Origin of the sequence: Vallitalea pronyensis (assembly GCF_018141445.1) — a bacterium.
In the GTDB taxonomy this organism is placed as follows: Bacteria; Bacillota; Clostridia; order Lachnospirales; family Vallitaleaceae; genus Vallitalea; species Vallitalea pronyensis.
This window is the reverse complement of record NZ_CP058649.1, coordinates 5,222,415-5,683,787: the sequence shown is the minus strand read 5'-3', so window position 1 is coordinate 5,683,787 and position 461,373 is coordinate 5,222,415. Positions and strand designations below refer to the sequence as shown.

Below are 461,373 nucleotides of genomic sequence, written 5' to 3'. Positions count from 1 at the left end.
AGGGGCTGTTATAACCGTTTCCCATGACCGTTATTTCTTAGATAAAATAGCGGATAAGATATTTCTATTCATGGGTGATGGTAAAATAAAACAATATACGGGCAATTATACCCAGTACATTGAATTGAATGCAGATCCTTCTTCAATAAACAATCAGCAAGATAAACGACAGCAATCGGAGTCTAGCACCTGTAAAAAAGAAGCCTACCAACAGCAACGGGCGAGAGCACCTAAGTTTACCTATAAAGAGAAGATAGAATATGAGACCATAGATGATAAGATTGAAACCCTTGAAGAGAAGCTTGTGAAGGTGGAAGAGGGTATTCATAATGCAGGTAGTGATTATGTCAGGTTACAGGAATTGACAGAGGAGAAAGAGCAGCTAGAAGGTGAATTGGAGGGGTTAATGGAACGATGGACATATTTAAATGAGCTGGCAGAGACCATTGAGAATGGGAAGTAAGGCATTATTGTGGTTTTATATGCAGTAGGGTATATAATAAAAATAGGATAGTAGTCCATAGAGACTTGTTGAATGAAAGGATATGTAAAATGGAGAACACGATGAATCAAAAGAAGTTTGAACTTAAAGATGTTATGGTAACAGCGTTTAACTTATATCGAGATAATTTTAGTTTGTTTTTTAAGATCAATGGTCTTGGTGTACTGATATTATTTATTACTAGCCATTTTATGGACTTAGGTGACATGACAGGTAATATAGGTATTAATTTGCTTATACAATTAATTGGTCTGGTTGTTGCATATTTAGGCATATATTATAATATTAAATTAGGTATAACACTTATTATTGCCATTAAAGAACGGTATTACTGTAGAAGTATTACCATAAAAGAAAGCTATAAACAAGCTAAAAATTGCACATGGCGTGTTATAGGAGCCGTTTTAATACTAGGTTTAATGATCATTATACCCACATACATCTTCACTATAGGTTTTTCGGCTACACAGCAATTATTCTCAAAAATTGTAGCTATTTTGGTAGGCGGTATACCGACTATGTATTTAGTGGTTACATTTGGTTTTTCCATTATGATAAGAGCTTTGAACCCTGAGATTAAAAATTTCTTAATGTATAGCAAACAATTGGTAGTTAATCACTTTTGGGAAGTGTTTATCATCTATCTTATTCCATTCATTATTCAATCGCCAATGAATGTGCTGAAAAATTTTTTACCACCTATCAACTTTGGTACGGTAGGCACTTATTTGTTTAGTCACTTGGGACAGTTTATTGCACTTTTTACAGGTCCCTTTACGCTCGGTGTAGTCGTTATTACATATTTAAAGCTTCATCAAGCATCAGAATAGAGAATTTGCTTTAACATGCCTGCTAGCTTATTCCATAAAAGGTCTTGAAATTGTTATGAGGTGTATGTTGTGAACACAAAAAATAAATCGCTAATTGAAGAGTTAAGAAAAAAAGTCTTTAGAAACCCTCAGTCATCTGATACAGAATTAATGGAACTATCACAGTTCTTTATGGCAAAAGAGTATCGCCGTAACGAATTTCTTGTTAGGGAAGGGGAAAGGTGGAATAAGGTATTTTTTATTCACAAAGGTATACTTCGACTGTTTTATATGGATAAAAAAGGTCGTGAATTTAATAAAGGATTCTTCCAAGAAGGTCAATTTGTGTGGCCCATTGCACCTTCTGCTCAAAAAGAAGACAGTTTATTCAGCATAGCAGCTGTAGAGGATATGGAACTTTCTGTTTGTCTCTTTGATCCCTTTTGCTCATGGTTAAAACAGCATCATTATTGGGACAAATTTGCACTATCAGAAGTAGAAGCATTTGTGGAACAGAAGTTTGTAAGAGAGCATGAATTTCTAATGTATTCTGCAACAGAGAGATATCACAGTTTTTGTGCCCAATATCCAGGGCTTGTAAAGCGTGTTCCAGATTACCACCTCGCTTCCTATATTGGGATTAGTAATGTCTCCTTATCTCGAATAAAAAATGCCTCATTTTAACTTATGTTAATGCGGTATAGTGTCCATCTACTTATACTTATAAGTAGAGGTGATGAATTCCTCTAATTATGAAATCAGGAGGGATAGAAATGAGATTATTACATGAAAAAACAGCACTTATTACAGGGGGAAGTGATGGTATAGGATTTGAAACTGCACGGGCTTTTGCTAAAGAAGGAGCTCATTTAGTGATTGTTGCAAGAGATAAAGAAAAATTAAAAGAAAAAAAGCGTGAACTGGAAAAATATCCTATTCAAGTAACCACCATAAGTGCCGATATGGGATGCAAATCGTCTATTTCAAAGGTTGTTGCAGAAGTTAAACGGAAGAAAATAAAGGTAAATATTCTAATGAATAATGCGGCCATTGCCCGTTTTATACCTTTCGAAAATATGGATGAAGATACCTTAGATTATCATTGGCATCTCAATGCCAAAGTACCTTATTTGCTTATTAAAGCCTTTTTGGATGATTTAAAAAGTACACAAGGAAACGTCATTAATATGTCATCCTATTTTGCAAAAAGAATGCTTCCTGATCGACCATCCACATCCTATTCCATGACCAAGGGTGCTATAGAATCTTTTACAAAAGCCCTTGCTTTTGAATTAGGGGAAAAAGGTGTTCGTGTTAATGCAATTGCGCCTGGGGTTGTTTTAACACCTCAAGTAAAAGCTAATATGGAAAGACTAGACACTGATGCTAGAGATCGCTTTAATGCCATGATAAAACATATCTATCCTTTACAAAAATTAGGGGAACCAGAAGACATAGCGAATATGGCTGTATTTCTAGCTTCAAAACAGGCAAAGTGGATTACAGGAGGGGTGTTTGGTGTTGATGGAGGTCTGACAACCCATTGATTTAAAGTTGTGTATGCATAATAAAATATGGTAGGATCGTCGTACCCTTTGAACCCATGTTACGTAAACGATATATGGGTTCTTTGTTTTTTCTGAAAAATCCGGCATTATATATAAGTTTTCTTGAGATAGTTTCAATAATATATTATAATGTATGGGTTGTGATAAATAAGGATATGATGGATAAGAGGGATTCAATTGATTATAAATGTACTTAATGCAATTCTATGGTTTTTAACAGCTTTCTTTTTTCTGTTAAATACCATCATCTTTGCATACGGCAAACGCATCATAAAACAAACAAAATGGATATTGGATATCATTAATTTAAGCATGATTGCTATTTTTTTTAAAGAAGTAACCGATGCTAGGTTTTCTTGGTCATATGTGTTACTAGCTGTCTTGACTTTAATTTTGCTTCGTACAATGATTGCTTTTTTTATGGGTACAGAGTATAAAGTGTATACCCATAATAAAGAATTATTATGCAAGAGTATGGATAGGGCAATCGCTTCTGTCATGTCCATTAAAGCCATTCAGAAGGAAAAAGAGGAGGATATCTTATTTATTCTTGAAGGATCCTCTCATTCTATTCAGATAAAAGATATTAATGAAAAATCCTATATGGTAAAATTTAAGAAATGGACCAGTTATGATTTAAAAAAGCAAATACTGATGCAATTAAAAGACGAACTGGATACATATGATCGGTTTCCAATGAACAAAACAAAAGTAATCTTACAAATGGTTGCTGCTATTGTATTTATGATAGCAGGTCTGTTTGCAATAAGTTATAGTGTGATGGAGAATAATCAGTTTGACTTTGGTGAAGTAAAAATGCCAAATGAGCTTTATTTTATAGATCGTAACGCTACATATACAGATATATCTGGCATACAGAAAGTACATCAGCAATTGAAAGCCAATGCCATGTATAAGAATAGGCATATAACGTATAATAAAGTGATTGAATACACGAAATTTCAATTAGAATATGGTTATGGAGGAAGAGTAATTTATATAGGCGATAAATACACGTATGTATTTGTACATGACTTTGAAATAAGGGATAAGTCTATCTTTCATTGGGTATGTTGGAAAATTCATACCATCTATGATAAGAAAAAAGGTACTTATTACACAACGTTCACTGGAAATGAATTGCATACAATGATAAAAAATATGATAAATGATTAAAATGTTATGACCATAAAACACAGGGGTAGTGAGAAACCTGTGTTTTCAGTATGTTAGGCATAGTCCACGAGAAGGGTATTTATGTTATTTTATTAACATAGGGAAAAAATTTACTTAAAATAATGGAAGATTTTACAAATAATTATACCATCTTGGCGAAAAGTTATGTATAATAAAGATGAAAAGTTAAATGACCATTTTAGGAGATGGTTTCATGAATCATATTTTAGTTGTAGAAGATAATGAAGTATCGAGAAAGAATCTAGTTAATGTTCTTAAAGAGAATTTCAGCAACATCCGCATCTATCAAGCGGGTACAGGTGCTGAAGCGAATGAGGTATTGCGTAACGTAAAAATAGATTTGTTCTTTTTGGACATAGAGTTACCAGATACCAATGGTATGAAGATAGCTGAGACCATTAGGTCCATGAAGCAGTATGAATTGGCCTATATCATCTTTATTACGACTCATTTATCTTTCTTACCAAGAGCTGTACAAGAATATCATTGTTATGATTTTATAGAAAAACCATTTAGTAGGGATAAAGTTATTAATGCTGCGGACAAGCTTTTGAGAGGCATAACAAAGGTGAAAGTCCAAGAGAAAAAGGAGGCATATATCGCTATTGGGTTAAAAGGTATTATACACAAGGTGTTTCTGAAAAATATCTATTTTGCAGAATCATCTAGGCGTAAGTTGAATTTACATACAGATCAAGGAAAAATCGTTGTGCCAAACATGACCTTTAAAAGGGTGTTAGGACTCATTGAGGAAACTGGCGTCGATTATTTTGTAAGAACACACAGAAGTTATGTGGTCAATATGAATCATGTGCAAAAAATTGAAAAAAGGAAGAAATTAGCATGGGATATTTACTTTTACGGTTATGATGAGATCGCATTGGTAGGGGACAAGTATTGTGCCGATGTGATAAAGATAATAGAGGGGGGCAAGTAGATGGAACGGGAACTGGTCTACGAACTGGTTTATTTAATACTGATAAACGGATTGGAAATCAGTACGTTAGTCATGGTTATTTCTAAGTTCAGTAATAAATTACTTACCAAACTATTACATAAGATAAATATAATTTTTGTACTATCCATTGTTAGTGTTATTTTGGTTATGTTTAATGTTATATTTAAAGAAATCTTATTAGCTGTAACACTTATTGGATTTTTAAGATACAAATATGACTTATCACTAAAGAAAATTATCGTAATCTATCTTCTAGGGAGCAGCTATACCATCATTCTTCAATTAATTATTGTTTCTATTTTCAAGATGTTGAACATAGCTGCAGATAATTATTTGATTGCGACTTCATGTAATGTTCTATTAGTGATGATAACAATATTCACATACTATTATATTCCATTAGAAAAAGCCATCAATCTATACGATAGGTTTGAAACGATTATATTATGGTTAACAGCTCTCATTGCAGTACCATTAGCTATCTATACAATGGCATGGAAAACGGATTTTGAAAGTATTGACTATATCTCATGGATTATTGTTGGTATCATACTGTGGATATTAGTTGTAGTCATCATCTTTAAGGAATTAATTAGGATAAAGCAGGAACAGAAAGCCAATGCAATCTATAAAGAATATAATCCAATATTAGAAAATTTGATAAGTGATGTAAAAGCTAAACAACATGATATAAAAAATCAACTCCATGCAATATACGGTATTGCGGAAAGGACTGGAGATGATGAGGTCATTAATTATTTGAATACCTTAATAGGTGGCTATCAATTTCAAGAAGATGATACCTTACTTAATACAGGTAATAAAGTAGTTAGCTCTATTTTATACAGCAAAAAAATAAAAGCGAAACAACACAACATTAACTTATCTGTTAATTGTCATTCGCCTTTTCCCGAATACCCCATAAAAGAATATGAATTCGTTGATATCTTAGGTAATTTATTAGATAATGCTATAGAAGCAAATATGAAAAAAGAACAGTTGTCCGATAAAAGTATTCATATCAAGTTAGATAAGAATGATACACATAAAATTATCGAAGTAAGAAATACCAGTGAACCTATGACGATAGAATTACTCAATAAAATATTTGATAAGGGATACTCGACAAAAGGCAATAACAGAGGTTATGGTTTATATAATGTCAAAAAAATTGTAAAATCTAAAAACGGGAACATTGAAGTATTTTATGATAATAATAGTGTTTGCTTTAAAATTCTTTTTGATTGCTAGAATTATTTACGTAGAGATTTAGGGCATGAAGTTTCGCCAAAGAGGAACCAGCTTGATTTAGATGCTACGAAGAATGATGCGAACATAAAAATACTGGACATAGAAAGTAATAGTTTATCCATTACGAATAGCTTTTTTTTCATTTTTTACACCTCCTGCTATCATTATTTGTATTGCCTGTAGAACGATGGTCCATATACCGATTGTTTTTAAATGGGAATCTAAAGGTAGTAGTAAGATTGCTGAATAGATAGCTACTGTTAAGAGTGTAGCTATAGCTTTATTTTTATAATAAATCCTCTTATTAGAAATAGGACGATGTTTTGAGGGCATGGGTGAATATAAATAAATGATCAAAGTACTCAATGGTACTATCGCTACATAAATTGAGGGATTATTAATGTAGTCAACAACTGGTAAAACAGTTACACTTAGTAGGAAAAAAACTAAAGTAAATGAGAAACATCTCATAAATGTACTAAAGTGAATTCCACCACTATACGACCTGATGAGAATTAATATTGTTAAAGACAAGAAAAATTCCGGTAGTTTGCCTACAACACCAAAACATAAAACCAGCATTAGAATTTTTAGAGTTTCACTAAAAACCACTTGCATACCGTATTTTACGATTCTAATGTCTTTATGGGACATTAGATTTTTTTTGAATAAGATGTAGGTAAAATAGTAAATAGGTCGATTGATTAACTGATCAACAAGCATTATATTCACCCTTTGTATTGATGTGTACATACTATAACATGCCAATTAAATAGTATCAATATGATATGTGTCAATAATGGTTTAACCTGTACGAAAAAATGGTAAAGGGAATTTTTGTTACATTTAGGACCAGTTTGGTGCAGAGGTGATATGGCATAAGGCAAAAAAAGAAGGGCTGTCCCATGACATGCATGGAACAGCCCTTGATAAAATAGAAATGGATGTGTAAAAAAACCTTATCTAAAAGCCTCTTCAAAGATGGTTCGAATCTCTGGGTCAAGATAAGGTGGTTGAGCTTTAATGACACATGACTTAATTTTAGATAGATATGGCAGCATAATAAGTTTCGTTATAAGAGGGTCCATAGATAAGTCTCTTAGGATAAGCATTTCATCTATGGTAGGATCGATGAGAACGATCTTTTTGGCAATGTTATGAAGGGTGATATGTTCATGAGACTGCTTCACCAGAGCATTACTTCTATTGGTGCAATCGGAAATATAAGTTATGGATAGAGCATGGTTGGCAAGTTCCTTAATAAGGTCAGCTTGAGAAGTATCCAAGATGATATTGATGTAAGGATAGTAGTGAAGTCTTTTCTTTAATTGTATAATGATGGGTTCTAGTTCGGATGCCCTTAGTAAATGACCTTCTACACATACAAAATGCTCTTGTATGGCATGTTCTAAAAAGTGTTCAAGGGTGATTGACCCAATGCCATAATCTTTAAATTTAGCATGTCCTGACAGGTCAATAAGTAATGTGTTTTGCCTTCTTGACAGTATACCGGCCCAAGTAATGGTTGTGGCCCTTGTTCCAACGTCACTGGGTCCTATGTACAGTCGTAAAGTATTCTTTAAGATGGTATCTACGATCACCACATCTTCCACATTCTGTGACTCTAGAAGTTTAATGAGCTTGCTCTGGTGAGTGATAATGGATTCATCCATTTCACAGAGGTAGAATACTTTTGATACCACTTCTTGTATTAGATTTTCCAGTGCTGATAAGGATATACGATTTTTTTGTAGGTCACTCATTAACTTAGCTGCTAACTTGGGTGCATTAATCGGTGTAAATATCTGTGCTGAAGTCTTATAGATTTCATTCACGTAAGTATTATCAGATGGCAGACTACTGTCAAAAGAACCAATGATCTGATTAACAGTCGCGTCCATGGATTGGTAGATGGTGATTAAATTCTTAGAGAGCTCATGGAGTTCAAATTGCAATGTCATCCGCTGATCAATAAGTGCCTCTAAAGTTTCTTTATTCTGACGGTATAAACGTTTATCACTGGCATCATATTGATTAAGCGCAGATGTGATATCATGAAGCCGCTGGTGAATCATGGTTTCAGCTGAAACAGTGATGGTGGTAAGAATAGAAGCGATTTTTTCAGAGATAATGCTATTTTGCTTAACCCGATAGTTAGAACGTTTAATGCCTATTTCTTTGATGGCTGAAAAGCGTTCTTCTACGGTTTTTTGATCATCTTTAAAGATAGCCACAATATCTTGATCCAGTTTGCTTAACATGTTAATGGTCATGGCATAATCATTGTTCTGAAGCATGAGGTCACTGACAATGGTATCTTTTGTCATAAGGCGTTTAAATAAATCCCAGTCTGAGAACTGAATACATGCCTTTATACGCTCTTCTGTCATCTTAGAAGGACTGGATTGCTCAGGTTGTATGTATTCTGTAACAGGTCGTTGAGGCTGGCTATTTTCACGCTCAACAGGTTCTTCGCTTACTTGAGTTGGTTCTTCTACTAATGGCTCAGAAGGTTTTGCTTCCAGGGTTTCTAACGGAACGGATTCAACACTGGATACTTCTTCAAGGGTATCATTACATGTTGTTTTGACCTTAGGCTTTTGGATATCACCTTTTTTAGTGAGTGCCATATGCTCATAAATCTCTGTAGCAGTTTCTTTAAAACTTTGTAAATTGATTCTTTTTTCAATTTTTTTAGCAGTGACTTGTTTGTTGTTAAGAAGTTCTGCTTCTTTATCGTTGGTATAGAGATAGATAACCAAGACATCCGGATGTTTATCATCAAGTGCTTTTGCTAAATGAGATCGGGTTGTGGCATTAGCAAGGTCTTTTGGACCTAAAATAACGGAGTCCATTCCTGAAACCTTTGGATTCAGCACCAGCTGTTCAATGATTTTACTTGTTTTGGTTTGAAATATTTTATCCCCAAATGTCTTTTTGCCAAATGCAGCTAATGAGGCTATATAAATCATAGCATGTACCTCCTATTGTCGTTATCGTTTTAGCGTTTGATTGGTTTGTGATTCTTTGATTTTATCCGATGGTTGATGATTATCCCAAGGGGATTTGGTATTTTCCAAAGTGCTATCAATAAAGTTGGCTGTATCTTTTACTGCATCCAGTAGATCCTCCAGAGCTTGTTTTCCACCAATAATGGCGTGAACAAACGTATTAGACTGACCATTTTTAAAATGATTCAGGTAAAGAGGGTCTGTTAATTGGTTCATACGTATCCTTATATGATGGGATAGTTCATCTGCTTTATTTTTATACCGAATGCTTTCGGTGTATAGAGTCTCAAGTGACTCAGGGTCTAGTAAGTTAGCTTTTTGGCCCATTTCATTTCTCCTTTTTTATGACTTATCTAAGTTTTGCTGCATATGTATAAAATCTTCTTTGAGTATAATAGCATCGTGTTCAACCAGTGTAATAGCGTTTAACAACCGTTTTAAAAATGCCAGCTCTACGTTATCATAAGCTTTTTCAATGCGATGCCGAAAGAGCTCTGAAGATTCAATAATACCTGATATGAGTTCAATAACTTCACCCAGTGATTGATAGGCCTCTTCGGGCCCTTGCATGTTTAACTCTTGCATATGTTTAACTCCTTTATTTCTATAATAGATTTTATTATGCAATCTGAGGACTAGTCCATTTTATGGGTATACGCATGTGTATGCATGATGTGATACGTTAGGATTCTTCTACATAAAGAATGTTTTTTAACTTCTCTTTCTCTAGGGCTTTTGTTTCCTTTAGCATGTTTTCTATGTCTTTTTCAGAAGGTACGTTATCTTGGGGATTATAATAATCCATGGTTGGCTCAGAATGAGCTGGTGCTTCAACAGGTAATACCTCTTGAACAGGCGCTGTATGTCGCTCATCATAAGGGATACTGGTGATGAAAAATCGCTCCCATGCCATCTCGTATTCTTCTTGTATGTAGAGGGAAAACTGTAAGGTTTTACGCAGTTCCTTGTTCACTTCCACATAAGACTTGATATTGGTTGCAGCAGTAATCACATGAAGAGCGCCTGTAAGCACTTCCATGTCTTCAGATAGACCTGAGTCAACGATGCCTAAAAAAACTGCAAGGATATGAATAGGGTATGGTGCCTGTTCATAAAAGTAATGAATAGCAGACAGATTATGTTGAGGCTCAATGATGGACATTAAGCTTTCCTTGGTATATTTATCTGCTAATATCACTGCTTGGTCATAAACATCTCGGTGGATATAATAGAAGTAATCATTTTTTGACAGTACAAGTGTATTGATAACGGTAGGTAAAAATCTGTCTCTAGATGCCACTAACATGGTATTCCTCCTTCGTTATTGTTCTTAAAAAATATGTATGGGATTAACAGCGATGCCGTTAATGTATAGTCCAAGATGTAAATGTGGTCCAGTACTGCGTTTGCCAGAGTTACCTGAGCTTGCAATGATGTCATGTTGCTTAACCTTTTGACCTTCCTCCACATGGTAGTGGTCAAGATGACCATAGAGGGTTTTGATACCTTTACCATGGTTAATGATGACATAATAGCCGATGTTTTCACTTGATCCCACTGTTTCTACGGTGCCATGAAAGAGTGCAGTCACATCTGTGTTCATATCAGCAGATAGGTCAATGCCTCGATGGAACTGAATTTCTGGTGGATTAAAAGGATCCTCCCGTTCACCAAATCCAGAAGTGATATAACTTTCTTTTCCAAGAGGATAAGACAAGTTCTTTATATCACCTAGTTCAGGATAACTGGTAGCTTTTTTATAGTTTTTTTCTTGTGTAGCAAGCAGATGTTCTAGTTTTTTATATTCTTGTTTCATGCGTGCTGTATGTTCAGGATTAGTCGTCAGTATGTCCAGCTGATTGGCATAGATGTTACGGTTTGCTTGTACTTTTTTTAACGTGTTATATGTGGTTTGATATTGAGCATCCAATTCCAGCAGATATTCCACGGATTTTTCACTGCTATTGTAGATGAGCTTTCGCTGTTCTTTCAAGCTATGCTCCAAAGTAGAGATTTGATCATCATAAACAGCTAGATTATCGTGATGATTGGCAATATAGATGTCGATAGCTTTTTCCATCATCTCACCTGTTTTGACTTTCGTTTGTACAGTTGTATAAGCTTCAGTGATGTCAAGCAGGCGTTGTTCTTCCGTTTCTACAGATACGGCTTTGTCAAAGCCATAGAGGGAAAGGAGTACAGAAGCATTTTCTGCATAAGTAACATGGGTAGTGATTATCAGTGATAATAGTAGGATAATCATGGCCTTTTTCATGGGACACCTCCTTATTATTCAATGGAAAAGGGACCACTTTATATTGACATAAAATAGTCCCCTTTTATAAAATCATTAATGGGTTCCAGATATACTCAAATCGTTTGCAGCAGATTTTTTAGCGGAATAGATAGCGTATACACTGTAAGGTATTGAAGCTAGGGAGTGTGTTGTACCAGCAATCGTAACACTGCCATTGCCTGTAGGGTGTTCATATTGTAAGACATAGGTATCACCAACAGCTTTTATATCAGCGGCCGCTACGATAACGCTGGTGTTGTTCATAACGGATTCGACGTTGGCTTTTGTCATGGGTTGACCATGAGGGGTGAAGATGGCCGATGAAGGCAGTTTGAAGGTGAAGTGCCAGCGTTGGGCTTGTTGGTTGTAGTTATATTCATCCAGTGCGTCATCTGGGTTTTTGTCATACCCATAGGTACAGGATGTACCTATAAATGTACGGTTACGCTCGGAAGGATGCATAATTTGCGCATTACCATAGGTGTGATACTGTCCTATAGGAATACGTAATGGTGCCACGTTACCAGCCTCATCTACATTATATGTTTTTGACTGTACATATTCGGTGATTGTTTGTTCTTCTGAATCATAATTTCTTCTATCTGCTTCAGACTCCCAGTCTAAAGTAGCATGAAAGTTATAAACTGAATTTGGGTCCCAACCTGTTACTGCCGCACCGAATAGATTAATAGGCTTATATTCCTTATCTTCTTTTATGTAAACGTCCACAGGTGTCAATGTACCTGTTTTTAAGTTCAAGTGATAGTAGTAAGGTATAATTTGCATTTTAGAGTAATAGTTACCTGTTGTTTGAATGTCCATAAAAATGGGGTAGCCATATCTTAATGGTTGACGTTGCAGAGCTGGGATGTTATTGATAGAAGGTGATAATGGTAGATTGACGGGTGCCCGGTTAAGAAAATCTAGAGAACCATAAGTATTCAAGTAATGAGTATGTGTACTCACTGTATGATTACGAATATCTTTTAAAGGACCTAAGTATGCTCGTTGTTGATCTAAGGCAACTTTATGGACAACACTTGGTATATACCATTCATTATAAAGAGGCTGCTTGAAGAAGTTAGAGAAACGATAATCGCCTGTATCCTCCATGACTAAATTACCGATTCGACCGATGATATCGATGTTGTATTCCCTTAGTGCGGAATGCCGTGCATTTTTATGACTATGTCTTTTTTTATTATTGTATGCTGTACGATTATCAACAGAAGGAGCATTGTTAGCAACTGCATAGAATTCTGTAAAGGCACTTAGTGCTTCTTTATTGCCTAAAGGCAAATAAAAGTCATAGTAATTTTCATCAATGGGTGTCAAAGATATTTCTGTATTCGCAGGATAAAGAACACCTTTATGTATAACGGCAAACCCAAACTTCGCAAACTTTTCTGCTGTCCATTCAGTTGTGGACATATTGTTGGTAAAGCCTTTACCAGTATGGTTACTTGTTTTTGAAAGTCCATAAGCACCGGTACCATAGAAATCCCCTTCATTTGGAAAATATACTTGGAATGGGTAATCAAGTAATAAGAAATTCCCTGCACTGAAATTGCCGCCTCCAGGCACTGTAACCGTAGGGTTGGCTGGTATGGTAATGACCTTGGTTTCATACCAATCATCAGGTGGTTCAGATATTGTTTTATCGGATTGGATAACAGTGCGAATGGTTGGGGCTAGATCTGGAATATAAGGTTCACCTTGGGCAGGGGTAATCACCACAATACTTGATCCAGTTTTCTTCACAACAGCAGGCACATAATAGGCATTATTAACCAAAATAGTCGGTTCACCTACTTCAGGTGAGTATTTTGGTGGTAAAGTTACCCGAGCTCGTCCATGCCCAGAGTTACTGCCTGTTGTGACAACATAGGTACTGTTACTGACATTGTGGGTAATTTCAGTGTTATTAACAAATGAAGAACCCGCATAAGCACCCATATCTGTTCCACCATTGTAGCCCCCACGATAGCCGCCACCACCGCCACCGCCATCAGAAGTAGCCCCAGTTTGCCCTACATAGCTTGACATGGTAGCATAGATTGAAGAACGACCGTGATTACCAGATGTACCAGCGCCGCCACCACCTCCTGCAACAAGAAAACGGCTATTTGTAGATGTGGTTGTCCTAAAATCGGTTGCACCGCCACCAGAAGATGAACCACATGTACAACCACCGGATGTACCCCCACCATTCCAGCCGCCAGATTTACTGTTCCCTGGTTTACCTTGACCACCAACATACACATACATGGTGTCACCTTTATTAAGGGTTTTGGTTGTTTTCACATAAGTGCCATATCCTCCATTAGCTTTTGAATAGTTACCCCCGGCTGCACCCCAAGCTTCTAAAGTATATTCACCTGTATAGGGTGCTGTAAAGGTCTGCCGATTACCTGTATAGCTAAAATTTTGTGTTGTACCAGGTTCGTTAACAGCAGGAACATACTCTGGATTTGAAATGGTATGAGGCTCTACATAGCCTGGATTATTCTGGGTGATTTCTTCATAAGCAGAATATTTGATAGGTACCCAAGGAGATGTATCACCATGTTCTTTTGTCAGTACAAGATCATCTGCAAAGATATGTTCTGCTACAGTAGTTGTGTTATGGGATAGTCCATTTACAATACTTACTCTTAACTGAACAGTATCATTAGGAGCAGTAAAACAAAGGGATTGCTCAATAACTTGGGAACTTTTATGCTTAGGTGTTTGCCAAGTTTTTATCGCTTTGCCGTTGGCATTTAAGGCTTCAATTGTAAAATAACCTTCTGTTCTATGTGCACCAATTTTACCAGAAAAATGATAGTGGGTACCTGCTTCTCCTACTGTCGTACAAACATACTTAGCTATTCTGTTTGATTTGGCAGGTACTCTGATTTCAAAGGACCCACTACCACTGATTTTCCAATCACTAGAGGTCCGTCTTAGAAAAGCCACATCCGTTGGGTTATCCACTTCACCTTTCCAATTAAGAATATGTCCACTATTACATAGTTGTTCCGCGTTACCATTAAATAAGAAGTTCTGATGAGGATGCACATTTTTTAATTCCGTTACATACTCTTTTGTATCACTTTGCAGATTGCCGCCAACCAATGAGCCAGCTGATCGTTGATCCAGTGAAGAGTCAAGGGATACAACCATGGCATCTTCGGCTGCTACAGGGTTATGAATAACAATATCATTAACCTTACTATGGTTGTCTGAATAGGTAGAAGGATATTTAAGTCCAGATAAACCATAATCTCCATGATAGGTATCTTTATAGAAATCACTAGGTTGACCATGTCTTAGTATATTACGGTAAAAGACACTGCTATTACCAGTGATGTATTCATCATTAGGTATGGTATCCATGACATCAATATTCTCTTTTACAAGCCGCATATTAGAAGGTCTTGTGGGTCTTGTAATGGTTTTGGCAGGGTCATTATCAAGAATAGTAATCGTCTTATGTTGGTCGCCATTACCTTTGTATTTGGCGGCAGGATTAAAGTAGTTACCATTATAGGAACCTATATGAATATCCTCTGGCGTCATTTTAGCAGCTGATTCAGGGTTATCATCCCACATGTGTTCTACTTCAATTTGCATATCAGCAAAGTTTTCTTGACTGGTTTTTTCCTCGGAGTCTTTTTCAAAGTAGATGAGGGACTGATCACCGCTGGATGTTTGGAGGATAACAAAATCGGATATGACCGTAGTGATATTTTTTTGATTTCTTCGTTCATTGAATTTAGCAAATTCAGGTGTTGTTTTATCAGTGGCATCAGCATTATTTTGATGGTAGTTAACTTCGTTAGGTATAGTGCTATTGGTGTAGATAATGCCTTTACCATATGACTCATAATGACCACCACCTCCAGGGCTGTCATCAGCTAAAGGATTGGTACCTAATCCATCAGATGTATCGGAGCGTACCCCTTCATGCCAAACCACATGATCATGCTGTTCCGGTTCAAGGCTGTAACGTATCCGGCCATCAGTAGAGGTATCATTGGCTGCAATATTATAAAAAATATTTGGATCCCCTTGAACAACAGTTGCTGTGATGTCATCTGTCTCCGTTAGGGTTGACATGCCATCCACATGACTTCGGTCAATTTTCCAGATGTTCACATCTACAATTTTTTGGATATCGTAGGTAATGGTTTGTTTCCATGTATCTTCAATAGAAGGCATATCATTTTCATGATCTGGTCCACATAATTTATGAGCTGGTAAGGTAACCTTTACAGAATAGGAATAGGAACCAGCAGTACCTGCTGAACTTTTTGCTGGAACGCCAGGTTTAGCAGATTTATAGCCAGGTTCTCCAGGTGTACCTGATGCTGGTTGCGGATCCTTTCCATCTGTCCAAGTGCCTTCAGAACCGTCTGAGTAACCACCTGATACAGATGCATTCCAGCTGTTAAAACTTCGTGTTTTACCATCACTTGCAGCAGTATGTGATATAGTCGTACCATTAACTTGTGATGCATATGCTTCTGCTTCTTTTAAGGCCGCTTCTTGGCTGGAATAATTCCAACTATTTGTTACACTACCACCATGCCAGCCACTGGCAGAATGTGAGCCAGTCCATGGAATGCTACCCGACCATGTTTTGGTATGGGTTCCTCCAGAATGACCATTAAAGGAGAAACCACCTACCGTGTAGTTACCAGCTTGGTCACCAGTTTTGAACGCGCTGGCAGTACCAGAAAAATAGCTTCTGTAAGTTCGTTCAGTGGTAAGGTCTGGGCAGTATTCCGTTACAATATCCACAATGAACTCGCTACCACCGCTTGCAAAATACAGATTTCGTGTTGTAGGGGTACCTGCCATGGCTTCAAATGTTTCATTGCCTGGTGAGCCTTGTTTAATTTCCGAATAAACCATTGGTGAGGAAGTATAACGGATAAGTTTTGCAGGACTATAATATGTTGTTGAGGCTTGGTCTGGGTCTCCTTGTAGATCGATGGTTATTTCATTAGATAGTTTAACCTGTATGGATGCTTTGTAATTAAAGGTATAGCTTTTTTTAGGTTCAACGGGATAATTCACCAAGTTATGTCTATAGCTAAATGTTGTATCACCTAATATAAAAGACAGCAGTTCATCTTTTGTTAAAGGAATGGGTTGCCCATTACCTTTGAATTTTGAAGGTGTTGAGAAATCATATGTAGTCGTTGTGTCAGCTTTTCCACTGGCTAACGTTGTAGAATCCAGGTTAATAATGATTTTAGGAAAACCACTATCAAATTCTCGGTCTAAAGCTTTTATCCAATCCACCTCTTGCGTATCCTTTAGTTTACGCTGTAAGGTTATTTCTGTATATGATTGAATGGTTTTCGAACCTGCCTCCAGCATTTTTTCTTTGGGGTTGCTAATGATTGAAAAGCCTGCTGGTGGATTTTGACTTGGGATGATAACATTTTCAGCGGATACAATAACGAATCCATAATGGTCATCATGAAATGTGAGAGCTTTCATAACAGGATTAACTGTAGAATCGTACCATTTTACCATATTACCAGTTGTTCGTAATATATCTTGGCAGACACCAGATTGACCCCAATTAAACCCATTCTTTTTACCTGTTTCACCATATAGGTCTGAAATACGATCTTCATTAGGTTTCTGGTCAACAGATTTTTGTATCAGACTTGTTAGTACTTTTCTTGTATGGTCAGCCTCATAGGGTTGTGTATCATTATCTTCAAAAGTTGGTGCGTTGGGATTACATAGATCATAAGAAGATGTTACATGAGAAACGTACATTAAGTAAGAGGTAGAAGGTAGATAAAAGGGTTTTGAAGTATATGCTGGGACTTTAACTCGGACAGCTGTGTCGATTGCTATAAGAGGAGGCCTTATAGCAAGTTCATCTTCATTAACATAACGTTCTATTGCTTCAGCATATACTTTTGCCTCATCATCTGGAGATAACACATATAACGTCATAAGCAAGTCAAGATAAGCAATTTGATTATTTAGTCTTTCTTCTGCTGTTGATTCTTTAGGTGGAACATATTTTGTATATTCATTTAACTTTATATTAATTAATGTTTCTGATGAGTTATCCCAGCCCTTTAGCAAATAACTCCATAATTGAGTAGATTTTTTTTCAAACTGTATAAGTGCATTATTATACTCTTCATCTGTATTGTAACTCTTACGTTTAAGTATAGATTGCCACTTATATTTATTGAGGGATTTTAAACTATTATTAACAATTTGCCCTTTAAGATCAGTGTAGAATATATGCTCTTTAGTGGCAGTTCCAGGATCAATTTTACGATGCTTCTTTTCCAAAACATGGCGACCATCTTCATCTTTTTTGGGTTCCTCTTGTAGAACACCATTTTTATCAAAATGTTTCTCTTTAGCAATGTATTGAATATCTCCATTACCTAAGTTGTACCATCCAAGTACAATATCATGGTCTTCATGGTAAATTGAAGAAGGAGAAAACATAATATAGTTTTCTATGTCGGGAAAGTGATTAACATAATGTTGAATAATTTGAGCTCGTACTTTTTCTAAATCATTAGTATCAATAGGTTTTCTAAATGTTTCAGTTACAATACCAACGCGAAATGCTGGTGTTACTTCATACAATCCTCCTCCTTCACCAGGAGAACCTCCTGAGGGAATGGTCCCTATAGTACCGATAGCTCCACCAGCTTTGACATTAGGTGTTGGAAAGAATATCATTAAAACAATGACAAGAAAACATGAAATTATTTTCTTTATGGACATATAAACCTCCTTAAATAAAAAGCGCACAGGCAATAATCATTACCTATGCGCTACATAATAATATCTAATCTATTTTACTTCTTTGCCAGTAACAGGCACAGGTGCGCCAGTCCAGCCATTAGGACGATGAAACAGTATACCACCACAATGTTCAAAATAACCATAACCAGGTGTTTTTGTTAATATGAATAAATAACCATTCTTATTGTGCTCAATAGTAAATAATTCATAATCATATAAAGTCTGATTGCCTGATAATACATTATCAAGGTGATTGGTATCAGTCATCTTAAATTGAGCACCATGGGGTGACCAGACTGCAGCAATTAGTTCTTCAGTAGTATACTTATCCACATAATCTTTTAATATTGGTTGGGTTCTAAAGTATTCTTTGATATGAGAGTACTTAGACTCAAAGCCAGTTTTAAGCATTTTAATTGTATTGCCATCAATTTCGAATCCTGGCATTAAAACATCCATATTAATACGCATGTAGCCTCGCAAGACTAAATTTCTAAGATGGTTATCATTTGGATTACCCAATTTTGCAATGACAACAATGGCTTGTTCTCTTGTAAACGTTCCCTTTGTATCGAAGTGGCCCATCTGTAAAATACGAGGTTCTTTTTGACCAGTAATGCTTTCGGCTATGTATTCCTTAGTACCTTTTAAGAAATCAGCACGATAAGACCATATAACGGCATCCTTTGCCCAACTAGAAGCATCATGTATGTCGTCAAGTTCTTCTAAGGCATATCCACCGCCTGGATGAACAACTGTCTGAAAATAATTCACAAACATAATGCAAGCCTGTTCCCTAGTAATAAGCCCATCAGGATTAAAGGTGTTATCCCCAACCCCATTAACCATACCAAGTATATTAGCGACTTTCACATATTTATTATCTGTATCTGTAAATTTCTGTGTTGTGGACACCTTAGATAAGAAATTATCAATGGTGAGTTCTTTAAAATCCCATGCATGTTTTGTTGCAGCCCCTGCGCTGGCTATTTCTTGTCGATTCACTTCTGAAAAAACAGCTGTTACAAAGAGTTCTGCAAATTCCTCTCGTGTAATGGACCTGTGGTAATCACTTTGAAGATGTTCTGGAACATAGCCTTTCTCAATGGCTTCAGCAACCAATTCTTTGGCCCAGCCCGATGGTTCATCACCGGCAGCTAAGGAAGGTATATTTATTGCTACTAGTAGCATAAATACGAGGCACCATGATAATAATTTTTTCATTTGTAAAACCTCCTTGAATATTCGTCTATAAAAAAATAATATATCATAATTTATAGAATATTTCAATTGAATATGTATGATTGACTGGCTATTCAAGTCATAGAGGCATATATGTCTATCTTCATTTAATCCATATACATCATATCATGAGCATACCCTGCCATAGCTGCGTCATGTACCGTTTCAAACAAATCTTCAATGGTAATAAAACCAGGTAGTTTATCCATGTAGCAGTAATACTTCTGACCATTACGTATATAACCACCAACCATACGTGCACTCTGAATCTTGGAACCTGCTACGCTAAAAGCGGAGATGGGTGTAGAGGTAGCAAAATCCACGTTTTGTACGATGGCAATAATAGATGGTCCTTCAATGGGGTTAACACCTGTAAAGGTGGTAAGGGAACTGGGGATATAGAAAGTATTTGCCCAGTTTGGATTATTCTCATTGAATGTATTAATGGTATAGGAGATATCTTTGGATACGATGTTGGAAATTTCACGGTGAATCTGTTCCTTGGATGAAATACCTGGTGGGAACCCCTTAGGTTTAGATAGTAGATTCCCTGACATTTTCAATGTATAGTCACTACCCATATTCAAGGCATAACTTGAAGTACCATTGATGTAGATGTAGGGCATTTTTGGTGAAAAAACCAGATCCCAAGTACCATCATGAATGCCATTCTCAGGGTAGGGGTGTGCATTCTCAACAAGCCTAGGGGTTGCCATGTAATAACCGTCAAACATGGCCACAGTAAATGTGGGAATAAAGTTCATCTTAACATGGGATCGATTTAAATCACTTGGGGTTAAACCATAGTTAAATAAAAAGACATCAACAAAAGTATCCAGTGCTTCTTGTGGGTTAGCACTTAGATAATCCTTATCGGAGTAATCCATGGATAAGTCCCGTGATTGAATCAGTTGTAACATGGCTGCGTCTGATGCGTAATCAATGGCATAGGAGAGTTTAAGCTGCTCAAATTCTCGAATATCTTTACGAATATACGTTGAAAAAAAGAGAAGTAATGTGGCTAAATAGAGAAGAACAACAAATAGAGGTAGGTATATTCTTTTCATCCATAGCACCTCCTATCGAATCATGCCTGCCAGTTGAAAATCTATTTTTGGCGGAAAGAATCGATTGAAATACCACATGAGCTTCTGTGCACTTGTGTAATCAATGGCTTCCACCTCCACTTCAATAATATCTCCTTGGTTCCAATTGGCGATTGCATCACTTAAGACATAGGTTGTAACGGTACTGCCGGCACCATCTGAGTTGACAACACGTATATAACGTTTAATCCGTACATCTACCGTAACACCGTGGGAGGAACAACCCAAGTAGAAATCTGTTCTTTGAGCATCGGTTATACGTCCGGTATCCGTTACTTTATCAATGAAGTTGGTCATTTCATTGAGGACCGCACGTTTCATGGTGAGGGATGTACTAAGGGAATTAATGATGAGGGGAGCAAGTACTAATAAAATAAAGACCATGAATAAGCCAATAATTTTATTAATAAAATCACTCATTCTTAATCACCCACTTTCTGGGACCGTTGCTATCCACGTATAGCTCAACAGACATCTTTTCCACAGTGGGCATAGCGGCATAGGCATTTTGCAAAGCACTGATGCGGTTCCCTAAAAAAGCTTCATCTATTTGGATGGTGGTACCATTAATTTCTATTATGTCAGGGTCAGCAGAGTAGACGTCAGCAATGGCTAACATAAGCATGGTATGATGGGAAGTAAATGGTTTATCATATGGTATAATCTCACCCTGTGTTTTAAGTGCTGTTTTTTCTATTTGAACATCAAATCCTCCAATTTTATTATTGTAGAGAGGGATCATGTTGGATACCGTAATGGGTATGAATAAAGCCAGTAATAGTATGGTGACCAGATAATCAATATAATCATCTATGTTCATGAAATCCCTCCTAATAGGTCGTTATACGAATTTTGTAAGCTTCTTGATAAGGCTCTACTTGGCATATGATTTGATGGCCAAATATTTTCTTTAAGTCGTCAATGGACCATATGCTGGTACCGTGAGCATAACCGGATATTGAAAGGATGGCATCCCGATTTTTCTCAAGAGCCAAGTAAACCGATGAAGCGGGTAAATCTTGAGTATAATTCTTAATGGATTCCAATTCTGCGCTGTAGATAAAGCTTGTGGATTTAGCAATGGTGTTAACGCCACTATGGTTAATCTGTTGACCAAATGCAATGGTAAGCCACATGGCGGAGATGACGAAACCAATAACAATTAAGATAACCGACTGTTTCAGGGTTGAGCTAATTTCACTTTCCATTTAGTCCCTCCTAAATTCCACACGGCTAATTTCGCCATTGGCATTTTTTTCAATGGTTGAGGTATAGGATGCTGTTACTGGAAGTACATTTTCAGTAATATGGGTTAAATCCCACATGTTGCTTGGAGAAGTTGGCGTCCATTTTTGGGTAAAGCTGACAGCAGAACCTGCTGTTGTGTCTACCCAAATTTCAGGTCTGCCTCGCGTTTCAAAGATTAAGGTAATAATATCTTGTGGTGTAAGATTGGTTTGATTATCGTATCGATTATATGTCCGATAAAGTTTGGTAACGGCAACGGCATTGATTTCTTGTTGTTGGACACGGCCAAAGTCACGTGATATTCTGGAAATGGTAAGTGCAGATACCAGAATAAGAGCCGCCGTCATCAGGTCAATGGATACCCATATGATTTTGCTCCATTCATCTATAGCAATCACTCCTTGTATATGAAAATAAAGCCCTTAGGCAGGCTAAGGGCTTTCGAGTTATTGTTGTGAAAAACAGATACCAACGATGGTTCCAGTTGTATCTTTTATTAGCTCAGCAAGAAATTTTGCAGTAGGTCTAATGAAAGTTTCGGAACCAGCTTTACTTGCGGGTAAATAATTCATGTTATAGGACATATTGTTGTCACTATCTAAAGCAATTGTATATGTATACCAAGATTCACCAGCATTCTTTGGAGGAACTCCAGTAGTGTTATTTGTTACACCTGCAAATAGTGCACCATAATTCGTGCCTTCACTATTGGTAATCTGTGTTTTTGTTCTTACAACTAAACCAGCTGGCTGCCCCTCAAATAATTTCAAAGCAGATAAAACCTGTGTACCGGATAAAATCTTCTGATCATAATCATCAAACACGGCTAACTGCATTGAACCCAACGAGTTCTGAACCGATGATATACCTTGATTGGTTGTTGAACGTGTAAATCCCATGATGGTGAACACCACCGAAATTAATACGCCTAAAATAATAAGTGCAATAGCAATTCTTGCACCAGTACCCATTTCACCTTCCATGAGTAATGTTCCCTCCTTTGTGGTGTACTGAGATGTTCAGTACTTGTCATGTCTTATAGGAAAGTTCTCAATTTAACAAATGAGATAGAAGCGTTTTCATTTGTGCTAAGAAAACTATCCTAACGAAACAACTTGCTTTGCAAGACGCGACGTAGTCGCTTTGTAATAGTATAAAAAAAGTTAATTGGTTACTAAGATATTTTTTTAGATTCTAATGCAGGAAAGGCCTTATAGAAATCCACTTCTTCCACAAGTACTTCTAATGCATTGTGTTCTTTCTTAAATTTGCCTGTGATCTCCACAATATCACCTTTTTTTATCTTGGATAACTCCCTAGCTTTTGCACCTTTGGCTACACAGTGGGCCACATTGAAGTTACCGTCATAGGATTTGTATTTGATGATAAAAGGCAGTATTTCGAGTCCAATTTTGTTTTTAATCAGTAGACCCTTTGTTTTGGCAATACAACCACCAATTTGTATCCTATTGGTTTCAGGTGTATCATCATCTACCGAATGAACCGTCATGATCTGCATAAACGTAAACAGTTTATTATCCTCTGTTGTCTCTGAACGTAGATAATATTGTAACTGAACTCGTCCTTCTAGGTCAGCAAGAATGTATTCTGAACCTACGGCGGGGATGTCAACACCGCTCATTTTGACGGTTGTGATATAGAAGTTCTCATTGTCTACAGTTTTGTATAATTGTTTATCTTGGGACAATGTCCCAATACCTGTGCTACATTTCATAGATTGTGCCTCCTTACTGGATTCCGGCCATTTCCAAGGCCTTCATAAATTCTTTTATACCCAATATACCCAGCGGTAAAAGGATATAACAAAAAGCAGTTAACCCTAATGGGATGAGCGCTAATGGGCTTACAAATGAACGTTTTTTCTTTAAAATGGTTTGCTGGGTGATTTCTCTTATACGCAGTACATGTGCTCGCTCTGATATAAGGTCACTGAACGCATCTGCCAGGGATATCTGATGGATGGTTAAGAGTAACTTATCCACCATACGCTTGAAGTCTGGTAGTGTTACCTTGCTTTTTAAGCGATAGAGAGCAAGCTCAGGGTCTGATGGGTATTCGTGATACGCATCAATGAGTGCGTTGCGATGGGTTCTTGATTGGCGTTGCAGCCAATACAAAGTCTCCATGGTGTCCACAGACGTATTCATCAGTATGGTAATGATGGTTTGTAGCTGCAAAACATCTTCTTCAGACTCTGTTTTCAGTAGCCGTATTCTCATTTTTAGTATACGTTCTGGTATATGCCAAGCCATAAGACCCACGCAAATGCTAATCAACAGCATCCACCATTTAAAATATGTGTTATAGTAGGATTGATATTTCGTTTGTAAACGTTGAACTTGAGCATGTTTATCAAACTCAGGTAACAATGGGAGATAACCATCCACGAAAGCTCTTGTTCGAGATGCACTCATCATGGGATGGGTATCCATATAGACCTTATCCATTTGCTTACGAATAAGAATGTCCTCCTTGGATAATTTCTCACCAGCTACCAATGACACTTCCTTGATATTATCTAGGATAAAATCCTTACCAAGTTCAACGGCAAAAAAGATAAAGAAGATGCTTAAGACAAAGGCTACTACCGTATACACAACTTTATTTGTATACAAATACCTAAGGTCTTTCATGGACATGGAGCGTTTCAGTAGGTTCTTCTTCCTATTTATCACCTTTTGTTTCTTTGGTAGGATGTCATTAATGAATATAGAAAAAGTGTCATATTGAAGCAGTTTTTTCATGAAAGTTTGTCGATCATCCTTACTAATCACCATGGTACTATTAATCTTAGTGATGGTGGTATACCCAATGATGGCTGTTACCACAATCAGTACACGGGATATGTAACCGATAGGTCCATTGTAGATAATGGACGTCCCTGGTATATTCGACACAAAAAAGGCTTCAATGGCTTTAATAGCCAATAGTGGTACCACTGGCAGATATTCTAATAAACCAAATTTTGCTTTTTGGAGAATCTGCTTCTGTACCTCAAGTTGGACTTCAGAGTGCATCATACCCATGGCTTGTATAAAATTAGATGAACCGTTCGCGGTGGTGCTATCACCGGCATTATTTAAGATATAACAAACACCAGAAAAGGTCTGCAATAGCTTAAAAGGGGTAGCTGCATAAAATTCTTCAAGTCGTCTTTCACCATCAACAGCAGTCAGAATTAAGTAGATATCTTCAAAAGCATGTTTAAGAAGAGGACCTACTTCAGCTTCAGCAATAGCATCAGGTATAACGCCTAGACGTAAATAGGTTTGACGAATGGACGAAAGAGATGCTAACAACTGTTTTAATAACTTAAAGTGTATGTGATCAATTTGCTTTTCAATTAAGATATTTTTAACCATGTAAGCAAAGAGAAAAAAGAGTATAAAGGTGAAGGTATCTCGAAACAAAAAGATGCCAGCTGCATTAATGCCCCAAAACGTACCTAAAGCCAGGCTGTAGAATTTAACGGTTACGGCTTTTAATTCTTTCTTACTATAAACCGATAACTCCGATAAGCGATAATAGAGCCTTCGAATGCCAGCTCGTGTAAGAAAGAAACGTTCGTATTGGTAGAATATCTTATTGTACTTGTTATAGTTCTTTTTGATTTGACTTCGCTTTTTTTTATCTGCCCGAACGATATAGATAATGGCTACGATACTGATGAGGAGCAAGGCAATAGGTGGTATTAATAACATAGGACTCACCACTTACACCTCCCAGTTTTCTTGGACAAAATGTGAGAAGTCCAATCGTTTGTCTTTTGGTATACAATTCATGATGTATTGGGTAAGCTCAGGTGAAAACCAATCAAGAGCTGTATAAGTATCCGTTGCAAGATCATATTTTAAAATGTCCCGTGTGGTGAATGTCTGTCGGTCTGTAATACGTGTATAATACTCTTTTGTGATGGTGTTCATGGAGTGTACAGGGTCGGAACGCAGATAATCGGGATAAGGAACGCCTTCATCCAGTTTAATAATCTCCGAAATACGTTCAATATAGCGTTTACCGTCAGTGGTATAATTTAAGTGAACGTCAATGCGCACAATATCAATTACCTGCTGCTCAGCTGTTACCATGGAAGTAAAGCCACCAGCGTTAACAAGTGAGTTTCTAAGAGCTCGCACAAGGTCAGCGGCTCGATTAGCATGGTGGGAGAAGATGGTAAAGATAGAGGCCACTTGCCCCATCTGTATCATTCTGGCAGCAATAGGGTCTGTTGCGACTTCGCCAACGATGGATACTGCTGCATCGGACTTTTTAAGAGCATCTTGTAAGTCAGATGCACTGACAAATTCTGTTTCTTGGACAGAGAGAATATTACGTTCTGGATACAGTTCACGTAAGTACATCTCAGGTGCCATTTCAAGTACCCGCAGTGTATACTTAGGATCAATGAATTCAATAAGCGCTGTCATAAGGGTTGTTTTACCAGAACCTTGACGTCCAGTGACACCACATGTGACTTGTCCCATCATTAAGAATTGAAGCAGGTGGATGGCTAGGTTAGCGTTATTGACGTAGGGTTTTTCAATAAGATTTTTTAAAGATACATCACTTAAGGAAAATTTCCTGACAAAGACTGCCCAATATTCTGCTGCTGGTGGTCGAAGTGCTAATACCCTTGATTTGTCAAACATGGTATTGACTAAATAGCCTCTTTTTTCCGTCAAGGGTCCTGGATTGTTATAACGGCATATTAGTTGTATCACGCGACGCAGTTCTTGTTCCGTTCCAAATGTAAGAAATCGCATGTGTATGTATTTTCCTCTGAAATACAGCCAGACAGAACGAGGTGCTTTTACCACCTGTTTATCATTTCTAAGATTTGATAAAATGGAACCGGATGTCCCACAGTTAAAACCATTAATATCCATTTCACGTAAGGTATCTAAGATGCCAAATCCTTTGTATTGCTGATAGACCAGAATGGTGAGTAAGTCAATTAGAACAGGATATGTCAATTTGTAATGCTTGGAACCATAGATCATATCAATATCTTCAGCGGTGATGGCATAGGAAGGAGCAGACTTATCTTCTATCAGGTAACGCTCACGATCCAAGTTATAGGCATCAATAATCTGTGCAAGGGCACCCTTACCATATTCTTTTTTATAAAAGTACAAGAGGATCTCAAATTTAACGCGGGTATCCAATGTTCTTGAATAAAAGTCATAGCACAAGTTTACATCTTGAACGGTTGGACATTCATCCATGATGACCGAACGGATAAGGTCTTGAACAATCACCTTGGCAGAATCAATACCATAGACACAGTTATTCATAGCATCTTGAATACGAGCTTTTCGTTTGTAAAAAGCCTTGAAATCATCATCACTAAAACCATTAAAACTTTCATCTTTTATCAGATCAGCTAAAGTATATTTCACCGTATCCACTAATTTTTCAAAAGTGATATGTGCGTCTTCTTCATAATCGGGTTTCTCGTTTTTCACACGATAATACCATATGGTTAAGCCCATGGCACTTCCTATAATCAAAGCAATGGTTAGGAATGTATTAGTCATTAAGCTTACCCTCCCAGTTGATTTTTACGCCTAAGTTACTCATAACTAAGTAGCAGAGGTCACGAATATCAGCGTGAAGGTTAAGTACCCTTAAATCTTTTTTGTAAATATAGGGCATTAATTTGTGCAGTGTACCTGAATTAGCCATCTTAACAACATAGGGGTTGTTGGTGATTTTACTGATTTTACGCTTATGCACGCCCATGGTTTTAGCCACATCTTTTAAGGGGCTGATATAAGGGTCATATTGGTTAACCACATAAACGGTTTTATCTTTGCTTGGATAGTAGGGACTTTTTTTGTAGAGCTTATATTTATTCAGAACATCCATGCCTTGAGAAACCAATACGATAACGATATCCACATTGTTTAATATGTGCTGTGTGTTTTCTTCAAAGGGTTCTGAATTAATTTCAGTGATAATAAGCTCATGAGGCAGGTTATTCAGAACGAAGCTTAAGAGGGCATCACTTTCTTCAGATGTAATGTAATCGCTGGAAGTCTGCATGATGTCCAGATGATGTGTTAAAGGGGTCAGATAATCCATAATATCATCACCAGAAATATTATTTCCCTCTAGCATACGAATTACCTGAGTCAGTGATTTTGTGCGATCTTCAATGTGATTTAACCCAAGGGCGATGTTATAAGTATCTGATTCAATACCTGTATACGTTAAACATACCTTCATACCGACCACATGTGCTAGAGCGGCCCCTAATAAAATACTGACAGTGGAACAACCTTGACGGCGAACAGGTGAATAAATAGCAACTTTCATGATTGCCACCCCTTTCTTAGTAATTTTAGGGCATCACTCATTTTCAGGGAGAGATGAGTTGCAATCAACTTTGCAATAGCTTTATTGACTTTGGGACTGGGTAGCGGTAGTAATACTTTTTTGTTTTCTAAAATTTCCAGGGTTGATAGGAGCTTAAGCGTGATGGGTATGTTCATGGTTTCTTTTGTACGGTCTGGCTTACCATCATACATAAGCTTAATGGGTGTATATGCATCCACACATTCTAGAAAATCTTTTTCACCATCTTCATAATCAGACCCTTTTACATGGATGTACATATCGATATCTTCATGTAAGGTATCACGAAGATCATAGATGACATGGTCGAAGTCATTCTCACGATGATCTATCTCTTCCCACACCTCATCAGGTGTTGCATCTGTGACACATATCATGATGTTTCCAAGATGGCCTGGTGAAGTGTAATCTTCTAACAGTCTTTTGAATCGGCGGTCATCTGTTATGACCACCACATCGCCTGTGTACTGTAGAAGCTTCATAAGTGGATAGAGGATAGGTCTTTTATCGGTAAAACCTAAAACACCTATTCTCACTAGTTAACCACTCCTTCCTGTATACTGAGATTGCTGTTATTGCTTTGCTGATTGGCTGCGGCTTCTCGTTGTTGTTTTTCTAACTCTTTTTGACGGGTTTCTTCCAGTTCATTCACCATTTGGGTATGCTCTTTTTCAGCACCAGTGATATCACTAAGTGTGCCTCTACGACCACTTGATAAAGCAGAGGCATCTTCATCACTAATGGTGGATAAACTGTTGGTAATCATGGTACGCTTTTCCTGATTAAGGGTTGTATTTATTTTTTCCATGACATTAGGGTCTTCGGTAATAACAGATAAAATATTGTCTGTAACAGAGTAAGTAACCTTGGAAGGTTCTTGTATACCAGGCTCTGTATATTTGACTAAGTTAAGAGAAGCACCGTTGTCAACGTGTAAAAAATAATCCACCAAAGCACCATTGTAGATATGTCTTTGTGAGCCTGTTAAATAGGTTTTGATGGTATTGGCATTGACATTCTCAACCCGTATGTGAGAGAGAACAACATATTTGTCACCATATGGATACGTAATTTCAAGGTCCACATAGTCACCTTTTTTCAGACCTACTGACCAAGAATCGGCAATAAGGTCTGTTTCACGTGTTGTATCATCTAGTGCTTCACTCATAAACATGTCATCTGTTAAAGGTGTCCCAGGTGATATGGCAATCTTATAAAATTTATCCATTACCTGCTGGGGTTCTAATACATAAGAATCATTAATGAGTGATTCGGGTGTTTGGACAAGCATCAAATCTTCTTGTTTTACTTCTTGTCCAGGAAAAGTTGCTGCTCTTACAGAATAGACATCTACAAGAGTTCCTATATCTTGTATGGTAGCATTTAGGACCTCTATTTCAGTCTCATAGCCTACTTTCACTTGAGCAATATATTGATTCCAGAGATAAAACTGGCCACCATTTGTTAACAATGCTACAATGAGCGTAACTATGAGATACTTCATCCAATTTCGCATGTTTAAGATCTCCTTTAATACGTATTCATCATTGTGTTCTCTGTTACCCGTGTCCAGTTGGCTAGAACGGTTAATGTTTAAACTTTATATACAAAATGCAGTGGAGGGCATGTAGGATGGCTAGCATAAACTGTTGGGATATAACAATTGTATGGGAGCCTATAAGGATAACGGGATAAGAGGGGATCTATATCATTATCGTTGTGACGTTACATGTCTATCCACTACACTTTGATATCGTATGTATCACTTTTTCTTGGAAGCACGCTCATTGACATAGGACAATGGGTCGGGTACTTCACCAGATATGTTCTTGAAAATCTTAATTTTTTCATCTAGAACAATAACCCGCATATATATATCATCTTTTTTGAGATACATATCCAGGTATAAATAATTTGCATATTGAGCGAATATAACCCAACCTGATTCCTTCAGATGCTGTAGATACATAGTAGAGGTTTCAAGTGTTGCATCATACGTAAAAGGTGTAGCCTCTTCAAGGTATGTGGTTATATCCGATTCAGGTGGTGGTGCTTCAGAGTTAATGGTTGGTAACGTTAATCTTTCTTTGATTGTTTCATAACATTTTCTTAAGGTTATGGTTGAATCTTCCTTAACATCTTTTAAGAAAACACTTTCCCCATCGGTATACAGTTGATAGTGATTATCCATATGTATAGCTTCCCTCATAATAACAACAGGTGGGGTGTTTTCTTGTGTTGTCGTTTTACATCCAGATAATATTAGTAATAGAGCTAAAAAATAGAGTAATCGTTTCATTGTCAATGCTTAACAACTCCTAGCATAAGGATCTTTTGCATGCTTACATACCTTGGAGAGTCATGGTTTTAATACAAGGTATATATGGGGTCCACCTTTATTAGCTGATTCAAGATCCATCACATTATTTATTCCCCCCCGAATAAAAAATGGTGCCAATCAATGTTTAAAAATGAATTGCATAATTTAGGCTGTCTATGGTTGTAGACAACATAGGTTTGTTACCTCTCCCTTTTCAAAGCGAGCCACCTTCTTTACGATGTGTTAAGACGAGGTGGAAGTATCATTATCCCCCTTTTGGGTCATGGCGATTTATCTTAACCAAAGATAATATATAAGCAATAAATATCGCTCGGGACATGCCGTCGTGGCGTATTGCTTAAGGCGCTTTACAAAAGAGGAACGTACCCAAATTATACGTTTATTAGATTGTCAATGTTCAGAAAAAATGACATAGCTTACTAAAAGGCAAATAATTCCCCTTATTATATAGCCTTGAAAAATGACGAAATCGGACATTTTATTAAAAAAATTTAAACTTTTTATATTTTTTTGTTTAAAACATACTTTTCTTAAGCTTATCTAATGCTCTTCTATGTCTTTTGCCGACAGTATCCTCTTTCATGGCTAATTGTTCTGCAATTTCTTTGAAACTAAGCTGTTCTACATACCGCATCTTGATGATTTTTTTATCAATTTCTTTAAGCTGTTTTAGAGAATGATATAAATTTTTATTTTCGATAGCTTCTGAAAAGTCGAATATAGCATCCACTAAGTCCTCCTTTGTATGTGATAAATGTGGCTTGTAGATATGTTGTTCCTCCAATTTGTCAAATGATATGTTATGTCGATAGTACCGCCTTGCTTGATTCTTTTCCATCTTGTCCTCCTCCTCAATAACTCTCTTGATTTCTTGGGATATAATGCCTTTCATTTCCGTTTGCTTTCTTGTAAACATGATAACACTCCCTTTTGCCTAAGGTATATTTGAATATTGTTACAAAAACACGTGTATAGTTAATAGTATATAAACTATTTGTCTTATTTTGTTGAAGAATTTATTTTTTTTATTTAAAATGAATATAAATAATAGAATTTGGTAGAGATAAATGAGCAAAATGTTGAAAAAAATCATAATGTACTAAGAGTTATATGTTTACAGAAAGTTGTAATTTGAAATTGAAATGCATATTTGGTTTACAAAAAAAATATATTATGTTAAAATAACCCCATTAATTCTTCAAAACTACACAAAAATAGGAAAGTTCCTGAATTCAGACAAATTTTATGGGCTAAATGCATGTTTAAACAAGGATTTCTTGCATGCCAAAGGGCTCATAAGTAGGAAAGGGGTGAGGGAAATGGTTGCTGTTATTTCAGGACCAAAGTATTTGGAAGATATTGATAAGGCAATGGGTACATTACGTCAAGAAATTATCTATAAAAAGGTTGATCGGGATATTGATATCCTTGAAGAACAAGAGATGCTGAAGTCCATGGACGTGCATTTGATTATTCTTGATATGGCCAGTGTTGAAGATCATAGAAAAGTACCTGCATTTATTCGAAAATTAGATGCTGTGAAGGATAATTTGCGCTTTATGATCATTGCTCCTTATAGTTTGTCTGGTCATGATACCATGAATGATCTCATATCCATGGGTATCTACGATATCATCGGTCAAGATGATTATGCAGGAAGCCACATCTTATCAGCGCTTATAGAACTCTATGAGAGTCCATCCACCTATGCAAAAGCCATCAAATGGGACAAAGAAGTAGCAGGAAAAAGACAGCAAGAAAAAGACTTTATTAACACAGGTGAAGGGCGATTTGGCAAGAAAACCACCGATGTTATTACAGTGGAAAAAGATAAGATTGTGGGTACTGTGGTCATTGCCGTAGCAGGTGTGATGAGCCGAATTGGCACCACACATACAGCCTTGTCCATAGGAAAATTTTTACTTCGAAAAAAACATGGTGTGGCCATTGTTGAAATGGATCATAGTGATGCTTTTACAGCTATTGAGAAAGCATATAACAATGTAGAGCGAAAGAAGCGATTGTTTTCGTTAGCAGGTATGGATTTCTATCCATTTGATCCCACCACATCTGTATCGGACCTTATATTGGGTGATTATAGTTATGTCATTTTGGACATGGGACCTTATGCCACCTGTGATATACCTGAGTTTAGACGGGCTCAGGAAAGAATCATTGTATGCGGTGTAAAAGATTGGGAGTTAATAGCTCTTGATGCATTGCTAAAAGCAGAGGATAAAAACAGTTCCCATAAATATTTATTTAATTTTTGCGATCATGAGACCTTTAAGTTTGTGAATAAGAGTATGGAGCATTTAAGTTGCTATCAAGGGGCATATAACCCACAGCCTTTTGAGGAAAATGACCATGCCAGTGAGGTTTATGAAGTATTACTTAGCCATGTACTACCACAGATTAAGGAAGAGAAAAAAAGTTTTTTTTCCTACATACGAAAAAAAAAACTCATTAAACAGCATAAGCCCATTCTGCTCAAAAAAGCTGCGTTGAATGCTGGGTCCGAAAAAACGGATTTCTTAAATTTTTTAATGATTATATTAATAATCTCTGTGGTTGTTATCGTATTTGTCTACTTGGTGACACATACGACATTATTTACAGGGATTAAAGCGTATTTTAGAAGCATTGTCAACTAAACAATAAGTTCAATATGGAATCATAGAAGTGACACGAGAAAGTATATATGGAGACAAGATAGATATAACTTAACTTGATACAAAGTTAGAGCCAGTTATGCATAATTGGTAGTTATATTATTTTTTGTGCCAAAAATTCGAGCATACCGTAGATGCTTTGGAGGCGAAAACTTCTATGAAGAAATTAGTACTATATGTGTATTATCAAGATACCGTACAAGAATATCGATTAAGCAACCCTGGTCAAGTCATGAAAATTTCACTGTCAACGAAGCTTCCTGTCATAGCACTGGATGGCGAATGGTTTTTGTCCCCCCCTAAGTCCATGACAGTCACCAAAAAACAACTTGTCATAGGTGAAAAAGTTGCTGTTTCCATGGATAGTAGTGAGGAAGCCATCATCTATGTTGACGCATTGAGTCATGGGTTCGTTCTTAACAAATACAGTCTAAATCATACAAAGCAAATCACCTTTGGTAATTCAGAAAACAATACCATTGTATATGATGAATATGATATGAAGCCTAATCACGCCATGATCAACATGGAGAACGGTAGAGCCACCATTAGCGCCAAGAAAAAGAAAATGCTCTATGTGAACGGCATCAAGACAACATCATCAATTTTAAGCTTTGGTGATACCATACATATCAAGGCATGTAAAATGCTCTATCTGGGAGACGCTCTTGCTACTTATCCATCCACCCACCTAAAAGCATGTCATCTTACCCCTTATATACCCCAACAGGTAGAAGAAGACACAGAGGAAGAACAAGAAGAAACAGAAGTGAATGATGACCGATTTTTTCAACGTTCACCAAGAATTATTAAGAAACTTGAAGAAGGTCAGCTGGATATGGATTCTCCACCGCCGCCACCAGAACAAAAAGAACAGCCTTTACTCTTAACCCTTGGTCCTGCATTAACCATGGGCATGGCTATGATGATGAGTATGATGTTTACCATCTACTCCAGCAGGAATAATCCGTTTATGATGATACCGGGTATCGCCATGACAGGCGCTATGTTGACAGGGACCATACTGTGGCCTATTCTCTCAAGAGCCCATCGAAAAAAGACGAAGCGTAAAAATGAGAAAAAGAGAATTAAGCGTTATCGACGATACATGCAGATCGAATACTCTAAGCTGGAAGATAAGATTGCCTATAATAAAAAGGTCTTGTTAGGTACTTATCCTGAACCAACAGTTCTTATGAGCAGAGCTTCTAATCGTGATCGACGATTATGGGAACGTATGCCATCCAATAAAGATTTTCTGGATATTCGATTAGGTACAGGAACCGTATCACCTGCCATCACCATTAAGAAACCAAAAGATAGCTTTACCATGATTGATGACCGTTTGATGACAGAGTTAAAAGATATAAACACTAATTTTGATGGGGTTTCGGGGATGCCTATTTACTTTTCTCTTATGGAAAACAACATGTTAGGCATGATAGGTGACCGAAAAATAACAGTGGATACAGCCATGTCAACCATTGTCCATATCAGTGCATTACATAGCTATGATGAAGTTAAGATTGTATGCGTCTATAACGAAAAAGAGGCCCATCGTTGGTCATGGGTAAAACAACTACCCCACGTGTGGGCACCGGAAAAAGGCATGCGTTTTGTAGCCTCCTCAAGAGATGAAGTAAGGGATGTCTTTTTATACTTAAAAGAAGTGCTTACAAACCGTGATGAAACCGTAGAAGATGGGTTTAATGGTCCCATATTACATCTACCCCATTTTATCGTTTTTATAGCAGATGCGGATCTTGTTGAAGATGAGCTGGTGATGCGTCATTTAACCAATGCCAATGCCAGATTAGGTGTATCCACCATTTACATTTATGACAAAATTAACCGATTACCTAAGGAATGTAAAGCCTTTATTCAATGTTTTGAGGCAGAAAGTAATCTCTATAACAGAGATAGACCCGAAGATGGTCTCATGACGTTTCATCCAGACACAGTCATGGATAAAAATCTTGATGGCTATGCCAGATATTTGGCAGGTATCAAAATAAAAGAAATCGCATCCAATGCATCCATAACTTCCATGCTCACCTTTTTAGAAATGTATAAGGTGGGGAGGATAGAACACTTAGCCATAAAAGAAAGATGGGCGACAAATTTATCTTATCGAACACTGGAAGCACCATTAGGGGTTAAGGCAGGAGGCACACCTTTCTTGCTGAATATTCATGAGAAATATCATGGCCCCCATGGCTTGATTGCAGGTATGACAGGGTCAGGTAAGAGTGAATTTATTCAATCCTATATCTTATCCATGGCGGTTAATTATCATCCCCATGATGTATCCTTTATTCTTATTGATTATAAAGGTGGGGGTATGGCTAACTGCTTTATTGGACTTCCCCATATATCTGGAAGCATCACCAACTTAGGGGGGAATCAGATTCGACGATCCCTCGTATCCCTTCGCAGTGAATTAAAACGAAGACAACGTGTCTTTGCTGAGCATGGCGTTAACCACATTGATAAATATCAACAATTGTACAAAGAGGGTAAAGCCAGTGAACCTTTACCTCATCTGGTTATGATATCTGATGAATTTGCTGAACTGAAATCCCAGCAGCCAGAATTCATGCAGGAACTTGTCAGTGCTGCAAGGATTGGTCGAAGCCTAGGTGTTCATCTTATCTTGGCCACTCAGAAACCATCTGGTGTGGTGGATGATCAGATATGGAGTAACACCCGTTTTAGAATATGTCTCAAGATATTGGATAAATCAGATAGTAACGAAATGTTAAAGCGGCCAGAAGCTGCTAATATTAAAGAACCTGGTCGTTGCTATGTGCAAGTGGGCAACAATGAAATATTTGAGTTGGTACAGTCTGGTTGGAGCGGGGGCTCCTATGTTCCAACAGATGTGATTGAGAACGAAGCGGATAATCAGATATCCCTTATTGATGGCTGCGGCCGTTCTGTACAGACCGTTTCTTGTCAAGCAAAGGGTGTCAAAAGCTCCACAACACAGCTTGAAGCCGTGGTGGATTACATTGATAGGTTAGCTCAGAAAGAAGCCATTGAACCATTAAAATTATGGCTAGACCCTCTAGCTGAAGAAGTATTCATTCAAGATATTGATAACAGACAGGTAGGCTTTGATGGTGCATGTTGGCAGGAAGTAGACCATTGGTTATGCCCCCTTATTGGCTTAATTGATGATCCAGAAAACCAGAAGCAATTACCATTAACCATGGATATGGGCGATGAAGGACATCTTCTTCTAGTTGGTGCACCGGGTACAGGTAAAACCACGTTTATACAGACGCTGGTGTACTCCCTTGTTACTTCTTATTCGCCAGAATTGGTGAGTCTCTACTTCTTAGATTTTGGTGGAAGAACCATGGGATACTATAAGGACTTACCCCATACAGGAGGCATTGTATTTTCTGAAGAAGAGGACAAGTTAGAAAAACTCTTTAAAATGTTAGTGAAAGAATTAGCAACAAGAAAAAGAAAATTCTCCGAGTATGGTGTAGGTACATTAAAAGCTTATATGGAGATAACCCATAAAAAGCTACCCGCCATGATTGTTTTACTGGATAATTATGAAGCATTCAATGAACTGTATGTGGACTATGAGCCCACAATCGCCACCTTATCACGTGAAGGTGGTAATTATGGCATATTTATGGTACTGACAGCGAGTAATGCTAATTCAGTTAAGTTCAAGATAACGCAAAATATAAAATTAATGTGTACGTTGCAATTAAATGATAAATACGATTATGTGTCTATCGTAGGACAAACCAATGGTCTTGAACCTGAACAAGTGAAAGGTCGAGGATTATGTAAAGTTGAAACAGCTCTAGAATTTCAAACAGCTCTTGCATGTAAGGCTGCTAATGAAGGTGAACGGGTACAGTATTTAAGAGATGTTTTTAAAGAGATGGGTAATGCTTGGACAGGTCAGACTGCAAAAGCTATACCATTTGTACCTGAAGAAATAAGTATTCAGACGGTTACAGAACATGAAGAAAGCAACGTATATATGGAACAAGGTCTCGTGCCTATTGGGTACGATGTAACAGAAGCCGAGATTGTGGCCATTGATTTTAGTGGGTTAAGTGTTTACCCTGTACTTGGGAACGAACAGACAGGAAAAACGAATTTTATCAAAGAATTACTTTGTCTGATAACCAGTGAATTTGATTGGAAAGTATATGTCATAGAGCCATCAGGAGGTCTATTGCAAAGAGATGCATCCAGATATCAAGCAGATGGTTATATGGATAATGCAGATGATTTAGATCGTTTTATGGATGGCCTTATTGAAGAAATGAAGATAAGACACAACGATTTAAAAGGGTTTAGAGGGCAAGAGGAACAAGATGTGACGGAACATATGTATATGAAAAAGTATCAGAAGATCATGGTACTGGTGGATAACTACCACGAGTTCTTCAATATGATATCGGATAAGGCATTGAACATCGTAGAAAATATTATCAAAAATGGTCAAAACCTACAAGTTTGTTTTGTTATGACAGCTAATCCCAATCATTTGGCACCTCATGTAGGTACACCCTTGTACAGTCAAGTATTCAAAGGCATGCACGGTATTTTACTTGGTGGGAAAATGGATAGTCAGGCTATATTTGATGTGCAGATGGATTATAAAAAACGCGCAGCAGTTCTTCAACCGGGATGGGGTTATCTCATTCATCGTAGTGACTATATGACCATACGAACACCTCTACTATAAGGAGGTGGGTTCAGTGATTAACGTTGTTCTATGCGATAACTCAACTTCCTATATGGAAAAACTGAAGATAAGCATTCAAGAAATCATAGATTATAACGGATATAACATGCATGTAGCAATGTTAACCACCAAAACTTCACAAGTGCTTAAATATGTGGAGGTAAAAGATGGGATAACGTTATATATACTTGATGTGGTATATCCAGGGAATAAATTGTTAGGGTTGCAGCTTGCAAAAACATTAAGGCAAGAGAACAGAAATGCTTATATTGTGTTTAATACATACGATACGTCTATGATTCATCAAGTGGTGAAGGGGCTTATTCGTCCAGCAGGTTTTTTTACAAAACCCATCGATCGAGATGATCTAATCATTCTATTAGGGGATATCTATAGGGATTATCTTAACCTGCAAGGCGACAGGGACGAGATTTTTCATGTGAATATTGGAGCATCCATTTATAAGTTGCCCTACCATCACATTTTATACTTTGAATCTTTTCAGAAAAAAATCTATCTGCATACCCATAATCAGAGAATCGGATTCTATGAGAGTCTTGCAAACTTAAAGGGACGATTAAGTTTTGATTTTCTAAGGTGTCATCGAAGCTACCTTGTTAATGTAAATAAAATAAAGACGGTCTCGTTTACAGAGATGATTCTTGTTATGGAAAATGGTGCAAAGATTGATGTATCACGCACTTACAAACAAGCCCTAAAAAGCCGTATGGAAATTTTAGACATATGTTGAAAGGAGGAGGCATCATGCAAAAATTAGGTGAAGCGGGATATGTATTAACATCCAGAGAATTTGCTTTTCTGGCTGCGTTAACAGGCGCTGAAAATATATACGGTATTGAAGATGATACATATGCCTTAAGTCAGGAAGCCTTAAAACAAGAGTGGGACAAGGTAAAGGGACAATTAGAACATAAGAAATACATTGAAGTAGAAATAGATAATAGCATCACAGTTGACGAGGACCTGTATGCACTTATTGTTCATTGCTGTCAACCTGCCATGTTTATAAAATGTGAGAGAAAAGGTATAGGTAACAAAAGGATTTCTAGGAATTTTTATATTACCCGAGAGATTGCTGTTGAACTGGATGAAGATCATCTTATGAAGAGGAAATATGCGTTAACGCCTTTAACAACTCCAGATAAGGTAAAAGACAATTTGTTCGAATGTTACCAAAACATAGATGGCTATGAGATAGCAGACACCACCATTAAAATGCCATATAAAACATTTCAAGAAATTCTAGCACTTATTGAAGACAGTGGGCAAGATGATGTGGTGCAACGATTAATCGCCGCTGGCTGTGATAATGAGAAGGCTATGGATCTATACCAAGCATTAGAAACAAAAGATAACTATATGTTCACATCTGTCTTACAGTTTTTACCCCATAGCGATGTGCAAATGTCTTCTTTCTCACTTTTTGGTGGTGAGAAGTATCTATGGCAGAGTAATTTCATTGAATCAGAGGAAGAAGATGTGTGTTTTCATATTCGTGATAACACATCCGTGTTGGAAGAGGTGGATGCATTAGTAGCAGAAATCAATAAAATATATAGAAGGTGGTAACATGGAGCGAATTAATGTAGAGGTTATACTCATGGCCCATAATAAGCGTTATGAATTTTTGCTGCCCATAGCCATGGAAGTTAAAGTAGCCAAAAAGCTTATGGTAAAAGTGATCAGTGGTATGGAAGGCGTGATGTTGAAACGAGAAGATTTGGTGATGTATGTGGTGGATAAGGGGTGTGAAGCCGAATTAAATGTACCTATTGAACAATCTTGCATAAAAGATGGTAGTCAACTAATGCTTTTGTAACGTTCCAACCCCATATTCTGAAGTATGATGAAGTAATAGAGAGGCAGTTTCATGTACTAATAGACGTGTCGAATCATGTCACCAAGTGCATTTTATCCCATATAACGTGTCGTTCGTCAGGATTTGTTGAAATATACGCTATTTTAATATAGTGTTAAAACAGTTAAAAGAAGCAAAAGCCATCATGATATGTGCGCACATATACAAGGTGACCGTTAGATTTTGTTTAAAACAAGTTAACAGAAGATGACCCATGTTATAGACAATGGGTCATTGATAATCATGTTTGTTGCTTTTTAGATAAAATCAATTTCTAGATGAATATGCATTAAGGTTTTCAATTATCTGGAAATGTATAAAGTGTTGTGATACTATGGAGGTGGTAGTATTTCTGAAATAAGAATACAGATACGTGAATTAAGTCAAAAAGAATATGGCATAAGAAATATTGGGTACCATGTAAGCCATGTAAAGGATCAATTTAATAAGCTGCAACATGCACTTGACTGGGATGTCAAATCCTGTAATGGCATCCATGGATCCATGAGTGACATATACCGTAGCTTAAATCAATTAGACACAGGGATGATGGGTTTAGGGGATTTTTTGAAATCCTCAAAAGATGCCTATGAATCCGCAGACAAGCGAATCCATGTAGAATTAAACAAATTAAATAACCTATTTGGTATACCATCAAATCATACAGCTAATACAAGTCAAGGTCCTATAAAAGAGGATGGAGAAAATCCATTAGAAAACAGTTTGAAACATATAGGTGACTTGTTCAGAAGCATAGGACAAGCTATAACCAATATCTTTAAACCCAAAAAAGATCCAAAAGAAGTAATGGATTTAGCTGACCGCTTTATTCAAGATAATCCATATGCAAGTATTGCCTATCAAGTGGTTGAAGATGTGGATATACCACCTGTTACTGGTGATTTTGATTATGCCAATAGGCCTATTATTGGTCATCATAAAGAACCTTCAGAGTGGGATATCCATGTTTCAAATGTTCGCGAAGACATGTGGGGAAAAATCTGGTTACACATAAAAAATGTGGGTGATTTTGTCAATTCCATAATCCAAGACTTTAAAGAACTGGCAAAAAAATATCAACAAATCATGGCGTTTTTACCAGGTGACATCGAGGCACTAGAAAGAGAACCATGGGTATCAACCATGAAAAACATAGCTGACCCAGAAGGCCAGTATCAATACGCCATCAATCAGATATCAAAGGATAAAGAAGCAGCACACGCCATGATATTAGGCTGGATGGCAACCAATCCAAGTGGTAGAGGCATTGATACAAAATACTATCCCCAACTATTAGCGATACTTTTGACCTACGAGGGCAAAGGCGCACTAACCTTACAGCAGCTAGATGATAAATACCGTGAAATCTACAATGGAAATGAAGCAGCTATAAGAAAAGCCGAAGAAAAAGCCAAAGCCGAAGAGAGTAGTTTCTTAGACAAAGCCATGGAATGGACCCATACAGCTCTTGATATTCTTGGATGGATACCCTTGTGCGGTGATGTGTGTGATCTAGTGAATGCAGGACTATACCTCATAGAAGGCAATTTTTTAGATGCTGCATTATCATGCATAGCCTTTGTACCAGCCATGGGACAATTCATGAAAGGTATCTTGAAGAAGCTCTTTAACGCAGGAGACGATGCAAAAGCCATCGCTAAAATACTGGCAAAAATTGATAATCCCAAAGCTTTTATTAGTAAGCTCAAAAACGCATGTACCGATATGCTCACATGGATTAAAAATTTACCTAACGCAGTAGGTGATATGCTAGACAATCCTTTTATTAAAAAGATGTTAGGTGGAGCCAAAAAAGGTATTGATAACATTATTGATGGCATTGCTGCTACAGTTAAAAATGCTACAGAGTGGATACAGCGAAAGATTGATGATGTTGTTAATCGATTAAGCCCCCAATTAGCTACGCCAGACGGTATGCCTGTTAAATTTAATGATGTTGTTGATCAGGGTAAGAAGGATATACCCGATATACCTCGAACACCTGTGCAGGAAAATTATAATAATGTGATGAATGCAACCATTAAGAATGGTGATGAAGTTGGTGCGGGAATTGCTAAAGGGACGAGTAATCTTATCTCTGAAGCAGACAGAGTGAAACTTAGCAAATGGACTAATGCACCTAGCGATGAACTCTACTTGGCAAATAAAAAAGTGTTTGATAATGATATTTACTATGACCAAGCCACTGGAAAAACTAAATGGCCAGGACAATACGGAGATGTAAATACTAATGGTTTTGTCAATGGAAAGTATGATGATGTAGTTTTAACTAAAGGTATGGAAATTGACCGCTATGGTGGTGATAATGGTACTTTCTTTGCAGAACAGGGCATTTCAATTAATGAACGTGCAATGGCACCGAACTCTGATTTTAGTAGGTATAATATTTACGAAGTTAATGGTGACATTCCAGTTCGTAAAGGTACAATTGCTTCATGGTTTGACCAACCAGGAGGCGGTATTCAGTACCAAATTGACCCTGTGTTTGTAGAATCAATTAAAAGTAAGCTTAATCCGGGGGAAAGATTCATTGAAGGATTAATCCGCTTGAGATATCTTGTAAGAAAATAATTCAAGGAGGTACTTATAATGCTTGATATGGGTTACATAAACAAGTTGAGTGAATATGTAGGCAAAAAAATAAATTGCTCAATTGATGAAAAAAGGATAGTGATTTTTGCAGATGCAGAAGTAAATTACATTTTAAATAAGCTTGATACACGATATATACTATCTATGAGTGAAAGAGGTGTTAAAACTAAGCTAGCGGAGTTTCATTCAAAAGATGAGATGGTAAGAAGTTTTTCTTTTTGGATGAGAGGTTTGTTAGGAAATAGTATTGATTATCCCAATGTATCTAAGTTTGAGGATGTAGAAAACCTAGATGTTTTGGAAAACTTAATAAAACAGTATACAAACTGTAATCTATATTCAATAAATCAAATGAGTGGAGACAAAATTGTGTTAACTGTGATTGAAGAAGATTTTTACGAGTTGTCCTTTGTCGATAGAACTCAAAAGAAACATTTAATAGAACATAGAGAAAGGGCACCATTTATCTTTGAACGTTTTTATACAGAGATAATACATTATGGAGAAATGTTGAAAAGATTGGAAGACTACACAATTATTTTTGACGAAAAACTAAGTTATGAGAATAAGCTTCAGTTACTTGGCTATTCCAAATAGTTGTAAGCTAATAACACAGAAGATGTAGATTTCAAGATAACATCATGTAATCGGTGGTGATTAAAGAAAGTGGTAGAGTTAACTTATAGTAAGTTTCTACCACTTTTGTATTATAATTAACTTATACTTCCCACACCAAAACTAAATGATTGATTAGTTTATGTAAAACCTTCTTTTTGTTATTTCAATAACAGAGAGGAGGTTTTTATAGTACAGATGTCTTTTCTTTACAATGTATCACCTAGTCGAATCATGTCGAAAACCTCATGTCAAATGCAGTTTATCCAATAAAACGTACCGTTCGTCAGGATTTGTTGAAATCAGAATTAAAAGCATGTAACATACAACGTGTAAGGAACACCATATATACATTATATATTGGTAAAGGTTACACCTATAAGTTGAATGTAAACGAGTAGAGGCGCTATTCAACTTAAAAACAAGGTAAGTATGTTGAATTAACCATCCATTTATATCATTCAACATATGTAAATGGGAGGAATAAGAATGGTCCGACCAACAAGAAGAATTCGTCTAGAACAGGTTTTGAGACAAGTGAGTAGAATGCGACAACTTGCAGGAGAACTAAATGGAGAGTCAACAACATTACATGGCATCATTAATGATATTGTATGTGTATGGAAAGGTGAAGCGTCACAAGAATTTGTTGTACAAGGTGAAGGGTTAGAAGAAGACATTAGATGGACATCACGTAAGATATCGGACCTTGCTGACAAGATAGAGCGGGTTGCAAGAAATATCGATCGTGAAGATACGAGAAGAATACGAGAATATGAAGAATGGCAGGAAAGACAGGAAGAACGTAGACGAGAAAGAAGAGAGCGAAGAGAACGTTTAAGAAGAAGTCAGATTGCAAAAGAATAAGGAGGTTTAAGTTATGGCATCAATTAATGTAACACCGGAACAATTATTAACTGCAGCAGAAGCAGTAGAAGGCAATGTAGCAGAGTATGTAAGCCTATACAAGAAACTCATCTCAGAGGTAGAAAGCCTATCATCAAAATGGCAAGGTGAAGGTAACTCAGCTTATGCTAATCAAATAAGAGGTTTTGAACCAGAGTTTGAAAATCTTAAAAAAGTACTTGATAACTATGTATTGTTTCTAAAAGAAGCAGGGAAAATATATGGACAAACTGAAACTGGCATCAAAGAGAATGCAAGAAGGTTAGCATCAAGCAGATAGTACAATGGAGCGATTAAGTAAATAAGTCTTAATGATAAGACTTACCTATTAAAAGAACCTAGAAAGGATGAATAATATGGCACAATTTATTGTAACACCAGGTACCTTAACAACTGTAGCTGGTAATATAAGGTCTATTGACGGACAATTTCTTAGGAAGATGGAAGAAATTGAACAACATATGAATAGATTAAAAGCAAAGTGGGATAGTGAAGCAGCCAATGGCTTTATTAACAAGTTTAAAGGATTAAGAGAAAACTTTGATAACTACTCAAAAGTCATTCAGTCCTATGCTTTATTTTTAGAAAAAGCAGCTGAGGAATATGGTAAAACTGATAAAAAGATCAACAATGCAACATCGAATTTATTCGCATAATCAACTATGGGGCTGCAAAGCAGCCCTATATTTTTGATAGAGATACATCTTATCATTTAACAGCTAGGTAAAGGTGGTGATATGGGTGCACATACAGATAAATTTGGAAGCTGCAGAAGGTATAACGTCACAATTAAGTCAGATGTTACAACACATGGAACAAATAGCAGCAGATTATCGGTCAACAAGCTTAGAGATACATCCAGATGTACGAAAAAATAATATTCAACATATGTTAAGAGAAGTAGAAAGAGATATACAACAATTAATGAGCAATACAGATGCTTATGGTAATACATTATGTCAAGCTTTGCAAGCGTATAGGCAATCAGAAAAAACAGTTAGCCAACTATACCATAAACTACAAGAGGAACATAAGCATAGAAGTTGTTTAACAGATAACATCATTAATGTACATACAATAAAACCACAGACTATAAAACCCAGAAATATGCGTTATCCATGTCCATTGCCGAAAAAACATGAATTTGAAAAGGCAGAGATTTATGGTGGTTGTATTCAAAATGGAAATAATATTCTTGTTCGTTCATGGAGAAATAAACACAATAGATAAAAAAGAAGTTTTATAACGGATGACGACCTACAGGCAGAAGTATATATTAGTACGGGAGATGATCGTGTTAGCATGCAGGTTATCTATGGTGATGGCTTTTATGGCGCACATGTAAATATAAGTGAAACGTGCTATAAGCAATATAAGGATGAAATTTTAGATGTCTTAAAAAGCATGAAAATAATGGAATCCAGTGAATCATAAGGACAAAATAACCATAAAGGGGCTATCGTATAAAAACAAAGGTAGAAACAATCATTTGCTTTTATGCGATAACCCCTTTTAAAATTATAAAATTTCTTCAATGGTTACACCGTCTTCTTGACGTAAATCCACCATGTCCTTATCTATCTGGACAATAGGATAAGAAGGTGATTGGGAGTGGATAAACTTAATCACACAGACTTGACCTGTGGATAATCTGGCACGACTGCCAATATAGTTGTGTGCAATATGTTCTAAGAAGATATACATGTATTCTGTATCCAATACACCATAACACTCTTCTTCAAAGTGCTGAATAACTTTGAAGGGTGAGAATCGTTTATGATATGTACGTTCAGAAGTCATGGCATCATAGATGTCCACAATGGATACAATCTTAGCAAATGGGTGAATCTTGTCCCAGCTTAATCCAAAGGGGTAGCCGCTTCCATTCATTTTTTCATGATGTAACAGAATGGCTTGTTTGATACCTTCATGTATGTTTTTATCTTTAACCATATCATAACCAATATTAGTATGACGCTTAACGATTTCAAATTCTTCTTCGGTTAATTTGCCTGGCTTGTTGAGTAAGTCACTGCTTATCTTAGTCTTGCCAATATCATGTAACAGGCCTGCAACCGTAAGTGCTTCGGTATCAGCTTCATTTAAATGCAGCCATTGAGCAAAGATGTTACATAGCATGGAGACGTTAAGGGAATGTGTATAAGTAACGTCGTGTGACATTTTTAAATGGCATAGATGGCTAAATAAGTCACTTTGTGAACCTAAATCTTCTAGCAGTTTTGAACTAATGGAAAAGAGGTCGGTAGTTTTTACAGAGTGACCATCACTAATACGGGTCAATTGATCTTTTACCTTGGATTCTTGAACTTCATAGTCCTTAGTAAACTCTATAAAATTGTGTCGAGTCTGCTCATCAATGATAGGTTGTTGGAGTGGAGCTCTAGAGAAAGTTGGTTGCTGAATAAAATCTTTTATATAAACATATTTTATTTTATATAAGTTCAATTTTAGAATATGTCGATCCGTTAAAACAGTACCCTTTGGAAACAACAATAAACCATTTGAATAGATAACATCATCAGCTAATTCCATCCCCTCAATAACATTAAAAGTATTAATTTGTTTAATGGTATAATTTGTCATAGAATTATCATCCCCAATTTTATTAACTTCTTACATTATATCAAATATACCTACAATTTCCAACAACAATGTTATAATATTAGTACAATTCTACTATTTAAGATGATTGCACGACCTATACGTCTTAAACTAAAGAACTGTTTGGCATGAGATAAATGGATTGCACAACAACGGGTATTTTGATAGAATATATTCAACTGAGGAAAGATCATTATTCGAGTCATTTAATCATTATCAATATGCGAAAGAGAGTAGGTGTTGCTATGAATACAATTTATATATTTGGGCATCAGAATCCAGACACTGACTCCATTTGTGCAGCTTTATCTTATGCACACTTGAAAAAGCAAATAGGAAAAGATGAGTATATACCTGTTCGATTAGGACCGGTCAATAAAGAAACAACCTATGCTCTGGACTTCTTTGGCGTGGCGCCGCCTAGATTGCTGAAAGATTTAAAACCGCAAGTATCTGATTTAAACTTGCCACGTAGTGTTGTGGCCTATCAAACAGACACGATAAAAGAAGTTCTTGAGAAAATCATTAATAAGATTGGGCGTTCTATTCCCGTAGTGGATAGAAATAAACGCTTAATCGGTATTGTCTCTATTTCCGATATTGTCCCACCCTTCTTAGAATTGACCAGTAGAACGTTACTTAAGGATGCAAAAACACCGTATAAAAATATTATTCGTGAGTTAGAAGCAAAGGTTATCACTGGAGATTGCCACCAGCGAATTATCAAAGGAAACGTGTACCTCATTTCAGATCTAAAGCAAGGTCATATATTAAATGAAGAAGATATTCTCATTGCTGATTATCAGGATGATTTCATGGAGCAATATGCTACCAATGGGTGTTGCATTATCTTTGCCAATAGTCAGGATAAACATGACCTCTTGGTGGATTATCCCGGTTCGGTAATGATAACCAAGTACAGTCTCTATGAAATTGTACGATTAATCAGTTATACTGTCCCCATTACCAGTATGGTGAGAAAGGATTCCTTGGAGTATTTTACAACCTATGAAACCATCGATGATGTGATGGAAAACATGTTAACATCTGGGCATCGACGATTTCCAGTGGTGGACGAATTAGGTTATATTAAAGGCATGATATCACGAAGTAACTTGGTGGATATTAATCGGAAAAAAGCAATCTTAGTAGACCACAATGAAAAAAATCAATCCATAAAAGGTATTGAAGAAGCAGAGATTATTGAAGTCATTGACCATCATCGGGTTGCAAATGTGCAAACCATAGCTCCACTGTATTTTAGATTAGAACCACTTGGATGTACCTGTACCATTATCGCTAAGATGTACGAAGAAAATAAGATACCCATTAGTAAGCCCATGGCAGGTATTATGTTAAGTGCTATTATTTCAGATACACTACTTTTTAAGTCCCCTACATGTACCCATGAGGATAAACGGATTGGCGATATGCTGGCCAAAATAGCAGAAGTAGATATTCAGAAGTATGGTATGAAACTCATAACAGCTGGCTCATCTCTTGACAAAAAAACGCCGGATAAGATTATTTTAGGTGATATGAAGAAATTTATGTTTGGTAAGTATAAAGTCATGATATCACAGATTAACACAGGTGACTTCGCTGGGTTTTATAAAATGTTTCACGATATCTGTAAGCGTATGGAGGAAATGTGTCAGCTGGAGCAGATTGACCTTGCTGTATTGATGATAACGGATATTGTTGTAGGTGGTACGGAATTATTAGCTGTAGGGAAAGGAAGATGGATGGCAGAGAATGCTTTTAAAATGGGCAAAGAGGATACAAGCATATTCTTACCAGATGTTTTTTCTAGAAAGAAGCAAATCGTACCAGCATTGATGAATGCAGCTAAACTATAGGTAGGCAAGATGCATGTTAACAATCCTGTAATGATATAAAACTTCATGTAAATAAACCAATACCATTTACCTAAGTATCAGGTATATACAATAGGAAAGGGATGAATGATGAATATAAACTTAAATGAATTGCTGCTATCCTTATCTTATACACTGGATTTTGTCGAAATGGACGTGTTAGGGGTTACCTCTAATCATTCTAAGCGCGTAGCCTATATTGCTAATCGATTGGCTTTGTTTCTTGGTTCGCATCCAGAAGAACGCTATGATTTGGTTGCATGTGCCATACTTCATGATAACGGCGTTACCAAATACATGCTGGAGATGGCGGCTCGGGCTAAAAAACATAAGAAAAAATTTGTTCTAGAAAATGTAAAAGAGCACTGTACCATTGGACAAAAAAACATTGAAAACTACCCTTTTCTCACAGATGTAAGGGATGTTATTAAATATCACCACGAAGCTTATGACGGCTCAGGCTTTTTTGGTGTTAAAGGTATGGAAATACCCATGATGTCTCAGCTTATTTTTTTTGGAGACTATCTGGATAATAAGTTTAATTTTAAACTTATTCATTACAATAAAATAAAGCAAGTGGAGCAGTTTATTCAAGAACAAGCCAATAAGCTCTTTGCACCAGAGATTGTAGAGGCTTTTATGCAGGTAAGCCAGCAGTCTAGCTTTTGGCTGGATTTAAGTGATAATTTTATAGAATATGCCATCAAATACACACTTCCTGAGATTAAGAGAGAGGTTACCTGGTGTGAGTTGCAGCAAATCACAGAAATATTCTCAAGGATTATTGATAATAAGTCTGAATTTACTTTAAGACATTCTCATGACCTAGCCAACAAAGTTGAAAAGATGGCTCGTTACTACAAAAAAGATGAAATCGAAGTATTACAATTAAAAATAGCCGCCAATTTACATGATCTTGGAAAGCTGGCCATTAGTAATGAGATTCTAGATAAGCCCGATAGACTAAAAGAAGATGAACTGTATCTTATTCGTCAACATACCTATTTTAGCCGAATATGTTTATCACAAATCGAAGGATTTGAAGAGCTGACAGAATGGGCGTGTAACCACCATGAAAAGTTAGACGGTTCAGGCTATCCATTTGGCTTAAAAAAAGATGCATTAGATTTTAATTCACGCCTAATCATGTGCTTAGATATTTATCAAGCACTCATGGAAGAAAGGCCTTATCGTGAAGGCTTGTCCCATGAAAAAGGTATGTCTATCTTAAGGGATATGGTAGATGCTCAGTTGATTGATGGGGGTATCGTGGAAGACGTTCACGATGTATTTAAAAGCAGTTAATCATTTGGTTTACATATGACATCATTGAGGTTTAATTCTAAAATAAAAATCGAAGGGTATGGGTCATGTCATTACTTTAGGGTGGTGAGATGACTTTTTTATGAGATATCTGACAGTTACAGGTTTAAATCATATGGTATTTTATGCTATAATAGGGCATATAAGGAGGAATGCTGATGGGTTTTGCATTAAATGATAACCAACATTTAGCCGTTTCACATCATCAGGGTCCTATGATGGTATTAGCTGGACCAGGTTCTGGTAAAACAATGGTTATTACCCATAGAATTGCTTATCTTATTGAGCAATGTGGCGTTAAGCCCGAACATATACTTGTCATAACTTTCACAAAAGCAGCAGCTCTTGAAATGGAAAAGCGCTTTGAGCAAATATCAGACAGCAGGCATGGACAAACGGTCAATTTTGGGACTTTTCATGCCATATTTTTTCGTATTTTACAAAGTTATTATGACCTTCAAATTAACCAGTTATTGATGGATGACCGGAAGCTAGAAGTTTTTCGTGATATTGTCAGAAAACTTCATATCGAGTATGCAGATGAGAACGAATTTATCGCAGATGTGATAAGTGAAATATCGTTAATGAAAAGCGAATTGATACAGATTAAATATTATAACCCAACATCATGTTCAACGGACATATTCAAAAAAATCTATGGTTTGTATGAAGCCTTTAAACGGGAAAAGAAGATGATTGATTTTGATGATATGCTGGTGAAATGTTATGCCTTGTTAAAGCAAAACAAGGAAGTCCTTACCTATTGGCAGTCACGTTTTCGGTATGTTTTAATTGATGAGTTTCAAGACATTAATCGGGTCCAGTATGCCACCACTCAGATGCTTGTGTCTCCAGAGAATAACCTCTTTGTTGTAGGCGATGATGATCAATCCATTTATAGTTTTCGTGGGGCTAAGCCAGAATTTTTACTGAGTTTTCCAAAGGATTATGAGCAAGCACCATGTATCGTTCTGAATACAAATTACCGTTCCACAAAACATATTGTTCAGTCAAGTAAACAGGTTATCATGGAAAATAAAAAAAGATACATGAAGGACATGGTCACCCATAACAATTTGGGAAAACATCCTATTGTTGTAGAAGCAAAAGATAGCCATGATGAAGCCAAACAAATGGTTCATCATCTATTAGCCCTTAAGAAAAAACATCAGATACCCTTATCAGAAATAGCCATCATCTACCGCACAAACATCCAGTCAAGAGCTATTATCGATATTTTCTTAGATATGCATATTCCTTTTATTGTACGGGATAAAGCTGCTCTGTTGTTTGACCATTGGGTAGCAAGAGATATCATGGCCTATCTACGACTTACATGCAACATCAAAGACGGTGAAGCTCTACTGCGCATTGTGAATAAGCCAAAGCGCTATGTGTCCAAAGCTGCAATAGCTATGATAAAGAAAGAATACGATGATGTCTTGGGTGGACTTTATCAGTATTATCAAGATAAACAGTGGATGATTGATCGCATAGAAGAAATGCAATATCATCTACAATGTATGAGAAAAAGGTCCACATCAGAAATGATTGAATATATACGTAAGGCTATTGGTTATGACCAATACCTGCAAGATTATGCTGCTTATCGCAAAATCAGTGTGGATGGCTTGTACGAAATCCTTGGAGAATTAAGTGAAAGCGCTCGACTTTTTGAGCAGGTTGACGCATGGTTTGCACACATTGAAGCCTATCGTGAGAAAATGGAAGAAAGCAATAAGATGGACTTGAGCAAGGATGCTGTAACACTCACGACCATGCATGCATCAAAAGGTCTAGAGTATAGGGTTGTATGGATTATTGGTGCAGTTGAGGGGCTTTTACCCCATCAAAAATCCAATCGTGATAAAGATATTGAAGAAGAGAGAAGATTATTTTACGTAGGTATGACACGTGCTAAAGAATACCTCTATATTTCCTACGTGAATGAACGTTACCATGAGTCTACGAAACCATCAAGGTTTTTAACTCAGTTGTGTACCTATTTAATGGGAGATTTAAAAGTTAATGGTACGATCCAACATAAAAAGTTTGGTAAAGGTATCGTGTTAGCAATGGATGAGGATACTGTTGTGGTCCAATTTAAAAAATCAAAGGTTACATTAAATGTGAAACATTGTATGGAGAATCAATTACTTAAGGTAGCAGGAGAAAACTAAATAGTATAATACCTCCTGTTATCATGTTTAGGTAGACACATGGATGGTTAATTTGGGATAATTTTGTGCAAGAGGTGTTAATATGGACACGATTCAGATCGTTAACTTGTTTAGTATTGTTTCTTGTTTTATGTGGTTATTAGTTTTTATTTGTCTCTATGTGAAGGTCACTAAGAAAAGTAAATATTTTCTATATTGGATTATCAGTATGGTATTCTACATGGGCTATTTAAGCACCAATCTTCTATGTGGGAAATACCTTATACCGGATCAATCCATTATAGGACTTGTACTACTCGGTACCAGTTATTTGTTTACCATCTTGGGTATTGAATTTTTTGTACCCATTCGATGGCGGAGAAAAATTAACATTGTATATATCCTTGTCATGGCCTTTATTATTGGAACAAAATACATAGGCTATGACTATCTCATGATATTTTTTGTCTACATGGGCTTTTATTTTGTATACATAGGCATGGCATTATATTGGACCAAGAAGTCCCATAATTACATATGCGGCAGTTTCTTTTTACTCTGGGGGATTTTCAATTTTTTATGCCACATATACTTGAAAAGTGGGGATCTTGATGTGTACCTCTATATTACCAATCGGTTGTTCTTCATATTTTCTGATGCCATATTAATCATTTCTTTTATTATCAAAAAGTATAAGGATTTTGAAATTGACATGGAGAACATTGTCAGTATATTTAAGGCGTCATCTGTAGGTCTTGAACTCTATAATGCAGAGGGAAAATTGATTGTGACAAATCCCATATGTCTGAAGATGTTTGAAATTGATGCCAAGGAAAATATCTTAGGGATTAATATTTTTAAGAAATACAAGATGGCCAAGAGGAGCCTTGAACAAGTTAAGAGTGGACATGACGTTAGCTTTCGTATGGAATTTGACTTTCATGATGATCATGAAACACAGCTTAATCATACGATGAAGGACAAAAAATATCTTGAAGTAAGAATAAGTATCTTAGGCCCTAATCGGCTTCGGCCAGAAGGTTACTTTGTGCAAGTACAAGATATAACAGAACATATTCATTCATCCCACCAACTGGAAGAACGACTAGCTTTAGCGGTCCAAAGCGCCAATCTCTACGAATGGGATTGGTATGCAAAGAGCAATAATCTCTATATAGATCCTGGCTTTGCTGCTTCTTTGGGATATGATGGTGAACGATTCAATGGTGATAGTCATGTGATAACAACTTATATCCACCAAGATGATATGATGAAGGTCATTAAAAAGCTGGAAGAACATTATGGACAAGAAACAGAAACATTCATGTGTGAATGTCGAATCCGTCATAAAGATGGACATGATGTATGGTATATGGGAATGGGGGCAGCCATTGAACGAGAAGCGGATGGTAAACCCATCCGTATGGTGGGCATGGTGCAGAGTATTGACCGACTAAAAGCATCAGAATTAAAACTGCTTCGCAGTGAACAGAAGTATCGTTCATTATTTGAAACCATGCTTAATGGTTATATACGTATGGAAAAAATCTATGACCATGAAGGACAAGTGATGGATTATTTATGTATAGAAACCAATAGTTCATTAAAAGAAATCGTAGGCTATCATGTGGCCATAGAAGGAAAAACATTAAAAGAAATTCTTAAAACAGAAACGTATTGGGTGGATTTATTGGATGAAATGGATGCCATAAATGAGAAGAATCGTGTGGAGCAATATTCCAGAACCTTAGGTAAAATATTGGAGGTGGTCTTACATCCCTTTGGAGAGGACCAAATCATTCTGATTATTCGAGATGTCACCAATGAGCGTAACTTAGAAAACATGGTACGTCAGACAGAGAAGCTATCTGCTATTGGTCAACTGGTTGGGGGAATTGCCCATGATTTTAATAACCAATTGATGGCCATAGGGGGAGCCATATCCATTATTAAAACAAAATGTTATACAGGAGATTGCCGAAAATATATTAACTATATTGAAAAGTGTTCTAATAATTCCGCTTCACTTGTGAATCGTTTGCTGACATTTTCCAGAGAGTCAGATTATGAAATGGTTCCCATTAATATACACGAGATTATCTATAGCGTGGTAGAAATCTTAGAAAGGAGTATCGATAAGAAAATAGATATTACGATAGCACTAAAAGCTGAGCAGTGTATGGCTTTAGGTGATGAAAGTCAAATTCAAAATACATTGCTGAATATTGGGTTAAATGCAAGAGATGCTATGGTCAATGGAGGTAAACTTGTTTTTCGAACCTATAATAGTACGGAAGATCGTGATAAAAATAGGGGAACAAATAAGGACTATATTGTTGTGGTTATTTCCGATACAGGCATTGGTATGAGTGAAGAAGTAAAGGAACGTATTTTTGAGCCATTCTTTACCACCAAAAGCATTGGAAAAGGCACAGGGCTTGGACTTGCTATGGTTTTTGGGATTATTAAAAGCCATGGCGGTTATATTAGTGTTAATTCTGTTATGAATGTGGGTACAGATTTCACTGTGAAAATACCCGTTATAGATACGGTAACCATGGTACCCCTTCAAGAAAAAGAGGGATTAATCAAAGGTAATGAGAAGATCATGGTCATCGATGATGAAACCATTCTACGGGATTTGATAAAAGAAATGTTAGAGATGTTAGGCTACCAAGTCATCACATTTGCTGATGGTTATCAAGCATTAGCCTATTATAGAGATCATTGGTATGATATTCATCTTGTTTTATTGGACTTAGTCATGCCAAAGCTTAGCGGCGAAGAGTTGTTTGAAGGTTTATATGACATTAACCCTGGTGTAAAAGCGGTATTTTTATCCGGCTATGGTCTTGAAAATATTGATGAATCCATTCGCAGCCGTATTAATGGATTTATTAATAAACCCATTAAAATAGAGGAATTATCCATGAAGATTAGAGAAATGATCGAACAGTAAAATTCTGGGAATGAAATATGGATAAGCGTAATATAATAAGTCAGGGATTAATTTCTCTGACTTTTTGTGTCATGTAAACAAGCAAATGAAAACACGCATTTACAAGGAGGTGGTATGTTGCAAATATTAGCAGCAAATACATTACGAAAAGGGTGTAATAAGTCTTACATCCAACAAATTACATTAGAAGATGGCATCACAAAAGATTTCATTGAATACCTTGGTGAAGTAGGCCATGTGGATTACCATATTCAGTTTCCTAGGGTTTTCTTTAAAGCAACCATGCAGGGTCACTTTATTATGAGTGGTGCCCTTAACCGTCGTATACTAGAGGTTATATATTTAGACAAGGATTATGGTACAAGTGCTAAGGAATTAGAAGACTTACTTGCTAATTACGAAAATAAACGAATGTAAGATTCTTTTCTTCGACATGGATACCGACTTAGCTATTTCCGTAGATGTAAGCAAAACTTCATTTACATATAAACCAAAAGGGAGCAGTCATAAGCACTCAGGGTATTCTACCATAAGGTGCTTATGACTGCTCCTTTATTTATAAGATACATATGATCCGTTAACTTACCATACACTGGTATCATACTTAGCGATGATACGTTTCATAATCAAACGTGCTGAAATATAGCAAACAACTGCAATCAGAACAGCAACAAGAATGGGGCTAATGTAAAATGGTGATAGAATTAATACCACAAATACAGCACCACATAATATGCTTGTGGGCAAATGCTTATTGGCTAAGATAAAAGAATACTTAAATAATTTCTTAATACTCAAATCAGACATTGCTAGAAGTGGGAAGATATATAATGTCATAATGAACATTTCAATTGTTATACTAAAATAAATAGGTAATAGCCACTGGGCATCCAGAAAACCTCTTGTTATGGATGTAATATTAAAGTACATTAAAACATATAAAAGGACAAGTATAAGCCATATAATGGTTGACTTGATAAATTTATTTTTAAAGGTGGTAAAAAACGTTCGAAAAACATACCCTTCTTCTTTTACCAATGCTACATAGCATGCTGCATATAAACTTGTTGTTGCTGCACCTATGGTAATACCGAGACCAAACATGGATATTAGCGTCCATATGAGTCCTAATACCATAATGTCAAATACAAAACTACCTATTTTCTGAAATGGTCCATCAATGTTAAAAAAATTCATTATGTATCCCTCGCTTAATATATTTTTGAAAATATCCTCTCACAATGACTTTGAATCTCATACAGCTACAATATTTTAATAAAATAATGCGTCCATATGAGATAATAATAATATTATCATAGATAGACGCATCATTTCAATGTGTAAAATCATGTAACTTTGGTTGTTTTTTTGTATATATTGTACACCTTTAGAAATGGGTCGTTAATATGCATAGATAATACTAAAGGCAAGGGACTAATTTGTATTATTTGTACTTAGGTAACCAGTCACCATGTGCACCAATGAGATCGTCACACATGCTTCGAATATCATCAATGGATAATTCACTTGATGTATGGGGGTCAAGCATAGCTGCCTGGTAAATATAGTCTTTTTTACCCGTTAAAGCTGCTTCTACTGTTAACTGATGTACATTCACATTGGTACGATTAAGAGCTGCTAGTTGAATAGGAAGATCACCAATATAACAAGGTGTAACACCGGATCGATCCACTAAACAAGGCACTTCAACAACGCAATCCGATGGCAGATTGGTAATAAGACCTGTGTTCATCACATTACCGCCAATCTTATAGGGTTGATTCGTTTCCATGGCTTCAATAATATAGGAACCGTATTCATGGGTCCTTTCATGGGTAAGCACGGAGTTGTGTACCAGTTCATGGCGTTGCTTTTCCCATTCCTCTATCTGATTAACACATCGTCTAGGGTATTCATCTAGAGGAATATTAAACCGCTCAATCAGTTCAGGGTATCTATCTTTAATAAAATATGGCATATATTCAGCATTATGTTCACTGGATTCTGTGACATAATAACCGAATTGCTTCATGATCTCATAACGAACCATATCGTCATGAGGTCCTTCTTTAGCAAGTGCTAATTTTTTGATTTCAGGGTATAGGTCTTGACCATTGTTGGTAATCTCCAGTAACCAAGCCATATGATTAATACCTGCTATCTTCCACTGGACATGGTCTTTTTCCATATCTAATCCTTTTAATAACCCGGATGCACATACTTGGACACTGTGGCACAGACCCACTGTTTTAATGGAGGTAGCCTTTAACATAGCTAAAGTCAGAATGGACATTGGATTTGTATAGTTAAGTAACCATGCGTCCGGACACACTTCTTCCATATCCTTAGCAAAGTCCAACATAACGGGGATGGTCCGTAAACCTCTAAAAATACCTCCGATCCCCAGTGTATCAGCAATTGTTTGACGAAGGCCGTATTTCTTAGGAATTTCAAAATCGGTCACGGTACAAGGCTCATATCCTCCTACTTGAATAGCATTAATGACATATTGGGCATCTCTCAGCGCTTCCTTTCGATTGGTATAGGATACGATGTTAGCCCGATTGTCATTCACGTTATTGTTGATGTTTTTTAACATCATTTCGGATTCAGCCAGACGCTTTTCATCAATATCGTATAAAGCGATGTGGGAATCTCTTAATGCTTCAGAGAGAAGACAATCTCCTAAAACATTTTTAGCAAATACAGTACTACCAGCACCCATAAATGTAATTTTTGGCATGACATAATCCTCCTTGAATGATTATTGCGTATTAGGTTACTTTAATAAGTATAATATAGACCTTTTTTTCATGTATTACTATGGTATTATGTTTGAAATATATGGTGAAATGTTGTATAACTATAAGTAGACTTGTTTATTATTGGAGGTGTTGAACATGAAGGTGCATCCAAAGAAAGATCCTGCAGAATTGGTTTTTTATACCAGTGGAGAAGAAGCATGTCTGCCAGGTCATGGTTATGGTCCTGCCATTAGGGATCACTATCTTATTCATTTTGTAACGGAAGGAAAGGGGACTTTTGAAGTCGGTCAACACATGTATCATCTAAAAAAAGGACAGGCTTTTTTGATATGTCCGAATGTTATAACATATTACAGAGCAGATGACTCAAGACCATGGTCTTATATGTGGATTGGTTTTGCTGGCCATATGGCTATAACCTATTTGCAGAAGGCTAATTTAGATAAAGACCATTTAATTTTTTCATATAAAAAAGACGCTATTATCAGCCATATTCAACAAATTAATGTGTATAACCGTTTGAGTCCTGGAAGAGAATGTATGGTACTGGGTCACCTATACGCCATATTAGGTCAAATGATAGAAGATGCCATGTTAATAGATGATGACGCAGAGTATCATAACGATTATGTAAAGGAAGCAAAAGGGTATATTGGTGCCAATTACTCAAGAGATGTTACGGTGAATGAAATAGCAGCTTATCTCTCCATTAACCGAAGTTATCTGTATGCCCTTTTCATGGAGGAGATAGGTGAATCACCTAAGACATATCTGACCCAATATCGATTACAAAAAGCACATGAGCTGATGAAAAACTCAAGCCTTAATATCGCTCAGATTGCTCGATCTGTCGGTTATAAGGATCCCTTAACTTTTTCTAAAGTGTTTAAAAAACACTTTCATATGTCTCCGAAGCATTATCGGCGGTTTTATCCTCTATAGGAAATGGGTAAAATCGGCCTTTAATGACTACCCATATTCCGACATGGAATTTATTAGATTTACTATAATTTCTTTAGAAATGAATGCATGCTTTTGTTACTTATTATAGATTCATAGAGAAAGCCAAAAGTCATTTTAGGTAATATGTTTAAACGCAATATGACATGTGTTTTGGAGGAAATGCTGTATTATTTTTTTGTTGTAAATAATGACGTTTAATTTCCGTTTATTGGAAATATTTAGACTATAAAGCAATTATATTTTATGGCAAAGTAATAGTCTTAATATTTATATTTTGTATAATTTTAACCAATATTTTATTTTATTTATTTTTTTGATTGAAAAATCATGCGCATCATGATTAACTACATATGACAAGTAATATACGGGCTAACCCGTTTTTGACCTTGTACGCATATGGTACATCTATAATTGTAAGATGCTTTTTTTCTGGCTGAACAATTATAAAAGTATTCAAGGGGGTGATGTAATATCGGATATCCCTTGACATAAGAACCACTTCTTAATACTTAATTAATACGCTATTCATGCTTATTATTACATGTTAATGCGATATATCATTGACACAATTTGTAATAAAATAAAAATAAGGAGCTATTAATTATGAAAAAAAGAATAAGTTTGCTGATTTTAGTCACCATGTTATTATCCACTGTAGCGATACCTGCTTATGCAGAATCAAAAGTTAGTGGCGACACACTTAATCGACAGCGGTTCATGGAATTATACCATGAACTCCACACGAAGGATAATGGCTATTTTAGTGAAGACGGTGTTCCTTATCACACGGTGGAAGAATTAATTGTTGAAGCAACAGATTATGGTCATGTGGTAACGTCAGAAGGTTTTAGCTACTATTTATGGTTAGAGGCCATGTATGGTAAATATACAGGTAACTGGGAGCCTTACAAAATTGCTTGGAAAGCGACAGAAGCCTATATGATTCCTTCTAAGAAAGACCAACCAACTATGAACTATTACAATCCTACATCACCTGCAACAATTGCAAAAGAATATGCTACACCAGAATCTTACCCCTCGGAACTGTTGTTTGGTACACCAACCGGCAAAGACCCTATACATAATGAACTTGTCCAAGCTTATGGTGACCAAGTGTACGGTATGCACTGGTTGTTAGATGCTGATAACTGGTATGGCTATGGAAAACGTGGTGATGGTACGTCCAATAACTCGTTTATTAACACGTTCCAACGAGGACCAGAAGAATCAACTTGGGAAACGATTCCACAGCCATCATGGGAAGTATTCAAGTGGGGTGGACCTAATGGTTTCTTAGATTTATATACCATTGATGCCAATTATTCGAAACAATGGCGTTATACCATTGCATCGGATGCAGATGCTCGAGCAGTTCAAGCCTCTTATTATGCCAATAAATGGGCAAAAGAGCAAGGGGCTAGCGTGACAGATGAAAATTCAAAAGCCATTAAAATGGGTGATTGGTTAAGACAATCATTCTTTGATAAATATTATAAAAAAATAGGCGCTACCAACATTAATGGTGATAACGGAACAGGTATGGATAGTGCTCACTACCTTTTAGGTTGGTATTATGCTTGGGGCGGCGGCATTGGACAAGGTGCTAATTGGGCATGGAAAATTGGCGGATCACATGTTCATTCAGGTTATCAAAATCCAATGACAGCCTATATCCTAGCAAACGATCCGGATTTTGAACCTCTATCCACCAACGGAAAAGCACATTGGGCAACATCCTTGGATCGTCAATTGGAATTCTATACGTGGCTGCAATCAAAAGAAGGTGCCATTTCTGGTGGTGCCACAAACATGTGGAATGGAGACTATTCACCACGACCTGCTAACGTACCTACATTCTATGGCTTAGCTTGGAAAAAAGCACCTGTGTACGTGGATCCAGAAGATAGCAGATGGTTTGGCATGCAAACATGGACCATGCAGCGTGTGGCACAGTTATATTACGAAACAGGTAATCTAATGGCTAAAAACTTGCTGGATAAGTGGGTACCATGGGCAATATCCCAAGTAAAATTACATGCAGATGGCACCTATGAAATACCATGCAATTTAATATGGACAGGTCAGCCAGACACATGGACAGGTACGTCTACTGGCAACCCAAATTTAAGTGTTACAGTGGAAACGTGGAATCAAGATATTGGTATTACGGGTTCTTTGGCTAACACGTTAACGTATTATGCCAAAAAAGCCAATGATACAGCTGCTCGTGAAATGGCAGAAGAATTGTTAAATAGAATGTGGACAAATTATCGTGATGAAATCGGTATTGCTGTTGAAGAAACAAGAGCAGACTATCGCCGTTTCTTTGATAAATCCACAACAACTATTCATGTTCCGAATGGATGGACAGGTAAGATGGCTAACGGCGATGACATTAAGCCAGGTATTGGTTTCTTAGATATTCGTTCAAAATACAAGAGTATGCCTGAATTTGGAAAAGTACAAGCTGCTTGGGATAGTGGTGATTTTGAAGCCAATGCACCAACATTCACTTACCATAGATTCTGGGGACAAGTGGATGCAGCTGTTGCTTATGGCACCTATGCCATGTTATTTGAAGATGCTGGAACCATTCCAGACCCAAATCATCCTAACTGGCCAACAGCCCCAGGTGAAGAGCCTACGCCAATAGCAGCTTTAGATGTTAACCTAGCCATTACCCAAGATTGGGGAAGCGGAAGTAATGGTGAATTAACCATTACCAATACAGGTGATGTACCTACTGCAAGTTGGTCTTTAGAAATGAAAACGAACATTGTGATTAATACATTCTGGACAGCTACTATAATGTCGGGAAGTTCGGACGGTCACTATTTCATTAAACCAGCAGCTTATGACCAGGTGATTCAACCTGGAGAATCCAAAGTGCTCGGTTTCTCTAGTTCATCAGGTAATGTTCAAAACACTGCCCAAATTACCAGCTATACATTTACAGTAACAGAGTAACGGAAAAGGGGCATCAGCCCCTTTTCATCAACTTTTAAGAAAGTTTTCTCAATAGCATATGAAACAGAAGCATTTTCATATGCATTAAGGGTACTTTCCTAACGATACAACTTGCTTCGCAAGACGCGACATAGTCGCTTTGATATAAGGAGGTTCTTATGAAAAAATTTTGTTCGGTCGGTATGACAGGTATTCTGTTTGTTTTAATCATGATAACATCTTTACATCAAGATGTTACGTCCATTGCAAAAACAGACTATAATTATGCAGAAGCCCTCCAAAAATCCATTTATTTTTATGATGCTAATAAATGTGGACACGGTATAACGGGAGGCAGGCTTGAATGGCGTGGTGATTGTCATGTTGAAGATGCAGCGATTCCACTGGATACTACCCATACGAATTTGAGTCAATCCTTTATTAATGCTTATAGGCATGTTTTAGATGCTGATGGTAATGGTACCATGGATCTAAGTGGTGGTTACCATGATGCAGGTGATCATGTTCGTTTTGGATTACCACAAGGTTATGCAGCATCAACATTGGGCTGGGGCTATTATGAATTTAAAGAAGCTTTTACAAAAACCAATCAAGACCAGCATATGCTGGAAGTTTTGAAATGGTTTACAGATTGTTTCCTGCGCAGTACATTTGTAGATGAATCAGGAAATGTTATTGCTTATTGTTATATGGTTGGAGAAGGCAATGACGATCATAGTTATTGGGGTCCACCTGAACTTCAGCTTGTTTCAAAATATCCAAGACCAGCCGATTTTGCTACTTCAGAAACACCTGCCAGCGATCAAGCGGCACAAGCTTCAGCAGCCTTAACCCTCATGTACTTAAATTATAAGGATATCGACCCAATCTATGCTAACGAATGCTTAGATAAAGGTAAAGCCCTTTATACCTTTGCAAGAAAACATAGAGGTCTTGGAAATGGTGATGGTTTTTATGGCTCAGGTTACGATGAGGATGAATTAGCTTGGGCAGCTGTTTGGTTGTATACGGTTACAGGCGATTTAACCTATATCCGACATATTGATGCCGTTGATGATCAAGGTAACTATACAGGCTATATGTCCAGGATTATTACCAACACGTCCAACACATGGCAAAACATATGGGTGCATTGTTGGGATGTTGTATGGGGTGGTGTTTTTACAAAGTTAGCCGGCCTATTTCCTGACAACAGTCAATTTGATTATTTTTCAAGATGGAATCTTGAGTATTGGACGGGAGGTGCCGTTCCACATGAAGATCCGACAGATACCAATTATTTATATAAAACACCACATGGCTATGCCATGATTAATACCTGGGGTTCTGCCAGATACAATACCGCAGCTCAACTCTGTACCCTGGTCTATCAAAAATATCATCCAGAGGCTACGGATTTAACGGATTGGGCTAAGGGACAAATGGATTATCTTTTAGGTGATAATCCAATGGGTTATGCCTACGTAGTAGGTTTCACAGATAAACATGCCCAACACCCCCATCATCGAGCCGCCCATGGATCAAAAACCAATAGTATGCTGCAGCCAGAAAACCATAAGCATACATTGTGGGGTGCTCTGGTAGGTGGTCCGGATGCAAACGACTACCATAAAGACGATATCACCGATTATGCCTATAATGAAGTGGCTATTGATTATAATGCGGCTTTTGTAGGCGCTCTAGCTGGCCATTATCTGTTATATGAACAAAATGATGTCCCTCTAAGTCAATTTCCAATATTGGAGCCTTCAGTGGATGAATATTATGCAGAAGCCAAGTTGGAACAAGATAATAATCAACGGACCCAAATCACCATTACCATTCATAATGAAACGGTTCATCCACCAAGATTGGAAAATGATATGGCATGTCGTTATTACTTCAATATCAAAGAACTGTTAGATGCGGGACAAACCATTGACGATGTTCAATTCCAAATCATGTATGATGAGCAAAGTAGCTTAGGAGGAGAAACCACGTGTACAGGACCTATAAAGGCAGACGATGGTGGTACTTATTACATGGAGTTTAAATGGAAGGATCAGCAGATCTATGGTGATCGGGATATTCATTTTGCTTTGGTAGCTAAACAAGATGCAGCATGGACAACCCATTGGGATTCCAGCAATGATTGGTCAATGACAGATGTAACGTCTACACCCAAGAAGACGGCTTATATACCTGTCTATGTACATGGTCAATTGGTGTATGGACATGTGTCAGAACCTGTGCCACCTTATCATCAATGACCAAACAATGAATCATAAACGATAATAGGTATTGGCTTTCGTGGATTCCTTGTCACATATTGACGGTTATCCCTTAAGCGTTATTAACTAAACCCAAACACAGTGGCCATGTATTGCCAGTGTTTGGGTTTTATTTTTTATAACAACATTGACATGTTCATAAGCCTAAATAATGGCTTAACCTTTCCATAAAATAATCGTAAAGTTTTAAGAGATATGTGTCGATATAAAATATGGAGTTGTGTCTTTATGCATGCCTATCATTTAAAAAAAATTAAATTAAGGAATATTTTTTCAATTTTTATATTGCTTTGGATATCAAAATAAAGGTATAATAAATAATAGCAAAAATAGAGAGAGATTTTATGACATGAACATAAGGATGGCGCTTAAGCATTCGCTTCGTTATTGAGGCGATAGAACCCATTCTCCTATGTGAAAGGTCAATCATATATTTGGGATGAACGTTTAGTATTATTTATGATGAAATGGGGAGGACTCATTGTGTTTAGTCAGGTAATATTTTCGAATGAATACTTAGAACTTATAGAGAAAGAAGAACGGTATTATGTCAGGGTTTTTGAAAAAGGATTTAACATGAAAGATTTTACGGCGATCATGTTAGAATATCCAAGAATTAACCTGACCCATTTTGGTGCCTTGGGTTCTGCAATTGCGTTAGCATCTGGAAAAATTATTAGCATCGGTATAAAAAAGCCTTTGGTTGAGGTATCTGTTAGTAAAGACCGTTTAAAAGGTTATGTTGTCATTAACATGACTCAACAAGCATTTGATTCAAAGGACAAATCTGAACTGGTACAGTACATTATGGAAGCTATAGATCAATCTAAGATTGTATATGGTATTGATGTTCATGATATTATCAATGACATAGAGCCGTTAAAAAAGATACAGGTAGCTGAAGGCGTACTACCAGTACGTGGCGAAGATGCGCAAGTTAAGCTCTATGAGGTTGAAGATGTCAAACCTCAGATGATAGAAGACGAAACAGTCAATCATTATGAACTGAATCTCATTAATAAGGTAGAAAAAGGTGCATGGTTAGGTGAACGTATTGAACCAAAGCCAGGTGTACCTGGTAAGACTGTGTGGGGAGAGGTTATACCTGCCCAAGCAGGAAGGCAAGTGCAACTTGAGTACGATAAGAAAACAGTTACTCAGAAATACGATGAAGAAGAGGACAAAACGTTTTTATATGCCAAGAGGACAGGTGCCGTTATTTACCAAAATAATGTCATTGGCGTTTGTAATTTCTTAGAGATAGATGGTAGTGTTTCTTTCAAAACAGGAAACATTGATTTTGATGGGATGGTTGAAATCAAAAAAACCATTGAAGATAATTTCATCGTACGAGCGGATCACGATATCCAAGTTATGGGCGATATGGGTGTAGGTAGTGTGGATACCATTGAAAGCCGTGATGGCAATATCTATATCCGTGGTGGTATTGCTGGTAAAAATAAAGCGAAGATTAAGTGTAATGGCGATTTATATACGAAGTTTGCATCAGAATGTACCATTGAATGTGATGGAACCGTTAACATAGGGTCCTATGCCATTAACTGCGATATAAAAGCTAAAGAAGTCATTTTAGAATCCTATAAAAGTCGTATTATTGGTGGTACCATTGAAGCGGATATAAAAGTTCAAGCTGGCGAGATTGGCAATCGTACAGAATCGTATACGAAAATCCAGATTAATGGTTTTAACCGTAAGAAAATTAAAGAAGAATATGACACGATTTTATTAACCATTAGCAAAGTTAAAGAGAAAATAAATCATATCAAACAAAAGTTATCCATCTATTCTGTAGGGCATTTGAACCAAGATCAAAAACAACAATATGAAAAACTAAGTGAGGAATTTGAATACTTTAAAAAGAATTTAAAGCTACTATATAATAAGCAAAAAAAATATGTGTCTTATTTACATGCTAAGGGTGAAGGAGAACTTAAGGTGAGCAGTTGCTTATATCCCAATGTCTCCATTACCATTAAATCCCATACAAAGCATAATAGTAAGTATGTCAAATTTCCCATCTCCTATTATGTCATAAACAATGAATTGATTAAGGCATAGAATAAAATGGAAGAGGGCTAGCGTATGGCTTATGAAAAAATGTTAGATAAAATATTAGAACAGCATAAACAAAATGAAGATATAAGTAAAAAAGTATATCGTTATACAGGATTGGTTCATGCTATCGAATTTTTTTCCCAAAAATTTAACTTAGGTCATGTAGAAGATTACATCTATGCATTTACCAATGAATTATTACTACCTGATCAAATAGCACTTTTTGTAAAAAAAGGTGCAAAGTATAAATTAAAACATGTTCATGGATATGAGCAAAGTGATTGTATCTTCTACGATGATAAGTCTTATGATGAGCTCATTTACTATCATAGTGGCTTATTGACCAATGAAAAGATTGAAGACTATTTTCCAAAAGAGGTATTGGAAAATTACCCTGCCCTAATAGCCATTCCTCTTATTATGGACCGTGATTTGTATGGTATTATCTTTCTCAATCGGCTGCAAGATACATTTGCTGATGATGATTTTATTATTGCTAATGCGTTAATGAATCTATACGCTGCCGCTTTAACGAACCATAAAAATTACGATGATCTATTGGATATGAGCAAGCAATTAAATGAAAAATTGTTTAATCTATTTGCAATCAATCATTCATCAAAGGCGCTCCTTAGCCAATTGGATTTAAGCACATTATACGAGTTATCCATCAGTGCCTTTTCAGAACTGACACAAAGTAGTTTTACTACTTTTTTCTTATATGATGAACTAACAGAAAGCTACCGTTTAATGAGTCTGAAAGATGTCTATAATTCAAAACTAATCATGTTCATTAATCTATATCCGACACGCCCTATAGATGATATCCAGGTTGGGACATTAACAGACATGAATGATTTAGACCAACGGCAGGCTTTTTTTAAGTTATTTAAAAAAGCGAATGAGAAACTTCAAGATATAAAAGCCCAATATATTGTATCCATTAAAAAAGATCAACGCCTAATTGGGTTTGTGACACTCGGTCCCAAGACCAATAATAATCCTTATGAAAAGAGTATATTTGAACTCATAGAAAGCCTTGCTTCATCAACCTATATTGCCATATCGAATGCTAGAAATTTTCATCAAATAATGAAGCAAAAAGAAGTGATGAACAATAAGCTAAATAGGATTGTTCAACTCAATGTGCTCATGAAGCATATTAATGGGGCCAAGAGCAGTGATCAGCTTCTTGAATTGACCCTCAGTACAATGAGTGTGTTATTCGGTGTGACAAGTGGTTTTATTGCCTTGTATCATCAAGAAGAAAACACACTTACTATACAAGAATCCATCCATATTAACGGGGATCTAAAGACAATACCCATGGTGCAAGATTTCGAACCCCTTAAAAAAGGTGAAAATATCATCTATAACAGTGAGGCAGATGTGGAACGTATATTTCCTTCTCATGTGGTGGAAGCCTTTGAGGGCAATTATAGCGGTGCCATCATGGTGCCAATATTTGTCGAAGATAATGAGTTGAAACTTCTAGGGGTTATTGGTATACTAGCAATTAGAGATAAAATATTAGGTGATGAAGAAAATATAACGACCCTTGAATTTATCGCTAGTCATATTGCATCGGTACTTTATCAATTTTATACCTTACAGCAAGTTATTGATCAGTACAAACCTGACTATCAAGTATTATTATTACAAGATTTGAAAAAAGGCATCGTTGAAGCAAAAGAGTTTAAAATGGCGTTTAAGGTTGTACATATTTGTTTGAGTCAAACATATCAATTTCAGAGGGTGTCTCTGGATGAATTAGGGGCATTGTATAAAAGAATATATCCTGTGGATAATGCCAATATATTTGTTTTTGCCTGTGACCAACATCCAATACAAAATATAAGTCATGTACTAGGTGATGATGTCATCTATCGTCAATATGAACTAGGTAGGGATTTTAATACAGTGGACGAATTTCTACAGCATTTTAATGAAGCCTAGGTGCCAAGGGGACGTATGAAAGCGAGACCAAACATGAAACAATACCATATTGACAATTACATCGTATTAGGTAAGAAATACTTTGAAGAAGATAATCTGGACCAAGCACTCTTTTATTTTAATAAAGCTTACCAATTGGGACGATTCAAAGACATTGATTTAATGCTGGATATGGCGATTATCTATGATGAACGCAATGAATTTCACAAGGCTTTTAACATGTATCAAGAAATTATTGCCTGTGACGAATCAGAAGCAAGAGCTTACTATGGTATAGCCATACTCTATGACCATCAAGATAAGTTCAACGAAGCCATAAGGTATTATCAAAAAGCCATAGCCTGTGACCCCTATTACGTTAAGGCTTATTTTTTCCTTGCCTATGCCTATGATAGTGTGGGAGAGGAAGACAAAGCAATAGAAAATTATGAAAAAGTCTTGGCACTCGATCCGGATGATTTTTGGTCCCTTGTTAACCTGGGTGCCATCCATGAAAATCGTGATAACATCGAAGAAGCCATAACGCTTATGGAAAGGGCATTGACCATTGATGAGGGACATCATATGGCTCTTTTTAACATGGGTGTCCTCTTATCCAAGCAGCAAAAAATACATGCAGCCAAAGCCTATTATCAGAAGACCATTAAGATAACAAAAAACTATCCCTATGCCTATCTTAATTTAGGTGTTATTTATCGAGACGAAGGTCGTTATGATAAGGCAATTAGCGTATTTACTGAAGGGATTATGCATAACCAAGAAGCTGTATTCTTATACTATAACCGAGGATGCTGTTATTTGAAGGTTGATCGTATAGAAGCAGCAGAGCAAGATATTATTAATGTGTTAAAAAAATACCCAAAGATGGCAGATTATGTACAGAATGATCGTGAACTTCAGGAACTAATCCACTACTCAGATGTGATTAAAAACATATTAGAACAGAGTGAAGTGATTTAGAGTATCTTGATGCACATTAAAAGGAGTGAAGACTGATGTCGGAGATTTATGATTTAGTCATTATTGGTTCAGGACCATCAGGCATGGCAGCAGCTATATATGCCCAAAGAGCCATGTTAAAGACTGTTGTTCTAGAAAAAGGAATACCTGGCGGACAGGTTGTAAATACCTATGAAGTGGACAATTATCCAGGCATTCCAGATATAACGGGATTTGAACTCAGCACCAAAATGCGTGAGCATGCAGAGAAATTAGGTATTGCTATTCAAACAGAAGAAGTCATGGACTTACAATTAGATGATCCTGTCAAGAAAATTATCACATCCACAGGGGGTTACCAAGCCAAAACCATTATTTTAGCAACAGGTGCCCGCTGGAAAAAGCTTGGTGTCACTGGTGAAGAAGCTTTTACAGGTCGTGGTGTATCTTATTGCGCCACATGTGATGGTGCTTTCTTTAGGAACCTCACAGTAGCTGTCGTTGGTGGTGGTGATGTAGCTGTTGAAGATGCAATTTTCTTATCACGTATGTGTAAAAAAGTCTATTTACTCCATCGTCGCGATGAATTACGTGCTGTTAAAATATTGCAAGAACAGTTATTTAAGCAAGAGAACGTTGAAATTCTTTGGCATACAGAGATGAAAGAAGTTGCTGGTGGTGCCCAAGTAGAGAAAATTATGGTCTACAACAACAAAACAGAAGAGACATATGAGCTTCCTGTGGATGGTGTCTTTGTCGGTATTGGAACAGAGCCTAATTCCAGGTTAGCTATTGATAAAGTGACCTGCGATGATAGAGGTTATGTTATCACAGGTGAAAGCTGTGAAACAAGTGTCAAAGGCGTATTCGCAGCAGGTGATGTGAGGCAAAAAACACTGCGTCAGATTGTAACAGCAGCTGCAGATGGGGCTATATCTGTTTATGGAGCAGAGCGTCATATATTAGAAAATTTTTAGTCATAACCATAATAAAAAGACTGCATGGTGAAGTGCAGTCTTTTTGCTAGGCATTTTTATGATCATCATCATAAAAACGTATGTACATATTGAACGGTTGTTGATGTGACATGATCCCATGTCCAATACATCATGTTGATTCAACGCAATTATTTATGAAAAAACGGGTTTATTAGGATAATTTATTTAATAACTCTTGTAGCACCGATATAAGTAGCCATTCTTCGATCATTCAGTGCATTAACAATAATACCTGATTCAGGGTTATTGGCATGAATAATCATGTTATTGCCCATATAAATTGCTACATGATTAATGCGTCCATTATAGCCAAAGAATACAAGGTCACCAGGTAATAAGTCGCTCTTAGATATACGTTGCCCATCGTTAATTTGAGAACGGGATGTTCGACTAATGGATATACCAAATTTCTTCATGACTTGTTGTGCAAATCCTGAGCAATCAACACCTTTAGTCAAACTGTTTCCGCCGTATACATAACGATTACCTTTAAATTGTAGCGCGTAGTTCACAACTTGCTGCCTTAAGTCAGACGTTTCTGTAATGGTTGGAACCTCGTCTGAGATTGAGACATAATCTTTATGCAAATAACCAGTTGAGCCGTTTGCAGTTTTTATGGATACCCAATCTTCAAGTTCGCTGATAATTTCAAAAGCATTATTTTGATATACTTTATCAATCTTTTTAGAACTTGTTGATGGTTCATGTCTAACATTCAGTATACTTGTTGTGACTACGGCATATCTTTTTTTAATCTCTTGAGGGTTAGAAGCTTGGGTCAGTGTCACAGTTTCAGGTGATTTCGTAGCAGATAAAGTCTTATAATGGATATAGCCTTTACCTTGTTCCGTTTCCACGTAATACCAATCATCAACCGCGTAGAGTACTTTTACAGATTGTCCATTTTTTAATGTACCAATAATGCCAGCCATGACATTTGGACCATCAAATAAATTAGCTTCTTCACTGGAAACAAGAGATGATTGTGTATCTTTTACTTCCACATATTGACTATGTACATAGGCATCTGATTTATTATCCATATGAATTTTATGCCACTCATCTTTGGTTGAAAGAATTTCAATCACATCACCCAAATGGACATAATCAATGATAGAACTGGATGTACTTGGACCACTTCTAACATTAAGATTTTCCACATTAACAACACCCACTGAACTTGCATAGATGTTCGTTGTTAGTAACAGACTTCCTAATAAACCAAAGGTAAACTTACCAATACCGCGTTTCTTCATAATTTCATTGAACCTCCTAGTGCTAATACTATTCTTTGTAAACTCAGGCAAAATATTCTATATATTGAAAGATGATGCTTTCTTTTTGTGTAGGCAAGGTCAATCAATATATAAGTTTTCATGTGTCATGATGATGAGCAATGGGAGAAATAATGGTTTATTTCACTTAATCGTCATCATGATTTAAGTTATTACGAAAATATTAACTAATTATTACATGATTATTATAATATTAATTTGCCAAGAATGCAAGAGTTTACTTGAAAATACAATTATTTCCATTTTATGAATGTATTAGTTAAGTTTCGAGAATGAACAGAGAGAAATAATTCAGTGTCAAATATCTGTCTAGGAGGGGAAAGTGTGTATATTACAGGGTTCTCCCATAATATACCATATGCAGATGGTTTAAAAATGTCCTTTAATTTGTAAGATTTTCTTATGAGAAATGTAGTAAGTATGTAATATATTAAACAGGAATAAGAGAAGAATCTACCATCATATCATGGGCCATTAGACTTAGCCTATAAGAAGAACAAGTAACGATGATATGATGATAGTTCTTAATGTATTATTTTGTACCGAAGATACGGTCACCTGCGTCACCTAAGCCAGGTGTAATATAGCCAATTTCGTTTAACTTTTCATCAATAGCTGTTGTATAGATTTGTACATCTGGATGATGCGCCACAACTTCATCTATACCAGGTTTGGAAGTAACAAGGCACATGATTTTAATGTCTTTTACACCATATGATTTTAATAACTTAACAGCGGCAACAACAGAACCACCTGTAGCCAGCATAGGCTCTGTAATAATGACGGTTCTCTTTTCGATATCTTTTGGTAGTTTACAATAGTATTCTACAGGTTCAAGGGTTTCTTCATTTCTATATAAACCAATATGACCTACTTTTGCAGTTGGTAATAAACCTAACATACCATCTACCATACCAAGCCCAGCACGTAATATAGGAACAATGGCAAGGGTTTTACCAGAAATAATATGTGACTTGGTTTTACATATGGGTGTTTCAATAGTTGTTTCTTTTAAAGGTAGATTGCGTGTCACCTCATATCCCATTAACATGGCAACTTCTTTCACAAGTTCACGGAAATCTTTGGAACCTGTGTTTTTATCACGTAATAGGGTTAACTTGTGTTGAAGCAATGGATGTTCTAATAATTTTACATTATCGTACATGTTTTAAATTCCTCCTCTATGTGGTTTTAAAAATTAATCCGAAAGGATTCTATAGTCTCCATGCGTAGATGGTCCATAAAGGAAAACGTCATTCATCATGAGGTCATTCACTTGACCATAAACAGCATTTTTTCCCGTAAAAACGTAGGGTATACATGATTGCATACAATTTTCATCTTAATATATATAGAAGGGTTTGTCAATTGAAACCAACAAAATTCTAAAAAAAACACGAGAAAAATTGCACGATTAATTTAGAAGAAAGTCACAATTCGTATCGTACCCATAAAAATGATATGTTTCAACAGGTGACAGTGGTCATAATAAGAAAAATGTCATTATTCATCCTATTAATCATTTATGAAAACGATAATCATAAACAGGATATATGGTAAAGATGCTTTTATTGACTTTTTTGTGAAAGTATTTTGTGGTATAATATACAAGGTAAATGTCGTAAAAGGCATGCAAAGAATGGTGACGTGACCTTATTAAAGGATAAATGGTTTTAAATGAAGAAGCGATAATATGAAGGGTGTTTGTATGAATGAAAGTTTAGTAAGTATGGTTTCAGAAAATATAATTTTATGGTCTCTCGTCAAAGGTATTATCATTGTCGTTGTTACCATGATTGTACTAAGCAGTGGACAAATGATGATTAATCGCTATTTTGATATGATGTCAAAGCATAAGAAAAACATGAATAAAATCATAACCATTAAAAAAGTAAGCAACAACATCTTTAAAGTCATTATCATCTTTGTAGCTGTAACCATGTTTCTAAATAGTGTTCTTGGTATTGATACCACGTCAATCATTACAGTAGCAGGGGTGAGTGGTATTGCCGTTGGATTCGCTAGTCAAAACATTGTAAAAGACCTGATTATGGGTATGATGTTATTAATGGAAGATCATATCACCATCGGTGACGTGATTAAAGTCAATGCTTACAAAGGTGTGGTAGAAGACTTGAATCTAAGGTCTATTACCTTACGGGATGAAGAAGATGTTCTACATATTATTCCTAACAATATCATAAAAGATTTTTCTAATTATTCCAAACCAAAGGAGAATAAGGAAGAAGTCATACATGAATAAGACATATAGAATAGGGTTAAATGTCCAAAGCAGTGACTACTAAGGTCGCTGTTTCTCTATAGTGTAGGATTGCACATCATAGAGGATATAAAAACAGTATCGGGTAGGGTACATTATTAAGGGGTGAAGAAAATATTGGATAATACAAGTATACAATCAGCAGAGCCGAAGCAGGATTATCAAGCAGACATGGAAGAACAAGCCATCTACATCAGTCATTATAATATTCGTTGTGTAGCCCTCAATACGGCCTATTCCCATGTGCATATGAGTGTTGATGCGATTATGATAAATCAGCTATCAGGGATACAGCCCATTAAAGTTGAACTATGGAAGTTAGACCCTGTAGAGAGCTTGTTAACAGATACACGTATGGTTTTAACAGGCAGCCATTCATATAAAATCAATTTGCAAACAGAGTTGGATGATGTGGAGCGTTGGTCCAGCCATAAGCCCCAATGCTACACATTTAAGATGGTGATAAAAGATGAGGGTAATACCGTCTTATCGGAACGATTTTTTACATATGGCTTTCGGTTTATACATATACAAGATCATAAGTTATACATCAATGGGCATATCACAAGGATTCATGCCATACATTATAATCATCAAGCCCATGAAGCAGGCAACCAAGATTCTCATCAACAGTTTATGAAAGTTATTCAAACGTGCAAACAGTATAATATTAACACAATTTTTTTAGATGAAGACCATGAAACGGATGCGTTATGTACCCTATGCGATCAATATGGTTTGTATGTCATTAAGAGCTTGGGTAGGGAAAGTAACGTACAAGAGATGAGTGATGAGGATAGATGTGAGCAAGAAAATGAAATAGCCAAAACAATATTTCAATATAAAAACAATCCATCCATCATCATGTGGTCCCTTACAAGTGAAAACGATGATGTGACAAAAGTAATAAGGCATGTAAAGGTAGCTGACCATTCTCGACCCATCTATATGGATCAGGTAAACATACCTTATGATGACCATATGATACAGTTGAAGAAAATCATGTCTCATGATGATACCACATGGCATGAAGATAAGATGGATAGATATGCAGGGAGTATAATCGGTAGTTATTGGCCTGAACATCAAGAACAGGAACCACTTTCTGGCACCAGTATCGTAGATCATAGCCATCATCCTACGTCCTTTGCCTATGAAATTAAAAAGCACTATGAATGCATTCAGATATGTCCTCAAGACATTATTAGAGGGATTTTTGTGATAAAAAATATAGGTGATGCTGACGAACTGAAGGCATATACCCTTAATTGGGAAATACTAGAGGATGGTATGGTCATTAAGAAAGGTGAACTACAAGATATTACCTTACCTTTGCAAGAAGAGATGGAAACCCAGATTGATTATGATATGCAACACATATTAGAAAATGCGTGGTATCATATGAATATTAATCTGGTGACAAAAGAAGATACATGGTGGGTGCCCAAAGATCACGTATCAGCATGGGCACAATACCGAATTCCCTATAAGATTCCAGGTAAAAAGAAAAAAACAGTGATGAAAAATCTCCGGGTACGCAATCGAAAACTGAAAGTTGAAGTGGCTGGTGATAATTTTGAAGTCCTTATTGATAAATTAAAAGGACATATACGCTCTGCTGAATTTGATAAACTGGAATATTTGCTAGCGCCCATGCGGTTATATGTGGCCTATCAAGGTGAACGATTAGAGCCCACAAAAGTTAAAGAAGTACGTGTCCATGAGGAAAGTGGTGTAGCATCTATTAAAATTATCAGAAGGTGCCCCCCTCTAAGAGGTCAGATTATAACCACTTATACCATTGAGGCAGATGGGTCCATCATGATGATGCATCGAGTGCGCTCATCCAATAAAGATATTCAAGTGGGTATGGTCCTTGAAATTCCAGGTCAGTTTAATGATTTTTCTTGGTTTGGTAAAGGTCCACATAATACCAAGTCGGGTCAAAATAGTGGTGCAAAAGAAGGTTTATATTACTGTAAGTTAGAAGAAGTTCATGATGTACAATACAAATCGGGTATAAGGTGGGCTGCTCTTACAGATGGTGATGGTGAAGGGATGCTTATTGAAAGTTGTAGAAATATTCCTCTGGTTATAGAAAGCAAGCGATGTGATGTGGAAGGACATCTGTTGCAGCAATCGTTGAAAAAGGTAGAGCAAAAGGTTGTCGTGGATGTGATGTGCAGCCATGAGGCAAAACAACATATTTTTGATACCCATCGGTCTGATGAAGAGGTATATGCATGGACCATAAAAAGAATTATATAATACGATGGTAGCGTTGGGAGTGAATGTGCATGAGGTTAAAGAGGTTACGTGGTGAAGAAAGTGAGTCATCCCCATCAATTCTTAAGAAGTACATGAAAAGGTATAAAGGCCATTATTTCATTGGGTTTATTGCGCTGGTTATTGTGGATGTGCTCTTATTGCAAATCCCGTTAATTACGGGTAGTATCACCGATGGTTTGCAAAAGAAAACATTAACACAAAATGATTTAATGAGTCAGGTCGGTACATTGGTTTTACTAGGTCTGCTTATTGCCAGTATTCGTTTTGTGTGGCGTTATTTTATTTTCGGTACATCTAGGAAGATTGAATATGGTCTTAGGAATGATTTTTTTAGGCATATCGAAACATTATCCTTAAGGTTTTTTAATGAGCATAAGACAGGTGATCTGATGGCCCATGCCACCAATGATTTGAATGCCATTCGAGCCATGGTAGGTCCTGCCGTATTGATGGCTTTTGATGCCATAGCTCTCACCATTATGGTTATCTACCAGATGTTGACGGTTATTAGTGTACAGCTGACTTTGGTAGCCATTATTCCCCTTCCTATCATTGCTATTGGAAGTTTATTTCTTGGCAAGACCATTCATGCTCGTTTTAAGGATAAGCAGGAGGCTTTTGCGCATATGTCCGATATGGTTCAAGAGAATATCTCGGGCATACATGTGGTGAAAGCGTTTATCCAAGAAGCCAAGGAATGTATCGCCTTTAGTAAAACCAATCGTAATAATTACGATAAAAATATGCGCGTCGTAAAATTGTTTGCACTGATGATGCCTTTAGCCATGATGGTTACAGGACTTAGTATTGCCATTATCTTAGGGTATGGTGGCTACATCACCATTCTTGGACGTATAACACTAGGAGATTTTGTGGCTTTCATTCAGTATCTACTCATGCTGGTTTGGCCAATGATGGCTTTTGGATGGTGCATTACCCTGATATCACAAGGTTCTGCTTCCTTGGTTAGGTTTGAAACCTTACTCAATGAGAAACCAGATATTTTTGATGATGAGACCGTGAAGCAGATTGAAGCCCTTCAAGGTAAAATCAGCATTAAGCATCTGGACTTCACTTACCCTGGTGCAGCGGTTAAATCACTTGATGATATTTCATTAACGGTAAATCAAGGCGAAACATTAGGTATTATTGGACGTACAGGTAGCGGTAAAACAACCCTAGTCAATATGCTCTTGAGAATGTATAATCCCCCAAGAGGGACGATTTTTATCGATGGTCATGATATGTTAGACTTACCCATTAAAGTGTTACGTGAGGCAGTAGGTTATGTACCCCAAGATAATTTCCTTTTCTCTGATACCATTGCAAGGAATATTGCTTTTGGTGTATCAGAAGAGAACGTAGAAGCTATTGAAACAGTGGCGAAACAGGCCAATGTACATGAGAATATTATTGCCTTTTCAGACCAGTATGCCACAGTCATTGGTGAACGAGGTGTCACCTTATCGGGGGGGCAGAAGCAACGTGTATCCATTGCCAGAGCGTTGATTAAGAAGCCTCCAATCATGATATTAGATGATGCGGTATCAGCGGTTGATACCAGTACGGAGGAGCAGATTCTGGGTCATATTCATGAAGAACGTGCCAACAAAACCACCATCATCATCGCACATCGTATATCCACCATTAAGAACAGTGATAAAATCATTGTATTGGATGAGGGACGTATTATTGAGTCAGGTACCCATGAATCCTTAATGGCTCAAACAGGTACCTATTATGACATGGTTCAGAAACAACAGCTTGAAAAAGAACTGGAAAAGGAATAGGAGGTGGCTCATATGGATTATAATGAAGCTGGTGATATGAAAAAAGGCTATGATAAGGCCATTATAAGACGCTTATTCGCTTATGCAAAGCCTTATGTATTATGGATAGCCTTTTCATTAATTTTGCTCATAGGTGTTGTAGGCGTTGAGCTGCTTCGACCTATTTTGATTGGTTCTGCTGTGGATGATATGATATCCAAATATGATACACCCTATATCATGGTTGATCAAAACCAAAAAGGGGCAATATCCATTGATAACATCTATGTTATGGAAGATAAGAAGGGGAACCATCCAGAGGCCAAGAAGGCACGCATTATCTATGATGAAACCTACAAAAAACCTTATTTCTTGGCAGTGGATTTGACACAAGATGAACTGGATATGATGAAAGATGTCTCAGAAGTAAAGGCGAAAGCGGATGGCTACTATGTGACGTATCAAGATACAACGCAAAACGTGATACAGCTTGAAGAAAAAGATATTCAGGCACTTAGAAAGTCTCAAATTAATGGTCTTATTCGAATCACCATCATCTTTCTGGTGGTATTAATTGCAGGTCTATTAGTGGGCTACTTTCAAAACATCATCTTACACTATACAGGGCAGAAAATCATCTATAACATACGGAATGAGGTTTTTTCCCATATACAAAGCTTATCCATCCGATTTTTTAACAATAACCCTGTTGGTAAATTAGTCACAAGGGTTACCAACGATACGGAAACCCTTAATGAAATGTATACAAGTGTTATTGTCAACTCCGTCAAGAGTGTACTCATGTTAATCGGTATTACCATTATGATGTTTGTGTTAGAGTGGCGTTTAACCCTTGTTATTTTTCTTGTGATACCTTTTATTATTTTAGCCAGCTTGGCTTTTCGGCATTATTCAAAGAAATTTTATCGTGAAGTAAGAACAAGAGTTGCAGCCATTAATACCTTCTTGTCTGAGCATATTTCTGGCATGCGTATTGTTCAGATTTTCTCTCAGGAAGAGCAGAAGATGGAAGAATTCGATAAGGCCAATAATGACTTGAAGAAATCCCACCTGAAACAGTTAATTATCTTTGGTATATACAGACCAACCATGTATTTCTTATATGTGGTGGGCTTATCCATTGTTCTTGGCGTTGGGGGGTACATGGTCATTAAAGGGAGTATGTCCATTGGAAAGCTGATTATATTTATTCAATATATCTCTACCTTTTTTGATCCCATTCAGCAATTGGCTGAACAGTTTAATATTTTGCAAGCTGCCATGGCTTCAGCAGAAAAGATATTTACATTATTAGATGAAGAGGATAAGATTGAAAATCAACCCAATACCCTCCAACTGGAAAACGTGAAAGGTGAGATCCAGTTCAAGGATGTTTGGTTTGCTTACAATGAGGAAGAATGGGTGCTTAAAGATGTATCTTTTAATGTGAAACCAGGGGAAACAGTAGCTTTTGTAGGTGCAACAGGTGCGGGAAAAACATCCATTTTAAATCTCTTGAGCCGTTACTATGATATTCAAAAAGGAGAGATTTTCCTTGATGGGCATCCTATCAAAGACCTTGAGTTGAAACAATTAAGATCACATATAGGACAGATGCTGCAAGATGTCTTCTTATTTACAGGGGATATTAAAAGCAATATTCGATTAAAAGAAGAGGGCATTTCAGATGATCAGATTAAGGAAGCTTCTCAATATGTGAATGCTCACCAATTTATATCGAAATTACCCGATAAATATAATGAAAAAGTCCTGGAAAGAGGGGCAACATTTTCCGCTGGTCAGCGGCAATTACTATCGTTTGCAAGAACCTTAGCTTTTGACCCATCGATTCTTATATTGGATGAAGCCACAGCCAACATTGATACAGAGACAGAATTGTTGATTCAGGATGCTTTGTATAAGTTGATGGAAGGCAGAACCACTTTGGTTGTTGCACACCGTTTATCCACCATTCAACATGCAGATAAAATCATTGTCTTGCATAAGGGACGGATTAAAGAGACAGGTACCCATCAAGAATTACTGGCAAAAAAAGGTATCTATCACAATTTATATAAGTTGCAATATCAGGAGATAAACGCTTATAATGAATAAGAAGAAGTTTGAAAGAAGGGAGTGATGAGGATGTTTGATATTGAAGAGAATCTGAAGAATCTGCCCATGCAACCAGGTGTTTATCTTATGAAGGATATGTACGATAATATTATTTATGTAGGTAAAGCCATTAAGCTTAGGAATCGTGTAAGGCAGTATTTTCGAAAATCGACCAATCATTCCAACAAAATAAGAAAGATGGTAACCATGATCAAGTCCTTCGAGTATATTGTGACGGATTCTGAACTGGAAGCACTGATTCTGGAGTGTAACTTGATTAAGAAACATCGGCCCAAATATAACACCTTGTTAAAAGATGACAAGGCTTATCCCTATATTAAAGTGACTGTTGATGAAATGTATCCACGTATTATTTATTCCAGAGAGCTGAAAAAGGATAAGGCCAAGTATTTTGGACCTTATACCAATGCCACCGGTGCTAAGGAGACCATTGAGGTCATTACGAAAATCTGGAAGATAAGAACATGTAATCGTAGGCTGCCAAAAGATATTGGGAAAGAGCGACCTTGTTTGAATTATCATATTAAACAGTGCCATGGGCCTTGTCAGGGGTATATCAGCCGAGAGGATTACGGCGCACATATCCATGAAATCATTGAATTCTTAGGTGGAAAGTACGATAAAGTCATCGGTATATTAGAAGAGAAGATGAAGCAGGCTTCAGAGGATATGGATTTTGAGAAGGCTGCAGAATATAGAGACCAATTAATGAGTGTTAAAAGTATTGCTGGCAAGCAAAAAATCATCAATGCTTCCATGGAAGACCAAGACGTTATTGCATTTGCCAAGTCTCAAGATGAGGCCTTGGTTCAAGTCTATTTTATCCGTCATGGTAAGCTCATTGGACGAGAACATTTTCATCTGGATGGTGTGGAAGATTTACATAGACAAGAAGTCATGACAACGTTTGTGAAACAGTTCTATTCGGGAACCCCTTATATTCCCAAAGAAATTATTCTCCAAGAAGAAATAGATGAAGCCAATATCATTAATGCCTGGCTGGATAACAAACGAGGTCAAAAAGTCTATATAAAAGTGCCAAGAAAAGGTGAAAAACATAAGCTGGTGGAGTTAGCTGCACAGAATGCTTTACTGACCTTCCAGCAGTTTGGTGAGAGAATGAAACGAGAAGACCGAAGGACCAAAGGTGCCGTACAAGAGCTCATTGATTTAATTTGCTTAGACGATGACGTTACGCGTATTGAAGCCTATGATATTTCTAACATTCACGGATTTGAAGCAGTGGGTTCCATGGTTGTTTTTGAAGAAGGAAAACCTAAACGCAGTGATTACCGAAAGTTCCGTATTAAATCCGTAAAAGGACCTAACGATTATAAGAGCATGGAGGAAGTCCTTACCCGTAGATTTACCCATGCCTTAGAAGAACAAAAAGAAATGCTTCTTAAGAAACAAGATGTAAGTTTAGGCAAGTTTACACGACTGCCTGACTTAATATTAATGGATGGTGGAAAAGGCCAAGTCAACATTGCCTTAAAAGTATTGGATACTTTAGGTCTTCGGATTCCTGTATGCGGCATGGTAAAAGATGATAAACATCGGACAAGGGGACTGTATTATCAGAATGTGGAATTTAACATGGACACCCATTCAGAAGGCTTCAAATTAATGACCAGAATTCAAGATGAAGCTCACCGCTTTGCCATTGAATACCATCGAAAACTCCGAAGTAAGCAGCAAATACAATCCATATTGGATGATATTGAAGGGATTGGACCAAAGAGACGTGTTACGTTAATCAAGCATTTTGGCTCAGTCGAAAAAATAAGACAAGCTGAGCTCAGTGATCTAGAAGCAGTGGTGGGTATCAGTCAGCGGGTAGCCAATACCGTTTACCATTTTTTTAGAGATGAAGATAAAAGCAGTTCAAAAGCAAATAAGGATTAAATGAGTCATTGGAATTAATTTCAGCCACATCTACGACACAGAATATAAGAACTATAAAATATCTAGTGATAAATAGGGCATAATATGCTAAAATATGAAGTCGATAGACTTTTAATTAAAAGCCATAGGAGGTATAATCATGTATTCCGTTGAGTTAAAAGAGCTTGTTAACAAGATGAACTTGAAAAATCTAACACCAACTGTTGATATAGAAGGTATAACCATCACACATTCCGATATCAACCGTCCTGCGTTACAACTAGCTGGGTTTTTTGATTATTTTGATTCAGAGAGAGTACAGATTATGGGGAAGGTCGAATATACGTATCTAGAAAAAATGGACGAGACCAAACGTAAAGAAGTGATATGCACACTCTTTTGTAGTAAAATACCATGTTTGATTATGTCAAGAGAACTAGAACCATTTGAAGAGATGTTGGATGCTGCTCGTAAAAGTGGTGTACCCATATACCAAACCAATAAAGCAACATCTTACTTTATGGCAGAGATTATCGGATGGCTCAAAAAGAAACTTGCTCCCAGAATTTCCATTCATGGTGTTTTAGTGGATGTATATGGTGAAGGTGTGCTCATCATGGGTGAGAGCGGTATAGGAAAGAGTGAATCAGCCCTTGAGCTCATCAAAAGAGGTCATCGATTGGTTGCCGATGATGTTGTGGAGATTAAGAAGATATCAGAGGATACACTACTTGGTTCATCACCGGATATTATTCGACATTTTATTGAACTTCGTGGGATCGGTATTATTGATGTCAAGACGCTCTTTGGTGTTGAATCCGTTAAAAAGGTCCAAGACATTAATTTGGTTATTAAACTGGAACTATGGAACCCTGAGAAAGAATATGACCGTCTGGGACTTACAGAAGAGTTTATTGAGATTCTAGGAAACAAAGTGACTTGTCATTCCATTCCTATTCGACCAGGTCGAAACATTGCTGTCATTGTTGAATCGGCAGCCATTAACCATCGTCAGAAACAGATGGGTTATAATGCAGCTGAAGAACTTAATAACCGCGTGATGGGTAATCTCAAAAAAAGAAGCGAAGAAAGAGATCATGCAGAAAAAAATAAATAAATTAGATTGATGGAGGACGCTATGTATAATATTGGTATTGACCTAGGAGGAACAAACATTGCAGCGGCTATTGTAGCTGAGGATGGTACAATCATAAGAAAAGGTTCTACACCTACGATGAATGAACGCCAGCAAGAAGCCATTATTAAAGATATGGCTATGTTGGCCATAAAGCTTGTTGAGGATGAAGCCGGTATATCCATGGACGACATTCATTCCATTGGTGTAGGAAGTCCTGGAACACCCGACCCGGTTAATGGTATGATTGTTTATGCCAATAACCTGAATTTCCATAACACCCCTATTCGTGATGAGATGCAAAAGTATATCAATAAACCTATATTCGTTGGTAATGATGCTAATGTAGCGGCACTGGGTGAGTATGAGTGTGGTTCTGGTTCATCCTATAATGATTTAGTGGCCATCACATTAGGTACAGGCGTAGGCAGCGGTGTCATTATAAATGGTACCATCATTGATGGTAGTTTTTATGGTGGTGCTGAATTGGGACATGTTTCCATTAATTTTAATGGCATTGTATGTACTTGTGGACGAAAAGGCTGCTGGGAACAATATTCATCTGCTTCGGCATTAATCAGAGATGCCAAAGAAGCAGCTAAAAACAATCCAGAATCAAAACTGAATGAGCTTGTTCATGGGGACTTAACCAAGATGAATGCTAAGATACCTTTTGATGCAGCCCAAGCAGGTGACAAGACGGCTCAAGAAGTTATTAGCCAATACATTAAGCACTTAGCAGTAGGTCTTGTGAATGTCATTAACATTTTCCAACCAGAAGTCATTGTTCTTGGCGGGGGCGTGTCAGCTCAAGGTGATAACCTGATTCAACCCCTTCACAAAGAGATTATTAATGAAATCTATGGTGGTGAAAAAGCTTTTAAAACAAAAATACAAGTAGCTGAGCTGGGAAATGATGCTGGTATCATTGGTGCTGCTATGTTATATAAAGCATACGAAAAGTAAGAATAGATAAGGACTGCTTCCTACATCGTACGGAGGAGGTCCTTTTTATTATGATTTTGATAATCTTTTTCACTAAATCAAAAAACGATATTGACAATGATTATCATTTTTGATATTATAGACCTATAGTAAGGTAGTACATGAGTCTGTACTGAAGTCATAATGGTGTTGTCACACAACGCTGTTTAATTTACATATTATTAGATAGGATGTGATAGGATATGAGTTTATCAAAAGCAAAAACCAATAAGGAATACACGGTGCACCAAGTATCCGGTCAAGATGATATGGTAAAATTTTTATTTTCTCTTGGTTGTTACGAAGGTGAAAAAGTAACCATCATATCTAGGGTTGCGACAAATTATATTATCAATATTAAGGATAGCCGATATGGTATTGATGAAGCACTAGCAAAAATCATTCAAGTGGCATAGAATGATGCAGTCTTTTATAACAGATTGAAATATTTAAATTTAATGAGGTCGTAAGTAAATAGGTTCTATACAGTAATCCATCAAGGTTACTGTATATGGTTATGTGCACATATGTACAGTTATTTAACGATAATGACATTCAATATCAAAAATAAGAGATAAAAGGTGGTATAAGATGAAGATTGCATTAACAGGAAACCCTAATAGTGGTAAAACAACGATGTTTAACGCATTAACAGGAAAGCTTGAGCATGTTGGTAACTGGGCTGGGGTAACAGTTGATAAAAAAGTTGCCAAACTAAAAGGACATCTGAAAGAAAAAAAATCCGATGAAGTGATGGTTGTGGATTTGCCTGGGGCATACTCCATGAGCCCTTTTACTTCTGAGGAGAATATCACAAGTGATTTTGTAAAGGGTGAAAACCCAGATGTGATTATCAATGTCGTTGATGCTTCAAATTTAAATCGAAGTTTATTCTTTACAACACAGTTATTGGAATTAGGTATTCCTGTTGTTGTTGCTCTCAATAAAACAGATATGGTCCAGCGAAGCGGCTTAACCATTGATATACCACGACTTAAGAACTTACTTAATTGTGAGGTTATTGCCACTTCTGCTTTGAAGGAAAATGGACTTAAGGAATTGGCTTCAGCTGCTATTCGAGTAGGAAAACGTAAAGGTGGTCAAGCAGCACCTAAAATATTGGAGGATCATTTCCAAATTAAATCCAAAGAAGATGCAAAAAAAGCGGATGGTTTAAGGTTTGATTTTGTTAATCAAATAACAAAAAAAGTGGAGGTAAGGCGAGTTAAATCTAATACGGTAACTGTTGCAGATCAAGTGGATCGTATTATTGCACATAAATGGTTAGGTATTCCAATTTTTGGTCTGATACTTTGGGCGGTGTTTTATATATCCCAATCGTGGATTGGACCCTTATTGGCAGAATATGTAGAAATGGGTATGGAAGCTTTAACCAATGGCGTAGCAGGCGCATTAGAAGGGGCTGGTACCAATGCCTTTTTAACAGCTCTTATTGTTGATGGTATTATAGGTGGTGTAGGTGCAGTTCTTGGTTTCTTGCCACTAATCATGGTGCTGTTCTTCTTCCTTTCATTATTAGAAGATTGTGGTTATATGGCACGTGTTGCTGTGGTTATGGACAGATTTTTTAAATTGATTGGTCTTTCAGGAAAGTCCATTATTCCTATGGTTGTAGGATATGGTTGTGCCATTCCCGGTGTAATGGCTACAAGAACCATTAAAAGTCAGCGACAAAAAAGAATGACAGCCATGTTAACACCTTTTGTGCCTTGTGGTGCTAAGGTACCTATTATCGCATTATTTGTTGCAGTATTCTTTCCTCAATCACCATGGATGGCACCTGTTACTTATTTTGTAGCCATCTTATTAATTATTCTAGTTGGTTTACTGGCTAAGCGTATAACGAAGGCAGATACAGAAGTCAATTATTTTATGATTGAGTTACCAGAATATCGTTTACCAAGTTTTAAACGAGCGATTTTATCCATGTTTGACCGAGCGAAAGGCTTTATCATTAAAGCAGGTACCATTATCTTAGTGTGTAATGCAGCCGTATTCATCCTTCAATCTTTCGATTTCAGTTTCAATCTTGTAGGTGAAGAAGGCGTAAGCTCCAGCATGTTGGCCATTATTGCACAACCTGTAGCATTCTTATTCATTCCATTAGGATTTGGTATATGGCAGTTTGCAGCAGCGTCTGTGACGGGCTTCATTGCCAAAGAAAATGTTGTTGCAACCCTTGCTGTGTGTTTCGCATTATTTGGTGATAACGCAGAATCCCTATTGAATACACCAGGCAGTACCAATGTACTGATTGCAACAGGTGGTTTGACAGCGGTCAGTGCACTATCGTATATGTATTTTAACCTGTTTACACCTCCTTGTTTTGCAGCCATTGGAGCCATGAACGCAGAGATGGATTCTAAGAAGTGGTTATGGGCAGCCATTGGGGTACAGTTTGGTGTAGGCTATGTGATTGCACTATTAGTTAATCAGATAGGTACACTTATTGTATATGGTGAACTTGCTGAAGGTTTTGTAGCATCGATCATTATCTTAGCAGCAGTGGTCGTATTGCTCATCACGCTTATTAAACGTCATAAAGATGAAGGAGTAGCAGGCATAAATAGAAGCCGACAACAAAAGGAGATAGCATAATATGGGAGATGTCATAGCTGTTGTTATTGTTATTCTTTTAATAGGATTAGCTATTTATAAAATGCGGAAAGATAAGAAAGCAGGGAAACACTGCAGCGGATGCAGTGGCTGTATTTCGGAGGATAGCTGTCCATCTAAAAAATAAATATGTTTCATGAATGTAAAATAGTACACGAATATTGTCACGTAGAGGCGACTCAAAGAGTTTGCCTCTACTTTGTGTTATAGGAGTCCTGAATTGAACAATGGCTTCATCAATAAGGGTATAAATAAAGAATAAACCTCTAGTCAGCATACATGCATTCATTTATAATATAATTATATTATGTATTAGGTATGAAAGGAGAAACATATGAGTACATATTGGGATTTAACATCACTTTATACATCATTTGACGACCCCAAAATGGAGCAAGATCTTGCTCAAATAAAAGAAGACATTAAAACATTAAAAACATGGTTTCAAAATAACAGAGATAATGAGGCCATAGGTGATTCTCAGAAAATCACCCATATGATGACGGGTTTGACATCCATTAAGTTCAAATCCAGTCGATATGAAGCTTATGCCAGGTTAGAAGCTTCAACAAATACGACCCATCAAGTGGCTCAAGAGAAGCTAAACAGGATTGAGGCCGTTGAACCGGATATAAAAGAACTCGACATTATGTTCCAGAGTTATCTTAGTCATCTGGATGAACTGGATAACCTATTGCACACATCAGCATATTTAGAAGAACATGCTTTTATACTACATGAAATGGTTGCAAAACAGCAACATAGTTTAGACAGCGATACAGAGCTTATTATCGCAAAGATGAAAAATACAGGGTCAACAGCATGGACGAAATTGCACCAGCAGCTGTTATCCAATCTTCAGGTTGATTTACCTGCTGTGGATGGCTTGAAAGAAGAAACCAAGCCTATAAGCGCTGTACGTAATATGGCTTATGCACAAGATCAAAAGGTACGTAAGCGTGCCTATGAGAGTGAGCTAAAAGCTTATGAGAAAATAACACTCCCTATGGCAGCATGCATCAATGGTATTAAAGGTGAAGCCATCACCCAGTCTCACTTAAGGGATTTTGATTCGCCACTGGATATGTCCCTTTTTTATTCACGTATGGACCCATCCATTCTGGACGCTTTATTAGAAACAATGCGAGAGGCCTTACCGCTTATTCGTAAGTTTATGAAGAAGAAGGCTCACGTATTGGGTCATGATAAAGGTATGCCCTGGTATGACCTCTATGCCCCACTGGGTGAAAATAATGCTTTGGTGAGCTATGAAGAAGCAAAGAAAATCGTATATGATAATTTCCATAACTTTAATCCAGACTTAGCGCATTTTGCTCAGATGGCTTTTGATAAAAACTGGGTGGATGTTGAGCCAAGAGCTGGCAAACGAGGAGGAGCATTTTGTTATAACCTTCCCATAGGGGAGAGCCGCGTTCTATTAAATTATGACAGCGCACTTTCCGATGTGATTACCCTTGCCCATGAATTGGGTCATGGTTACCATGGCCATTGCTTGAAAGATGAACATCTATACAATAGACGCTATACCATGCCCATTGCAGAAACCGCTTCTACTTTCTGTGAGACCATTATTATAAAATCTGCCATGGCACATTGGGATGATGAGAAACGTTTTGCTATCCTTCATGACCAGGTCACAAGGTATATGGCGATTATCATGGATATATATAGTCGATTTCTGTTTGAAGATGACTTGTTTAAACAACGTGAGCATGCGACACTATCGGTCTCTAAGCTCTGCGACATGATGGCATCAGCTCAAAAGGAAGCCTATGGTGATGGATTGGACCATACGTATAACCATCCATATATGTGGGTCAATAAAGTACACTATTATTATGTGGACCGCAATTATTATAACTTCCCTTATGCCTTTGGTCTTTTGTTTGCTAAAGGTCTCTATGCCATGTACGAAAAAGAGGGTGACAGTTTCCTAACCAAATACGATACCTTACTAAGAGCCACAGGTAAAAACACCATCTATGATATTGGTCAACATGTGGGTATAGACTTGACAGATGTAGCATTCTTCAAAGGTGGACTGGACATGATAAGGGATGATGTTAACATGTTACTAAAACTCATTGAAACCATGGCATAAAAATATTAGTTATGGAATGATAAACCCATGTAAGCATAAGGAAGCTGGACCTGGTAAGCATGTTAAGGCCAGCTTCTTTGTATGACTAAAATCAAGTGACTTCATGGGGTTTACACTAATGAAAAATAAATAAAACAATAGGCTGAGTTATTATAATGATGTTTTTTTAATAAGACTATTAAAGCTTTACCATTTTTGATACAATGGGTAAAAGATAATAATCATGAGAGAAGGGATGTTGTGATAATGCGTACAAAACAGACAGTTAATGAGCGAATTGCCTTATTACGTGAAGAAATGAAAAAAGAAGGTTTATCAGCCTATATTATTCCCAGTGCTGACCCTCATCAAAGTGAATATGTAGCAGATTACTATAAAAGCAGAGCCTACATATCAGGGTTCACCGGTTCAGCCGGGACAGTAGTCATTACGTTAACCGATAGTTGCTTGTGGACAGATGGGCGCTATTTTATTCAAGCGGAACAACAGATTAGCCATAGTGACATGGTCTTATATAAAATGCGTATACCAGGGGTACCCACTTATCAAGAATGGTTAAGAGACCACATGGAATCAGGTCAACGTATTGGCTTTGACCAACGCCTTTTTTCCGTGAATGACGTTAAGGATCTTCAAGAGGTTATCGCTAATGACAGCATCACATGTGTGGGGGATTTTGATTTGATGAGTCGTATATGGACCGATCGTCCACCGCTCCCCAAGGCAACGATCTTTTACCATGATATAGCCTATACAGGACAATCAGCTGAAGAAAAAATTCAAGCTATTCGTCAAGTCATGACTGAGAAAAAAGCAGATGTCTACTTAATGAGTTCCCTTAATGATATTGCATGGTTATTCAATATTCGTGGTGGTGACATAGCCTATACACCTGTCACATATGCTTATGCTATGCTAACACAAGATGAAGCTGTTCTCTATCTACAGCTGGAGAAATTACCAGAGAGTGTGAGACTGTGTCTGGAAGAACAAGCCGTTGTTATACGACCCTATGATCAGATATTGGATGATATTCGTGAGACAACCGAAAATACATGGGTGATCTATGATCCCTCAAAACTGAACAATGCATTGCGCATGAAGGTGCACCCTTCAAGTCACCTTATAGAAACCCATGATCCTGTTATGATGATGAAAGCGCAGCTTAATGAAACGGAAATTAAGAATCTCAAAAACTGCCAGATAAAAGATGGCGTAGCCCTTGTTAGATTCCTTTATTGGCTGGAAAAAGCCGTGGCTACAGAGCATGTTACAGAGATGACAGCTGCTGAGCAATTAAGTGCTTTTAGAAAGCAGCAAGCCTTATACATTGAAGACAGCTTTGATACCATATCCGCTTATAAAGGCAATGCGGCTATGATGCATTACAAAGCAGAAGAGGAGACCGCAAAAGTATTAGAACCCAGAGGACTATACTTGGTGGATTCTGGAGGACAATATTATGATGGTACAACAGATATCACACGTACCATCGTACTAGGTGATATAACAGAAGAAGAACGTCGTGATTTTACCCTTGTGCTTAAGGCGCATATTGCCCTTAACCGGCTTGTGTTCTTACATGGTGCAACAGGTACACATATTGATAGTATCGCAAGACAGCCAATGTGGCAAGCCTATATGGATTACAAATGCGGCACAGGACATTCTGTAGGGTATCTATCAGGTGTTCATGAGGGACCTGCCAGTATTCATATGCGTATGCAGGATATTGTCTTAGAAGAAGGTATGCTCTTAACCAATGAACCAGGAGTCTATAAAGAGAATAAACACGGTATCCGTATAGAAAATGATATGTTAGTCACTGAAGTTGCTAAGAATGATGATGGCCGATTCATGGCTTTTGACGTGATATCCTACTGTCCCATTGATTTAAAGGGTATTGATGTGTCCATGCTTACAACAGAAGAAAAAACATGGTTGAATAACTACCATCAAGAAGTCTACGATAAACTATCCGCGTATCTTACAACGGATGAGCAGAAGTGGTTAGCCACACAAACAAGATATCTACCATAATGGGGTTTTACTAAGTTCACCCGTTATTATGGGATAAAACAATAAAAGGGATGTCATCTGACGGTTTACACGGAACTGAACCGTTAAAATGACATCCCTTGCTTAATTATACGCCTAATTCATTTTTTGCTTCTGCAAAAGCTTGAATAGCTCGGTCCAAATCTTCCTTACTATGAACAGCAGATATCTGAGTTCTAATTCTAGCCTTGCCTTTTGGTACCACTGGATAGTAGAAACCAATCACATAGATGCCTTTTTCTAACATCTTTTCAGCCATTTTCTGAGCAATCACCGCATCACCTAACATGATGGGTACAATGGGGTGTTCGCCTTCAGGTATGTCGAAACCAACTTGACGCATGCCTTCACGGAAATAGACGGTGTTTTCTTCTAATTTATCTCTAAGAGCAGTGGATGAAGACAGCATATCTAAGATTTTAAGGGATGTAGCCGTAATAGCAGGAGACAACGTATTGGAGAATAAATAAGGTCTTGACCGTTGACGCAGGAGGTCAATAATCTCTTGACGACCACTGGTGAATCCGCCGCTTGCTCCACCAAGAGCCTTACCCAGTGTACTGGTAATAATATCTACCCGACCCATCACATCTCTGAATTCATGGGTACCACGACCATGCTCACCTACAAAACCTGTAGCATGGCTATCATCCACCATGACCATGGCGTTATACTTTTCTGCTAAATCACAGATGCCTTGAAGATTAGCAATGATGCCATCCATGGAAAAGACACCGTCTGTTGCAATGAGCTTAATCCGTGCGCCGTTATCATCTGCTTCACGAAGTTTCTCTTCTAAGTCTGTCATGTTATTATTGAGGTAACGATAGCGCTTAGCCTTACTTAGACGTACACCATCGATAATGCTTGCATGGTTAAGTTCATCACTGATGATGGCATCATCAGCTGTTAAGATGGTTTCGAATAAACCACCGTTGGCATCAAAGGCTGAGGAATAAAGAATGGTATCATCTGTCTGTAAAAATTCGGATATTTTTTTCTCAAGGTCTTTATGAATCTGTTGCGTACCCACAATAAATCGCACACTGGACAGGCCATAACCCCATTGGTCATAGCTGGCTTTTGCAGCGTCAATGACATCTGGGTGAGAAGCTAAACCAAGATAGTTGTTTGCACAGAAATTAAGCACTTGGTCTTTAGCTAATGTATTGATTGTTCCACTCTGAGGTGTTGTAACGACACGTTCTTTTTTCCATAGACCACTTGCTTTTATATCCTTTAATTGCTCATCATAGATTTCTTTTGCAAAATTAAACATATGTTTCCTTCCTTTCTTCTCTAATCTTCCCAGGTGAGAACAACTTTGCCGGATTTACCAGAGTTCATGACGTCAAAGCCTTTCTCAAAATCCGTATAATGATAATGATGGGTAATAATGGGTGCGATATCAAGTCCTGATTGAATCATGGATGTCATTTTGTACCATGTCTCAAACATCTCGCGACCATAGATACCTTTAATGGTTATGCCATTAAAGACAACTTTATTCCAATCAATGGTGGTATCAGGACCTTGAATCCCCAGCATAGCAATTTTACCACCGTGCTCCATATGAGCTAACATATCATTAAATGCCAGAGCATTCCCCGACATTTCAAGACCCACATCGAAACCTTCTTTCATCCCTAAATCATCCATAACCTGCTTGATGGTTTGTTTGGTCACATCTACTGTGACAACGCCCATTTTTTTAGCAAGATCCAAGCGATAGTCATTAATATCTGTAATGACCACGTGTCTAGCACCAGCTTTTTTTGCTACAGCAGATGCCATAATGCCAATAGGTCCAGCACCAGTAATCAGTACATCTTCACCCACTAGGTCAAAGGATAGAGCAGTATGCACAGCATTACCAAGAGGATCAAAACAGCTGAGTATATCTGTATCAATGCCTTCGTCACAATGCCAAACATTGGTTGAGGGGATCACAAGATATTCTGCAAAAGCACCGGAACGGTTCACGCCAACGCCACTGGTGTTAATGCATAGATGGCGTCTGCCAGCCAGACAGTTACGGCAGTGACCACAGACTATGTGACCTTCTCCAGAAACCAAATCACCCACATGAAAGCCCTTTACATGATCTCCAAAACCTACAATTCTTCCAACAAACTCATGACCGATCACCATAGGTGTAGGAATGGTTTCGCTGGCCCATTTATCCCAATTATAGATATGTACATCGGTACCACATATGGAGGTTTTCATGATTTTAATCATCACATCGGTACTACCAACTTGGGGAATCGGTACGTCTTCAATCCATAAACCTTTTTCAGGCGTTTTTTTTACTAAAGCATGCATGGTTTTCTTATCTATTGTCGTTATCAAGAGGTGTATCTCCTTTCAAAAAACAGCATAAATGATGATGCCATTTACCTTGATCATTTAATTTAAGTATAGTGAATTAATGTCTGTGTGTCAAATACAAAATTAAAAAAATGTAGTATTTATATAGTACACACATATGTAAGGCTCAGGTAGACAACAGGCTAAGCTCAACATGAGTCCTTTTGAGATAGGTTGATGGTGTGTTAACCATGGATTAGGTTTTGGTTGACAAAAGTAAATGCCTTACCTATAATGAGAGTCAGTCTTGAACATCGTATATATGACCGCATCACTAGTAGAGAGAGGAGATAACAGCATGAAAAACATTATTCATGACATTATAAACGACTATAGCCTAACCAAGGAAGAAGCCTCCCAGATATATCAATCATGGAACTCGGATAAGTTATTTGAAGGAGCTAATGCTGTAAGAGAGCATTATATGGGTAACAAAGTGGACCTCTGTACCATCATGAATGCTAAGTCTGGTAGATGCAGCGAGGATTGTAAATATTGTGCCCAATCCATCCATTATAAAACCGGTATCCAAGAATATCCTTTAATTTCCAAAGAGGAGGCCATTAAACGAGCCGAAGAAAATAGCCGCTATGGCGTCCATCATTTTTCACTGGTAACCAGTGGGAAAGGTTTAACAGGAAAAGATTTTGATCAGATCATTGAAATCTATGAGGCCCTCCATGCCAAGTTACCGAATCTACGCTTATGTGCTTCTTTAGGTATTCTGCATGTGGAACAAGCCATTCGATTAAAAGAAGCAGGAGTTACAACGTATCATCATAACCTGGAAACCAGTCGACGCTACTACAGAGAAGTCTGTACCACACATACATATGATGACCGTGTTGCAACCATAAAAAATGCACAAAATGCTGGACTAGCTGTTTGCTCAGGTGGTATTATGGGTATAGGAGAGACATTGGAAGATCGTATGGATATGGCTTTTGATCTCAGAGAACTGGGCATAAGCTCCGTCCCTCTCAATGTGCTTCATCCAGTAGCAGGGACACCTTATGGCGATAATGAGATGCCTGCACCAGAGGACATCTTGCGCACCATGGCTATTTATCGATTGATCCTGCCAAAATCCTATATACGTTATGCTGGAGGGCGTATGGCTCTAGAGGAGTACCAAGAAAAAGGTTTTAAAGCAGGCGTTAATGCAGCATTAGTTGGGAATTATTTGACGACCATTGGCAATAAGATAGCAGATGATATCCATATGATTTGTCAATTAGGTTTTAGAATAACATAATTACTAGGGTTGAATGTACTAATGCGGTGATGACGTTTTACAGCATGCTGCCGTTGACTGACTTGTCATCAAACATCAAGAAGTAGGAGGGCAAAAAAATGGATAAGGAATTTGCAATTGGAAAATCATTAGAGATTGTGAAAAATGCTAAGATCGCTATGTTAGGTACAACAGATCAGAAGGGGTATCCCAATATAAAAGCCATGCTAAATCTCCATTCTGAGGGGTTGAAGGATATATGGTTTAGTACAAATACCTCATCTAAGCGTGTAGCTGATATTATGAAAAACCCCAAGACCTGTGTTTATTATATGGATGAGCAAAGTTTCATGGGATTGATGCTGGTTGGGGAGATTGAAGTTATTCAGGATGATTTTTATCGGGAAAAACTATGGTTTGAAGGTTGTGAAAGATATTACAAAAAAGGGATTGGGGATCCTGACTATACCGTACTGCATTTTCGAGCCCATCATGGCAATTTCTATTATCGATTAAAGAACCTAGACTTTAACATTGACTAAATGTACTACTACACGTAACGTCATACCATCATTTGGTATTTTACCCATAGGTATATCATACATGTAAACATATCTTAACCCAACATCATGCGCTAATTTTTAGCGCATTATTTTTATATAAGTTTATCACATTAAAGTTACACAGACGGTAAAACAACAATAGACGAAACGAGCAATACCTGTTAAAATAGAATTATAGTTGAATGTTCTGGCACGACAAGTGCTGTATTAACTCTCTCGCTTAATGTGTCATTATTAATTGTGCATAGATTGTCATCAAGATATGTACTATTAATGATGCCACGCTTATACAAGTTACTTACAATTAACGAAAGGATTGATAAGATATGGGGAACAAGAGACTTATGCTTGGTAATGAAGCTGTTGCCAGAGGCGCATATGAAGCAGGTGCTACTGTCGCTGTTGCATATCCTGGAACACCAAGTACTGAGATTACTGAATTTGTAGCAACATATGATGACATATACGCTCAGTGGTCACCCAATGAAAAAGTGGCATTAGAGGTAGGTATTGGTTCTTCTGTTAGTGGTGCAAGAACCATGGTGGCCATGAAACATGTTGGGGTAAATGTTGCTGCAGATCCATTATTCACAGTAGCTTATACAGGTGTTAATGGAGGGTTAGTTATTCTTGTAGCTGATGACCCGGGTATGCACAGTTCACAGAATGAACAAGATAGCCGCTACTATGCTCGGTCAGCTCACATTCCAATGCTTGAGCCTTCTGATAGCCACGAAGCAAAAGAATTTGTAAAAGAAGCTTTTGACATGAGTGAGAAATATGACACACCAGTTTTCGTGAGATTGACTACACGTATTTCACATTCCCAAAGTATTGTGGAGATCCATGATCGGAAAGATGTTCCATTAAAACCCTATCATAAAGACTTTAAAAAGAATGTTATGATGCCAGCCATGGCTAGGGTTAGACACGTGGTTGTTGAGAAGCGCATGCATCAAATGGCAGAAGATGCCAATCACTGTGCTGTTAATACAGTAGAGATGGGGGATACATCCATTGGTGTCATTACAAGTGGCGTACCTTACCAATATGTAAAAGAAGTGTTGCCGGGTGCCTCCGTTCTTAAATTAGGGATGGTTCACCCATTGCCTAAACAGCTCATTGAAGATTTTGCTAAGAAAGTGGATCAATTATACATTGTTGAAGAGTTAGAGCCCATCTTTGAAGAACAAATAAAATCTTGGGGGATAGATGTACTTGGTAAAGAGATTTTAACCGTTCAAGGCGAATACAGCGCGAACCTGTTAGAAGAAAGGATTGCCAAGAATTCATTGGGTTTGGATACGCCGAAGCAATTACCAGTAAGACCTCCTGTGATGTGCCCAGGTTGCCCACATCGAGGTGTTTACTATATCCTGCATAAATTAAAGAAACATGCCACAGGGGATATTGGATGTTATACACTTGGCGCACTTCCGCCATTAGAAGGTATTGATACTTGTGTCTGCATGGGTGCGAGTGTGAGTATGTTACACGGTATCGAAAAAGCACGTGGAAAAGAATTTATCAAAGATTGGGTAGGTATTATCGGTGACTCCACATTTGTTCACTCTGGCATCACAGGGTTAGTGGACATTGTATATAACAAAGGTATATCCACCGTTATCATTCTTGATAACTCCACAACAGGTATGACAGGGCATCAAGATAACCCAGCAACAGGTCGTACATTAAAAGGAGAAGCGACCCATGTGCTTAACCTTGTTGACCTTGCTATGAGCATAGGCATTACCAATGTGCGGGTGGTGAACCCATTTAAGCCAGAAGAAGTAGAGTTAGCGGTCAAAGAAGAAACAGCAAAAGAAGAACCTTCAGTCATCATCGCAAGTGCACCTTGTGAATTATTAGATAGGAAAACAAAACGTATCCCATACCGCATTGACCTAGATACATGTAAAAACTGTGGAATGTGTATGCGCATTGGATGTCCAGCTATTTCAAAGCAAGACAATAAGATGTTCATTAACGACACCTTATGTAGTGGTTGCGGCTTATGTGCAAAAATATGTAAGTTCGGTGCTATTGTGAAGGAGGCTCAATAAACATGAAAACGAAGAATATATTAGTTGTAGGTGTAGGGGGACAAGGCACACTATTAACCAGTCGTATACTTGGGAATTTAGCCATCCATTCTGGCTATGATGTCAAATTATCAGAAGTTCATGGTATGTCCCAGCGTGGCGGAAGCGTTGTAACCCATATTCGTTATGGTAAGAAAGTGTATTCACCACTGGTTGAAGTAGGAAAAGCCGATGTGATTCTTGCTTTTGAGAAGATGGAAGCCCTTAGATGGCGTCATTATTTAAAGAAAGACGGTATCATCATTGTCAATACCCAAGAAATTGATCCTATGCCTGTGATTATTGGTGCTGACAAGTACCCAGATGATGTCATCGAACAACTACAACAAAATGAAAATAAAGTCATTGTCGCCGACGCTCTTGCAGAAGCCCGAAAGATTGGTAATTTCCGAGTGGTAAATACCGTATTATTAGGTTTATTAGCTAAAAACATGGATGTGGACGTACAGACTTGGGAAGAAGCCATTAAGCAAACCGTACCACCTAAGACCGTTGAGGTGAATATCAAAGCATTCCAGGCAGGTTATGTTTTAGCTTAGTAAAACCTATAAGGGATTGATAAAGCATAAACATGATGAGATGGTCGTTTAAAGTGGTTTAAAGATTATATAATGGGTTAAGCTATAATCCAGCATAACCCATTATATAGCACTTAAACACTTTAATGAGGTAATTATATGTAGAATTAATATATTGCAGAGATGCCTAGAGGGTCAAGGAAATATAATATGGAATAAACACATCGAATGTATGGGAAGGGATGAACTAAGAAATCTTCAGAGCAGGCGGTTATGTGTAACGGTTGAACGTGTTCATTACCTCGTCGGGAATAGTTGGTAAACCAACGCTTATAGGTTATACAAGACGTGACCTATCATCACAAGTAATAATTTAGAGCTTGCATCTTCAATGGAAATATGTGACAATTAGTAGGGTAAGGAAATAGGTGCGATACTTTCTTCAAATATGAAAATAATAAAGTGAATACTGAATCAGAAATGAAAGTGAATGACTAAACAATTGCATAGGCTGGCAATGGCATAGTGATTCACTTTATTTGGATTTAATAAAAACATCATAGAGTTAAGATAGATAAGAAATGAAGCTAGATGATTCAACATGGACCCATTACAAAAATATGTTAAAGAAGATATTTAAAAATCGGACATGTGTCCTTTTTTATGAAAGATGATTTCGCTATAATAGGAACAAGTTCATTGTGAATTAAATACGAATTTATGCAAATAATAGAAATGAAAATAAACAAATTTCCTAAAATAGAGAATGTAAATACAAAATAGTTCTACATTTCATTTCCATTACAAGAAATAATTTAGTCATTATAAACATTTTTCATAAAAGATAGGATAAACTAATATGGAGTGTGTGATACATGTTATTACAAGAGCTGATAGAAAGCCAACCTAGTCTTAAGAAAATGCTTAATGGTATGCCAAAAGAAATACAAGACCGTTGTGTGTTAAAACGTATGAAAAAAGGCAGTACTGTTATTGGAAAAGGTGACGAGATTAAGTATGTGGATATTCTGTGTCAAGGTGAGTTGGATGTTATTAATGAATTTGCCAACGGGAGTATCTATGTATTTGACACCAATAAAGCCATTGATTTTATTGGTGAAATGGAAGCATTAGCAGATGAAACCCGAGCAATTGTGACCAACCGGGCAAGAACAGACTGTATGGTACTACGAGTTCCAATAAAAGATTTTATAGCGTGGACAGAAAAAGACAGCTACATTACCATGATTATTGCTAAGCGGTTAGCTAATCGTTTGTGTTATACGTCAGGTTATCAAGGGTACTCCAACTACTTTCCAGCTGCTCACATGATTAAACGCTTTATTATGGAATATGTTAATCGTGAAATGGATACTGGTCAAGTGGTTAACATTAAAATGAAACGACAAGAGATAGCGGATATTCTTGGTTTAAGTGTGAAAACCGTTGGGCGTAATGTCACAAAGCTAAAAGAGCAAGGTCTGGTCAGCGTTCGAAAAGGAAAGATATATGTTAACCGTGATCAGTTAATGCATCTAAAAGATACCATGGAGGTATGGTAGAAGCATGTAAACAGGAGGAAAAACATCGTGAAAGCTTGGGAAATGGAAAAAGAGCTGATTCAATCAGCCATACCAACAATTCTTGAAGAAGAGGAACAAGAATGGGATGTAATGGCTGAGGTGGGAAAAGCAGAAGATGATAAGATAAAACTTCTATGGGGAAGTAACGTACCTGGTTCTGCTGCGCCAGAGCGCATTATTATAGCTGGTGTCCAAGCCATGGAAAATAGAGGTTATCTTGTAGAAGGTTATGAAGCAATTGTTGACGAAGGTTTAAAGGCATTGGAAGCTAATGATATGGTTACACTTCACCAATTGACATCCAAACTGTATCATCAAATCCTTCACAGTGTGAAAGATGAAGCATCCTCTTATTGGCATTATAAACCTTACACAACTTGGAAACAATATGAAGAAGCTGTTACTTTTCTAAAACCAGAGTCGGTGGATGTATATTCCAAGGACTTTGAAGACAAAATATTAGTAGGGTGGCGGGCACAACTCATTGGTGGTGCCTTAGGAACAGCCATTGAAGGTTATACAACGGATAACTTACGTAAGGTATTTGGTGAGATTCACGATTATGTGAGAAAACCTAATACATTAAATGATGATATCACTTTTGAGCTAGCTTTTTTAAAAGCTTATGCGAAGAAAGGAAAGGAACTAACCTCCGTTGATATTGCCCATGAATGGATTGGTCTAATCCCTGCTGGCTGGTCGGCAGAAGAAGTAGCCCTACGAAATATTCGTTACGGTATATACCCACCTGAAAGCGGTGTATACGGTAACCCCTATTGTGAGTGGATTGGTGCTCAGATGCGAGGCGCAATATGTGGTATGGTTGCACCTGGTAATCCAAGAGAAGCTGCAAGGCTAGCATGGATAGATGGGCAGATATCCCACTATAATAATGGTATTATTGGTGAAGTGTTTAATGCCATCTTAGTTGCATTATCCTTCACAAGAACAGATGTAAGAGAACTGCTTAAAGATACAATAAGCATGATCCCAGACGATAGTGAATATTATACCGTTGTGACATTCGCTCTTGAACAGTGTGAAAAAGCACATAACTGGGAAGAAGCTTGGCGTATCTGCGAGAAGAAGTATGAAAGGTACAATTGGATTCATGCTTATCCAAACGCAGCAGCAGAAGTGGTTGCTTTGTGGTTTGGTAATGGTGATTTTGACAAAACCCTTCACATCATAGCCATGGAAGGTGTCGATGTTGATTGTAATGCAGCACAGATTATGACAGCACTGGGCATCATGGTTGGTCAAGATAAAATCGCCTCAAAATGGACCGAGCCTTTTGACGATAACATCGTCACCTATGTGCGTACCATGGAAAACATCGATATTCATGAGCTTTCTGAGTGGACAGTATCTAGTTGCCGCAATGCCCAGAAAGCCTAGAAATATGACACTAAGAACTGATGTTTCATTCTTGTAAATGTCAAATGCTTGGTGTATAATGTAACTCTAAATTGCTGAAAATGACAATTTATAACAAAAATTAAAACAAAGGGGGACACAATGATGAAAAAATCATTAATCCTAATTTTAGCACTTGCAATGACATTGTCTATGATTCTTACTGGATGTGGTGAGAAACAAGATGATACAGACAAGCCTGACACAGGTACAGAAACGCCAGACACAGGTACAGACACACCAGATACCGGCACAGATACTGGTGATAATGAAGACGTTTTAAAAGTAGCTTTACTCATCAACGGAACACTTGGTGACAAATCTTTCTTTGATTCAGCTGACAACGGTATGAAATTAGCAGAACAAAAATTTGGTGACAAAGTTGAGACCAAAACAATTGAAATGAACTATGACCCAAGTAAATGGTTACCAACCCTACAGGATGTATCTGATGCAGATTGGGATATCATTATCGTTGGTACATGGCAAATGGTTGAGCATTTATCTGAAGTAGCTCTTGAATACCCAGATAAGAAGTATGTCATCTTTGATTCAGCTGTTGATTATACTGCAGATGATTACTCCAACGTATACTCCATTAACTTCAAGCAAAATGAAGGTGCATTTATTGCAGGTGTACTGGCATCACGTGTAACAACTTCTGGTATGGAAAGAACCAATGAAGATAAGAAAATTGGTTTCTTAGGTGGCATGGATATTCCAGTTATTAATGACTTCTTAGTAGGTTACATTGAAGGTGCTCAATATGCAGACCCAGATATGAAAGTTGCAATCTCTTATATTGGTGGTTTTGAAGACTCTGCTAAAGCAAAAGAGTTATGTCTTGCTCAATACAATAGTGGTGTGGATATTGGCTTTAACGTTGCTGGACAAGCAGGTCTTGGACAACTTGATGCGGCTAAAGAAGTGGACAAATATGCCATTGGTGTAGACTCTGACCAAGTAGCCTTATTCCCAGATGATCAAGAAAAAGCAAAGCTTATCTTAACATCTGTATTAAAAAGAGTTGACCAAGCATTACTTCGTTCCATTGAAATGCACATGGAAGGCACAACACCTTATGGTAAAGAAGAAATTCTTGGATTCAAAGAAAAAGCAATTGGTTTTGTAGAAGGTAATCCTCTTGTACCAGCTGATTTGTTAACAGAGTTAAAAGACATTGAAGCAAAAATTATCAATGGTGATATCAAAGTAACAACAGCTATGGGATTGGATACAGACGCTCTTAACGAGATCAGAAACAAAGTTAAACCTTAAGCAATATATAACGAAGGGTGCGCTTTTTGATTTGTCATAAAACGTACCCTTTACTTAAGACATCATAGAATTTCTTAGGGGCTCATCTAACCTACGCCCCTTATATGAAATTCGCTCAATTATAATCTAATGGAGTGATAATAAAATGCAAAACGAACTACTCAAAATGGAGAACATCACAAAAGTTTATCCAAGTGGTATAGTGGCGAATGATGGTGTCAACTTCTCTATTAGAGAAGGAGAAATTCATGCTGTATGTGGCGAGAATGGTGCAGGAAAATCAACACTCATGAAGATTCTTTTCGGACTTCTTACGCCTGAAGAAGGTCGTATTACTTTAAGAGGAAAAGAAATTCATCTTACATCGCCAACAGTTGCCATTGACCACGGTATTGGCATGGTCCACCAGCACTTTATGCTAGTTCCTTCTTTAACCGTTGCAGAGAATATGGTACTCGGTGTGGAGCCTAAAAAAGGTATCTTCATTAACATGGAAGAAGCTGTTCGTATCACAGAGGAACTTGCTGAGAAATACAATCTACATGTTGACCCAAAAGCAAAAGTTGAAGATATACCAGTTGGTATTAAACAAAAAGTGGAAATACTTAAAGCGTTACTTCGAGGTGCTAAGATTTTAATCTTAGATGAACCTACGGCTGTACTTACTCCTCAGGAGACGACTGAGCTCTTTAAAGAGCTTAAATTACTAAAAGACAAAGGCCATACCATTATCTTTATTTCCCATAAACTCAATGAGGTCAAAGAATTATGTGACCGGATTACAGTTATGCGAAATGGTAAAAGTATGGGTGTTCATGATACAAGTGATGTAACGGAAGAAGATATCTCCCGTTTAATGGTTGGTCGTGATGTTGTTTTGCGTGTTGAAAAAGACGAGGCCGACCCAAAAGAAGCCATCCTTAATGTAAAAGATTTAAAATACGTGAATGAATTAGGAAAAACAGCCTTAAAGGGCATTTCATTTAGTGTTAGAAAAGGTGAAATTCTTGGTATTGCTGGTGTAGAAGGTAATGGACAGAGTGAATTGGTGCAATCCATTACAGGCTTACAGCGGCCTACTTCAGGCAGTATCACAATTACTGGACAAGAAATCACCCATAAAACCATCAAAGACATTAGAAACTTAGGTACATCTCATGTACCCGAAGATCGTATGACTTATGGTGTTGCAGGTGATATGAGTATTGAACAAAATGTCATATCCGATAGTTATGATTCAAAAGAATTAAATGGCGGTATACTTCTTCGGATGAAACGTATTAAAGATAGAGCTGCCAAATTATCCAAAGAATATCGTGTCAAATGTGACTCGCCGGATCAAAAGGTACGGATGCTTTCAGGTGGTAATATACAGAAAGTTGTTGTAGCAAGAGAATTCTCCAACAACCCTAAACTGCTGATAGCTAATCAGCCAACCCGTGGTATTGATGTGGGTGCTACAGAGTTCATTCGTAAACGTCTTGTTGAACTGCGAGACGAAGGTAGTTCCATTCTCTTAGTTTCTGCTGACTTGAATGAAGTCATGGAACTTAGTGATAGTTTAATTGTCATGTATGGTGGTGAAATTGTTGCTTATTTTGAAGACACCAAAACCCTTACAGAAGAGGAATTAGGTCTTTATATGTTAGGTATTAAGAAACAATCGCCAGAAGAGGTTAGGAGGGTTATCTATGCGTAGGAATCTAAAATTTGAAGCTATTCGTACGAGTCTTGCTATCCTTATTGCATTGGCGATAGCATTAATACTTATATTTTCAGTGAGTAGTCAACCGTTAGAAGCCCTAAAAGAATTTTTATACGGTCCTATCGATAGTGTAAGACATTTTGGTAATGTGATTGAATTGGCTATACCATTAACCTTTACAGGTCTTGCCATCAGCATTATGTTTAAAGCGAAGCAATTTAACTTAGGTGCTGAAGGTGGTTTTTTTATTGGTGCAATCATCGCCATGATTGTAGCTATCCAGGTGACGTTACCAGCAGGTATTCACCCAACAGTAGCGATTTTACTAGGTGGTGTAGCAGGGGCTATTGTTCTCTGTATTCCAGCTATCTTAAAAGTAAGATGGGGTGCAACAGAGCTTGTATCATCGTTGATGCTGAATTACATTGCATTCTTCATTGGCATGTACTTACTTAACTATCATTTTAGAGACCCAAATGCAGGGGCTATGTATTCTTACAAGTTCCCAAAAGCAGCTAACTTGATGCGTCTGATTCCCAAAACACGGGTGCATTTTGGCTTAATCATTGTGATTGTGATGATCATACTTTGTTATTATTTCTTATACCAAACAAAGTGGGGTTATGCTATACGTGTTACAGGTGAAAATAAAAGATTTGCGGAGTATTCCGGTATTAATACAGCTAAGATCATTATTCTTGCCCAAGTAATCGGCGGTTTCATTGCCGGCATGGGTGGGGCAACAGAGGTACTTGGTATGTACAAACGTTTTTCATGGCAGGCTTCTCCTGGATATGGATGGGACGGTGTTATTGTAGCCATACTTGCCCGTAATAACCCAGCCTTGGTGCCAATAGGCGCTTTATTCCTGGCCTATTTACGGGTTGGCGCCGACCAGATGGCACGTTCAACAGATGTACAGAGTGAAGTGGTAGCGATTATTCAAGGTGTCATCATCGTACTTATTGTTGCTGATAGTTTCTTATCCAAATACAAACATAAACTTATTTACAAAGAAGCTAAGCAGAATATGAGCATAAAGGGGGCAAAATAACATGGGTGAACTATTCGGTATTATCTTTTCGGTAACATTTGGATACGCAGTTCTTAGGGTAACCACACCAATATTATTTGCCGCTCTTGGTGCATTGATTTCTGATAAAGCAGGTGTTATTAACATAGCCCTTGAAGGTATTATGTTAACATCAGCGTTGACAGGTGTTATTGTGAGCGCATGGACAGGCAGCGCTTGGCTTGGTTTGTTAGGAGCCATTGTAATAGGTGCTCTTGTAGGTCTTCTATTAGCCTATTTCGCACTGAATTTAAAAACAAATATTATCTTGTCAGGTATCGCTCTGAACTTAATGGCAAGTGGTGGTACCATATTCTTACTCTATGTTGTAGCAAAAGACAAAGGGATATCATCATCCCTTAACAGTAAGGTATTACCAACATGGGACATTCCATTAATTGAACATATACCCGTTCTTGGCCCAATCATTTCAGGTCACAACGTACTCACTTATATTGCTTTTTTAGCGGTTCTTTTGATCTTTATTTTGCTCTACAAGACACCTCTTGGATTGCAGATTAGAGCCGTTGGCGAGAATGAGCATGCGGCTGATTCCGTGGGTATAAGCGTTAAGAAAATTAAATACATTGCGCTTACCATGAGTGGTGTGTTAGCTGGTCTTGGTGGGGCGTATATGTCCATGGGTTATGTATCCTGGTTTGCAAGGAACATGACAGCTGGACGTGGGTTTATCGCATTGGCAGCAGAAGCCATGGGTGGTGCAACACCAATAGGTACATTGCTGACATCCTTATTCTTTGGTCTTGCAGATGCCCTTTCCAACAACCTTCAGTCCTTAAGGGTTCCAGCAGAGTTTATTCAGATGATCCCATACATTGCGACGCTATTTGGATTAGCGATCTATGCTTCCAGTAAAAAGTCCAGAATTAGAAAATTAAAGAAGAAGAATATAAAATAATGTTGTAAAGGATGGTTAATCCAAATAAATAAGATACATGCAGCGATTATACAGGATTAACCTTAAGTGAAATAATGGTCATAAAGCAGATGTATTGGTTTAGCAAAGCTAGGCTGATACATAGGCTTTATTTTTCTATACATGATTGTTTTAAAGATTAACTTAACCGGTTTACTTGTTGTAAGATTCATGATAAAATACCAATAAGAGATATGTCTTATCCCGATAAGGACTCGGGCATTAGAAATAATATAACCACGAATGGTACATGCTAAAGAGGTAGATTGACCACATATAGGAGGATAAAGATGGCAAGACCAGTAATTATTGATTGTGACCCAGGCCATGATGATGCCATTGCATTATTGTTAGCATTGGGTAGTGATGATTTGGATGTAAAAGGTATAACGACGGTTGCAGGTAATCAAACAGGGGACAAGACACTGAATAATGCCCTTCGTGTATTGAGTTATCTGGGTATTGAGAAGGAAGTGGCTCAAGGTGCAACGCAGCCATTAATGCGTGACTTGATTACGGCGGCTGAGGTCCATGGTGAGAGCGGTTTAGAAGGACCAGAGTTACCAGAACCAAGTTTTGATAAGAGTGAAAAGACAGCTACGGAGCTGATGGTTAAGATTATAAGCGAGTCTGAGGAAAAGGTGACCCTTATTCCGACAGGGCCGTTAACAAATATAGGTCATTTGCTATTAGCCCATCCAGAGGTAAAAGACCGGATTGAAGAGATTGTGTTAATGGGTGGTGCTTGTTTTGGAGGTAACTGGACACCTGCTGCGGAGTTTAATATTTTAGTGGATCCAGAGGCTGCTGATATTGTGTATAATTCGGGTATTCCCGTGACCATGTGTGGATTGGATGTGACCCATCGTGCTCAGGTGATGAAGGATGAGACAGAGCGTATTCGTGGTATTGGGAATAAGGCGAGTACGTTGGTGGCTGAGTTATTGGATTATTTTGCAATATTTCATATGAATCCTAATTTTCCTTTTGAAGGACCGCCGTTACATGATGTGTGTGCGGTGGCTTATGTGTTGAATCGGGAGATTTTTACGGTAAGGAAACATCATGTGGCCATTGATACGGTTGGGGAGTTGACGGTTGGTGCTACGGTGGTGGATTATTATGATATGAGTGGTAGAGAGAAGAATGTGAATGTGGTGATGGATTTGGATAGGGAGAGGTTTATTGCGTTGTTGTGTGAGACGTTGGAGAAGTATAGCTAGGTGTTAGCAAAGTATTTGGCTAGTGCAAGACTGCGCAAGTATATCTATCAATAAAACAGCTTCCGTTAACAATTCCAAGAAAAACTAAGTTCGCATCAACATATTTTCCTAAACCTTAAAACTCCCGATGGTCAGACACTTAAGGTTCTTAACGGAAAAGATGATGATGCTCACTAAGATTTTCTAAGGAATTGTTAAAGGTCACTTTATTTATAGATAGATATACTTGCTAGGCTACGTTAGTTGGGCTAGTGAGATGTTTTAGATAGATAGACCTGCTAGGGTACGTTGGTTATAGTAGTCTAGATGTTTGGTTAGTGCAAGACGGCGCAGGGTTATCTATCAATAAAACAGCTCATGTTAAATATTTCAAGAAAAACTAAGTTCGTATCCTAATATTTTCCTAAACCTTAAAACTCCCGATGGTCAGACATTTAAGGTTCTTAACGGAAAAGATTAGGATACTCACTAAGGTTTTCTAGGAAATATTTAAAAGTCGCTTGTTTTATAGATAGATAGACCTGCTGGGGTACGTTGGTTGGGCTAGTAGAGTGCTTGTCTAAGTGCTAGGTTGGTTGTAAGGATGATAAGATTAGGATTAGTAAAGTATAGATAGAAACGATAGTGCATGTTAAATTTGAGTTTAGACATAAGGAGGCAGTTGTGAGATGAGTAAGATACCGGTAATTATTGATACGGATCCGGGTACGGATGATTTGACGGCGATATTGATGTGTTTGGCTTGTGAGGAGCTGGATGTGAGGGCGTTGACGGCTGTTGGTGGTAATGTGGGTATTGAGAAGGCTTCGGTTAATGCGTTGAAGATTGTGGAGTTGTCGGGGAAAGATGTGAAGGTGGCTGTTGGTGCGAAGAAGCCCATTGTGAGAGAGCTGGTAACGGCGGAGGTTGTTCATGGGAAGACGGGGCTTGGTAATGTGCGGTTGCCGGAGCCTAAGATGGATTTTTATGAGAAGGATGCGGTGGAGACCATTTATGAGGAGGCTATGCTTGCAGGTGGGCGGTTGAAGATATTGGCTTTGGGGCCTATGACGAATCTTGCCATTGGGTTGCTGAAGTATCCGGAGCTTAAGGAGAAGATTGATAGTATTGTGTTTATGGGTGGTGCTATGAATCTTGGTAATGTTACGGCGGCGGCTGAGTTTAATATTTATGCGGACCCAGAGGCGGCTAAGATTGTGTTTGATTCGGGTATTCATATGGTGATGGCTGGGTTGGATGTGACCCATGAGACCATTGTGACCAGGGAAGAGAATAGACGTCTTCATGCCTTGAACAGTGAGCCTGCTAAGGTTGTGGCTAAGTTAATTGATTATACCATTGATAGAGAGAATCCTTTTAATAGGCGTGGTGGTGTGATGCATGACCCTCTTGCGGCAGCGGCTCTTATTGATAGCAGTGTCCTTGAGACAGAGCATTATTATGTGGATGTTGAGCTGAGGAGTGCGTTAACAAGAGGTAAGACGGTGGTGGATGTTTTTCGTGTAACGGATAATGAGCCGAATATTCATGTGGGTGTGAAGTCAGATAATGAGAAGTTCTTAGCTATTTTGGAAGGAATGATCAGTCAGTATGAAGTATGATATTGGGTTGAACAATGCACATGTTATCACCTATGATGGTGAATTATTGACCGGGAAATATATTTATGTGAAAGATGGTAGAATTGCAAAGGTAAGCGATAGGCCATTAGATGATGTGAAAGAAGTGATCGATTGTTCATCTTATTTTGTATCCCCTGGTTTGGTGAATTTACATGCTCATTCACCCATGCATATTTTTAGAGGGATTGCGGAAGATGTGAGTCCGGATGCGTGGTTTAATGAGGAGATATGGCCTTATGAGAGTAAGCTTGTGGAAGAGGATGTGTATTATGGTTCCATGTTAGCTATTTTAGAGATGCTTAATCATGGTGTTACGGCTTTTGCAGATCATTATTTTCATGCGGAGATGCTGGCTAAGGCGGTATTGGATACGGGTATTCGAGGGGATATTGCACCTACGCTATTTGGGATGAATGATGGTTTTGATGAGCAAGTGGAGCAGGTGAGCCAGCTTATTGAGGCTTATAATGGAAACCATGGTCGTTTACATATGCGTATGGGACCTCATTCACCTTATACATGTAACGATAAGCAATTGAAGAAAGTATTTGATCGGGCTAAGGATTTGCAGGTGGGTATGCACATTCATGTGTCAGAGACAGAGGCACAGGTGAAGGATTGCCCTTATTCAGAGACGCCTATTAAGCTCATAGCAGAGCTGGGTGGTTTTGATATACCAGCTATTCTTGGGCATGCATTATGGATTCAAGAGGAGGACCTTGACTATATCAATGACCGTGTGACCATTGCAGCATGTCCGAAGACATACATGAAATTAGGTATGGGATACGGTAATTTATGGAAATACTATAAGGCATTACCCTTAGCTGTTGGTACAGATGGTGCAGCCAGTTCTAATTCCATAAGACCTGTTGAGCAAGCCATGTTTTTTGGCTTAATAGGAAAATTCATGACAAGTAATCCCCAGATGTATACGGTAAAAGACATGTGGAAAATGTTAATGAAAGGTCATGATGCCCTATCTTTTAATAGCGGGCATATTGAAGAAGGCTATGCAGCTGATCTTGTGGTATGGGATTTAGGTAGTGTTCAGACCATGCCTGTGTATAATCCCATAACAAGTATTTTATATAGTTCCAATGCAAACAATGTGCTGCATACCATGGTTGATGGTCAATTTGTCAAGCGTGATGGTCAGTTAAGGTTCAATCAAGGAGAGGTTCTTAGAGAAGTTAAAGGTCGTGCTAAAGACATTATAGGACGTGGAAAAGGCGGTACAAAATTAGTCTTTTAAACAGGAGGTTACATGCATAATGAAAATAGTGGTAGTAGGTAGTATTAACATGGATTATGTGTTAAAGACAGAAGCGTTGCCTAAGTTAGGTGAAACCATATCCGCCAAATCTTTTACCACTGTATTTGGTGGTAAAGGGGCTAATCAAGCCGTAGCGGCCGCTCGTTTAGGAGCAGAAGTCATCATGATTGGAGCCGTTGGTGATGATGGTATTGGTGTGGAATTAAGAGATAATTTGGACCGTGAGGGTATTCACACAGAAGGTGTTCACTCGGTAGAAGGGGCAAGTGGTGTAGCCATGATTAATGTGGCTGATAATGGTGATAATACCATTGTGGTTTACCCTGGCGCCAATGCAAATCTTGGAATAGACTGGGTCAAACAGCATGAAGCTTTGATTAAGTCTGCTGATTGCTTAATGGTTCAGTTGGAGATTCCCATGGATACGGTGATGGAAGCTGTTAAGGTAGCAGCCCAGAATAACGTGAAGGTCATCTTTAACCCTGCACCAGCAAAGACCTTTCCAGATGAGATATTCCAATATGTGGATGTGATCACACCCAATGAAACAGAATTAATGAAAATCTCCGGTAAAGAGGATATCATAGAAGGGGCTAGAGAGCTGATTACACGTGGTGCTAACAGTGTTGTTGTCACACTAGGTGAACAGGGCAGTATGTTTGTTGATCAAGAGAATTCGTATAAAGCAGGGTCGTTCAAGGTAAATGCCATTGATAGTACTGCCGCAGGTGATGCCTTCAATGCAGCCCTAGCCATTAAGATGATTGAATCAGATGATATGGAATCGGCACTGAGGTTTTCCAATGCAGTAGGTGCGTTGGTCACCACCAAGTTAGGGGCTCAGACCTCACTGCCTTATAAAAATGAGTTAGACCAGTTTCTAAAATAAATACAATGTTATCGTAGAGGCTTCTATAATAGGATGGTATGATTTAATAAAATCCTTGACCATTAAGCCATCGTTACTTAGACATTAAATATGACCTATTGGGGAAAAGCCCAAGGGTATTAAATGAAATAAATAGAGTATTTACAAGAGTTATATAAGAAGACTCATAAGAAGATTTATAAGAAGATTATATAAGACGATACAGTCTATAACTTGAGCTAAGAATAGACAAGATTCGCGTTTGGTATCTGATATAATAATAAGCAATTATCGGTGATACATGGATAATGTGATAAGGAGTACAGAGGCTATGACAGATAATATACGAGAAAAAGCCAAAGACATTGAAGCACGTTTAATTGACATAAGACGTGATATACATGCCCATCCAGAGATTGGATTTGAAGTAGAGCGTACAGCTGATTTGGTGGCTGATGAACTGCAAAAACTAGGCATGGAAGTTAGGAAGCAGGTAGGTATAAGCGGTGTTATAGGGACCTTGCGTGGAAAGCACCCAGGGAAAACCATTCTTTTAAGAGCAGATATGGATTGCTTACCCATTGAAGAGGAAAATGATGTACCCTATCGGTCAAAACATGAAGGCTTGATGCATGCTTGCGCACATGATGCCCATACCACATGGTTACTTGGTGCAGCTATGATTTTGGCAGATTATAAGGAGCAGCTGCATGGTAATGTCAAATTTTTATTCCAACCAGCAGAAGAGCTGGGAGGTGGTGCACTCAAAATGTATGAAGATGGTGCACTGGACAATCCAAAGGTGGATGCAGCCATTGGTTTTCATGTATGGCCAACCATGGATGCAGGGAAGATAGGTGTTCGCTACGGTGCTTTATGCGCTGCACCGGACTGTTTTAAATTAATTATCAAAGGGAAAGGCGGCCATGGGGCCCAACCGGATAAATGTATTGACCCCATAACTGTTGCATGCCAAGTGCAGTTAGGTTTACAAAATATCGTATCAAGGGTGGTATCCCCTACAGAACCTTTAGTGATTACAACGGCAAAAATCAACGCAGGTACTTCTTATAATATTATCCCTGCAGAAGTCACCATGGAAGGAACAGTAAGAACCCATGATAAACAATTGCGAGAAGATATACCTCATATGATGGAAAGAGTCATTAAGGGTATAACGGATGCTTATGGTGCTACCTATACATTCGACTTCATACCCTACTACCCATCGTTATTTAATGACCATGGATTGACGAAAGTTGTTGAAGACGCAGCCATCAAAGTCATGGGGCAAGAGCATGTGATCCAGATTGATAAACCCACCATGGGTGGAGAAGATTTTACATATTTATTAGATAATATTCCAGGGTCATTCTTCATTGTAGGTACGTATAACGAGGAAAAAGGTATTACATCGCCACTGCATAGTTCTACTTTCAATATTGATGAAACCATCTTAAAAGATGCATCGGCAACCCTTACACAGTTGGTATTGGATTATCTGCAAGAAGCTTAAGCCGATATAGGGTACAGTTCATGGGCTAGGCACATAACTTATCTATTGGACAAACCAAACTGAAAGGAATGGACAACATGTATGATATTATAGTCATTGGTTCTGGACCAGCGGGTTATTACTGTGCGGTCAGTGCCGCAAGGCTAGGTAAACAAGTGGCAATTGTGGAAAAGCATACGTTAGGTGGGACAGGCTTTAGATGGGGCTGTTTACCCGTAAAATATATGCTTGATCGGGTTAAAAAAATAGAAGATGTTCGAGAAGACTTGGGGATAACTGTTGATCAATCAAAGGTATATGGGGACATTTTTCAAAAAACAACCATGGATATGGAAAATGTTGAATCGAAAATAAAACAGAGCCTAGAAGACCTCCATGTGGATATTTTCTTTGGCGACGGTGAATGTGTGGACAGGTATCATTACCGAGTGGGACATGAAACCCTGGAAGCTAAAAACATGGTGATTGCCACGGGCACATCCCCAACGGGTATCATGGACATACACCTTGACCATGACACAATCATTTCTCATGAGGAAGCTATTGGGCTTCAGGCGTTACCAAAAGAGCTCATTATTGTAGGCGGCAATGTGGAAGGGATTGAATTTGCTTCACTCTTTACTTACCTTGACTCCAACGTAACGGTTATCGAAAAAGAAGATACCATACTACTAGGAAATGATAAAGATTTGATTAAGCCTCTTGAAGAAGATTTAGTTAAAAGAGGTGTTCGATTCATAAAAGGTATAGGTGTAGTAAAAGCCAATGTTCACCATGGTTGCGGTCAGGTTACTTTAGAAGATGGCCAGGTTTTAAATGGTGATAAAATCCTTGTAACAGGCTTTCGAAAGCCTAATTTCCCTAAGGGGCTAACTTCTATAGGGGTGAATACAGATCAAGAAAAAATCCTTGTGAATGAGCGTCTGCAAACCAATGTTGACAATATCTATGCTATAGGTGATATTAATGGCCTATTAGGTATGGCCCATGTAGCCATCTCACAAGGAAGTCTCGTAGTTAAAACCATTGATAATGGTGATAGCGTGCCTCAGCATTATCAAAGCTTACCAAGAGCTATTTTTACAGTTGGTGAAATTGCAGGAGCAGGCTATCAAGAATGGGAATTGATTCAGAAAAATATACCTTACCACGTGGAAAAGACTTATTTTAAAGATACGTGGCGAGGTTATAATAAAAGACATGATGAAGACTTCTTAAAAGTATTATTGGATCATGAGGGGCATGTATTAGGTATATGGATGTATGGTGACAACGTATCTGAGTTGGTTGGTTCATTGGGACTTCTCATAGACAAGAAAGTAACCCTCTCTGAGATACGTGAAAGCTTATACGTGCATCCCACATTATCCGAAGCATTATTAGAAACCATATTAAAATTCTAGGGAGGGATCATGATGAAACAGCCTCATATACTATGTACCGAGGAAGATATTGATAAGATGGTACTTTTGCCAGGAGACCCAGAACGGGTTCTGCGGGTAGCTGGATTTTTGGACAGCTGGGAAGAAATTGCTTATAATCGAGAGTTTCGCACCATAAAAGGGACCTATAAAGATATGCCCATAACGGTCACTTCTACAGGTATAGGTGGTGCATCGGCAACCATTGCTCTAGAAGAGTTAGTGGCATGCGGTGCAAAGTATTTTATCCGTATTGGTAGTGCAGGTGCATGTCAGGCCTATATTGATATTGGTGATTTGATTATCCCAACAGCAGCAGTTAGGGAAGACGGTGCATCCCGTATGTATGTGAAAGAGAACTATCCGGCTGTGGCATCCTATGACCTGATAAGAGCCATTGATGATACCAGTAAAGAACTTGGTTATCGCACGTATCTTGGGATTGCTAGAAGCCATGATTCGTTCTATATTGATGATGAATTGGAACGTATGACCTATTGGAACAGTAAAAAGGTACTGGGCTCCGATATGGAGACGGCTACACTCTATACATTAGGCAATCTTAGAGAAGTGCATGTAGCCAGTATCTTGAATAATGTGGTCCGTTATGAAGCAGATGTAAAGGACGGTATTAATGATTATGTGGATGATGGTGATCTGGCTGCAGAAGGTGAAAAGAAAGAGATTATCTTAGCTTTAGAAGCCTTTTATCGTCTATATGAAAGTATGATGCCCATATAACATACCTGAATCCTTTATAGGAGGTCAATAGCACATGGTTTAGCTATTTTGATTGAGCTATAGGATGGGTTTTGATTGAATAAATCGAAACAATAAAAAAACATTATTGAGTTAGCCTATATTTAACCGTCATAGGGTTAGTTAAGGATAGCTCTTTTTTTGTGAATTTTTATAAAGATAGTTCTATGAAAGCATACTAGTAATCGAACAGAAAACTAAGATTGTTAAAATATTATTTATTTTAGTTTATAATAAAAATATTATAAAAAAATTAAAAATATTGATTTTTAATTAAAATAGTGTTAAAATATAGTTAGTTTAATATATTAGACTATTATGACTCAATTATTACTATATGATGCTGAATTAATATACGATTACGTCTGACTGTCAATATATGTTCGTTTAAGATATTGTTTCTTTGTGGTAAGCATTTATAGCAAAGTGCTATATGATGAACCACTTGACCATACATCATTACATATCAATCAGCATCTGTATGCCTACAGAAAGGCACAAGTTGTCTATTATTGGACAAGTTAGTGTCTACAAAATAGAAATTATAAAACAAATAAAGGACTAATAGGAGGAAAATTTTTATGAAAACCAAAAGAAAATTAACAAGTAAATTATTATCCATGGTATTGATGTTATCCATGGTATTTGGTACCACCGTCATAGCGACAACTGTCGAGAGTAGAGCAGCTTCGGATAAGTATATTATTACGGCTGTATATGATAATCTTGATGATGAAGACATGTATATCTTTGCCAATAGATTAGAATACATAGGTTATATTAGAGATACGGTAGATACAAATGTATCCTATTACAGTTTGAGAGATTACCTTCAAGATAGTAGTATTAAAACCATTTACCATACAGGACATGGTGGTGTAGGTACAATCAGTACTGCTGATTATACATATAGTGCAAGTGATGCAACTGTTCGAGCTGAAAATGTAATCATTGCTACTTGTTTAACTTTACGTGATACAACATGGAAAAGTATGTTTGGTTCAACAGCAAAAAATATAATGGGTTATACCAATAATTCCTATGATGGAACAGATGACACTGTTGCTGATTGGACTGGTTATTATTTAGGTCAGGGCTATAGTTATCTCTATTCTTGGTACTATGCTAACTCACCAATATCTTCTTTAAATGATCGTTGGTGTGCCTATGTAAGAGAAGGAAATAGTATTGTTACATATGCTCCGAGCAGAAGTTATGCTAGTGCTAATCAAGTGAGAGTTGCAGGATTACATGGTGAAATGATAAAAGAAAATGTTAAAGTATCACAAGATCTATTAATGGACGAAAGAACATTTGAAGATCAGTTTAATAGTGATAAAGCGATTACTATATCTCCTGCTAATAATAGAAATAGAATGGCATCTATGGATTTTGCTTCTGCAGCAGCACCTGTTAAAGCAAATGAAGTATTTCTTGAAAAAGTAACCACATCACAGAGTAAAGCTGAAGAAATAGCTGAGGCATGGTTACAAGATAATGGTTATAGTGATAAAGACATTACTTTGGATTATGTTTCTGCTGTAGAAGCAACTGTAGATGATAATGAAGCTATGACAGTAGGCTATATTGTAAGATATGCTAGACATATTGATGGTTTAAATATTCGCTCAAATGGAGCTACGGATCATGTTTCCTTACTTATTAATGGAGAAGAAATCGTCCATGTTTCAGAAATGTGGAGTGATTTCCAAGTAGCATCTAATGAAGCCATGACAGAAACTAAAATTATGCCTGTAAATAGAGCTTTAACAAATGCAGTAAGCGAAATCTCAAGTCAATTAAAGAGTGGAACAGTTAATTTTGTAGCTGTAAATCCTTGCTATAGTGTAGTTGATGGAAACATTGTACCAGCTTATGAATTTGTTGATGAACAAGGCACGAATGCAATCGTTTCTGCTGAAACTGGTCAATTCATTAGCGTAAAATAATACCATCAAAAGGAATAACTATCTGGTTAGTCCCAATACCATTTCACGTTGATTAAGAAGTAATGGCATAAGAATAATTACTGCAAAAAAATGAAAAAGAGGGTTTCTGCTACATAATGAACGTTTTATGGTGTCACTATGAAGACATAGACAAGAACGCATATGATTCATAATCATTCAAAGACGTGACGAGATGCTTATCCCGTATGCATGGGATTAAGAATAAGGTAAATAAAATGTAAAGAATGAACGCGTTGTTAAGCTATTTGGGCTGCTGCAATAACATGAAGTATATGTTATGCAGCAGTCCTATTTTTATAAGGTTGTCATCTAATCATTGCATACAATGGATTAAGTGGCCAGTCTGCCTTACGTAAGTGTAATGGTCATCAAAACCATCAGCATGGATAACGAAAATGCCAATGATTTGTCATTGCAAAATACTTGACATAAGATGAAGCATGGTATAACATAATTATATACATACTGTATATATATAAAATAAGGCATACATTATAGATCATATCATAGCTTTAAAATTGGAGTAAGGTAAATATGAAAACAATTGGAAATGCAATGTTACTAAAAGACATCAATAAAAGAATGGTTCTAAACGAATTGAGAAAACATGAGCCTGTGTCAAGAGCTAACTTGGTGAAGATTACTAAATTAGCACTACCCACCGTGTTACGAATTGTGAATAGCTTAATTGATGAAGGACTAATCATAGAAATCGGAAAAGAAGATACCGCTTCAGGTCGAAAACCCATTATGTTAGAAATCAACAAGCATTATGGTTATTTTATTGGTGTGAACATTGGTACTTTTTTAACGGCCATTCTTACCGACTTCAAAGGGAATATCCTTGACAAGTTAATTGTCCCAATAGAAGACCAGGAAGATCCCATTCGGATTGTAAAGCAAATAGATGTTATAAGTGAACAATTAATAACAACCCATAAGATAGCTGTTGATGACGTGATAGGCATGGGGGTTGCAACACCTGGTACTGGTTTTAAAATAGGATCACAAAAAAAGGAATTTCAATACTATGCTTGGCATGACGTTGATTTTAACCAATTACTGAAAAAACATAAACCTACCATAAAAACACTATCTGAATATAATACCATTTGTGCTGCAATCGGTGAACAATGGTTTGGTGTTGGAAAAGGTGTTAAAGATTTTGTCTACATTACCGTAGATTCAGGGGTTGGCAGCGGTATCATCATTGATGACAAGGTATACCGGGGAAAAGACGGTTATGCAGGTCATATTGGTCACCATATCGTTAACGTTGATGGCGAAACCTGTTATTGTGGCAATAAAGGGTGCTTGGAAATGTACACAAGTGCCACCACAATCGTAAGAAAAGTAAAAGATGCTCTTGAAAATGGGGCATTATCGTCCATGACCAACGAAGCCACCGATACCATCGATTTTAATCGAGTTGTGAAAGCATACAATGAAGGTGACCCATTAACCATGGATATTATTTCTGAAGCAGGTAGAATTATGGGATACGGTGTCGCTAATGCTATTAATATTTTTAATCCAGATATGGTGATATTAGGCGGCGATGTGATTAATAATTTTCCCATATTTTTAGAAAAGGTGAAAGCCGTTGCTCTGGGTCATATATTCGGCATCAAAGCTAAAAATGTACTGATTAATCGAAGCATGGTGAATAAATATCCTGAGGCACAAGGGGCCGTTGCATTAGTGATGAAAGAAATTTATAAAATGCCGGTTCTATAAAAATTTATCCATATATATACATACTGTATATATATAAGTTGTTGATACAACAAGGTGTATCTATTTCATTAATGGACATCTAAAATCTTTTATATAGATGTAAAGAAAAAGAAAGGAAGTGAACAGATGAAAGCGATGTCATCTCTAGAAAGATGTCAGGCCGTGATGAATGGCCAATTACCTGACCGGGTTCCAGTGGTGCCACAATCTTTTTTACTGGCATGTGAAACAGCAGGCTATAAAATCGGACAAATTAACAATAATGCCAAGCTATTAGCTCAAAGTCATATCATCTGTCAAGAAAAATATGCATACGATGGATGCATTATAGACGTGGATGATGCGTCATTAGCTGAAGCGTGTGGAGCTGAAGTGATTTACCGTGAAGATGGTGTAGCAGCAGTTGATGAGAGTAAGCCAGTGCTTAAGAATCTTCGTGATTTTGAAGACCTCAAGTTACCTGACCCCTTAAAAGATGGTCGGCTTCCCGTATGGTTAGAAACAACGGAACGGCTGGTTGATGCCATTGGTGATCATGTATTTGTTATGGGGAGAGCTGATCAAGGACCCTTTAGTTTAGCTTGTTTACTGAGAGGTATGGAACAATTCATGATGGATTTGGTATTAGCGAACCCCAAAGATATTCAAGACTTATTGAACTGGTGCAGTGAAGCCTGTATTCGATTTGCTAAAGCACAAAAAGATGCAGGTGCTCATGCAACGTCTATGGGTGATGCATCAGCAGGTCCCAATTTGATTTCACCGGAATTCTATCGGAATTTTGCCCTAGAACCTGAGAAAAAAGTGGTCAAGGCGGTTCAAGATTATGGTATTCCTTATTCCGTCCATATCTGTGGTGATGCAAGTAGAATCCTACAAGATATGGCATTCATCCATTCAAAAATAATTGAAGTGGATTGGAAAGTCGATATGGGTACAGCAAGAGAGATTTTTTCTGATGATACGGTTCTTGTCGGTAACATTAACCCAAGTGACCCATTAGTTATCGGTACCGCACAACAAGTGGATGCCCAAGCAAAGAAAATCATTGAATCAACAAAGGGTAGAGGACTATTTTTAAGCTCAGGATGTGCCATGGGTCCCAATACCAATGTGGACAATTTCAAAGCCATGATTGAAGCATCGAAAAAATATGGTACCTATGAACACTTGTTAAATCTATAAAAAAAGTCTAAGCACTGAAGGAATACATAGCTTTCGCTTCAGGCTTAAACACAATCACGTTCCTAGTATACTGCATATGATTAAGAAAATCAACAAAGGTGTTGCAGTTAGAAAAAGGAGAATAAGGCATGACAAATAGAGAAAGAATCTTAGCCGTACTCAAAAAAGAGAAGCCAGATTATGTGCCATGGTGTGGTGATTTGGCTTATTGGATTGACTATTTACTAAAAGATAATAAAATGCCAGAGGAGTACATGAAAAAATCAACCCAAAGACAATCGGTGATGAACGAAGGGCTGGCATCTGCATTTGTAGGTGAAGGTCTTCAGAAGTTGCATCGTGATTTGGATGTAGGGTTTTATTTACAAGGGTATTTTCCATTTACAACCCGATATGATGGTGTGAAGGTCACGGAAACCGTTGACAGTGACTATCGTGTGACAATGGTTGAAACACCTTATGGCAATCTGAAAGAAGTATGGCAATACACCAAACAAACATACAGTTGGGCACCACAAGAACATCTGCTAAAAACCTATAAGGATTTAGAAGCTTTCAAATATTTATATGAACACACCTATTATGAGCCAGACTATGCATTAGCCGAAAGAAGACGGGAAATAATTGGGGATAATGGTGTTGTTTTGTGTTACCTGCCTAAAAGTCCATTTATGGAGACTGTTGCATTAAGAGCAGGTATTGAAGCAACCATATATATGAAATTGGATGCACCTGATTTATTTGAAGAAGTCATGGCCTTAATGGAAAAGAAACATGATGAAGCAGCAATGATCGCACTTCATTCGCCAGCAGAATGTTTAATGATTCCAGAAAACATCACATCAGAAGTTGTAGGAAAAGACAATTATGAAAACTATATGCGGAGGTATCAAGAAAAGTGGGTGAATCGGATTCGAGAAGCTGGTAAATACTCCTTCGTCCATCTGGATGGTACCATGAAAGGATTAATCCGTGAATTATCGTCAGCAGGGTTTGACGTCCTTGAAGCACTAACCCCTGAACCTGTAGGGGATATTGCAATCGAGGACCTGCATCAATGGGTAGACGATGATACCATTATCTGGGGCGGTATACCTGGGGGTCTTTTTTCGGATCAAGTAAGCGATGAAGATTTCGATGCCCATGTCATCAGGGTGCTAAAAGTCATGACTAAGGAGCCAAGGTACGTCTTAGGAGTGGCCGATCAAGTGGTACCGCATGCAAGATTTGATCGGATTAAAAGGGTAAGTGAACTTGTAAAACAATATGGGAAATATGAACAATAGTTACCCTATTTTCTGTTGGGAATAAAGTACTTAATTTCGCCCTAACGTTGTATAAAACATAAATCATGATAAGATTTCATAGAGCCTAAGTAAATGGATGTTTACTTAGGCTTTTTTTGTCGACTACAATAAAATGCATACACAAGGTATGATGAAAATACCGAGTGAATATAGTAAAGGGGAAAATGGAGCTACGAGCCACGGACGAACGGTGCGTTCTCATTTGTGCTAAGGATAATTTCCTAACATAATAACCCTTGCAATCCAATGCGATTAGTGTTATGATAATTTAGTAAGCACATGCTTATATAATAAGTAAAGTTTAAGTTAAGCTTGCGTAAAATAAAAGGAGGACAACAGGTGACTGGACGTGAGAAAGAAATATTGGAATTAATTAAGAAAAATCCTCTGATCTCCCAGAAAGAGATTGGTGAAACATTAAATATAACACGTTCTTCCGTAGGGGTCCATATTACAAACTTGATTAAAAAAGGTTATATACGAGGGCGCGGCTACGTGATGAATAAAACGGATTATGTGACAGTAGTGGGTGCTGCCAATCTGGATATTCAAGGCTTTACAAAAGAGAAGCTTATCCAGCGGGATTCCAACCCAGGAGAAGTGAAAATATGCCTTGGAGGCGTTGGGCGCAATATCGCTGAGAACATGGCACGACTGGGTATTGATACCAAACTGATTACAGCCACAGGTGGCGATGCCAATAGTAAAAGGCTTCTTGAAGAGTGTAATCAAGTGGGTATTGATATGGAACATGTATTGGTACTGCCTGATGCCAATGCCTCGGTATACTTAGCCATCATGGATGTAGATGGTGACATGGCCATGGCTCTATCCGACATGCATATTATGGACCGTATGACAATAGAATTCATTAAGGGTAAATCCCATGTGTTGAAAAATTCAGAGGTCATTGTAGTAGACGCATGTGTGCCTGAAGATGTCATTGCATATATTTTGCATACCTTTAAAGACAGTAAGATTCTACTTGATCCAGTATCCATTAAGAAATCTCGTGGTGTCAAGGATATGATTGGTGGCTTTCATACCATTAAACTCAATCGTCTTGAAGCCCAGTTTCTATCCGATATGACCATTCAGAATCATGACGATTTACCTAAGCTTGCACAGTATTTTATTGATGAAGGTGTAGAACGGGTGTTTATCACTCTTGGTAGTGATGGTGTGTATTATAAAGACCGCCGCCAAGGAGGGCTATTGGCCTCACCTAAGATAAAAGTGGTCAATGCTACTGGAGCAGGTGACGCTTTTATGGCAGGTATTATCCATGGCACCTTGTATGATGAGCCAACAGTGGAGATTGCTAAATTCTCAACAGCAGCAGCCATATTGGCATTACAACACCAAGAAACAGTCAGCCCTCATATGCAGGCAGATACCATTCATAAAATAGTTAAGGAGATGACAATATGTTAAATTATTTAGATATTTGTCCAGAAGTTAAAGACGCCATAGATAACGATCGACCTGTCGTAGCACTGGAATCTACCATTATTTCCCATGGTATGTCCTATCCAGAGAACGTGGAAAGTGCAAAACGATGCGAAGAGGAAATACGTCAAGCAGGCGGCACACCAGCTACCATCGCCATTATTGGTGGTCGTATGAAAGTAGGGCTTACAGATGAAGAACTGAACTACTTTGGAAAAACAGGTCTGTCCATTTTAAAAGCCAGTCGAAGAGATATCCCGATGATTCTTGCTAAGAAACTAGACGGTGCCACAACAGTAGCAACCACCATGATGATTGCTGAACTGGCAGGTATTAAGGTATTTGCAACAGGGGGCATCGGTGGGGTTCATCGCAATGCGCAAACTACATTTGATATATCCGCTGACTTAATGGAGTTGGCTCAAACCAATGTTGCTGTTGTATGTGCAGGGGCAAAATCCATCTTGGATATTGGCTTAACCTTAGAGTATTTGGAGACCCATGGGGTGCCTGTCATTGGTTATCAAACGGATGATTTTCCTGCATTTTATACACGAACAAGCGGCTTTTCTGTGGATTATAACGGTGAGTCAGCCAAGGTTATTGCTGAGGCAATTAAAGTAAAAGAACACTTGAAACTCGTAGGGGGAATGGTCATCGCTAACCCTATACCCGAAGAATATGCCCTAGAAGAATCTTATATTAACAAGGTCATTGATGAAGCGGTAGCAGATGCAGAAGCTAAGGGCATACGAGGCAAGGAGATTACACCATTTATCTTATCTGCTATTCTTGATATCACAGAGGGTAAAAGCCTTTATGCCAATAAACAGCTCGTCTATAACAACGCACGTGTGGCGACCATGATTGCAAAGGAATTGTGTCACATGTCATAGGGTGTCAAAGGTTCATCTAACATAAATATAAAAGATTATCTTTCTTATCAACTACGAACACGTGTGGATAAGAGAGATGGTCTTTTTTTTATTGTACAGATTCAAGATGATAGTAAGGCTTTTTACCTGATTACACGCGTTATAGGTAATGAAGGTACTTGATTTTAATGTGAGCAGTTTACTATTTTTTGAGATGGAATAGAGGGATTTAACACCATCATAAAAAAAGTATTGACTTTTATGTTAGATGAACATATAATATAAATATATTAGATGAACATTTGACATAATAAGGATGAGGAGGTATTTAGAAACATGAATAAATCAAACAAGAATATGATCCTGTTTTTACTAGGAAAACTGGTATCGTTATTAGGGACACGTATATACGGTTTTGCTATGAGTCTATACATATTGAAGGTGACAGGTTCAGCCCTTAATTTCTCCATTAGTATTTTAGTTTATACTGTACCAGCGCTGGTTTTCACACCCATTGGAGGGGTTATTGCTGACCGTTTTGATAGAAAACGTATTGTACTGATCACGGACTTTCTAAGTGGTGTGGTCATGTTTGGAGCGCTTTTACTCAGTCAGATCTATGGGCTTCAGATATGGATTATCTATTTAGCTTCCGTCTTTCTTTCTATCTTTAATTCATTATTTGCAACAAGCTTTGATGCGGCATTACCGAATCTCGTAGATGATGACAGCTTAGGTAAAGTGAATGCTTATAACCAAGCCATTAACAGTGTTTCTCTAATTGTAGCCCCTGTTATTGGGGGAGCTGTCTATGCGCTTATATCTCCTACACTTTTCATTTTATTTAATGGGGTCTCTTTCTTGCTTTCCACATGTTCAGAAGCTTTCATTGATTTCTATTGGAAAGTAAAGAAGCAAGGGGAAAAAATTGTTGAGAAAGAGATGACATTTATAGAAGATATTAAAGAAGGTTTTGCTTATTTAAAAACCAAAACTACCATTATGATTGTGATACAGGGTGCATTGGTTCTGAATTTTATTTTTACGGTGATTAACGTGGCGATACCCCATATACTTGTGGTTCAATACCCTATATCCGATGAAGCTTTTGGTATTGTAGAAGCTACGTTTAGCATTGGAGCTCTGGTTGTGTCTCTGGGCTTTGCCAAAAAGCTAGGGAAGTTTAAAGCCAATCGGTTAGCATTTTTGACGGTGGGTCTTGGATGTCTATCAGGCCTATTTGCTATACCTCTGATCTTCACTGAACTCATGGCAATACCAAATTTTACAGCTATTTATTATGGTATCGTCTTCTTCATCATGGGCTGTTTACTGGTCATTATAAACGTTCCGTTTATGACCTATATTCAAGAATCAACAGAAAATCAATACCGTGGAAGGGTGATGTCCTTAATCACTACCATTGCAAGTGCCATTTCACCCCTTGGCTTCTTAATCCACGGATTATTACTTGATTTCGTGCCAACTTCGATTATAATAATATATGCAGGTATGGTTATGATCCTTATGGGCGTCTTATTTGGCTGGAAATTCAAAGGTTTAGCTAAAAAGGAGCCGTCTTTTCGTGAAGAACCCGTGCCTGTAGAATAGATATGGAGTGGTAAGATGGACGTCAGTATCCAATATAATGAAATTGTGGATTTACACTTTGCTATAAAACGCTATATAAGAGAAGACGAATACAATAAACATGATTTAGTCAACCGATTTGAATTGACCAAGGATATTCAAGGGTATATTCAACATGTAAAAGATCATATTAATCCCATTCTTCATCGTGACATTGAATACCTCTGCGGTAACATGGTTCGAGGGTTATTCAGTGTGGTCTATGATGCCTTAGAGCAAGGTATACAAGACGTTCCTAGTTTTTTCAACTACCTTAGAGCGCTTGATGTGGAAGGGTTTCTTGCACTTATTTATCAGGCTCTGGACATTGAAGGTATTGAAAATATGGATCGTGAACAACAGCGAATAGCCATAGAAGATCACTTTAAAGACGATCAAACCGATGGGGATGACCCAGGGCTGTACATGGATTATATCAAGTACCCACAAGAAGTAAAAGAACGTCTTACCAATACCTTAGAGAGTTTTTACACGCTGTTTCTTTTACCAAGGCGGGATAAAGTTAATGAGATTATACAGAAGAAATTAAAAGAACATCAACAACTCCTTGAGGAAGACCCGAATACTTTTTTTGAAAACATGATTTTGTTAGTAGATAAAGAAGTGATACAAGGTAAAACAGTACATTTGTACCTGAGCTATTATGGGGAGCTTACTTGTAGTTTAAAAATAGAAAAGGATGCATTAAGCATATTATACGGTTTCCTCTTAGAACAGCGCTATAATAAGAACATGAAACGAGAAGATTATAAAGACCTGCTAAAAACCCTTTCCGACGATAAACGCTATGACATTATTGAACTATTGGGAAAACGGGCATGGTATAGCAAAGAATTAGCAGATCATATGGGCATAACCACAGCCACTATGAGTTATCATCTGAAAAAAATATCCACATTAGGGATTATCAGTGTGGAAGCAGGTCCACATAAACGCTTATACTATCGTTTGAATAAAGAAAAATTCAAAAAACTGATGGCAAATATGACATCGGATATTGTTGATGAATAAATTTGTATGAAGTGAAAAAAACTAAATAATGACGATCGTCTTATACGGTGAGGCATAAGGTATTGTTTCTTCAGGGCTTTAGGGCAATGCATTTCTGTGATGATGTATATAATGTAATGAGTACTCTACGGATAAGACGTATGATTGAAAAAAGGCTGTCTGCTTATAGTGCATATAAACGGATAGTCTTTTTATTCATAAGAGCAAAAGGAGAATGAACATGAGAACACCCCTTGTACTTATTTTGACTGTTTTAATGGTGATAACCACAACAGGTTGTTCAGAGGCTGAAGTTAAGAAACAGATTACATTTGCAGCCATTGAAGACGCTACACCAGCAACCAAAAGGCTCATCGATACCTATAATGCTTCCCAGGAAGTCTATCATGTTGAATGGGTAACATTACCCCCTGATGTAAGGCAGAATTATGAACAATTACACACATTATTATCAGAAGCCAATACCAAATATGACGTGCTGTCTCTTGATGTAACTTGGATTGGGGAATTTGCTCATAGAGGCTATATTGAACCCCTAGATAATTACATGGGTGATGACGGTATTACTATAGGTGATTACAGCAGAGGGATTATGGAAGCAGGCCGCTACATGGAGAAACAATACGCTATTCCCTATTATCAAAATATTGGTTTACTGTATTATCGAAAAGACCTTATTCAAGAAATGGAAGCCAGTGTACTGGATAGCGGCAACTACATGTACAGTGATTTAGCGAAACTGTCTAAGCGGTATCAAGGGGAAGGTGGAACAGATACAGGGTTTGTCTTTCAATCGGGTGCTTATGAGGGGTTGACGGTGAATGTGACAGAGTTCACAGATTCCTTACGCAGTGTGAAAAAAGGACTGGAAACTATGAAAACATTTGTGGATGCAGACTACACGCCAGAAGATATTCTCAATTATACAGAAAATCAAACCCATGATGCTTTTGTACAAGGTAAAGCCGTTTTTTCAAGAAATTGGTCCTATCAGTATCAATTGATTAATAGCAATAACTCCGCCATTAAAATGGAACAAGTGGGCATTGCACCGTTGCCTTATGGAGGCGTTGTTGGTGGTTACCTGTTAGGGATTAATCAACATACTCAAAATAAGGATGGGGCTTGGGAATTCCTTACTTTTGCCACAGGTATTGAAGGGCAGAAGATTATGGCATCTGAAGGTTATATCCCCACACATAGCGCATTACTTATCGATGAAGCGGTCTTCGAAAAAGATGGAATTCTCCAATATGAGAGCGTAAGAAATGCACTGATGACATCCATCACCAGACCTGTATCACCATCTTACGATGAGTTATCCGATACCATTCAGTTAAGTGTGCACAAATACCTCTTAGGTATTAATGATATGAACACCACCCTGTATGAAATTGATCGATTAGTGAAAGATTATCAGTTAATTACACAACAGACAGAATAGGTTTAACAATCGGACAAGATAGACAAGGAAATGTATAAGTAAAATCAAAAAGCTTGATAATAGTACATGATTATAGCATAATAAGCGTACTGATGACAAGTTGATAATGGATATAGGATGTTAGATTTATTCGTATAAAAGACGTTTCTAGATAATACAATAAGGAGGCATTAGATGAGAAAAATAGTGTGTATATTATTAATAGCAATGGTAATGATGGCAGGATGCAACACCCGTAAAGAAGAGAAAACCGTCCTTCAAGTAGAGGAGCCTGAGTTACCCGTGGGAGCCCATACCCTAGCAATCAAATCAACAGTAACCATCTACCATCATGATGGTATTGTGAGTAAAACAGTGGTAGAAGAAGAAATCGAGGGTGATGAGGACAGTGAATCCTTGTTAAAGGATATGTCGGAAGAAGAAAAAGAAGGCTATGATGCCATTGGTTTTGAGAATTATCTTTATGACTACGAAATAAAAGATCATGTCCTAAGCAAAATCATTGAAATCAATTATGAAGCCACCCAGCTAAAGGGGATTCTAGAAGAAGAAACAAGCGCTGCTTATATGCAGGACATCGTCAACGACGATTATGAGGTTATGTATGATAAATTGGTGAAGGTATATAAGGATGTAGGGTATGTGGAGGTAGCAAGTAAGGATTAATTATGTTGGGTTTGTTCCTTTTAAGTAATCCAATATATAAAAAACGGCTGTCCATAAAGCAAATGTATTGCTTTGTGAGATAGCCATTCTTGTATGCCTATGAAAAAGGTAGACTATTTATTTGGGATATACACGAATATTGATTAGCTCTAATCAATAAAATAATTTAAATATTATAATTTAATTAGAATTATTAGTTTTATTTTGCAATATTTAATAATTATGTTATTTACAGTATGATTAAAAAGATATATAATACTATTAAGTCAAAAAATGAAAGAGGTGTATGTAATAAAATCAGCCAAATAAATGACATAAAAAACTAAAGGTGATATTTGTATTTTATTTATCTAGTTAACTGCATGATTACATAATACATTGTGACAATTATTGTTGCTTAATATAGTTACATCTATGAAAGACTGCTGGTATTGTATATTTTTTTTGATGAGGAGGAAATACAAATGAAGAAACTAATTGTTTTTACTATGTGCTCAATCTTATTATTAACTGGAGTAACTGCTACTGCTGCTATAAATGATAAACAATCTAACTCTGTATTTATTTTTGTAAAAGGTGAAGAAAATATTAAAGCTTATGAAGAAGCTGGACTTATTAAAAAACGTCCAGAAGTATCAACACCTAAAATTTTACTTAATGACCAAAATTGGTCAACCAATAGTATGATAAATGCAGGCATTGAGGCTTCAATTCGTGGTGGTAGTATACCAACTAGTTCTTGGTCGATTAGGGGTGATGGAAGCCGCTCATTTTCATATTCAATGAGTTCATATATATACTCAAATTATATATATACTGATCCTGAACCATGTTTAATATCATCCACTGGATATGCAATATATCATTATTTTGAGCCTGATCAAGTTCAACAATTGAAAATTTATATGTATAATGAAGATGGTTCATTGTTTACGAGTATGTTACTTGATAATTTAGATGATGTGTCAACATTGGGAATGGCGTGTGAACCAGATAAGAGTTATTACTTTAAGTATAAAAGTGACGACGGTAAAAGTATAAGTGGAGATGGTTCAGTATACTAAAATATTAGGAGGAAAATATCACTAACCTAATTAAATGAATGTTTAATAAAATACATATATAAGTTTAAAAGGAGGAATTTAAATGAAAAAATTAATGGTCTTTACTTTGTGTACAATGTTATTCTTAACTAGTATATCTACAAGTGCTGCTACAAATGATAAACAATCAGATCCTACATTTATTATAGTAAAAGGTGAAGAGAATATTAGAGCCTATGAAGAAGCTGGTCTTATCAGAAAGAGTCCAGAAGTAGTAACACCTAAAATTTTACTTAAAGATCAAAATCATTTAATCAGCAATTTGTTAACCACAAACTTTGATGCTTCAGTTCGTGGGATTAACATACCTACTAGTACCTGGGCTATTAGAGGTGATGGGAGTCGTTCATTTTCATATTCAATGAGTTCATATATATACTCAAGTTATATATATACCGATCCTCCAACGGATTTAATATCTTCTACAGGGTACGCCATTTATCATAAATTTGAACCTAATCAAGATCAAAACCTGAAAGTTTATATGTATAAGGAAGATGGTTCTTTATATACTAGTGACACTTTTTATTTAGATGATGTATTATCATGGGGGGTTGCATGTCAACAAGATATAGGTCATTACTTTAAATATAAAAGTGTAGATGGTGTAAGAATAAGTGGAGATGGTACTGTATACTAAGATACCAAGAAATAAAAAATATCGCCAACTGGCGATATTTTTTATTTCTTGGTATCAATATAAATTTTAATTAAATGTAAGGTTTTAGACTTTATGTGTGTCTAATATATTGAGGAGGTTCAAAATAGTGAAAGAAAATATAAGCGAACAAGAGTTTGAACAATTAATTGACGAATATGGTACTCAAATTTTAAGATTATGTTATTTGTACTTAAAAGACTATCAACTTGCTGAGGATGCATGTCAAGATACTTTTTTATCTGTATATAGGAATATTGGCAATTTTAAAAAAGCATCCTCAATAAAAACATGGATTACAAAAATATGTATAAATACATGTAAAAATTATTTACGAAGTTCATGGGCAAAAAGAATTATACTAAATGATAAAAAGATAAGAGCGGAAAAATACATTGAAAAACCTATAATGGAAGAAAGCGAGTTAATGACGTTGATAATGGATTTGAATCGAAAGCAGAAGGAAGTGATTTTGATGTTTTACTATCAGGAATTCTCAACTAAGGAAATAGCGAGTATTTTGAATATATCAGAATCAAATGTATGCACAAGATTATCAAGAGCAAGAAAATGTTTGAGAATTGAAGTGGAAGGAGCTCTAGTATGAATAATGTAAAAAAACATATTGATGACAAGCTAAAAAATATTAAAATTACGGAGGATATAAAGGAGAATATAATGAATAAAAGAAAGAAAAATCGATTGTACTATACAAAACGTGTGGCTGTGGTAGCTTTGCCTTTATTATTGATATGTATACTATTTACTGATGATATAAGTGCGACTGCAAACAGAGTATTTGGATACATTCCTGGTATAAACAAGTTGGTAACAGTAGATAGTGAAGATAAAGCTTATTGGCTTTCGGGTTCGATACTATTTGGCATAGATGAAGAAAACTATATAAAAGTTAATTCAGCATATAGTGAAGGTAAAATGATTAGTATGACAATAGAAGGTAGTGTACCAATTAATGAATTATATAAAGAAGGTGAATCGTTAGTTATTCAAAATGAAAAAGGTGAATTAGCTAAATTAGTATCAAGTGATTTAATAGGTGACTCTCAAGATAATTATAAATGGAGTGGTAGATTAAAATGTGAATTTAATTCTAATGATGTAGATAACTTTAATATTTTGTATGGTGAACATAAATTACCAATAGTTATGACTCCAGTACCAGAATTAGCATCTAGAGAGCGTAATTTTACTAGCTTTGGTGATATTGATATAGCAATAGCTACTAACTATATTGGTAATAAGTTGCAGTTAAAAATGTTAACCAATTCAGATGAACTTAACCAAACAATTTCATTTCCATTAAGTGAAATTTATTTATTAGATAGTAAAGGTATAAAACATTATAGTGAAGATAATAGTACTGATAATACTTTATATTTTAATAGAAAACTAGAACCCAATATCAAGTTAGTTATACCATATATAACTATACAAGACATGAACCTAAAAAAGAAAGTACATTTAGATAAGAAAACAGAAATGCCTATTGATGTAACTATTGGGGATTATAAGTTAACTATTAATAATGTAGAGTGGTTAGATTACATTGATCGTGTTAGTTCGAAGACAATAGATGGCAAGTTTAACATTATGAAAAAACAAGCACAAAGAGTTAAATTAGTCTTTGATAAAAATGTTGTTCTAACAAGTGGAGTAAGGTTAGAAAGTGTTATTGCAGCAGTAGATAGAAATGAACTTAATGATTATAATGTTAATAGTACGAGGGTGACATATAAAGATCCATATGAGGAAAATAAACTAAAAGAAGTGGATAAAGATTACTATGAGGTTATTGTTTCAAGTATTAAAAGTGAACAAGAGGCAGTAAATATAACGCTTAGTGAACCTATTTTTTCTACAAAAGAAGAAATAATAATTCCATTACAGCCGTAATTAAACCTATAAAGTATATTGTTCGGAAATAACCAAAGGGTCTTTAATTTTTAATTAAGCTTAAAAATGTTGGTAATAAGGGGATGTCGGATTAATTATTCCGATACCCCTTTTTTATTTAATATTTAAGTTTAGGACCAAAAACCTAGAATGCTATTATTACATAAGGATACGGTAAAATCACAATATATTTACATAACCTCAGTATGATTGGTTTTAATCAGTTGAACAAATACCCATGCGATAGCAAATGTTGCCGCCGTCACGTAGAACAATACATTGAATCCTATATAATCCACAAACAGTCCATAGATGAATGGTCCACTAATGGCTGCAATGGATGAGAAGAAGTAATATAACCCTGTATATGTACCCACTTTTTCTTCGCTAACACCTTGAACCACATAGGGATATGAGTTAATGTTAATAAACGCCCAGAAAATACCGGCTACACCAAATAAAGCAATCATGGTGGTTTTATTGAATGGGATAAGTCCAGCAGGTCCCATCAAACCGAGAATAATAAAGATGAAGATGTCCACGGTTAAACCAATGAGAATGGCTCTTTTTTTACCTAATTTCTTACCAATAAAGCCAGATGGAATGGCAAATAGCAGAAAAGCTAATGCATATCCCCCAAGAATCAAACTGGCTTCTTCTTCAGCAAGATTCAGGTAATACACAGCATAGTTACTAAAAGTAGCTTCTAGTCCTTGGTAACCAATAAACCAGAATAAAATAGCAAAGAGTATTTTAATGGTTTTTTGATCTTTTGCACCTATCACGTCACGAATGGTTTTTAGAATAGGTACTTTTTCTTTTTTTTCTGAAGGGGCATAGGTTGTAGGCTCTTTTATGAACCGCATGATAATGATGAGGGATATGACCATCACAATACCCGTAGCCATAAAAGGCAGGTTCCGATTAGCCGCATACATAAATGAGCCGCCAATCAATACAAAAACAGAGGCTAAACCACCCATGAAGTTAATAATACCATTTGCCTCACTGCGAAGCTCAGGCGGTGTCATGTCTGGCATAAGGGCTACCACAGGCCCCCTGTATATGGCCATGGAAAAATTAAGAATGGTAATAATGACCATCAAGAATAAGAAATTATGTGAAAAACCTGGCAGCAGGATAAACATCAGTGCTGAGATAGGTAGTCCCACCATAATATACGGCTTTCGTTTACCATATCGGGTAACTGTTCGATCACTCATGGCGCTGATGACAGGAATCAAGAATATAGCTAAGATGTTATCCAGTGTCATGATACCATTAATGATTAACTGGCGGTCAAAAAATTGTCGCAAGAACAGAGGTACATAGACGTTATAGAGAGGCCATACCAGACCCGTTGTGAAAAAACCAAAACCCAGAATAAACGTTTTTTTATAATCCAGTTTTAATGAAGTTGTATTCCCCATCGTTTCATCCTCCAATACATAGTCCTATTACATATCACGTGTCTTTAGTATACAACGAAATGCTGAATAAGTAACTCTTTTTGCTGAAATTTACATAAAAATAACACGAAGGATGAAAGTTTCGTGTTATTTTTTATCTTATTGATAATCTCTTTTATACCATATCAGGATTATTTTTGACGTTCAAATCCTTTATACCGTGTACCTTGGAACGTTAGGTTTCCCATATCACCCTCTACTAACATACCATATTCTGTATCTTGCACATGGAACTCCATTCTATCACCACTTTCTACTTGAAATGTGACGTAATAACTGGTTGATGATCTGGACGTGCTCATGTGATTTTCATTGGAATTACGACGATAGTGGCTGACATCCGTACGTTTTGAAACTACGGTTGCGTCAACGGTTAAAACAGGAGATGCGTTATTTTGCTTCCATTGTTTTCCACCTTTAATGGCTTGAACAATAATCATGCCAATCACCAAAACAAATACGATAAATATAAAAATAGGCACAATTGAAAACATAATACCAGGACCAGAATTGCCAAAAGATGAAACACCCATATATACTCCTCCTCTATGCTATGTATATGGTCGTACCATTATTGTATGTTGATAAACGATGCTAATGGCCAACATCTATTTTATCATATTTCCATTTCCTTTAATAGATTTTATTTTAATGAAATAAATTCAAGTCTCATAGCACTTAAAAATATGCTATAATAAGATATCTATGTTTACGTATCATGACACAAAATAATTTGAAACAATCCTAAGAAATAAGCATGTTCTAAGTCCATATTTGATATACTAGAATGATAGGATAGAAACGAAAGGACAGATTTATGAATATAGAATTAATGGTCCGTGCATTAGCTGAAGGTATTAACCAAGACAACATACGTGTTAAGGAAGCCATGGATAAGCACACCACATTTAAAGTTGGGGGCCACTCGGATATTTTTATATGCCCAGACAGCATCCAGGAATTAGCCCATGCCATCAAAACCTGTAAGGCTCATGAGGCACCTTATTATATATTAGGCAATGGCAGTAATGTGTTAGTTAAAGATAAAGGCTATCGAGGCGTCGTGATTCAAGTGTACAAAACCCTTGATCAGGTCACCATAGAAGGTGATACGGTTACAGCAGGTGCAGGGGTTTTATTATCTAAATTAGCGAAAATCATTGCAGAAGCATCCCTAGAAGGCTTTGAGTTTGCTTCCGGTATACCAGGCACATTAGGTGGTGCTGTCTATATGAATGCAGGGGCTTATGGGGGCGAGATATCCCAAGTACTCCTATCAGCAGATGTGATGGATGAAGAGGGGCGAGTTTTCACCCTAACCAAGGAAGAACTTAAACTGGGTTATCGAACCAGTATCATCCAAGATACCCATTATATTATACTAAGTGCTGTGTTAAAATGTAAAAAAGGTCATCAAGAGGAAATCTATGCAAAAATGCATGACCTGAACACACGACGTAAAACAAAGCAGCCTTTAGAGTATGCCAGTGCAGGCAGTACATTCAAACGACCAGAAGGTTACTATGCAGGAAAGCTCATCATGGATTGTGGCCTGAGAGGTTTTCAAATAGGGGATGCCATGGTATCCGATAAACACTGTGGGTTCATTGTGAACTGCGGGTGTGCATCAGCTGATGACATTATTCAACTGATTCAACATGTACAAACCACCGTGGCAGATAAGTACCAAGTACAATTAGAGACAGAAGTAAGAATTATCGGCGAATAAGCCTTAGACATAAAATCGTAACTTGAAAGGATGAAGCACATGCAATTTGTTATTGTAACGGGTATGTCAGGTGCAGGGAAGAGTATAACACTAAAGATGTTAGAGGATATCGGCTTTTTCTGTGTTGATAATCTACCACCAGTATTGATTAATAAGTTTGCTCAGATTTGTTTTAGCCCAGAATCAGGTATTAATAAGGTAGCCCTTGGTATTGATATAAGAGGTGGGCATCTATTTACCGAATTGCTTACCGAAACCCAGAAATTAGAAAAAGAAGGCTATGAACTGGAAGTTCTCTTTTTAGATGCTAACGATCAAACATTGGTGAAACGCTTCAAAGAAACAAGGCGAAAACACCCCCTTGTAAAAGAAGGACGTATCCAAGATGGTATTGACAAAGAAAGAGAAATGCTCAGTGAAGCGAAACAAAGAGCTAACTATATCATTGATACCAGTAATCTGCTAACCAGAGAGTTGAAAGTTGAAATTGGCAAAATCTTCTTAGAAGGGCATGATTACAAGAATCTAATAATTACCATCCTATCTTTTGGCTTTAAATACGGTATGCCCGTTGACGCAGACCTTGTGTTTGACGTGCGTTTTATACCGAATCCTTATTATATACCAGAGCTCCGAGAGAAAACAGGTAATGACGAAGACATTAAAAATTATGTGATGAAGTGGGATGTGGCCAATAAATTCATTGATAAACTGGATGATATGGTTAATTTCCTAATACCCAATTATATTAATGAAGGTAAGAACCAATTAGTCATTGCCATTGGCTGTACAGGCGGTAAACATCGTTCCGTTACCTTAGCCAACGAACTCTATAAACGTTTAGCACATCATAACTACAGTGTGAATTGCTATCATCGCGATATTGAAAAAGACGCAAAGCATAAGTAGATATGCCCGTACAACACCACATAATAAAAGGGGAACAATTGCATCAAGGAGTGAGTGTAAATGTATGACAAAATAGATAAGAAAATCGTAGCACTAGGTGGCGGCACAGGCCTATCCACCATGTTAAGGGGATTAAAAAAATACACAGAAGAACTATCAGCAGTGGTCACAGTAGCAGATAATGGAGGCAGTTCAGGCATACTCAGACGGGAACTGGATATGTTACCACCAGGTGATATAAGAAACTGTATTCTTGCCCTTGCAGAAACAGAACCCATCATGGAAAAAGTTTTTCAATATCGGTTCACAGAAGGCAGTCTGAATGGACAGAATCTAGGCAATCTTTTTCTAGCAGCTCTCAACGGTATCTTTGGCAGCTTTGAACAAGCTATTGAAAAAACCAGTGAAGTTCTGGCTGTGACAGGAACGGTACTTCCGGTGACCATTGAAAATGTCCAGCTATGTGCCATGTACGACGATCATTCCATTGTGGAAGGTGAGAGTGAGATTGTTCAAGTCTGTAAGCTGGATCGAAAACACATTAAGCATGTTTGGTTAGAACCCAAAGACCCGAAACCACATGATAAGGTCCTTGAGGCCATTGCAGAGACAGAAGTCATCGTCCTTGGACCAGGCAGCCTCTATACCAGTATCTTACCAAATCTACTGGTCAATGGTATATCCGATGCCATTGCTGGGTCTAAGGCAAAAGTGATCTATGTGAGTAACATCATGACCCAACCAGGTGAGACGGACTATTATTCCCTAGAGGATCACATTAAGGTTATTGAAAAATATCTAGGAAAAGGTATAATAGATTATGTTATCGTCAACAACCAAGGGATTCCAAAAGACATACTGGAGTTATACGTGGAAGATGATGCCATCCCTGTTACATATCATAAAGATAAATTACAAGAAAGTGGAATTCAAGTATTAGAAGCGCCATTATTGAAGATACTAAAAGGGACCACATTAATACGACATAACCCGGATCGGTTGGCAGAAGTTATTATTTCCATTGTCTGACCATACAAGCGCTACCAAGAATAAGAAATAAAGGATGTGATCATATGTCTTTTTCTTCAGAAGTGAAAGAGGAGTTATCAAGGCATATTGGTAGTGGTAGACATTGTAGAATTGCAGAGATAGCAGCCATCATTAATATATGCGGTAAAATCAAGGTGATGAATAACAAAGAGATTACCGTCAAGGTACAGACTGAAAATGCAGCCGTTGCAAGAAAATACTTTACATTATTGAAAAAAACATTTAATATTAATGTTGAAGTATTAATTAGGAAAAACACGCAGTTAAAAAAGAGTCGCATATATGTCATGTATATAACCCATACAGACCTGGCTATGAAGGTTTTAAAAGCCATAGGCATTGCATCATTTGGCGAAGATGGAAGACTTCATATTGTCCATCATATTAACCCCTTAATCGTGCAAAGTACCTGCTGTAAACGAGCTTATATACGGGGAGCATTTTTAGGAAGTGCTTCTTTAAGTGATCCTGAGAAGACATATCATCTTGAATTTGTCAGTCAGCATAAAAACCAAAGTGATGAGTTGCGTCAATTAATCAATTCTTTTGGTATGGATGCCAAGACCATCATGCGTAAAAAATATTATATTACTTATCTTAAGGAAGGTTCTCAAATCGTTGATTTGCTTAACATTATGGAAGCACATGTTGCCCTCATGAACTTGGAGAATGTGAGGATCCTGAAAGAAATGCGCAACAATGTGAACAGAATCGTTAATTGTGAGACTGCTAATTTGAAGAAAACCGTATCTGCTGCTGTTAGACAAGTAGAAGATATTCAATATATAGAACATACCGTAGGTCTTCACACATTACCAGAACCTCTAGAAGAAATGGCACGTATCCGACTGGAATACACGTCGGCTACATTAAAAGAACTTGGTATTTTACTTGATCCACCAGTTGGAAAATCTGGTGTAAATCACCGGTTGCGTAAGATAAGTCATATTGCAGAAAAAATAAGAGACAAAAGGGAGGATTATCATGACAGATAAAAAAATAACCGTTAAAATTGCTTCAGGGTTAGAGGCAAGACCCGTTGCTTTATTTGTACAAGTAGCAAGTCAGTTTGAAAGTAATATTTATGTTGAAATGCAAGACAAGAAGGTGAATGCCAAAAGCATCATGGGTATGATGTCTTTAGGTGTATTAGAAGGCGAAGATATTACGATTTCGGCAGATGGGTCGGATGAGGAAAAGGCGATTATGGAACTTGAAAAGTACTTGAGTGAAGAGAAATAGATAGAGCATTGTATAGAAGGGACTATCGGATGTTTGTTGAGAGATAGTCATGATAGTGAAATGATGAGTGAACTGCTGGAAATTTTTAGGAATGGATGGCGGTTCATTTTTGATGGGGATTAAAAGTCAGAAGTTAAAATGTAGATATTTCAATGAATATAGTGTCTATGTCAAATTTGATATAATAGGTTTATATAAGAATTTTTAATTGACAAATGCTTTAAAAAGGGGTAATATGTTTTTGCGTTCATTTTACGAACCGTTTAAAATAATATTACATAGTAGATAGTTTATGTTATAAAAGGGGAGATATTTGTGCCACAAAGTGTATATTCGGATAACGAATTTTTTATCATGTCAGAAATCGCAGATAATGAAAGTATCAGTCAGCGTGAACTCTCCCGTAAATTAGGACTGTCTTTAGGAAGTATTAATGTCTTAATTAATAAAATGATTAGAGAAGGCTTAATTAAGATGGAACAAGTGTCTCAAAAGCAAGTGTTTTATATGTTGACGCCAGTTGGAATTATGGAAAAGGCTAATAAAACGGTTAGATATCTTAAAGTACACTACAGAGCTATTTATGAGACAAAAGAGAAGGTAAAATCGGTATTAAGTGAGTTGAGCTTAAAATATGATGATATTTTTATTTTAAAGTCTGATGATGAAATGGGGGAAGTGATTGGGGTTGCAGTCACTGAATTTCTATCAGAAAATAAGTCTGTAAAAGTTAATATAATAGGTAAAAATAGTAAATTTAGTGTGAAGAAGATTAGGAATGCAGTATTATTATATGTTGGTGAAGATCAGGAGTTAATGGGGGATTATTTGAAAATAAATAATGTAAAGATGATAAATTTATTAGAAAGATTGTAGAATAGATAGAGTAAGATTTTATTTGAAATAAGAACGATGTGATTATCCAACTAAATACATAAATTAAGAAATCAAGGTGTTCATAAAAGGAGCGATTGTATTTATATAGGAAATTACATTACATGAAGCGAGGTATGAAAGATGAATTACTTAGTAGTAATAGCACATCCAGATGATGAAGTTTTAGGCGCAGGAGCCACTATGTATAAGTTAGCACAGGAAGGTCATACGGTAAATGTATGTATTATGTCTGGAGAAGTAAATGCTAGAAATCATAGACCAACGACAGAAGAGCTTCAAGAGGATGTTAATGGCTCATTAAGCATACTAGGCGTTAATAGAGTCATTAAAGGCGAATTCCCAAATATCGAATTCAATACAGTACCTCATCTCAAATTGGTTCAATTCATAGAAAAGGCAATCGAGGAAACTGGATCACAAGTTGTATTTACACATCATCCAGCTGATTTAAATAATGATCACTTACATACGTCTCTTGCATGCCAAGCTGCAGTGAGACTTTTTCAACGAAGACCAGAAGTTAGTCCCTTAAAGGAATTACTCTTCATGGAAGTACCTTCTGCAACTGAATGGGCACTAAATAAATCTTTGAATCAGTTTAATCCAAATACATTTATCGAGATTGCAGAGGAAGCTGTAGATAAGAAGATAGAAGCTCTCTCTAAGTACAGAGGAGTAATGAGACCGTATCCACATCCTAGAAGTAATGAAGCCTTAAAAGGTCTTGCAGCTTATAGAGGTGGACAAGCTGGTATGGTTTATGCTGAAAGCTTTGAAAGTGCGTTTAGAAGAGGGTTTTAATTTCTAGTAAAATTAACATCAATTGGAGAGGAATTGAAATTATGAAGAAGAAAATTGCATTCACAACTTGTGTTCAATTGGGGCTAAGTTGTATTGAAGAAATATACAAAATTGGTGGTAAACTAGATCTTCTCATCACATTAAAAGATGAAAAGGCTAAGAATAAATCAGGAAGAATTTATCTTGATGAAGTAGCAGAAAGAGAGAATGCTCCTCTGCTTAAAATCAATAACATCAACGATCCAAAGGTAATTGAAGCTTTAAAGGAACATGAAATTGATTGGCTTTTCATTATTGGTTGGTCACAGATTGCAAAGAAAGAAGTGATTGAAACACCAATTAATGGATGTATTGGAATGCATCCAACGCTTCTACCGGTAGGTAGAGGTAGGGCAGCTATTCCTTGGGCTATTATCAAAGGAAAAGATAAGACTGGGGTTACAATGTTTAAGCTTGATGAAGGTGTAGATACTGGTGACATTATTGGTCAGGATGTTATTAAGATTAATGAAAATACTACAGCAACAGACCTTTATAAAAAGGTTGATGAGATGCATGTAGAGTTGATTGCAAAATACTGGGATGACATTGTAAATGATAGGGTGGTATTGAAGAAACAAGATGAATCTAAAGCGACTGAGTGGTCAGGTAGGAAACCCGATGATGGTGAGCTATTAAGTTCAATGAAAATGGATGAAGCAGATAAACTGGTTAGAGCAGTTACACATCCTTATCCAGGAGCTTTTTATAAAGATAGAGATAAAGTAATAAGGATTTGGTCAGCTAAGGTTGACCCAGATGAAGGAGAAATAAAACTAAGCGATGGGTACTTAACACCAATCGATTATGAAAATGAGGGGTAGAGATGCAGAAAGCAATTAAAAGATTAATAGATATCATTCTTTCATTAATAGTATTAGTAGTATTATTACCTATGTGGGTTACAGTTGCCATTTTAATTAAAGCCACTTCAGAAGGACCTATTTTCTTTTTGCAAGATAGACCTGGTCAATACAAGAAGATCTTTAAAGTCTATAAATTTAGAACCATGAAACCTGGATCTGAGAAGATGATTAAAAGGCAAGAAGTTATGAAAGATGATGATAGAGTAACTTGCATTGGTAAGCTTTTAAGAAGGACAAAGATAGATGAGATTCCACAGGTACTAAACGTTCTAAAGGGTGAAATGAGCCTTGTTGGTCCAAGACCTGAGAGGATTGCTTCTCTCGAAGAGTACAATGACGAGATTTCAAAGAGGCTTAATATGAAGCCTGGTATGACTGGGCTGGCTCAGGTGAGCGGAAATATTCATTTGGACCTACAGGATAGATATAAGCATGACGTTTATTATGTGGAACATTACAGTTTATGGCTTGATATCAAGATTATCTTTAGAACCGTTGGTGTTGTGCTATTTGGGGAAGAAAAATATATAGACAAGTGAAGTGTTTGATTGACCTATATTAGAGTAAAAGAGGTGTCTTAAATATAAAAAGAATATTGATTACAGGAGGAAGTTATATAAAAACTTCATTTGATAATTGAGTTAGCCAGTGGTCTGAGAAGTATAAGGGTAGACAACCATTGATATGATAGGAAGTCATTCATAATTAGAAGCTGAAAGTATGCTAAGTGACTTAGCGAATGATACTTTTAAGGTTTATTTGAAAAGTTTGGTAAAGTGTTTGGATCATTTACTTATGACATTAAGATGTCAGGTGGTCATAGGATAGAATATGATTATGAGACTTGTTCGTTTGAAGAATATATTGAGCGGACAGAGAGGTGGAGTTTATGAATATTGATAATAGTAGCTATAAAGTAAGTGTAATTGTTCCTACTTATAAAAGGAGTCAATTTCTCGAAAGAGCTATAGAATCCATTCTTAATCAGAGTCACACAAATATTGAAGTTATAGTAGTAGATGATAATGACCCTAGTTCGGATTCTAGAAAAGCAACTGAAGAAAAGATGCAAAAGTATGAAGCTAATAAAAAAATTGTTTATATCAAGAATTATAAAAATATGGGTGGTGCATTAGCTAGAAATGAAGGTGTTTTCAAGGCGACAGGGGATTTTATTACTTTTTTAGATGATGATGACATATATTTGTCAGACAAAATTCAACTACAACTTGAGTTTATGATTAAAGATAATTACGATTTAACATTTACAGATGTTCGTTTCCACAATACTAAAGGTAAGCTGATTGATTATAGAGAGCATAAGTATATTAAGCACTTATCTAATGTAGAATTGCTGAAGCAACATATTATGCATCATCTTACTCCTACAGCTACATACATGTTCAAAAGACAAAGTATTCTGAATATTGGTGGTTTTGATGATGTTCAAGTGGGACAAGAATTTATGTTAATGTTAAAGGCTATTGAAAACAATATAAAAATAGGTTATTTACCTGTTGCTAGAGTTATTCAGTATATTCATGGTGGTGAAAGAATTTCTGTAGGACAAATTAAATTGGATAAAGAAGTTGAACTTTTTCAATTTAAACAGAAATATTTTCCTAAACTTTCTTCAAAACAAAAACGATATGTAAAATTTAGACATCACGCAGTTATGGCAGTTGTAGGTAAAAGAAGTGGAAATAATAGGATTGCTCTAAGTAATTTATTTTTAGCAATTTGCACATCTCCATCATACAGTATGAAAGAACTTTCTGCTCACGTTGTGAAATTAATAAAGAATCGACGTCTTGAGAGATATTAATTTAATTAGAGGTGGATATAATGAAGATTACTATAGCAGGTACAGGATATGTAGGTTTATCAAATGCTGTTCTTTTGGCTCAAAATAATGAAATTATAGCACTTGATATAATTCAAGATAAGGTTGATTTGATTAACGCTAAGAAATCTCCAATCATTGATACTGATATTGAAGAATATTTAGATACTAAAGATTTGAATTTGCTAGCTACGACTGATAATTATATTGCATTTAAAGATGCAGAGTATGTTATAATTTCAACACCGACAAATTATGATCCAGAGAAGAATTATTTCAATACAAGAACAGTTGAGGCGGTAATAGCAAGTGTACTTTCGATTAATCCAGATGCTGTGATGGTTATTAAATCTACGGTACCTGTTGGATATACAGAAAGAGTAAAAGAAATGTTTGATACTGAAAACATTATGTTTTCGCCCGAGTTTTTGAGAGAAGGAAAAGCCTTATATGACAACCTTTACCCTTCAAGAATTGTAGTGGGTGAACAATCTGAAAGGGCAAAAGTGTTCGCTGAGCTTTTAGCCCAAGGTGCAATCAAGAAAGATATTCCAATCCTCTACACAGAAGCAACAGAAGCAGAAGCTATTAAACTTTTTGCAAATACATATCTTGCAATGAGGGTGGCTTTCTTTAATGAGCTAGATTCTTACGCAGAAGTTAGAGGTCTTAATACGCAACAGATTATTATGGGGGCTGGCCTTGACCCACGTATAGGAAATCACTACAATAACCCTTCATTTGGTTATGGAGGTTATTGCTTACCAAAGGATACAAAGCAATTATTGGCAAATTATCAAGATGTACCTCAAAATATTATGTCAGCAATCGTAGACGCAAATAGAACGAGAAAAGATCATATTGCTGATATGATTATTAAGAGAAATCCAAAGATAGTTGGTATTTACAGGTTAACTATGAAGATGGATTCTGACAACTTCCGTCAATCTGCAATACAGGGAGTTATGAAACGTATAAAGGCTAAAGGCATTGAAGTAGTTGTATATGAGCCAGCTCTGAAAGAGGATGATTTCTATCATTCAAGAGTCATTAAAGATTTTGAAAAGTTTAAAATGATTGCAGACGTTATTGTTGCGAACAGATTATCAGATGAGATTAATGATGTGGAGGAAAAGGTATATACAAGAGATTTATTTAGTAGAGATTAGAAAGGAAATGTTTATATGAAAAAAATCTTAATTACTGGTGCAGACGGGTTTATTGGAAGTCACTTAACAGAAGAGTTAGTCAAGCAAGGTCATAAGGTGAAAGCTTTTGCATATTATAACTCATTTAATTCTTGGGGGTGGTTGGATACACTTCCTAAAGACATAATGAAAGATGTAGAAGTATTTACTGGGGATGTAAGAGATTCAAATGGGGTCAGAGAATCAATGAAGGGCGTGGACGAGGTGTTTCATCTTGCTGCATTGATTGCTATCCCATTTAGCTATCATTCGCCAGATACTTATGTAGACACAAATATTAAGGGTACACTTAATGTACTGCAAGCAGCAAGAGACCTAAATACTTCAAGACTATTGATAACATCAACATCAGAAGTATATGGAACTGCTCAATATGTTCCTATTGATGAAAAGCATCCATACCAAGGACAATCCCCTTATTCTGCAACAAAAATTGGTGCAGATCGTTTAGCGGAGTCCTTCTATCGTAGCTTTAATATGCCAATTACAATCGTTCGTCCATTTAACACATATGGACCAAGACAATCAGCAAGAGCTGTAATTCCAACAATTATTACACAGCTTCTAGCAGGGAAACAAGAAATCGAACTTGGCTCATTGACACCAACCAGAGATTTTAACTATATAAAGGATACAGCGAATGGGTTTATTGAAATTGCAAAGTCAAACAAAACAATAGGTGAAGAAATTAATATTGCTACTCAACAAGAGATATCTATTGGTCAGCTTGCTGAAGAATTGATAAGACAGATTAATCCAAATGCTAAGATTTTTTTTGATGAGCAGAGATTAAGACCTGAAAAGAGTGAAGTAAATAGACTTTTAGGATCCAACGAGAAAATCATGAGACTGACCAATTGGAAGCCTAATTATACCTTTGAAGAGGGCTTGGCAGAAACCATAGAATTCTTCAAGTATAATTTAAATCAGTATAAGACAGATATATACAATATTTAATTTGGAGGTGCCAAGATGAGTCAAAAATTCATACCTCTATCCGTCCCCAACTTAAAAGGAAAAGAGCTAGAGTATGTAACGCATGCAGTTGAGACAGAGTGGGTATCAACAGGCGGTCCATATGTAAATGATTTTGAAATAAAAGTAAAAGAGTATGCTAAGTGCAAAGGTGCTGTTTCCTGTCAAAATGGGACATCAGGACTTCATATCGCACTTAAAGTTTGTGGGGTTACAAAAGCTGATGAAGTCATTGTCCCAACATTAACGTTTATCGCTGCAGTAAATCCAGTTAAGTATATTGGCGCAGAACCAATTTTTATGGACTGCGATGATTCGCTTACTATGGATGAAGATAAATTAGAAGAATTTTGTGTAAATGAATGCACATTTATCAATGGCAAACTCATTAATAATTCAAGTAAAAAGCATATCAAGGCATTAATTGTTGTTCATGTTTTTGGAAACATGGCTGATATGGAAGGTATTATTGATGTTGCTAATAAGTACAATTTGAGAGTAATCGAAGACGCAACAGAAGCGATTGGTACTTATTATATTGAAGGGAAATATAAAGGTAAGCACGCTGGGACTATCGGAGACATAGGTGTCTATTCATTTAATGGAAATAAAATTATGACCACCGGTGGTGGAGGGATGATTGTATCAGATAATGAAGAAATTCTGAGGAGAGCGAAGCATCTTATTACTCAAGCTAAAAGTGATGAGCTTTACTATACTCATGACGAAATTGGTTATAACTACCGCATGACGAACCTTCAGGCAGCCTTAGGACTTGGACAACTGGAGCAATTAGAAGATTTTATCGAGAATAAAAAGAATAATTATGATTTCTATAGGGATGGAATCCAAAAGATACCTGGATTGAGAATTTTAGATTTCAAGGATAGTATTCGTCCTAACTATTGGTTTTATGCATTATATGTAGACCAAGGATACGCATTAAATAGAGACCAAATTATCAAATATCTAGCTTCTAAGAAGATCCAGACAAGACCAATATGGGGATTGATCAGTGATCAAAAACCATACGAAGGAAGTCAAACCTATAAGATTAATAAAGCTAAACAGTATTTGGACAAGGTAATAAATATCCCATGTAGCTCTAATCTTTCTGGAGAAGATGTTGGATATGTTATTGAGTGTTTAAAACAACCAGAGGTGGTGTAATTCATCTCTAGGGTGAGGTGCTAAAATGAAAATAAATAGTTTTTTAATAGATGAAGAAGCTTCAATGAGAGAAGCTATGGAACAGCTGGATAGAGTTTCTAAAAAAGTGTTGTTTGTAACAAGAAATGATAAGTTTATTGCTGCCATTTCAAATGGCGATATTAGACGTTGGATTCTAAAAAAAGGGAATATCGATGCTTTAGTGAAAGATATTGCTAATTATAATCCGAAGTATCTAATGGAATCTGAAAAAAGCAATGCGAATGAATATATGAAAGAGAACTTCATAGAAGGACTTCCAGTATTAGATAGTAATATGGATATCGTTTCCGTTGTATTATGGAATGAAGAAGAATTTGGTGTAGAAAAGAATCTAGAGGTGCCCGTAGTTGTTATGGCTGGGGGATTAGGGACGAGACTATATCCTTATACGAAAATTCTTCCTAAGCCTTTGATACCAATAGGTGAGATTCCAATTGTAGAACATATCATCAATAGGTTTCATAAGTTGGGAGCAAAAGAATTTCATTTAATAGTAAATCATAAAAAAAATATGATTAAAGCATATTTCAACGAAATAGACAAAGAGTATTCTATCAACTATGCTGATGAGGAAGAACCATTAGGAACAGGTGGAGGTCTTAGTTTGCTAAAAGGTAAGATTAATTCGACTTTTATCTTGTCAAATTGCGATATATTAATAGAAGAAGATTATGAAAAAATTTATAAATTTCATATTGAAAATAAGAATCTTATAACTATGGTGTGTTCTCTAAAAAACATAAGAATACCTTATGGGGTAATAGAGATTGGTGAAAACGGAGAGATTGAATCTATGAAAGAAAAACCAGAGTTTTCATTTTTAACAAATACGGGAATGTATATTGTTGAACCTAAGATAATTCAAGATCTTGAAGAAAACAAGAAAGTGGGGTTTCCTGACATCATTGAAAAGTACAAAGCTGAAGGGGAAAGAATTGGTGTTTTTCCAATTGGAGAAAATAGTTGGCTGGATATGGGCCAATTAGATGAAATGGAAGAGATGAGAAGAAGGTTAGAACATGATGAATAATAGAATTCTTTTAATAGGTGGTGGAGGTCACTGTAAATCGGTTCTAGATTCATTAATTACATCATTTAATTTTACTGATATTGCAATTATTGATACTAAAGAAAATTTAGGTAAAGAAATATTGAATAGAAAAATAATCGGTACGGATGATGATTTAGAAAAATTGTTTAATTACGGCTATAAGAACGCATTTATTACAGTTGGCAGTATAGGAGATACTCGACTAAGGAGAAAATTATTTGAAATGCTTAAGAAGATTGGATTTAATATTCCAAGTATTATTGATTCATCTGCAATAGTTAGCGAGAATGCAAAATTAGATAGAGGTATTTTTATAGGTAAGAATGCAGTTATAAATATTGGTTCTGTAATTGGTGAAGGAGCAATTATTAATACGGGCACAATTATTGAACATGATTGTATTGTGGGTGAATTTGCCCATATTGCACCTGGGACAGTTCTTTGTGGAGATGTTGTTATCGAAGAGAACGTCCATATCGGAGCGAGAGCTGTTATTAAACAGCAGATTAGAATAGGAAATGATTCAATTATTGGAATGGGAAGTGTTGTTCTTAATGATATTCCACCAAATTCAATAGCATATGGGAATCCATGCACTATTAACTGGAATAAAGCGAAGAGGAAAGAAACATGAGAGTAGCCTTTGGTACGGTGGTTTATAAAGCTGCATACAAATTTCATAGAGACTTTATTGATATGCTTAATAAGCAAGATTCTATAGAGTTTGACGTCATTCTTCTTAACGATGATTTGAATGATGATGAGTATGACAATTTAACTCAAGCCATAAATCGAAATGTAATTAGAGCAATGAATGATCAAGAGTGTTCAATTCCTGAAAATAGAATAAAACTTATAGAAAGAGCCAAAAAAGATAAATACGATTTGCTTATTTTGGGGGATTTTGATGATACTATGTCAGAAAACAGAATTGGTATGATAGTATCTAATTTTGATGATGATTACAGTTTTTTTTATAATGAACTGTACTACTTGAATAAAGACAAAAAATTCTTTCATTATTTACCCCCAACAATTGAATATATACGTCCGATTTGTGAATGTAATTTTCTTGGACTAAGTAATACAGCTCTTAATTTAAATAAGATTGATTGTGCTTTGTTAAAAACACTATATAATAAACAGACGACAACTTTTGACTGGATGATTTATTCTCTTTTATTATTGCAGGGACACAAGGGAAAAAAAGTAGATACATGTAAAACTTACTACCGTATATACTGTCAAAACACTGCAGGTGAAGTTGATATTAGCCTAGGAGGGTTGAAGAAGGAAATTAAAATAAAAATTGATCACTATTCTAAACTAATTGATATTGATTCGGAATATATTGATTTATTGGAGTTTTATAGTATGCTTAATAATTTATTTGATGAGTATTCTAGCAAACTATTAGAAAAATTGGCAATTAACAATTGTTACTGGTGGGGAAGACTAAGCACAGATTATTTTTTTAAGGAGAGAAAGCAAATGAGAATTAATAACAAAGAAATTAAGAATTATGGAAAGCCATATATCATTGCTGAGATCGGAGCAAATCATAATGGAAACATGGAGTTAGCAAAAAAAATGATTGATTCAGCTGTTAAATGTGGGGTAGATGCGGTTAAATTTCAGTCTTGGACTAATAAGTCATTGATTGCACAAGAGGAGTATGATAAAAATCAAAAATATGATGATTCTCCTAAGAAGCATTTCGGATCGCTAAAAGAGATGGTAGACAAGTACTATTTAAGAGAAGACCATCACTACCTGTTAAAAGAGTATTGCAATCAAAAAGGAGTGGACTTCTGTTCAACTCCATTTTCTGAACAAGAAGTAGATTTATTAAATGATCTAGACGTCCCTTTTTTCAAGGTAGCTTCTATGGATATTAATAATCTTAGATTACTAAAACATATAGCTAAAAAAGGAAAAACTGTTGTGTTATCTACGGGGATGGCAACATTGTCTGAAATTGAAACAGCAGTAAAAACAATTGAAGAAATGGGAAACTACCAAATCATAATTCTTCATTGCATATCAATTTATCCACCAGATGCAAAGGATATTCACTTAAACAATATAGTAATGCTCCAAAAACTATTCCCTAATTATCCAATTGGATTCTCTGACCATACAATTGGGGTGTCTGTACCAGTAGCAGCCATAGCGTTAGGAGCTTCAGTAATAGAAAAACACTTCACAACTGATAAAGATTTACCAGGATGGGATCACGAGGTTTCTGCTGATCCTGAAGAGATGAAATTTATTGTAGAACAAAGCCATATTATAAATGAAGCGTTAGGGAATTTTGAAAGAATAGTTTCAGTTGCTGAACAGAATAAGAAAAAGAAATTTAGAAGGAGCATTGTATTAACACGAGATATAAAAGGGGGCGAAGTACTAACAGAAAAGGATATTACATTTAAAAGACCTGGTACACATATTAGACCTGATGAAGAAAAATATGTTATTGGAAGAAAATTAAATCGTAATATGAAGGAAGATGAGATTTTGGACTGGGGTGATTTAGCTTGAATAATAAAGAAATGTTGATTAGAAATTCTAAAGAACCTTTAATTATTGCTGAAACAGCATTTAGCCATGAAGGGTCTGTAGACTATTTAAAAGAGATGATTACTAATCTGAGAAACCAGAAAAATATTGCAATAAAATTTCAGGTTTTAATTAATAAAGATGATTTCTTAACCGATTCTAATGCAATATATTCGGAAATTGATAAGTGGATGTTGAGTGAAGAACAGTGGTCTGAAACTATTGAGTTTGCATATACGAATAGCGTGAATGTAATTCTAGCCGTGCTAGATAGAACAGCAATTGAAATTGCAAAGAAGAATAAAGATAAGATATCAGCGGTTGAGATTCATCCAAGTTGTATTCCAGATAATAGGTTATTATCTGAAGCAATACAGTTTTGCAATTTGGAAGATATTCCATTAATTATTGGAGTAAGCGGTTTTGAAATCAAGGAAATGGATTATCTAATGGAAAATTATATGAACAACTTTGATAAAGATAGATTGATTTTAATGTATGGATTTCAAAACTATCCAACAAGATTAAGTGCTGTAAATTTAAAAAGAATGAGAATATATGAAAAGAAATATGGCGTTAAAGTAGCATATGCAGACCATACAGAATTTGATAACGAAATCAAAGATCATTTAGTTTCTATGATTTATGGCATGGGTGTTAATATTTTTGAACTTCATTATGTCTTGGAATTTGGAATAGATAGAATAGATTATATAACTGCATATGATGCAAGTAGAATTATTTCACTTCATGATAAGTTAGAATTACTTTTTACTGCTTTAGGAAAAGAAGAAGAAGGTATGAGTGACTCTGAGATAGAATATTCTGTTAAATTTAGAAAGATACCAGTATATTATAGAGATTATTGTGAAGGGCATACACTTAAAGCAAATGATATTAGCTTTAAAAGATCAACTATAAAGAGTGATTATACAATCTATGAAAGTGATAAATTGATTGGTAAAACAATCAATAAACCAGTTAAAAAAGATCAACCTATATTAAAAGAGGAGTTTAGATTGATATGAAAACTATAGCATGTATAATAGCTAGAACCAATTCTACTCGTTTACCCCAAAAAGTATTATTAGAGGTAAATGGTAGAAGAGTTATTGAACATATTATTAATAGAATAAAAGAAGTAAAAAATATTGATGAGATTTATATTGCAACTTCTACCCATCCGGATGATAAAATTTTAGGTCAAATAGCTTATCAAAATAATATTAAAATTCATTATGGAAGTGAAACATCAGTTATTGATAGAATGCTAGAAATTGGAGAAAAAGAAAATGCTAAGAATCTAATAAGAATTACTGGTGATAATATCTTTACAGACCCACAAATACTAGAGATGACTCTAACTGCGCATAAAGAATCAAAAGCTGAGTACTCACGTGCAGAGAAACTTCCGATTGGAACAACTGCAGAAGTTATTGATGTTAATGCACTTAAACGCTGTTATTGCTCTATTGATCCAGAAAAGAGTGAATACTTATTCTATTACATTTTTGATCCAACAAAATACAAAACGCTTGTAATGTTGCCTAAAGACAATAGTCTCATCAAGGAATACGCAAGCTTAACAGTAGATACTCCAAGCGATATGGAAAGAACTAAGTATATTTTTAATAATATTGATTCAAAAATAATCTTATACAGAGATATTGTAAAATTAAGCCATGATAATAAAATACCATTTTATGAAATTGATAAGGATACAATAATCAAATTACCTGACAACGGTAGCATTAGATATGGCGATTTCAGGAACTTGCTTGATAAGAGGATTCATGAGAGTATACATAGATATTATTAAAAGGAGCACATTAAACTATAATAGTAGATAACATTAAAGGTATTGATTTTGCAATTAAGAGTATTTTAGTATTTACTAAGTATAAACTTTGATAATCTAAGTGAGGGGCGAATTCAAATTGGTGGACAAGATTTATATGTAATTGTATTAGAATATCTGCCCAAATTAGAAGATGTTATTTACTGGCTCTTAAAGAATAATGTTAATATTAAATATAATCTTAAAGGCGAAAAAATAATTGGTTATGCTAATATTATAGTTCTCTTCCAACAGATATTCGTAGACTAGGTATTATTTCTATCAAACATTCTACAGTAAAGAAAATTGTAGTAAAGATGAAAATTTGATGCTTAGAAAGGGCGTTGATTTTGAGAGAAATAGAGAAAATAATTGAAATTGAAGATAGATACAACTTATTCGAAAAGAGTATTTTAGGAGTTTTTTTTTGGAAGTTAATTCGATTAGAAGTATATGAACGTATTATGTTTAACAAAGGATATCACAAAAAAGCTCAGAACAATACGAATACTAGATTCTTTAATATCCTTTCTGAAATGCCTAATATTTTAATAAATACTTTTATTAGATCATGGTCATTAGATTTTTCACAAAAGGATGTTCTAGTTTTTAGACATCCCAGAAAAGTAATGGTAAATAATGACTACATCGATATTTACACAAAATATTTAGAAGATGAAATGAAACTTTCAAGCATTGATTATGGAAGTATTGATTTTCCAAATAATCTAATTCATAGAACAAAATATGATGGTTCGGTTAAAAATATTGAAAGTATCTCTCTGGGTATGGATTATTTATACGGTCTATTACAGAGAAAAATAATTCTAAAACATAGAATCTCTAAAGAAGATTATGAACTTATCAATGATCTTAATGAAATAATAAATAGTAGTTTCAAAGTTAATATTAATTTATCTGAAATAGTAATTAGAGCTATAGCAAAATTTAATTATAGAAAGAAATTTTATACTAGAATTCTAAAAAGGAAAAAACCAAATAGAATTTATTTAGTGGTACATTATTCAAGACATGAATTAATTGCTGCAGCTCATGAATTGGGAATAAAATCCATTGAAATTCAACATGGAATAATAACTCCCTTTCATTTAGGATATTCTTATGGAGCAAACACGAATATACCATATTTTCCTGATTCTATGATTCTATATGGTAGTATATGGAATAATATGGTAAATATACCAATATTAAATTATAATCTGATTTTAAGAAAATTTGATTATCTATATGAACAAAAGAATAGATTAGCATCTATTCAGAAGGAAAATGCAATCACAATAGTTTCTCAAGGTACTGTTGGTGAAAACTTATTTTCATTTGCTACTGATTTAGCTTGTAAATTAGAAAATCACACCATTTATTATAAGTTGCATCCAGGTGAATTTCTTACATGGAAAAGTAAAGTCAATGAAATTGAATTACCTCAAAATATTAAACTAATTTTTGATGAAGAAACAATATTAAGCTTATTTTCCAAGTCAAATTATATTGTAGGTGTATATTCTACTGCTGTTTATGAAGCGTTATTTTTTGAATGTAATATTATTGTATTAAAATTACCAGGCTATGAATACATGAACTACTTGTTAGAAAATAAATATGCAAAACTTGTAGAAACGGTAGAGGATACTGTGGCATATATAAAGTTAAATAATTCAATTAGAAATAATATAAATTACAATATAATTTTTGGAAGTGAATGAGAAAGATTGTTAAACTTCATTGATATAGAACGGAGCAAAAAAAATGTCAAATAAAAATAAAATATACAATTATATGTTTATCTTTTCTAGTTCCATGTTGACCCTACTATCAATTCTAATTGGGAGTCCTCTTATATCAAGCTTAATTTATTTATTTAATTTTTCATTATCTTTTATAATTATATATAAAATCAAAAAAATATATATTCTATCTTTATCGTCTTTGTTTTTCATCTTTTTTAATGTTTATACATTGATCCCTGTTTTAAATTATCTTATATTAGGAGAAGGTATAAGCTTTGGAGTTGTTCAAACTTTTTTCGCTGATCCAGAGCATATCCATTTTGTAAATTTTACAAACTTAACTATGGTTGGGAGCCTAGCATTCGCATTTATAATAAATAAAAGAAACGAAAGAAACTATAAAAGATGGAGTATACCTCTTAGTATTGCTAGTATTTTTGTTATTGTCTCGATTGTGATGTATTTTCTAGCTATGTATCTAAATGGGGCAATTGAATATGTACTATTAAACAGAGGATTTCTTTACCAAGAAATGAAAGGTGAAGTTTATATAAAATATTTAATGTATGTTGGCATTTATTATTTTATGAAAGAAATTAATTTTAACCGTAAAGTTATATCGGTCATTACAATAGTATCTTTGTTAATTTATATAGCATTTTTATTATTGGTTGGATTTAGAGGACAAGTATTAATTTTAATCATAATTATGCTATCAGGTTTTTATAGCAAGAGACCAATAAAAATAAATTATAAGCATATAACAATAATATTAGTTATGTTGATATTGTTTATTTTCTCTTCAGTTTATAGGAGTCTTCCAGATAAAGATTTTTCAAGAGTCGTTGAAGTATTAAAGAACAATCCTTTATTTTTTAATTTAGGGTCAATTGAATATGGAGCAAGTTATATGAATTATACAGTAGCAAGTAACAATGATTTTACTTATGATTATCCCTTACAGAGTTATTTTGTTGAATTGAAAAATGGAGTCATATCATATATAGATCCATCATTAAAGGAGAAGAATCCTATTCTAATATATAGAGACCTTTTTTTCATGGATAGATATTTAAGTTCAGGTAATTATGGAGGAACTGGTTATTCATTAATATTGGACTCTGTTCTAAATCTAAGTAAGTATTTGTTTTGGCTAAGTTTTATAGCTGTTGGAATATTTACAAGCTATATTGATAATAAGATTAATAAACATGGTAAAATATTTGAAGTTTATTATATATTATTAATTCCATATTTTATACAAATAGGGAGATCGGGATTACCAATCGCGATTTATATTACAAAATTTATCCATACAATAATATTATTTATTTTATTAACTCTATTACTGAATAAAAATAGTTTGAGGAGAAAATGTTAATTGGAGGAAAATATATGAAAAAAAAATTATTAGTTTTGGGAGTTTTACCGACTGAAATGGGTGGAAGTTATTTTAGTGGTGTTACAACGGTTATAAGAGATTTAACTCCACATTTTCTTGAATATTATAATGTAGCTATCTTTGCAACTAATTTGAATAAAACTAAAATTAAAAACAAACATTTAATGTATAAGGGAAATGAAAAAGTAAAAATATTTGGTTACTCAATTCTGCACTTACTAGTTTCACTTTTTATAGAATTAGTGAAGAACCCGATAGGTCTAATAAAAGAGTTAAAAGACTACAGAAATGTCTATGGAATGCCAGCTAAAAAAATGCTGTTATATAGATTAAGCTTAGAAAAAATAATTGATGAATTTAGTCCAGATTTAATTCATTCTCACGGAGTTATATTTTTACCAATATTAAAGTACATAGATAATGATTCAAAAGTAGTAACTACTTTTCATGAAATACCGTTTACAAATAAAGCTGCAGTTGACTTTAATAGGAATAAAGGTATTGATATTGAAAAGTTATATACCAAAACTGCAAAGTTGTTAGGGAACTTTACATGCTTAAATCAAGACAAATACAAACAAATTGAGTACCTAATCAGTAAGGAAATCAATTTTGAAATAATTGGAAATGGTATAAATTTAGATAAATTTTATTTTGAGGATAATAGTAGAAACATAGTTAGAAAGAAAAATAAGATAAATAAAGATGATAATGTATTTATTACAGTGGCATCTTTAACAAAGCGAAAAGGACATTCTTTATTTTTGGATTATATTGCAAGAAATAATCTGAATATTACTTATTGGATTATTGGTAATGGCCCTGAATATGATAATTTAAAGGAACAAATCTGTATTCTGAAACTTGAAGATCAAGTTAAATTATTAGGGGTAATACCTAATAATGAGCTCTATAAATACTATTCAGCAGCCGATGCATTTATATTGCCAAGTAGTTCTGAAGGTCAGGCAATGACAATATTAGAATCATTGGCTTGTGGTTTACCTGTATATGTTAACAATAAAATTTATAGTACATTAGAATTTAGTAATGAATTAATGAAATATGTTATCCCGATAAAATTCAAGGGAGCTAATAGTATTAATTCGTTATCAGAGTTTAATAGAAAAGATATTGCTAAACTAATGTCTCAATATTCTTGGGAAAAAGTTGCGTCAAAATACAGAGACTTCTTTGATAGTATATGACGATTCTATGTTTATAATAACAAATTATAATAGGCTATAGGGGAGATACAGTTAATGAAAAAAGCGGCTATTATGTTAATGTTTATAACAATTATATCTAAAATTTTTGGCTTTACTAGAGACTTAGTGCTTTCTTATTCTTATGGTGCAAGTGGAACTAGTGATGTTTATATTATTGCCTCGTCGATATCTACAGTAATTTTTGGAATGATAGGTGTCAGTTTAGCGTCTGCATATATTCCTATTTTGTTAGAAATTGATAATAAAGGAGAGGGAAAAAAGCAAAATATTTTTACAAGTAATGTTATGAACATTGTAATATTTATTTGTCTTGGTATTGTTTCTATAGTTTATATTTATACAAAAGAAGTGGTATTATTATTTGCATTTGGATTTTCAAGTGAACAAATAGAATTAGCTATAAGTTTTACAAGAATTAGTATAATCAGTATTTTTTTTATAGGTATTATATATATTTTTCAGAGTTATTTACAAGCAAAAGGAAAGTATAATACTTCTGCATTAAGTACAATACCATTAAATGCTATACTTATATTATCCATCATACTTAGTACAAAATATGGCTTAATACTTTTACCGATTGGGATGGTATTAGGACCTATATTACAATTTCTTATTTTGCTTATATCTTCATATAAAGTTGGATTCAGATATAAGTTTAGCTCAATTCTCAACGATAAGTATATCAAGAAAATAATAATATTCTCATTACCGATGTTAATTGGTAGCAGCTTAAATCAAATTAATACAATAATAGATAGAACTTTGGCGTCACAGATATCAATAGGTGGTATTTCTGCCTTAAACTATGCAAACCGTTTGAATGGATTTGTTCAAGGTATTTTAGTATTGTCTATAACATCTGTTTTTTATCCAACAATATCAAGGTTAATTGAATCTAAAAAGCCTTTCAAAGATACAATTGCTGAAACGATTATTTTCGTATTGTTATTAGTTACTCCTATCACGGTGGGCACATTACTTTTTTCAGAGCAAATCATTGAAATTTTATTTAAAAGAGGGGAGTTTGACTCACTTGCAGTAACCATGACTGAACAAGCCTTGTTTTATTATTGTATAGGAATGGTAGCTTATGGATTAAGAAGTATAATTACAAAAGTTTTTTATGCTATGAAAGAAACGACTATACCTGTAAAAAACGGCGCTCTGGGGATTGTAATAAATATAATTTTGAATTTCACCTTGTCTAAATATATGGGGATAAATGGGCTAGCATTAGCTACATCAATTTCTGCAATAGCTACAATAATTCTATTATCAATTTCGTTAAGGCGTAAAATTGGGCAGTTTGGAATTAAAGAAATAATCTTTAATTTTATCAAAATATTAGGCTCTTCAATTATTATTGGAATAGTTGCTAAAATGCTTTTTTTGCAACTTCAATCAATATTATATGAGACCATTTCATTAGCTATTTCAGTTTCAATTGCAGCAATATTGTACTTTATAATTATTTATTTTATGAAAATTGGTAATGTTAATTCAATGTTCAACCATACAATTTATAAGCTTAGAAAGAGAGAATAACGGATAATGCTATATAAGAGTAAGCGTGTCAAATAATCACCACATAGATTTATTAATATCATCCTGCATAATCAATATTTTATGAAACAACATTGAGTATCAAGAAAAGCTCTATTAAATCATCTAAAAATATATCAACGATGCATAAAAAGGTGTGAAATCTGTATATATTGATGATTTTGCATTTATTAATTACGAAAAACCTCATATAAATCTCTATAAACATAGTCAAAAAATATATTATTAGCATCATCAGTAAATATATAATAAAATTAAACAGTTAATAAAAATTATAAAATTAAAATAATAATTGCTTAATAAGCAAATATGTAATACAATATTAAATAACAGTTATATAAGTAACGTAACATATAGGTGTTCATAACAAAATAGGTATATAAAAATAACATGCTACAATTACATAACATATTCTTGACTTGATGAAGCATTTAATGAGAAAATAACCTTGTGTAGTGAAACGAATAACAGATTATTACTACAAGGGAGTGGCATTATGCTAAATAACCATGGGGATCACGATGACCAATTACAGTACTTGTATCAGACATATTATAAACTTGTTTATGGGACAGCATATCGGATAGTTAAAAATAAGGAAGATAGTGAAGAAATAACACAAGATTCTTTTCGAATTACCTTCAAAAATATGGCAAGAATGAAAGACTCGAATCACTTTCGTAACTATCTTCTAAGAGTTGCGTATAATGACGCATTAAAAAGAGCTAAGGAGAACGCTAGAAGAAATAGTCTATTCCCTACGACTATTAATGAAGAAATTAGCTCAGATGTAGATAGTATTGGAGAAGCATTTGAAGATATCTTTTTTTCGCAGATGTTAGAAGATATACCAGTAAAAGATCGAGAAGTCATTATATTAGCAGCACAAGGCTATAAACTCAAAGAGATTTCAAACATATTGAAAATATCCCTGCCTTACACAAAAGTCAAGTTACATCGAACAAGAAAGATATTATGGGAGAAGATGGAAGGAACGATCACCGATGAAGAAAAAGAAAGCATGCGCATATAACGAGCTAGATCGTAGACTGAGTACATATGTAGTTAATCATGCCGATGCAATACAGATTGACCAGGGGGCTAAGAACAGAATATGGCATAACTTACATCATGAGATTCATGAGAGAAACATGGTAAAAAAATACAAGAAAAGGCGCATATATCGTTTAGCTTTTGTGTGTAGTTTGGTGATTGTATTATTGGTAAGTGTTGATTTAACAAGTGACGCAAGTTTATTTAAGCGATTGTTAATAGATATTAGTGGTAATACAATTACTTTTTATGAACGTGGCGTCCACCTAGAAGAAGAGTCTTATCAAAATGAAAATATGGATAGACAGATTGAGGAATTAGCAGAACTTTATGGAAAAGAATATGTATCTACTGCGATACCTAATGCTTATGATTTTGTGAAAGCAACAGCCGATATAGGTATACTAAGAATCGATTTGAAACATAAAGATTCAGAAGACAGAATTAAAATTATACAAAAAGATGTAGCAGAAGGTTCGGGAACCACAGCCACATTTAATGATAGTATCTTTAACATAAAATCAATGAAACGAAACGGTATTGAACTTGTAATCCTAGAAAGTAAGCAACTGAACATTTGCTTATTTACGAAGGAGAACATAGAGTTTGAAATATCAAGTAACGTTTATCAAGATATGCTTAATCAAGTAGATTTATTTAGTAATCAGTAGTTAAAAAAAGAGGAGCTATTAATTAGTATAGCACCTCTTTTTCATTACTTAATTGTGGTTTCAGAAGAACAGTTATAATCGTAGTAAGTTGTTCCATCAACAGTTGCATATCTATAAGCTTTCGTTCGGTAGGTAGAACCGGATTCTACATCATGATATGCAGGGTACACACCAACATAATCTGTATTTTCTTCAGTGAAGGAAAAAGTTTTTACAGTTGTCCAATAACCATTAGAATTTTTCTTTTGAACATATACATCTACTTTAATCGTTTCACATTCAACAGCTGTATAAGTTTGACTAGATGTTGATATCTGGGACTCAGAACCGATAGCAGCGTCAGACATATAGATAATGATATCCGTAGCAGTTGATCTAGGCATAGAACGGAGAATCGTATTTCCCATTCTAATCTCTCTCAATGATGTTTCGTTATCCATTGCACTAGCTCCAATAGTAAACATACATAGCATAACAACAGTTAATACTAAAATCCTTAATTTTCTCATTTTTACATTTCCTTTCTTTTTAAATGACTAATTTAAATACTCTCATATATATAAGGTTTTAAAACAACAAAAGGTTACAAAAACATATAAGAAATTTAATTATTCAAAAAGAAAGTAGTTAAAGGGATTGATTTTGTGGGAAAACTAAATAATAAATGCAAATTATAATAGGGCTAAGATACAAAAGAAAACATGATAATTGTACACATTTAATCAATTATCATGTTGATTTATGATGGCATGTATAATACAATTTATAGAGTCATTACCTATTGGGTTAGTTGATAGACATTTCATTAAAACATAGCTAAGGGTATCTTTGCAGATACCCTTTTAGGAATGAGTTCGCTACTTGACGTTTTGATTGCGAACATGTACGATTATTTAGCATGAAATGAATATAGGATTATATTAGGGGTAATCCTCGTCTATTTAAGCTAAACAATTGTTTATTATATGTACCAATTTAAAAACCCTCTCATATATATAAGGGGCAAAATAACCTAAAAGGTTACAAAAAAATAAAAAATATTTCAAAGTTAATTAATTAACAATAATATACAGGTTGTAAGTAAAAGTTCATAAGATTAACATCGTTATTACCAAAGTTAAGTAGAGAGGAAAACAAATGAAAGCAAAACATATAGTTGGGATAAGTGTTATTATAGCCATTATGATTACGATTACCATATTTTCAGCACAAACAGCAACGGAATCAGATGCCTTATCAAAAGGCATTGTTAAGCAGGTTGCAGTAGGACTAGGTATCATGACAGAAGAGGAAGCCAATAGTACCCATTATTCAACCATAAAACAATGGGATCATTACTTAAGAAAGGCTACACATTTTACCATTTATTTTATATTGGGATTTATTACTTTCATGGTATTATATGCCATGATCCAGAAAAAAGCAGTGGCATTAATTGTTGCATGGTTAATAGCTACTGTCTTTGCCATATTTGATGAATACCATCAGACGTTTGTAGATGGTAGGGGTGGACAGGTTAGTGATGTAATATTGGATAGTGCTGGAGCACTAACAGCAGTTGTGTTAGGTACGTTATTAATAGGGGTGTTTAGAAAAAATAAAGGGGAATAATATCCTTAATTAATAGCAAATTTTAACATTAATACACTTCACATACATTTCACATATAATCCTTATAATGTTCATGTAGGTCATATAACCTACAAATGTCTTTTGGTCAAAATAGTCATGTACCCAATTTTTTCTGATTCTCTTGTACAGAAACACTAAATAATACGTAGATTTCTATATGGGTATTCATTAAAAAATAGAAAATTGCATGTAATATTGACAAATATACGCGTAAAGGTATATGATAACATAGTGTTTTATGTATGATGCGTGCATAAATTAGCTATATGTAGAGTGAATCGTTTGTCAATTTATATACATATAGTTTTTTATGGAGCGAAATGAAACATTATTGAGGGATTATAGAACAATTTATATTATCTTTAAATTGTATTATTGATGTGGGAAAAGAATGAACAGTACATAGCAAATCTATAGAATCTTATTCTTTATAATTAACAGTTCTTTTATCATGTCCATCTTTATTTTGTTTTGATTTGTCTATAAATACGATTAGGCAAATTAAGATAAGATAAAAAAACCAATGTTGATAACAAAGATATGTCATCTTACGACGGCAATAACAAACGTATTATTTTTCCTAGATATAGAAAAGAAGTCTTAATAGGTTTATTTAGCATCGTTGTATGAATGATAGTGGCATATAATGAACTCGTTCAAGTACATAAAATAATGACTTAACAGACATATATAGAGATATAGAAGTAAAAATAAAATTTATCTATTTTGGGGGATAATTTAAAATGCATAAGAAAATAAAAATGTTAATATTTATGTTACTGGATGTTTTTCTAATACATTTGGCCTATTTTTTATCATGTTTTGTCAGATTTGACTGGAATATTGACCCAAAGTATATTAATATATATATAGACAACATCATCATGATAACATGTATTAAACTTGTCGTCTTTTATATATTTAAACTCTATCAGAGTTTATGGAAATATGCCAGCATTGAAGAAATGATACAGGTCGTAAGTGGTGTTATCGTAGCTAATGCATCGGTATTAGCCTATTTGTATTTTCAACAACAGCACTTACCGAGGTCCATATACATATTGGCACCTATTCTTGAATTAATGTTTATTGGTGGTGTAAGGTTCACATACCGTACCTTAAGACGTGTCAAACACAGCGATCTATTATTCAGCAAGAAAGAAATAAAGAGAATTATGATTGTTGGTGCAGGTGATGCTGGAGCCATGATTATTAAAGAACTAAAAAACAACCGTAACATCACAGGTAAACCAATCGCACTAATCGATGATGACAGAAGAAAACAAGGACAAGTCATCAATAATGTACCCGTTCTTGGTCAGAGGCTAGACATAGCCAGTGTAGCTTTCAAAAAGAACATACATGAAATTATTATTGCTCTACCTTCAGCAAGCAAGGATGATATAAAAGCTATCATAGAAGAATGCAGGCGTACCAAATGTAAACTAAGGATTCTACCCAGCATGTACACCATGATGAGTAAAAAAGTAAAACTAAGCGATATACGTGACGTTCAAATAGAAGATCTACTAGGTAGAGAAGAAGTAAAACTTAACATGGATGGTATCAGCAGTTACATAAAAAATAAAAAAGTCTTGGTAACTGGTGGTGGAGGCTCAATTGGCTCTGAGCTATGTCGCCAAATTGCAAGTTTTTCGCCCAGGGAGCTTATCATACTAGATATCTATGAGAACAATGCGTATGATTTACAAAATGAATTATGTCGAACCTACAATGTCCAGTTGATTAGTCCTGATGAGAAACCAAAAGTTTATCACAAGGATAAGATGTACTTAAAGGTAATCATTGCTTCTGTACGGGATAGACTTCGTTTAGAAAAAGTATTCCGACAGAATAAACCTGATGTGGTTTTTCACGCTGCGGCCCATAAACATGTACCGTTAATGGAAGATAATCCATCAGAAGCTATAAAAAATAATGTCTTTGGGACGCTTAATGTCGCCCAAGTTGCCGATATATACAATGTGAAAAAATTTGTACTTATATCGACTGACAAAGCTGTTAACCCAACCAATGTCATGGGAGCTACAAAGAGAACATGTGAATTGATTATTCAATCCATCAATAAACGTTCTAAAACAGAATATGTTGCAGTGCGTTTTGGTAATGTTCTAGGTAGTAACGGTAGTGTGATCCCACTCTTCAAGCGTCAAATAGCTGAAGGCGGTCCAATTACAGTTACCCATGAGGATATTATAAGATATTTTATGACGATTCCAGAAGCCGCTAAGCTTGTCATGCAAGCTGGTGCGATGGCTAAGGGAGGTGAAATATTCATCCTTGATATGGGAGAACCTGTTAAAATCATGGATCTTGCAAAAGACCTTATTAAACTATCAGGCTTAAAACCTTATATTGATATACCCATAGAGGTAACAGGTCTAAGACCAGGTGAAAAATTATATGAGGAATTACTCATGGCTGAAGAAGGTATGTCGTCAACAGCCCATCATAAGATATTTATTGGGAAGCCAGCTGAGATTGATTATGATAGTTTATTACAAGGTTTGGATGGGTTAAGAGAAGTAATAGCTAGAGATAATCGAGCAATGATTAAACAATCATTAGCAGAGATGATACCTACGTATAAAATAGAAAACAATGTGGTAAATGGAGAATTTATGCAACGACTTAACCACAGAGAAATATCAGTTGCAAGGGGATAGGCTAAGTACATATGAATTATACTACGGGAAAAACATAAATAATGGATAGGTTATCTTCCAGTAGATAATTAAATACAAAAGGAAAGAGGAGAGATAAAAATGAGACATGTGAAAAAACTCGTTGCATTAGTAATAGCAGTGACTATGCTGGTTATACCAGTTAGCGTGAATGCAGCAACTCTTGAAGAACAGTTAGTTGCAAAATTTGTTGCTACTGTTCAAGGTATGAGTACCGATGCAAAGGAAGGATTAGTTGTAACAGTAGAAGCCTTCTTAAAAGCAGATGATAAAGCAAGTATGAAGCAAGTTGTTACAGATATGTATAACCAATTATTGGAGGGTCAAAAACAACGATTTAATACTTATCTAGAAGTTACTAGTGCTATGGATATGATTTCTGAGTTAGCTGATTATGTAGAAACTCAAACAGGCGATTTGAGTTCAGATATAGCTAACTTAAGAGGTCACTTAGGTTTAAGTGGAGGCACAACACCAAGTAATACTTTTGCTGAGGCCCTAAATGCAAGAAATTTTGGTACTGCACTTAGCACTGCTGGTTTAACTGTAGACAAGATTGGTGCTAGTATAACTAAAATAGCAGGTCTATATGATGATTTACAAACATATAAAAACCTACATAGTATCGGCTATGGAGATATTAAGATTGTTAACTTAAATACAACCAATAATCAAATGTTTATTAATAGTGGTGGTATGACCACATTTATAGGTACTATTGAAACAGTTAAAAAAGAACCTATTGAAAATAAAGAAACATTTACAAATGCTTTTAACGTTGTAATTGCAGAATACAACACTGGACAAAACCGAGTTGCCATTGCCTATTTACTAGATAATTACAGCTTTATCTACAGATATTCAACTGGCGGTGGCGGAAATGATCCAGGGACAGACCCAACACCTACGCCAACACCTGGTGGAGACACAGGGACGCCAGTAACATCCGATCCAGAACTTGACAAAATAACAGAAGACCTAGCCAATGGTAATCTAGACGACAACGAAGTAGCTGACAAAGTAGCAGAAGTTGTTGATAAAGTAGTGGATAGCTTAGACAACGTAACAGATCAAAACGGTGCATACGCTGCATTAAAATCCGTTTCAGCAGTTCTTGAAAGTACAGAAAAAGTGATCAATGCACTGGATGACGAAGAAGCGGTAGCAGAAGTTGTTGAGCAAGTAGCAGAAACCCTTGACAGCACAATCACCGCATTAGAATTCATTACCAACTCATCTTCCGTAACACTTAAAGCAAAAGCACTTATTGCTGATGTTGCAAAGATTAACAACGTGGTGACAGATGATGAGCAAGGTCTAGCTCTTGAAGAAGCAGCTCTTGAATTAGCAGAAGTAGCTATTGAGAAATCAGGTATTGCAAGTGTATCCGATGATAAAGTAAAAGTACAAGATGGCAAAGCAACAGCAGATTTATCCACTTATGATTACGCTTATCGTCTTAGTAAAGTAAAAGACACAGCCAAAGACATGGAAAAACTTCTTGTAGATAGCAAAATTGATGGTAACAGAGAATTAGCTGTTTCCTTAACCTTACAAGTACCCGCTACACAAGAAAATGTAGAAATCGCATTACCAGACTTAGAAGATGCTTTTGAAGCTGTGGATATGGTAAAAGTAGAGACTGAGACAGCTGCGTTCACTGTTGGTGTAGAAACATTTACATCTACAAAAGACATTGTACTTAGCGCTGACACAGTAGCGACAACTCAATTATCAGCTACACAAAAAGCAGCATTACCATCAGGCGTTAAAAATGTTATCGACTTGAATGCTACAGTTGCAGGTGAGCAAGTAACCACTTTCGGACAAGCCATTCAAGTAACGGTTCCATATACCTTAAGTTCTGGACAAGACCCAGAAAAAGTATCCTTCTACTTATTAACAGATGAAGGTACCATTGAAAAAGTAGCAGGTAAATATGACCCAGCAACAGGTCAAGTAACTGTTTCACGTAAACACTTCAGTAAGTATTTCGTGAATGTATCCAATGATACATTTGGTGATATTGGTAGTGTTGAGTGGGCAAGACAAGCCATTGAAGTATTAGCTGGAAAAGGTATTATCAATGGAAAAGGTGACGATGTGTTCGCACCTAAAGCAAAGATTACAAGAGCTGAATTTGTAGCCTTAATATCAAGAATGCTTCAATTAGAAGCCAATGATAGTGTATTACCATTTGATGATGTAGACACAAGCAAGTGGTACGCACAAGATGTAGCAGCTGCTTACCAAAATGGTATCATTGCTGGTAAGTCAAGCAATGCGTTTGCACCTATGGCAACCATTACAAGACAAGAAGCAGCAAAAGTCATTAATAATGCATTGAACCATGTAGGTATTAAGAGTGAAACAGATAGCAGCTTAATTGATGATAAGTTTGTGGATATGAGCAGTATTGCTAACTGGGCAGACGATGCCATTGCAACCGTTTATCGCGAAGGTATTATTAAGGGTAAACCAGGCAACGTATTTGACCCATCTGGTGATGCAACAAGAGCAGAAGTAGCCATGATGGTTTACAAGTTATACTTCTTATATTAGAATATAGCTTATAAAAGTAGCTAGATAAATGCCAGCTACCTATGGGATGTATGTCCTTATGGTGGCTGGTGTATTGTTAATAAGGGATATAGGTGATGACATGAAAAAATACAAATGGATGACAATTATACTAACAGGCGTACTCATAACTTCTCTTGCCATGGTAGGTTATCATGTCTGGGCTTCCAATAGAAAACAAGCAGGATATGATGTAGACCGGGATTATGTATCAAAGAATCAAAACAATGAAGGAAGTACCAATGCAGATGTGGGGACTGATGCAGGAAAAGATAACACAGAAACAAACGATGAATTAGACGAAGAAACAGTTGATAACGCAAGTGAAGCGTCAACAGATAATGAGCAGGAAACAACACAGGATGAAGAAGAGGGAACACAGGAACAAGCAGCAGAATCAGAGCCACACAAAGGGAAAGATCCAATAGATAAAGAGAATGAAGATAACAAGCCCAGTGGTGAAGACGTTGAAGGAGCACCGGATAGTGAGAGCACCGACCAATCCGAATCGGATAGTGAAGAACCCACCAAGCCTGACCAAAACACAGTTGAAAAAGACTATACAGGTCATGGATGGGTTGACGATACCATTAATGAAAACCGAGAAGATATAGCCGATGCTGATCTAGAAGATGGTTTATCCATTGGGGATAAAATAGATGACGATATCCTGTTGGGGTATCTGGATGGTGGATTAACAGATGAAGAGCGGGTTGACTTAAAGGAATATCTGGAAGTGGTCCTAACACCAGAAGAAATGAGTAAGCTAGATGCGCTCTTTAGTAAGTACAATTATATGTTTCAATAAGTGTCATGGTATTAAGTGTTGTCATGCGTTGATAGACAAAGTATTGAGATAAGTGATAATGCCATGGACTTAAGTAAGGAGGCCGATGGTATGATTGATATTCACAACCATATATTGTATCATATGGATGATGGTTCATCCAGTATAGAAGAGACCAAGAAGATGCTGCATATAGCTGTCAAAGAAGGCATCACCAGCATCATCGCTACGCCTCACTATATCATAGGAAGTAATGGGTATGTATTACATGAGCTAAATGAACGCTATAGAGAAGTCTGTGAGCTGATAGATAAGGAGCAGTTGCCCATTAAACTGTATCTGGGTAATGAGTTATTTGCTGATGCAATGTTAACGGACAAGTTAGTTGAAGGGGATTGTCATACCCTTAATAAGAGTCAGTATGTCTTGATTGAGTTTTCACCAGGAACCAGTGAACACATTGTGGAGACTATTCTCTATAATGTGGTCTTGAAAGGTTATCGACCCATTATAGCCCATCCAGAGCGTACATTTAACAGAAAGAACCATATGGAGATATTAAGAGGCCTTATTAGAAAAGGTTGTTACATACAAATCAATAGCGGCTCCATTAAAGGACTCTATGGTGATGAGATTAGAAAGTTTGCCCACGCACTTTTAAAATATAAAATGGTACACTTTGTGGCATCAGATGCCCATACCAGCCGTAGACGTGCACCTAAACTAAAGCGTGCTTATGACATGGTTAAAAATGGCTATGGGGAAGCTTATGCCAATCGTCTATTCATCGAAAATGGTCAGCAGGTCATTCAACACGAAACGGTGACATACGTTGAACCCCTTGTTCAGGAGAAAAATGGTTTTATGAATAGATTACGATGTATCTTTGGATATGAGTAAGAGAGACGATGTAGATGAGAGCCAGAAGGAGACTAGCTAATGGAAAATGAGTATCAAGAAATAGACCTAAGAGAACTGATTTCAGCCGTACTAAAAAGATGGTGGATTATCGCCTTATGTTTTATCATCAGTACAGTAGCCGCATACATCATTACCACACAGTACATGGAACCTATATATGAAGCAAAGACATCACTTTTTATCGGTAAGGAAAAAGGGGACATAGGCAGTATATCCATTGGTGATATACAGCTAAACAGTAAATTAATCACGGATTACCGCGAAATAGCCAAGAGTCGACTAGTGGCAACAGAAGTTATTGAAAAACTGAAGCTCAACATGGACCTTAACACATTTCGTAATAACTTATCTGTCAGTACCATAAAAGATTCAAGACTCTTTACCATCAATGTGCAGCATACGAATCCAAAGGTGGCAATGGACGTGGCCAATGAGATTGCCAATGTATTGGTGGAAAAAGTGTCAACCATTATTGATGTGAAAAATGTACAGGTCATTGATGAAGCCTTAGAGCCTACATCACCTGTTAAACCCAATAAAAAGATGAACATAGCAATAGCCGGTGTGCTAAGTATCATGGTTGCCCTATTCATTATCTTTATCATTGAATTCTTAGATAACACCGTTAAGAGTGAGGAAGATATTGAAAAGCACCTTGGATTAACTGTTATTGGTGTGATACCAAAGTTCAAAGGGGAGGAGCGATAGCCATGAATAGAAATTTAATTACTTATAAAAACCCTAAGAGCCCTATATCGGAATCATATAGAATGCTAAGAACCAATCTCCACTATCTTAACATTGATAAAGAAAACAAAGCCATTGTTGTGACCAGCTCCAATCCAGGTGAAGGAAAAACAACCACCATGGCTAACTTAGCCATAACCATGTCACAAGTGGGACAACGTGTATTGCTTGTGGAATGTGATTTAAGAAAGCCAAGGATTCATAAATCCTTTAGAATAGCTAATGGAAAGGGCTTAGTGAATGTCATTGTGGAGAAAGTACCTGTACAGGATGTGATCCAGAAGATAGACGAACTACCCAACCTTGATATCATTACATCGGGTCCTATACCACCAGATCCAACGGAGATCTTAGAGTCACAGATGATGCAGGAGCTCATCGCTAAGTTTAGAGAAGCGTATGATGTGATTCTATTTGACGCACCACCGGTATGCAGTGTCACTGATGCAGCCGTTTTAACAAGTTTAGTGGATGGTGTCATCCTTGTTGTGGCTTCAGCGGAAACCAACATTGAATCCGCTAAGCTGGCTAAAAAATTACTGAATAAAGTAAATGGCAACATCTTAGGTGTTGTCCTATCAAAAGCAGATACATCTAAAACCGGTGGTTATTATTATCACTATTACGAGTATGGTGAAGAAGCAACCACCAAGAAAAGAAGAAGAAAGAAAAGAGCTTAACCCATTAGGGGCTATTTTACCAAACCATTGAAACCATAATGATGAGGTGAAATAGCCCTTTTTTGCACAAATCATGTTATGACAAGGCTAGACATACCATTCCCATCATAACCTATAGCATATTATGCTATACTATACCTGTGAAGAATAACGGAAAGGATGTGGCTATATGTGTCCATCAACACAATACAACCCACAATCAACACTGGAATCCACGCTCACGTCACTTAACCATCAAACCCATATGCGCATCCACACCATGTATAATGTAACCGTACCCTCTCAATGGCAGATTACCAATAGGCGAAATAAGGACCAGCACATCATCTATGTAAAAGGCGGTCAAGGTTGGTATGACGTGGAAGGTCAGCGGATACCACTTGAAGCAGGAAGACTGATTTTTGTCAGTAACGGTTGTTTACACAGTTCTGGGGCTGACCCTCATGACTTGCCAAGGATCATGCCCATACGGTTTGGCTTCTATGATAACACAACCTTGGAGCAGATTAGCGTGTTTCATAAGCCTTATTATATGACCCTAGTAGATTACCAGGGCATTGCATTCCTAGATACATTTCGAGCCTTATATGATTATAATAGCCATGTAGAGCGGTTAGGCAACAGACAGATATGTCATGGTTTATTAACCCAGATCATGGTGGAGTTCTATCATCACATGAAGGAAGGCACACAAAAAGATAACCGGAGTATAGCCATCAAAGCTTACATGGATAAACACCTGCACCATCAATTAAAAGTTGAAGAAATGGCCAAACATCTGGGACTATCCGCCAAACATCTCAGCCGTATCTTTAAAAATCACTACGGAATCACACCCAAGCAATACCTTATCGCTCAGATTATCCGGCAAGCTAACTATTACATGGCGGATACATCACTGAGTATCGGAGAGATTGCTCACAAGCTTGGCTATACGGATTTGTATACCTTTTCTAAGCAATATAAAAAAATAATGGGCTATTCACCAGTGCATCATCGACGACAAAAGTAAAGGCCGCATAGCATTTATTTCCAAAACTAACCATGATAACCATTTTATGATTGAGAGATACTATCCATAATGATTAAGTTATTCAAAAGAACATCCATGGTAGACAGCTTATAAGTGATGGATATAAGTATCCCAGACAGAAAGGAAATGAGATGCCTATGCGTAGACTTCTAGTAGCCCTCATATGTATTGTAGCAGTATGTTCATCTTGTGCCAAAATAGAACAAGAACAAAGGGAAGAAACACCCGTAGATATAAGAATTGGATGTACCACTTATCCATCGTCATATGCCAAAGCAGCTTTACTAAATGCGCTTATAACCAGGGAAGGCTATACGTCAAAAGTGGTCATTGAAGAGACCAATCAGATGTGGGATAGTCTAGGTTCAGGCAATACGGATGTGGTGTTAAGCAGCTGGATACCTACCATCGACACCAACAGACGGGCTAAACTTGGAACACATATAGAAGATTTAGGCTCCAACTGCCGCAACATGTCCAATGGTATTTTTGTGCCTGCCTACACATATGTTGCATTTTTATCCGAGTTAGAAAATTATGGTGAGAAATTTGACCATAGGATTTATGTATGTGAAGAAAGTGATTTAACCTATCAGGAAACACAAGACATGCTTGACCAGTATCAATTGGATTTTGAAATTCAAATGATTAGCTATAAAGACTTGGACGAATTATTGACCAAGTCCACCGACAATAAAGAATGGATTGCCGTTGCCCTATGGACCCCTAATGGCAATATCAGTCAGTATAGATTGCGACAATTAAGGGATACCAAGGGGGTCTATACCAACAAAGTGGACACCCATACCTTAGTGCACAAACAGTTCAATCAACCCATGCTGGAGAAAATATTGAATAATTATTATGTCCGTCCTGGTGAACTTAACGAACTGATTCAATTGTTAGAAGACAATCAGAATGACCTGAGTGTGGTAAATGGGTGGCTGGACAATAACAGCCAGGTTGTCAGAAGGCTTGACAACAACCTATTAGAAAATCAAATCGTATGGTAGATTGTATTGCTACAATAGTCCCCCATCAAGGGTAATCACTTGTCCTGTCAGGTAAGTAGATGCGTCTGAGGATAGGTAATAGCAGAGATTAGCCACTTCTTCAGCTTTACCCGAGCGGTTAGCCGGGATATCGTCTATAAAAGCTTGTGTATCGGCATCTGTAAGACGGCTGTTCATGGATGTTTCAATGAAACCACATGCTATAGCATTGACACGTATATGACTAGGTGCCAGTTCTTTTGCCAAAGCCTTGGTAAAAGCATTGACGCCTCCTTTTGATGCGGAGTAAGCCACTTCACAGGAGGCGCCAGTAATACCCCATATAGAGGAGATATTAACGATGCACCCTGCCTGTCTTTTCACCATGGATGGGACGGCTTTTGAACAGATCCGATAGGCGGAAGTCAGATTGGTTGTGATGACCCGATGCCAATCCTCATCATCGGTATCCGTGAATAACTTCATGCAAGCCATGCCTGCGTTGTTAATCACTACATCCACATGACCAAATACCATAGCAATCTCTTCAAACATATGCTCAATGGCCTCCAGATTAGATACATCCGCCATGATGGGCAGACATTTTGCGCCAAGCGCTTGTATCTCAGAAGCAGTTTTCAGCAATTCATTCAAACTATGGGCACAATTAATCACAATCTGATAACCTTCAGTGGCATATTTCATGGCAATGGCTTTACCAATACCCCGAGAAGACCCGGTTACTAAGACGGTTTTCTTATCCATGGTTCATTAATCCTTTCTATATCTATAGCCTCTAAATAATTCAATGTATAAGGATACTTACTCTGTACCACGTAACATGGCAATTTCCTCTTTATACAGGTTGGTTTTCTTATCAATCCAAGGTGTCTCCAGTATAAGGGGCTTATCTTGACAGATAGGATGCTGCACCACGTTTCTTAGTGCTTCCATACCTATCTGATCCATACCACGCTTATTGGATGTGTCGGCGCCAATATTGGCATGCCGGTCTTTTCTGGCACCGCATACATTGAGAGAACCGTTAATATGGAAGACTTTTAACCGGTCAAGACCAATAATCTCATCAAAAGTGGCTAACACATCATCAAACTGATGGATAATATCATAGCCGCTATCGTGGGTATGACATGTATCAAAGCATATGCCAATTTTATCTTTTAAATCGATTAATTCAATGATTTGCTGTAATTCTTCAAAGGACCGTCCTATTTCAGAGCCTTTTCCAGCCATTGTTTCTAAGCAGATAAAAGGCTTGGTATCTTTGGTGAGAATGTTATTGAGTCCTTCTGCAATACGTTTGATGCCCCAATCGGGGTCTTTCACGGTAAAGGAGCCTGGATGAAGGACAATGTATCGTGACCCAATGGCTTCTGTCCGTCGAATTTCTTCTGACAAAAAAGTCTGAGCCAGTTCATAAATGTCTTCTTTTACCGATGACATGTTGACAATGTAAGGTGCATGAACCACAATATCCTGTATGTCATGTTCGGCCATATAGGTACGACCTTCTTCAATTTTTAAATCATCAATGGGGCGGCGTTTGGTGTTTTGAGGCGCACCAGTATAAATCATAAATGTATTTGCTCCATAAGAATGGGCTTCTTTTGCAGCACCAATGAGTCCTTTTGATATGGAGACATGTGAACCAATTAGTAATCCCATATAATCACCACTTTCTTTTTACTTATATAATAATATCTGTTGATAGTTTGTCTATTTTCTTTCAGTTGTAAACCCATAATGTTCTTATTTCAAGGTATATATTTTCATGTAAAACTGGGGAAACTAAATGTTAGTTATGTTTACTATACATGAAAGTCACATGGGAATCAATAGTGTTTCCTTATAAGCGAAAGGTTCGACGCCAATATTTTCCATATTGCTTAATTTTACATTAGAATTGAATTAAAAACCATATAAAACCGCGTAAAAAATGGTATAGTATGTGATTGTAGTCGAATTGAAATATAAAATTTAAAAAATGTTAACGGTTTGTCATAATTTTATGGTATGATATTAGTTGATTATAGGAGGTAGTAAGATGAACAAAAATAAAAAGACTAGTCCCTTACCAATGTTAATCATAGCGGTGACCGCCGTCTTGTTGATTACTGTTGGTATTGTACTAGCGGGTGACTTTAATACCCCGGATAAAGGGCAAGAAGAGGAACCTGACATAGTTGATGTAACCGATACAAACGATAACATAGATGGTGAAGATGACATAGAGGTAAATACCAAGCCCCCATCTGCCAATGCCTTAATCATTGGTTTTGACAAATCCAAAGGGTTAACAGATGTTGTCATGGTCGCTCATCTTGATACAGATACCAATGAAGTGAAGATTATTAACTTACCAAGAGATTTGATGATTGATTTTAGAGAAGATGGTTTTGATACCATTAAGAAAGAGAATCAATTAAAGATAAAATATTGTAAATTAACAGAAGTGTACTCCCTTGCTGGCTGGAACGAACAAGCCCTTTTGGTCATTCGGGATATTGCGGAAGAAATTACAGGCTTAGATATTGAGTATACAGCAGCCATTGATATTGACAGTTTTAAGGACTTAGTGGATACCATTGGAGGCGTAGAGTTCTATGTACCGGAAAGAATGTGGTATCGTGATGATTACCAAGATCTCTACATTGACTTACAAGAAGGCTTACAGCTCCTTGATGGTGATAAAGCAGAACAATTGGTGAGAAACCGTAGGTTCAAAAAAAGTGTGCCTGCACCGGATAAACAGCGAATTAAAATTCAACAAGATTTTTTAATTGCCATGAGCAATAAAATACTTAAAATAAGAGATTTTGAACAAATTAAAGATTTGGCTTCTACAGCTTATGATCTAGTGAAGACGGATTTTGGTTACTTGGTGGTTGCCAAGTACGTGGATTATCTCTTTAATCAAGACTTGACCCAATTACTAAGTGGGGATAACATGGCTATTATACCCTCTTCTGGGAAAAAAGTAGATGGACAGTGGTTTGAGGTCTGGAGCCGAGAGAAAGCCAAAGAAACCATTGATGATTTGTTTCAAAAGGATATGTTAACCGACACAGAGTCTGATGAAGTTAATGACCAGAGCACGTCATCGGATATATCCTATAAACCATAAAAGGGAGTGGGTAGCTTAATATATGCGTTACCAGTGCAAGCCTGTATCCGTACAAGCCTGTTAGACACGGATATATTAAGTTACGATCTCATGCACATAGAAGGTATTTTGGGTTAGACAAACAAAAGATATATTTAGGAGGGTCAACGTGGATAATAATAACAAAGGATCACTATTAACGAAGTTTCTAAAAGTCTTTACGTTATGTGTGGTTGTTTTTACATTAATCATTGGAACAGCAACAGGTACATATATGCTCATTAATCGATCAAAAGCTAAGGAAGTAAGTGGGGATAATCTCAATGTGCCCTCAGGTCAGGATACAGATGAATCATCCCAGACCAACGATGGGGAAGCACAAGAGCCGGTAAAACAATTAACTACATTTGCTATTTTTGGTGTTGATAAAGATGGTTACCGGACAGACGTGATCATGATTGCGACACTGAATCATCTTAATTCAGAAATGAACATTGTGTCCATTCCAAGGGATACAGGTGTTGAATTACCAACGGATATATATAACGATTTTAAAAGCAGAGGGAAGAAAGTAGCAAAAAAGATAAAAATCAATGAGGTACCAAGCCATTCCCGTGTGGAAGAGCGCAATCAAAACTCCGTTAAAGTCATTGAAGAGATTTTTGATATTGATGTGGATTATTATGTAAAAGTGGATCTATCCGCTTTTCGTGGCCTTGTTGACATTGTAGGACCTATTGAATTTCATGTGCCCAAAGCTTTAACATACAAAGACCCTGTTCAAGATTTCTATGTGAATATTGAAGCAGGTACTCAGCCTTTTAATGGTGCAAAAGCAGAACAGTTAATCCGTTGGCGAAAAGATAACAATAATCGTGGTTATCCAGACGGTGACATTGGTCGTATTAAGGTCCAACATGATTTTATGGTGGCTGTGTTAGAAAAAGTATTAAACGAAAACAACAAAAAGAACTTATTACGTATTGGTACCCTTGCGTTGGCAAAGGTGGATACAGACTTTGATCAATTGATGAATTATCTGGAGCATATTCAAAATCTATCCGTGGACAAGATTGAGTTTCATAGCTTACAAGGTCGAGGAGATGTCAGTAAATTCTTTGAGTACGATAAAGAAGAAACAGCCAAGCTTTTTGAAGCCATTACAACCGTGGAACAACCTGAGACGACTCCAGCAACAGATGATACAGGGGATAAGGACCCAGAGGAAACAACACCTGATCAGCCAGAACCTATTAGTAGTAAAGGGTTAAACATACAGATACTTAATGGAGCAGGTAAGCAAGGTTTAGCAGGTCGAACCCAAGCGAAACTTGAATCCGATGGTTATACAGTGAGCTCTATCGGTAACCATAATGCTCGACCACAAAAAACGAAAATCATTATTCCAAATGAGGGTATGGGAGAAGATTTAGCAGCGTATTTTAGTGAGCCAGATATAGCACTCCAGCCAGAAAATCTACCAGAAGGGGTAGACATCGTCATTATTATTGGTATGGCAGATCAATCGGCTTATTAGATAGATGATAGCATAATAACCAGCATAACGTACTAAGGGGATGAATGAAGAAGATGAAGGGAATCATGAAGAAGTTCTTGTTGGTGTGTTGTCTATTGATAGCCAACACCGCCATGATCTATGGAAGCAGTGTTAACAACATTTTATTTCAAACAGTGGAAAAAGAACCCATTGCCAGCGGTGTCATGTACGAAAAGGATACACGACTGACAGAAGCAGGGTGGCTGGATGTACATACGCTAGAAATTGACTTACATAATCCATATGTGAAAGTGGATGTATTACGTGATACAGAAAGGTTCGGTAACAAAGATACCCTATCCAACCTAGCAACCAAAAACAGCGTCATTGCTGCTGTCAATGGTGATTATTTTAATATGCGTAAGAACCCAACGGATATTCAAGGATTTGAATATGAGAAGGGCAGCAGTATTGTTGGTAAGCACCAATTCAATGGTGGTGATGCCAAGGATTGGGCCTCCTTTATCATGGACATTAACAATCAGCCATTGATTGATTTCGTTTCCATGCGGTTAGTCATGACCAGTGAAGAAGGCAAAGAGCTTTATGTAACAGGACTGAATAAACTCATTAATGTGAAGCATCCCAGTTACTATGATCGGACAACCATGGTGGACACAGCTGGATTCGATGCAAGTTATCCAGGTATGTGTAAATTAGTCATCGAGGATAACGTGGTGACCTACCAATCTGCCCCAGGGGAATTAGTGACAGTCCCTGAGAATGGGTTTATTATCATCATGGATGAGCAGACGGCGTTCTATAGTTTCAAGGGATTTCCAGTGGGTACGAAGATTGCCCACTTTATCGATACCAATATTGCTATTGACAGCATGAATCTGGCCATTAGCGGCGGTACCAAAGTGCTTTCAGCTGGTCAGCCGGCTACAGGCGGTATGTTCTATGCCAAGAATCAGAAAGCACCCCGGACATCCATTGGCTATAACCAAGCAAAGGATAAGCTGTACATGGTCGTCATTGATGGACGAGGCTCTAGTATTGGTGTGGACCAAGTGGATTTAGCTAAGATCTTATTGAATAAAGGCTTATACGAAGCCATGCATCTGGATGGTGGCGGTTCAAGTACCATGGTGGGACGCCCCTTAGGTTATCAGCAGATAGCTGTCTTAAATAAACCATCTGGTGGCATACAGCGTAAAATACCCAATGGTATTGGGATTGTATCAACAGCCCCTGTCGGCCAACTAGCAGAAATGAAGATAACGGCCAATACCACAAGAGCTTTTAAAGATATGCCCATCACGTTACAAGTGATTGGTTATGACAAGGATTATAATCCCATTGCCATTGATATGAATCAAATCACCTGGGAGACCACAGGCATCAACGGCACATGGAATAACCATATATTCTATCCTGACCAAGAAGGAAAAGGTACCTTAACGGCAATGTATAATGGCGTAACGGCCCAAATTGATGTACAGTGTATGTTAGAGCCTATTTCCATGGAAATTAATAAAAAGTTTACGTTCCTAGAACCAGGCGAATCCGTCCAATATGACATAATGGGTATTGATCGAGACGGTTATCGTGGAAAAGTGAATGTAAGAAACGTTAAGTGGCAATTACAGAATCAGCAAGTGGGTTCCTTTAATGATGGGGGACAATTCGTAGCGGAAAAAGAAGGCATCAGCTTAATCACTGGCAGCATAGGTGGTACCAATGTCTACGGCTACGTGGTTGTTGCTAGGGAACAAAAGCTCATTGATTCCTTTGATACCAACACCGGTGTGGAGGCAGTGGTCTATCCAGACACAGTGGTTGCACAAGCCAGTGTTATAAATGAAGGCTATGAAGGCAATAACTCTATTAAGCTTGACTATACCTTCAATGCTTCAGAAGGTACCCAAGCGGCCTATGTAAAGTTTCAAAAACCCTATGTGTTTAATCAACCCATTAACAAGTTAGGTCTATGGGTTAATGGTAACGGTATGGGGCATTGGTTAAGAGGTAAAATCATCGATGGTGCTGGCAAAGAGCATAAAGTGTCCTTCGCTAATGAGGTGGATTGGACAGGCTGGCAATATGTAACGGCAAAGCTGCCAGACAACATGACCTATCCTATAGAGCTTCAACGCATCTATCCCGTTAGCTTACGTGCTTCCGAAGCAGGCACTTGGAGTATGGGCTTTGATGGCTTAACAGTACATGAAATCAGTGATACATCAGGACTCATTTTACCAACCAGTGGTATCTTTGATCCCCATTATAACAAGGAATTGCATGGTGATAAGATGACCATGTCTGTCTTTGGTAGTACAGCCGGTAAAAATCGTTTACTGGATTATATCATACAAAGACGGGTGGTTGAGAAAATGGATGCCCTATCGGATATTAGCCTTTTTGTAGGCAGCACGGAATTAGGTGGAATGGATATAGCCAATGAGCAAGTGGTTTGGAAAAACGCTTATCAGGTAAAAGACTACCCCAATGTGCGTATTATCGAATTGGCAACATCCAGTAAAGGTATGCGCTTAACAGATGCTAATCAATGGAAAAAATTTACCAAGGATTTATATGCGACGCCCCAAAAACATGTTATAATGACTATGAATAAAAACCCATTAAATGGTTTTTCAGATAAAAGAGAGGGACAACTCTTCCATGATGTACTAAAAAAATTCAAGGAAGAAACAGGGAAAAACCTCTTCGTCATCAATGGTAGTGGTTATGATTTTAATTGTGATTATGTAGAAGGCATTAGTTACATGGATGTGAATGGCTTATGGTATAAAGTCCATAACTATAATCAAGTGGATTTAAAAGACGCTTTCTATCTCCTTAATTTTGAAATCACACCCGATGACATCACGTATAACGTAATGAATGTATATCCAAAAATAATAATTGAGTAGGTGTTGCATATGGCAAAAAAAATATATGTTTGGGTATGTTGCTGTGTTGTGGTTATTACAGGCGCACTCTATATCTCTTCTAATGCATCAGGAGGGGAAGCAGGTACCATTGGCGATCCTCTTGTAACCAAAGGATATGTAGACAGTCAAATAGCCGATTTACTCGAACAAGTAAAAAAACAAAATGGTTCTAGTTCAGAACAAAATAATGGCGGCATCGACCCAGACACAGGTGTGGATATGGCCAAGATTTACGAAAGCATTGACCGATATATTGCCACCCACTTAGATGATCAGCATAACGGATCCAATGATAACACAGGGGATGACCATGCTGCCAATGAATTTGTTGTCATAGAAGCAAACCCTGGCTCTAAAATTATCTGTGGTGCCAGTACAGAGTTGATATTAAGAGCAGGAAAAGGCAAGATCATTAGTAATGATGCTGGCAACGGTTTAGCTGACGTCACCGCAGGTATTGACCTATCCATGGGTGTATTTGCCCCTAAGAATCATCTGCTAATCGTGCCTAGAGACGATGGCCGTGGCTTAGAAGTGGTTGAAAAATCCTTCATCATGGTAAAGGGACCCTACCGTATCATGGACCCTGAAACGGAATAGTCAGCTCAACAAAACGTATACATCCGATAAAAGTGAGGTTGCCATATGAAGGCAAATACATCAAAAACATTTATATCAAAAGATATCTTATTTTATTTACCAGCAAAATTAATTGAAGGCATTGTTGGGTTATTAACCTTAAACCTCTATACCAAGCTATTTACAGCAAAAGTCATTGGTGAATACGGTTTGGTCAACCCAACGGTAGCCGTGACATTCCTCATCCTTCTCGGATGGTTAATGCATGGTATCTACCGCTACGTCAATGCCTACAAAGAAAAAGACCAATTAGCAGAACTCTACACAACAAGCATCGTAAGCTATCTACTCTGTGCAGGAGTTGTAGGCCTTGGTATCATTGGTTTAGTGATATTCAATAACCCATGGTTTTCCAATGCACTGCTCCTCAGTGCCTTTTACTTATTTGTAGCCTACGGTTTAGCACAGATTATGCTTAACCTGCTGGTAGCCCTTAAAAAAATTAAGCTGAACCTCCTCTTATCTGTAGGCAGTGCCATAGGTAAGCTTATATTAACCATTATCTTAGCTGTTTATTATAAAAAAGAAGTCACCGTTATCCTTATATCCCATGGAACCATGGATCTATGCGTTGCTCTTATTATCTTTTTACGTTTGAACATGCACCGTTATTTTGTCATGAGCAAGTTTTCCAGGGAAACCTTAAAAACCATGTTAAATTTCGGCTATCCCCTTATAGGATTAAGCCTCACCATGTTTGTACTCAATCAGTCAGACCGATACATCATTAAGTACTATCACGGGGAAGCAGCAGCTGGTATCTATTTTGCCAACTATTCCTTAGCATCAGCTATCTATATGATGATGATCATGGGCATTATGCGGGCTGTATACCCTAATTTACTCCTAGCCTGGCAGCAAAAAGACAAAGAAAAAGCCACACACCTCTTGTCCGGAGGCGTTCGTTATTACCTGATGTTATGTATTCCCGCCACCGTCGGCATTATCTTACTGGCCAAACCCATATCCTATCTGGTCTTAGATGTAAAAGTCCACGGCTATTCAAAAATCGTCGCCTGGACTGCAATCGGTATGCTGTTCTTTGGCCTTACAGAATATTGCAATAAAGCCTGGGAGCTAACAGGCAAAACCAAAACAATCCTATACAACAGCTTAATAAGCGGCATCATCAACATCGCCCTTAACTTTATACTAGTACCACGATATGGCTTTTACTTCGCAGCCATCACAACCGTCATATCCTTCGCTACATACCTCCTACTCAGTTCTATAGGAGCCCGTAGAATTTTCATATGGCACGTAAAGCCTGGAACATGGCTACGCATTCTCCTCAGCGCAGCCACCTTCGGCACTGTCATCTGGATCATTGGCCAACACTACACCTTCACCGTACTCATACTTATTGTAACCATCATACTATCCATCATCATCTACTTTACCCTGCTCCTACTAACAGGGGAACTTAAAGAAGAGATAAAGATGCTCAAGAAAATAAGAAAGAAATAGGAAACCACCATGAACCTTCCAAAAAAACTTTATTTAGCCCTATACTACATCATTGGAAAAAAAATGCCTGAATCCGACAGCTTCATCAACCTTGGAGCAAAACCCTTCAGGAGATTTTTATGTCAACATATATTTGACCACGCATCCAAAACATGTAACATTGAAAAAGGCGTATTTTTTGGAAATGGATCAGGTATCACAATTGGAGAACAATCAGGTATCGGACTCAACGCACGCATACAAGGTCCTCTCACCATAGGCAACCACGTCATGATGGGTCCAGATACCATTATCTATACAAAAAATCATGAAACAAAAAGAACCGATATACCCATGATAGAACAAGGTATAACAGCCCCTCGGGAAGTAACCATAGAAGATGATGTATGGATTGGTGCAAGGGTGGTTATATTACCTGGTGTATGCATTGGTAAAGGCAGCATCGTCGCTGCTGGATCCGTGGTCACCAAAGATGTACAACCCTATACCATCGTCGGTGGTGTACCAGCCAAGAAGATAAAATCAAGAGTTTAGGATTTGATACAGATGTTAAGAATCGTATCCCTTATTGTGATCATATGTATGACCTTATTCAATCACATCAATCAAGTAGGACAAAGCTTCCTCCAGCGATTGCCATCAAAAGCAGCCATTCTGACCTATGAAGATAAGGTATATATGGGATTCTCCTATAAGCACGACCAGAATTTTTGGATTGAATTTGCTTCAAGAGGCCCTAATCAACTCATGGGGATATCCAAATTCATCCTGACGCCACATGACCATACATGGACCGCTGAAGCATTTGCACAAGTAAAAAAAGAAGAACTATTAGATGCCTGCACCGATTGGATAGGTCCCTATATGGTTAGAAAAGGATTCAGACCATCAAGCGTTACCCCCAATTTTACAGGTGGATGGCATGCATTAGAACAGGATACCCTACCCACAGCCCGAACCATCCATTATACCGTAGTAGGGGTAAGCCTTGTGGTGGTTAACAGGATACAAGGCTATAACACCACAGGCAGTCAAGAAGATATTTTAGAAGAACACGTGACATACACGTTAACCAATAGAGGTATACAAGTACAAGTGACCACAAAAGCATTGACAGATTGTACCATTGAAAGGTATTATGGTTTACAGTCACAAAACAGTTTTCACGACGGTGACATCATCTACAGAAGTTCAGAAGAAACACCTTATCCAGTGGGCGCATCCAGTCAAGCATTAGCTCATAAAGACGTCACACAAAAAGACTATGCTGTTTATGCAGGACATAAGCATCGCTTACAAGTTATACTGGATACAGATTATGGCCTTGGCAAAGGACATTATCTGGCAGAAGATACACCCTATGCTTTTACTGTTAATTATAAAAAATCATATTTCAATCTCATTAATGGACGTTCTTTATTTTTAAAGAAAGATGAAACCATGAAATGGCGAGGCGAATATTCTTTTCAATATATACATGAAGGTATGACATTTTGATGAGCCATATGAAAAGGTCTACTTACAGAAAGGATGAACAACATGAAACAAAAAATATGTGTCCTTGGTTTAGGTTACATTGGCCTGCCTACAGCGGCCATGTTCGCAAGTAATGGCTATCCCATCATTGGTGTGGATGTGAACGAGAAGGTCGTTCAGGCATTAAACCAAGGAGAAATTATCATAGAAGAACCCTATCTGGATGTGATGGTAAGAGAAGTTGTAGCATCAGGTAAGTTAAAAGCTGCAACACAACCTGAAGAAGCAGATGTGTATATCATTGCAGTACCAACACCTATTAACGAAGATAAAACCGCTGATTTATCTTATGTGGTCAGTGCCACACAGTCCATTGTGCCCTTTGTTAAAAAAGGTGATATCATTATATTAGAATCCACATCACCCCCCAATACCGTTGAAAACGTTGTGGTGCCTATCTTAGAGGAATCATCTCTTCATGTGCGAGAAGATCTCTATGTGGCCCATTCCCCAGAACGGGTGATACCTGGCAAGATTCTCTTTGAACTGGTTGAAAATAACCGTATCGTGGGTGGGATTAATGAAAAGTCCGCTTTAAAAGTAAAGAAATTATATGAAGCCTTCGTGAAAGGTGATATTTACCTAACAGATGCCACAACAGCAGAGATGTGTAAGCTCATGGAAAATACTTACCGTGATGTGAACATTGCACTTGCTAATGAACTATCTACCATCTGTGAAGCCATGGGCATCAATGCATGGGATGTACGAGCGTTCTCCAACAAACACCCAAGAGTGAATATTCACCTGCCAGGACCAGGCGTTGGCGGACACTGTATTGCGGTAGACCCATGGTTTATCGTAGAGAAACATCCACATCTTGCACAAATGATGACTTTAGCACGCTTGACCAATGATGGCAGACCAGCCTATGTCTTTGACAAATGCCGTCAGATATTAGGCACTTTAAAACATAAAAAAGTGACCATCTTAGGCATGACCTATAAGCCGGATGTGGATGATATGCGTGAGAGTCCTATTCTCGAGCTAGTTAAACTGCTTGAAGAAGTAAGCGGCATCACCATCGCTTTATATGACCCCTTCATTCATGACTATAAGTATTTGGAAAAAGACGTTTACGAAGCTTGCAAAGACAGTGACCTTGTGGTTTTAGGTGTGGGGCATAAGGTATTTCGAGATATTGATATGGCGAAAGTCTATGAGGGTATGCGTGAAAAACATATCTATGACACAACCAATTTCTTCAATCATGACGCACTTATAGACATTGGATTTGATGCACATTTACTTGGAAAAGGTAGAAGGTAATTTTTATGAAAAAGAAAGTATTAATGGTAGCCAATCAGTTTCCACCCATGGGTGGTTCAGGTGTTCAAAGAAGTGTAAAGTTTGCTAAATATTTACCTGACTTTGACTGGGAACCTATGGTTTTTACCAGGGAATGCCAGCAAGGTTTAATGGACGCGTCCTTGTTAAAAGACTTACCAGAGAACCTTAAGGTAATACGCACCAAAGCTTATGACCTCAGTGAGTGGAAAAAGCCCTTTGATATCCTAGGCAAAGTGATTGCAAGAAAGCTGCTGATACCTGACGGAGACCGTATCTGGTATGAAAAAAATAAAGACCGTTTATTAGAGGTTATAAAAAACAACCCTATAGATGCCATTTACACCACATCCTATCCCTACAGTGACCATTTATTAGGTCTATATGTGAAAAAACATATGCCTCATTTACCTTGGATTGTTGATTTTAGGGACGAATGGAGCAATAACCCGTATATATTGGATATTGGGTATTCCAATAGACGTATGGAAAAAGAACGTCATATGGAAAAGGAAGTTGTGGAGCATTGTGATTACTTTATTACCAATACACCATTGATGTTAAAGAACTTTTTAAAAGACTATGCCATACAAGATAAAGCCTATGTGATACCGAATGGTTATGACGAAGAAGATTTTGAAGGTCTTGATAAAAGCTATAAGAAAAAAGACAAATTGGTGATTACCTATTCAGGTTCCATGTATGGCAGAAGAAAACCCGATTACTTTTTAGAAGCTGTCCATGGCTTGATTCATGAAGAAAAAATAGACCGACAGGATATAGTCATACGTTTTATTGGGAATATTTCTAATAAGAAAATGGAGGATATCAAACAGCAGTATGGCCTTGAAGACATGGTGACAGCTTTACCTTATATGCCTCACCGAGAGAGTATTGAACAATTATTAGCTTCAGATATCCTCTTATTCATCATAGGTGAAGGTAAAGGTGCAGAAAATTTCTATTCAGGTAAGGTGTTTGAATACATGAACACCAACCGGCCAATCCTTGCCCTTGTACCACCAAAGGGCGTTGCAGCAGATGTGATCCGTGATACCAGAACAGGCTATATTTCAGAAACCACCAATGTGGCGCGTATCAAGGAACTGATGGAAAAACTCTATAAGGACTGGAAGCAAGACCAAGTCACACTTGATCCACATTGGGAAAAAATACAATGTTTTGAGCGAAAGGCGTTAACCAATCAACTTGTTCACATATTGAATAAAGCGACCAATGACGTCAAATAAAAGTGAAATCAAGGGAACAGGATTCCCAGTATATAGATAAAAGGGGTATCGGTTCAAAAACATCAATCCATAGGAAGGTTGAGGAACGATATGAAAATTCTACATCTCATTAGTGGAGGCGATGATGGAGGGGCCAAAACCCATGTCATCACTTTATTAAAAGAATTAAGTCAATATGAAGACATCACTTTAGTGTGCTTGTTAGATGAAAGCTTTGCCAAAGAGGCAAAAGAAGCAGGTATTCACGTGGTGATTCTTAAACAAGAAAAACGTTATAATTTACAGATTGTTAATCAGCTTGTTGACCACCTAAAAGATGGCTATAACCTGCTACATTGTCATGGCGCACGCGCGAACTTTTTGGGTATGTTCATTAAAAGAAAATATAAAATTCCCATGGTGTCTACCATACATAGTGACTATCGGTCCGATTTTGATAATAACATCTATAAGAAGATGGTCTATACACCACTTAATTATATGAGTTTAAAACGTATGGATTATTTTATCGCCATTACAGAGCAATTTAAAGGCATGCTGGTGAAGCGCGGTTTCAAAGAGGATAAGATATATGTGGCTTATAACGGCATTGCTGTTGAGGAAAAGCCCTGTTCATTGACAAAGGAAGCGTTTCTTGAACAATATGGGTTGACCTATGACAAAAACATCACCTATATCGGTATCGTCACAAGACTTCATCCTGTCAAGGGCATTCCTGTTTTTCTAAAAGCAGCTGCAAAAGTGCGCCAAAGAAATACCCGTATTCAATTTCTGATTGCAGGGTATGGGGATGACAAGCATACGGAAAAATACAAAGACTATGTGAAACAACATGGGCTTCAAGAAGCAATCCATTTTTTAGGGTTTGTAAAAAATATCCCTAGTTTTCATGGGGCTATTGATATCAATGTGTTGACCTCTCACAGTGAGAGCTTCCCATATGCCTTATTAGAAGGTGGTCTTCATAGAAAAGCTACCATTACGACGGCTGTTGGCGGGATTCCAGAAATGATAGAGCATGACAAATCCGGTTTGCTTTTTGAGGATGGGGATTATGAAGCCCTTTCCCATGCCATGGAAAAATTAGCAGATGATGAGGCATTACGTATTGCACTTGGTGATGCCTTATTCAAACGCATTGAAAACAATTTTTCAGATAAAAAAATGGCGCGTATGCATGTTGATATTTATGAAGATATTTTGAAACATCATCATAGAAAATAGATAACAGAAGTTCGTCTAGAGAAAGGAATGTTGTCATGAAATTAGTGGATAAAAAAGGACGATTATTCGGTATCATTAATCTAATCGATTTACTGATTATACTTATTGTTATAGCTATTGGTTTTGTGGGTTATAACCGGTTTATTAAAAAAACAGATGAAACGGCAACCGGGTCTAGTTCCAATAAAAAAGAAATCTATCTTGTAGCAGAAGCTTACCGGGTTGAAGCAGATATAGCAGCATCCATTCAAGCAGGTGATCAGCTGGTCTCTCAAAATAAGTACCAGCAAGGTGAAATCGACTATGTGGAAATAAGGGATAACGATTATGTGGCAACAGACAAAGAGGGTAACCTGATTGCGGCAAAAGACCCTGTAGAAAAAACCATTGAAGTGGGGATTATCTGCCAAGCCAATATAAGCGGTCCATATATAGATAGTGGTGGACAGATGATTAAGGTAGGCAGTAACTATTGGATTAAGACAAGTAAAGGTCAGATTCAGGGTTATGTGAAAGAAATTCGATTAGATGAATAATATAAGGGAGTGAAAACATGAAGATTATCAATGAAAAGGGTAAGTTATTTGGTCTTATTAATATATTGGATTTAATCACCATTGTACTCATCGTTGCTGTTGTATTTGGTGCGTACACCAAGTTCTTCAAGGGGGGTACCAATCTTTCTATTATTTCCTCTAATCGAACAAAGGAAATGGAATTTGTTGTGCGGTTAAGTCCCAATTACGAGGCTTATTTCAGCCAGCTTGCTGTTGGGGACAAGATAGCTGAGAAAAAACGTTATTTAGATGCTGAAATTACCCAAGTAGACATTGTAGATGCTTACCGGTCGGTGACAGATGAAAACGGTACAGTTCATAAGAAAAAACATCCTTTCTTTAAGGTGGCCTTGGTGACCATTAAAGGAACGGTTTCCGATAAAGACCCTATTTACAAATTAGGTGACCAGGAAATTCGAGTAGGCACACCTCATTGGGTGACCACGCAACTGTGCAATATTTCCGGCCATGTCTATCAGATAAAAGAATAAACGACCATGGATGAAAGGAAGGGATACCATGAACATGATACAATCAAGTGTATTTTATCGCATGTGTAAGTATATCATCAACATTCATGAACACAGTTTATTCTATAAATCGCGTAAAAAAGAGAACAGCTACCCAAGCTATGAACCTAAAACACCCCTCTATCGACAAGCCAGAGTGTACCGTGTATGTTGTGCTATTGGGAAATGTTTTGGGTATATGTTTAAAGCCATTCATCATGGCGCTAAGTCAAGTGGGATGATTGGTGTTTTTGGATCAGCCATGAAAGCCATGAAGAGGACGAAGCTGTGGGCTTTTAATCAATTATTGGTGAGTATCATTGTTGGGTATATTGTGACCAATCTGGTGTTGGGTACTTTTGCAGCCTATAAAGTAAAATACTTGGTTGCTTTCGTGGGCATCATGATCGGTACCAATATAGGTGTTTACCTATGGATGAGATTCAAAGATTCAAGCCTTATAGGAAAACTGTGGAAATCCTTAACACAGTAGAACAGGTCTGTTCATGTGTATATGAGTAAAACAATATGTGGATATAAAATAAAGAGTGAGTTGGTGAGGGATGTGAAGAATAAAATCAATATTCTTATTGTGATATTCGGTTTAGCCATGGGTGCTGTTGGTGCAAAATTCGGCATCAGTATGGCTCTTGGTTTAACCTTATTTGGACTATTGGGCATGGCGGTTTTAATGGATTATGAACGAGCAATTATCCTCTTAGCCTTATATGCCTTTATAGATTTTGGTGTGAGAAATGTAGCAGGTTTAGCCCGATTTGGAGGGATATGGGACGAACTGTTCTTTTTGGTTCTGATTGGTCTATTTATTTATAAGGTGATACGCTATAAGCGGGCTTCCTATAAGTGGACACCCCTTGATTTACCCATTGTCTTTTTTGTTGTGATAGGCATTGTTCTTGTATGTGTTAATTCACCGGATTTAACCATTGCCATTGAAGGACTTCGAGCAGTTGTCCAATATATATTATGGTATTTCCTTGTGGTGCAATTAGTGGATACAACAAAAGGTGTGACTTACATTACATGGACCTTAACAACCATTGGTGGGCTCATGGGTCTTCATGGCTGTTATCAATATGTCACTGGGGCTGAAATGTTAGGGAACTGGACAGACAGTGCAGAAAGCATTACCACACGGGTTTACTCCATTGTAGGGAGTCCCAATATATTAGGTTCCATATTCGTGTTGTTTATACCGATTGGACTGGCTTTGATAACGTCGGATAAAAATATACTAAGAAGAATCATTGCAGCAGGCTTTACTTTGGCCATGTGTGGTGGGTTGTTATTTACTTTTTCAAGAGGTGCTTGGGCAGCTGCTGCATTTGGTATAGCCGTTTATATTTTTTATAAAAATAAAAAGATATTATTACCCATTCTATTAATTGGAGCCTTAGGTGTTATACTGATTCCATCCATTTCCAGTCGTATCAGTTATATGTTAACGGATGAATATGCCATTAAAGCAAGTACAGGCGGCAGAACCTTTCGATGGAACGAAGGGATTAATGAATGGAGTGAAGGTAACAAGGCCATTGGTCTTGGTCTTGGGCGATTTGGTGGCGCTGTGGCGACCAATCATGAGTTATCACCTTTTTACATGGATAACTACTACTTGAAGACTTTGGTTGAGATGGGATATATCGGCTTTATTGCTTATATACTTCTACTGATATGTGTGATAAGATGGTGTTCCACAGCTGTCATTATGGAAAAAAATACACAGCGGAAAGACCTTATGATGGGGCTGTTTGCAGGTGTATTAGGTATTTTATTTAATAATGCCACAGAGAATATTTTTGAGGTACCCATGATGGTAACGTATTTCTGGATTTGTATTGCCTTAATCATGGTGTTGAAATCAGAAAGAAACAATTTTGTACGTGGATAGATGAAAGACCGTATTGAACGGATAGGATAGATTCAAACATCGAATAATAAGATTGAGTAATGACTAAAGGCTACAGAAGAAATGGGTGTTCTAATGATCAATATAGTAATATCAGGATATATTGGCTATAGCAATTGTGGTGATGACGCCATATTGCTTGCCATATGTGAAGGTATAAGAGAACTGAATATCGAGGCGCACATTACAGCCTTATCCAAAAACCCATCCATGACCATGAAGGAAAACAATATTAAATCCGTCTATCGTTTTAATTGGAAGGCTGTTGTACATGCCATTAGAGAAGCAGATATCATTATCAGTGGAGGAGGCAGTCTTCTACAAGACCGGACAAGTACAAGGTCGTTGCTGTATTATCTAGGGATTATTAAGCTTGCTAAACTGTACAAAAAAAAGGTCATGCTCTATGCAAATGGTATTGGACCCATTAATAAAAGGCTTAATCGCATCATCACGAAATACATAGTGAATCAAGTGGACCTTATTACCTTGCGGGATGAATTATCCTTAAAAGATTTGAAGGATATTCGAGTGTCAAAACCCCGTATGCATGTCACAGCAGACCCTGTATTTTCAATGAAAACCATTGACCGTCATGCAGTGAATATACTGAAAGATGCAGGGATTCCTCTTGATAAACCTTTAGTAGGGGTGTTGTTTCGGGAATGGAATAAGTTACGTTATGAAGACGTTTTAGCAGATGTGTGTGACCGACTGATTGAAGAAAAAGATGTGACCATTGTATTGATGCCAATGGAATATCAAGAAGATATTGGTATCAGTAAACGCATTGGTCGCAGGATGAAGCACCAGGCTTATGTGCTGGATAGAGAACTGGATTCGTCATCCATCATCAGCTTAATTGGTGAAATGCACATGATCTTTAGTATGCGGCTCCACGCACTATTATTTGCGGCACTAAGCAGTGTACCCATGGTGGGTGTTGTTTACGACCCCAAGGTGAGCTGCTATCTGGAGTTATTGGATATGCCATCGGCTGGGGATGTCAGTACACTCCAACAAGATAAAATAAGCCATCTTATCAATCATGTGTACGATCATTATGATACCTATGTAGAGAAATTGAATCGGATCAAAGTGGATATGAAGAAAAAAGCGGAATTGAATACCAAATATCTCATGGACTTAATTAATGAATAAGGTGCACGTTGGGATAAGGTATGCGTGAAAGGGTTGGTGGCAGTCAATGAAAGTGGATATACTGGGTGTGAAGTTTGATAACTATACCATGGACCAAGCCATGAATGAAGTGGTGCAGCAGTTGAAAAAAGAAAAAAATGCCTATAAAATCTATACACCCAATCCCGAGATTGTCATGATGGCAAATGAACATATGGACTTTATGAACATTCTCAATCGAGGGGATTTAGTCATTCCTGATGGTATAGGCGTGGTCATAGGAGCCAAGATCATGAAAAAAGACATACCTGAGCGGGTGGCAGGTTATGACTTAGTCCAGAATATACTGGCAGAAATAGCAGATAATAAAATGACAGCCTATTTTCTAGGTTCAGCAAAGGGGATAGCAGAAGAAGCGGCTCATCATATGGAAAAGGCTTACCCTGGCTTAAAAGTCATGGGCACCCATGATGGTTATTTTGATGATCAAGAAGAAAAGCATATCATCGCATCCATCCAATCCTTACAACCGGATGTATTGCTCGTTGGCTTAGGTGCTTATCGCCAAGAAAAATGGATTGATGATCATGTTGAAAAACTTGGTGTCAAAGTGGCTATAGGTGTAGGCGGGTCTTTGGACGGCATGGCAGGTCATGTAAAAAGAGCACCTGTTATTTTCCAAAAACTCTATATGGAATGGTTGTATCGACTCATTAAGCAGCCATCCCGTGCAAGACGTATGCTAAAATTACCACTATTCTTAATACATGTCATCAGACATCGAAAGCATTGAGAAGACGCCCATATCTAACAGGGCTATATGCAATAGATTGAAACAGAAGGAGACATACCATGGAATTAACAAGTAAGCGAAAGCCCTTTATGGATTATATCATCATTATGATCGGAACAACCTTGTTGGCTGCAGGACTTAACATGTTCTTTGTACCACTTAATTTAGTAACAGGTGGTGTAACGGGTTTAGCGATTATTATCAAAGAACTCACAACGGGTATTGTACCAGGTGGTGTGGAACTATGGATTACCAACCTGATTATTAACATACCCCTATTCTTATTAGCCGTTGCTATAAAAGGAAAAGGTTTTGGAGGTAGAAGTTTATTTGCTACAGTCTTTTTGTCCATTGCTTTAATCTATACAGGTAAGTTGCCTGTGGCTACCAATGATATGCTGTTAGGCTGTGTGTTTGGTGGTGTGTTAGCGGGAGCAGGACTTGGGCTGGTTTTTTCTGCTTATTCCACGACGGGTGGTACGGATCTAGCTGCAAGTATTATTCAGAACTATATGAAACACATATCCGTTGCTCAGATCATGTTTTTCTTAGATGCAGTTATTATTACGGCAGGTTATTTTATATTTGGTATAGAAAAAGCCATGTATGCCATCGTAGCTGTCTTTATTACAGCCAAAGTGGTGGATGCCATGCTGGAAGGTATCCATTTCTCCAAGGCAGCATTCATTATATCTGGGCATAACGAAGAAATAGCCAAAGAAATCATGGCAAAATTGGAACGTGGTGTCACAGGGCTGAATGGAAATGGTAAATTTTCCAAAGAGAGTAAAGAAGTGCTGCTCTGTGTCGTATCTAAAAAAGAAATTGTTCGCTTAAAAGAAATTACCCGTGATATTGACAAAAAGGCTTTTGTGATTGTAGCTGATGTAAGAGAAGTGGTCGGGGAAGGGTTCATTGAATACAATTAAGACAAGGTATGGATGTACAGATGAAAGGGCCCTACGGTGCTCTTTTTCTTCTTATAGGAAAGTCCTCTGAATTTAGCATATGAAATAGAAGCGTTTTCATACGCGTCAAGGAAACTTTCCTAACGCAACAACTTGCTTCGCAAGACGCCACGTAGTCCCTTTGTACCTCTTATATGAAAGTTCTTACTATAACAACATCTATTGATATTAACCAATTGGACAACTTATTTTTCCTTTGTTTATTGACCATATGGCTTATATTTGAACCAAGAAAAAACTCGATTTGTGACACTGTCCTAGTTTTTCATCCCCATTTTGAGTAAAAGCTACTAGAATACGGATTGTGTATGCATAAAACATGCAAAAATTATGCATTATACCTAGTTTACAAACTAAACCATCAGTTATTCTAGTTATAAGGATAGAAACAACCCGTCAATATACAAAATATACAAAATGAAATAAGCTAATTTGTTGAATTAATCAATGGTATTGGGAATTAAAATATAGTATATTATCATACGTAAGCTACATAAAGATTCGGAAATAGAACAACAAAAAAATCAAGGGGGCTATTGTTATGGCAAGCTTATCATTAAGAAATATTAAAAAAGTTTACTCACAAGGCGTAACTGCTGTTCAAGATTTTAATTTAGAAATTGAAGATAAAGAATTTATCATCTTTGTAGGACCATCAGGTTGTGGTAAATCAACAACACTACGTATGATTGCAGGTCTTGAAGAGATTACAGAAGGCGAATTATACATTGGTGACAAAATGGTTAATGATGTTGAGCCAAAAGATAGAGATATTGCCATGGTATTCCAAAACTATGCATTATATCCTCATATGACCGTATATGATAATATGGCCTTTGGTCTTAAACTAAGAAAAACACCTAAAGCAGAAATTCAAAAAAGAGTAACGGAAGCTGCTAGAATATTAGATATCGAGCATTTATTAGATCGTAAGCCAAAAGCTTTATCTGGTGGACAAAGACAGCGTGTTGCTATGGGTCGTGCAATCGTTCGTGAGCCAAAAGTATTCTTAATGGATGAACCACTTTCAAACCTAGATGCAAAGCTTAGGGTTCAGATGCGACTTGAGATTTCAAAATTACATCAAAGATTACAAACAACTATTATCTACGTTACACATGACCAGGTAGAGGCCATGACATTAGGTACACGTATCGTTGTTATGAAAGATGGTTTCATCATGCAAGTAGATACACCAACCAATCTATACGAAAAGCCTCAAAACTTATTCGTTGCTGGATTTATTGGTTCACCTCAGATGAATCTTCTAGATGTAAAAGTATCTAAAAATGGTAATAACGTAGAATTAGAATTTGCATCCAATAAAATCAGTGTACCAGACGCTAAAGCTAAGAAATTAGTAGATGGTGGTTATGTAGGTAAGGAAGTTGTTATGGGTATTCGTCCTCAAGACATTCATGATACGCAAATTTTCTTAGAGTCATCACCTAACAGTATTGTTACAGCTACCGTTAATGTAACAGAAATGCTTGGATCAGAGACATTCTTATATTTAACAGCAGAATCAGATGATATCACTGCTCGTGTAGATGCTCGTTCAACAGCAAAACCAGGTGACAAAGTGAAATTAGCCATTGACTTAAACAGAATCCACCTCTTTGATAAAGAAACAGAAAAAGTTATCACAAACTAGTGATCATATAAAAAAAGGAAATGCTTAGGCATTTCCTTTTTTAGATCGTTCTTTATGGCATTTAGTAATAGTTACCTCTTACATATGGATATAAGTCTGTGGACTATGATTTAAAATGAAAAAAGTCCCTATCTGATAAAATCTGTTATAAAAAACAACTAATAAATGTAAACAAACTGTTAAAGTTTAAGAGGAAATCTACAAAATTATAGGTTACCTCTTTTATTTTTGTAAATTTTGCTATAAAATATAGAGTAAGGGATATAAATAGCGCCAATGATGGAAATAATTTCAATAGAGAATGTTTACGATAGAAAAAGTGTAAGGGAGAGAAAACACATGATATCCAATCAAATTATTCAAAATACCATTGAAGGCTTAAAAACGATTACACGCATTGACATAAGTGTTATGGACGCTGATGGTAAGATCCTAGCAACAACAGAGGAAGGTCGTTTAGAGGAATACAATTTCGCAGTACCAGATTTTGTCCGATCACAAGCAGAGAGTCAACTGGTTCTTGGTTATCAATTTTTTAAAGTCTATGATGACCATAATGTCGAATATGTTGTATCTGCAAAAGGTGAAGCAGAAGATGTCTATAAGATTGGCAAGATAGCATCTTTCCAAATTCAAAACTTACTTGTAGCTTATAAGGAAAGATTTGATAAAGATAACTTTATTAAGAATCTATTGTTGGACAACCTGTTACTGGTGGACATCTATAACCGTTCTAAGAAATTGCATATTGAGACAGATGTTCGAAGAATCGTCTACTTAGTGGAAACAAGATTGGAAAAAGATAACAATGCTCTTGAAATTGTTCGCAGTATTTTCCCAACGAAAACAAAAGATTTTATCACCGCTGTGGATGAAAAAAATATCATTATTGTAAAAGAAATAACGGAGAATGATACAAACGAGGATATTTCTAAAACAGCGAAGGTCATCCTTGACACATTAAACACAGAGGCCATGAGCAGTGTTTATGTAGCTATGGGTACCATTGTGAACGATATTAAAGATGTATCCCGGTCATACAAAGAAGCGAAGATGGCTCTTGAAGTCGGTAAAATATTCTACGTGGATAAGTACATCGTTGGTTATAATAACCTTGGCATTGGAAGAATCATCTATCAGTTACCATTACCACTGTGCCAGATGTTTATTAAAGAAATCTTTCATGGTAAATCACCCGATGACTTTGATAAGGAAACCATTACAACCATTAATAAGTTCTTTGAAAACAGTTTGAATGTATCAGAAACGTCTAGGCAGCTATACATTCACCGAAATACATTGGTTTATCGTTTAGATAAGCTACAGAAAAATACAGGATTGGATTTACGTGTATTTGAAGATGCCATCACATTTAAAATAGCATTAATGGTGGTTAAATATATGAAGTTTATTAATGAATCTGAATTCTAAATTGAATAATACCCTTTATTCTTATAATGAAACTTAAGCAATTACAAAACATGTAATTGCCTAAGTTTTGTTGTGGTATAAGAAACTATAATAAGACACAATACAGTACATATGAACAAGTAACCATACATGTAGGGAGTAAGGAGGAACATCTTTGATTCGTCTAGAAAACATGACAAAGATTTACCCCAATGGGGTAACGGCTTTGAATAATGTATCGCTTCAAATACAAAAGGGAGAGTTCGTTTTTGTTGTCGGTAACAGTGGTTCAGGTAAAACCACCCTCATTAAGTTATTAATGAAGGAATTACAGCCGTCAGAAGGCAAAATCATCATTGATAATAAAGACATCACCCGATTAAAAAAACGTTATGTTCCCATATTGAGAAGAAATATAGGGGTTGTATTTCAGGACTTTCGATTACTGGATAAGATGAGTGTGTATGACAATGTTGCATTTGCACTAAAAGTGACAGAAGAACCTAATAAAAAAATAAGGCGCATGGTACCCACCGTATTGTCCATGGTAGGCTTATCCAAGAAAGCGAAAATGTATCCTAAGGAAATATCAGGTGGTGAAAAGCAAAGGACGGCTTTAGCCAGAGCCATTGTGAATAACCCGCCCATTTTAATTGCAGATGAACCCACAGGGAATCTTGATCCCAGTAATTCGTGGGAAATCATGAAATTACTGACAGAGATTAACATGCGAGGTACAACCGTTGTGGTGGTGACCCATGATAAAGAAATGGTCAATGCCATGAAAAAACGCGTAGTAACGCTTAAGAATGGTAGTATTGTAAGAGATGTGCAAAGGGGAGACTACGGAGATGAAGCTTAGAACCATCAACTATTGTTTTAAACAAGGTGTTGTGAATATATTTAAAAATAGACTGATGTCCATGGCCTCCATTGGTACCATTGCAGCTTGCTTATTCATTGTAGGCATCTTTTACATCGTAGCGGCTAACGTGGAAAACACACTGGTAGAGGTTCAAAGTAATTTAGGTATAACTGTTTTCTTTAAGGAAGACATTGAAGAAAGTCAGAAAAAAGCCATACAGACTTTAATCACCAATAGAGAAGAAGTGAAATCCATCGATTACATATCACCCCAAGATGCTTGGGAGTCCGTTAAGGAAATGTATAAAGGACAAGAAGAATATTTATCCGCATGGAATGATAACAATCATCCGCTGATGAACTCCGATAACTATTTGGTGAAAGTAAAGTCCATTGATCAACAAGATAGCCTTGTGAAGTACATTCAAACTTTAGAAGGGGTTCGGATTGTCAAACAAGAACAAGATGTGACCAAGATTTTAAAAGGATTTAATAGTTTTATTAATTATATAAGCATTGTACTGATTATCATTTTGATTGTTATCTCTGTTTTCTTAATTGCGAATACCGTGCGACTGGGTATTGCTTTACGTAAAAATGAGATTAACATTATGAAATACATTGGTGCAAAAGATTACCTGATTAAGTTTCCATTTATCATTGAAGGGATGGTTATTGGAGCCGTAGGTGCCATGATACCACTGGCAGCCATTTATTTTGCCTACGACTATGTGATGGATCTTGTGGTTGAGAAATTTGGTATTGTGAGCCAGTTTATTTATTTTGTGGGTATAGGTGATATATTTAAAATGTTAATTCCATTAAGTTTAATTATCGGTATGGGGATTGGTGTTGTTGGCAGTCGTCTAACCATACGTAAACATTTAAGAGTGTAATAAGAAAGCAAGGGGGATACATATGAAAAAATTAATACGTTATGGCGTGGTGTTTATATTATTCATCATGCTCACCGTGAATAGCGTTGCAACCTCATTGGAACAACAGTTAAAGGATTTAGAAGATAATAAGAAAAACACAGAAGACAGTATTAATGAAGGTAAAGATGCAGTAAAAGATTTACAAAGCACCATTGATAAAGTGGTGGCACGTATGCATGAGTTGGACAAGCAGATTAATACATATGAAACCAATATCAAGGAAGTCCAACAGGACATTGCCTTAAAAGGTGAGGAAATTGACCAAGCCTTATTGGAATTGGATGAAGCCAAGCAAAAAGAACAGGCCTATTTTGAACAAACAGCAGAGCGCATTAAAATCATGTATGAGTATGGGAACACAGCTTACATGGAAGCCTTAATTGCCTCTAAGAATCTCAGTGAATTTTTTAATCGGGTGGAGTATGTGAATGCCATGATGCAATATGACAACAACATGCTTCAGGACCTGGAAGCCATAAAAAATGACATTGTTGCAAAAGAAGAAAAACTAGCTGCTGAAGAAGAAAGTCTTATTGCTTTACGAGACGACCTTGATATGAAGAAGAAAGAAGTAGAAGAGTTACAAGCCAACAAAGAAAGAGAAATGATTAAACTAGATAATGAGCGAGAAACCGTTCTGGCAAGGTTACAAGCTCTTGAAGATGAAGAAAAGAAAATTTTAGCATCCATCAAAAATGTTAAGAGTAAGATGGTATACGATGGTGGTATGATGAAATGGCCTTTTAACAACAATTATTTTATAACATCCCATTTTGGTCCCAGGACACATCCTAAGACAAGGAAACCCTCGTTTCATACAGGATTTGATATAAGAGCTAGTACAGGTACATCTGTAAAAGCCATTTATAAAGGTGAAGTGATTTTTGCACAATATATGAAAGTATGGGGCAATTATATCGTTGTGGACCATGGTGGAGGCTACATAAGTACGTATGCTCATAATGCGACGATGTTGGTTAAAAAAGGTGACAAAGTGAAAACCGGTGAAATCATTGCTAAGTCCGGTAGTACAGGCTGGTCAACAGGTCCTCACTTACATTTAGGGATCAAGAAAAATGGTGAATGGGTAGACCCGGACAAAATTTTGAAGAAAAAATAATGATTAAGTACGATATGGGATAAACTGAATAAGGGACTTCAATAATAAGGATGAGTTTTTGTGCCTATAAAGGTATAATACGGGGTAAAAATCAATACAATATTAATAGCACAGTAAGGAGAATTCATATGGCTGAAAAGAAAAAGTTTATATATGGTTTGATTGTCGGTATTGTCATTGTCCTTATTTTTGACATTATTTATTTAGGCGCAGGACCCTTAATTAGAAAAATTGAAGATGATAATGGGATACAAGTTGTGGAAGAAGGTTATGAGTCACCTAATTCCAAAATCAACGATATTATCCGTTATATTGATGATAAATATTATCTGGAAGATTACGACAAAGAGCAGTTAAAAGCAAATGCATATCGAGGTTTAATTGAAACCCTTGATGATCGGTACAGTGGTTATTTTACCAAAGACCAATACGCATCTTTTATTGAAAGCAGTACCGGTGAGTACCAAGGTATAGGTGCTGCTGTTAATTTTAATGAAGAAACCAAGGACATTATGATTGTGTCACCTTTTATTGGTTCGCCTGCTGAAAAAGCCGGGTTATTACCTGGTGACATCATTAAAAAAGTCGATGGTGAAGATATTAAGGGATTATCCCTTGAAGAAGTCGTTCAAAATAAAATTCGAGGTAAAAAAGATACCAAAGTGGTCTTAACCATTTATCGACCAGAGATTGTGGAAAATGCTGAAGGTGAACTGGAGATAAAAGACACAGACGTAAAAGAAGAAGATTTCATAGACATTGAGATTATTCGGGATGTTATTTCAGAGCCAACGGTATCTTATGACATGTTAGACAATAACATGGGATACATCCGTGTCACAGGTTTTGAGGAAGTAACCTATCAGCAATTCAAAGAGGCTTTAGTGGACTTGGAAAGCCAAATGTTAGAAGGTCTTATTATTGACTTACGTAATAATCCAGGTGGTCTTCTTAACATTGTCATTGACATGGCAGATGAATTATTACCAGAAGGTCTTATTGTCTATACAGAAGATAAAGAAGGTAACCGACAAGTAGCCTATTCCGATAATAAGCATCAATTTAATAAACCACTGGTGGTATTGGTTAATGAAAACAGTGCCAGTGCATCAGAGATTCTTGCTGGAGCTGTAAAGGATAGTGGAACGGGAACACTTGTTGGTACAACAACTTTTGGAAAAGGCCTTGTACAAAGGGTTTTTCCTCTAGAAGATGGGTCAGCTATTAAACTAACCATTGCCAAATACTTTACACCAAGTGGTGATTATATCCATGATAAAGGGATTACACCAGATATAGAGGCAGAGCTGCCAGAAGAATGGCAGAAATATCTTACCGTACCAAGGGAAGAAGATACCCAATTAGATAAAGCCATTCAGGTACTGGGAGAAAAAATTAAAGAAAACAAAGCAATAGCAGACAAAGAATAATATGTGTTAGAGTCAGGGAGAACGATATGAATGCCTTATTAGAAATCATCCATATAACGTTGGTGTCACTATCACGAGCCATACTTAACTTTTCTTTTGTCTTCGTGATTTGGATTATTTATATGCTCATTAAGAAATATAAAAATATCAATATCTATAACTTCGATCATTCGAAAACAGTCATTAATGCCCTTGTAGAATCTATTCTACAAGGCATTATTATAGGTAGCATAGGGAGCCTGATTATTGCGGTCATTGGGCTCCCTATGAATCTTACATACTATCTGATCTTTCTGTTACCACTAGCCTTTGGTTTGGCACTTATCAACATACGGTATCTGTGTTTTTCTTACGCCGCTTCTGTCATGGGTGTTTTATCTATGATTTTCAGGGGACAGCAGATATTTGGCATTACCTTACCCAATATCAACATCAATATCAGCGGGCTTCTAGCACTGGTTGGCATCTTGCACTTGATGGAAGCCATTCTCATCTATTTTGTAGGAGCAGACGATGCCATTCCCATTGTGTCCAAAAAAGATGATCAGATTATGGTTGGTCATCTCATGCAAAAGTACTGGCCCCTTCCCATAGCCATGCTTGTCCTGTCAGCTGGTAGTGTAGCCAGCTCAGAAGTGGTGGAGATGCCTAATTGGTGGCCGTTGTTAAAAGACGTACCTAGCGGTATGAGTACATATTTCTATGGGTTGATGCCTTTTGTAGGGGCTCTTGGATACAGCAGTACCACATACTGTGAGGAACCAAAAAAACGGTGTAAGAAAACAGCTGTCAAGTTGTTGTTTTATAGCCTTATACTGATTGTATTAGCCATATTATCGGTGAATTATATGGCCCTTCAAGTCATCGGTCTTATCTTAATGGCAGGCATGCATGAAGGTTTAATTTTATATGAGCAACACATTGAAAACACCCATGCACCCCTCTATACCTTACCTGAAAAAGGTGTAAGGATTATGAGTGTCATTGCAGATGGTCCAGCGGACCAGATGGGTATGAAATTAGGGGACATCATTACCAAAGTGAATGATATTGAAGTGCTCAATACAAGACAGTTTCGAGCTATTCTGAAAAATGAATATACGTTTTTGTGGATTGAAGTCCAACATATAAACGGCGATATGGAAACCTTCGAGTTTAAAGCCTATCCCGATGGTATCCGTGATTTACAGGTTAGACTTATACCAGAGAACCCTAGAATTATCTACCGTCATCAAAGTGTACAGAAAATAGGGTTGTTTCATATAATAAAAAACCGTTTTCGAAAATAAAATAAAGTCCATAAATATTACCAAATTAAAATGCAAACATATGTTTGCATTTTTTGTTCCTTATGATATAATAGTTAGGATGAAGATAACATGTCTATTGTTAAACATAGAGAAGAGGTGACGATATGTCAGCATTTGAAATAGTATCAGAATTTCAACCTACAGGTGATCAGCCTCAAGCCATCAAAGAATTGGCAGAGGGCTTTAAGCAAGGTAATACATTTGAAACGTTGCTGGGTGTAACAGGTTCAGGTAAGACCTTCAGTATGGCACATATCATAAAACAATTAAACAAGCCCACGCTTATCATGGCCCATAACAAAACATTAGCTGCCCAGCTTTATAGTGAATTTAAAGAGTTTTTCCCAAACAATGCTGTGGAGTATTTTGTCAGCTATTATGATTACTATCAGCCAGAAGCATATGTCCCTCATACGGATACTTTTATAGAAAAAGATTCCTCCATTAACGAGGAAATTGATAAATTAAGACACTCCGCCACAGCGGCATTAGCTGAGCGTAAGGATGTCATCATCGTGGCCAGTGTATCTTGTATCTATGGTCTTGGTAGTCCCATTGATTATCAGAACATGGTATTATCTTTGCGCCCTGGTATGATCAAAGATCGAGATGACATACTACGGAAATTAGTGGATATACAGTACATGCGTAATGATATGAATTTTACACGAGGCACTTTTCGGGTTAGAGGTGATGTGGTTGAGATTTTCCCCGCTACATCTTCGGATAGAGCAGTGCGTGTTGAATTATTTGGTGATGAGATTGAACGCTTAACAGAAATCAATGTGATTACAGGTGAAATTCTAGGCTACATTGACCATATTGCTATATTTCCAGCATCACATTATGTGATTGCATCTGACAAAATAGAGAAGGCCATTCAGGCTATTGATGAAGAAAAAACACAAGTAGTCAAAGCATTTCGTGATCAAGACAAGCTGCTAGAAGCGCAACGTATTGCACAACGGACCAATTATGATATTGAAATGATTCGTGAAACAGGCTTCTGTTCAGGTATAGAGAACTATTCTAGACATTTGACTGGATTAGAACCAGGAGCACCACCCCATACGTTATTTGATTACTTTCCAGATGATTTTTTACTTATTATTGATGAATCCCATAGGACAGTACCACAGATAAGAGGCATGTACGCAGGGGATCAATCCAGGAAATCTACCCTTGTGGAATTTGGATTCCGCTTACCGTCAGCTAAGGATAACCGACCTCTTAATTTTACCGAATTCGAGAATAAGTTAAATCAAGTGCTCTTTGTATCCGCTACACCTGGTCCTTATGAATATGAGCACAAACAGGTCATGGCAGAACAGATTATTCGTCCCACAGGGTTACTGGACCCGCCCATTGAAGTGAAGCCTATCAAAGGGCAGATTGATGATCTTATTTATAATGTACAGAAAGAAATCCAGAAGAACAGCAAAGTATTGATCACCACACTCACCAAGCGTATGGCTGAAGATTTGACAGATTATATGAAAGAATCAGGTATACGGGTCAGGTATCTTCATTCGGATATTGATACCTTGGAACGTATTGAGATCGTACGTGATTTACGTATGAATGTATTTGATGTACTCATTGGCATCAACCTTCTACGTGAAGGATTAGATATACCGGAGATTACGCTAGTAGCCATCTTAGACGCTGATAAAGAAGGTTTCCTGCGTTCTGAAACAGCTCTTATTCAGACCATCGGGCGAGCAGCTCGTAATGATCAGGGGCGTGTTATTATGTATGCGGATAACATGACAGACAGTATGGACCGTGCCATATCCGAAACAAACCGAAGAAGAGGTATTCAAGAAGCCTATAATAAGGAGCATGGTATCACACCACAGACCATCAACAAGCCTGTAAGAGATATCATCAGTATCACCAAGGTAGCAGAAGATGAAGCCACCTATGAATTAAGTAAAGATCCCGAATCCATGAGCAGAGAAGAATTAGAGAAAGCTGTACTAAAATGCTCAAAAGATATGAAACAAGCTGCTGCAGATTTACAATTTGAACGAGCTGCTCAGTTAAGAGATGAATTATACCAGTTAAAAAAACAGCTGGAAGAATTATAAGAAACATTAAGCAGAAGATAAATTGCTAAGATATGAATGAGGTGACGTCGTGGGAAAGAATGTAATTACGATAAAAGGCGCAAGAGAACATAATTTGAAAAACGTGAATCTAACCATACCAAGAGAAAAGTTCGTGGTTTTTACAGGACTTAGTGGTTCAGGGAAATCCTCTTTGGCTTTTGATACCATCTATGCAGAGGGGCAACGGCGCTATGTGGAATCATTATCTGCATATGCAAGACAATTTCTTGGACAGATGGAAAAACCGGATGTGGATAATATTGAAGGTTTATCCCCTGCCATATCCATCGACCAGAAAACCACAAGCCGTAATCCAAGGTCCACAGTAGGAACCGTAACAGAAATCTATGATTATTTAAGACTCCTCTATGCCCGTGTAGGGATACCCCATTGTCCAAAGTGTGGGAAAGTCATTAACCGCCAGACAGTGGACCAAATGGTGGATGTGATTATGAATTTACCTGAACGTACTAAAATTCAGGTATTGGCACCTGTTGTAAGAGGTCGAAAAGGTCAACATCTCAAACTACTTGACCAAGCAAGAAAAAGTGGTTATGTAAGAGTTAAAGTCGATGGCAACATGTATGAGCTATCGGAAGATATTCTGTTGAATAAAAATCAAAAACATACCATTGAAATCGTTATTGACCGGCTAGCCATTCGTGAAGGCATTGAAAAAAGATTAACGGATTCCATAGAGACGGCTATGAAGTTAACAGGCGGGCTTTTAGTCATTGATCAAATTGATGGCAAGCCACTTAACTTTAGCCAGAACTTTTCATGCCCAGATTGTAACGTGAGCATTGATGAAATAGAGCCCAGATTATTTTCATTTAACAATCCATTTGGAGCATGCCCTGAGTGTCATGGTCTTGGATTCAAAATGAAGTTCGATCCAGAGCTCATTATTCCCAATCCAAAGCTGAGCATCAATGGAGGGGCTATTGTAGCACCTGGCTGGGTCGCTGCTTCCAATGAGGAGAGTCATGTAAGCAGTATGTTCAAATCCTTGGCGAAGAAGTATACATTTAAATTGGACACACCTTATGAAAAGTATCCGGATGAAATAAAAGATATCATCATGTATGGTACAAAAGGGGAGAAATTCACGGTCACCTATTCAGGTGAAAGAGGTGAAGGCAAGTACGAAACAGTCTTTGAAGGATTGGTTCAAAGCCTACATCGTCGTTACAAGGAAACGTCATCGGATTATATGAAGCAAGAATATGAATCCTACATGACCAATACACCTTGTCCAGTATGTAGTGGAGCCAGGCTGAATCCTGTAGCTCTGGCAGTTACAATTGGTGACAAGAACATTTCACAAGTCACGCAAATGTCCATTCGGGATATTAAGCAGTTCTTTGACCAACTGACGTTAAACAATCGTCAATTGATGATTGGTGAGCAGATTCTAAAAGAAGTCCATGCACGTGTTGGCTTTCTAGTAGATGTTGGCTTGGATTACTTATCCTTATCACGATCAGCAGGTACCTTATCCGGAGGAGAAGCTCAAAGAATACGTCTGGCTACACAGATTGGTTCTGGCTTAGTTGGTGTGGTGTACATACTGGATGAACCAAGTATCGGCTTACATCAGCGGGATAATGAAAAATTACTGAAAACACTCAACAACCTGAAGAATCTAGGGAATACTCTTATTGTTGTGGAGCATGATGAAGATACCATGTTTGAAGCAGATTATATCGTGGATATTGGCCCACGTGCCGGTGCACATGGTGGTGAGGTGGTTGCAGAAGGTACAGCAGAAGAAATCATGAACAATGAACATTCCATAACAGGGGCATACCTTAGTGGAAGAAGGCAGATTGCCATACCGAAAGAGCGACGTGCTACTAACCACAAATGGATTAAGGTAAAAGGCGCAAAGCAAAATAACCTAAGAAACATCAACATTGACATACCCCTTGGTATATTTACATGTGTGACAGGTGTATCCGGTTCAGGTAAAAGTTCTTTTGTCAATGAGATTCTTTATAAGCGTTTGGCTCGTGACCTGAATCGTTCTAAAATTAAACCAGGCAAGCACATCAGCATGGAAGGTCTTGAACATCTGGATAAAGTCATTGATATTGACCAATCACCTATTGGACGTACCCCAAGATCCAATCCAGCCACCTATACAGGTGTTTTTGACCATATTCGAGATATATTTGCCAGTACAGCAGAGGCCAAGATGCGAGGCTATCAAAAAGGTCGATTTAGTTTTAATGTAAAAGGTGGACGATGTGAAGCTTGTAAAGGTGATGGCATCATTAAAATTGAAATGCACTTTTTACCAGATATCTATGTGCCTTGTGAAGTATGCCATGGCAAGCGTTATAATCGAGAAACCCTTGAAGTGAAGTATAAAGATAAAACCATATCCGATGTACTGGATATGACAGTTGAAGATGCCCTTGTTTTCTTTGAGAACATTCCAAGAATCAAGAATAAACTTCAAACCCTGTATGATGTAGGTTTAACCTATATTAAACTGGGGCAACCATCAACCACCTTATCTGGGGGAGAAGCGCAACGTGTTAAACTGGCTACAGAACTCAGTAAGCGAAGTACTGGAAAGACCATTTATATACTGGATGAGCCCACAACAGGACTACATTTTGAGGATGTTAGTAAATTAATCATGATTCTTCAGCGGCTTGTGGAAGCAGGTAACTCCGTACTTGTCATTGAACATAATCTGGATGTGATTAAAACAGCAGATTATATCATTGATCTTGGACCTGAAGGCGGCGATAAGGGGGGGCTGGTTGTTGCTCAAGGTACACCTGAAAAAGTCGTTAGAGTTAAAAAGTCCTATACAGGAAAGTTCTTAAAGAAAGTACTGAGCAGATAGTAAAAAGCTAAAACTTAAGTTAATGGTCAACTCTCATATGAAGCTGTATCCATTAGCATATGATTTAACCCCAAATACAAGAATTAACGATGATGAAGCAAAATAAAAAGTTAATAGGACTTAGAAATTAATAGGTACAAGGAGAAGAATAGGCTTAACTGCGTAAATCTTCTCCTTGATTTTATGGATGAAAAATGATACCATGAAACTACCAATTCATTATTGGAGATGATCGTATATGAAAAAGGAAAAAATACAGTAGGAACTGCATACAAGTATAAATGAATGTTTAGCAAGACCTTATAGAGAGGTTTATTCTTGCTAGGTTCATTTATCATGTGAAGAGTCCAATAGTACTGTTATAGCGTCAACACATAACACAGGATGAACTCTGTGTTTTTTTGTACCCAATTTTATCGAAAGTGGTACATCATGCTATGTTTAGAGCATTAAACGAAGAATCAATAATCATAAAAAATAAAAAGAAAGAAGTGGTCTTATATGCTAAAAAATACAATGAAAGTCGTAAAAGAAAGAAAAATCATAAGGGATGGTGATGAGAAACCATCAAGTACGATACGATAAAGTGAACAAGACGATCACCTTGAATTGGTACTTTTCAGTTCGTGTATAGATGATGGTTTTCATAGAGCATCCTACGAAAAGTGAGGATGACGCAATTGAAAATAAAAAATATAGGCATTTACGCACACGTGGATGCTGGAAAAACAACCATAACAGAACACTTATTACACAGAGCAGGAGCCATACGACACATTGGAAGAGTTGATCATGGCGATACCCAAACCGATACCATGGCCCTTGAACGACAAAGAGGTATCTCCATACAAGCAACGCCTATCTCTTTTATGTTTGAGGAAACAAAAGTTAATCTAATTGATACACCTGGACATAGTGATTTTATTGCAGAGGTTGAACGGTCCATGCAAGTGCTGGATGGTGCTATCCTCGTTATATCTGCCAAAGAAGGGGTTCAATCCCATACCAATCTCCTTTTTGAAGCCCTTTGCAGCAGACAGATACCAACCATAATCTTTGTCAATAAAATCGATCGGATAGGTGTAGATATGGATCAACTCTTAGATGATATTAAAAAGAATCTAACACCAAAGGGGTTACCCTTAACGCAAGTAGCCCATGCTGGGGATAGGTCATGTAGCGTAGGGGATATTTTCTCAGCGGCTTCACAGAAGGTGTTGGAGTTTTTGGCTGACTACAATGAAACATACCTTGAAAGCTATGTGGATAATGTATGTGTTGACATAGAAACCATGAAGGAGACTATTATAACCTTAGCTCATGAAGGGACAATATATCCCATTTTGTATGGTAGTGCTTTACACAATATCGGTATGGAAGGACTGATAAAAGCCATAGACTGCTTTATACCTGCTTACCCAACAGGCAACCAACAAGAGGAACCATCTGGCCTGGTATTCAAAATCAAACGTAACACCAATAATCAAAAGCAAGTGTATGTACGCTTATACCAAGGGGAACTGCACACAAGAGATTATCTTAAAGGGCATAAAGTGACGCAGATAGAAGGCTTGTCATCTGGCAAGGTCATTCCTGTTGATACATTGACAAGTGGTGATATAGGCATCTTATATGGTATGGAACATTTGCAGGTGGGTGATAGCTTTGGTAAGGCTATGACACATGGAACCATCCAATTGGGTACGCCTACTTTAAAAGTCCAGATCAAACCGGTAGAGGATTATAAGCGAAAAGAACTTTTAGACGCTTTAGTTTTTATGTCAGAAGAAGACCCTTATCTTCAATATGAAATAAGTGACATCGAGCAGGATATTTATTTGAATATCTTTGGGGATATACAACTTGAGATCATAAGAGATCGTTTATACCAAGAATATCAGCTGAATGTCTTATTTGAAGAACCCATGACCATTTATAAAGAAACACCAGTGGGTATAGGTGAAGCTGTCATGTATAAATATGCGAAAGACCATCCTTTCTTTGCTACCGTTGGATTAAGGGTTGAGCCCCTAGAACGGGGAAGCGGATTAGTTTATCATTCAGAAGTAACAACAGGCTTTTTGCCTAGAAGCTTTCAGAATGGTATAGAAGATGGGATTCATCACGCATTTAGTCAAGGCTTAAAAGGTTGGGCATTAACAGATATACGCATTACCCTTATTAAAGGGGAATTCTGTAGTGTCAATAGTACACCCTCTGATTTTCGCGATGTGACACCAATGGTATTGTTAGAAGCTGTCCACCAAGCCAAAACAAAATTGTTGTGGCCCATACTGGCATTCAAGCTTAAAATACCCCAAGCCATGCTAGGAAAAGCCATGTCGGACCTCATATGTAAAAAAGCAGTTTTTCGTCAACCTGAACCAATGGGTCCCTTTTATCGCATACAGGGAACAATACCTGCTGCATTATGCCGAAAGTATGAATTAGAGGTCATAAGCTATACCGAGGGAAAAGGAGTATGGGTCACCCATTTTACTGGTTATGATGATGCACCCAAAGAGGTAGAATGTCATCGCAAGAAAACAAAAGTTGACCCTTTGAATAAAGGACAGTATATTCTCTATAAAAGAGGCGTAGTGAAAAATAAAACAACATCATCGGATAGAAAGTAGTTTTCAGGGTTGTTTTTGGTTCGAAGGACAACTTATCCATACCGTAATAAAAAAATTTAAGAAAACACTTGGCGTGAAGCATCCTATCATCATGTCAAGTGTTTTTTTGTGCACTTCTATACAAGAGATTAATGGCTGAAAGTGCTAAATATGAACCTTGCAACATAATGATAACCATTATTAAAACCATAAAAATGATAATGGATGTCACCCTATAGGTTGATGAATTTGTAGAAAGTGCCTTATTCTCATAAGTTTGTGGGTATATAGAAGATAAAATAAGCCATGTAGCATAAGATCAATAGGGGTATATCCGTGAAAAAACAATACAATGTTTATGTCTTTTTTTGTCATTTTACTTAATTTTGTTATTCAAAGAATGCTTATCCTGAATCAGTAAAAGTTAAAAAATGCATGTTACAGATAAAACAAATACGAGAATGAAAATAAAAAATATAGATAAATACGTCAGCTTTGAGAAAGGCTAAAACCCTACTATATAAGGCGTTATAGCTTTTCTTCCATTTTATTTTATGCCATAAAAAAAATGTCAATAAAAACGATTAGTGCTGCTTTACTTTTGTCACTATTTTTGTTATAATATCTCTTGTATCTTGCATATATTTGATAAAATATTAACAATAAAAAACGTAAGATGGTGCTGCTTTATGAAATTACATGTAGATTTTCATATCCATACGGTTCTTTCACCTTGTGGTGAAGATGGCATGACCCCTAATAATATTGTCAATATGGCACTTTTAAATGAGCTAGATGCCATAGCCATAACGGACCATAATTCAGCAGAGAATGTAAAAGCAGTAATGGAAGTAGCCAAAAGCACCGATTTAATCGTAATTCCAGGCATTGAAATTGAAACAAGGGAAGAAATTCATGTGTTGGGATTATTTTTAAGCCTGGAAGATGTATACAATGTTCAAAAGAAAATATATGCTTCCTTACCAACACTTCACAACAGAGTGAGCATCTTTGGTTCTCAAAAAATCATGAACAAAGATGATGACGTGGTTAAGGAATTGGAGCAATTCCTATCAACGGCAGTTCATCTATCTCTTAATGAAGTGATAGGCTTAATTCATACCCATGGGGGTATAGCCATACCAGCACATATTGATCGACCAAGCTATAGTATCTTATCAAATTTAGGTATGATACCAGAAGATCTTCAAACGTCTGTATTAGAAGTTTCTCGATTTGCAGACCTAGCCACGTATAAAAAGAAATACAAAGATTACACCATCATTCAATCATCTGATGCTCATGAACTTGGATATATCGGCATCGCTAGGCATGCAATTGACGTTGAAGACAAAAGTATTCAGTCTGTATTTAAAGCTTTACACACTTTATCATGAGATGAATAGTAGGTTTCATTAACCGACAAAGGTTGCTAGTTATTATTAATGAATTATTATAATTTATTAATCATTTACATTATATCATTAAGGAGGTAAGCCAAATGGCAGTTAACACAGCATTAACAGAAGAAAAGTTCCAAGAATTGGAGCAATATATTGATGCCATGCCATCTACAAAAGGAGAGCTTATTCGTGTCTTACACAAAGCTCAAGACATCTTTGGATATTTACCACAAGAGGTTCAAAAGTTTGTAGGTAAGCAATTAAATTTATCAACAGCAAAGGTATTCGGAGTAGTTAGTTTTTACTCTTATTTCACCATGGTACCAAAAGGTGAATTCGATGTAGCCGTATGTATGGGAACAGCTTGTTATGTACGTGGTGCAGACGAAGTACTGGATGAACTTAAAAAAGAACTTGATATTGAAGTAGGGGAAACCACACCTGATGGAAAGTTCTCCATTACGTCACTTCGTTGCGTAGGAGCATGTGGACTTGCTCCAGTAGTCATGGTTGGAGAAAAAGTATATGGCCGTGTAACAAAGGATATGGTTAAAGATATTCTAGCAGAATACAAATAGACGTATTCAATCATCTCTAAAGGAGGAAAAAAAATGGCAAAAATTAAATCTTTTGATGAGCTTAAGAAAATAAAAGAACATGTTCAATCTAAAGTAGACCTTAGAGAAAAAGGTGAAAACGTAGATGAACTGATTCAAGTAAAAGTGGCTATGGCAACATGTGGTATCGCATCTGGTGCTCGTGAAGTCATGAATTTCATCATTGATGAATGTGCAAAAGAGGGTATTGAGAATGTTGTTGTGACACAAACAGGATGTATGGGTTATTGTTATGCAGAACCAACCATTGAAGTGACAATGCCTAACAGTGAACCTGTTGTTTATGGTGATGTAACCCTTGAGAAAGCGAAAGAAGTCGTGGATAAACACATTAAAAATGGCGAGTTATTAGACGGTATTATACCTGTTACTCATAAAACGATCGAATAATAAAGTTAGGAGGCTTAAAAGATGTCTAACTACAAAATGCATGTATTAGTTTGTGCAGGTACTGGTTGTAAATCTGCAGAATCTGATAAAATTGTGGATAATCTTAGGGAGCATATTAAGAATAATAAAATGGACAGCGAAGTACAAGTATTAAAGACAGGTTGCTTTGGTTTCTGTGAAAAAGGACCTGTAGTGAAAATATTACCAGACAATACATTCTATGTTCAAGTAACACCAGCGGATGCTGAAGAAATCATCAATGAGCATATCGTAAAAGGTAGAAAAGTTGATAGATTATTGTTTGAAGACCCAGAGACAGAAGAAAAAATCAGTGATTCTAAGAACATGGATTTCTATAAAAAGCAAATGCGTATAGCTCTAAGAAACTGTGGTTTTATTGATCCTAATAGCTTGGATGAGTACATCGCTCGCGATGGTTACCATGCCATTGGGAAAGCATTAACAGAAATGACACCAGAAGAAGTCATTGAAATCATTAAAGATGCTGGACTTCGTGGCCGTGGAGGCGGAGGATTCCCTACAGGTCTTAAGTGGCAATTTGCTAGAGGATACGATGCTGACCAAAAATATGTTATCTGTAATGCGGATGAGGGAGACCCAGGTGCATTCATGGACCGTTCTATCTTAGAGGGAGACCCACACAGCGTTGTTGAAGCCATGGCCATCTGTGGATATGCCATTGGTGCGACAAAAGGACGCGTGTACATTCGTGCAGAGTACCCACTTGCTATCAAGCGTTTACAAAGAGCTATTGACGATGCCCGTGAAGCTGGTCTTCTAGGCAGCGATATTATGGGTACAGGATTTGAATTTGATATAGAACTTACATATGGAGCGGGAGCTTTCGTATGTGGTGAGGAGACAGCACTTATTCATTCAATGGAAGGCGAGCGTGGCGAGCCAACCACAAAACCACCATTCCCAGCAGAGTCTGGTTATTGGGGTAAACCAACAAACGTTAATAATGTAGAGACATTTGCTAACGTGCCTGTTATCCTATTAAAAGGTGCAGATTGGTATAAGCAAATTGGAACGGAAAAATCAAAAGGAACAAAAGTATTTGCTTTAGCTGGTAAAATCAATAACGTAGGTCTTATAGAAGTACCAATGGGTACCACATTAAGAGAAGTTATTTACGATATCGGTGGCGGCATTAAGAATGGCAAGAAATTCAAAGCTGTTCAAACAGGTGGACCATCAGGCGGCTGTTTAACAGAAAAAGACTTGGATACACCCATTGATTTTGATAACTTGATTGCTAAAGGGTCCATGATGGGTTCAGGTGGTATGATTGTTATGGATGAAGACGATTGTATGCCAGCAGTTGCTAAGTTCTACTTAGAGTTTACAGAAGAAGAGTCTTGTGGAAAATGTACACCATGTCGTATCGGTACAAAGCGTCTATCAGAGTTATTAGAACTCATTACAACAGGCAAAGGCAAAATGGAGCACTTAGATGAACTTAAGCGATTGAGCCGTGTCATTAAAGACACAGCCCTTTGTGGATTAGGTCAAACAGCGCCAAACCCTGTATTATCAACCATGGATATTTTCTGGGATGAGTATGTGGCTCATGTTAAGGATAAAACATGTCCAGCAGGAAAATGTAAAGACCTTCTTAAATACACAATCATTGAAGAAAAATGTATCGGTTGTACAGCTTGTGCAAGAGTATGTCCAGTGGATGCTATTGATGGTGAAGTGAAGAAGCCTCATGTCATTGATCAAGAAAAATGTATTAAATGCGGCGCTTGTATGGATAAGTGTAAATTTGGTGCGATCATTTTATCATAATTAAAATCGGCTATCAATATAAATTGTGAGGACGAAAACTCATAAGTAGAATTCTAGAAAAAGGAGTGTAACCTAATGTCAGAAGTAAAACTTACGATTGACGGTAAAGAGGTACAGGTACCAATAGGCAGTACTGTACTTGATGCCGCTAAAAAATTAGGCATTGAAGTGCCTACATTATGTCATTTAGACTTACATGATACAAAAATGGTTAACAAAGCAGCTTCCTGTCGTATCTGTGTTGTTGAGATTGAAGGTAGAAGAAATCTTGCACCATCATGTGCAACACCAGCAGTTGACGGCATGGTTGTTAAAACAAATACAATCCGTGTATTAGATGCAAGAAAGACCGTACTTGAACTCTTATTATCTGACCATCCAAAAGAGTGTTTAACGTGTGCTAAGTCTGGTCGTTGTGACTTACAAGATCTATCTGAAAAATTTGGTGTAAGAGAAATCCGTGTAACGGGAGATGCTCAATCCACCTATAAGCAAGACTATGCACCAGCCATTATCCGTGATATGGATAAATGTATCATGTGTAGAAGATGTGAAACCATGTGTAATGATGTTCAAACTGTTGGAGCTTTATCTGGTATTAACAGAGGATTCGATGCGGTTGTATCACCTGCATTTGAATCACCACTTGCAGAGACAGTATGTACACATTGTGGACAGTGTGTTGCGGTATGTCCTGTTGGTGCGTTAACGGAGAATGATCACACTTGGAAAGTTGTGGAAGCACTCGCTGATCCAGAAAAAGTGGTTGTTGTTCAAACGGCACCAGCTGTAAGAGTAGCCATTGGTGAAGAATTTGGTAAAGAGCCAGGTTCTATTGTAACCGGTCAAATGGTAACAGCACTACGAACTCTTGGATTTGATAAAGTATTTGACACAGATTTTGCAGCAGACTTAACGATTATGGAGGAAGGTACAGAGTTATTAGGACGTCTTAACAAGTTCCTAGCAGGTGACAAGAATGTACCACTTCCAATCTTGACATCTTGTTGTCCAGCATGGGTTAACTTTATTGAAAGTCAATTCCCAGAATTAATCGATATTCCTTCTTCAGCTAAATCACCACAACAGATGTTTGGTGCTGTTGCTAAAACTTTCTTAGCGGATAAGATGGAAATACCACGTGAGAAAATGGTGGTTGTATCCATTATGCCTTGTCTTGCTAAGAAGTACGAGGCTGCTAGAGATGAGTTTGCTGTAGAGGGTAACCCTGATGTGGATATCTCTATTTCTACAAGAGAATTAGCTCACTTAATAAAACGAGCTAACCTTAACTTAACCGAATTACCAGAAACAGATTTTGACCATCCATTAGGAGAATCAACAGGTGCTGGTGTTATCTTTGGTTCAACAGGTGGTGTTATCGAGGCTGCTACACGTACAGCTTATGAAATTCATACAGGTGAAACTTTAGAAAAAGTTGATTTTGAAGCTTTAAGAGGATTTGACGGTGTTCGAGTAGCTGCTGTTCAAATGGGTGGATTCACACTTAATATTGGTATTGCTCACGGTCTTGGAAATGCTAGAAAATTACTTGAAGAAGTTAAGAATGGTAACCCAAGAAACTTACACGCTATTGAAATCATGGCTTGTCCTGGTGGATGTATCGGTGGTGGCGGTCAGCCATTCCATCATGGGGATTCTGAGATTCTTAAGAAGCGTATGGATGCAATTTATCAAGTGGATAAAGATATGCCTCGCAGAAAGTCACATGAAAATGAATCTGTAAAGGCATTATATGAACAATATCTTGGTGAGCCTATGAGTGAATTATCTCATAAGTTACTGCATACACATTACCATGTAAAAGATAGAGTTTAATAAACAAATAAGGTGGTTTCTGTTTTTAACAGGAACCATCTTTTTATCTTATATGCAAAGTTACTTTTTTATAAAATATTCATCCATAAGGTGAATAATCTTCTTAGGGAGTGCATATGGTAAACCTATGCATGACTACAAGAGGAGGTTATCATGAATAAGAAAGTAAGTTTATTGTTATTTAGTGGTGAGTTTGATAAAGCACTAGCTGCACTGATTCTAGCCAATGAGGCAAAAGCCATGGACATGGATGTATCCATTTTTTGTGCTTTTTGGGGATTGCTTTTGGTACGGGATCCTGAGAAATTAACCGATAGGGATAAAACCATCTATGAAAAAATGTTTGGTGCCATGACAGCAAAAGGCGCAGATGATTTACCATTGTCCAAAATGAACTTTGCAGGCATTGGTAAAATGATGCTCACTGAAATGATGGAAGATGCAGATGCACCCCCACTGGATGCTTTCCTTAAAGGAGCCGTTAATAAAGGTGTGACATTCTATGCCTGTAAGTTATCAACAGAAGTCATGGGCTTTGGTACAGAAGAATTTATAGATGGTGTTAAAATTGTTACGGCTAAAGATTATCTACAGATAGCAACAGAATCGGACATGCAATTATTCATTTAAATATTAAAATGAAGTAGTAAATATTTACGTTTTTTCACAACCATTAGATACTCTCTGAACGCCTTTAGGAGTGACGTTTGTAGCTATTTTTAAGGGGTTTTTAACAGGTCATAAATGTGGCAATAATTGTCTGACAATTACAGTTTACATAAAGAATTATTGTAGACAAGTAATCCACAACCATGGGGAAAAAATAGATGGAATTTTAGGTTATTCACAGAGTTATACACATTATCCACAGAAAAAACGTTTACGGAAAGTAAAAATTATAGCATTATCTGCTCTAAAAAAAATAAATTAGCCCTCAAACAGCAGAAAATTATGAAACCAAATCACGGTGTCCTATAATATTATATTATTCATTGTATGAGGGTATATTTAAACCTAAATAAGGATTATGAATGGATAATTTAAGGGCTCATCGCCAATAATTGTAATTCCATCCGATATATGTCTCCACAAAAAAAGGATTAAGCGAACTTATAGCGAATATATTAATATGGACCATTATTTCAATAATGTAAGTTGAATGAATTAATTGCTATATATAATGTAATGGTTTAGTGAATAAGGCTTATAAAATAAGGTGAATGATTGAAACTAAAAGATTACCTTATATCAGGATTACATTCAACATATACTTGGAATAGAGTAGTCTATATATCTTGAAAGGAGTTGGTAGTATGCGTTACATTATAAGTGGAAAGAACATAGAGATTACGAAAGCATTAAAAGAAGCAACTATCGCTAAACTAAGTAAAATGGAGAAGTATTTTGCGCCTGACAATGAAGCTCAGATAACCATGAGTGTTCAAAAATTAAGGCATATCATAGAAGTGTCAATTCCAATAAAGGGGAACATCATCCGTGCCGAAGTGGCAGCTGAGAGTATGTACACAGCCATTGACAATGTGGTGGATGTTCTTGAAAGACAATTACTTCGTCATAAAAATAAGTTAATCACAAAACACCGGAATGCAGGTACATTCAAAACAGATTTTGTGACAGAAACAAACAGTGAAGACTTTGAGGATACCACCATTGATGTGGTAAGAACAAAACGCTTTGAAATGAAGCCCATGAATGTACAAGAAGCTTGCATGGAAATGGACTTACTCGGACATAACTTCTTTGTTTTTAGAAATGGTGATACCGACGAAGTGAATGTGGTGTATAAGAGAAAGCAAGGTAATTATGGCTTGATTGAACCTGAATTCTAGAATCATTAGGAACCCTATAGGGGTTCCTTTTTTATTCCTATAGGACAGTCAGGGCGTCATCTAACCAAACTCAAAAATGTTAAACTTCCTTGGACTTTTATGGTTTTTTGGGGTATGATTAGGTCATGCCAAAAATCCAATGATAAACGAACAAAACAGAAAGCGAGGCGTTAACCATGAAAAAAATAAGCATTGCCAATGGACAGATAAGCGCATCCGAAATTGCTTTAGGGTGTATGCGAATAAACAATCTCTCAAAAAGTGAAGGATCTAGACTTATAAACACAGCTCTTGAAGAGGGTATCAACTTTTTCGACCATGCAGACATCTATGGTGGAGGAAAATCTGAAGAAGTCTTTGCAGAAGCAATCGGTATGCAACCAAGTGTAAGGGAAAAAATATTGATTCAAACAAAATGCGGTATACGAGACGGCTACTTTGATTTTTCCAAAGCACATATTTTGAATGCTGTGGATCAGAGTCTAAAGCGTTTGCAGACAGACTATATTGATACATTACTGCTTCATCGTCCAGATACACTCATGGAACCAGAAGAAGTAACTGAAGCCTTTTCCAAACTCTATGAAAGTGGCAAGGTACGTTGTTTTGGCGTAAGTAATCAAAACCCTATGCAAATAGAGCTGCTTAACAAATATACAAACCATAAAATGATGATTAATCAATTACAGCTCAGTATAACCAATACGGGCATGATTGATTCTGGGCTGAATGTGAACATGAAAATTGACAGATCCATTGACCGAGATGGTAGTATTCTGGAGTACTGTAGGCTTCATGATATAACCATACAGACCTGGTCGCCTTTCCAGTATGGTTTCTTTGAAGGCGTCTTTTTGAATAATGACAAATTTCCAGAACTCAACCATAAGATTGATGAGGTAGCAGCTCGTTATAACGTGACGAATAGTGCTATCGCAATCGCATGGATTCTAAGACATCCAGCCAACATACAACCCATCGTTGGAACCACAAATATTCAACGTTTAAAGGATATTTGCAAGGCATCCCATGTAACCATGACACGACAAGAATGGTATGCTATCTACAAGGCTGCTGGCAATACGCTTCCATAGATGGCAATGCATAATGAGTAGGTGAACGAATGAACTTTTTATCTGTACTATCCCAAGTCATCATTTTATTTGCTATCATGTTTTTAGGTTATTACCTAAGAGTGAAAACGCTGATAAATGAAGAAAGTATCACCAATTATTCCCGTTTAATATTCTATGTCACCATGCCCGCTATGATTTTATCAGCCATGAGTAAGAGTCACAACATCTTAATCCATGAAGTGATGGATGTCATCATCGTAGCCATCATATCCTACACATTTTTGTTTATTATGGCTTTTGTCATGCCAAAGATTGTAAGGGTAGCTAATGATTATGTAGGGCTATACCGATTTATGGCCATGTTTGGTAATGTAGGTTTTATCGGTTACCCTATGCTTTTGGCTATTTTAGGTGAAGAAGCCTTATTTATTGGTTCCGTGTTCAATATACCTTATAATTTGCTGTTGTATACCGTTGGTATTTATTTTATTACCTTTGATGCGGACCAAGCAAGAAAGCTGGATTTGTCCTACAAGCAATTTGTTAACCCTGGGCTAATGGCAACGGTTATAGGGCTCATCCTCTTTTTCTTACATATTCAATTACCTAAAATAATCGTTGATGGCACAACCATGCTGGGCAATATTACCACACCCTTGTCCATGATTGTTATCGGTGGGTCCCTTTATGATGCAAAAATAAGCAATATCTTGAGCAAACACAAGATTCTCATCTATTGTGTATTAAAGATGATTATCTTTCCACTGCTGTTAGCTGTCATCTTAACAAGTATAGGTATTACAGGTATGACAAGAGGCGTAGCCGTTATCTTATGCAGTATGCCCATTGCAGCCAATACAGTGATTATATCCAAAGAATATAAGGGGCATGTGACGGAAGCATCAGAAGCTGTTTTTATATCGACCCTGTTTCTCATCCTATCCACCCCCATTATCATGCTTATCATAAATGGGCTATAAATAACTTGTAAAATACCAAATCTGTGTTATAATAACATTATAAGCGAAACGTTTCGCGATGGAGGTGTCTGGTATTTCAACAATTAAAGATGTAGCAAAATATACAGGATTATCGATAGCAACCATATCTAAATATATTAATGGTGGTAATGTTTTAGAAGAGAATAGACGCATGATACAAGAAGCCATCGATGTTTTAGATTATCGCCGCAATGAAATTGCTCGTGGCTTAAAAACCAATAAAACCATGACCATCGGTGTACTGTTACCTTCCCTAGAAAATATATTTTTTACGTCCATTGTATCCATCATAGAAGGTATTTTACAACAAAAAGGCTATGGCACTATCATATGCGACTTCAAAGAAGACCCTACATTGGAACGTAAAAAGCTGGAATTTCTTCTTAACAAACATGTGGATGGCATTATCATGGTAAGCTATAGTAAAGAAAAAGAACACATACAGGCGTTACTGGATAAGAAAATACCCATTATTTTGCTAGACCGTATGATAAAAGGCTTAGAATGTGATATTGTTCTTGCAGATAACCTGAATGCCTCCTATCAAGCCGTTGAAGAACTCATTATAAGGAAACATAGACGGATAGGTATTATATGTGGTCCGGATCATACGTATACGGCAGAGGAAAGAAAAAAAGGGTATGTGCGTGTCCATCATGATTACGATGTGACCATTGATGACAAGTTGATTAGAAATGGCGATTATACCGTTGAAAGCGGTTATCAAGCTCTGGTGGACTTGTGGAAAATGGAGCATCCGCCTTCATCCATCTTGGTCACCAATTATGAGATGACCATTGGTGCCATTATGGCAGTGAATGATTTGAACATTCGTATTCCAGATGACTTATCATTAATTGGTTTTGACAATATCCAAATGGCAAAAGTTGTGCGTCCCCCATTATCCATTGTGGAACAACCCATGAAGGAAATTGGTGAAACAGCCGCAAAGCTCATGTTAAAACGACTCAATAATGATTATGGTGATTTCCCTGAAGTGTACCGATTGAAGACCAACGTGCATATCAAGGAATCGGTGTCAACCAATATATAAATATCAATTTATATCTTTTGGTTGATATTATTTCAACAAAAGCGAAACGTTTAGCTCTATAATAATAGAACTAAGCTAAATGTTAAGCTTTTCATATAAAAAAAGCATAAAAAACCAACTATAAATCAAAAAAGGAGTAGATGAATCATGGAAAATAACCTTAGAACAAACTTTAAAATTGCTTCAGATGCTGTAGACCCTAACTTAATCCCAAAGAGAAAATTACGTATGGGTGACGAGATCCCAGCTGTTGGCCTTGGTACATTTGGTTCCGACCGTTTTACAGCGGATGAAATAAGTGATGCTGTATTAGAAGCCATTTCAGTAGGCTACCGCCATATTGATTGTGCATCGGTGTATGGAAACGAGAAAGAGATTGGAGAATCCCTTGAAATTGCTATAAAGGCAGGCATCAAGCGTGAAGACTTATGGATCACTTCCAAGGTATGGAACGACATGCATGGCGATGGGGATGTACTCCTTTCCGTTGCTCAGACGTTGAAAGATTTAAGACTGGATTACTTAGACTTGTATTTAGTACACTGGCCATTCCCTAATTATCATGCTCCTGGTTGTGACGTGGATTCACGAAGTGAAAATGCCCGCCCATACATACATGAGAATTTTATGAAAACATGGCGTCAGATGGAACGACTAGTGGACATGGGGCTGGTTAAGAACATCGGTACATCAAACATGACAAAAGCAAAATTTGAGTTACTCTTAAAAGATGCAAGAATCAAACCAGCAGTGAATGAAATGGAACAGCATCCTCATTTCCAACAGCAGGAACTGTTTGATTACTGCATAGAGAATGGCATTCAACCCATTGGTTTCTGCCCCATTGGATCACCAACCCGTCCAGATCGTGACAAAACTGAGAATGACACGGTAGACATTGAAGATCCAGTTATTGTAGCGGCAGCTAAAAGACTTGGGGTTCACCCAGCCGTTGTTTGTATTAAATGGGCAGCTCAAAGAGGTCAAATTCCTATTCCATTTTCAGTAAGAAGAAATGAATATTTAAGTAACCTTGTCAGTGTCACAAAAGATTTATTAACAGATGAAGAAATGAAAGCCATCGCTAAAATTGATAAAAACTGCCGTTTAATCAAAGGTCAAGTTTTCTTATGGAAAGATAATCAAACATGGGAAGATCTATGGGACTTAGATGGCACCATTGCCAAATAGATAGGGAGGACATTCATGAAAGCAGCTGTATTATATGCACAAAAAGATATAAGAATTGAAGAGATTGAAAAACCTACCATTCAAGACCATGAAGTATTAATTAAGGTAAAAGCTTCAGGGGTTTGTGGTTCAGATATTCCACGTGTTTTAGGAACAGCTTCTCATTACTATCCCAATGTATTTGGTCATGAGTTCTCAGGTGAAGTGGTAGAGATTGGTACAGAAGTAACCCATGTGAAAGCAGGGGATAAAGTATCTGTTGCTCCTTTGAAACCTTGCCTTACATGTGAAGACTGCTTAAGTGGTAATCATGCATTATGTAAACAGTATAGCTTTATTGGGTCAAGAGAGTATGGTGCTTGGGCAGAATATGTGAAAGCACCTGCTATCAATGTGGTGAAGTTACCAGACACCGTATCCTACATACAAGGTTCATTTCTTGAGCCAGTAACTGTAGCCTTACACGGCCTATTCGTAATGGACTTCAAACCAATGACCAGGGTAGCAATAACGGGTATGGGAACCATTGGATTACTCACCTTGCAATGCGCCAAAATCATGGGTGCAAAAGAAATCACCGTATTTGATATTGATGATGAAAGACTCAAAGTAGCCAAAGAGTTAGGCGCTAACTATGTGATTAATACCAAGACAGATGACATCCATGAAAAAGTAAAAGACTACACCGATGGAAAAGGCTTTGAAATGGTTCTTGAAACAGCAGGGGTACCTTTTACTGAAATGCTCTGCTTAGAGATTGCAGCCAATAAAGGCAGTGTCATGTATATTGGGACACCTCACGTAGCATTTACCATCGAACCGAAGCAATTTGAGTACATGAATAGAAAAGAGTTAACCCTTCGAGGTTCTTGGATGTCCTATTCCGCACCATACCCTGGTAAAGAATGGACTTTAGGGGCTCATTATCTGGGAACAGGTCAAATCAAGGTGGAAAAACTCATTGATCGTGTGATTCCCATTGAAGAGATTGGCGCAGCCTTTGAAGCCATAGAAGCCAAAGAAGTATCTGGAAAAATTATCATGGAATTATAAGCATAAGGAGGTTATACATATGCCATTAGTAAGCTCATTACCACTCATTAAAAAAGCAAAAGAAAAAAAAGCAGCTATTGCAGCATTCAATATTCACAACTTAGAAACCATACAAGCGGTCATTGAAGGTGCAAGTGAAGAAAGAGCACCGGTTATTATTCAAACCACACCAGGTACATTAAGACATGCAGGGATTGAATACATTGGTGCTATTGTAAAAAAAGCGGCAGATATGGTGGATATTCCCGTAGCACTGCATGTGGACCATTGCCCATCTTTTGATACCATTGTTCATTGTATTCGTAATCACTATACATCCGTTATGATTGACGGTGCTCATCTTGACTACGAGGAAAATGTGGCGTTAGTTAAACGTGTAACAGAAATGGCTCATGCTGTTGGCATGCAAGTTGAAGGTGAAATTGGTAAAATCGGCGGTGTAGAAGACGATATGTTTGTTAATGAAGATGAAGCCGCATTAACAGTACCATCAGAAGCCAAGCAATTTGTTGAAGATACGGGGATTGATACATTAGCCATTGCTATTGGAACAGCACACGGTATGTACAAAGGTGAACCTAAACTTGATTTTGAACGTTTATCTGAAATAGAAGCCATGGTCGATGTGCCACTGGTATTACATGGTGCATCCGGCGTACCTGATGCCAGTATCAAAGAAGCCATAAAAAGAGGTATTGCAAAAATCAACATTGCTACAGAATTGAAAAACCCCATGGCAAAAGCCATTGTCAGCACATTTGAGAAAAACAAAGATGAGAATGACCCAAGAAACTATATGGGTGCTGCACGAGAAGCAGTGAAAAAAGTCGTGAAAGAAAAAATCAGATTATGTGGTTCAAATGGATTAGCAGATGAATTATAGGAGAGATTAAATGATTCTTACAATTACAATGAACCCTGCTATTGACAAAATATATATGGTTGACAACTACCAACTTGGGGAGGTGCATCGTCCTAGCCAGACGATTGCCTCCCCAGGGGGTAAAGGACTGAATGTAGCACGGGTGGCCAAGTTAGTAGGTGCAGATGTAGCAGCATCGGGTTTACTGGGTGGTGCTAATGGTGATTATATTCGAACCAAAGTGGAAGCACTGGGTATAGAAAGTCGATTTGTTACGATTAACGGTGATACACGCATATGCATCAATGTATCCGACCCCATTAACCAAAGAAGTACAGAAGTCCTAGAAGCTGGTCCAACCATATCCCAAGATGAGGCAAAGACATTTTTAAAAGCTTATGAAGGGATGTTGCAGGATGTAAGTGTGGTCACCTTATCAGGTAGTTTACCTAAGGGATTACCCACCGATTTTTATGCAAAGCTCATTCACATTGCCAAAGAGCAAGGGAAAAAAGTCCTATTGGATACCAGTTCTAAGGCATTCACAGAAGGCATTCAAGCTACACCCTACATGATTAAACCCAATGCAGACGAAATAAAAGACGTCTACCATGGGGATGTTGCAACAGAAGAAGGGCTTGCCCAAGCCATCAAATGCTTCAAACAAATGGGCATTGAAGTACCTATCATTAGTCGAGGGAAAAAAGGGTGTATCGCTGGACTTGAGGATGGTGTGTATACGTTTACCAATCCTTCGGTAGATGTTGTCAACACCGTTGGTTCAGGTGATTCCTTTGTTGCAGGATGTGCCGTTGGTTTGTCAAGAGGCTATAGCCAAATAGATATGGTAAAGATAGGCATTGCTTGTGGCACAACCAATACCCTCTTCTCACAGACAGGTTATGTGGAACAGGCATTGGTTGATGGGTATTTCAAACAAGTAAAAGTCATTAAGCAAGACAATTATGAGGACAGTTAATAAATAAAGGAGATGAAGGTCATATGTTAAAAAATATTCCAAGTATCGTTTCACCCGATTTATTAAAGATATTGATGGAAATGGGGCATGGGGATGAAATAGTTATATCCGATGGTAATTTTCCTGCGGCAGCTATGGCACAACGATTAGTTCGTTTAGATGGCCATGGTGTACCCGATATATTGGAAGCCATTCTGGCATTAATGCCACTGGATATATACGTGGAAGAGCCCGTAGCTTTAATGGAAGTTGTAAAAGGGGATTCTTACGTACCTGAAATATGGGATACCTATAAAAAGATCATTGAAGAAAAAGAAGGTCAAAAGAAAATCGCCCATGAAGAACGCTTTGCATTTTATGAAAGAGCTAAAAAAGCCTATGCGGTTGTAGCAACAGGTGAAACATCCTTATATGCGAACATAATTCTTAAAAAAGGTGTTGTTGTGTAATGAAAGATTTGTTACTAGCTATTGACCAAGGGACATCTGGTTGTAAAATAACCATCTTTGATACAGCAGGTCAAGTGGTTTCAAGTGTTACAAAATCATATCCCACCTACTACCCAGAAGAAGGGTTTGTTGAGCAAAAACCAGAAGAGTGGTGGCAAGTCATAAAAGAGGGTATTCAGTCCATGTTAGAGGAAGATGCTATTTGTCCAACAGCCATAAAAGGCATTGGTATCGATGGTACAAGTTGGGCTTGTATTCCCGTTAATCAATCCGGTGATGTGCTATACCCTGCTATGATTTGGCTGGATAGACGAGCAGGGAAACAAGCCGATTGGATGAAAGAAAAGCTGAATGAAGAAGCACTTATTGCATTGAGCGGTAATCCAGTTGACCCGGCGTATATTACCCCTAAGATGTTATGGTTAAAAGAAAACAGGCCTGATCTCTATCAGCAAACGGATAAATTTCTTCAAAGCAACGCCTATATCGCCTTTAAGTTAACAGGTAAGTATTCACAGGATTATTCACAATGTTATGGCTTCCATTTTTTCAATATGAAGACAGGACAGTGGGATGAAACAGTTGCAGATGCCCTTGGTATATCCTTAGATTTAATGGCACCCATCATGCAAAGTCATGATGTGGTGGGTCATGTGACAGAAGAAGTGGCAAAAGCCACAGGTCTAAGCGTTGGGACACCTGTTGTTGCAGGTGGATTAGATGCTGCTTGTTGTACGCTAGGAGCAGGAGTTATCCATGAAGGACAAACACAAGAACAAGGCGGTCAGGCAGGGGGCATGAGCATCGCACTCAGTCAGCCTGTTATCCATCCCAAGTTAATCCTTGGCTATCACGTCATACCCAATATGTGGCTATTACAAGGTGGGACTACAGGTGGCGGTGGTACGCTTAATTGGTTTAATAGAGAGTTTGGTCATGCAGAACAACAAGAAGCCCTGGAAAAAGATAGTAACCCCTTTGCTGTTATGAGTGAAGAAGCCAGTGCCATTCCACCAGGTAGTGATGGTATCCTTTTCTTGCCTTACATGAAGGGTGAACGATCACCCCTATGGAACTCTCAAGCAAAAGGTGTGTATTATGGGTTATCCTTTGATAAAACCAGAGCGCATATGATTAGAAGTACCATGGAAGGTGTGGCTTATGCCCTCCGTCATAATCTGGAGACTGCTGAAGAAACAGGTATTCAAGTGGGTAAGTTATCCAGTGTAGGCGGTAGCGCTAACAGCCATGTCTGGACACAACTAAAAGCAGATATTACATCCCGAACCATTGAAGTACCGTACTCCGATCATGCCACTACCCTAGGTGCAGCCATTCTTGCTGGTGTAGGCGTCGGTCTTTACAAGGATTTTGAAGATGCTGTCAAGCAGACCGTATCTATTCAAAGGACCCATGAACCCCATCAAGAAAGGGTTGAAACATACAATACCTGTTATCATAACTACTTAGAACTTAGTCATTTATTTGTACGTTCATTATGGTCATAGGTACCTATAGCCGTTGTGTTATGATGCTATATTAACAGCATGTGTATCCTTACACAAGCATTGGACTATCATCAAATAAAAGGGGGCTGTCCCATAAAAGCAATTTTTTTACCTACGATATTGACGTTATTTTGCTTTTTGTGAGACAGCCCCCATATCAGTGAAGACCAGTTCAATACCCTACTATATTTTATCGAAAACACCAGGTTTTAAAAGAATAAATACCGTGGTGTTTTCTTCATATAGTCATTGTATGAAGCGCCATATGCCTTCATACAGTAGTTTTCCTGTGCTTTTAGCGAAGGATAAGAGAGTACACCATATAAAACCACAAGAATAACCATAAAGAAAGTTTGAGAAACAATGGCTATACCAAACCACATGATAAAACTCATCACTTGCATGGGATGCCTTGATAGACGGTATATCCCACCTGTAACAGGTTGTGATAAATCAGATTTAGAGAAATACCACATGGCATAAACCGATAAGACTAACCCTAACACATAAATAACGGTTCCCATGTAAAAATAGACGTTAAATGACCTAATGGGTACGAGTACGGAGTAAAGGATTAACCCCTTACCAAACATAAAACCTATTGAGCTCAATTGCGGTCCACGTTTCGTTTTTTTTGCCTTGGGAAAAGTAAGTATTTTTTTCTTTTGAGCATGTGAAATGTTAACCATAACAAGCATGGTGATCATGCCGTATAGCAATGGATACAACCATATATTCAACAATCCCAATGTATGTTCTGGCAGTAAATGCATAATCATAACCTTCCTTTCTATGAATTGTTTCTTTGTTTAGCACCATCATGTCTTTTTCGAGATTTTAAGATGGATGCCATGAAAGCAATGCAAGCGGATATCCCAATAATAAACATAATACAATAACCTCCCCTTTTATCAGCTATTTCTTTGTCTAGCTCCATGACGTCTTTTCCCAAATTTTATGCTGGATACGATTAAAAAAATGAGGGCGTACACGCCAATAATGAACATAATACTATCTTCATAAACATGGTACTTAGGGATCTGTATAAGTGGTGCAAAGGGTATAGCCCAAATTAACAATAACCCATATATCCACTTGTTAGCTTTTGGTAATGCTGCTGAAAAAAATACCAATGCAAGTGCCGTCGTTGCACATGGCAGTGTTCCAGGATAGATACATGTATCCACAGTACGTCCCAGGATTAAGCCAACGATGGGGTATAGCTGGACCACAATCAATAAACTTATAAAGCTTATTTTTCTTGCTCTCTTTTTAGGGAAACTAAAAACAGTCTTTTTAGTTATGAGGTCAATGAACAACAGGATGCCAATACTTATAAATAAAGCCCCTTGAATGTACTTTAGTGGCGATGGAAAATCTTTGCCTAAAACAATAAAGAAAAATATCCCTATCCATAAATGACATATGCCTAAGTACCCTTTAATGAGCACGTTGGCTTTTTCTTTCTGTCCATATGCAAAATAAAAAATAATGACAATGCCTATGAACATGATAAAAAATTGTAATGGAAATATCGTATGATTATAATCCCTTATAACACCCCACCATTTTTCAAAACTCAACATCTTACTGCTCCTTTCGTCTATATGCCCACATTCAGTTCAAACAGGCATAGTGCTAAGTATAATTTTTGTTTACCAGGTATACCATGTGACAAAATATAATGACACATTGTGCCACTATACATTTATTTCTTTTTCATTAAAATTGCATTCAAATCGTGTAGAAAAGATTCCAAGAACTTGATTTCACTTGCATCCATTGCCGATAACGTACTGTAAATATCCCCAAAAACATCTTGGGAAAACTTCTCATGACCATGAAAGGCAACACGTCCTTTTTCTGTCAGTTCAAAAAGAACTTCTTTCTTATTGGTTGCTAATGATTTCTTATTAATTAACGCTTTTTCCAATAGTTTTTTAACAAATTTGGATGCACCGCCTTTGGTAATATCAAGGATATTTGCCAACTCTGTCAGGTTGACATCTGGATGGTTACCAATGGCAACAAGTGTATGTATTTCTGAACTATACAGCAAGTCTCCCGTACCAAAGTCCCTTGGTATACTTTCCAATTCATTAAACATCTTTACGGATTTAAAATACAATTTTATGACGTTTTGCATGGTATCCATTATCATCACCACATTTATTATATACCAGGTTAACTAAATTATCAAGAGATGGGTGTCTGATTTAACACAAACTTTACACAAACATGGGCATTGAATATTATAAGGAATAGTGGTAAAATATTGAGGACTGAAGACAATTATCCAATAAGACATGATAAAGTCAATACCATGAAGCGCATAATAGAAAGTAAAGGAGGTCATTCGTATGGATAGAGCATATAGACGCTTAGTTTTACTACTCGGTATTATGATGTGTCTGCCAGCAGCAGTCAACACACATGCCATGTCCCATAAACAATATTCAGAGCTTGAGTCTGTCCTAACGCGAGCAGCTATCTGTGAGATAGAGGCTACGTTCAATGAACCTCATCAACATAAAGTGCGTTTTAAAAAGCTGTGCAGTTGTATTGGGCAATTCATTCATAGAAAAATTACTAACCATGTGCAAGTCATGGCATATGACCAATATCAGCAAGAGCAATTTACAACGGCTGTGACACAGGTAACAGAGCCTATTAAGCTTGTGACACTTGATGGTAATCAGAAGTTAGATAAATCATGGTATGCCTTGGCGGACAACTATCAAAAGCAGGTTATAAAACCTGTTCATGATAGCACGAGCACCTTTATGGATAATAGGGTCCATGACTTTGTCAACAGTCAAAGATATACATCCTATAAAGTGATTTTAAGTAAAATGAATAATAAAAACATAGCTTGCTAATACAACCTATAAGAATCAGACATATGTTAAGAATAAATTAAAATTATGGGAATATATGTCAGAATCAGTTGAATCGTAACAAGCAGAATGTTACAATAAATAGGACAGTGAGACCTGTCCAATAGATAAGAGATTAATTCGAGGTGAATATAGATATGAAAATATTTGATAAAATTTTTGGCACCCATAGTGAGCGTGAGATTAAGCGTGTGATGCCATTGGTAGAACAAATAGAAGCATTGGAACCAGAGATACAAAAAATGACAGATGACGCATTACGCATGAAAACAACGGAATTTAAAGAGAGATTACAAAAAGGCGAAACCCTAGATGATATACTTCCAGAAGCCTATGCAGTTGTACGTGAAGCCACCATTCGTGTCACCGAAGAAAACATTCGACCTTATAAAGTACAATTAATTGGTTCCATTATCCTGCATCAAGGTCGAATTGCAGAGATGAAAACCGGTGAAGGTAAAACCTATGTGGCACCTCTTGCGGCGTATCTTAATGCCCTAGACGGTAAAGGCGTTCATGTGGTGACCGTTAACGATTACCTTGCTAAACGTGATGCGGAGAACATTGGGCGTATACATGAATTCTTAGGACTAACGGTAGGTGTCATTGTCAACGGTATTGATAATGAAGAAAGACGAGCAGCCTATAACTGTGACATTACTTACGGAACCAACAATGAATTTGGCTTTGACTACCTAAGAGATAACATGGTGATTTACCAAAAGGAAATGGTACAACGGGAACTGAATTACGTTATCATTGATGAGGTTGACTCGGTGCTTGTTGACGAAGCCCGAACACCGCTTATTATATCCGGAAACAGCAGTAAATCAACGCATCTCTATCAACAAGCAGATTTAATAGCCAAGCGTCTTGTTAAGGGACGTGTTATTGGTGAAGTGTCAAAAATGAGTGCATTGTTAAATGAAGAGATTCAAGAAGAAGGGGAATTTGTTGTTGATGAAAAGACCAAATCCGTTTCGTTAACGGCAGATGGTGTGAAACGTATTGAGGAGTTCTTCCAAATTGAAAACTTAGCCGATGCGGAGAACATGGAAATTCAACATCATGTGATTCTAGCATTAAAGGCACACAACACCATGCACCGTGATAAAGATTATGTGGTAAAAGAAGAAGAAATAATCATTGTTGATGAATTTACAGGTCGTCTTATGCCAGGTAGACGCTACTCCAATGGTTTACATCAAGCCATTGAAGCCAAAGAAAATGTTCGCGTTAGAAGAGAAAGTAAAACCCTTGCAACGATTACGTTCCAGAATTACTTTAATCGATACAATAAGAAATCAGGTATGACAGGTACAGCCTTAACGGAAGAAGAAGAATTCCGTCAGATCTATGGTATGGACGTGGTGGCGATACCAACCAATAAACCTGTTATAAGAAAAGATCATGCAGACCAAGTGTATAAGTCTCATGAAGAAAAAGTAACAGCCGTTGTGAACGACATTGTTGAAGCTCATGAAAAAGGTCAACCTGTACTGGTGGGTACCATCACCATTGAATCATCAGAAGAATTTAGTAAACGCCTTAAGAAAAAGGGTATTCAACACAAAGTCCTTAACGCCAAGTACCATGAAAAAGAAGCTGAGATCGTTTCCATGGCAGGCCAATACGGTTCTGTTACCATTGCTACCAATATGGCCGGTCGTGGTACAGATATTAAGCTGGGTGAAGGGGTTATTGAAGCTGGTGGACTGAAGATTATTGGTACAGAGCGTCATGAATCAAGGCGTATTGATAACCAGTTAAGAGGGCGTTCTGGACGTCAAGGTGACCCAGGAGAATCCATTTTCTATATTTCCCTTGATGATGATTTAATGCGTCTATTTAGTTCAGAACGTATGAAGAATACCGTTACCCGTTTAGGCCTTCCAGAAGGGGAGCCCATTGCGGCAGGTATTTTATCCAACGCAATTGAAAATGCACAGAAAAAAGTAGAGGGTAATAACTTCTCCGTCAGAAAGCATCTACTCGATTACGACCAAGTTATGAATGAGCAAAGAGAAATTATTTATGACGAACGTCAGAAAGTGCTTGAAGGGGATAACATGAGAGACTTTATCATGAACCTTATTAAAGAGGTCATTGATCGGGCAGTGGACGCTCATGCTGGTGATGATCAGTATTTTGAAGAGTGGGATATTGCTGGACTGTTGGAATCACTCAGTGAAATTATACCCATTAAGTCTATTCACACGACGGAAGACGAAACAGAGTCCATGACAAAAGACACCTTTAAAGATAAATTGTACCAACATGCTGTAGGGCTCTATGAAGATAAAGAAAAAGAGTTTGAAGATGATGAAATGATGCGGGAGGCTGAGCGTGTTATCTTGCTCAAAGCCATTGATCAAAATTGGATGGAGCATATTGATAGCATGGATCAAATGCGTCAAGGTATTGGGCTTCGGGCTTATGGTCAACGGGATCCTTTAGTGGAATATAAGTTCTTAGGTTTTGATATGTTTGAAGAGATGACAGAGAGTATTCAAGCAGCTACCCTTAGAGCACTCTATCATATTCGTCCAGCTAGAAAGATTGAAAGAGAAAGGGTAGCGAAAGTAACGTCAACCAACAGAGGCGAACAGACAGCCAAAGAACCCGTTAGAAGAAAAGAAAGAAAAGTAGGTCGTAACGAACCTTGCCCATGTGGTAGTGGTAAGAAATACAAACATTGTTGCGGTCGAGCATAGAAGTCAAAGAAATGACAGATGTATCTCAGGTACAAACAACACATGTGTACCTGAGAACATTTTTAATTTAATCAGGGAAAAAGCTTTAGAATTTCCTTGAAAATACGATATATACTATGAGTGTTTATTCAACACAGAATATTAGAGGTGATGAGATGATAGAGCTAGAGCAAAGCAAACAAGAACTACTAGCCTATAAGGATAAATTAGATGAAATGAGTGTTTCACTTTGACTTGGTTCATGTGAAAAATCAACTCAGCGAGCTGGAAGACCAAGTTGCCAGTGAAGCTTTTTGGCAGGATACTGACAATTCGGGGAAAGTCTTAAAGGAAATCAAACAGTTAAAAGATAAAATAGAAGTCTATGACCAGCTTGTTGGTGAATACGAAGACATCGAAACATTGATTGAAATGGGTATGGAAGAACCCGATGAAGAGATAGCAAAAGAAGTGACCACATCCTTAAAGCAATTTGTGCAAGATTATGAAGCATTACGTATTAAAACCTTATTATCAGGTGAATACGATAGAAATAATGCCATATTATCCTTACACGCAGGAGCAGGTGGTACAGAATCCTGTGATTGGGTGAGTATGCTTCTAAGAATGTATACCCGCTGGGCAGATGATAAAGGATACAAAGTGGAAATATTAGACTATTTAGATGGGGAAGAAGCAGGTGTTAAATCCGTCACCATTCAAATCAACGGCGACAATGCTTATGGTTACTTAAAATCCGAAAAAGGGGTACACCGTTTGGTAAGAATATCCCCCTTCGATTCATCCGGTAGACGGCATACATCATTCGCATCCATGGATGTGATACCAGAGATAGATGAAGATATTGACATGGATATTAATCCAGAGGATTTGAAGATTGATACGTATCGTTCAAGTGGCGCAGGAGGTCAGCATGTGAATAAGACAGATTCTGCTGTACGTATGACACATATCCCAACAGGTATGGTTGTTCAGTGTCAAAATGAACGTTCCCAACATAAAAACAAAGATCGAGCTTTAAAAATGTTAAAAGCCAAACTATATGAATTAAAGCGCTTAGAACAAATGGCAAAAATGGAAGGTATAAGAGGAGAAGTCAAAGAAATAGGATGGGGAAGCCAGATTCGCTCGTATGTGATGCATCCCTATAGTATGGTAAAAGACCATCGTACCAATGAAGAAGCTGGTAACGTGCAGAGTGTATTAGATGGTAAAATTGATGCATTCATTAATGCTTATTTACAATGGTTAGCATCCAGTTAAGCATGAAGTCCTAACCATGTTTTTAAAAAGTATCATTTAGTATAGAAGTATGATGTGGCGGCTATCAAATACAAATGAAGGAGTGAGGCTAATGTCATCAATGCAACATGTTATTTTTAATTTGGAGAACGAAGAGTATGGTCTGGATATCATGAAAGTGATTACCATTGAGAAGTATCAAGAGGTTGTAAAAGTGCCAAACACACCAGAATATATAACAGGTGTTATCAATCTAAGAGATAGTGTTTTACCCATATACAGTCTTCGTAAAAAATTCCACTTACAAGAAAAAGAGCCTGATGACGATACAAAAATCATTGTAACCGTGACCAACGGTATGAATATTGGGTTTATTGTAGATGGTGTTCAAGAAATTATTAATATTGAAGACAAAGTCATTGAAGATGCACCTAAAATTGTAACAGGTGTTCACCGAAAATACATTAAGAGCATTGCAAAATTAGAAGAACGTATGGTTATTCTAATCGATATTGACTTAATCATTTCTGAAGAAGAGCAAATTGAATTAGGTAAAGTTGCAGAATAAATATGATCAATACACAAAACACTGGTATCCATCCTTTTGCGGATAGATGTCAGTGTATTTTTTTGTCATGATAGATGTTCTAACATACCAATAATCTCATGAGTGGTTGATTGCCTATTGTAAAAGAGGGTGCTAATCCATTGAAGTAGCGAGTGCTAAAAAAGATGATCCCAAAAACTTGCAAATCCGTGGTATAATTTATGATTAATACTTGAATTTTTATGCAGTGCGTGGTATAATCTTTCTAATAAATACAAATGTATTTGTAAGAAAAACAAATGTAGGTGATGAGAATGCCTGATACGGCGAGTTATTATATTATTAAAAGAAAAGCGTTACCAGAGGTTTTTTTGAAGGTTGTTCAAGCCAAAAAATTATTAGAAAAAGAAAAAGCCATAACCATACAAGAAGCAGTTGATGCAGTGGGTATTAGCCGAAGTTCATTCTATAAGTATAAGGATACCATCTATCCCTTCTATGAAAACTCCAGAGGTAGAGCCATAACGGTGGCTCTTAAGTTGGATGACGAACCGGGTCTATTATCCTGTGTACTCAATATTATTGCTAATTATAAAGCCAATATACTAACAATTCATCAAACGATACCTATTAATGGTGTAGCCAATATCACATTGAGTATGGAAATCCTACCAACATCTGGTGATATACAAGAAATGATTAACACATTAGAAGATAACGATGGCATACACCAAGTCAAAATATTAGCTAGGGAGTGATACAAGTGGTAGATGTTGCAATATTAGGATATGGTACTGTTGGTTCAGGAGTCGTTGAAGTGTTAACGAAGAATGAAGAAAGTATCAATAAAAAAGCAGGAAAAAAAATTAAGATAAAATACGTGTTGGACCTAAAAGATTTTCCAGGTTCACCTATAGAAGATGTACTAACCAAAGACTATGATACCATTATCAATGATCCAGATGTGAAAGTGATTGCAGAAGTCATGGGTGGCGTAGAACCTGCCTATACCTTTGTAAAAAAAGCATTGCTCAATAATAAAAGTGTGGTAACGTCCAATAAAGAATTAGTGGCTAGGCATGGCGCAGAATTATTAAAAATTGCAAGGCAACGGGACATCAATTTTTTATTTGAAGCAAGTGTTGGTGGAGGTATACCCATTATTCGACCTCTAAATCAATCATTAACAGCAGATGAAATCTATGAAATCACAGGTATTCTCAACGGTACCACCAACTTTATATTAAGTAAGATGGCCGATGAGGGTCTTGATTTTAATACCGTTCTAAAGGAAGCCCAGGATAAAGGATATGCAGAACGTAATCCAGAAGCAGACGTTGAAGGATTTGATGCGTGTCGTAAGATTGCTATCTTATCATCTTTAGCCTTTGGTATGCATGTGGATTTTGAAGATATTTACACTGAAGGTATTACCAAGGTATCTGATCTAGACATGGCGTATGCTAAAAAACTGGGGTATGATATTAAGTTATTGGCCACAAGTAAGAAGAAAAATGACAAAGTCTATGCCATGGTTGCACCAACCATGATTGGTGGCGAACACCCATTATCCAATGTTAACGGTGTTTTTAATGCCATTTTTGTTAAAGGTAATGTCATTGGCGATGTGATGTTCTATGGTAAAGGTGCTGGGAAATTACCTACTGCCAGTGCTGTTGTCGCAGATATGGTAGATGCAGTAAAACACATTAAACGTAATATTGTATCCTTCTGGAGTACCAAGAAGATGGAGCTCATGGATATCAATGAAGTGTTATCTCGATACTTTATTAGAGTAACACCACAAAGCAGAAAAGAAGCCCATGACACTATTGGCACCATCTTTGGCGATGTGGATTATGTGAAAATAGACGAAGCTAAAGAGGAAATGGCTTTTGTAACACCAGAAGGTACAGAAGGTGCCCTAAAAGATCAAGTGGAGCAATTAAAAGCCCATAAAGACATGATAGACGTCATAAGCGTTATTCGCATTGAGAAATAACAGGGTTAACGCAAGTGTTTATATAAGAAGAACGACATAGATATACGTTATGATAGATAAGGATGATTGAACATGAAATATATCGTAATTCTAGGGGATGGTATGGCGGACGAACCCCTTGAAGCCTTGGATAACCAGACACCATTACAGGCGGCCCATAAGCCCTATATGGATAGTCTTGCTAAAGGTGGAATAATTGGATTAGTACATACCATACCCGAAGGACTATCACCAGGAAGTGATACAGCTAATTTATCTGTGATGGGTTATGATCCTCACCAGTACTATTCTGGAAGATCACCTTTAGAAGTACTGAGTATGGGAGCAACCATGGAAGAGAAGGATGTCAGTTTTCGCTGTAATTTCGTTACATTATCCGATGATGATAAACCTTACAAGGACAAAGTTATATTGGATCATAGTGCGGATGAAATCACCACAGAGGAAGCTCATGAGCTGTTAATATACCTTGTAGAATACCTAGGCAATAGCCAGCTAGCATTCCATACAGGAACAAGTTATCGTCATGCCATTATTTGGCATGATGGCAGTACAGATGTTAATCTAACGCCTCCTCACGATATTCTGGGAAAAACCATAGGGAACTACTTGCCAAAAGGCGACAATGCAGATAAAATAGAACAAATGATGGTTCTAAGTTATAAGCTCCTTAGCAACCATCCTATTAATGTAAAAAGAAAAGAGCAAGGACTCAATCCAGCCAATGCCATATGGATTTGGGGTGAAGGCACCAAACCCACTTTACCATCTTTTCAAGAAAAGTATGGTATAACAGGGGCCATGATATCTGCTGTTGATTTATTAAAAGGTATAGCTGTTGCAGCCAAAATGGATAATATTCATGTAGAAGGTGCAACAGGCAATATACACACGAATTTTAAAGGTAAAGCCAAAGCGGCTGTAGAAACCTTGCAAACCCATGACTTTGTCTACGTGCATATAGAAGCACCTGATGAATGTGGTCATCGAGGAGAAATAGCCAATAAAGTGAAGTCTATTGAATACATCGATGAAGTCGCAGGTTATATAAAAGAAACACTTGATGAGAAAGGTGAAGATTACCGCATCATGGTATTGCCGGATCACCCAACACCTATAGCCCTTCGAACACATACAAGCAATCCTGTACCCTATTTAATCTATGATAGTACTCAGGTTCAAAATAATCATCACACCTATGATGAAGTTTCTTGTGAAGCTACCCATCGTAGATGGCAGGTAGGTCATACATTAATGGCTTATTTTCTCAATAAAACAGCTATAGAGGAGGAAGCATCTTGTTAATTGTTAAGAAATTTGGAGGTAGTTCTGTAGCCAACAAAGAAAGAGTCTACAATGTTGCAGAACGTATACTGGAAGACTATAAAAAAGGTCACAAAGTGGTGGTGGTATTGTCTGCTCAAGGGGATACGACCGACGAACTGGTGGCGAAAGCAAAAGAAATCAGCAGCAACCCATCCCGTCGAGAAATGGATATGTTATTGACCACAGGTGAGCAACAATCCGTTGCACTTATGGCCATGGCACTTGAAAATTTAGGATATCCAGCTGTATCCCTCAATGCTTTTCAGGTAGCCATGCGTACAACATCTGTATATAGCAATGCTAGACTGAAAAGAATTGATGCAGAGCGTATTGATGCAGAACTAGAACGTCGTAACATTGTACTTGTAACAGGTTTTCAGGGGATTAATAAATACGATGATATTACCACCCTTGGCCGTGGAGGTTCAGATACAACAGCCGTTGCTCTTGCAGCAGCTCTCAACGCAGATCGATGCGAGATTTTTACAGATGTAGACGGTGTCTATACAGCTGACCCAAGAGTTGTAAAAGATGCTAAGAAAATGGACGAAATCACCTACGATGAAATGTTAGAACTGGCTTCACTGGGAGCTAAAGTACTGCATAACCGTTCCGTAGAATTAGCTAAAAAATATGGCGTAGAGTTGGTCGTAAGATCCAGTTTGACACAAGCAGAAGGAACCATAGTTAGGGAGGAATGCAAAGTGGAAAAAATGTTAGTAAGCGGTGTAGCTGCCGATAAGAATGTTGCACGCATAGCGGTTATTGGAATAAAGGATGAGCCTGGTAAAGCCTTTGAGTTATTCTCATTGCTAGGCAAACACAACATCAATGTAGATATAATCCTACAATCAATTGGTAGAAAAGGCACAAAAGACATATCCTTTACAGTGCCTCGTGATGCCCTAGAAGAAGCAAAAAGACTTCTTGAAGAAAACTTAGGCAAATTAGCTGCCCAGCGTCTTGAACACGACGACCATGTATCCAAAGTATCCGTAGTAGGTGCAGGTATGGCTTCTAACCCAGGCGTAGCAGCACTCATGTTCGAAAGCCTGTACGACGCAGATATAAACATCAAAATGATCTCCACATCCGAAATCAAAATCTCAGTCCTCATCGATGAAAGAGATACCGAAAGAGCACTCAATGCCATCCATGAAGGATTCAAAGACCGTTTCTAAACAAGTCATGATATGTTATCACCAACAAGCCAGACTAAATCTTATACAAGAAGATTTAGTCTTTTATTATGCAGTGAAATGTACAAATAATGTTCCTCATAGCTTACTTTTCCCCCACATCACTAAACACAATCTTTTACAGATCATGAAACCCATAAACATGTTATACTTGCATTATACAACACAATATTATTATAATAGTTATATCAACTGGAGGTGGCAAAATGTTGAACCTTCTACAAAAATACTATGACATTTCAATTAAGAAAAAGCTAATAGCTCTAGCATTGACCATGCTTTTATACCCCATCCTATTAGTGATTTTTTTTGGTGTATACAACAATGAAAGAATTATCAAAAACCGTTTTATAAACTATGTTGAAAATAACGTACTAGGCGCTAAAATGCGTATTGTCAATGAAATTAAAGATATGGAACGTTTTTTTCAAGACATGCTCTACAACATCGACATCTATGAGCTATTCAAAACCAACCCTTTAGGCCATCAAGAACAAGACAGTATTGCCAAGTATCACTTTAAGAGAAACATGGAAAAATACCTGAACTCAACCATCTATACCCGCCAGGAATTCGACTACATTACCGTCCAATTTGTCAAAGACCCATCTGTCTACTATGCAGCAAAAGAGACCGGATTTATGGCATTAAGCGATATACCAACAGATATCTTTAATAAAATCGATGATAACAAAGTTAACTATTACTTTGATCAAGTAGACGATAAGGTCTACATCTACTTGGTTCGACCTGTTTACGATGTTGAAACCTTTCAAAAGATTGCAACCATCGCCATTAAAGTCAGTAATGAATTTCTAGAGAGTATGGTAGGGGTCACCTATCAAGGACAATCAGAAACCACGTATCTCTACACCCAAGATGGTCACCGTATTCTTGCAGTAGGGGATCAAACCAATCACCAACTCATTGAATCCAATCAAGTCTATCTGGACACAGATGGTACCTATAAGAGAAAGATAGATGGGGTTGATTATTATACAATTATTGAAACCATTGACCCTATTCATGTGAAAATGATTACCACGGTATCAACGGATACCCTTACATCTGATACACGACAAGTAACCCGGTTAATTCTGTTACTCTGTTTAGTCAGTATACCCATTTACATATTATTAGCTAACCTGCTGTACCGAGACATTGTTTCGCCTTTCAATATATTGGTATCCAAGATGCAGCGGATTGAAAAGGGTGAATTAAATACCCTTATACCCGTTGAAAGGAACAATGAAATAGGCTATGTGTACCGCTCCTTTAACCGTATGTCCAAGCGATTAAAATACCTGGTTGATTGCGTCTATAAAGAAGAAATCACCCGTAAAGATGCTCAGATTGCAGCTTTGCAAGCTCAAATTAATCCTCATTTTCTGTACAATACATTAGAAACCATTAATTGGAAGGCCCAATTAAGCGGTCAACAAGATATAGCAGAGATGATTCAAGCTTTATCCAAGCTGATGGATGCCAATATGAACCGTACTGGAGAAAAATTCATTCAAGTGGCAGATGAGATTGACCACATGAATCATTACATGTATCTTATACAGAAGCGTTATCATAAAAAAATTATCTATGATAAGCAGATTGACCCTTCCGTATTATCTGTACAATTACCCAAACTTATCATACAGCCTTTAATGGAAAATGCCATTAATCATGGTATAGAGCCCATAGGCAGAGGTCGTGTTTCATTGCACATATACGCTCAGGATGAGCAGCTTATCATTTGTGTGGAAGACGATGGCAATGGTATGAATGCTGAGAAACTATCTTTCATAAGGCATCAGTTAAAAGAGCAGCAAAATCAAGAAGATGAAAAAGGTGGTCAATCCATTGGTCTAGTCAATGTGAGCCGTCGATTAAGATTAATATATGGTAATCAGGCTTATGTAACCATTGATAGTGAAGAAAACAAAGGCACGAAGGTGACACTTATCCTGCCATTAGCCATGGTGGAACAGAAAGGTGGCTAAACATGTATCGCATATTACTTATTGACGATGAAGAAACCATTGTGGAAGGTTTAAAAAAATTAGTACCCTGGTCAGAGATTGATTGTGACATTATAGGTGTAGCAGTAGATGGCCAGGATGGACTTGATCAATGTAGACAGCTAAAACCAGATATTGTTATTTCGGACATTAGAATGCCAAAACTCTCAGGCCTTGAGATGATACGCCAAATAAAAGCATTGAAGAAAGATGTGAAATTCGTCCTGCTAACGGGGTTTAGGGAATTTGAATATGCTAGAGAAGCTGTTAATCTAGGGGTTGTAAAATTTCTACTCAAACCAACCAACATTGAAGATATTAAATCTGCTGTATTGGAAGCCATTAATCAAATGGACGAAGAACGGGAAAAAGTAAAAGACATTGAAGTGCTGAGGAAAAAACTACATAAATATAACATGATCAATCATGAAGAAATACCCCCTGAAGATAAAGGACATAAAGAGGATAAGAATAAATACCTGACAGGTCAAGCCATTCAGTTTATCAAAGATCAGCACCACCATAAATTGGACCTTCAGACAGTGGCTGACCACTTATATATCAGCTCTTGGTACTTATGTAAAATACTTAGAAAAGAAGTAGGCAGCAGTTTTGTAGAGTTACTCAATGAAGTACGGATACAACATGCAAAAAAACTGCTCATCAACACCCATGATAAAATATATGAAATTACAGAAAAAGTAGGCTATGTGGACACACCTTATTTTTCAAGAACGTTTAAAAAACACGTCGGACTTACACCAAAACAATATCGGGATCAAAATTGGCAGCAGTAGCTGCTAAGGCCATCACTCAAAGTCATGCAAAACAATTAATAAGCTTTGAGTGATGGCTTTTTATAATAAATGCCCATGACATGCATACACAAGGTATGATGAAAATAACCAGTGGAATATTCCCCTTTACTATTGGAACGATTGTTGTTAACATATCCTATCCTTGTGGAGATAGAACATATTGCATATTATGTTATATTGAACAATATTATACAATAAAGACCAAGATAGACTACTTCAAATTGTCTATAATGCATGATAACATATATATGTGTTAAGAAATGCCGATAAAAAAGAACTAAAAGGAGGGCCATTGCATGAAGAAACAATGGAGGGTTTTAAGTATTTTTATCATCGTCATCATGGTGATGACCATGGTTGTTGGGTGTGGAAGTAATGAGAAACAGACCGATTCAAAAAAAACGGGGGATAATACAGATAAAGAAAGCACAAGCAAAGTAGAATTAAGGATTGTCACCATGTTCGGAGGGACAGACCCTTCCACAGAAGTATTTGAACAGTCGCTGAAAGACTACATGGACCAATATCCAAATGTAACTATTAAAAATGAATCCATGACCGCTGTTGGTGATGAATTTAGAACAAAAGTAAAGACAGATTTTGCAACGGGTAATGAACCGGATGTGACGTTCTTCTTCACAGGAGCAGATGCAGTAGGTATTATCAATGCTGGAAAAGTGATGCCTTATGAAGAGATATGGACCAAATACCCAAATGTTGGTAAAGCTATTACAGATGGTGTCAAAGAATCCATGCGTGAGGAAGATAACAAAATTTATGCGTTACCAATGACGGGATTTTATGAAGGGTTATTTGTAAATAAAGCTCTATTTGAACAACATAATCTAGCATTACCCACCACTTGGGAGCATTTACTAAAGGCAGTAGACGTTTTCCGTGCCAATGACATTGTGCCATTTGCAGGCCCTATCGCCCAATCCCATTATATGATTGAGCATTTTATCTTATCCCAAGCTGGAGCAGAAGGTCATAAGGATGTCTTAGATGGTGATCTTCCACAAGATTGGATACAAGGATTGAATAACATGAAAGACCTCTATGAAAAGAAAGCATTTGCAGCGGACGCCTTAACCATGGATATTGAGTTGGCACAAAACTTGTTTAAACAAGAAAAGGCAGCCATGATTCTTGAAGGTTCTTGGTTTATTGGTGGATGTGAAGATGCTTTAAAAGACAAAATGACGGTTATGCCAATGCCCGTAGCACCTGATGGAAAAATGGATGCTACATCCATTGTTGCAGGATACTCCACAGGTTATTACATTAGCCGAAAAGCTTATGATGATGAAACCAAGCAAAAAGCGGTAGTGGACTTGGTGGAATTCCTTACATCAGCAGACCAAATCAAAGCCATAGCAACAGCCAATGGTGGTACACCATCTGCTAATGTTCAAGTGGAGGGGTTACCAGCTCTTGCTACAGAAGGGCATCAAATGGCAGCTAAGGCAAAGACCCTGAATATGCCAATTGATTCAAGGTTAACACCAGAAGCCTTTAACTATATCGTCAAAGACGGTGTTCCTTATATTGTAGAAGGGCAGAGGACACCTGAAGAGGTGCTAAAAGAAGTTAAAAATCTCAATCAATAAAGTAGTAGGTAAGAAAGGGCATTGCCCTCATCACATGATGTAGCGTAGAGGCTGGTAAAGCTAAATAGCCTCTTAACGCTACCCATATGAAATAAATCGAGCAGAAGTAGGTGAATCATCATTTCAACGCGAAAAAATATAGGAAAATTAATGTCCATTGCTTTGTTTTTAATGCCTGCATTGTTATTTATGACAGTGTTTTTATTTTACCCTTTCATCATGAGTTTTGTAAAAAGCTTTTATAAAACCGATGGTTTTATAGAATCTATTTTTGTAGGTGTTGACAATTATAAAAGACTCATACAAGACGCTACCATTCATATCGCTTTTATCAATACCTTTAAGCTTATGTTTTATGTCTGTGTGTTTCAAGTGGGTTTTGGTATTGTATTAGCTATATTGGTGGATGGTATTAAACGAGGCAGTAAATTTTTTAGAACCGTGTACTTCTTTCCCATTGTCATATCAGCAACAGCCATTGGTATGATGTTTAAGCTTTTTTATACTTATGATGGTGGTTTATTCAACAGTATCATCCTCATGCTGAACAAATGGATACCTTGGCTTCACTTAGAATCCACCATTTGGATTACCACCAAATCGGCACTCAGAATGATTGCGTTACCAACCGTATGGCAGTACATCGGTTTTTATTTTGTGATTGTATTAACGGCCATCAAGCAAATACCAAGATATCTCTATGAATCTGCTTATCTGGATGGTATCAACGGTTTTTCCAAGACCATCTATATCACATTGCCTTTAATTAAAAACCAAATCATTACCTGTTTTATTCTAGCCATTACAGGAACCCTCAAAGTATTCGATATGGCTTTAGTGATTACGGAAGGTGGTCCCCTTAATCAATCTCAAATTCTTGGTTTATACATGTATCAAAAAGCTTTCATTGATAATCGATTTGGTTATGGTGCAGCCATATCTGTGCTGATTGTTGTGTTGGGTTTATCCATTTCGCTCCTTGTCAACAAAGTTTTTAAAAAAGAAGATATCACCTATTAAGCAGTAAGGATTGTCAAGCAGACAGGTGCTAGGAGAAAGGATGAACAAAACGTGGATGTAAACATAAAAAAGAGAAGAAAAATTGTCAGTTATATCATTCTGTCCTTATTTTCACTAACGACCATCTATCCAATGGTGTGGATTTTCCAAAACAGTCTAAAAACCTCTAACGATGTGATAAAAAGTTCCTTTTCATTACCCACATCTTTGTTTTTAGATAACTTTGGAAAGGCTATGATACGACTGAATATATTAAGAGGCTATGGTAATAGTTTGATCATATCCGGTGTTGTGGTAGGTGCCGTTATCTTCTTCGGTGCTTTGGCAGCTTATGCCCTTGCCCGACATGTGTTCAAAGGGAACAAACTGGTGAGGACCCTTGTCATGGGAAGCCTATTGATACCTGTATTTGCTACCATTTTACCCGTGTTTGAAATGATGAGTCGATTGAAACTCATTGATCAACACGTTGGTGTTATTTTGCCTCAGATAGCAGGTAATCTACCCTTTACCATTCTGGTCATCAGCAGTTTCATGGAAAATATACCAAAAGAATTAGAAGAAGCAGGTGTGATGGAAGGCTGCAACATCTGGCATATTTTCCAAAAAATCATTGTGCCCATCAGTAAGCCTGCATTTGCTACAACAGCCATATTTACGTTCTTATGGTCCTATAACGATCTCTTTACCTCACTTATTATCATGCGTACAAAAGCCAAAATGCCCATTAATGTGTTATTGACAGAGATTAGCAGTCAATACGGCACGGACTATGGGTTAATGTGTGCTGTCATTGTTTTGATTATTATGCCAGTCTTAATCTTCTATTTATTAGCGCAACGCCAGATTGTAGAAGGTATGACAGCAGGAGCGATTAAAGGATAGTTCCCAAATAATCTTCCAAAATAGTGAAGCATTCAATCGGTTTATGATGTAGAATGAATCATCACACATGCAGGTTCGTCCATAGGTTCATATAAATGCCTTGTACCCCATATCCAATTATTATATAATAGTAATTAGTTTACGAGTAAAGGAGTTAACAAAAGATGGATATATTAAAAGCACTGGAAAAGGAACTTGGTATTAAGGGGTGGCAGGTGGAAGCTACTGTGAAGTTAATTGATGAAGGGAATACCATTCCTTTTATTGCAAGATATCGGAAAGAAATGACAGGGTCGCTGAGTGATGAAGTGCTTCGTGATTTCAATGACAGATTAGTGTACATGCGTAATCTGGAAGCTAAAAAAGAACAGGTCATTGCAAGTATTGATGAACAAGGCAAATTAACAGATGCTTTGAAAACATCGATTTTATCGGCTAAGACATTGGTTGAAGTGGATGATTTGTATAGGCCTTATCGACCTAAACGCAGAACAAGAGCTACCATAGCAAAAGAAAAGGGATTAGAACCCTTGGCTACCCTTATATGGATGCAGAATCTAACAGAGCCCCTTGACCTTGTAGCTGCTAAGTATATCAATGAGGAAAAAGAAGTGAAGACAGCAGAAGACGCTATTCATGGAGCAAAAGATATATTAGCAGAAATGATATCCGATGAAGCAGATTATCGAAAAGAAATTAGACGAAGAACCTTTACGAAAGGTAAACTCATCGTAAAAGCCAAAGATGCGGCAGTAGAATCTGTCTATGAGATGTATTATGATTATGATGAAGAGATTAAAAAAATCGCACCTCACCGTATTCTAGCCATTAATCGTGGTGAAAAAGAAAAAATCCTAGTGGTGAAGATTGAAGCACCGACAGATGACATTAGTCGCTATCTTAGAAGTAGAACTGTACGTGAGGAAAACCCTTATACAACAGGTGTGTTAGAAGAAGTTATTGAAGACAGTTACAAGCGTCTCATTGGACCAGCTATTGAGCGAGAAATTCGCAATGATTTAACAGAAAATGCCGAAGAAGGTGCTATCAAGGTTTTTGGAACGAATCTGGTACAACTGCTTATGCAGCCTCCTATTATGGGTAAAGTGGTGTTAGCCCTTGATCCAGCCTTTCGTACAGGGTGTAAGATTGCTGTCATTGATGGCACAGGGAAAGTTCTGGATACGACGGTGATATACCCAACGCCGCCTGTCAGTAAAGTGGCTGAAGCGAAAGCAAAATTAAAGGCGTTGATTGAGACATACAAGGTGGACATTATAGCCATAGGTAATGGAACAGCGTCAAGAGAATCGGAGTTATTTGTTGTTGACATGTTAAAAGAGATGAATCAAACCATTCATTACATCATTGTTAATGAAGCAGGAGCGTCTGTTTATTCGGCATCCAAACTTGGAACAGAAGAATTTCCAACCTTTGATGTTGCCTTAAGAAGTGCTGTATCCATTGGTAGACGCTTGCAAGACCCGTTAGCGGAGTTGGTTAAAATTGACCCCAAATCCATCGGTGTAGGGCAATACCAACACGATATGAATCAAAAACGACTTGGAGAGACTTTATCGGGTGTTGTGGAAGATTGTGTCAATAAAGTAGGTGTTGACCTGAATACAGCGTCACCATCCTTACTACAATATATATCAGGTATTAACAAGACCATCGCTAAAAATATTGTCAATCATCGAGAGACAGAAGGTAAATTTGCTAACCGTAAACAACTGTTGAAGGTCGCTAAACTTGGACCAAAGGCTTATGAGCAATGTGCCGGGTTCTTAAGGATTATTAATGGTGATAATCCCCTTGATAACACAGGTGTTCATCCAGAATCCTATAAGGCCAGTATGCGGTTAATGGAAGAACTAGGGTATGACGTTACAGACATAAAAGACAATAGCGTTAAAGGGATGAAGAGTAAGATACAAAGTGTTGAGGCCATGGCTGAAAACCTAGGTGTAGGTGTTCCCACATTAGAAGACATCATGAAAGAGCTTGAAAAACCAGGTCGTGACCCTCGTGAAGAAATGCCAAAACCCATTCTTAGGACAGATGTTTTGGAAATGGAAGACCTACAAGAAGGTATGATCCTAAAAGGTACCGTTAGAAATGTGATTGATTTTGGGGCTTTTGTTGATATAGGTGTACACCAAGATGGACTGGTGCATATATCTCAAATGGCGGATAAGTATATCAAGCATCCCTTGGAAGTCGTTGCAGTTGGCGATATCGTGGATGTGAAAGTTATCAATATTGATGTAAAGAAAAAGAGAATAGGGCTTTCCATGAAAGCATAGGATAGAGAGGATTATTTCATTAAATGATGGGATAGTCCTTTTCCATTCTTAAGCCAAGTTGACTTTTAAATTTCTAACCACATGAGGACAGTATGGGCTGGTTATACGTTGTATAGTTATGATGGCTGAATAATCGAAAATGGATGGCTCTTAATAGGATTGCCAGTATCACGGATGCAACATGAAACAGTTAGTCCGTATAGTCTAACCACAAATAGGATATATTAATAATATTAATGAGGAAATTAATAATATTAATACGTATATTAAAAAAGTTAAAATATATATTGACAAAATTAATGAGATAGTATATATTATTAATATAAGATAATGAATTGTTTTAAAGGAAGGTGACAGAATGAAATACAAAGCCCCGGGAAAATGTCCTGTATGTGGCGAGAAATTAGCCATAACTAAGTTGAATTGTCCGAAATGTACGACGGCAATAGAGGGTGAATTCAAACCTTGTCCTTATTGCCGATTACCAAAAGATGAACTTGACTTCATTAACACATTTATTATGTGTCGAGGGAATATTAAAGATGTTGAAAAAACATTAGGCATATCTTATCCCACGGTAAGAAGCAAATTGGATAGTGTGATTAAGTCTCTTGGGTTACAAGATGAAGCCAAGAAGCGAACAAGACGTGAAGAAATGAGAGCCATGAAAGAAGAAGCCATGGCAGAACTAAAAGAAGCCATGGCGGATTTAAAAGTTGCAAAGGAAGAAATCCTTGATAATCTTTCAGAAGGACGTTTAACCATGGAAGAAGCCATGAATGCCATTAAGGAACTAAAATTATAAGTAGACTGGGAATCATTAATAAAATATGGAGATAAGGAAAGGTTGTGTCAGAATGAGTGAAGAAAGAAAGATATTAGATATGATTGAAAAGGGGCAAATAACAGCAGAAGATGGGATGAAGTTATTGGAAGCTTTAAGAAACGTTGAGCCAGAAGTAGAAGAAGTTGAGGAACTTGAAACAACAATGGAATCTCAAGGGTCTCGAGAGTTTAAATATTTGAAAGTTAGAGTACTTACTGAAAAAGGTGATACCAAAGTCAATGTGAATATTCCCATGAAATTAGTAAAAGCAGTTGGCGGCGTATTACCCCACTTGAATAACTTTATTCCAGATGATGTGCAAGAAGATTTGGATGAAAAAGGTATTAATTTTAATAAGATGCAATTAGGTAAAATTATTGAAGCCCTAGAGTCAGGAGTTCTTGATGATACAACACTTGTGGATATTGAAACAAATGATGATGAAGATGGTATAACACAGGTAAAAGTGTATGTGGAATAGTCGACATCTGATCAAAATAAAGATACACTCTGGTAAGGTCAGGTTTACCATTCCATTACCCTTATTTATTGGCTTACAGTTATTCGATTATTTAGAAGATCTCTTATCCATTATAGAGGTCTTTGCTCCAAGAAGAATAATAACCATCCATCATAAGGCGTATCCCATAAAAGATACCATCAAGATGATAAGAAAAATGATAGGTGCTGTCTACAGTGTAAAATACTGTGAACCTTTTGACTTAGTGGATCTCCAATCCGGTAAAGACGTTATTAAGATTAGTATTTGGTAAATGCACTTGCAAGAATATTTGCATAGAGGATGTGTCAGATGTATAGCATCTACATATGAACTGACATAATAGAAATAGAGGGAGTGATTATATGTTTACAAAAGATTCATCATTTTATAATTTTCTTGGGTCCTTTGAAACAAAACCCAGCATTATTGAATACAGAAAGTCGCTTATGCGAGAGCAATATATCAAACTTAACAAAAATACGAGGATTGAAAACGATGGAACCCATCATCATGCATTATAAAGGAGAGCGTTATGAGTAAAGTCATGTATAAGTATATCATCATTGTTTTAGTACTTTATGGAAGTGCTAGTGTCTTTGATCAAATCAATATTGACCAGCCATCTACGGCTTTTTTAGCTGGTTTGGTACTCATCATTATTAACATGTTGATTAAACCCTTACTATGGTTAGTCACCCTCCCTGTCAATATTATTACCTTCGGTTTATTTAGTTTTGTCATCAGTGCATGGATGATTATGCTCATGGATTGGTTGGTAGGAGGAATCCAAATCCAAGGATTCTGGTTTGCTGCATTGTTATCACTTATCATAACCTTGTGTAACAGCTTGTTTATTGAAGCAAATCAGAGGGAACGCCGAAGAAGAACCTATCAATAAAGTGAGAAAAAATAGCATTGACAATTGTTAAACAATTATATATACTTTTGACAAATGGAAGGAAAATCGTGAGAACTTTTTTTAAAAAGAGTAATCACGATTTTTGCAGTGATTAGAAATTACTTTTTCTTTAGCTTGATTAATGATTAAAATAGGTTGCTATTAATATCTTACTGAAAATGAGGTAAAATAATGAAAATAGAGAACCGTGAATACAAAATGTGGGATTTCATCAAGATACCTTTTTCAATTTCGCCTGGATTGGTAATTTTACGTGTGTTATTTGATAAAATAATACATGCTATGATACCATCTCTACAAGTATTGGCGACTGCAAGTTTCATTGATACCTCTATCAAAGTCTACAACGGGCAAGCTGAAAAAAGCCAAATCGCTTTACCCATAATTTCTATTATACTTTTAATTTCTTATGAATATTTAATGGCACTTACTGGTTTAGTACGTGAAAAGTTGAGCATAAAGTTAACAGAGACTTTTCGTACCGCTGTTGCCGAAAAACGTGCTAAATTAGAATACTATCATGTGGAATATAACGACACATGGGAGTTAATTGAGCGCGTGGGAAAAAACACCACTGAATGGCTTAATAGTGGTTTTGATAACTTGACAGATATAGGTAAGATTTTTATCCGTATAGGCTCCGTTTTAACTATATTGGTTGTTCAAGTCTGGTGGGCGGCATTATTGATAGTGACATTTTCAATTCCGTTATTTTGGCTGGCTATCAGAAGCGGTAAAGCAAATTATAAAGCTTCTATAGAAGCTAAAAAACATACACGTAGAGCCGACTATCTTCAAGATCTATTGTCTGGACGAGAAAATGTGGAAGAACGGGCGTTGTTTGACTATTCTGCAGAGATTAATAAGCGATATAAGGAAAAATACTTTAAGGCCTATAACATAGATTTTATAACCCAACGTCATTATTTTGTGAAAATGAGAGGTTCCGGTATCATAACGACGGTGGTTTCTATCTTTATTGCGGGGGTGCTTATTTCTCCATTGGCTTCGGGTGAAATCACCATTGGTATGTTTACCAGCATTATCTCGGCAGCATTTGGATTAGTACGTATGATGTCATTGGAATTGATAAACACGACAAGCAATTTAGCAAAAAGTCATGAATACATGCATGATTTATCTGCCTTTAGCAATCTCTCTGAAACTCTAGGGGCATTTGATTTGCCTTCCGATAATGTTCAAGAACCCAAATGTATTGAATTTAGTAATGTATCATTTGCTTACCCTGGTACGGATTTGGTCATTCTTAAAAATCTTAATCTTAAGCTATTTGCTAAAAAGCATTATGCATTTGTTGGCGTTAATGGAGCAGGAAAGTCCACACTTATAAAACTCTTAGTCGGTTTATACGATAACTACACAGGAGATATTCTCATTGATGGTAAAAATTTACGTGATTTTTCACAAGGAGAATTGAAAGCATTGTTTTCAATTGTTTATCAAGATTTTGCTAAATATCAGATTTCCATAAAGGACAGTATAGGGATAGGAAATATCCAAGGTGTATCAATTCAAAAGATAATGGATGTTATAAATATCCTAGGACTTAATGATGTCATATCCAAATTACCAGAAGGATTAAATACACCATTAGGGAGGATAAAAGACAGAGGCGTAGACTTGTCAGGGGGAGAATGGCAGAGAGTAGCCATCGCTCGCTCGCTTATAAGTCGCTCTACAGTACATATTCTTGACGAGCCCACTGCTGCTCTTGATCCTGTTGCAGAAAGTGAGATATACGAATTATTTGATAAGATAAGTAAAGATAAATCAACTATCTTCATCACCCATCGTTTAGGTGCAGCTCGCATTGCTGACGAGATTTTTGTTATCGCTGATGGTCATGTAACCGAGCATGGCACACATGAAGAACTTCTCAATAAAGGTGGCATCTATGCTGAGATGTTTGAGTCTCAAAGGGGGTGGTACGCGTGAAAAAAGTTAATGTGGTCAAGATATTTATAAAAATGCTTCCAAGATATGCACGCGTTTCCCTTCCAATGTTTATTGTATTACAGACCTTAAGTGTAGCACATGGGATTTTCATTGGATTGTTAGCGCCTTCAATGCAGTTGTTTTTTGATAGAGTAGAAAATTACGCTATGGGGCAAAGGCCACTATCAGCTGCTATTACAGGTTTAATCATCTTAGGTTTCGTACAGATTGGTAGCTCTATAATTGCTGGCATTGTCCAATTTACTCGGAAAATGTATTACAACAGAGCAGAAGGGGTTTTTTCACTTGAGCTACATGAGAAAATCAATAAACTCCCACCAATATGTTTTGAAGACACTAAAATGCTTAATCATATGAATAAAGCGTTCAAAGGGAAAAGCGAATCAGTACAGTTTACCGAGAGGATTATAGGGAGTATTACCTTTTTTGCTGTTTACTTTATAATTATGTCGGCTTATCTATTTAGAGTTAAACCGATTCTAATCATTTCTCTCCTATTAATTTTTATACCGGTATTACTAACACAAATTTTACGCACCAAATTTTTTACGAAAGCAGAGGATAAATCAGCCCCTTTACGCAGGGAGTTTGATTATTACGAAAACTGTATGACTGGAAGAGCATATTTTAAAGAAACCCGTCTTTTGGGAGCTTTTATGTTTTTTAGAAAACAATATAAAGATACTTTATCTATTCTAAATAAAATCAGGTTCCACGCCGTAGTAAAATCAGATCTAGCACAATTGGGTGTGCAGATGCTGTCCCTTGGGGGGCATATTGGCATCTTGCTTTTGTTACTTAATGCGTTGCTGAATGGTCATATAAGTGTTGGTGCGTTTGTGGCCATATTTGCTTCTGTTGATGCTATGTTTCATCTAATGACCAGGTGGATATGTTATAATCTGGGGGATGTGGCCAGCAGTTTCGGAAGGGTACAACATTATCTAAATTTTTTACAAATACCAGAAAATAATGGGATGGATGTACAGGTTCCAAAAAATATGGACATATCTTTAAGGGATGTATCTTTTACATATCCCAATGCAAATCTTAGGGCAGTAAAGTCCATATCATTCCATATCAAAAATGGTGAAACCGTAGCAGTAGTTGGGGAAAACGGGTCAGGTAAATCAACTTTAATACGTCTGATTACTGGCTTATATGTACCTGATGAAGGGGATGTACTGTATGGAAAAATTAATACGAAAGAAATTTCAGGTAGGTCATTGTTCAAAAATATATCTGCAGTGTTTCAAAAATTTCAATGCTATCAAATGACCTTGGGTGATAATATTTGCATTAGTCATATTGATATCAGTAAAGATGACTCAGGGTTAGATAAAATATGTGTCCAAGCAGGATTAGATAAAAACGATAGTCAATTTATCGATGGGTATAATACCATGCTATCAAGAGAGTTTGATGGCGTTGATATATCTGGTGGTCAATGGCAACGTATTGCTATTGCACGAAGTTATTATCGTAAGCATCGTATCATCGTACTTGATGAACCTACAGCAGCTATTGACCCCATTGAAGAAACAAGGATCTATAATCAGTTTGCGAAAATTTCAAAGAACAAGACAGCTATTATTGTTACACATCGGCTTGGCTCCATAAAGCTGGCTGACAGAATATTAGTTATGAAACAGGGTAAACTAGTTGAACAAGGGACACATGCAGAGTTATTGACAAACGAAGGTGAATATGCACGCTTATATAAATCTCAAGAGCGATGGTATAAAGACTAAACTTCATTAATTAAATAAATTGTATCTTAATATAACCCTTAACTTAATGCTTGTTGATTATTAAAAGAATGAAAAATTACATTGACAATTGTTAAACAATCTCATATAATAACATTAAGAAGTAACTTACAACTTAAGATCGGAAATTCTTCAGGGCAGGGTGAAATTCCCGACCGGCGGTTATAGTCCGCGAGCCTAACGGCTGACTTGGTGTAATTCCAAGACCGACAGTATAGTCTGGATGAGAGAAGAAATGTATTTTATGCATGATGATATGCACCTTGAAGACGATAACTTCAAGGTGTTTTTTATGTTCATAAGTATAGGATAAATGCTTGTGTATCCTGCTAAAATAAAAGCAACCTGAACGGATAATGAATTTCCTTTCTACTTATTATGTCACGTATAGGACTTAAAGGTCCTATCACCATGAAAAGGAGAATCAATAAAATGGAAAAAGTTCATAAGTTTCAAGGTTTGCATCAAAAAAGAAAGATTGATACCATTCACTTAGTTAAAATTGCTTTTTTATCAGCTATTGCTTACGTCATCTTTTTAATTGAATTTCCCATACCTTATTTTCCACCTTTCTTAGAGATTGATTTTAGTGATATTGTTGCTATATTAGGCGGCATCATGTTAGGTCCTCTTGCTGCGGTATTCATTGAAATTATAAAAAATGCGTTACGATTTGTCTTGTTTAACTCAGGGACAGGTGGTATTGGTGAATTAGCCAATATAATAGTAGGCATCGCTTATGTGTTACCCTTTTGCTTAATCTTTCGTGTCAATAATCTGAAGCGGTTTATACTGGGAAGTTTAGCAGGTATCACAAGCATGACACTCTTTGCAAGTTTGGCTAATTATTTTATCCTTATTCCAGTATATACAGGGATCAATATGCATGCAGAAAAAATGGATATGATTATTAAATTGTATGGACCTTTTAATATTGTTAAAGGCGTTATCATAACTTTAGTAGGTTATATAGCCATTAAGGCATTTAAGCAAATTCTACCTAAATTTTATTAAAACTGGGGGGTTATCTATAAACGATAACCCTATTTTTATGCTTATCTACTGGATATATTTCGACAAAAATGCTATAATACCATTCAAAGATATCTTAAGTATTGGAGGAACATTATGGCTGAAAAAAATAAAGAAGTTACCCTTAACATAAAAATTAGTGATAAAGATATGTTTATATTTATGGCAAGTCATGTCTATGGGAAATTAAGCGGCAAGCTGTCTCTCGCTTTTAGTATCATCTGTTTAGCTATCTTTCCATTTTCTTTTGGGTGGAATGATTTACTGATGACCATGGTATTATTATTTGGAGCGATGATCTATCTCGTCATAACACCCATCATGCTGTTCTTACAGTCCAAAAAGCAAGTAGCCACTATACCTGTTTTTCAAGATCCCATTGCCTATAAAATGGATGCAGAAGCATTGAGTGTATTACAGGCTGGAGAATGGATAGAATTTAGATGGGAAAATCTCTATAAAGTGACGGAAACAAAATGGCAGCTATTATTTTACGTGGCAAAAGACCAATCGTTTATTATACCTAAACGTCTCATTGAGGATCAAGAGGATATTTTATATATCCGAAAGATTGTATCAGATAAAATGAAGCCATCCCGTGTAAAATTTAAAAAAGAAAAAGCGGATCGTACCATAGAAGATTCATCAATAGATGCTAAGTGACGAAGAAGATAAGCATGAAGGGAAGATATCATTGATTTATGAAACATATACAACGAAGGATACAGAAGATATAGGGCAAAAGCTTGGTGAAGAAGCTAAAGCTGGCGGTTTGTATGCTTTAATAGGTGACCTGGGTGTGGGTAAAACTGTTTTCACCAAGGGGTTCGCCAGTGGTTTAGGCATCTTAGAACATGTCACCAGTCCAACCTTTACCATTGTTAATGAATATCATGATGGACGATTGCCTTTCTACCATTTTGATGTGTATCGTATAGAAGATGCCGAAGAAATGTATGAAATTGGCTATGAAGAATATTTTTATAATCATGGCGTATGTCTTGTTGAATGGGCCAATCGCATTGCAGACATCATGCCCGAAGAAACAACATGGATTACCATTGAAAAGGATTTAGAAAAAGGGTTGGATTATCGTCGTATAACCCTTCTTAATGGAGGAAACTAACATGAAATTATTAGCCATTGAAAGTTCGGCTATTGTGGCATCCATTGCCATAGCAGAAGATGACCGCTTAATCTGTGAATATACAAGTAATCATAAGAAAACCCATTCTCAGACCTTGATGCCAATGATTGAAGCAGTCAGTCAATTAATTGAACTTGATCTAAAAGAATTAGATGCTATTGCCATTGCAAATGGTCCAGGGTCCTTTACGGGGCTTCGTATAGGTGTTGCTACTGCAAAAGGCTTAGCACATGCTTTGGACATCCCCATTGTACCCGTGGGAACATTAGATGCATTGGCTTATAATATGGGACCTACAGATCAACTGATTTGCCCCATGATGGATGCAAGAAGAAATCAGGTATATACGGCATTATACAAATATGAACATCATCAGTTTACACAGATATTACCATCCACCGTTGTACCCATTGAAACCATATTCAATACCATTAAAGATCGACAGGAACAGGTTATTTTTCTAGGTGATGGTGTAGCACCTCATATAGAGAAGATACAAAATAATTTTGCAAAGGAAGAATATGTACTAGCGCCATTAAATAATAATATACAAAGAGCTGCTTCAGTTGCTGCCTTAGGCATGAATTATGCAAAAGAGGGAAAAGGTGAGAGTTACATGCATTTTGCACCGATCTATCTTAGAAAATCTCAGGCAGAGCGTGAATATGAAAGGAAACAGCATTCATGTACCTAGTAAGAGAAATGGAATTAGCCGACATCAAACAGGTTCATGCCATCGAAGTAAGTACCTTTACGACACCTTGGTCAGAAGCATCCTTCCGAGAAGAACTGGAAGGCAATAAACATTCACTGTATGTGGTGATTGAAGAAGAGGGAGAAATTCTTGCTTATGGCGGTTTATGGTCCATTGTAGGAGAAGGCCATATCACCAATATTGCAGTAAAAAAAGGTTTTAGGGGAAGAGGTTTTGGGAAAAAAGTCACAGAAACACTTATTGAGGAAGGAAAAGGAAAAGGGCTGAGAGCTTTTACTTTAGAAGTACGTAGAAGCAATAAGATTGCTATTTCATTGTATGAGGGCTTAGGATTTGTAAAAGCCGGTCTAAGATTAAGTTTTTATGATAAGCCAAAAGAAGATGCGATTATTATGTGGAAACGCCTGAGATAAAAGATGCTGTCTCATGAGAAAATACATGTCATTGTCTTGGTAAATAGGTAAATTTGGATACCTAAGAACCGATAATGACTGTTTTCATGAGACAGCATCTTCTTGTCTTTCAGGACACTTTCCATTTAACTTTCTAATCAATCCATGAGAGCGGCAGCAATCATGGCATAATAGTTTTCTTTTGGCACATAGGAGGGGACGCTGTTACCTGTGCCTAAGGCGTAGCCTCCTTTTTCATGGCTAAGTTCAAGCATTTTTCTAGAACGTTCATAGACCATCTGTGGTGTTTTCCTGCAAATAAAATCCATATCGATACCTCCTAGAACGGCTATGGAGCCTTGGAGTTTTTTATAAGAGGCTTCAACAGGTGTGATATTATCTTCATAGGAATGTTTTCCATCAAATTGGATATCGTGAATGATATCGTCCATAACACCCCATAGATTACCACATGAGTGCATAATAGCTTTTCTTCCTTTTGCGTGAGTAAGTGCAACGAATTTTTTATGCCAAGGAAGAATATATTGTCTAATGTCATTTGGAGAAATCATGGTCTGGGTAACAAATCCCCAATCATCATTAACGATACAAGCACCTACCACATCATACGCTAAACAGTTCTGGTAATAATCATATAAAATAGAACCTATTTTATCCACAATAGCTTGCAGCAGTTTTGGGTTATCAAACAACATAAAACACATACGGTCATATCCCACAAGGGCAGTGGTTATTTCTAGGACACCTCCAGGAGAGTAGACAATGGCTTTCATGCCTTTTGGTATGCTTTCTCCTAACACTGTCAAATAGGAATAGTCAATGGTATTGGCATCAGGCCATGGATAATTTCTAAAAGAAGCATCATCCTCAATCATGGATTGCTCATTGAGGGACAAGGATTCTAGATGGTGATGGTTGCCTGTTGGGAAATGAAAGTCCCAATGAGGAGATATGTTCACGTAATCATAACCCAGTCGTCGAAAAACCTTCGTGAGATAAAGGCATCTTTCATGAAAGTTATGTTGATGAATATGTTCATTGGGAACGATATCCTTATACAGCTCATCATTCATAAAGAACTCAAACAAAGTAGGACGATTAGGTCTTTCATGGTTAAGGATTTTTATCAAATTTTTAAAATCTGGCTCCCTAGATTGTGTGACAGATAAAATTGTTTCTTTCTTACTGAATGAGGGGTCATATTTAATCATTTTCTTGATTCTCCTTTTCGAGTTATGTTACACTTATTATAAAATCAGCTTTATAAAATTGGTACTTATTTATAATCAGAAACTATGCATATTTTATCAAAAAGGAGTAGCCATGAAAGCTTATTATGAAACCAATCAATTTAATAGTGAGGACTTTATCTATACGTTATGTAATGATGGGACAGTAGCAGGCATGACGGTACACCCTCATTGGCATGAGCTTATTGAAATACTTCATGTGGAAAAAGGTGAAGCCCTTCAATATGTGGAAGACCAAAGCTTTAAAATAACAGAAGGTGATATTGTTTTTATTGGTATGAACCAAATTCATGCCACCTATGCAGAACCTCAACACACAGCAAAGATTAACGTTTTTCAGTTAAATGCAGAAGCACTCATAGCAGGACCCAATGATGATAAAAAAAAGCTCATGGAGATGTTAAGTGGTAAATTAGATGTACCAAGGCCAATAAGAAGCCAGCATGAGCATCTAATTTCCATGCTTAAAAACATCATGTCCCTTATACAAGAAGCATCTTCAGAGCAGGAACAATTGGTTTCCAGATGTATGCTGCAATCGGAGTGCCATCAATTATTCGCCTACCTGATAGCTGCATATCCAGTGGATGAAAACTATAAAGGAAATGGTATGACGAAAAAGTCTAAGCTTGCCCTTGAAAAAGCTTTTCAATACATTGATGAACACTATAAATCCAAACTAACAGTTCAAGAAGTGGCATCCATTGCTGGCTACAGCGTCCCTCAATTTAATCGGTTAATGAAACGCTACACAGGCTTAAGTTTTGTAAATTATGTGAATAAATGCAGGGTATTCATGAGTATCGATAAGATGCTTCATGGTATGACCATAACAGAGGCAGCCTATGATAGCGGTTTTTTTAGCATTTCATCCTTTAATCGCTCGTTCTTAACCCATAGAGGTATTTCCCCTCGAGAATATCTAAAAAGATTTGAAGCAAATGACAGATAACATCATGAAGCAAGTTCTACTTTGACCCCATAAAAGAAAGGTGTTGTTCATCTAAAAAAGCCTCAACCATATGCTTTCTAAGTCCAATAAAAAAACAGTTGTAAACAGGGGAAAGTTCAATAATTTATTAACAAGACACCTTCTTTATGTATAAGATAAAGTATATGAAACTATAAAGGGCAAAGGGTATAGGGAGGAGCTGCTTAATGAAAGAATGTTATGAACTTTCCCATGAAGAATTGGATTTGAAGTCAGTTGTTCTGGAGGAATCAGATAGCGATAAAGATGAAGAAGATATATTTGTTGGGAATGGCAGAGTAAGAGAAATATTGGATTTTGGCCTTTTATTAGATGGAGCAGGATATAATATTTATTTATCAGCAAGTGAAGGACTAAACACCGTAGAATTTCTAAAAAAATTTCTAAAAAGTAAAAGTAAAAAGGATAATCCTCCTGATGATTGGTGTTATGTATATAATTTTAAACATGCTGATAAACCCAAAGTTTTGCGTTTGGATGCAGGTAAAGGTAAAAAATTCAAGCGTGTTCTTGAAAACTGTATAAAAGATGTCATCCTACAATCTAATGTCAAATTTGATAGTGCTGAATTTAAAAAAGTAGAATCTTGCCTGAAGGATGAATTTCTTACAAAAGGGGAAAGCAAGTTAGAAGAACTGAAAGATGACGCAAAGAAATTAGGTTTTTCCACCAACATAACGGATAAGGGAATCTATTTTATTCCTATTGTGGATGGTAAAAAAATAAGCGAAGAAAAATACGATGATTTGACAGTGGAAGAGCAAGAAACCATTATTGAAAATCTTAATATCATGGAAGATAAATCAGAAGATATCATGAAACAAGTGAAACGCTTGAAAAAGATATCCGAAGCGAAAGTTTTAAAACTACAGAATAAAATCCTTAGAATTATCATAGATGATATTTTTAAAAAACTAGAAAATGAATTTGAAACCAATAAAAAAGTGATAGCTTATGTGAAAGAGCTAAAAGAACATTTATTTAATAATATAAGAGAGATCCTATCTGAAGCAGATAGTCACGATACATTAAAAGATTTACTGAATGATGAAGATGGCAGTAATCTTGAAAAATATAAGGTAAATCTATTTATCGACAATTCAAGTGTAAAATCCTCTCCCATCATTTACTGTGAAAATCCATCTTATTATGAAATGTTTGGGAAAATTGAATACGAAAATGAATTGGGTGTCTATACAACCAATTACACCATGATAAAAAAAGGTGTTTTGCATAACGCCAATGGGGGATATTTGATTATTAACGTGGAAAATATCCTTAAAAGTGCTTTAACTTGGGAAACCTTAAAGAAAGTGATTAATAGTAAAAAGTTGGTATTCGAAAATATTAGAGAACAATTAGGTGCTTTGCCCATAAAAACAATAAAACCAGAACCTATACCCATAGACTTAAAAGTTATCTTAATAGGTAATGAGAATATCTACCGCTTACTATATGCTTATGATTCCGAATTTAAAGAACTGTATAAACTTCACGTACAGTTACGTACAGAAGTTGAAAAGAACAAGAAGATTATCAGTCGGTATTATCATTACTTTGATGAAGTATGCCATAAAAATGGGTATCATATGCTGACAAGTGATGCTAAAAACGAAGTGTTAAAATATGCATCCCGCGTTGCGGAAGATAGAAATAAACTCACAACTAAATTTTCAGTGCTGATTGATTTGATTTCAGAGGCCCATTTATGTGCAATTCATGAGGATATAAGTGTGATCAATGCGACCATGATTAAACAGGCACTCCATAAGCAAAAGAATCGTTCTGCCCTGTTAAAAGAAAATCTAAATGACTTATATGAAAAAGGAAAACTTATTATAGACTGTAAAGATAAAAAAGTTGGTCAGATTAATGGCATCGCTTTATCCGATTATAGTGAGAGTACCATTGCACGTATTATTCGTATTACAGCTGTCACCTACATGGGGAAACTAGGCGTTATTAATATTGAAAAAGAGAACAAACTTAGTGGCAGTATTTTTGATAAAGGCATTGGGATTTTATCGGGCTATATAGGAAATCGCTATGCCCAGGAGTATCCTTTTATGCTTAACTGCCAATTATGTTTTGAACAGGTTTACAATATTATTGATGGTGATAGTGCATCCTGTGCTGAATTGTATGCTATTTTATCAAGCTTATCAGAAATCCCCTTCGATCAAGGATTAGCCATTACAGGTTCTGTTGATCAGTTAGGTAATGTTCAGCCTATTGGTGGTGTGAATGATAAGATTAGGGGCTGTTATGATTTATTTAAAACAAAGGGACTAACAGGTGAACAAGGGGTAATTATCCCTAAACATAATGTGGATGAAATCATATTAGGTGATGATATATTAGATGATGTAAAAGCTGGTTTGTTCCATATATATGCTATTAGTAAGATAGAAGAAGGTGTGGAGATTTTTACAGACTTCACCATGAAAGATATTGATGAGAAGATACATGATAAGTTGAAGAGTAATTTTGAGAAGCGTATGGAGAAGAAATCGTAAAGGAACTGTTGTATAGATAGGTTTTCATTGCTAGATGGGTACAGATGAGGTAAGTTGTTGAGTAGTTAATAGCGAACATAGGGCTAGAAGCAAGGGAATATAGTAGATTTAGCTTGCCTTACCTTGAGGGGCGAGTCGGTCAGCGCTAAATCTACTATATTCCCTTTGCTAATGGCTCGTGTGATGTTTATTAAGTTTGTCTTAAGTGCAAAAGAATGAGAAGTTGCTATTAGTTTTTATATGTTGGACTTGCTATTATCCATAAATATGATACAATGCTATGTGAAAGGGTTATTTTAAAGATATCGTATAATTCTTTAGGGTGAGTAGCACATTAAGATTAAATGGTTAATAAAAGATTTTCTTAATATAGAAGGAGGAATTAGTAGATGGGAACAATTGATACAACAACAATTAATGCCATTCGATTATTATCGGCAGAAGGTGTTCAGAAAGCCAATTCAGGTCATCCTGGCCTGCCAATGGGAGCAGCACCTATGGCTTATGAATTATGGGCCAAGCATATGAAACACAATCCAAGCGATCCTAATTGGATAAATCGTGATCGCTTCATCTTATCAGCAGGACATGGTTCCATGTTACTGTACTCATTATTACACTTATTTGGATATGGACTAACCATTGATGATTTAAAAGCATTTAGACAATGGGGAAGTAAGACGCCAGGACATCCTGAGTATGGTCATACTGTAGGTGTAGATACGACAACTGGACCATTGGGTGCAGGATTTGCAACAGGTGTTGGTATGGCTATGGCAGAAGCAAATCTAGCGGCTAATTTTAATAAAGATGATTTTAAGATTGTGGATCATTACACCTATGCTATCGTTGGTGATGGCTGTATGATGGAGGGTATCACTTCAGAGGCGGCTTCATTAGCAGGTACATTAAAGCTTGGTAAATTCATTGCTTTATATGATTCAAATAAAATAACCATTGAAGGCAGTACAGATATTGCTTTTACAGAAGATGTAGCGAAGCGTTTTGAAGCCTATGGATGGCAAGTAATCACAGTTGAAGATGGTAACGATTTAGATGCCATTGGAAAAGCCATTGAAACAGCTAAAGGGGATTTGGAAAGACCCTCATTAATTGTTGTAAAGACTCAAATAGGCTATGGTTGTCCAGCAAAACAAGGGAAAGCTTCAGCACACGGAGAACCCCTTGGTGTAGATAATCTTGCTGAAACAAAGAAATTTTTTGAGTTCCCATTAGATCAGGAATTCCATGTGCCAGAAGAAGTATATAGCCATATGGATACCCTTAAAGAACAAGGTAAGCGTGAGCAGGAAGACTGGGATAGTATGTTTGCAGAATATGCTGCCAAGTACTCAGAGCTAGCTGACCAGTGGAAAATCTGGACAAGCAAAGAACTGCCCGTTGATTTATTGAATGATGAAGATTATTGGACCTTTGATAAGAAGCCTAATGCGACCCGTGCCGTTTCTGGTCAGATTATCAATCGTTTAACCAAATACTTACCTAATATGTTTGGTGGAGCAGCTGACCTTGCACCATCGACGAAGACATACATGACAGACAGAGGTGATTTCTCTGGTGATGATTATGCAGGTATGAACCTACACTTTGGTGTGAGAGAATTGGCTATGGCTGCTATGGCAAATGGTATTGCACTCCATGGAGCACACAAGCCTTTCTGCGCAACATTCTTTGTGTTTAGTGATTACATTAAGCCAAGTATTCGTTTATCAGCGCTGATGAACTTGCCTGTAACCTATGTGTTAACCCACGACAGTATTGGTGTTGGTGAAGATGGACCGACCCACCAACCCATTGAACAACTGGCTATGCTTAGAAGTGTACCAAACATGGTGACTTATCGTCCTGCCGATGCAAAAGAAACCGCAGCAGCATGGTATCATGCGATTTCATCCAAAGATACACCAACAGCACTTGTGTTAACAAGACAGAACCTTCCTTATTATGAAGAAACCAGCAAAGATGCTCTCAAAGGAGGGTATGTGTTAGTCGATTCTGAGAAAGATGTACCGGACATGTTATTAATGGCTAGCGGTTCAGAAGTTGAATGTGTCTACGAAGCAGCTAAAAAATTAAAAGCAGATGGTATTGATGTGCGTGTCATCAGTATGCCTTCTATGGATATCTATGATAGTCAGTCAGCAGCATACAAAGAAAGTGTTATGCCAAAAGCTGTAAGAAAACGTGTAGCTATTGAAGCAGGTGCCACAATGGGATGGTACAAATATGTAGGTCTTGATGGTGAAGTCATTGGTCTTGATCATTTTGGAGCATCAGCACCTGCAGCAAAAGTATTTGAAGCATTTGGTATCACTGCTGACCATACGTATGAAATAGCAAAAAAAGTATACGAGAATTAAGATAAATAGCGGGGAGAAATCCTCGCTATGTTTTTGTATCTTATACAAGGAAAGTTCTCAATTTAACAAATGAGATAGAAGCATTCTCATTTGTGCTAAGGAAACTTTCCTAACGACAAATCCGTTTTACGGAACGAGGCGTAGCCTCTTTTTGTTCTTGTGTAAGAAAGTCATGTATCTTGCTTACAATGAATCCTATTTTCCTTGGAAAGAAAAAGCACTGTCTCCATGATTAAAACATGAATTCCTTTTAAATAAAACGCAAAATCATGAATGGATAGTTTAAATATTCCAGTGCCTTATTGAAGAAATTACCTATATACAGATGAACATAGGAGCGTTATAATAATTCCATAGGAAGAAATCGTTTTGCATTACACATTACTTTAAGGTATGTAGGCAAAGAGATTGTTTTGTTATGCAAATGGGATGACAACCTTTTTGCAGGCAAAGCCAATTTGAATCACTTCAAAGAATAAAATCCTTAACACAACTAAAAACAACCTAGTGAGGGGATAAGCGAATGGAGAAATACGAAGAAAAAGTCATAAAAGATAACGTCCTAACAGAGGTATATTGTAACAAGTGTGGTAAGTTGATATATGATCAACATACTAAGAAAAAAGTCGATTATCTTAGCCTTACGAAAGAATGGGGATATTTCTCCAATAAGGATATGGAAATTCATAGTTTTGATTTATGTGAAGAATGTTATGATGAATTTATTGAAAGTTTTAAGTATCCTCCCAGCAAAACCAAAAAATAATGGGTCATAAAGACTGTTCCATCAATGCCTTTTCAACGTCTTCTATTTATAGACATATAACGATAAGCAATGATGCATTGGTTAGACAGTCTTATTACATAAAGGTAGAAACGATTAAAATGGTGACCTCACCATTTTTTTAATTTGAGATAAAATGTGCATACTTATAATAGAGATGACTGGTGAAGATGATAAGTTTATGTTACAATATTAAAGAATTTTAGAATGGAAAAGACAAAAGTTAAAGATACTTATACTGAGGAAGAGGTAGTAAAATGTTAGACGTATGTTTATTAGGTACAGGTGGGATGATGCCCTTACCAAATAGATGGTTAACTTCACTGATGTTGAGACATAATGGCAGCAACATGCTTATCGACTGCGGTGAAGGCACCCAAATATCTATCCGTCAGAAAGGATGGAGTTTTAAACCTATTGATGTCATATGTTTTACCCATTATCATGGGGATCATATAGGGGGATTACCTGGCTTATTATTAACCATTGGTAATTCAGATCGGCGTGAGCCCATTACACTAATAGGACCAAAGGGACTAGAGCGGGTTGTAAAAGGTCTTCGTGTTATAGCGCCTGAATTACCTTTTGCACTTGATTTTATTGAGTTACATGAGCAATACCATACGTTGCAGGTAAAAGGTTATACCCTTGAAGCCTATAAACTAAATCATAATGTGACATGTTATGGTTATAATGTTAATATTAATAGGCAAGGCAAGTTTCTAGTGGAAAAAGCAAAAGCATTAGGCTTACCGGTACAGTACTGGAATACTCTCCAAAAAGGTGGTACAGTGACTTATCAAGATAAAGAATATCAACCTGATGCAGTATTGGGAGCTCCTAGAAAAGGTATAAAACTCAGTTATTGCACGGATACCCGTCCAGTGAAAAACATAGAAATGCATGCAAAAGATGCGGATTTATTTATATGTGAAGGCATGTATGCTGATGAAGAAAAAGAAAACAGAGCCAATGAATACAAACATATGACTTTTGAAGAAGCAGCATCTTTAGCATCAAAAGCCCATGTAAAAGAATTATGGTTGACCCATTTTAGCCCATCGTTAGTTCGACCTAAAGATTATGTACATGTTGCGCAAAAATACTTTGAAAATACAAAAGTAGGTAAAGACCGCATGTCAACAACTTTAAAGTTTGAAGAATAAGGGTTATCCTTTTGCTGAGTTGATTCGATATATTATATAGAATGATTTGTATAACATACGCATACCATAGCAAGAGGTTGATAATGGAGTGATGAGGATGAGAAAATACATTGCAATATTAATATTGGTGAGTTTAGGGGTAATCTTATTTGTTGTATTTGATAATCAAACAAGTGAAGATAACGAAGAAAAATCATTGATGACCAGTGGTGATCGTCTTTTAGATGATTTGAAAGAAGACTATGAAGGTACATTGCTTAACATAAGGGATTTGCAAAAAACACCACAACAAGTCATTAAGTTTAACAACACAGTTATGAAAAAACTCTATGGTCACGACATAAGTGAAGATGACATTGAGTTACTTTTGAAAGTGCAAAGAGTACTCTATGATGAAGAACTATTAGAAAAAAACCCAAAGGATGTACATTATCAAAGGGCAAAAGAAGAGATTCAAGCCTTTGAAGATAGTGATACCAAAATCATAGGGTATGACATTCAAGAAGACCAACAAGAAAAAGATGGTATGGTCATGATAAAAGTAGTCTTTTATTTAAACAAGGTTGGATCCAATGGGGAAATTTATGAAGAATTTTTATTGGTAGAAAAAGAGGGGCTTTGGAAAATAAAAGGTTGGCAAACAACACAGGAATTTATAGTAGTAGGTGATTAAATGAAAGATGTCATAATTATGGCTATAGAGACATCATGCGATGAAACATCCGTAGCCCTTGTCAAAAATGGAAAAGATATATTATCCAATATCATATCTTCTCAAATTGATTTACATGAAAAATTTGGAGGCGTTGTACCTGAGATAGCTTCTAGAAAACACATTGAAAACATCGACCCTGTGATACAGGAAGCTTTAGATGTGGCTCATGTAAGCTTGGAAGATATAGATGCCATTGCCGTTACATATGGACCAGGTCTTGTAGGTGCTTTGTTGGTAGGGTTAGCAGAAGCTAAGGCAATAGCTTTTGCAACCAATAAACCACTTATTGGTATACACCATATTGAAGGGCACATTAGTGCGAATTACATTGAAAATGATTTTCAACCACCATTTATTGGCATGGTTGTATCAGGCGGGCATACCCACTTGGTTCACGTAAAAGATTATGGTGTGTATGAAATTTTAGGGAAGACACGAGATGATGCTGCGGGCGAAGCTTTCGATAAAGTTGCTAGAGCCATAGGTCTCGGATATCCAGGAGGCCCTAAAATTGATAAAATAGCAAAAGAAGGCGATGAAAATGCCATTGAATTTCCAAGGTCTTATTTAGAGAATGGGTCTTATGATTTTAGCTTTAGTGGTGTAAAATCTGCTGTGCTCAATTACATTAACCAATGCAAAATGAAAGATGAACCCATTCATGTACCGAATATTGCAGCAAGTTTTCAAAAAGCTGTTGTGGAGGTCATTGTCAATAAAACCATAAAAGCTGCTCAGACGGAAGGACTGCACAAAGTTGCTTTAGCAGGAGGGGTAGCAGCCAATAGTAAGCTGCGAGAAATGATGACAATTGCTTGTAAAGAAGCGGATATTGTACTGAATTATCCATCACCTGTGTACTGTACAGATAATGCAGCGATGATTGGGGTAGCAGCTTATCATGAATATCTAAAAGGTGTTCGGCATACAATGGCGTTAAACGCCGTACCTTATCTAAAGTTAGGGAGTCGGATATAGGCATATAAATAGAAAAAAGAATTCATGCATATGGTAGATGTGTGGACATACCCATGAAATAAAAATAAAAGGCGATCTCACGAAGTGATGAGACCGCCTTGTTTTATTCTATGACTTAAGCTGTTGGTGGTGGTGTGAATACACGATTACTCATTTCTGTATCAATAGCATACATAATGGACATATCGCCATTGGCTCTTTTGATTTTTTGAAGAATACCTTTAGCCGTAGCTTCTTCTTCCACTTGTTCATCAATAAACCATTTCAAGAAACTGATTGTAGCATGTTCTCTTTCTTCCATAGCAATATCCATAAGTTTGTAGATACGAGCAGTTACAAATTTTTCATGTGCAAGGGTTTTTTCGTAAATCTCCTCCATATCCTTATAGTCACTTGGAGGTGTATCTAAACCGTGAATAACGACTGTCTCATCCATTTCATTAACAAAGTTAAAGAATTTCATAGCATGGAACTTTTCTTCTTCGGCTTGTACCATAAAGAAGTTAGCAAATCCATCAAAATCAATGGAATAACAATAAGCTGCCATGGCTAAATATAAATGAGATGAGTAAAACTCATATTGAATCTGTTCATTAATAGCGTCCAATAATTTTTTACTTAACATAATTGTTCCTCCTTAATATCGTATTGAGCATCTTATAAACAAAACGTATGATGATACTCGTCTTTATTATAACAAGAAAATCCACTCAATGAAAGATGGAACAAGAATTATTTAGTAATAACACGTTCCTTCTTTTCAATTAGTATACAATAGTTTAAAATAGATTATACATCCTAGCTACAGTGTTTATTCAATCCCCTATAGTTCATAATAATAGGTACACATACAAATGATATTTAAAGGAGACGTAAAATGGACCAATTAAAATGTACAGTCATTATTCCTGCTGCTGGTAAAGGGAAAAGAATGAAGCATCATCAGCATAAGCAATATATTGAACTAAAAGGTAAACCAATTTTGGTATATACCTTGGAGGCTTTTATGCGGTGTGATGCCATTACGCATATTATTATTGTTGTGGGACAAGGTGAAGTCGACTATTGTAAACAAGAAATTGTTCAACCGTACAGCTTAGATAAGGTCATATCTGTAATAGAAGGTGGGAAAGAAAGACAAGATTCTGTATATGAGGGCATCAAATGTATCCCACAGGAAACAGATATTGTATTAATTCATGATGCAGCACGTCCTTTTATACAAGAAGAGCATATAATAAGTACGATTAAGGAAGCAAATAAGAGTGGTGCATGTGTGTTAGGTGTTAAAGTTAAAGATACAATAAAAGTGGTTAATAATGAAGGAAATATTATAAGCACACCTAATCGGGATATGCTTTGGGCGATACAAACACCACAAACATTTAAAAAAGAAATCATTAAAGAAGCTTATGAACAAGCCATAAAATATAAGTTTGTAGCCACAGATGATGCCATGGTTGTAGAGAAATATGCTGACACAACCGTAACCATTGTAGAGGGTTCCTATGGTAACATAAAAATCACTACCCAGGAAGACTTAATGGTGGCGAATGCTTTGGATTTATAGGTGTCGGATGGATAGCTTCTATAGGAGTATTTGTCAGAATATAATAATATTGCATAAAGCTATTGACACCCCTATTGATATGCGATATAATACCGCTTGTCGCTAAGCAATAACGAAAAAAAACAACGCATAAAAAGTTGAAAAAAGTTATAAAAAATGCTTGACACTTAACACAAGATATGATAAATTATTAAAGCGCTCGATTGTGAGCTACAAGCATGGAGAGGTGTCCGAGTGGCTTAAGGAGCTGGTCTTGAAAACCAGTGACTCCGAAAGGGGCCGTGGGTTCAAATCCCACCTTCTCCGCTCAATAATTTTAAAACTACTGTATAGAAGTTTTGGATTATTATTGAATGCATATATCGCGAAGTGTTTTGAAACGGCTTGGAGAAGTACCCAAGCGGCTGAAGGGGCTCCCCTGGAAAGGGAGTAGGTCGTTAACGCGGCGCGAGGGTTCAAATCCCTCCTTCTCCGTTAAAAGCAATCATCTGGAAAGATGATGAAAGCTGTTGACAAGCATCATAAAATATGATAATATATTCTTCGCTAATGCAATAAGTTGAAGCAGCAGAACCTTGAAAACTGAACAGTGAAACAAACCAAAAGCTTATAAAAGCTTTACCCAAATAATTCCTTTGTAAATTCAGAGAATTGTTTTGTTTAACTTAGCAATCTCAAACAAAGAGACGGTAGTCTATAAAATACAATTGCCAGATTAGTCTGGTCAGAATAAACTTTTTAACATGAGAGTTTGATCCTGGCTCAGGATGAACGCTGGCGGCGTGCTTAACACATGCAAGTCGAGCGAGAAACTTAAGGATGAACCTTCGGGTGATTCCTTAAGTGGACAGCGGCGGACGGGTGAGTAACGCGTGGGTAACCTGCCCTATGCAGGGGGATAACGCACTGAAAAGTGCGCTAATACCGCATAAGACCACAGAATCACATGATCCAGTGGTAAAAACTCCGGTGGCATAGGATGGACCCGCGTCTGATTAGCTAGTAGGTGAGGTAACGGCTCACCTAGGCGACGATCAGTAGCCGACCTGAGAGGGTGATCGGCCACATTGGGACTGAGACACGGCCCAAACTCCTACGGGAGGCAGCAGTGGGGAATATTGCACAATGGGGGAAACCCTGATGCAGCGACGCCGCGTGAAGGAAGAAGGTTTTCGGATCGTAAACTTCTATCAGCAGGGAAGATAGTGACAGTACCTGACTAAGAAGCCCCGGCTAACTACGTGCCAGCAGCCGCGGTAATACGTAGGGGGCAAGCGTTATCCGGATTTACTGGGTGTAAAGGGTGCGTAGGCGGCGGAGTAAGTCAGATGTGAAAGCCCCAGGCTCAACCTGGGGACTGCATTTGAAACTGCTTTGCTAGAGTGCAGGAGAGGAAAGTGGAATTCCTAGTGTAGCGGTGAAATGCGTAGATATTAGGAGGAACACCAGTGGCGAAGGCGACTTTCTGGACTGTAACTGACGCTGAGGCACGAAAGCGTGGGGAGCGAACAGGATTAGATACCCTGGTAGTCCACGCCGTAAACGATGAATGCTAGGTGTCGGGGGTCGAACCTCGGTGCCGCAGCAAACGCATTAAGCATTCCACCTGGGGAGTACGATCGCAAGATTGAAACTCAAAGGAATTGACGGGGGCCCGCACAAGCGGTGGAGCATGTGGTTTAATTCGAAGCAACGCGAAGAACCTTACCAAATCTTGACATCCTTCTGACCGTTCCTTAATCGGAACTTTCCTTCGGGACAGAAGAGACAGGTGGTGCATGGTTGTCGTCAGCTCGTGTCGTGAGATGTTGGGTTAAGTCCCGCAACGAGCGCAACCCTTATCTTTAGTAGCCAGCAAGTAAAGTTGGGGACTCTAGAGAGACTGCCGGGGACAACTCGGAGGAAGGTGGGGATGACGTCAAATCATCATGCCCCTTATGATTTGGGCTACACACGTGCTACAATGGTAGTGACAAAGGGAAGCGAAGTGGTGACATGGAGCCAACCCCAAAAAAGCTATCCCAGTTCGGATTGTAGTCTGCAACTCGACTACATGAAGTTGGAATCGCTAGTAATCGCGAATCAGCATGTCGCGGTGAATACGTTCCCGGGCCTTGTACACACCGCCCGTCACACCACGGGAGTTGGAAGCGCCCGAAGCCAGTGACCAAACCTTTATGGATGGAGCTGTCGAAGGTGAAGCCGATGACTGGGGTGAAGTCGTAACAAGGTAGCCGTATCGGAAGGTGCGGCTGGATCACCTCCTTTCTAAGGAAGATCGTTAAAGCCGAGGCTTTAAACGATAAGTAGAATTGCATGGAATAGTAAAGCATAGCTAAAAGTTCGTTTCACTGTTGAGTATTCAAGGGAAAACAACATATACCGTTTATTCTAAGAATAGAAGAGATTTCTGGTGGTGATGCGTCTATGGGACATACCCGTTCTCATACCGAACACGATGGTCAAGCCACAGACGGCCGATGGTACTTGGTTGGAGACGACCTGGGAGAGTAGGTGGCTGCCAGATTGCCAATAACACGCTCAGCGTGTCAGGGCTCATAGCTCAGCTGGTTAGAGCGCACGCCTGATAAGCGTGAGGTCGGTGGTTCGAGTCCACTTGAGCCCACCAATTAACAATTTCATACACAAAAAGAACACCATGGGGGTATAGCTCAGTTGGGAGAGCACCTGCCTTGCAAGCAGGGGGTCAGGAGTTCGAATCTCCTTATCTCCATTGTCTCTTGAAAAGAAACAATTAAGCATGGGCTTTGCATATGCAAAACGATTGCTTTTATACAAGAGATTTGAACATTGAAAACTTCACATTGAAAAGATATTTAACAAAGAAGAAGTCATTCTTTCAGGAGATAACTTCTAGGGAAAGAACCTTTTGTCATGCCATAAAACGTATGCAAAAGAACTTAGCCATTTGTTAAATACTGACATCAAATGATAATCAATTATCCTATGATTTAAAAAAGAAAGCACTTGTTTTGCATACGCAAAGCCAATGCTTAAAAGAACCAAGAGTAACCAAGAACAAGCTACGTATCCTATTGTTTATAATAGGAGCATACAAATAACTTGTAAATCTTAGCTCTTAGTGCGATCAATGCATGCTTGATTGGAAGGTTGTTGTGACGTTATGTTATGATAATTTTACGAGAAAAGCTGTTTATGGCAACATTTATTCTCAAATCGTTCTTCTAAGCTTTAAAAATCACCCAAAACCGTGGTGATATTTAAACCTAAGAATCACGAAAAGATAGGCAATCGTTTTGCATGCGCAAAGCCGATGCTTAGATGAGAAAAATGTGTAGGTCAAGCTAATAAGAGCAAAGGGTGGATGCCTTGGCACTAGGAGCCGATGAAGGACGTGATAAGCTGCGAAAAGCTTCGGGGAGGCGCAAATAGCCATCGATCCGGAGATATCCGAATGGGGAAACCTGACTGGGAAAAGCCCAGTTACTGCATGGTGAATACATAGCCATGTAGGGGGAACTCGGGGAACTGAAACATCTAAGTACCCGAAGGAGGAGAAAGAAAAATCGATTCCCTAAGTAGCGGCGAGCGAAAAGGGAAGAGCCCAAACCTAAGAACTTAGTTCTTAGGGGTTGAGGACCGCAGAATGTATCTCGACGTTTAACCGAATGGTTTTGGGAAAGCCAACCAAAGAAGGTGAAAGTCCAGTAGGTGAAAGACCGAGAGAGCAGGCGGTATCCAGAGTAGCACGGGACACGAGAAACCCTGTGTGAAGCTGGGGGGACCACCCCCCAAGGCTAAATACTCCCTAGTGACCGATAGCGTATAGTACTGTGAAGGAACGGTGAAAAGAACCCCGGGAGGGGAGTGAAAAAGAACCTGAAACCCTTTGTTTACAAGCAGTCGAAGCTCGTATATAAATCAGAGCGACGGCGTACTTTTTGTAGAACGGTCCGGCGAGTTACGTATAACTGGCAAGGTTAAAGACTAAAGGTCTGGAGCCGAAGGGAAGCCAAGTCTTAATAGGGCGTTAAGTCAGAGTACGTAGACCCGAAACCGGGTGACCTACCCATGGTCAGGATGAAGTTACCGTAAAAGGTAATGGAGGTCCGAACCCACACGTGTTGAAAAACGTGGGGATGAACTGTGGGTAGCGGAGAAATTCCAATCGAACCCGGAGATAGCTGGTTCTCCTCGAAATAGCTTTAGGGCTAGCCTTGATGGAGTCTAATGGAGGTAGAGCACTGAATTGTCTAGGGGGCCGCGAGGCTTACCAAAACATATCAAACTCCGAATGCCATATAGATGCTCATCAGGAGTCAGACTGCGCGAGATAAGTTGGGTAGTCAAAAGGGAAAGAGCCCAGACCACCAGCTAAGGTCCCAAAGTACATGTTAAGTGGAAAAGGATGTGAGATTTCGAAGACAACTAGGATGTTGGCTTAGAAGCAGCCATACATTCAAAGAGTGCGTAATAGCTCACTAGTCGAGAGATCTTGCGCCGAAAATGTCCGGGGCTAAAACATGACACCGAAGCTGTGGATTGATAGTAATATCAGTGGTAGAGGAGCATTCTTAACTGGGACGAAGCTGTACTGTAAGGAGCAGTGGACTGTTAAGAAGAGAGAATGCCGGAATGAGTAGCGAGAGAGAAGTGAGAATCTTCTCGGCCGAATATCTAAGGTTTCCAGAGTAAAGCTGATCTTCTCTGGGTAAGTCGGGACCTAAGGCGAGGGCGAAAGCCGTAGTCGATGGACAACAGGTTGAAATTCCTGTACCGCATGCAAACAGAACTGTGGGGACACAGGAGGATAGGAAAAACGGGGAATGGAAAAACCCGTTCAAGTACAAAGGATAGGAAGACAGGCAAATCCGTCATCCGTTTCTGAAGTACGATGAGGACCGAAATATAAGTAGGGAAGTTTCTGAATCCAAACTGTCGAGAAAAGCCGCTATTGTTTTGTATGTGCCCGTACCGTAAACCGACACAGGTAGATGAGGAGAGAATCCTAAGGCCGACGGGAGAAGCGTTGTTAAGGAACTCGGCAAAATGACTCCGTAACTTAGGGATAAGGAGTGCCTCTTTAGAGAGGCCGCAGAGAATAGGCCCAAGCGACTGTTTAGCAAAAACACAGGTCTCTGCAAAACCGAAAGGTGAAGTATAGGGGCTGACGCCTGCCCGGTGCTGGAAGGTTAAGAGGAGGGGTTAGCGTAAGCGAAGCTCTGAATTTAAGCCCCAGTAAACGGCGGCCGTAACTATAACGGTCCTAAGGTAGCGAAATTCCTTGTCGGGTAAGTTCCGACCCGCACGAAAGGCGTAACGATTTGGGCACTGTCTCGACAACGCGCCCGGTGAAATTGTAGTACCGGTGAAGATGCCGGTTACCCGCGACAGGACGGAAAGACCCCGTGGAGCTTTACTCCAGCTTGATACTGGGATTCGGTATTACATGTACAGGATAGGAGGGAGACGTAGAAGCAAGGACGCCAGTCTTTGTGGAGTCGCTGTTGGGATACCTCCCTTGTAGTACTGGATTTCTAACCTAGCACCCTAAACGGGTGTGGGGACAATGTCAGGTGGGGAGTTTGACTGGGGCGGTCGCCTCCGAAAAGGTATCGGAGGCGCTCAAAGGTCATCTCAGAATGGTTGGAAACCATTCGCAGAGTGCAAAGGCATAAGATGGCTTGACTGTGACACCGACGGGTGGAGCAGGTACGAAAGTAGGACTTAGTGATCCGGTGGTATGAAAGTGGGATTGCCATCGCTCAACGGATAAAAGCTACCCCGGGGATAACAGGCTTATCACTCCCAAGAGTTCACATCGACGGAGTGGTTTGGCACCTCGATGTCGGCTCATCGCATCCTGGAGCTGTAGCAGGTTCCAAGGGTTGGGCTGTTCGCCCATTAAAGCGGTACGCGAGCTGGGTTCAGAACGTCGTGAGACAGTTCGGTCCCTATCCGTCGTGGGCGCAGGATATTTGAGAGGAGCTGTCCTTAGTACGAGAGGACCGGGATGGACGAACCGCTGGTGTATCTGTTGTATTACCAAGTGCATAGCAGAGTAGCCAAGTTTGGAAGGGATAAACGCTGAAGGCATCTAAGCGTGAAGCCCCCCTCAAGATAAGATATCCCATACCGTAAGGTAGTAAGACCCCTTGAAGACGACAAGGTTGATAGGTCGGAGGTGTAAGCATGGTAACATGTTCAGCTGACCGATACTAATAGGTCGAGGGCTTGACCTAGCTATGATTGGCTAAGGGTTAAGATGTATAAGTTATAAGTAAGTATCGATTAACTTGTTCGGGTTAGAATGGATAAATGAACGATTATATAATGATGTGTATGTGTTTTCAATGTGTGGTTTTGAATGTTTAATAAACATTATTCCTCGATAGCTCAATGGTAGAGCATTCGGCTGTTAACCGAAGGGTTGTAGGTTCGAGTCCTACTCGGGGAGCTTAACATAATATAATTAGGCCCGTTGGTCAAGCGGTTAAGACACCGCCCTTTCACGGCGGTAACAGGGGTTCGATTCCCCTACGGGTCACTTGCATATCCGACTTTGCATCGCAAAAGCGGTAGCATATGTATGATATGCCGACGTGGCTCAATTGGCAGAGCAGCTGACTTGTAATCAGCAGGTTATCGGTTCAAGTCCGATCGTCGGCTTCATGCGGACCTTTAGCTCAGTTGGTTAGAGCAACCGGCTCATAACCGGTTGGTCCGGGGTTCGAGTCCCTGAAGGTCCATCATTTTAATTTAATATGAAAAGAAAAGACATGATGTATAACTAGTTAGGCCCAGTGGTTCAGTTGGTTAGAACGCCGGCCTGTCACGCCGGAGGTCGAGGGTTCGAGTCCCTTCTGGGTCGTTTAGTGACAGTTACACTCCATTGTCTGGGTGTGGCTCAGTTTGGTAGAGCGCTAGAATGGGGTTCTAGAGGTCGCAAGTTCAAGTCTTGTCACCCAGACCAAACGTAACTATAACTTAACTTAATAGGGCGCATAGCTCAGCTGGGAGAGCACCTGCCTTACAAGCAGGGGGTCACAGGTTCGAGCCCTGTTGCGCCCATTAAATGCCGGAGTGGCGGAACTGGCAGACGCACAGGACTTAAAATCCTGCGATCCTTACCGATCGTACCGGTTCGATTCCGGTCTCCGGCATTATCTCAATTTGCACCGTAGGTGCTTTTTATTCTAATTAAATACTTTGTGCGCATAGCTCAGCTGGATAGAGCGTCTGACTACGGATCAGAAGGCCGAGAGTTCGAATCTTTCTGCGCACGTTTGATGAATCCTAGGTTTGCGTCAATCGCTTGCTTAGGATTTTGACTTTTTCTAATCCATTTTCTAATCCGATCTTGATAACTTGAGTTAAGAACTGATAAAAACGACGTTATCTTGAGGTTCTTGTAAAACAATTCTTTCGAATTTAGAAACAGCTTCTTCTTGAATATCCGGTAATACATGTGAGTAAGTGTTCAGTGTTTCTTCTATTGATTTATGACCTAACATTTCACTTACAATTTTTGGATTAATACCGTTTTTTAACATAAGCGTAGCAAAGGAATGTCTACAATCGTAAGGGCGAATTTTAGGCATGTGGTATTTCTTGATTAACTTTTTAAAAGCCCTACCTAGCACATCTGGCCTTATAACTTGTCCCAGTTCATGTGTACATATAAAATCAGAAATACTATATTCATCTTCAAATTCTCTGCTCATGTCTTTCTGCCATTCTTGTTGCTTTTTAATAGCGTCACATAATTTATTTGTTATAATGACTTTACGTTTACTCTGCTCATTTTTTGTGTTACCCGTAGTTCCATCATTTTGCATACCACGCCTGACGTATAAGGCTGTATTGTCTTCGGAAAAATCACAATACTTTAATCCGCATACTTCTCCAGGGCGCATACCTGTTGTCAACATTACACATACAGGAAGGTACCATTTACTATTGTCGTTTTCTAGGCAATCTAAGAAATATCTTACATCTTCCGAAGTCCAAGTGTTAAATTCTGTTTTATCTTTCTTAGGTAGTTCTACGCCAATACATGGATTTACAAGTATCAGTTTCATTTTAACAGCATAATTCATTACAGACCTTATAGCTAAATATCTTTTGTTGATTTTGCTATACGACCCATTTAAAGTATTGATATACCTTTGAACATGAATTGTCTTGATTGCATCGACTTTTACATCTCCAAATATCTCATTAACAAATCGGACATTCCCTTCATACATCTGATAAGTTTTGGGTGCATGTTTTTTTTTGCTTACGAGTAACCATTCTTTGGCTAATTCTGAAAAAGTAAAATCAAGCGACAATATGCCATTGTCATTATTGATATGATAATCTCTGACCATATCGTTAAGGATTCTCTCCGCTTCTCTTCTTAATACTTGCCCTTTGCCCCACTTATATTTTTTCTTATCCGTTAATTCATCCTTTCCAAGATAAATGACAGGATAATATTTACTACCTTTTTTAGTTATTGAGCCTTTCATGAGTAGTTAGCTCCCTTCCCAATTTACAAAAGTCTATTGACCACTTGCTTTACTAATTGATAGTCCTCATCATTTAAAAGGTTAATTTTTTGAGTTAACCCCAATGTTTTAGGATGTATTCCTTCATTTTTGCGTGATAATAAATAATCAATACTTGTACTAAAGTAATCTGCGATTTTTTCTAATTTATAAATCGATGGTGATATTCTATCCCATTTAGATAAACTGCCATTACTAAAGCCTAACTCTTTTTCTAATTGTGTTAATGATATTTCGTACTCAATACATAGTTCCTTAATTCTGTTTAATAAACTCATAGATAAACACCTAACAATCTTATTTATTAATATCTATCATGGTAGATATTAATTTTTTTAGTGCTTCAAACTTATCGTCTGATAGCAAATCTATCTCCTTGGCAACCTTTAATGTTTTAGCTGACAATTTATTACTTTCCCTTTCTAGCAAGTAATCTACACTGACGCTAAAATGGTCAGCGACTTTTTCTAATTTATGAATAGATGGAGAATTGGTATCCCAGTTTCTAATCGTTCCTCTACCGAGTCCTATTTTACGTTCTAGGCCAATTAAAGTAGTGCCTTGCTCATCGCATAAAGTCTTAATTTTCTCAACTAAAGTCATAGTTTTATGACTCCTTTCTAAAAATAAGTGCTAAAAATAAAACTTTAGGTATTGACAAGTCTTAAATATAATACTATACTATAATCAACAGCTAAAGTTAATGGCAAAATTAAGCAACAAAAAAACAAGGTGATTATTATATTAACCACTTGTATAACATCGTTCCCCAACGTGTTTGCTTGATATGCTCTTTATTTAACCATACATATAGAGTAGTATATTTTAGACTTTTTGTCAATAACTTTAGCTAAATATTTTACTTTTTTTTGGAGGTGATAACTTTGATTTATTCATACTTTGGAAAAGAAGCAAGAAAAATAATGATTGATAAGGGTATGAGCATGACACAACTTGCGTCGCAATTAGGTATTTCTCGGCCTTACTTAACCGAGATATTTAGTGGTACAAGAAAAGCAAAAAAACAAAAACAAAAAATCGCAACAATTCTTGGCATGAAAATAGTAACTACAAAAAATACTTGTTATTAACAAGAGGTGAGAATATGGACAAATCATATTATACAGTTGATGAGGCAGCTAAAATATTGAAGTTATCTCTTGTAACAATTTATAGGCATACCAAGAGTGGTAAGATACCTTGCAAACGCATAGGTAGAAGCATTAGAATCCCTGGTACATATCTTGAACCCAAAAATGATAACGTAACCCAACTAAAAAAATATATATTTAGTTAGTCTTAAAGAGGAAGGAGGATAGACGTAAATGAATAATTTAACCGTGATTGAACATGAACAGCAAAGAGTATTATTGACATCACAGTTGGCGGCAGGATATGGAACAAGTGATGCAAGAATACATCAAGCATACTTAAGAAATAAAGAAAGATTTGAGTATGGTAAGCATTATTATGAGCTAGAAGGTGAAGCTCTTAGACATTTTAAAGCCAACTATCAAAATGATAGTAACCTTAAATATGTATCAAAGCTAATGTTATGGACAGAAAAAGGGGCATTGCATCATGCTAAAATTATTAACACTGATCAGGCGTGGGGAGTTTATGAGGTTCTAGAAGATGCGTATTTTAGGGTAAAGACTTTACCGCAGACATATGAAGAAATGATAATCATGCAAGCAAAATCAATGCAAGAGTTTAAAACTGATGTAGATTATAGATTTAAGGTTATGGACCAAAAGGTGGACAACCAGATTACATTGGACCACGGATTACAAAGAAAAATACAAAAGGCAGTTGGAAAGCGGGTTTATGAGCTTTTGGGAGAAGGTACAGACGAATACAAGAGGTATAGCAAAAAGTATTTTGCAGCCATATACAGAGACATTAAGAACCGTATGGGTATACCAAGCTACAAAGATGTAAAGAAAAAGGACTATCAAGCTGTTACGAACTATATTAAGTACTGGATGCCACCATCAAATATAAAGGAAAGTGTATAAGGAGGGGGCCATGTGAACGATATAGCTTTAACAGTAATAACTCTAATTGTAACCGTAGTACTTGGTCTATGTTTACAGGAGAATAGAAACCTCAAAAATAATGAAAAAACATATGCAGAGATAGCGAAGATGAACAATGTATTACTAAGTGAACATTACAAGATTATTGAGTTTCTTAATTCTGCTATTGAAAGAGCCAATAAAGATGAAAACAAAAGATCAATTTAGGGAGGAGGATAAAGAATGAAATGCAATCATTGTGGTGCTGGAAATAGAGAACAAGGAAATTTCTGTACTAAGTGTGGAAAGAAGTTAAGAGAAACGTGTGAATGCTGGGTAAAAAAAGAGCCGTATAACTGTGGTAATGATACTTGTCCAGGTTATAGGCTCCATGCTCAATTAAAATAACTATGCATCTGGAAAAAGTGATTTTTTTATAACTTCAGAAGTTACATCAACAAATATATCTTTTATACCATCTGCTGTATATTTAGCCGATTTACCAACAAACTTTTTAAATCTAGACACAGCTAGTTTAGTTTTTGGTGTTGGGGATTCAACAAGTAAATCAGGAAGAGACTCGCAAAACTCTTGTTTTTCACTCTCGTTCAAGTTTTCATCATCATTAATCATTAATGTTGCTGATTCAAGAGCTGATTTAGTCCAAGGATAAGGGTTACCACAACCATGACAATAAGCTGGCACACTCGTCATTGGATCACTTAATTCTAAAGTACCCCAATCACTTTTATAATCACCAGGTATATAAGTATTGCAGTCTGGACATTGGACAATTGTAAGCGCACCGCATTTACTACAGTATTTTCGATGTGAAGATGATATTGACCTATAAGTACTAGTAATCAAATGGCCATTCATACAAATTTGGGCAAAATAATGAGTACCCATGATACACACCCCCTTTCGACACAATTATATCACAATATTCTGCATTATGACAAACATTAACTAAAAGATGCATTAGGAAGGAGGACAAGCTTTGTTATATGAAACATTTTGGGTTAAACAAGCTAAAGCTAGTGTAAGAATGATGGCCAGAAACCGCAAGGAAAAGCGTGGTAAGAAGAAAAAGGGGAGGGACAAGTAGTGATAGGGTATCATCGCGAAACATGGGGAATTCAAGTAAAAAAGAAAGATTTAGCAATCTGGAAAACTATTGCTTCAACCTCAAACATGGCATTACGGGATGAGTATTACAAGATCGCTTGTAAGAATTATAAACACGTTAGAATCATTGAATTGGATGATAGAGGGAAACAAATTAGACGACTGAAAGGAGTAAAATAAATGTTTAGCGGAGTAGTACATGAATATACATGTGGGTCCTGTGGTTTTAATGGATCATCTTTTACAGATTGGTGTCAATGTGAGAACTGCGGAAAGAGAGTTGATTGTACAAAATTTGAAGCTATTGAAGTAACTGACAAAGATAAGGGAGAATCCAATGGAAACTAATCCTATATGGTATTTAATATTTTGGTGTGTTTGGATTGGGATAGGTATTGAGTTTATCGTTGCATTTATAGTACTTGGTATTAAGTACATAGTCAGGAGGAAACGGAATGAAAGAACTAAAGCCACTAGATATTTTGCAACGCATAATGGACAAGTACTTTACAAACGAATTAACAGAAAAAGAAGCAGTTAGTAAGGTTGCAGAACTAAAGAAAAAAATAAAAAAAGCACCCATAATAGAGTGCAAATGAAATAAAAGTTAATTAGATAATACCATATATTTTTATCAAATACAAGAAGCTTAAGAGGTGATATTTTGGCAGAAAGAAGAATGTTTGCAAAAACAATAATAGATAGTGACGCATTCCTAGATATGCCATTAAGTACGCAGGCATTATACTTTCATTTATCAATGAGGGCAGATGATGATGGATTCTTGAATAATCCATTAAAAATAATGCGTGTAATAGGTTGTAACAAGAACGATTTTGACCTTTTAGTGGGTAAGAAATTTATAATAACGTTTGATAAAGGTGTGATCGTTATTAAGCACTGGAAAATACATAATTATATCAGGAAAGATAGGTATAAGGAGACTATTCATAAAGAAGAAAAGAGCTTACTTGCAGAGAAAGAAAATGGTTCATATACCTTGATGTCAACCATTGGTATACCACTTAGTAACCAAGCTGACACACAAATGGAAACCCAGTATAGGTTAGGTAAGGATAGGTTAGGTAAGGATAGGTTAGAGGTAGTAGTAGATATAGAGGAACAAGAACAAAATGAACTCAAAAAAGTTGTCAAGTCTTACCAAGATAATCTTGGAATGATTAACCCAATTATCTATGAAAAGCTAATTGACTATTTAAAAGACGTGCCATGTGAAGTAATTATTGCCGCAATAGAAGAAAGCGTGTTAAACAACAAGAAGAATTTCAACTATCTATCAGCAATACTAAATAATTGGATATCTAAAGATGTTAAATGCTTACAGGATGTTAGAAATATCAAGGATGAATTTAAAAACAAAAAAGCATCCGTTAAGCCCAATGAAAATAAGCAGACAAAGCAATCTGGATTTATTAATTATAAGCAGAGAACTCATGATTTTGACGATTTAGAACGCAAAATTATTGAGAACCAGAAAAAAGTGTAAAAAACAAACGGAGGATAAATAATGAATAAGGTACTAGAATCAAATAAACACCTGTTAGAAAGATACAGATTTATTTGCAGAGGTAAGGGGCTGACAAATAAGTCAATCGAAGCAATATGTAATCAAGATTTAAAAATATACCTAAGATGGTTAGGAGAAAGAGACGCATTATCAGTAACACATTTAGGTATACAAGACTTTTTAATGTATTGCACAATCAAAAGAAAGAATGGGGATCAGGCATTAAACAGGAAGCACACAAATTTAAACATGTTTTACAAGAGGCTAATAGTTCAGATGGATTTAGATATCAAAAACCCAGTCGAAAAAGTAGATAAGCCAAAAGTAAGGAAGAAAGTAAAATCATATTTAAAAATGTGTGAATACAATCAGATGATAAATTTTCTAGAAGAAGAAAGCAATTATAGGGGACTGGCATTGTGCTCTATGATGTATTCATCAGGGTGTAGACTTGCCGAGATTCACCAATTAAACAGAAACTCATTAGATCATTCCGCGAGACGGTTTGTGGTTACAGGTAAAGGACAAAAACAGAGACAATGTATATTCTCGCAGGACGCTTCAAATAAAGTAATTGCTTACATAGGCACTAGAAAAGATGATAATGAAGCATTATTTGTTACAAGCAAAGCGAACAGGTTATCTGAGAAAGGTATACAAGATTATGTGAAGAGATTAGGCAGGAGGGCAGGGGTTGAACAGAACGTTCATCCTCACCTTTTCAGACATGGTAGAGCTATGCAGTTGTTGAAGGGCGGTGCTAGTCTCGAAACAATACAACGAGTATTAGGACATGAAAGTATAGCCACTACTCAGATATACGCTCATATGGACTATGATTCAGTTCAAAATGCAGTTGACCAAATAGATAATAAGAAAGCGGTTATTCAATTAGCCGCTTAGAAGAATAGGAGGATAAGATGCATAAGTTAGATGAGCAAAACAAACATTGCAGTAACTGTGCACTATATGTTGAGACTGGATGCATCGCACTAGCTAAAAGATGTAATCCATGTTGGGCTAAGTGTTCAAACAAAAAGGATTTAAAAAAGAGATTCTCAGGAATGATTAAATATAGCAAGGATATGGACACTATAGCAAGAGTCAAAAAACAGTACGAGAATTGCTTAAGAAGGCTAGAAAAAATTAAGTATGGTCGCAAAAACTAAGTTTAGTATGGATAGAAGGTGAGACATTGAAAATAGGACTGATTGATTATGATGGTAAAATACCTAATCTTGCATTAATGAAATTGAGTACATACTATAAGCAACAAGGGCATGAAGTATATTTAAATATTTTTGATAGGCATGTAGATAAAGTATTTTGTAGTGTATTGTTCACATGGAATCGCAGAAGAGCTGAGAGGTTAAAAGATGTTTATAAAGATATTACTTTCGGTGGTACTGGATGGGACATAAAAACAGTTCTTCCACAAGAGATGGAACATTGTAAGCCAGATTATGATCTATATACAGCAGACTTCTTATATAGCCGCATAAGAGGCGTTATGAAAAAAAGAAGTAAGCATAAAAAAGCTGAACAGTTAGCTAATATGGGAGTTGGCTTTACAAGCAGAGGGTGTATAAGAAAGTGTGAATTTTGTTATGTACCAGAAAAAGAGGGCAAGTTGTATCAAGTAGCTGAGATAAAAGACATTATCAATCCGAGATCAAATATAATAACTCTTCTGGATAATAACTTTACAGCTGACCCACACATGATTAAAAAATGCGAAGAAATCAAACAGAGGAACCTAATAGTTAACTTATCACAGGGTATTGATGTAAGAGTTATGACCCACGAAAAAGCCGCGGCATTAGCAAGTGTTAAGCATTTACGGTCCATCCATTATGCTTGGGACCTAATCAGTTTTGAAAACTCAATTTTAAGAGGTATACAGGTTTTATCAGAACATATTAAGACCTATAGACACATGTGTTATATGCTGGTGGGTTACGACACAACATTTTATGAAGACTTGTATCGCTTTGAGAAATTAAGAGAATTAAAAGTGGACCCATATGTAATGGTCTATAACAAACGTAAAGACAACTTGCAATTAAATCACTTTGCTAGATGGGTTAATGCAAGAATATATAAGGCTTGCGATTTTTATGATTATGGACCATGGGTAAAAGATCAAGAGCGTTTCTATGAACAAGAAGCGATTGACGGACAATTCGAGCTGATACTATAGGGACAAAATATTAGTTTTGTAAAATAAAAAACTTAGGAGGATGAAAGATGAATTTAGAAAATAGTATTAAGGACGTAATCACTAAGAAGTTAGAGGATGGAACAATAGAACAATTGGTATCAGAACAACTTGAAAAAGGTGTTGTCAATGCATTAGACAATTTATTCAGATCATATGGAGATGTAACTAAAACCATTGAAGAAAAAGTTAAATCGGTAATGGTGCCATACCTTGAATCATATGATTACTCGAATTACATAGCAAAATTAGATAACGTATTGGTCGAGGTACTAAAGAATTCAGCACTTGACAATAAGAAACTACTAACCAACTTCAAAGACCTAATGACAGGTAGTGAAGATAAAACAATTAAAATGTCTAGTCTATGGGAAAAGTGGAAGGACTTTGTTGCTAACAATGTGAATACTGATGACCTGGGAGTAGATTATGATGATGATGTAAGTTATGAGATGGTAGACGTTTCATTCGATATTGAGTACGACACTGATAGAAATTGGAGTTCTTTTGAGCATGCTACATTGGTGTTTGAGTGCGACCAAGACGAAGAAATGAACTTTACCATCAAGCTACATAGATTCTCAGAATTTAGAAAAGGTGGATGGACAATTGATTACAATACTGCTCCAAACATTAAAACATTAAGACACTTAAATAGTTTTGAGATACTAATGATGAAATTGAATCAAGCGTATACGAAATTGGAAATTGATATGGAATGCGATAATGATGAGGTTCAACCAGAAGCAGTGCCAGAAGCATCATTCAGCTAGATAAAAGATTGACTTTGTCTAGGGGAATAGAGGTGAAAAATTGACGAGAATAGTTAAGTATCTTGAACAATTAGGGCATACCATTAGATACAAAGAAAGTCAGACATGGAGTGGTAAAAAAGGTTGGTACAATGATGGAACTTTTACATATGACATATATACTGTTTCAAAAGACAGCATATCCTTTTTTATCTATCATAAATCAAGTGGTAGACCTCGATACATGATGACAAGGAATAAATATGATCCAGTACTGGACAGCGAGATAATAGCCTATAGTCAAAAGGATTTTATAGATTATTTTCAGCTAAAGACAAATAATTAATTTTGTATAGGGAGGATGATAAGATGAGCAAATTTGATAATAAATGGTGTGTAAGTGGAGATAAAGAACATTTTGATGCAGCTTTTGACACCAAAGAAGAAGCTATACAAGAAGGTAAAGCATTAGAATACGACACTATATATATTGGGAAATGCGTTGATGATTTTGCACCACATATAGACGCTGATGACGTAATAGAAAGGTTACAATGCGAAGCTTGTGACGTTGGTGGCGAATATGGTGAATCGTATCTTGAAGACGTAACCAAAGAACAAGAAGAGGAATTGGAAGAACAATTAAATGATGTACTTAGTGAATGGTTAACCAAATATAAACATGAAGTTAATTTCTATAGTGTGGAGAATGTAGAGAGAATTCAGGGATGATAGTTAATTTTGCGAAGGAGGATAAAGAGCATGGACATAACAAGTTTACAACGAGCTAGAGCAATCATAGATACCGTTGGTGAGCCACATCAAGCCTTAGTAATCTATAAGCTTAGGTCATTGACCTATAATTCGACAAATAATGAAGAACACAGAAAAGCGAAAAATGTCATTGCTAATATGGAAAAAGAATACGCACTTAATGTTGCTAACGTATTAATCAAAGATAAATTTGATCAGATACCAGACTATTTGAAAGAGTAGTCAGAAATATTGTGTTTAGTATTGACTAATAAGAATGGAGGTATTTAAATGTGTGAGTGCATAAAAAAGCGTATTGAAAAAATGAAAAATAATCAAGAATTACTAAAAGGGACGAAAAACTGGAAAGAAATAAGCCCTATGTTTAAACATACAACAGAGTTTCCGTTTGTATCACCATTAAACATACCTGTGGTTATAAATGGCATTAATTCTAAGGGAAACAAGGCAAAGAAAGAATTGTATTATCACTGCTCATTCTGTCCATTTTGCGGTGAACAATGGAACGAGCCAGATAAAGTATGAGTCAAGGGAAAAGCTTGGTTTAGTCATGATTAAAGATTTGGAGGTTACAAAATGACTAGATACAACAAAGAAATAAACAAATGCACTTTAAGGTCAGATAGATTTCAAGAGTTGAAAGAATGGTTGCATAGTAGAGGGATAAAAAAATGTTCTACTAAGTGGAGCATGGGAGAAGCAATCAAGAAATACTGCAACGGTGTAAGAGTACTGAACCCGATGTTGGTAGAAAGTGAGGATGAAGAATGAAAGAACGACCTATATTGTTTAACACAGATATGGTAAAAGCAATCCTTGAAGGTAGGAAAACGCAGACCAGAAGAGTTATAAAAGGTGTCAACAGAATGGATTTTTTAGGGCAAATAGTTGAAAGTACTGATAGAACACATAAAAATGCAGCTGCTTTTGGGTTTGGAAGCTTTGGAAATATAGTAGATGCTGAAATTGAAAGGTACATCAAGATACCATGTTTTGAAAATGACATTCTTTATGTCAGAGAAACATGGAAGAAGTATCAAAAAATGGTAGGTCAAGGCAATAAATGTTACTTAAAAGAATTTTATGGGTATAAATCAGATGAAGACAATCCCAATAATCCCAGTGAATTCTATGACGGAAACTGGATACCATCTATACATATGCCAAAACAAGTGGCTAGAATTTTCCTAAAGGTTACAAATGTTAGAGTTGAGAGGTTGCAGGATATCACGGCTCATGAATGTGTACTTGAGGGTATTGACGCAGGAAATATATTAAAGAATGCACCTGATAATAAGTTCGCTGAATATGCCAAGAAAGAGTTTGAGAAAACATGGGATTCTATTTATAAGAATTGGAACGAAAACCCATGGGTATGGGTAATAGAGTTTGAACGAGTAGAAAGAGAGGTTAAATGACATGTATAACATAATACATACCGCTATCATGGAGAAACCAACAAATATATATTTTAAAGTTATGTTTATGCAAGATTTAAAATGGCATGAGGTTATTAGGTATAGATTGATGCTTATATTACCAATACCTAAGAAAAGCAGATACAAGTTATAAATCAAGGGTAAAGAACTATTTAGTAAGGATGTGAAACCATTATAGTACATAAGGAAAGAGGGGTGTATGGGATGAAACTAAAACAACTAGAACAATTCAGAAATCAAGCAAATGAAATAAAGATGCTTGAGCGTAGAATACAGAAGTTAGAACAGGACGTAAGCGATTGTGTTGCCGACACAGTCAAAGCATCATCAAAGCATTTTCCATACATACAACATACTGTTCGCATAGTGGGTGTTGATGCTATCAAGATAGACAAGATCAATAGAATCAAAGAGAGACTTAACAAGCGCAAAGCAAAGCTGATAAATGAAATGGAGAAAGTAGAAACATTTATTGACTCATTGGATGATAGCGTTGTAAGACAGATAGTAACATTAAGATACGTTGAAGGCTTAGAGTGGAATAGTGTAGCTAGACAGGTATATAGATTCCCTAATGGAGATACAGCAAGGAAGAAAGTCAAAAGGTTTTTTGAAGCAATATAAAGTTGTCCGTTTTGTCCGTTAAATCTGTGTTAATATGATATTAGTTAATAGTATATCTAAATCCTCCTCAAAAAAGCTCTTTTGGTTATTTGAACCAAGGGAGCTTTTGTTAATGGTCAATGTGGGAATGAATACATCAAGTGTATGTCAAGTGGGTGGGTGACAAGGTGTATCGAAGAAACGATTACAAATTGAAAGGGGATGGTTGCACATGAAGGAGGTGAAGTTAATGGCAGTATATCATAAAAAAAAAGACCAGCAAATCCCATAAAGGACATTAAGCATGTACATGATGTTCAAGAATATCTTAAAGCCAATGGAGAGAACGGGGAAAGGAATCATGTTCTTTTTGTACTAGGCATTAGTACAGGCTATAGAGCTGGGGACTTAATCCAGTTAAAGGTTAGGGATGTCAAGCGTGCCTTAAGGATGGGTTACTTTGAAATCCTTGAAGGTAAAAAAAGAAATGCCTACAACATAAGAGAGCAAAATATCAAGCCTAGAGAGGTGAATATACCTAGAAAGCTAGACCAGATACTAAGGACATATATCAACAACAAGAATAGTTACGATTATATGTTTAAGTCAAGGAAGGGTATGGAACCAATACAGGTGTCACAAGTAAGTCGCATATTACGGGATGCAGGCTTATATTTTGGACTTAAGAACATAACAGCCCATAGCATGCGAAAAACATATGCATATCGGATTTATGTGAACAGCGATTATGACATTATGGTCGTAAAAGAAATGTTGGGACATTCATCCATAGAAGAAACAAAGCGTTACATCGGATTAGATAGGGAACTATATGCCAAGTACTCAGATACACTGAATGACATGATAGTTCTTTAATTTTTTAGGGTATCAATGTTTTATTTTTGGGATGGTGTACATTCAATTGTAAAAATCAAGGACATATAGAAGTAGTTAAAAAATAAAACGAATGTTTGGTTTGCTAGGGAAATAGAACATTCAAACAGGTAAAACCCGTACATTAAGGCAGAATAAAGCTATTAATGTTCGGATTTTTTATTAAGAAAAAGGAGTGATTAAAACCATGTCTAACAAAGAAGTATTAGAGAAACAAATAGACACATTACAACGGCTACAAGAAAAATGTGTAGATAGAAATGATTGCATAGGAGCCTTGGAGCTAAGTAAAGTTATAGTTAATATCGTAACATATCTAACAAACCATCCTTTGGCTGGTAAATAAATCATGGCTAAAGAATGGGCTAAGGCATTTTATAATAGCAAAGCGTGGGAAGAATGTAGGGTGGCTTACATTCAATCGTGTCACGGGCTATGTGAAAGGTGTCACGATGTTGGTTACATCCTTCACCATAAAACACATCTTACACCAAACAACATAAACGATCCGTATGTGACGTTGGGATGGGAAAACCTAGAGTACCTTTGTAAGAAGTGCCATGACCACGAACATAACTTCGGAAGAAAGAAAACACAGTCGACAAAGGATGGATATATATTCAATGACAAAGGTGAGCTGGTCCCTATACCCCCCCATTAAAAACCCAATAATTGTAAATCTTTAAGACCGAGGGGGAACTTTAATTTTCCTCCACACCAAAATCCCAAAAAGAGAGGGGGTAAAAAAATGACGATATCCGAACAATTAGAAAAAGAAAAAGCAATTACCAAAGAAAAAAACAAAATTAAGAAATTGTACAAGGATTTTCCAAAAGAAAAGGTCAAGGTCCTTGAAGGATTAATAAATGAGTCAGCCTTTATGAAAGTATCCATAGAAGAGTTAAGAGTGGACCTCATCAAAGAGGGGCTTTCGGAAATATTCAAGCAAGGAAAGCAGGAATTTAAGAGAGAACATCCCCAGGTTAGGACATACGTAACCTTTTTAAAACAATATTCCGCTGTCATGAAGCAACTTATTGATCTATTGCCTCCAGAACTTAAAAAAGAGGAAACAGATGCTCTTATGGAGTTCATTAAGAGGGGGCAGATTAAAAAATGACTTTCATAGAGGAATACTACAACGAAATAATGGCTGGGAACATCGTTGCTTGTAAAAGAATCAAACAGGTATATACCATATTGATGGATAAACTGTATAACAGAAAAGACAATTGGGTATTTGATTTAGAATTAGCCAACAGACCTATAGAGTTTATCGAATCCTTTTGCAAACAAGCCCAAGGACAATTAGGAGCCAGTCTTGAATTGATGTTGTTTCAAAAAGCCAAGCACCAAGCAGTGTGGGGCTTTGTAGATGAAAAAACAAATCTTCGACAATATCAGGAAGTACTAGATATTAGAGGACGAAAGAATGGAAAGACAACAGAGTTAGCATCAGATGAGTTGTACATGCTTGTTGGTGATGGAGAAGGTTCCCCCGAAGTTTATAATATTGCTACAAAGCTAGACCAAGCAAAGAAGGGTTTTAACGAATGTTATAAAATGGTCCAACAATCACCGGACCTTAACAAACATCTAAAAAAAAGAAAGTCCGATATATACTTTCATGCTAACTATGGATTTATACAAGCACTGGCAAGTAATTCCAATGGACTAGATGGACTTAATAGTCATATGGTTACCATCGATGAATTGGCAGCCATAAAAAACAGAGATATATACGATTTAATGAAACAGTCCATGGGAAGCAGAAGACAACCATTATTAAATTGCATTACAACAAATGGGTTCGTAAGGAACTCTATTTTTGATTCTCAGTACGAGTATGCTTGTAAAGTGCTTGACGGAAAAATTAAAGATGATCGATTCATACCATTTATTTATGAACTAGATGACAGGGACGAATGGGATCAAGAAGGTTGCTGGATAAAAGCTAATCCAGGTCTAGGTGTTATCAAGAAGGTTGGCTTTCTTAGGGATTGCGTTAAAAAAGCAAAAGGTGATCTAGCGTTTAAAGCTACCGTCATGGTAAAAGACTTCAACATGGTCGAAAATTCTGCCAGCGCATGGTTAAGATGGGATGAGCTTAATAATGAAAAAACCTTTAACCTAAGCGAAATGGGCTTCAAATATGGTATAGGCTGTTTTGATTTAGCAGAAACCACGGACCTAGCATCTGCAAAAGTAATATGCATGCGTCCTGATGATGATACTATTTATGTGATGCAAATGTATTTCATTCCTCGTACAAAAGTTAATGAGGAAGACGAAAGAAACGATGAGGACCAAGTACCCTATAAGTTATGGGAAAAACAAGGGCTTATAAAAATATGTGAAGGTAATAAGGTTGACAAATATCATATGTTGGAGTGGTTTAAAGAATTAAGGAATGAGCATGACATATATTTACCTTGGATTGGTTATGATCCATGGCACGTTGACGATAGCTTAAGGATGAGCTATGAAAATGAATTTGGAAAAGCGGCCATGATACCTGTAAGACAAGGTGTTAAGACTTTATCCTTTCCCATGAAAGAGTTAAAGGCCGATATGATTGCCAACCGTATTGTTTATAACAATAATCCAATTGACAAATGGTGCTTTTCTAATACTGAAATAAGAACGGATATCAATGGGGGGATTCAACCCATCAAAGGGCAAGACAGTCGAAAAAGAATCGATGGTTGTGTGTCATTGATAATTGGCTATGTCGTCTTATTAGATAAAGAGCAAGATTACCTAAATATGATTTAAGGAGGTGATGTATTGGGATGGTTTAGCAAAAAAGCAAAAATTGAAGATACAGGGTATAAATTTGAACTCATAACCGAGCGTGGTAATGGGTTTTATTCATGGAATGGCAATTTATATCAATCTGACATTATCCGTTCGTGCATTAGACCACAATCAAGAGCCGTTGGGAAGTTATTAGCAAAGCATATACGAAATGCTAAAGAGGGAATAAAAATAAACCCTGAACCGTATATGCGTTTTTTATTGGAAGAACCCAATCCACATATGACAGGGCAAATGCTACAAGAAAAAGTTGCAACACAATTAGCACTTAATAACAATGCGTTTATTCTAATTGTGAGAGATGACTTTGGATACCCATACCAGCTATACCCTATTACACCAACAGGCGTAGAAGTCATTTATAACAAGAACGGGGAAATGCTGTTAAAGTTTACACTGATTAATGGCAAAACGAAAACATTTGCTTACTCAGACATCATTCACTTAAGGCAGGATTTTAATGAAAATGATATTTTTGGTGACAGTCCATCAAAAGTATTAACATCCTTGATGGAAGTCGTTACTGCAACAGACCAAGGCATTGTTAAGGCAATTAAAAGCAGTAATGTGATTAAATGGCTGTTAAAGTTCAAGCAAGTTTTGAAACCTGATGATATTAAAGAGAATGTCAAAAATTTCGTTGATAATTACTTATCAATTGATAGTGAAACGGGTGGAGCAGCAGCAGCAGACGCAAAGTATGACATTGAACAGGTAAAACCTGAATCATATGTACCAAATGCAGCTCAAATGGATAGAACCACAGCACGTATATATAACTTCTTTAACACCAATGAGAAGATTGTACAGTCAAAATATACCGAGGACGAGTGGAATGCTTACTATGAAGCTGTTATTGAACCAATAGCAACACAAATGAGTGGTGAATATTCCAGACGCCTATTTACCAGGAAGGAACGAGGGTTTGGCAACAAAATTATTTTTGAAGCTTCAAGCTTGCAATATGCTTCTATGTCCACAAAGTTAAATCTTTTACAGATGGTGGATAGAGGAGCAATGACACCCAACGAATGGCGATATGTGATGAATATGGGACCTATAGAAAACGGTGACAAGCCAGTAAGAAGACTTGATACTGCTGTAGTTACGGAAGGAGGTGAGGAAAATAGCGAAAGTGAAGATTAAAGGAGTCATAGTTGCCAATGATCAAAAATGGATTTATGAATGGTTCGATATGGAAGCTACTAGCCCTAATGATGTGGGTCTTGTCATTGATGAAGCTAATGGCGAGGATTTAGAAGTAGAAATAAATAGCGGCGGTGGTTCTGTATACGCTGGATCAGAAATCTATACAGCATTAAAAGATTATAAAGGCAACATTACAGTTAAAATTGTTGGTATAGCAGCAAGCGCAGCGAGTGTTATTGCTATGGCAGGAGATAGTGTACAAATCTCACCAACAGCTCAGATTATGATTCACAACGTATCATCTATTGCAAGAGGGGATTATAGAGACCTGCAACATGAAGCTGATGTGATAAGAAATTATAACAAATCCATTGCTAATGCTTACATGTTAAAAACAGGTATGTCTCAGGAAGAACTGCTTGACTTAATGGATAAAGAAACATGGTTAAACGCACAACAAGCAAAAGAATTAGAGTTTGTAAATGAAATCATGTTTGACGATGGCAATCAGTTAGTAGCATGTACCAATGTAAACAATAGTTTCATGTTGCCAATGGAAGTGGTCAATAAAATCAGAAATGTGATTAAACAACCGTCAAACGATGGGGTTAAGATCAAGAAAGACAACACAGACATTGACATATGTCAGGCAAAATTAAATCTATTAAAATTGAAAGGGGACATGGTCCATGAATAAGAAAGAGTATCTACAAAAGAGAAATGCACTACTAACAGAGGCAGAAAACTTATTGAATGAAGGTGATGTTGAGAAGTTCAATGAGAAAAAAGCAGAGATTGAAGCACTTGATAACCAGTTTGATAAGATAGCAAAGGCACAAGCCAATATGAATGCCTTAAAAGATGGTGCAAAAGCAGCTATGAAACCAGAGGGTAACCTAGACAATCAAGTACCCGACTATGAGGATGTATACAACAGCAAAGAATATAGAGTAGCATTCATGAACTACTGTAAGACAGGTATTATGGATGACAAGTTCCAAAACGCAGACACCTATACCAGTACAACCGATGCAGGTGCCTTAGTGCCTACAACCATCATGGAAGAAATCATCAAAAAGATGGAATCCTATGGACATATATTCAACAGAGTTAGAAAATCAAACATTAAAGGTGGCGTGGAAGTACCTATACTTACTTTGAAGCCAGCGGCTAACTGGATAGGAGAAAGTTCAACATCCGATAGACAAAAAGTGGAAGCGAATACCAAAGTTTCATTTAGCTACCATGGTCTAGAATGTAAAGTTGCTATATCCTTACTTGCTGACATTACCACTTTATCAATATTTGAAACAACCATTACACAACTCATCGTGGAAGCTATGATAAAAGCTTTAGATATAGCAATTATTAAAGGTACTGGTACAGGACAACCTAAAGGTATTACAGTTGATACGAGAATACCAGCAGGGAACATTATCACACTATCAGCCGCTGACTTTGTCACATGGGAAGGATGGAAGAAAAAAGTCTTTGCAAAGATTCCACTTGCCTATAGAGCAGGAGGTTCATTCATTATGGCAGCGGGAACATTTGAGGGGTACATAGATGGCATGGTAGATGCTAATGGTCAACCCATTGGAAGAATCAATTATGGCATCTCCAATGGTCCACAGGAAAGATTTGGTGGTAGAGAAGTGGTGTTAGTGGAAGATGATGTTATAACTCCGTATGAATCAGCGGCTACAAATGATATCGTGACAGTATTCTGCAAGCTAAGCGACTACGACATCAACTCCAACATGCAAATGACCATGTATAGATGGCTCGATCATGACACCAATCAATGGGTGGACAAAGCTATTCTAATTGCTGATGGTAAGATATTAGACCCTAATGGTGTAATTATCGTCAAAAAGGGAGTTTAATCATTAAGGGAGTTTTTACTCCCTTTTTTCAACGAAAGGAATGAATGATATGTCTAAAAAAAGTTCTAATAAATCGAATAACAATGATTTAGAAGAAACCAAAAACGAAATAGTTGAAGGAGCAAAAGACAGCGGAGAAGAACAAGAACATCAAGAGGAAACTCAACAAGAAACCCTCAAGAAAATTAATAATATTGAAGTTGAAAAAATAGCAGAAGTTAATCAAGTGATTATATGGCGACCTGTTAGACCATTAACCATTACTCAACACGCCATTGTTTCAGGTATATTAAGGCATGAACAAAAAGAATCAGGCGTTAAAATCGTACTGATGCCCTTTCTTTGTGAAGCAGGTGAGTAAATGGCCTTAATCGATGACGTCAAGTTAGCCCTAAGAATCTCACATACTGCCATTGACTCCGACATACAGGATGTTATAGACGCTTGCTTGATGGATTTAAAAAGCTCAGGTATCGTTATTCCAGATGAAAAAAAAGAGGAATATGCGTTAGTGAAGCAAGCCGTAAAAACCTACTGTAAAGCCAACTTAGGATTGGAAAATACAGAGAGTGAAAAATACCAACGTAGCTATGACCTGCTTAAGCAGCACATGAGTCTTATTGCAGAATTTAGGGGGGATAGCGTTGTTTAGTGACATAGCATATCTAGGAACCGTTATAGAATCAATGGAACATGGCGAAAAAGTTAAAAGCATTATGTATAACAAGCTCATCTACTGCAATGAAAAATCAGTAAAATACAGTGAATTCTACCAAGCGCAAGCAACAGGGTTTAAACCTGAAATCGTACTTGTCACAAGCCAATTTGACCACAACAAAGAAAAATACATTCGGTATAAGAACGAAGAATACACCATTATTCGGTTCTATAAGGTAAAAAATGAAAAGATTGAGCTTGTTTTGGAAAGGGGTGTGGACAGTGGCTAGATTACCAACCGCAGTAAAAATAAAGAAAGATGGCGTGGAATACACCAGCAATATCAACAGGGTACAATACACCCTTCACGAATTGGCCAGAGCAGCCATGAGGGATTCTGGCAAGCTCATTACAAAGAGAACAAAGCAGAACATGGATAAAGCAGGCATAAAGAGGCGGTTAGGAGTCATGAAAAAGAACACCCAATATTGGGTTAGGCGAAAACAAAAAATCCCGAACCTACAAGTTGGGTATAAGCCTAGGGGGTTTTATGCAGGGTTCTATGAACTTGGGAGCAGTGAACACCCCAAGCATGCCATGATGCAAAACGCTGTAAACGACAATATAGAAGATATCAGAAGAATCCACGGGCAGTATTTGTCGGCTGTAGAAGATGAAAACAAAGCTCTAGGGCTGATTGATGACAACGAATATCAGGGGGATGAAAATGGCTAAAACACTGCATTTAAGAGACTGTATCATTTCCCTACTTTCTTCAATAACAGGGCTTGCATGCTACCACGAGCAAGCCAGTGACGCAAAACCCCCCTATATTGTGTTCTCACTGGATAGCATACCAGCAGAAAACACGAGGAATTATACCCTAGAAATCAATCTATGGGACAAAGGTAATTCTAATCTGATAGAAGAAAAGGCGGACATCATAGAAAACACCCTAAAAAAGTATGTCTATACAGATGAGCTGATACAATTTAGGGCCTACACGAATACAAGGAACAACGTGGCGGATCCAAAGAAGGAGATAAGGAGAAGAAGGATAACCACAGATTTAATCTATTACATAAAGGAGTGATAAAATGGCCGGGATATTAACGACTGAGCAAATAGCCAGTGTTGTTTTGGATGCTGGCGTAGTTTACATTGATTATAAGGGAATCGGCGAGAAAATACTGGCACCAACTAGAGGAGGGAACGAGTTTAAAGTGGAACAAACCTTTAAAGAGGTGTCAGTAGATGGGCAAAGAGGAAAGACTAAGGGCATGAGGCGGATAGTAACAGAGGATGCAAGTTTGAAGGTTAGGCTGATGGGATTAACCCAAGAAAACCTCAAATTAGCTTTACCTGGTGCTGATCTGGATAGCACAACAAAAGCAATTACCAATGGCGGCGGAAAGATACTTGATGCGGACTATATACCCTCTATCACGTTAGTCGTTCCCAATATGGCAGGAAACAATAAAGTGATAACATTGTATAATGCCTTACACGATGGAGGCCTGACAATGGCAACAACGGATAAAGATGAGGTTGTTGTGGAATTAGTTTTTTATTCTCATCGAGAGCCAACAGACAGCACAGTATCAATCTACAAAATGGAGGAAGTTACCACGTGACAAGATACCCTACAAGGGTATCTTGTTCATGTAAAAAAAAGAAGGAGGAATAAATCATGACGCTAACCAACGACAAAGTATTTGATATGCTGCCGTTTGCTGTAGAAGCCTATGAAAAATTAAATATTAAAAAATTTGTTAATAACAAAGCCTTACAGAAAATGAAGGGTGAAAAAGAAAAGGGCATTGCCTTAATGATGTATATCATCAAAAACGTAGGCTTGATAAAAGAAGAAGTATATCACTTACTTGCTATTGTTCAAGAGAAGAACGTGGAGGAAATAGCGAAGGAAGATTTCTTTGTTACCATACAAGCCTTTAAGGAAATTCTGAACAACAAGGCATTGCTTGATTTTTTCAAAGATGCTATGCAATAGGGTATACCAAAAGTATACATTTGTTGTATAGCAATTACGGGAATGAACATATCAAAAGGCTAAACATTCGCCATATCAGTAGGTTGTTGACAGAGGCAAACGAAAGAGACCAAGAACGTCAAGTGTGGGAAATGTACCTGGTGTTATATGCCACTATGACAGAAGAAAATTACATCAGTTTTGAAGATGTACTTAAAGAAGCACGAAACAAGCCCACAGATGACAACAACATATCCTCACAAAAGCTAATACAGATGGCGGAAAAGGTAAAAGAAAGGCACAAAGGCGGTGAGTAGACAATGGAAATATTCAGGCTGTTTGGCAGCGTATTCTTGAAAGATGAAGAAGTCAATAAAAGCCTTAGCAACATAGACAAAAGAGCTAAAACCACAGGTGAGAGAATATCAGACATGGGGAAAAAGGCATTAAAAGCCGGAACGGTTATTGCTACAGGAATGGCCGCAGCTGGGGGAGCATTATTAAAACTCGCCACATCCTCTGCCGAAGCAACAGACCGAATAGATAAACTCAGCCAACGTTTAGGGCTATCCAGAGAAGGTTTTCAAGAGTGGGATTTTGTATTAAGTCAAGCTGGCGTAAGCATTGAATCACTACAAGGCGGCATGAAGACATTAACTCAGCGTATGGGTGATGCCATTAATAATACTGGAAAGGGTGCTGAAGCTTTTAGTAAATTAAGGGTGAACGTAAGAGATACTACGGGAGCCGTTAAAACACAAGAACAAGTCTTTAATGAGGTAGTTACAGCTTTACAAAAAATGCCTGATGGCATGGAAAAGGCATCCTTGGCACAGGATTTATTTGCAAGAAGCGGACAAGAGTTGTTACCGCTCCTTAACGGGACAGCTGAAAGTGTTGAAGCATTGAAGAAAGAGGCCCAAGAACTAGGACTTGTTATGAGTGATGATACAATTGACGCTGGTGTTAAATTTACCGATACAATGGATAAGTTTAAGCGTAGCATGAGTGCTGTAAAAACACAAATCGGTGCTAATCTTATGCCTAAGATTAATGAGCTGCTAGAAACTATTATAAAAAAATCACCCGAAATATCACGAGTACTAGAGAAGGCTGTAACTATAATTGTGGGGTTGTTTAAGGCCTTTGGTAACATTATTCTATTTGTTACGGACAACTTCAATTGGCTACTGCCCATAATTACCGCAGCAGTAGGTCTGCTTATAGGCTTCAAGGTTCTATCTGTAATCAACGCTTTGATGAAGATGTGGACAGCAAGTACATTCGCGCAAACACTAGCTCAAAGCGGTTTAAATGCTGCAATGTTAGCGAATCCCATAGGCTTAGTTATTGTGGCTATAGTAGCACTCATTGCTGTAGGTGTAGCACTATGGCAAAACTGGGACTGGATTATTAAGAAATTAAATAGTTTTTGGCAGGGCATTAAAAAAATCTACACCACCATAAATGATTTTGTCGTGGGTATTTTCCATGGCATGGCTGATGTGGTAAGGGGTATATTTGACGGACTGCTTAGTGGGATAGAGTTTATTCTAAACAAGATCATCAACGGCATTAATTGGGTGATAAGGCTATTAAATAATTTTAGTTTTAAATTACCTAGTTGGTTAGGTGGGGGAGAGTTTGGCTTTAACATCCGAGAGATTAGGGAAGTAAGGTTTTCGGCTGATAAGGTAGGGAAGTCATGGGTAAATCAACCAGAGAAATCGACTAACTATAACTATAACAATAGTTCCTCATCCAACGATACATATAACATAAGTTTGGACACTAAAAACATTAAAGAAGTTGAGGATTTATCACGAATGATGAATGAAGCAAAGCAAACAAATAGACAGTTTGCAAATTAATGATAAGGGGGCATTAAATGGCGACATATAGTTCGAATTTTTATCCAGAGGTAGATATGTATGAAGAACATAGAGCAGGACCAACTACTTATCATGGTAATATTTCTACTATGCTTACAGGAGGTATATTTTCAGCAGCTGAATATACAACACGAGACAAGTACAGGGCTGCTATTATGTTTGACCTTACAGCACTTCCCACAGACAAAAACATTACAAAAGCCATATTACACTTAAATAAATACACGGGTAACAATGAAACAATATACGCAATTGAATCCAGTACTTCCTTCACGGAAAGTAGTGGACCTTATGGATGGAATAGTGGGGTTTATAGTTCGTTCATGACTAATTCAGGTTGGTGTTCCGGCAGTGTGCTTAGCAATTTATTATGGAAAATGCAAAATGGTTCTTTTGATAATGAAAATAAAAGAATTGCATTCATATTGTCTAACGTATTGGATTTTTATTCACCTACAAGTAATGTAACAGGGTTTTATACTAAAGAGTCATCGAACAAACCGTACCTAGAGATTGAGTATGAGGACATTCCGCCTTCTCCTCCAACAAACTTAGCACCAAGTGGCTTAAATCAAGCTTATGACTCGGACATACTGTTTTCATGGTCCAACAGTGAAGAACAAAGCAAGTTTGATTTGCAATACAGCATTGATGATGGTACAAACTGGACTACTGTCACAGAAACAACCAGCACCACCTCATACACGTTGCCTGCCAATACCTTCACCAGTTCACAAACAATCGTATGGAAGGTAAGAATTTACAGCATAAATGATGTGGTAGGAGCCTACAGCTCCCAAGCAACATTTCAGGTTGAGGGTAAGCCACCTACACCCGTTATCACCAATACGGAAACCATCACCACTCCACATATCACAGCCACATGGACATCCACAGAACAGACAGCATATAGGGTGGTTATTGATGGTGTATATGACACATACGAAAGAACCGGTACAGGTACCAGCTTCTTTGTTCCGGTTGCATTAAACAATAATACGCCCTATACCATTAAAGTTTCTGTTAAAAATACATTTGGTATCTGGTCAGATGAAGCAGTAAAAGTGGTTAATGTTGCATTCCAGGAACCGTCACAACCCATAATGCAATTGATTACCAGTGATATCAATGGATTTATTGAAATCAGATGTATAAAAACTACTGGTCCTGTAGCGACAGATACCTTTGATATATTCCGGAAAGAGGTTGGGGGAAGTTTCGAAAGAATTGCTACAAACATATCCGACAAATACCACGACTATACCATTAAATCAAGCACTGAATACATATACAAGATACGAGCAATAGCTTCAAATCTTGCCTATAAAGACAGTTCGGAAGCCAGTAGACATATTATATTGGCTAATGCTCAATTAGCCCATACAGACGACTATAACAGGCATATAGATATGAAATATAACATCACTAAAAAAATATCCTATGACTTAAACAAGGTAGACATGTACTTTGCTGGAAGAGAAAAAGCGGTCAGTGAATTCGGCGAGCATAAAATTAAGAATATCAGTATTTCATTTACTGTCTTAACAGAAGATGAAGTGGAAGATATTATTGACTTCGTTTACAGTAAGGGGACATTCTTATATAGAGACAATAGGGGTAGAAAAATGTATTGTACAGTTGGAATTGCAAGCGTTACAGATGTATCAATCGGTAGTGATTACCTCATATCTTTAACAGCAAATGAAGTTGATTTCTCAGAGGTGGTATAAATGATTAATCTAACTCAACATGAAAAAGATGTGCTTCATGGTAAAAAAGGAAATAGGGAAATAAAGTTCAGATATGACCTTTTAGACAATGACGGTAACAAAAAAGATACACTAGCAAACGTGATTAATTGCTCCATAGATTACAAGAGTCTTGCAACAATCAATCGAACAGCCAGAATGAAGATTGAAGAGAGCGATAATATTGATTGGTTAAATGACTATGTCCAGCCATTTATGATGGTAAAGGACGGCAATACGTGGCTAGAGTGGAGCTTGGGAATATTCATGTTAAGCAGCTCTAAGAGAAAAGAAGAGAACGGAGAAGTCACTAGAGAAATAGAGTGTTACGATACAATGCAGATTCTAACCGATGATAAGGTAGATAGCAGGTATTTCATTAGTGCTGGCTCAAATTATATCAACGAGATCAAAAAAATACTGAATAATATGGGCTTAGTGAAAATCAACATAGTAAATTCCAGTAAAACATTGACTGTAGACAGAGAATATGAAATAGGGACAAGTAAACTGAGTATAATAAATTCACTGCTGGCAGAACTAAATTATTATAGCTTAATTGTTGACGCATGGGGTTATTATACGTCTAGCCCTTATGTCCTGCCTAGTGATAGAGCAGTTGATTATACCTATATGGATGATGAATTAAGCATTATTTACAATGGAGTAGAGGAAGAACTTGATCTATTCAATGTGCCTAATAAGTTCATTGTCACAGCAAGCAATCCCGAAGAGCTGCCCCTCACGTCTATATATGAAAACGATAATGTTAATTCCATAGTGAGTACAGCAAACAGGGGAAGGGTTATAACAGACTTTAGGGAGATTGATAACATAGCAGATCAGGAAGCACTGGATTCATATACCAGACGTATTGCAGAGGACGCAAGCAATGTATATGGATATCTAATCCTTGAAACGGCCATAATGCCACACCACGAATTCCTTGATTGCCTAAAGGTTGGGTATACAGCCTTAACGGTATCTGATGAATATATAGAAACAAATTGGTCCATGCAATTGAAGGTGGGGGCAAAGATGAGACACACGGTGAGAAAGGTGGTAAGCATATGATGGATTCGCAAGATTTTATTTTTCTTATTAAAGATATTGTCAAACAAGAAATACAGCCATCGTATAAGCTTGGCACAGTCACTGGTGGTAAAGTGGTTTTCGATGGTGAGGATACTGCAAGTGGCAAAACATATAAAAAACTAAATAGCATAACATTAGCTGATAATGACAGGGTGCTTCTAGCGAGAGTTAGTAGCACCTATGTTATATTAGGTAAACTAACTTAGAGAGGTGATATAATGGTAAAAAATTATCCTATAGTATTAGATTTAAAAGAAACATTTATCGGGGAATTATTTGAGGTAGTTAGTCAGGATACTGAATCTAATATTTTTAACATTACCATAGTAGACAACACCAACAATGTAGACTTAACGGGCCATACGGCAAAGGCAAAGTTTACTGATTCAAAAGGTAGCGTATATGAACAAGATTGTACGATTACTGATGCAGTTAATGGACTAATTACTGTCGTACTGGCATTGGACACGATAAGCGTAGAAGGAATTACAACAGCAGAAATATCCTTACACATAGGGAATGTTAAGGCTACAAGCGGACTGTTTAAGTTCAAGGTTAGGAATAGCATGGAGAATGGAGAAACCATAGTTCCAACCAATTTGCTACCTAACTATAAAAATGATTTAGCTGAGGTACAGGGCAATGTTGATAGTGTTCAAGGACAGCTCAATCAAGTGGTAATAGGTGGCACGGATGTAGACCCAAGATTATCACAGGCTTTAGTAGATGTAGAAGGAACCTCATGGGATGTTTTTAAAGAACAGCTAGACTATTGGTACAGCAAAATCAATGATTTAAAATCCAAAATTGTAGATGCTGAAACACTACAGTTAAACTCTACGGACTCCAACGCATCTATTTTGGGATATCCAGCCAATACAAAAGGGTTATTTAGACCAGGTGCTAAAGGAGTAGCACCCGTTACAAATTTATTAGGTGCAAATGGTACTGCTGAAATAGAGGTTGCTAGTATTGGGGCAATCGCATATAAAAGCATTGACTCCACGCTCAATCTGACCAGCGATAAGTATATTTTGTTTTACAATGTAACTACGGCACCCGCGACTAGTGTGAGGAATACTCCTTTAGTTAAACTACAAGATGATTCTAGTTTGTTCCAGTCAACCACAGAAAACTATAATGCTTCAACTGGTAGGAAAGTTTGGAAGTTTGAAACTACGCAAAATATAAAAGAGTTACTTTGGTGGGGACATACAACTGATGTTAACCCTAAAATTAAAGAGTTTATGTTAATACAAGTGGATGACGTAACATACAACCTTTCCGATGCTGAATTACTTGCAAAGTATCACTACATTGAAAATACAGTAACATGCGCACTAAGTTACGAATTAGTGAGTCGTACTCAAAATATCTTTGATAAAGATAAATCAATAAATGGTGGATATTACGATCCCAATGGAATATGGACTGATTATACTGGTCAATATTCAACTGATTATATCTATTGTAAGTCAGACACAGAGTATATGCATAATAGAGGTACAAATTCGTATATTAATTTTTATGATGCTAATAAGAGCAGAATTTCATCAATAACCGCACAAACCTTCACAACACCAAAAAATGCAAGATATTTTATAACTCATTGTTCCGTAGATGATAAGACAATAGATGAATTTATGATTGTTGAAGGAAACACAATGCCAATCAATTACATTCCATTCGACTTCGATAAAACAGAGTTTAGCACAGGTAGGCGTATGACTCGTATTGGTGATATGTATGATGAGATCACCACCGATGGAAAACTGATATACAGAAATAGTGATGAAACAGTTTTGAACGGTAGCTATAATTGGGTTAATCATTCTAACTTAACAGGTTTAAAAAGGGTTAGAATTGATGCAGCTGTGACTAGTGTTTTCCAAAACTATTTAGCAAATAGTACAGTCAACAGACTAAGGAAAAACGATAATAAAAATGTACCTTTTGATGGCGGCGGAACAGTTGGCGATACATGGAATTATAGCGGCGGCTTTTTTGTAATTGCAGTACCTAATAGTGATACTGGATTTACAGATGGAGTAACACCAACAAGCCAAAACTGGAAAGATTACTTCAATGCAAATCCATATATTCTCGAGTATCAACTAGCCCAAGAGGAAACAATCGAAGATGGTCAACAAGGCTATAAGGCCCCATACTCAATACATGCTTACCAAAGTGGAGATTTAGTACAGATACCGACAACAATTAAGGAAGTAAATTTAACAGCAGAATCTACAATCACTCTCGATTATAAATGCATATCTATACTAGAGTTAAAGGGTGTAAATGGAGATTTGACAGGCACATTAGAATCAGATGGCGTCACCATTACATTAGATGCTCCGTACACAGGTGCAGTAATAGCAAAAGGTGAAAGGGCTCGAGGGACATGCTTAAATATAATCCAAGATGCATGGATACCAGGTAACATAGGAGCAGCAGTTGGAAGCCTTAATGTAGCAGTGGGGGATACCAATACCAAGGTAATGACCTTAGAGGATACGCTTAATATGCTCATAGTTCAAAGCTTATAAAGGGGAGGTGTGATAATGGTATTAGGAGCTAACAAGTTAAACTCAATGAACGCATTAAAGGCATGTATTAATAAGCAGTTATATGACAAAGAATATCTACAAGCAAAAGTAACACTATTACCTACTACATATACAGACGTGACACAAGAAGAAATAGACGAACTATTAGGGTTGCTAAATCCTATTGAAAATCCAGAGGGCATATAAGCCCTCTTTTTGATTGGAGGTTAAACGTTGAAAACATATGATGAAATCTTAGACGATCACGAGGCTAGAATACAGGTCTTAGAGAAAACAGACGTACAACTCATTGAAAGAATAGAGCATTTAATAAAGCAAATGGAATTAGTAGCAGGATGGATAAAGTGGCTTATTATCACCATAATTGTATCGCTAAGTGGCTTTTTCTTCTGGTACATACAAAATATTCCAATGAAAGGATGATTACATGAAGATAATTGATAGTAAATTAAAGATTAACGTACCAAGTAATAACAAGCCACTATATATAATTGTTCACCATGCTCTAAAAAGTAGCTGCAGTATCTATGATATCCATAAATGGCATATAGGCTTTGGATGGGCTGGTTGTGGTTATCATTTCTTTGTTACAAAGGAAGGGAAGATATACAGGGGCAGAAGGGAAGAACAAAGGGGCGCACATTGCAAGGGGATGAACTCAAAATCTCTAGGTATATGCCTAGAAGGTTGCTATCAGGACTATAAGGGTATGGCAGATAAATCTATGCCACAAGCTCAATTTAACGCACTGGTATGGCTTACAAAGCAAGTACAGACTAAATATAACATACCTATAGACAAAGTTAAAAAACACCACGATTACGCAAGCTATAAACTGTGTCCAGGTAATTACGTCCCTTGGGATAATTACATAACCGCCTTAAGGGAAAGTAATGATAATGAACTAGAGGTTGAAAACGAACAGCTCAGACAGACCATAGAGGGGCTAAGGGCAGATGTAGAATACCTAAATGACCAGTGGAAAAAGACGTCTAAAGAAGTGTTTAACCTAGATGTAGAAAACAAGGAACTTAACAACCGCATAGCCTTGATTAAGGCTGGATTAAAAGAGTTAGGAGAGATGTAAATGGATTGGAACATTATAATCGAATTTATTAGACCAGAGTTGCTTATTTTAATTGCAATATGTTACTGCATGGGGTTATTCCTAAAAGTCATACCAAAAGTGCCAGATTGGACAATACCATTAGTTTTATTGGTGTTTACATGTTGTGTGTCTATCCTTTATATTGCTATACAGCTAAAAGAAGGATTTAACGCTAGTACATACTTAATGGGCTTTATTTATGGGGTGTTGTCAGCAGCGGTAGCCGTTTATGGGAATCAAGTGATTAAGCAGCTCAAGAATAAGTAATTGACATTAAACTAAAATATAAAAGTGTAATGTTAGCCTACCTTGTGGTGGGCTTTTTTTATTGCCTAATAATAAATTATTTGATAGTATTATATATAAATAGGGTTTTATAAACTATATGTTAGACTGGGGGATGAAAATGAATAAAAAGGAAAAAGAAAGACTTATAGAAAAAAATTTATATGAAAAAATGAATGAACTATCTACACTTATTCATAGAGAGTATAAAAATATTTCAAATGAATATTGTGACCAAGGATTATTAAATTCTGGTACATTTAATTCGGCAATACTTGATATGGTAAATAAAAATACATTGGTTAATTGTCAAGAAACATTAAATATTGTGTTAGAACTACAAAAAGAACTAAATTTTACATATACAGAGAAGGATATTATTTTTATCCAACAACAGTTCATTAATAGATACAACGGTTATATAATTGGTGTATTTGAAAGAAAAATGAAAGATGGTTCATTAAAATTACATAGCTATGAAATGACAAGTAGAACGATTGAATTAACCAAAAATAGCTTAAAGGCGAATACAAATTCCTTAGTTAATAGCACAATAGAAGAAAATAGGCTTAAAAAGAGGCTTAGAAAAGATAATAAAGCTATTAGACAATCAAGGTTTGCAAATATAATTGCATTACTTGCATTTATTATTTCAGTGATAAGCTTAATTATTTCACTTTACAAAATATAGCCTAAATGTAGGTTAGCAATGAAAAGTTACTAATTACCCATGGGTTTTGACTTATTGTATTTTATTATATATAATTGAAATATATACCATATTAGTAGAAGGGGGCATTTTATGGCTACATATTGCGCTATTTGTAATAAAAAAGCAGGAATCTTAGGTCGCAAACAGATCAGAGACGGATACATATGTACTGACTGTTTTTATAAGTGCAAGCTTGATATGGACATGAGCTGTTTTTCCGTAAATGATATAAAAGATCGCTACAGATACATAGAAGAAAATAGAGAGCCATTTAAAAACTTCATACCAACAATTAAAATAGCTCGCTTATTTGAAGTAGATGAGAATAGTAAATTGTTTCGGACAAGAAAAGGTGCTGAATGCTTCAAATTCTCTGATATAGTAAATTTTGAATTGTACGAAGATGGAGATGCTGTCATTAAAGGTGGCATGGGAAAGGCCGTAACTGGCGGATTATTATTAGGTGGCGTAGGTGCTATAGTTGGGGGAGTAACAGGAAAAAGAAAACAGAAATCAGTAGTATCCAACATGTATATACGTATAAGTCTTAATCATAGATGGGTTAAAAATATTAGGATTAATTTGATACAAACACAACTTAAAAGAAGTGGATTTCTATACAAAGAAGTCAAAAAATCGTGTGATAATATAATATCGGTTTTAGAAACAATTACTAACAAGCAAAGAGGCGAAGAAGTAGCTGTTACTGGGACTGTAAGTGTAGCAGATGAAATATTAAAATTCAAAGAATTACTTGATATGGGAGCTATTACCCAAGATGAATTTGATAAAAAGAAAAAACAATTGTTAGAACAGTAGGGGATGATACAGCATGGATACAAAAATACTATGGTTAGCTAAAAGGCTAAAAGATGTTTGCGTGGAAATAGATAAATTATCTGTAGAAGATAAGATACAAGTAATAGAAGGTTTGTATGCCATGGATGAACAATTCACAACAGACATATATAGCACACTTAACTGTTTTATGCATTACTTAGGAGAACATAATCGGAAAATAAATGAAGAAAATGCAGATTAACAAAACAGCCTACCAATTAAATGGTAGGCTTATATTTTATATAACCGCCACAAGCACGTACTTAGCTCATATCTCAACTCACAGGGGCATTCTTGTCCCATGGATATAGCTACACACGTAAAGAAATACATCGGGTTACCTGCATGCTTATTTAAGCTTTTATATTTCACGCAGATATGTCCATATGTTTTGTCCTTAAACTTAAATCTAATAGGGGATATTTCACCCCGTTTTGACCATGTCGCAATACATTCTATCGGCACATTGTAAGCCTTCATCATTATCACCCTAAGTCTAGCATAACACGAACGTACATTCGTGTAAACGATAAAATAATTGCTACTAATTGCACTTTTTTCCAATATAATACCAAAATTTACCATTACAATAAATAAACAGACTACATAAAATACATAGTCTGTTTTATTTTCGCTTCTTCCATACAATGTCATAACCGAGCATGTGGGCGATCTTCTTTATATCACGATATGTAATAGTCTCTCTAGTCAATTTATTAGCAAGATTTTGACCAGATATCTTTAAATTTTTTGAGATATCCTTAATCAGAAATCCGCGTTTCTTTATGTAATACATTACCTCATTCCTGATGCTTCCCATACATTTCCACCTCATTCAAGCGCATTATATAGTATAATTTTTACCATAGCAAGAAAACCACACTATATAGTGTGGTTGGTATAATTTACCACTGTTTAGCTGAACCATAATATGCGAATATTATAATATGTGTAATGATATGGGGGTGACTGCACAATTGGTCTATATGGATGCAAATGATATAGCAATAGTTAGTGAAGGTAAACAATTTCGTAAATGGTTAAAAGAAAACAACTATACACTTAAGCAGTTATCAGATAAATTAGGTTACAGTATCTTAACCTTAAATAAATACATTAAACCGAAAATAGAATGTAATAAATTCAAGGGTAGACTGTTAAATGAGCTAGGGATCAATTTAGATAATATTATTGTGTCTCAAGAAGATCAAATAATAAATATAATTATCAAAATAATAGACGGGTTTCGCTCTTATCATCCAGGGGATATTAGGGTGCTAGAAAGATTATTGCAAATCACAAAAGGATACAAGTTGTATTATCAACTAATGTCTAAGATACTTATAGCACATCATTATGCAAGTTCAAACATTTATAAACAATCTCATTATATACTTAATGAGGTTGGGTTACATGCTATTGAAAACAATTTCAATGATTTGTTGGTGTATGTAGAGGCCGAGAGAACTTTTATTCATTTAATTAGTAATGACAACAAAAAAGCCTTAGAAACTTGTAATGATTTTTCTGAGTCTGTAGTATTTAAGCAATTTAATGATAAAATTACTAGCGGCATTAGAAGGAAAATAGGGTATTTATTCTATTATAGATATGGCGTGTCTCTAATCCGTAATAATAGTTATGCAGGTGCTCGAAGAAAACTAAAGCAAGCAATATCACTCACTGATACCCCAACACTAATTTATATTAATATGGCTTTGTCCTATAAGCGAGAAAATAAACTAAATATAGCAGTTGAATACTTCAATAAAGCACTTGATGTATGTAAAAATAAAATAGATGTGGCCACAATCTATAATAATCTTGCAAATACCTATTTTAAAGGTGGAAATATTAAAGACGCAAAAGTATATATAACAAAATCAATAGGGCTAATTGACGATAATTTTCATATATGTGAAACATATAATTATATAGATTCCTACCTACAGATTTATGAGTACGAGAAAGATTGTATTGATTTTTATAGAATTATCAATTGGACCAAAGAAATAAATAGATGCACCAACTATTTCCATTCTCAATTGTTTCTTTTTGCAGTGATAAAATATTGCATTTTGAATGAATATATGGTACAATTAGAACAGGTGTTCGATGTTTTCAAGGAACAAGTTGAAAACGAAAAAGACAAAGAAGTAGCTGAGAAATTAATGGTGTTAGGTTATAAAGCATTCTGCTTTAAAACGAAAATGGAGGGGAAGCTATGAAGAACTTTAGAAGATTAAAAAGTGCATTAATGATAGTGTTTGTTATGATCTCGTTAACAATAACTACCTCTGACGTATACCATATGGATAATTCATTAATTGTAAAACCAATGGGTGATGAAGATGTGCCAGGTGGCTGATAGTTAGATAATTTTAACAAAAGTACAGTTATAAAAAGCTGTACTTTTTGTGCGTTATGGAGAAAATAAAATTCTAGAAAAAGTATTCGATTTCTCATAAAAAACACTAAAAATTAATAAATTTAAAATTTTAAACCGCATAAATACTGCATTTCTGAAAAACTAATCTTCATAATATCTAGAAATCGAATGTTTGCATGATTTTTAATATGCTGATACAATATTTCATATCAACTTCCATATGTTTTAGGCACAATATTTTATCTTACTAAACTGCTATAATAGTTGAGCTTAACAAGATATTATTTTCTATGGAAGGGCGGCCGTCACGATAAAAAGCAAAATAGTAGTACACAATATGGTTATTTATGTGGTATAATGTAAACACAACGTTGTTTTTACCTGTTTGCAAATAGATTTTATTGATTAAGCTTCTCTACAAAAAACCAATCGGCAAACGTGAGCTTGCAAGAGGCTCCCCTAGAGCGGTATTTGCGGGACTGAGCAAGACCAGCTGCCTTATATTTATTGTGGGAGGTGAATCAATATGATATGTAAGGGTATTTGTATTGATGATATTACTACTCGTAGAATTGGAGATAATATCATGGTTTTAGGCTCTAAATTGGATAACCTCCTTGACTACAAACAAATGTTAGATTATAATAATTGTGTAACTATAATTCGCATTATGTGTAATGGGGAGGATGACAGCTATGACTAGTCATATACACAAGCCAACATTCAGTATAGTAGCAGATGATCAGAATAAGATAATAAGAGCTAAGGCAAGCGGTTTATTTGACGGACCTACAGCGAAAATGTACATATCTGAATTTGGAGAAGTTGTCTTATCTAAAAAAGACATAGATAAATATGTGCTTTTAGTGGATGTCCGCAAACAAGAAGTATGTTCAAATGATGTAATTCCTCTTATTGAGGCGGTTATTAGTCTTTATTTAGAAACTCCTTTTTCAGACAGATATTGCTACAAATTGGATGATGAGCTTGCACACGCACAAGTTATTTATACTGGTGGCAGGAGATTTTTAAATGCATTTAAGATAAAACAAGCTAATTTTCAGATAGATTATTTTAATAAAGATGATAAGAATAGTAAAAACTATCAATTGCTAAAAGCAAGGCTCAAATATGCTATAGAAGATATAGAAAAGAATCCCTTGAAAATATCGTACTATGATTTAACTAATTTATGTAACCAGCTTTGTAAGTCTGGAATAGTTACAACCCTTAGTGAGATTCAAGCGTTTTTATCCGACAATAAAAACGCCGTAGAAGTTCTCACCAAATACAATCAAATAATTAATTAATCTATCTGAGCAAGTCATTTTTTATGGCTTGCTTTTTCTAATCTCTTTCTAGTCCAAAGTGTAAATAGTTGATAAAAAGTGATAAAAAGGAAATTGAATAAATTTACTGTAAGCCTTTGATTTATCAGCGTTTAGAGCGTTAATTGATAAGAGCTGATAAAACCACATAAAGAACTACGGATCAGAAGGCCGAGAGTTCGAATCTTTCTGCGCACGTTCAAAAGTCCTTTTACTTGCGGTAACGTGGGTAGAGGGGTTTTTATTTGCGTAAATACTGGGTTACGGGGTTTATAGGGCAGAGATAAGAGACTCATATATAGTTTACATAAGTCTCTTATTCTGTCCCAAATTAGGTTGAGAAAGTATCGTAATATCTCTTAAAATAGACCTTATCTAACCTATAAATGTTATCCTTACCAGCCGTTAAAAATAGAGTATTTGACATATGCAAATATTTTTCAGTAACCTTGATGTCAGAATGTCCAAGAAGCAGTCGCAAGGATGAAATATCACCACCACCAAGAATATAACTTGTTGCAAACGTATGACGTAACAAGTGAGGTTTAAGCCTAGAAATCTTTACCTTACTTTTAAGTCTTGCAAAAAGTTGCTTAATAACATTTTGAGTGATAGGCTTATTCTCCCTAACTCCTAATAAGAGAGCATCTTCCTCATAGCGGTTCAAGTCACTAAGTTGTTCATCTGTAATTGCCCTATAAAGTATAAGATATTTATAGAGCATTCTTTTAACATTAGGAGAGAGAGTAACATATCTTTCCTTATTCCCCTTAGACGCTCGAATAAATAATAGGTTTTTATCATACATAAAATCACAAATACGAAGTCTCACAACCTCACTAACTCGAAGCCCTTCATCTAACATAAGATGCATAATACATAGATTTCTCAACCCGGATTTCGTCTTAGAATTATAAACATTATCAATACTTTTAACCTCATCAGCAGAAAGGGGAACTATAGCCTTTCTCTCTTCCTTAATCATCTTAAAGCGTTTCATTATTTCCTTTTCCATATATTCTTCTTGATATAGAAAATTAAAAAATACCTTTATATGACGTGAATAAGTCCGTATCGTTGTAGATGTAATAGGCTTATTCTCTGTAGGTTGCATATGGTGATTCAACAATTTAGGTCGTTTACGGAGCATCACCACATATCTTTTTATGTCTATAAGGTCTATAGTATCAATATAAATTTCATGACAATTTAAGTCTCTATCCTTTGTTATCCACTCAATAAAATATCGTATATCATTTTTATAATTTTTCACAGTTTTTTCACTGCAATTAGATTCCTTCTCTAGCAAAAATAATTCATATGCTTGTTTTAACGTTATATTTATGTCATTCACTCTCCCTATTACAAAAATTCCCATATGGTAATATCTCACCACAAGGTTTTCTTTATATTATTTTTTAATATCTATGTACTCAATCTCATTATGATAAGTACCTACATCAACCTCGGTTTTTTTCTGATAAATTATTCTATCCTTGACCAGTTCCTTGATTTGTTCCTTATGCTTTGGTTCTAATAGCATTTCACTCACTATAGGCTTATTTAAGTTACGACTAGCCCAATATCGCTTTTTACCTTTTGTTGCTATGACCAGTTCTTTTGTAATATATTTACAAATATAATTAGCTGTCTTTTTACTGTCCTCAACTTCTTGAATATCACTGTAACCGTATTTATACCGACCCATGTTATAGATAAGCCGACATTTTTCCAACAAGTTGGAAGGAATGTTTTCTTTTTTCCATGTGTATTTCCCAAAGCTATAAACACCACTATCCACTAGGTCAACATTAGGAATATTGGAAAAGACACCATGAAAATGATATGCACCATCCTTATGGAGTTCAGGGACCATGATGTATTGCATGTTAGGATTATGTTTCCTTGTTACTTTTAAAAACTTAATCATTGCTTTTGTACACTCATCATAATCATACCGATTGATTGTGCTATTAAATGTCAAAGTGACATAGTACTCCCAGTCATTAGCACGAGCATACTCATATATTTTATTTACTGTACGATTAAGGCTAGATATGATACTTCTATCCTTATCAACCGATTTTTCATTATTCAATTCTGTATTATCGTTATTATCTTCCTTTTCTTCAATTTCTTTTTTTCCTTCATCTTCATTCTTACTCTTATCTTCTTCACTCTTACAATCTTTCATATACACTTTTGAATAAAATCGGTATTGCTTTTCATTGCCATAATCGTAGATTTTACAATTATACACAATACCACCTACCTAGTTTTTTGATACACCGTGTCTTAAGTGTTGTTATCGTCAAGTATTAAGGAAGGGAAAATCTAACCGTTTTGAGCAAGCTCAAAAACGGTTTAGCTTTCCACCTTCTCTAATCTTCTAACAATCCCTTCATACAACTTCATATACTCATTTCTCATTTTCTTCATGCTTCTATCGGATACCTTGACCTTGGTTTCTTCTTTAGGTGTCTTGACACTCTCAACTTCTTTTTTAGTATTATAGACCCTGTAATTATCATTGGTCGCAATAAAGCTAAACTTCAAATGAATGTTTCTGCGTAATTTACGCTTGTTCTCATAGTACATTTCGTAATCGTCTGTACGGTAAAATTTATAGGTAAACCATCTATCCATGCCCATGATGTTTTTACATTCTGCTATGAAATTAACGCTTTCTCTTAGGTTGATATTCATACGAGTGTATTTTGGACTCGTCATAAATAGGGTTAATCTTCGTTTTCGACATTGGGTAATCCGACGTAGTAAATCCTCGGGAAAGTCACGCATATTACTTGAGAAATCATTTTGAGATTCATCAAAAATGACAATGGTGTTCCTGGGTAAATCCAATATTTGCTCCCACTTGGTGATTTTCTTTATCTGTCCATTTACATCTGTGTTACTGGCTATTTTAAAATGGTGGTGTGGGTATTTCTTTTGTATGTTCTTGGCAAAGGTTACAGCACCTAATGTCTTTCCCTCACCATAGTAGCCAGTAAAAGCCCATATGCCGAACATACGCAAATAGTCTTTTCCATGGAGTATGTCATAGACTATCCATTTGATAAAGTCTATAGGCTTCCAAAACCTTGTTTTTAATACTATCCAACCGAATATTTTAATACTGCGTTTAATGCCTTTGATATGTCTAAATTTCTTGTATCTGCGTAGTCTAAACAACATTTTAATGGTTTTAATTTGTAGATAAACAACTACGCCCAGTAGGAACAAAATAAGTAATAGTAACAGGAATTTTAGTAAATTGCTTAAAATGCCATCCATCAGCCTGACCCCCTTACAATACCAATAATCCATTGACCAACCCGAAAGAGTAGAATATAGTTGTCTACAGCTATCATAACCAAGATACAGGATACGAAGATATTGAAATCAATAAAGAACCCAACAGTCATGAGCAAGTCAATGAATTTTGAAAACAGCATGTCTAATGATGTAAGAAAATCATCCGATAGTCCAAATACAGGTAACAGGACATTTAATATACCTAGTATAAGATTAATGAGTCCTTCTACTAAAAACATTTACATCATCCTTTCATTGCTTTTTGGGGCATGACCTTGTTCTTGATATGGAAGAAGGTTGTAATGATCATACCGATATTAATCAAACCTCTAAACCATTCAATGACCGATACCCCTTGAAATTGCAGTTCGTCCAAGATAGCAAAGTCAATAAAGACGGTTTCTTTATCTTCTAGAGTGTTATCGAAGTCCCCTAAGTTCTTTAAGGTGTCAAACATGGCATGTAGATTAATGGTTATCTTTGGCGGTGTTTTAGGTGCGGTCTTTAGTTTTTCCAACTTCTTCAACGTATCGGAAAAGATATTGTAGTTAAACCGTTCCAAGATGGCATCATATAAAGCTTGTACATCAATGTCATTGATTTTGAAGTTTTCTAAGAGTCTATCCAGTTCTCCCGTAAGGTCAATGACTGGGTTAGTAGGGTTGTTCGTATTGCCATCATTTTCAAAGGTTGGGGCTAGAGCGTCATTGACTTTATCTTTACCCCCAACTAAATCCACATAGGTATCCCATGTAGTAGGGACATTTATAACGGTATCTTCTGTAAGGGTTTTATACCAATCTTCACCTGTTACATCTATGGTGTCATGTTGGTATTCCACGGGTTTCACATCCGTAATGGGTACATCGGTGAAGACAGGGCTATGGAAAAGACTTTCATATGTCAGATAGGAGTCTTTGTTGACACATAAATAGATATCATTGGTAGAGTAATTGTAATACCAATACAGCATGGGTTCACCTTTTGTAACAATTTTTGCATGTACTCCAAAATCACCCCGAATGATATAATCCCGAAAGATAAAATCTTTACCAAAAAGGGATATTTTACCTAGTGGTCTTAAGCCATCTTGATATAAGTAATATGCACCTTCCGTCCCCGTTTCCACAAAATGAAAAACCGAACCGTCAACCTTAACGCTTTTGTAACCTACAGGTGAATGATGCGCAAAGTTGATGTATGCACTTTCAAAGTCCACCGCTATGTCAGGGTCATAACTCACGCCCCATACGGCTTGTTGCGCATTGGTAACAAAATCCTCAAAAGCTGTCCATGCATCCGTTGAGAGGGAAACAACGTCATTTTCAATGTTATCAATGGAGTTTTTGATGGATACAAGGGTATCCCTATTGCATTTCGTCATAAAATCCATTGCTGCCTTTTGTATGTCATCACCATTCACAAGGGCATAACCAGCAACGCCAAGGGTAGCGGCTACAACAGCTATTTCATAAGCAGTAAAAGCAATACCACCAATGATGATGGTAACGGGTTCGGCTCTTACTTGGAAGGAGACTAACGAAACCGTTAGCATGGCAAGGATTAAAAGTCGTGTTATTTTTTTTCTAACATACATGTTATAACCTCCTATTTTAAGAAAGACTAGAGCGTGTAGCCTCTAGTCTTTGACTTAAACAACTTTTAACCGATGGACTTGTTGGCGTTCTTCTTCAAGAAACCGATTCCTTTTTTCACACCGAAACCGATACCCCAAAGTGTAAGCCCAACTGGAAGTAAAATCACAACAAGTGCGAGAACTGTTTTGACAAGGTCAGCACCGATATTGACTAATAATGTTGTAATGCCATCATCTAAAAAAGATTTCGCTACATAAGGTTCTGACGCTGATGCACTCATGGTTGTTGCTGTCATGACAAAAGCTGTAACAGCTAATGCAGATAATTGACGTTTTTTTTCGATTGCTTTTGCTTTAAACGTAGCAATCATGTGTTTCAAGTTTTTCATAAACTCATTCCTTTCGTGGTAATATTTAATATTTTGATGGCAATCTTTTTGACAAAGAGATAAGCCAAAAAGAAAGCCATGGTTAGCAATGCTAGAAAGATAATCACCTTAATCCAAAAGACGATTGCATGTGTGGATTCAAGCATTTGTGATTGAATCTCAATGCTTTCCTGATTCTGCGTGATAAGTTGGTCAATCTTGTCACTTTCAATGGTTACATCATTAGCAAAAACAGGGATGGTCATTGAGATACAAACCAACAATGATATCATGAACTTTTTCATATAACCTTCATCACCTCCAAAGATGGCGATATATTCCTTAAACAAATGCCCTCATGTGTACATGCCCTTAGCCCTTATATGCTATGTCATTTCATATAATCGTTCCTTTGGAATCTACAACGTACACAATTTGTTGTAACGGCAATATATCGCCATATAAATATACATGGTTCACATAAACCAATTCTAAAGCTACCGGGGGAGCGACCCCTATTTAAAACCCTAAAAGCACGAAGAACGCAAGCGTTACTAGGCTCAATAAAAAGTGGTGCTAGTAAAGGCAAGTACAGGTAGTCAATCGCTAGCCTGCTCGTTGTTCACATTTCAAAAAGCGAAATATTCTCAACCAGTAGACATCAATTTCTATAAAAACCAATCGCTCATATCCTCACTATCTCGTTTTTCCTTCCGTCTTGATAGAGCCATGTAAATTTCCCAAGCAACCCACAATATGTTGACACCTACCATGAACAGGCTAAACAGGAATAAAAACCTTATGACGGACATTCCTTTCACTCCTTATAAAATCAATCATTTGCAACTTTCCAAATAGAATATAGTGTGCTGATAGGCACTAATCTCAGCATTATACGCAATTATCATCTTTTCATCTTTAATCTTGCCTAATGAACGATTAGTAACTTCAATTTGTTTATCAAGATACTTTATTAGACTTTTTCGTGACGATAACTGATAGAATGGGCAACTCCAAAAGAAACATTTACCACACTTGCTCCTTTTACATATCTTTCGATAATAAAGACCCATGAACCAATCAAATACATTAAACATAATAAGAGCAAATATTACTAACTCTAACTTTTGTACATATTCCACTTACAGAACACCCCCTACAAAATCAATCATCTATGACCATTCCCCCAACTACATTCCCGATGGGACTTGAACAATTCAAGCATGGATAGGGGATACCATCTATCTTGAAACTGTTCTAATACTAGGCAACGATCTCCAACGACTTTCTTAACATAACATAGTATACCGTTGGGATTTTTGGCTATATCATTGGCTTCTAAGTGAATCTTGGATACTGATTTATCAACATATCCTTGACACTCGCTAACTTGTTTCTTACCGTAGCACTTGCCACCGTTGCATATAAGTCTTTGACAATCTATACATTGGTAACTACAATACATAGTTACATACTTTCTTTTGGCTTCTTCATTGTAGCAGTAGCCTTGTACTGCTTTTAATTGTGCCTTAGTTAATGCCATCTATTCACCTCTTTCTTTAAGAGTCGTCTGCCATCCCGAAGAGAGGACAGCAGACTAAAGAGTGTATATGAAGTTACAAATAATGTAACTAGATAGCTTTAAATTCTAGGACATTAGCACTTACATAATTTCCTAATTGAATATCAATATTCACTTCATATGGTTTTAAAGTTTTTAGTGATTCTAAGTCAAGTGTACATTCCTTAGATAGTCCCAATTTAACCTCTTGATACTCGTCATCAAGAAAAAATAAGTTTGTGATACTATACTCTAGGTTAGTCTTTTTAGAAATTCCTTCAAATTTTTCCTTACGTAAAAAAGTCATTTTTTGCTTTGTTTTCACTGTTATCAACTCCTTTTCATCTTTATTATTTTTAAGTATTCTCAATTCATTTTTTAACCTTAACTTATTTATTTCTTCCTTAATGCGTCTTATTTTACATAATGAAACATCAACTTGATTTTCCCATGAATCATAAAATACATAATTTGGATAACCATCCATTAACATTACAAGATAGTCAATTTTCTTAGATAAGCTTAATATAGTCAACCTATGTTGATTAATCCTGTCATCAATACTTAACACTACTACACCCCTTGTACAAAAAATTATATAACAATCTTAGACGACATCACCACGACATCTTTTTATAGATATGATTAGATAGATGTGCTATAATTAGATATTAATATAATCCTTTAAGATATAAATACTAATTAGAAAAGTATTATCTATATATACTATAGTCCATAAGGACTTAAAAGTCAATAGAAATAGTCCATAAAGAATAAAAAGAGGTGTTTTTTTGAATGATGTAGGAGTACGAATGAAGGAATTAAGAAAAAAATTAGGATTATCACAAGGAGAATTAGCCCAGAATATAGGAATAACACAAAGTAAAATCAGTGCTATTGAAAAAAAGAAGAATTACCCATCATTTGAAACACTAGTAGCCTTAAAGGACTTTTTTGGAACTTCGTATAGTTGGTTAATAGAAGGAAAAGAAAACAATACAATGGATATTTCAAATGAACTAAAGGAACTAATAAAATATTTCAATAAGTTACCATATAAGGAACAATGTAAGATAATCGGACAAGTTGAATACATGGCAAAAGAGCATTCAAAAGAATAAGCAAATTAGGTGTTAATTAATGCTAATGATATAATTGTTCAATTGAACATGTTATATAAATAAACTTTATAAGGACGTGATAAAAAGCATAGTATTTTGGGTTGATGAATCAGGGGATAGTAAGGAGTAAAAATGATTTACTTAATTATTCTAGCAATCATCATAGTAGCAATCATATTTAAAAGTGCACTTTCCGATAATGAAGGAAACAGCAATGAGACAAGTACTAATACCCAAGTACAAGATGTTGACCAATCAAAAGAAATAATTGAGCCAAAGCCTAATAACGATTTTAATAAAGCTTATTATGGTACGGATAGTCTAGTGTCAAAGGCAGAGTTAAACTTCTATAGAATCCTAAATAATATTTGTAACGAACTAGATTGTATTTTGTTTTCGAAAGTTAGGGTTGCAGATATTGTAAAAGTTAGGAGCATAGAAAATAGGCAAAGCTATTTTAATAGAATCAAGTCAAAGCATATTGATTTCGTATTGTGTGACAAAATCTCTCTAAAACCAATACTATGTATAGAATTAGATGATAAATCACATAATAACGCTAAAAGAATTGCAAGAGATAAGTTTGTAGATGAGATAATTAACATCGTTGGTTTCAAAATTATACATATGAGATGTTCATATAGCTATAATAGTCAGAGCATTAAAGAGCAGATAAAAAAAGAAATACAGGTTTAATTAATAACAAAAAGAGGTTTCAGGCATTATGCTTGAAGCCCTTCTTTTGCGCATAATTGAACTGATAAAAATAAAGATACTCCTGTCTACTTATAAATATAAATTTCTAAATTTTTATTCAATATTTAAGACATACATAGTATATTTTATTATAACATTATGATATAATGTGTTGTAGTATATTATAATTTTAAAATACACAACTATGTTTTTAGGAGAAATTGTTATGACAGAAAAATTTGATATAGATAATTTGACCCAAAATGCTTATGTAATTGGAAAACTTAACGAAGAAATTATTAACTTATTAAATTTAACAATGGACGAAACTGATATTCTCATTGGTAAAGATAAGATAAAATATACTCTTAAGCATAAACATAAATTTAGAAATGATGAAGAGTATAAAAAATGTATTGAATTCACGCCTGATATTATTGCTAATCCTGATTATGTAGGTGTCCACCCAAACGGTAAAAGTATTGAGTTCATAAAAACCATAGATCAAACCTTAGTGGTTGCAGTAAGGATTAAACCTAAAGGTATTTTATGGGTGAAAACAATTTTTCCCATTACTCCAGATAAATTAAATGTATATAAAAAGAGTAATACTTTAAAAAAATGTTGACATAAATGAAAAAAGCATGTATAATATGATTACGTATTACATAAGATATTGTGATAAGTTATTTGAGGGCAGAACAGGCAGCTGCCGCGCCTATGGTTTTCAATAGGTCTGAAAAGAGATGTAGGATACGCCTCCCTACCAAATAACTTATCTTTAATTTTGTATATTAAACACTTCTATGATAGAGGTGTTTTTATTATGCCCAAAAGTAGCCGCCAAGATTATATGTAAATCTGTTTTGGACCTCTAGTATAAGAAGCTAGAAAATCCAAAAACAAGGACACACATTCCCATAATAGCATTATATTTGTATCAGAGGATTAAAAGCATCAACATATAATCCTATGATTATGCCTCAAATCAGAACAATAAAAAAAAATGTGTGCGAACATATGTTTGTTGTCAAAAGTACCACATCAGAACTAGAGTATCATATATATGCTTTTTCAAAACGAACCTTCTACGGATCAGAAGGCCGAGAGTTCGAATCTTTCTGCGCACGTTCAAAAGTCCTTTTACTTGCGGTAACGTGGGTAGAGGGGTTTTTATTTGTCTAAATCCCATTAACATGCTACTTGTAGTAGTTGTTAATAAATTATATTATTTAATAACGACTTGTGGATAAACTTATGTTTTATTAAAATTTCACCTGTTTTGCGGGTTTAATTTGGGTCTTAAGCATCTTTTTGACCATGTATAATATCCCTATGCATTTACAAATTCCTGTAATATTTTATTTTGCTTTTGTTCTCTAGCTTGTATAGCATCATCCATGTTATCATAATATCCAATATGATAAAAATGTCTTCTATATATCTCTATATATTTTAACTTCTTTATTTTTTGTAACTGTAAAAAGTAATTTACACTTTTCCTTTTTCTTTTTTAGGCTTTGATAGTAAAGGAGCATATCATAGTCAAAACTTTTGGCTTGGGACTCTTTAGTATTTTCTGCCAAAACTGTCTTCATTATTTCTTCTTCAAACTTTAATAACTCCAAAATAAAATCATCCGTCATCTTATTTTTGATAAAAAGCACTAAGCTTCTATACATTTCTTCTCTGACATCACTTAGATTATCTTCATAGTAAACTGTTCGGGTCAATAAAGCAGCCATTCTTTCTAATTCAGATTCGTAATCCAGATAAAATTCCAATAAACTATTGTTATAATATGCTATTATTTCCTTAATGGTTTTAGGTGTCCTAAAGGCAAAGTAATTGTATACATAATTAACAAATATATCTAAATAAAAGTATTTGTCCAGTAATATACTATCAAGAGTAAACAGGTTTGAAAACAGGTCTGGATATCTTTTAATAAAGTCAATATGGTTTTTTGCAGGAAATTTAAATAGGTAAAAATTTTTTTCATTAAAAGTCAAGGTATCCTTTTCAGTGAGATAGATATGCGTACCCGGAAAACACATGCATCTGTGTATGGTGGTTTCCTGGATCAGCATTTCTTCAACACAAAATCTTATTAATTTAAGGCTTTCTAACAAATCTTCCTCTTTTTCCGTAGGTAATCCGTAAATAAAATTCACTTGCATGTCGATACCATATTTATCCAGAAGCTGGATGGTATTTTTGACCTCAGAAATAGTCAGGTACTTGTTAATGACACTTTGCATTCTTTGAGAGCCCGTTTCAATTCCTAAAAGAATCTTGCTGCAGCCTGATCTTGCCATTAAACGAATGATTTCTTCATCTAAGGTATCAGCCCTTGCACTGCAATTCCATTTTATACCCATGTCTAGATCTACCAGTTTGCTGCAGAACTCAAGAATATTTTTTTTATTGGCTGTAAATAGGTCATGAATGAAATCAAATTTTCTAATACCGTATTTTTTCATATAATGTTTTATTTCATTAATTATTCTGTCGGTGCTTTTGAGTCTAACCTTACGCTTCCAAAAGGTTTTGGTACAGCAAAAGGTGCAGTTATAGGGACACCCTCTGCCAGTCTCGATAGGGATTGTGGAAGGAAGATTATCCATTTTTAAATTAAGCATTGGTAGGTCATCCAAATTATCTAGTAATGGAGTGGGCTCGTTAAAAACTATTTGGTTTGATTTTCTATAGCAAATACCTTTTACATTTTCGATTTTTTCTTTACCGTTAAAAAAATCAATTATACTGATTACATTTTGTTCACCTTCACCTATAGCGACCACATCTATAAAGTCAAAGGTTTCAAGAGTCTTTGGACCGCATAAGCTAACGTGGGGACCAGCAAAAACTATCTTTATCTCAGCATTAATTGTTTTTATATTTTTAGCTATAATTAATGATATAAAAAATGAGGAGCCCATGGTGTAAAAGGATATTATTTTGGGATTTTTACTCAGTATATATTTGGTAATGGTTTCATAATTTTTTTCGATCAATATATTATCGGGCACTTTTTTTTCAGCAAGTAGATTAGGGAAACTAATTACCTGTGAAGTATAGTTTGAATTGGCATTAACTATGGTTGATAACAAATTAATGCCTATGGGAAAGCTTATTACACTTGATTGTTGAAATGCATCAACAAATATGATATCCATTTAATCATCCTTTCTTTACTTAAGATATTATCTAAAGGCTGTTTATAGTCATCTATTGTCAGATAGCCAGTAGTAATATATGCATGCAAGAAGAATATAACAGTTATATAAAAAACTGCTGACAAAGCATGTCAGCAGTTTGGAGACTAATATATTTTCTAGACGGTAATAGTAGTAGTCAATCCACTAATATCAGTATCAACTTTAATATTTGGTTCAACTACTATACAATTTATACTGTCAGTAGCTTTATCACATTCTTCAGATTCACTAACATTGGTGTTAATATTCTCATGACTTTCATTTGCAATTTCATCTTCATTTTCTATGATGACCTCATTGACTTCTAGTCCGTGAATACTATTCGTAACACAAATATTAGGTTTGATGATAATATGATTTACACTTCCGTCGCAATATGCCAATTTTTCACCCCTTTTTTTATGGAAGTATGTCGTATTCAAATCGGATATATAGATATTAATATTAATGATGGGATTACTTTGAATACTATTAATACAACCATTAGTTTTATTGTCACAATGGCATAGGGAATTTCTATCTACCATTTTCTCTGATACTATTTTTTTCCCATATTTTTCCACGCATATCTCAATTCCTTTTTAAGAAAGATGTTATTTCTGTCTATAGGATTTCTTGAATCTCTCAGTACACGCTCAAATTGTTTGTATTCAAAAAGGCTATATCATAATATATTCAAGAGTTATCATTTCTGTTAACTTAATCATTAAAATATGATGTAAGGCATAGGGGAGGTATTTTTAAGTCTGGCGCTGTGAATTTGTGGTCTTAACACCTACTTGTGTTAATGCTATCAATCGTATCTTAATATCTAACGTTGGTATGTTTCCCGTGTATAAGGATAGTAATCCAAATCTATCGTTATATTCAGTTTTATTATAATACAAGGTTATGCTTTTATAATAGGATACAATTTCAATATGAACATTATCTTGATGGTTGGCAAATTCTAAACTATCTCAAAATAAAACCACCCGCCTTTCGTCTTTTTTAATAATCAAAAACAAACTCCTATTCTGAATGATTATCATATAAGATGTGTTAATGGAAATAATTATCACCAAATAGCATTCTCGTAATCACCTTAAATATTTTTTAATTATATGCAATTATTATACTTTTGTTGAGCAACTTGGTAAAATGAAAATACAATTTCACCATATATGTAGTGTAAATATGGTATTAATACTGGAAATTCACCATATATGTTGGTTTTAGGTTTGTTTGAAAAATAGTATAATAACGACAGGAGATAAATGCTATGGTAAGTGGAGACAGTAGAGAAATCGGTGAAAGGATTTGGAATATAAGAGATCAAATAGGCTTATCTAGAAATGAACTAGCTGAAAAGGCTGGTGTATGTGAGAATACAATCTACAATATAGAAACTGGAGAAAGAGGTTTCACTGTAGATGTTTTAAAAAGGATTTGCACAGCATTAGAAATTTCAAGCGATTATGTTTTATATGGGGAAAGGACAAGTCTAGAAAGAGAACTTAGTTTACAAGGAATAGTTGATAACGTTTCGGCTGACACACTTAAAGAAGTAGGTAAAATATTAATCCATCTAAGTGACAGTAAGTGATGGAGTAAGCAATGTTTTGGCTAGTATCTAAGAGAGTAAGAATAGCAATTATTAAAGAACGATCCACATGCAAGAACCAAAAACCTGTTAAAAACCAATTGTAAGCATGCTAACCATGCTCAAATGGTTTAGTAATCTAATACATAAAAGTGTGAAAGGAGGCATAAAACAGTAAAATCGACTGGATGAAAAACAAGAGTTAAACTAAAATGACTAGACATAAAAGTATGAAATAAAATAGGTTAGAAGATAATCAAGGCATTATAACAGAGAGGAGAAAATTATGATTGAAGCTATGGAAAAAAATGAGTTGTTACAACTCAATAAATATTTTTTTACACCAACGCAAGATGTGGTAATGGAGTATGGTAAAGGCATCTATCTATACGATGACAAAGGTAAAGAGTATATTGATTGTGCTGCTGCTACCTTCAATCTCAGTCTAGGCTACAGCCATCAGGAAGTCATTGAAGCGGTTACACAACAGGCACAAAATTTAATACATATTACATCCAGTTATATGTCAGAGTCTGTAGGTAGACTGGTAGAAAAGTTAATTGAAGTAACACCAAAATCTTTAACTAAGATACACTTAAAAGTGTCAGGTGGATCAACAGCAAACGAAGGTGCCATAAAAATGGTGCAGCATTATAATAAGAAAACGGGCCTTATATCATTATTTAGATCCCATGTTGGTCAGACAATCTATACAATGAATGCGTCTGGATTGGCATTTAGGAGACAACACTTTAATGGGCTTTCTAATAGTGGTATCACCCATGTTCCTCCTGCTTATTGCTATCGATGTTTTTATAATCAAGACAAAAGCAACTGTAATATGCTTTGTGTGGAGAGAATTAAGGATTTCATTGAATATGCCAGCAACGGCAATATATCCGCTATGATTCTAGAACCTATATTAGGCAATGGCGATAACATTGTGCCACCAAAAGAGTATTTCGTTAAATTAAGGGCATTAGCAGATAAGTATGGTTTTGCACTGATTTTTGATGAAATACAAACAGGTATAGGCAGAACGGGACATATGTTTGCGTCACAACACTTCGGTGTTGAACCAGATGTACTGACCATAGCCAAAGGATTAGGTGGTACAGGATTCCAAATAGCTGCAATTGCTTCAAGAGAAGAGTACTCTGAGATGGATGGACATCACCATTCATTCACATATGGTTCTAACTCGTTAGCAGCAGCTGCTGGGTTAAAAACATTAGAAATTGTCAGTGAACCTGCTTTCTTATCAAATGTTAAGAATGTAGGAGACTATATCATGACCAGACTTAAAGCATTCAAATTAAAGTATTCCTTTATAGGAGATGTAAGAGGCGTTGGGCTGATGATTGGATTTGAAGTGAATAACGAAAAAGGCGAACCAAGTTTAGCATTGACAAAAGAAATACAAAAGACAGCATTTGAAAATGGATTAATCATGCGTACCTCTAGGTATGGATTTGGTAATACCTTAAAAATAAGACCCGCCTTAATTATGACAACGAAGGAAGCTAAAAAACTATGTGATATTCTAGAATATGTTTTAGACCAAATACAAGTATCACATGCTTAAATAAGCCATAGGTACTTTTACATATGGATGGGTGAATAAATCCACAAAATAATATCAGAATATTCAATTATATTACAGATAGGATACCAAGGAGGTAAACTTGTGAAAGAATTTATATATGGCCTAGCAGATTATGTTTACGATCGGGTAAATGAATCAAGTGGCGTACTAAAAAATCGAGTGGTGAATGGGGTTTCTCCTGGTGGCGATGCTCAGTTTAATATCGACCAAATAGCAGAAGATGCTGTGATGGAATATGTGACCAAGTCCAATCTATCCATAGCCATATATTCTGAAGATTATGGGTTAAGTATTTTAGGTGGGAATCCTGAATTTCTATTGATTGTAGACCCTATAGATGGGACAAGGCCAATGGCTGCTGAAATGGGCATGTCATGTATTTCAATAGCTGTGGCAAGGTTCTACGAGGATGCAAAAATAAAAGATATTGACTATGCATTACTCAAAGAGTTAAAATCCGGTGCTACCATATACAGTGATAAAAACATGGAAGGTATTGCTTGCTCTGGGTATAAAGATACCCTGCCCAACCTAAATCATCAGACCAAACTAGAAAATATGTTTTGGACAATTGAGTTTAACGGGCATCCAGCAGAATTAATGGTTAAAGCATATGGTGACTTAATCAATCAGTCAGCAAATACAGGAGGCGTTTTCCTATTTAACAGTGCATCCTATGCTATTTCTAGAATAATTACAGGACAATTGGATGCATATGTGGATATTGGAAATCGGATATTGAAAGATAATCCCAGCTTAATCAATAGATTTAGAGAGGTTGGGAATGGTAAAGTTCTTCATTTGTTTCCTTATGATATTGCAGCCAGCGTCTATTTAGCACAAAAAGCAGGTGTCATCATAACGGATGCATATGGTGAATCATTGGATGAAACATTGCTAACGGAATTAGGCTATCATAACCAACAATCGTGTATAGCTGCCTCTACCCATGAATTACATAAAAAAATACTGGATCAAATAAAATGGTAAAAATCCATTTAAAACTTATAAATAGGTTGCATAAAATAAGGAGTATTTAGAGACAAGTGTTTCTAAGGTTACTCACAATAGAATATTAACGGAGGTATTTGATGAAAGCATTAATTTGGACTGACAATAAAAAGTTAGAATTAAGAGAGGTAGAAGAACCAAACCTTAAGCGACCTGATGATGTGAAGGTCAAAATATATGGGACCGGTATATGTGGAACAGATTTACACATTATTGGAGGTAAAATGGAAGGTCCAACCAACATGATTATTGGTCATGAAGCCATTGGTAAAGTAGTAGAGGTAGGTGATGAGGTAAAACATATTAAGGTTGGTGATGAAGTCATTATTGATCCAACTCAATATTGTGGAAACTGTTATTACTGTAATATAGGCTTAACATGTTATTGTACAGATTTTAGTTCCTATCAAGTAGGCATAGGTACACATGGTACATTTGCTGAGTATTATGTTGGGCAAGAGAGTTATATCTACAAAATCCCTGAAAACATGAGTAGGGAGACGGCTTGGATGGTAGAGCCTTTATGCTGTGTGTTAAATGTATTTGAAAAATTAAATGTGAGACCGGACCAATCCGTCTTAGTTTTAGGTAGTGGACCTATAGGCCTTATATGTCAATTAATGAGCAGCAAAGTAGCACGCTTAACAGTTTCTACAGAAGTAAATGCATATCGTAAAAAAATGTCAGAGAAGTATGTGGATTACTGCTATGACCCTCAGGAATTAACAGTGGAAGAAGTCCATCGCATTAACAGAGGTCGTGGTTTTGATGTCATTATTGATGCAGTAGGTGATAAATTACATACGGCCATGGACTATGTAGGAAAAAATACGAAAATGGTTCCAATGGGTTTTAACAATACCTATGAGATAACATTAAAAACTATTGATTTACTAACAAATGGAACAAGCATCATTGGTACTGGTGAAGTACATCAATTAATGGAGAAAGCAATCGATATCGCTCTTAATCTAAGTGAATTAGGGGAATTAGTGACTAAAAAAGTACCCATGGAACAATATAAAGAAGCTTTTGATGAACTTTTAAATAAAAAAGGAGATTCACAAGACATGAAAATTATCTTGACATCACCAGGTATGTAATTGAGGGCTATATAACAACGATTATGTAATCCATTAACAAGCTTGTCATACACAATAAAATAAATGCTCAAGAGGCTATTTTCACTGGGTTTAAGTTTGAGCGTAGGGAAAGGAATGAATGATAACGTTGAATAATACAGTCATTGCTGAAGATAAGGCTTATAATATGCAGGTATACAGCCCTGAAGAGATTATTTTTAAACAGGCAGATGGTATGTATTTGATCGATGATCAAGGTAAGAAATATCTGGACTTTTCTGCACAGTTTTCAGCTTGCAGCTTGGGGCACAATAACAAAGAACTGATAGACGCTATTTCATCTCAGATGAAGAAAATAGTCTCAGTAACATCCATGTTTGTGACACAAGAGCGTGTCCAGCTGGCTAAAACATTGACAGATTTGGCGCCTTATGGGCTGACGAAAGTCTTAATGGGTTGTACCGGCTCAGACGCCAATGAATTTGCTTTAAAAACCGCCAAATATTATAAAGGCGGAGGTAAGATTATATCCTTTTGGAGAGGGTTTCACGGCTCCACAGCTGGATCTGCTGCTGCAACGGGTAAGTCAGAAACCATACAAGAAAATCCCCATATCGCGGAGCTGTTACCCAGAGGTTTCCTTCACACATCCCCACCCTATTGTTATCGATGTGACTTTGGAAAAAATCCTCATCATTGTGAGTTGCAATGCCTCAAATACCTAGAGCAGCAGATCCTTAATGACAGCAGTAACAATGTGGCGGCTATTATAACAGAGCCAGTATTTGCAGCCGGTGGGGTTATCGTACCACCTAATGGGTATTTAAAAGAATTAAGAAGAATCTGCGACAGGTTCAATGCCCTTTTAATTTTTGACGAAGTGGTAACAGGTATTGGTAGAACGGGGGCTATGTTTGCCTGTGAACATTGGGAAGTCATACCAGACATATTAGTAACAGGAAAAGCGCTTACAGGAGGCTATGTGCCCGGTTCTGCTGTGATAACCACTAAGGAAATTGGCGACGTCATGGATAAGCTGACGCTTCATGGGCACACCCACTCTTTCTATCCCCTGATGTGTACAGCTGCAAGTAAAAACCTAGAAATCATTCAACGAGATGGGCTAGTTGAGAATTCTCGAATTGTTGGTGCCTATCTCAATAAAAGACTAAAGGAGCTACAAACAAAATATGATGTAATTGGTGATGTCAGAGGCATGGGATTGCTTCAAGGGTTTGAGCTGGTTAAGAATAAAAAGACAAAACAAGCAAACTTCGAATTAGGTGACATGTTGTTTAAAGAGATGCTAAAAAAAGGCCTGGTAACGGAGTTAGAAAGTAGAAAAAATCTTAACAACGTGGTCATCGTATTGCATCCACCTTTGATTACCTCCAAAAAAGATGTGGATAGATGTATACAAATCATCGACGCATCCATAGAAGCATGTTCAACAAACATCCATTATAAATGAAAGAGGGTTAAAGTATGGCAGGATTATTAGGAACGAAATCAGTGACCCAAATCGGGTTTATCGTAAAGGACATTGAAGCGTCTAAAAAAACGTTTGGCACATTTTTAGGTATGGAGCCGCCAGACACCATGGATACAGAGGATTATTCAGTGACCCAGACCACAGTGGAAGGAAAGCCTGCTCCAGGTGCAGCTTGTAAATTGGTATTTTTTGATGTGACAGATCATCTACAGATTGAACTTATTCAGCCTAATGGTGTCAAGAGTACTTGGCAGGACTTTTTAGATGAGCATGGTGAAGGCATCCATCACATAGCATTTCAGATAAAAAATACAGAAGAAAAAATAGCTGCCTGTGAAGACTTTGGTATGACGTGTTTACAGCGAGGCAAATACGATGGTGGTAACAGTGAATACACCTACCTGGATGCATCGGGTCCTCTAAAATGCATCGTTGAACTACTTGAAAACCATTGAAAAAGTACTCAGAATATAGGCTTATCAAGCTGGTCCTATGGGGAACAATGGGCATGGGTATTCGTAAGAAATTAGCAAGTGCCTTTAAATAAGATGGAAGTTAGGAGGATATTAATGAAAAAAGAGACGGTTAACTGGGGTGTGATGGGCTGTGCTGACATTGCTGAAAAGGCACTTATCCCAGGGATTTTAAAAGCCAATAATGCCAAGCTTTATGCCATATCGGGAAGAAGAACCAGTAAGTTGAAACATTTTGCAAAAGCATTTCACCCAGAGAAGCTATATGACAGCTATGAGGCATTATTAGAGGACCCCAAAGTGGATGCAGTCTATATTCCTTTGCCAAACGGCTTGCATTGTGAGTGGACCATTAAAGCAGCCAAGAAGAAAAAGCATGTATTATGTGAGAAGCCCTTAGCCCTATCAGAGGAACAGGTCCTGCAAATGCAGAAAGCGTGTGATGACAACGGCGTATTGCTCATGGAAGCCTTTGCATCCAGGCATAACCCAGTACTTAAAAAGGTGAAATCCCTCATAGATGATGGTGCCATTGGCAAGCTAAAACACCTAGAAGCCCACTTTGCTTACTTGTTAGAAGACGCTAATAATGTACGGTTGGACGGAAATATGGGTGGCGGGGCTACCTATGACGTAGGGGTCTATACCATAGGCACCATACGGTATCTTACGGGAAAAGAGCCCTTAGCCATCTATACCATTGGGGACGTCAATCATTTACAGAACATTGATAAGAGCAGTTGTATGATCATGTCCTTTGAAGAAGGCATTACGGCAACCTCATATTGTGCCCTTGATACTTATGACTGGAGGGGTTACGTGGTAATAGGTGATGCCGGCAGAATAGAGGTACCTGTGGATTACAATGACAGTGGTGAGTTACCCATTAAGCTTTTCAAAAATGGAGAGGAACAGGTTATTATAATCAATAGCCCTCATAATTATCAGCTAGAGGTGGAGCAATTTGGCAGGTGCATCATGGAGGGGGAAGTTCCCCTTGTGACTTTCGCCGATTCCATAGGCAATGCCATCGTTACGGATGAAGCTTTAAAGCAAATGGGGATTAGGACGTCATTATCTTATGGGTATAATCCATTGGTGAAAGGTCTTGATACTTTTTCAAATATGAGCAATAATAGAGGTTAACAAGTATGTATTTTTTGGAGGAGCCTATGTTAATAAGTTATAAAAGAACCACCATATCCTGTTTCGTCGGCATATTCACCCAAGCAATTATTACGAACCTAACAGCCATTTTATTTATCCCTTTAATGGGGATATATGACCTAACCTATAGTCAGCTAGGGGTATTGGTTAGTGTGAACTTTATTGCCCAAGTCTTGGCAGATATCAGTTTTAGCGGGGTAATTGATAAAGTAGGCTATAGAAGGCTGGTATTGCCTACAACCATGACGGCCTTTATAGGGTTTATCGTTTTTGCGGCCTCACCGCTGATTTTCAAAGATGATGTTTTTGCAGGTTTTCTTATAGCCACTGTCATTTATGCCTTTTCAAGCGGCTTGCTAGAGATCCTATTAAGCCCTATTATTTCAGCCATACCAGGGAACGATAAAGGGCCTGCTATGAGCCTGCTCCACTCCTTTTATGCTTGGGGGCAGGTCATCACCATTATTATCACCACCCTTTTTATCGCTATCTTTGGAGGAGAAAATTGGCAGTATATTGTTTTATTTTGGTCCATTCTCCCTCTAACTAACTTTTTTATGTTCTTAGGAGCAAAGTTTCCAGATATCATTCCAGAGGGTCATCGACAACGTATTAGGGAAATTTTATTGCACCCGTTTTTCATTTTAACCCTGTTTGCTATCATGTTCGGGGCAGCAGCAGAGGTGGTGATGAACCAATGGAGTTCCACCTTTATGGAGAAGGGTTTGGCACTACCTAAGCTAACAGGGGACCTGATGGGTATGTGTGGTTTTGCCATTATGCTAGGGGTAGGCAGAGTATTTTATGGTATTTATGGGTCTAAGATCAATATACATAAAGCTTTAATCTTCGGTTCCTTGTTGGCCGTGATGAGTTACTTAACGGTGGCATTATCGCCCATCATTTCCATCAGCGTAGCAGGCTGTATCCTATGTGGTTTTGCTGTTAGCCTACTATGGCCAGGTACAATCGTTATTTCTTCAGATCGTTTTCCCATGTCTGGAGCATGGTTGTTTGCTATTTTGGCTGTAGCAGGGGATTTGGGGGCTGCCTTTGGACCTTGGATGACAGGAATGATTATTGATAACAGTATGTCCAGCAGAATGGTTTTACAGCTGTCCAATATGTTAAATGTCACCATAGAGCAGGGTGCCATTAGGTTTGGTATTCTCCTAGCCGTCATTTTTCCATTATTGGCTCTGATGACCCATTACGTGCTGTATAAAATGAAAAGGGATAATAATAGTTTATAATAAAGCGTAGATTGTGTTGTAATCAAATCACTAAATAAGGAGAGTATACATGTTATGAAAACAAAAAACAATAAGATGACACTGTCATCAGAACAATTTAAATGGATAAATGAGCCTAAAAAATGGCATGTTTCAGATGGGATGGTTGAAATTACCGCTGAGAGCGGCGTCGATTTCTTTCTAGACCCAGCAGGGTATCACGTTGCTATGACAGCGCCCTTGTTTTATGTTGACACAGAAGAGGACTTTGTCGCAACAGTACACATCGGTCTTACAATGAATCATGAATTTGATTCGGGTTGTCTAATGGTTATGTCCGACGATAAAAATTGGGCTAAAATATGTTTTGAATACGTAAGTCTAGAACCCTATATTGTAAGTGTTGTAACCAAAGGCACTTCAGATGACTCTAATGCGACTGCTATCCCCCAAGATACCACGTATCTGCGCATAACCAGAAAAGGGGATTGCTACGCATTTCATTATTCAATGGATGGGATAGAGTGGATTCTGGTCAGGTACTTTGACTTACCAGGAAGTAAAACAATGAAATTAGGCATGGTTGCACAATGCCCTACAGGAGACACATGTACGGTAACATTTCGTCATTTTGATTATCAGGTAAAACGTGTGGATAATTTACGGATTTCAGTATAATGCCCTTCCATAATTTTAGGTCTGATGTATCATCGTTTAGTGGTACTGTCGTTTGGGGATAGTTAGAGTTGAAATAGGATAGGAAGAAATTAGAAATACAGATAAAGAAGAGGTGCTGATCATGTTTGAATCCCATATAACCCTTAAGGTTCATGGTATTTTAAAAGATTATATTAAGGAAGGTCATGTCGTTGTTGATGCCACAATGGGAAATGGTTATGATACTGTTTTTTTAGCAGAACAAGTTGGTGTAAGTGGTAAAGTATATGCTTTTGACATTCAAGAAAAGGCGCTTTTATCAACAAAAGAAAAGTTAGTTGAAAGCAACTTATCTGACAGGGTTACATTAATAAAGGCTTCTCATGAAGCTGTTAGAAGTCATGTGCAAGAACCAATCGATATGGCCATGTTCAACCTAGGATATTTGCCAACAGGTAATAAAGAGGTCATCACCAAACCCTATTCTACACTCATAGCCATAGAAGCGATATTGGGTATCCTAAAGAAAGATGGTATACTTTCTATTATTACCTACTATGGACATGATGGCGGCATGGTAGAGAAAGAAGCCGTACAAGGTTTTATAAGTATGTTAAAACAGTCAGAATACGAGGTTCTATCCATTCAATATGAAAACAGAAAGAAGAACCCTCCTATTATTTATTTCGTGAGGAAAAGAGTGTGATATACCCTATTAGGTAAGATGGATATACACGCAACCTCTGCATTTGATAAAAAGGAGTATCCTATTAAGAGCAGTTATCAACATAAAAGTTGGTCAGTAAGAATTAAGTGTCTTGAATGAAGCAGAATAAAGAGTCTGTCATTTTTTGATAGACTCTTTATTGGATTAAGACCGTTATTTCCAATGGATTTTATAAGCCATTAGCTGTATGAATAAAATGTCTTACATCTTCAAAGTCAGCGATGCTCATCTTGAATAGCATTGAACCATGGCAAGTACACTTACTAGTTTCGTTATAGGTATACACTGTTTTAACAGAACATGAAGGATGGCATGCAATACACTCTTTTAGATTAATGAACATCCTATCAGCAAACTCAGGTGACGTTTCTCGAAGTTTGTTTAAAGTAGCCATCATCTTATCATCTTTTCTACCCCATAATTCAGGTTTTTTATTGGTCAGGATATACCAATTTAGAGAATGATACATGATGTCATTACTTGGGTATATGGCATATGAAAAGCCATGGTCAGAAGCGATATACGTTATTTTATGACCATGCTTTTCGATGACTCTTTTGAATGTCATTGGTTTTAAAGAGCGTAAAAAATGATCCGTCTTTATGATTTCATTTTGTATTGGTTTTGGCAGACGTGCTATGCATGTTTCAAATGTAGGCTTTTGTCCCTCTTTTACAGCTTCATTTCTTATAATTGCTTTTGGTAAGTCTGTAGCCCCTTGCACCATGTCGGTTAGATGGTCAGATTCCGTTATCTGTATGGACTTGATAACAAGGTTTGTTAGTTTAGCACTAGCTATTTTTATCCTAAAACCTTGCTCATTTTGCTCCTTGAATAATGCAGACTTCATGTATTTTTCTTTTTCTGAGTAAAAGCGTTCTTGTCCATTTATGCGGATCTCCATGGCTTTCAAATCATAGATGACGGATATATGAACAAATTTATTCATTGGGATATGGTTATGGAAGAATCGAGGTTTATAAGTGGGGTGAACAATATCATCAATGCGCCGATTATCGGACCAAGGTGTTCCAAAATTTAAATGGCCATTACCTAAAAACAAATAAAAGCCAGGAGAATCAATTTTAATTGTAAAATCAATACGTAAAGGTAATGAATAGGTATCAGGAAGATACGCGTAAGATTTAACAGTCATATTTTCTTTTTTAAAATTTGTGGATAATCTTTGGGTTGTTGCCATATGCAGCATATCTTCTTTTATCTCTTTAACAACATGCCCCTCTGTGAGAATGGATTTCAGATCAATATCACTTTTTTTCATGTTTATACCTCACTTCAATGATTTATGCTTAGGTATTCCAACCAATTGTTTATCTCCATATAATCATATCAGATGATTTATGATTAAGCAATGAAGGATTACACACGACATAGAGGATGAAAACTCATTGACCATCATCATGATATTTGTTACAATGGAAAAGCTCTGTAGCAGGGTAATCATCATTGCATTTTTAGAACATAATACCAAGTTTTATCCACATCCCACAGCAATTAAAAAGATGTTATGAACAGATACTGTGAATAGTTAAGCATTTTCTTAAAGACATTGTGGATAACTAATTGAGCATCGTCCTTATTGACTGCAAAAAATATAGCTGAAAGCCTAAAATAGGCTTTTTTTTATGGTCTTTTTTAGTTAGGTTAATTTTTAAGTCTTTTTTTATGACTGGTGAATATAATTAATGTAGGTACAGGAGACAAGATAAAAAGACCCATAAATCAACAGTTAAGGACATATGGAAGCATAAGTTATTGACATCATCATACGATGACAAGACAATGGCATAATAGAATGAATAAGAATCTAATTAGTAAAGGGAGGCTATATGATGCGCATATTAAAGCGTATATTTGCACTCACACTTGTTGTATGCATGTGTGTACCATTATTGACAAGTTGTGGAAAAAAGGAATCCGATGACTGGAAAATCGGAATTATTACAGGAACAGTTGCACAGAATGAGGAAGAATATAGAGCTGCACAAGATGTAAAGAAAAAATTGGGAGATGACCGGGTAGTGCTTCAGACTTATCCAGAAAAATTTATGGATGAGCAGGAAACCGTTATTGCTAATATTGCTGGTGTGGCTTCTGACCCTCAAGTAAAGGCATTAGTTATCTGCCAAGCTGTACCGGGTACATCAGCTGCAATTGATAAAGTGAAAGAAACAAGAGATGATCTGTTAATTATTGTGGGTACGTCTGGCGAAGATCCTGCCATGATAGCTGAAAGGGCTGACGTCTGTCTTCAAACGGATGATTTAGGTATGGGTTATGCTGTTATTGAGCAAGCCAAGAAGATGGGTGCTGAGACTTTCGTACACTATTCTTTTCCACGTCATATGTCTTATGCCTTATTGGCAGCTAGAAGAGAACTTTTTAGAGAAAATTGTGAGAAGCAAGGTTTAACATTTGTTGACGCTACAGCTCCAGACCCAACGGGTGATGCAGGTATATCTGGTTCACAACAATTTATTCTAGAAGATGTACCTAAAAAAGTAGCGGAATATGGGGAAGACACGGCATTTTTCTCCACAAACTGTGCCATGCAGACACCCCTTATTAAATCTGTTTACGATGAACATGCTATTTACCCACAACCATGTTGTCCATCACCATTCCATGGGTTCCCTTCTGCATTGGAAGTCAATATGCCTGAAGAGAACAAAGGCGATGCACTTTACCTTATTGAAGAGTTACGCCGTATTCTTGCAGAAAATGACATGACAGGCAGAATGTCCACTTGGAAAGTACCTATTAACATGATGTTTATTGAAGCAGGTGCAGATTATGCAGTCAAATGGATTGAAGGTGATGTGAAAGAAAAGTTAGACACAGAAGCGTTGAAAAAGTCTTTTGAAGACTATGCTAAGCGTTTTGCTGATGATCTCAATGTGAAGATAACAGAATACGATGAGGACGGTACCGTTTATGACAATTACTTACTCATCCTATCGGATTTTATTGATTTGTAAAAGTCGATTTATCTGAAGGTCTGAAGGTCAACTATGATTTTGTCGTAACGGATGTGTTGTCACAATAAAAACCATCCATGAGATAGATTTCTGAGGCTGTCTGTTTAAAAAGCATAGGTGAACGGAAGGTATTAGCGTCATTGAAATGCAACCGATTATTATTCACACAAGTCAATATTTTTAAATGGTGCAGCCTCTCAGACTGTCAAGTGAGATTGTATATCAATCATAACCCACAAGCATCTCGGTCATAAAGGAGATACATAACAAGCTAGCTTTTATTAAATGTTACATGACAACATATCCAGAGGTTACGATACATAGATGGTATATGTTGATAAATAGATTGGTGGGAGAAGTTATGGGACAATGTATACTTGAAATGAAGAATATTAGTAAAGCATATGATGGACATAAGGTATTGAAGGATGTTAACTTGACACTCAATTCAGGTGAGATACACTGTTTATTGGGTGAGAATGGAGCAGGTAAATCCACACTCATGAACATATTATTTGGCATGCGTCTGATCCATCAATCTGGTGGGTTTCAAGGTGAACTTTATTTTGAAGGCAATAAAATGCATGTGAAGTCACCGAAGGATGCCATGAATTGGGGTATCGGTATGGTCCATCAAGAATTTATGCTCATACCAGGCTTTACCATTATGGAGAATATCAAGTTAAATCGTGAAACCCTTAAGCATAATATCGTTAGTCGTGTATTTGGTGAAGAGTTAAAAACATTGGACATAAAAGCCATGAGAGAAGATGCGAGACAAGCACTAGAAACCGTCAATTTGAATGTAGAAGAATGGCTCCAAGTGGCTGGATTACCTGTAGGTCATATGCAATTTATAGAGATTGCCAGAGAGATTGATAAGTCCAATATAAAAGTTTTAATTTTTGATGAACCAACAGCTGTGTTGGCAGAAAGTGAAGCAAAAAACTTATTGGCAACCATGAAAAAATTAGCTCAAAAAGGTATTGCTATACTGTTTATAACACATCGACTTGAAGAAGTTATGTCAATAGCCGATAAAGTATCCATACTTCGAGATGGTGAATTGGTGTGTCATAAGGCAGCAAAAGACATAAGCATCGACGAGATTGCTGAAACCATGGTAGGTCGAAAGATAACCATACAAAACAGAGCTGTTGTGGATAGGAAAGATAAAGAAGTTATACTGGATATTCAAGATTTTCATGTGATGATGCCAGGTGAAGAAGTTCACGGTATGAACATGCAAGTATATCGAGGTGAGATTCTTGGCATTGGTGGTTTAGCTGGACAAGGGAAAATCGGTATCGCCAACGGTATTATGGGTTTATACCCAGCATCTGGCCATATTATATATAACAGCAAAGAGCTTTCTTATCTGCATACAAGGCAGGTATTGAAGCATGGATTTGCCTTTGTTTCTGAAGACCGAAAAGGCGTTGGTCTGATATTAGATGATACCATTGACATGAATATTGCTTTTACATCCTTACATATCAATAAACAATTTTTAATCAAGATCGGTCCTTTTAAATTTCAAAATACTTGGGCCATTAGGCGACATACAACGAAGATGATTAAGGAATTGGATATACGATGTACGTCAACGGCTCAACATGTTGGAAGGTTAAGCGGCGGTAATCAGCAGAAGGTATGTTTGGCAAGAGCTTTAACCCAGAATCCCAATATACTATTGGTATCTGAACCCACTAGAGGGATTGATATTGGTGCAAAAAAACGTGTGCTGGATTTGCTGTTAGCCCTTAATCGTAAGCATGGTATGACGATTATTATGACATCCTCAGAATTAGCGGAACTGCGAAGCATCTGTCATCGTATAGCCATCATCAGTGAAGGAAAATTAGCAGGAATGGTTAAACCGACAGCCAAGGACAAGGTATTTGGATTGTTGATGTCAGGCAAGACCATGGAACAAATTCAGGGTCAGGAGGTGGAAGCCTAATGCATCACATCATAAAAAAAATAGGACTGCCACGGTTAATCATATCGGTATTATTTATTGGTGTGCTTGTAACAGCTTACTTTCAAGGCATTGAAATGCATATGTTAGCCAGTGATATTATCCGACGTTTTGGTATGTACGGTATACTTGTATTAGCCATGGTTCCTTCCATTCAATCCGGTGTTGGACCTAACTTTGCTTTACCTATAGGTATAATCTGTGGCTTAATGGGAGCTGTTATCAGTGTAGAATTTGGTTTTATCGGTATTTTAGGATTTATCTTTGCCATTATATTTGCTCTACCACTGGCCATCCTTGTTGGTTATCTCTATGGAAAATTATTAAATGCAGTAAAAGGTTCCGAGCTGACCATTGCCACCTATACAGGTTTTTCATTTGTACAGCTTATGTGCATTGCTTGGCTGCTCTTACCATTTTCCAGCGAACAGATGGTTTGGGCTATTGGTAAGGGATTAAGAAATACCTTTACCCTTAAAAAAACATTTGCCTATGTGTTGAATAACTTCTGGTCTTTTCACATTGGTGACGTATTCATCCCTACTGGCCTCATTCTATTCTTTCTTGGGGTATGTCTGCTTGTGTTTTTATTTACTAAAAGCAGTACGGGTACTGCCATCTTAGCAGCAGGGATGAATCCTCAGTTTGCAGAAGCATCAGGGGTTAATATGGATAGAGGGCGTATTATAGCCAATATACTATCAACGGTCCTAGCTGCAATCGGTATCATTGTGTATTCTTCCAGTTATGGCTTTGTACAGCTCTATGGAGGACCACTCATGATGGCTTTTCCAGCAGTGGCGGCCATACTTATTGGAGGGGCTACGGCTAAGCGGGCTAAGGTTTCCCATGTACTTATAGGGGTTTTGTTATTTCAGGGTTTACTGACAACATCCATGCCAGTAGCTAATAAAATATTCCCAGAAGGCAACATATCGGAGATGGTAAGAATGGTTGTACAAAATGGCATTATTTTATACGCTTTGACCAAAGTAGATGGGAGGCAGTAAGATGAATAAAGTGATGGATCAAAAACGGTTAAAAGACTTCTTTATTAAGCACATCGTCTCCATTATTTTTATTGTGCTATCCTTAATAGGTATGATGTTATCCGAGTTAAGCGTACCTTATATGATCGGTGAGCTTATTAATCGTATATCCCGAAATTCTTTTCTGGTATTATCCTTACTCATTCCCATATTGGCTGGTCTTGGGCTGAATTTTGGACTGGTGGTTGGCGCTATGGCCGGCCAGATTGCCATTATCATAGTGACTTATTGGCGTATTGGAGGGCTGCCAGGATTTATGACTTGCTTGGGAATTGCCTTACCCATAGCCATTCTGTTTGGCTATCTAACAGGCAAATTATTTAATGCAACGAAAGGCCAAGAAATGATAGCAGGTCTTATTGTCAGCTTTTTTGCCAATGGGTTGTACCAATTTCTTTTCCTTGTATTGGCTGGTACGGCTATTCCAATGAAAAATTCACCGATGATTAAGCCAGACGGTATTGGTTTAAGAAATAGTATTGCCCTTACAGGAACGAAAGACCATCCAGGTATAAAATATGCACTAGATGGTATATGGCGTATGAAATTATGTCATCTCATCATCGCTTCAGCCATTATCTTATGCTTGTATCAAGGGATAAGGCTTTGGCTAAGGCATCGAAACCATCAACTGGAGAAAAAACATAAGAAGACATTCATGATTTATGCAGGACTTAGCGTTGTGCTGATTGGTATAAACGTGGCCATACTCCTTGGGGACAGTATGTATAAAAATCTAAAAGTGCCGATGGTCACTTGGTTCGTCATTGCCTTACTATGTACATTAACATGGCTGTTAATGAAAACAAAACTTGGTCAAAAATTCCGTACAGTAGGTCAGAGCCAGCGTATTGCTCAAGTATCGGGTATACATGTTAATGGTGTAAGAATAAAAGCTGTTATCATTTCTACAGTTCTTGCAGCATGGGGGCAGATTATATTTTTACAAAATATAGGTACCATGAACACTTATGGGAGTCATATGCAAGTAGGTATGTTTTCCATCGCCGCAATTTTAATCGGTGGCGCATCGGTATCCAACGCAAAAATTAGTCACGCAGTTACAGGTGTCATTCTCTTTCATATGGTATTCATCGTGTCACCAACGGCCGGCAAAGCCCTATTTGGAGATGCTCAGATTGGCGAATTTTTTAGAGCATTTGTAGTCTATGGGGTTATCGGAATTTCATTAGGTCTTCATGGATGGAAAAAGCATATGCTGGATCAGATAAACAATGCGCATACGCGGAGCTAATCCTTTTAGGCTGTTAGCATATCAAACAAAAAGGTGGGAGGGTAAAATAATCACTAAATGATTAGAAGGACATAAGATATAGTAAAAATGGAGTATATGCCTTATTTTCAGATATAAATGAAAAGTTATAAAAATAGATGGAGGTATATCAATGTCCTATCGTAATCACCATGGAGAACTTAAAAACGAAGGAGATAAAGTCGCTGTTAAATGTAAACCTAATCATACAATGCCAAGGAAAGTTTTACTGGAATGCGGTGAGGGTACAGGAAGCAGTACTTTTACTTCAACAAGTGACGCTCCCTTCCAATTAGCCCATGTAACCCTCGATACAACCTATTTAAATAAACTAAAAGTATTGATTAAATTTTCTAGTTCTGTACGTATGATTAACTTAGCGACGAACATACAAGGTGGCATTATTAGGTTGAGATATGAATTGTTTAAATCTTGTCATCATGAAAATCCAATATTATTAGGAACTTGGATGTACGAGGAATTTATTGCTGCAATTGATGCATTGGATACTTTAGAAGAGACCTTTAGTTTCAATTTTTGTGAGCGCACAAATTGTTCACATTGCTGCCAGTATTTTGTAGTTGTCACACCAGTTGAGATTACCAATGCTACAGTCATGGTTAGCAATGGGAATATGGCTGCATTTGCTCAATCATTAGAGGCTTGTCCAAATAATCAATCTGAAGTTCATTCAAAGGGTAACCATAAAAAAGAAAAACATCCTCAGCCTATGGATATACTGGCTGTATGTGGAAATTGTAATGGGAGCGTATCATTTAAGAGACCTGAGGCACTTCCACCATCTGTTGGCATAGCTCATGTTTCAGTGGATACGACATGCTTAATCAATCCCAAGGTACTCATTGAATTTGCTTGTAATATTTCAATAATAAGTGCTGAAGATGTAAAACTTGCGTTTGAATTGTTCCGTGTTTGTCGTGATGGAGAACCTTTGTCACGTAGAATTTGGAAATACGATAAAACGGGTTCTCAAGTCCCTGAACAGATAGAGAAAATCTTTAATTTTACATTCTGTGAATGTAAAGCGCCTTCAAGCTGCTGTGAGTATTTTGTAATCCTTACAGTTAATGAATTAAGTGCAGATCTTGATACCGTGGATGTGACCATTGATCATGCCAGAATAAATGCATTTGCCCAAAGCTCTAGTGACCATTTTAATGATGATTATAAAGGATGTAAAAAGAAAGGTAGCCTTAATGCTATTCTTAAAAATCCTAGACCCAAAGAAATGATCCTTGAATGCGGCAATGGAGTAGGGCTAAGGAAGTTTACTGAGGCTTCTACAGACAGAGTGCAGGTAGGTCAGGTTGCTATTGATACAACGGACTTTTGTAATCCTATGGTAAATATCGAGTTTTCTAGCGTCATAAGCTTTGAAACTTTTTTATTTAACCCTGCATTTTTAGCACTACAGTTACAGATTGAATTATTCAGAATGTGTCATAATAAAATACCGGTACCAATAGGCGTATGGGTACTTGGAAACTTTGATAGGATTACAAGGAGCACAGGTGCTTTCCAATTTATTGCTTGCGACTGTATAACATGCCCTGGATGCTGCGACTATTTCGTAACCGTTACACCATTTGGAACAACAGAAGACACTGGTGCAGTGACCATAAGTGATGTTAGAATAGCTGCATTAGCTTGGGAATCCTAAAATATATAAAGGATTATTTTCTATATGTATAAAAATGGGGTGGTTGTAAAATAGTCCTTAAAAAATAGTATGGTATATTGCGCCATACTATTTTTGTACAAAGAAAAGAGATGGCTAACGATAACCATCTTTCCTCCGATACATATAGGATTATCAATGAATACTTATTATAACGTATTTTTGAAATAGGAAATGACATTTAATTTAATCAAACGGATTATTTACCTTAGATGCTGATTGGCATAAACATATACAAGGTTAATGTATAAACGTATAACCTTCATTCGATAATGTTTTAATAGCAGCAGAAACATCCTTATGCTTCACCAGAATATAATCTGTATCATATGTAGATATGGCAAAGATACTGATGCCATTAAGTGCTAGTGGTGTGCTAAGGCTGGCTAATATACCAACTAATGAAAAATCTAATGGACCTAATACTTTTAGAATTTGCCAATCCTTTTCACATACAACAGTAGGGGGTATCTGATGTTGTAAGCATACAATAGAAAGCTCATCAGATGTTTTCGTAATGGAGTAAAAGCCATCTTTAGTAGCCCACTCAGGTATAGATACATGAGGATCTAGACGAACAACACCATATATTTCAGGAAGTAGTTTCAGGGATATACATTTTTTTGTCATAGTTACGCCCTTTCTCTAACTGATTTTTAACCTGTATTATAGCGTAATATACTGTAAAATGCAATGTTCTTTCATATATAAGTATATAGCGTGCCTTCCTCTCTTAAAAGGGCATCAGTTTTTATAAAGTTTATGATAGGTTCTATAAAAATTATTATATGTTTACATATAATGATCCATATCGTCGCTGAGTTTTTTTGCAACTGCTATAGCATCCATTTCCCAGTGTTTTGAACTTACCAGCTCAACCGACCACCAGCCCTTATATCCAGAAGCTTTTATGGCATTGGCATAATCCTCTAACGGAATGTCAGCTTCATTAAAATAATAGCCTCTTAACTTGGTTTCATCCCACACGGTATCAGGGGCTTGTCTTTTACCATCACAAAAATGAATGTTATAGATAAGTGATGGGTCCATAGCTGCCACTTCTTCAGGCTGTGTCTCGCCACCTGCCCAAAAATGCCACGTATCAACAACCATACCTAAGTTGTCTTTACCCACTTTTTCAATGAGAGCAAGACCTCTTTTGAGAGAGCGAAAGGGGGACCATGCTACAGCTTCAAGTTGGAAGGCTACACCATGATTGGCGCCAATATCACAGATTTGCTTCACATTGTTAGCGGTAATGTCTAGAATAGCATCCCAAGCATATCCATCTAATTCTACAAGTGGAACAAGTTGAATATACTTACACCCAATGATTTCAGCTACTTCAGCATATCGATGCGCTTCTTCTAACATCTGTTCTAAAGCTTCAGGTCGTGGGCTTTCGATGTGACAGATATCATTAATACAAATGGCTTCAAGATTTTTTGCCTTTAACTCAGCAGCCAAATCTTCAGCTGTAAAACCCTCAGCTAAATAGGCATCCAATTTTGATGCTACAATTTCTACACCAGAAAACCCCGATTTCTGGGCGATACTTAATGCGGTTAATAAGTTACATCCATTAACTGATTTTGTATGTAGTGATTTTTTCATGGATACAATTCTCCTTTTTAATTTTTGCTAGGCTACTTTAGTTTGTTTTTATTTTAACATAAAAAAAAACAAAAGAAAAGATAAAACTAATAAAATGTAATTAAATGAAATAAATAATAAATTATAATTATTAATAATAACTAAAAATAACTTAAACTCATTGAGAGGAGGTATGTAATTCAGTAATTCTGTTGATATCATATAATCCAATAGATTAAAATAGGTTGTCCTATAAAATATAGAATGACAACTTGATTGTATATTGTTGACAATATACAATTTCCGTGGTATGGTATTCATATACCATCATTTTTAGGGTTTGTTTATATGGTGTGTGGAAACCTGTTACTCAAATGTATGAAAAGAAGGGTTGATGATAATAACAAAACAAGAGGTCATAGGATGTGAAAGGTGTTTTATCACGCCGTTTAGCTTTTAAAGACATTGCGTCATGTTTAATATGATTCTATAATCAGATAAGCGATAAAAGCTTGTTAATCGATATTCATGATTCTAGTGAAATGATGACAATAAACTATTGATAATTAATTATTTATAATTTATAATAAATACCATTAAGTATAGATGACATCGTGAATAATGATTAATGAAAGAAGTGAAATGAAGATGAATGACAGTATGATTTTTTTAACCATTTCTGAACAAATTAAAAACTCTATCAAGGAACGAATTGTTAATGGTGAATTAACTGAAAATACCCCGTTACGGGAACAAGAACTTTCCACAGAATTTGGGATTAGTCGAGGACCTGTAAGAGATGCTCTAAAAGAGCTCACAAAAGAGGGTTTCTTAGTTGCAAAACCCAATGCAGGTGTAAGGGTGGCTTATCGTCCCAAAGAAGATGTCCTTGATTTAGTGATTCACTTGAGGAAAGAAATAGAAGGTTTTGTTATAGAACATATAATAGAAACTATTACGGATGACGATATTGCACATTTAGAAAACATATTAGATCAAATGAAAAAAGCATGTCAAGAAGATAACATCAATACAGTTGAAATATTGGATAACCGTTTCCATAAATATTTGGTTGAGCACTATAAAGATACCCATTTGTTAGAGCTATGGATGTTTATAGGTAATTGCATGGTATACCGTTATGACCGATTTAATGATTTAATGGGATCCTATATGGAACATCAAAATATACTCGAAGCCATCAAGAAAAAGGATAAAAAGCAGACCATTGAGTTATTAAATACAAATATTCAATAAGCATGTCATGTATTTTTCTTTTCATATAAGGTATCCCCTTTTGCTAAACGACGCTTAGCTTTGTTCCATGACCATCTAAAAAATCTATCCATAAACAGTAAATACCATACAAGTAACTTTTAAAAACATACATCAGCACATGGATCAACCCTATAAGATCTATGTGTGTTCTTTTCATACAATTCTATTGGAGGTTATTATGCAGAAAAAAGAAAGTATTGCAACCATACGTGCAAGAGAAAGAAAATATTTTGAACGTGGACCCGAGTGGTTTTGTGAATTTAGATATTCAAAAATAAAAGGACTCGACCAAGAAGAAAACGTAAATCGACGAGACCCAAGTGCCGTATTGTGTGTCGATGGTACCTATTATACTTGGTACACAAAAAATACAGGACCTCATGCAGGTTTTGGCACAGGGGATTTAGATGCAAAAGTTTGGCCATGGGATTATTCAGAAATCTGGTATGCCAGTTCCAAAGATGGCTATACCTGGAAAGAGGAAGGTCGAGCTGTTGGTCGTGGTGAAAAAGGATGCTACGATGACCGTAGTGTATTTACACCTGAAATCCTTCAACATGACGGTCACTTTTATTTGGTTTATCAAGCAGTCCAGCATCCTTATTTAAGAAGAACTAAAAATACCATCGGTATGGCAATAGCTGAATCACCTCATGGACCTTGGAAAAAAGTAGATCAACCTATCTTAAAGCCAACGGATACAGGGGAATGGTTAGGGGAAGAAGATAATCATCTTTCGGTTAAGCATAAAGGTGAGTTTGACAGCCATAAAGTACATGATCCTGTGCTATTTTATTATCGTGACAAATACTATCTCTATTATAAAGGAGAGACCATGGGAGAACAACTCTACATGGGAGGCAGAGAAACCAAGTGGGGTGTTGCCATAGCGGATAACCCAACAGGCCCATATGTACGTTCACCCTATAACCCCATCACCAATAGTGGGCATGAAACAATTTTATGGCCATACAAAGAAGGTATGGTGGCGATGCTCACAACGGATGGTCCTGAAAAAAACACCATTCAATATGCTGAGGATGGCATTAATTTTAATATTATGTCCATGATAAAAAATGCGCCAGAAGCACCAGGGCCTTTTAGAAGCTACAGTACAACAGATCCACTATGTGGCATTAAGTGGGGGTTATATCATATCTGTCATGACGGGTGGAATTACATTGTTCGTTTCGATATGGACTTATGGCAACGTGAATATTACCATGAAAGACGAAGTTTTAATGATAAGTAACAGTCTGCTCATGATGAAGGATGATGATAACCTGGAAGTGCAGATTTTTGGAAGGACGGTAACATAATATGAAACAATCAATACAACACGTTGAGGCGGCTTATTTTCAAGTGCCATTAAGCCAGCCCTTGTCCGATGCGAAACATGGCGTTCATACACACTTTGAATTAATAACAGCTACCGTAACACTAGAAGATGGCACAACAGGTACAGGGTATACCTATACAGGTGGTGTAGGTGGAAAAGCCATTTACCATATGATTGAATCGGACTTGAAGCCTCATTTATTAGGTCAAGATGCCACCATTGTTGAGTCCATATGGGATGATATGAATTGGCGGGTGCACTATGTAGCCAGAGGTGGTATTGCATCTTTTGCTATATCAGCAGTGGATATTGCTCTATGGGACATTCGAACCAAAAAAGCAGGGCTTCCCTTATGGAAGTATTTAGGTGGTAAAGAAGGGAAAGCGAAAGCCTATTATGGGGGTATTGATCTAGGATTTTCACTGGATGAGCTTTTAGATAGTATTCAAAAAGAATTGGATTATGGACACACTGCTTTTAAGATTAAATTGGGTCAAAAAACATTGGCTGAGGACATTGCAAGGGTAAAGGCAGTTCGAGAGCTCATTGGTCCAGAGAAGACATTTATGGTTGATGCCAATTATTCATGGACAGTTGACCAAGCCATTCGTGCAGTGAGTGAGCTTGAACAATATGATATATACTGGTTGGAAGAACCCATCATACCTGACGACTATTTAGGTTATGCCAAAATAGCAGATAAATCAAGAGTGGGTATTGCCATGGGGGAAAACCTACATACCATTTACGAGCATCGTTACGCCATGGAGATTGGTAAAGTCTCCTTTATTCAGCCAGATGCGTCCAACATTGGCGGTATAACGGGTTGGATGAAAGTGGCTGCCATGGCAGAAGGGTATAATGTGCCTGTATGTACTCATGGTATGCAGGAGTTGCATGTAAGTTTATTGGCGGCTATACCCCATGGAAGTTATCTGGAGGTTCATAGTTTTCCCATTGACCAATACACCCTTAGACCTCTTGTTTTAGAGAAGGGAAATGCTATAGCACCAGATACACCAGGTATCGGTGTAACCTTTAATTGGGAGAAATTAGAACCCTATAAGCTAGCCTTATAATAGGTGTAAGACGACACATAAGCGTTATAAATAAAGGATTTAATTATAAACAAGATTCTTATAAGAAAGCTATAAGATAGGAGGAGAAAAATGAATACCTATAAACATTATATTCATGGTCAATGGGTTGATTCTGCATCTGGTGAATTAATGGAGGTACAAAATCCAGCGAATGAAGAAATCTTCGCCATGGTTCAGGCTGGTAATGCAATCGATGCACAGAAAGCATTGGCATCATCTGAGAAAGCTCAGAAGGTCTGGGGATTATTGCCAGCTCCTGAACGGGCAAAATACCTCTATGCGATTATTGATAAGATTAAAGAAAGAAAAAATCAGTTGGCAGAAATTCTTGTAAGTGAACAAGGTAAAACCTATAGAGAAGCATTATTTGAAGTAGATGATACATGTGCTTATATCTTGTATGCGGCTCAAGCAGCTACAAGGATTCAAGGTGATATCTTCCCTGCGGATCAACCAAATGAGCAACTTTGGATACAAAAAGTGCCTTATGGTGTTACGGTAGGTTTATGTGCGTGGAACTACCCATTAGCATTGATTGGTCGAAAGCTTGGACCAGCATTGGTTACAGGTAATACCATGGTTATCAAACCTCATGAATTAACACCTGTTAGTGCTGCCGTATTTTTTGAAATTATTCATGAAGTTGGGTTGCCAGCTGGTGTCGCTAATCTGGTTACAGGGGATGGTATAGAGCTGGGTAATGCTCTTGTAAGCAGCCCTATTACAAAGTTAATTACCGTTACAGGAAGTGTACGTGCAGGTCAAGCCATATACAAAGCTGCAGCACCTAACATTACTGCTCTATCCTTAGAATTAGGCGGTAAATCACCTTTTATCGTCATGGACGATGCAGACATAGATATTGCGGTTCAGGCAGCCGTTAACTCACGATTTGCCAACTGTGGTCAAGTGTGTATCTGTAATGAGCAGATGGTTGTTCACAAAAACATCCTTGATGAATTGACGTCAAAGATGATTACAGAAACTAAGAAATTACGTATAGGTGACCCCATGACAGACGTAGATATGGGACCGAAAGTGGCTGAATCGGAATTAGATAAGATGGACCGTATTATTCAAAAAACTGTTACAGAAGGTGCCCAAATTGCACTTGGCGGCGGTCGATTAAAAGATGGTCCATATGAAAAAGGTTTCTGGTATGAGCCTACGATTCTTACAGGTGTTACCCCAGACATGTGTGCCTCAAAAGAAGAAATCTTTGGACCTGTACTGGGCATAACAGCAGTGGATAGTTTTGATGAAGCACTTGCTTTTGCAAATGACTCACCATACGGTTTGTCCGCTTACTTATTCTCAAAAGATTATTCTAAACTGATGCGGGCTATTAATGAGCTGGATGTGGGTACTATTTTCTTCAACAAAGGCATTAGTGGTGCGATGCAGGGTTACCACAATGGCCATAAATTAAGTGGTCTAGGCGGAGAAGACGGTATATACGGTATTGAAGGTTATCTACAAAAACGTACTGTCTATTTGAAATATTAATCCCACAAATCAAATATTATGATCATACATGTAACTTTCAAATATACTAAGGTGTCTTACATAGCGTAAGGCACCTTTTATGCTGCATATTATTGTTTAGTTTATGACATGTTTTACGACAAACGTCTATTAGGTGAAGACATGAAACCTTTTCAGTAAGATTGATTTATTGACGATGGGGATAGATATCCATACTTAATTGGGATAACTGGGCTTCATCTATCACATGAATGACCTGTCCTTCCACTTTAATAAGCCCTTGATTTTCCAACTCACTTAATGACCGGGTAAGATGGCGGTAAGTAATCCCAAGTAATTCAGCTAAGGCTGTATGGGAAAAAGGAAAAGTGATGGTACGAGTATCTTGGTCAAGGTACTCCATCATGTAACTGACTAAACGATTCCGCAAAGGATATAAGAGATTATGAGAGCTTGTACTTGCGATACTATCAAATTTCTGACATAAATCTGAACAAAGATACCTTAAAAAGGCAGGTTGATTTAGACCAATGGACCGTATGATTTGTATAGGAAATGCAAGACATACACTATCGGTTAAGGCTTCTACATGGCATCGATATCCTGTATTATTCATAAGCTCGATATCCCCTAGATTGATGGGGGGTTTAAATATTCTCAAGGATAATATTTTACCATCAACGGATGTGGTGAATACCTTCACATCCCCTTCTAATAAAATGTAGAAATAAGACAAAGGTTCACCTAAAACACATATTAATTCACCTTTCTTGAATGCATGAAAAACATGATGTTCTTGCAGGTTATCATGGATGATATGACTTAGCTGATAGTAGGTAAGGTAGTGATTTAATTGCTTGGGATCGGTATAGATAACCATCTCGAATTTCCTCCTCATGTAAACAATGGTTTTTCATAGGATACATGACTCCATTTTTTTTTGCATCTCTCTTTTTTCCATGATGATGGGGTTATACAGTGAATTATACCAGAATGCTTATAGAAATCAATGGATTAGGAAATATCTATAAGCCATACCACAACCTTTGGACAAATGTCCTAATGGCATATGGAATAGGTGTGCTATGCTATCAAGGCAATAAAAAATACTGAAGGAGTGTTAGAAATGTATAAGATGTTAGCAGGGCTTGATGGGGTTTTAATCGCTTTGATGGTTGCATTTAACGGATTATTGGCTTCTGCAATTGGAAATGAGGGAGCATTATTAGCCATTCACTTTATTGGGTTATTAGGAACCTGCATTCTATTACTAGGAAGCCGTACCAAACTCAAGACAGTAAAAGGTGTGCCCATTTATCTATTTGCAGCAGGAGCACTAGGTATTATGAACGTACTTTTTAACAATCAATGTTTTTTAGCTCTAGGAGCTGCTGTTACTTTAAGTCTTAATATTCTAGGTCAACTGTTAGCATCCACCATAATTGATTATTTTGGATTACTTGGGCTTAAAAAGTGTCCCATTAATAAAACAAAATTAGCGGGTATGGGGATGATGGTTATGGGTATGATCGTCATGATGACACTGTAGGAGGTGGGTAACATGTTTATCCTATTAGCTTTACTAGCAGGAGCCCTTGTTATCATTTGCATTTCAATTAATGGTAATCTGGCAAAACAGGTGGGGGTTATACAAGCAGGTATGACCAATTATTTTGTGGGTCTTATGAGTTCAATCCTATATGCAACAATCATGGGTGGTCTATCATGGCATACTTTATTCATGGCACCTCATTCTATCCCTTTTTATTATTTTTTAGGGGGAGCAGCAGGTTCATTGATCATGATTTTAAACAGCATTATCATCCATCACTTGCCAGCCGTTTATGTCACCATGTTAGTCTTTATTGGTCAGATAATAGCAGGTATGACCATTGACTATGTAAAATTTGGCTTATGGTCTCAAGGAAAAGTGGTAGGAGGGATTATCATTATGATAGGGCTTTATTATTATATAAAAGGTGATAAAAAAGCAAAAAAAGAGGGGTTTTAGAGATATCCCTCAGTTTTCCCCTAATAATTGATGCATTAATAGATGAGGATATAATAACAAATGTCCAGTTATACGACATGTCACAATTGTTTTTTATTAAAGATCATGATGGCAGCTATGATGGTAACGATTATCATGGTACTGCTTACAATAATTGCTGGCATAAAATCTGAGGCCGTTTTCACAGCTTTCAATAACGACATATTGTGTGTAGACAGGTTAATGGGATTGTATTTTTGAAATCCTTGAATTAAGTTTAGCATCATAAAAAACACAACCAATCCACCTGTAAATAAAAGACTTCCATAAGTATTGTTAAATAAAACACCACCAAGTAATAAAAGTGCCAATAATAAAATACCAAAAACCCATAAGCACATGACAGAGAAGATAAGGTTTGAGACTGTATCATTTGACCAAAAATAAAGGGTATAGGCATAGGTGACTAAAAAACAAAGCAGATAACTTACTGTCCACAAAACAACAGTCATGGTGAATTTTGATAGAATGACAACATGCCTTGGCAGGCCTTTGGTCAGCACATGAATGAGTGTACCTTGATGATATTCTTTTGTCATTATACCACTGAACATAATCACAAGAATAATTAATCCCATTTGTGTCATGTTTTTGAAAAATTGAGCCCATGCGTCAAAGGCAGTAGGTTCAGGTAGGTTAAAGTGTATATTGTCTGGCATAAAGGTGTCGATTATGTCGGGCATTATTTTTGCAGTTATTGGACTGATCATCCCAATAAATGTAAATACAATCAATATGATTAAAAGTTTGTAGGTACGCAAACACCCGCAGAACTCTTTCTTTGTAAAGGCCATATACGCTTTCATTTAACCACCTCCACGAAAAGACTTTCTAACGTTGGTTCTAGAACTTGATATTTGACCGGTAAAATATTGTTCTCATAAAGCACCCTTAATACAGTGGTTTGTGCGGTAGTAAGATCGGTTACATGTAAAATGATACGTGTATCTTTTTGCTCTATATGCATTGTATAGGGCATCAGTAAAGGTGTAGAAAGAAACAGGTCTTTATCAGTATGTGTATGAAATTCAATAAGAAGGCTGTTTTGCTGATGCTCTGATTTAATCTTGGATAAGGTTCCTGACATAGCCAGCTTGCCATTATCCAGCAAAGCGATATGGTCACAAATACGCTCCACATCTGAAAGAATATGGGTGGAGAATACCACGGTGGTTTTTCCTTTTACTTTATACAATATATCTAGAATCTCTTTTCGGCCTATAGGGTCAAGGGCAGAAGTGGGTTCATCACAGATGAGAAGCTTGGGTTCATTTAACAGGGCTTGCGCAATACCTAAACGTTGCTTTATCCCACGAGAAAAAGTACTTATTTTCTTCTCCTCATGACCAAGTCCAACAAGGGTCAAAAGCTCCTCGCTCTTTCTTTTGATTTGATGACGGGATAGACCAGTAATTTGGCCGCAGAGCTTTAAATACTCAATGGGTTTCATATAGCCATAAAAAGCTGGAACATCCGGAAGATAACCTATATGACGATTTGTTTTTGTTTGCCCATAGGTAACCTTTTCTCCACAAACAGAAATGGTGCCCTTTGATGGTTTTATAAGTCCCAGAATCATTTTCATTGTGGTGGTCTTTCCAGCACCATTTTGTCCAATAAATCCAAAAATAGAGTGTTTGGATACTGAAAAGGAAAGGTCATCAATAACCTTTTTAGAACCGAAGCTTTTGGATAAGTGTTCAATACGAAGAATAGCCATCATGCATCACCTCGGCCAAGAATAAAGTAAAAAACAGGTCCAATGATTTGTACAAGCAACACAATTATAATCCAAAAATATTTATTGCCAAAGCGATAGTTGGGATGCTTCAGCACATGAACCAACGCGATAATAGCTAACGTTAATTGGATGATTAGAATGGGTATAAATAATGGCAAATAGTCAATAAATTGTTCCATATTAGATACCTCCTAACTTTTTTTTCAATGTGTTGACGATGTTCATATAGGTGAGGTCTTTAGCAAGAGGTGCAAAAGCAGGGTTTGTGGTGATGTCAGTAAGAATACTTTCCTTAACGACTTTTTCATCACGTGGAACCACGACTCCTAAATCAAACGTAAGAAACCAATCATCAATGGCATCAAAAAATGCATCACCGTGATGGGTTACAGGGAAAAGCTTGGTACAAACATCCGCATATATTGAGAGCATGTTAAGGGCTTTTTTGTGTTCATTTTGAGTCATGTACCCGTGTGCCGCTGCATGATAAATCTGTAAGGCTATGTTAGGGTTGAGACTTTCAATCTTGAATCCATCAAGGATAATAATCCCTCGCTTAAGGATCTCATCAAACTTTTTGTTATCATCTGCATAGAGTAGAAGAAAAGAAGGAAAAGCACCCAACATGTTCATTAAATGTTGATAGATACTTATTTGGATCACTTCTTTTGCCTTGGGTGGCTGACCTGCCATTTGATAAGCGTTCGCTAATATGATGGCATCACTTTGATCTGGTTTTAATGCACCGCTTAATAAATCCAATATGGTATCCGGTTCTTGTAAAAACATGTAACATACTGCTTCAATAGAATTGGCTTGTTTTGCCAGCCAGATATCGTCGCTTTCTGACTTAATTCTTTGGCATAAATCTATAATTTGTTGTAAAATGTCTTTCTGAACGTTTTCATTTGATGCAAGCATTTGGTGATTGAGCAGTAGTGTAGCCATTTGAAGCAACAGAGGAAAACAAGAATAGTATTTTTTAATGACTTGTTGACATTCCAATAAGACGTCATCAAAAGGTCTATGAGAAAATGCTTTAGCTAAATGATGATACAACGTGTTGATATCAGAAATTGTCATTTGTGGTGAGTAATTCATGAGTTCGTCAATACTGATGTTAAAAAATGTGGCTAACATTGGTAGAAACGTAATATCAGGATAGCTTTGCCCCGTTTCCCATTTTGAAACAGATGACTTTGAGACACCGATATATTCCGCAAGCTGATCTTGAGTTATGCCTTTTTCTTTACGTCTTTCCATAATGGTTGTTGCAATATTAATATCTTTCATCGACTTCACCTCTGCAATTATTTTACGCCTGAGCTAAATGCTACAGCCATTCACTACTATCATTATAAGGAATAAAATGCATACTCACAATGGATGTTTAGTTGATTTTAGTGGATTAAATCAACCAACAGGCAACTTCTTATGGGAAGTCGCCAAAACAAAGCACCATAAAAATCATCACCAATGTTTTAGAATGAGCATTAAATTTTTGCTAACTTATTTTTATTATGCAGTTATTCTGATATACTGGGTATAGGAAATCTCATAGATAGGTTGGTGGTCTCCATGGAATTCATCAAAGAAAATATACAATTATCCCATAAATTTCCCTTTAGAATATTTCAAACGGAAGCCAAGAAAAAAGCAACACCTGAAATCCTCCATAGTCATGACTGCTTGGAGATTAATTACGTGGTTGATGGAGAAGGTGTCTACATCATTGGGGATTCCCATTATACCATTGAACGAAGTGACATCATCATTATTAATAATGAAGAACATCATTATGCCTTTTCTAAGAAAGGTGTCTGTTTATTGGTTATCATTTTTGACCCTGAACTTATTTGGCAAACCAATACCTTTGACTATGGTTACTTAAAATCTTTTTTTCAACGGAATAAAAACTATAGTCACTGCATATCCAAACAGCAACCATTATCCACACAGTTATATGACATCATGAAAGAAATTATACGAGAGGACCAAATGAGAGGCCACCATTATCAATGGATTATTAAAGCGAACTTGATGAAATTGCTGGCTGTAGTCAACCGTTATTTTTTGGAAAATAACCAGATTAGCGACATCAATCATAAAGAACAGAGGGCATTTGATCGGATAAAAGAATCAGTTATGTATATCAATGCACATTATACACAACCCCTATCATTAGATGAGGTTGCTAGGCTTGCTGCAATGAATAGTACCTATTTTTCTGATTATTTTAAAAGGGTTATGAAAAAGACGTTGACAGAATATATCCTGTCACTGCGCATGAACCATGCTAAAGGGTTGTTGAAACAAACCAATGAATCGGTGACAGATATCAGCATGGAAAGTGGGTTTGGAAACGTATCTTATTTTAATCGTGTATTCAAGAAGAGAACGGGTCTGTCACCAATTCAATATCGAAAGAGTCTATCACTATAATTGGGCAGTTTCTAATATCTTATCGGCTTCCTCTTTCGTTGTTAGATGTGACTGAATATAAAAGTTGCCTAAGGATTTTCCAAATTCATCTTTTAGCTTTTTTAACTTGTCAGATGAATTAATGCCTTGTAACATAATTTTTTTACCTGCTTCTATAATCTTGTGATACATGGGATACCATCTGCTATGGTACGTGCCACATGAAAGCATATCGCTGGAAGCACCAGGCGTCCATTGGACAACGTCTAATTCATCAATGGAGAGTATGGCATCAATATGGCGTGTGGCATCAGGTCCATCTAAATGATAAATACTATAATCCATGTGCTGAATGATTTTTTTTAATGTAGGCATGGTAAATTGGTTAAACATATCCGGTGATAGCATGGCAGAAATATCACATTGAACTTTAGAGATTTTGCCAGGAGCCCAAATCCAAAACATCGAACCCCCTCGGGAATCTTTAATTTTCTCATAGATGTTATCATAATAGTGTAGATAAGCTTCATCAATCTTTTCAATGGTCCTTAAGAGTTTATCAGGACAATCCACTATGTCAAACAATGTATTTTGTGTGCCCCCCATGGCAGCATAGATGTCAATGCCCTCAATTAAATCAGGGAACCCACAGGCTAGATCACCGTATTTTTCTTTTAAGTGTGTTTGCAAACGCCAGAAAAACTGGTAATAAAAATTGTCAGGATCAATCTGAATGGGTATGGTGTCATGATGTTCAAAATCAGCTTCAATCCATACAGTGTCTTTCTTTTCAATACCATGACAACCTAAAAATAAGGCAAGGACGCCTGCTGCAAGGTCAGCATCACAGCATGGTATTGCTTCACCATAATATATCTTATTATAAAGATTCTTTTCTTCCAAATATAAGCGATAAGCCATTGATTTGAACGTATATTTCGGATGAATATCACCCTTAGGGCATTCACCTTGATAGTTTAGGGAATAATCCTTATCCATCATGGTTAAATGCATAGCAGGACGTCCTAATCCATGACCATGCCACCACTTGGTTAATCGGTCTTTTTTCTCATCAATGGTTCCATGTATCATCTGCATGTCACTCACTCCTCTTAAATAGTTTTACTGATGATTACATTATACATGGGTAATTAGCACGCAACTATAACTGGGTTTTGATAGATTTGACTTATTTTTTGGATTTTAGGAAGGAGTGCGGACGATTTCCTGGATATATGAACGAATTACTATGAGTTTACCTTCTTATTTATATACTGACATCTTTGACGTACACATTATACTTTTTTTGTCCATAGTTTACTCACTTTCGAATTATATACTAGTATACCGTCTATAATATCTGTTTGTGGATGACTAAAGTTTTTATGAGTGAATCCCTATGATATAATAAGAATATTATATGAAGTTTTTCATAGCAAGCTACGTATGCCTTTATAGCAACAAATTTGAGGTTGAGGGAGAAATATAATATGTTATTCAAAAAATTAATTGTAACACTAACTATGATTATTATAAGCATTATGTATTTAGCAACAAATGAAAATAAAAACTGGGAAAAGGAAGGTTCCGGAAATTATTCTAATAATAGTATAATTGTACATGATAAAGGAATTGATTATTTTGCTGTTAGTAATAAAATATATAGCATGAAAAATAATAACACTGAAGAATTGTTTTCATTTAAACACCTAGAGAAAAAATATACTTTTGTTGATAATATATCTCAATTATCTATTAATAATAGCATATTATATTTCAATGTCAGCGTTTCTCATCCAAACGAAAATATACTAGTTTCAGGAGTATATTCTCTTGATTTAAATAGTAAAAAACTTAGCCTAGTACTTGAAGGTAGCAAATATTGTTTAATTCAACAATATATAGTTAAGAATAAGTATATATATTATACGGTAAATAAGACTGAAAATATATTTGGATTATTTCTTTACCGAAAAAACATAGAATATAAAGATGGTTTCGAGGAACAACTTTCAAATGAAGGAGAAGTTTTAGAATTCATAATTAATGAATCAGCAATATACTATATTGATAAGTTATACTCTACTTCTAAAAAGGATGATAGAAGGCCAGAAGACGGCAAGATTTACAAGATTAGTTTAGATGGTATTGAAAAAAGTAAAGTGAGTGAAGCCGATAGTCCAAAATGCTTAGTAATATATAATAACACATTATGGTACAGTGATTATGGAATATATAAAATTGATTTGGAAGATTTAAATGAAATTAAAGTAATTGAAAATACTAAACGTACTAATTTTAATATATATAAAAATGCAATATACTATGTAAATGAAAAAAATCAGCTATGTCAGTCATTAATTAATGAGCCAGATCAGGAGAATGTCTTATTAAATGAATATCCTTACAAAATAAATATCTCACAAGATTATATATACTATTTTAGTAATACCATATTACGCAAAATAAAAGTTGATGGAAGTAATCAAAGTAGTATCAGATAAAGATCTCCTTGAATGGAGATATAATATAATGTACATATAAGGTTGGACATAAAATCTAAAAAACAAGTTATAATAAATTTATGAGTAGTAAAGAAGAACTTTCCCCCCTATGAATAATCAAGCTCATTGATACCGTACATGGAGCTAAAGCTAGTGCAATCATTTACAGCATAACAGAAACAGCCAAAGCCAATGGTCTAAAGCTGAGGTATTTTTAAGACCGTAGATTCAAAGGTAATCAATGATGGCCTATTTAAACTTTATATAGGTGTTATTGATGGCATTTATTTGGTATACTAGATTTAATGTTCAATGGATAAAGTAGCATGATGTATCATAATAGACAAAATAATAGTTAATGAGGAGTGAATATAATGGCTACAGATATGTTTATGGTATCCCCTATGTTCAGCAGCCATATGGTTTTACAAAGAGATGAAAGCATATTGATTTGGGGGACAGGTGTAGAAGATGTAGAAGTAATAATTTTATTTAAGACACAGCAGTACATGTGCAAAATTAAAAATAACAAATGGTGTATTGATTTAGGTATCCATGAAGCAGGAGGTCCCTATGATTTGACAATACATGGTGGTAATCATACGATAATTTTTAATGATGTCTTGATTGGTGAGGTATGGTTAGCAGGTGGACAATCCAATATGGAACAGCCATTGTTCTTTTCAAAAGAATGGTCTAATGAGAAAAATGTATGCGATAATCCAATGATTCGCTTAAAAACAATACCTCGCAGACCCTTCCAAGATGCTCAGATCAATGGATGGCATTTTGAGCATACACAGTCCCATGATACAAAATGGGAATTATGTACCCAGCATAGTGCAAAACATTTTTCAGCAATTGGCTACTATTTTGCTAAAAAGCTCCAAAGGAATTTGAATGTACCTATAGGTATCATTAGCTGCAATTGGGGTGGCACCACAGCACAAGCTTGGATGTCTAGAGATTATTTAATAACTAACGATAACTTAAAATTTTTATGGGATGATTATGTAACCATAGAAAAGCAATTGAATGCTACCGCCTACGAAAAAGAATTTCATGCTTATCAAGAAGATATGCTTACTTTTGTGAAAGAAAAAGGTAATCTTGATGAAAGAGTTGAAGCATTAGGGTTAACAAGTTACATGACTTCTGACGATGGACCAGCCCCAGCCCCTCCCTATGGTTATAAACACTTTCAACGTCCATGTGGTCTATATGACAACATGGTCATGCAGGTCATACCTTATACCATAAAAGGTGTGATATGGTACCAAGGCGAGAGCAATGCCAATGGACCTCATGCCACGCTATATGAAGAAATTTTTACTACACTGATTCAAAACTGGCGAGATGCCTGGAAGAAAAAGGACTTACCTTTTGTTTTTGTACAGCTTTCTTCTCTTGGTGCAAAAGATGAAATTGATATTGATGAAGGATGGCCTATCGTTCGCCAAGCACAGCTGGAAGTCTCTCAAAAAGTAAACCATACAGCCATGGTTATATCAGTAGACTATGGAGAATGGAATAATATCCACCCTATTAACAAGAAACCCATTGGGAATCGGTTAGCAGAATCAGCTCTATCCATGGTATACAATCAAGAAGAGACATACCGTGTAATTACCTATACCCATATTGAAAAACAAGGAAACTCTATCATCATCTCATTTAATGAAAAAATAAAACAAATATCAGAACAACTGCCAAACTTTCAGCTATGTGGTGAAGACAAGCGTTTTATAACAGCAAAAGCAACAATCATGGATCATAAAATTATTGCACATAACGACAACATATCAAACCCAATAGGTGTATCTTATGGATTCTCCAAAAACGTACAGATAGCACTATATAATCTCAATGATTTACCTGTTACACCTTTTAAGGTATTTTTAGAAAAACAACACATTATGTAAACTAATAAGACCCCAAATAATCCTCTCAAATAAAAACAATCAAATCGACAAACAGGATACTACAGACATTAAAAGAACCACATAACTAAAACTACTGTTTTTCACTCTCAAAAACGTGGCGATAAAATAATAACCCTATAGAATGATTATAAACGACCTTTGCGGCTTGTTGCCCTCCTTTTAAATCGATAAAGGCAACAAACGCAACGGTCGTTTATAATCATTCTATAGGGTTTTACATTACAACCGTTGTCTATCTACACGTTTCAACAACCCTATTCTATGATATAAAAAGCTTATCCACTAAACTTCCCCTATCCCCAATTAAAAACGAACTATCCATTATTTTGTGATAGATATTATTCAATATAAGGCTCAATCGATTGCTGATACTTATCCAACGCACTATCAATATAACTTGATGGCGTCATCCCCGTATGTCGCTTAAAAGCAGAACTAAGATGAAAAGCACTTGAATACCCAGACATTTCACTAATGGTTTTTAGCGTATATAAGTTTTGAGAAAGTAATTTTTTGACATAATTAATCCGTAGATGGGCAATGTATTGGTGGGTTGCAAGACCAGTCTGCCTTTTGATGATGCGATACAGATGTCTTTCACTCATATAAACATGACTTGCAATGGTTTTATTGGTTATTTTTGTTGAAATATTATCCAGTATGAATTGGGTGATGGTGTTCATATTGTGACGATCAATGTCCCGAGTAGGTAACGGATAGATGGCTTCCTTATCATCATCATTGATTGCTGAGCGAGCTGTTTCAATAATGATGAGCATAAGGTATTGTTTGAGAACAATATAGTAACCAGGTCTCTGACCAAAAGCTTCTTGGTAGCTATCTTCAAACAGCTTCTCTAAGGCAAATTGCTGATGAATAATTTTATTGGCGCTCCTTTTCAGCAGATTAATAATTTGCTTAGACTCTTCCATGATGGTTGAAGGGTTGGGAGATGACTTGAGTTGCTTGATATCAAATCGAAGAGCATATTCAATCATGTGATGATCATAGATGTATTGACTGTGAGCAATATTGGGGGACATAAGATACATATCTCCTGGAACCAATTCATGGGTTTTTTCATTAAAGGTTACTTGGCCCGAGCCACTCTTAATGTAGTGCAATTCATAACAGAAATGTTTGTGAACATCATACCCATCAATCCCATTAAATGTCTCTACCTTATAATTGAGTATATTGACTATAAAATTATCAATGACAAAGTTCAAATTGTAGCTATTTAGTTTATTTGAATTATTTATAATAGTATTATCCATGTCCTAATTATATATGATTTTGGCATGTTATGAAATTGAAAACAAATGTATTAGTGATAAAATTTGTATATAGCAATAATAAACGAAAAAAGAAACTCAAAATTGATAAAAAAGGTGATAATTTATGGAGAAAATTACTTTAAATGGTGAATGGGTATTATCTGGTGGTGAATTTGCACAAGTGAAAGCCAATGTACCAGGATGTGTGCATACGGATTTACTTCATGAGAAATTAATCGATGATCCCTATTATCGTGATAATGAAAGTAAACTAATGTATCTTGGTGAGTTAGACTGGGTATATGAAAGAACCTTTTTTGTATCAGCAGATATGATGGCTTGTAACAAGATTGATTTAATTTGCCATGGGCTAGATACTTTAGCCACGGTGTCTATCAATGACCATACCGTTGCTAAGACCAATAACATGTTTAGAAAGTGGATTTTTGATATACATGATTGTATCAATGAAGGGCAGAATACCATAAGAATCAAATGTCAGTCCACTTATCCCTATATGAAAGAAAAATTAGAGGAACGTTATTTAGCCATTACTGGAGCTAACCATCATCGTATTCTTGGAAGTAATTATGTGAGAAAAATGCAATGTAACTATGGTTGGGATTGGGGACCCATGTGTGTAACGGCAGGGATTTGGAAAGACATTGAAGTGGTGGGCTATCATCATGCCAAGCTGGATCATGTGCAAACCAAACAATCACATGATGAACACATGGTAGAACTTCAGGTCATCACCCATTTGGCGGGGAACATTGAGCCCAATAAGCTGTTCCTGGATATTACTCTAGAACATGAGGGTAAGCATGTGGCCTCTAAGGTATACCCTGTTAAGGATAGTTCCACGGCAGTTCCTATAACCATTGAGAATCCAGCGTTATGGTGGCCTAACAATCTTGGAAAACAAAATCTCTATACCCTATCGGTACATTTATTAGATAACAACAACCAATTAATGGATAATAAGCAATTTAGAATAGGTTTAAGAACGTTGGTATTGGATATTCATAAAGACCAATATGGTGAAAGTTTTCAATTTGTGGTAAATGGCATTCCTTTTTTTGCAAAAGGAGGCAACTGGATTCCCATTGACACCTTTGTCACAAGAGGCAGTGATGCATTCTACCGTCAACAGCTCACAGATGTAAAAAATGCCAACATGAACTTTATAAGAGTTTGGGGCGGCGGCATCTATGAATCCGATGTTTTTTATGACTTATGTGATGAATTAGGTTTATGTGTATGGCAGGATTTTGCTTTTGCCTGTTCCGCTTATCCTGTTTATGATAAAGACTTTTTAGATACGTTTAAGCAAGAAGCCATTGATAACATCAAACGTATTCGTCATCATGCATCTTTAGCGCTATGGTGTGGCAATAATGAAATCGAATATATGGGCAATATGGTTTCTGATGCACTAGAAGAAGGCAAAATGACATGGGATGAATACAAATTATTGTTTGATGAACTCATTCCTTCGCTTATAACCACATATGATAATGAACATTCTTATTGGGCTTCGAGTCCTATGGACGATAGTCACGATAGAAAAGATCCTAATGATGCCACAAAAGGTGATGCTCATTTATGGGATGTGTGGCATGGACGTGAACCATTTGAGTGGTATCGCACCTGTCATCATCGCTTTAACAGTGAATTTGGGTTTCAATCATTCCCAGAACCCAATGTGGTCAAGAGTTATACGAAGAAAGAAGATCGGAATATAACAAGTTATGTTATGGAAAAACATCAGCGTAGCGTTATTGGTAATGAAACCATCATACTCTATATGTTATCTTGGTTTAAGCTGCCTACTTCATTTGATATGTTGTTATGGACATCACAAATATTGCAAAGCCTTGCCATTAAATATGCCGTAGAAAACTGGCGCAGAAAAATGCCAGAAGGTATGGGAACCCTTTATTGGCAGATAAATGATTGCTGGCCTGTAGCAAGCTGGTCATCCATTGACGCCATGGGCAATCTGAAAGCCTTGCATTACAGTGCTAAGAAATTCTATAACCCTGTTTTGATTTCTGGTATTGAAGATAAAGACAATTTATCTGTTGAAATCCACTTAACCAATGATACGTTGGAAAAACAATCCGGTGTGATTCAGTGGACCTTATTCCATGTAAATGGGTGTGTCTTGAAAGAAGGTACCATGGAAGCAAGTATTGAGGCAAATACGGCATCAGCTGTTACGACACTGAACTTATATGAAGCCATTGAACATGCGGGAGGTGTTCGCCATGTGGTGTTACACTATGCATTTGCTGTACATGATCAAGTGCTCAGTGAGAATACAACCTATTTTGTCTATCCGAAACATTTAGAGCTGGAAAAACCAGATTTTAAGGTTGGGATAACCAAAGTCACCAATCAACAATACCAAGTAACTGTATCATCTAATAAACCATGTTTATGGGTATGGATGGAATTAGGCCATATAACAGCAAGATACAGTGACAGGTTCTTTGACCTTTTTAATGGTCAGACCAAAGAAGTTACCATTCACATGAATGAAGGGTTAGAACTTCATGCTTTCAGAAGTCAGTTAGTCATACATTCTATTGTAGATACCTATCAATCATAAATATTGTGTCAATGTCAGTATGCCTTAGAGAAAGGAGGAAAAGGAGCAGTTTTGCAGTGAAAAATATGAAATAAGGAGGACGTTTATGAAAAAGATGAAAGAAGCTGGGGGAATTTTATTACTGATCATCATGTTATTCATAAGTTTAACTGCATGTAACAGCAAGAAAACAGAAGATGCTACGACAACACAAGATCAAGAAGCAACACAGACTGCTGATCAAGAAAAGACAGAAGATGATAAAGAAGAAGATGGTAAAACAGAAGAGGGTTCTTCGGACACGACGACAAAAGAATCCGGTGATGGTACATCCATACCTCGACAGGAGACATTATACATGAGTGGGCTCCAATGGGGTGCAATTAATGATATGAATCCACTATCAGCCAACTCCAATAACGCATTGGTCATTGATCAGGCGGACCAAGCCAGAACAACGGTATGGGAAACATTGTTTATGTATAATCAACTGGATGGTAAGCTTTATCCATTACTTGCAACAGAGTATGAGCAAAAAGATAATGTATTTACCATCGCCATGAATACAGATGCAAAGTGGAGTGATGGCAAACCTGTAACCGCCAAAGATGTAGCTTATACCTTCAATATTCATAAGGATATGGCTACCAATCATGCCAGTATGTGGGATTATATTGCAAGTGTTGAAGCTACCGATGATGCAACAGTGGTTATTACAGCAGATACAGCAAATTACAACCCATTAAAGGTACTAGAAGTACTGCCTAAACTATACATACTACCAGAACATCAAATAAGTGAGTTGGTTAAGAAGCATAACGGTGATCCAGATAAAGTGAAAACAGATAAAAATGAAGATTATATTGGGTCAGGTCCTTATCAGTTATTCTACAGTGATGAAACAAAAGTTGTTCTTGTAAGAAATGATAACTATTGGGGTCAATCGGATTCCATGTGGGGTCAATTACCTGTACCGAAATATTTAGCACATAATATATACGCTGACAATAATTCAAGTTCAGTGGCATTCCAACAAGGTGAAGTGGATGTAACACAAGCCTTTACACCAGAGATTTGGAAAATGTGGGAAGAACAAGACTTACCTGTTTCAACCTATATTGATGAACCACCATATTACTTAAGTGGTTCCTTACCAACGGCTATTTTTAACACCACCAAGCCCGGCCTTGACCATGCTGTTGTTCGAAAAGCCATTGCCATGGCAACGGATTATGATCAAATTGCTAAGACTGCCATGAGCGGCTATACGCCTTTAATGCAAGATGTACCGCCTTCCATGATGAACCCTACAGCAGCAGAACAAAGCTTATTGGATAAAGCAGCTTTAGCACCACTACAGTGGTCTGGAAAGCAGATTGAAGAAGCCAAAAAATTACTGGACGAAGCAGGAATTGTTGATACCAATGGGGATGGTATACGTGAAGCTGATGGCACAGAATTAGTATTTACAGTTGAATGCCCAGCAGGATGGACAGACTGGAATGCATCCCTTGAAATGGTTGCAGCTGCTGGTCAGGAAATTGGCATGGATATCACCACTTATTTTCCAGAAGCACCCGTATGGACAGAAGACCTGCAAACAGGAAATTTTGATATCATCATGAACACCTATGCAGGAGCCAGTATAGCCAATCCATGGACACGTATTTATCAAACACTCTATAGTGATGGTGGAACAACGGCAGGTAATGATCGTGTCTATTATAATTACAGCCGTTACATCAATGAAAGAGCAGATGACATCATTGACGCTATTCCAAAAACCACAGATAAGAATAAACTCATAGAGCTCTATACAGAAATCAACCAAATCTACTTAAATGAAGTGCCTTGTTTCGCATTGATGTATAGACCCGTATTCTTCCATACCGTTAATGAAACTGTATGGACCAGTTACCCAGAGTATGAAGATGGTACCAATATACCGCCATCCATTTTAATAAGCGGCTATGGTATTGCAGGATTATATAATCTTGAATTGGTGGAATAATCTATAGAATCATAGGATTTAACAGTGTAAACAAGAGAGTTAAGATGGCTATATGCTGCTATGAGAGCAGCTGCCATCTTTTCTAATACTTCACAATAGATGGGGTGATGGATTTGAAAGGTTATAAGAAATATTTTCTTCGAAAACTCGGTTGGTATCTATTGACGCTTATGGTTGCCGTGATGTTGAACTTTTTATTACCACGGTTAATGCCTGGTAACCCAGTGGCAACACTTGCGTCATCTGCCGTAGAGGGCATGACTGACCAAAGCGCCATTCAAGCAGTCATGGATGACTATACCAAACAATTTGGTCTGGATAAACCCATGATTATTCAGTTTTTTCTCTATGTAAAAAATTTACTTCAAGGCAGCATGGGTGTTTCCTTTACATACTACCCAAGAGAAGTATCGGATATCATTCAAAAGGCTATTCCTTGGACCATTGCTTTGCAATTACCAGCCATGATTGTGGGATGGCTGTTAGGGAATATTCTTGGTGTGATTGCCGCTTATAAAAAAGGAGTCTTTGACAAAGCTGTCATGCCTCTGTTTTTATTTGTGAGCAGTATACCCGCTTTTGGGATGGCCATTATTTTGCTGTTTGGGTTTGGTATTTCAATGGGGATTTTGCCAACGGGAGGCGGTTATGGCTTTGACTTAATACCCAGTTTTACACCTGAATTTATGTTGTCTGTTATTCTGCATTATCAATTACCATTCTGGTCAATTGTATTAATCACCATTGGCGGTCAAGCCATAGGTATGCGCTCCATGTCCATCTATGAATTAAATGAAGACTATGTGAACTACAGTCGTTTTCTTGGGATTAAGGACCGTGTCATTATCAAGTATGTGTTTCGAAATGCCATGCTGCCCCAAATAACAGGGTTGGCACTTTCACTGGGAACAATGGTTGGCGGAGCCCTTGTTGCAGAGATTATATTTAGTTACCCTGGTATCGGTACGAAGATGTTTGCAGCCATTACAGGACAGGATTATCCGTTGATTTCTGGATGCACCCTAATCATAACCATCGGTGTATTACTGGCAAACTTTCTTGTGGAAATCGCTTATGGCATCATCGATCCAAGAGTAAAAGCTGCTCAACAGGAGTCATAGAAAGGAGGATATCATGAAACATCAACTTAAATTAGTCTTTACGTCACCCAAATTTGTAGTAGGCTTCATCATCATGATGCTGATGCTGTTAACGGCAATCTTATATCCTGCTTTTTCATCGGCAGATCCTTTAGAAATGGTAGGGGGCTTGTTCTATGAACCTGGTACATACATTTCAACAACAGATACCATTGAAACGAAGCAATATCATGTCACCTTAGATACAGTGACCAACAAATTGGCCATGAATGTGTCAGAGGATGAACAGGTGCTCATGCGGGATTGGCTGACACACTATGGTCATATATCCGCTGAGCAGATCATGGAAGCTGATGAACCAGCCAGGTTAATTGCTTTATGGATTGACAAATATGATGAAAATATCAGGGTGAAAGGCACATCTGCCTATCGGAAGAAATTCCCTAGACTGTTTAAAAAGGTGGAAAACATATTACATAATGAAGGGTATGCCATTATGTTAAAGGACTCCGATTCAGGAGAACTTAAAGAAGTAGCTGAAGTAGGTCATGATTCTTATGTGAATACCAAAGATATACCCAATCAAATAACGCTTATTTTAGGGACAGACAATTTTGGACGTAATGTGGCAGTGGAGCTCATCTATGCCATCGGTAATTCCCTTAAAGTGGGCTTAATCGCTGGAACCATAGCAACCTTTATAGGCTTGATTATTGGTTTATTAGCAGGTTATATAGGTGGTTTTATTGATAATGTATTAACCTTCATGACCAATATGTTCACCGTTATTCCATCCTTTATTATTCTTATTTTGATATCCGTAAGTCTAGGCGATCAAGGACGAAGTCTTGGTACCATTGCCATTGTGATTGGCATAACAGCATGGCCTTGGACTGCTCGAGCCGTGAGAGCCCAAACCATTACCCTCAGAAATAGGGATCATGTGAACTTATCCAAATTAAGCGGGCATCGTTTAGTAAGGATCTTGTTAACCGACATCTTGCCCTATGTGGCATCCTATGTGGTGATGGCATGTATTCTACAAATTGCTTCTGGCATCTTAGCTGAGGCACAATTATCCATGTTGGGTCTTGGACCAAGTACATCTAAGATTGCTACACTAGGTTTAATGCTTAATTGGGCCATTCAATTCCAAGCACCACTTTCTAACGCTTGGTGGGCTTTTTTACCCGTTATATTATTTATTGCTCTTATTTCCTTTTCCCTTAATTTAATGAATACTGGACTCGATCAGGTATTCAACCCACAACTTAGAGAGTAGGTGACATGGTGAATAAACCAATATTAGTAGTCGACGATTTAAGAACCAAGTATATCACAAGACATAAAGAGCATATTTATGCAGTTGACGGTGTGTCCCTTATGGTTGAAGAGGGTAAATCATTGGGCATTGCTGGTGAGTCAGGTTGTGGTAAATCCACTCTAGCTCTTAGCTTAATGGGGTATTACTTTGGAGCCTTACATTATGATTCAGGGTCCATTAAGATTCATGATATGGATATAAGTACCATGAAACCAGATGTGGTAAGGCATAAGGTATTAGGGAAAGAAATGGCTTATATCCCACAAGCAGCCATGAACGCACTCAATCCAACCCAAAAAATCATCCGGTTTATCGAAAATGTCATGCATGCCCACTATACCAAAATGTCTAAAAAGGATGTCTACAACATAGCCAGCGAACGATTTGCATCATTGAATCTCCCTGAGGAAGTGCTGAAGAAATATCCCGTTGAGCTATCTGGAGGTATGAAACAAAGAACGGTTATCGCTATATCCACACTTTTATCACCAAAGGTTCTTATTGCTGACGAACCCTCTTCGGCTCTTGATGTAACATCTCAGAAAATGGTCATCAAAATGCTGAAATCATTGATGGAAAAAGGCTACATTAAATCCATGATATTTATTACCCACGAATTACCCCTTTTATACAATGTTACCGATGATATCATGGTCATGTATGCAGGTCAAGTGGTAGAAAGAGGTACGGCTGAACAAATGGTCTTCGACCCCATACACCCCTATTCACAGGGTTTAATGGGCTCCATTATTGTGGCTGAAGAAGGTAGAAGAGATGTGAAACTCACTGCCATTCCAGGTACACCGCCTAATCTAAAAAATCCTCCAAAAGGATGTCGGTTTGCAAAAAGATGTGAATTTGCACAACCTAGCTGTACCCATCATGATATTCCCATGATGCAGATTGAGAATAACCGTATGTACCGCTGTCTATTCGACCGACAAATCATTAAGGGGGGATCGTTATGATAGAAAGAGATATCCTATTAGAGGGTAGAAATATCACCAAAGTGTTTGGTCTAGGTGCTCGTAAAACCATTGCTGTCAATCACATCGATTTTAAGTTTTACAAAGGTGAAATCATATCCATTGTTGGTGAAAGCGGTAGTGGAAAAACAACATTAGCTAAAATGATATTAGGCCTTCTAAAATTAACGGAAGGTGAATTATTTTATCAAGGAAAGCCCCGTGATATCAGCACTGCAAAAAAAAGAAAAGCTTATTGGAAGACCATGCAGGCGATTTTCCAAGACCCGTTTTCATCCTTTAATATGTTTAATAAAGTGGACGATCTATTACTGGATTGTATTCATATGAAAGGGAATAAAAAGCTGTCTTATGATAAAAAAGTAGCCATTATGACAGAAGCCTGTGGGTTTGTGAATCTGAAATTTCAAGAACTCACTCAGAAATATCCATTTGAGCTTTCAGGGGGGCAGATGCAAAGGCTGATGATTGCAAGAATTTTTATTCTAAAACCTCAGATACTCGTTGCAGATGAGCCCACGTCCATGATTGATGCATGTTCAAGGGCTACAATTCTTGATATGCTAATGAAATTAAGAGATGAAATTGATATGACCATTGTCTTCATTACCCATGATATTGGCTTAGCCTACTATGTATCCGATAGTGTGTACATTATGGAACATGGGTTTCTCGTAGAAAAAGGCAGTGCAGATGACGTTATTTTACACTCACAAGCAGACTATACAAAACGTTTAATCAATGATGTGCCGAAAATTCATGAACAATGGGATTTAAGTACCGTATAACAAATAAAACTTTCTAGTAAGCAAATTGCTTATTAGAAAGTTTTTTATTATGTATAAGTTAGAATCGTTATATGAACCCTATTGCTTATCCTTATTATAAAAAACTTTACATAATATTAAGCCAGCCACTATACCGAACATGGATATCCAGAAAGGAATGCTAAAATTGCCTTCCGATGGAACAAAAAAAGCATTTCCATATAATGGCGGTAAGGCACCGATTGTAAAAATTAGCAGGATATAAAAGATACATATAAGCACGAGAACGCCTGATAAACAAAAAGCTATTTTATTCATAATACTCTCCTTAGGTGTATTTAAGATTAAGTATAACATTCTAAAAATGGTAAGTAAAGTTAGGAATAACATTCCGTGTAGTTAGGAATAACTCCTATTATGGATGAAATATAAAAAAAAATTATAAAAATATAAAAAAAGAATTAATGGACGTGTCTTTGAATATGGATTAAAATTTTAGTAAAGACACATGATTAAGGCGGGTGACTATGAAACTTCAGTATAAATACTTTGTGTTATTTTTTGCATTATTTGTGATTGTATCCATAGGTATAACATTAACCATATCTTATTTGACCAACATCATCTTGGTTAAGAATTATAAAAAGATGAATGAAGAAAGCCTTAATTTTGTCGTGAGAACAGTGGATAAAGAAGTGGAACAGCTTATCAGCTCCATTAATGCCATAACCAGTAATTCCGTTGTGATTAAAAGAATACAAACAAATTACCGTTTTGCAAAACCCGAAGACATCTTAAATGATGACCATAATGTATCCAATACCATAGCGTCCATGAGTACGTATAATCTATTTCGCACCATTCAAGCGGTTTATATGAAAGGCATTAATGGAGAAGTCTATCAATATGGTTTTGGAACGGAATTTGATGAAGACAATAAGGTTGAGGAACGTATTTATGGTGAGGATTTTAAAGATAATAAACTAAAGTTTTTAGGTGTAGAAAGAACCTATTATCGGTTAAATGAGAATGCTTATGTGATGAAATTTGCTCAAAAAATGTATAACAATTTAGGTGAGAATATTGGGTGGATTTACTTTGAAATGAATGAAAGTTTTTTTGCAGACTTGTTTGTGAACGAAAAGTTAAATCAGCATACTAAATTGTACTTGATTGACCATAACAATAAAATTATGTACAGTAATGACAATTATATTAAAGGCATGATCTTTCAAATGAATCCGCTTGATGGTGTATACACCGAAAGAGGGTTAAAAAACTTTCAATGGAAACTCATCAGTGAAACGCCTAGAGACTATATTTCCAAAGATAGTGAGCTAACGGTACGTGTAACCATTATAACGGCCATCGTCAGTATTATTTTAGAGATGTTTTTTGTGTTTATCATCACAAGAGAGCTTGTAAAGCCCATAAAACGCTTAACCAATGGTATGAAAGAAGTGCGTAATGGCAATCTGGACATTCAGATTCACACTACTAGTCAAGATGAAATTGGTGAATTAACAGATAGTTTTAATGAAATGACAAGGGATATTAAGACATATCTTCAAAGAAGAATTGAAGATGAAAAAGCCATTAAAGATGCAGAATATCAAGCACTACAAGCCCAAATTAATCCTCATTTTATGTACAACTCCTTAAATACGCTAAGATGGTTAGCAACCCTTCAAGAAGCCGATAATATTGTTGATGTGATTGACTCCTTATGGACCCTTCTTCACAATACCAGTCATATTCAAGATCAATTTGTTAATTTGAAAAAAGAGATAGAAATCATTGATGCCTACTGTACCATTCAACAAGTAAGGTATCGAGGTAAGTTTGATATTGAATACAATATAGAAGATGAACATTATAACATTGTCGTACCGAAATACATTCTTCAACCCATTGTTGAGAATGCAATATTTCATGGTATAGGTCCCAAAAAGGCATTAGGTTTAATTGAAGTTAAAACGTATACCATGGATCATGACCTATACATTGAAGTGATGGATGATGGGGTAGGCATGGACGAAAAAACCATTAGCCAAATCATGCAGAGTAATACAACCGCAACCAATAAACGTTTGAACAACATTGGTGTTAACAATGTAAATGATCGATTGAAGCTCCTATACGGTGAGTCTTATGGACTTGTAATCAATAGTGAACTTGGGCTAAAAACAACAGTGACCATCAAGATACCCATTAAGAACAATGGAGTAAAGTTAAAAGATTAATTCTCTAAGAATAGGTGATAATATGTATAATCTAATTATTGTTGATGATGAAGTGTTAAGTCGCGTGGGCATAACGAATATTATTAATTGGGAAGAAGAAGGCTTTGTATTAATGGATACATTTGATGATGGTCATGAAGCCTTAGCGTTCATTCAGGATAACCCAGTGGATTTAGTGATTACAGATATCAAAATGCCTATCATGGATGGTATTGAGTTGGTTCGTGGGGCAAAAGAAAAGGGGCTGTCCTGTGAATTTATTATCTTGAGTTCCTATAATGATTTTGAATATGTGAGAAGAGCTCTCAAATATGGAGCCATGGATTACATGTTAAAGATGGAACTAAGTAAGGACTATATTTTAAGTGTGATTGAAAGATTTAAAGAACACTATAGGACAAAACACACAATTGTAAAAACAGCTCATAAGGATAGAAAATCACAGAGTGAAAAGAGACGGGAATTTGTAAAAGAATTGCTCTATGGACACAAGACCGTTGATGATTCACTCTTTCATGTCATGGAACAAAATAAAATCGTATTAAACAATGCACCTACCTATGTTTTAGCTTTTAAGGTGAAGAATAATGTGAATAAGTGTAATCAGAATGTGTTACAAATCATTGATGAATTACTGGGTGATGTGGAAAATGCATATGGTACGTGGACAGGACATGATGAAATCAGCGTGATCTACAACATGAATACCTATTCAGAGATGAAAATCAAGTGTTTGCTGGAAAGGCTTATTCATAAACTTCGATACTTAATGAAGCAGTATTTTAACCAAAAAGTTGTTATATATGTCAGTGATAGGCATGTGAAAGTAGAAGATATACCTTTAGCTTACTTACAAGTATGTCAAACCATGAAGTTGGCTATTCCTGAGGGGGAAACCACTGTACTCAGTTATTCAGATGTGATGAATAATCGTAAAATGGTTAATTTTGAAATCTATGAGTCATGTATCTATGACTTTCAACATGCCATTGACAAAAATGAAATGCATACATTGACACAGGTACTGGATGGTATGATAGCAGCAATATCAGAATCACGGATTGTCGAACTTAACCATATCCGTTATTTCACGTCAACCATTGTGACCATGGTGAATATTCATATGGATAAACTTGGTCTTGATAAACAAACCTTTTGGGAAAGTGATGAATCCCAATATTTACAGCTTAATGAGTTAAGAAGCAAGTTAAGTGTTATCGAATTTTTAACAGAGCTTAAAAAACGGTTGCATACCATCATGACCAAGTCAGAAGGTAATTATATTATTGATCAAGCAAAAACATATATTAAAATTCATTATAAAGAAGATTTTAGTTTCAAAGCATTAGCTGAAGACATTGGTGTAACAAGCAGTTATCTGAGTATGCTGTTTAAGAAAACAACAGGTTATACCATGAAAGATTATATCATCAAACTAAGAATTAATCGTGCCAAGGACTTGCTAAAAGAAACCAATGAGCCCGTAACCGCCATTGCCGAGTCAGTGGGATATGATAATGTGCATTATTTTAGCCGTTCTTTTAAGCAAAAAATTGGTGTTGCACCCAGTGAATATAGAAATAAAGAATAAAAAGGCATAAACAAATTTGTATAAAAATAATAAAAAAATTATACCTGATGTTAAGGATGCGCTTAGAAATTGAATAAGGTGCATTCTTTTGCTCTTTTTTATATATAAAAAAAGTGACAATTCACTAAAAAATAATCTAAATCATTCAAGAGATGAAACAAGTATAATGTGGTTATCAAACGGAAAGGTGCGATAAATCACATGAAACATAAGCGGTTCTTAACAAAAAAAGCAAAGGATAATATATCTGGATATCTGTTTATATTACCTACAATTATAGGTTTCTTAACCTTTATGATATACCCCATGTTTTATTCCATCTATTTAAGCCTCATGGATTGGGATATGTTTAAAGGAGCTAGTGGCTCAACCTTCATAGGGTTTAAAAATTATGATAAGGTATTTGAAAATGAGTATTTTCAAGCTGGAATCATTAATAATTTTAAGCTGACGTTATTAGCAGTTCCCTTACTAATCGTAAGTGCCTTGTTAATCTCAACACTATTAAATCAAAAAATATATGGACGGGGCATGTTAAGGGTGGCTTATTTTATGCCCTATGTCACAACAATTACAGCAGCTGCTGTTGTTTTTTCAGCACTGTTTCATCCCGAAATGGGGCCGGTAAATGGTTTCCTAAAAGCTATCGGTATTGCTCACCCACCTGGATGGACAGGAAGTATAGATTGGGCGTTACCCACGGTTGTTTTGTTTTGGGTGTGGCGAAATCTTGGTTATTGTATTATCCTATTTCTTGCTGGACTACAAAACATTTCTAAAAGTTATTATGAAGCAGCATCGATTGATGGAGCAGGTGCTGTTAGGAAGTTTTTTAGCATCACATTGCCCTTAATATCGCCGATTACTTTCTTTTTGACCATTACTAGTGTCATTGGTTCTTTTCAAATATTCCCTGAAGTCAAAGTGATGACTGACGGTGGACCAGGTACTGCCACCATGACAATGGTTTTCCATATCTTTAGAGAAGCTTTTGAAAGGTATAATCTAGGTTATGGTTCTGCTGTTGCTATCGTCTTTTTTATCATTATCTTAATCATTACGGGAATCCAATGGATAGGACAGAAAAAGTGGGTGAATTATTAATATGAAGGGAATAACCATGATATCTATGACAAAAAAGCGTAAAATAATAAAGATATCACTGACAGTCTTATTAACACTAGGCTCAGTGATCATGATAGCACCTGTTATATGGATGATTTCATCATCTCTAAAATTTGAAGGGGATGTGTTTAATTTTCCCATTGAATGGATTCCAAAAGCTTTTACAAGCCTTAATTATGAAAAAGCATTTAACGATTTTCCTTACTTACAGTGGTACACGAATACCATTAAAATTACATTATTCAATGTAGTTGGTACGGTTGTGGTTTGCTCCATGGCTGGGTTCGCTTTTGCAAAAATCAATTTTACAGGGAAGAAGTATATATTCTTCTTCTACATTGCCACATTGATGATTCCAGTTCAAGTTAGAATCATTCCACAATTTATGTTGTATCGGGAGTTGGATCTCATTAATAACCATTGGGCAGTCATTTTGCCATGGGTCATGTTTAATGGATTTGGCATATTCTATATGCGACAATCGTTTATGTCACTGCCCGATGAACTGATTGAGGCAGCACGTATTGATGGATGTACAAATACGAAGATCTATTTAAAAATTGCGTTACCTCTTGCAAAATCGTCCTTAATAGCTCTTGGGATTTTAGCTTTTATATGGAGTTGGAATGATTATTTGGGTCCTCTTATTTACTTAACAGATTCCACAAAACAAGTATTAAGTGTTGGTATAGCTTCATTTAAAGCACAATACTCCACCAACTTTGCTTTACAAATGGCTGGTGCAACACTGGCACTGATTCCAGTTATTATTGTATATTTAATTGCTCAAAAATATTTTATTGAAGGGGTTGCCCAATCAGGAATGAAAGAGTAATTTAATATAATGGCATGCAGTATAGGTAGTGTTCTATATGTACTTAAAAATGGTTACATTGAAAGGAGACGGTTTCATGAAAATATCTAAAAAGTTACTATCAGTTTTAATGATTCTATTATTAACAGTCAGTGTCATTGCTGGTTGTGGCACAAAAAATGATAACAATGGTGGTTCTTCAAACGAAGGGGATGCAGGTAGCAATAATGGTCAGAGTAGTGGTTCTCAGACAGAAGATGGTGGTAGGAAAAAGATAGTGATGAACCTACATAATTTCTTGAACAACCAGTCTTTTGTAAGAGCAATTGAAGAAATGCAGACAATGGACAAATACAAAAATGTTGATGTTGAGATTCTGGATAAAGATGAAGAATACGAAACAACGACACCCATCAAATTAGCAGCAGGTCAACAAATGGATATCTTAGCTATCTTTAACCCAATTCTTCAGGCTCAATGGGCATCAGCAGGACTCATTGTTCCTTTAGATGATTACATTGAGACAGCAGGCACTGATTTCAAAAAAGATTTTGGTGGATATGCTGAAAGTGCTATGAATGATGGAAAAACATCCATTGTTCCTCACAATACAACAAAATGGGTTCTCTATTATAATAAGAAAATTTTTGATGACGCCGGTGTACCTTATCCAGACCCAGACGTGCCAATGACTTGGGATGAATATCGAGAAACGGCTGCAAAATTGACAAGCGGCGAAGGTGGAGACAAAATATACGGTGCATTACACATGACTTGGCCCATGTTTTGGTATGGTGAAGCCATCCTAAATCTAGGTGGTGGCGAGCACTTCTATAATGAAGAAGGCCTTTCTAACATTGAAGACCCTATTTTTAGTAAAGCTTTAGAAGATACGTATAAGATGCAACATGAGGCTAAGAGTATTCCCACCCAATCCGAATTAGTAACAGCGAAAATACCTCCTCAATCCTTTTTTAATGGCAAGTATGGCATGTTTATGCAAGGTCCTTGGTTATTGAACTGGGCTGCAGATCGAGAGACATACCCTCGTGACTGGGACCTTGGTATTGCACCATTACCCGTTGATGCAGGAACAGATTGGAAAACATGGGGTGTTGTAGGTGGTCTAGCTGTTGGTGTGACATCTGAACATCCACAATTAGCCTATGAAATCTGTATGGATTTAGTAAGAATTGCAGCCAAATATGCAAGTACAGAGCCAGAAGCAATCCAGACGGTTGAACAACCTGACTTATATGTCACCATTGGTGAAGAGTTAAGCGGAGAAGGGTTAGACTCAGAAACCCTTAAAAAGTACTTCTTAGCTGAAAAAGAGATTTTTGTTACAGAAAAAGTAACAGGTCCTAATAATGCTAAATACGAAACGGTTATCAATGAAGAAGTAGAAAAATACTTTGTTGGTGCCCAAGACCTGGAGACAACAATCAAGAATATTAAAGAGCGCGGTAATAAAGTGATTCAAAGTGACGATTAAGCATATGTAATAAGACTACTCAGAGTATAAAAACCTAGTCATGAAAAGAGAGTGAAAAAAACAATATATAATTCCTGAAGATGCAACAAAAATGTGACAAGTAATTAAGATACAATTCCATGTGTACAAATCATATTCATAAGGGGCAGTCGCAAAACGAACTGCCCCTAAATAAAAACACAAAAAGAGCAGATTCCTCAAAAAGGACTGCTCTTTTTGCCTTATTTGTAAAAGTTGAAAAAGTATAGAATTTCTTTAAGTCACGGAGTTGCTTCTAATAATGAGATTGGTGAAGTTCAATTGAAGATTTAATTGCATTAGTTGATGAAAGAATGTATGAGGAAAAGAGAGTAATAAACAGAAAGTTATGTAACAAAAGAGCAGAATAATCTGTTCTTTTTGTCAGTGTTTTGTCAGCCAAATGTCAGTTTCGTTTAGTATACTAGCTTTGTATGCTAGTTTTAGATTTTGAAGAAAGTAATAAAGGAGATGGAAAATCAATGAGTAAGAAAAGTTTTGTATCATTAATACTTATTATCATATTAATGTTCACAAGTATTGAGTCAGCAAATGCTCAAGCACTTGAGTATCTTGATACAGAAGGACACTGGGCTGAAAAAGAAATACTGAAGTGGTCAGCTGAAGGTCTACTTCAGGGTTATCAGGGTTATTTCAGACCCAATGATAATATTACAATAGCAGAGGTAGCCACTATAATTGATAATCTTATGAAGTATCAAGAGGTAGGTCAAAATACTTTTGCTGATTTAAAAGACACTTGGTATACTGAGGCGGTTCTAAAGAACGTTAAGGCAGGAACCATGACAGATGTTGAGGGACAATTAAGGGTTGAAGAATTAGCGACAAGACAGGAAGTTGTTGTGATGTTTGCTAAGGCTTTTGGTATCGACCCAACTGAAGGTCCAACTTATTTTAATGATGATAAGCAAATTGCAGACACTGCAAGAGGGTATATCTTATCCTTCTATAACAAGGGTTATATAGTAGGAATGCCTAGTGGCGATTTCGAACCTGAATCAAATATAAGAAGAGCATCTATCGTTAAGATTTTTGATAACATTCTAGCTGAATGGGTAACTGAAAAGGGGCAGGTTACAGGTACATATGAAGGTACAGTTATCATTAATAGTCCTGATGTAGTCTTAAAGGACTCCACTATCTCAGGTGATTTAATCATAGCTCCTGGTGTAGGTGAAGGTGAAGCAACTATAAATAACACACAAGTAAAAGGTAGTTTCATTGTAAATGGTGGTGGTAAGAATTCAATCACAATTTTAGGCAATTCATCATTTGAAGGCATAATCATTAAAAAACAAGGAGATGCAGTTAGGGTTGTTGCTGAGGAAGGTATAGTTGTACCTGAAATCGTTATTGCAGGCCAATCCAATGTAATCATCGATGGTAAAGCTGAATATAAGAATGTAAAGGTAGTTGGTGCTGAATCAGTAGAAATCAGACAGGGTACCGCTATAAAGGAAATCGTAGTTGAAGCTAAGGCTGTAGCTATAGATAACTTGGGCAAGATTGAAAATGTTCAGATAACCGAAAAAGCAGAAGGTTCTGTTATATCAGGTAAGGGTTCTATTGAAGAAGTACTTGTAAAAGCTGATAATATCAAAGTTGAAGCAGAAATCACTAAAGTTATTGTTGAAGAAGGTATAAAAGGAACACTAGTTGATGGAAAGGAAATAGAGGGCGGCACGCAGGTAGATAAGAAGAATACGCCAGTAGTTGTAAATCCTCCTTCATCAGGGGGCAGCACACCTAGTACTCCAACTACACCAACTGATCAAGTAGCTCCAGTTATAACACTGACTACTAATAAATTAATGTCTGCTACAGTAAATGTAATAGCTGAACAACCAGACTGGACTAAGTATTTTTCAGTAACTGATAATAGAGATGGAGCAATTACTGTTACTGCTAGTATGATATCTGGAACAGTAGATATTACAAAAGTAGGCGACTATACTATTACACTAAATGCTAGAGACGATGCAGGTAATACTGCAAGTAAGACAATTACTTTTAAAATGAAAGACACATACATGGCCGGAGATGGACTAAGTGCAGCAACGGCTTATGAAATAGAATCAATAGAAGATTTAGCACTTATAGGTTCTGGTTATACAGATGGTAGTAAGCAGTATGCTTTAAACTCATATTATGAGTTAGTAAGAGATCTAGATTTTGAATCTGATGATTCATATGAAAATCCAAATATTAAAGATACACGAGATAGAGATGGTGATGGTGATGTTGATGAAACATTAAAATCAGCGTTAACAGCGCTTAACTCTGGAAAAGGCTTTATTCCTATTACTATGTCAAATGCAGGTAATATAGCTAGCCCATTTACTGGGACTATAGATGGAAATGGTCATACCATCAGTAAGCTTTATATCAATATACCTACTCATGACGAAATAGGATTTATAGGGCGTGGTGATGGCGCTACTGTTAAAAACTTAAAAATGACAAATGCAAAAGTTACTGGACAAAATAGAGTTGGGATTTTAGTTGGGAATGTTAATAACGGAACTATTACTGATTCTAGTGCTGAAGGTACTTTGAACATAAAAGCTGGCTTAGGTGGTTTGCTAGCTGGGGAGTCACAGTCATCAACTATTAAAAACTCATCTACAAAAGGTAGTGTAAATGGTATTGGAACTGGCCCAGAGTTTTTAAACAACATGCTAGGTGGGTTAATTGGATCATCAAGTGATACAGAAATCACTAATTGCCACTCACTTACTAATGTTAAAGGTTTAAATGACATTGGTGGTTTGATAGGTAAAGACTCGAACTCAAAAGTGGATCAGTCAAGTTCTAATGGAACTATAAATGGTAAAGATAGAATCGGTGGATTAATTGGCTTATCTTCAGGTACTACTGTAGAGAATTCAAATGCTAAAGGTACTGTAACAGGTACTAGTGATGTAGGTGGATTAATAGGTAAAATAGATGGTGGAATATACCAGTACAATTCCTCATCAGCGACTATAACCGGAGATGCTTCAGTAGGAGGTTTAATTGGAAATATACAAACTGATTCTGGGAATGTTGGAGTATTAAATTCTTATGCAACTGGAAATGTTACAGGTAAAACTAAAGTTGGTGGTTTAGTGGGATCATATTACCAATTTCCAATTAGAGTCATAACGATTGCATACTGCTATTCGAGTGGTGATGTTCATGGTGATCCTAATTATGCTTCTAGTAGTGGAATTGGTGGTTTGATAGGTCAAACAAGTTCAGGAACAATTAGCAACTCAATAGCTTACAATAATACAATCACAAGCAAACCTGGTGTTGCTAATAGATTCATAGGTGTAACTGAGGGTTTTGAGACACTTCAATCGAATTACGCTAAATCAGATATGACTATTAACTCTGTAGTTGGAACATCAGGTACAGGAAGTGATGTTAATGGTGCAGATGTTTCAGTAAGTCAGTTTTCTACAGCTGGTTTCTTCACAAGCACAAATAATTGGTCTGATAAAGTATGGGATTTCAATTATATTTGGCAAATAAATAATGGTGAAATGGTACCAACACATACTAAGGTATCAACCAGAGTTGATACTACTCCACCTGAAATTAGCTTTGGATTTTCAAACGTTAACCCATTTTATACACTAGGACAAATCAGTACAGAACCAGATTGGACAGGACTTTTCAAAGTTAAAGATGATTTAGACGGAGATATTACTGTAACACAAGCAATGATTACAGAAAATGTGGACATTACTAAAGCTGGGGTCTATCCAATAACTATCAATGTTTCAGATGCAGCTGGTAACTCAGCTACAGCAACCTATGATATGAGGATTATGGCAAATGTAATACCACCTGTTATTACGGTAGATACTAGCAAGAAAACAGTATTTTATAAGGGAGTCGACACTGTAAAGCCTGATTGGAAATCATATTTTACTGCAAATGACGATGCTGATGGTCCTATAACCATTATAGATAGCATGATAACTGATAGTGTTGACCTAAGTACAGTAGGAACTTACTCAATCATAGTAACGTGTAATGACAGTTCTGGTAATACAGGTCAAAAAACAATCAGTATTGAAGTAAAAGAAGATTCAGTGGGACCAACAGTAGGTAACAGTGGAACAATTTCAGTATCAAACATTGGGACTACAGGACTTACATTAAATTGGATAAAAGCGACAGATAATGCATCAATTGCGAGTAATTTAATCTATGAAGCTTACTTATCAACAAGTAATAACCTAGATACTGTAAGCAATACTGAAACTAATGGAACATTAATTGGTTCAGCTTCTACTGATATTGCTACTGTAAATGTAACAGGACTTAACCCTGACACAACATACTATTTCAACATAATTGTTAAAGATCAAATTGGCAATAAGAGTTTATATTCAACCAAAACTCAAAAAACTAGTCTGATCCCTGATACAGAAGCACCAGCAGTAGGTAATAGCGGGACTATGACAATTACAAATGTCGATGTAACAGGTCTGACACTAAACTGGACAAAGGCAACAGACAACATATCAGCATCGACTGCTTTAACATATCAAGCTTATTATTCAACTAGCAATAACTTAGATACAATAAGCAATACTGAAACAAACGGAACACCTATTGGAACTGCAAGTGCAGATATAGGAACAATAAATGTAACAGGTTTAAGTGAAGATACAACTTACTATTTCAATGTAATCGTAACAGATGAAGCAGGCAATGAGAGCATGTATACAGCCATGTCTCAGAAGACAAATCTTACACCTGACGTTGAAGCACCAACTGTAGGCAACAGCGGAACAATTACAGCATCGAATGTTGCTGTAACAGGGTTAACACTTAACTGGACTAAGGCAACAGATAATAGATCAGCAGGCACTGCCTTGACTTATCAAGCTTATTACTCAACAAGTAATAACTTAGATACTGTAAGCAATACAGAAACAAACGGAACACCTATTGGAACTTCAAGGGCAGACATAGCCACAATAGATGTAACAGGCTTAACTGAAGATACGACTTATTACTTCAATGTAATTGTGACTGATGAAGCTGGCAATAAGTCAATGTATACTAGCTTCTCTCAAAAGACTAATTTATCGCCTGATACTACAGCACCAGTTACAGGAAATAGCGGAACGATAACAGGTTCAAATGTAGGTGCAAATGGACTTACACTAAACTGGACAAAGGCTACAGATAATAGGTCATTAGCTACAGCTTTGACTTATCAAGTCTATTACTCAACAAGCAATAACTTAGATACTGTAAGCAATACAGAAACAAACGGAACACCTATTGGAACTGCTAGTACAGACATAGCGACAATAGATGTAACAGGCTTAAGTGAAGATACTACATACTATTTCAATGTCATCGTAAGTGATGAAGCAGGTAATAAGAGTCTCTATACAAGTCAATCTCAAAAGACTAATCTATCGCCTGATACTACAGCGCCAGTTGCAGGTGATAGTGGTGCAATAGCAGGCTCAAACGTAAGTGCTAGTGGTCTTACACTAAACTGGACCAAGGCGACGGACAATAGGTCATTAGCAACAGCTTTGACTTATCAAGTCTATTACTCAACAAGCAATAATTTAGATACAATAAGCAATACAGAAAGAAATGGAACACCTATCGGGACTGCAAGCGCAGACATAGCGACAATAAATGTAACAGGCTTAAGTGAAGATACTACATACTATTTCAATGTCATCGTAAGTGATGAGGCTGGTAACAAGAGTCTCTATACAAGTCAATCTCAAAAGACTAATCTATCACCTGATACTACAGCGCCAGTAGTAGGCGATAGTGGTGCAATAGGAGGTTCAAATATTAGTGCAAGTGGTCTTACACTAAACTGGACCAAGGCGACGGACAACAAGTCAGCAGGCACTGCCTTAACTTATCAAGCATATTACTCAACAAGTAATAACTTAGATACTGTAAGCAATACAGAAACAAATGGAACACCTATTGGGACTGCAAGCACAGACATAGCGACAATAGATGTAACAGGCTTAAGTGAAGATACAACATACTACTTCAATGTCATCGTAAGTGATGAAGCTGGTAATAAGAGTCTCTATGTAAGTCAATCTCAAAAGACTAATCTATCACCTGATACTACAGCGCCAGTAGTAGGTAATAGTGGTACAATAGCAGGTTCAAATATTAGTGCAAACAGTATTACAATAAACTGGACAAAAGCAACGGACAATAGATCATTAGCTACAGCCTTGACTTATCAAGTCTATTACTCAACATCTAATAACATAGATACAGTAAGCAACATGACTACAAATGGAACAGCATTTGCAAGTGCAGCAGCAGATATAGCAACTATAAATGTAACAGGTCTTAACTCAGATACAACATACTACTTCAATGTATTAGTAAAAGATGAGGCAGGAAACCAAGCAGCTTATACTATGAAGAGCTTAGCTACTATAGACACAGTAGCACCATTAGCTGGTAATAGTGGAAATATGACTGTATCAAATGTTGATGTAACAAGTCTAACACTAAACTGGACTAAGGCAACAGACAACAAGTCAGCAGGCACTGCTTTGACTTATCAAGCATATCGCTCAACGAGTAATAACTTAGATACAATAAGCAATACAGAAACAAACGGAACACCTATAGGAACTGCTAGTACAGATATAGCGACGATAGATGTAACAGGCTTAAGTGAAGATACAACTTACTACTTCAATGTCATCGTAAGTGATGAAGCTGGTAATAAGAGTCTCTATACAAGTCAATTTCAAAAGACCAATCTATCACCTGATACTACAGCGCCAGTAGTAGGTAATAGTGGTACAATAGCGGGCTCAAATATTAGTGCAAGTGGTCTTACAGTAAACTGGACAAAGGCAACAGACAACAGGTCAGCTGCAAGTGCTTTAACTTATCAAGTCTATTACTCATTAAGTAATAACATTGATACAGTAACTAATATGACTACAAATGGAACACCATTTGCAAGTGCAGCAGCGGATATAGCTTCTGTAAATGTAACAGGTCTAAACTCAGACACAACGTACTACTTCAATGTATTAGTAACAGATGAGGCAGGCAATCAAGCAGCTTATACTACGAAGAGTTTAGCTACATTAGACACAGTAGCTCCGGTAGCTGGTAATAGTGGAAATATGACTGTATCAAATGTTGATGTAACAAGTCTGACTTTAAACTGGACCAAAGCGACTGACAACAAGTCAGCATCGACTGCTCTGACTTATCAAGCATATTACTCAACAAGTAATAACTTAGATACTGTAAGCAATACAGAAACAAACGGAACACCTATCGGGACTGCAAGCGCAGACATAGCGACAATAGATGTAACAGGCTTAAGTGAAGATACAACTTACTACTTCAATGTTATTGTGACTGATGAAGCTGGCAATAAGTCAATGTATACTAGCTTCTCTCAAAAGACTAATTTATCGCCTGATACTACAGCGCCAGTAGTAGGCAATAGTGGTACAATAGCAGGTTCAAATATTAGTGCAAGTGGTCTTACACTAAACTGGACCAAGGCAACGGACAATAGATCATTAGCTACAGCTTTGACTTATCAAGTCTATTACTCAATATCTAATAATATAGACACAGTAAGCAACGTTACTACAAATGGAACACCATTTGCAAGTGCAGCAGCGGATATAGCTTCTGTAAATGTAACAGGTCTAAACTCAGACACAACTTACTACTTCAATGTATTAGTAAAAGATGAGGCAGGCAATCAAGCAGCTTATACTACGAAGAGCTTAGCTACCTTAGACACAGTAGCTCCAGTAGTAGGTAATAGTGGGACTATGACAGTTACAAATGTTGCTGTAACAAGTCTTACACTTAACTGGACTAAGGCAACAGACAACAAGTCAGCAGGCACTGCCTTGACTTATCAAGCATATTACTCAACAAGTAATAACTTAGATACTGTAAGCAATACAGAAACAAACGGAACACCTATAGGAACTGCTAGTACAGACATAGTGACGATAGATGTAACAGGCTTAAGTGAAGATACAACTTACTACTTCAATGTAATTGTGACTGATGAAGCAGGTAACAAGAGTCTCTATACAAGTCAATCTCAAAAGACTAATTTATCGCCTGATACTACAGCTCCAATAGTAGGCAATAGTGGTGCAATAGCAGGTTCAAATATTAGTGCCAATGGACTTACTCTAAGCTGGGCAAAGGCAACGGACAATAGATCATTAGCAACGGCTTTGACTTATCAAGTCTATTACTCAATATCTAATAATATAGACACAGTAAGCAACGTTACTACAAATGGAACAGCATTTGGAAGTGCAGCAGCAGATATAGCAACTATAAATGTAACAGGTCTTAACTCAGACACAACATACTACTTCAATGTACTAGTTAAAGATGAGGTAGGTAACCAAGCAGCTTATAATATGCAGACTCTAGCTACTTTAGATACAGTAGCTCCAGTAGTAGGTAACAGTGGGACTATAACAGTTGCAAATGTTGATGTAACAGGACTAACACTTAACTGGACTAAGGCAACAGACAACAAGTCAGCATCAACTGCTCTGACTTATCAAGCATATTACTCAACAAGCAATAACTTAGATACTGTAAGCAATACAGAAACAAACGGAACACCTATCGGGACTTCAAGTGTAGACATAGCAACAATAGATGTAACAGGCTTAAATGAAGATACGATTTACTACTTCAATGTAATTGTGACTGATGAAGCTGGCAATAAGTCAATGTATACTAGCTTCTCTCAAAAGACTAATTTATCGCCTGATGCTACAGCTCCAATAGTAGGCAATAGTGGTGCAATAGCAGGTTCAAATATTAGTGCCAATGGACTTACTCTAAGCTGGGCAAAGGCAACGGACAATAGATCATTAGCAACGGCTTTGACTTATCAAGTCTATTACTCAATATCTAATAATATAGACACAGTAAGCAACGTTACTACAAATGGAACAGCATTTGGAAGTGCAGCAGCAGATATAGCAACTATAAATGTAACAGGTCTTAACTCAGACACAACATACTACTTCAATGTACTAGTTAAAGATGAGGTAGGTAACCAAGCAGCTTATAATATGCAGACTCTAGCTACTTTAGATACAGTAGCTCCAGTAGTAGGTAACAGTGGGACTATAACAGTTGCAAATGTTGATGTAACAGGACTAACACTTAACTGGACTAAGGCAATAGACAACAAGTCAGCAGGCACTGCTCTGACTTATCAAGCATATCGCTCAACGAGTAATAATTTAGATACAATAAGCAATACAGAAACAAACGGAACACCTATAGGAACTGCTAGTACAGACATAGCGACAATAGATGTAACAGGCTTAAGTGAAGATACAACTTACTACTTCAATGTCATCGTAAGTGATGAAGCAGGTAATAAGAGTCTCTATACAAGTCAATCTCAAAAGACCAATCTATCACCTGATACTACAGCGCCAGTTGCAGGTGATAGTGGTGCAATAGCTGGCTCAAACGTAAGTGCTAGTGGTCTTACACTAATTTGGATGGATGCGACAGACAATAGGTCATTAGCTACAGCTTTGGCTTATCAAGTCTACTACTCCACATCTAATAACATAGATACTGCAACTAATATGACCACAAATGGAACACCATTTGGAAGCCCAGGGGATGTAGGAACTATAGGAGGAGATATAAAAACAATAGATGTGACTGGATTAAGTCCAAACACAACTTACTATTTTAATGTATTAGTAAAAGATGAAGCTGGCAATCAAGCAGCTTATACTACGAAGAGTTTAGCGACTTTAGACACAGTAGCACCAGTAGCTGGTAATAGTGGAAATATGACTGTATCAAATGTTGATGTAACAAGTCTGACTTTAAACTGGACCAAAGCGACTGACAACAAGTCAGCATCAACTGCCTTGACTTATCAAGCTTATTACTCAATAAGTAATAACTTAAATACTGTAAGCAATACAGAAACAAACGGAACACCTATCGGGACTGCAAGTGCAGACATAGCGACAATAGATGTAACAGGCTTAAATGAAGATACGACTTACTACTTCAATGTAATTGTGACTGATGAAGCTGGCAATAAGTCAATGTATACTAGCTTCTCTCAAAAGACTAATTTATCGCCTGATACTACAGCACCAGTTGCAGGAAATAGCGGAACGATAACAGGTTCAAATGTAGGTGCAAATGGACTTACATTAAACTGGACCAAGGCAACGGACAATAGATCATTAGCTACAGCCTTGACTTATCAAGTCTATTACTCAACATCTAATAATATAGACACAGTAGCTAATGTGACTACAAATGGAACGCCATTTGCAAGTGCAGTACCAGATATAGCTTCTGTAGATGTAACTGGTCTAAATTCAGACGCAACTTACTACTTCAATGTACTTGTAAAAGATGAGGCTGGTAATCAAGCAGTTTACACTATGCAGATGCTGCAGACTTCTGATACTGTAGCTCCAACTGTAGGCAATAGTGGAGCAATAATAGGCTCAAATGTAGGTGCAAACAGTATTACATTAAACTGGACAAAAGCAACGGACAATAGATCATTAGCTACAGCCTTGACTTATCAAGTCTATTACTCAACATCTAATAACATAGATACAGTAAGCAACATGACTACAAATGGAACAGCATTTGGAAGTGCAGCAACAGATATAGCAACTATAAATGTAACAGGTCTAAACTCAGACACAACTTACTACTTCAATGTATTAGTAAAAGATGAGGTAGGAAACCAAGCAGCTTATACTATGCAGGTCCTAGCTACTTTAGATACAGTAGCTCCAGTAGTAGGTAACAGTGGGACTATAACAGTTGCAAATGTTGATGTAACAGGACTAACACTTAACTGGACTAAGGCAACAGACAACAAGTCAGCATCAACTGCTCTGACTTATCAAGCATATTACTCAACAAGTAATAACTTAGATACTGTAAGCAATACAGAAACAAACGGAACACCTATTGGAACTTCAAGTGCAGACATAGCGACAATAGATGTAACAGGCTTAACTGAAGATACGACTTACTATTTCAATGTAATTGTGACTGATGAAGCTGGCAATAAGTCAATGTATACTAGCTTCTTTCAAAAGACTAATTTATCGCCTGATACTACAGCACCAGTTGCAGGAAATAGCGGAACGATAACAGGTTCAAATATTAGTGCAAGTGGTCTTACACTAAACTGGACCAAGGCGACGGACAATAGGTCATTAGCAACAGCTTTGACTTATCAAGTCTATTACTCAACATCTAATAATATAGACACAGTAGCTAATGTGACTACAAATGGAACTCCATTTGCAAGTGTGGCAGTGGATATAGCTTCTGTAAATGTAACAGGTTTAAACTCAGATACAACTTATTACTTCAATATATTAGTAAAAGATGAGGCAGGAAACCAAGCAGCTTATACTATGCAGGTCCTAGCTACCTTAGACACAGTAGCACCAGTAGTAGGTAACAGTGGGACTATAACAGTTACAAATGTTGATGTAACAGGTCTAACACTTAACTGGACTAAGGCAACAGACAACAAGTCAGCATCAACTGCTCTGACTTATCAAGCATATTACTCAACAAGTAATAACTTAGATACTGTAAGCAATACAGAAACAAACGGAACACCTATCGGGACTGCAAGCGCAGATATCGCGACAAAAGATGTAACAGGCTTAAGTGAAGATACAACGTACTACTTCAATGTCATCGTAAGTGATGAAGCAGGTAATAAGAGTCTCTATACAAGTCAATCTCAAAAGACTAATCTATCGCCTGATACTACAGCGCCAGTTGCAGGCAATAGTGGTACAATAGCTGGCTCAAATATTAGTGCAAGTGGTCTTACACTAAACTGGACCAAGGCGACGGACAATAGGTCACTAGCAACAGATTTGACTTATCAAGTCTATTACTCAGCATCTAATAATATAGACACAGTAGCTAATGTGACTACAAATGGAACGCCATTTGCAAGTGCAGTAGCAGACATGGCATCTGTTGATATAACTGGCTTGACTGCAAATACAACTTATTACTTCAATGTATTAGTAACAGATGAAGTAGGTAACCAGGCAGTTTATAGCATGCAAACGTTACAGACAACGGATACTTTAGCTCCAACTGTAGGAAATAGTGGAACAATAAGTGGATCAAATGCGAATGCAAGTGGTCTTACAGTAAACTGGACAAAGGCAACAGACAACAGGTCAGCTGCAAGTGCTCTAACTTATCAAGTCTATTACTCATTAAGTAATAACATTGATACAGTAACGAATATGACTACAAATGGGATAGCTTTTGCAAGTGCTGCAGCAGATATAGCATCTGTAAATGTAATTGGACTTAACTCAGACACAAGTTACTACTTCAATATCTTAGTTACAGATGAAGCAGGAAACCAAGCGGCTTATACTATGCAGGTCCTAGCTACTTTAGACACAGTAGCACCTGTAGCTGGTAACAGCGGAACATTAGTAGGTTCAAGTATAGGTGCAAATAGTCTTACTCTTAACTGGACAAAAGCTAGTGATAATAAGTCAGCAGCGAGCGCTTTAACATATCAAGTATATTATTCAACTACTAATAATATTGATACTTTATCTAACGTAAAAACAAATGGAACACCATATGTAAGCGCAACAAACGATATTGCAACTCTAAACGTTACTGGCTTAACCGCAAATACTGATTATTATTTCAATGTACTAGTTACAGATGAGGCAGGCAATCAAGCAGTGTACACTTCACAAATGTTTCAAACTGCTGATACACAAGCGCCAAGTGTAGGAAACAGCGGTGTGTTAAGTGGATCAAATATAAGTGCAAGTGGACTTACATTAAGCTGGACAAAGGCCACAGACAATAGGTCACTAGCTACTACTTTAACTTATCAGGTATATTATTCAACAATCAATAATATTGATACTGTGAGCAATGCAATTACAAATGGAACACCATTTGATACAGCCGGGACAGATATAGCAAGTAAAGATGTAACTGGTTTAAGTGCAAATACTGATTATTACTTTAATGTACTAGTAACAGATGAAGCAGGAAACCAAGCTGTTTACACTATGCAGATGCTACAGACTTCAGATACCCTAGCTCCAACAGTATCTAATTCAAGTATCTCTACATCAAACATTACAGGTAGTGGGATAAGATTAATTTGGATAAAAGCAACAGACAACAGGTCAGCCGCAAGTGGTTTGACTTATCAAACTTATTATTCAACAACAAATAATATAGATGATGTAGCAAACATGAAGGCAAATGGAACACCATTTGGAAGTCCTGTAAATGATATAGGATCAATTGATGTAACAGGACTTACTCAAAACACTGTATATTATTTTAATGTCCTTGTAACAGATGAAGCTGGAAATCAATCAGCATATGCAGCTCAAACGGAAAGAACTGCTGATACAGAAGCACCTACAGTAGGAAACAGTGGTACAATTTCTGGATCAAGTATTACGACTAATAGCCTTACACTTAACTGGACAAAAGCAAGTGATAACAAATCATTAGCTACAGCACTAACTTATCAAACTTATTATTCAACATCAAATAATATTGATAGTGTTGCTAATATGACTAATGGTACTCCTATTGGAAGTGCAAGTGCAGATATATCAACTGTAGATGTAAGTGGTCTAAATCCAAATACGGATTACTACTTTAATGTACTTGTAACAGATGAAGCAGGAAATCAAGCAGTATACACAATGCAAATGCTTCAGACTACGGACACTATAGCACCTACAGTAGGAAACAGTGGTACTATAAGCGGCTCAAGTGCTACTGCAAGTGGCATAACTTTGAACTGGACAAAAGCTACTGACAACAGGTCAGCTGCAAGTGCTTTAACTTATCAAGCCTATTACTCATTAAGTAATAACATTGATACAGTAGCTAATATGACTACAAATGGAACACCATTTGGTGTTGCAACTGCAGATATTGCGACTATTGATGTAACTGGACTTAACTCAGATACGAGTTATTACTTCAATGTTTTAGTAACAGATGAAGCAGGAAATAAAGCAGTATATACTATGCAGATGCTACAAACAGCAGATACTGTAGCACCTACCATAGGAAATTCAACACTTTCAGTTTCAAGTGTGACCGGAAATAGCATGACTTTAAGCTGGAATAAGGCAACTGACAATATGTCACCTGATACAGCCTTGACCTATCAAGCATACTACTCAACAAGTAATAATCTGGACACTATAAGTAACATTGAAACAAATGGAACGCCATTTGGAAGTGCAAGTGCAGATATATCAAGTGTAGATATTAATGGTTTAAGTGATACTACAACTTATTATTTAAACGTTATCGTTACTGATCAAGCCGGTAATAAGGCTATGTATACTACTCTTACAACTGCGACGTCAGATACTACTGGACCTGTATTTGGAAATAGTGGGGCGTTTAGCTTAGTAAAAGGTACAGGAACTGATGTAACAGTAACTTGGACAGCAGCAACAGATAATTTAACTGCTGCAAGTGATTTAGAATATCTAGTTTATCACGCAAATGATGGTTCAACTTATGTACCTTTCGGAACATACGAAAAAAATATTACAACAAAAACAGTAACTGGACTTGACTCATATACTGATATTTTCTTCAAGATATATGTTAGGGATGCGGCAGGCAATATCACATCTACTGCTTCAAATTTTATAAAAACCAATGATGTTGTCCCTCCAACAATAGTGGATGGTAATCTGACACTTAGTATAGATGCTAGTAATAACATACAGGTTGATTTTGTTCTTCCAAGTGACTTTGCTGGCACTGCTGATGCATTTTATGTAGGTTATTCTACAACACAAAGTGACGTAGATAACTTAGCTGGCATCGTATCTTACTATCCAAGTAACTCAACTAAGTTTGTATTTGGTAAGCAAGTTGGGTCTACTGCTAATGGTCAAGGTGTCTTAACGACATATCCTGCAGACACAACAATATACGTCAATATACTAGCACAAGACTTTTTTACTAATAGGTCAATTTATAATGTAGGAAGTATACAAACACCAAACATTGATAGACAACCTCCTGTTCCTGGAGCAAATGCTTCATTTAATGCTGTAACTGTAACTTGGGATCCAGCAGTAGATGATTCAGGTGGTGATATAACTTATACGCTTTACTATTCTGCATTTTATGCTCTTAATAATTTAAGTGCTATTGCTCAATATGGTGGCAGCCCTATTGCCACACTTACTAATACTACAACATTCAATTATAGTGGATTTGGTAACATAGGAATTGTTGCTAGTGATTCAAGTGGGAATAAGTCTGCATATTATGTTGACTGTACAAATGCTCAAGAGTAAATTTGTGATATGTAAAGGGGCAGTGCAAAACGAACTGCCCCTAAATAAAAAAGAAAGAGGCGAGTCACAAAATTAAACAAGAAGTGCAACAGCAAAATGAGTAAAAAATGGTTAAAAAAAATCCATTAGTTAATACTCCAAGATGTAATCACGAAAAAACAAAAGGAGATATTACATCTCTGCAAAATTTTATTACAAAAAAGAACCTCGCATATTTTTTATTCGAGGTTCTTTTGAAGATTTCTCAACCTAAATGATATTGATTTTCCGATAGCCCCTTTTTGTTTGTGCGCCCACCATAGGCGCAATCTTATAGGTTAAAGTGCCTAAATTTATAATGTAATTAATAAAATAAATAGCTATTATCTACACTTTCTTGGTATAATAGAAATATCTTAAGCCTTTTTATGCAAAACGCTGATGGCAGGTATGGACATGACGTGACATTTTTAGGTCTTAATGGTATGGAAATGCAGGGAGCATTAACAATACTTGTAGTAAATATAATAAGCATAATTATTGGCAATGATTGGAGGCGAAAATGTACAAAGTTATAATTGTAGATGATGAAAGATGGTCATTGATAGATTTTACAAAATCAATTACTTGGGAAGAGTATGGATTCGAGGTAATCAAGACTTTTACAAGTCCAACGAAAGCATTGGAGGAATTTGAAGCTTTAGATCCTGATGTTATTTTTACAGATATTAAAATGCCGAAAATAAATGGGATAAAACTGATAGAAAGCGTTAAGAGTATCAGTAATAAACCCGAATTTGTTATTATTAGTGCTCATTCTGATTTTGAAAGTGCAAGACAGGCCATTAAAATGGGTGTAACAGAATATTGCCTGAAACCAATAAATCCAAGCGATTTGGGATCATTACTTAAAGGTTTGAGGAGAAAACTAGATTCTTCTACTGACAAAGAGCTAACATTCCATTTATCACAAAACGATATGGACGAGGAGAGTAAATCAAATTTTGAGGAACTCCTAAGATATTTGGAAACGCATTATTCAGAGAAAATTATGCTGATCGATATGGCAGAACAATTTTACATGAATAAGAACTATATTTGTCATTTATTCCAAAAGAACTTAAATACAACTTTTTCAAGTTATTTAGCAAAAGTAAGAATTAATGCAGCCAAGCACCTACTTAGGAATACAAAGGAGCCAATTAAGAACATTGCTATTCGAATCGGTTTTACAGATGTGTTTTATTTCAGCAAAGTGTTTAAAAAATATGAATCTGTGTCACCGGGACAGTATAGAACGATGGTTAAAAAAGGACAGGTGAATAAGGGATGAAATTGAATTGGAATATCAAGAAGAAATTTCATTATTTTATTATTATTTCTCTTACAACCGCATTGTTTATTCATATATCCATACTCATATTTATTATGAGAGAAAATGTCAAAAGGGAAGTTCAGTATACAGAGTCCATAGGAACAGGTATAACCGAAAGGCTAAAGACTACTCTGAGTAATATAGAGAAGGCTAGTTACACATATTCCATAAATCAAGCACTTATAGATTACTATTCAGATAATATCACAGTAAAAGGAACAGAAAGTATTCTTTCTGTTTATGAAATGTCAAAGTCAGTTATTCAGTTTAATGAGAGCATTATTGACATCGTTGTTGTTGATTCGGATGGAAAACCAATGAGTTATTATGCGGGAATTAATGACAAGATAATCGGTGAAATATCAAATTATTATGATTTTAAAAATTTGTCAAACCCTATTACAGGGTTTTATTTCTTTCCGAGAGAATCTGACTTAGCTGAAAAGTATTTTTTATATTTTGCACCTTTATATGATTTGGACAGTCTCTTTCATGACCAGAGTAAGAAAGCGACTGTTGTATTTATTAACAACCTATCTTTTATACAGAATATGATTACTTCTGTCAATCCTGAGACAGCTTCTTTTGCCTTGCTACATGACACACAGGTATTAGCTACTAACGAAGCAGACCCTAGCCAAAATCGGTTAAATGTTCTTGAACTAAGTGATCCCACATTTATTACCCAGTTTGATGACTACAACATCAAAGTTTTAGGTAATTCAAGCAAATCAATTATAGAGTCCAACAGCACCAATTTAATTATTTATATATTAGTTACTATTGGAATGACTATTGTACTTCTCATGTTTACAGACAGGTTTGTAAATCAAAACATCACGGTTCCAATAATACAGCTTAAAGAGGATCTGTCACGCATCGCACCGCATTCAAGATCTAAACGTATTCAGGAAATTAAGAGTCCCGATATAAACTCTATAGCAAGACGCATTAATCGGATGCTTGATGAGATTGAAAAGGTTAACAGAACAATTTTTGAAACACAAAACCAGCTTTATGAAGTTGAAATACTCAAGAACGAAGCTGAAATCTATGCTTTGCAAAGTCAGGTTAACCCCCATTTTCTTTATAATACACTTCAACTTATTAGGGGGATGGCAGTGTATCATGATGTGGATGAAATTGCAAACATTGCTACTTCTATATCAGATCTTTTTAGGTATTCTATTCAAGGTGAAGAGGTTGTTAGGCTTCAAGACGAGCTTGAAATAACTGAACTGTATATGAATATCATGAATGCAAGATTCGATGACAGATTTGAGCTTTGTCTGGAAATTGAACCAGAGTTATACGATGCACTCGTCCTTAGAATGCTGCTGCAACCTTTGGTGGAGAATGCTGTACTGCATGGACTTGAAGACATAGAGGAAAACGGATGGATTAGTATCACAGGAAGTCTGAGAGATAAAGAAACTGTAGAGTTGGTCATTGCAGATAATGGGTGTGGTATTTCTGATGAGGACTACTTTGAAATTGGTCAAACCTTACATGGGAATTTCCATAATTCATTGAAAAATAACAAAAAAGGGTTTGGCTTGTATAACATTCATAAACGTTTAAAACTCCATTTTGGAGATGATGCAGAGTTGAAAATCATTCGAAAACCTAATAGAACGGATATTGTGCTAAAATTTCCTTTTAAGCTCAAATGAGCAAATAGTTAGTTGTACAATCTGAATATATGACAAAGACTGTCTAACATATTGCATGTTTTGTCATGAACGGATAAAGTATAATGATTTTAGCAACAGCCTATTATGTTTAAGGAGGGTTTCCAGGTATGAAAAATGTAAAACGCGTTATTTCAATGCTACTCATTATGATGTTAGTATTCACTGCATGTTCCAATTCAACTGATAAGTCAGGTGATAAATCTGCAACAAGTGAACAAGATACTAAAACGGGTGATGATGATTCAAAATCAACGGACTCTGGAGGTTCTGATTCCGATGCAACACAAGCGCAATCAGGAGGCATTCTTAGGATAGGTGATTATGTTCTCGATACCCAGATGAATAACAAAAATCCTTACCTGGTCTCTGGTGTATGGGTCTTTGCTTATCCTTTTCAGTATGAAAAACTTTTTTATGCAAACCCAGTAACCGGTGAGATTGAGCCGGCATTAGCGGAAGAGTTTACATGGAATGATGATTATTCTCAGTTTACGTCAATTCTTAGAGATGGTGTTAAATGGCATGATGGAGAGCCTTTTACGGCAGATGATGTGGTTTATACTTATCAGAATTTGATTGATTATCCTGTCCTAGACCGTTATGGCATTGGTAAACGAATCAAGTCAATTGAGGCAGACGGTAATAAAGTCATTTTTAATTTTAATAGTACTTTTACAGCTTTTAAAAACTTTTCAACAGCGATTTTTATAGTACCTAAACATTTGTGGGATGGGAATGATCCTTCTACATATTTAAACGAACAACCAGTCGGTACAGGACCTTTTATGTGGACAAGATATAACACAGGAGTGGATGTGGAATTTACTGCCAATAAAGATTATTGGGGCGGTACACCAAAACTTGATGGAATAAATGTCCTCATGTATAACTCAGCACCGAATTTAACCTTAGCTTTATTAAAGGGTGATATTGAAGCAACCTCTGGAGCAATGGCAATGAGTAGTGCACCGGAGATTTTATCAAAAGATAATTCGAATATACAACTTTATTCAGGACAAACGAACTTTGTTATTGCTATGAATAACGAGAAGCCAGGACTTTCTGATCCAGTGGTACGACAAGCTATGGTTATGGCAGTTGATAGAGCAAAGTTGATTGCTAAAGGTGAATATAACGCTGTTTCACCTGTAAGTCTTGGTTGGTTACCAGATTTATTTGGTGATGTAGTCAGTGATGAAGCCAATCAATTAGGTCAGTTTGATATTGCAGCAGCAAAACAATTACTAGAAGATGCTGGTTATACTCTAGGGAAAGACAAAATATACCAAAAAGACGGAGTTAAATTATCTTTCACCTATTACAACGCATCAGGTGCACCGGCTCAGCAAATGGAAGCAGGTATGGTTCAACAGTGGTTACTAAATCTCGGTGTGGAAATTATTCCTAAGCTAGCAACTTGGCCAGAATTAATCGGTTTAGGTATGTCAGGAAATTATGATTTATGTCAATTACCTGTTGCCTTCCCATTTGATCCTGAAGCAGCTCTCTCATCTTCCTTTAACTCTTCAATGACTGCACCTACAGGTGAACTTGCAACAGGAACCAACTACTTCCGTTACAGAAACGTAGAAGTTGATAGTCTTTTTGAGGAACTGGGTAACACGATAGATACCAACAAGAGAAAAGAGCTCTTCCATAATATACAGGTGCTAGTAGCAAATGATTATCCCTTTATACCAATGTATAACATTGGTGGGCACATTCCGTATTTTGATGACGAATTCGGCGGATTCCCTGAAGATCGTCCGATTTTTGAAAGTACACAGTCTATGATTAACATCTACAAAAAATAATGATATAAACTGATCTGTAGAATTAGTAAATAGATGATTACAGGCAAGTATATTTCGGAGGAATATGTTTGATCGTTATACTTGCCTGGTTTATGCCTAATTTTAGTATCACACTAACTAAATATGTCATTATAAACAAATTTTGAAGAGGAGGTAAGTCATGAGAGGCATCTCACTATCTTATTTTATCAGAAGATTGTTCAGTGCCATTGTCACACTTTGGGTGGCTTTGACTGTGAATTTTCTCCTACCCCGTACTATGGGCGGTGATCCGGCTGATTTCATTGCAGCAAACAATGCTATGGGTTCCCCTGAGTATGCAGAATTGCTTAGAGCGCAATTTGGGTTGGATCAAAGTATCTTTGTTCAGTATTTTTCATATATTAGAGAATTGTTACATGGGAATTTTGGGATATCTTTTACATCATTTCCTGTACCGGTTTCACAAATTATTTTGAAAGCACTACCTTGGACCTTGCTTATTGTATTAACGTCAACGCTCATCTCTTTCGGATTAGCATGGGTTTTCGGAACCCTTGCAGCATTGAAGAAGGGCGGTAAATTGGATACAATAATGGTTGGTACCGCTTTTTATGTTCAGTCGACACCTTATTTTTGGGTGGCTATGATGATTGTAATGGTTTTTGGATATTATCTAGATTGGTTTCCTATGGCCCATGCATTACCGGCGGCTATGGGAGAAGTATCAAATCTACAATTCATAGGCAATGTATTCTACCATGCTGCACTGCCCATATTGTCCCTCGTTGTTATTTCATTCGCAGGAAGAATGGTTGTACTTAGAAGTAATGTACTCCAGGTATTTACAGAAGACTATTTGGTGTTGGCACAAGCGAAAGGTCTTCACAGAAGAACGATATTATTCAGATATGCCTTCAGAAATGCATTTTTACCATCATTTACTGGATTGATGTTAAGCCTTGGATTTGCGGTATCAGGTGCCATTGCCACAGAATTAATCTTTTCTTATCCTGGAATAGGTTTAACAATTATGAATGCTATTCTTAGTCATGACTATCCAATCGTACAAGGCTGTTTTGCCATTATTGCAATCAGCATTATTACCATGAACTTTTTAGCAGATTTAGTTTACCCGTTCCTCGACCCGAGAGTTACGTTGGATTAAGAAAGGACAGGTGAAAAGATGAATAAAAAAGAACAAACACAAGTAAAACATAAATCTGATTTAAGAATGAACTTCGAAAAATATATTCTTCGTAATACGAGAGCAAAAATAGGTATTAGTATTATATCCATGTTTATATTGGTCGCAATATTTGCGCCACTTATAGCTCCTTATGAGCCAAAAGCAATTGAATTTATGGCTTGGGAAAAGCCATCGCTTAAGCATCCTCTTGGCTGTAACAGCTATGGACAAGATATATTTTCTCAAGTGGTTCATGGTGCTAGAATTACAATATCAGTTGGGGTTTTAGCAGGCTTATTGACAAGTTTCGTTGGTGTATTCGTAGGTCTTTATGCCGGTTATAAAAAGGGTCGTGTTGGAAATATCCTTATGAGAATTGTAGATGTCTTTCTTGTATTACCTAGTTTGGCAGTCATGATTGTACTTGCTGCCTTTTTACCTAGCATGGGTGTTATTAACATGATTATCATTATTGGAGCACTCAGTTGGCTTTGGATGGCTAGAAGTATAAGATCCCAGACTTTATCAGAGTCCCAGAGAGAATATGTTTTTGCGGCACAAGCACTTGGAAAAGGTGATTTCGAAATCATGTTTAAAGAGATTTTGCCAAATATCTTTCCGGTTGTTACAGCTAACATGGTTATGGTAATCACCATGTCCATGTTGACAGAGGCTACGTTGAGTTTCCTTGGATTAGGTGACCCTAATTTGGTAAGTTGGGGACAGATGCTGTCTATTGCATTTGATAATAGTGCTATTATCTATAATGCATGGTACTGGATGCTTCCACCTGGTCTGTGTATTGCAACTGCTGGTTATAGTTTTATGCTTATTGGTAACTCGTTCTTGGATATTTATTCAAGTGATAGAGGTGGGGCTATTCAACTTTAGTTTGGATATGACCACATATTAAAGGATAATAAGGTGATAAGAATGAATAATGAAGTATTATTATCAGTGAAAAATGTAGATGTGGAATACGAGGTTGACAGAGGACGATTAAAAGCGGTTTCCAATGTCAGCTTTGATATAAAGCGCGGTGAATTTTTTGGTCTAGCAGGAGAATCTGGATGCGGTAAAACAACCATGGCTTTTGCAGTCATGCGACTGTTAAAAGGCATGGCTCATATATCAAATGGAGAAATTGTTTTTAACGGTAAGAATATATTGGAATTAGGCAGTGAGAGTTTGCGTCAGTTTAGATGGGATCAGGCATCAATGGTCTTGCAAAGTGCTATGAACAACTTAAATCCTGTTATGACTATCGGAAGACAATTGGCAGATGTGATTGTCGCTCATGAAGGTAAAAAGACCAAGGCTGCATTAAGAGAGAGAATCAAAAAGCTCCTTGCCATAGTTAACATAGATGAGAGCAGGATAGATGCCTTCCCTCATGAGCTTTCTGGGGGTATGAGACAGCGTGTAGTCATTGCCATGGCTATGGCTTTAAAGCCTGATTTGGTTATTTTTGACGAACCAACCACAGCACTGGATGTGGTTGTACAGTATAACATTATTAAAAGGGTCATTGAACTTAAAGAATCCATGGGATTTTCCATTTTGTTTATTACCCATGATTTACCACTCATGTTGGAAATGTGTGATCGAATAGGCATCATGTATGCAGGTAAAATTGTGGAAGTAGCTCCAGTGGAGATATTACTTGAAGGACCTGCCCATCCGTACACAGATGGACTCTTAAAATCTTTCCCATCTTTAGTTGGACCTAGAACAAAGCTTAAAGGAATTCCGGGAAGTATACCTGATTTGATTACCCCGCCAAAGGGATGTCTATTCAAGAATAGATGTACAAAAAGAACGAAAGATTGTGAAAATGACCCAGTTAATGAAAAACTCTCAGAAGGTCATTACGTGGCTTGCTTTAACAAATTAAACGGAATCATGTAAACTTAATGATGAAAAATAAAAAATCACTAAAAGCGATTCTTTGGGAGGGGCAAAATATGAGTGAAAAAGCATTGATAAGATTTGAGAATGTTGATAAAACCTATACCGTAGGCAGCTTGTTTAACAAAAAAAATATTCATGCAGTTAAAAATGCAAATTTAAATATAAACAAAGGTGAAATACTCGGTGTTGTTGGTGAATCTGGTTGTGGTAAAACCACTTTAGCTAAGTTGCTCACAAATATTTTGGATATAAGTGGTGGTGAGTTGTATGTCAACGATATTGACATCAGTAAAATGGGCAAAGCAGAACGTAAAAAGTTCAGATCAGAAGTCCAAATGATTTTTCAAGACCCATTTGGGTCTTTAAATCCTGCTCATAGAATCAGCTATATAGTTGGAAGAACCATAGGCATCTATAATCCTCAATTTACAGCAGTCCAAATAAGAGAAAAAGTCAAAGATTTATTTACTATAGTTGGATTAACGCCTCCTGAAGACTTCATGGATAAACATCCAAATCAAATTTCTGGCGGTCAAAGACAGCGTATTGTTATAGCAAGAGCGTTGGCTGTGGAACCTGAAATTATTGTGGCTGATGAACCGACTTCCATGCTTGATGTATCCATAGGTATTGAAATCATGAACCTTATGTTAGAATTAAAAGAGAAAAAACAGCTGACCTATATGCTAATCACCCATAATTTAGCTTCAGCCCGATATATGGCTGACAGAATTGTTGTGATGTATGGAGGAACATTGGTTGAGGAAAGTCCCACAGATGAACTCTTGGAAAATCCATATCATCCCTATACGATTCTTTTACTAGAAAGCACACCTGAACCATATAAAAAGGATAAAAAAGCCATTGAGGCAAAAGAAGATCCAGCTAATCTTGCTGATCCTTCACCACGATGCATGTTCTACAAACGTTGTCCTTATGCTATGGAAAAATGCAGAAAAGAAGAGCCAAACTGGTACCAAAATGGTAAGCATCGTGTTAAATGCTTTTTGTATGAGAATATTGATGGACCAACTGAATCATTGGTTAATATAGACGTGTATGTAAAAAAAGAAACAGAAGCGATTGATTATTAATCATCCGTTTAAGAAGTATATGTATAAAGGTAATGTAAATTCAATCATGAGAAATTAAAAATCGTAAAACGATTCTTTAGAAGGGGGACAATGTAAATGAAAGCAATAATGGTGATGTTTGATTCTCTGAATAGACGTTATTTGCCAGCGTATGGAAATAAATGGATAAAAGCTCCGAATTTTGAACGACTTCAGGAAAAGACAGTAGTTTTTGATAACTGCTATGCTGGAAGTCTACCGTGTATGCCGGCGAGAAGGGAACTCCAAACAGGCCGATACAACTTTCTTCATAGAAGTTGGGGACCCATGGAACCCTATGATGATTCCGTGTTTGAAATATTAAAGAAAAAAGGGGTTTACACCCATTTAACCAGTGATCACACACATTATTGGGAAGATGGAGGTGCAACCTATCACACAAGATATAACTCATGGGAAATATCTAGAGGTCAAGAAGGCGACCCCTGGAAGGGACATGTCAAAGCCCCTGAAATACCAGATTGCACATCGACTTTTAAGATTGGTGACCTTTGGAGACAGGATTGGGTTAATCGAACGTATCTAACTAATGAATGGGATCAACCTCAAGCACTTACCTTTGAAAATGGATTGAACTTCATAGAACAAAACAAGAATGAAAACAACTGGTTTCTTCAAATAGAGACATTTGATCCACATGAACCTTTTTTTACTCAGGATAATTACAAAGAATTGTATCCCCACAGTTATGAAGGAAAGCATAATGACTGGCCTGATTATGGTCGTGTAAGGCAGTCATCCGATGAAGTGGATCATGTCAGATATGAATATGCTGCTCTTATCAGTATGTGTGACAACTATCTCGGTAAGGTTCTTGATATGATGGATGACTATGATCTCTGGAAAGATACTATGTTGATTGTTAATACGGATCACGGTTACATGTTAGGAGAAAAAGAGTGGTGGGGAAAGAATATTCAGCCATTTTATAATGAAGTTGTCCAGACACCGCTTTTTATTTGGGATCCAAGAACCGGTATAAAGAATGAAAGAAGACAGGCACTTGTTCAGACCATTGATTTACCTGCAACCTTGTTGGAATACTTTGCTCTAGACATACCAAAAGATATGGAAGGGAAGTCTTTAAAGGAAACAATTCTAAGTGATAAGAAGGTTAGAGAATGTGCATTGTTTGGATTAGCAGGCGGTCATATCAATGTGACTGACGGAAGGTACGTGTATATGCGAGGTCCAGTCAGACCTGATAATAAAGAACATTATGAGTATACGTTGATGCCCACCCATATGAACCAAATGTTTCAAGTGAATGAGCTTCAGGACATTGAACTACAAGAGCCTTTTGAGTTTACAAAAAACTGTAGATTGATGAAAATCAAAAGTAATAGTTATTTTAATCCCTACTGGTATGGAACTAGGCTCTATGATTTGGCAGAAGATCCTGAACAATTAAAGCCGTATCGAGATTTTAATATTGAAGAAAAAATGATTAAACTTCTTGTAAACCGAATGAAGGAGAACGATGCACCAGTTGAACAATATGAGAGGATTGGTGTCTCAAGAGATATCGCCATGAGTAGCGAAGATATTAGGCAGCAAGTAGAACAAGATGAACAAATCATGCATCTAACGGACTGTTCTAATGCCTTTACATCTAAAGCTAAAGTCGCTCACAGAATCATACTGACTAGTTTGGATGCAAAGGGTCAACTTGAATATAAAAATGAATTATGCAAGTTTATTATTCAAAAGAACCCAAATACAATAACCATGGAAATTTTGTTAGCGTTTGTTTCGTTCCATTTTACGGAATCTGAAAGACGTTTTAAATTTTTATTTAACATGATTTTATAACCCTTCATTAAGTAATTTAAAGACAGAGAGATGACAGATCATTTTGCTATAGGATAATCTAAAGTGCCACTGGGAACCTTGGCAGGTTTTAGTTCTGGCGAATTAACAGAAGAACAGTTGCATGATATGATAGGTAAACTGAATAAAGAAAGTTAAGGCAATTGGGCAGACCATCTTAGATGAACAATGTTCAATACAACAATATAGTATAGTTCTTTAATCGTAATATACGATTAATAATTTGTTTCTAACAATAGAAAGCCTCAGTAGGGGCTTTCTATTTGTGTTTTACTTTATAGATAAGATAACAATTATGGGTATAAAAAGATTATGTAAAGGAACTAGAAATTAATGCAAATAAGTCACAATAATGGTAACCACTTCAAAATAGGTGTCCTATGCAAAGCAACATTTGTGTGCTAAACTAAGGACATCATTCTAGAGTATCAAAAGAAGACTAAATCACAGCAGTTGATATGCTTTTGTGTAACCAATACCTGAACATAGTCAACTGTTCTTCTGAATGAAAGTAATGTTCTCCTGAGTCTATCACTTCTAATTGGCAAGAGAATTTTTTAACAAAATCATCGATGGTATCCAGTTCACATACTTCGTCATTGGACCCATACAAAATCGAAGTGTCTGTATGCCATGTATGGACTGGATGTTGTTTAACATAACAGAAATAATCCCAATAAAGTTTTTGACCGATTGGTGTTTCAATGGTCTTTTCCTTTTGTAAACGGTCTGGTGTTATATTAAACCACCCCATCATATTGTTAATCATTCTTTCCATATTAACCACTGGTGATAAAAATAATGCTTTTTCCAATACATCTTTTTGATAAGCTAACAGGCTAAAATAAGCACCTATACTGCATGCAAATAAGCTCAATTTTTTCCAATGTGATTGTGCATAATCCATGATAATAGATAAATCACGAACAGCAAACTGAACTTTACAAGGCGTAGGGTCAAGCTTTCTTTCACCATGTTCTGGCAAATCAAAGCTTAATACTTGATAACCTTTTTGAACAGCTTCTTCAGCTAATATGTCAATGATAACGTCTTCTTTGTTTGACATATTTCCATGGACTGCAATAAAAAGATTGTCGCTCTTTTCTCCCCACAATAAGATAGGAATGTCGTCAACCTTAGATTTATATTTAATCATATTTCCTCCATCCTTTATAGAGGTAAACGCCTCCATAAAAGTTTATTATTAATTTTGTTGTTCATCATAAAATCCTCCTTTCTCACGTCATTGGATGTGAAAGCCATAGTAACTATTATTGGTATAACAGTTTTTATTTCACACCACGAACTATTATACACCTTTAACTTCAAAAGTTTAAGACGATATCTAAAAAAACCAAAATGACTTTTATTTGAAGAGCAACAGCGATACAATGAATAGTAAGTCGTCCTCAGTGAAAAACTATACGGAAATGATAAGAAAGAAGGTGATAGGATGTCATATACTGTTCAAGGAAATGAAAATAGATTAGCAAGAGAAAAGTCACCATACCTTTTACAGCACAAAAACAATCCTGTAGATTGGTATCCATGGGGTAAGGAGGCATTTGAAAGAGCCAAGAAAGAAGACAAACCTGTATTTCTAAGTATTGGGTACTCCACATGTCATTGGTGTCATGTCATGGAAAAAGAATCCTTTGAAGACGAGGAAGTAGCTAAAATATTATATGACCATTTTATTGCTATTAAAGTAGACCGAGAAGAAAGACCAGATATTGATGCTGTTTACATGGATGTGTGTCAAAAAACAACTGGCAGTGGTGGATGGCCTTTAAGTGTGTTTATTACCCATGACCAGAAACCTTTATTTGCTGGTACGTATTTTTCTAAAAGGTCCATGTATGGTCGCATTGGTTTTGTGGATTTATTAACCAATATTCATACCTTATGGGTAGAAAATAAAGCATCCCTCTTAGAAAAAAGTGACGCGTTAATGGAGCATATTCAGAGTACATCCCATGATCATACATTGGAGATAAATCAACAGGTTGTGGATAGAGCTTATGAACAGCTAAAAGCCGATTTTGATGTGGTAGATGGTGGGTTTGGTCAAGCACCAAAATTTCCAACACCTCATAATCTATTCTTTTTATTTAACTATTATAAGGTGCATGGCTCTGAAGAAGCGTTAACCATGGCTGAAAAAACATTAGATGCCATGTTTAAAGGAGGTATCTATGACCATATAGGTGGCGGATTTTCACGTTATGCTACGGACAAGAAATGGTTGGTACCTCATTTTGAAAAAATGCTGTATGACAATGCATTGCTGATGAAAGCTTATACCATGGGATATCATGCTACCAAAAAACCGCGGTATAAGTATGTGGTGGAGCATATGTTTGCATATCTTAAACGGGATATGATGCAGGAACAAGGTGCTTTTTACAGTGCTGAGGATGCAGATTCAGAGGGTGTGGAAGGTAAATTTTATGTCTTTAGCAAAGAAGAAATATTACAGGTCTTAGGAAAGCAAGATGGAGAACGCTTCTGTCAGTTATATGATGCAACACCATCGGGTAATTTTGAAGGCAATAATATCCTTAACTTACTTCATGTCGGGATAGAAGACATATTGGAGGATGAAGAATGGGTTAATGGATGTAAAAATAAGTTGTTAGCCTATAGAGATAAAAGGGTTAGACCTCATCTGGATGATAAAATATTAACAGCATGGAATGGTTTAATGATTGGTGCATTAGCCTATACCAGCCGATATATGAAAGATTTTACAAAGGATTCTCATGTTTTAGAAAATCAGCATAAGGATCTATACTTGGAAGCAGCTATAGACACAGCAGCCTTTATAAAAGAGCATCTCAGCAAAGAAGATGGAGGTCTATATGTACGCTATCGTCATGGTGAAGTGAAACATGAGGGTTTCCTAGATGATTATGCGTTTATGGTATGGGGGTTAATTGAACTGTATGAAACCACCTTTGATCCCTTGTATTTGCAATGGGCTACAGACCTTAATCAGTATCTTATAAGGCATTTTTGGGATGATGAAAAAGGCGGTTTTTTCTTATACAGTAGTGATAGTGAAACGTTAATCACAAGACCGAAAGAAATCTATGATGGTGCCATACCATCAGGTAACTCAGTAGCAGCTCTTAATTTATTGAAACTCAGTCGATTGACAGGCGATGTAACCCTGGAGCATAAAGCGAAAGAAATTGTGTCAGCTTTTGCACATCAAGTCAATCATTACCCAAGATATCACACGTTCTTAATGCAAACCTTAATCATCCTTATGAAAGGTAGCAGGGATATTGTTGTTGCAGGTTCCTTGGAGGATATGGAAAGCATAAAAGCATTGATCCATCAACTGCATCACTTGGATAAAGACTGCTTTACCATTCTTATTAATGATGGCAGTGATACCTTATTATCCCTTAATCCCAGCCTAAAAGATAAAGGTGTCATGAAGGATAAGCCTACCATATATCTATGCGAGAATCATGTTTGTCGAGCACCTATTACAGACATAGACGAAGCCATGGATATTCTTATGAACACGAAGTAACCTATAAAAGTAATTGGTGCTCTACTGAAATTTATTCTATTATAATGATGGGTTAATACAACGAAGAAAGATAGCATAAGTATAGATATAGGAAGCTAATGGCGTTTGAAAAAAGGATAAAAGGGAAGCCCTTTTATCCTATAAACCTGTCCGTTATATTAAATCTAATATAAGCCTCGTCCGAAGAAGCCTCCAAAACCATAGCCTCGTCCGCAACCATAACCGCCATAACCATAACCGCCATAGCCACCATAGCCACCGAAACCACAGCAACAGCAATTACAGCAACGATTAAAGCAGCAACGACCAAAACCACAGCCGTATCCGCCATATCCGCCATATCCACCATAACCGAATCCGTACATAATAACCCTCCTTTCATACTTATCCTAATTTATAATATTCCAATTGAGCAGGTTATGTGACAAGCTTCACGGATGTTCATAAATAAAGTAGACAGGGTTAACAAATAAAATGATATAGGGGAAAAGGATGAAAATACTTGTAACAGGAGCGAAAGGTCAATTAGGTCGGGACATCACATGGACATTATCCAAGGACCATCATGTGATGGGTTTAGGAAGAGAAGTATGTGATATTCGAGATATGGAGTTAATCAAGTATTATATGCATAACTTTCAGCCAGATATGGTCATTAATTGCGCAAGTATCACCCACGTGGATGCATGTGAAACCAATACCTTATTAGCCATGGATGTGAATGCCTATGGGGTGAAGAATTTAGCATGCATTTGCCAGCAAATGCATGTTTTACTGGTACATATTTCAACAGACTATGTGTTTGATGGGCAATATGGGTTGCCCTATGAAGTATGCCATTCACCTAATCCAATTAATGCTTATGGTTATTCCAAGTGGTTAGGTGAGCAATATGTTAAGCGCATTTGTTCCAAGTATTACATTCTACGTACCTCTTGGCTGTTTGGTCCTTATGGTTATAATTTTGTCAACAAAATCATGGACCAAATACCTTATAAGGATACCTTGTATGTGGTTGATGACCAGGTAGGGTCACCTACGTACACACAAGATTTTATTCTGATGTTAAGGGGAATCATAACATCTAATTGCTATGGTATCTATCATGTAGCGAACAATGGCTCATGTAGTCGATATGCATTTGCTAAGACGATTATAAGGTACTTAAAAGAGGAGAACACAAAGGTTCTACCGATACAATCCCATACAGTCTTAACAGGTGCTGAGCGACCAAAATATTCAGTACTATCCAATAAAAAAGCTGAAGATCTGTGTGGGCAAACCATGCCTACTTGGGAAGATGCCTTAAAGCGGTTTATTCATTCTTTTACTTTACAGCATAAAATGTTATGATAGGAGCAGTATGGTGGTCATCCTTGCATAAATGGATAGAGATACCATACAATAACACATATGCCCATAACATCTATTCTATATGGCATGTTCTATTTTATAATAAATAAGTCAAAGGAATTAAGTAAATGTAGTAACCATTTGGTCAAGATTCAAATAAAATGAACTAAGAGAACTTGTACCAAAAAGAAGAGGTGAGGTATGAAAGGAATTATATTAGCAGGCGGTTCTGGAACGAGGCTTTATCCTCTTACAAAGACAGTTTCTAAGCAGATGCTTCCTATATATGACAAGCCCATGATTTATTATCCTTTATCAGTTTTACTATTAGCAGGTATAAAGGATATTTTAATTATCTCCACACCAAGAGATATCCATTATTATGAAGAATTATTAGGGGATGGTTCAAGGATTGGAGTAGCATTATCCTATAGCATCCAACAGGAACCTAAAGGCATTGCAGATGCCTTCATTGTTGGCAAGCAATTTATTGGACAGGATAACGTGGCTTTAATCTTAGGGGACAATATTTTTTATGGTCATGCTCTAGAGGATATCCTGTTAAAGGCTGTTAAAGAAAATACAGGTGCAACTGTTTTTGGTTATACAGTAGCAGACCCGACACAATACGGTGTGGTAGCTTTTAATAAAGATGGACAGGTAACATCACTGGAAGAAAAACCCATAAAACCACAATCTAATGTTGCTGTAACAGGCCTCTATTTATACGATCATCAGGCTGTTGACATGGCAGAGCATGATATAAAGCCTTCAACACGAAATGAATTGGAGATAACAGATATTAATAAATGCTATCTAGCAGTAAATCAGTTAAACGTCATTTTATTAAATTCCAGTATAAAGTGGTTAGATTCTGGTACTTATGATGGTCTATTAGAAGCTGGAAAATTTGTTGCAACCACACAAAAGGAAGAACAGAATATTATTGCTTGTATTGAGGAGATAGCTTATAACAAAGGCTATATAAGTCAAGAGGCGTTAGGTAAAATAGCCCATTCTATGGGGAATACAGATTATGGATTATACTTGAAAAAGGTCAGTGAAAGGTTGTCGTAAAGGTGAGTAGATTGAAAGTGACACAGACGAATATAAGTGGGTTATGTATCATTGAACCCACCCTATATGAAGACCAGCGGGGTTACTTTATGGAAAGCTTCAATAAAAGAGATTGGCAGGAAGCAGGATTTATGGAGACTTTTGTACAAGATAATGAATCCACTTCAAAAAAAGGTGTTTTAAGAGGACTCCACTACCAACATCCATACCCCCAAGCTAAATTAATTAGGGTTTTAGATGGTGCTATTTATGACGTAGCGGTTGATATGCGCATGGGTTCAGTTACATTTGGCCAATACTACCCTATCGTGTTATCAGAACAAAATAAAAAACAACTGTATATACCCGTGGGTTTTGCTCATGGTTTTCTCGTCTTATCGGATAAGGCGAAAGTACTTTATAAAACAACGGCGTATTATCATAAAGAATATGATCATGGCATTCGATGGGATGATCCTACCCTCCATATATCATGGCCTATTCATCAAGTGGAGGATATTATGTTATCAGAAAAAGATAAAGCATTGCCCTATTTTAAAGATATTCCTCAAGGGAGGTTATTTGTAAAATGACATTACTGGTGACAGGTGGAGCAGGATTTATTGGAAGTAATTTTATACATTATATGCTTAAACAATACAAAGACATCAACATCATTAACTTAGATAAACTAACCTATGCCGGTAATTTAAAAAACTTGCAAGACATAGAAGACGATTCACGCTACACATTTATCATCGGGAATATATGTGATGAACCATTGGTTTCTAAGATTATGGAAGATGGTATTGATTATGTGGTTAACTTTGCAGCTGAGACCCATGTGGATCGCAGCATTGATAATGCTTCAAACTTTATTCGCACCAATGTTGAAGGAACCTACGTGTTATTAGAAGCAGCAAGAAAAAAGAAAGTCAAGAAATATATACAGATATCAACGGATGAAGTCTATGGTGCTTTGGGAAAAACAGGCTATTTTACAGAGACAACACATGTAGCACCCAATAACCCTTATTCAGCAAGTAAAGCTGCCGCAGATATGTTGGTTCGTTCCTATCACAAAACACACAATCTTCCTGTTAACATTACTCGGTGCTCCAACAACTATGGTCCTTATCAGTATCCTGAAAAACTCATACCCAAAATGATTAATAATATCTATGAGGGAATACCACTTCCCGTTTATGGTGATGGGCTTCAAGTCAGAGATTGGCTTCATGTGAATGACCATTGTAGAGCCATTGACTTGGTCATTCATTTTGGTAAAGTGGGAGAAATCTACAATGTAGGTGGTTATAATGAAAGAACCAATCTAGCCATCGTCAAAAAAATTCTTCAAGTACTTGGTAAAGATGAAAGCCTGATTGAGCATGTAAAAGATCGCTTAGGCCATGATTACCGTTACGCCATTGATGCAACAAAAATCATCAGAGAACTGAATTGGCAGCCGACTTATACCTTTGATATAGGTTTAGAAGAGACGATTAAGTGGTATGTCAATAACCTGTCTTGGTGGTCTCGGAAAGCTTAGATGAAACACTGAAAATGCAGACCTTATACTTGTGAGGACGAAGCCATGATACATAATTGATAGAAGGGGATGAATCTATATACCATGTATATTCTGTTTGTGTATTCCAACAAAACAGACCCTTGCACCATAAAAAGCTGTTTTGATTTATCCAGAGGGTTAAAAAAATATGCCCATACATATGAAATAGACTATAGAGAATTAAATGATGAAGTCGTTTCAGCGTATGATGTCATCATTTTTCAGCGCTTAGGTGCCAATGGAATTGTCATAGAAAACCTTTATGCCCAACGTATGTTTCATTTAATCACCACATACCATCACCAAAAAAGGTTTATTTATATGATTGATGATTTGGTTTTTGAAGACCAAAATCAATTGCCTAAGAAGTTGATGTCAGCATGTCATGCAGTCATATGTCCCAATGACAATTTAGCCAATGAAGCTAAGCCTTATAACATACATACTTATGTGCTACGAACGTATATCGACATGAAGCAAACCGTGAAGATTAAGGGAGCCAATGACCATATAGGTTATGATATGGCTTGGGTGAGTACAGGTGCCCTTGGTAAGGCGTTTATTAAGGAGATAATGGACCATTTGCGTCAGGATATGGATATTCGAATGATTGCCATAAGTGGTGATGTGCGTTACTTTAGTGGGATTAAAGGCATTGCAAGTTATCCATTTTTGCCTTATGACGACATGATTGCCATTGTAAAAAATGTGAACATATTGCTCAACCCTGTTATCATTAACGATCGTTTTGTGACACCACGTATTGAAGAAAGAAGCAAGAAAAGCGCTAAGGAATTTTTTGATTGTAAGTCAGAAATAAAGTATGCTATAGCCGGTGGTACAAAGACAGCTATCATTACCAGTAAAACTGCCCCCTATCTTTATGCCATAAAACATATGGAGAATGGTTTCTTGGTGGATAATAGGGTTGAAGATTGGGTTAAGGCCATTAAACAGTTATACCATCATAAGCGCTTAAGGCGCAGGATTATTCGCAATGCCCATAAGGATGTGAAAAAAAGATATACCCTAGAGTATGGTGCAAAAAAAGCATATGCATTATTTAGAGACATATTAAGTCAACCCATTCAATCACCTTAGGTAATCAGATGTCTTCAATAGTTAATTAAGCTCGTCAAGGGTCCTTATAAGGATCATCTCATTTTACCTTTCTATTCACACTTTTCTATGGATTCAGCACCTTTCATCCATTATTAGACCTATGATACGACCGACAATTTATAGTATATAAGATCATTGGAGGAATATGACGAAAGCCTAAGGGATAAAAACCCTTAACATAAGCAGGTGTTTTGTTATATTTGTCACAATATCTTAGCAATAAAATATAATAAAGTATCCTTAAGAAAGTGTCTAATAGTAATGGAGTTGAAAACATGTCAATACAATTATTTATGCCTACATTTCATGTGGAAGAATGTCTTGCTGAGATAAGAGAATGTCTAGAAAAAGGTTGGACAGGACTAGGTTACAAAACCGTTCAATTTGAAGAGGCGTGGAAGGCATATACCGATCTACCCCATGCACATTTTATAAATTCAGCAACGGCTGGTTTACATCTGGCGATTAAACTATTAAAAGAAACATATCATTGGGAAGATGGGGACGAAATCATATCAACACCTTTAACGTTTGTGTCCACCAATCATGCTATTGCCTATGAAAATATGCGTGTTGTGTTTGCAGATGTGGATAAATATCTATGCTTAGATCCAAAAGATGTAAAACGAAAGATTACAAATAAAACCAAAGCCATTATGTTTGTGGGCATGGGTGGTAATACAGGCCATTATAAAGATATCGTCAAGCTGTGTAAAGACCATGGCCTGCAACTTATCTTAGATGCGTCACATATGAGTGGTACAAGATTAGAAGGAAGAATTGTTGGACGAGAAGCAGATGTGGTCATCTATTCTTTCCAAGCAGTAAAAAATCTACCCACAGCAGATTCGGGCATGATTTGCTTTATGGAAGAAGCATTGGATAAAAAAGTGAGAAAATACAGTTGGCTGGGTATTAATAAAGATACCTATGCCCGTTCTAAGGATGAAGGAGCTTACAAATGGAAATATGATGTGGAGTACCTTGGTTATAAGTATCATGGGAATTCCATTATGGCGAGTCTTGGACTTGTCCAATTAAAATATCTGGATCAAGACAATGCTTATCGTCGACAACTGGCTAAGTGGTATGATGAAGCCTTCAAATATCATAAGAATCTTGTAGGGCTGATACCTGTTGCCAAAGGATGCGAATCATCAAGACATCTGTATGTGATAGAGGTTAATAATCGTGATGAATTGTTAGCATCCCTTAATAAAGAAGATATCTATCCAGGGGTGCATTATCGCGATAACACCGAATATACCATGTACGCCTATGGTAAAGATACTTGTCCAAAAGCGTATCATTACAGTATGCGGATTCTATCTCTTCCCATGCACCTTAGACTGACACGAAAAGATATACGGCACATAGCTAACAAAGTCATACAATATGCTAGCTTATAAGGAGTGAAGAATCATGATATCCGTTATAGGATTAGGTTATGTTGGCTTACCGCTTGCTATTTCTTTTGCTGAAAAAGGTGTTCACGTCATCGGTTTTGATATTAGTGAGGAAAAAATAAGAGCTTACAAAGAAGGAAAAGACCCTACCCATGAAGTAGGTGACCTAAGACTTAGCCAAGTAAAGAACATTGAATTTACAAGCAACCCACAGCGGTTATTACAATCAAGGTTTCATATCATTGCTGTACCCACACCCATACAGATGGATAAAGTACCCGATCTATCCCCTCTTAAAAATGCTACGACAACTGTAGGGGAATATCTTAAGAAAGACAGTATTATCGTCTATGAATCCACCGTTTATCCTGGTGTAACAGAGGACATATGCGTCCCTATACTAGAAGAAGCTTCAGGCTTAACCTACATGAAAGATTTCAAAGTCGCTTATTCACCAGAAAGAATTAATCCAGGTGATCTGGTCCATACCATTGATAAAATTATAAAAGTTGTTTCGGCATGTGATGAAGATAGCTTGGAAGCTGTGACCAACGCTTACACGTTGATTACGGATGCAGGTGTTTATGTAGCCCCTTCTATTAAAGTAGCAGAGGCAGCTAAGGTCATTGAAAATGCTCAGCGTGATATTAACATTGCCTTTATCAACGAGGTTGCCATTATCTTTGATAAGATGGGGATCGACACACAAGAAGTCTTAGAAGCAGCAGGAACCAAATGGAATTTCCTACAATTTCAACCGGGTTTGGTAGGTGGGCATTGCATTGGTGTTGATCCGTATTATCTTACCTTTAAAGCTTCGCAACTGAACTATCGACCTGAGGTTATCTTAGCTGGTCGGCATATTAATGATTCAATGGGACGTATCATTGTGGAAAAAACCATTAAACAGATGATAGATAATGAACAGACAATAAAGGGAGCAAAAGTACTTATTATGGGTCTAACGTTCAAAGAAGATACGCCAGACCTTCGAAACTCAAAAGTAAAAGACATTGTCGAAGGTCTAAGAGCTTATGGTATGGACGTGCATATTACAGATCCAGTAGCTGATGAAAGGGATATTATATATGAATATGGGATACCATCAACCTCTCTAGATGCTATCCATGATGTGGATGCTGTGGTGATATGTGTCAAACATCAAGCTTATCAAACATTGCATTTAGACACCATCAGGCAATTATATAAAAAGGAGCTGTTAAGACCCATTCTTATGGATGTGAAAGGACTGTTTAACAAAGAAGAAAGCGAAACATATTTTTCTTATTGGCGTTTATAAAATGGAAATTATGATGATGAATTAAAAAAGTTATTCATATAATAGTAGCAGACCACGGATAAGGCAAGTGACGATTATCATGAGATTAAAAATTGTTGGTTTCTGTTATCATAAAATACCATCTGCGGTATTAGCCATTATTAAGCCCATGGAAGTATTACAGAAGGAGCAATTGGTTGATTTTTTGTATGCCAATAGCATGGAGGTTACCCATGAGGTTATCGACACAGCAGATGTGATTATTTGCATACGAGGAGCTGAGCCTATTGATTTACAGTGGGTACAAAGAGCAAAAGAAAAGGGAAAAAAAGTGGTATATTACCTAGATGATGATGTATTGAATCTCAATGCATATGTTTATACGTATAATAAATCTTACTTCCAACGTGAAGACATCAAAAAGAATGTCAAAAACATCATGAGAAGTTGTGATATTTTGTGGACATCCAATCAGCGGATTATCAATAAATATAAAGCCTACTTTAATAGGGCTTATGTAATGAAAGCCCCTGCTTTACTCTTAACACCACAAAAAGTAGAAAAAGAACCGATTAAACCCATCACCATAGGATTTGCAGGTGGAATAGACCACCGAGAGTTCTATGAAAGGATGCTTTGTCAACCCATACAACAATTGTTGTCACACTATTCTAATCAGGTAAAGTTTGAGATATTTGGCTTTCAGACCTATTTACTCTACCACCTGCCTATAACAACGTATCCTTATATTGAAGATTATGAAGATTATATGCTGAAAATGAAATCCTTCCATTGGGACATAGCTGTTGCACCATTGCCGGATACGCCTTTTCACGCATGTAAACACTTTAATAAATATTTGGAGTATGGGGCATTAAATATTCCAGGTATTTATTCTAATGTGCCACCTTATAATGATGTTATTGAAGATGGGGTTAATGGTTTACTGGTTGATAATACAGAAAAAGATTGGTTAAGTGGATTAAGACGATTGATTGACAATAAAGGGGAATGTGGAGAAATCGGAGAAAAAGCATACAATCATATAAAAGCACAATATCATGTCAGCTTAGTTGCCAAAGATATGTACCGCAAATTACATCTTGTATTTCGCCAGGAGTAGAGGGGGGCATATATGGATCAGAGAAGAATGGCTTTTATTACTTGTGTGAATCAAGAGGTATTGTATCAAAAGTCTCTAAAGTTTATTAACCGGTTAGAAGTACCTGAAGATATTCAAATAGAATGCATACCCATTAAAAATGCTCCAAGCTTAACCAAGGGGTATAATAAAGGTATGCAACAAACCCAAGCAAAATACAAAGTATATCTTCATCAAGATGTGTCTATTTTACATAAAGGTTTCATTAAGGATATCGTAACATTATTTCAAATGCATGAAGAAATAGGTATGCTTGGGGTCATTGGAGCAAGGACACTGCCCTCCGATGGGGTCTGGTGGAAAACCTATCATGGTGCAGGGAAAGTATACGATAACCATTCAGGAAAAATGGGGATGATTAATTTTCAAGATGACAAAAAGTCCATTGAGCATGTCGCATGTGTTGATGGGCTGCTTATGGCGACACAATACGATCTTCCATGGCAAGAAAAACTATTTGACGGGTGGCATTTTTACGATATTTCTCAATGCTTCGATTTTCAAAAAGCGGGTTATAAAGTAGCGGTACCCTATCAGCATATGCCATGGTGTGTTCATGATTGTGGCATCGTTAATCTAGATGGTTATGACCATTATCGGAAGATTTTTCTTAAAAACTTTTTAAAAACCCAATAAAAGGGAGGTCATCTATGGTTTGCTTTAGCTTTATCTTTTTATGCTATAACCATTGGCAATATACCAAGGAAGCTGTTGAAACCTTGTTGGCATCGTTGGAAGCATCTATCTATTATAAGGGGATCGAACTTATATTGATTGATAATGGTTCCACAGATGAAACCCCTCTGGGGATAGAAAAGCTAAAGACTAAATACACATCACCTTATCTAAGGATTAAGGCTGTCCATGTGAAAGAAAACATGGGTTATCCTATAGGCGTTAATATAGGGTTAAGTCATTGTAGTGGACGGTACGTAGCCATTATGAATAATGACCTTATTTTTATAAAAGGTTGGTTTAGTGCCATCATTCAGCTATTGGAACACAATCCGGCAATTGGTGTAGCTGTGCCACACCTATCCTATGGATCAGGGGTGCAGCATGTGGGGGTATATCTTGAAGACAGAGACACCATACAAGCATATGGTCAGCGCTATATGCTTAAAAACCATGGGAAGAATACGTATCTTGATCGAGGCATCGGCGCTTGTATGGTCATGAAAAAGACCGTTATAGATAAAGTAGGGGGTAACGATATCTGGTATGGTATTGGCCACTACGATGATGATGATTGGTCCCTTCGAATACGTATCGCTGGGTTTAAGATTGTTGCCGTAGGTGGTTCCTTTGTTTATCATCAAGGTAGTAAAACCTTCCAAGCATACTACCCAGAACAATCCCACTATGTCAAAATGAATCAAAGAAAATTCTATCAAAAATGGGGGCTAAAGAAAGACAGGATACGTGATGATATGTATGTGGATCGTCAATGGCTCATTGAAAAAACAAGGTATCAAAAAGCAGATCATTACATACCCATTAAGTACATAGCTGATAAACCATCTGAGTCTTATCAGCGAAGAGGCATTTTATGGGTAGCTGATTGGACATACAAGCATTCTGGCTGGATCCAGTCGTTAGACCATTTTCACCCTATGACAAATGACAAGGATAAATTATATGTCTGGATTCCTTCCAGGTATTATGAAGATGATGTTAAGCAGTATGTCTATGATAGAATTTTATTACATAGGCGTAAGAAAAACATGGAACATGTCATTTTTCTTCACCAAAACATGAAGTCATTAACGCTCTTAAACTTTATCAAGAGGTTTTCTTATGTGATACCCATAGAAAGAGATTTTATTAATCAGTACATACTGTACTTGTTTAAAAATAGGTAGCTAAAATATAACCAACCTTACGAGAGTTTCATATACTAAATTAAGGAGGTGAATTTTGTGAAGGATAAGAAGACTTGTTCGAGTAATAATCATGGTGGAAAGCATTATCAGACACCATGCTGTAAACATGTAAGTAAAAAATGTGATAAATATATTGATGTGGATGATTTGTATTTAAATGATATATTATTTAAATGTCGAGAAGTAGAAGATGAAAATGGATGTTTGATATGCGAGCCGGTTAAACTATGCATTAAGGGGCAAAAAGGCAAACGAGGACCAACAGGGCCAACAGGGCCAAAGGGACCAAGAGGGAAAAAAGGGCCAAAAGGATCAAGGGGACCTAAAGGAGATACAGGCGAAACGGGTGAAAAAGGTGATACAGGAGCAACAGGTGATACGGGACCGACAGGACCAAAAGGCGATACAGGACCAAGAGGACCAAGGGGACCGAAAGGTAATACAGGCGATACAGGACCAATGGGATCAAAAGGTGACACAGGTGATACAGGGCCAAGGGGTCCAGTTGGACCAAAAGGTGACACAGGTGATACAGGGCCAAGAGGTCCAGTTGGACCAAAAGGTGACACAGGTGATACAGGGCCAAGAGGTCCAGTTGGGCCAAAAGGTGACACAGGCGATACAGGGCCAAGAGGTCCAAGGGGACCGAAAGGTGACACAGGTGATACAGGACCAAGAGGTCCAAAAGGTGACACAGGCGATACAGGACCAATGGGACCAAAAGGCGATACAGGTGATACAGGGCCAAGAGGTCCAAGAGGTCCAAGAGGAGCAAAAGGTGACACAGGCGATACGGGACCAATAGGGCCAGTTGGACCAAAAGGTGACACAGGTGATACAGGGCCAAGAGGTCCAAGAGGACCAAGGGGACAAAAAGGTGATACAGGTGATACAGGACCACCAGGAGCAGGTTCATGTGTATGTTGTATAAAACCATGGGATATGTTTATTGATAACTTAATTCATTTAGGCATATGCACAGTTGATTTTTCAACGACAACACAAGCGCAACAATCCGATCAGAGTCCATTGGGTCCAGTTATTAATCACATTGCAGATATAGGTGATTTTATTGTACCTATATCACAACTTGTAGGTTTTAAGTTTACTGTAGACGCTACTGTTATATCGGACGACGATATTAACAACGGGTTGACACCTCCACCATGCCCACCTATCTCAGGTGAATGCAGCTGCAATGAAGCGCCACTTCGAGAAAAGTTAATGGAATTACAACCTTTAACAGGTGTTAATATCAATACATTAGGTAATGGAGCTTTTGCCAATATACAGAACCTTACCATTACTGGCGTTGGTTTAGGTATTGTGGTAGTAAAACCGCCTGCGGTATGCAACTTGCAAGATTACTATACCCTATCAATATGTCATATAGCAGATGTTGAAATACTCAATCTTCTAATGTAGATAAATGAGGACGCTTAAGCGTCCTTTTTTGTCCCAAGACACGATGTAGGATATGATCCATAATGGGATAGTAACGCTTTATTAATATACCATAATTATGTTATGATATGGATGACTTTATTTCTAAGGATTTAAGGGGGTTGTCATATATGGACATTAAAAAAGGTATGGTATTCGCTTTTGTCCTATTAGTAGGTTTGTGTACGGGATGTAAAAATAACCATTTGGGTGAATCGGATATTACTTATAGGGTACAAGAGCAAAAAAGTAAACCTATACTCAGTGGTCCACTTAGAACCGTATCATTGGATGGATCACTGGATGGCAGGTTGGATCGTATTGAAAACCCCAGTTGGTCCAAAGACTTAACGCCTGTTGTTTTAGATTGGTTTATCGCTTATGACTGGTTTGATAAAACATTTGATCCTGACAACAATTGGGGGGATAAGAAGCTCTTAACACATACAGGAATTACACTTCATGTTAGGTGTGGTAGCGTGGAAGAATTGAATACAATTATTGCCAGTGGTTCATTACCCGATTTAATTACATACGATGTAAATTCAAGTATTATCAACAAATTGGAAAAAGATAATATGCTGTATCCTCTTGATGAGCTTATGGAACACTATGCACCAGACATGGATGTGATGCCTTCTATGATGGAATGGTATCGGGCGGAAGACGGTCATTGGTACCGATTTGTTAGCTTTTTCATCGGTACAGAAAGAATTAATAAAGCCTATGGAGGTAATTATCGTTCTTTTAATGGGAATTGGGCACGTGAGGATATTCTTAAGCAAATTGGCATGACCAAGGAAGATATGTACACCAAAGAAGGTTTCATAAGTGCCCTAGAAAAAGTTCGAGATTTAGATATACACTATAACGGGAATCCTGTGACACCGTTTATGCTTGATGTTTGGCATGATGCGGCGGTTGAACGTTTTGCAGAACAGTTTGGAGCAGATTTGGAAGATGAAAACGGTAATTGGGTGAATATCATGAAAACGCCTGAATATTTAGAGGCGTTACTATTCTTGAATGACATGTATAATAAAGGCTTATATAGTGATGAAGAATTCACCATGGATAAGGTGCAAAAAGATGCAAAATTAGCGTCAGGCAGAGTATTTGCGTTAAATGGATGGGTAACCAATAATATAGGAAGCAGGCGTTTATGGATAGCTGATGAAACGGCAAAGATGGTATATGTAGGTGTCATACAAGGTGGTAAGTCCGGCAAAAAACCCATTATTAGGACAACGAACTCATTGGGTTGGAGCGCCACAGTTCTTACAAAAGATTGTGAACATCCTATACGTGGCGTACGGTTATTATCATACTTATCTCAAGAAGAACTCATGCTGGATAATACATATGGAACGGGAACTTATCAAGTGATTAACGGTGAAGCCATTAGAGACCCAGAAAAAGTGGAAGAAGAAATGAAAGACCCCAAAGCATTTTATGACAAATATACCTTGAATCTAGGTTTACTCCTTGATAGGAATGTAGCCTATCGGTATCGAAAGGAACCAGAAAATTGGTTTGAAAAAGAGAAGTTAATGGCATTAACTCAACCAGATGCCACAGTATGCATAGATAAGCCCTTTAGTGCCCTTATACCTGAAGTTGGTACAGAGTTATCCATGATATACGAACGATTAAGGGCTCATAGGAATCAAAGATTACCCCTTATTATGATGGCAGTGGATGAAAAAGAATGTGTAGCATTGTATAAAGAGCTTATAAAAGAAATGGACGACATGGGTATGGTTGCTTTAGATACATACAGGAATCAGCTATTTCAGGAAAATAAGAAAAAAATGGGTATGATGTATGCTTGGCCAAGAAATCAAAAAATAGAAGAATGTATCCCTCATTAATGGAATAAGCGTGACGGGAATGGTAAGAAAAGTAATAAGTAAAGGAATTAGCACTGACGATAGCAAAAATTGGTATGATATACCAATTTCTGCTATCGTTTTTTTAAACATTATATTGCTTAATATAGACATGGGTTTTCAACGGAGGTAGCCTTTCCAAGGTTATCTCACTTAAATTTTAAGGTGAAGGAGGAACACATGAAAACAAAAAAAGGTATAAGGCATCAAACCATTCGATTATTATCTCTTGGTGTGTTGCTGTTTAACATGTTAACAACGATAGGTGGTTATCCGGTATATGCAGAAGATATAGACGATAACACCAAGTATGAGTTACCTGAAGAGATTCGCATTAATAAGCAGGACTTTGATACCATACCCAATGTTATAGCCAAATATGAAGGGATTAACCCTAATAGAGTTGCTTACATTGAGCGGGTTAATGGTGAAAAAAGAATACAACGTATTAATTTCATTGATTATGAGGATGATCATGTCCAGATTAACGGGGAAATGACTTTTGATATACCTGAAGAAGTTGCCAAAGTAGCAAGATTTTTCAAAGACTTTCGCTTTGAAGGTGAAGTTGCTTCGGATATGAAGCTATCCTTAATTAATCCTAATGGTGAATCCTTTACATGGCAGATTTTACCAGGACATGTGTGGCATGATGGTATAACAGGTCTTCCTAACACTTATACCAAGACGGGTTGGATATCAAGTCAAAATACAGGCTTAATGGAGCCATGGCAGATAAAAGATAGTGATGGACATATCATTTATGATGGTTACAAGCTGGTTATTCACGGTACAGGAAAATTAAAAGATATCTATATATGGGAAGAAGATGGCGTTATGCCAACGTATGACATCACCGGTTATACGATCATGGGTGCCGATAAGCCGTGGATTGATGATGTAAAGATTACAGTCGATGCAACAAAGAATTTATCGGTTAATGGTGTGAATAAACTGGATGAACGTAAGTTTAAAAGGTACCACGTCAATAGCGGTCCCATCGGTTTAGAAAGTAATGATACATCCTACAATGTATTGGACCAAGCCTATCATTCCATTACAACACAGAATGGTTTTCTTCCAGGTCGAGGAGCCTTTCACTTTAATTTACTTGAAAGATATATGGGCATGGTAGAAGATGCTGAAAAACCAGGGTATGCGGATTATTCAGTATTTAACGAAAGGTTTGCTCCCAATAGGGATTTAGCTCATAAATATGATACCTTATATCCGACAATCGGCAATGACTATGTGGTGACTACAGACGGTTGGCCTACATGGCAAGCAGTCAATCCAAAGGATATACACGTTGCAGCACCACGTTTAGATAGGTTCGAGGAAGCAGCAGAACTGACAGGCAAGCTGGTAGCTGGCTTTCATACCAAATTTTATAACAGAGGTCCTAAATATCTGGAAGTTAAAAATGAATCCACCATTTCAGTGGAATGGCCATATTTAAATACCCATCCAGATAAAGCATGGGATTATCTAGCTGATTTTCATAATCAAGTAGCCGCAGCCATTAAGAAAGAATCACCTGAAACATTAGTAGGCGGTCCTTCAAGTGCATTCATGTACCTTGAAAAAGACGATTTTGATGAAGCCAAAAAACAATTGGCATTTATGGATGCAACCAAAGAAAGTCTTGACTATTACAGTCATCATTTCTATGAAAATGGACCCATGCTCATTCATGAACGGGATAACAATCCCGATGGATTTTTAGCTGGCCGATTAGAAGCTGTATTTGAATTGTTGAACAATCATATGGTACTAACAGATAATGTAAAACCCATTTTAATTACGGAAGAAGGGACATATAATAATGGAGGTACGCCTATTGATTATTTCAAAAAATTAAGAACCTATAATGGTTATATGCTGAGGTTTATCAACATGTCGGATACCATTGATATGATTACACCTTATGTGTACCCAATCATCAATTGGCGACCTAATTCTAATGGTACATTCTATCGGTACAATGATAGCCAAACAGGGTTGGCTGGTACCACACCCCTCATGTATTACTTGGATATATGGAAAGATTATAGAGGTGCTTTCCTTCCTGTTGAATCGGATAATCACCAAGTATATACCCATGCTGTACAACACGGTCGTAAGATATACGTTGCCGTACAAAATCTAAATGCTGCCCGCGCCTATATCAACCTAAACATTGAAACAGGTAAAGCCAATATTGTCGATGTGAAAAGGAAACGTACTTTTTTAGAATTAGGCGAGTTGACTCATGAAGAAATTACAGTAAAAGATATAAAACGTGTACCCATGCGAGTGGAAGAGATGACAATATTTGAAATCACGCTGGACAAAGAACCCAAATTCTCAAATACATTGCACCGGGACACTTACTATGGTGATAAAACTTTAGTTAAAACGGGTCTGAAGCCAGCAGACTTTACCATAACGTGTGACGTAAAAAATCTAGAGGGGTCAATGCTTCGTATCGGATTCGGTAAGACGGGTTATGGCTTTACAAAAGATATGACGATTCATGTTAATGGAATCGAATATAGAAAAGACCTATCGTTTACCCATAAAGAAGGTGATTTCTTTGGCTATGTGGATATCAAACTCAACAAGCAAATCATCAAAGATAAAAATGATATCACGGTATCCATACCAGAAGAAGGTGGCTACATTTCCAATATTACACTATACAATGATTATTTAGGGAGGAAGCCTAAACGTTATAATACCAACAGACTTAAACATTGTATTAAAAAAGCTAAGGCTGACATGAATAGTGTTGCAATTTCTACAGACAACGGAAATGACCTTGAAGAAGGTATCCTTTGGGTAACCCAAGAAGTGAAAGACACCTACCAATATGTGATTGAATCTGCTGAAATAGCATTGGATGATCCTGTAGCAACACGACATGACGTTGATCAAATCATGGATGATTTGTTACTGGCTGGTCAAATGTTTAGATTGAATACCAAGGAAGCACTGAACAAATAAATGAATGTTGAAGCTTAAAGACTTCTATATGACAAAATTAAGGAGAATAAGTGATGAAAAAGCATAATTTTAGAAGTATATTAGCTCTATTATTAGTTGCTATGATGGTTATTGGAAGTTTCACAGGCTGTGGTAACGCAGCAGATGAAACCGAGGATACTTCCAGTGAAGATTCGAATGTGGTCAAAGACAGTGACAAAGATGATGATAAGGATTCCCAATCAACACAAACAAGTCAATCAAGGGAGAACACCATTCAATTTCCACTTGAAGAACAGGTAACATTGACATGTTTTGTACATACAAGGCCTTTTGTTGATGATTTTGATAATAACCCTATGACCAAATATATTGAAGAAAAGACCAACATTGATCTCCAATTTGAAGTGGTAAACGGTCCAGAAGCAGAACAGAAATTGAATCTAGCCTTATCGACAGGAACGTATCCTGATATCATTTTAGTGTCACAATTGACTAAAGCCCTTCAAAATCTCTATGGTGAGCAAGGCATATTGCTGCCAATGGATGAATTAATGAAAGATAATGGTAAGCAGGCAAAAGCAGTACTTGAAAAGTATCCGGATATTGAAGCATTCTACACAGCTAAAGATGGCCATCTCTATAATCTGCCTCGGATATACGATGTGACTTATAGTAAATGTTTGGAAAAAGTATGGATTTATAAACCTTGGTTGGATAAGTTAAATCTTGATTTACCCACGACCACTGAAGAATTCTATCAAGTCCTTAAGGCGTTCAAGGAACAGGATCCTAATGGTAACGGTAAACCCGATGAAATTCCAATGGCTGGTACAGAAACAAGCTGGGCAGCAGGTGTTCGTAACTTCCTAATGAATGCCTTTGTCTATTACCCTCAGAGTCAGGGAGGTGCTAGTTACTTATACGTTGACAATGGAAAAGTTATCGCATCATATCTTCAAGATGGCTACAAAGAAGGTATCAAATATATGAGGAAACTAGTAGATGAAGGGCTCCTTTCAACGGAAAGTTTTACTCAAGATTCAGAAGGCTTCAAACGCATGGGTGAGAACCCAGAGGATGTTATATTGGGATGTTTTCCAGGAGGATTTCAAGGTGTTGCTCTTGACATGACAGGTGATCGCTGGAAAGATTATGTAGCTGTTGAGCCTCTTCAAGGTCCACAAGGCGTGCGGTATACAAAATATGCCCCAGATAGCATTTATCTTTCTGGTTTTAGTATTACGGATAAATGTGAACACCCAGACATCGCTATGGCTTTAGCTGACTTTCTCTATAGTGAAGAACTATCAATCTTTAACTTTGATGGTGCCCCAGACGTTGATTGGAAGTACGTACAAGATGAATCCAAACTTGGTATCAACGGTGAGCCAGCAGTATTTGAAAGACTTCATGCATTGGAAGAAAACCAACATAACTTCTCATGGTCACAACTTGGTAATGCTGCTTATGTTGCAGAATCCATGTATACGGATGATCCTGAAAACATTCAAGTGATGCTGTATAAAGAAACAAAAAAGAAATACCTACCACATATTCCTCCAATGGATATGATTCTTAAGCAGTATATTTACTCAGAAGAAGAGTCAGCGGATATGATGATTTATGCGACAGCCATCAATGCATTCTTAGACCAGATGAGTGCGGCTTATATTCTTGGTGACCATATGGATTGGGAAAACTTTGAAAAGGAACTGATGAATATGGGCGTTCAATCCTATATAGACATTTTCCAAAGGGCATATGATAAAAATAACTAATACCATCAATAATTAAGATACCTGATAGAGAGGCTATGGTTTAAAAGCGATGTTATGGCTAGAGATTTTTAGATATGACGTGAGCTTTTAAACCATAGCCTCAAATGATGATGACGTAAAGGAGTATGTATGAAAAATTGCAAGATGAAAAATTGGAGAAAATCCATGAAAAAGAATTGGCAGTTATATGTACTGCTCATTATACCCGTAGCGTATTTGCTTGTATTTAGATTTGCACCCATGTTGGGTTTGCAAATTGTATTCAAGGACTTTAAGGCCAGACTTGGCATATTTGGCAGTCCATGGTGTGATCCTGCTTTCAAATATTTTATTAAGTTTTTTAATGATTATAATTTCGTAAGTATCATCAAGAACACGTTGGTCTTAAGTATCTATGGTTTAATTGCTGGCTTTCCGCTGCCAATTATTTTAGCATTATCGTTGCACTATACAAGGCAAAAAATGATTAAAAAAACCATTCAGATGATAACCTATGCTCCTTATTTTATTTCGGTTGTGGTGATTGTTGGTTTGCTAAGACAATTCTTTCAGGTTAGGGGAGGGTTTGTGAATCAAATGATCCAGATTCTAGGTTTTGAGAGCATTGACTTTTTTGCTAATGCGTCTTCATTCCCACACATGTATGTTTGGTCTGGCATTTGGCAAGGTATTGGCTTTGGTTCCATTATTTACATTGCCGCTCTAGCAGGGGTTGACCCATCGCTTCATGAAGCTGCTGTGGTGGATGGTGCAACGAAGTTACAGAGAATTCGCCATATTGATATACCAAGCATTATGCCCACTGCCGTTACATTGTTAATTCTATCTACGGGCCAGATTCTAAATATCGGTTTTGAAAAGGTACTGTTGATGCAAAATAGTATCAATACGGTGGCGTCAGAAGTTATATCCACATATGTCTATAAAACGTCATTTGAATCCCCTGTACCCCAATATTCTTATTCGACGGCTATCAATCTTTTTCAGTCACTTATTGGTATCATACTGATTCTGATTGTTAACAAGATTGCACAGAAGTATTCAGAATCCAGTTTATTCTAAATAAGTGAAGGAGATGATGTTATTGCTTACCATAAAAAACGGCGTAAATAAAAAGAAAAAAATACATAGTGATGGTGTGTTTACGGTAGTTAATTATATCATACTGTTTATGATTTTTATTATTGTGGCCTATCCACTTGTCTATGTCATCAGTGCATCTTTCAGTTCGTCTGATGCTATCATACAAGGGCGAGTCAAGTTATTGCCTGTTGATTTCTCATTAGCAGGATATGAAGCTGTCTTTAGTAATAAATCTGTATGGATGGGCTATGCCAATTCCTTTTTTTATATGATTGTTGGCACCACATTAAATGTCATAACCACCATTATGATAGCTTACCCCTTGACCAGAAAGGATCTCATTGGTAGAAAGCTTGTCATTGGTATGCTTTTATTTACCATGCTGTTTAATGCTGGATTGATTCCAAACTACTTAACCATTGATTACTTAGGTCTTATGGATAAAAGGCTCGTTATGATTTTACCTAAACTGTTGAATCCATTTAATGTGATCATTACCATGACCTATTTCAAACAGACGATACCTAAGGAGCTGTTAGAGGCTTCCATTATTGATGGCTGTGACAACTTCAAATTCATCACCAAGATTGTGGTACCATTGTCCAAATCCATTATTGCAGTCATCAGTCTGTATTATGCAGTGGCCCATTGGAATGCTTATTTTGATGCCATGCTGTACTTAAAGTCTGTTGCATTAAGACCATTACAATTGGTATTAAGGGATATTCTCATTCAGAATCAGATGTCCGCTGAAATGATGAGTACCATGGACCCTGACTCTTTACAAGTGCAAGAAAACTTAGCTGTTTTACTCAAATATTCACTGATCATTATAGCCAGCATACCATTAATGATACTCTATCCATTTGTTCAAAAACATTTTGTTAAAGGGGTCATGATTGGTTCGGTTAAAGGTTAATGACACCATTCATTAAGAGGAGGAATTAAGGATGAAAAAGAAAAGTGCTGCTTCAAAAAGGGCATCCCAGTATCCTAATCGAGATGATTCTTGGTTATGTACATTCAAGTATATGCCTGTTTCAGGTATAGGACTTGAGGAAGGGGTGCATAGAAGGGACCCTAATAGTATCATTAAAGTTAATGAGAAATATTATGTATACTATACCAAGTCAGTAGGTCCTTCTTTTAGAAACGAGAAAGATGAAAGTTGGAAGTACATTTCCATATAATTATCCACCACATCTTTTTAAATCATAGGTTTTTTAGATAGGGATCTTAAAACGTATGATGGTTCCTTGATTTATTTTACTTTCCACAACAAGACGATAATCCTCACCAAAGAAAAGGCGTAGACGGTTGTTAATGTTGGCCAGTCCAATACTGCCTTTGGAGGTTTTATTGCCACTTATAGGGGCATTCAGATTAGCGTTAAGTGTGGTGACCTTTTGTGGCTCCATGCCCAAGCCATTGTCTGTTACAATAAACAGAATATCATGGTTAACCCTGCTGGCTGTAATGGTTATTTTAAGTTCGGGATGATGTCTATTAAGACCATGTTGAATACTGTTTTCAATAATGGGTTGAAAGATAAAGCGTATGATTTTGGCTGAATAGATATCATATGGTATTAATACATGACAGCGTATTAATGGGTATCGAATTTTTTGAATGCTTAGATAGCTATTCATATGATTCGTTTCTTCCTTAACGGAAGTGAAGTATTCCTTACCTGCAAGATTATAACGCAGCATTCGTGCAAAATCACCCATAGCGTCAGATTCTTCATAGTGGCCATATAGCTCCATTTGAGACGAAAAGATTTCAAGGGTGTTGTAGATGAAGTGAGGATTGATTTGGTTCTGTAAGGCAAAAATCTGGGTTTCCTTGCCTATGGTTTCCTGTTCAACAGTCCGCTTAACAAGCTTTTTAATACCATCAAGAAGCATGTTAATGTTTTGAGAGAGTTTTGTAATCTCATCATTCCCCTTTATAGGCAGTCTTTGACTAAAATCATGTTGTATGGAATCATTCATGCGATATAAACAACTGTTAATACGATTGGTCATTTTATAGATCTCATAGAGCATTAAAGAACTGGCCATGAGCAGGATGGAGAAAATAATCAGCTGATAAAATGTCATAAACGTTGACGGTGTTTCTGCATCTGTTACAATGATGATGTCATAGGGCAGGTGGTCAATGCTGCTTCTAGAATAAGCAATGTTATCAAGGACACCTGATTGCCCCTTGAATACTTTCTTCTGAAGGTTTTCATTGGATAATGAGGAATGATTAATGATTTTGATGGAACCTATTTGGAAAAGTTTATGGCTTTCATGGATACCAAAGAATTCTGTTTCAGGTAAGCGCATAACTACCAATGCAGTAAGTTTTTTATAGTTGGTAAGTTTATGAAGCATAATGATATGATTTTTGGCTTTTAGAAAGTCGTCGTGAGACGCTGTATCCAAGAAGCGTGAGGCATGTTCAATGGCAGTCATATCTTTTGAATGCATAAAATCGTTAATGATTTTGTTGGTGCTGATATAGTGAATGGGGTAGATGGTACAGTGGCCTTCTGGTATGGTTTCATTGGTGACATAGAGACGTATAGAACTTCGATAATAAATACCTGCATATCCCTTAAAGTAGGCAATAACCGTTGAATTGTAGTTTTCAAAATCAAGCCTTGGTTTATAGACGGTATTTAGAAATACAGTTAAAGGATTATAGGAAGAAAGTGAAGTGAGCATATCCAATTTTTGATGAATATAGGCTTCAACTGTTGTCTGGTAACGGAGAGAAAGCTCGGTGGATGTGGATATAGCAATCCTTCGATTCTGTTCTCGGATGTTAAAAAAAAGTATAGAGGTGATGATGGTGACAGGTAAATAGATAAAAAGAATGAAGTAGGTTAGAATGCGTCTATAAATGGTATTTTGTTTTAAAATCATGGTATCACCTTTTTTAAAACATCGTAACAAAGAACATAGGGATTGTAAATGTCTATTTTTATGATTTGGTATATAATTTGAACTATAAATCGGAACGAATGGGAAGGTTGATAGAGATGGGGAATATCCGAATATTAATTGTAGATGATGAGGAACTGATTTGTAGAAATGTCTGCTCGAAAATTAAGCGGTTAAATAATCCGTGTAACTATATCACCTATGTAGCAGGCAGTGTTAATGAAGCCATGATAAAATATAGGGACATAAAACCTGACGTTGTCATTACAGATATATGCATGCCTGAGGGCAGTGGTTTAATTCTTGCTGAAAAAATAAGAAAAATGGACAAATACGTTATTCTATTTGTGCTCAGTGGATTTGATGATTTTAGCTATGTAAGGAAAGCCTTTTTACTTGGGGTTAATGATTACCTTCTAAAACCATTGTATCTATCAGAATTGGATCAAAAACTCTCCAATCAGCTAAAAAAACAGCAGGATATATCCAAAAAAAATAGAAACACAGAAAATGGTAAAAGTCTTCTTTCTATCATTGATCAATACATTGAAGAAAATATGAGTCGAACGATTTCTATGCAGGAAGCAGCCAATAAGGTCAATCTAAGTTATCATTATTTTAGTAAAATGTTTAAAGAGAATGCAGGCCTATCGTTTACCAAGTATGTCAATGAAAGAAAGATGATGATAGCCAAAGAGCTGGTGACTGATCCAACCATACGTATTAATGAGATTGCTTATAAGCTAGGTTTTAAGGAATCCAATCATTTTTCAAGAGCTTTTAAAAAGACATATGGCCTATACCCTACTGTCTTTAGAGAAAAGCATTTGGATGATACAGATGGGTGGCATCATTCATGAAATGTGCATATGAGCAAAACATTTTTAAGAAGCATCTAGGCCTATAAAAGGCTTCAGATGCTTTCCTTGATGAAACGTAATGAATATTGACAATTCCCTATTTGTCATGTACCATCAAGAGTATCTTTATTCATTCTTGGACATGGATAAACTTAGGAGGATGACAAAATGAAGGATTTTTTTCTTAACAAAAAATTTCTTTTACGGGTCTATTTACTTATCATTACGTTAACCACCCTCATTTTTATCTTTTTTTCTATAAGTGTATATATGGGTATAAAGGACAGAACCATTTCCAATGAATACAAAAAAACCCAGATTATGTCCAAACAGATAGAGTATAACATTAATGAGTTACTCAAATCCATTAAAAAAACCGCTCGTGCCCTCTATGTAGATTATAACGTTAAGGAATTATTAACGCTTCAGCGTGAAGACGAGATTTATGATATTATACGTTTGAAAATGAAATTGGACAATTATGTCCATGTCAACGACAGCATTCATTCCATACAAGTCTATAACTCATTCACAAAGAATACCTATTCAACCTTTCGACATCTGCTCTATAACGATCTGAGTATGGAATCCTTAATCTACCCCATTGATAATGAAAAGCGGGATATGTTAATAGAACGTAAGTTCTATCTCAATGAAACCGAAAAGAATGACCAATATCTCCATGTTTTTTCGTATGTCATCTATGATGATACGTATATGAAGGAAGGTATACCTTCTGCCTTGGTTGTCAATGTATCATCAGATTGGATTATGAATAATATTAGTCGCATTAATCACTTATCACACGCTAATGATGCTAAGATTTTCTTAATCAATGACAAGAAACATGTTATTGCTTCCCAAGAATATACGGACGAACAGCTGGCACTGTATCAAGGGATAACACAAGACGCTTTTGTTGAAAGCGAAACACCAGCATGTTTTGAAAAGACTTATAACCATAAGAAGTATCTTGTTTTTTATGACCCGATACCAGAAGAAAATTGGACACTGGTATGGATACAACCCTATCATAATCTTCAAATTGTTTTACAATCCATACGCTATAGTATCCTGGTGTTAACCATTGTTTTTCTTATTGTGGGTCTTATCATTGCCTTTTTTGTATCGGACAAGATATATAACCCTGTTAAGATGCTTTTGGAAGGTCTCAGCACCAAATACAATGTGGATACCAATCATTCAAGAGATGAATTTTTCTTGTTAAACCAGATTTACAGTGAAGCATTCAATCAACTAAAGTCCTATCAGAAAGAGTCGATATCTAAGAAAAATATTTTACATAACTATTATCTCAAAAAAATGATCACACAAAGTGAGCAGATTAAAGACAGCGAATGGGATAAGGTAAGCGGTGAAATCCCATTGGATGTGCATAAAACGCTATGTCTCATACTCATTCGTATTGATAACTTTAAGCAATTTGAACAGAAGAATAACTTACATGACCGTCATCTGTTAAAGTTTGCCATTATTAATGTTGTCAGTGAAGTACTGAACAGACAATTCATATGTGATGGTATCGACTTAAAAGATGACCAAGCCATTATCTTAATGAATACGTCAGATGATTATACAGAAGATACTGTGGCATCATTGCTTGTTGAAGCCCAGGCTTTCATAGAAAAACACATAGAATTATCAATATCCTTTACGATCAGTGAGCCATGGGCAGGTAAATCATTGATAACAAAGCATTATTTAAAAGCACTACTGGATTCTAATAGGCGCTATATTTTAGGCAGAGGCGCTATGATAACATCATCAGAAGAGTCTCTTAAGGTTAAAGAGGGAGACCAACCTCCTCTTACCCATGAAGATGAAGTCCGTATTCGTGGTCTTATCAAGACCAAGGATAAGGAAGGTCTATTTAGGGAAGTGAATCTTTTTTTCGATACAATTTCGTCTTATCCTTATACAACCATTAAGAGTTATATCGTATACTTGGTCAATGTCTTTATCAGTACATTTCAAGAGCTTCATCAATACAGTTTTTCATCCTATAAGATGGATATCGATGAGATGATTTATAAAGTCATTGAATATGAGGTTATTGACGATGCAAAAACATGCATCTTGCACTACATTGAAAGTTATTTTATGCAACAAGAAAATCATGTGGCACAGCGTCATAAACTTTTGGCTGAGGCCATTAAGGAAATCATAGACACCAATTATAATGACAGCGGTTTATATACCCAGTATATAGCTAACCTTCTCAATATGTCATCCAACCACATTAGTAAAGTTTTTAAAGACACCATGCATATAAGCATTAAAGATTACATGAATGATGTACGCTTATCAAAAGCCGTTCAATTACTGCTGAATACACAATTGACCATTGACCAGATCATGTTGGAAGTAGGCATTGATAACAGAAGCTATTTCTACCGTCTCTTTAAAAAGAAATATGGTACCACACCAAGAGAATACAGTTATATTCAATCCATGAAAAACAGCAACAAGTCATGACGAAGATCAAACCCATTGTTCAAACAGTGGGTTTTTTTATGCCATTCTTGGTGGAAATAATTACATTTTCTACTTAAAAATGGCTAAATGATACAGATTTTACTTTTGTATACACCTGTTTTTAACCCGTGTATACAACCCTTGCAATTGTACACTTGCTTGCACGAAACCCTCACTGCTAAGCTATAGATAAGAAAAGACAAGGAGTGATGTCATGAGCATAAGACATAAAAAAAGGCGATCAAGAAGTGGATTCTTCAAAGACCTTGAGTTATTGTCAATGAACCTTCCCACCATATTATGGATTGTTATTTTCAGTTACATACCCATGATAGGGATTATCATAGCCTTTAAAACCTATCGTTATGATTTGGGGATTTTTGGTAGTGAGTGGGTAGGGCTTGAGAATTTTAAATTTCTATTTCGTAATGATATCATGTGGCGGATAACCCGCAACACCATCGGTATGAATGTATTATTTCTTATAGTAGGTCCATTGTTTGGGGTTACTTTTGCTATTCTGTTAAATGAAGTGTCATCTAAGTTTGTAAGGGTCTATCAAACCACCATGTTCTTTCCCCATTATTTATCTTGGGTTGTTGTCAGCTACCTATTTGTAGGTTTATTCGATATGGAGCTTGGTATACTGAATCGGATTATCGGCTTTTTTGGTGGTGAAGCAGTCATGTGGTATAACGAAGCGAAACATTGGCCGGTTATACTTGTGCTCACCAGTATATGGAAACATACCGGGTATCATGCCGTCATCTATTTTGCTGCAATCATGGGGATTAATCACGATTTTTACGAAGCCGCTAGAATTGATGGCGCTTCTAAATTACAACAGATTAGATACATTACCGTTCCCTTGCTCATGCCGACAGTGATCATGCTGACGTTAATTGGTATCGGCAATATTTTTAGAGCTGATTTTGGTATGTTTTATTTTCTAACGAAAAACTCGGGTGCCTTGTATTCAACAACGGATGTGATTGATACGTATGTCTTTAGAACCATTCGGGAATTTGGACAAATGCATATTGGTACAGCTGTTGGTCTTTATCAAGCCTTGGTCGGATTAATTCTAGTCACCACAACGAACTTTTTTGTTAAAAAATATGACAAAAACAGTGCACTTTATTAAGGAGGTCAAAGATGAGGAAAAAAAGATGGAGTCAAGTATGCATTCATGCCGCTTTTATAGCCTTCTGCCTTACTTGTACACTACCTGTCATTATTATTATCTCAGCGTCATTATCCGATGAATTACAGCTGGCCAAATATGGTTATGCTTTGTTACCTAGAGGCTTCAGTATGGATGCTTTTCAGTATGTTTTCCAAGACATACGTGCATTACTCCGTGCTTATGGTGTGACCTTGACCATAACGTTTTTAGGGACAATTATCAGCCTATTTATGTCATCTCTGACAGCTTATACGTTAAGTAGAAAAGATTTTAAATACCGAAATAAACTAAGCTTTTTTATCTATTTCACAGTACTGTTTCATGGGGGAATTGTACCCTACTATATTCTTGTTACCAATTACCTTAAATTAGGGGACACCATATGGGCGTTGTTTGTGCCAGCATTGATTATCCCTTGGTACATATTTTTGATGCGTGTATTCATGTCGGAAATACCTGCTTCACTCATCGAATCAGCTAAAATTGATGGGGCATCTGAATATACCATTTACTGTCGCATTATACTTCCGCTGTCTAAGCCAGCTCTAGCAACTGTTGGTTTGATGCTGGTATTAGGGTATTGGAATAACTGGTGGCTAAGTCTTTTGTTTATTGAAAGCCCCAAGCTATCCACGCTGCAATACTTACTTTATAAAATCATGTCTAATATTCAAGCGATTTTAAATGCCAATAAACATCAAATTGCAAATGTTGATGCGACATCCTTGCCAAACAATACCTTAAGGATGGCCATGGTTATTTTGGCGGCTGGACCCATGCTGTTTATTTTTCCATTTTTTCAAAAATATCTTGTAAAAGGTCTGACAGCAGGTGCAGTGAAGGAATAAGCGCTATTATACGGTGAGTAATTTCGCCACTTTATGATTATTACACATTTAGTGTATAATAATAAATATTAAGGAGGATAAGCATGAAACGAAAATTAAACAACATGTTGTCATGGTTACTATTAATTGTATTAACTGGGGTGTTATTGGCAGGTTGTGGTGCCAAGGACAACAATGAAAATGGGGAAAAAACCAATGCAAACAACGATAATGTTTCAAATGGCAGTAGTAACAATGACACAGGTTCATCCCAAAAAGAAGAACCCGTAGAACTTATATGGTACCTCATAGGTTCACCTCAAGAAGATGAGGCTTCTGTTGAAGCAGCTGTCAATGAGATTCTGTTAGAGTCCATCAATGCAACGCTAGACATGCGGGTACTTGATTGGGGAGAATATGACCAAAAAATGCAGCTTAAAATGGCTTCTGGAGAAGCATTTGATATATGTTTTTCATCTTTAGCTTGGGTTAACAAATATGTGGATGGTGTAAATAAAGGTGCCTTTCTGCCCCTTGATGATTTGTTAGCGGAACATGCACCCAACTATTATAAGATGATTCCTGAGAAATACTGGGAAGCAACCAAGATTAATGGTGATATCTATTGTGCCATCAATTATCAGACAATGGCATCCATGGGCGGCGTTTTTATGCCCAAGAAAATAGTAGATAAGTATAATTTCGATTATGAAAATGTAAAGACTGCCAAAGATTTAGAGCCGTATTTAGAAGCAATACGTGACAATGAACCGGGTATGTATCCTGCATTAACCAAAGAATGGATCACCTTCTATTACCCAGAAGGCGATACACCAATTCATGATGTAGGCGGATACCTGGCTTATAACACCACAGATTATAGCATTAAAAATGAATTCAGTGAAGAAGATATCTTTTCTGAAAATGTATTTCGATTTATGCGTGACTGGTATTTAAAAGGCTATTTTCGAAAAGATGCTGCCAGTGTGACAGAGGTTGAATCCGATTTGAAAATCATGAAGTATGGTGTTTGGCCAGGTACCTATAAACCAGGTGTTGAAGTTGAGTTATCCAACAAGTATGGTTATGAGATTGTGGCAGTACCCATGACGAAACCCGTTATTCAAACACGTTCCGTATTATCAGGAATGAATGTGATTAGCCGTACCTCAAAAAATCCAGAAAAAGCCATGGCCCTTATTGAACAGGTCAATACAAACAAAGAGCTCTATAATCTGTTAGCATTTGGTATAGAAGGTAAGCACTATCAGAAGATTGATGATCAAACCATTGAAAAGATAGAAGGCGGTGGTTATTGGAGTGGTATTGCATGGGAATTCGGTAATCAATTCAACGCCTATTACACAAAAGGTCAAAAGCCAGGTATATGGGAAGAAACCATTGCTATGAATGAAGCAGCCATATCATCACCTACTTTAGGTTTTATGTATGTTCCGTCCGAAGAAGTAAAAGCCATTGATGCCACCAATGAGACCATTCAAAAAGAATACATTGCTGGCTTAACCACTGGTACGCTAGATCCAGATAAATACTTGCCAATCCTTAGAGAAAAACTAAGAAAGAATGATCCTGATGACAAACTCATTAAGGAAGCCCAAGAACAATTGGACGCATGGTTAGCGAAGAATAAAAAATAATGAGGTTATTAAGTCACTCATTGCACAATTAATAGCATAAAAGAACCATGAAAAAAGGTTATCTTATAGCGTGTATAAGAAACCTTTTTTTATGCTTTTAAACCTCCCATCATGTGAATGGGTAGTCAATTATAGCCTATTGATGGCATATACATATAAGTATAAGTGTGTGTTGATGATGCATATACGGTTGGAGGTATGACATGGCTACACTAAGTTTATGTATGATTGTTAAGGATGAAGAAGATGTATTAGAGCGCTGTTTATCCTCTGTTTCAGATATTGTAGATGAAATGATTATCGTTGATACAGGTTCGACAGATAAGACAATAGCCATTGCCGATAAATTTCATTGTTCTATTTATGCTTACAAGTGGATTCATGATTTTGCAGCAGCGCGTAACTACAGTTTTAGTAAAGCCACCAAAGATTACATTCTATGGCTAGATGCAGACGACGTACTTCTTGAGTCTGATAGGGCAAAATTAAGAGCTTTAAAAGAAAAAATGCATGATGCAGATGCGTATTCCATGTTTTATCATTATGCTACTGATGAACAGGGGAATGTCACATTGCGGTTTAGACGTCATAGGATTGTAAAACGCATAAAAGCTTTTAAATGGCATGGTTTTGTCCATGAATACCTGCAAGTAGAAGGCCATGTGGTCAATACAGATATTGCCATCACCCATAAGCGTATCCATCAAGCTGGTGACCGCAACCTTAGGTTATATAGGCAAAAAGAAGAAGAAGGCTATCCATTTGATGCACGAGATACATATTATTATGCCAAAGAACTATATGACAATGCCAGATATGAAGATGCTATAAAAAAATTTAACGAGTTTTTAGGTATGGAAACAGGTTGGATAGAGGATAAAATAGCAGCTTGCAATAAGTTAGCTGACTATTATGTAGCCTTAAAAAATTATAAGACCAGCCGCCACTATTTACTGAAGACGCTGGAATATGATACACCTCGTGGTGAGGCATGTTACCGTTTAGGTTGCTCTTACCAAGAAGAGAATCGTATACAGGAAGCTATTTTTTGGTTGACATTAGCCACGAATCTAAAACCACCTGATGATGATTGGGGTTTTATGGATGAGAGCAATTATACATGGTTGCCCCATCTACAGTTATGTTTATGTTATTACGATAAAGGGGATTTGAATGAAGCCTATAGGCACCATAAGCTTGCACAAGCATATAACCCAAAAGATAAGCATGTTATCTATAATCAGTCTTACTTTAAATCCATTGGTTACCCATAATACCCTATGACGCCCAATATAGCCATAGTGTGAGGAGGAAGTTATGTGATTAAGGCATTATTAAAGGTGTTAACCCATGACCGCATCTCAGGCACTAAGCTTAGCCAAAAAACGAAACTTATCCATAACGATATCAAAAAAACAAGCTTTCATATGGTGTATGTGATGGGCAATACGTCTATATGCGGTGCAGCCAAAATGATTTTTCAACAAGCCAATACATGGATTGAAAAAGGTCATCAGGTGACCATTGTTGCCTATGGTAAGAAACCCTCCTGGTTTCCCATCAATAGTGCTTATATTTGTGTGCCTGCTGCCACCAAGCTCTCAACCTGTATTCCCTACTGTGACCTGATTATTGCCACGTATTATACCCACATAGGCGAATGTGTGGAAACAGGGATTGCACCTGTTGCCTATTTTGAGCAAGGCGACCATCATGTGTTTGCTTACCATGAACTAGAGGAAGACCATAAAGCATTTATACAGAGCCAATATCATTTAGCACATTTTATCTTAACGGTGTCCCATGTAGCGGCAAAGTATATAAAGCAATATTTTAATCGAGAATCTACCGTTATTCGTAATGGTATTGATACCCATATTTTTAAGTATAAGATGTTGCCAGAAAAAAAGAAAACTTATCTGCTTATGGTAGGAAATGATCGCTATGATTTTAAGGGTATACCCCATATCATTGCAGCTTATAAACGCGTTCGAGAAAAGCTGCCCCATATAAAACTCTACTGGATAACACCTGTTACACCGACTATCGATGTAGAAGATGTCTCCAAGGTCTTTGTTGCACCTAGTCAACGTGATATTGCTGCCATCTATCAAGGGGCCAGTGTCTATATACAAGGCTCTTATTATGAAGCATTTGGCTTACCCATATTAGAAGCCATGGCATGTGGATGTCCAGTTATTACCACAGATTGTATCGGTATGCGGGATTATGTCATCCATGGTCAAAATGCCATTGTTCTTAAAAACCGTTTACCTAAAACCATGGCTGATGCAGTGATAAATCTGCTTCAAAAATACGATATAAGACGCAACTTGATTGCAGGAGGATTGAAAACAGCTGGGCAATATGGGTGGAGAAAAATAAGCAAACATTGTATGAGCACGTTAAAAAACATGGCAGTATATCAGATAGAACCTAGGCAGAACACGACTGTATGGGATATCCAAATCCATGGTAAAGATTTTCTGACCACAGAAGGTTATGCCAAGTTTCTACAGTATCTGCAAACCACATCATATAGTGAAATATTTGTCCCAATTCTCTATGAGATAACAAAAGATTTAACCATAGCCAGATGGACCTGTGCAGCCAAACGATATGAGGGTGGTTCTGGCAAAGGGTATTGTTATACAAAAGTTAGAAGAAATACACTATCAGAGAACGCGTTCATCAGGTCTATTTATCATAACATTAAGACAGAACAATATAGAGATGCCTTAAAAGAGCTTACGTGCTTAACAGTCAATAATGATGAGGAGGTTATCTATAAACGATGGTTTATTTACTGTCTTATACAAATAGAAGACTATCCTAAGGCACTTATAGCATTAAGTCATATACCAGAACAAAAGGGTTATACAGATTATGATTATTTATATTGTTTGATCTATTCCAGGTTGGGGCAAGTAGAGAAGGCTAGGGAAAGATTTCACGCTATAAAGGCTTATCAAGAAGCCATTGTATACGATGAGTTTATCGTTGATATTGAAGATGCTGCAAGTAAGGTTATGGACAATGCCAATGTAGAGCAGCTTGCGTTACCTAAGCTTCATAAGGAGGGAAATCAATTATCCATGGAAGAAATGTATGAATTTGCCATGCAACTTTATGAAAATGAATTATATGACGATAGCATCTATTATTTTTTGGAGTATGTGAAAGAGGAACAAGAGGATAAGGAGAAGTGCATTGATGCCTATCGCAACATCTATCTGATTTATTATGACAAAGAGGATTATGACGTTTGTCGCAAGTATTGTTACCAGATATTTGAGTATGATGCCCCTAGAGCTGAAGAATGCTGCTTTATAGGGTATACATTGATGAAAGAAGAAAAGTGGGATGAAGCCATTTTCTGGTATGAGTTAGCCACAGAATTAGAACTGCCTCGTCATGATGCATTTCCCATAGATAAAGACGCGTGGACGTGGCGGCCCTATTTACAACTATGCGTTTGTTATTACGAAAATGGGGAGACAGAAAAGGCTTTTTTAGCTAATGAAACAGCACACAAGCTAAATCCCCAGCATAAAAGTGTTATACAAAATATTGCATTCTTTAAAAGTAAAGGATATGTCAGTTCAGACGATTAAAAGGAGGCTTCCAAGTGAATGAATTATTGGTCACAGGATGTGCAGGATTTATTGGATTTCATGTAGCAAAAAGGTTGCTAGAGGATGGCTATCAAGTCGTTGGTATTGATCATGTTAACGATTATTATGATGTAGGGTTAAAAGAGTCAAGACTGGAGTTATTGGAGAAGTATGAGGGTTTCCAGTATTATAGGGAGAGTATAGAAGATGACAAAGTGATTCAGGATATCTTTTATAAACATCAATTTGCTTATGTGATTCATTTAGCTGCTCAACCAGGGGTCCGTTACAGTTTAATCAATCCAAGGGCGTATATTGATGCCAATATCGTGGGATTTCTTAATATATTGGAGGGGTGTCGACATACACAGGTGAAACACCTGATCTATGCATCTTCCAGTTCCGTTTATGGAGGTAATAAAAGAACACCTTTTAAAACATGTCATAATGTGGACCATCCTGTAAGTTTGTATGCGGCTACTAAGAAGGCTAATGAGTTAATGGCTCACACCTACAGTCATTTGTATCAGATACCAACCACAGGACTCCGCTTTTTCACGGTTTATGGTCCATGGGGCAGACCGGATATGGCACTCTTTTTGTTTACCAAAGCTATATTAGAGGAGAAACCCATTAAAGTCTTTAATCATGGCAAGATGGTGAGAGATTTTACTTATATTGATGACATTGTTGAAGCACTTGTGCGGTTAATTCCCTTCATACCTGAAGGCAATACAGAATGGGGTGATGAATGGGATTGCAGCACCAGTTTTGCACCTTATAAGATATACAACATTGGTAATCATCACCCTATTCAGTTGGAGACGTTTATTGATGTATTGGAAAATAAATTAGCCAAGAAAGCGATACGTGAATACGTGCCTATTCAGCCTGGAGATGTCACCAAGACCTTCTCAGATGTTAAAGATTTAGAAATGGCCATTGGGTTTAAGCCAGAAACCAGCATTGAAGATGGCATTGAAGCTTTTGTTAAGTGGTATCGATGGTATTATCATAAGTGATTGATCAGATGTATAAAATATATATACACCATAAAGACGCACAATAAAAAAAGATGTATCGCCATGCCAAGAAGGTTGTGAGATACATCTATTTCTATGTAAGGAAGTTTTCAATTCAGAAAATGAGATAGGAGCATTCTCATATGTGCTAAGGAAACTTTCCTAATTGACAAATCAGCTTTGCGGGCGTAGCCTCTTTTACTTTCACATAAAGGATGGTAGGATTTTTGCATTCTGCAATGCGTTCACAATGGTTTGCGCTCTATGGGCGTAGGAATGATTAATGACGGCTTTATAGCCGTTATTTTTTATGATGTCCAGTTGGTCTGGGTGTTGCTGATAATAGTCCACATAGTCAAGGGTCTCTTCAGGCGACGTAGATATGATGAGGTCTTGTGTGTGTTGAAATAGTTGACATAATTCTGTGTTGTGGGAAGTAATAAGGAATCCTCTTGAGCCAAGGATTTCGTAAGTCCGCATGGTAACCAGTTCACTTGGGTAGTTTTGTAAGCCAATGATTATGTTAGAACAGGCATAGACATGAGGAGCTTTAAGGTAGTGAAGATAGCCATGGAGATGTTCTTTTGGGATGGACATGCCTAGAAAGGGTTCCATCTGATCCCAATGCTTGCCCCAAAAGTCAATGGTCATAGACTTTTTTAATAAAGGTTCAATGAGTATACGTAGGGATTGACGACGATAGTGCCTAGGGTTTGTGTAAAGAACATTGGGATAGGCATTGGCTACAACGGCTATATCCTTTGAACACCAAGAGCTGCAAGGAACAGGCTTGCAGATGCTGGGTTGATAAGCGAAGGGCAGGTGCTGTGCCGGTATGCCTAAAGATTCATATAGTGGAACTTTTGAGGGGGCAACTGTAAAAACATACGTAGGCTTCGTTTTTTTTATCAAAGGCAATGAGAAGCTATGGGTGAATGTTGGGTCTTCAGTAGCCCAATAAATGAGTGGCACATCATAACGCTGACAAGAGTCATGTATAGCATGGAGATTCGAGTCTGTGTGAAGCGTGGTCCAACCTAGGAGCATGGCTAAATCAGGTTGGAATTTATGTAGGATACGGTCAATTTTTTCTTCATGAACAGGGCCGGAGACTAGAATTGTATGACCAGCATCTCTAAAACCCAGTGGAAGACCAAATATAAAGCGGTCATCATGTTCAAAAAAAAGTACTTTCATGCAATCATCCTCTAATCAGGCTATATAAAACCATATTAAAGGATAATCAAATATATGATTCGATTAAAAATATTTAACGTTAAAAAAAACTTATTGACAAATCCAACCAATGGTATTAAAATATATTTAACGTTAAAATAATTTTACCGATGGTTGTTGTATATGCTAGTTGATTTTCTCTAAATGAACCTTATCAGTAAAGCTAAAAGGAGACGTGTCATATGAATCTAACTTTATTTAAGAAAAGAAATTTTACATTAGTTATCTTAGGAAAATTTGTATCATTACTGGGCACAATTTTTCAAGAGTTTGCTCTCTCATTGTATGTGCTTAATGAAACAGGGTCTGGCACAAAGTTTGCATCTGTCTTAGCTGTAGCATTGATTCCAAAATTAATATTTGGACCTTTTGCGGGTGTTTTTGCCGATTGGTTTGATCGTAAGAAGATGGTTGTTGTGTTAGATGCAGCAAGTGGTATCATTGTAGCAGGATTTGGTGGTTTAGTGATACTCAATGGGGGGTTATCCCTTGTTCAGATATACATACTTGTTCTCACATTATCCGTTATATCCATGCTCTTTAATCCTGCCATGAGCACCATGATTCCTCAGATTGTCAAAAAAGAGGAATTAGGTGATGCGAATTCTATTCATACATTTGTCACCTATACCACATCGATCATTGCACCTTTACTGGCAGGTATTGTCTTTGGTTTAGCTGGTTTATTACCTGTCCTCATGATTAATGCCGTTAGTTTTTTACTGTCTGCCATCAGTGAGTCCTTTATTCAGTTAACCAAGGAAAAAACGGAGAAGGTTAACAAAACGGTTAAACAGTTTTTTAAGGATTTTAATGAAGGGTTAAAAGCCATGAAGGGTCAGAGGGATTTAGTTATTTTATTAGGTGTTGGCGCATTGATTAATTTTGCTATCAGTCCCATGTTTGCAATTGGTGTTCCATTTATCCTTAAGCAGCGTCTATATGTATCCGATTTTCAGTTTGGTCTCTTTGAAGCTTTGGTATGTATAGGGCCAGTGGTTGCATCCATTGTGGCAGGGAAAGTGATTAAAAAACATGCTTACTATCATTTGAATACTTTTGCCTTTGTGGTATCCTCTTTATTTATATTCTTAATAGGCGTTATATGTCATCCTGCCATGTTGCAATTAGAGCATGCTAAGCTAATGGGTTTTATTGGACTAACTGTATTATCCTTTGGTATCGTCAGTGTTATTATCATCTGTAACATCGCTACCGGTACCGTCATGCAAGCCAGAGTGGATATGAAGGTCATGGGTCGTGTCATGGCCGTATATTCTACATTAATAACGGCTTCAATTCCTTTAGGTCAGATCATTATGGGGGCTTTACTGGATACATCTGTGGAGACATACATCATTATCGTAGGAGTAAGCTTGATTTTGTTATTAGGTGGATTACTTAATTATATTTTATACTTACCTAAAAAAACTGTTGCGTTAGAGGACTAGTCGTGTATAATGAGTATGAGGTGATTGGGTGAAAAAGCTTATTGAATTGACAGAGCGTGATCAGATAAAAGCCTACATGGACCCATATCGTTTAGACATACTTGAGACTTTTTATAAACAGAATAAGCCTTTGACAGTTAAATTAGTTGCTGATGCGTTAGGTGAAACACCAGCTAAGGTTCATTACCATGTGAAAAAACTAGAAAAAAATGGTATTTTGGTACTTGTTTTTACTAAAGAGATTAATGGTATCCTTGCTAAGTATTATGAGCCTACAGCAGAAAATTTTGTCATGCGTAATCGTGATAAAAAATTAGATAGTCAAATGAATATGTATTTGAGAAATAACATAGAAAGTGTTCTGGATAAGGAGTTTAATGAGACCAAGAACCTGTTCATCAAATCCCTTAGGGAATGTCCGGAAGGTGAAAGATTTGAAGGGCATTTTGCCAGTGAGCGTGTTTATTTAACCCAAGAAGAAGTAAAAGAAATTAATGAATTTCTACATCGTTTCAGTCGTGTTGATGAGACGCTAAAAGAAGATAAAAATCGAAAAGAATATCAGTTTTTATACACCATCTTAGAAATTTTAGATGGTATTGATGACCAAGAAGATGAATAAAATAGAGTACAGCCATAAACATATGATGGTAACCTTTTTTAACGGGTTATTCTTATGAAATAGTGGTTGTACTTTTTGTCATTTACCCATATAATTAAATAGAAAATAGGGTATGATATAGGTAACCTATTGGATGTTAGTCATGGGTAAAGGAAAATCCAATAAGATTTGAGGGAGTTTCATGAGATATGTTCAATTAATTTACAATCCTATGTCGGGTAATCGGGATTTTCCCACATATTTGGATTTATTTATTTCGATCTTTCAGGATGCAGGTTATGAAACCAAAATCCATCGAAGTCGAAGTAAAGAGGATGTGGAAGCATATATTACAAGAAATAATCTAATGGATTGTCAAGCCATCATTGTTGCAGGTGGAGACGGGTCAGTTAACCAAGTCGTTAACTGCATGATGAAACAGAGGATTTACTTACCATTAGGCGTAATACCTGCTGGAACAGCTAATGATTTCGCATCCCATATAAAGATGCCTTTGCGCTATGGGGAATGTTTTGAAGTCATGGCTAAGATGCATACAAGACGGGTGGATGTTGGTCAGGTGAATGACAAGTATTTTATCAATGTCTGCTGTGGCGGTCTTTTTGCCAATATATCCCAAAACATGGATATTGAGTTTAAAAATACACTTGGAAAGCTTGGGTACTATATTAAGGGTGTACAACAGCTCCCACGTTTTAGAAAGATTCGCTATCAAATAGAAAGCACACATCAGCTTCTGGATGACTATTTTTTTCTATTCTTAGTCCTTAACGGAAATAGCGCAGGAGGTTTTAACAAGTTAGGTCTTGACGCTCAGATTGATGATGGCAAGATGGATTTTGTGGGCATCAAAGCCTGTTCATTGAACGAAATGGCTGTGTTATTTGGTAAGATTCTGATTGGTGACCACTTGCACGATAGGAACGTGGTCTATTTTCAAGATGATCAAATAGCCATTAAGTGTGTAGAAGGGATAGAACGTTTTCACGAGTTGGATATAGATGGGGAAAAAGGACCTAATTATCCATTAAATATCCGAGTTAGAAAACAGGCTTTAGAGGTTATCTGTCCGCCTAATACGGAGCTTAGCATATAAGATAGAGTTTTTAGACGACCAGCGTTATTGATTCAATACTAAGGTATATTTGTAAAAGATAAAAGTGGTACACAGTGGAAGGAGAAATAAGCATGCTCAAAATGGAGTTAGAGGAATTTATTGAAGAGGTTAAAGGGGAACTATATGGTTATGAAGAAATAGAAGAAGCTCAGATAGTGGATTTTGAAAAGCGGTTTAGAGCTTGGGTAGCAGACAAAAAGGCTCAAGGCAAGAAAAATAAAAATGATAGAATTAAGTTTGGTCCTAATTCTATCATCGTTACTTTAAAAGATGAGTCGGATTTATTTAAGATTGTTGATCGATATCTAGCTGCTGTGGTTGATGAAGAAACTGGGCAGTATTGGGAAAATTGGTCCATTTAATCCATGGGCTTCTTTTTTATGTAATGGAAACAGATTGAGACATGGTTAGTCTTTGTCCTTAGCATCATCTGGCCTGGCTTTGTCTAAGGCTGATTCAATGGCACTTACAAGCATAGAAGATGTGTGCTTCGTTTCGATGTTAAAGGATAAGTCATCAACGGAAGTATCATTAACCAGTTGGATTTCAAGTTCTTGTAAGGTGGGTACAAGTGCTGGATTAAGCGTTGCAATAGCAGGGTCTAAGTCAGTTAATCGTATGGAGTTAATGTGATCTTTATCAACAACTACTTCAACATTAACAGCTTTGTTTTCTAACATGATGGATGACGTGTAAAGACCAGGGACGTATGTAGCGACAGTAGGTGGCTTGGATTCTTTTTTATTAGAAAACATGTAAACGAGTAAAAGAATTAAACATATGCCGAGAATCACGAACAATGCGGTATATATTATTTCTTTAAGCTTTAGGACGACAATTTTTGTAGAACGCATAATTTCCTCCTTAAATACAAATAGTCCGATTAATATATTTTATTTACAGTGGGACGAAAATATGAAGGTTATGGAAAATTAATCCTATATTTTTCAATTTTCTGGACGGGAATGGTGCAATAATCAAGATTTCTACATGGGTATAACATAATAATATCATTGACATAATGGATGATGGAGGAGCGAAAGAATGGTGTCAGGGTTACATAAAGGTATAATAAAAAAATTAGGTGGAGCTATATGCATCATGCTCCTAGTGCTACTTGTTGTAGGCTGTGGTGAAGAAAGAAATCAGCCACAAGAAAAGGAGCAGATGGAAGAACATAAGCAACCAGAAGAACAGGATGTAAAACCAGATCCGAATGATGAGCTGCCTGAAGATGATGCAGAAAATGATACCGAAAAACAAGATGATCAAGTGGTTGAAGAAGTGACGAAGCCTAAGGAGATTGACTATCAAGTGGTGAAGCCTAATGAATTAGGCCATATAATGGTCATCATGTATCATGGCATTTTGGACAATTATCCTTACCATGTCACGGAAGAACAATTTTTAAAGGACTTACAATACATGTATGAAAAAGGATATCGCCCTATCTCCATGCGTGATTACCTAGATAATCATATTACAGTAGAGGCTGGGTATACGCCCATTGTACTGACTTTTGATGATGGCCTTGAATCCACTTTCTCCATGGTTGAAGAAAATGGAGAACTTGTTCCTAAAACAGGTACAGCTGTAGAAATCATGGAGCGTTTTGCTAAAGACTATCCTGAGTTTGGAAAAGAAGCCACATTCTATATTAACGGTGGTAAAATATTTGATGGGGCAGGTACCGTGGAAGAACGCTTAAATTGGTTAGTGGATAACGGTTATGGTCTTGGCAATCATACAGCTACCCATAAGCACTTAGGTAAGTCAGGTGTTACATCAAGGGATATCATGGCTGAGCTTGGCAAAGTAGACCAGTTAATAAAGAATGCCATACCCGGTTATACCGTTGATTCCATTACCTATCCTTTTGGTGCTAGACCCAAGGAAGCTTTACGTGCTTTTATTAAAGAGGGAGAGTTCGATGGCAACCTCTATCAGTACCAAGTAGGGTTTCGAGAAGGTGCCAGTGGACCTTATTATCCACCCCTTCACACAAAGTTTAGCCCATTGAATGTAGCACGAGCAAGAGGCTCTGAAGGTGAAGCACAAGATATGTGGTGGTTTTTTGACTATTATGAAAAGCATCCAGAGAAGAAGTATATCTCCGATGGTCGAGCAGACAGGGTATCCATATTGGAAGGTATGGAAGAATACATGAATAAAGAAAAATTAGGGGATAAGGAATTATTTACTTATAAGATAGAATCAGAGGAATAAAGGTGTAACGGGTATAAGATAATAATAGTGGATATTTAGGAATGTGAGTAGATGGCACTCTTACTGGTGGGTAGGGTGTCATTTTTTGTGGTCTAAATGTACATGAAGTAGTATTGGAAAATAGTGTAATTCTTAGAAATATAATTAAATTCGACAATAGTCCTAATTATATAGGTCATTACGCGTGTATTATCATAGGCATAATAGGTATCTAATCTCCTTACATATGACCATATAATTATCAGAAATTTTAAACTATAATGAAAGAGGTTAATTCTTTATGTAAACTGATTGTTAAGAAAATGACATGAAAGAGGAGGAATTATTGTGAAACACAAAAGTACAAGAACCATTTTATCTATTGTTCTCATGATTGCTTTGCTTGTCTCAATTATTGTTCCATCTAATACTGCTTATGCAGAAACGTCACCAGATCAAGTTTTTTATGATATACCAGAAAAGGTCCAAACCATTTCGGATGATGTCTCATTTTCAACATCCAATGGTACACAAAAAGAGTTAACACAGTTTAGAACAAGAAAATCAAAACGCTATATTAATGCAGATGGCTCTTTTACAGAAAAGATCTATGCACACCCGGTTAACTATAAGGATAAGAAAACAGGAAAATGGCAGCCTATCCAGTCTAATTTAAAGGCGGAAAAAGATGCATTCAAGAACATAGCCAATGAATTTGATATTTCACTGCATAAACATGCTAATGGCTTTGTCACTTATTCAGAAGAGGGCTCCAGCTTATCCTTTCGCCCAACATTTGCTTCATCCGTTAAAGGAAGCGTTCAAGATAATGTGATGACATTTGAAGAGGTCACAACGGCTACAGATATGACGTATGCTGTTACACCCTATGGTTTAAAAGAAACCCTTATCTTAAAAAGTAAAGATGCACCAACCCTATATACTTATGAAATAAAATTAAAAGACTTAACTTATGTTGTACAGGATGATGGTTCCGTCATCTTTTCAAAACCAGGTAACCATGAACCTCTTTTTACTTTTGAAAAACCTTTTTTATTAGACGACAATTTTGCAATGTCAACCAATGTATCCTATCAATTTAGAGAAGAAAAAGGCTCAAAAATATACATGGATCTTATTGGGGATGTAGAATGGCTTCAATCCCCTGAACGTGTTTATCCCATTATATTTGATCCCACAATCAATACCCTTGATGTGGATGCTTTATCACAGGATACCTTGTTATCAAGCAGCAATCCTAACACCAATTATGACATGTGGGCACACTTTTATGTTGGACTAGGTTCTACACTGGGTACATGTCGTTCTTTATTATGGTTTAATTTACCTGCCATACCAAGTGGTGCAGTTATCTCCAATGCCAGTTTGAACGTATTAAATACTCAAGTGTATGTCACATCTCAGACCCCTGTACTGGAGGTTCACCGTGTCACTTCAGATTGGACTGCCAATACGGTTACATGGCAAAGTAAGCCATCAACTGGCAGTATAGATGGTTCAATCACCATGACCAATACAGCAGGTCCTCACCAAGTGACCATACCTATAACAGGACTTGTCAATGATTGGTATAGTGGCACACAGGATAATTATGGCCTTCAACTCCAATACAGTAATGAGAGCTTAGCTAGTAGAGAATTTCTTGCCAGTAATGATGTTCTAAATCCAACCAACCATCCAAGCTTAACCATTGATTATACCATTGATGGATTAGGTCAACAGTCTTACTGGACCTTTGATGGCTCAGTCAACATGGCCAATGGTAATCTGGTTTATGAAGATAGAGATATCGATTTTCCAGGGCGGGGTGTAGATGTTACACTGGATCGGACCTATAACAGCCGTTCAACAGCCAGTGGTGTTTTTGGTTATGGCTGGTATTCTGTAATGGATATGCGTCTTTATATACCTGCCAAAGGACCTGCAAAACTAATAGAAGCCAATGGCAGCACCCATTTCTTTTCTCAGAATACAGATAGCAGTTACAATTCACCACCGGGTATGTATTGGCAACTAAGTGGTAATCAAGCATCAGCGACCATTACTACATCCGATAAAATGCAATACACCTTTACAGACAGTAAACTCACCCAAATAAAAGATCCTGCAAACAATACCTTAACGCTGGTCTACACGAATGATCAAGTCACAGGCATAAAAGATAATGCAGATAATACCATAACACTCACCTATCTTAGTGGACGTATCGCCACTGCAACAGATCCAGCTAATCGAACATGGCTCTATGATTACGATGGAAACGGAAATCTTATAAAAGTCACAACTCCAGATAGTAAGCTTGTTCAATACCGCTATGATCAAGACCACAATCTCATAGCAACCATTTCTCCAAAAGGAGATACCACGTACATTATCTATACGGGTACAGACCGAGTAGCGTCAATAAATCCTGTTAATGCAGTAACTAACGGTAACTTTGAAGTAGACGCTAACGGCAATGGCATACCAGACTATTTCTATATTTGGACAGGTCAAACAGGACAAGAATCCATTGATTCAAGTTCAGGTTCAGCCTATGGAAAAGCATTTAAAATCAACACATCATCAGCAAATACGTATTTCTATACCGTCTATTTATCCGACCCAATTCCTGTTGACGCAACCCAAACTTATACACTTAGCAGTTATTTAAAAGCCCAGCAAAATTCAGGAACCCTCACCACGGTTATTTCACTTCTGGCTTATGATGAAAACGACATCAGTTTAGGTGAATTTGCACGTATAGAACCAACAGGAACATTTGATTGGAACCGATATGAAAAGTCAGAAGCACTACCTTCTAATACAGACAGAGTACGCATAAAATTCGGTGCCACAGTCGCCTCAGGTTCAGGGAGCAGCTGGTGGGATGGTATACAATTAGAAACAGGTACCACCGCTTCAGATCTTGTAATAGGTATGCAATACACTTCTAATTATGCCACATCACAATCCGCTACTTATGATGGTGAAGGCCGTAAAAAAATGTATACCTTTAACGACTACCAGAATGTCACCAAAATCCAGCAAGACCCAGTGGGCTTAAACCTAACAGATAACTTTGTCTGGGATACGGATATGGTAGACGGTACCAACATACCTAATGCATTGAGGTCCCAGCAAGACCCTAAAGGCTATGAATGGAAATATGCCTATAACCCCAGCACAGGAAATGTTGAAAAGGTAACTGATCCGAAAAATGGTGAACAAACCTTTCAATGGGATAGTGCATCCAACTTAACTAAATACACAGGGGTCAATAACGACATCTACAATATGACCTATGATGATAAAAAAAATAATATGACAACCCGTGACCCCTATACCACTAACATAAGCAGTGCTAAGCGATTTGACCAGTACAACAATGTTATTGAAGCAACAACGCCTATAAGCTTAGCTGATAATTTGCTTGATAACAGCAGTTTTGAAGGAAATGACGTTGGAGGATTGCCAGAGAACTATTCATTTGATACTGGAGAACCGGATACATGGAGTGTTGTTTCTACAGATAGTAAATTTGGCAACAAGTCCTTTAAATTAGACGCTTCAACTAGTAATAACTCATTCTACACCTTGATGCTCTCTGATGCCATTACTGTAGAAAACGTTGATTATGTCCTATCGGGCTATCTAAAAAACACGCAAGCCTCAGGCACACAACTGACTGTCCTTTCTGTTTATACCTACAATAATGCAGACCAACTACTAGGAGAAGTTGGACGTATTAATTTAGAAGGAAACATAAGTGACTGGCAGCGTTGGTCAACAGCCATCAATCAAGCCGACTTGCCCTCTGGTACAAGTAAAATAAGGGTTAAGCTAGGTGCATCAAATAGTACAGGTACAGGAGAATCTTATTTCGATGCAATACTCATACAGAAAAACCCTGTAGATACGCCCTATAATCTCATCGATAATTCCAGTTTTGAGAGAGGAGCTACATGGCCTACAAATTGGGTACAAGCACCAGGGGGTACAAGCTCTTGGGAAACGACACAAGTATATGATGGGAGCAAAGCAGTTTCTATCTCCAATTCGCCTGCTTGGTCAGGTATAAGTATTGTTGATTACATTTCATATAACCCACAAAAGAAATACAATTTATCAGCCTTTATAAAAACACAGGATTTAACAGCGGATGTAGCCCACATAAAAGTGGAGTTTTATGATATAAATAAAATCTATCTTGGTCAAGTAGAGTCCGAAGTTTTAGGTGGCACACATGACTGGAGAAGACTCAGTATTGATATTACAGAAAATGCGGGACCAACGGGTACTGTCTATTTTCGTCCGGTACTTATGAGTGGAGATGCTAATGGAACGGTATATTTTGATAATGTCAGATTACAGGAAGGCAATTATGTAACAAAATATGGTTATAATACATCCAATACTTGGGTGGAGAAGCGTACGGATTCATTTAAGAATTCATCAACATATACTTATGATTTAGCAGGTAATATCGTATCAATTACTGATCCATTGAGTAATGTTATCGAATTTGATTATTGGAGTAATTCTGATAAGCTTAAGTGGGTAAAGCCTTCGGGCAATGATTTGAAAATAATATATGATTATGATAATAATGGTAATATAAGGAGTATCAAGAATACTGATCCAAGTGAAACCACTTTTTATAATGAAACCATTTTTACTTATAATAATTTGGACCTTATCAGTTCTTCTACAGATCCTTTGAATCAAAAAACTATATATAATTATTCACCCACTGGAGGGCTTATAGAAATTATTAAACCTGAGAATAAGATTTCCTATGATTACAATGATGTTAACCTTTTATCGAACACTTACTTAAACGACTCACTTAGATATCAATTCAGTTATGATAAAAATGGAAATGTTGAGACTATAAATGATGTTTTGGAAAATCGTACTTGGACTGCTACCCATGATAATTTTAATCAATTGTCAAGTTGGGATGACGGAAAAGGTAAGATAGATTATATTATAAATAATGTTGGAAATATAACCCAAAAGAAGTTGACCGTAGGAGTTGTTACTAAGACTGAAAATATAACATATAATAAAGTCAACCAACCAGCTACTTTGATAGATGCTAGTCAAAAAATAAATCGATTTATATTTAATGAAAATGGTCATTTGTCTACTCTTCACTCAGGTAATGATACAAATCAACGTATTGATTATGATAGTATGGAACGATTAACTGATGTTCAAAACAAAACCAATACAGGTCAAGTATTATCAAGCTTTAAATACGATTATCGAGCAGATGACTATGTAACTAAAGTTACTGATCATAACAGTCAGGAACTAACTTTTACTTATACAGCTAAAGGTGAGCTAAAAACAGAGCTTCTACCAAATGGAAATACGATAATTTATACGTATGATCCTCGTGGTAATATGACTAAACGAGATGAAAAACAATCAGATGGTACTATCATCAATACTACAACTTTTGATTATGATGCAGCAAATCAACTCATAAAGATTAATGGTTTAAGTATTACCAGTCATGATGGTAATGGAAATATGACATCAGATGGTACATACAATTATACTTGGAGTTCGGCAGATAGGTTAATTCAAGTGAATAAAGTATCTGATAATTCACTAGTTGCAACTTATAAATATGATAATATTGGACGTCGTGTTTATGCCAATACCAATGAACAGGAAATTTACTTCCTATATGATGGTTATAGTAATAATGTAATAGCAGAAATTGATGAGGCAGGTTTGTTGAAAAAACACTATACTTGGAGTCCTACAGGACAATTACTATGCTTGACTGTGGATGGCATAACCTATTATACTGTACTAAACGGGCATGGTGACATTGTTCAGCTCACTGATATAAATGGTAGCGTCGTTGCAGAATATACTTATGATGCTTGGGGCAATATATTAAGTGAATCTGGTTCTGCTGCATCATTAAATCCTTATCGTTATGCAGGATATCGTTATGATGTAACAACTGGATTATATTATTTGATTGATCGATATTACTCTCCAGCTATTGGTAGATTCTTGAGCAGGGACCGTATCTTAAGTAATAATATATATGTTTATTGTGATAATAATCCTATAAATTCTAAGGATCCAGATGGATTATTTGGAGTACCTGCGTTAGTTGGTGGAGTTACAATAGGTGGTAGTGGTATTGGTACTACAATTATAGGGGGATTAGCTGCAATTGGTCCAGCTGGTTGGACGCTATTAGCTATTGGAGCTATAGGTACTACAATTGCATCTGGCATTATTTATTCAAAATCTAAAAGCCCTAAGAATAAACGAATTAAAAAAAGAAGAAAAAATCCTTCTATTAGTAATAAAGTAAGAAGTAAAAATCCTCCGGCTAAAAGAAATTATTCAAAATCAAAAAAAGATGCTTATCAAAAAGCAAAAAAAGCAGGAAAGGGAAAAGAACCGATACATCATCCTCATGGTAATCATGGTCCGCATTATCACCCTGACGTTAAAACACCTAAGCATTGGACACCAAAAGCCCCTAATCCTCATGATCATTTCAATTATCCTAGATATTAATATTATTGATTGGAGGTAAAATATGAATAACAAAAAAGATATTTTTAATGCAATATCTAGTGGAAAAATAGACAGAGTAAAAAAATACTTAGAATCAGGCCTCAATGTAAATGAAGGAGATGAAAAAGGTTATACCCTTTTACATTGGGCTGCTCAAGAAGGATATATTCAACTAGCAGAGCTGTTAGTAGAAAAAGGTGCAGATATAAGCAAAAGAGATAAAGATGGTTTCTTTCCCCTTGAGATAGCTTGTACAAATGGGCAGCTTGGAATTGTTCAATTATTAATCGACAATGGTTGTGATTTAAGTTTAGATAGGTGTAATTATACACCTCTTCACGCAGCTGCAGCTACAGGAGGATATAAAATAGCAGAATTATTAATAGAAAAAGGTTTAGACGTTAACAAACACGACTATGGAGGCTACACCCCAATTCATTGGGCTACTCAAGAACGACATTTGGATTTAATTAAATTATTGTTTAAAGCGGGAGGAGACTTAGAAAGAAAAGATGAAAATGGTGCAACGCCTCTATATATTGCTGCAAGTGAAGGGTATATTGAAATAGTTGAGTATCTCATTAGTCATGATATACAAATTGACCCAATGGATGATTATTGCTGTACGCCATTAACCATTGCTTCCTGTTATAACCACCTAGATGTGATTAGGTTGTTGTTAGAGAATAAAGCGAATATAGAAAGTTTGGATGATGAAGGAAAAACGCCTTTATATCATGCTGTCGCTCTTGGAAATATGGAAGTAGTAAAACTACTAATAAATAATGGCGCAAACATTAATGTAGAAGATATGGAAGGTAAGAATATAAGAGATGTAATTCCAAGAAAAAATAGACATAAAATCTTGTCATTATTGAGCTCAAGATAAAAAAGTTATTCACGAAAAAGATAGTATCAAAACAACATAGTTGTTTTTCAAACCAAAATAAGTGGTATCAAAATTGAAGGAGCAGAGGGATATATCCCTTTTGCTCCTGTTTTAACGGCTAGATTATTGTCTTAAATTCCTCGATTATAGTGATGCAATATTATATTCTTCGCTCCCTAAGCAATCCATTAGGTAAGTCTAGAGATATATTAAATATTTATGAAAGTAGAATGGATACATGAAATTAGCGGTAAACTAATTTTGTTACATTATTCTATTAATAAGATTATCTGTAGGTGCTAGGGAGACAATGATAGCGTATTATCTCCGTCATTTTACAGACATTTTTAGGATTTCCATTATCAGCCGTAAATAGCAACATAATGTAGGAAGGGGATTAATATGTATCTTAGAGAAATGCACTTACATGTTCCATATCCATCTAATGAAAGATTAGATATCATTAATAAGTACATGAGTGAGTATAATTGCACGTATGAGCAAGCTCTAAGAATGGATTCCGACCGTAACTGGAAGGGGGTTATTGCTAAACGTTTTTTTCTAGAAACGAATTGTATTGTATTAATGTTTTTAAGGCTTCTTGGTAAATATAAAAATGAAGATACTATAAAAATAGTTGTCCATTGTGTAAAATCTTTAAAAGGTATAGGTGGTACAACCATGGGTATATGTTTAATTGAACAGATTGTTGACTATAATGCATTCTTCTCAAAAAATGATCTTGAGAAAAAACAATTCACCTTAGACGTTATAAAAGAAGCAATTAGCAAAATAGCCAGAGATAAAAACTGGGATATATCGCCATTTGAACAGGTGTATAAAAGGATTATTGAATTAGAATATACTAATCATTGGACGTGGAAAAAGAAACTTAACAGCCCTAATCGATTATTTACGGCTGAAGTATATCTAGAACATGAAATAAAAGACATTAAAATATACATTATCATAAGAAATAAGCTTGGTGACATCATTAAAAGACAATTAATTATCTCTGAAATGCCAGATGATTATATCTATATTTTACACTTAGGGAAGTTGAAATGGTTATCAAATAATGAAGTCCAGTTAGTTAATAAATATAATACGATGCATTGGAAGGTACAGGTAGAATCTTAGTAAAACTTAGGTTTTTCTGAAAAATAAGTAATCATGGGCTTAAGATAACTTACTTACTAATAATAATAATTATTCATCTAGTACTTATTATTAAAGATTATACAAGGAGTGGCGTGATATGTACCTTAGGGATTTGCAGTTAGATGTTCCATATAAGGAGCAATCGGAAGTTATTATAGAAATTTCTAATACAAACAATTGTTCTTATGAAGAAGCGCTACGTATTGATTATGATCGAAATTGGAAGTGGAATATAAAACGACGTTTTACTTTAGAAACGAATTGTATCGTATCCATGTTTCTAAGATTGCTTGGTAAATATAAAACTAAAGAATGTAAAAAAATTCTTGTAAGATGTGTCGATAAAGTGACTCAAAATAATGTTATCAATTCAAGTGGCATTTACATTATTGAGCAAAAAGTTGATTATACTAGTTTTTTTTCATATGATGATAAAGAGAAAAAACCATTCACGTTGAATGTGATTAAAAATGCTATAGCCAAGATAGCACATGAAAAAGAGTGGGATATTACTCCATTTGAGGAAGTATACAAAAAGATTATAGATTTAAATTATAATAATTATTGGACATGGGGAAAGAAGATTAAGAGTCCAAATAAAATGTATGCTGCAAAAGTGTATTTAGAACATGAGGTAAAAGACATTAAAATATACATTATAATTCAAAATAAACAAGGGGATATAGTTAGAGCCCAATTAATTCTAAAGGAATCCCCTCATGAGTACGCATATGTTAAACACTTGGGAAAATTGACATGGTTATCCAATAACGAAGTTCAATTTATCAATAAAAACAATACTAGGCAATGGAGTGTCAGCATAGAAGAAATGAGCGTTCATAAAAATGTATAAATGAGTGCTTGTGTCTATCTCAAATGTATTATAATACTTGTAATATAATTTTATGTTAAAGATTTGTCTAAAATAAAAGGAGGTAAAATGTTTTATAATATGATATTATGGGCTCATGCCCAAAAAGAAGAATTTAAACATACCATTGATAAGGCTTACGGATTGTTAAATATTTTAGCAGCATTTGATCAGCAATTTATACCTCGATATATTCCAGCAAAAAGTAAAAAACTAGCTAAAGAATTTGATGGAACCAGAGATCATCTCATTAGATTACTGGAAAAGGGTGTTAATCAAGAAAATGGTATTATTTTTGAAGATTTAGGTAGACGTATTAGTTTTTTTACTTCAAAGATTACAAAGGAATCGGCTTACATTAGTATGATGGTCGGTGTATCAAATGAAGATTTTATTAATTCTTTGGTCGTTCGTTTTCCACAATGTATCAATTTCACTAAAGCATTTAATGTTAAAGTTGAGGAGATGTTTAAAGCGTGTTGCATGAGTTTTAAGCCATATTGGGGTTGTATTTCTAATACCGAAACCGTTAAGAAGTATGACTATAAACATTGGAATAATGGATTACCAACCTCAGTTCATTGGATGAATTATTTTGATGAAACGCTAAAGCAAAAATTACCAATGTATAAGCTTCATGAAATGGATATATATCTGGATAATCTAGAAAAGGGGTGCGTACTACGCATTAAAGATGCACCCATTGATAGTAAATTAGAGTATGATAGGAAACGACTTACTGATATTAACAAATTACTTCAATTAGAATAATGCTAGTTCAAGTTAAAAGTGTAATAACATTTACTTAGAGTAATTTTAATTCACATCATATTAAATCGTGGAATATCTGATTTATTAAAATAATACTACCAAATTAAATATGCAAAATATTAGATTTGGAAATAGAAACCTAATCCATAGTTAGCTTTTAAATAAATCTTCAACTGACTCTTGTTATATATTTAGTTATACCAGATGTTTTTTATCAATATCAGGTCTAATAGCAAATTGACATAGAATCCTATTGAACGTCTTTGGCATTTCTGCAAAAATACTATGACCAATTTCCCTAAAAAGAATAAGCTTTGATTTGGGGGCTAGCTTATTAACTCTTACCGATGCTTGAAAGTTTATTACCCTGTCTTTATAGCTATGCATAACTAAGACCGGTACGTCTATATATGGTAACACATCTTTTGCACTTAGAGGTTCGTGTAAAAGGAGATTCTCTCTAATTTGAGATGGGACAAGGGAGATATACGATAGGAGCTCCTCTAAATTATTTTTTGTTATTCTGCAATTAAACAATAAGGAAATGAACCTGCCAAGGCCTATTGCTGTTGTTTGTAGACATGGGTCTGTTACAAATGGAATCACATCTAAAAGCTGTTCAGTAAAGAGAGCGTTAGCCATAGGTGTGTTGACATCTATTGGTGATGCCACAAACAGAACTCCTCTAATGCGTGTTGTACCAAACGCTAAAAGGTAATCTGAAAACCAGGTACCTCCTAAGGAATGGGCAACAACAATAGCATTCATGATATCTAATTCTTTAAATACGGCATTAATATCTTGAGCATATAATGAACCTTGTTTATAGTTATTAAGATCCAGCGATTTTGGTTGTGATTCACCTTGACCACGCATATCAATAGCTATGAGTCGATGTTTTTTCAATAACATAGGGCTATTAAGCTGGAAATTCCATAGAAGCCATGATTCACTAAAACCATGAATAAATACGATAGGTATTCCTTTTGGATTTCCTGTAATTTTCACAGATATTCTAAAGTTATTTGCACCATTTACATGAATCGTTTCAATCTTTTTAAGATGCAATAAAGGAAATTCAGGACAAACTCTATTAAAATATTGTGGTGATACACAATTATTATACATCTATACCTCCAACAATTACTTTAGTTATATAATATATGTTATGCATGGCTTTAGAACTGGTTACGATGATGCTTGCTCTTATATTACCTTGATATTGTGTAATCCTATTATTCTGTCCATTACGTAGTATCCTATTGGTCTTTTCTCAAAAAAAGTAACAGTATCCAGTTAATTAATATTAAGTAATGAGCAAATTAAAATGTTTGTAAAAGTAGAATGGATACATGAGCTTCGTGGTAAACTAATGCAGTTACCTTGTTGAAGTACATTAAGAAAAAGTATTTGATACCGTAGTAGAAAAGATGAAAATGGAGTTTTTGATTGAACTTGTATAGTGAAGTATTAATAGATGTATTCAATAGTTTATACTGGTTAAATCGTTATATGATAATAAATAGTAATGCTTGATTGGTTAAATCTTCTGTGTTACTTATAGACACCTCGATAATGCTCAGGTAACAATTCCGCTATTTTCTTCATCATATACGTTGTGGCATCATCTTCATATTCTTTTTTACTTTGCTCTTTACTTCGTTTAGGAAATTCAAATTGTTTTCCAATGTTAATATGCACATCTGCGTGATAAAAGGTTTCTGCGCTCATATTGCCTTCTTTATGTATAGGCAGCAGGTTTTCTGTTCCATATAAGCCAATAGGTATAATAGGTGCTCCTGTCATTCTTGCGATAAGGATAATCCCCTTCTTGGCTTCTATTAAACGCCCCACTCTACTTCTAGTTCCTTCTGGGAAAATTAGTAAACTTTCCCCCTGTTTAACAAGTTTAATAATTTTTTTAAGGCCATTATTATCAGCAGTATTGGGTATGATGTTTGTGGTCTTTACCATATGGACACCTATGCTTGTAACGGCATTATTTGACAACTTTACACCGGTTACAAATGTCGGGTCTATTGCTTTTAAAGTCTTGTCTAGAACTAATCCATCAGCATTACTCAAGTGGTTACAGATAAAGATCGTTGGTGTTTTTATATGCTCGAGGTTTTCACTTCCTGCTACGTGTATAGTGGCATATTTTTTTAGATAGTTATCAATCACTTTTTTAGAGATGCATGTGACAAGTCTCTTAGGTAAAATATGGATGATTTTTGCTGTTGTTGTGGATATCATATACCTGTTCCTCCTGAATTTCTATATAAGGAATTATATAGGGAAACAAATAAAATGTCTAACACTAATTCCTTCTACGATGAATTGTAAACCTTGGCGATTCTGACTCTATATGGTTTTTCACCCTTAACATATGATCCAAAATTTGATAAAATAATATTATGGAAGCAAGTAAAAACAGGAGGAAAGACCATGTCGTTACAATTTATATTTGGATGTTCTGGTTCAGGTAAAACAAAGTTCTGTTATGATCAAATTATTGAGGCATCTAAGCAAGATACAAGCAAGACATTGATCATGATTGTGCCGGAGCAGTTCACCCTTGAGACACAGAAAGATATCGTACAACTTCATCCAGCATCTGGGATTATGCATATTGAAGTCCTTAGCTTTCAGCGGTTAGCTTATCGTATTATGGATGAACTAGGTGGTGGACATGGTGTTTTGCTTGGGAAGACAGGCATCGGAATGGTTATACGTAAAGTCATTGAAAACCATAAAGAGCAATTAACCTATTTTGATAAGAACTGTGAAAAAGCAGGGTTCGTAAAAGAATTAAAATCTTTAATTACGGAATTGTATCAATACGATATCTCGCCAGAGACCCTTAATAAGTCTCTAGAGGTAGTGGAAGAACGACCCCTATTACATAGTAAGTTAAGTGATTTACAGGTGGTATACGAAGGATTTAAGGCTTATATCAAGGAAAAATACATGACCACAGAGGAATCCTTAGATATCCTTAGTGCATCGGTTGGCGAGTCCAAGCTATTAGCCAATGCAACCCTTTGGATTGATGGATTTTATGGTTTTACACCCATACAATATAAAGTATTGCATGAAATGCTTAAAAAGGTCAAGGATACGTATATGACCTTGACTGTGGATCAAATACAGAATATGGATGACCTTAGTGATGAATCAGAACTCTTTTACGAAAGTAAGAAAACATATAATAAATTAATGAAGATAGCTGAGCAAGAAAAAGTTAAGGTCAAAGACAATATTTTCTTAAACAAAGGGATACCCCATCGGTTTAATCATATGTCCCTTGCTCATTTAGAAAAAAACATATTTCGGTACCCTTATAAGATCTATACACAGGATGTTGAAGGCATCTATCTCTACTCTGCTCCCCATATCAGAAAGGAAGTGGCTCATATATCCAGTTGCATCACGGCATTGGTTCGTGATGAAGGCTATCGCTTTCGTGATATTGGTGTGGTAACTGGGGACCTTGAAGGTTATGAGAAAGTTATAGGAAAGAGTTTTATGACCTATGATATTCCATTTTTTATTGATAAGAAGAAAGATATCATGACCCATCCCATGGTTGAACTCATACGCTCTGCCTTGGAAATCATCTATAGGGGTTATACCTATGAAACCATCTTTCGCTATGCAAAAACTCAGTTGGTAAACATCCCTCTAAATGATCTGGATATCTTAGAGAACTATGTGTTAGCATACGGTATCAAAGGACGTAAAAAATGGGAGAATCCTTTTGAATATCCTTTTAAAATGGATGGTGATAATGATGAATACGCCACCATGCAATTACAAAGAATAAATGATGCAAGAGAAAAAATAATGAAGCCTTTAGCTGTTTTTCATGACGCAGTCAAAGGAAAATCAGATGTTAGAACCATAACCGAGGCTTTATACCATTTACTGACAGGGTTACACATTGAACAACAGATGCTTGAGCTAAGCCGTACGTTTAAAGAACAGAAAGAATTACTGTTAGAAAAGGAATACCAAAGCATCTATAAAGTTGTTATGACATTACTTGATAA

The 461,373-nt window shown here is 36.7% G+C and carries 391 protein-coding genes, 13 tRNA genes, 3 rRNA genes, 1 pseudogene and 1 riboswitch (1 of these 409 cut by a window edge); of the genes and pseudogenes, 334 read left to right on the top strand and 74 right to left on the bottom strand.

What is annotated here, in order from left to right; all coding sequences use genetic code 11:
* Positions 1–70 precede the first annotated feature (70 nt).
* From HZI73_RS26910 to HZI73_RS23720, 7 genes are all read left to right on the top strand, one after another.
* Complete coding sequence (locus HZI73_RS26910) at positions 71–463, top strand: ABC transporter C-terminal domain-containing protein (protein WP_408648288.1); 393 nt, start codon at positions 71–73, stop codon at positions 461–463.
* A 101-nt stretch (positions 464–564) separates the two neighbouring features.
* Entirely contained in the window at positions 565–1,332 is a 768-nt protein-coding gene (locus HZI73_RS23745; protein WP_212695820.1) for a hypothetical protein, read from the top strand.
* Positions 1,333–1,401: 69 nt separating this feature from the next.
* Positions 1,402–1,995 carry a Crp/Fnr family transcriptional regulator gene (locus HZI73_RS23740; protein WP_212695819.1) on the top strand — a complete coding sequence of 198 codons (594 nt, stop codon included), beginning with the start codon at positions 1,402–1,404 and terminating at the stop codon, positions 1,993–1,995.
* A gap of 89 nt (positions 1,996–2,084) precedes the next feature.
* Positions 2,085–2,858: an SDR family NAD(P)-dependent oxidoreductase gene (locus HZI73_RS23735; RefSeq protein ID WP_212695818.1), complete on the top strand. Its 774-nt coding sequence runs from the start codon at positions 2,085–2,087 to the stop codon at positions 2,856–2,858.
* 198 nt (positions 2,859–3,056) lie between these two features.
* Positions 3,057–4,055: a hypothetical protein gene (locus tag HZI73_RS23730; RefSeq protein WP_212695817.1), complete on the top strand. Its 999-nt coding sequence runs from the start codon at positions 3,057–3,059 to the stop codon at positions 4,053–4,055.
* 214 nt (positions 4,056–4,269) lie between these two features.
* On the top strand, positions 4,270–5,013 hold the full coding sequence (locus tag HZI73_RS23725; protein WP_212695816.1) for a LytR/AlgR family response regulator transcription factor: 744 nt from the start codon (positions 4,270–4,272) through the stop codon (positions 5,011–5,013).
* Positions 5,014–6,285 carry a sensor histidine kinase gene (locus HZI73_RS23720; protein WP_212695815.1) on the top strand — a complete coding sequence of 424 codons (1,272 nt, stop codon included), beginning with the start codon at positions 5,014–5,016 and terminating at the stop codon, positions 6,283–6,285. It abuts the gene before it with no gap.
* A 2-nt stretch (positions 6,286–6,287) separates the two neighbouring features.
* Here the strand turns inward: HZI73_RS23720 and HZI73_RS26905 are convergent, their stop codons facing one another.
* The 23 genes from HZI73_RS26905 to HZI73_RS23605 form a co-directional block, all read right to left on the bottom strand.
* On the bottom strand, positions 6,288–6,407 hold the full coding sequence (locus HZI73_RS26905; protein WP_408648287.1) for an AgrD family cyclic lactone autoinducer peptide: 120 nt from the start codon (positions 6,405–6,407) through the stop codon (positions 6,288–6,290).
* Positions 6,400–7,008: an accessory gene regulator ArgB-like protein gene (locus tag HZI73_RS23710; protein ID WP_212695813.1), complete on the bottom strand. Its 609-nt coding sequence runs from the start codon at positions 7,006–7,008 to the stop codon at positions 6,400–6,402. The genes HZI73_RS26905 and HZI73_RS23710 overlap by 8 nt, the downstream gene beginning before the upstream one ends.
* A gap of 236 nt (positions 7,009–7,244) precedes the next feature.
* A complete protein-coding gene (locus tag HZI73_RS23705; RefSeq protein WP_212695812.1) occupies positions 7,245–9,257 on the bottom strand; it encodes a hypothetical protein in 2,013 nt (670 codons plus the stop codon).
* 21 nt (positions 9,258–9,278) lie between these two features.
* Positions 9,279–9,623: a hypothetical protein gene (locus tag HZI73_RS23700; protein WP_212695811.1), complete on the bottom strand. Its 345-nt coding sequence runs from the start codon at positions 9,621–9,623 to the stop codon at positions 9,279–9,281.
* Between the two features lie 15 nt (positions 9,624–9,638).
* Positions 9,639–9,881 carry a hypothetical protein gene (locus HZI73_RS23695; protein WP_212695810.1) on the bottom strand — a complete coding sequence of 81 codons (243 nt, stop codon included), beginning with the start codon at positions 9,879–9,881 and terminating at the stop codon, positions 9,639–9,641.
* 97 nt (positions 9,882–9,978) lie between these two features.
* A complete protein-coding gene (locus HZI73_RS23690) occupies positions 9,979–10,602 on the bottom strand; it encodes a hypothetical protein (protein ID WP_212695809.1) in 624 nt (207 codons plus the stop codon).
* A 24-nt stretch (positions 10,603–10,626) separates the two neighbouring features.
* Positions 10,627–11,571 (bottom strand): M23 family metallopeptidase, encoded by a 945-nt coding sequence (locus HZI73_RS23685; RefSeq protein WP_212695808.1) that lies wholly within the window; start codon positions 11,569–11,571, stop codon positions 10,627–10,629.
* Positions 11,572–11,646: 75 nt separating this feature from the next.
* Positions 11,647–18,354 (bottom strand): glycine rich domain-containing protein, encoded by a 6,708-nt coding sequence (locus HZI73_RS23680; protein ID WP_212695807.1) that lies wholly within the window; start codon positions 18,352–18,354, stop codon positions 11,647–11,649.
* A gap of 69 nt (positions 18,355–18,423) precedes the next feature.
* Entirely contained in the window at positions 18,424–19,599 is a 1,176-nt protein-coding gene (locus tag HZI73_RS23675; protein ID WP_212695806.1) for an S-layer homology domain-containing protein, read from the bottom strand.
* 125 nt (positions 19,600–19,724) lie between these two features.
* Positions 19,725–20,684 carry a hypothetical protein gene (locus tag HZI73_RS23670; RefSeq protein WP_212695805.1) on the bottom strand — a complete coding sequence of 320 codons (960 nt, stop codon included), beginning with the start codon at positions 20,682–20,684 and terminating at the stop codon, positions 19,725–19,727.
* Between the two features lie 12 nt (positions 20,685–20,696).
* Positions 20,697–21,143 (bottom strand): hypothetical protein, encoded by a 447-nt coding sequence (locus HZI73_RS23665; protein ID WP_212695804.1) that lies wholly within the window; start codon positions 21,141–21,143, stop codon positions 20,697–20,699.
* Entirely contained in the window at positions 21,136–21,543 is a 408-nt protein-coding gene (locus HZI73_RS23660) for a hypothetical protein (protein WP_212695803.1), read from the bottom strand. The genes HZI73_RS23665 and HZI73_RS23660 overlap by 8 nt, the downstream gene beginning before the upstream one ends.
* A gap of 10 nt (positions 21,544–21,553) precedes the next feature.
* On the bottom strand, positions 21,554–21,931 hold the full coding sequence (locus HZI73_RS23655; protein ID WP_212695802.1) for a hypothetical protein: 378 nt from the start codon (positions 21,929–21,931) through the stop codon (positions 21,554–21,556).
* Entirely contained in the window at positions 21,932–22,369 is a 438-nt protein-coding gene (locus tag HZI73_RS23650; protein WP_212695801.1) for a hypothetical protein, read from the bottom strand.
* Between the two features lie 48 nt (positions 22,370–22,417).
* A complete protein-coding gene (locus HZI73_RS23645; protein WP_212695800.1) occupies positions 22,418–22,954 on the bottom strand; it encodes a hypothetical protein in 537 nt (178 codons plus the stop codon).
* A 191-nt stretch (positions 22,955–23,145) separates the two neighbouring features.
* On the bottom strand, positions 23,146–23,706 hold the full coding sequence (locus tag HZI73_RS23640; protein ID WP_212695799.1) for a hypothetical protein: 561 nt from the start codon (positions 23,704–23,706) through the stop codon (positions 23,146–23,148).
* Positions 23,707–23,719: 13 nt separating this feature from the next.
* Complete coding sequence (locus HZI73_RS23635) at positions 23,720–25,702, bottom strand: hypothetical protein (protein ID WP_212695798.1); 1,983 nt, start codon at positions 25,700–25,702, stop codon at positions 23,720–23,722.
* 3 nt (positions 25,703–25,705) lie between these two features.
* Positions 25,706–27,526, bottom strand: coding sequence for an ATPase, T2SS/T4P/T4SS family (locus HZI73_RS23630; RefSeq protein ID WP_212695797.1), 1,821 nt, complete (start codon positions 27,524–27,526; stop codon positions 25,706–25,708).
* Positions 27,519–28,307: a hypothetical protein gene (locus tag HZI73_RS23625; protein ID WP_212695796.1), complete on the bottom strand. Its 789-nt coding sequence runs from the start codon at positions 28,305–28,307 to the stop codon at positions 27,519–27,521. The genes HZI73_RS23630 and HZI73_RS23625 overlap by 8 nt, the downstream gene beginning before the upstream one ends.
* Entirely contained in the window at positions 28,304–28,882 is a 579-nt protein-coding gene (locus HZI73_RS23620; protein WP_212695795.1) for a hypothetical protein, read from the bottom strand. Before HZI73_RS23620 ends, HZI73_RS23625 begins: the two co-directional genes overlap by 4 nt.
* Positions 28,882–29,862: a CpaB family protein gene (locus tag HZI73_RS23615; protein WP_212695794.1), complete on the bottom strand. Its 981-nt coding sequence runs from the start codon at positions 29,860–29,862 to the stop codon at positions 28,882–28,884. Before HZI73_RS23615 ends, HZI73_RS23620 begins: the two co-directional genes overlap by 1 nt.
* Positions 29,863–30,108: 246 nt before the next feature.
* A complete protein-coding gene (locus HZI73_RS23610) occupies positions 30,109–30,651 on the bottom strand; it encodes a hypothetical protein (RefSeq protein WP_212695793.1) in 543 nt (180 codons plus the stop codon).
* A 550-nt stretch (positions 30,652–31,201) separates the two neighbouring features.
* Positions 31,202–31,603 carry an RNA polymerase sigma factor gene (locus HZI73_RS23605; protein WP_212695792.1) on the bottom strand — a complete coding sequence of 134 codons (402 nt, stop codon included), beginning with the start codon at positions 31,601–31,603 and terminating at the stop codon, positions 31,202–31,204.
* Between the two features lie 403 nt (positions 31,604–32,006).
* Here HZI73_RS23605 and HZI73_RS23600 point away from each other — a divergent pair, with 403 nt between their 5' ends.
* The 11 genes from HZI73_RS23600 (at position 32,007) to HZI73_RS23550 (ending at position 45,325) form a co-directional block, all read left to right on the top strand.
* Entirely contained in the window at positions 32,007–33,341 is a 1,335-nt protein-coding gene (locus HZI73_RS23600) for a hypothetical protein (protein ID WP_212695791.1), read from the top strand.
* 175 nt (positions 33,342–33,516) lie between these two features.
* The gene (gene essC / locus HZI73_RS23595; RefSeq protein WP_212695790.1) at positions 33,517–38,082 is read left to right on the top strand and encodes a type VII secretion protein EssC; all 4,566 of its coding nucleotides are present in this window, start codon (positions 33,517–33,519) and stop codon (positions 38,080–38,082) included.
* Positions 38,083–38,095: 13 nt separating this feature from the next.
* The gene (locus HZI73_RS23590) at positions 38,096–38,833 is read left to right on the top strand and encodes a LytR/AlgR family response regulator transcription factor (protein WP_212695789.1); all 738 of its coding nucleotides are present in this window, start codon (positions 38,096–38,098) and stop codon (positions 38,831–38,833) included.
* A 14-nt stretch (positions 38,834–38,847) separates the two neighbouring features.
* Positions 38,848–39,672: a hypothetical protein gene (locus HZI73_RS23585; RefSeq protein WP_212695788.1), complete on the top strand. Its 825-nt coding sequence runs from the start codon at positions 38,848–38,850 to the stop codon at positions 39,670–39,672.
* Between the two features lies 1 nt (position 39,673).
* Complete coding sequence (locus HZI73_RS23580; protein ID WP_212695787.1) at positions 39,674–39,922, top strand: hypothetical protein; 249 nt, start codon at positions 39,674–39,676, stop codon at positions 39,920–39,922.
* A 543-nt stretch (positions 39,923–40,465) separates the two neighbouring features.
* Entirely contained in the window at positions 40,466–42,553 is a 2,088-nt protein-coding gene (locus HZI73_RS23575) for a glycohydrolase toxin TNT-related protein (protein ID WP_212695786.1), read from the top strand.
* Positions 42,554–42,571: 18 nt separating this feature from the next.
* Positions 42,572–43,171 (top strand): hypothetical protein, encoded by a 600-nt coding sequence (locus HZI73_RS23570; RefSeq protein WP_212695785.1) that lies wholly within the window; start codon positions 42,572–42,574, stop codon positions 43,169–43,171.
* Positions 43,172–43,678: 507 nt separating this feature from the next.
* Positions 43,679–44,056, top strand: coding sequence for a WXG100 family type VII secretion target (locus tag HZI73_RS23565; RefSeq protein WP_212695784.1), 378 nt, complete (start codon positions 43,679–43,681; stop codon positions 44,054–44,056).
* 13 nt (positions 44,057–44,069) lie between these two features.
* Positions 44,070–44,375 (top strand): WXG100 family type VII secretion target, encoded by a 306-nt coding sequence (locus HZI73_RS23560; protein ID WP_212695783.1) that lies wholly within the window; start codon positions 44,070–44,072, stop codon positions 44,373–44,375.
* 76 nt (positions 44,376–44,451) lie between these two features.
* On the top strand, positions 44,452–44,751 hold the full coding sequence (locus tag HZI73_RS23555; protein ID WP_212695782.1) for a WXG100 family type VII secretion target: 300 nt from the start codon (positions 44,452–44,454) through the stop codon (positions 44,749–44,751).
* A gap of 85 nt (positions 44,752–44,836) precedes the next feature.
* A complete protein-coding gene (locus tag HZI73_RS23550; RefSeq protein WP_212695781.1) occupies positions 44,837–45,325 on the top strand; it encodes a hypothetical protein in 489 nt (162 codons plus the stop codon).
* Between the two features lie 288 nt (positions 45,326–45,613).
* Here the strand turns inward: HZI73_RS23550 and HZI73_RS23545 are convergent, their stop codons facing one another.
* Positions 45,614–46,699 (bottom strand): HD-GYP domain-containing protein, encoded by a 1,086-nt coding sequence (locus tag HZI73_RS23545; protein WP_212695780.1) that lies wholly within the window; start codon positions 46,697–46,699, stop codon positions 45,614–45,616.
* A 263-nt stretch (positions 46,700–46,962) separates the two neighbouring features.
* Between HZI73_RS23545 and HZI73_RS23540 the strand changes: the two genes are divergently transcribed.
* From HZI73_RS23540 to HZI73_RS23520, 5 genes are all read left to right on the top strand, one after another.
* Positions 46,963–48,576, top strand: coding sequence for a putative manganese-dependent inorganic diphosphatase (locus tag HZI73_RS23540; protein WP_212695779.1), 1,614 nt, complete (start codon positions 46,963–46,965; stop codon positions 48,574–48,576).
* Between the two features lie 105 nt (positions 48,577–48,681).
* Positions 48,682–49,899 carry an HD domain-containing phosphohydrolase gene (locus HZI73_RS23535; RefSeq protein WP_212695778.1) on the top strand — a complete coding sequence of 406 codons (1,218 nt, stop codon included), beginning with the start codon at positions 48,682–48,684 and terminating at the stop codon, positions 49,897–49,899.
* 176 nt (positions 49,900–50,075) lie between these two features.
* Positions 50,076–52,097, top strand: coding sequence for an ATP-dependent helicase (locus tag HZI73_RS23530; RefSeq protein WP_212695777.1), 2,022 nt, complete (start codon positions 50,076–50,078; stop codon positions 52,095–52,097).
* Between the two features lie 82 nt (positions 52,098–52,179).
* Positions 52,180–55,035 (top strand): hybrid sensor histidine kinase/response regulator, encoded by a 2,856-nt coding sequence (locus HZI73_RS23525; RefSeq protein WP_212695776.1) that lies wholly within the window; start codon positions 52,180–52,182, stop codon positions 55,033–55,035.
* Positions 55,036–55,149: 114 nt separating this feature from the next.
* Complete coding sequence (locus HZI73_RS23520) at positions 55,150–55,452, top strand: hypothetical protein (protein ID WP_212695775.1); 303 nt, start codon at positions 55,150–55,152, stop codon at positions 55,450–55,452.
* Positions 55,453–55,617: 165 nt separating this feature from the next.
* Here HZI73_RS23520 and HZI73_RS23515 read toward each other — a convergent pair whose 3' ends face one another.
* Positions 55,618–56,232: a YesL family protein gene (locus HZI73_RS23515; protein ID WP_212695774.1), complete on the bottom strand. Its 615-nt coding sequence runs from the start codon at positions 56,230–56,232 to the stop codon at positions 55,618–55,620.
* A gap of 247 nt (positions 56,233–56,479) precedes the next feature.
* Positions 56,480–57,778 carry an alpha-glucosidase/alpha-galactosidase gene (melA, locus tag HZI73_RS23510; RefSeq protein ID WP_212695773.1) on the bottom strand — a complete coding sequence of 433 codons (1,299 nt, stop codon included), beginning with the start codon at positions 57,776–57,778 and terminating at the stop codon, positions 56,480–56,482.
* 157 nt (positions 57,779–57,935) lie between these two features.
* Here melA and HZI73_RS23505 point away from each other — a divergent pair, with 157 nt between their 5' ends.
* The 7 genes from HZI73_RS23505 to trxB all read left to right on the top strand — a co-directional run bounded on the left by HZI73_RS23505 (position 57,936) and on the right by trxB (position 69,948).
* The gene (locus tag HZI73_RS23505; RefSeq protein WP_212695772.1) at positions 57,936–58,742 is read left to right on the top strand and encodes an AraC family transcriptional regulator; all 807 of its coding nucleotides are present in this window, start codon (positions 57,936–57,938) and stop codon (positions 58,740–58,742) included.
* 624 nt (positions 58,743–59,366) lie between these two features.
* Entirely contained in the window at positions 59,367–61,730 is a 2,364-nt protein-coding gene (locus tag HZI73_RS23500) for a glycoside hydrolase family 48 protein (protein WP_212695771.1), read from the top strand.
* Between the two features lie 158 nt (positions 61,731–61,888).
* Positions 61,889–63,979, top strand: a complete 2,091-nt coding sequence (locus HZI73_RS23495) for a glycoside hydrolase family 9 protein (RefSeq protein WP_212695770.1) — start codon at positions 61,889–61,891, stop codon at positions 63,977–63,979.
* 504 nt (positions 63,980–64,483) lie between these two features.
* On the top strand, positions 64,484–66,079 hold the full coding sequence (locus HZI73_RS23490) for a DUF342 domain-containing protein (protein ID WP_212695769.1): 1,596 nt from the start codon (positions 64,484–64,486) through the stop codon (positions 66,077–66,079).
* A gap of 24 nt (positions 66,080–66,103) precedes the next feature.
* Positions 66,104–68,032 (top strand): GAF domain-containing protein, encoded by a 1,929-nt coding sequence (locus HZI73_RS23485; protein ID WP_212695768.1) that lies wholly within the window; start codon positions 66,104–66,106, stop codon positions 68,030–68,032.
* 15 nt (positions 68,033–68,047) lie between these two features.
* Positions 68,048–68,992 (top strand): tetratricopeptide repeat protein, encoded by a 945-nt coding sequence (locus HZI73_RS23480; RefSeq protein ID WP_212695767.1) that lies wholly within the window; start codon positions 68,048–68,050, stop codon positions 68,990–68,992.
* Positions 68,993–69,027: 35 nt separating this feature from the next.
* On the top strand, positions 69,028–69,948 hold the full coding sequence (gene trxB / locus HZI73_RS23475; protein ID WP_212695766.1) for a thioredoxin-disulfide reductase: 921 nt from the start codon (positions 69,028–69,030) through the stop codon (positions 69,946–69,948).
* Between the two features lie 182 nt (positions 69,949–70,130).
* Here the strand turns inward: trxB and HZI73_RS23470 are convergent, their stop codons facing one another.
* Positions 70,131–71,225, bottom strand: a complete 1,095-nt coding sequence (locus tag HZI73_RS23470) for a C40 family peptidase (protein WP_212695765.1) — start codon at positions 71,223–71,225, stop codon at positions 70,131–70,133.
* A gap of 571 nt (positions 71,226–71,796) precedes the next feature.
* Positions 71,797–72,429: a uracil phosphoribosyltransferase gene (gene upp, locus HZI73_RS23465; RefSeq protein ID WP_212695764.1), complete on the bottom strand. Its 633-nt coding sequence runs from the start codon at positions 72,427–72,429 to the stop codon at positions 71,797–71,799.
* A 543-nt stretch (positions 72,430–72,972) separates the two neighbouring features.
* Between upp and HZI73_RS23460 the strand changes: the two genes are divergently transcribed.
* The 12 genes from HZI73_RS23460 to HZI73_RS23405 all read left to right on the top strand — a co-directional run bounded on the left by HZI73_RS23460 (position 72,973) and on the right by HZI73_RS23405 (position 90,541).
* The gene (locus HZI73_RS23460; RefSeq protein WP_212695763.1) at positions 72,973–73,527 is read left to right on the top strand and encodes a mechanosensitive ion channel family protein; all 555 of its coding nucleotides are present in this window, start codon (positions 72,973–72,975) and stop codon (positions 73,525–73,527) included.
* A gap of 123 nt (positions 73,528–73,650) precedes the next feature.
* Positions 73,651–75,813, top strand: coding sequence for a beta-galactosidase domain 4-containing protein (locus HZI73_RS23455; RefSeq protein WP_212695762.1), 2,163 nt, complete (start codon positions 73,651–73,653; stop codon positions 75,811–75,813).
* Between the two features lie 29 nt (positions 75,814–75,842).
* On the top strand, positions 75,843–77,624 hold the full coding sequence (locus HZI73_RS23450; RefSeq protein WP_212695761.1) for an ABC transporter ATP-binding protein: 1,782 nt from the start codon (positions 75,843–75,845) through the stop codon (positions 77,622–77,624).
* 12 nt (positions 77,625–77,636) lie between these two features.
* Positions 77,637–79,718, top strand: coding sequence for an ABC transporter ATP-binding protein (locus HZI73_RS23445; protein ID WP_212695760.1), 2,082 nt, complete (start codon positions 77,637–77,639; stop codon positions 79,716–79,718).
* 30 nt (positions 79,719–79,748) lie between these two features.
* On the top strand, positions 79,749–81,644 hold the full coding sequence (gene uvrC, locus HZI73_RS23440; protein WP_212695759.1) for an excinuclease ABC subunit UvrC: 1,896 nt from the start codon (positions 79,749–79,751) through the stop codon (positions 81,642–81,644).
* 139 nt (positions 81,645–81,783) lie between these two features.
* Positions 81,784–82,740, top strand: a complete 957-nt coding sequence (hprK, locus tag HZI73_RS23435; RefSeq protein WP_212695758.1) for an HPr(Ser) kinase/phosphatase — start codon at positions 81,784–81,786, stop codon at positions 82,738–82,740.
* A gap of 21 nt (positions 82,741–82,761) precedes the next feature.
* Positions 82,762–83,724: an ROK family protein gene (locus HZI73_RS23430; RefSeq protein ID WP_212695757.1), complete on the top strand. Its 963-nt coding sequence runs from the start codon at positions 82,762–82,764 to the stop codon at positions 83,722–83,724.
* Positions 83,725–83,945: 221 nt separating this feature from the next.
* Positions 83,946–84,158 carry a FeoA family protein gene (locus HZI73_RS23425; RefSeq protein ID WP_212695756.1) on the top strand — a complete coding sequence of 71 codons (213 nt, stop codon included), beginning with the start codon at positions 83,946–83,948 and terminating at the stop codon, positions 84,156–84,158.
* A 175-nt stretch (positions 84,159–84,333) separates the two neighbouring features.
* On the top strand, positions 84,334–86,361 hold the full coding sequence (gene feoB, locus HZI73_RS23420; RefSeq protein ID WP_212695755.1) for a ferrous iron transport protein B: 2,028 nt from the start codon (positions 84,334–84,336) through the stop codon (positions 86,359–86,361).
* Between the two features lies 1 nt (position 86,362).
* Complete coding sequence (locus HZI73_RS23415; RefSeq protein ID WP_212695754.1) at positions 86,363–86,506, top strand: FeoB-associated Cys-rich membrane protein; 144 nt, start codon at positions 86,363–86,365, stop codon at positions 86,504–86,506.
* A 207-nt stretch (positions 86,507–86,713) separates the two neighbouring features.
* Positions 86,714–88,501, top strand: a complete 1,788-nt coding sequence (locus HZI73_RS23410) for a M3 family oligoendopeptidase (protein ID WP_212695753.1) — start codon at positions 86,714–86,716, stop codon at positions 88,499–88,501.
* 246 nt (positions 88,502–88,747) lie between these two features.
* Positions 88,748–90,541, top strand: a complete 1,794-nt coding sequence (locus HZI73_RS23405; protein WP_212695752.1) for an aminopeptidase P family protein — start codon at positions 88,748–88,750, stop codon at positions 90,539–90,541.
* 106 nt (positions 90,542–90,647) lie between these two features.
* Here the strand turns inward: HZI73_RS23405 and kbl are convergent, their stop codons facing one another.
* Together kbl and tdh are read right to left on the bottom strand one after the other, a co-directional pair.
* The gene (gene kbl / locus HZI73_RS23400; RefSeq protein WP_212695751.1) at positions 90,648–91,838 is read right to left on the bottom strand and encodes a glycine C-acetyltransferase; all 1,191 of its coding nucleotides are present in this window, start codon (positions 91,836–91,838) and stop codon (positions 90,648–90,650) included.
* Positions 91,839–91,858: 20 nt separating this feature from the next.
* On the bottom strand, positions 91,859–92,899 hold the full coding sequence (gene tdh / locus HZI73_RS23395) for an L-threonine 3-dehydrogenase (protein ID WP_334300240.1): 1,041 nt from the start codon (positions 92,897–92,899) through the stop codon (positions 91,859–91,861).
* 328 nt (positions 92,900–93,227) lie between these two features.
* Between tdh and bioB the strand changes: the two genes are divergently transcribed.
* The 31 genes from bioB to HZI73_RS23240 all read left to right on the top strand — a co-directional run bounded on the left by bioB (position 93,228) and on the right by HZI73_RS23240 (position 130,991).
* Positions 93,228–94,184: a biotin synthase BioB gene (gene bioB / locus HZI73_RS23390; protein WP_212695750.1), complete on the top strand. Its 957-nt coding sequence runs from the start codon at positions 93,228–93,230 to the stop codon at positions 94,182–94,184.
* A 98-nt stretch (positions 94,185–94,282) separates the two neighbouring features.
* Entirely contained in the window at positions 94,283–94,705 is a 423-nt protein-coding gene (locus HZI73_RS23385; protein ID WP_212695749.1) for a pyridoxamine 5'-phosphate oxidase family protein, read from the top strand.
* Positions 94,706–95,052: 347 nt separating this feature from the next.
* A complete protein-coding gene (gene iorA, locus HZI73_RS23380; protein WP_212695748.1) occupies positions 95,053–96,789 on the top strand; it encodes an indolepyruvate ferredoxin oxidoreductase subunit alpha in 1,737 nt (578 codons plus the stop codon).
* Between the two features lie 2 nt (positions 96,790–96,791).
* Positions 96,792–97,367 carry an indolepyruvate oxidoreductase subunit beta gene (locus HZI73_RS23375; protein ID WP_212695747.1) on the top strand — a complete coding sequence of 192 codons (576 nt, stop codon included), beginning with the start codon at positions 96,792–96,794 and terminating at the stop codon, positions 97,365–97,367.
* Positions 97,368–98,221: 854 nt separating this feature from the next.
* Positions 98,222–98,908, top strand: a complete 687-nt coding sequence (locus tag HZI73_RS23370; RefSeq protein ID WP_212695746.1) for a Crp/Fnr family transcriptional regulator — start codon at positions 98,222–98,224, stop codon at positions 98,906–98,908.
* A 27-nt stretch (positions 98,909–98,935) separates the two neighbouring features.
* A complete protein-coding gene (locus HZI73_RS23365; RefSeq protein WP_246552264.1) occupies positions 98,936–100,327 on the top strand; it encodes an ADP-ribosylglycohydrolase family protein in 1,392 nt (463 codons plus the stop codon).
* 120 nt (positions 100,328–100,447) lie between these two features.
* Complete coding sequence (locus HZI73_RS23360; protein ID WP_212695745.1) at positions 100,448–101,623, top strand: BMP family ABC transporter substrate-binding protein; 1,176 nt, start codon at positions 100,448–100,450, stop codon at positions 101,621–101,623.
* A gap of 145 nt (positions 101,624–101,768) precedes the next feature.
* The gene (locus HZI73_RS23355) at positions 101,769–103,322 is read left to right on the top strand and encodes an ABC transporter ATP-binding protein (RefSeq protein ID WP_212695744.1); all 1,554 of its coding nucleotides are present in this window, start codon (positions 101,769–101,771) and stop codon (positions 103,320–103,322) included.
* Positions 103,315–104,382 carry an ABC transporter permease gene (locus HZI73_RS23350; RefSeq protein ID WP_212695743.1) on the top strand — a complete coding sequence of 356 codons (1,068 nt, stop codon included), beginning with the start codon at positions 103,315–103,317 and terminating at the stop codon, positions 104,380–104,382. The genes HZI73_RS23355 and HZI73_RS23350 overlap by 8 nt, the downstream gene beginning before the upstream one ends.
* A gap of 1 nt (position 104,383) precedes the next feature.
* The gene (locus HZI73_RS23345) at positions 104,384–105,319 is read left to right on the top strand and encodes an ABC transporter permease (RefSeq protein ID WP_212695742.1); all 936 of its coding nucleotides are present in this window, start codon (positions 104,384–104,386) and stop codon (positions 105,317–105,319) included.
* 308 nt (positions 105,320–105,627) lie between these two features.
* Entirely contained in the window at positions 105,628–106,560 is a 933-nt protein-coding gene (gene rihA / locus HZI73_RS23340; protein ID WP_212695741.1) for a pyrimidine-specific ribonucleoside hydrolase RihA, read from the top strand.
* Between the two features lie 668 nt (positions 106,561–107,228).
* Positions 107,229–108,161 (top strand): nucleoside hydrolase, encoded by a 933-nt coding sequence (locus tag HZI73_RS23335; RefSeq protein ID WP_212695740.1) that lies wholly within the window; start codon positions 107,229–107,231, stop codon positions 108,159–108,161.
* Positions 108,151–109,437, top strand: a complete 1,287-nt coding sequence (locus tag HZI73_RS23330; RefSeq protein ID WP_212695739.1) for an amidohydrolase family protein — start codon at positions 108,151–108,153, stop codon at positions 109,435–109,437. Before HZI73_RS23335 ends, HZI73_RS23330 begins: the two co-directional genes overlap by 11 nt.
* Before the next feature lie 19 nt (positions 109,438–109,456).
* Positions 109,457–110,347 carry a ribokinase gene (rbsK, locus tag HZI73_RS23325; protein WP_212695738.1) on the top strand — a complete coding sequence of 297 codons (891 nt, stop codon included), beginning with the start codon at positions 109,457–109,459 and terminating at the stop codon, positions 110,345–110,347.
* A 310-nt stretch (positions 110,348–110,657) separates the two neighbouring features.
* Positions 110,658–111,842, top strand: coding sequence for a M20 metallopeptidase family protein (locus HZI73_RS23320; protein ID WP_212695737.1), 1,185 nt, complete (start codon positions 110,658–110,660; stop codon positions 111,840–111,842).
* A gap of 77 nt (positions 111,843–111,919) precedes the next feature.
* The gene (locus HZI73_RS23315) at positions 111,920–113,245 is read left to right on the top strand and encodes a dihydrolipoyl dehydrogenase family protein (protein WP_212695736.1); all 1,326 of its coding nucleotides are present in this window, start codon (positions 111,920–111,922) and stop codon (positions 113,243–113,245) included.
* Between the two features lie 9 nt (positions 113,246–113,254).
* Positions 113,255–114,004, top strand: a complete 750-nt coding sequence (locus HZI73_RS23310) for a nucleoside phosphorylase (protein ID WP_330619635.1) — start codon at positions 113,255–113,257, stop codon at positions 114,002–114,004.
* Positions 114,005–114,603: 599 nt separating this feature from the next.
* On the top strand, positions 114,604–115,971 hold the full coding sequence (locus HZI73_RS23305; protein WP_212695735.1) for a hypothetical protein: 1,368 nt from the start codon (positions 114,604–114,606) through the stop codon (positions 115,969–115,971).
* A 555-nt stretch (positions 115,972–116,526) separates the two neighbouring features.
* Complete coding sequence (locus tag HZI73_RS23300) at positions 116,527–117,729, top strand: ROK family transcriptional regulator (protein ID WP_212695734.1); 1,203 nt, start codon at positions 116,527–116,529, stop codon at positions 117,727–117,729.
* A 126-nt stretch (positions 117,730–117,855) separates the two neighbouring features.
* Positions 117,856–118,914 carry a uroporphyrinogen decarboxylase family protein gene (locus HZI73_RS23295; RefSeq protein WP_212695733.1) on the top strand — a complete coding sequence of 353 codons (1,059 nt, stop codon included), beginning with the start codon at positions 117,856–117,858 and terminating at the stop codon, positions 118,912–118,914.
* A gap of 128 nt (positions 118,915–119,042) precedes the next feature.
* On the top strand, positions 119,043–120,200 hold the full coding sequence (locus HZI73_RS23290) for a uroporphyrinogen decarboxylase family protein (protein WP_212695732.1): 1,158 nt from the start codon (positions 119,043–119,045) through the stop codon (positions 120,198–120,200).
* Positions 120,201–120,560: 360 nt separating this feature from the next.
* Positions 120,561–121,655, top strand: a complete 1,095-nt coding sequence (locus HZI73_RS23285; protein WP_212695731.1) for a carbohydrate kinase — start codon at positions 120,561–120,563, stop codon at positions 121,653–121,655.
* Positions 121,649–122,566 (top strand): pseudouridine-5'-phosphate glycosidase, encoded by a 918-nt coding sequence (locus HZI73_RS23280; protein ID WP_212695730.1) that lies wholly within the window; start codon positions 121,649–121,651, stop codon positions 122,564–122,566. The genes HZI73_RS23285 and HZI73_RS23280 overlap by 7 nt, the downstream gene beginning before the upstream one ends.
* 315 nt (positions 122,567–122,881) lie before the next feature.
* Positions 122,882–124,156, top strand: a complete 1,275-nt coding sequence (locus HZI73_RS23275; RefSeq protein ID WP_212695729.1) for an MFS transporter — start codon at positions 122,882–122,884, stop codon at positions 124,154–124,156.
* 15 nt (positions 124,157–124,171) lie between these two features.
* A complete protein-coding gene (locus HZI73_RS23270; RefSeq protein ID WP_212695728.1) occupies positions 124,172–125,206 on the top strand; it encodes an ArsR/SmtB family transcription factor in 1,035 nt (344 codons plus the stop codon).
* A gap of 220 nt (positions 125,207–125,426) precedes the next feature.
* Complete coding sequence (locus tag HZI73_RS23265) at positions 125,427–126,650, top strand: extracellular solute-binding protein (protein ID WP_212695727.1); 1,224 nt, start codon at positions 125,427–125,429, stop codon at positions 126,648–126,650.
* Between the two features lie 174 nt (positions 126,651–126,824).
* Positions 126,825–127,316, top strand: a complete 492-nt coding sequence (locus tag HZI73_RS23260) for a hypothetical protein (RefSeq protein WP_212695726.1) — start codon at positions 126,825–126,827, stop codon at positions 127,314–127,316.
* 464 nt (positions 127,317–127,780) lie between these two features.
* Positions 127,781–128,380, top strand: a complete 600-nt coding sequence (locus HZI73_RS23255) for a hypothetical protein (RefSeq protein WP_212695725.1) — start codon at positions 127,781–127,783, stop codon at positions 128,378–128,380.
* Between the two features lie 82 nt (positions 128,381–128,462).
* On the top strand, positions 128,463–129,059 hold the full coding sequence (locus HZI73_RS23250) for a hypothetical protein (RefSeq protein WP_212695724.1): 597 nt from the start codon (positions 128,463–128,465) through the stop codon (positions 129,057–129,059).
* Between the two features lie 127 nt (positions 129,060–129,186).
* Complete coding sequence (locus tag HZI73_RS23245; protein WP_246552263.1) at positions 129,187–129,684, top strand: RNA polymerase sigma factor; 498 nt, start codon at positions 129,187–129,189, stop codon at positions 129,682–129,684.
* The gene (locus tag HZI73_RS23240) at positions 129,681–130,991 is read left to right on the top strand and encodes a hypothetical protein (RefSeq protein ID WP_212695723.1); all 1,311 of its coding nucleotides are present in this window, start codon (positions 129,681–129,683) and stop codon (positions 130,989–130,991) included. The genes HZI73_RS23245 and HZI73_RS23240 overlap by 4 nt, the downstream gene beginning before the upstream one ends.
* A 191-nt stretch (positions 130,992–131,182) precedes the next feature.
* Here HZI73_RS23240 and HZI73_RS23235 read toward each other — a convergent pair whose 3' ends face one another.
* Both HZI73_RS23235 and HZI73_RS23230 read right to left on the bottom strand, forming a co-directional pair.
* Positions 131,183–132,421, bottom strand: coding sequence for an MFS transporter (locus HZI73_RS23235; protein WP_212695722.1), 1,239 nt, complete (start codon positions 132,419–132,421; stop codon positions 131,183–131,185).
* Between the two features lie 170 nt (positions 132,422–132,591).
* The gene (locus tag HZI73_RS23230; RefSeq protein WP_212695721.1) at positions 132,592–132,993 is read right to left on the bottom strand and encodes a DUF2500 domain-containing protein; all 402 of its coding nucleotides are present in this window, start codon (positions 132,991–132,993) and stop codon (positions 132,592–132,594) included.
* A gap of 284 nt (positions 132,994–133,277) precedes the next feature.
* Between HZI73_RS23230 and murB the strand changes: the two genes are divergently transcribed.
* The 24 genes from murB to HZI73_RS23110 all read left to right on the top strand — a co-directional run bounded on the left by murB (position 133,278) and on the right by HZI73_RS23110 (position 158,347).
* Positions 133,278–134,189, top strand: a complete 912-nt coding sequence (gene murB, locus HZI73_RS23225) for a UDP-N-acetylmuramate dehydrogenase (RefSeq protein ID WP_212695720.1) — start codon at positions 133,278–133,280, stop codon at positions 134,187–134,189.
* Between the two features lie 39 nt (positions 134,190–134,228).
* The gene (gene rapZ / locus HZI73_RS23220) at positions 134,229–135,098 is read left to right on the top strand and encodes an RNase adapter RapZ (protein ID WP_212695719.1); all 870 of its coding nucleotides are present in this window, start codon (positions 134,229–134,231) and stop codon (positions 135,096–135,098) included.
* Between the two features lie 60 nt (positions 135,099–135,158).
* Positions 135,159–136,127, top strand: a complete 969-nt coding sequence (locus HZI73_RS23215) for a gluconeogenesis factor YvcK family protein (protein ID WP_212695718.1) — start codon at positions 135,159–135,161, stop codon at positions 136,125–136,127.
* Between the two features lie 44 nt (positions 136,128–136,171).
* Positions 136,172–137,143, top strand: a complete 972-nt coding sequence (gene whiA, locus HZI73_RS23210; RefSeq protein ID WP_212695717.1) for a DNA-binding protein WhiA — start codon at positions 136,172–136,174, stop codon at positions 137,141–137,143.
* Positions 137,133–137,390 (top strand): HPr family phosphocarrier protein, encoded by a 258-nt coding sequence (locus HZI73_RS23205; protein ID WP_212695716.1) that lies wholly within the window; start codon positions 137,133–137,135, stop codon positions 137,388–137,390. The genes whiA and HZI73_RS23205 overlap by 11 nt, the downstream gene beginning before the upstream one ends.
* A 315-nt stretch (positions 137,391–137,705) precedes the next feature.
* Positions 137,706–138,266 carry a winged helix-turn-helix transcriptional regulator gene (locus HZI73_RS23200; protein ID WP_212695715.1) on the top strand — a complete coding sequence of 187 codons (561 nt, stop codon included), beginning with the start codon at positions 137,706–137,708 and terminating at the stop codon, positions 138,264–138,266.
* 141 nt (positions 138,267–138,407) lie between these two features.
* Entirely contained in the window at positions 138,408–139,088 is a 681-nt protein-coding gene (locus HZI73_RS23195; protein WP_212695714.1) for a PIG-L deacetylase family protein, read from the top strand.
* Positions 139,089–139,129: 41 nt separating this feature from the next.
* Entirely contained in the window at positions 139,130–139,951 is an 822-nt protein-coding gene (locus HZI73_RS23190; RefSeq protein ID WP_212695713.1) for a formyltransferase family protein, read from the top strand.
* A gap of 2 nt (positions 139,952–139,953) precedes the next feature.
* Positions 139,954–140,532, top strand: coding sequence for a sugar transferase (locus HZI73_RS23185; protein WP_212695712.1), 579 nt, complete (start codon positions 139,954–139,956; stop codon positions 140,530–140,532).
* Positions 140,533–140,882: 350 nt separating this feature from the next.
* Positions 140,883–141,818 carry a glycosyltransferase family 2 protein gene (locus HZI73_RS23180; protein ID WP_212695711.1) on the top strand — a complete coding sequence of 312 codons (936 nt, stop codon included), beginning with the start codon at positions 140,883–140,885 and terminating at the stop codon, positions 141,816–141,818.
* A gap of 20 nt (positions 141,819–141,838) precedes the next feature.
* Positions 141,839–143,005, top strand: coding sequence for a nucleotide sugar dehydrogenase (locus HZI73_RS23175; protein WP_212695710.1), 1,167 nt, complete (start codon positions 141,839–141,841; stop codon positions 143,003–143,005).
* Between the two features lie 15 nt (positions 143,006–143,020).
* Complete coding sequence (locus HZI73_RS23170) at positions 143,021–144,001, top strand: NAD-dependent 4,6-dehydratase LegB (protein ID WP_212695709.1); 981 nt, start codon at positions 143,021–143,023, stop codon at positions 143,999–144,001.
* A 15-nt stretch (positions 144,002–144,016) separates the two neighbouring features.
* Complete coding sequence (locus HZI73_RS23165) at positions 144,017–145,189, top strand: LegC family aminotransferase (RefSeq protein WP_212695708.1); 1,173 nt, start codon at positions 144,017–144,019, stop codon at positions 145,187–145,189.
* Between the two features lie 25 nt (positions 145,190–145,214).
* Positions 145,215–146,261, top strand: coding sequence for a sugar phosphate nucleotidyltransferase (locus HZI73_RS23160; protein ID WP_212695707.1), 1,047 nt, complete (start codon positions 145,215–145,217; stop codon positions 146,259–146,261).
* A complete protein-coding gene (locus tag HZI73_RS23155) occupies positions 146,251–146,916 on the top strand; it encodes an acetyltransferase (RefSeq protein WP_330619633.1) in 666 nt (221 codons plus the stop codon). The genes HZI73_RS23160 and HZI73_RS23155 overlap by 11 nt, the downstream gene beginning before the upstream one ends.
* Positions 146,913–148,823 carry an N-acetylneuraminate synthase family protein gene (locus HZI73_RS23150; RefSeq protein WP_212695706.1) on the top strand — a complete coding sequence of 637 codons (1,911 nt, stop codon included), beginning with the start codon at positions 146,913–146,915 and terminating at the stop codon, positions 148,821–148,823. Before HZI73_RS23155 ends, HZI73_RS23150 begins: the two co-directional genes overlap by 4 nt.
* A complete protein-coding gene (locus tag HZI73_RS23145; RefSeq protein ID WP_212695705.1) occupies positions 148,820–149,869 on the top strand; it encodes an N-acetylneuraminate synthase family protein in 1,050 nt (349 codons plus the stop codon). Before HZI73_RS23150 ends, HZI73_RS23145 begins: the two co-directional genes overlap by 4 nt.
* Positions 149,866–150,660: a cytidylyltransferase domain-containing protein gene (locus tag HZI73_RS23140; protein WP_212695704.1), complete on the top strand. Its 795-nt coding sequence runs from the start codon at positions 149,866–149,868 to the stop codon at positions 150,658–150,660. Before HZI73_RS23145 ends, HZI73_RS23140 begins: the two co-directional genes overlap by 4 nt.
* Positions 150,661–151,028: 368 nt before the next feature.
* Positions 151,029–152,402 carry a hypothetical protein gene (locus HZI73_RS23135; RefSeq protein ID WP_212695703.1) on the top strand — a complete coding sequence of 458 codons (1,374 nt, stop codon included), beginning with the start codon at positions 151,029–151,031 and terminating at the stop codon, positions 152,400–152,402.
* 43 nt (positions 152,403–152,445) lie between these two features.
* Positions 152,446–153,807, top strand: coding sequence for an O-antigen polymerase (locus HZI73_RS23130; RefSeq protein ID WP_212695702.1), 1,362 nt, complete (start codon positions 152,446–152,448; stop codon positions 153,805–153,807).
* A gap of 14 nt (positions 153,808–153,821) precedes the next feature.
* Positions 153,822–155,036 carry a glycosyltransferase gene (locus tag HZI73_RS23125; RefSeq protein ID WP_212695701.1) on the top strand — a complete coding sequence of 405 codons (1,215 nt, stop codon included), beginning with the start codon at positions 153,822–153,824 and terminating at the stop codon, positions 155,034–155,036.
* 54 nt (positions 155,037–155,090) lie between these two features.
* On the top strand, positions 155,091–156,605 hold the full coding sequence (gene murJ, locus HZI73_RS23120) for a murein biosynthesis integral membrane protein MurJ (RefSeq protein WP_212695700.1): 1,515 nt from the start codon (positions 155,091–155,093) through the stop codon (positions 156,603–156,605).
* 514 nt (positions 156,606–157,119) lie between these two features.
* Positions 157,120–157,656, top strand: a complete 537-nt coding sequence (locus tag HZI73_RS23115) for an RNA polymerase sigma factor (protein WP_212695699.1) — start codon at positions 157,120–157,122, stop codon at positions 157,654–157,656.
* A complete protein-coding gene (locus HZI73_RS23110) occupies positions 157,628–158,347 on the top strand; it encodes a hypothetical protein (protein WP_212695698.1) in 720 nt (239 codons plus the stop codon). The genes HZI73_RS23115 and HZI73_RS23110 overlap by 29 nt, the downstream gene beginning before the upstream one ends.
* Before the next feature lie 44 nt (positions 158,348–158,391).
* Here HZI73_RS23110 and HZI73_RS23105 read toward each other — a convergent pair whose 3' ends face one another.
* Positions 158,392–158,787, bottom strand: coding sequence for a hypothetical protein (locus HZI73_RS23105; RefSeq protein ID WP_212695697.1), 396 nt, complete (start codon positions 158,785–158,787; stop codon positions 158,392–158,394).
* A 697-nt stretch (positions 158,788–159,484) separates the two neighbouring features.
* On the opposite strand from HZI73_RS23105, the gene HZI73_RS23100 reads away from it, so the two are divergent.
* The 9 genes from HZI73_RS23100 (at position 159,485) to HZI73_RS23060 (ending at position 170,445) form a co-directional block, all read left to right on the top strand.
* Entirely contained in the window at positions 159,485–159,958 is a 474-nt protein-coding gene (locus HZI73_RS23100) for a VanZ family protein (RefSeq protein WP_212695696.1), read from the top strand.
* A gap of 905 nt (positions 159,959–160,863) precedes the next feature.
* Complete coding sequence (locus HZI73_RS23095; protein ID WP_330619632.1) at positions 160,864–162,666, top strand: polysaccharide biosynthesis protein; 1,803 nt, start codon at positions 160,864–160,866, stop codon at positions 162,664–162,666.
* Positions 162,667–162,765: 99 nt separating this feature from the next.
* Entirely contained in the window at positions 162,766–165,246 is a 2,481-nt protein-coding gene (locus tag HZI73_RS23090; RefSeq protein ID WP_212695694.1) for an S-layer homology domain-containing protein, read from the top strand.
* A gap of 100 nt (positions 165,247–165,346) precedes the next feature.
* On the top strand, positions 165,347–166,072 hold the full coding sequence (locus HZI73_RS23085) for an ICP22 family protein (protein ID WP_212695693.1): 726 nt from the start codon (positions 165,347–165,349) through the stop codon (positions 166,070–166,072).
* Between the two features lie 90 nt (positions 166,073–166,162).
* Positions 166,163–166,951, top strand: a complete 789-nt coding sequence (locus tag HZI73_RS23080) for a CpsB/CapC family capsule biosynthesis tyrosine phosphatase (RefSeq protein WP_212695692.1) — start codon at positions 166,163–166,165, stop codon at positions 166,949–166,951.
* Positions 166,952–166,990: 39 nt separating this feature from the next.
* Positions 166,991–167,680, top strand: a complete 690-nt coding sequence (locus tag HZI73_RS23075) for a YveK family protein (protein ID WP_212695691.1) — start codon at positions 166,991–166,993, stop codon at positions 167,678–167,680.
* A 2-nt stretch (positions 167,681–167,682) separates the two neighbouring features.
* On the top strand, positions 167,683–168,399 hold the full coding sequence (locus tag HZI73_RS23070) for a CpsD/CapB family tyrosine-protein kinase (protein ID WP_212695690.1): 717 nt from the start codon (positions 167,683–167,685) through the stop codon (positions 168,397–168,399).
* Positions 168,400–168,568: 169 nt separating this feature from the next.
* The gene (locus HZI73_RS23065) at positions 168,569–169,411 is read left to right on the top strand and encodes a helix-turn-helix domain-containing protein (RefSeq protein WP_212695689.1); all 843 of its coding nucleotides are present in this window, start codon (positions 168,569–168,571) and stop codon (positions 169,409–169,411) included.
* A 158-nt stretch (positions 169,412–169,569) separates the two neighbouring features.
* Positions 169,570–170,445, top strand: coding sequence for a glycine betaine ABC transporter substrate-binding protein (locus tag HZI73_RS23060; protein WP_212695688.1), 876 nt, complete (start codon positions 169,570–169,572; stop codon positions 170,443–170,445).
* 9 nt (positions 170,446–170,454) lie between these two features.
* On the opposite strand, the gene ymfI is transcribed toward HZI73_RS23060, so the two are convergent.
* Together ymfI and HZI73_RS23050 are read right to left on the bottom strand one after the other, a co-directional pair.
* Positions 170,455–171,189: an elongation factor P 5-aminopentanone reductase gene (gene ymfI, locus HZI73_RS23055; RefSeq protein WP_212695687.1), complete on the bottom strand. Its 735-nt coding sequence runs from the start codon at positions 171,187–171,189 to the stop codon at positions 170,455–170,457.
* A gap of 57 nt (positions 171,190–171,246) precedes the next feature.
* A complete protein-coding gene (locus HZI73_RS23050) occupies positions 171,247–172,110 on the bottom strand; it encodes a deoxyribonuclease IV (protein ID WP_212695686.1) in 864 nt (287 codons plus the stop codon).
* A gap of 379 nt (positions 172,111–172,489) precedes the next feature.
* On the opposite strand from HZI73_RS23050, the gene HZI73_RS23045 reads away from it, so the two are divergent.
* The 43 genes and pseudogenes from HZI73_RS23045 (at position 172,490) to HZI73_RS22835 (ending at position 224,702) form a co-directional block, all read left to right on the top strand.
* Positions 172,490–173,569, top strand: a complete 1,080-nt coding sequence (locus HZI73_RS23045) for an LCP family protein (RefSeq protein ID WP_212695685.1) — start codon at positions 172,490–172,492, stop codon at positions 173,567–173,569.
* A 148-nt stretch (positions 173,570–173,717) separates the two neighbouring features.
* A complete protein-coding gene (locus HZI73_RS23040) occupies positions 173,718–175,085 on the top strand; it encodes an LCP family protein (RefSeq protein WP_212695684.1) in 1,368 nt (455 codons plus the stop codon).
* A 44-nt stretch (positions 175,086–175,129) separates the two neighbouring features.
* Positions 175,130–177,982, top strand: a complete 2,853-nt coding sequence (locus HZI73_RS23035; RefSeq protein WP_212695683.1) for a phosphodiester glycosidase family protein — start codon at positions 175,130–175,132, stop codon at positions 177,980–177,982.
* A gap of 9 nt (positions 177,983–177,991) precedes the next feature.
* A complete protein-coding gene (locus tag HZI73_RS23030) occupies positions 177,992–178,603 on the top strand; it encodes a hypothetical protein (protein WP_212695682.1) in 612 nt (203 codons plus the stop codon).
* 45 nt (positions 178,604–178,648) lie between these two features.
* On the top strand, positions 178,649–180,109 hold the full coding sequence (locus HZI73_RS23025; RefSeq protein WP_212695681.1) for a lipopolysaccharide biosynthesis protein: 1,461 nt from the start codon (positions 178,649–178,651) through the stop codon (positions 180,107–180,109).
* 372 nt (positions 180,110–180,481) lie between these two features.
* A pseudogene (locus tag HZI73_RS26900) lies at positions 180,482–180,643 on the top strand (DapH/DapD/GlmU-related protein); the annotation flags it as partial.
* 12 nt (positions 180,644–180,655) lie between these two features.
* A complete protein-coding gene (locus HZI73_RS23015; RefSeq protein WP_212695679.1) occupies positions 180,656–181,606 on the top strand; it encodes a hypothetical protein in 951 nt (316 codons plus the stop codon).
* A 42-nt stretch (positions 181,607–181,648) separates the two neighbouring features.
* Positions 181,649–182,914, top strand: a complete 1,266-nt coding sequence (locus HZI73_RS23010; protein ID WP_212695678.1) for a nucleotide sugar dehydrogenase — start codon at positions 181,649–181,651, stop codon at positions 182,912–182,914.
* 5 nt (positions 182,915–182,919) lie between these two features.
* Complete coding sequence (locus HZI73_RS23005; protein WP_212695677.1) at positions 182,920–184,182, top strand: glycosyltransferase; 1,263 nt, start codon at positions 182,920–182,922, stop codon at positions 184,180–184,182.
* Positions 184,183–184,272: 90 nt separating this feature from the next.
* On the top strand, positions 184,273–185,406 hold the full coding sequence (locus tag HZI73_RS23000) for a glycosyltransferase family 4 protein (RefSeq protein ID WP_212695676.1): 1,134 nt from the start codon (positions 184,273–184,275) through the stop codon (positions 185,404–185,406).
* Between the two features lie 35 nt (positions 185,407–185,441).
* Entirely contained in the window at positions 185,442–185,942 is a 501-nt protein-coding gene (locus HZI73_RS22995; RefSeq protein WP_212695675.1) for a DUF4330 domain-containing protein, read from the top strand.
* A gap of 17 nt (positions 185,943–185,959) precedes the next feature.
* Positions 185,960–186,454 carry a DUF4330 domain-containing protein gene (locus tag HZI73_RS22990; RefSeq protein WP_212695674.1) on the top strand — a complete coding sequence of 165 codons (495 nt, stop codon included), beginning with the start codon at positions 185,960–185,962 and terminating at the stop codon, positions 186,452–186,454.
* Between the two features lie 28 nt (positions 186,455–186,482).
* The gene (locus HZI73_RS22985) at positions 186,483–186,965 is read left to right on the top strand and encodes a hypothetical protein (protein WP_212695673.1); all 483 of its coding nucleotides are present in this window, start codon (positions 186,483–186,485) and stop codon (positions 186,963–186,965) included.
* A gap of 21 nt (positions 186,966–186,986) precedes the next feature.
* Complete coding sequence (locus tag HZI73_RS22980; protein ID WP_212695672.1) at positions 186,987–188,384, top strand: O-antigen ligase family protein; 1,398 nt, start codon at positions 186,987–186,989, stop codon at positions 188,382–188,384.
* 93 nt (positions 188,385–188,477) lie between these two features.
* The gene (csaB, locus tag HZI73_RS22975) at positions 188,478–189,563 is read left to right on the top strand and encodes a polysaccharide pyruvyl transferase CsaB (RefSeq protein WP_212695671.1); all 1,086 of its coding nucleotides are present in this window, start codon (positions 188,478–188,480) and stop codon (positions 189,561–189,563) included.
* 46 nt (positions 189,564–189,609) lie between these two features.
* Positions 189,610–190,335, top strand: coding sequence for a WecB/TagA/CpsF family glycosyltransferase (locus HZI73_RS22970; protein ID WP_212695670.1), 726 nt, complete (start codon positions 189,610–189,612; stop codon positions 190,333–190,335).
* A 59-nt stretch (positions 190,336–190,394) separates the two neighbouring features.
* The gene (locus HZI73_RS22965; protein WP_212695669.1) at positions 190,395–191,264 is read left to right on the top strand and encodes a YitT family protein; all 870 of its coding nucleotides are present in this window, start codon (positions 190,395–190,397) and stop codon (positions 191,262–191,264) included.
* Positions 191,265–191,844: 580 nt separating this feature from the next.
* Entirely contained in the window at positions 191,845–192,957 is a 1,113-nt protein-coding gene (locus tag HZI73_RS22960; RefSeq protein WP_212695668.1) for an ABC transporter ATP-binding protein, read from the top strand.
* Between the two features lie 339 nt (positions 192,958–193,296).
* Positions 193,297–194,388, top strand: coding sequence for a PucR family transcriptional regulator (locus HZI73_RS22955; RefSeq protein ID WP_212695667.1), 1,092 nt, complete (start codon positions 193,297–193,299; stop codon positions 194,386–194,388).
* A gap of 154 nt (positions 194,389–194,542) precedes the next feature.
* Entirely contained in the window at positions 194,543–195,229 is a 687-nt protein-coding gene (gene ftsE / locus HZI73_RS22950) for a cell division ATP-binding protein FtsE (protein ID WP_212695666.1), read from the top strand.
* Complete coding sequence (gene ftsX / locus HZI73_RS22945) at positions 195,219–196,127, top strand: permease-like cell division protein FtsX (RefSeq protein ID WP_212695665.1); 909 nt, start codon at positions 195,219–195,221, stop codon at positions 196,125–196,127. The genes ftsE and ftsX overlap by 11 nt, the downstream gene beginning before the upstream one ends.
* Before the next feature lie 22 nt (positions 196,128–196,149).
* Entirely contained in the window at positions 196,150–197,289 is a 1,140-nt protein-coding gene (locus HZI73_RS22940) for a murein hydrolase activator EnvC family protein (protein ID WP_212695664.1), read from the top strand.
* A 128-nt stretch (positions 197,290–197,417) separates the two neighbouring features.
* Positions 197,418–198,719 (top strand): S41 family peptidase, encoded by a 1,302-nt coding sequence (locus HZI73_RS22935; protein ID WP_212695663.1) that lies wholly within the window; start codon positions 197,418–197,420, stop codon positions 198,717–198,719.
* Between the two features lie 26 nt (positions 198,720–198,745).
* Complete coding sequence (locus HZI73_RS22930) at positions 198,746–200,008, top strand: PDZ domain-containing protein (protein WP_212695662.1); 1,263 nt, start codon at positions 198,746–198,748, stop codon at positions 200,006–200,008.
* A gap of 125 nt (positions 200,009–200,133) precedes the next feature.
* Positions 200,134–202,119, top strand: coding sequence for an excinuclease ABC subunit UvrB (gene uvrB / locus HZI73_RS22925; RefSeq protein WP_212695661.1), 1,986 nt, complete (start codon positions 200,134–200,136; stop codon positions 202,117–202,119).
* A gap of 49 nt (positions 202,120–202,168) precedes the next feature.
* The gene (gene uvrA, locus HZI73_RS22920; protein WP_212695660.1) at positions 202,169–205,000 is read left to right on the top strand and encodes an excinuclease ABC subunit UvrA; all 2,832 of its coding nucleotides are present in this window, start codon (positions 202,169–202,171) and stop codon (positions 204,998–205,000) included.
* Positions 205,001–205,680: 680 nt separating this feature from the next.
* Complete coding sequence (locus tag HZI73_RS22915; RefSeq protein ID WP_212695659.1) at positions 205,681–207,636, top strand: elongation factor G; 1,956 nt, start codon at positions 205,681–205,683, stop codon at positions 207,634–207,636.
* 668 nt (positions 207,637–208,304) lie between these two features.
* Positions 208,305–209,012: a PHP domain-containing protein gene (locus HZI73_RS22910; protein WP_212695658.1), complete on the top strand. Its 708-nt coding sequence runs from the start codon at positions 208,305–208,307 to the stop codon at positions 209,010–209,012.
* 104 nt (positions 209,013–209,116) lie between these two features.
* Positions 209,117–209,596, top strand: coding sequence for an NADH-quinone oxidoreductase subunit NuoE family protein (locus HZI73_RS22905; protein WP_212695657.1), 480 nt, complete (start codon positions 209,117–209,119; stop codon positions 209,594–209,596).
* A gap of 33 nt (positions 209,597–209,629) precedes the next feature.
* Positions 209,630–210,025, top strand: a complete 396-nt coding sequence (locus tag HZI73_RS22900) for a (2Fe-2S) ferredoxin domain-containing protein (protein WP_212695656.1) — start codon at positions 209,630–209,632, stop codon at positions 210,023–210,025.
* A 21-nt stretch (positions 210,026–210,046) separates the two neighbouring features.
* The gene (locus tag HZI73_RS22895; protein WP_212695655.1) at positions 210,047–211,840 is read left to right on the top strand and encodes an NADH-ubiquinone oxidoreductase-F iron-sulfur binding region domain-containing protein; all 1,794 of its coding nucleotides are present in this window, start codon (positions 210,047–210,049) and stop codon (positions 211,838–211,840) included.
* Between the two features lie 75 nt (positions 211,841–211,915).
* Positions 211,916–213,679, top strand: coding sequence for an NADH-dependent [FeFe] hydrogenase, group A6 (locus tag HZI73_RS22890; protein WP_212695654.1), 1,764 nt, complete (start codon positions 211,916–211,918; stop codon positions 213,677–213,679).
* A 153-nt stretch (positions 213,680–213,832) separates the two neighbouring features.
* A complete protein-coding gene (locus tag HZI73_RS22885; RefSeq protein WP_212695653.1) occupies positions 213,833–214,309 on the top strand; it encodes a DsrE/DsrF/DrsH-like family protein in 477 nt (158 codons plus the stop codon).
* A gap of 683 nt (positions 214,310–214,992) precedes the next feature.
* The gene (hpf, locus tag HZI73_RS22880; RefSeq protein WP_212695652.1) at positions 214,993–215,529 is read left to right on the top strand and encodes a ribosome hibernation-promoting factor, HPF/YfiA family; all 537 of its coding nucleotides are present in this window, start codon (positions 214,993–214,995) and stop codon (positions 215,527–215,529) included.
* Positions 215,530–215,705: 176 nt separating this feature from the next.
* Positions 215,706–216,623, top strand: a complete 918-nt coding sequence (locus HZI73_RS22875; protein ID WP_212695651.1) for an aldo/keto reductase — start codon at positions 215,706–215,708, stop codon at positions 216,621–216,623.
* 29 nt (positions 216,624–216,652) lie between these two features.
* The gene (locus HZI73_RS22870) at positions 216,653–217,585 is read left to right on the top strand and encodes an AEC family transporter (protein WP_212695650.1); all 933 of its coding nucleotides are present in this window, start codon (positions 216,653–216,655) and stop codon (positions 217,583–217,585) included.
* A gap of 64 nt (positions 217,586–217,649) precedes the next feature.
* Positions 217,650–218,660 carry a LacI family DNA-binding transcriptional regulator gene (locus tag HZI73_RS22865; RefSeq protein WP_246552261.1) on the top strand — a complete coding sequence of 337 codons (1,011 nt, stop codon included), beginning with the start codon at positions 217,650–217,652 and terminating at the stop codon, positions 218,658–218,660.
* Positions 218,661–218,807: 147 nt separating this feature from the next.
* Positions 218,808–219,851: an aldo/keto reductase gene (locus HZI73_RS22860; protein ID WP_212695649.1), complete on the top strand. Its 1,044-nt coding sequence runs from the start codon at positions 218,808–218,810 to the stop codon at positions 219,849–219,851.
* A gap of 15 nt (positions 219,852–219,866) precedes the next feature.
* On the top strand, positions 219,867–220,904 hold the full coding sequence (locus HZI73_RS22855; RefSeq protein ID WP_212695648.1) for a galactitol-1-phosphate 5-dehydrogenase: 1,038 nt from the start codon (positions 219,867–219,869) through the stop codon (positions 220,902–220,904).
* A 19-nt stretch (positions 220,905–220,923) separates the two neighbouring features.
* On the top strand, positions 220,924–221,787 hold the full coding sequence (locus tag HZI73_RS22850) for a class II fructose-bisphosphate aldolase (protein WP_212695647.1): 864 nt from the start codon (positions 220,924–220,926) through the stop codon (positions 221,785–221,787).
* Between the two features lie 10 nt (positions 221,788–221,797).
* Positions 221,798–222,745 (top strand): 1-phosphofructokinase, encoded by a 948-nt coding sequence (pfkB, locus tag HZI73_RS22845; RefSeq protein ID WP_212695646.1) that lies wholly within the window; start codon positions 221,798–221,800, stop codon positions 222,743–222,745.
* Between the two features lie 23 nt (positions 222,746–222,768).
* A complete protein-coding gene (gene fucU, locus HZI73_RS22840) occupies positions 222,769–223,194 on the top strand; it encodes an L-fucose mutarotase (RefSeq protein ID WP_212695645.1) in 426 nt (141 codons plus the stop codon).
* The gene (locus HZI73_RS22835) at positions 223,194–224,702 is read left to right on the top strand and encodes a xylulokinase (protein ID WP_212695644.1); all 1,509 of its coding nucleotides are present in this window, start codon (positions 223,194–223,196) and stop codon (positions 224,700–224,702) included. Before fucU ends, HZI73_RS22835 begins: the two co-directional genes overlap by 1 nt.
* Positions 224,703–224,911: 209 nt before the next feature.
* Here HZI73_RS22835 and HZI73_RS22830 read toward each other — a convergent pair whose 3' ends face one another.
* From HZI73_RS22830 to HZI73_RS22820, 3 genes are all read right to left on the bottom strand, one after another.
* A complete protein-coding gene (locus HZI73_RS22830; RefSeq protein ID WP_212695643.1) occupies positions 224,912–225,475 on the bottom strand; it encodes a methyltransferase family protein in 564 nt (187 codons plus the stop codon).
* A gap of 138 nt (positions 225,476–225,613) precedes the next feature.
* A complete protein-coding gene (locus HZI73_RS22825; protein ID WP_212695642.1) occupies positions 225,614–226,288 on the bottom strand; it encodes a DUF6064 family protein in 675 nt (224 codons plus the stop codon).
* Positions 226,289–226,410: 122 nt separating this feature from the next.
* On the bottom strand, positions 226,411–226,848 hold the full coding sequence (locus tag HZI73_RS22820; RefSeq protein WP_212695641.1) for a MarR family winged helix-turn-helix transcriptional regulator: 438 nt from the start codon (positions 226,846–226,848) through the stop codon (positions 226,411–226,413).
* A 214-nt stretch (positions 226,849–227,062) separates the two neighbouring features.
* Here HZI73_RS22820 and HZI73_RS22815 point away from each other — a divergent pair, with 214 nt between their 5' ends.
* The 26 genes from HZI73_RS22815 to rimI all read left to right on the top strand — a co-directional run bounded on the left by HZI73_RS22815 (position 227,063) and on the right by rimI (position 254,580).
* Entirely contained in the window at positions 227,063–227,581 is a 519-nt protein-coding gene (locus tag HZI73_RS22815; protein WP_212695640.1) for a hypothetical protein, read from the top strand.
* A gap of 155 nt (positions 227,582–227,736) precedes the next feature.
* Positions 227,737–230,313 carry a preprotein translocase subunit SecA gene (gene secA / locus HZI73_RS22810; RefSeq protein WP_212695639.1) on the top strand — a complete coding sequence of 859 codons (2,577 nt, stop codon included), beginning with the start codon at positions 227,737–227,739 and terminating at the stop codon, positions 230,311–230,313.
* 155 nt (positions 230,314–230,468) lie between these two features.
* A protein-coding gene (gene prfB, locus HZI73_RS22805; RefSeq protein WP_212695638.1) for a peptide chain release factor 2 occupies positions 230,469–231,576 on the top strand; the annotation gives its coding sequence in 2 pieces (ribosomal slippage) (positions 230,469–230,543 and positions 230,545–231,576; 1,107 coding nt in all).
* Between the two features lie 91 nt (positions 231,577–231,667).
* Positions 231,668–232,123 carry a chemotaxis protein CheW gene (locus HZI73_RS22800; RefSeq protein ID WP_212695637.1) on the top strand — a complete coding sequence of 152 codons (456 nt, stop codon included), beginning with the start codon at positions 231,668–231,670 and terminating at the stop codon, positions 232,121–232,123.
* 293 nt (positions 232,124–232,416) lie between these two features.
* Positions 232,417–232,860: an ACT domain-containing protein gene (locus HZI73_RS22795; RefSeq protein WP_212695636.1), complete on the top strand. Its 444-nt coding sequence runs from the start codon at positions 232,417–232,419 to the stop codon at positions 232,858–232,860.
* Positions 232,861–232,865: 5 nt separating this feature from the next.
* Positions 232,866–234,104 (top strand): homoserine dehydrogenase, encoded by a 1,239-nt coding sequence (locus tag HZI73_RS22790; protein WP_212695635.1) that lies wholly within the window; start codon positions 232,866–232,868, stop codon positions 234,102–234,104.
* 72 nt (positions 234,105–234,176) lie between these two features.
* A complete protein-coding gene (locus HZI73_RS22785; RefSeq protein ID WP_212695634.1) occupies positions 234,177–235,409 on the top strand; it encodes a cofactor-independent phosphoglycerate mutase in 1,233 nt (410 codons plus the stop codon).
* Complete coding sequence (locus HZI73_RS22780; RefSeq protein WP_212695633.1) at positions 235,403–236,611, top strand: aspartate kinase; 1,209 nt, start codon at positions 235,403–235,405, stop codon at positions 236,609–236,611. Before HZI73_RS22785 ends, HZI73_RS22780 begins: the two co-directional genes overlap by 7 nt.
* Before the next feature lie 224 nt (positions 236,612–236,835).
* Positions 236,836–238,623 (top strand): sensor histidine kinase, encoded by a 1,788-nt coding sequence (locus tag HZI73_RS22775; protein ID WP_212695632.1) that lies wholly within the window; start codon positions 236,836–236,838, stop codon positions 238,621–238,623.
* Positions 238,624–238,625: 2 nt separating this feature from the next.
* Entirely contained in the window at positions 238,626–239,438 is an 813-nt protein-coding gene (locus HZI73_RS22770; protein ID WP_212695631.1) for a response regulator transcription factor, read from the top strand.
* Between the two features lie 317 nt (positions 239,439–239,755).
* Positions 239,756–241,069: an ABC transporter substrate-binding protein gene (locus tag HZI73_RS22765; protein WP_212695630.1), complete on the top strand. Its 1,314-nt coding sequence runs from the start codon at positions 239,756–239,758 to the stop codon at positions 241,067–241,069.
* A gap of 219 nt (positions 241,070–241,288) precedes the next feature.
* Positions 241,289–242,089 carry a carbohydrate ABC transporter permease gene (locus tag HZI73_RS22760; RefSeq protein ID WP_212695629.1) on the top strand — a complete coding sequence of 267 codons (801 nt, stop codon included), beginning with the start codon at positions 241,289–241,291 and terminating at the stop codon, positions 242,087–242,089.
* A 51-nt stretch (positions 242,090–242,140) separates the two neighbouring features.
* Positions 242,141–242,974 (top strand): carbohydrate ABC transporter permease, encoded by an 834-nt coding sequence (locus tag HZI73_RS22755; RefSeq protein ID WP_246552259.1) that lies wholly within the window; start codon positions 242,141–242,143, stop codon positions 242,972–242,974.
* Between the two features lie 164 nt (positions 242,975–243,138).
* Entirely contained in the window at positions 243,139–245,280 is a 2,142-nt protein-coding gene (locus HZI73_RS22750; protein WP_212695628.1) for a Tex family protein, read from the top strand.
* Between the two features lie 358 nt (positions 245,281–245,638).
* Positions 245,639–246,085: a DUF2089 domain-containing protein gene (locus HZI73_RS22745; protein WP_212695627.1), complete on the top strand. Its 447-nt coding sequence runs from the start codon at positions 245,639–245,641 to the stop codon at positions 246,083–246,085.
* Positions 246,086–246,137: 52 nt separating this feature from the next.
* Positions 246,138–246,587, top strand: a complete 450-nt coding sequence (locus HZI73_RS22740) for an SHOCT-like domain-containing protein (RefSeq protein WP_212695626.1) — start codon at positions 246,138–246,140, stop codon at positions 246,585–246,587.
* The gene (locus HZI73_RS22735; protein WP_212695625.1) at positions 246,577–246,879 is read left to right on the top strand and encodes a hypothetical protein; all 303 of its coding nucleotides are present in this window, start codon (positions 246,577–246,579) and stop codon (positions 246,877–246,879) included. The genes HZI73_RS22740 and HZI73_RS22735 overlap by 11 nt, the downstream gene beginning before the upstream one ends.
* Before the next feature lie 91 nt (positions 246,880–246,970).
* Positions 246,971–247,129, top strand: coding sequence for a hypothetical protein (locus HZI73_RS22730; RefSeq protein ID WP_212695624.1), 159 nt, complete (start codon positions 246,971–246,973; stop codon positions 247,127–247,129).
* An 11-nt stretch (positions 247,130–247,140) separates the two neighbouring features.
* Positions 247,141–247,506, top strand: a complete 366-nt coding sequence (locus HZI73_RS22725) for a phage holin family protein (protein WP_212695623.1) — start codon at positions 247,141–247,143, stop codon at positions 247,504–247,506.
* 261 nt (positions 247,507–247,767) lie between these two features.
* The gene (locus HZI73_RS22720) at positions 247,768–249,483 is read left to right on the top strand and encodes an ABC transporter ATP-binding protein (protein ID WP_246552257.1); all 1,716 of its coding nucleotides are present in this window, start codon (positions 247,768–247,770) and stop codon (positions 249,481–249,483) included.
* Entirely contained in the window at positions 249,480–251,255 is a 1,776-nt protein-coding gene (locus tag HZI73_RS22715) for an ABC transporter ATP-binding protein (RefSeq protein WP_212695622.1), read from the top strand. The genes HZI73_RS22720 and HZI73_RS22715 overlap by 4 nt, the downstream gene beginning before the upstream one ends.
* Before the next feature lie 142 nt (positions 251,256–251,397).
* Positions 251,398–251,512: riboswitch (FMN riboswitch) on the top strand.
* Positions 251,513–251,705: 193 nt separating this feature from the next.
* Positions 251,706–252,287: an ECF transporter S component gene (locus HZI73_RS22710; protein WP_212695621.1), complete on the top strand. Its 582-nt coding sequence runs from the start codon at positions 251,706–251,708 to the stop codon at positions 252,285–252,287.
* Between the two features lie 114 nt (positions 252,288–252,401).
* Positions 252,402–252,968, top strand: coding sequence for a YcxB family protein (locus tag HZI73_RS22705; RefSeq protein ID WP_212695620.1), 567 nt, complete (start codon positions 252,402–252,404; stop codon positions 252,966–252,968).
* Positions 252,958–253,431 carry a tRNA (adenosine(37)-N6)-threonylcarbamoyltransferase complex ATPase subunit type 1 TsaE gene (gene tsaE, locus HZI73_RS22700; protein ID WP_212695619.1) on the top strand — a complete coding sequence of 158 codons (474 nt, stop codon included), beginning with the start codon at positions 252,958–252,960 and terminating at the stop codon, positions 253,429–253,431. The genes HZI73_RS22705 and tsaE overlap by 11 nt, the downstream gene beginning before the upstream one ends.
* 1 nt (position 253,432) lies before the next feature.
* On the top strand, positions 253,433–254,146 hold the full coding sequence (gene tsaB / locus HZI73_RS22695; protein WP_212695618.1) for a tRNA (adenosine(37)-N6)-threonylcarbamoyltransferase complex dimerization subunit type 1 TsaB: 714 nt from the start codon (positions 253,433–253,435) through the stop codon (positions 254,144–254,146).
* Positions 254,137–254,580 carry a ribosomal protein S18-alanine N-acetyltransferase gene (gene rimI / locus HZI73_RS22690; protein ID WP_212695617.1) on the top strand — a complete coding sequence of 148 codons (444 nt, stop codon included), beginning with the start codon at positions 254,137–254,139 and terminating at the stop codon, positions 254,578–254,580. The genes tsaB and rimI overlap by 10 nt, the downstream gene beginning before the upstream one ends.
* Positions 254,581–254,717: 137 nt before the next feature.
* Here the strand turns inward: rimI and HZI73_RS22685 are convergent, their stop codons facing one another.
* Entirely contained in the window at positions 254,718–255,791 is a 1,074-nt protein-coding gene (locus HZI73_RS22685; protein WP_212695616.1) for a uroporphyrinogen decarboxylase family protein, read from the bottom strand.
* Positions 255,792–255,903: 112 nt separating this feature from the next.
* Between HZI73_RS22685 and HZI73_RS22680 the strand changes: the two genes are divergently transcribed.
* The 7 genes from HZI73_RS22680 to tsaD all read left to right on the top strand — a co-directional run bounded on the left by HZI73_RS22680 (position 255,904) and on the right by tsaD (position 265,361).
* Positions 255,904–256,782: an AraC family transcriptional regulator gene (locus HZI73_RS22680; protein ID WP_212695615.1), complete on the top strand. Its 879-nt coding sequence runs from the start codon at positions 255,904–255,906 to the stop codon at positions 256,780–256,782.
* 206 nt (positions 256,783–256,988) lie between these two features.
* The gene (locus tag HZI73_RS22675; protein WP_212695614.1) at positions 256,989–259,337 is read left to right on the top strand and encodes an ATP-binding protein; all 2,349 of its coding nucleotides are present in this window, start codon (positions 256,989–256,991) and stop codon (positions 259,335–259,337) included.
* Between the two features lie 389 nt (positions 259,338–259,726).
* Complete coding sequence (gene tkt / locus HZI73_RS22670; RefSeq protein ID WP_212695613.1) at positions 259,727–261,718, top strand: transketolase; 1,992 nt, start codon at positions 259,727–259,729, stop codon at positions 261,716–261,718.
* Positions 261,719–262,241: 523 nt separating this feature from the next.
* Positions 262,242–262,484, top strand: a complete 243-nt coding sequence (locus HZI73_RS22665) for a hypothetical protein (protein ID WP_212695612.1) — start codon at positions 262,242–262,244, stop codon at positions 262,482–262,484.
* Between the two features lie 275 nt (positions 262,485–262,759).
* The gene (locus tag HZI73_RS22660) at positions 262,760–263,668 is read left to right on the top strand and encodes a ribonuclease Z (protein WP_212695611.1); all 909 of its coding nucleotides are present in this window, start codon (positions 262,760–262,762) and stop codon (positions 263,666–263,668) included.
* A 97-nt stretch (positions 263,669–263,765) separates the two neighbouring features.
* Positions 263,766–264,341, top strand: a complete 576-nt coding sequence (locus tag HZI73_RS22655) for a DUF6715 family protein (protein WP_212695610.1) — start codon at positions 263,766–263,768, stop codon at positions 264,339–264,341.
* Positions 264,342–265,361, top strand: a complete 1,020-nt coding sequence (gene tsaD / locus HZI73_RS22650) for a tRNA (adenosine(37)-N6)-threonylcarbamoyltransferase complex transferase subunit TsaD (RefSeq protein ID WP_212695609.1) — start codon at positions 264,342–264,344, stop codon at positions 265,359–265,361. It abuts the gene before it with no gap.
* A gap of 115 nt (positions 265,362–265,476) precedes the next feature.
* On the opposite strand, the gene HZI73_RS22645 is transcribed toward tsaD, so the two are convergent.
* Positions 265,477–265,986: a ferritin gene (locus tag HZI73_RS22645; protein ID WP_212695608.1), complete on the bottom strand. Its 510-nt coding sequence runs from the start codon at positions 265,984–265,986 to the stop codon at positions 265,477–265,479.
* Positions 265,987–266,238: 252 nt separating this feature from the next.
* Here HZI73_RS22645 and ispD point away from each other — a divergent pair, with 252 nt between their 5' ends.
* The 17 genes from ispD to HZI73_RS22560 all read left to right on the top strand — a co-directional run bounded on the left by ispD (position 266,239) and on the right by HZI73_RS22560 (position 274,198).
* The gene (gene ispD / locus HZI73_RS22640; RefSeq protein WP_212695607.1) at positions 266,239–266,931 is read left to right on the top strand and encodes a 2-C-methyl-D-erythritol 4-phosphate cytidylyltransferase; all 693 of its coding nucleotides are present in this window, start codon (positions 266,239–266,241) and stop codon (positions 266,929–266,931) included.
* A gap of 220 nt (positions 266,932–267,151) precedes the next feature.
* Positions 267,152–267,237, top strand: a tRNA-Ser gene (locus HZI73_RS22635).
* Between the two features lie 80 nt (positions 267,238–267,317).
* Positions 267,318–267,405: transfer RNA gene (locus tag HZI73_RS22630), tRNA-Ser, on the top strand.
* A gap of 265 nt (positions 267,406–267,670) precedes the next feature.
* Positions 267,671–269,199, top strand: a 16S ribosomal RNA gene (locus HZI73_RS22625).
* 141 nt (positions 269,200–269,340) lie between these two features.
* Positions 269,341–269,458, top strand: a 5S ribosomal RNA gene (rrf, locus tag HZI73_RS22620).
* Positions 269,459–269,483: 25 nt separating this feature from the next.
* Positions 269,484–269,560 (top strand) — tRNA-Ile (locus tag HZI73_RS22615).
* Positions 269,561–269,592: 32 nt separating this feature from the next.
* Positions 269,593–269,665 (top strand) — tRNA-Ala (locus HZI73_RS22610).
* A gap of 585 nt (positions 269,666–270,250) precedes the next feature.
* Positions 270,251–273,155: ribosomal RNA gene (locus HZI73_RS22605) — 23S ribosomal RNA — on the top strand.
* The 16S, 23S and 5S rRNA genes sit together here with 13 tRNA genes alongside, the layout of an rRNA operon.
* Positions 273,156–273,298: 143 nt before the next feature.
* Positions 273,299–273,370, top strand: a tRNA-Asn gene (locus HZI73_RS22600).
* 18 nt (positions 273,371–273,388) lie between these two features.
* Positions 273,389–273,460, top strand: a tRNA-Glu gene (locus tag HZI73_RS22595).
* A gap of 49 nt (positions 273,461–273,509) precedes the next feature.
* Positions 273,510–273,582, top strand: a tRNA-Thr gene (locus HZI73_RS22590).
* Between the two features lie 6 nt (positions 273,583–273,588).
* A tRNA-Ile gene (locus HZI73_RS22585) sits at positions 273,589–273,662 on the top strand.
* Positions 273,663–273,710: 48 nt separating this feature from the next.
* Positions 273,711–273,784 (top strand) — tRNA-Asp (locus tag HZI73_RS22580).
* Between the two features lie 25 nt (positions 273,785–273,809).
* Positions 273,810–273,886 (top strand) — tRNA-Pro (locus HZI73_RS22575).
* Between the two features lie 25 nt (positions 273,887–273,911).
* Positions 273,912–273,984: transfer RNA gene (locus tag HZI73_RS22570), tRNA-Val, on the top strand.
* 6 nt (positions 273,985–273,990) lie between these two features.
* A tRNA-Leu gene (locus HZI73_RS22565) sits at positions 273,991–274,076 on the top strand.
* A gap of 48 nt (positions 274,077–274,124) precedes the next feature.
* A tRNA-Arg gene (locus HZI73_RS22560) sits at positions 274,125–274,198 on the top strand.
* A gap of 88 nt (positions 274,199–274,286) precedes the next feature.
* On the opposite strand, the gene HZI73_RS22555 is transcribed toward HZI73_RS22560, so the two are convergent.
* From HZI73_RS22555 to HZI73_RS22545, 3 genes are read right to left on the bottom strand one after another with little or no spacing between them, the layout of a single operon-like run.
* Entirely contained in the window at positions 274,287–275,426 is a 1,140-nt protein-coding gene (locus HZI73_RS22555) for a tyrosine-type recombinase/integrase (RefSeq protein WP_212695606.1), read from the bottom strand.
* 23 nt (positions 275,427–275,449) lie between these two features.
* The gene (locus HZI73_RS22550; protein WP_212695605.1) at positions 275,450–275,743 is read right to left on the bottom strand and encodes a helix-turn-helix domain-containing protein; all 294 of its coding nucleotides are present in this window, start codon (positions 275,741–275,743) and stop codon (positions 275,450–275,452) included.
* A gap of 19 nt (positions 275,744–275,762) precedes the next feature.
* Positions 275,763–276,068, bottom strand: a complete 306-nt coding sequence (locus tag HZI73_RS22545; RefSeq protein WP_212695604.1) for a helix-turn-helix domain-containing protein — start codon at positions 276,066–276,068, stop codon at positions 275,763–275,765.
* A 281-nt stretch (positions 276,069–276,349) separates the two neighbouring features.
* Between HZI73_RS22545 and HZI73_RS22540 the strand changes: the two genes are divergently transcribed.
* Genes HZI73_RS22540 through HZI73_RS22520 form a run of 5 tightly spaced genes read left to right on the top strand, consistent with a single transcriptional unit; the run spans position 276,350 to position 277,891 of the window.
* Positions 276,350–276,556 (top strand): helix-turn-helix domain-containing protein, encoded by a 207-nt coding sequence (locus HZI73_RS22540; RefSeq protein ID WP_246552255.1) that lies wholly within the window; start codon positions 276,350–276,352, stop codon positions 276,554–276,556.
* A 14-nt stretch (positions 276,557–276,570) separates the two neighbouring features.
* Positions 276,571–276,762 (top strand): helix-turn-helix domain-containing protein, encoded by a 192-nt coding sequence (locus HZI73_RS22535; protein ID WP_212695603.1) that lies wholly within the window; start codon positions 276,571–276,573, stop codon positions 276,760–276,762.
* A gap of 28 nt (positions 276,763–276,790) precedes the next feature.
* Positions 276,791–277,483 (top strand): ORF6N domain-containing protein, encoded by a 693-nt coding sequence (locus HZI73_RS22530; RefSeq protein ID WP_212695602.1) that lies wholly within the window; start codon positions 276,791–276,793, stop codon positions 277,481–277,483.
* 12 nt (positions 277,484–277,495) lie between these two features.
* Complete coding sequence (locus HZI73_RS22525; protein WP_212695601.1) at positions 277,496–277,711, top strand: hypothetical protein; 216 nt, start codon at positions 277,496–277,498, stop codon at positions 277,709–277,711.
* A gap of 15 nt (positions 277,712–277,726) precedes the next feature.
* Positions 277,727–277,891 (top strand): hypothetical protein, encoded by a 165-nt coding sequence (locus HZI73_RS22520; protein ID WP_212695600.1) that lies wholly within the window; start codon positions 277,727–277,729, stop codon positions 277,889–277,891.
* Here the strand turns inward: HZI73_RS22520 and HZI73_RS22515 are convergent, their stop codons facing one another.
* Complete coding sequence (locus HZI73_RS22515) at positions 277,892–278,392, bottom strand: DUF2321 domain-containing protein (protein WP_212695599.1); 501 nt, start codon at positions 278,390–278,392, stop codon at positions 277,892–277,894.
* Between the two features lie 198 nt (positions 278,393–278,590).
* Between HZI73_RS22515 and HZI73_RS22510 the strand changes: the two genes are divergently transcribed.
* The 46 genes from HZI73_RS22510 to HZI73_RS22290 all read left to right on the top strand — a co-directional run bounded on the left by HZI73_RS22510 (position 278,591) and on the right by HZI73_RS22290 (position 309,264).
* Positions 278,591–278,791 carry a hypothetical protein gene (locus HZI73_RS22510; protein ID WP_212695598.1) on the top strand — a complete coding sequence of 67 codons (201 nt, stop codon included), beginning with the start codon at positions 278,591–278,593 and terminating at the stop codon, positions 278,789–278,791.
* Positions 278,792–278,959 carry a hypothetical protein gene (locus HZI73_RS22505; RefSeq protein ID WP_212695597.1) on the top strand — a complete coding sequence of 56 codons (168 nt, stop codon included), beginning with the start codon at positions 278,792–278,794 and terminating at the stop codon, positions 278,957–278,959.
* Positions 278,960–279,066: 107 nt separating this feature from the next.
* Positions 279,067–279,210 (top strand): hypothetical protein, encoded by a 144-nt coding sequence (locus HZI73_RS22500; RefSeq protein WP_212695596.1) that lies wholly within the window; start codon positions 279,067–279,069, stop codon positions 279,208–279,210.
* Positions 279,211–279,275: 65 nt separating this feature from the next.
* Positions 279,276–280,118, top strand: coding sequence for a DnaD domain-containing protein (locus HZI73_RS22495; protein WP_212695595.1), 843 nt, complete (start codon positions 279,276–279,278; stop codon positions 280,116–280,118).
* Between the two features lie 21 nt (positions 280,119–280,139).
* The gene (locus tag HZI73_RS22490; RefSeq protein ID WP_212695594.1) at positions 280,140–281,042 is read left to right on the top strand and encodes a tyrosine-type recombinase/integrase; all 903 of its coding nucleotides are present in this window, start codon (positions 280,140–280,142) and stop codon (positions 281,040–281,042) included.
* Positions 281,043–281,059: 17 nt separating this feature from the next.
* Positions 281,060–281,308 carry a hypothetical protein gene (locus HZI73_RS22485; RefSeq protein ID WP_212695593.1) on the top strand — a complete coding sequence of 83 codons (249 nt, stop codon included), beginning with the start codon at positions 281,060–281,062 and terminating at the stop codon, positions 281,306–281,308.
* A 26-nt stretch (positions 281,309–281,334) separates the two neighbouring features.
* Positions 281,335–282,339 (top strand): radical SAM protein, encoded by a 1,005-nt coding sequence (locus tag HZI73_RS22480; RefSeq protein WP_212695592.1) that lies wholly within the window; start codon positions 281,335–281,337, stop codon positions 282,337–282,339.
* A 47-nt stretch (positions 282,340–282,386) separates the two neighbouring features.
* The gene (locus HZI73_RS22475) at positions 282,387–283,130 is read left to right on the top strand and encodes a hypothetical protein (protein ID WP_212695591.1); all 744 of its coding nucleotides are present in this window, start codon (positions 282,387–282,389) and stop codon (positions 283,128–283,130) included.
* 40 nt (positions 283,131–283,170) lie between these two features.
* Positions 283,171–283,455, top strand: a complete 285-nt coding sequence (locus HZI73_RS22470) for a hypothetical protein (RefSeq protein ID WP_212695590.1) — start codon at positions 283,171–283,173, stop codon at positions 283,453–283,455.
* Positions 283,456–283,478: 23 nt separating this feature from the next.
* A complete protein-coding gene (locus HZI73_RS22465; RefSeq protein WP_212695589.1) occupies positions 283,479–283,841 on the top strand; it encodes a hypothetical protein in 363 nt (120 codons plus the stop codon).
* A gap of 30 nt (positions 283,842–283,871) precedes the next feature.
* On the top strand, positions 283,872–284,105 hold the full coding sequence (locus tag HZI73_RS22460; protein WP_212695588.1) for a hypothetical protein: 234 nt from the start codon (positions 283,872–283,874) through the stop codon (positions 284,103–284,105).
* A 48-nt stretch (positions 284,106–284,153) separates the two neighbouring features.
* Positions 284,154–284,408, top strand: coding sequence for a hypothetical protein (locus HZI73_RS22455; RefSeq protein WP_212695587.1), 255 nt, complete (start codon positions 284,154–284,156; stop codon positions 284,406–284,408).
* A gap of 51 nt (positions 284,409–284,459) precedes the next feature.
* On the top strand, positions 284,460–284,654 hold the full coding sequence (locus HZI73_RS22450; RefSeq protein ID WP_212695586.1) for a hypothetical protein: 195 nt from the start codon (positions 284,460–284,462) through the stop codon (positions 284,652–284,654).
* Positions 284,651–285,301, top strand: coding sequence for a hypothetical protein (locus tag HZI73_RS22445; protein WP_212695585.1), 651 nt, complete (start codon positions 284,651–284,653; stop codon positions 285,299–285,301). Before HZI73_RS22450 ends, HZI73_RS22445 begins: the two co-directional genes overlap by 4 nt.
* Positions 285,302–285,526: 225 nt before the next feature.
* On the top strand, positions 285,527–285,946 hold the full coding sequence (locus tag HZI73_RS22440; RefSeq protein ID WP_212695584.1) for a hypothetical protein: 420 nt from the start codon (positions 285,527–285,529) through the stop codon (positions 285,944–285,946).
* A gap of 267 nt (positions 285,947–286,213) precedes the next feature.
* Entirely contained in the window at positions 286,214–286,801 is a 588-nt protein-coding gene (locus HZI73_RS22435) for a tyrosine-type recombinase/integrase (protein WP_212698906.1), read from the top strand.
* 205 nt (positions 286,802–287,006) lie between these two features.
* Positions 287,007–287,165 (top strand): hypothetical protein, encoded by a 159-nt coding sequence (locus HZI73_RS22430; protein ID WP_212695583.1) that lies wholly within the window; start codon positions 287,007–287,009, stop codon positions 287,163–287,165.
* A gap of 3 nt (positions 287,166–287,168) precedes the next feature.
* Positions 287,169–287,480: an HNH endonuclease gene (locus HZI73_RS26895; protein WP_408648277.1), complete on the top strand. Its 312-nt coding sequence runs from the start codon at positions 287,169–287,171 to the stop codon at positions 287,478–287,480.
* A gap of 87 nt (positions 287,481–287,567) precedes the next feature.
* Positions 287,568–287,939 carry a hypothetical protein gene (locus HZI73_RS22425; protein ID WP_212695582.1) on the top strand — a complete coding sequence of 124 codons (372 nt, stop codon included), beginning with the start codon at positions 287,568–287,570 and terminating at the stop codon, positions 287,937–287,939.
* On the top strand, positions 287,936–289,594 hold the full coding sequence (locus HZI73_RS22420; RefSeq protein ID WP_212695581.1) for a terminase large subunit: 1,659 nt from the start codon (positions 287,936–287,938) through the stop codon (positions 289,592–289,594). Before HZI73_RS22425 ends, HZI73_RS22420 begins: the two co-directional genes overlap by 4 nt.
* A 12-nt stretch (positions 289,595–289,606) precedes the next feature.
* A complete protein-coding gene (locus HZI73_RS22415) occupies positions 289,607–290,782 on the top strand; it encodes a phage portal protein (protein ID WP_212695580.1) in 1,176 nt (391 codons plus the stop codon).
* Entirely contained in the window at positions 290,772–291,482 is a 711-nt protein-coding gene (locus HZI73_RS22410) for a head maturation protease, ClpP-related (protein ID WP_246552253.1), read from the top strand. Before HZI73_RS22415 ends, HZI73_RS22410 begins: the two co-directional genes overlap by 11 nt.
* A complete protein-coding gene (locus HZI73_RS22405) occupies positions 291,475–292,671 on the top strand; it encodes a phage major capsid protein (protein ID WP_212695579.1) in 1,197 nt (398 codons plus the stop codon). Before HZI73_RS22410 ends, HZI73_RS22405 begins: the two co-directional genes overlap by 8 nt.
* 49 nt (positions 292,672–292,720) lie before the next feature.
* Positions 292,721–293,032, top strand: a complete 312-nt coding sequence (locus tag HZI73_RS22400; protein WP_212695578.1) for a hypothetical protein — start codon at positions 292,721–292,723, stop codon at positions 293,030–293,032.
* Positions 293,033–293,323 (top strand): head-tail connector protein, encoded by a 291-nt coding sequence (locus HZI73_RS22395; RefSeq protein ID WP_212695577.1) that lies wholly within the window; start codon positions 293,033–293,035, stop codon positions 293,321–293,323.
* Complete coding sequence (locus tag HZI73_RS22390) at positions 293,316–293,618, top strand: phage head closure protein (protein ID WP_212695576.1); 303 nt, start codon at positions 293,316–293,318, stop codon at positions 293,616–293,618. Before HZI73_RS22395 ends, HZI73_RS22390 begins: the two co-directional genes overlap by 8 nt.
* Positions 293,611–294,063 (top strand): HK97-gp10 family putative phage morphogenesis protein, encoded by a 453-nt coding sequence (locus HZI73_RS22385; RefSeq protein WP_212695575.1) that lies wholly within the window; start codon positions 293,611–293,613, stop codon positions 294,061–294,063. The genes HZI73_RS22390 and HZI73_RS22385 overlap by 8 nt, the downstream gene beginning before the upstream one ends.
* The gene (locus HZI73_RS22380) at positions 294,056–294,421 is read left to right on the top strand and encodes a hypothetical protein (RefSeq protein WP_212695574.1); all 366 of its coding nucleotides are present in this window, start codon (positions 294,056–294,058) and stop codon (positions 294,419–294,421) included. The genes HZI73_RS22385 and HZI73_RS22380 overlap by 8 nt, the downstream gene beginning before the upstream one ends.
* A 4-nt stretch (positions 294,422–294,425) precedes the next feature.
* On the top strand, positions 294,426–294,962 hold the full coding sequence (locus HZI73_RS22375) for a hypothetical protein (protein ID WP_212695573.1): 537 nt from the start codon (positions 294,426–294,428) through the stop codon (positions 294,960–294,962).
* Between the two features lie 56 nt (positions 294,963–295,018).
* Positions 295,019–295,339 (top strand): hypothetical protein, encoded by a 321-nt coding sequence (locus tag HZI73_RS22370; protein WP_212695572.1) that lies wholly within the window; start codon positions 295,019–295,021, stop codon positions 295,337–295,339.
* Positions 295,340–295,422: 83 nt separating this feature from the next.
* Positions 295,423–295,635 (top strand): hypothetical protein, encoded by a 213-nt coding sequence (locus HZI73_RS22365; RefSeq protein WP_212695571.1) that lies wholly within the window; start codon positions 295,423–295,425, stop codon positions 295,633–295,635.
* Positions 295,636–295,638: 3 nt separating this feature from the next.
* The gene (locus HZI73_RS22360) at positions 295,639–297,189 is read left to right on the top strand and encodes a phage tail tape measure protein (RefSeq protein WP_212695570.1); all 1,551 of its coding nucleotides are present in this window, start codon (positions 295,639–295,641) and stop codon (positions 297,187–297,189) included.
* Positions 297,190–297,206: 17 nt separating this feature from the next.
* Positions 297,207–298,940 (top strand): fibronectin type III domain-containing protein, encoded by a 1,734-nt coding sequence (locus HZI73_RS22355; protein ID WP_212695569.1) that lies wholly within the window; start codon positions 297,207–297,209, stop codon positions 298,938–298,940.
* A complete protein-coding gene (locus HZI73_RS22350) occupies positions 298,941–300,032 on the top strand; it encodes a hypothetical protein (RefSeq protein WP_212695568.1) in 1,092 nt (363 codons plus the stop codon). It begins immediately after the preceding gene.
* Positions 300,029–300,259, top strand: a complete 231-nt coding sequence (locus tag HZI73_RS22345) for a hypothetical protein (protein WP_212695567.1) — start codon at positions 300,029–300,031, stop codon at positions 300,257–300,259. The genes HZI73_RS22350 and HZI73_RS22345 overlap by 4 nt, the downstream gene beginning before the upstream one ends.
* Before the next feature lie 12 nt (positions 300,260–300,271).
* On the top strand, positions 300,272–302,599 hold the full coding sequence (locus HZI73_RS22340) for a BppU family phage baseplate upper protein (protein WP_212695566.1): 2,328 nt from the start codon (positions 300,272–300,274) through the stop codon (positions 302,597–302,599).
* Between the two features lie 15 nt (positions 302,600–302,614).
* Positions 302,615–302,806 (top strand): hypothetical protein, encoded by a 192-nt coding sequence (locus tag HZI73_RS22335; RefSeq protein WP_212695565.1) that lies wholly within the window; start codon positions 302,615–302,617, stop codon positions 302,804–302,806.
* Between the two features lie 27 nt (positions 302,807–302,833).
* Positions 302,834–303,043 (top strand): hypothetical protein, encoded by a 210-nt coding sequence (locus HZI73_RS22330; RefSeq protein ID WP_212695564.1) that lies wholly within the window; start codon positions 302,834–302,836, stop codon positions 303,041–303,043.
* Between the two features lie 4 nt (positions 303,044–303,047).
* Positions 303,048–303,707 carry a peptidoglycan recognition protein family protein gene (locus HZI73_RS22325; RefSeq protein ID WP_212695563.1) on the top strand — a complete coding sequence of 220 codons (660 nt, stop codon included), beginning with the start codon at positions 303,048–303,050 and terminating at the stop codon, positions 303,705–303,707.
* The gene (locus HZI73_RS22320; RefSeq protein WP_212695562.1) at positions 303,708–303,995 is read left to right on the top strand and encodes a phage holin family protein; all 288 of its coding nucleotides are present in this window, start codon (positions 303,708–303,710) and stop codon (positions 303,993–303,995) included. It abuts the gene before it with no gap.
* Between the two features lie 139 nt (positions 303,996–304,134).
* Positions 304,135–304,704, top strand: coding sequence for a hypothetical protein (locus tag HZI73_RS22315; RefSeq protein WP_212695561.1), 570 nt, complete (start codon positions 304,135–304,137; stop codon positions 304,702–304,704).
* Between the two features lie 111 nt (positions 304,705–304,815).
* Entirely contained in the window at positions 304,816–305,544 is a 729-nt protein-coding gene (locus HZI73_RS22310; protein ID WP_212695560.1) for a DUF4428 domain-containing protein, read from the top strand.
* 13 nt (positions 305,545–305,557) lie between these two features.
* The gene (locus HZI73_RS22305) at positions 305,558–305,767 is read left to right on the top strand and encodes a hypothetical protein (protein WP_212695559.1); all 210 of its coding nucleotides are present in this window, start codon (positions 305,558–305,560) and stop codon (positions 305,765–305,767) included.
* A gap of 784 nt (positions 305,768–306,551) precedes the next feature.
* Positions 306,552–307,793 carry a helix-turn-helix transcriptional regulator gene (locus HZI73_RS22300; protein ID WP_212695558.1) on the top strand — a complete coding sequence of 414 codons (1,242 nt, stop codon included), beginning with the start codon at positions 306,552–306,554 and terminating at the stop codon, positions 307,791–307,793.
* The gene (locus HZI73_RS22295; RefSeq protein ID WP_212695557.1) at positions 307,790–307,933 is read left to right on the top strand and encodes a hypothetical protein; all 144 of its coding nucleotides are present in this window, start codon (positions 307,790–307,792) and stop codon (positions 307,931–307,933) included. Before HZI73_RS22300 ends, HZI73_RS22295 begins: the two co-directional genes overlap by 4 nt.
* A gap of 716 nt (positions 307,934–308,649) precedes the next feature.
* Complete coding sequence (locus HZI73_RS22290) at positions 308,650–309,264, top strand: hypothetical protein (RefSeq protein ID WP_212695556.1); 615 nt, start codon at positions 308,650–308,652, stop codon at positions 309,262–309,264.
* Positions 309,265–309,613: 349 nt separating this feature from the next.
* Here HZI73_RS22290 and HZI73_RS22285 read toward each other — a convergent pair whose 3' ends face one another.
* From HZI73_RS22285 to HZI73_RS22240, 10 genes are all read right to left on the bottom strand, one after another.
* Positions 309,614–310,660: a tyrosine-type recombinase/integrase gene (locus HZI73_RS22285; protein WP_212695555.1), complete on the bottom strand. Its 1,047-nt coding sequence runs from the start codon at positions 310,658–310,660 to the stop codon at positions 309,614–309,616.
* A gap of 33 nt (positions 310,661–310,693) precedes the next feature.
* On the bottom strand, positions 310,694–311,542 hold the full coding sequence (locus HZI73_RS22280; protein ID WP_212695554.1) for a rolling circle replication-associated protein: 849 nt from the start codon (positions 311,540–311,542) through the stop codon (positions 310,694–310,696).
* 104 nt (positions 311,543–311,646) lie between these two features.
* The gene (locus HZI73_RS22275; RefSeq protein WP_212695553.1) at positions 311,647–312,576 is read right to left on the bottom strand and encodes a zonular occludens toxin domain-containing protein; all 930 of its coding nucleotides are present in this window, start codon (positions 312,574–312,576) and stop codon (positions 311,647–311,649) included.
* Positions 312,576–312,836 (bottom strand): hypothetical protein, encoded by a 261-nt coding sequence (locus HZI73_RS22270; protein WP_212695552.1) that lies wholly within the window; start codon positions 312,834–312,836, stop codon positions 312,576–312,578. The genes HZI73_RS22275 and HZI73_RS22270 overlap by 1 nt, the downstream gene beginning before the upstream one ends.
* 5 nt (positions 312,837–312,841) lie before the next feature.
* Positions 312,842–314,194 carry a hypothetical protein gene (locus tag HZI73_RS22265; RefSeq protein ID WP_212695551.1) on the bottom strand — a complete coding sequence of 451 codons (1,353 nt, stop codon included), beginning with the start codon at positions 314,192–314,194 and terminating at the stop codon, positions 312,842–312,844.
* Between the two features lie 65 nt (positions 314,195–314,259).
* Complete coding sequence (locus HZI73_RS22260; protein WP_212695550.1) at positions 314,260–314,583, bottom strand: hypothetical protein; 324 nt, start codon at positions 314,581–314,583, stop codon at positions 314,260–314,262.
* Positions 314,580–314,855: a hypothetical protein gene (locus tag HZI73_RS22255; RefSeq protein ID WP_212695549.1), complete on the bottom strand. Its 276-nt coding sequence runs from the start codon at positions 314,853–314,855 to the stop codon at positions 314,580–314,582. The genes HZI73_RS22260 and HZI73_RS22255 overlap by 4 nt, the downstream gene beginning before the upstream one ends.
* A gap of 375 nt (positions 314,856–315,230) precedes the next feature.
* Positions 315,231–315,374: a hypothetical protein gene (locus HZI73_RS22250; RefSeq protein WP_212695548.1), complete on the bottom strand. Its 144-nt coding sequence runs from the start codon at positions 315,372–315,374 to the stop codon at positions 315,231–315,233.
* A gap of 356 nt (positions 315,375–315,730) precedes the next feature.
* Positions 315,731–316,105, bottom strand: coding sequence for a hypothetical protein (locus HZI73_RS22245; RefSeq protein WP_212695547.1), 375 nt, complete (start codon positions 316,103–316,105; stop codon positions 315,731–315,733).
* An 88-nt stretch (positions 316,106–316,193) separates the two neighbouring features.
* Positions 316,194–316,694 carry a hypothetical protein gene (locus tag HZI73_RS22240; RefSeq protein WP_212695546.1) on the bottom strand — a complete coding sequence of 167 codons (501 nt, stop codon included), beginning with the start codon at positions 316,692–316,694 and terminating at the stop codon, positions 316,194–316,196.
* 241 nt (positions 316,695–316,935) lie between these two features.
* Between HZI73_RS22240 and HZI73_RS22235 the strand changes: the two genes are divergently transcribed.
* From HZI73_RS22235 to HZI73_RS22225, 3 genes are all read left to right on the top strand, one after another.
* On the top strand, positions 316,936–317,244 hold the full coding sequence (locus HZI73_RS22235) for a helix-turn-helix domain-containing protein (RefSeq protein WP_212695545.1): 309 nt from the start codon (positions 316,936–316,938) through the stop codon (positions 317,242–317,244).
* A gap of 132 nt (positions 317,245–317,376) precedes the next feature.
* Entirely contained in the window at positions 317,377–317,940 is a 564-nt protein-coding gene (locus HZI73_RS22230; RefSeq protein ID WP_212695544.1) for a DUF2726 domain-containing protein, read from the top strand.
* Positions 317,941–318,166: 226 nt separating this feature from the next.
* Positions 318,167–318,568, top strand: coding sequence for a PBECR3 domain-containing polyvalent protein (locus HZI73_RS22225; protein WP_212695543.1), 402 nt, complete (start codon positions 318,167–318,169; stop codon positions 318,566–318,568).
* An 808-nt stretch (positions 318,569–319,376) separates the two neighbouring features.
* Here HZI73_RS22225 and HZI73_RS22220 read toward each other — a convergent pair.
* Entirely contained in the window at positions 319,377–321,119 is a 1,743-nt protein-coding gene (locus tag HZI73_RS22220) for a B12-binding domain-containing radical SAM protein (protein WP_212695542.1), read from the bottom strand.
* A gap of 158 nt (positions 321,120–321,277) precedes the next feature.
* On the bottom strand, positions 321,278–321,724 hold the full coding sequence (locus HZI73_RS22215; RefSeq protein WP_212695541.1) for a hypothetical protein: 447 nt from the start codon (positions 321,722–321,724) through the stop codon (positions 321,278–321,280).
* A 698-nt stretch (positions 321,725–322,422) separates the two neighbouring features.
* Here HZI73_RS22215 and HZI73_RS22210 point away from each other — a divergent pair.
* From HZI73_RS22210 to HZI73_RS22165, 10 genes are all read left to right on the top strand, one after another.
* Complete coding sequence (locus HZI73_RS22210; protein ID WP_212695540.1) at positions 322,423–322,746, top strand: helix-turn-helix domain-containing protein; 324 nt, start codon at positions 322,423–322,425, stop codon at positions 322,744–322,746.
* Positions 322,747–323,029: 283 nt separating this feature from the next.
* Entirely contained in the window at positions 323,030–324,328 is a 1,299-nt protein-coding gene (locus tag HZI73_RS22205) for an aspartate aminotransferase family protein (RefSeq protein WP_212695539.1), read from the top strand.
* A 102-nt stretch (positions 324,329–324,430) separates the two neighbouring features.
* On the top strand, positions 324,431–325,339 hold the full coding sequence (locus HZI73_RS22200; protein WP_212695538.1) for an inositol monophosphatase family protein: 909 nt from the start codon (positions 324,431–324,433) through the stop codon (positions 325,337–325,339).
* Between the two features lie 101 nt (positions 325,340–325,440).
* The gene (locus tag HZI73_RS22195) at positions 325,441–326,463 is read left to right on the top strand and encodes a zinc-dependent alcohol dehydrogenase (RefSeq protein ID WP_212695537.1); all 1,023 of its coding nucleotides are present in this window, start codon (positions 325,441–325,443) and stop codon (positions 326,461–326,463) included.
* A gap of 127 nt (positions 326,464–326,590) precedes the next feature.
* Positions 326,591–327,913: a class-III pyridoxal-phosphate-dependent aminotransferase gene (locus HZI73_RS22190; protein WP_246552251.1), complete on the top strand. Its 1,323-nt coding sequence runs from the start codon at positions 326,591–326,593 to the stop codon at positions 327,911–327,913.
* Positions 327,914–327,927: 14 nt separating this feature from the next.
* Positions 327,928–328,389: a VOC family protein gene (locus HZI73_RS22185; protein ID WP_212695535.1), complete on the top strand. Its 462-nt coding sequence runs from the start codon at positions 327,928–327,930 to the stop codon at positions 328,387–328,389.
* 114 nt (positions 328,390–328,503) lie between these two features.
* Complete coding sequence (locus HZI73_RS22180) at positions 328,504–329,553, top strand: Gfo/Idh/MocA family protein (RefSeq protein ID WP_212695534.1); 1,050 nt, start codon at positions 328,504–328,506, stop codon at positions 329,551–329,553.
* 26 nt (positions 329,554–329,579) lie between these two features.
* Positions 329,580–330,827 carry an MFS transporter gene (locus HZI73_RS22175; RefSeq protein ID WP_212695533.1) on the top strand — a complete coding sequence of 416 codons (1,248 nt, stop codon included), beginning with the start codon at positions 329,580–329,582 and terminating at the stop codon, positions 330,825–330,827.
* A 54-nt stretch (positions 330,828–330,881) separates the two neighbouring features.
* Positions 330,882–331,484, top strand: a complete 603-nt coding sequence (locus tag HZI73_RS22170) for a DUF1349 domain-containing protein (RefSeq protein WP_212695532.1) — start codon at positions 330,882–330,884, stop codon at positions 331,482–331,484.
* Positions 331,485–331,596: 112 nt separating this feature from the next.
* Positions 331,597–332,169 carry a tRNA (mnm(5)s(2)U34)-methyltransferase gene (locus HZI73_RS22165; protein ID WP_281418830.1) on the top strand — a complete coding sequence of 191 codons (573 nt, stop codon included), beginning with the start codon at positions 331,597–331,599 and terminating at the stop codon, positions 332,167–332,169.
* 190 nt (positions 332,170–332,359) lie between these two features.
* Here HZI73_RS22165 and HZI73_RS22160 read toward each other — a convergent pair whose 3' ends face one another.
* Positions 332,360–333,472: a hypothetical protein gene (locus HZI73_RS22160; RefSeq protein ID WP_212695530.1), complete on the bottom strand. Its 1,113-nt coding sequence runs from the start codon at positions 333,470–333,472 to the stop codon at positions 332,360–332,362.
* Positions 333,473–334,040: 568 nt separating this feature from the next.
* Here HZI73_RS22160 and HZI73_RS22155 point away from each other — a divergent pair.
* From HZI73_RS22155 to HZI73_RS22135, 5 genes are all read left to right on the top strand, one after another.
* Positions 334,041–335,189, top strand: a complete 1,149-nt coding sequence (locus HZI73_RS22155; protein ID WP_246552249.1) for a DUF3798 domain-containing protein — start codon at positions 334,041–334,043, stop codon at positions 335,187–335,189.
* Positions 335,190–335,550: 361 nt separating this feature from the next.
* Positions 335,551–337,152, top strand: a complete 1,602-nt coding sequence (locus tag HZI73_RS22150) for a sugar ABC transporter ATP-binding protein (protein WP_212695529.1) — start codon at positions 335,551–335,553, stop codon at positions 337,150–337,152.
* Complete coding sequence (locus tag HZI73_RS22145; protein WP_212695528.1) at positions 337,152–338,180, top strand: ABC transporter permease; 1,029 nt, start codon at positions 337,152–337,154, stop codon at positions 338,178–338,180. The genes HZI73_RS22150 and HZI73_RS22145 overlap by 1 nt, the downstream gene beginning before the upstream one ends.
* 1 nt (position 338,181) lies before the next feature.
* Positions 338,182–339,474 carry an ABC transporter permease subunit gene (locus HZI73_RS22140; RefSeq protein WP_212695527.1) on the top strand — a complete coding sequence of 431 codons (1,293 nt, stop codon included), beginning with the start codon at positions 338,182–338,184 and terminating at the stop codon, positions 339,472–339,474.
* A 151-nt stretch (positions 339,475–339,625) separates the two neighbouring features.
* Positions 339,626–341,173: a DUF4489 domain-containing protein gene (locus tag HZI73_RS22135; protein ID WP_212695526.1), complete on the top strand. Its 1,548-nt coding sequence runs from the start codon at positions 339,626–339,628 to the stop codon at positions 341,171–341,173.
* Between the two features lie 258 nt (positions 341,174–341,431).
* Here the strand turns inward: HZI73_RS22135 and HZI73_RS22130 are convergent, their stop codons facing one another.
* The gene (locus HZI73_RS22130; RefSeq protein WP_212695525.1) at positions 341,432–341,821 is read right to left on the bottom strand and encodes an ACT domain-containing protein; all 390 of its coding nucleotides are present in this window, start codon (positions 341,819–341,821) and stop codon (positions 341,432–341,434) included.
* 162 nt (positions 341,822–341,983) lie between these two features.
* Positions 341,984–342,805, bottom strand: coding sequence for a sugar phosphate isomerase/epimerase family protein (locus HZI73_RS22125; RefSeq protein WP_212695524.1), 822 nt, complete (start codon positions 342,803–342,805; stop codon positions 341,984–341,986).
* 621 nt (positions 342,806–343,426) lie between these two features.
* On the opposite strand from HZI73_RS22125, the gene HZI73_RS22120 reads away from it, so the two are divergent.
* The 4 genes from HZI73_RS22120 (at position 343,427) to aldA (ending at position 348,007) form a co-directional block, all read left to right on the top strand.
* Complete coding sequence (locus HZI73_RS22120; protein ID WP_212695523.1) at positions 343,427–344,041, top strand: GntR family transcriptional regulator; 615 nt, start codon at positions 343,427–343,429, stop codon at positions 344,039–344,041.
* A 199-nt stretch (positions 344,042–344,240) separates the two neighbouring features.
* A complete protein-coding gene (locus HZI73_RS22115; protein WP_212695522.1) occupies positions 344,241–345,314 on the top strand; it encodes a glycoside hydrolase family 117 protein in 1,074 nt (357 codons plus the stop codon).
* Between the two features lie 68 nt (positions 345,315–345,382).
* On the top strand, positions 345,383–346,480 hold the full coding sequence (locus tag HZI73_RS22110; protein WP_212695521.1) for a mandelate racemase/muconate lactonizing enzyme family protein: 1,098 nt from the start codon (positions 345,383–345,385) through the stop codon (positions 346,478–346,480).
* A 90-nt stretch (positions 346,481–346,570) separates the two neighbouring features.
* Positions 346,571–348,007: an aldehyde dehydrogenase gene (gene aldA, locus HZI73_RS22105; RefSeq protein WP_212695520.1), complete on the top strand. Its 1,437-nt coding sequence runs from the start codon at positions 346,571–346,573 to the stop codon at positions 348,005–348,007.
* A gap of 166 nt (positions 348,008–348,173) precedes the next feature.
* Here aldA and HZI73_RS22100 read toward each other — a convergent pair whose 3' ends face one another.
* Entirely contained in the window at positions 348,174–348,866 is a 693-nt protein-coding gene (locus HZI73_RS22100) for a Crp/Fnr family transcriptional regulator (protein ID WP_212695519.1), read from the bottom strand.
* 246 nt (positions 348,867–349,112) lie between these two features.
* On the opposite strand from HZI73_RS22100, the gene HZI73_RS22095 reads away from it, so the two are divergent.
* The gene (locus HZI73_RS22095; protein WP_212695518.1) at positions 349,113–349,535 is read left to right on the top strand and encodes a DMT family transporter; all 423 of its coding nucleotides are present in this window, start codon (positions 349,113–349,115) and stop codon (positions 349,533–349,535) included.
* A 12-nt stretch (positions 349,536–349,547) separates the two neighbouring features.
* Entirely contained in the window at positions 349,548–349,997 is a 450-nt protein-coding gene (locus HZI73_RS22090) for a DMT family transporter (RefSeq protein ID WP_212695517.1), read from the top strand.
* 80 nt (positions 349,998–350,077) lie between these two features.
* Here the strand turns inward: HZI73_RS22090 and HZI73_RS22085 are convergent, their stop codons facing one another.
* Genes HZI73_RS22085 through HZI73_RS22070 form a run of 4 tightly spaced genes read right to left on the bottom strand, consistent with a single transcriptional unit; the run spans position 350,078 to position 353,070 of the window.
* Positions 350,078–350,842 (bottom strand): ABC transporter permease subunit, encoded by a 765-nt coding sequence (locus HZI73_RS22085; RefSeq protein WP_212695516.1) that lies wholly within the window; start codon positions 350,840–350,842, stop codon positions 350,078–350,080.
* On the bottom strand, positions 350,839–351,756 hold the full coding sequence (locus HZI73_RS22080; RefSeq protein WP_212698903.1) for an ABC transporter ATP-binding protein: 918 nt from the start codon (positions 351,754–351,756) through the stop codon (positions 350,839–350,841). The genes HZI73_RS22085 and HZI73_RS22080 overlap by 4 nt, the downstream gene beginning before the upstream one ends.
* Positions 351,756–351,956: a PLDc N-terminal domain-containing protein gene (locus HZI73_RS22075; protein ID WP_212695515.1), complete on the bottom strand. Its 201-nt coding sequence runs from the start codon at positions 351,954–351,956 to the stop codon at positions 351,756–351,758. The genes HZI73_RS22080 and HZI73_RS22075 overlap by 1 nt, the downstream gene beginning before the upstream one ends.
* 1 nt (position 351,957) lies before the next feature.
* Positions 351,958–353,070 (bottom strand): helix-turn-helix domain-containing protein, encoded by a 1,113-nt coding sequence (locus HZI73_RS22070; protein WP_212695514.1) that lies wholly within the window; start codon positions 353,068–353,070, stop codon positions 351,958–351,960.
* Positions 353,071–353,355: 285 nt separating this feature from the next.
* Between HZI73_RS22070 and HZI73_RS22065 the strand changes: the two genes are divergently transcribed.
* Positions 353,356–354,219, top strand: a complete 864-nt coding sequence (locus HZI73_RS22065) for a helix-turn-helix domain-containing protein (protein ID WP_212695513.1) — start codon at positions 353,356–353,358, stop codon at positions 354,217–354,219.
* On the opposite strand, the gene HZI73_RS22060 is transcribed toward HZI73_RS22065, so the two are convergent.
* Positions 354,214–355,296, bottom strand: a complete 1,083-nt coding sequence (locus HZI73_RS22060) for a uroporphyrinogen decarboxylase/cobalamine-independent methonine synthase family protein (RefSeq protein ID WP_212695512.1) — start codon at positions 355,294–355,296, stop codon at positions 354,214–354,216. The two genes, HZI73_RS22065 and HZI73_RS22060, sit on opposite strands and share 6 nt — an antisense overlap.
* Positions 355,297–355,688: 392 nt before the next feature.
* Here HZI73_RS22060 and HZI73_RS22055 point away from each other — a divergent pair, with 392 nt between their 5' ends.
* Together HZI73_RS22055 and HZI73_RS22050 are read left to right on the top strand one after the other, a co-directional pair.
* Positions 355,689–356,702 (top strand): DUF5050 domain-containing protein, encoded by a 1,014-nt coding sequence (locus HZI73_RS22055; protein ID WP_212695511.1) that lies wholly within the window; start codon positions 355,689–355,691, stop codon positions 356,700–356,702.
* A gap of 374 nt (positions 356,703–357,076) precedes the next feature.
* Complete coding sequence (locus HZI73_RS22050; RefSeq protein WP_212695510.1) at positions 357,077–358,624, top strand: sialate O-acetylesterase; 1,548 nt, start codon at positions 357,077–357,079, stop codon at positions 358,622–358,624.
* 359 nt (positions 358,625–358,983) lie between these two features.
* Here HZI73_RS22050 and HZI73_RS22045 read toward each other — a convergent pair whose 3' ends face one another.
* Positions 358,984–359,922 (bottom strand): AraC family transcriptional regulator, encoded by a 939-nt coding sequence (locus tag HZI73_RS22045; RefSeq protein ID WP_212695509.1) that lies wholly within the window; start codon positions 359,920–359,922, stop codon positions 358,984–358,986.
* Between the two features lie 124 nt (positions 359,923–360,046).
* On the opposite strand from HZI73_RS22045, the gene HZI73_RS22040 reads away from it, so the two are divergent.
* From HZI73_RS22040 to HZI73_RS22015, 6 genes are all read left to right on the top strand, one after another.
* Complete coding sequence (locus HZI73_RS22040) at positions 360,047–362,536, top strand: beta-mannosidase (RefSeq protein WP_212695508.1); 2,490 nt, start codon at positions 360,047–360,049, stop codon at positions 362,534–362,536.
* An 85-nt stretch (positions 362,537–362,621) separates the two neighbouring features.
* Complete coding sequence (locus HZI73_RS22035; protein WP_212695507.1) at positions 362,622–364,526, top strand: ABC transporter substrate-binding protein; 1,905 nt, start codon at positions 362,622–362,624, stop codon at positions 364,524–364,526.
* Positions 364,527–364,633: 107 nt separating this feature from the next.
* On the top strand, positions 364,634–365,647 hold the full coding sequence (locus HZI73_RS22030) for an ABC transporter permease (protein ID WP_212695506.1): 1,014 nt from the start codon (positions 364,634–364,636) through the stop codon (positions 365,645–365,647).
* 13 nt (positions 365,648–365,660) lie between these two features.
* Positions 365,661–366,908 carry an ABC transporter permease gene (locus HZI73_RS22025; protein ID WP_212695505.1) on the top strand — a complete coding sequence of 416 codons (1,248 nt, stop codon included), beginning with the start codon at positions 365,661–365,663 and terminating at the stop codon, positions 366,906–366,908.
* 5 nt (positions 366,909–366,913) lie between these two features.
* Entirely contained in the window at positions 366,914–367,918 is a 1,005-nt protein-coding gene (locus HZI73_RS22020; protein ID WP_212695504.1) for an ABC transporter ATP-binding protein, read from the top strand.
* Positions 367,915–368,724, top strand: coding sequence for an ABC transporter ATP-binding protein (locus tag HZI73_RS22015; protein WP_212695503.1), 810 nt, complete (start codon positions 367,915–367,917; stop codon positions 368,722–368,724). Before HZI73_RS22020 ends, HZI73_RS22015 begins: the two co-directional genes overlap by 4 nt.
* Before the next feature lie 78 nt (positions 368,725–368,802).
* On the opposite strand, the gene HZI73_RS22010 is transcribed toward HZI73_RS22015, so the two are convergent.
* Positions 368,803–369,021: a hypothetical protein gene (locus HZI73_RS22010; RefSeq protein ID WP_212695502.1), complete on the bottom strand. Its 219-nt coding sequence runs from the start codon at positions 369,019–369,021 to the stop codon at positions 368,803–368,805.
* A 209-nt stretch (positions 369,022–369,230) separates the two neighbouring features.
* Here HZI73_RS22010 and HZI73_RS22005 point away from each other — a divergent pair, with 209 nt between their 5' ends.
* The 14 genes from HZI73_RS22005 to HZI73_RS21940 all read left to right on the top strand — a co-directional run bounded on the left by HZI73_RS22005 (position 369,231) and on the right by HZI73_RS21940 (position 402,288).
* Positions 369,231–370,946, top strand: coding sequence for a cache domain-containing sensor histidine kinase (locus HZI73_RS22005; RefSeq protein WP_212695501.1), 1,716 nt, complete (start codon positions 369,231–369,233; stop codon positions 370,944–370,946).
* A 22-nt stretch (positions 370,947–370,968) separates the two neighbouring features.
* Complete coding sequence (locus tag HZI73_RS22000; RefSeq protein WP_212695500.1) at positions 370,969–372,537, top strand: response regulator transcription factor; 1,569 nt, start codon at positions 370,969–370,971, stop codon at positions 372,535–372,537.
* 201 nt (positions 372,538–372,738) lie between these two features.
* A complete protein-coding gene (locus HZI73_RS21995) occupies positions 372,739–373,641 on the top strand; it encodes a carbohydrate ABC transporter permease (protein WP_212695499.1) in 903 nt (300 codons plus the stop codon).
* A 25-nt stretch (positions 373,642–373,666) separates the two neighbouring features.
* Positions 373,667–374,497 carry a carbohydrate ABC transporter permease gene (locus tag HZI73_RS21990; protein WP_246552248.1) on the top strand — a complete coding sequence of 277 codons (831 nt, stop codon included), beginning with the start codon at positions 373,667–373,669 and terminating at the stop codon, positions 374,495–374,497.
* A gap of 76 nt (positions 374,498–374,573) precedes the next feature.
* On the top strand, positions 374,574–375,971 hold the full coding sequence (locus tag HZI73_RS21985; protein WP_212695498.1) for an ABC transporter substrate-binding protein: 1,398 nt from the start codon (positions 374,574–374,576) through the stop codon (positions 375,969–375,971).
* 500 nt (positions 375,972–376,471) lie between these two features.
* Positions 376,472–391,402 carry a beta strand repeat-containing protein gene (locus tag HZI73_RS21980; RefSeq protein ID WP_212695497.1) on the top strand — a complete coding sequence of 4,977 codons (14,931 nt, stop codon included), beginning with the start codon at positions 376,472–376,474 and terminating at the stop codon, positions 391,400–391,402.
* 541 nt (positions 391,403–391,943) lie between these two features.
* Complete coding sequence (locus HZI73_RS21975) at positions 391,944–392,714, top strand: response regulator transcription factor (protein WP_212695496.1); 771 nt, start codon at positions 391,944–391,946, stop codon at positions 392,712–392,714.
* Positions 392,711–394,429, top strand: a complete 1,719-nt coding sequence (locus HZI73_RS21970) for a sensor histidine kinase (RefSeq protein WP_212695495.1) — start codon at positions 392,711–392,713, stop codon at positions 394,427–394,429. Before HZI73_RS21975 ends, HZI73_RS21970 begins: the two co-directional genes overlap by 4 nt.
* Before the next feature lie 128 nt (positions 394,430–394,557).
* Entirely contained in the window at positions 394,558–396,264 is a 1,707-nt protein-coding gene (locus HZI73_RS21965; RefSeq protein ID WP_212695494.1) for an ABC transporter substrate-binding protein, read from the top strand.
* A gap of 160 nt (positions 396,265–396,424) precedes the next feature.
* Positions 396,425–397,411 (top strand): ABC transporter permease, encoded by a 987-nt coding sequence (locus HZI73_RS21960; RefSeq protein WP_281418829.1) that lies wholly within the window; start codon positions 396,425–396,427, stop codon positions 397,409–397,411.
* 18 nt (positions 397,412–397,429) lie between these two features.
* Complete coding sequence (locus HZI73_RS21955; protein ID WP_212695492.1) at positions 397,430–398,323, top strand: ABC transporter permease; 894 nt, start codon at positions 397,430–397,432, stop codon at positions 398,321–398,323.
* 42 nt (positions 398,324–398,365) lie between these two features.
* A complete protein-coding gene (locus HZI73_RS21950; protein ID WP_212695491.1) occupies positions 398,366–399,340 on the top strand; it encodes an ABC transporter ATP-binding protein in 975 nt (324 codons plus the stop codon).
* Between the two features lie 56 nt (positions 399,341–399,396).
* Positions 399,397–400,437, top strand: a complete 1,041-nt coding sequence (locus HZI73_RS21945) for an ABC transporter ATP-binding protein (protein ID WP_212695490.1) — start codon at positions 399,397–399,399, stop codon at positions 400,435–400,437.
* Positions 400,438–400,533: 96 nt separating this feature from the next.
* Positions 400,534–402,288 carry a sulfatase gene (locus HZI73_RS21940; protein ID WP_212695489.1) on the top strand — a complete coding sequence of 585 codons (1,755 nt, stop codon included), beginning with the start codon at positions 400,534–400,536 and terminating at the stop codon, positions 402,286–402,288.
* A 457-nt stretch (positions 402,289–402,745) separates the two neighbouring features.
* On the opposite strand, the gene HZI73_RS21935 is transcribed toward HZI73_RS21940, so the two are convergent.
* On the bottom strand, positions 402,746–403,462 hold the full coding sequence (locus HZI73_RS21935; protein ID WP_212695488.1) for an alpha/beta hydrolase: 717 nt from the start codon (positions 403,460–403,462) through the stop codon (positions 402,746–402,748).
* A 297-nt stretch (positions 403,463–403,759) separates the two neighbouring features.
* Between HZI73_RS21935 and HZI73_RS21930 the strand changes: the two genes are divergently transcribed.
* On the top strand, positions 403,760–405,850 hold the full coding sequence (locus tag HZI73_RS21930) for a thioredoxin domain-containing protein (RefSeq protein ID WP_212695487.1): 2,091 nt from the start codon (positions 403,760–403,762) through the stop codon (positions 405,848–405,850).
* 164 nt (positions 405,851–406,014) lie between these two features.
* Here the strand turns inward: HZI73_RS21930 and HZI73_RS21925 are convergent, their stop codons facing one another.
* The gene (locus HZI73_RS21925; RefSeq protein ID WP_212695486.1) at positions 406,015–406,215 is read right to left on the bottom strand and encodes a hypothetical protein; all 201 of its coding nucleotides are present in this window, start codon (positions 406,213–406,215) and stop codon (positions 406,015–406,017) included.
* A gap of 127 nt (positions 406,216–406,342) precedes the next feature.
* Between HZI73_RS21925 and rfbD the strand changes: the two genes are divergently transcribed.
* From rfbD to HZI73_RS21840, 17 genes are all read left to right on the top strand, one after another.
* Complete coding sequence (rfbD, locus tag HZI73_RS21920) at positions 406,343–407,203, top strand: dTDP-4-dehydrorhamnose reductase (protein ID WP_212695485.1); 861 nt, start codon at positions 406,343–406,345, stop codon at positions 407,201–407,203.
* 201 nt (positions 407,204–407,404) lie between these two features.
* The gene (rfbA, locus tag HZI73_RS21915) at positions 407,405–408,280 is read left to right on the top strand and encodes a glucose-1-phosphate thymidylyltransferase RfbA (protein ID WP_212695484.1); all 876 of its coding nucleotides are present in this window, start codon (positions 407,405–407,407) and stop codon (positions 408,278–408,280) included.
* Positions 408,281–408,282: 2 nt separating this feature from the next.
* Positions 408,283–408,852: a dTDP-4-dehydrorhamnose 3,5-epimerase gene (gene rfbC, locus HZI73_RS21910; RefSeq protein ID WP_212695483.1), complete on the top strand. Its 570-nt coding sequence runs from the start codon at positions 408,283–408,285 to the stop codon at positions 408,850–408,852.
* Positions 408,849–409,811, top strand: a complete 963-nt coding sequence (gene rfbB / locus HZI73_RS21905; RefSeq protein WP_212695482.1) for a dTDP-glucose 4,6-dehydratase — start codon at positions 408,849–408,851, stop codon at positions 409,809–409,811. The genes rfbC and rfbB overlap by 4 nt, the downstream gene beginning before the upstream one ends.
* Positions 409,812–409,880: 69 nt before the next feature.
* Positions 409,881–410,933 (top strand): glycosyltransferase, encoded by a 1,053-nt coding sequence (locus tag HZI73_RS21900; RefSeq protein WP_212695481.1) that lies wholly within the window; start codon positions 409,881–409,883, stop codon positions 410,931–410,933.
* A gap of 296 nt (positions 410,934–411,229) precedes the next feature.
* Positions 411,230–412,363: a DegT/DnrJ/EryC1/StrS family aminotransferase gene (locus HZI73_RS21895; RefSeq protein WP_212695480.1), complete on the top strand. Its 1,134-nt coding sequence runs from the start codon at positions 411,230–411,232 to the stop codon at positions 412,361–412,363.
* Between the two features lie 13 nt (positions 412,364–412,376).
* Positions 412,377–413,660: a nucleotide sugar dehydrogenase gene (locus HZI73_RS21890; RefSeq protein WP_212695479.1), complete on the top strand. Its 1,284-nt coding sequence runs from the start codon at positions 412,377–412,379 to the stop codon at positions 413,658–413,660.
* Positions 413,661–413,739: 79 nt separating this feature from the next.
* Complete coding sequence (locus HZI73_RS21885) at positions 413,740–414,762, top strand: glycosyltransferase (protein ID WP_212695478.1); 1,023 nt, start codon at positions 413,740–413,742, stop codon at positions 414,760–414,762.
* Between the two features lie 12 nt (positions 414,763–414,774).
* Positions 414,775–415,437: a glycosyltransferase family protein gene (locus tag HZI73_RS21880; protein ID WP_212695477.1), complete on the top strand. Its 663-nt coding sequence runs from the start codon at positions 414,775–414,777 to the stop codon at positions 415,435–415,437.
* A gap of 14 nt (positions 415,438–415,451) precedes the next feature.
* Positions 415,452–416,663 (top strand): glycosyltransferase family 2 protein, encoded by a 1,212-nt coding sequence (locus HZI73_RS21875; protein WP_212695476.1) that lies wholly within the window; start codon positions 415,452–415,454, stop codon positions 416,661–416,663.
* Between the two features lie 57 nt (positions 416,664–416,720).
* On the top strand, positions 416,721–418,109 hold the full coding sequence (locus HZI73_RS26715; protein WP_281418827.1) for a collagen-like domain-containing protein: 1,389 nt from the start codon (positions 416,721–416,723) through the stop codon (positions 418,107–418,109).
* Between the two features lie 149 nt (positions 418,110–418,258).
* Positions 418,259–419,998, top strand: coding sequence for a type 2 periplasmic-binding domain-containing protein (locus HZI73_RS21865; RefSeq protein ID WP_212695475.1), 1,740 nt, complete (start codon positions 418,259–418,261; stop codon positions 419,996–419,998).
* A gap of 198 nt (positions 419,999–420,196) precedes the next feature.
* Positions 420,197–423,001: a hypothetical protein gene (locus HZI73_RS21860; RefSeq protein WP_212695474.1), complete on the top strand. Its 2,805-nt coding sequence runs from the start codon at positions 420,197–420,199 to the stop codon at positions 422,999–423,001.
* 53 nt (positions 423,002–423,054) lie between these two features.
* Entirely contained in the window at positions 423,055–424,761 is a 1,707-nt protein-coding gene (locus HZI73_RS21855) for an extracellular solute-binding protein (RefSeq protein ID WP_212695473.1), read from the top strand.
* A 129-nt stretch (positions 424,762–424,890) separates the two neighbouring features.
* Positions 424,891–425,823 carry an ABC transporter permease gene (locus HZI73_RS21850; protein WP_246552246.1) on the top strand — a complete coding sequence of 311 codons (933 nt, stop codon included), beginning with the start codon at positions 424,891–424,893 and terminating at the stop codon, positions 425,821–425,823.
* Between the two features lie 22 nt (positions 425,824–425,845).
* Positions 425,846–426,763: a carbohydrate ABC transporter permease gene (locus HZI73_RS21845; RefSeq protein ID WP_246552245.1), complete on the top strand. Its 918-nt coding sequence runs from the start codon at positions 425,846–425,848 to the stop codon at positions 426,761–426,763.
* Between the two features lie 31 nt (positions 426,764–426,794).
* The gene (locus tag HZI73_RS21840; RefSeq protein ID WP_212695472.1) at positions 426,795–427,034 is read left to right on the top strand and encodes a hypothetical protein; all 240 of its coding nucleotides are present in this window, start codon (positions 426,795–426,797) and stop codon (positions 427,032–427,034) included.
* A gap of 33 nt (positions 427,035–427,067) precedes the next feature.
* Here the strand turns inward: HZI73_RS21840 and HZI73_RS21835 are convergent, their stop codons facing one another.
* Positions 427,068–428,759 (bottom strand): sensor histidine kinase, encoded by a 1,692-nt coding sequence (locus HZI73_RS21835; RefSeq protein ID WP_212695471.1) that lies wholly within the window; start codon positions 428,757–428,759, stop codon positions 427,068–427,070.
* A 77-nt stretch (positions 428,760–428,836) separates the two neighbouring features.
* Between HZI73_RS21835 and HZI73_RS21830 the strand changes: the two genes are divergently transcribed.
* From HZI73_RS21830 to HZI73_RS21795, 8 genes are all read left to right on the top strand, one after another.
* Complete coding sequence (locus HZI73_RS21830) at positions 428,837–429,637, top strand: response regulator transcription factor (protein WP_212695470.1); 801 nt, start codon at positions 428,837–428,839, stop codon at positions 429,635–429,637.
* Between the two features lie 168 nt (positions 429,638–429,805).
* The gene (locus HZI73_RS21825; protein WP_212695469.1) at positions 429,806–432,133 is read left to right on the top strand and encodes an AraC family transcriptional regulator; all 2,328 of its coding nucleotides are present in this window, start codon (positions 429,806–429,808) and stop codon (positions 432,131–432,133) included.
* A 214-nt stretch (positions 432,134–432,347) separates the two neighbouring features.
* Positions 432,348–433,277 carry an ABC transporter permease gene (locus HZI73_RS21820; protein WP_212695468.1) on the top strand — a complete coding sequence of 310 codons (930 nt, stop codon included), beginning with the start codon at positions 432,348–432,350 and terminating at the stop codon, positions 433,275–433,277.
* Positions 433,278–433,288: 11 nt separating this feature from the next.
* A complete protein-coding gene (locus HZI73_RS21815) occupies positions 433,289–434,167 on the top strand; it encodes a carbohydrate ABC transporter permease (RefSeq protein ID WP_212695467.1) in 879 nt (292 codons plus the stop codon).
* 83 nt (positions 434,168–434,250) lie between these two features.
* A complete protein-coding gene (locus HZI73_RS21810) occupies positions 434,251–435,804 on the top strand; it encodes an ABC transporter substrate-binding protein (RefSeq protein ID WP_212695466.1) in 1,554 nt (517 codons plus the stop codon).
* Between the two features lie 203 nt (positions 435,805–436,007).
* Entirely contained in the window at positions 436,008–437,078 is a 1,071-nt protein-coding gene (locus HZI73_RS21805; RefSeq protein ID WP_212695465.1) for a glycosyltransferase, read from the top strand.
* Between the two features lie 45 nt (positions 437,079–437,123).
* Positions 437,124–439,418, top strand: coding sequence for a glycosyltransferase family 4 protein (locus HZI73_RS21800; RefSeq protein WP_212695464.1), 2,295 nt, complete (start codon positions 437,124–437,126; stop codon positions 439,416–439,418).
* A gap of 14 nt (positions 439,419–439,432) precedes the next feature.
* Entirely contained in the window at positions 439,433–440,440 is a 1,008-nt protein-coding gene (locus HZI73_RS21795) for an NAD-dependent epimerase (RefSeq protein ID WP_212695463.1), read from the top strand.
* 204 nt (positions 440,441–440,644) lie between these two features.
* Here HZI73_RS21795 and HZI73_RS21790 read toward each other — a convergent pair whose 3' ends face one another.
* On the bottom strand, positions 440,645–441,637 hold the full coding sequence (locus HZI73_RS21790; protein WP_212695462.1) for a CgeB family protein: 993 nt from the start codon (positions 441,635–441,637) through the stop codon (positions 440,645–440,647).
* A gap of 221 nt (positions 441,638–441,858) precedes the next feature.
* On the opposite strand from HZI73_RS21790, the gene HZI73_RS21785 reads away from it, so the two are divergent.
* The 4 genes from HZI73_RS21785 (at position 441,859) to HZI73_RS21770 (ending at position 445,228) form a co-directional block, all read left to right on the top strand.
* Positions 441,859–443,127, top strand: coding sequence for an MFS transporter (locus HZI73_RS21785; RefSeq protein WP_212695461.1), 1,269 nt, complete (start codon positions 441,859–441,861; stop codon positions 443,125–443,127).
* Positions 443,128–443,155: 28 nt separating this feature from the next.
* Positions 443,156–443,749 carry a winged helix-turn-helix domain-containing protein gene (locus HZI73_RS21780; protein WP_212695460.1) on the top strand — a complete coding sequence of 198 codons (594 nt, stop codon included), beginning with the start codon at positions 443,156–443,158 and terminating at the stop codon, positions 443,747–443,749.
* Between the two features lie 181 nt (positions 443,750–443,930).
* Entirely contained in the window at positions 443,931–444,845 is a 915-nt protein-coding gene (locus HZI73_RS21775; protein WP_212695459.1) for a YegS/Rv2252/BmrU family lipid kinase, read from the top strand.
* A gap of 92 nt (positions 444,846–444,937) precedes the next feature.
* Positions 444,938–445,228 carry a hypothetical protein gene (locus tag HZI73_RS21770; RefSeq protein ID WP_212695458.1) on the top strand — a complete coding sequence of 97 codons (291 nt, stop codon included), beginning with the start codon at positions 444,938–444,940 and terminating at the stop codon, positions 445,226–445,228.
* 45 nt (positions 445,229–445,273) lie between these two features.
* Here HZI73_RS21770 and HZI73_RS21765 read toward each other — a convergent pair whose 3' ends face one another.
* Entirely contained in the window at positions 445,274–445,720 is a 447-nt protein-coding gene (locus tag HZI73_RS21765; RefSeq protein WP_212695457.1) for a hypothetical protein, read from the bottom strand.
* A gap of 190 nt (positions 445,721–445,910) precedes the next feature.
* Here HZI73_RS21765 and HZI73_RS21760 point away from each other — a divergent pair, with 190 nt between their 5' ends.
* The 6 genes from HZI73_RS21760 (at position 445,911) to HZI73_RS21735 (ending at position 457,321) form a co-directional block, all read left to right on the top strand.
* Positions 445,911–447,092, top strand: coding sequence for a polysaccharide deacetylase family protein (locus HZI73_RS21760; RefSeq protein WP_212695456.1), 1,182 nt, complete (start codon positions 445,911–445,913; stop codon positions 447,090–447,092).
* 327 nt (positions 447,093–447,419) lie between these two features.
* Positions 447,420–453,629, top strand: coding sequence for a DNRLRE domain-containing protein (locus HZI73_RS21755; RefSeq protein WP_212695455.1), 6,210 nt, complete (start codon positions 447,420–447,422; stop codon positions 453,627–453,629).
* 22 nt (positions 453,630–453,651) lie between these two features.
* Positions 453,652–454,518: an ankyrin repeat domain-containing protein gene (locus tag HZI73_RS21750; protein ID WP_212695454.1), complete on the top strand. Its 867-nt coding sequence runs from the start codon at positions 453,652–453,654 to the stop codon at positions 454,516–454,518.
* A 402-nt stretch (positions 454,519–454,920) separates the two neighbouring features.
* The gene (locus tag HZI73_RS21745) at positions 454,921–455,658 is read left to right on the top strand and encodes a hypothetical protein (RefSeq protein WP_212695453.1); all 738 of its coding nucleotides are present in this window, start codon (positions 454,921–454,923) and stop codon (positions 455,656–455,658) included.
* Between the two features lie 118 nt (positions 455,659–455,776).
* The gene (locus HZI73_RS21740; RefSeq protein ID WP_212695452.1) at positions 455,777–456,532 is read left to right on the top strand and encodes a hypothetical protein; all 756 of its coding nucleotides are present in this window, start codon (positions 455,777–455,779) and stop codon (positions 456,530–456,532) included.
* An 87-nt stretch (positions 456,533–456,619) separates the two neighbouring features.
* Positions 456,620–457,321 (top strand): hypothetical protein, encoded by a 702-nt coding sequence (locus tag HZI73_RS21735; RefSeq protein ID WP_212695451.1) that lies wholly within the window; start codon positions 456,620–456,622, stop codon positions 457,319–457,321.
* A 195-nt stretch (positions 457,322–457,516) separates the two neighbouring features.
* On the opposite strand, the gene HZI73_RS21730 is transcribed toward HZI73_RS21735, so the two are convergent.
* Together HZI73_RS21730 and HZI73_RS21725 are read right to left on the bottom strand one after the other, a co-directional pair.
* Entirely contained in the window at positions 457,517–458,449 is a 933-nt protein-coding gene (locus HZI73_RS21730) for an alpha/beta fold hydrolase (RefSeq protein ID WP_212695450.1), read from the bottom strand.
* A gap of 426 nt (positions 458,450–458,875) precedes the next feature.
* Positions 458,876–459,577: a lysophospholipid acyltransferase family protein gene (locus HZI73_RS21725; protein WP_212695449.1), complete on the bottom strand. Its 702-nt coding sequence runs from the start codon at positions 459,575–459,577 to the stop codon at positions 458,876–458,878.
* 192 nt (positions 459,578–459,769) lie between these two features.
* Between HZI73_RS21725 and addB the strand changes: the two genes are divergently transcribed.
* Positions 459,770–461,373 carry the 5' end (the start) of a helicase-exonuclease AddAB subunit AddB gene (gene addB, locus HZI73_RS21720; protein ID WP_212695448.1) on the top strand. Its footprint extends 1,807 nt past the window's final position, so 1,604 of the gene's 3,411 nt are visible here — the first part of the coding sequence; the start codon lies at positions 459,770–459,772; its stop codon lies off the right edge, out of view.

Bases quoted from the DNA above. Each gene is read 5' to 3' on its own strand.
- HZI73_RS26910 (WP_408648288.1), top strand. From the start codon at position 71: ATGGGTGATGGTAAAATAAAACAATATACGGGCAATTATACCCAGTAC.
- HZI73_RS23745 (WP_212695820.1), top strand. From the start codon at position 565: ATGAATCAAAAGAAGTTTGAACTTAAAGATGTTATGGTAACAGCGTTT.
- HZI73_RS23735 (WP_212695818.1), top strand. From the start codon at position 2,085: ATGAGATTATTACATGAAAAAACAGCACTTATTACAGGGGGAAGTGAT.
- HZI73_RS23725 (WP_212695816.1), top strand. From the start codon at position 4,270: ATGAATCATATTTTAGTTGTAGAAGATAATGAAGTATCGAGAAAGAAT.
- HZI73_RS23720 (WP_212695815.1), top strand. From the start codon at position 5,014: ATGGAACGGGAACTGGTCTACGAACTGGTTTATTTAATACTGATAAAC.
- HZI73_RS26905 (WP_408648287.1), bottom strand. From the start codon at position 6,407: ATGGATAAACTATTACTTTCTATGTCCAGTATTTTTATGTTCGCATCA.
- HZI73_RS23710 (WP_212695813.1), bottom strand. From the start codon at position 7,008: ATGCTTGTTGATCAGTTAATCAATCGACCTATTTACTATTTTACCTAC.
- HZI73_RS23705 (WP_212695812.1), bottom strand. From the start codon at position 9,257: ATGATTTATATAGCCTCATTAGCTGCATTTGGCAAAAAGACATTTGGG.
- HZI73_RS23700 (WP_212695811.1), bottom strand. From the start codon at position 9,623: ATGGGCCAAAAAGCTAACTTACTAGACCCTGAGTCACTTGAGACTCTA.
- HZI73_RS23695 (WP_212695810.1), bottom strand. From the start codon at position 9,881: ATGCAAGAGTTAAACATGCAAGGGCCCGAAGAGGCCTATCAATCACTG.
- HZI73_RS23690 (WP_212695809.1), bottom strand. From the start codon at position 10,602: ATGTTAGTGGCATCTAGAGACAGATTTTTACCTACCGTTATCAATACA.
- HZI73_RS23685 (WP_212695808.1), bottom strand. From the start codon at position 11,571: ATGAAAAAGGCCATGATTATCCTACTATTATCACTGATAATCACTACC.
- HZI73_RS23680 (WP_212695807.1), bottom strand. From the start codon at position 18,354: ATGTCCATAAAGAAAATAATTTCATGTTTTCTTGTCATTGTTTTAATG.
- HZI73_RS23675 (WP_212695806.1), bottom strand. From the start codon at position 19,599: ATGAAAAAATTATTATCATGGTGCCTCGTATTTATGCTACTAGTAGCA.
- HZI73_RS23670 (WP_212695805.1), bottom strand. From the start codon at position 20,684: ATGAAAAGAATATACCTACCTCTATTTGTTGTTCTTCTCTATTTAGCC.
- HZI73_RS23665 (WP_212695804.1), bottom strand. From the start codon at position 21,143: ATGAGTGATTTTATTAATAAAATTATTGGCTTATTCATGGTCTTTATT.
- HZI73_RS23660 (WP_212695803.1), bottom strand. From the start codon at position 21,543: ATGAACATAGATGATTATATTGATTATCTGGTCACCATACTATTACTG.
- HZI73_RS23655 (WP_212695802.1), bottom strand. From the start codon at position 21,931: ATGGAAAGTGAAATTAGCTCAACCCTGAAACAGTCGGTTATCTTAATT.
- HZI73_RS23645 (WP_212695800.1), bottom strand. From the start codon at position 22,954: ATGGAAGGTGAAATGGGTACTGGTGCAAGAATTGCTATTGCACTTATT.
- HZI73_RS23640 (WP_212695799.1), bottom strand. From the start codon at position 23,706: ATGAAATGTAGCACAGGTATTGGGACATTGTCCCAAGATAAACAATTA.
- HZI73_RS23630 (WP_212695797.1), bottom strand. From the start codon at position 27,526: ATGACTAATACATTCCTAACCATTGCTTTGATTATAGGAAGTGCCATG.
- HZI73_RS23625 (WP_212695796.1), bottom strand. From the start codon at position 28,307: ATGAAAGTTGCTATTTATTCACCTGTTCGCCGTCAAGGTTGTTCCACT.
- HZI73_RS23615 (WP_212695794.1), bottom strand. From the start codon at position 29,862: ATGCGAAATTGGATGAAGTATCTCATAGTTACGCTCATTGTAGCATTG.
- HZI73_RS23605 (WP_212695792.1), bottom strand. From the start codon at position 31,603: ATGTTTACAAGAAAGCAAACGGAAATGAAAGGCATTATATCCCAAGAA.
- HZI73_RS23600 (WP_212695791.1), top strand. From the start codon at position 32,007: ATGGTTGCTGTTATTTCAGGACCAAAGTATTTGGAAGATATTGATAAG.
- essC (WP_212695790.1), top strand. From the start codon at position 33,517: ATGAAGAAATTAGTACTATATGTGTATTATCAAGATACCGTACAAGAA.
- HZI73_RS23585 (WP_212695788.1), top strand. From the start codon at position 38,848: ATGCAAAAATTAGGTGAAGCGGGATATGTATTAACATCCAGAGAATTT.
- HZI73_RS23580 (WP_212695787.1), top strand. From the start codon at position 39,674: ATGGAGCGAATTAATGTAGAGGTTATACTCATGGCCCATAATAAGCGT.
- HZI73_RS23575 (WP_212695786.1), top strand. From the start codon at position 40,466: ATGAGTGACATATACCGTAGCTTAAATCAATTAGACACAGGGATGATG.
- HZI73_RS23570 (WP_212695785.1), top strand. From the start codon at position 42,572: ATGCTTGATATGGGTTACATAAACAAGTTGAGTGAATATGTAGGCAAA.
- HZI73_RS23565 (WP_212695784.1), top strand. From the start codon at position 43,679: ATGGTCCGACCAACAAGAAGAATTCGTCTAGAACAGGTTTTGAGACAA.
- HZI73_RS23560 (WP_212695783.1), top strand. From the start codon at position 44,070: ATGGCATCAATTAATGTAACACCGGAACAATTATTAACTGCAGCAGAA.
- HZI73_RS23555 (WP_212695782.1), top strand. From the start codon at position 44,452: ATGGCACAATTTATTGTAACACCAGGTACCTTAACAACTGTAGCTGGT.
- HZI73_RS23545 (WP_212695780.1), bottom strand. From the start codon at position 46,699: ATGACAAATTATACCATTAAACAAATTAATACTTTTAATGTTATTGAG.
- HZI73_RS23540 (WP_212695779.1), top strand. From the start codon at position 46,963: ATGAATACAATTTATATATTTGGGCATCAGAATCCAGACACTGACTCC.
- HZI73_RS23535 (WP_212695778.1), top strand. From the start codon at position 48,682: ATGATGAATATAAACTTAAATGAATTGCTGCTATCCTTATCTTATACA.
- HZI73_RS23530 (WP_212695777.1), top strand. From the start codon at position 50,076: ATGGGTTTTGCATTAAATGATAACCAACATTTAGCCGTTTCACATCAT.
- HZI73_RS23525 (WP_212695776.1), top strand. From the start codon at position 52,180: ATGGACACGATTCAGATCGTTAACTTGTTTAGTATTGTTTCTTGTTTT.
- HZI73_RS23520 (WP_212695775.1), top strand. From the start codon at position 55,150: ATGTTGCAAATATTAGCAGCAAATACATTACGAAAAGGGTGTAATAAG.
- HZI73_RS23515 (WP_212695774.1), bottom strand. From the start codon at position 56,232: ATGAATTTTTTTAACATTGATGGACCATTTCAGAAAATAGGTAGTTTT.
- melA (WP_212695773.1), bottom strand. From the start codon at position 57,778: ATGCCAAAAATTACATTTATGGGTGCTGGTAGTACTGTATTTGCTAAA.
- HZI73_RS23505 (WP_212695772.1), top strand. From the start codon at position 57,936: ATGAAGGTGCATCCAAAGAAAGATCCTGCAGAATTGGTTTTTTATACC.
- HZI73_RS23500 (WP_212695771.1), top strand. From the start codon at position 59,367: ATGAAAAAAAGAATAAGTTTGCTGATTTTAGTCACCATGTTATTATCC.
- HZI73_RS23495 (WP_212695770.1), top strand. From the start codon at position 61,889: ATGAAAAAATTTTGTTCGGTCGGTATGACAGGTATTCTGTTTGTTTTA.
- HZI73_RS23485 (WP_212695768.1), top strand. From the start codon at position 66,104: ATGGCTTATGAAAAAATGTTAGATAAAATATTAGAACAGCATAAACAA.
- HZI73_RS23480 (WP_212695767.1), top strand. From the start codon at position 68,048: ATGAAAGCGAGACCAAACATGAAACAATACCATATTGACAATTACATC.
- trxB (WP_212695766.1), top strand. From the start codon at position 69,028: ATGTCGGAGATTTATGATTTAGTCATTATTGGTTCAGGACCATCAGGC.
- HZI73_RS23470 (WP_212695765.1), bottom strand. From the start codon at position 71,225: ATGAAGAAACGCGGTATTGGTAAGTTTACCTTTGGTTTATTAGGAAGT.
- upp (WP_212695764.1), bottom strand. From the start codon at position 72,429: ATGTACGATAATGTAAAATTATTAGAACATCCATTGCTTCAACACAAG.
- HZI73_RS23460 (WP_212695763.1), top strand. From the start codon at position 72,973: ATGAATGAAAGTTTAGTAAGTATGGTTTCAGAAAATATAATTTTATGG.
- HZI73_RS23450 (WP_212695761.1), top strand. From the start codon at position 75,843: ATGAGGTTAAAGAGGTTACGTGGTGAAGAAAGTGAGTCATCCCCATCA.
- HZI73_RS23445 (WP_212695760.1), top strand. From the start codon at position 77,637: ATGGATTATAATGAAGCTGGTGATATGAAAAAAGGCTATGATAAGGCC.
- uvrC (WP_212695759.1), top strand. From the start codon at position 79,749: ATGTTTGATATTGAAGAGAATCTGAAGAATCTGCCCATGCAACCAGGT.
- hprK (WP_212695758.1), top strand. From the start codon at position 81,784: ATGTATTCCGTTGAGTTAAAAGAGCTTGTTAACAAGATGAACTTGAAA.
- HZI73_RS23430 (WP_212695757.1), top strand. From the start codon at position 82,762: ATGTATAATATTGGTATTGACCTAGGAGGAACAAACATTGCAGCGGCT.
- HZI73_RS23425 (WP_212695756.1), top strand. From the start codon at position 83,946: ATGAGTTTATCAAAAGCAAAAACCAATAAGGAATACACGGTGCACCAA.
- feoB (WP_212695755.1), top strand. From the start codon at position 84,334: ATGAAGATTGCATTAACAGGAAACCCTAATAGTGGTAAAACAACGATG.
- HZI73_RS23415 (WP_212695754.1), top strand. From the start codon at position 86,363: ATGGGAGATGTCATAGCTGTTGTTATTGTTATTCTTTTAATAGGATTA.
- HZI73_RS23410 (WP_212695753.1), top strand. From the start codon at position 86,714: ATGAGTACATATTGGGATTTAACATCACTTTATACATCATTTGACGAC.
- HZI73_RS23405 (WP_212695752.1), top strand. From the start codon at position 88,748: ATGCGTACAAAACAGACAGTTAATGAGCGAATTGCCTTATTACGTGAA.
- kbl (WP_212695751.1), bottom strand. From the start codon at position 91,838: ATGTTTAATTTTGCAAAAGAAATCTATGATGAGCAATTAAAGGATATA.
- bioB (WP_212695750.1), top strand. From the start codon at position 93,228: ATGAAAAACATTATTCATGACATTATAAACGACTATAGCCTAACCAAG.
- HZI73_RS23385 (WP_212695749.1), top strand. From the start codon at position 94,283: ATGGATAAGGAATTTGCAATTGGAAAATCATTAGAGATTGTGAAAAAT.
- iorA (WP_212695748.1), top strand. From the start codon at position 95,053: ATGGGGAACAAGAGACTTATGCTTGGTAATGAAGCTGTTGCCAGAGGC.
- HZI73_RS23375 (WP_212695747.1), top strand. From the start codon at position 96,792: ATGAAAACGAAGAATATATTAGTTGTAGGTGTAGGGGGACAAGGCACA.
- HZI73_RS23370 (WP_212695746.1), top strand. From the start codon at position 98,222: ATGTTATTACAAGAGCTGATAGAAAGCCAACCTAGTCTTAAGAAAATG.
- HZI73_RS23360 (WP_212695745.1), top strand. From the start codon at position 100,448: ATGATGAAAAAATCATTAATCCTAATTTTAGCACTTGCAATGACATTG.
- HZI73_RS23355 (WP_212695744.1), top strand. From the start codon at position 101,769: ATGCAAAACGAACTACTCAAAATGGAGAACATCACAAAAGTTTATCCA.
- HZI73_RS23350 (WP_212695743.1), top strand. From the start codon at position 103,315: ATGCGTAGGAATCTAAAATTTGAAGCTATTCGTACGAGTCTTGCTATC.
- HZI73_RS23345 (WP_212695742.1), top strand. From the start codon at position 104,384: ATGGGTGAACTATTCGGTATTATCTTTTCGGTAACATTTGGATACGCA.
- rihA (WP_212695741.1), top strand. From the start codon at position 105,628: ATGGCAAGACCAGTAATTATTGATTGTGACCCAGGCCATGATGATGCC.
- HZI73_RS23335 (WP_212695740.1), top strand. From the start codon at position 107,229: ATGAGTAAGATACCGGTAATTATTGATACGGATCCGGGTACGGATGAT.
- HZI73_RS23330 (WP_212695739.1), top strand. From the start codon at position 108,151: ATGAAGTATGATATTGGGTTGAACAATGCACATGTTATCACCTATGAT.
- rbsK (WP_212695738.1), top strand. From the start codon at position 109,457: ATGAAAATAGTGGTAGTAGGTAGTATTAACATGGATTATGTGTTAAAG.
- HZI73_RS23320 (WP_212695737.1), top strand. From the start codon at position 110,658: ATGACAGATAATATACGAGAAAAAGCCAAAGACATTGAAGCACGTTTA.
- HZI73_RS23315 (WP_212695736.1), top strand. From the start codon at position 111,920: ATGTATGATATTATAGTCATTGGTTCTGGACCAGCGGGTTATTACTGT.
- HZI73_RS23310 (WP_330619635.1), top strand. From the start codon at position 113,255: ATGATGAAACAGCCTCATATACTATGTACCGAGGAAGATATTGATAAG.
- HZI73_RS23305 (WP_212695735.1), top strand. From the start codon at position 114,604: ATGAAAACCAAAAGAAAATTAACAAGTAAATTATTATCCATGGTATTG.
- HZI73_RS23300 (WP_212695734.1), top strand. From the start codon at position 116,527: ATGAAAACAATTGGAAATGCAATGTTACTAAAAGACATCAATAAAAGA.
- HZI73_RS23295 (WP_212695733.1), top strand. From the start codon at position 117,856: ATGAAAGCGATGTCATCTCTAGAAAGATGTCAGGCCGTGATGAATGGC.
- HZI73_RS23290 (WP_212695732.1), top strand. From the start codon at position 119,043: ATGACAAATAGAGAAAGAATCTTAGCCGTACTCAAAAAAGAGAAGCCA.
- HZI73_RS23280 (WP_212695730.1), top strand. From the start codon at position 121,649: ATGTTAAATTATTTAGATATTTGTCCAGAAGTTAAAGACGCCATAGAT.
- HZI73_RS23275 (WP_212695729.1), top strand. From the start codon at position 122,882: ATGAATAAATCAAACAAGAATATGATCCTGTTTTTACTAGGAAAACTG.
- HZI73_RS23270 (WP_212695728.1), top strand. From the start codon at position 124,172: ATGGACGTCAGTATCCAATATAATGAAATTGTGGATTTACACTTTGCT.
- HZI73_RS23265 (WP_212695727.1), top strand. From the start codon at position 125,427: ATGAGAACACCCCTTGTACTTATTTTGACTGTTTTAATGGTGATAACC.
- HZI73_RS23260 (WP_212695726.1), top strand. From the start codon at position 126,825: ATGAGAAAAATAGTGTGTATATTATTAATAGCAATGGTAATGATGGCA.
- HZI73_RS23255 (WP_212695725.1), top strand. From the start codon at position 127,781: ATGAAGAAACTAATTGTTTTTACTATGTGCTCAATCTTATTATTAACT.
- HZI73_RS23250 (WP_212695724.1), top strand. From the start codon at position 128,463: ATGAAAAAATTAATGGTCTTTACTTTGTGTACAATGTTATTCTTAACT.
- HZI73_RS23240 (WP_212695723.1), top strand. From the start codon at position 129,681: ATGAATAATGTAAAAAAACATATTGATGACAAGCTAAAAAATATTAAA.
- HZI73_RS23235 (WP_212695722.1), bottom strand. From the start codon at position 132,421: ATGGGGAATACAACTTCATTAAAACTGGATTATAAAAAAACGTTTATT.
- HZI73_RS23230 (WP_212695721.1), bottom strand. From the start codon at position 132,993: ATGGGTGTTTCATCTTTTGGCAATTCTGGTCCTGGTATTATGTTTTCA.
- murB (WP_212695720.1), top strand. From the start codon at position 133,278: ATGAATATAGAATTAATGGTCCGTGCATTAGCTGAAGGTATTAACCAA.
- rapZ (WP_212695719.1), top strand. From the start codon at position 134,229: ATGCAATTTGTTATTGTAACGGGTATGTCAGGTGCAGGGAAGAGTATA.
- HZI73_RS23215 (WP_212695718.1), top strand. From the start codon at position 135,159: ATGTATGACAAAATAGATAAGAAAATCGTAGCACTAGGTGGCGGCACA.
- whiA (WP_212695717.1), top strand. From the start codon at position 136,172: ATGTCTTTTTCTTCAGAAGTGAAAGAGGAGTTATCAAGGCATATTGGT.
- HZI73_RS23205 (WP_212695716.1), top strand. From the start codon at position 137,133: ATGACAGATAAAAAAATAACCGTTAAAATTGCTTCAGGGTTAGAGGCA.
- HZI73_RS23195 (WP_212695714.1), top strand. From the start codon at position 138,408: ATGAATTACTTAGTAGTAATAGCACATCCAGATGATGAAGTTTTAGGC.
- HZI73_RS23190 (WP_212695713.1), top strand. From the start codon at position 139,130: ATGAAGAAGAAAATTGCATTCACAACTTGTGTTCAATTGGGGCTAAGT.
- HZI73_RS23185 (WP_212695712.1), top strand. From the start codon at position 139,954: ATGCAGAAAGCAATTAAAAGATTAATAGATATCATTCTTTCATTAATA.
- HZI73_RS23180 (WP_212695711.1), top strand. From the start codon at position 140,883: ATGAATATTGATAATAGTAGCTATAAAGTAAGTGTAATTGTTCCTACT.
- HZI73_RS23175 (WP_212695710.1), top strand. From the start codon at position 141,839: ATGAAGATTACTATAGCAGGTACAGGATATGTAGGTTTATCAAATGCT.
- HZI73_RS23170 (WP_212695709.1), top strand. From the start codon at position 143,021: ATGAAAAAAATCTTAATTACTGGTGCAGACGGGTTTATTGGAAGTCAC.
- HZI73_RS23165 (WP_212695708.1), top strand. From the start codon at position 144,017: ATGAGTCAAAAATTCATACCTCTATCCGTCCCCAACTTAAAAGGAAAA.
- HZI73_RS23160 (WP_212695707.1), top strand. From the start codon at position 145,215: ATGAAAATAAATAGTTTTTTAATAGATGAAGAAGCTTCAATGAGAGAA.
- HZI73_RS23155 (WP_330619633.1), top strand. From the start codon at position 146,251: ATGATGAATAATAGAATTCTTTTAATAGGTGGTGGAGGTCACTGTAAA.
- HZI73_RS23150 (WP_212695706.1), top strand. From the start codon at position 146,913: ATGAGAGTAGCCTTTGGTACGGTGGTTTATAAAGCTGCATACAAATTT.
- HZI73_RS23140 (WP_212695704.1), top strand. From the start codon at position 149,866: ATGAAAACTATAGCATGTATAATAGCTAGAACCAATTCTACTCGTTTA.
- HZI73_RS23130 (WP_212695702.1), top strand. From the start codon at position 152,446: ATGTCAAATAAAAATAAAATATACAATTATATGTTTATCTTTTCTAGT.
- HZI73_RS23125 (WP_212695701.1), top strand. From the start codon at position 153,822: ATGAAAAAAAAATTATTAGTTTTGGGAGTTTTACCGACTGAAATGGGT.
- murJ (WP_212695700.1), top strand. From the start codon at position 155,091: ATGAAAAAAGCGGCTATTATGTTAATGTTTATAACAATTATATCTAAA.
- HZI73_RS23115 (WP_212695699.1), top strand. From the start codon at position 157,120: ATGCTAAATAACCATGGGGATCACGATGACCAATTACAGTACTTGTAT.
- HZI73_RS23110 (WP_212695698.1), top strand. From the start codon at position 157,628: ATGAAGAAAAAGAAAGCATGCGCATATAACGAGCTAGATCGTAGACTG.
- HZI73_RS23105 (WP_212695697.1), bottom strand. From the start codon at position 158,787: ATGGATAACGAAACATCATTGAGAGAGATTAGAATGGGAAATACGATT.
- HZI73_RS23100 (WP_212695696.1), top strand. From the start codon at position 159,485: ATGAAAGCAAAACATATAGTTGGGATAAGTGTTATTATAGCCATTATG.
- HZI73_RS23095 (WP_330619632.1), top strand. From the start codon at position 160,864: ATGATAACATGTATTAAACTTGTCGTCTTTTATATATTTAAACTCTAT.
- HZI73_RS23090 (WP_212695694.1), top strand. From the start codon at position 162,766: ATGAGACATGTGAAAAAACTCGTTGCATTAGTAATAGCAGTGACTATG.
- HZI73_RS23085 (WP_212695693.1), top strand. From the start codon at position 165,347: ATGAAAAAATACAAATGGATGACAATTATACTAACAGGCGTACTCATA.
- HZI73_RS23080 (WP_212695692.1), top strand. From the start codon at position 166,163: ATGATTGATATTCACAACCATATATTGTATCATATGGATGATGGTTCA.
- HZI73_RS23075 (WP_212695691.1), top strand. From the start codon at position 166,991: ATGGAAAATGAGTATCAAGAAATAGACCTAAGAGAACTGATTTCAGCC.
- HZI73_RS23070 (WP_212695690.1), top strand. From the start codon at position 167,683: ATGAATAGAAATTTAATTACTTATAAAAACCCTAAGAGCCCTATATCG.
- HZI73_RS23065 (WP_212695689.1), top strand. From the start codon at position 168,569: ATGTGTCCATCAACACAATACAACCCACAATCAACACTGGAATCCACG.
- HZI73_RS23060 (WP_212695688.1), top strand. From the start codon at position 169,570: ATGCGTAGACTTCTAGTAGCCCTCATATGTATTGTAGCAGTATGTTCA.
- ymfI (WP_212695687.1), bottom strand. From the start codon at position 171,189: ATGGATAAGAAAACCGTCTTAGTAACCGGGTCTTCTCGGGGTATTGGT.
- HZI73_RS23050 (WP_212695686.1), bottom strand. From the start codon at position 172,110: ATGGGATTACTAATTGGTTCACATGTCTCCATATCAAAAGGACTCATT.
- HZI73_RS23045 (WP_212695685.1), top strand. From the start codon at position 172,490: ATGAACAAAAATAAAAAGACTAGTCCCTTACCAATGTTAATCATAGCG.
- HZI73_RS23035 (WP_212695683.1), top strand. From the start codon at position 175,130: ATGAAGAAGATGAAGGGAATCATGAAGAAGTTCTTGTTGGTGTGTTGT.
- HZI73_RS23030 (WP_212695682.1), top strand. From the start codon at position 177,992: ATGGCAAAAAAAATATATGTTTGGGTATGTTGCTGTGTTGTGGTTATT.
- HZI73_RS23025 (WP_212695681.1), top strand. From the start codon at position 178,649: ATGAAGGCAAATACATCAAAAACATTTATATCAAAAGATATCTTATTT.
- HZI73_RS23015 (WP_212695679.1), top strand. From the start codon at position 180,656: ATGTTAAGAATCGTATCCCTTATTGTGATCATATGTATGACCTTATTC.
- HZI73_RS23010 (WP_212695678.1), top strand. From the start codon at position 181,649: ATGAAACAAAAAATATGTGTCCTTGGTTTAGGTTACATTGGCCTGCCT.
- HZI73_RS23005 (WP_212695677.1), top strand. From the start codon at position 182,920: ATGAAAAAGAAAGTATTAATGGTAGCCAATCAGTTTCCACCCATGGGT.
- HZI73_RS23000 (WP_212695676.1), top strand. From the start codon at position 184,273: ATGAAAATTCTACATCTCATTAGTGGAGGCGATGATGGAGGGGCCAAA.
- HZI73_RS22995 (WP_212695675.1), top strand. From the start codon at position 185,442: ATGAAATTAGTGGATAAAAAAGGACGATTATTCGGTATCATTAATCTA.
- HZI73_RS22990 (WP_212695674.1), top strand. From the start codon at position 185,960: ATGAAGATTATCAATGAAAAGGGTAAGTTATTTGGTCTTATTAATATA.
- HZI73_RS22985 (WP_212695673.1), top strand. From the start codon at position 186,483: ATGAACATGATACAATCAAGTGTATTTTATCGCATGTGTAAGTATATC.
- HZI73_RS22980 (WP_212695672.1), top strand. From the start codon at position 186,987: ATGAGTAAAACAATATGTGGATATAAAATAAAGAGTGAGTTGGTGAGG.
- csaB (WP_212695671.1), top strand. From the start codon at position 188,478: ATGATCAATATAGTAATATCAGGATATATTGGCTATAGCAATTGTGGT.
- HZI73_RS22970 (WP_212695670.1), top strand. From the start codon at position 189,610: ATGAAAGTGGATATACTGGGTGTGAAGTTTGATAACTATACCATGGAC.
- HZI73_RS22965 (WP_212695669.1), top strand. From the start codon at position 190,395: ATGGAATTAACAAGTAAGCGAAAGCCCTTTATGGATTATATCATCATT.
- HZI73_RS22960 (WP_212695668.1), top strand. From the start codon at position 191,845: ATGGCAAGCTTATCATTAAGAAATATTAAAAAAGTTTACTCACAAGGC.
- HZI73_RS22955 (WP_212695667.1), top strand. From the start codon at position 193,297: ATGATATCCAATCAAATTATTCAAAATACCATTGAAGGCTTAAAAACG.
- ftsX (WP_212695665.1), top strand. From the start codon at position 195,219: ATGAAGCTTAGAACCATCAACTATTGTTTTAAACAAGGTGTTGTGAAT.
- HZI73_RS22940 (WP_212695664.1), top strand. From the start codon at position 196,150: ATGAAAAAATTAATACGTTATGGCGTGGTGTTTATATTATTCATCATG.
- HZI73_RS22935 (WP_212695663.1), top strand. From the start codon at position 197,418: ATGGCTGAAAAGAAAAAGTTTATATATGGTTTGATTGTCGGTATTGTC.
- HZI73_RS22930 (WP_212695662.1), top strand. From the start codon at position 198,746: ATGAATGCCTTATTAGAAATCATCCATATAACGTTGGTGTCACTATCA.
- uvrB (WP_212695661.1), top strand. From the start codon at position 200,134: ATGTCAGCATTTGAAATAGTATCAGAATTTCAACCTACAGGTGATCAG.
- HZI73_RS22910 (WP_212695658.1), top strand. From the start codon at position 208,305: ATGAAATTACATGTAGATTTTCATATCCATACGGTTCTTTCACCTTGT.
- HZI73_RS22905 (WP_212695657.1), top strand. From the start codon at position 209,117: ATGGCAGTTAACACAGCATTAACAGAAGAAAAGTTCCAAGAATTGGAG.
- HZI73_RS22900 (WP_212695656.1), top strand. From the start codon at position 209,630: ATGGCAAAAATTAAATCTTTTGATGAGCTTAAGAAAATAAAAGAACAT.
- HZI73_RS22895 (WP_212695655.1), top strand. From the start codon at position 210,047: ATGTCTAACTACAAAATGCATGTATTAGTTTGTGCAGGTACTGGTTGT.
- HZI73_RS22890 (WP_212695654.1), top strand. From the start codon at position 211,916: ATGTCAGAAGTAAAACTTACGATTGACGGTAAAGAGGTACAGGTACCA.
- HZI73_RS22885 (WP_212695653.1), top strand. From the start codon at position 213,833: ATGAATAAGAAAGTAAGTTTATTGTTATTTAGTGGTGAGTTTGATAAA.
- hpf (WP_212695652.1), top strand. From the start codon at position 214,993: ATGCGTTACATTATAAGTGGAAAGAACATAGAGATTACGAAAGCATTA.
- HZI73_RS22875 (WP_212695651.1), top strand. From the start codon at position 215,706: ATGAAAAAAATAAGCATTGCCAATGGACAGATAAGCGCATCCGAAATT.
- HZI73_RS22870 (WP_212695650.1), top strand. From the start codon at position 216,653: ATGAACTTTTTATCTGTACTATCCCAAGTCATCATTTTATTTGCTATC.
- HZI73_RS22860 (WP_212695649.1), top strand. From the start codon at position 218,808: ATGGAAAATAACCTTAGAACAAACTTTAAAATTGCTTCAGATGCTGTA.
- HZI73_RS22855 (WP_212695648.1), top strand. From the start codon at position 219,867: ATGAAAGCAGCTGTATTATATGCACAAAAAGATATAAGAATTGAAGAG.
- HZI73_RS22850 (WP_212695647.1), top strand. From the start codon at position 220,924: ATGCCATTAGTAAGCTCATTACCACTCATTAAAAAAGCAAAAGAAAAA.
- pfkB (WP_212695646.1), top strand. From the start codon at position 221,798: ATGATTCTTACAATTACAATGAACCCTGCTATTGACAAAATATATATG.
- fucU (WP_212695645.1), top strand. From the start codon at position 222,769: ATGTTAAAAAATATTCCAAGTATCGTTTCACCCGATTTATTAAAGATA.
- HZI73_RS22835 (WP_212695644.1), top strand. From the start codon at position 223,194: ATGAAAGATTTGTTACTAGCTATTGACCAAGGGACATCTGGTTGTAAA.
- HZI73_RS22830 (WP_212695643.1), bottom strand. From the start codon at position 225,475: ATGCATTTACTGCCAGAACATACATTGGGATTGTTGAATATATGGTTG.
- HZI73_RS22825 (WP_212695642.1), bottom strand. From the start codon at position 226,288: ATGTTGAGTTTTGAAAAATGGTGGGGTGTTATAAGGGATTATAATCAT.
- HZI73_RS22820 (WP_212695641.1), bottom strand. From the start codon at position 226,848: ATGCAAAACGTCATAAAATTGTATTTTAAATCCGTAAAGATGTTTAAT.
- HZI73_RS22815 (WP_212695640.1), top strand. From the start codon at position 227,063: ATGGATAGAGCATATAGACGCTTAGTTTTACTACTCGGTATTATGATG.
- secA (WP_212695639.1), top strand. From the start codon at position 227,737: ATGAAAATATTTGATAAAATTTTTGGCACCCATAGTGAGCGTGAGATT.
- HZI73_RS22800 (WP_212695637.1), top strand. From the start codon at position 231,668: ATGTCATCAATGCAACATGTTATTTTTAATTTGGAGAACGAAGAGTAT.
- HZI73_RS22795 (WP_212695636.1), top strand. From the start codon at position 232,417: ATGCCTGATACGGCGAGTTATTATATTATTAAAAGAAAAGCGTTACCA.
- HZI73_RS22785 (WP_212695634.1), top strand. From the start codon at position 234,177: ATGAAATATATCGTAATTCTAGGGGATGGTATGGCGGACGAACCCCTT.
- HZI73_RS22775 (WP_212695632.1), top strand. From the start codon at position 236,836: ATGTTGAACCTTCTACAAAAATACTATGACATTTCAATTAAGAAAAAG.
- HZI73_RS22770 (WP_212695631.1), top strand. From the start codon at position 238,626: ATGTATCGCATATTACTTATTGACGATGAAGAAACCATTGTGGAAGGT.
- HZI73_RS22765 (WP_212695630.1), top strand. From the start codon at position 239,756: ATGAAGAAACAATGGAGGGTTTTAAGTATTTTTATCATCGTCATCATG.
- HZI73_RS22760 (WP_212695629.1), top strand. From the start codon at position 241,289: ATGAGTTTTGTAAAAAGCTTTTATAAAACCGATGGTTTTATAGAATCT.
- HZI73_RS22750 (WP_212695628.1), top strand. From the start codon at position 243,139: ATGGATATATTAAAAGCACTGGAAAAGGAACTTGGTATTAAGGGGTGG.
- HZI73_RS22745 (WP_212695627.1), top strand. From the start codon at position 245,639: ATGAAATACAAAGCCCCGGGAAAATGTCCTGTATGTGGCGAGAAATTA.
- HZI73_RS22740 (WP_212695626.1), top strand. From the start codon at position 246,138: ATGAGTGAAGAAAGAAAGATATTAGATATGATTGAAAAGGGGCAAATA.
- HZI73_RS22735 (WP_212695625.1), top strand. From the start codon at position 246,577: ATGTGGAATAGTCGACATCTGATCAAAATAAAGATACACTCTGGTAAG.
- HZI73_RS22730 (WP_212695624.1), top strand. From the start codon at position 246,971: ATGTTTACAAAAGATTCATCATTTTATAATTTTCTTGGGTCCTTTGAA.
- HZI73_RS22725 (WP_212695623.1), top strand. From the start codon at position 247,141: ATGAGTAAAGTCATGTATAAGTATATCATCATTGTTTTAGTACTTTAT.
- HZI73_RS22710 (WP_212695621.1), top strand. From the start codon at position 251,706: ATGGAAAAAGTTCATAAGTTTCAAGGTTTGCATCAAAAAAGAAAGATT.
- HZI73_RS22705 (WP_212695620.1), top strand. From the start codon at position 252,402: ATGGCTGAAAAAAATAAAGAAGTTACCCTTAACATAAAAATTAGTGAT.
- tsaE (WP_212695619.1), top strand. From the start codon at position 252,958: ATGCTAAGTGACGAAGAAGATAAGCATGAAGGGAAGATATCATTGATT.
- tsaB (WP_212695618.1), top strand. From the start codon at position 253,433: ATGAAATTATTAGCCATTGAAAGTTCGGCTATTGTGGCATCCATTGCC.
- rimI (WP_212695617.1), top strand. From the start codon at position 254,137: ATGTACCTAGTAAGAGAAATGGAATTAGCCGACATCAAACAGGTTCAT.
- HZI73_RS22685 (WP_212695616.1), bottom strand. From the start codon at position 255,791: ATGATTAAATATGACCCCTCATTCAGTAAGAAAGAAACAATTTTATCT.
- HZI73_RS22680 (WP_212695615.1), top strand. From the start codon at position 255,904: ATGAAAGCTTATTATGAAACCAATCAATTTAATAGTGAGGACTTTATC.
- HZI73_RS22675 (WP_212695614.1), top strand. From the start codon at position 256,989: ATGAAAGAATGTTATGAACTTTCCCATGAAGAATTGGATTTGAAGTCA.
- tkt (WP_212695613.1), top strand. From the start codon at position 259,727: ATGGGAACAATTGATACAACAACAATTAATGCCATTCGATTATTATCG.
- HZI73_RS22665 (WP_212695612.1), top strand. From the start codon at position 262,242: ATGGAGAAATACGAAGAAAAAGTCATAAAAGATAACGTCCTAACAGAG.
- HZI73_RS22660 (WP_212695611.1), top strand. From the start codon at position 262,760: ATGTTAGACGTATGTTTATTAGGTACAGGTGGGATGATGCCCTTACCA.
- HZI73_RS22655 (WP_212695610.1), top strand. From the start codon at position 263,766: ATGAGAAAATACATTGCAATATTAATATTGGTGAGTTTAGGGGTAATC.
- tsaD (WP_212695609.1), top strand. From the start codon at position 264,342: ATGAAAGATGTCATAATTATGGCTATAGAGACATCATGCGATGAAACA.
- HZI73_RS22645 (WP_212695608.1), bottom strand. From the start codon at position 265,986: ATGTTAAGTAAAAAATTATTGGACGCTATTAATGAACAGATTCAATAT.
- ispD (WP_212695607.1), top strand. From the start codon at position 266,239: ATGGACCAATTAAAATGTACAGTCATTATTCCTGCTGCTGGTAAAGGG.
- HZI73_RS22555 (WP_212695606.1), bottom strand. From the start codon at position 275,426: ATGAAAGGCTCAATAACTAAAAAAGGTAGTAAATATTATCCTGTCATT.
- HZI73_RS22550 (WP_212695605.1), bottom strand. From the start codon at position 275,743: ATGAGTTTATTAAACAGAATTAAGGAACTATGTATTGAGTACGAAATA.
- HZI73_RS22545 (WP_212695604.1), bottom strand. From the start codon at position 276,068: ATGACTTTAGTTGAGAAAATTAAGACTTTATGCGATGAGCAAGGCACT.
- HZI73_RS22535 (WP_212695603.1), top strand. From the start codon at position 276,571: ATGGACAAATCATATTATACAGTTGATGAGGCAGCTAAAATATTGAAG.
- HZI73_RS22530 (WP_212695602.1), top strand. From the start codon at position 276,791: ATGAATAATTTAACCGTGATTGAACATGAACAGCAAAGAGTATTATTG.
- HZI73_RS22520 (WP_212695600.1), top strand. From the start codon at position 277,727: ATGAAATGCAATCATTGTGGTGCTGGAAATAGAGAACAAGGAAATTTC.
- HZI73_RS22515 (WP_212695599.1), bottom strand. From the start codon at position 278,392: ATGGGTACTCATTATTTTGCCCAAATTTGTATGAATGGCCATTTGATT.
- HZI73_RS22505 (WP_212695597.1), top strand. From the start codon at position 278,792: ATGTTTAGCGGAGTAGTACATGAATATACATGTGGGTCCTGTGGTTTT.
- HZI73_RS22500 (WP_212695596.1), top strand. From the start codon at position 279,067: ATGAAAGAACTAAAGCCACTAGATATTTTGCAACGCATAATGGACAAG.
- HZI73_RS22490 (WP_212695594.1), top strand. From the start codon at position 280,140: ATGAATAAGGTACTAGAATCAAATAAACACCTGTTAGAAAGATACAGA.
- HZI73_RS22485 (WP_212695593.1), top strand. From the start codon at position 281,060: ATGCATAAGTTAGATGAGCAAAACAAACATTGCAGTAACTGTGCACTA.
- HZI73_RS22475 (WP_212695591.1), top strand. From the start codon at position 282,387: ATGAATTTAGAAAATAGTATTAAGGACGTAATCACTAAGAAGTTAGAG.
- HZI73_RS22465 (WP_212695589.1), top strand. From the start codon at position 283,479: ATGAGCAAATTTGATAATAAATGGTGTGTAAGTGGAGATAAAGAACAT.
- HZI73_RS22460 (WP_212695588.1), top strand. From the start codon at position 283,872: ATGGACATAACAAGTTTACAACGAGCTAGAGCAATCATAGATACCGTT.
- HZI73_RS22455 (WP_212695587.1), top strand. From the start codon at position 284,154: ATGTGTGAGTGCATAAAAAAGCGTATTGAAAAAATGAAAAATAATCAA.
- HZI73_RS22450 (WP_212695586.1), top strand. From the start codon at position 284,460: ATGACTAGATACAACAAAGAAATAAACAAATGCACTTTAAGGTCAGAT.
- HZI73_RS22445 (WP_212695585.1), top strand. From the start codon at position 284,651: ATGAAAGAACGACCTATATTGTTTAACACAGATATGGTAAAAGCAATC.
- HZI73_RS22440 (WP_212695584.1), top strand. From the start codon at position 285,527: ATGAAACTAAAACAACTAGAACAATTCAGAAATCAAGCAAATGAAATA.
- HZI73_RS22430 (WP_212695583.1), top strand. From the start codon at position 287,007: ATGTCTAACAAAGAAGTATTAGAGAAACAAATAGACACATTACAACGG.
- HZI73_RS26895 (WP_408648277.1), top strand. From the start codon at position 287,169: ATGGCTAAAGAATGGGCTAAGGCATTTTATAATAGCAAAGCGTGGGAA.
- HZI73_RS22425 (WP_212695582.1), top strand. From the start codon at position 287,568: ATGACGATATCCGAACAATTAGAAAAAGAAAAAGCAATTACCAAAGAA.
- HZI73_RS22420 (WP_212695581.1), top strand. From the start codon at position 287,936: ATGACTTTCATAGAGGAATACTACAACGAAATAATGGCTGGGAACATC.
- HZI73_RS22405 (WP_212695579.1), top strand. From the start codon at position 291,475: ATGAATAAGAAAGAGTATCTACAAAAGAGAAATGCACTACTAACAGAG.
- HZI73_RS22400 (WP_212695578.1), top strand. From the start codon at position 292,721: ATGTCTAAAAAAAGTTCTAATAAATCGAATAACAATGATTTAGAAGAA.
- HZI73_RS22395 (WP_212695577.1), top strand. From the start codon at position 293,033: ATGGCCTTAATCGATGACGTCAAGTTAGCCCTAAGAATCTCACATACT.
- HZI73_RS22380 (WP_212695574.1), top strand. From the start codon at position 294,056: ATGGCTAAAACACTGCATTTAAGAGACTGTATCATTTCCCTACTTTCT.
- HZI73_RS22375 (WP_212695573.1), top strand. From the start codon at position 294,426: ATGGCCGGGATATTAACGACTGAGCAAATAGCCAGTGTTGTTTTGGAT.
- HZI73_RS22370 (WP_212695572.1), top strand. From the start codon at position 295,019: ATGACGCTAACCAACGACAAAGTATTTGATATGCTGCCGTTTGCTGTA.
- HZI73_RS22360 (WP_212695570.1), top strand. From the start codon at position 295,639: ATGGAAATATTCAGGCTGTTTGGCAGCGTATTCTTGAAAGATGAAGAA.
- HZI73_RS22355 (WP_212695569.1), top strand. From the start codon at position 297,207: ATGGCGACATATAGTTCGAATTTTTATCCAGAGGTAGATATGTATGAA.
- HZI73_RS22350 (WP_212695568.1), top strand. From the start codon at position 298,941: ATGATTAATCTAACTCAACATGAAAAAGATGTGCTTCATGGTAAAAAA.
- HZI73_RS22345 (WP_212695567.1), top strand. From the start codon at position 300,029: ATGATGGATTCGCAAGATTTTATTTTTCTTATTAAAGATATTGTCAAA.
- HZI73_RS22340 (WP_212695566.1), top strand. From the start codon at position 300,272: ATGGTAAAAAATTATCCTATAGTATTAGATTTAAAAGAAACATTTATC.
- HZI73_RS22335 (WP_212695565.1), top strand. From the start codon at position 302,615: ATGGTATTAGGAGCTAACAAGTTAAACTCAATGAACGCATTAAAGGCA.
- HZI73_RS22325 (WP_212695563.1), top strand. From the start codon at position 303,048: ATGAAGATAATTGATAGTAAATTAAAGATTAACGTACCAAGTAATAAC.
- HZI73_RS22320 (WP_212695562.1), top strand. From the start codon at position 303,708: ATGGATTGGAACATTATAATCGAATTTATTAGACCAGAGTTGCTTATT.
- HZI73_RS22315 (WP_212695561.1), top strand. From the start codon at position 304,135: ATGAATAAAAAGGAAAAAGAAAGACTTATAGAAAAAAATTTATATGAA.
- HZI73_RS22310 (WP_212695560.1), top strand. From the start codon at position 304,816: ATGGCTACATATTGCGCTATTTGTAATAAAAAAGCAGGAATCTTAGGT.
- HZI73_RS22305 (WP_212695559.1), top strand. From the start codon at position 305,558: ATGGATACAAAAATACTATGGTTAGCTAAAAGGCTAAAAGATGTTTGC.
- HZI73_RS22300 (WP_212695558.1), top strand. From the start codon at position 306,552: ATGGATGCAAATGATATAGCAATAGTTAGTGAAGGTAAACAATTTCGT.
- HZI73_RS22295 (WP_212695557.1), top strand. From the start codon at position 307,790: ATGAAGAACTTTAGAAGATTAAAAAGTGCATTAATGATAGTGTTTGTT.
- HZI73_RS22290 (WP_212695556.1), top strand. From the start codon at position 308,650: ATGACTAGTCATATACACAAGCCAACATTCAGTATAGTAGCAGATGAT.
- HZI73_RS22285 (WP_212695555.1), bottom strand. From the start codon at position 310,660: ATGGGAATTTTTGTAATAGGGAGAGTGAATGACATAAATATAACGTTA.
- HZI73_RS22275 (WP_212695553.1), bottom strand. From the start codon at position 312,576: ATGGATGGCATTTTAAGCAATTTACTAAAATTCCTGTTACTATTACTT.
- HZI73_RS22270 (WP_212695552.1), bottom strand. From the start codon at position 312,836: ATGTTTTTAGTAGAAGGACTCATTAATCTTATACTAGGTATATTAAAT.
- HZI73_RS22265 (WP_212695551.1), bottom strand. From the start codon at position 314,194: ATGTATGTTAGAAAAAAAATAACACGACTTTTAATCCTTGCCATGCTA.
- HZI73_RS22260 (WP_212695550.1), bottom strand. From the start codon at position 314,583: ATGAAAAACTTGAAACACATGATTGCTACGTTTAAAGCAAAAGCAATC.
- HZI73_RS22255 (WP_212695549.1), bottom strand. From the start codon at position 314,855: ATGATATCATTGTTGGTTTGTATCTCAATGACCATCCCTGTTTTTGCT.
- HZI73_RS22250 (WP_212695548.1), bottom strand. From the start codon at position 315,374: ATGTCCGTCATAAGGTTTTTATTCCTGTTTAGCCTGTTCATGGTAGGT.
- HZI73_RS22245 (WP_212695547.1), bottom strand. From the start codon at position 316,105: ATGGCATTAACTAAGGCACAATTAAAAGCAGTACAAGGCTACTGCTAC.
- HZI73_RS22235 (WP_212695545.1), top strand. From the start codon at position 316,936: ATGAAGGAATTAAGAAAAAAATTAGGATTATCACAAGGAGAATTAGCC.
- HZI73_RS22230 (WP_212695544.1), top strand. From the start codon at position 317,377: ATGATTTACTTAATTATTCTAGCAATCATCATAGTAGCAATCATATTT.
- HZI73_RS22225 (WP_212695543.1), top strand. From the start codon at position 318,167: ATGACAGAAAAATTTGATATAGATAATTTGACCCAAAATGCTTATGTA.
- HZI73_RS22220 (WP_212695542.1), bottom strand. From the start codon at position 321,119: ATGGATATCATATTTGTTGATGCATTTCAACAATCAAGTGTAATAAGC.
- HZI73_RS22210 (WP_212695540.1), top strand. From the start codon at position 322,423: ATGGTAAGTGGAGACAGTAGAGAAATCGGTGAAAGGATTTGGAATATA.
- HZI73_RS22205 (WP_212695539.1), top strand. From the start codon at position 323,030: ATGATTGAAGCTATGGAAAAAAATGAGTTGTTACAACTCAATAAATAT.
- HZI73_RS22195 (WP_212695537.1), top strand. From the start codon at position 325,441: ATGAAAGCATTAATTTGGACTGACAATAAAAAGTTAGAATTAAGAGAG.
- HZI73_RS22185 (WP_212695535.1), top strand. From the start codon at position 327,928: ATGGCAGGATTATTAGGAACGAAATCAGTGACCCAAATCGGGTTTATC.
- HZI73_RS22180 (WP_212695534.1), top strand. From the start codon at position 328,504: ATGAAAAAAGAGACGGTTAACTGGGGTGTGATGGGCTGTGCTGACATT.
- HZI73_RS22175 (WP_212695533.1), top strand. From the start codon at position 329,580: ATGTTAATAAGTTATAAAAGAACCACCATATCCTGTTTCGTCGGCATA.
- HZI73_RS22170 (WP_212695532.1), top strand. From the start codon at position 330,882: ATGAAAACAAAAAACAATAAGATGACACTGTCATCAGAACAATTTAAA.
- HZI73_RS22160 (WP_212695530.1), bottom strand. From the start codon at position 333,472: ATGAAAAAAAGTGATATTGATCTGAAATCCATTCTCACAGAGGGGCAT.
- HZI73_RS22155 (WP_246552249.1), top strand. From the start codon at position 334,041: ATGATGCGCATATTAAAGCGTATATTTGCACTCACACTTGTTGTATGC.
- HZI73_RS22150 (WP_212695529.1), top strand. From the start codon at position 335,551: ATGGGACAATGTATACTTGAAATGAAGAATATTAGTAAAGCATATGAT.
- HZI73_RS22145 (WP_212695528.1), top strand. From the start codon at position 337,152: ATGCATCACATCATAAAAAAAATAGGACTGCCACGGTTAATCATATCG.
- HZI73_RS22140 (WP_212695527.1), top strand. From the start codon at position 338,182: ATGAATAAAGTGATGGATCAAAAACGGTTAAAAGACTTCTTTATTAAG.
- HZI73_RS22135 (WP_212695526.1), top strand. From the start codon at position 339,626: ATGTCCTATCGTAATCACCATGGAGAACTTAAAAACGAAGGAGATAAA.
- HZI73_RS22130 (WP_212695525.1), bottom strand. From the start codon at position 341,821: ATGACAAAAAAATGTATATCCCTGAAACTACTTCCTGAAATATATGGT.
- HZI73_RS22125 (WP_212695524.1), bottom strand. From the start codon at position 342,805: ATGAAAAAATCACTACATACAAAATCAGTTAATGGATGTAACTTATTA.
- HZI73_RS22120 (WP_212695523.1), top strand. From the start codon at position 343,427: ATGAAGATGAATGACAGTATGATTTTTTTAACCATTTCTGAACAAATT.
- HZI73_RS22115 (WP_212695522.1), top strand. From the start codon at position 344,241: ATGCAGAAAAAAGAAAGTATTGCAACCATACGTGCAAGAGAAAGAAAA.
- HZI73_RS22110 (WP_212695521.1), top strand. From the start codon at position 345,383: ATGAAACAATCAATACAACACGTTGAGGCGGCTTATTTTCAAGTGCCA.
- aldA (WP_212695520.1), top strand. From the start codon at position 346,571: ATGAATACCTATAAACATTATATTCATGGTCAATGGGTTGATTCTGCA.
- HZI73_RS22100 (WP_212695519.1), bottom strand. From the start codon at position 348,866: ATGGTTATCTATACCGATCCCAAGCAATTAAATCACTACCTTACCTAC.
- HZI73_RS22095 (WP_212695518.1), top strand. From the start codon at position 349,113: ATGTATAAGATGTTAGCAGGGCTTGATGGGGTTTTAATCGCTTTGATG.
- HZI73_RS22090 (WP_212695517.1), top strand. From the start codon at position 349,548: ATGTTTATCCTATTAGCTTTACTAGCAGGAGCCCTTGTTATCATTTGC.
- HZI73_RS22085 (WP_212695516.1), bottom strand. From the start codon at position 350,842: ATGAAAGCGTATATGGCCTTTACAAAGAAAGAGTTCTGCGGGTGTTTG.
- HZI73_RS22080 (WP_212698903.1), bottom strand. From the start codon at position 351,756: ATGGCTATTCTTCGTATTGAACACTTATCCAAAAGCTTCGGTTCTAAA.
- HZI73_RS22075 (WP_212695515.1), bottom strand. From the start codon at position 351,956: ATGGAACAATTTATTGACTATTTGCCATTATTTATACCCATTCTAATC.
- HZI73_RS22070 (WP_212695514.1), bottom strand. From the start codon at position 353,070: ATGAAAGATATTAATATTGCAACAACCATTATGGAAAGACGTAAAGAA.
- HZI73_RS22065 (WP_212695513.1), top strand. From the start codon at position 353,356: ATGGAATTCATCAAAGAAAATATACAATTATCCCATAAATTTCCCTTT.
- HZI73_RS22060 (WP_212695512.1), bottom strand. From the start codon at position 355,296: ATGCAGATGATACATGGAACCATTGATGAGAAAAAAGACCGATTAACC.
- HZI73_RS22055 (WP_212695511.1), top strand. From the start codon at position 355,689: ATGTTATTCAAAAAATTAATTGTAACACTAACTATGATTATTATAAGC.
- HZI73_RS22050 (WP_212695510.1), top strand. From the start codon at position 357,077: ATGGCTACAGATATGTTTATGGTATCCCCTATGTTCAGCAGCCATATG.
- HZI73_RS22045 (WP_212695509.1), bottom strand. From the start codon at position 359,922: ATGGATAATACTATTATAAATAATTCAAATAAACTAAATAGCTACAAT.
- HZI73_RS22040 (WP_212695508.1), top strand. From the start codon at position 360,047: ATGGAGAAAATTACTTTAAATGGTGAATGGGTATTATCTGGTGGTGAA.
- HZI73_RS22035 (WP_212695507.1), top strand. From the start codon at position 362,622: ATGAAAAAGATGAAAGAAGCTGGGGGAATTTTATTACTGATCATCATG.
- HZI73_RS22030 (WP_212695506.1), top strand. From the start codon at position 364,634: ATGGATTTGAAAGGTTATAAGAAATATTTTCTTCGAAAACTCGGTTGG.
- HZI73_RS22025 (WP_212695505.1), top strand. From the start codon at position 365,661: ATGAAACATCAACTTAAATTAGTCTTTACGTCACCCAAATTTGTAGTA.
- HZI73_RS22020 (WP_212695504.1), top strand. From the start codon at position 366,914: ATGGTGAATAAACCAATATTAGTAGTCGACGATTTAAGAACCAAGTAT.
- HZI73_RS22015 (WP_212695503.1), top strand. From the start codon at position 367,915: ATGATAGAAAGAGATATCCTATTAGAGGGTAGAAATATCACCAAAGTG.
- HZI73_RS22010 (WP_212695502.1), bottom strand. From the start codon at position 369,021: ATGAATAAAATAGCTTTTTGTTTATCAGGCGTTCTCGTGCTTATATGT.
- HZI73_RS22005 (WP_212695501.1), top strand. From the start codon at position 369,231: ATGAAACTTCAGTATAAATACTTTGTGTTATTTTTTGCATTATTTGTG.
- HZI73_RS22000 (WP_212695500.1), top strand. From the start codon at position 370,969: ATGTATAATCTAATTATTGTTGATGATGAAGTGTTAAGTCGCGTGGGC.
- HZI73_RS21995 (WP_212695499.1), top strand. From the start codon at position 372,739: ATGAAACATAAGCGGTTCTTAACAAAAAAAGCAAAGGATAATATATCT.
- HZI73_RS21990 (WP_246552248.1), top strand. From the start codon at position 373,667: ATGACAAAAAAGCGTAAAATAATAAAGATATCACTGACAGTCTTATTA.
- HZI73_RS21985 (WP_212695498.1), top strand. From the start codon at position 374,574: ATGAAAATATCTAAAAAGTTACTATCAGTTTTAATGATTCTATTATTA.
- HZI73_RS21980 (WP_212695497.1), top strand. From the start codon at position 376,472: ATGAGTAAGAAAAGTTTTGTATCATTAATACTTATTATCATATTAATG.
- HZI73_RS21975 (WP_212695496.1), top strand. From the start codon at position 391,944: ATGTACAAAGTTATAATTGTAGATGATGAAAGATGGTCATTGATAGAT.
- HZI73_RS21970 (WP_212695495.1), top strand. From the start codon at position 392,711: ATGAAATTGAATTGGAATATCAAGAAGAAATTTCATTATTTTATTATT.
- HZI73_RS21965 (WP_212695494.1), top strand. From the start codon at position 394,558: ATGAAAAATGTAAAACGCGTTATTTCAATGCTACTCATTATGATGTTA.
- HZI73_RS21960 (WP_281418829.1), top strand. From the start codon at position 396,425: ATGAGAGGCATCTCACTATCTTATTTTATCAGAAGATTGTTCAGTGCC.
- HZI73_RS21955 (WP_212695492.1), top strand. From the start codon at position 397,430: ATGAATAAAAAAGAACAAACACAAGTAAAACATAAATCTGATTTAAGA.
- HZI73_RS21950 (WP_212695491.1), top strand. From the start codon at position 398,366: ATGAATAATGAAGTATTATTATCAGTGAAAAATGTAGATGTGGAATAC.
- HZI73_RS21945 (WP_212695490.1), top strand. From the start codon at position 399,397: ATGAGTGAAAAAGCATTGATAAGATTTGAGAATGTTGATAAAACCTAT.
- HZI73_RS21940 (WP_212695489.1), top strand. From the start codon at position 400,534: ATGAAAGCAATAATGGTGATGTTTGATTCTCTGAATAGACGTTATTTG.
- HZI73_RS21935 (WP_212695488.1), bottom strand. From the start codon at position 403,462: ATGATTAAATATAAATCTAAGGTTGACGACATTCCTATCTTATTGTGG.
- HZI73_RS21930 (WP_212695487.1), top strand. From the start codon at position 403,760: ATGTCATATACTGTTCAAGGAAATGAAAATAGATTAGCAAGAGAAAAG.
- HZI73_RS21925 (WP_212695486.1), bottom strand. From the start codon at position 406,215: ATGTACGGATTCGGTTATGGTGGATATGGCGGATATGGCGGATACGGC.
- rfbD (WP_212695485.1), top strand. From the start codon at position 406,343: ATGAAAATACTTGTAACAGGAGCGAAAGGTCAATTAGGTCGGGACATC.
- rfbA (WP_212695484.1), top strand. From the start codon at position 407,405: ATGAAAGGAATTATATTAGCAGGCGGTTCTGGAACGAGGCTTTATCCT.
- rfbB (WP_212695482.1), top strand. From the start codon at position 408,849: ATGACATTACTGGTGACAGGTGGAGCAGGATTTATTGGAAGTAATTTT.
- HZI73_RS21900 (WP_212695481.1), top strand. From the start codon at position 409,881: ATGAATCTATATACCATGTATATTCTGTTTGTGTATTCCAACAAAACA.
- HZI73_RS21895 (WP_212695480.1), top strand. From the start codon at position 411,230: ATGTCAATACAATTATTTATGCCTACATTTCATGTGGAAGAATGTCTT.
- HZI73_RS21890 (WP_212695479.1), top strand. From the start codon at position 412,377: ATGATATCCGTTATAGGATTAGGTTATGTTGGCTTACCGCTTGCTATT.
- HZI73_RS21885 (WP_212695478.1), top strand. From the start codon at position 413,740: ATGAGATTAAAAATTGTTGGTTTCTGTTATCATAAAATACCATCTGCG.
- HZI73_RS21880 (WP_212695477.1), top strand. From the start codon at position 414,775: ATGGATCAGAGAAGAATGGCTTTTATTACTTGTGTGAATCAAGAGGTA.
- HZI73_RS21875 (WP_212695476.1), top strand. From the start codon at position 415,452: ATGGTTTGCTTTAGCTTTATCTTTTTATGCTATAACCATTGGCAATAT.
- HZI73_RS21865 (WP_212695475.1), top strand. From the start codon at position 418,259: ATGGACATTAAAAAAGGTATGGTATTCGCTTTTGTCCTATTAGTAGGT.
- HZI73_RS21860 (WP_212695474.1), top strand. From the start codon at position 420,197: ATGAAAACAAAAAAAGGTATAAGGCATCAAACCATTCGATTATTATCT.
- HZI73_RS21855 (WP_212695473.1), top strand. From the start codon at position 423,055: ATGAAAAAGCATAATTTTAGAAGTATATTAGCTCTATTATTAGTTGCT.
- HZI73_RS21850 (WP_246552246.1), top strand. From the start codon at position 424,891: ATGAAAAATTGCAAGATGAAAAATTGGAGAAAATCCATGAAAAAGAAT.
- HZI73_RS21840 (WP_212695472.1), top strand. From the start codon at position 426,795: ATGAAAAAGAAAAGTGCTGCTTCAAAAAGGGCATCCCAGTATCCTAAT.
- HZI73_RS21835 (WP_212695471.1), bottom strand. From the start codon at position 428,759: ATGATTTTAAAACAAAATACCATTTATAGACGCATTCTAACCTACTTC.
- HZI73_RS21825 (WP_212695469.1), top strand. From the start codon at position 429,806: ATGAAGGATTTTTTTCTTAACAAAAAATTTCTTTTACGGGTCTATTTA.
- HZI73_RS21820 (WP_212695468.1), top strand. From the start codon at position 432,348: ATGAGCATAAGACATAAAAAAAGGCGATCAAGAAGTGGATTCTTCAAA.
- HZI73_RS21815 (WP_212695467.1), top strand. From the start codon at position 433,289: ATGAGGAAAAAAAGATGGAGTCAAGTATGCATTCATGCCGCTTTTATA.
- HZI73_RS21810 (WP_212695466.1), top strand. From the start codon at position 434,251: ATGAAACGAAAATTAAACAACATGTTGTCATGGTTACTATTAATTGTA.
- HZI73_RS21805 (WP_212695465.1), top strand. From the start codon at position 436,008: ATGGCTACACTAAGTTTATGTATGATTGTTAAGGATGAAGAAGATGTA.
- HZI73_RS21790 (WP_212695462.1), bottom strand. From the start codon at position 441,637: ATGAAAGTACTTTTTTTTGAACATGATGACCGCTTTATATTTGGTCTT.
- HZI73_RS21785 (WP_212695461.1), top strand. From the start codon at position 441,859: ATGAATCTAACTTTATTTAAGAAAAGAAATTTTACATTAGTTATCTTA.
- HZI73_RS21775 (WP_212695459.1), top strand. From the start codon at position 443,931: ATGAGATATGTTCAATTAATTTACAATCCTATGTCGGGTAATCGGGAT.
- HZI73_RS21770 (WP_212695458.1), top strand. From the start codon at position 444,938: ATGCTCAAAATGGAGTTAGAGGAATTTATTGAAGAGGTTAAAGGGGAA.
- HZI73_RS21765 (WP_212695457.1), bottom strand. From the start codon at position 445,720: ATGCGTTCTACAAAAATTGTCGTCCTAAAGCTTAAAGAAATAATATAT.
- HZI73_RS21760 (WP_212695456.1), top strand. From the start codon at position 445,911: ATGGTGTCAGGGTTACATAAAGGTATAATAAAAAAATTAGGTGGAGCT.
- HZI73_RS21750 (WP_212695454.1), top strand. From the start codon at position 453,652: ATGAATAACAAAAAAGATATTTTTAATGCAATATCTAGTGGAAAAATA.
- HZI73_RS21745 (WP_212695453.1), top strand. From the start codon at position 454,921: ATGTATCTTAGAGAAATGCACTTACATGTTCCATATCCATCTAATGAA.
- HZI73_RS21740 (WP_212695452.1), top strand. From the start codon at position 455,777: ATGTACCTTAGGGATTTGCAGTTAGATGTTCCATATAAGGAGCAATCG.
- HZI73_RS21735 (WP_212695451.1), top strand. From the start codon at position 456,620: ATGTTTTATAATATGATATTATGGGCTCATGCCCAAAAAGAAGAATTT.
- HZI73_RS21730 (WP_212695450.1), bottom strand. From the start codon at position 458,449: ATGTATAATAATTGTGTATCACCACAATATTTTAATAGAGTTTGTCCT.
- HZI73_RS21725 (WP_212695449.1), bottom strand. From the start codon at position 459,577: ATGATATCCACAACAACAGCAAAAATCATCCATATTTTACCTAAGAGA.